The sequence below is a fragment of the Polaribacter sp. Q13 genome (assembly GCF_016858305.2).
Lineage (GTDB): Bacteria > Bacteroidota > Bacteroidia > Flavobacteriales > Flavobacteriaceae > Polaribacter.
This window is the reverse complement of the sequence record NZ_CP074436.1, coordinates 2,442,205-2,903,577: the sequence shown is the minus strand read 5'-3', so window position 1 is coordinate 2,903,577 and position 461,373 is coordinate 2,442,205. Positions and strand designations below refer to the sequence as shown.

377 protein-coding genes, 2 tRNA genes and 2 pseudogenes (2 of these 381 cut by a window edge) are annotated in these 461,373 nt (G+C 30.6%); 208 read left to right on the top strand and 173 right to left on the bottom strand.

The window, feature by feature from the left end; genetic code table 11:
- On the top strand, positions 1–359 hold the 3' portion of the coding sequence (locus tag JOP69_RS12115; protein ID WP_203392849.1) for a GNAT family N-acetyltransferase. It extends 82 nt beyond the left edge of the window; 359 of the gene's 441 nt are visible here — the last part of the coding sequence; the start codon falls outside the window, past its left edge; the stop codon is at positions 357–359.
- Positions 360–367: 8 nt separating this feature from the next.
- On the opposite strand, the gene JOP69_RS12110 is transcribed toward JOP69_RS12115, so the two are convergent.
- Positions 368–1,303, bottom strand: a complete 936-nt coding sequence (locus JOP69_RS12110) for a bifunctional riboflavin kinase/FAD synthetase (RefSeq protein ID WP_203392848.1) — start codon at positions 1,301–1,303, stop codon at positions 368–370.
- Positions 1,304–1,496: 193 nt separating this feature from the next.
- On the opposite strand from JOP69_RS12110, the gene JOP69_RS12105 reads away from it, so the two are divergent.
- Both JOP69_RS12105 and JOP69_RS12100 read left to right on the top strand, forming a co-directional pair.
- Entirely contained in the window at positions 1,497–4,352 is a 2,856-nt protein-coding gene (locus JOP69_RS12105; protein ID WP_203392847.1) for a TonB-dependent receptor, read from the top strand.
- 14 nt (positions 4,353–4,366) lie between these two features.
- Positions 4,367–6,001 (top strand): G-D-S-L family lipolytic protein, encoded by a 1,635-nt coding sequence (locus JOP69_RS12100; protein WP_203392846.1) that lies wholly within the window; start codon positions 4,367–4,369, stop codon positions 5,999–6,001.
- Between the two features lie 78 nt (positions 6,002–6,079).
- Here the strand turns inward: JOP69_RS12100 and JOP69_RS12095 are convergent, their stop codons facing one another.
- Complete coding sequence (locus JOP69_RS12095) at positions 6,080–7,294, bottom strand: cysteine desulfurase (RefSeq protein WP_284041328.1); 1,215 nt, start codon at positions 7,292–7,294, stop codon at positions 6,080–6,082.
- A gap of 100 nt (positions 7,295–7,394) precedes the next feature.
- Between JOP69_RS12095 and JOP69_RS12090 the strand changes: the two genes are divergently transcribed.
- Positions 7,395–8,714 (top strand): serine hydrolase, encoded by a 1,320-nt coding sequence (locus JOP69_RS12090; RefSeq protein ID WP_203392845.1) that lies wholly within the window; start codon positions 7,395–7,397, stop codon positions 8,712–8,714.
- A 75-nt stretch (positions 8,715–8,789) separates the two neighbouring features.
- Positions 8,790–10,145 carry a hypothetical protein gene (locus JOP69_RS12085; protein ID WP_203392844.1) on the top strand — a complete coding sequence of 452 codons (1,356 nt, stop codon included), beginning with the start codon at positions 8,790–8,792 and terminating at the stop codon, positions 10,143–10,145.
- 45 nt (positions 10,146–10,190) lie between these two features.
- On the opposite strand, the gene JOP69_RS12080 is transcribed toward JOP69_RS12085, so the two are convergent.
- The 5 genes from JOP69_RS12080 to JOP69_RS12060 all read right to left on the bottom strand — a co-directional run bounded on the left by JOP69_RS12080 (position 10,191) and on the right by JOP69_RS12060 (position 14,568).
- Positions 10,191–10,394 (bottom strand): hypothetical protein, encoded by a 204-nt coding sequence (locus JOP69_RS12080; protein WP_203392843.1) that lies wholly within the window; start codon positions 10,392–10,394, stop codon positions 10,191–10,193.
- Positions 10,395–10,489: 95 nt separating this feature from the next.
- Positions 10,490–11,803, bottom strand: coding sequence for a Fe-S cluster assembly protein SufD (gene sufD / locus JOP69_RS12075; protein WP_203392842.1), 1,314 nt, complete (start codon positions 11,801–11,803; stop codon positions 10,490–10,492).
- Between the two features lie 141 nt (positions 11,804–11,944).
- On the bottom strand, positions 11,945–12,694 hold the full coding sequence (gene sufC / locus JOP69_RS12070; RefSeq protein WP_203392841.1) for a Fe-S cluster assembly ATPase SufC: 750 nt from the start codon (positions 12,692–12,694) through the stop codon (positions 11,945–11,947).
- 80 nt (positions 12,695–12,774) lie between these two features.
- The gene (gene sufB / locus JOP69_RS12065; protein ID WP_203392840.1) at positions 12,775–14,223 is read right to left on the bottom strand and encodes a Fe-S cluster assembly protein SufB; all 1,449 of its coding nucleotides are present in this window, start codon (positions 14,221–14,223) and stop codon (positions 12,775–12,777) included.
- Positions 14,224–14,238: 15 nt separating this feature from the next.
- Entirely contained in the window at positions 14,239–14,568 is a 330-nt protein-coding gene (locus JOP69_RS12060; RefSeq protein WP_203392839.1) for an iron-sulfur cluster assembly accessory protein, read from the bottom strand.
- A gap of 295 nt (positions 14,569–14,863) precedes the next feature.
- On the opposite strand from JOP69_RS12060, the gene dinB reads away from it, so the two are divergent.
- The 21 genes and pseudogenes from dinB (at position 14,864) to JOP69_RS11955 (ending at position 36,936) form a co-directional block, all read left to right on the top strand.
- Entirely contained in the window at positions 14,864–15,946 is a 1,083-nt protein-coding gene (gene dinB / locus JOP69_RS12055) for a DNA polymerase IV (protein WP_203392838.1), read from the top strand.
- Between the two features lie 153 nt (positions 15,947–16,099).
- Positions 16,100–16,495, top strand: a pseudogene (locus JOP69_RS12050) (GNAT family N-acetyltransferase).
- A gap of 16 nt (positions 16,496–16,511) precedes the next feature.
- Complete coding sequence (locus JOP69_RS12045; protein WP_203392837.1) at positions 16,512–17,675, top strand: NAD(P)/FAD-dependent oxidoreductase; 1,164 nt, start codon at positions 16,512–16,514, stop codon at positions 17,673–17,675.
- The gene (locus JOP69_RS12040; protein ID WP_203392836.1) at positions 17,675–18,385 is read left to right on the top strand and encodes a methyltransferase domain-containing protein; all 711 of its coding nucleotides are present in this window, start codon (positions 17,675–17,677) and stop codon (positions 18,383–18,385) included. Before JOP69_RS12045 ends, JOP69_RS12040 begins: the two co-directional genes overlap by 1 nt.
- A gap of 92 nt (positions 18,386–18,477) precedes the next feature.
- The gene (locus JOP69_RS12035) at positions 18,478–19,530 is read left to right on the top strand and encodes a type III polyketide synthase (protein ID WP_203392835.1); all 1,053 of its coding nucleotides are present in this window, start codon (positions 18,478–18,480) and stop codon (positions 19,528–19,530) included.
- 74 nt (positions 19,531–19,604) lie between these two features.
- Positions 19,605–20,165, top strand: a complete 561-nt coding sequence (locus JOP69_RS12030) for a transposase (RefSeq protein ID WP_203392834.1) — start codon at positions 19,605–19,607, stop codon at positions 20,163–20,165.
- A 53-nt stretch (positions 20,166–20,218) separates the two neighbouring features.
- Entirely contained in the window at positions 20,219–20,659 is a 441-nt protein-coding gene (locus JOP69_RS12025) for a 3-hydroxyacyl-ACP dehydratase FabZ family protein (protein WP_203392833.1), read from the top strand.
- 53 nt (positions 20,660–20,712) lie between these two features.
- Entirely contained in the window at positions 20,713–21,984 is a 1,272-nt protein-coding gene (locus JOP69_RS12020) for a beta-ketoacyl synthase (RefSeq protein ID WP_203392832.1), read from the top strand.
- A 62-nt stretch (positions 21,985–22,046) separates the two neighbouring features.
- Positions 22,047–22,298, top strand: coding sequence for an acyl carrier protein (locus JOP69_RS12015; RefSeq protein WP_165731445.1), 252 nt, complete (start codon positions 22,047–22,049; stop codon positions 22,296–22,298).
- Complete coding sequence (locus JOP69_RS12010; RefSeq protein ID WP_203392831.1) at positions 22,291–22,851, top strand: 4'-phosphopantetheinyl transferase superfamily protein; 561 nt, start codon at positions 22,291–22,293, stop codon at positions 22,849–22,851. Before JOP69_RS12015 ends, JOP69_RS12010 begins: the two co-directional genes overlap by 8 nt.
- A gap of 213 nt (positions 22,852–23,064) precedes the next feature.
- Positions 23,065–23,280, top strand: coding sequence for a hypothetical protein (locus JOP69_RS12005; RefSeq protein WP_215602587.1), 216 nt, complete (start codon positions 23,065–23,067; stop codon positions 23,278–23,280).
- Entirely contained in the window at positions 23,261–23,719 is a 459-nt protein-coding gene (locus JOP69_RS12000) for a 3-oxoacyl-ACP synthase (protein WP_203392829.1), read from the top strand. The genes JOP69_RS12005 and JOP69_RS12000 overlap by 20 nt, the downstream gene beginning before the upstream one ends.
- A gap of 149 nt (positions 23,720–23,868) precedes the next feature.
- The gene (locus JOP69_RS11995) at positions 23,869–24,486 is read left to right on the top strand and encodes a hypothetical protein (RefSeq protein WP_203392828.1); all 618 of its coding nucleotides are present in this window, start codon (positions 23,869–23,871) and stop codon (positions 24,484–24,486) included.
- A 207-nt stretch (positions 24,487–24,693) separates the two neighbouring features.
- Positions 24,694–26,310 carry an aspartate:alanine exchanger family transporter gene (locus JOP69_RS11990; protein ID WP_203392827.1) on the top strand — a complete coding sequence of 539 codons (1,617 nt, stop codon included), beginning with the start codon at positions 24,694–24,696 and terminating at the stop codon, positions 26,308–26,310.
- A gap of 164 nt (positions 26,311–26,474) precedes the next feature.
- Positions 26,475–27,140 (top strand): succinate dehydrogenase cytochrome b subunit, encoded by a 666-nt coding sequence (locus JOP69_RS11985; RefSeq protein ID WP_203392826.1) that lies wholly within the window; start codon positions 26,475–26,477, stop codon positions 27,138–27,140.
- A 10-nt stretch (positions 27,141–27,150) separates the two neighbouring features.
- Entirely contained in the window at positions 27,151–29,163 is a 2,013-nt protein-coding gene (locus JOP69_RS11980) for a fumarate reductase/succinate dehydrogenase flavoprotein subunit (protein WP_203392825.1), read from the top strand.
- Positions 29,164–29,185: 22 nt separating this feature from the next.
- Positions 29,186–29,926 (top strand): succinate dehydrogenase/fumarate reductase iron-sulfur subunit, encoded by a 741-nt coding sequence (locus JOP69_RS11975; RefSeq protein WP_203392905.1) that lies wholly within the window; start codon positions 29,186–29,188, stop codon positions 29,924–29,926.
- A gap of 229 nt (positions 29,927–30,155) precedes the next feature.
- A complete protein-coding gene (locus JOP69_RS11970; protein WP_203392824.1) occupies positions 30,156–30,665 on the top strand; it encodes an RNA polymerase sigma-70 factor in 510 nt (169 codons plus the stop codon).
- Between the two features lie 120 nt (positions 30,666–30,785).
- Positions 30,786–31,958: a FecR family protein gene (locus tag JOP69_RS11965; protein ID WP_203392823.1), complete on the top strand. Its 1,173-nt coding sequence runs from the start codon at positions 30,786–30,788 to the stop codon at positions 31,956–31,958.
- Between the two features lie 206 nt (positions 31,959–32,164).
- Positions 32,165–35,455, top strand: a complete 3,291-nt coding sequence (locus tag JOP69_RS11960; protein ID WP_252191114.1) for a TonB-dependent receptor — start codon at positions 32,165–32,167, stop codon at positions 35,453–35,455.
- Positions 35,456–35,466: 11 nt separating this feature from the next.
- Positions 35,467–36,936, top strand: coding sequence for a RagB/SusD family nutrient uptake outer membrane protein (locus JOP69_RS11955; protein WP_203392821.1), 1,470 nt, complete (start codon positions 35,467–35,469; stop codon positions 36,934–36,936).
- Positions 36,937–37,309: 373 nt separating this feature from the next.
- On the opposite strand, the gene JOP69_RS11950 is transcribed toward JOP69_RS11955, so the two are convergent.
- Together JOP69_RS11950 and JOP69_RS11945 are read right to left on the bottom strand one after the other, a co-directional pair.
- Positions 37,310–37,945, bottom strand: a complete 636-nt coding sequence (locus JOP69_RS11950; protein WP_203392820.1) for a viroplasmin family protein — start codon at positions 37,943–37,945, stop codon at positions 37,310–37,312.
- The gene (locus JOP69_RS11945) at positions 37,938–38,510 is read right to left on the bottom strand and encodes a phosphoribosylglycinamide formyltransferase (protein WP_203392819.1); all 573 of its coding nucleotides are present in this window, start codon (positions 38,508–38,510) and stop codon (positions 37,938–37,940) included. Before JOP69_RS11945 ends, JOP69_RS11950 begins: the two co-directional genes overlap by 8 nt.
- A 171-nt stretch (positions 38,511–38,681) precedes the next feature.
- On the opposite strand from JOP69_RS11945, the gene JOP69_RS11940 reads away from it, so the two are divergent.
- The 5 genes from JOP69_RS11940 (at position 38,682) to pyk (ending at position 42,916) form a co-directional block, all read left to right on the top strand.
- Positions 38,682–38,918, top strand: a complete 237-nt coding sequence (locus tag JOP69_RS11940) for an acyl carrier protein (protein WP_004569249.1) — start codon at positions 38,682–38,684, stop codon at positions 38,916–38,918.
- Positions 38,919–38,924: 6 nt separating this feature from the next.
- Positions 38,925–40,178 carry a beta-ketoacyl-ACP synthase II gene (fabF, locus tag JOP69_RS11935; protein WP_203392818.1) on the top strand — a complete coding sequence of 418 codons (1,254 nt, stop codon included), beginning with the start codon at positions 38,925–38,927 and terminating at the stop codon, positions 40,176–40,178.
- Between the two features lie 9 nt (positions 40,179–40,187).
- The gene (rnc, locus tag JOP69_RS11930) at positions 40,188–40,925 is read left to right on the top strand and encodes a ribonuclease III (protein WP_203392817.1); all 738 of its coding nucleotides are present in this window, start codon (positions 40,188–40,190) and stop codon (positions 40,923–40,925) included.
- A 90-nt stretch (positions 40,926–41,015) separates the two neighbouring features.
- Positions 41,016–41,486: an IPExxxVDY family protein gene (locus tag JOP69_RS11925; RefSeq protein WP_203392816.1), complete on the top strand. Its 471-nt coding sequence runs from the start codon at positions 41,016–41,018 to the stop codon at positions 41,484–41,486.
- A gap of 2 nt (positions 41,487–41,488) precedes the next feature.
- On the top strand, positions 41,489–42,916 hold the full coding sequence (gene pyk / locus JOP69_RS11920) for a pyruvate kinase (RefSeq protein ID WP_203392815.1): 1,428 nt from the start codon (positions 41,489–41,491) through the stop codon (positions 42,914–42,916).
- Between the two features lie 305 nt (positions 42,917–43,221).
- Here pyk and JOP69_RS11915 read toward each other — a convergent pair whose 3' ends face one another.
- On the bottom strand, positions 43,222–45,519 hold the full coding sequence (locus JOP69_RS11915; RefSeq protein ID WP_203392814.1) for a M28 family peptidase: 2,298 nt from the start codon (positions 45,517–45,519) through the stop codon (positions 43,222–43,224).
- A 115-nt stretch (positions 45,520–45,634) separates the two neighbouring features.
- Here JOP69_RS11915 and JOP69_RS11910 point away from each other — a divergent pair, with 115 nt between their 5' ends.
- Positions 45,635–46,105 (top strand): CBS domain-containing protein, encoded by a 471-nt coding sequence (locus JOP69_RS11910; protein WP_203392813.1) that lies wholly within the window; start codon positions 45,635–45,637, stop codon positions 46,103–46,105.
- Here JOP69_RS11910 and JOP69_RS11905 read toward each other — a convergent pair.
- The 3 genes from JOP69_RS11905 to JOP69_RS11895 are packed head-to-tail and all read right to left on the bottom strand — an operon-like array spanning position 46,102 to position 47,735.
- Positions 46,102–46,806: a GIDE domain-containing protein gene (locus tag JOP69_RS11905; protein WP_203392812.1), complete on the bottom strand. Its 705-nt coding sequence runs from the start codon at positions 46,804–46,806 to the stop codon at positions 46,102–46,104. The genes JOP69_RS11910 and JOP69_RS11905 overlap by 4 nt on opposite strands.
- Positions 46,807–46,852: 46 nt before the next feature.
- On the bottom strand, positions 46,853–47,203 hold the full coding sequence (locus JOP69_RS11900) for a hypothetical protein (protein WP_203392811.1): 351 nt from the start codon (positions 47,201–47,203) through the stop codon (positions 46,853–46,855).
- The gene (locus tag JOP69_RS11895) at positions 47,193–47,735 is read right to left on the bottom strand and encodes a GNAT family N-acetyltransferase (protein ID WP_203392810.1); all 543 of its coding nucleotides are present in this window, start codon (positions 47,733–47,735) and stop codon (positions 47,193–47,195) included. The genes JOP69_RS11900 and JOP69_RS11895 overlap by 11 nt, the downstream gene beginning before the upstream one ends.
- A gap of 182 nt (positions 47,736–47,917) precedes the next feature.
- Here JOP69_RS11895 and JOP69_RS11890 point away from each other — a divergent pair, with 182 nt between their 5' ends.
- A complete protein-coding gene (locus JOP69_RS11890; RefSeq protein ID WP_203392809.1) occupies positions 47,918–48,253 on the top strand; it encodes a single-stranded DNA-binding protein in 336 nt (111 codons plus the stop codon).
- Between the two features lie 52 nt (positions 48,254–48,305).
- Here JOP69_RS11890 and JOP69_RS11885 read toward each other — a convergent pair whose 3' ends face one another.
- The gene (locus JOP69_RS11885) at positions 48,306–49,226 is read right to left on the bottom strand and encodes a L,D-transpeptidase (RefSeq protein WP_203392808.1); all 921 of its coding nucleotides are present in this window, start codon (positions 49,224–49,226) and stop codon (positions 48,306–48,308) included.
- Between the two features lie 151 nt (positions 49,227–49,377).
- On the opposite strand from JOP69_RS11885, the gene JOP69_RS11880 reads away from it, so the two are divergent.
- Complete coding sequence (locus JOP69_RS11880) at positions 49,378–49,875, top strand: hypothetical protein (protein ID WP_203392807.1); 498 nt, start codon at positions 49,378–49,380, stop codon at positions 49,873–49,875.
- A 1-nt stretch (position 49,876) separates the two neighbouring features.
- On the opposite strand, the gene JOP69_RS11875 is transcribed toward JOP69_RS11880, so the two are convergent.
- The 7 genes from JOP69_RS11875 to JOP69_RS11845 all read right to left on the bottom strand — a co-directional run bounded on the left by JOP69_RS11875 (position 49,877) and on the right by JOP69_RS11845 (position 55,241).
- Positions 49,877–50,329, bottom strand: a complete 453-nt coding sequence (locus tag JOP69_RS11875) for a pyridoxamine 5'-phosphate oxidase family protein (protein WP_203392806.1) — start codon at positions 50,327–50,329, stop codon at positions 49,877–49,879.
- Between the two features lie 197 nt (positions 50,330–50,526).
- Entirely contained in the window at positions 50,527–50,823 is a 297-nt protein-coding gene (locus tag JOP69_RS11870; protein ID WP_203392805.1) for a chaperone modulator CbpM, read from the bottom strand.
- A gap of 2 nt (positions 50,824–50,825) precedes the next feature.
- Complete coding sequence (locus tag JOP69_RS11865) at positions 50,826–51,713, bottom strand: DnaJ C-terminal domain-containing protein (RefSeq protein ID WP_203392804.1); 888 nt, start codon at positions 51,711–51,713, stop codon at positions 50,826–50,828.
- 88 nt (positions 51,714–51,801) lie between these two features.
- Positions 51,802–52,476 carry an ABC transporter ATP-binding protein gene (locus JOP69_RS11860; protein WP_203392803.1) on the bottom strand — a complete coding sequence of 225 codons (675 nt, stop codon included), beginning with the start codon at positions 52,474–52,476 and terminating at the stop codon, positions 51,802–51,804.
- 1 nt (position 52,477) lies between these two features.
- On the bottom strand, positions 52,478–53,740 hold the full coding sequence (locus JOP69_RS11855) for an FtsX-like permease family protein (RefSeq protein ID WP_203392802.1): 1,263 nt from the start codon (positions 53,738–53,740) through the stop codon (positions 52,478–52,480).
- Positions 53,740–54,822, bottom strand: coding sequence for an efflux RND transporter periplasmic adaptor subunit (locus tag JOP69_RS11850; RefSeq protein WP_203392801.1), 1,083 nt, complete (start codon positions 54,820–54,822; stop codon positions 53,740–53,742). The genes JOP69_RS11855 and JOP69_RS11850 overlap by 1 nt, the downstream gene beginning before the upstream one ends.
- Before the next feature lie 8 nt (positions 54,823–54,830).
- Positions 54,831–55,241: a hypothetical protein gene (locus JOP69_RS11845; RefSeq protein ID WP_203392800.1), complete on the bottom strand. Its 411-nt coding sequence runs from the start codon at positions 55,239–55,241 to the stop codon at positions 54,831–54,833.
- 137 nt (positions 55,242–55,378) lie between these two features.
- Here JOP69_RS11845 and JOP69_RS11840 point away from each other — a divergent pair, with 137 nt between their 5' ends.
- The 11 genes from JOP69_RS11840 to JOP69_RS11790 all read left to right on the top strand — a co-directional run bounded on the left by JOP69_RS11840 (position 55,379) and on the right by JOP69_RS11790 (position 67,336).
- Positions 55,379–56,620, top strand: coding sequence for a PAS domain-containing sensor histidine kinase (locus tag JOP69_RS11840; RefSeq protein WP_203392799.1), 1,242 nt, complete (start codon positions 55,379–55,381; stop codon positions 56,618–56,620).
- The gene (locus JOP69_RS11835; RefSeq protein WP_203392798.1) at positions 56,617–57,666 is read left to right on the top strand and encodes a response regulator; all 1,050 of its coding nucleotides are present in this window, start codon (positions 56,617–56,619) and stop codon (positions 57,664–57,666) included. Before JOP69_RS11840 ends, JOP69_RS11835 begins: the two co-directional genes overlap by 4 nt.
- A gap of 91 nt (positions 57,667–57,757) precedes the next feature.
- Positions 57,758–58,597, top strand: coding sequence for a universal stress protein (locus JOP69_RS11830; RefSeq protein ID WP_203392797.1), 840 nt, complete (start codon positions 57,758–57,760; stop codon positions 58,595–58,597).
- 472 nt (positions 58,598–59,069) lie between these two features.
- A complete protein-coding gene (gene raiA, locus JOP69_RS11825) occupies positions 59,070–59,372 on the top strand; it encodes a ribosome-associated translation inhibitor RaiA (protein WP_203392796.1) in 303 nt (100 codons plus the stop codon).
- A 272-nt stretch (positions 59,373–59,644) separates the two neighbouring features.
- Positions 59,645–60,496: a universal stress protein gene (locus JOP69_RS11820; protein WP_203392795.1), complete on the top strand. Its 852-nt coding sequence runs from the start codon at positions 59,645–59,647 to the stop codon at positions 60,494–60,496.
- Positions 60,497–60,791: 295 nt separating this feature from the next.
- Positions 60,792–61,643, top strand: a complete 852-nt coding sequence (locus JOP69_RS11815) for a restriction endonuclease (protein ID WP_203392794.1) — start codon at positions 60,792–60,794, stop codon at positions 61,641–61,643.
- Between the two features lie 3 nt (positions 61,644–61,646).
- Positions 61,647–63,020 (top strand): MBL fold metallo-hydrolase RNA specificity domain-containing protein, encoded by a 1,374-nt coding sequence (locus JOP69_RS11810; RefSeq protein ID WP_203392793.1) that lies wholly within the window; start codon positions 61,647–61,649, stop codon positions 63,018–63,020.
- A 15-nt stretch (positions 63,021–63,035) separates the two neighbouring features.
- The gene (locus JOP69_RS11805; protein WP_203392792.1) at positions 63,036–63,452 is read left to right on the top strand and encodes a hypothetical protein; all 417 of its coding nucleotides are present in this window, start codon (positions 63,036–63,038) and stop codon (positions 63,450–63,452) included.
- A gap of 108 nt (positions 63,453–63,560) precedes the next feature.
- Positions 63,561–64,010 (top strand): hypothetical protein, encoded by a 450-nt coding sequence (locus JOP69_RS11800; RefSeq protein WP_203392791.1) that lies wholly within the window; start codon positions 63,561–63,563, stop codon positions 64,008–64,010.
- A 627-nt stretch (positions 64,011–64,637) separates the two neighbouring features.
- Complete coding sequence (locus JOP69_RS11795; protein WP_203392790.1) at positions 64,638–65,099, top strand: (2Fe-2S)-binding protein; 462 nt, start codon at positions 64,638–64,640, stop codon at positions 65,097–65,099.
- Positions 65,100–65,119: 20 nt separating this feature from the next.
- Positions 65,120–67,336: a xanthine dehydrogenase family protein molybdopterin-binding subunit gene (locus JOP69_RS11790; RefSeq protein ID WP_203392789.1), complete on the top strand. Its 2,217-nt coding sequence runs from the start codon at positions 65,120–65,122 to the stop codon at positions 67,334–67,336.
- Positions 67,337–67,885: 549 nt separating this feature from the next.
- On the opposite strand, the gene metG is transcribed toward JOP69_RS11790, so the two are convergent.
- Entirely contained in the window at positions 67,886–69,940 is a 2,055-nt protein-coding gene (gene metG, locus JOP69_RS11785) for a methionine--tRNA ligase (protein ID WP_203392788.1), read from the bottom strand.
- Between the two features lie 70 nt (positions 69,941–70,010).
- On the opposite strand from metG, the gene JOP69_RS11780 reads away from it, so the two are divergent.
- From JOP69_RS11780 to JOP69_RS11770, 3 genes are all read left to right on the top strand, one after another.
- Positions 70,011–71,060 carry an LD-carboxypeptidase gene (locus tag JOP69_RS11780; protein WP_368377895.1) on the top strand — a complete coding sequence of 350 codons (1,050 nt, stop codon included), beginning with the start codon at positions 70,011–70,013 and terminating at the stop codon, positions 71,058–71,060.
- A 134-nt stretch (positions 71,061–71,194) separates the two neighbouring features.
- On the top strand, positions 71,195–71,554 hold the full coding sequence (locus JOP69_RS11775) for a YraN family protein (protein ID WP_203392787.1): 360 nt from the start codon (positions 71,195–71,197) through the stop codon (positions 71,552–71,554).
- A 251-nt stretch (positions 71,555–71,805) separates the two neighbouring features.
- Positions 71,806–72,711 carry a DMT family transporter gene (locus JOP69_RS11770; RefSeq protein ID WP_203392786.1) on the top strand — a complete coding sequence of 302 codons (906 nt, stop codon included), beginning with the start codon at positions 71,806–71,808 and terminating at the stop codon, positions 72,709–72,711.
- A gap of 5 nt (positions 72,712–72,716) precedes the next feature.
- On the opposite strand, the gene JOP69_RS11765 is transcribed toward JOP69_RS11770, so the two are convergent.
- The 3 genes from JOP69_RS11765 to JOP69_RS11755 all read right to left on the bottom strand — a co-directional run bounded on the left by JOP69_RS11765 (position 72,717) and on the right by JOP69_RS11755 (position 75,268).
- Positions 72,717–73,208: a TlpA disulfide reductase family protein gene (locus JOP69_RS11765; protein ID WP_203392785.1), complete on the bottom strand. Its 492-nt coding sequence runs from the start codon at positions 73,206–73,208 to the stop codon at positions 72,717–72,719.
- The gene (locus tag JOP69_RS11760) at positions 73,208–74,572 is read right to left on the bottom strand and encodes a TlpA disulfide reductase family protein (RefSeq protein ID WP_203392784.1); all 1,365 of its coding nucleotides are present in this window, start codon (positions 74,570–74,572) and stop codon (positions 73,208–73,210) included. The genes JOP69_RS11765 and JOP69_RS11760 overlap by 1 nt, the downstream gene beginning before the upstream one ends.
- Positions 74,573–74,917: 345 nt before the next feature.
- Positions 74,918–75,268, bottom strand: a complete 351-nt coding sequence (locus JOP69_RS11755; RefSeq protein WP_203392783.1) for a hypothetical protein — start codon at positions 75,266–75,268, stop codon at positions 74,918–74,920.
- 82 nt (positions 75,269–75,350) lie between these two features.
- Here JOP69_RS11755 and JOP69_RS11750 point away from each other — a divergent pair, with 82 nt between their 5' ends.
- Positions 75,351–75,845 carry a CvpA family protein gene (locus tag JOP69_RS11750; protein ID WP_203392782.1) on the top strand — a complete coding sequence of 165 codons (495 nt, stop codon included), beginning with the start codon at positions 75,351–75,353 and terminating at the stop codon, positions 75,843–75,845.
- 74 nt (positions 75,846–75,919) lie between these two features.
- Here the strand turns inward: JOP69_RS11750 and JOP69_RS11745 are convergent, their stop codons facing one another.
- From JOP69_RS11745 to JOP69_RS11670, 16 genes are all read right to left on the bottom strand, one after another.
- Entirely contained in the window at positions 75,920–76,546 is a 627-nt protein-coding gene (locus JOP69_RS11745) for a carbonic anhydrase (RefSeq protein ID WP_203392781.1), read from the bottom strand.
- A 24-nt stretch (positions 76,547–76,570) separates the two neighbouring features.
- A complete protein-coding gene (locus JOP69_RS11740; protein WP_203392780.1) occupies positions 76,571–78,421 on the bottom strand; it encodes a SulP family inorganic anion transporter in 1,851 nt (616 codons plus the stop codon).
- A gap of 107 nt (positions 78,422–78,528) precedes the next feature.
- On the bottom strand, positions 78,529–79,155 hold the full coding sequence (locus JOP69_RS11735; protein WP_203392779.1) for a carbonic anhydrase family protein: 627 nt from the start codon (positions 79,153–79,155) through the stop codon (positions 78,529–78,531).
- An 11-nt stretch (positions 79,156–79,166) separates the two neighbouring features.
- Positions 79,167–79,952, bottom strand: a complete 786-nt coding sequence (locus JOP69_RS11730; protein WP_203392778.1) for a universal stress protein — start codon at positions 79,950–79,952, stop codon at positions 79,167–79,169.
- Between the two features lie 5 nt (positions 79,953–79,957).
- Positions 79,958–81,550: a SulP family inorganic anion transporter gene (locus JOP69_RS11725; protein WP_203392777.1), complete on the bottom strand. Its 1,593-nt coding sequence runs from the start codon at positions 81,548–81,550 to the stop codon at positions 79,958–79,960.
- A gap of 82 nt (positions 81,551–81,632) precedes the next feature.
- The gene (locus JOP69_RS11720; protein ID WP_203392776.1) at positions 81,633–81,929 is read right to left on the bottom strand and encodes a hypothetical protein; all 297 of its coding nucleotides are present in this window, start codon (positions 81,927–81,929) and stop codon (positions 81,633–81,635) included.
- 54 nt (positions 81,930–81,983) lie between these two features.
- Positions 81,984–82,742 carry a tetratricopeptide repeat protein gene (locus JOP69_RS11715; protein ID WP_203392775.1) on the bottom strand — a complete coding sequence of 253 codons (759 nt, stop codon included), beginning with the start codon at positions 82,740–82,742 and terminating at the stop codon, positions 81,984–81,986.
- A gap of 48 nt (positions 82,743–82,790) precedes the next feature.
- The gene (locus JOP69_RS11710; protein ID WP_203392774.1) at positions 82,791–84,551 is read right to left on the bottom strand and encodes a BatD family protein; all 1,761 of its coding nucleotides are present in this window, start codon (positions 84,549–84,551) and stop codon (positions 82,791–82,793) included.
- Positions 84,552–84,611: 60 nt separating this feature from the next.
- Complete coding sequence (locus JOP69_RS11705; RefSeq protein WP_203392773.1) at positions 84,612–85,430, bottom strand: tetratricopeptide repeat protein; 819 nt, start codon at positions 85,428–85,430, stop codon at positions 84,612–84,614.
- Between the two features lie 517 nt (positions 85,431–85,947).
- On the bottom strand, positions 85,948–87,342 hold the full coding sequence (locus JOP69_RS11700) for a glycosyltransferase family 2 protein (protein ID WP_203392772.1): 1,395 nt from the start codon (positions 87,340–87,342) through the stop codon (positions 85,948–85,950).
- A 313-nt stretch (positions 87,343–87,655) separates the two neighbouring features.
- Entirely contained in the window at positions 87,656–88,702 is a 1,047-nt protein-coding gene (locus JOP69_RS11695) for a VWA domain-containing protein (protein WP_203392771.1), read from the bottom strand.
- 95 nt (positions 88,703–88,797) lie between these two features.
- Entirely contained in the window at positions 88,798–89,163 is a 366-nt protein-coding gene (locus tag JOP69_RS11690) for a four helix bundle protein (RefSeq protein WP_203392770.1), read from the bottom strand.
- 166 nt (positions 89,164–89,329) lie between these two features.
- Positions 89,330–90,334, bottom strand: a complete 1,005-nt coding sequence (locus JOP69_RS11685; protein WP_203392903.1) for a VWA domain-containing protein — start codon at positions 90,332–90,334, stop codon at positions 89,330–89,332.
- Positions 90,321–91,238 carry a hypothetical protein gene (locus JOP69_RS11680; RefSeq protein ID WP_203392769.1) on the bottom strand — a complete coding sequence of 306 codons (918 nt, stop codon included), beginning with the start codon at positions 91,236–91,238 and terminating at the stop codon, positions 90,321–90,323. The genes JOP69_RS11685 and JOP69_RS11680 overlap by 14 nt, the downstream gene beginning before the upstream one ends.
- 20 nt (positions 91,239–91,258) lie before the next feature.
- Positions 91,259–92,128: a DUF58 domain-containing protein gene (locus tag JOP69_RS11675; protein ID WP_203392768.1), complete on the bottom strand. Its 870-nt coding sequence runs from the start codon at positions 92,126–92,128 to the stop codon at positions 91,259–91,261.
- 100 nt (positions 92,129–92,228) lie between these two features.
- Positions 92,229–93,218, bottom strand: a complete 990-nt coding sequence (locus JOP69_RS11670) for a MoxR family ATPase (protein ID WP_203392767.1) — start codon at positions 93,216–93,218, stop codon at positions 92,229–92,231.
- Between the two features lie 197 nt (positions 93,219–93,415).
- Between JOP69_RS11670 and JOP69_RS11665 the strand changes: the two genes are divergently transcribed.
- Positions 93,416–96,292, top strand: a complete 2,877-nt coding sequence (locus tag JOP69_RS11665; RefSeq protein WP_203392766.1) for a TonB-dependent receptor — start codon at positions 93,416–93,418, stop codon at positions 96,290–96,292.
- Positions 96,293–96,387: 95 nt separating this feature from the next.
- On the opposite strand, the gene JOP69_RS11660 is transcribed toward JOP69_RS11665, so the two are convergent.
- Both JOP69_RS11660 and JOP69_RS11655 read right to left on the bottom strand, forming a co-directional pair.
- Entirely contained in the window at positions 96,388–97,146 is a 759-nt protein-coding gene (locus tag JOP69_RS11660) for a UDP-2,3-diacylglucosamine diphosphatase (protein WP_203392765.1), read from the bottom strand.
- 110 nt (positions 97,147–97,256) lie between these two features.
- Entirely contained in the window at positions 97,257–99,176 is a 1,920-nt protein-coding gene (locus JOP69_RS11655) for a M1 family aminopeptidase (protein ID WP_203392764.1), read from the bottom strand.
- A gap of 104 nt (positions 99,177–99,280) precedes the next feature.
- On the opposite strand from JOP69_RS11655, the gene thiL reads away from it, so the two are divergent.
- A complete protein-coding gene (thiL, locus tag JOP69_RS11650; RefSeq protein WP_203392763.1) occupies positions 99,281–100,330 on the top strand; it encodes a thiamine-phosphate kinase in 1,050 nt (349 codons plus the stop codon).
- 218 nt (positions 100,331–100,548) lie between these two features.
- Here thiL and JOP69_RS11645 read toward each other — a convergent pair whose 3' ends face one another.
- Both JOP69_RS11645 and JOP69_RS11640 read right to left on the bottom strand, forming a co-directional pair.
- Positions 100,549–101,418: a sialate O-acetylesterase gene (locus JOP69_RS11645; protein ID WP_203392762.1), complete on the bottom strand. Its 870-nt coding sequence runs from the start codon at positions 101,416–101,418 to the stop codon at positions 100,549–100,551.
- A gap of 182 nt (positions 101,419–101,600) precedes the next feature.
- Positions 101,601–102,296 carry a Crp/Fnr family transcriptional regulator gene (locus JOP69_RS11640; protein WP_203392761.1) on the bottom strand — a complete coding sequence of 232 codons (696 nt, stop codon included), beginning with the start codon at positions 102,294–102,296 and terminating at the stop codon, positions 101,601–101,603.
- A 224-nt stretch (positions 102,297–102,520) separates the two neighbouring features.
- Here JOP69_RS11640 and JOP69_RS11635 point away from each other — a divergent pair, with 224 nt between their 5' ends.
- Together JOP69_RS11635 and JOP69_RS11630 are read left to right on the top strand one after the other, a co-directional pair.
- Positions 102,521–102,895, top strand: a complete 375-nt coding sequence (locus JOP69_RS11635) for a DUF983 domain-containing protein (protein ID WP_203392760.1) — start codon at positions 102,521–102,523, stop codon at positions 102,893–102,895.
- Between the two features lie 43 nt (positions 102,896–102,938).
- Entirely contained in the window at positions 102,939–104,603 is a 1,665-nt protein-coding gene (locus tag JOP69_RS11630) for a SulP family inorganic anion transporter (RefSeq protein WP_203392759.1), read from the top strand.
- Positions 104,604–104,716: 113 nt separating this feature from the next.
- Here the strand turns inward: JOP69_RS11630 and JOP69_RS11625 are convergent, their stop codons facing one another.
- The 3 genes from JOP69_RS11625 to JOP69_RS11615 form a co-directional block, all read right to left on the bottom strand.
- Positions 104,717–105,640 (bottom strand): septum formation inhibitor Maf, encoded by a 924-nt coding sequence (locus JOP69_RS11625; RefSeq protein WP_203392758.1) that lies wholly within the window; start codon positions 105,638–105,640, stop codon positions 104,717–104,719.
- A gap of 65 nt (positions 105,641–105,705) precedes the next feature.
- A complete protein-coding gene (mscL, locus tag JOP69_RS11620; protein ID WP_203392757.1) occupies positions 105,706–106,173 on the bottom strand; it encodes a large conductance mechanosensitive channel protein MscL in 468 nt (155 codons plus the stop codon).
- Positions 106,174–106,184: 11 nt separating this feature from the next.
- Complete coding sequence (locus JOP69_RS11615; RefSeq protein WP_203392756.1) at positions 106,185–107,159, bottom strand: acyl transferase; 975 nt, start codon at positions 107,157–107,159, stop codon at positions 106,185–106,187.
- A gap of 176 nt (positions 107,160–107,335) precedes the next feature.
- Here JOP69_RS11615 and JOP69_RS11610 point away from each other — a divergent pair, with 176 nt between their 5' ends.
- The 6 genes from JOP69_RS11610 (at position 107,336) to JOP69_RS11585 (ending at position 111,237) form a co-directional block, all read left to right on the top strand.
- Positions 107,336–107,683, top strand: a complete 348-nt coding sequence (locus JOP69_RS11610) for a DUF4377 domain-containing protein (protein ID WP_203392755.1) — start codon at positions 107,336–107,338, stop codon at positions 107,681–107,683.
- Positions 107,684–107,696: 13 nt separating this feature from the next.
- Positions 107,697–108,422, top strand: coding sequence for a hypothetical protein (locus JOP69_RS11605; RefSeq protein WP_203392754.1), 726 nt, complete (start codon positions 107,697–107,699; stop codon positions 108,420–108,422).
- A gap of 18 nt (positions 108,423–108,440) precedes the next feature.
- The gene (locus JOP69_RS11600) at positions 108,441–108,848 is read left to right on the top strand and encodes a hypothetical protein (protein WP_203392753.1); all 408 of its coding nucleotides are present in this window, start codon (positions 108,441–108,443) and stop codon (positions 108,846–108,848) included.
- Positions 108,844–109,410, top strand: a complete 567-nt coding sequence (locus tag JOP69_RS11595; RefSeq protein WP_368378386.1) for an RNA polymerase sigma factor — start codon at positions 108,844–108,846, stop codon at positions 109,408–109,410. Before JOP69_RS11600 ends, JOP69_RS11595 begins: the two co-directional genes overlap by 5 nt.
- Positions 109,400–110,725, top strand: coding sequence for a hypothetical protein (locus tag JOP69_RS11590; protein WP_203392752.1), 1,326 nt, complete (start codon positions 109,400–109,402; stop codon positions 110,723–110,725). The genes JOP69_RS11595 and JOP69_RS11590 overlap by 11 nt, the downstream gene beginning before the upstream one ends.
- Before the next feature lie 167 nt (positions 110,726–110,892).
- Positions 110,893–111,237: a hypothetical protein gene (locus tag JOP69_RS11585; RefSeq protein ID WP_203392751.1), complete on the top strand. Its 345-nt coding sequence runs from the start codon at positions 110,893–110,895 to the stop codon at positions 111,235–111,237.
- Between the two features lie 134 nt (positions 111,238–111,371).
- On the opposite strand, the gene JOP69_RS18835 is transcribed toward JOP69_RS11585, so the two are convergent.
- Entirely contained in the window at positions 111,372–111,653 is a 282-nt protein-coding gene (locus JOP69_RS18835; RefSeq protein WP_203392750.1) for an NAD-binding protein, read from the bottom strand.
- A gap of 119 nt (positions 111,654–111,772) precedes the next feature.
- On the opposite strand from JOP69_RS18835, the gene JOP69_RS11575 reads away from it, so the two are divergent.
- The 3 genes from JOP69_RS11575 to JOP69_RS11565 all read left to right on the top strand — a co-directional run bounded on the left by JOP69_RS11575 (position 111,773) and on the right by JOP69_RS11565 (position 115,492).
- On the top strand, positions 111,773–113,146 hold the full coding sequence (locus tag JOP69_RS11575) for a DUF1800 family protein (RefSeq protein ID WP_203392749.1): 1,374 nt from the start codon (positions 111,773–111,775) through the stop codon (positions 113,144–113,146).
- Between the two features lie 81 nt (positions 113,147–113,227).
- The gene (locus JOP69_RS11570; RefSeq protein ID WP_203392748.1) at positions 113,228–114,418 is read left to right on the top strand and encodes a DUF1501 domain-containing protein; all 1,191 of its coding nucleotides are present in this window, start codon (positions 113,228–113,230) and stop codon (positions 114,416–114,418) included.
- 99 nt (positions 114,419–114,517) lie between these two features.
- On the top strand, positions 114,518–115,492 hold the full coding sequence (locus JOP69_RS11565) for a YitT family protein (RefSeq protein ID WP_203392747.1): 975 nt from the start codon (positions 114,518–114,520) through the stop codon (positions 115,490–115,492).
- Between the two features lie 33 nt (positions 115,493–115,525).
- On the opposite strand, the gene JOP69_RS11560 is transcribed toward JOP69_RS11565, so the two are convergent.
- From JOP69_RS11560 to trxA (JOP69_RS11455), 23 genes are all read right to left on the bottom strand, one after another.
- Positions 115,526–116,665, bottom strand: a complete 1,140-nt coding sequence (locus tag JOP69_RS11560; RefSeq protein ID WP_203392746.1) for an ATP-binding protein — start codon at positions 116,663–116,665, stop codon at positions 115,526–115,528.
- 2 nt (positions 116,666–116,667) lie between these two features.
- Positions 116,668–117,531, bottom strand: coding sequence for an aldo/keto reductase family oxidoreductase (locus JOP69_RS11555; RefSeq protein WP_203392745.1), 864 nt, complete (start codon positions 117,529–117,531; stop codon positions 116,668–116,670).
- A gap of 2 nt (positions 117,532–117,533) precedes the next feature.
- Positions 117,534–118,286, bottom strand: coding sequence for an SDR family NAD(P)-dependent oxidoreductase (locus JOP69_RS11550; RefSeq protein ID WP_203392744.1), 753 nt, complete (start codon positions 118,284–118,286; stop codon positions 117,534–117,536).
- A gap of 205 nt (positions 118,287–118,491) precedes the next feature.
- On the bottom strand, positions 118,492–119,433 hold the full coding sequence (locus JOP69_RS11545) for a hypothetical protein (RefSeq protein WP_203392743.1): 942 nt from the start codon (positions 119,431–119,433) through the stop codon (positions 118,492–118,494).
- 98 nt (positions 119,434–119,531) lie between these two features.
- Positions 119,532–119,996: a hypothetical protein gene (locus JOP69_RS11540; RefSeq protein ID WP_203392742.1), complete on the bottom strand. Its 465-nt coding sequence runs from the start codon at positions 119,994–119,996 to the stop codon at positions 119,532–119,534.
- Between the two features lie 117 nt (positions 119,997–120,113).
- Entirely contained in the window at positions 120,114–120,980 is an 867-nt protein-coding gene (gene atpG / locus JOP69_RS11535) for an ATP synthase F1 subunit gamma (RefSeq protein WP_203392741.1), read from the bottom strand.
- Between the two features lie 49 nt (positions 120,981–121,029).
- The gene (atpA, locus tag JOP69_RS11530; protein WP_203392740.1) at positions 121,030–122,607 is read right to left on the bottom strand and encodes a F0F1 ATP synthase subunit alpha; all 1,578 of its coding nucleotides are present in this window, start codon (positions 122,605–122,607) and stop codon (positions 121,030–121,032) included.
- 21 nt (positions 122,608–122,628) lie between these two features.
- A complete protein-coding gene (gene atpH / locus JOP69_RS11525; protein WP_203392739.1) occupies positions 122,629–123,186 on the bottom strand; it encodes an ATP synthase F1 subunit delta in 558 nt (185 codons plus the stop codon).
- Positions 123,187–123,193: 7 nt separating this feature from the next.
- The gene (locus JOP69_RS11520; protein WP_203392738.1) at positions 123,194–123,694 is read right to left on the bottom strand and encodes a F0F1 ATP synthase subunit B; all 501 of its coding nucleotides are present in this window, start codon (positions 123,692–123,694) and stop codon (positions 123,194–123,196) included.
- 159 nt (positions 123,695–123,853) lie between these two features.
- Positions 123,854–124,042: an ATP synthase F0 subunit C gene (gene atpE / locus JOP69_RS11515; RefSeq protein WP_013993139.1), complete on the bottom strand. Its 189-nt coding sequence runs from the start codon at positions 124,040–124,042 to the stop codon at positions 123,854–123,856.
- 36 nt (positions 124,043–124,078) lie between these two features.
- Positions 124,079–125,212, bottom strand: coding sequence for a F0F1 ATP synthase subunit A (atpB, locus tag JOP69_RS11510; protein ID WP_203392737.1), 1,134 nt, complete (start codon positions 125,210–125,212; stop codon positions 124,079–124,081).
- An 81-nt stretch (positions 125,213–125,293) separates the two neighbouring features.
- Positions 125,294–125,683 carry a DUF6168 family protein gene (locus JOP69_RS18690; RefSeq protein ID WP_252191113.1) on the bottom strand — a complete coding sequence of 130 codons (390 nt, stop codon included), beginning with the start codon at positions 125,681–125,683 and terminating at the stop codon, positions 125,294–125,296.
- Positions 125,676–125,894 carry an AtpZ/AtpI family protein gene (locus tag JOP69_RS11505; protein WP_203392736.1) on the bottom strand — a complete coding sequence of 73 codons (219 nt, stop codon included), beginning with the start codon at positions 125,892–125,894 and terminating at the stop codon, positions 125,676–125,678. The genes JOP69_RS18690 and JOP69_RS11505 overlap by 8 nt, the downstream gene beginning before the upstream one ends.
- The gene (locus JOP69_RS11500) at positions 125,860–126,231 is read right to left on the bottom strand and encodes a polymer-forming cytoskeletal protein (protein WP_249986556.1); all 372 of its coding nucleotides are present in this window, start codon (positions 126,229–126,231) and stop codon (positions 125,860–125,862) included. The genes JOP69_RS11505 and JOP69_RS11500 overlap by 35 nt, the downstream gene beginning before the upstream one ends.
- A gap of 43 nt (positions 126,232–126,274) precedes the next feature.
- Positions 126,275–128,500 (bottom strand): tetratricopeptide repeat protein, encoded by a 2,226-nt coding sequence (locus JOP69_RS11495; protein WP_203392734.1) that lies wholly within the window; start codon positions 128,498–128,500, stop codon positions 126,275–126,277.
- Between the two features lie 121 nt (positions 128,501–128,621).
- Complete coding sequence (locus JOP69_RS11490) at positions 128,622–129,317, bottom strand: ABC transporter ATP-binding protein (RefSeq protein WP_203392733.1); 696 nt, start codon at positions 129,315–129,317, stop codon at positions 128,622–128,624.
- Between the two features lie 21 nt (positions 129,318–129,338).
- A complete protein-coding gene (locus JOP69_RS11485; protein WP_203392732.1) occupies positions 129,339–130,805 on the bottom strand; it encodes a DUF5687 family protein in 1,467 nt (488 codons plus the stop codon).
- A 52-nt stretch (positions 130,806–130,857) separates the two neighbouring features.
- Positions 130,858–131,565, bottom strand: a complete 708-nt coding sequence (locus JOP69_RS11480) for a hypothetical protein (protein ID WP_203392731.1) — start codon at positions 131,563–131,565, stop codon at positions 130,858–130,860.
- Positions 131,562–132,218, bottom strand: a complete 657-nt coding sequence (locus JOP69_RS11475) for a hypothetical protein (RefSeq protein ID WP_203392730.1) — start codon at positions 132,216–132,218, stop codon at positions 131,562–131,564. Before JOP69_RS11475 ends, JOP69_RS11480 begins: the two co-directional genes overlap by 4 nt.
- Before the next feature lie 3 nt (positions 132,219–132,221).
- Positions 132,222–132,899, bottom strand: a complete 678-nt coding sequence (locus JOP69_RS11470) for a hypothetical protein (protein ID WP_203392729.1) — start codon at positions 132,897–132,899, stop codon at positions 132,222–132,224.
- Between the two features lie 2 nt (positions 132,900–132,901).
- Positions 132,902–133,558 carry a hypothetical protein gene (locus tag JOP69_RS11465; protein ID WP_203392728.1) on the bottom strand — a complete coding sequence of 219 codons (657 nt, stop codon included), beginning with the start codon at positions 133,556–133,558 and terminating at the stop codon, positions 132,902–132,904.
- Positions 133,559–133,569: 11 nt separating this feature from the next.
- Positions 133,570–133,908, bottom strand: coding sequence for a PadR family transcriptional regulator (locus JOP69_RS11460; protein ID WP_165731545.1), 339 nt, complete (start codon positions 133,906–133,908; stop codon positions 133,570–133,572).
- 332 nt (positions 133,909–134,240) lie between these two features.
- A complete protein-coding gene (gene trxA / locus JOP69_RS11455) occupies positions 134,241–134,600 on the bottom strand; it encodes a thioredoxin (protein ID WP_203392727.1) in 360 nt (119 codons plus the stop codon).
- A gap of 185 nt (positions 134,601–134,785) precedes the next feature.
- Between trxA (JOP69_RS11455) and JOP69_RS11450 the strand changes: the two genes are divergently transcribed.
- The 3 genes from JOP69_RS11450 (at position 134,786) to JOP69_RS11440 (ending at position 140,558) form a co-directional block, all read left to right on the top strand.
- On the top strand, positions 134,786–136,945 hold the full coding sequence (locus JOP69_RS11450; protein WP_203392726.1) for a prolyl oligopeptidase family protein: 2,160 nt from the start codon (positions 134,786–134,788) through the stop codon (positions 136,943–136,945).
- A 255-nt stretch (positions 136,946–137,200) separates the two neighbouring features.
- Entirely contained in the window at positions 137,201–139,276 is a 2,076-nt protein-coding gene (locus tag JOP69_RS11445; protein WP_203392725.1) for a M13 family metallopeptidase, read from the top strand.
- 358 nt (positions 139,277–139,634) lie between these two features.
- Complete coding sequence (locus JOP69_RS11440) at positions 139,635–140,558, top strand: ABC transporter ATP-binding protein (protein ID WP_203392724.1); 924 nt, start codon at positions 139,635–139,637, stop codon at positions 140,556–140,558.
- Between the two features lie 186 nt (positions 140,559–140,744).
- Here the strand turns inward: JOP69_RS11440 and JOP69_RS11435 are convergent, their stop codons facing one another.
- Positions 140,745–143,597 carry a sialidase family protein gene (locus JOP69_RS11435; RefSeq protein ID WP_203392723.1) on the bottom strand — a complete coding sequence of 951 codons (2,853 nt, stop codon included), beginning with the start codon at positions 143,595–143,597 and terminating at the stop codon, positions 140,745–140,747.
- A gap of 164 nt (positions 143,598–143,761) precedes the next feature.
- Here JOP69_RS11435 and JOP69_RS11430 point away from each other — a divergent pair, with 164 nt between their 5' ends.
- Together JOP69_RS11430 and JOP69_RS11425 are read left to right on the top strand one after the other, a co-directional pair.
- On the top strand, positions 143,762–145,081 hold the full coding sequence (locus JOP69_RS11430; RefSeq protein ID WP_203392722.1) for a DEAD/DEAH box helicase: 1,320 nt from the start codon (positions 143,762–143,764) through the stop codon (positions 145,079–145,081).
- A gap of 739 nt (positions 145,082–145,820) precedes the next feature.
- A complete protein-coding gene (locus tag JOP69_RS11425) occupies positions 145,821–147,113 on the top strand; it encodes an aminopeptidase P family protein (RefSeq protein WP_203392721.1) in 1,293 nt (430 codons plus the stop codon).
- 64 nt (positions 147,114–147,177) lie between these two features.
- Here JOP69_RS11425 and JOP69_RS11420 read toward each other — a convergent pair whose 3' ends face one another.
- From JOP69_RS11420 to JOP69_RS11390, 7 genes are all read right to left on the bottom strand, one after another.
- Entirely contained in the window at positions 147,178–148,200 is a 1,023-nt protein-coding gene (locus tag JOP69_RS11420; protein WP_203392720.1) for a cytochrome-c peroxidase, read from the bottom strand.
- 64 nt (positions 148,201–148,264) lie between these two features.
- Entirely contained in the window at positions 148,265–149,140 is an 876-nt protein-coding gene (locus tag JOP69_RS11415; RefSeq protein ID WP_203392719.1) for an MbnP family protein, read from the bottom strand.
- Between the two features lie 35 nt (positions 149,141–149,175).
- Positions 149,176–151,161, bottom strand: coding sequence for a TonB-dependent siderophore receptor (locus tag JOP69_RS11410; RefSeq protein ID WP_203392718.1), 1,986 nt, complete (start codon positions 151,159–151,161; stop codon positions 149,176–149,178).
- A gap of 4 nt (positions 151,162–151,165) precedes the next feature.
- Positions 151,166–152,089, bottom strand: coding sequence for a hypothetical protein (locus JOP69_RS11405; RefSeq protein ID WP_203392717.1), 924 nt, complete (start codon positions 152,087–152,089; stop codon positions 151,166–151,168).
- A 317-nt stretch (positions 152,090–152,406) separates the two neighbouring features.
- On the bottom strand, positions 152,407–152,772 hold the full coding sequence (locus tag JOP69_RS11400) for a hypothetical protein (protein WP_203392716.1): 366 nt from the start codon (positions 152,770–152,772) through the stop codon (positions 152,407–152,409).
- Positions 152,773–152,870: 98 nt separating this feature from the next.
- Positions 152,871–153,875 (bottom strand): sugar kinase, encoded by a 1,005-nt coding sequence (locus JOP69_RS11395; protein WP_203392715.1) that lies wholly within the window; start codon positions 153,873–153,875, stop codon positions 152,871–152,873.
- Between the two features lie 265 nt (positions 153,876–154,140).
- Complete coding sequence (locus JOP69_RS11390; RefSeq protein WP_203392714.1) at positions 154,141–154,926, bottom strand: alpha/beta fold hydrolase; 786 nt, start codon at positions 154,924–154,926, stop codon at positions 154,141–154,143.
- Between the two features lie 142 nt (positions 154,927–155,068).
- Here JOP69_RS11390 and ppk2 point away from each other — a divergent pair, with 142 nt between their 5' ends.
- Positions 155,069–155,875: a polyphosphate kinase 2 gene (gene ppk2 / locus JOP69_RS11385; protein WP_203392713.1), complete on the top strand. Its 807-nt coding sequence runs from the start codon at positions 155,069–155,071 to the stop codon at positions 155,873–155,875.
- A 157-nt stretch (positions 155,876–156,032) separates the two neighbouring features.
- On the opposite strand, the gene JOP69_RS11380 is transcribed toward ppk2, so the two are convergent.
- From JOP69_RS11380 to JOP69_RS11365, 4 genes are all read right to left on the bottom strand, one after another.
- Complete coding sequence (locus JOP69_RS11380; protein WP_165731561.1) at positions 156,033–156,389, bottom strand: cupredoxin domain-containing protein; 357 nt, start codon at positions 156,387–156,389, stop codon at positions 156,033–156,035.
- Positions 156,390–156,431: 42 nt separating this feature from the next.
- Complete coding sequence (locus JOP69_RS11375; protein ID WP_203392712.1) at positions 156,432–156,980, bottom strand: carboxymuconolactone decarboxylase family protein; 549 nt, start codon at positions 156,978–156,980, stop codon at positions 156,432–156,434.
- A gap of 279 nt (positions 156,981–157,259) precedes the next feature.
- Positions 157,260–157,574 (bottom strand): thioredoxin, encoded by a 315-nt coding sequence (trxA, locus tag JOP69_RS11370; RefSeq protein WP_203392711.1) that lies wholly within the window; start codon positions 157,572–157,574, stop codon positions 157,260–157,262.
- 474 nt (positions 157,575–158,048) lie between these two features.
- A complete protein-coding gene (locus tag JOP69_RS11365) occupies positions 158,049–158,888 on the bottom strand; it encodes a helix-turn-helix domain-containing protein (RefSeq protein WP_203392710.1) in 840 nt (279 codons plus the stop codon).
- A gap of 164 nt (positions 158,889–159,052) precedes the next feature.
- On the opposite strand from JOP69_RS11365, the gene ribB reads away from it, so the two are divergent.
- The 3 genes from ribB (at position 159,053) to JOP69_RS11350 (ending at position 162,499) form a co-directional block, all read left to right on the top strand.
- The gene (ribB, locus tag JOP69_RS11360) at positions 159,053–159,715 is read left to right on the top strand and encodes a 3,4-dihydroxy-2-butanone-4-phosphate synthase (protein WP_203392709.1); all 663 of its coding nucleotides are present in this window, start codon (positions 159,053–159,055) and stop codon (positions 159,713–159,715) included.
- Positions 159,716–160,291, top strand: a complete 576-nt coding sequence (locus JOP69_RS11355; RefSeq protein ID WP_203392708.1) for a Crp/Fnr family transcriptional regulator — start codon at positions 159,716–159,718, stop codon at positions 160,289–160,291.
- A gap of 186 nt (positions 160,292–160,477) precedes the next feature.
- Positions 160,478–162,499, top strand: a complete 2,022-nt coding sequence (locus JOP69_RS11350) for a hypothetical protein (protein WP_203392707.1) — start codon at positions 160,478–160,480, stop codon at positions 162,497–162,499.
- Between the two features lie 658 nt (positions 162,500–163,157).
- Here JOP69_RS11350 and JOP69_RS11345 read toward each other — a convergent pair.
- A complete protein-coding gene (locus JOP69_RS11345; protein WP_203392706.1) occupies positions 163,158–164,144 on the bottom strand; it encodes a YafY family protein in 987 nt (328 codons plus the stop codon).
- Positions 164,145–164,215: 71 nt separating this feature from the next.
- Here JOP69_RS11345 and JOP69_RS11340 point away from each other — a divergent pair, with 71 nt between their 5' ends.
- Positions 164,216–165,472: a flippase gene (locus tag JOP69_RS11340; protein WP_302850176.1), complete on the top strand. Its 1,257-nt coding sequence runs from the start codon at positions 164,216–164,218 to the stop codon at positions 165,470–165,472.
- Positions 165,473–165,541: 69 nt separating this feature from the next.
- Here the strand turns inward: JOP69_RS11340 and brnQ are convergent, their stop codons facing one another.
- On the bottom strand, positions 165,542–166,813 hold the full coding sequence (gene brnQ / locus JOP69_RS11335; protein WP_203392704.1) for a branched-chain amino acid transport system II carrier protein: 1,272 nt from the start codon (positions 166,811–166,813) through the stop codon (positions 165,542–165,544).
- 1 nt (position 166,814) lies between these two features.
- A complete protein-coding gene (locus JOP69_RS11330) occupies positions 166,815–168,365 on the bottom strand; it encodes a serine hydrolase (protein WP_203392703.1) in 1,551 nt (516 codons plus the stop codon).
- A 92-nt stretch (positions 168,366–168,457) separates the two neighbouring features.
- On the opposite strand from JOP69_RS11330, the gene JOP69_RS11325 reads away from it, so the two are divergent.
- The 3 genes from JOP69_RS11325 (at position 168,458) to JOP69_RS11315 (ending at position 170,206) form a co-directional block, all read left to right on the top strand.
- Positions 168,458–169,237 (top strand): alpha/beta fold hydrolase, encoded by a 780-nt coding sequence (locus tag JOP69_RS11325; RefSeq protein WP_203392702.1) that lies wholly within the window; start codon positions 168,458–168,460, stop codon positions 169,235–169,237.
- A gap of 71 nt (positions 169,238–169,308) precedes the next feature.
- On the top strand, positions 169,309–169,764 hold the full coding sequence (locus JOP69_RS11320) for a YHS domain-containing (seleno)protein (RefSeq protein ID WP_203392701.1): 456 nt from the start codon (positions 169,309–169,311) through the stop codon (positions 169,762–169,764).
- Between the two features lies 1 nt (position 169,765).
- Entirely contained in the window at positions 169,766–170,206 is a 441-nt protein-coding gene (locus tag JOP69_RS11315) for a YHS domain-containing (seleno)protein (RefSeq protein WP_203392700.1), read from the top strand.
- A gap of 215 nt (positions 170,207–170,421) precedes the next feature.
- On the opposite strand, the gene tyrS is transcribed toward JOP69_RS11315, so the two are convergent.
- Positions 170,422–171,714, bottom strand: coding sequence for a tyrosine--tRNA ligase (tyrS, locus tag JOP69_RS11310; protein WP_203392699.1), 1,293 nt, complete (start codon positions 171,712–171,714; stop codon positions 170,422–170,424).
- Between the two features lie 185 nt (positions 171,715–171,899).
- Between tyrS and JOP69_RS11305 the strand changes: the two genes are divergently transcribed.
- Positions 171,900–172,907, top strand: coding sequence for an NAD-dependent epimerase/dehydratase family protein (locus tag JOP69_RS11305; RefSeq protein ID WP_203392698.1), 1,008 nt, complete (start codon positions 171,900–171,902; stop codon positions 172,905–172,907).
- Here JOP69_RS11305 and JOP69_RS11300 read toward each other — a convergent pair.
- The 4 genes from JOP69_RS11300 to JOP69_RS11285 form a co-directional block, all read right to left on the bottom strand.
- Positions 172,891–173,352, bottom strand: coding sequence for a DUF4296 domain-containing protein (locus JOP69_RS11300; RefSeq protein WP_203392697.1), 462 nt, complete (start codon positions 173,350–173,352; stop codon positions 172,891–172,893). The two genes, JOP69_RS11305 and JOP69_RS11300, sit on opposite strands and share 17 nt — an antisense overlap.
- Before the next feature lies 1 nt (position 173,353).
- Positions 173,354–174,694, bottom strand: coding sequence for a dihydroorotase (locus JOP69_RS11295; RefSeq protein WP_203392696.1), 1,341 nt, complete (start codon positions 174,692–174,694; stop codon positions 173,354–173,356).
- A 97-nt stretch (positions 174,695–174,791) separates the two neighbouring features.
- Positions 174,792–175,253 (bottom strand): GNAT family N-acetyltransferase, encoded by a 462-nt coding sequence (locus JOP69_RS11290; protein WP_203392695.1) that lies wholly within the window; start codon positions 175,251–175,253, stop codon positions 174,792–174,794.
- Positions 175,254–175,260: 7 nt separating this feature from the next.
- On the bottom strand, positions 175,261–175,983 hold the full coding sequence (locus JOP69_RS11285) for a polyprenol monophosphomannose synthase (RefSeq protein ID WP_203392694.1): 723 nt from the start codon (positions 175,981–175,983) through the stop codon (positions 175,261–175,263).
- Positions 175,984–176,038: 55 nt separating this feature from the next.
- Here JOP69_RS11285 and JOP69_RS18830 point away from each other — a divergent pair, with 55 nt between their 5' ends.
- From JOP69_RS18830 to JOP69_RS11265, 4 genes are all read left to right on the top strand, one after another.
- A complete protein-coding gene (locus JOP69_RS18830; protein ID WP_368377883.1) occupies positions 176,039–176,707 on the top strand; it encodes a DUF4271 domain-containing protein in 669 nt (222 codons plus the stop codon).
- Between the two features lie 18 nt (positions 176,708–176,725).
- Complete coding sequence (locus tag JOP69_RS11275; protein WP_203392692.1) at positions 176,726–177,472, top strand: uroporphyrinogen-III synthase; 747 nt, start codon at positions 176,726–176,728, stop codon at positions 177,470–177,472.
- Positions 177,473–177,654: 182 nt separating this feature from the next.
- Positions 177,655–178,659 (top strand): sugar kinase, encoded by a 1,005-nt coding sequence (locus JOP69_RS11270; RefSeq protein ID WP_203392691.1) that lies wholly within the window; start codon positions 177,655–177,657, stop codon positions 178,657–178,659.
- A gap of 243 nt (positions 178,660–178,902) precedes the next feature.
- Positions 178,903–179,463 (top strand): sugar O-acetyltransferase, encoded by a 561-nt coding sequence (locus tag JOP69_RS11265; RefSeq protein WP_203392690.1) that lies wholly within the window; start codon positions 178,903–178,905, stop codon positions 179,461–179,463.
- Between the two features lie 86 nt (positions 179,464–179,549).
- On the opposite strand, the gene radA is transcribed toward JOP69_RS11265, so the two are convergent.
- A complete protein-coding gene (gene radA / locus JOP69_RS11260) occupies positions 179,550–180,911 on the bottom strand; it encodes a DNA repair protein RadA (RefSeq protein WP_203392689.1) in 1,362 nt (453 codons plus the stop codon).
- Positions 180,912–181,673: 762 nt separating this feature from the next.
- Between radA and JOP69_RS11255 the strand changes: the two genes are divergently transcribed.
- Positions 181,674–182,588, top strand: coding sequence for an NAD(P)-dependent oxidoreductase (locus JOP69_RS11255; RefSeq protein WP_203392688.1), 915 nt, complete (start codon positions 181,674–181,676; stop codon positions 182,586–182,588).
- Between the two features lie 55 nt (positions 182,589–182,643).
- Here JOP69_RS11255 and JOP69_RS11250 read toward each other — a convergent pair whose 3' ends face one another.
- The 3 genes from JOP69_RS11250 to panC are packed head-to-tail and all read right to left on the bottom strand — an operon-like array spanning position 182,644 to position 184,818.
- The gene (locus JOP69_RS11250; protein WP_203392901.1) at positions 182,644–183,594 is read right to left on the bottom strand and encodes a lysylphosphatidylglycerol synthase transmembrane domain-containing protein; all 951 of its coding nucleotides are present in this window, start codon (positions 183,592–183,594) and stop codon (positions 182,644–182,646) included.
- Positions 183,591–183,941, bottom strand: coding sequence for an aspartate 1-decarboxylase (gene panD / locus JOP69_RS11245; RefSeq protein WP_036825265.1), 351 nt, complete (start codon positions 183,939–183,941; stop codon positions 183,591–183,593). Before panD ends, JOP69_RS11250 begins: the two co-directional genes overlap by 4 nt.
- Before the next feature lie 28 nt (positions 183,942–183,969).
- Entirely contained in the window at positions 183,970–184,818 is an 849-nt protein-coding gene (gene panC, locus JOP69_RS11240) for a pantoate--beta-alanine ligase (protein WP_203392687.1), read from the bottom strand.
- Between the two features lie 97 nt (positions 184,819–184,915).
- On the opposite strand from panC, the gene JOP69_RS11235 reads away from it, so the two are divergent.
- From JOP69_RS11235 to JOP69_RS18825, 7 genes are all read left to right on the top strand, one after another.
- Complete coding sequence (locus JOP69_RS11235; protein WP_203392686.1) at positions 184,916–185,725, top strand: glycogen/starch synthase; 810 nt, start codon at positions 184,916–184,918, stop codon at positions 185,723–185,725.
- A 45-nt stretch (positions 185,726–185,770) separates the two neighbouring features.
- Positions 185,771–187,315 (top strand): DUF4270 family protein, encoded by a 1,545-nt coding sequence (locus JOP69_RS11230; RefSeq protein WP_252191111.1) that lies wholly within the window; start codon positions 185,771–185,773, stop codon positions 187,313–187,315.
- Between the two features lie 30 nt (positions 187,316–187,345).
- Positions 187,346–189,202: a glutamine--fructose-6-phosphate transaminase (isomerizing) gene (gene glmS / locus JOP69_RS11225; protein WP_203392684.1), complete on the top strand. Its 1,857-nt coding sequence runs from the start codon at positions 187,346–187,348 to the stop codon at positions 189,200–189,202.
- 243 nt (positions 189,203–189,445) lie between these two features.
- Positions 189,446–197,137 (top strand): PAS domain-containing protein, encoded by a 7,692-nt coding sequence (locus JOP69_RS11220; RefSeq protein ID WP_203392683.1) that lies wholly within the window; start codon positions 189,446–189,448, stop codon positions 197,135–197,137.
- Positions 197,134–197,787 carry a response regulator transcription factor gene (locus JOP69_RS11215; RefSeq protein WP_203392682.1) on the top strand — a complete coding sequence of 218 codons (654 nt, stop codon included), beginning with the start codon at positions 197,134–197,136 and terminating at the stop codon, positions 197,785–197,787. The genes JOP69_RS11220 and JOP69_RS11215 overlap by 4 nt, the downstream gene beginning before the upstream one ends.
- Positions 197,788–197,898: 111 nt before the next feature.
- On the top strand, positions 197,899–198,261 hold the full coding sequence (locus tag JOP69_RS11210; RefSeq protein WP_203392681.1) for a response regulator: 363 nt from the start codon (positions 197,899–197,901) through the stop codon (positions 198,259–198,261).
- 519 nt (positions 198,262–198,780) lie between these two features.
- Complete coding sequence (locus JOP69_RS18825; protein WP_203392900.1) at positions 198,781–198,996, top strand: response regulator; 216 nt, start codon at positions 198,781–198,783, stop codon at positions 198,994–198,996.
- A 340-nt stretch (positions 198,997–199,336) separates the two neighbouring features.
- Here JOP69_RS18825 and JOP69_RS11200 read toward each other — a convergent pair whose 3' ends face one another.
- The 3 genes from JOP69_RS11200 to JOP69_RS11190 form a co-directional block, all read right to left on the bottom strand.
- On the bottom strand, positions 199,337–200,071 hold the full coding sequence (locus tag JOP69_RS11200; RefSeq protein ID WP_203392680.1) for an energy transducer TonB: 735 nt from the start codon (positions 200,069–200,071) through the stop codon (positions 199,337–199,339).
- 131 nt (positions 200,072–200,202) lie between these two features.
- Complete coding sequence (locus JOP69_RS11195) at positions 200,203–200,808, bottom strand: NAD(P)/FAD-dependent oxidoreductase (protein ID WP_203392679.1); 606 nt, start codon at positions 200,806–200,808, stop codon at positions 200,203–200,205.
- Complete coding sequence (locus JOP69_RS11190) at positions 200,809–201,396, bottom strand: MarC family protein (protein ID WP_203392678.1); 588 nt, start codon at positions 201,394–201,396, stop codon at positions 200,809–200,811.
- A gap of 83 nt (positions 201,397–201,479) precedes the next feature.
- On the opposite strand from JOP69_RS11190, the gene JOP69_RS11185 reads away from it, so the two are divergent.
- Positions 201,480–202,049 (top strand): DUF3109 family protein, encoded by a 570-nt coding sequence (locus JOP69_RS11185; protein ID WP_203392677.1) that lies wholly within the window; start codon positions 201,480–201,482, stop codon positions 202,047–202,049.
- Here JOP69_RS11185 and JOP69_RS11180 read toward each other — a convergent pair.
- Both JOP69_RS11180 and JOP69_RS11175 read right to left on the bottom strand, forming a co-directional pair.
- Positions 202,041–203,957, bottom strand: coding sequence for a histidine kinase (locus tag JOP69_RS11180; RefSeq protein WP_203392676.1), 1,917 nt, complete (start codon positions 203,955–203,957; stop codon positions 202,041–202,043). The two genes, JOP69_RS11185 and JOP69_RS11180, sit on opposite strands and share 9 nt — an antisense overlap.
- A 3-nt stretch (positions 203,958–203,960) precedes the next feature.
- Positions 203,961–204,695: a LytTR family DNA-binding domain-containing protein gene (locus JOP69_RS11175; protein WP_203392675.1), complete on the bottom strand. Its 735-nt coding sequence runs from the start codon at positions 204,693–204,695 to the stop codon at positions 203,961–203,963.
- Between the two features lie 695 nt (positions 204,696–205,390).
- On the opposite strand from JOP69_RS11175, the gene deoC reads away from it, so the two are divergent.
- The 13 genes from deoC to tsaB all read left to right on the top strand — a co-directional run bounded on the left by deoC (position 205,391) and on the right by tsaB (position 216,367).
- Positions 205,391–206,137 (top strand): deoxyribose-phosphate aldolase, encoded by a 747-nt coding sequence (deoC, locus tag JOP69_RS11170; RefSeq protein ID WP_203392674.1) that lies wholly within the window; start codon positions 205,391–205,393, stop codon positions 206,135–206,137.
- Between the two features lie 2 nt (positions 206,138–206,139).
- Positions 206,140–206,712 carry an acyltransferase gene (locus JOP69_RS11165; protein WP_302850175.1) on the top strand — a complete coding sequence of 191 codons (573 nt, stop codon included), beginning with the start codon at positions 206,140–206,142 and terminating at the stop codon, positions 206,710–206,712.
- Between the two features lies 1 nt (position 206,713).
- Positions 206,714–208,774 carry a gliding motility protein RemB gene (locus tag JOP69_RS11160; protein ID WP_203392673.1) on the top strand — a complete coding sequence of 687 codons (2,061 nt, stop codon included), beginning with the start codon at positions 206,714–206,716 and terminating at the stop codon, positions 208,772–208,774.
- 202 nt (positions 208,775–208,976) lie between these two features.
- Entirely contained in the window at positions 208,977–209,879 is a 903-nt protein-coding gene (gene cyoE / locus JOP69_RS11155) for a heme o synthase (RefSeq protein ID WP_203392672.1), read from the top strand.
- Between the two features lie 2 nt (positions 209,880–209,881).
- The gene (locus tag JOP69_RS11150; protein ID WP_203392671.1) at positions 209,882–210,469 is read left to right on the top strand and encodes a cytochrome c oxidase subunit 3; all 588 of its coding nucleotides are present in this window, start codon (positions 209,882–209,884) and stop codon (positions 210,467–210,469) included.
- A 56-nt stretch (positions 210,470–210,525) separates the two neighbouring features.
- Positions 210,526–211,512, top strand: a complete 987-nt coding sequence (locus JOP69_RS11145; RefSeq protein ID WP_203392670.1) for a cytochrome c oxidase subunit 3 — start codon at positions 210,526–210,528, stop codon at positions 211,510–211,512.
- Positions 211,513–211,530: 18 nt separating this feature from the next.
- Positions 211,531–211,872 (top strand): cytochrome C oxidase subunit IV family protein, encoded by a 342-nt coding sequence (locus tag JOP69_RS11140; protein ID WP_203392669.1) that lies wholly within the window; start codon positions 211,531–211,533, stop codon positions 211,870–211,872.
- A gap of 156 nt (positions 211,873–212,028) precedes the next feature.
- Positions 212,029–212,682 carry a hypothetical protein gene (locus tag JOP69_RS11135; RefSeq protein ID WP_203392668.1) on the top strand — a complete coding sequence of 218 codons (654 nt, stop codon included), beginning with the start codon at positions 212,029–212,031 and terminating at the stop codon, positions 212,680–212,682.
- A gap of 8 nt (positions 212,683–212,690) precedes the next feature.
- Positions 212,691–213,392 carry an SCO family protein gene (locus JOP69_RS11130; protein WP_203392667.1) on the top strand — a complete coding sequence of 234 codons (702 nt, stop codon included), beginning with the start codon at positions 212,691–212,693 and terminating at the stop codon, positions 213,390–213,392.
- A complete protein-coding gene (locus JOP69_RS11125; RefSeq protein WP_203392666.1) occupies positions 213,385–213,924 on the top strand; it encodes a DUF420 domain-containing protein in 540 nt (179 codons plus the stop codon). The genes JOP69_RS11130 and JOP69_RS11125 overlap by 8 nt, the downstream gene beginning before the upstream one ends.
- Entirely contained in the window at positions 213,917–214,138 is a 222-nt protein-coding gene (locus JOP69_RS11120; RefSeq protein WP_203392665.1) for a hypothetical protein, read from the top strand. The genes JOP69_RS11125 and JOP69_RS11120 overlap by 8 nt, the downstream gene beginning before the upstream one ends.
- Before the next feature lie 125 nt (positions 214,139–214,263).
- The gene (locus tag JOP69_RS11115; protein ID WP_203392664.1) at positions 214,264–215,595 is read left to right on the top strand and encodes a TolC family protein; all 1,332 of its coding nucleotides are present in this window, start codon (positions 214,264–214,266) and stop codon (positions 215,593–215,595) included.
- Between the two features lie 85 nt (positions 215,596–215,680).
- Positions 215,681–216,367, top strand: a complete 687-nt coding sequence (gene tsaB, locus JOP69_RS11110; protein WP_203392663.1) for a tRNA (adenosine(37)-N6)-threonylcarbamoyltransferase complex dimerization subunit type 1 TsaB — start codon at positions 215,681–215,683, stop codon at positions 216,365–216,367.
- Here the strand turns inward: tsaB and JOP69_RS11105 are convergent.
- From JOP69_RS11105 to JOP69_RS11095, 3 genes are all read right to left on the bottom strand, one after another.
- Positions 216,357–217,157, bottom strand: coding sequence for a mechanosensitive ion channel family protein (locus tag JOP69_RS11105; RefSeq protein ID WP_203392662.1), 801 nt, complete (start codon positions 217,155–217,157; stop codon positions 216,357–216,359). The two genes, tsaB and JOP69_RS11105, sit on opposite strands and share 11 nt — an antisense overlap.
- Before the next feature lie 64 nt (positions 217,158–217,221).
- The gene (locus JOP69_RS11100) at positions 217,222–217,578 is read right to left on the bottom strand and encodes a DUF1304 domain-containing protein (protein ID WP_203392661.1); all 357 of its coding nucleotides are present in this window, start codon (positions 217,576–217,578) and stop codon (positions 217,222–217,224) included.
- Between the two features lie 75 nt (positions 217,579–217,653).
- The gene (locus tag JOP69_RS11095; protein ID WP_203392660.1) at positions 217,654–217,854 is read right to left on the bottom strand and encodes a dodecin family protein; all 201 of its coding nucleotides are present in this window, start codon (positions 217,852–217,854) and stop codon (positions 217,654–217,656) included.
- A gap of 144 nt (positions 217,855–217,998) precedes the next feature.
- Between JOP69_RS11095 and JOP69_RS11090 the strand changes: the two genes are divergently transcribed.
- Positions 217,999–218,349 carry a toxin-antitoxin system YwqK family antitoxin gene (locus JOP69_RS11090; RefSeq protein ID WP_203392659.1) on the top strand — a complete coding sequence of 117 codons (351 nt, stop codon included), beginning with the start codon at positions 217,999–218,001 and terminating at the stop codon, positions 218,347–218,349.
- A 576-nt stretch (positions 218,350–218,925) separates the two neighbouring features.
- On the opposite strand, the gene JOP69_RS11085 is transcribed toward JOP69_RS11090, so the two are convergent.
- From JOP69_RS11085 to JOP69_RS11060, 6 genes are all read right to left on the bottom strand, one after another.
- The gene (locus JOP69_RS11085; protein ID WP_203392658.1) at positions 218,926–219,645 is read right to left on the bottom strand and encodes an energy transducer TonB; all 720 of its coding nucleotides are present in this window, start codon (positions 219,643–219,645) and stop codon (positions 218,926–218,928) included.
- Between the two features lie 58 nt (positions 219,646–219,703).
- Positions 219,704–219,994: a VanZ family protein gene (locus JOP69_RS11080; RefSeq protein ID WP_249986640.1), complete on the bottom strand. Its 291-nt coding sequence runs from the start codon at positions 219,992–219,994 to the stop codon at positions 219,704–219,706.
- Positions 219,995–220,052: 58 nt separating this feature from the next.
- Positions 220,053–220,433 carry a glycine cleavage system protein GcvH gene (gcvH, locus tag JOP69_RS11075; protein WP_203392656.1) on the bottom strand — a complete coding sequence of 127 codons (381 nt, stop codon included), beginning with the start codon at positions 220,431–220,433 and terminating at the stop codon, positions 220,053–220,055.
- 26 nt (positions 220,434–220,459) lie between these two features.
- Entirely contained in the window at positions 220,460–227,608 is a 7,149-nt protein-coding gene (gene sprA, locus JOP69_RS11070; RefSeq protein ID WP_203392655.1) for a cell surface protein SprA, read from the bottom strand.
- Between the two features lie 5 nt (positions 227,609–227,613).
- Complete coding sequence (gene ruvA / locus JOP69_RS11065; RefSeq protein ID WP_203392654.1) at positions 227,614–228,195, bottom strand: Holliday junction branch migration protein RuvA; 582 nt, start codon at positions 228,193–228,195, stop codon at positions 227,614–227,616.
- 196 nt (positions 228,196–228,391) lie between these two features.
- A complete protein-coding gene (locus tag JOP69_RS11060) occupies positions 228,392–230,680 on the bottom strand; it encodes an NADP-dependent malic enzyme (RefSeq protein WP_203392653.1) in 2,289 nt (762 codons plus the stop codon).
- Positions 230,681–230,900: 220 nt separating this feature from the next.
- On the opposite strand from JOP69_RS11060, the gene JOP69_RS11055 reads away from it, so the two are divergent.
- Complete coding sequence (locus JOP69_RS11055) at positions 230,901–233,357, top strand: DUF5686 and carboxypeptidase regulatory-like domain-containing protein (protein WP_203392652.1); 2,457 nt, start codon at positions 230,901–230,903, stop codon at positions 233,355–233,357.
- Positions 233,358–233,369: 12 nt separating this feature from the next.
- A complete protein-coding gene (gene moaD / locus JOP69_RS11050) occupies positions 233,370–233,612 on the top strand; it encodes a molybdopterin converting factor subunit 1 (protein WP_203392651.1) in 243 nt (80 codons plus the stop codon).
- Between the two features lie 126 nt (positions 233,613–233,738).
- Here the strand turns inward: moaD and JOP69_RS11045 are convergent, their stop codons facing one another.
- The gene (locus JOP69_RS11045) at positions 233,739–234,014 is read right to left on the bottom strand and encodes a DUF3817 domain-containing protein (protein ID WP_203392650.1); all 276 of its coding nucleotides are present in this window, start codon (positions 234,012–234,014) and stop codon (positions 233,739–233,741) included.
- Between the two features lie 195 nt (positions 234,015–234,209).
- Here JOP69_RS11045 and JOP69_RS11040 point away from each other — a divergent pair, with 195 nt between their 5' ends.
- A complete protein-coding gene (locus JOP69_RS11040; protein ID WP_203392649.1) occupies positions 234,210–234,632 on the top strand; it encodes a molybdenum cofactor biosynthesis protein MoaE in 423 nt (140 codons plus the stop codon).
- Between the two features lie 186 nt (positions 234,633–234,818).
- On the opposite strand, the gene JOP69_RS11035 is transcribed toward JOP69_RS11040, so the two are convergent.
- Positions 234,819–235,835, bottom strand: coding sequence for a heme A synthase (locus tag JOP69_RS11035; RefSeq protein WP_203392648.1), 1,017 nt, complete (start codon positions 235,833–235,835; stop codon positions 234,819–234,821).
- 155 nt (positions 235,836–235,990) lie between these two features.
- A complete protein-coding gene (locus JOP69_RS11030; RefSeq protein ID WP_068447358.1) occupies positions 235,991–236,182 on the bottom strand; it encodes a cold-shock protein in 192 nt (63 codons plus the stop codon).
- A 388-nt stretch (positions 236,183–236,570) separates the two neighbouring features.
- On the opposite strand from JOP69_RS11030, the gene JOP69_RS11025 reads away from it, so the two are divergent.
- From JOP69_RS11025 to JOP69_RS11005, 5 genes are all read left to right on the top strand, one after another.
- On the top strand, positions 236,571–237,845 hold the full coding sequence (locus JOP69_RS11025) for a ribonucleotide-diphosphate reductase subunit beta (RefSeq protein WP_203392647.1): 1,275 nt from the start codon (positions 236,571–236,573) through the stop codon (positions 237,843–237,845).
- A gap of 3 nt (positions 237,846–237,848) precedes the next feature.
- Positions 237,849–239,627 (top strand): ribonucleoside-diphosphate reductase subunit alpha, encoded by a 1,779-nt coding sequence (locus JOP69_RS11020; protein WP_203392646.1) that lies wholly within the window; start codon positions 237,849–237,851, stop codon positions 239,625–239,627.
- 355 nt (positions 239,628–239,982) lie between these two features.
- On the top strand, positions 239,983–240,654 hold the full coding sequence (locus JOP69_RS11015; RefSeq protein WP_203392645.1) for a hypothetical protein: 672 nt from the start codon (positions 239,983–239,985) through the stop codon (positions 240,652–240,654).
- A 102-nt stretch (positions 240,655–240,756) separates the two neighbouring features.
- Positions 240,757–242,517: a Na/Pi cotransporter family protein gene (locus JOP69_RS11010; protein ID WP_203392644.1), complete on the top strand. Its 1,761-nt coding sequence runs from the start codon at positions 240,757–240,759 to the stop codon at positions 242,515–242,517.
- Positions 242,518–242,905: 388 nt separating this feature from the next.
- Positions 242,906–244,243 (top strand): deoxyguanosinetriphosphate triphosphohydrolase, encoded by a 1,338-nt coding sequence (locus JOP69_RS11005; protein ID WP_203392643.1) that lies wholly within the window; start codon positions 242,906–242,908, stop codon positions 244,241–244,243.
- Between the two features lie 57 nt (positions 244,244–244,300).
- Here the strand turns inward: JOP69_RS11005 and dxs are convergent, their stop codons facing one another.
- Positions 244,301–246,070: a 1-deoxy-D-xylulose-5-phosphate synthase gene (gene dxs / locus JOP69_RS11000; RefSeq protein ID WP_203392642.1), complete on the bottom strand. Its 1,770-nt coding sequence runs from the start codon at positions 246,068–246,070 to the stop codon at positions 244,301–244,303.
- Between the two features lie 109 nt (positions 246,071–246,179).
- On the opposite strand from dxs, the gene JOP69_RS10995 reads away from it, so the two are divergent.
- Positions 246,180–246,629: a nucleoside deaminase gene (locus JOP69_RS10995; protein ID WP_203392641.1), complete on the top strand. Its 450-nt coding sequence runs from the start codon at positions 246,180–246,182 to the stop codon at positions 246,627–246,629.
- Here JOP69_RS10995 and JOP69_RS10990 read toward each other — a convergent pair.
- The 6 genes from JOP69_RS10990 to JOP69_RS10965 form a co-directional block, all read right to left on the bottom strand.
- Positions 246,626–246,832 carry a helix-turn-helix transcriptional regulator gene (locus JOP69_RS10990; protein WP_147111921.1) on the bottom strand — a complete coding sequence of 69 codons (207 nt, stop codon included), beginning with the start codon at positions 246,830–246,832 and terminating at the stop codon, positions 246,626–246,628. The two genes, JOP69_RS10995 and JOP69_RS10990, sit on opposite strands and share 4 nt — an antisense overlap.
- Position 246,833: 1 nt before the next feature.
- Entirely contained in the window at positions 246,834–247,337 is a 504-nt protein-coding gene (locus tag JOP69_RS10985; protein ID WP_203392640.1) for a DUF2975 domain-containing protein, read from the bottom strand.
- A gap of 146 nt (positions 247,338–247,483) precedes the next feature.
- Entirely contained in the window at positions 247,484–248,185 is a 702-nt protein-coding gene (locus JOP69_RS10980) for a Bax inhibitor-1 family protein (protein WP_203392639.1), read from the bottom strand.
- Between the two features lie 62 nt (positions 248,186–248,247).
- The gene (locus tag JOP69_RS10975) at positions 248,248–248,682 is read right to left on the bottom strand and encodes a LexA family transcriptional regulator (RefSeq protein WP_203392638.1); all 435 of its coding nucleotides are present in this window, start codon (positions 248,680–248,682) and stop codon (positions 248,248–248,250) included.
- Between the two features lie 51 nt (positions 248,683–248,733).
- Positions 248,734–249,111 (bottom strand): DUF2007 domain-containing protein, encoded by a 378-nt coding sequence (locus JOP69_RS10970; RefSeq protein WP_203392637.1) that lies wholly within the window; start codon positions 249,109–249,111, stop codon positions 248,734–248,736.
- 113 nt (positions 249,112–249,224) lie between these two features.
- Positions 249,225–250,736 carry a PLP-dependent aminotransferase family protein gene (locus tag JOP69_RS10965; protein ID WP_203392636.1) on the bottom strand — a complete coding sequence of 504 codons (1,512 nt, stop codon included), beginning with the start codon at positions 250,734–250,736 and terminating at the stop codon, positions 249,225–249,227.
- A 67-nt stretch (positions 250,737–250,803) separates the two neighbouring features.
- Between JOP69_RS10965 and JOP69_RS10960 the strand changes: the two genes are divergently transcribed.
- The 11 genes from JOP69_RS10960 (at position 250,804) to JOP69_RS10910 (ending at position 265,822) form a co-directional block, all read left to right on the top strand.
- Positions 250,804–252,630 (top strand): TonB-dependent siderophore receptor, encoded by a 1,827-nt coding sequence (locus JOP69_RS10960; protein WP_203392635.1) that lies wholly within the window; start codon positions 250,804–250,806, stop codon positions 252,628–252,630.
- Positions 252,631–252,718: 88 nt separating this feature from the next.
- On the top strand, positions 252,719–253,816 hold the full coding sequence (gene bioB, locus JOP69_RS10955; RefSeq protein ID WP_203392634.1) for a biotin synthase BioB: 1,098 nt from the start codon (positions 252,719–252,721) through the stop codon (positions 253,814–253,816).
- Between the two features lie 285 nt (positions 253,817–254,101).
- Positions 254,102–255,019 carry a tryptophan 2,3-dioxygenase family protein gene (locus JOP69_RS10950; RefSeq protein ID WP_203392633.1) on the top strand — a complete coding sequence of 306 codons (918 nt, stop codon included), beginning with the start codon at positions 254,102–254,104 and terminating at the stop codon, positions 255,017–255,019.
- Between the two features lie 102 nt (positions 255,020–255,121).
- Positions 255,122–255,892, top strand: a complete 771-nt coding sequence (locus tag JOP69_RS10945; protein ID WP_203392632.1) for a DUF3108 domain-containing protein — start codon at positions 255,122–255,124, stop codon at positions 255,890–255,892.
- A 101-nt stretch (positions 255,893–255,993) separates the two neighbouring features.
- The gene (locus JOP69_RS10940) at positions 255,994–257,262 is read left to right on the top strand and encodes a peptidoglycan DD-metalloendopeptidase family protein (protein WP_203392631.1); all 1,269 of its coding nucleotides are present in this window, start codon (positions 255,994–255,996) and stop codon (positions 257,260–257,262) included.
- 6 nt (positions 257,263–257,268) lie between these two features.
- Entirely contained in the window at positions 257,269–258,837 is a 1,569-nt protein-coding gene (pgi, locus tag JOP69_RS10935) for a glucose-6-phosphate isomerase (RefSeq protein WP_203392630.1), read from the top strand.
- Between the two features lie 407 nt (positions 258,838–259,244).
- Complete coding sequence (locus tag JOP69_RS10930; protein WP_203392629.1) at positions 259,245–261,794, top strand: carboxypeptidase-like regulatory domain-containing protein; 2,550 nt, start codon at positions 259,245–259,247, stop codon at positions 261,792–261,794.
- Between the two features lie 12 nt (positions 261,795–261,806).
- On the top strand, positions 261,807–263,444 hold the full coding sequence (locus JOP69_RS10925) for a choice-of-anchor J domain-containing protein (RefSeq protein ID WP_203392628.1): 1,638 nt from the start codon (positions 261,807–261,809) through the stop codon (positions 263,442–263,444).
- A gap of 103 nt (positions 263,445–263,547) precedes the next feature.
- Entirely contained in the window at positions 263,548–263,958 is a 411-nt protein-coding gene (locus JOP69_RS10920) for a hypothetical protein (protein WP_203392627.1), read from the top strand.
- A gap of 147 nt (positions 263,959–264,105) precedes the next feature.
- Positions 264,106–264,834, top strand: coding sequence for a 1-acyl-sn-glycerol-3-phosphate acyltransferase (locus JOP69_RS10915; RefSeq protein WP_203392626.1), 729 nt, complete (start codon positions 264,106–264,108; stop codon positions 264,832–264,834).
- 4 nt (positions 264,835–264,838) lie between these two features.
- Positions 264,839–265,822: an acyl-ACP desaturase gene (locus JOP69_RS10910; RefSeq protein WP_203392625.1), complete on the top strand. Its 984-nt coding sequence runs from the start codon at positions 264,839–264,841 to the stop codon at positions 265,820–265,822.
- Positions 265,823–266,093: 271 nt separating this feature from the next.
- Here the strand turns inward: JOP69_RS10910 and JOP69_RS10905 are convergent, their stop codons facing one another.
- Positions 266,094–266,900: a nitrilase family protein gene (locus JOP69_RS10905; RefSeq protein ID WP_203392624.1), complete on the bottom strand. Its 807-nt coding sequence runs from the start codon at positions 266,898–266,900 to the stop codon at positions 266,094–266,096.
- 110 nt (positions 266,901–267,010) lie between these two features.
- On the opposite strand from JOP69_RS10905, the gene JOP69_RS10900 reads away from it, so the two are divergent.
- Positions 267,011–269,785 carry a PD-(D/E)XK nuclease family protein gene (locus tag JOP69_RS10900; protein ID WP_252191110.1) on the top strand — a complete coding sequence of 925 codons (2,775 nt, stop codon included), beginning with the start codon at positions 267,011–267,013 and terminating at the stop codon, positions 269,783–269,785.
- 34 nt (positions 269,786–269,819) lie between these two features.
- Here JOP69_RS10900 and JOP69_RS10895 read toward each other — a convergent pair whose 3' ends face one another.
- Positions 269,820–270,611, bottom strand: a complete 792-nt coding sequence (locus JOP69_RS10895; RefSeq protein WP_203392623.1) for a universal stress protein — start codon at positions 270,609–270,611, stop codon at positions 269,820–269,822.
- A 94-nt stretch (positions 270,612–270,705) separates the two neighbouring features.
- On the opposite strand from JOP69_RS10895, the gene JOP69_RS10890 reads away from it, so the two are divergent.
- The 3 genes from JOP69_RS10890 to JOP69_RS10880 all read left to right on the top strand — a co-directional run bounded on the left by JOP69_RS10890 (position 270,706) and on the right by JOP69_RS10880 (position 273,509).
- Positions 270,706–272,037 carry an MATE family efflux transporter gene (locus tag JOP69_RS10890; RefSeq protein WP_203392622.1) on the top strand — a complete coding sequence of 444 codons (1,332 nt, stop codon included), beginning with the start codon at positions 270,706–270,708 and terminating at the stop codon, positions 272,035–272,037.
- A 139-nt stretch (positions 272,038–272,176) separates the two neighbouring features.
- Positions 272,177–272,944: an enoyl-CoA hydratase/isomerase family protein gene (locus JOP69_RS10885; RefSeq protein WP_203392621.1), complete on the top strand. Its 768-nt coding sequence runs from the start codon at positions 272,177–272,179 to the stop codon at positions 272,942–272,944.
- Between the two features lie 4 nt (positions 272,945–272,948).
- The gene (locus JOP69_RS10880; protein WP_203392620.1) at positions 272,949–273,509 is read left to right on the top strand and encodes an MOSC domain-containing protein; all 561 of its coding nucleotides are present in this window, start codon (positions 272,949–272,951) and stop codon (positions 273,507–273,509) included.
- Between the two features lie 111 nt (positions 273,510–273,620).
- Here JOP69_RS10880 and JOP69_RS10875 read toward each other — a convergent pair whose 3' ends face one another.
- Positions 273,621–274,763 carry a DNA polymerase III subunit delta' gene (locus JOP69_RS10875; protein ID WP_203392619.1) on the bottom strand — a complete coding sequence of 381 codons (1,143 nt, stop codon included), beginning with the start codon at positions 274,761–274,763 and terminating at the stop codon, positions 273,621–273,623.
- 197 nt (positions 274,764–274,960) lie between these two features.
- Between JOP69_RS10875 and JOP69_RS10870 the strand changes: the two genes are divergently transcribed.
- The 8 genes from JOP69_RS10870 to JOP69_RS10835 all read left to right on the top strand — a co-directional run bounded on the left by JOP69_RS10870 (position 274,961) and on the right by JOP69_RS10835 (position 296,202).
- Positions 274,961–277,942: a histidine kinase dimerization/phosphoacceptor domain -containing protein gene (locus JOP69_RS10870; protein WP_203392618.1), complete on the top strand. Its 2,982-nt coding sequence runs from the start codon at positions 274,961–274,963 to the stop codon at positions 277,940–277,942.
- 27 nt (positions 277,943–277,969) lie between these two features.
- Entirely contained in the window at positions 277,970–278,614 is a 645-nt protein-coding gene (locus JOP69_RS10865; protein WP_203392617.1) for a LytTR family DNA-binding domain-containing protein, read from the top strand.
- A gap of 148 nt (positions 278,615–278,762) precedes the next feature.
- The gene (locus JOP69_RS10860) at positions 278,763–279,158 is read left to right on the top strand and encodes a response regulator (protein ID WP_203392616.1); all 396 of its coding nucleotides are present in this window, start codon (positions 278,763–278,765) and stop codon (positions 279,156–279,158) included.
- 308 nt (positions 279,159–279,466) lie between these two features.
- Positions 279,467–280,417, top strand: a complete 951-nt coding sequence (locus tag JOP69_RS10855) for a phage tail protein (protein ID WP_203392615.1) — start codon at positions 279,467–279,469, stop codon at positions 280,415–280,417.
- A 26-nt stretch (positions 280,418–280,443) separates the two neighbouring features.
- Positions 280,444–288,978: a LamG-like jellyroll fold domain-containing protein gene (locus tag JOP69_RS10850; RefSeq protein ID WP_203392614.1), complete on the top strand. Its 8,535-nt coding sequence runs from the start codon at positions 280,444–280,446 to the stop codon at positions 288,976–288,978.
- 7 nt (positions 288,979–288,985) lie between these two features.
- A complete protein-coding gene (locus JOP69_RS10845) occupies positions 288,986–293,584 on the top strand; it encodes an MBG domain-containing protein (RefSeq protein ID WP_203392613.1) in 4,599 nt (1,532 codons plus the stop codon).
- Positions 293,585–293,817: 233 nt separating this feature from the next.
- The gene (gene pgk / locus JOP69_RS10840) at positions 293,818–295,005 is read left to right on the top strand and encodes a phosphoglycerate kinase (protein ID WP_203392612.1); all 1,188 of its coding nucleotides are present in this window, start codon (positions 293,818–293,820) and stop codon (positions 295,003–295,005) included.
- Positions 295,006–295,161: 156 nt separating this feature from the next.
- Entirely contained in the window at positions 295,162–296,202 is a 1,041-nt protein-coding gene (locus JOP69_RS10835) for an aldo/keto reductase (protein WP_203392611.1), read from the top strand.
- A gap of 243 nt (positions 296,203–296,445) precedes the next feature.
- Here JOP69_RS10835 and JOP69_RS10830 read toward each other — a convergent pair whose 3' ends face one another.
- Entirely contained in the window at positions 296,446–296,748 is a 303-nt protein-coding gene (locus JOP69_RS10830; protein WP_203392610.1) for a DUF6370 family protein, read from the bottom strand.
- A 198-nt stretch (positions 296,749–296,946) separates the two neighbouring features.
- Complete coding sequence (locus JOP69_RS10825) at positions 296,947–298,632, bottom strand: glutamine--tRNA ligase/YqeY domain fusion protein (protein ID WP_203392609.1); 1,686 nt, start codon at positions 298,630–298,632, stop codon at positions 296,947–296,949.
- Between the two features lie 219 nt (positions 298,633–298,851).
- Here JOP69_RS10825 and folB point away from each other — a divergent pair, with 219 nt between their 5' ends.
- The 13 genes from folB to JOP69_RS10760 all read left to right on the top strand — a co-directional run bounded on the left by folB (position 298,852) and on the right by JOP69_RS10760 (position 321,602).
- Complete coding sequence (gene folB, locus JOP69_RS10820) at positions 298,852–299,208, top strand: dihydroneopterin aldolase (RefSeq protein WP_203392608.1); 357 nt, start codon at positions 298,852–298,854, stop codon at positions 299,206–299,208.
- 152 nt (positions 299,209–299,360) lie between these two features.
- Positions 299,361–299,434: transfer RNA gene (locus tag JOP69_RS10815), tRNA-Cys, on the top strand.
- A gap of 134 nt (positions 299,435–299,568) precedes the next feature.
- On the top strand, positions 299,569–305,109 hold the full coding sequence (locus JOP69_RS10810) for an alpha-2-macroglobulin (protein ID WP_203392607.1): 5,541 nt from the start codon (positions 299,569–299,571) through the stop codon (positions 305,107–305,109).
- A gap of 147 nt (positions 305,110–305,256) precedes the next feature.
- On the top strand, positions 305,257–307,605 hold the full coding sequence (gene pbpC, locus JOP69_RS10805) for a penicillin-binding protein 1C (protein ID WP_203392606.1): 2,349 nt from the start codon (positions 305,257–305,259) through the stop codon (positions 307,603–307,605).
- Positions 307,606–308,058: 453 nt separating this feature from the next.
- Entirely contained in the window at positions 308,059–308,904 is an 846-nt protein-coding gene (locus JOP69_RS10800) for an MBL fold metallo-hydrolase (protein WP_203392605.1), read from the top strand.
- A gap of 4 nt (positions 308,905–308,908) precedes the next feature.
- A complete protein-coding gene (locus tag JOP69_RS10795; protein WP_203392604.1) occupies positions 308,909–310,540 on the top strand; it encodes a S8 family peptidase in 1,632 nt (543 codons plus the stop codon).
- Positions 310,541–310,748: 208 nt separating this feature from the next.
- Positions 310,749–312,539, top strand: a complete 1,791-nt coding sequence (locus JOP69_RS10790; RefSeq protein WP_252191230.1) for a M1 family metallopeptidase — start codon at positions 310,749–310,751, stop codon at positions 312,537–312,539.
- A 105-nt stretch (positions 312,540–312,644) separates the two neighbouring features.
- Positions 312,645–313,667, top strand: coding sequence for a Holliday junction branch migration DNA helicase RuvB (gene ruvB / locus JOP69_RS10785; protein WP_203392602.1), 1,023 nt, complete (start codon positions 312,645–312,647; stop codon positions 313,665–313,667).
- A 201-nt stretch (positions 313,668–313,868) separates the two neighbouring features.
- Positions 313,869–315,596: a SulP family inorganic anion transporter gene (locus JOP69_RS10780; RefSeq protein WP_203392601.1), complete on the top strand. Its 1,728-nt coding sequence runs from the start codon at positions 313,869–313,871 to the stop codon at positions 315,594–315,596.
- An 82-nt stretch (positions 315,597–315,678) separates the two neighbouring features.
- Entirely contained in the window at positions 315,679–317,085 is a 1,407-nt protein-coding gene (locus tag JOP69_RS10775) for a rhodanese-like domain-containing protein (RefSeq protein ID WP_203392600.1), read from the top strand.
- 5 nt (positions 317,086–317,090) lie between these two features.
- Positions 317,091–317,456, top strand: coding sequence for a rhodanese-like domain-containing protein (locus JOP69_RS10770; RefSeq protein ID WP_203392599.1), 366 nt, complete (start codon positions 317,091–317,093; stop codon positions 317,454–317,456).
- 95 nt (positions 317,457–317,551) lie between these two features.
- Positions 317,552–319,477: a transglutaminase-like domain-containing protein gene (locus tag JOP69_RS10765; RefSeq protein ID WP_252191109.1), complete on the top strand. Its 1,926-nt coding sequence runs from the start codon at positions 317,552–317,554 to the stop codon at positions 319,475–319,477.
- A 154-nt stretch (positions 319,478–319,631) separates the two neighbouring features.
- A complete protein-coding gene (locus tag JOP69_RS10760) occupies positions 319,632–321,602 on the top strand; it encodes a DUF3857 domain-containing protein (RefSeq protein WP_203392598.1) in 1,971 nt (656 codons plus the stop codon).
- A gap of 155 nt (positions 321,603–321,757) precedes the next feature.
- Here the strand turns inward: JOP69_RS10760 and clcA are convergent, their stop codons facing one another.
- From clcA to JOP69_RS10745, 3 genes are all read right to left on the bottom strand, one after another.
- Entirely contained in the window at positions 321,758–323,095 is a 1,338-nt protein-coding gene (clcA, locus tag JOP69_RS10755) for a H(+)/Cl(-) exchange transporter ClcA (RefSeq protein WP_203392597.1), read from the bottom strand.
- A 335-nt stretch (positions 323,096–323,430) separates the two neighbouring features.
- The gene (locus JOP69_RS10750) at positions 323,431–324,294 is read right to left on the bottom strand and encodes an RNA polymerase sigma factor RpoD/SigA (protein ID WP_203392596.1); all 864 of its coding nucleotides are present in this window, start codon (positions 324,292–324,294) and stop codon (positions 323,431–323,433) included.
- A gap of 356 nt (positions 324,295–324,650) precedes the next feature.
- Positions 324,651–326,999, bottom strand: a complete 2,349-nt coding sequence (locus JOP69_RS10745; RefSeq protein ID WP_203392595.1) for a TonB-dependent receptor — start codon at positions 326,997–326,999, stop codon at positions 324,651–324,653.
- Positions 327,000–327,530: 531 nt separating this feature from the next.
- Between JOP69_RS10745 and JOP69_RS10740 the strand changes: the two genes are divergently transcribed.
- The 5 genes from JOP69_RS10740 (at position 327,531) to JOP69_RS10720 (ending at position 334,993) form a co-directional block, all read left to right on the top strand.
- Complete coding sequence (locus JOP69_RS10740) at positions 327,531–328,223, top strand: DUF2064 domain-containing protein (protein ID WP_203392594.1); 693 nt, start codon at positions 327,531–327,533, stop codon at positions 328,221–328,223.
- Positions 328,224–328,286: 63 nt separating this feature from the next.
- Positions 328,287–331,547, top strand: coding sequence for a SusC/RagA family TonB-linked outer membrane protein (locus tag JOP69_RS10735; RefSeq protein WP_252191108.1), 3,261 nt, complete (start codon positions 328,287–328,289; stop codon positions 331,545–331,547).
- Between the two features lie 4 nt (positions 331,548–331,551).
- Positions 331,552–333,000 (top strand): SusD/RagB family nutrient-binding outer membrane lipoprotein, encoded by a 1,449-nt coding sequence (locus JOP69_RS10730; protein WP_203392593.1) that lies wholly within the window; start codon positions 331,552–331,554, stop codon positions 332,998–333,000.
- 108 nt (positions 333,001–333,108) lie between these two features.
- Complete coding sequence (locus tag JOP69_RS10725; RefSeq protein WP_203392592.1) at positions 333,109–334,020, top strand: nucleoside hydrolase; 912 nt, start codon at positions 333,109–333,111, stop codon at positions 334,018–334,020.
- A 1-nt stretch (position 334,021) separates the two neighbouring features.
- Complete coding sequence (locus tag JOP69_RS10720) at positions 334,022–334,993, top strand: phosphotransferase (protein WP_203392591.1); 972 nt, start codon at positions 334,022–334,024, stop codon at positions 334,991–334,993.
- Here JOP69_RS10720 and arfB read toward each other — a convergent pair.
- The 5 genes from arfB to JOP69_RS10695 form a co-directional block, all read right to left on the bottom strand.
- Positions 334,990–335,394, bottom strand: coding sequence for an alternative ribosome rescue aminoacyl-tRNA hydrolase ArfB (gene arfB, locus JOP69_RS10715; RefSeq protein WP_203392590.1), 405 nt, complete (start codon positions 335,392–335,394; stop codon positions 334,990–334,992). The genes JOP69_RS10720 and arfB overlap by 4 nt on opposite strands.
- 90 nt (positions 335,395–335,484) lie before the next feature.
- Positions 335,485–336,144 carry an AAA family ATPase gene (locus JOP69_RS10710; protein ID WP_203392589.1) on the bottom strand — a complete coding sequence of 220 codons (660 nt, stop codon included), beginning with the start codon at positions 336,142–336,144 and terminating at the stop codon, positions 335,485–335,487.
- The gene (gene pnuC, locus JOP69_RS10705) at positions 336,105–336,737 is read right to left on the bottom strand and encodes a nicotinamide riboside transporter PnuC (protein ID WP_203392588.1); all 633 of its coding nucleotides are present in this window, start codon (positions 336,735–336,737) and stop codon (positions 336,105–336,107) included. The genes JOP69_RS10710 and pnuC overlap by 40 nt, the downstream gene beginning before the upstream one ends.
- Before the next feature lie 2 nt (positions 336,738–336,739).
- Positions 336,740–337,462 (bottom strand): geranylgeranylglyceryl/heptaprenylglyceryl phosphate synthase, encoded by a 723-nt coding sequence (locus JOP69_RS10700; RefSeq protein WP_203392587.1) that lies wholly within the window; start codon positions 337,460–337,462, stop codon positions 336,740–336,742.
- 75 nt (positions 337,463–337,537) lie between these two features.
- Positions 337,538–338,323: a helix-turn-helix domain-containing protein gene (locus JOP69_RS10695; protein ID WP_349666054.1), complete on the bottom strand. Its 786-nt coding sequence runs from the start codon at positions 338,321–338,323 to the stop codon at positions 337,538–337,540.
- Positions 338,324–338,507: 184 nt separating this feature from the next.
- Between JOP69_RS10695 and JOP69_RS10690 the strand changes: the two genes are divergently transcribed.
- Positions 338,508–338,858 carry a DUF983 domain-containing protein gene (locus JOP69_RS10690; RefSeq protein ID WP_203392585.1) on the top strand — a complete coding sequence of 117 codons (351 nt, stop codon included), beginning with the start codon at positions 338,508–338,510 and terminating at the stop codon, positions 338,856–338,858.
- Positions 338,859–338,932: 74 nt separating this feature from the next.
- Here JOP69_RS10690 and JOP69_RS10685 read toward each other — a convergent pair whose 3' ends face one another.
- Entirely contained in the window at positions 338,933–339,559 is a 627-nt protein-coding gene (locus tag JOP69_RS10685; protein WP_203392584.1) for a 4'-phosphopantetheinyl transferase superfamily protein, read from the bottom strand.
- A gap of 63 nt (positions 339,560–339,622) precedes the next feature.
- Here JOP69_RS10685 and ahcY point away from each other — a divergent pair, with 63 nt between their 5' ends.
- The gene (ahcY, locus tag JOP69_RS10680) at positions 339,623–340,936 is read left to right on the top strand and encodes an adenosylhomocysteinase (RefSeq protein ID WP_203392583.1); all 1,314 of its coding nucleotides are present in this window, start codon (positions 339,623–339,625) and stop codon (positions 340,934–340,936) included.
- Positions 340,937–341,173: 237 nt separating this feature from the next.
- Here ahcY and JOP69_RS10675 read toward each other — a convergent pair whose 3' ends face one another.
- Together JOP69_RS10675 and JOP69_RS10670 are read right to left on the bottom strand one after the other, a co-directional pair.
- Complete coding sequence (locus JOP69_RS10675; RefSeq protein WP_203392582.1) at positions 341,174–341,455, bottom strand: type II toxin-antitoxin system RelE/ParE family toxin; 282 nt, start codon at positions 341,453–341,455, stop codon at positions 341,174–341,176.
- Positions 341,455–341,706 carry a hypothetical protein gene (locus JOP69_RS10670; protein ID WP_203392581.1) on the bottom strand — a complete coding sequence of 84 codons (252 nt, stop codon included), beginning with the start codon at positions 341,704–341,706 and terminating at the stop codon, positions 341,455–341,457. The genes JOP69_RS10675 and JOP69_RS10670 overlap by 1 nt, the downstream gene beginning before the upstream one ends.
- A gap of 206 nt (positions 341,707–341,912) precedes the next feature.
- Here JOP69_RS10670 and JOP69_RS10665 point away from each other — a divergent pair, with 206 nt between their 5' ends.
- The 3 genes from JOP69_RS10665 (at position 341,913) to JOP69_RS10655 (ending at position 344,376) form a co-directional block, all read left to right on the top strand.
- The gene (locus tag JOP69_RS10665; protein ID WP_203392580.1) at positions 341,913–342,719 is read left to right on the top strand and encodes a DNA/RNA non-specific endonuclease; all 807 of its coding nucleotides are present in this window, start codon (positions 341,913–341,915) and stop codon (positions 342,717–342,719) included.
- 150 nt (positions 342,720–342,869) lie between these two features.
- Positions 342,870–343,412 (top strand): hypothetical protein, encoded by a 543-nt coding sequence (locus JOP69_RS10660; protein ID WP_203392579.1) that lies wholly within the window; start codon positions 342,870–342,872, stop codon positions 343,410–343,412.
- A 121-nt stretch (positions 343,413–343,533) separates the two neighbouring features.
- Positions 343,534–344,376 (top strand): DMT family transporter, encoded by an 843-nt coding sequence (locus JOP69_RS10655; RefSeq protein ID WP_252191107.1) that lies wholly within the window; start codon positions 343,534–343,536, stop codon positions 344,374–344,376.
- 98 nt (positions 344,377–344,474) lie between these two features.
- On the opposite strand, the gene JOP69_RS10650 is transcribed toward JOP69_RS10655, so the two are convergent.
- A complete protein-coding gene (locus JOP69_RS10650; protein WP_203392578.1) occupies positions 344,475–346,010 on the bottom strand; it encodes a YifB family Mg chelatase-like AAA ATPase in 1,536 nt (511 codons plus the stop codon).
- 175 nt (positions 346,011–346,185) lie between these two features.
- Here JOP69_RS10650 and JOP69_RS10645 point away from each other — a divergent pair, with 175 nt between their 5' ends.
- Complete coding sequence (locus tag JOP69_RS10645; RefSeq protein ID WP_203392577.1) at positions 346,186–346,560, top strand: hypothetical protein; 375 nt, start codon at positions 346,186–346,188, stop codon at positions 346,558–346,560.
- A 76-nt stretch (positions 346,561–346,636) separates the two neighbouring features.
- A complete protein-coding gene (locus JOP69_RS10640; RefSeq protein WP_203392576.1) occupies positions 346,637–347,020 on the top strand; it encodes a hypothetical protein in 384 nt (127 codons plus the stop codon).
- Positions 347,021–347,183: 163 nt separating this feature from the next.
- Here JOP69_RS10640 and JOP69_RS10635 read toward each other — a convergent pair whose 3' ends face one another.
- The 8 genes from JOP69_RS10635 to JOP69_RS10600 form a co-directional block, all read right to left on the bottom strand.
- Positions 347,184–347,567: a hypothetical protein gene (locus JOP69_RS10635; protein WP_203392575.1), complete on the bottom strand. Its 384-nt coding sequence runs from the start codon at positions 347,565–347,567 to the stop codon at positions 347,184–347,186.
- Between the two features lie 75 nt (positions 347,568–347,642).
- A complete protein-coding gene (locus tag JOP69_RS10630) occupies positions 347,643–347,945 on the bottom strand; it encodes a type II toxin-antitoxin system RelE/ParE family toxin (protein WP_203392574.1) in 303 nt (100 codons plus the stop codon).
- Positions 347,935–348,261 (bottom strand): hypothetical protein, encoded by a 327-nt coding sequence (locus JOP69_RS10625; protein WP_203392573.1) that lies wholly within the window; start codon positions 348,259–348,261, stop codon positions 347,935–347,937. The genes JOP69_RS10630 and JOP69_RS10625 overlap by 11 nt, the downstream gene beginning before the upstream one ends.
- A 130-nt stretch (positions 348,262–348,391) precedes the next feature.
- Positions 348,392–350,971, bottom strand: a complete 2,580-nt coding sequence (locus JOP69_RS10620; RefSeq protein ID WP_203392572.1) for a phosphoenolpyruvate carboxylase — start codon at positions 350,969–350,971, stop codon at positions 348,392–348,394.
- A 175-nt stretch (positions 350,972–351,146) separates the two neighbouring features.
- A complete protein-coding gene (tilS, locus tag JOP69_RS10615; protein ID WP_203392571.1) occupies positions 351,147–352,460 on the bottom strand; it encodes a tRNA lysidine(34) synthetase TilS in 1,314 nt (437 codons plus the stop codon).
- 22 nt (positions 352,461–352,482) lie between these two features.
- Positions 352,483–352,719 (bottom strand): hypothetical protein, encoded by a 237-nt coding sequence (locus JOP69_RS10610; RefSeq protein ID WP_203392570.1) that lies wholly within the window; start codon positions 352,717–352,719, stop codon positions 352,483–352,485.
- A gap of 189 nt (positions 352,720–352,908) precedes the next feature.
- On the bottom strand, positions 352,909–354,210 hold the full coding sequence (locus JOP69_RS10605) for an anthranilate synthase component I family protein (protein WP_203392569.1): 1,302 nt from the start codon (positions 354,208–354,210) through the stop codon (positions 352,909–352,911).
- A gap of 22 nt (positions 354,211–354,232) precedes the next feature.
- Positions 354,233–355,453, bottom strand: coding sequence for a hypothetical protein (locus JOP69_RS10600; RefSeq protein ID WP_203392568.1), 1,221 nt, complete (start codon positions 355,451–355,453; stop codon positions 354,233–354,235).
- A 147-nt stretch (positions 355,454–355,600) separates the two neighbouring features.
- On the opposite strand from JOP69_RS10600, the gene JOP69_RS10595 reads away from it, so the two are divergent.
- On the top strand, positions 355,601–356,218 hold the full coding sequence (locus tag JOP69_RS10595) for a DUF4230 domain-containing protein (protein WP_203392567.1): 618 nt from the start codon (positions 355,601–355,603) through the stop codon (positions 356,216–356,218).
- A gap of 313 nt (positions 356,219–356,531) precedes the next feature.
- On the opposite strand, the gene lpdA is transcribed toward JOP69_RS10595, so the two are convergent.
- A complete protein-coding gene (gene lpdA, locus JOP69_RS10590) occupies positions 356,532–357,932 on the bottom strand; it encodes a dihydrolipoyl dehydrogenase (RefSeq protein WP_203392566.1) in 1,401 nt (466 codons plus the stop codon).
- A gap of 135 nt (positions 357,933–358,067) precedes the next feature.
- On the opposite strand from lpdA, the gene JOP69_RS10585 reads away from it, so the two are divergent.
- Both JOP69_RS10585 and JOP69_RS10580 read left to right on the top strand, forming a co-directional pair.
- Positions 358,068–358,541, top strand: coding sequence for a heme-binding domain-containing protein (locus tag JOP69_RS10585; protein WP_203392565.1), 474 nt, complete (start codon positions 358,068–358,070; stop codon positions 358,539–358,541).
- Positions 358,542–359,780, top strand: a complete 1,239-nt coding sequence (locus tag JOP69_RS10580; RefSeq protein WP_203392564.1) for a glycosyltransferase — start codon at positions 358,542–358,544, stop codon at positions 359,778–359,780.
- Positions 359,781–359,857: 77 nt separating this feature from the next.
- On the opposite strand, the gene JOP69_RS10575 is transcribed toward JOP69_RS10580, so the two are convergent.
- Positions 359,858–361,876, bottom strand: coding sequence for a M3 family metallopeptidase (locus JOP69_RS10575; RefSeq protein WP_203392563.1), 2,019 nt, complete (start codon positions 361,874–361,876; stop codon positions 359,858–359,860).
- 137 nt (positions 361,877–362,013) lie between these two features.
- Here JOP69_RS10575 and JOP69_RS10570 point away from each other — a divergent pair, with 137 nt between their 5' ends.
- On the top strand, positions 362,014–364,521 hold the full coding sequence (locus JOP69_RS10570) for a LamG-like jellyroll fold domain-containing protein (RefSeq protein WP_203392562.1): 2,508 nt from the start codon (positions 362,014–362,016) through the stop codon (positions 364,519–364,521).
- A 75-nt stretch (positions 364,522–364,596) separates the two neighbouring features.
- Here JOP69_RS10570 and purE read toward each other — a convergent pair whose 3' ends face one another.
- Genes purE through JOP69_RS10555 form a run of 3 tightly spaced genes read right to left on the bottom strand, consistent with a single transcriptional unit; the run spans position 364,597 to position 366,773 of the window.
- Positions 364,597–365,076, bottom strand: coding sequence for a 5-(carboxyamino)imidazole ribonucleotide mutase (gene purE / locus JOP69_RS10565; protein ID WP_203392561.1), 480 nt, complete (start codon positions 365,074–365,076; stop codon positions 364,597–364,599).
- 54 nt (positions 365,077–365,130) lie between these two features.
- Positions 365,131–366,294: a 5-(carboxyamino)imidazole ribonucleotide synthase gene (locus tag JOP69_RS10560; protein WP_203392560.1), complete on the bottom strand. Its 1,164-nt coding sequence runs from the start codon at positions 366,292–366,294 to the stop codon at positions 365,131–365,133.
- 53 nt (positions 366,295–366,347) lie between these two features.
- Positions 366,348–366,773: a phosphoribosylaminoimidazole carboxylase gene (locus tag JOP69_RS10555; RefSeq protein ID WP_203392559.1), complete on the bottom strand. Its 426-nt coding sequence runs from the start codon at positions 366,771–366,773 to the stop codon at positions 366,348–366,350.
- A gap of 194 nt (positions 366,774–366,967) precedes the next feature.
- Here JOP69_RS10555 and greA point away from each other — a divergent pair, with 194 nt between their 5' ends.
- Together greA and JOP69_RS10545 are read left to right on the top strand one after the other, a co-directional pair.
- Entirely contained in the window at positions 366,968–367,441 is a 474-nt protein-coding gene (greA, locus tag JOP69_RS10550) for a transcription elongation factor GreA (RefSeq protein WP_203392558.1), read from the top strand.
- A gap of 252 nt (positions 367,442–367,693) precedes the next feature.
- Positions 367,694–368,083 carry an HIT family protein gene (locus tag JOP69_RS10545; protein ID WP_203392557.1) on the top strand — a complete coding sequence of 130 codons (390 nt, stop codon included), beginning with the start codon at positions 367,694–367,696 and terminating at the stop codon, positions 368,081–368,083.
- Positions 368,084–368,320: 237 nt separating this feature from the next.
- On the opposite strand, the gene JOP69_RS10540 is transcribed toward JOP69_RS10545, so the two are convergent.
- Both JOP69_RS10540 and JOP69_RS10535 read right to left on the bottom strand, forming a co-directional pair.
- Entirely contained in the window at positions 368,321–373,099 is a 4,779-nt protein-coding gene (locus JOP69_RS10540; protein ID WP_203392556.1) for a T9SS type A sorting domain-containing protein, read from the bottom strand.
- A gap of 270 nt (positions 373,100–373,369) precedes the next feature.
- A complete protein-coding gene (locus JOP69_RS10535; protein WP_203392555.1) occupies positions 373,370–374,521 on the bottom strand; it encodes a HAMP domain-containing sensor histidine kinase in 1,152 nt (383 codons plus the stop codon).
- 525 nt (positions 374,522–375,046) lie between these two features.
- Between JOP69_RS10535 and JOP69_RS10530 the strand changes: the two genes are divergently transcribed.
- A complete protein-coding gene (locus tag JOP69_RS10530; RefSeq protein WP_203392554.1) occupies positions 375,047–375,418 on the top strand; it encodes a DUF3127 domain-containing protein in 372 nt (123 codons plus the stop codon).
- Between the two features lie 209 nt (positions 375,419–375,627).
- On the opposite strand, the gene JOP69_RS10525 is transcribed toward JOP69_RS10530, so the two are convergent.
- Positions 375,628–375,870: a DUF1456 family protein gene (locus tag JOP69_RS10525; protein WP_203392553.1), complete on the bottom strand. Its 243-nt coding sequence runs from the start codon at positions 375,868–375,870 to the stop codon at positions 375,628–375,630.
- Between the two features lie 29 nt (positions 375,871–375,899).
- Positions 375,900–376,523, bottom strand: a complete 624-nt coding sequence (locus tag JOP69_RS10520; protein ID WP_203392552.1) for a YqaA family protein — start codon at positions 376,521–376,523, stop codon at positions 375,900–375,902.
- 124 nt (positions 376,524–376,647) lie between these two features.
- Between JOP69_RS10520 and aat the strand changes: the two genes are divergently transcribed.
- Together aat and JOP69_RS10510 are read left to right on the top strand one after the other, a co-directional pair.
- Positions 376,648–377,274 carry a leucyl/phenylalanyl-tRNA--protein transferase gene (aat, locus tag JOP69_RS10515; protein ID WP_203392551.1) on the top strand — a complete coding sequence of 209 codons (627 nt, stop codon included), beginning with the start codon at positions 376,648–376,650 and terminating at the stop codon, positions 377,272–377,274.
- Between the two features lie 72 nt (positions 377,275–377,346).
- Positions 377,347–377,892 (top strand): hypothetical protein, encoded by a 546-nt coding sequence (locus JOP69_RS10510; protein ID WP_203392550.1) that lies wholly within the window; start codon positions 377,347–377,349, stop codon positions 377,890–377,892.
- Here JOP69_RS10510 and JOP69_RS10505 read toward each other — a convergent pair.
- A complete protein-coding gene (locus JOP69_RS10505) occupies positions 377,889–379,562 on the bottom strand; it encodes an RluA family pseudouridine synthase (RefSeq protein ID WP_203392549.1) in 1,674 nt (557 codons plus the stop codon). The two genes, JOP69_RS10510 and JOP69_RS10505, sit on opposite strands and share 4 nt — an antisense overlap.
- Positions 379,563–379,579: 17 nt before the next feature.
- Positions 379,580–380,539 (bottom strand): L-threonylcarbamoyladenylate synthase, encoded by a 960-nt coding sequence (locus JOP69_RS10500; protein ID WP_203392548.1) that lies wholly within the window; start codon positions 380,537–380,539, stop codon positions 379,580–379,582.
- A 155-nt stretch (positions 380,540–380,694) separates the two neighbouring features.
- Between JOP69_RS10500 and JOP69_RS10495 the strand changes: the two genes are divergently transcribed.
- From JOP69_RS10495 to JOP69_RS10470, 6 genes are all read left to right on the top strand, one after another.
- Positions 380,695–381,102 (top strand): DUF134 domain-containing protein, encoded by a 408-nt coding sequence (locus JOP69_RS10495; RefSeq protein ID WP_203392547.1) that lies wholly within the window; start codon positions 380,695–380,697, stop codon positions 381,100–381,102.
- 3 nt (positions 381,103–381,105) lie between these two features.
- Positions 381,106–381,279, top strand: a complete 174-nt coding sequence (locus JOP69_RS10490) for a DUF5320 family protein (RefSeq protein ID WP_203392546.1) — start codon at positions 381,106–381,108, stop codon at positions 381,277–381,279.
- 2 nt (positions 381,280–381,281) lie between these two features.
- On the top strand, positions 381,282–381,671 hold the full coding sequence (locus JOP69_RS10485; protein WP_203392545.1) for a NifB/NifX family molybdenum-iron cluster-binding protein: 390 nt from the start codon (positions 381,282–381,284) through the stop codon (positions 381,669–381,671).
- A 134-nt stretch (positions 381,672–381,805) separates the two neighbouring features.
- On the top strand, positions 381,806–382,432 hold the full coding sequence (ribA, locus tag JOP69_RS10480; RefSeq protein WP_203392544.1) for a GTP cyclohydrolase II: 627 nt from the start codon (positions 381,806–381,808) through the stop codon (positions 382,430–382,432).
- On the top strand, positions 382,422–382,847 hold the full coding sequence (locus tag JOP69_RS10475; RefSeq protein ID WP_203392543.1) for a thioesterase family protein: 426 nt from the start codon (positions 382,422–382,424) through the stop codon (positions 382,845–382,847). Before ribA ends, JOP69_RS10475 begins: the two co-directional genes overlap by 11 nt.
- 137 nt (positions 382,848–382,984) lie before the next feature.
- On the top strand, positions 382,985–385,048 hold the full coding sequence (locus tag JOP69_RS10470; RefSeq protein WP_203392542.1) for a hypothetical protein: 2,064 nt from the start codon (positions 382,985–382,987) through the stop codon (positions 385,046–385,048).
- Positions 385,049–385,682: 634 nt separating this feature from the next.
- On the opposite strand, the gene JOP69_RS10465 is transcribed toward JOP69_RS10470, so the two are convergent.
- The 7 genes from JOP69_RS10465 to polA form a co-directional block, all read right to left on the bottom strand.
- A complete protein-coding gene (locus JOP69_RS10465; protein WP_252191106.1) occupies positions 385,683–387,152 on the bottom strand; it encodes a hypothetical protein in 1,470 nt (489 codons plus the stop codon).
- Between the two features lie 2 nt (positions 387,153–387,154).
- Positions 387,155–389,128: a T9SS type A sorting domain-containing protein gene (locus tag JOP69_RS10460; protein WP_203392541.1), complete on the bottom strand. Its 1,974-nt coding sequence runs from the start codon at positions 389,126–389,128 to the stop codon at positions 387,155–387,157.
- Between the two features lie 505 nt (positions 389,129–389,633).
- The gene (locus tag JOP69_RS18685) at positions 389,634–393,362 is read right to left on the bottom strand and encodes a sigma 54-interacting transcriptional regulator (RefSeq protein WP_252191105.1); all 3,729 of its coding nucleotides are present in this window, start codon (positions 393,360–393,362) and stop codon (positions 389,634–389,636) included.
- Positions 393,359–393,736, bottom strand: coding sequence for a response regulator (locus JOP69_RS10440; protein WP_203392540.1), 378 nt, complete (start codon positions 393,734–393,736; stop codon positions 393,359–393,361). The genes JOP69_RS18685 and JOP69_RS10440 overlap by 4 nt, the downstream gene beginning before the upstream one ends.
- Before the next feature lie 93 nt (positions 393,737–393,829).
- On the bottom strand, positions 393,830–396,019 hold the full coding sequence (locus tag JOP69_RS10435) for an ATP-binding protein (protein ID WP_203392539.1): 2,190 nt from the start codon (positions 396,017–396,019) through the stop codon (positions 393,830–393,832).
- Positions 396,020–396,464: 445 nt separating this feature from the next.
- Complete coding sequence (locus tag JOP69_RS10430; protein WP_203392538.1) at positions 396,465–396,854, bottom strand: hypothetical protein; 390 nt, start codon at positions 396,852–396,854, stop codon at positions 396,465–396,467.
- 38 nt (positions 396,855–396,892) lie between these two features.
- Positions 396,893–399,745: a DNA polymerase I gene (gene polA / locus JOP69_RS10425; RefSeq protein WP_203392537.1), complete on the bottom strand. Its 2,853-nt coding sequence runs from the start codon at positions 399,743–399,745 to the stop codon at positions 396,893–396,895.
- A 147-nt stretch (positions 399,746–399,892) separates the two neighbouring features.
- Here polA and JOP69_RS10420 point away from each other — a divergent pair, with 147 nt between their 5' ends.
- Entirely contained in the window at positions 399,893–401,131 is a 1,239-nt protein-coding gene (locus JOP69_RS10420; protein ID WP_203392536.1) for a metallophosphoesterase, read from the top strand.
- 71 nt (positions 401,132–401,202) lie between these two features.
- Positions 401,203–401,496: a co-chaperone YbbN gene (locus tag JOP69_RS10415; protein ID WP_203392535.1), complete on the top strand. Its 294-nt coding sequence runs from the start codon at positions 401,203–401,205 to the stop codon at positions 401,494–401,496.
- Between the two features lie 433 nt (positions 401,497–401,929).
- Here JOP69_RS10415 and JOP69_RS10410 read toward each other — a convergent pair whose 3' ends face one another.
- The 3 genes from JOP69_RS10410 to JOP69_RS10400 form a co-directional block, all read right to left on the bottom strand.
- A complete protein-coding gene (locus JOP69_RS10410) occupies positions 401,930–402,904 on the bottom strand; it encodes an IS110 family transposase (RefSeq protein ID WP_215602583.1) in 975 nt (324 codons plus the stop codon).
- Between the two features lie 328 nt (positions 402,905–403,232).
- A complete protein-coding gene (locus JOP69_RS10405) occupies positions 403,233–403,874 on the bottom strand; it encodes a polysaccharide deacetylase family protein (RefSeq protein WP_203394228.1) in 642 nt (213 codons plus the stop codon).
- 10 nt (positions 403,875–403,884) lie between these two features.
- Positions 403,885–406,962 (bottom strand): DUF2723 domain-containing protein, encoded by a 3,078-nt coding sequence (locus tag JOP69_RS10400; RefSeq protein ID WP_203394229.1) that lies wholly within the window; start codon positions 406,960–406,962, stop codon positions 403,885–403,887.
- Positions 406,963–407,131: 169 nt separating this feature from the next.
- Here JOP69_RS10400 and JOP69_RS10395 point away from each other — a divergent pair.
- Positions 407,132–407,203: transfer RNA gene (locus tag JOP69_RS10395), tRNA-Gln, on the top strand.
- Positions 407,204–407,263: 60 nt separating this feature from the next.
- Here JOP69_RS10395 and thrC read toward each other — a convergent pair.
- The 4 genes from thrC to JOP69_RS10375 all read right to left on the bottom strand — a co-directional run bounded on the left by thrC (position 407,264) and on the right by JOP69_RS10375 (position 414,016).
- Positions 407,264–408,550: a threonine synthase gene (gene thrC, locus JOP69_RS10390; RefSeq protein ID WP_203394230.1), complete on the bottom strand. Its 1,287-nt coding sequence runs from the start codon at positions 408,548–408,550 to the stop codon at positions 407,264–407,266.
- 70 nt (positions 408,551–408,620) lie between these two features.
- Entirely contained in the window at positions 408,621–409,550 is a 930-nt protein-coding gene (locus JOP69_RS10385; RefSeq protein WP_203394231.1) for a homoserine kinase, read from the bottom strand.
- A gap of 149 nt (positions 409,551–409,699) precedes the next feature.
- Positions 409,700–412,138: a bifunctional aspartate kinase/homoserine dehydrogenase I gene (gene thrA, locus JOP69_RS10380; RefSeq protein WP_203394232.1), complete on the bottom strand. Its 2,439-nt coding sequence runs from the start codon at positions 412,136–412,138 to the stop codon at positions 409,700–409,702.
- 312 nt (positions 412,139–412,450) lie between these two features.
- On the bottom strand, positions 412,451–414,016 hold the full coding sequence (locus JOP69_RS10375) for a hypothetical protein (RefSeq protein ID WP_203394233.1): 1,566 nt from the start codon (positions 414,014–414,016) through the stop codon (positions 412,451–412,453).
- 131 nt (positions 414,017–414,147) lie between these two features.
- Between JOP69_RS10375 and JOP69_RS10370 the strand changes: the two genes are divergently transcribed.
- From JOP69_RS10370 to JOP69_RS10335, 8 genes are all read left to right on the top strand, one after another.
- The gene (locus tag JOP69_RS10370; RefSeq protein ID WP_203394234.1) at positions 414,148–415,323 is read left to right on the top strand and encodes a 2-isopropylmalate synthase; all 1,176 of its coding nucleotides are present in this window, start codon (positions 414,148–414,150) and stop codon (positions 415,321–415,323) included.
- A 98-nt stretch (positions 415,324–415,421) separates the two neighbouring features.
- Positions 415,422–416,543, top strand: coding sequence for a 3-isopropylmalate dehydrogenase (leuB, locus tag JOP69_RS10365; protein WP_203394235.1), 1,122 nt, complete (start codon positions 415,422–415,424; stop codon positions 416,541–416,543).
- A gap of 460 nt (positions 416,544–417,003) precedes the next feature.
- Positions 417,004–418,680 (top strand): dihydroxy-acid dehydratase, encoded by a 1,677-nt coding sequence (gene ilvD, locus JOP69_RS10360; protein ID WP_203394236.1) that lies wholly within the window; start codon positions 417,004–417,006, stop codon positions 418,678–418,680.
- 107 nt (positions 418,681–418,787) lie between these two features.
- Positions 418,788–420,521 carry a biosynthetic-type acetolactate synthase large subunit gene (gene ilvB / locus JOP69_RS10355; protein ID WP_203394237.1) on the top strand — a complete coding sequence of 578 codons (1,734 nt, stop codon included), beginning with the start codon at positions 418,788–418,790 and terminating at the stop codon, positions 420,519–420,521.
- Between the two features lies 1 nt (position 420,522).
- Positions 420,523–421,053, top strand: coding sequence for an acetolactate synthase small subunit (ilvN, locus tag JOP69_RS10350; RefSeq protein WP_203394238.1), 531 nt, complete (start codon positions 420,523–420,525; stop codon positions 421,051–421,053).
- A gap of 105 nt (positions 421,054–421,158) precedes the next feature.
- The gene (gene ilvC / locus JOP69_RS10345; protein ID WP_203394239.1) at positions 421,159–422,634 is read left to right on the top strand and encodes a ketol-acid reductoisomerase; all 1,476 of its coding nucleotides are present in this window, start codon (positions 421,159–421,161) and stop codon (positions 422,632–422,634) included.
- A gap of 139 nt (positions 422,635–422,773) precedes the next feature.
- On the top strand, positions 422,774–424,036 hold the full coding sequence (ilvA, locus tag JOP69_RS10340; protein WP_203394240.1) for a threonine ammonia-lyase IlvA: 1,263 nt from the start codon (positions 422,774–422,776) through the stop codon (positions 424,034–424,036).
- 165 nt (positions 424,037–424,201) lie between these two features.
- Complete coding sequence (locus JOP69_RS10335) at positions 424,202–425,794, top strand: NADP-dependent glyceraldehyde-3-phosphate dehydrogenase (RefSeq protein ID WP_203394241.1); 1,593 nt, start codon at positions 424,202–424,204, stop codon at positions 425,792–425,794.
- 340 nt (positions 425,795–426,134) lie between these two features.
- Here JOP69_RS10335 and JOP69_RS10330 read toward each other — a convergent pair whose 3' ends face one another.
- Positions 426,135–426,962, bottom strand: coding sequence for a universal stress protein (locus tag JOP69_RS10330; RefSeq protein ID WP_203394242.1), 828 nt, complete (start codon positions 426,960–426,962; stop codon positions 426,135–426,137).
- A 175-nt stretch (positions 426,963–427,137) separates the two neighbouring features.
- Here JOP69_RS10330 and rimP point away from each other — a divergent pair, with 175 nt between their 5' ends.
- The 9 genes from rimP to JOP69_RS10285 all read left to right on the top strand — a co-directional run bounded on the left by rimP (position 427,138) and on the right by JOP69_RS10285 (position 439,880).
- Complete coding sequence (rimP, locus tag JOP69_RS10325) at positions 427,138–427,599, top strand: ribosome assembly cofactor RimP (RefSeq protein WP_203394243.1); 462 nt, start codon at positions 427,138–427,140, stop codon at positions 427,597–427,599.
- Positions 427,600–427,610: 11 nt separating this feature from the next.
- On the top strand, positions 427,611–428,867 hold the full coding sequence (gene nusA / locus JOP69_RS10320; protein WP_203394244.1) for a transcription termination factor NusA: 1,257 nt from the start codon (positions 427,611–427,613) through the stop codon (positions 428,865–428,867).
- A gap of 60 nt (positions 428,868–428,927) precedes the next feature.
- Positions 428,928–431,816, top strand: coding sequence for a translation initiation factor IF-2 (gene infB, locus JOP69_RS10315; protein ID WP_203394245.1), 2,889 nt, complete (start codon positions 428,928–428,930; stop codon positions 431,814–431,816).
- Positions 431,817–431,998: 182 nt separating this feature from the next.
- On the top strand, positions 431,999–432,532 hold the full coding sequence (locus tag JOP69_RS10310; protein ID WP_203394246.1) for a DUF2911 domain-containing protein: 534 nt from the start codon (positions 431,999–432,001) through the stop codon (positions 432,530–432,532).
- Positions 432,533–432,663: 131 nt separating this feature from the next.
- Positions 432,664–436,023, top strand: a complete 3,360-nt coding sequence (locus JOP69_RS10305; protein WP_203394247.1) for a class I tRNA ligase family protein — start codon at positions 432,664–432,666, stop codon at positions 436,021–436,023.
- A 189-nt stretch (positions 436,024–436,212) separates the two neighbouring features.
- Positions 436,213–436,470, top strand: coding sequence for a SemiSWEET family sugar transporter (locus JOP69_RS10300; RefSeq protein ID WP_203394248.1), 258 nt, complete (start codon positions 436,213–436,215; stop codon positions 436,468–436,470).
- A 77-nt stretch (positions 436,471–436,547) separates the two neighbouring features.
- Entirely contained in the window at positions 436,548–437,627 is a 1,080-nt protein-coding gene (locus tag JOP69_RS10295; RefSeq protein ID WP_203394249.1) for a HesA/MoeB/ThiF family protein, read from the top strand.
- A 59-nt stretch (positions 437,628–437,686) separates the two neighbouring features.
- Positions 437,687–438,106, top strand: a complete 420-nt coding sequence (locus JOP69_RS10290) for a hypothetical protein (protein ID WP_203394250.1) — start codon at positions 437,687–437,689, stop codon at positions 438,104–438,106.
- Between the two features lie 4 nt (positions 438,107–438,110).
- Positions 438,111–439,880, top strand: coding sequence for a DNA mismatch repair protein MutS (locus JOP69_RS10285; RefSeq protein ID WP_203394251.1), 1,770 nt, complete (start codon positions 438,111–438,113; stop codon positions 439,878–439,880).
- Positions 439,881–440,551: 671 nt separating this feature from the next.
- On the opposite strand, the gene mfd is transcribed toward JOP69_RS10285, so the two are convergent.
- Positions 440,552–443,887, bottom strand: a complete 3,336-nt coding sequence (mfd, locus tag JOP69_RS10280) for a transcription-repair coupling factor (protein WP_203394252.1) — start codon at positions 443,885–443,887, stop codon at positions 440,552–440,554.
- 168 nt (positions 443,888–444,055) lie between these two features.
- Entirely contained in the window at positions 444,056–446,293 is a 2,238-nt protein-coding gene (locus JOP69_RS10275; protein ID WP_203394253.1) for a TonB-dependent receptor, read from the bottom strand.
- Between the two features lie 103 nt (positions 446,294–446,396).
- Here JOP69_RS10275 and JOP69_RS10270 point away from each other — a divergent pair, with 103 nt between their 5' ends.
- The 13 genes and pseudogenes from JOP69_RS10270 to JOP69_RS10210 all read left to right on the top strand — a co-directional run.
- Positions 446,397–447,053 carry a metal-dependent transcriptional regulator gene (locus JOP69_RS10270; protein ID WP_203394254.1) on the top strand — a complete coding sequence of 219 codons (657 nt, stop codon included), beginning with the start codon at positions 446,397–446,399 and terminating at the stop codon, positions 447,051–447,053.
- A complete protein-coding gene (locus tag JOP69_RS10265) occupies positions 447,050–448,060 on the top strand; it encodes a metal-dependent transcriptional regulator (RefSeq protein ID WP_203394255.1) in 1,011 nt (336 codons plus the stop codon). The genes JOP69_RS10270 and JOP69_RS10265 overlap by 4 nt, the downstream gene beginning before the upstream one ends.
- A gap of 3 nt (positions 448,061–448,063) precedes the next feature.
- Positions 448,064–450,256: pseudogene (feoB, locus tag JOP69_RS10260) on the top strand (ferrous iron transport protein B).
- A 72-nt stretch (positions 450,257–450,328) separates the two neighbouring features.
- Complete coding sequence (locus JOP69_RS10255; protein ID WP_203394256.1) at positions 450,329–453,457, top strand: exodeoxyribonuclease V subunit beta; 3,129 nt, start codon at positions 450,329–450,331, stop codon at positions 453,455–453,457.
- A gap of 287 nt (positions 453,458–453,744) precedes the next feature.
- The gene (locus JOP69_RS10250; RefSeq protein WP_203394257.1) at positions 453,745–455,103 is read left to right on the top strand and encodes an OmpA family protein; all 1,359 of its coding nucleotides are present in this window, start codon (positions 453,745–453,747) and stop codon (positions 455,101–455,103) included.
- Positions 455,104–455,284: 181 nt separating this feature from the next.
- Positions 455,285–456,793 (top strand): F0F1 ATP synthase subunit beta, encoded by a 1,509-nt coding sequence (atpD, locus tag JOP69_RS10245; protein ID WP_203394258.1) that lies wholly within the window; start codon positions 455,285–455,287, stop codon positions 456,791–456,793.
- Positions 456,794–456,872: 79 nt separating this feature from the next.
- Positions 456,873–457,166: a F0F1 ATP synthase subunit epsilon gene (locus JOP69_RS10240; RefSeq protein ID WP_203394259.1), complete on the top strand. Its 294-nt coding sequence runs from the start codon at positions 456,873–456,875 to the stop codon at positions 457,164–457,166.
- A 334-nt stretch (positions 457,167–457,500) separates the two neighbouring features.
- A complete protein-coding gene (locus tag JOP69_RS10235; RefSeq protein WP_203394260.1) occupies positions 457,501–458,127 on the top strand; it encodes a hypothetical protein in 627 nt (208 codons plus the stop codon).
- Between the two features lie 8 nt (positions 458,128–458,135).
- Positions 458,136–458,762: a hypothetical protein gene (locus JOP69_RS10230; protein WP_215602580.1), complete on the top strand. Its 627-nt coding sequence runs from the start codon at positions 458,136–458,138 to the stop codon at positions 458,760–458,762.
- Positions 458,738–459,490, top strand: coding sequence for a sensor histidine kinase (locus tag JOP69_RS10225; RefSeq protein WP_203394262.1), 753 nt, complete (start codon positions 458,738–458,740; stop codon positions 459,488–459,490). The genes JOP69_RS10230 and JOP69_RS10225 overlap by 25 nt, the downstream gene beginning before the upstream one ends.
- Positions 459,487–460,131 (top strand): response regulator transcription factor, encoded by a 645-nt coding sequence (locus JOP69_RS10220; protein ID WP_203394263.1) that lies wholly within the window; start codon positions 459,487–459,489, stop codon positions 460,129–460,131. The genes JOP69_RS10225 and JOP69_RS10220 overlap by 4 nt, the downstream gene beginning before the upstream one ends.
- A 20-nt stretch (positions 460,132–460,151) precedes the next feature.
- A complete protein-coding gene (gene rbfA, locus JOP69_RS10215; protein WP_165734310.1) occupies positions 460,152–460,547 on the top strand; it encodes a 30S ribosome-binding factor RbfA in 396 nt (131 codons plus the stop codon).
- Positions 460,548–460,561: 14 nt separating this feature from the next.
- Positions 460,562–461,373 carry the 5' portion of an ABC transporter permease gene (locus JOP69_RS10210; protein WP_203394264.1) on the top strand. Its footprint extends 391 nt past the window's final position, so only the first 812 of its 1,203 coding nucleotides appear in the window; the start codon lies at positions 460,562–460,564; the stop codon falls past the right edge of the window.

Genomic DNA, 461,373 nt, shown 5'->3' with positions numbered 1-461,373 from the left:
TGGTAGAACAAGATTGTGTATACCAAGATGTAGATTTTAAAGATCAAAAAGCACTACATGTTTTTGGTTTAAAAGATCATAAAATTGTGGCGTATACACGTATTTTTAAACCAGGAGATTATTTTAAAAATGCCAGTATTGGTAGGGTAGTAGTAGCAGCTTCAGAAAGAAAATATGGTTTTGGACACGATTTATTAAAAGCTTCTATTAAAGCTATTAAAGATGATTTTAAAGTGGATAAAATTACAATTTCTGCTCAAAAATATTTAAAGAAATTCTATGAAACGCATCAATTTATTCAAGTAGGTGAGGAGTACTTAGAAGATGGTATTCCGCATATTAGAATGGATAGAAAATAATTAGAAATTTACTTAATATTATTAGCTATATAATCCCTTGCAGTTTGTTCGTCTTTCTTAATCTGAACAATTAAGGTATCAATGGAACTAAACTTATTTTCATCACGTAAAAAATGAAGTAATTCTATGGTTAAGTTTTGGTTGTATAAATCTTGGTTAAAATCAAAATAATGAACTTCAATAGTTTGGTAAGTTCCATCTACCGTTGGTCTGTTTCCAATATTCATCACTCCAAAAACGGTTTTATCATTAATGGTAGATTTTACAACGTAAACACCCGTTTTAGGTATTAATTTATAAGATTCTTTTACATCAATATTTGCTGTTGGATAGCCAATTTTTCCACCTAATTTTTTTCCGTTTACAACAGTACCACTAAGCATAAAATTGTAGCCTAAATAATTGTTAGCAGTTTCTATATTTCCTTCCGCTAAAGCAGATCTTACTTTGGTAGAACTCACAGAAACATCATCTATATCTTGTGCCGGAATTTCTTCTACAACAAAATCATATAAATGGCTATATGCTGTTAATTGTACAATGTTACCTTCTCTATTTTTTCCAAAATGATGATCGTAGCCAATGATTAATTTAGAAATATTCAGTTTATTTACCAAAACATTACGCACAAATTCAAGTGCAGTCATTTTAGAAAATTCTTTACTAAAAGGATGAATAATTAAGTAATCTAATCCTGTTTTTTTTAGCAATTCTGCACGCTCTTCAATTGTATTAATCAATTCTATGGTAGTATCTTTTTGTAATACCATTCTAGGATGCGGAAAAAAAGTAAGTAAAACAGATTTTCTATTCGCTTTTTTGGCCTCTAAAACTAACTTGTCAATAATTTTTTGATGCCCAAAATGTACCCCATCAAAAGTACCAATGGTTACGTAAGTTTTTTCTGAAGTAGAAAAATTAGAAATATTCTGAATTGTATTCAAATAAAAATTAATTTTATGTTGTACAAATGTACAATAACTAACTGTTTTTATTTATAAGAGAAAGTGTAGATTTTTAAATTTATATTTGATAATATATGAGCTATATTTTATTAAAACCTTAAAATAAATACCTGTTTATTGAATTATTCAAAAAAAATTGTATTTTGCATTTAACTAACAAAAAAATCAAATTATGATAAAAAAAATTATACTTCTTGCGTTTATAGTTTTTAGTAGTGTAGCAATGGTTGGTCAAACCACGGTTACAGGTACTGTTACAGATGCTAAAACAGGAGAAACAATTCCTGGTGCAAACATTAAGATTTCTAGAAAAGCTTTAGGAACAACCACAGATTTTGATGGTCAGTTTGTATTTAATGTTTCAGAAAACCCGCCTTTTACTTTAGAAATTTCTGTTTTAGGATTTCATGTAGAAAAGGTAGAAATTACAAAAAACAACCAAAAAGTAATGGTTAATTTATTAGAGAATGAAACCTCTCTAGATGAAATAGTAGTTTCTGCTTCTAGAACTCCAGAACGAATTATGGAGTCTCCAGTTACCATTGAAAGAATGGATAGTAGAGCTATCAAAAACACTTCTGCACCTTCTTTTTATGACGGTTTAGAAAATTTAAAAGGAGTTGATGTAAATACCAATAGTTTAACGTTTAAATCTGTAAACACACGTGGTTTTGCAACCTTTTCAAACACTCGTTTTATGCAGTTGGTAGACGGTATGGATAATTCTTCGCCAGCATTAAATTTTGCATTGGGTAATTTATTAGGAATGTCTGAATTAGATGTAAACACTGTAGAGTTATTACCAGGAGCTTCTTCTGCATTATACGGTGCAAATGCCTTTAATGGTATTATGTTTATGACAAGTAAAAACCCTTTTGATGATCAAGGAATTAGTGTTTCTTTAAAAACAGGAATGACAAGTCAAGAGGCTGCAGGAGACAATGAATTTTATGATTTTAACATTAGAATGGCCTATGCTTTTTCTGAAAAATTTGCAGCAAAAGCTACTTTATCTTATTTAAAAGGAGAAGAATGGCATGCAACAGATTATAGAAATACAAAAGATGGAGTGTATGCTTCTGGAGATAGAAATTCTGATAGAAACTATGATGGTTTAAATATTTATGGAGATGAGGTTTCTACAAACTTAAGAGGGGTTGCACAAACTTTAGAAGGTTTAGGTATTTTACCAGCAGGAGCATCTGCACTAGTGCCTAATGAAAGTATAAGTAGAACTGGATATAATGAAAGAGATTTAATGGCTTACGAAGCAAAAAGTGTAAAATTTGCTGGGTCTTTAAATTATCGCCCTTGGGGTAATGATCGTTTAGAAATTATATGGAATTCTAAATTTGGTATTGGTAATACCATCTATCAAGGTACCAATAGATACAATATTAAAGACTTCTTTATGGAGCAGCATAAATTAGAATTGAAAGGTAAAAATTTCTTTGTTAGAGGATATGTAACAAATGAAGATGCGGGTAATTCTTATGATACCCGTTTTGCTGCTATTAATATTAATAGAGAATGGAAAGATGATAATACTTGGTTTGGGCAATATGCAGGAGCCTTTGTACAAGGAACCTTAGCAGGTTTAAATGCAGATCAAGCACATGCAATTGCAAGACAAACGGCAGAAACAGGAAGGCTACTTCCTGGTACAGCTGGTTTTGAAGCTGCTTTTGATAAAGTAACCTCAGATCCAGATTTAGCTACAGGAGCCAAATTTCAAGATAATACAAAATATTACCATGCAGATGGTAACCTTAATTTACAAGATTATATAGATTGGGCAGAGTTTCAAGTAGGAGGTTCTTACAGATTGTATTCTTTAAATTCTAACGGAAGTATTTTTACAGATTATGATGGTCCAATAGAATATAATGAATATGGTGTATACACACAGGCACAAAAGAAATTTTTAGAAGAAGACCGTTTAAAAGTAACCGCTTCTATTCGTTATGACAAAGCACAAAATTTTGAAGGTAACTTCTCTCCAAGAGTTTCATTTGCCTATGCTGGTGGGGAACATAAAAATCAAAACTTTAGAGCTTCTTTTCAAACAGGTTTTAGAAACCCAACAACACAAGACCAATACATTGGTTTAAATGCAGGAAGAGCTTATTTAGTGGGTTCTGCACCAGATAATTTAGATAGATATACTACACAGCCATTAATTGTTAGTGGAACAGGACAAAACTTTACAGGTTCTGGTACTACTACTGTGTCAGGTAGATCTGCATATGAAAATGCCTTTTCTGCAACCTCTGTTCAAAATTTTGCTGCAGGTAAAATTGCAGCTCCAACCGCTGCAAATGTTGCTTTGGTAAAACCAGAAAGAGTAACTGCTTTTGAAGTTGGTTATAGAGGTTTGGTAAATACAGGTGATACTAATAAAATTACCGTAGATTTAAGTGTGTATTACAATCAATATGAAGATTTTATAGCAAATAAAAATGTGGTAGTTCCTTTTTATGGAGATGTTGCTATGACACAAACAGCACCAGTAGGACCGGGTGGAGCTGCTGTTCCGTTGTCTTTAGTTGCTTTAGGTAGTGGAGATTTTGTAGCATTTCAAACGTATACAAACTCTGCGGCAGACATAAGCTCTTACGGAGCAACTATTGGTTTAAATACTAAGATTTTTAATGACTTTAACTTAGGCTTAAACTATACGTTTGCTAAATTTGATTTTGACCAAGCTTCTGATCCAGATTTTGAAGCAGGATTTAATACTCCAGAGCATAAAGTAAAATTACAATTTGGTAAAAGAGAATTGTTTAAAAACTTTGGTTTTAATATCAATGCAAGGTGGCAAGATAAATATAGATGGGAATCTACTTTCTTAGATGCAACAATTGCTTCTAGAACAGTGTTAGATGCACAAATTAACTACAGCGTTCCTTCTTGGAAATCTGTATTTAAATTAGGAGGAGCAAACTTAACAGGTAAAGAATATTTAAGTGCGCCAGGTGTTGGTGCAATTGGTTCTCAGTACTACATTTCTTGGACAATTAATAACTAAAAAAACAAAATTTAATGAAGAATTATAAATATATAGGATTGTTTCTTTTAACACTTGGTTTTACATCTTGTGATGTAAATAATGAGTTAGATGAAATTGCAGCAGAATCTGTACCAGAAGTTCAATTAAATGTAAATGGTTTAGATTTATCTAAATATGTTTCTCTTGGAGCTTCTTTTACAGCAGGTTATACAGACGGAGCTTTATTTAAAGCGTCACAAGAAAACTCTTTTCCAAATATCTTAGCAACTAAATTTAAAGCTGCCGGAGGAGGAGATTTTAATCAACCTTTAATGAATGATAATACCGGTGGTATGATAATTCCAGTTCCTGGAATTGATGATTTATCATATCGATTAATTTTTAATGGAGCAACTCCAGAAAGGTTAAATGAATTTTTAACAGGTTTAGGAGCACCAGTTCCAACAATAACTACAAATGCAGGAGAAAGTTTGGCTGCAGACGGTAGTATTTTTACAAATGTTGGAGTGCCAGGAGCAAAAAGTACACATATAGATTATAATGGTTATGCAAGTTTAAACCCATATTTTGGACGAATGGCTAATTCCCCATCCGTTTCTATGTTAGAATATGCAATTGCACAAAACCCAACATTTTTTACATTATCAGAAATTGGAGGAAATGATGTTTTAGGGTATGCTACTTCTGGAGGAGATGGAACAGACCCAATTACACCAATAGCAACTTTCAATTTTGTTTTTAATGATATGGTAAATCAATTAACAGCCGTTTGTCCTGAAGGAGTTATTACCAATGTGCCTTATATTACAGATTTACCTCATTTTACAACGGTACCTTTTAATCCTTTAGATCCTAATGATAAAGATACAGGGGCGGCTCTTAAAGCTCAAATACCTACATTAAACACTGTTTACGGAGGTATAAATAGAGTTTTTACAGCTTTAGGTGAGACAGATAGAATTATTGAATTTTCTTTAGAAAATACAAATCCAGTTGTAATAAAAGATGAAAGTTTAACAGATGTTTCTGCTCAAATTACTGGAGGATTACTATCTAGCTCTACTTTTGTTCCTTTTGTTCAGCAATTCGGACTTACTAAGGAAGCTGCTCCATTAGTTGCTTCTTTATTTGGTCAATATTATGGACAAGCAAGACCTGCAACTGCAAAAGATTTAATAGTGTTATCTAGTAGTGGAATAATAGGTAAAGTAAATACTACTTCTTTACAATTTTTAATGAGTAAAGGGTTGCCACAAGCTTTAGCTGGTCAGTTTTCTGCAGAAGGAGTAACACTTCCGTTAGCAGATAAATGGGTGTTAACACCAGAAGAGCAATTAGAAATTAAAACGGCTACAGATGGCTATAATGTTACAATTGCTAGTGTTGCTAGTGCAAAAGGATTAGCTTTTGTAGATTTAAATGCTATTTTAAATGAAGCTTCAACAAGCGGAGTTCTATTTGACAATTATACAATGACTTCAAATTTAGTTACGGGTGGTTTAATAAGTTTAGATGGAGTTCATTTAACAACAAGAGGATATGCATTAATGGCTAATAAAATTTTAGCGGCTATAGACACAAAATATGGTTCTAATTTTATGACAGCTACAAATGGTTTAGCAAAAGCAGGAGAGTATCCTACAAACTATTCGCCATCATTACAATAAAAAATAAATAAAATTTTAAGCATAAAAAAAAGGTTGAGAATTTAATTCTTAACCTTTTTTGTTTTTTTAAGTCGGTAATTATGATAACATCATTACTGCTCTTTTTACTCCTGCAACTAAAACATCTATTTCTTCTTTTGTATTGTAGAAAGAGAAAGAAGCTCTTATAGTTCCTGGTATTTTATAAAAATCCATAATAGGTTGTGCGCAATGATGACCGGTTCTTACAGCAATACCTAATTTATCTAATATAGAACCAATATCATAAGGATGAATATCATTCACATTAAAAGAAATAACAGCTGTTTTGTCTTTTGTAGTTCCGTAAATTTTTAAGCCTTCAATTTTTAAAAGTTCTTGCGTTCCGTAGGCTAAAAGCTCACTTTCATATTCAGCAATATTATCAAAACCAACTGCATTCATATAATCTATTGCTGCTCCAAAAGCGATTCCTCCACAAATATTTGGCGTTCCTGCTTCAAATTTATGAGGCAAACCTGCGTAGGTAGTTTTCTCAAAAGTAACGGTAGCAATCATTTCTCCACCACCTTGATAAGGAGGTAGTTTTTCTAACCATTCTTGTTTACCATATAACATTCCAACTCCTGTTGGGCCACATAATTTATGAGCAGAAGCCACATAAAAATCAACATTTAAAGCCTGTACATCTGGCTTAATATGAGGTGTAGACTGAGCTCCATCAATTAAAACAGCCGCATTTACTTTATGTGCTGCAGTAATAATTTCTTCAATAGGGTTTACCGTTCCTAAGGCATTTGAAACGTGGTTACAAAAAACTAATTTTGTTTTCTCATTCAATAAATTATGATACGCTTCCATGTTTAAAGAACCGTCTTCTAACATCGGAATTACCTTTAAAATTGCGCCTGTTTTTTCGCACAACATTTGCCAAGGCACTATATTAGAATGATGTTCTAAGGCAGAAACAATTATTTCATCACCTGTATTTAAAAGTGATGCAAAACCAGCAGCAACTCTATTAATACTGTCTGTTGTACCAGAAGTTAATATAATTTCATATGCTTCTTTTGCATTAAAATGTTTCTGAATTTTAATACGTGCTTGTTCATATTTATCTGTAGCTTCTTGACTTAAAGTGTGCACACCTCTGTGAATATTAGCATTGTAATTGCTATAATAATCTACAATGGTATCAATAACAATTTGTGGTGTTTGTGAAGTGGCAGCATTATCAAAATATACCAAAGGCTTTCCGTGAACCATTCTTTTTAGAATTGGAAAATCTTCTCTAATTTTATCAACATTTATCATACAAAATCAATTTAAAACACAAAGATAAAGGTTGATTTTTTAAACTTGTAAGAAAGCCAATATGATTTTCTTATTTTTACATAACTAAACTCTTTTTCTGATGAAAATTTTTAAACGAATTCTACTTTTAGTATTGATACTTTTTTTAGTTACGGTAATTTATAATTATCCAAAGTTGAATATGTTATCGGGTTATTCCGCTAAAAACATTGCTTCTTCTGTTTATGTGGCTAACAGAACTTTAGAATTTACCGATAAAACGGACAATGATTTTTCTCCAGTTAATTTGGCTTCAGATAAAATAGATTTAGAAAATAAAACGGCAACGTCTTCTGCTTTTGGCTTATTAACTAGAAAAGCTGTTTATAGAAAAGGTTTAGGAGCCGTATTAACTTTAGAGGAAGGTGATGAAACTGCAGATTATTTAGTGCCTAAAAGATCAAAATCAGATAATAGTACACCTTATCCCTATGGAAATGCACCACAAAAAGATACTATTTTTAAAAATGTAGATTATGATAAAATAGATGAATCTGTTGAATTTTTGTTTGATTCAATAAATAAAACAAGAGCGGTTGTAGTTATTTATAAAGATCAAATTATATCAGAAAAATATGCAGATGGGTTTCATAAAGACTCAAAATTATTGGGTTGGTCTATGACAAAGAGTTTATTAAGCACTGTTTATGGAGTTTTAGAACATCAAGGAAAATTGAATGTAAAAGACAAAGCTCCTGTTGCATCTTGGCAGAATGATGAGCGTAAAAATATTACCATCAGTAATTTATTGCAAATGAATTCTGGTTTAGAATGGGATGAAAATTATGAAGAAATTTCAGATGCTACTAAAATGCTATTTCTAGAAAGAGACATGACCAAAATGCAAGAAAATAAGCCTTTAGTTGGTACTCCAAACGAAAGTTGGAATTACTCTTCTGGAACCACCAATTTATTATCCGGAATTTTAAGAACGCAGTTTAAAACCCATCAAGAATATTTAGATTTTTGGTATACTGACTTTATTGATAAAATAGGGATGAGTTCTATGGTCTTAGAAGCCGATTTAAGCGGGAATTACGTAGGTTCTTCATATTCTTGGGCAACTGCTAGAGATTGGGGTAAATTTGGGCTTTTATACCTTAAAAACGGAAATTGGAACGGAGAACAATTGTTTACCAAAGAATGGGTAGCTTATATAACGACGCCAACACCAACATCTAATGGAACCTATGGAGCGCAGTTTTGGCTAAATGCAGAAAACCATTTTAAAGATGTACCTAAAAACATGTATTATGCAGATGGTTTTCAAGGACAACGTGTATATGTTTTACCAGATCAAGACATGGTAATTGTTCGTTTTGGTTTGAAAAATTTTGATGAAAATACTTTTTTGAAAGGTGTTATTTCTTCTATTGAATAAAAGAGTTCATAGAAAACGTAACAAAGTGAGGGGTTATTTATCTAATAGATAGAAACCCTATTATTAATAAACATTATGTCATTAAAAAATCCATATAAAAAGAAGCATTACCTTTTTTTAGATATTTCTAAAAGAAAAGCTTTTGTGGGTTGTTTTTATGGAGTTGTTTTTTCAGTTGTGTTTTATTCTTTTCTTCAATTGTTTAGAAAACTAATCATCGTTTTTGATGCCTTGTTACATGATTATGAGTTATTTTTAATTACAGAAAAAGCAAATCAGTTTTATAATTTTTTATTTGCATTTATCGCTGTTTATTTTGCTTTTAGCCTTATTCTTACTTATTTTTTAGATACTCCAAGAACATTTTTATCAAAGTATAATTATAAAGTAAAATCAATAATTAATCAACAAAGACTAACAAATTGGATTTTTCTAAGTTGGTTTTCAAGATTAGGGATTCTAATTAGCTTACTAGCTTTTGGATATGAGGGATTTAATTTTTATTCAGAAAATAAATACATTTTTATTTTATTCTTCGTTGCTTTTTATGGTCAAATTTGGATGTCTATTCGTGGGTTTTTCAAGAGCCATAAATTAAAGTGGTTTTTTATCACGCTATTCATTACACTGTCTTTTTCTTTTGCATTATCACAAATACATATTTTAAATGATGAATTTATAAATAAAAGCATTTTAAGTAAAAATGTTTTATATAAGAATAATATTCATGTTGTAAAATCTGAAGTTGCTACGAAAATTGTACATCGATCTTTGATTTTAAATATTGTAATTCCGAATGAAATTCATAATCAGAAACTTATTGTTGATGGAAAAGAAATTGATTTAATAGATTTTGAAAAAAGTATATCTAAGTATTGGAAATGGATTTCAGAAGCCGAAATACCATTTGTACAATATGTGCTTTTTGTTGATGAAAATTTGGAAGTAAAGTTTGTAGACGATCTAAAAAAACGATTAATTAAAATAGAAGGTAGAAGGCTTTATTATGCTACTAGTAAAGTAAATTCTAAAGAACCTTTCTATTATAAAACTAATAAAGGTGTAGGAGTTTATCTACAAAATTACATACCATATTCTAACATAAACGAGTCTAAAGAAGTTGCCATAAAAATTTTAAAAAACGGAGAGTATTCTTTTAATGGAAAAATTATAAATAAGGTTGACTTATCAAAAGAACTAAAAAAGTATTTCCAAAAAGGGGTAACATCAATAAGGATATATAAGAATGAAAAGACTAAGTTTTATGAATACTTTCAGGTTTTAGAAAGCTCAAAAAAGGTGATTAACGAACTTCGTGATGCGTTTTCTCAGAAAGGGTATGCTACAGATTATATTAATTTAAACAGGGAGCAAAAGAAATATATAAGAGAAAAGTATCGTTGGCAAATAATTGATGAGATTAACGAATAAAGACCACTAAGAAATAATGGATTTATAAAATGGTTAAGGATAAAATTAACTTTTACCTTTTATCAAACTAAGCGCTACAGCTGCAATGCCTAGAGCGATAGTAATGTATGAGTTTGTGTTGTCTTGAGATTTAATTAAATCTAAATCTCCAATAGAAACTTGAGTTTCAGGCTGAATCATTGTGTAAGTTCCATAAACGAGGAGTACTACTCCGGCTACTAATAATACTGTTTTAATTGTTTTGTTCATAATTTTTGGTTTTTATAAAGTTACAAAAATTGTTGAGCATAAAAAAACCACGCAATTGCGTGGTTTAATCTTTATACAAAAAGCAACTGTGTTGCTTAAAGATCGAATCCGATATTTACGTTTAATTTCTCTGCAATTAATTTGGTAATACGTTGTTTTACCTCTGGTATTTTAACGCTTTCTAAAACCGTATTTGCAAAAGCAAACATTAATAATGCTTTCCCTTCTTTTTTAGGAATACCACGTTGTTGCATGTAAAATAAAGCATCTTCATCTAATTGACCAATAGTACAACCATGAGAACATTTTACATCATCAGCAAAAATTTCTAGTTGAGGTTTTGCATTAATTGTTGCTTTATCACTTAATAATACATTATTATTTTGTTGATAAGCATTTGTTTTCTGTGCTTCTTTATTTACAATTACTTTACCATTAAAAACAGCTGTAGAACGATCATCATAAATTCCTTTGTAATCTTGATGAGATTCGCAATTTGGTTCTATATGATGTACCAAAGTACAATGATCTACATGTTGTTTTCCTTCAATAATTGTAATTCCTTTTAAAATAGAATCTATGTATTCTCCCTTTTGATAAAAGTTTAAATTATTTCTAGTGATATTTCCTCCAAAAGAAAAAGTATGCACAGAAACAACACTGTTAGACTTTTGTTCTACAAAAGTATTATCTACTAATGATGCGTTAATATCATCATTCTGAATCTTATAATAATCTACAAAAGTTCTTTTATCAGCAAAAATTTCTGTAACCGCATTTGTTAAAACAGGGTTGCTTGTTAAACTTTGATGACGTTCTATAATTTGAACATGAGAATTCTCTCCAACAACAATTAAATTTCTAGGTTGTAGCATGGTTGCTGCTTCTGATCCCGTAGTAAAATTGATAATTTGAATTGGTTTTTTTACCTCTGTATTTTTAGGAATATTTATATAAGCTCCTTCGTTTGCAAATGCTGTATTTAACGATGTTAAATTGTCTTGTTTTGCTATTTTATTAAAGTAATTTTCTATGGTAGCTTTGTATTGTGGCTTTGTTAAAGCGGCAGACATTAAACAAACATCTACAGTATCATGCGTTGTTTCAGATAAAAACGAGCTGTATTTTCCATCAACAAAAACAATTTTATAGGTGTCTATATCATGTATAAAATACTGTTTTACATCAGCCAATTCAATATTATTCGCCTTATTAGGAAAAATACTATAGTCTTGTTTTAAAACTGAGTTTAAAGACGTGTATTTCCATTCTTCTAATTTTTTTGTAGGAAAACCTAACGCTTCAAAATTTTGAAATGCTTTAGAACGAATTTCATGAACATCAGAATTAATGTCAATTCCGTTTTCAAAAGCTACATATGATGATATTAATTTTTCTTTTAATTCCATTTGTTTCAGTCTTCAGTACTCAGTCTTCAGTTGGTAGTTTATGAATTTTCATAAAACTATTGTTGACTGACTATTTTTTATTCTTAACTTAATTTTACACGCAGTTGCTTACTACAAACTGCTACTGATTTTACTGTGAACTTATACAAGTTCTTGCTTTATCCAATCGTATCCTTTAGCTTCTAACTCTAAAGCTAAAGAAGCGTCGCCACTTTTTACAATTTTACCATCGTATAAAACGTGTACAAAATCTGGTACGATATAATCTAATAAACGTTGGTAGTGTGTAATTACAATAACAGCGTTGTCTTTAGATTTTAATTTGTTAACTCCGTTTGCAACAATACGCAAAGCATCAATATCTAAACCAGAATCTGTTTCATCTAGAATAGCTAATTTTGGTTCTAGCATTGCCATTTGAAAAATTTCGTTACGTTTCTTTTCTCCTCCAGAAAAACCTTCGTTTAAAGAACGAGATAAGAATTTACGGTCTATTTCTAATAATTCAGATTTTTCTCTGATCATTTTTAACATGTCTTTTGCAGGCATGTCTTCTAAACCTTTAGATTTACGAGTTTCGTTAATAGCCGTTTTAATAAAGTTGGTTACAGAAACTCCAGGAATTTCTACGGGATATTGAAAAGATAAAAATACACCGTTATGTGCTCTTTCTTCTGGTGCTAATTCGCTAATATCTTCACCATTTAATTCAATAGTTCCGGCAGTAACTTCATAATCTTCTTTTCCGGCAATAATGTTTGCTAAGGTACTTTTTCCAGCTCCATTAGGTCCCATAATTGCGTGTACTTCACCTGCTTTTACTTCTAAATTCAATCCTTTTAAAATTGATTTATCGTCTATACTTGCTTGTAAATTTTCTATTTTTAACATTCTTTTTATGCTATTGGCTTTTAGCTTTTGGCTAGAAGCATTATTTTTATAATTATATATTTTTTAGGGTTGGTAATTAATTATCCAACACTTCCTTCTAAACTGATTTCCAATAATTTTTGAGCTTCCACAGCAAATTCCATTGGTAATTTATTTAAAACCTCTTTACTAAATCCGTTTACAATTAAAGCAATTGCTTTTTCTGTATCTATACCACGTTGGTTACAGTAAAATAATTGGTCTTCACCAATTTTACTTGTAGTTGCTTCGTGTTCTATTTGTGCCGATTTATTTTTAGCTTCTATGTACGGAAACGTGTGCGCTCCACATGCATTACCCATCAATAAAGAATCACATTGCGAAAAGTTACGTGCATTTTCTGCTCTTGCGCCAACATGTACCAAACCTCTATAAGAGTTTTGAGAATTACCAGCAGAAATTCCTTTAGAAATAATGGTAGACTTGGTGTTTTTACCCAAGTGAATCATTTTAGTTCCGGTATCTGCTTGTTGAAAATTATTAGTTACTGCAATTGAATAAAATTCACCTACAGAGTTATTTCCTTTTAAAATACAAGAAGGATATTTCCAAGTTACAGCAGAACCTGTTTCTACTTGAGTCCAAGAAATTTTAGCATTGTTTTCACACAATCCTCTTTTGGTTACAAAATTGTAAACACCACCTTTTCCTTCTTTATTACCAGGATACCAGTTTTGTACTGTAGAATATTTAATTTCTGCATCGTCCATTGCAATTAACTCTACAACAGCGGCGTGTAATTGATTTTCATCTCTACTTGGTGCAGTACATCCTTCTAAATAAGAAACATAACTACCTTTGTCTGCAACAACTAAAGTTCTTTCAAACTGTCCTGTTCCACCTTCATTAATTCTAAAATAGGTAGAAAGTTCCATCGGACAACGAACGCCTTTTGGTATGTAACAGAAAGATCCATCAGAAAAAACTGCCGAATTTAATGCTGCATAAAAGTTGTCTGTTGTTGGTACAACGGTTCCTAAATATTTTCTAACCAATTCTGGGTGTTCTTGAATTGCTTCTGAAATTGGCATAAAAATAATACCTTTTTCACCTAATGTTTTCTTAAAAGTAGTAGCAACGGAAACAGAATCCATAACAATATCTACTGCTACATTGGCTAATTTTTTTTGTTCATCTAAAGAAATTCCTAAACGCTTAAAAGTGTCTAATAATTCTGGATCTACTTCATCTAAACTATTTAATTTAGGTTTCTTTTTTGGAGCAGAATAATACGCAATGTCTTGAAACTTTGGTTTCTCGTAATTAACATTTGCCCAATCTGGTTCTTCCATTTTTTCCCAAATTCTATAAGCTTCTAAACGCCATTCAGTCATCCATTCTGGCTCGTTTTTCTTCTTAGAAATTGCACGTACAACATCTTCACTTAATCCTACAGGAAATGTGTCGCTTTCTATATCTGTATAAAAACCGTATTTATATTCTTGGGTTTCTAATTCTTTTTCTAAATCGTCTTCGGTATATTTTGCCATCTTTTTCTTAAATTTTTAAAGAGAGAAACTTTCTCCACAACCACATGTTCTGTTTGCGTTTGGGTTGTTAAAGACAAACCCTTTTCCGTTTAAACCTCCAGAATATTCTAAGGTTGTTCCTACTAAATATAAAAAGCTTTTTTTGTCGACTATGATTTTAACACCATTTTCTACAAAAACTTTATCGTTTTCTTCTTGTTTGTTATCAAAAGTTAAATCGTAAGATAAACCTGAACAACCACCACTTTTTACACCAACTCGAACAAAATCGGTTACTGCATTAAAGCCATCGTCAGTCATTAATTCTATGACTTTCTTTTTTGCTGTGTCTGAAACTTTTATCATAATTTTAAATAGATTAAATCTAAATTGTGGGCAAATATACGATTTAAGTCGAATAAATACAGGAAACTTTCATTATGAAACCCAATTAAACAATTGGTTTTATTGATGGTGCTTTTGAGTTAAGATTTTAAAGGGTAAGATTTTATTAAATAATGCAGGTTTGGTGATCTTTATTGTTAATACATAACGTTTAAGCATTTTTATTATAGACGCTAATCTTTGCATATAAGCCCTCGTTAATGACAAAGTTTAAAGTAATTAGTAAAAATCATGCCTCATTTTGTACTTTCGAATCATGAAATTGCAACCTCCTTTTAGAAAAATAATTCATGTAGATATGGATGCTTTTTATGCATCTGTAGCAGAATTAGATAATCCAGAATTAAGGGGGAAAGCAATTGCAGTTGGTGGTGAAGGAAGAAGAGGTGTAATTTCTGCAGCAAGTTATGAAGCTCGTAAGTTTGGTGTTAAATCTGCTATGAGCGGTATGTTAGCTAAACAAAAATGTCCGCATTTAATTTTTGTGGATAGCGATTTTGCTCGTTACAAAGAAATATCACAACAGGTTAGAGAAATTTTTTATGAATATACAGATTTGGTAGAGCCGCTTTCTTTAGATGAAGCTTATTTGGATGTTACAGAAAATAAGAAAGGAAATCCGTCTGCAAATGCCATTGCGAGAGAAATTAGAGATCGAATTTTTGAAAAAACTGGATTAAGAGCCTCCGCAGGCATTTCTATAAACAAGTTTATAGCAAAAGTTGCTTCGGATATTAACAAGCCAAACGGACAAAAAACAGTCCATCCAGATGAGGTAATTCAGTTTTTAGAGGAGTTACCAGTCAATAAATTTTATGGAGTAGGTAAAGTTACTGCAGCTAAAATGTACAATTTAGGAATCTTTGTTGGGAATGATTTAAAGAAAAAAACGTTAGAAGAATTGGTTAAATCCTTCGGAAAATCTGGTGCTCATTATTATAATATCGTCCGTGGAATCCATAATAGTGCTGTAAAACCAAACAGAATTAGAAAGTCTGTTGCTGCAGAAAGGACTTTTAGCGAAAACATTTCTTCTGAAATTTTTATGATAGAAAAGTTAGAGAAAATTGCTGAAGAGTTAGAAAGACGGATGCTAAAATCTGATACTAAAGGGAAAACAATAACTTTAAAAATTAAGTATTCAGATTTTACACAACAGACAAGAAGTAAGACAAAAGATTATTTTATGCAGACAAAGAAGGACTTTTTTCCTGTAGTAAAAGAATTGTTATTTCAAGATAAAATTACCAATTCAGTACGTTTATTGGGCTTGTCTTTTGGTAATTTAAACACTGAGAATAAAGAACCAGTTTGGGTGCAATTAAAGTTTGAATTTTGACAAAATAAAGTTTTGGAATTTTTAACTTGTATCAACATTTATATGAATACTAAAAATAGACCTCACAGGTTTTAAAAACCTGTGAGGTCTAGAACACCTAAAAATGAAAATATCAGAACAGATTCTGAAAATCCAGATTTCATCAATTTGGTAATGAAATTAGATGCTTATTTAAAAATGATGGATGGAGCAGAGCATGCTTTTTAGAATCAGTTTAATAATATTGATGTTTTAAAGAATGTGGTGGTGGTTTATGTTGATAAAAAAGCAGTTGGCTGCGGAGCAATAAAAAGGTTTAATGCTACTTCTGTTGAGGTAAAAAGAATGTTTGTTTCCCAGGATGAAAGAGGAAAAGGAATTGCTCAAAAAGTATTACTAGAATTAGAAATATGGGCTAAAGAATTAGAATATGAAAAATGTGTGCTAGAAACTGGTAAAAGACAAGTTGAAGCCGTTAGGTTTTATACCAAATGTAATTATAAAAAGATTCCAAATTACGGACAATATAAAGATATAGAAAATAGTATTTGTTTAGAAAAAGCATTGTAAAAGTCAATAGATTAAAATGAAAAAACCTATAAAAGCAGATAGCTATAATAAAAGCAATTTAGTTGCAGATGTAATTATTATTGGTGGCGGTTTAGCGGGTTTATGCAATGCAATTCATTTATCAAAATTTAATAAAAAGGTTTTGTTAATTGAGAAAAATGAATACCCGAAACACAAGGTTTGCGGTGAATATATTTCGAATGAAGTGTTACCTTATTTAGATTTTTTAGAGATTAATCCGTTTGATTTTGGAGCTGTTAAAATTGAAAACTTTCAATTATCAACTACAAAGAATAATCTTATTTCGGCAAAATTACCTTTGGGTGGATTTGGGATTTCTCGTTATCAATTAGATCTTATTTTATCAGAAAAAGCAATAAAAAACGGTGTAACAATTTTAAAAGATTCTGTAGTAAATGTTGATTTTGTAAACGATGTTTTTTCTGTTGAAACGAAAGAAAATAATACTTTCACTTCAAAAATTACCATTGGAGCTTTTGGAAAACGTTCTTTATTAGATGTAAAAATGGAACGTGAGTTTATCAAAAAAAAATCACCTTATTTAGGAGTTAAAATTCATGTAAAAGGGAGCTTTAAAGAAGATTTAGTAGCGCTTCATAACTTTAAAGGTGGTTATTGTGGTGTTTCAAAAGTGGAAAATAATGCGATTAATTTGTGTTACATCACCAATTATGCATCCTTTAAAAAGTATAAAAATATTGATGATTTTCAGGAACAAGTCGTTTTTAAAAATCAATTTTTAAAAGAAATTTTTAATAATTCTCAAGCTATTTTTGAGAAGCCATTAACCATTAGTCAAATTTCTTTTGAAACCAAAAAACCAGTAGAAAACCATATTTTAATGTGCGGAGATTCTGCAGGAATGATTCATCCGCTTTGCGGAAACGGAATGAGTATGGCAATTCAGTCTGCACAAATTGCCTCTAAATTGATTTTAAATTACTTAAAAGGTGAAATTGAGTCAAGAAACGAGCTCGAAAAGCAATATATTAGACAGTGGAATAAAAAATTTAGTTTGCGTTTAAAAGCAGGTCATTTTATTGCAATGTTGTTTCGAAAAGAAAGAATTGCAGCTATTTTGTTGCAAATTTTAAAGAAACTACCTTTTTTATTACCAATTATAATTAAGCAAACACATGGTAAACCAATGAAAATTTAATGGATTTTTTTATCAGCACAAAAAATAGAACAGACAAAGAAGAATTAATGGACGATTTTTCTATTGGCGGAGATTTGCTGCGAGATACTTTAGATAAGTTAGAAAATATAAATCGGTATTTAGGTGGAAATTTAGTAACTTTAAATTCCCTGAAAAAAGTATTAAAAAACCACCCAAAAGAAAAAGAGTTAACCATTGTCGATATTGGTTGTGGTCATGGAGATATTTTAAGAGATGTAGCAAAATTTGGAAGAAAGAAAGGCTATAAAATGACGTTGTTAGGTATTGATGCAAACCCAACAGCAATAGCATACGCAAATGAATTATCAACAGAATTCCCAGAACTCAGTTTTAAAACGGAAGATATTTTTTCTGATACCTTTAAAAACAGACAATTTGATGTGGTATTAGCAACATTATTCTTGCATCATTTTAAAGAAGAACAATTGGTTTCTTTTTTAGGAGACACTTTAAAACAGACAAAAATAGGAATTGTTATAAACGATTTACATCGACATAAATTGGCGTATTATTTATTTATGTTGTTGTCACTTTTTATTAAAAATAAAATGATTATTGAAGACGGATTAACATCTGTTTTAAGAGGATTCAAAAGAAAAGATTTAGAAAGAATCTCTCAAAAATTAAATGTAAAAGCACAAATTTCTTGGAAATGGGCATTTCGTTTTCAATGGATATTGAAACGTTAAAAAGTTTTAGGTTTTACTTTAAACCATAAAAATCTAGTGAAATTCAAGTCGAAATAAATTAGTGATAATTCGTGAAATCAGTGTCTAAAAATATGAAAGTAAAAATAACATCGGTAGCAAAACAACTACCAAAATATCACAGAGAAACAAAAGATATTATTCCGTTTGTAAAATTATGGATGCAAGATCAAGATACCCGTTTTCAAAGAAAAGTGATTAAACTTTTTGAAGGAGCAGGTGTAGACAAGCGCTATTCTATTATGGATCCTGAGAAAGTTTTTATCGCAACTTCTTTCGAGGAAAAAAACGATATTTATGCAAGAGAAGTCGTAAAATTAGCAGAACAATCTTTAAAAAAATCATTAGAAAAAGCGAGTTTAAAACCTACGGATATCGATTATATAATTACAGTAAGTTGTACCGGAATTATGATTCCGTCTATGGATGCATATTTGATTAATTCCCTGCAAATGAAACAAGATATTGTACGTTTACCTGTTACAGAAATGGGTTGTGCAGCAGGAGTTTCTGGAATTATTTATGCTAAGAATTTTTTAAAGGCAAATCCCAATAAAAGAGCAGTCGTAATTGCAGTAGAAGCACCAACAGCAACGTTTCAGTTAGAAGATTATTCGATGACAAATATTGTAAGTGCTGCTATTTTTGGTGATGGAGCTTCTGCAGTTATTTTATCTTCTTATGATGACGATAAAGGGCCAGCAATTATTGATGAATCGATGTATCATTTTTATGATGCCACTGCTATGATGGGTTTTAAATTGGTAAATACAGGTTTACAAATGATATTGGACAAGGAAGTTCCTCAGAAAATATCAGACCATTTTCCGGCAATTGTACATCCTTTTTTAGAACGAAATAATTTAACGATTGATGATGTAGACCACTTAATTTTTCATCCTGGAGGAAAGAAAATTGTACAAACGGTAGAAGATTTATTCGGTGTTTTAGGCAAAAATATAGACGATACAAAAGAAGTTTTACGTTTGTACGGTAATATGTCCAGCGCAACTGTTTTGTATGTTTTAGAACGATTTATGGATCGGAATCCGGCAAAAGGAGAAAGAGGTTTAATGTTGAGTTTTGGTCCTGGGTTTTCGGCACAACGAATATTGTTGGAGTGGTAATTGAATGATAATAAGTAATGACAAAACTTCACAGGTTTTTAAAACCTGTGAGGTCTGTTAAAAGAAAAAATAGTATGAAATATGAAGTTTTAATAGAAGATTCTTTTTATCACATTTATAATTGTGGAAACAATAAAGAAAATATTTTTATTGAAGAACAGAACTATGTTTATTTCTTACAATTAGCAAAAAAGCACCTTTCTAAAACCGCTGATATTTTAGTATATTGTTTATTGAAAAATCATTTTCATTTTTTAATTAAAACGAAAGAAAATAGAACATCAAAAGAAATATCTCAATCATTTTCAAACTTATTTAATGCGTATTCAAAAAGTATAAATAAAAAATATGGAAGAAGTGGAAGCTTATTTAAAGACCGGTTTTCAAGAATAAAATTAGATAGTGAGGAATATCTTAAAAAATTAATTTTATATATTCATTTAAACCCAACACACCATCAATTTGTAGATGATTTTAGAACCTATAAACATTCTTCCTACAATTCTATTTTATCAGATAAAATAACAAGTTTATTAAGAGACTCTGTTATTAATATTTTTGAAGACAAACAAAATTTTATCGACGCTCATAAAATTAAGGAAGTAACTATTTTAGAATCCTTAAGTTTAGAGTAATAAAGAAGACCTCACAGGTTTTAAAAACCTGTGAGGTCTGTTAAACTGAATAAATGAACCCAATAGAAATTATAAAAAATCTTCCTTATACAAATCCATTTTTGTTTGTTGATGAAATCACGGAAATTTCAGAAAACGGAGTTACTGGAAATTATACATTTAAAGAGAATGCCTTTTTTTATGAAGGTCATTTTAAAGGAAATCCGATTACGCCAGGTGTTATTTTAACAGAAACAATGGCACAAATTGGTGTTGTTTGTTTGGGTATTTATTTATTAAAAGACGAAATTTCTTCCGAAGAAAAAAAACCACAAATTGCGTTAACCTCTAATAATATAGATTTTTATTTACCTGTTTTACCAAATGAAAAAGTAACGGTAATTTCAGAAAAAGAATATTTTAGATTCAATAAATTGAAGTGCAAAGTAAAAATGATGAATGAGAAAAATGAATTGGTTTGCAGAGGAACTATTTCTGGAATGATATTAATTTAGTAAGCAGACCTCACAGGTTTTTAAAACCTGTGAGGTCTAAAATCTATAAACAAATGAAAAATAGAGTCGTAATTACTGGTTTAGGGGTTGTGTCGCCAAATGGCGTTGGTATACCAGCGTTTACAAATGCAATAAAATCTGGGATTTCAGGAATTACCTTTCATCAAAATTTAAAAGACAAAGGGTTTTCTTGTTGTATTGGTGGAATCCCTGATGTATCTGAAGAAAAAAAAGCAGCGTATTTAACACCTTTACAATTACGAGGCTTTAATAGTACCTCAATTTTATACGGTTGTATGGCAGGAATTGACGCTTGGAAAGACGCTGGTTTTTCTGTGGATGAAAACTCTAATTTAGACTATGATTCTGGTTTAATTTTTGGAACAGGAACCTCGGGAATTGAGAAATTTAGAGAAGCAATTTATAAAATTGATGATCAAAATGTAAGACGTTTAGGAAGTACTTCTGTGGTGCAAACAATGGCAAGCGGAATTTCTGCTTATTTAGGCGGAATTTTAGGTTTAGGAAACCAAGTAACCACAAATTCATCTGCTTGTACAACAGGTACAGAAGCACTGTTATTGGGTTTTGAACGTATTAAAAACGGAAAAGTAAAAAGAATGTTGGTTGGGAGTTCGAGCGACAGTAGTTTGTATACTTGGGGTGGATTTGATGCAATGAGAGTGATGACTTATAAGCACAATGAAACGCCAGAAAAAGGATCGAGACCTATGAGTGAAACTGCATCTGGGTTTGTTCCTGGAAGTGGAGCAGGTGCCTTAGTTTTAGAATCGTTAGAAAGCGCTTTAGAAAGAAAAGCAACAATTTATGCAGAGGTTTTAGGTGGTAATATAAATTCTGGGGGACAAAGAAATGGAGGAACGTTAACTGCGCCAAATGCAGAAGCAGTTCAGAAATGTATTACAGAAGCAATTTTAGATGCTAATATTTCTGCGGAAGAAATTGATGTAATAAACGGCCATTTAACAGCCACCTCAAAAGACAGTTTAGAAATAGAAAATTGGACCAAAGCATTGCAAAGAAAAGGAACTGATTTTCCAACTATTAACTCTTTAAAATCTATGGTTGGCCATTGTTTGGCCGCTTCTGGTGCTATTGAATCTGTAGCTTCCGTTTTGCAAATTAAAGAACAATTTGTGTTTCCTAATATTAATTGTAAAGATGTGCATCCAGAAATTACAGCATTAATTTCTTCGGATAAAATTCCGACAAAAATGATTGAGAAAAACATTACTATTTTAGCAAAAGCAAGTTTTGGTTTTGGTGATGTAAATGCTTGTGTTATCTTTAAAAAATATAATTAATATTTTAAAAGACCACACAGGTTTTAAAAACCTGTGTGGTCTGAAAATTTTCAGAATAGAATATGACAAAAGAAGAAATTATATCGAAATTAACTGTTATTGTAAAACCTTATATTCAGAATGAAGAAGGTTTTAAAAATTTATCAGAAGAAACAGATTTTATAAATGATTTAGAAATAAATTCTGCAAACTTAGTAGATATTATTTTAGATGTAGAAGATGAATTTAAAATAGAAATAGATAACGATTCTATGGAAAAAATGCTTTCTGTAAAAGCAACTATTGCCGTAATTCAATCTAAAATGGATGCATAATATTGGCAATGATATTGTTGATTTAAACCTTGCTAAAATCCAAAGTAATTGGCAACGAAAAGGGTTTTTGGAGAAACAGTTCACTAAAAAAGAACAAAAAGAAATTCAAGATGCAGACAATCCGTTTTTAAAAGTTTGGTTGTTTTGGTCTATGAAAGAAGCTGCATATAAATGTTATACTCAAAAGGTTGAAAAACGTTTTTTTGCACCACAAAAATTTGAATGTGGTTTACTTTCCAAAACAGAAGGATTTGTTCTTTTTGAAGATAGTAAATACTGTACAAGTACAAGTTTTAAGCCATCTTATATTCATACAATAGCCAAGGAAACGAATAATGAAGTTGCTATTTTTTCAAAGATAGGTTCATTAAAAAACACACATATCGATTTAAAAATACAATTGGCCCTAGAAACAGGCGTTTTATCCGATGAAATCGTAAAAGTAAAAACAACGGTTGGCGCTCCTTTGTTTTATCATAAGGAAAAACTACTAACCAAATCTTGCTCAATTTCTCATCATGGAAATTATGGTGCATTTGTTTTTGCGCTATAAAATAGAACATCTTAATAAAAAAAACACATGTTTAAAAGAGTGAATTATATTGTGTTTGTATCTGTTTTTGGTATGTTCATTTGTTTTATGCTGTTGTTGGTCCAAAATAATACAGAAATAGCAATTACTTTTTAAATCAAAAATTTTGGTTTTAATTAGACGATAATTTTAGTGATGTTACCTTTACGAGTAGTTTTAATATTGATAATTTAAATGAAAGTTTCGTTAATTCAGAAATTAATGTCAATTCAATTTTTACAAATTCAAAAAATATTAGAAGTACCTTTAGAAATTACAGAGACAGAAACCTGTATTCGTTTTTTAACTAATTTTGTGATCAATAGAAAACATTTTGTAGTTGGAGGAAGCAGTTTTGTACTTTCTAAAAAAGTAAATATTAAAATAATCTATGTCGGAACTAAAAATTAAAGAGGCACTTTTTAAGCAGTGTGAAACTTTTGTAAATAAACGATTACAAACGGTAAATGAGATCATTTCATCTAATCAAAAAGCGTTGCAATCAGAAACCAAAAGTTCTGCAGGCGATAAACATGAAACTGGTAGGGCAATGTTGCAATTAGAAATGGAAAAAGCGGGTCAGCAACTTGCTGGAATTACTATAATGAAAGAGATTTTGGCTAAAATTGATGTTTCTAAAATTTCTAAAGTTGCTCATTTAGGTACTGTAATCGAAACGGATTCGGTTAATTATTTTTTGTCTATTTCTGCGGGGAAACTTATAGTTGCTAATAAGGTGTTTTTTGCAGTATCTGTTTCATCTCCAATCGGTAAAATATTATTAGGTAAAAAGATAGATGAAAAAATTATTTTTAACGGTAATACTTCCAGTATTAAAAGGATAAGGTAATAGTCTGTATATTAAACGTTTTTATAACGAAAATTACGTCATTAAAGTTAGTTTCTGAACCTATCTATCTTTTCTGTAGAATTGTTAGAAATACTTTACAAGTAAAAGGATTATTTTTACTTTTTATTATAAACCATTATTTTTCTAAAATGAAAAAGTCACTATTTATTTTAATCATACTTTTTACGATACAAACATTTGGGCAATCTAATTTTAAAAGTTTTTTTAAACTTTCTCCACCTATTAAAAAATGGGTGTTTTTTCATCCTTTTAAAGCAACAAGGTCTTTAAAAATTTCTAAAGAGACAAACAGAGTGTCAGATTCTATAGCCAAAACAGATGTATTAGATAAAGATGGTGCAGGTGGGCAAGTAGATGCTTTTAGACATGCTTTTTGGATGGCAAGATTGTCACAAGAAATGGGTGAAAATTCTGCGCGTTCTTTAGGTGAGGCACATGAAAAAGAAAACTATTTAACTTACAAAAAACAAAAATTAGAAGATGGTGTTGTACCAGATGAAATTTCATCTGAAATGGATTTACATAATAATGAAGAGGGGTTAAAGTTAATTACAAAAGGAAGTCTTGTTTCTAAAAAAGGATTAATTTATAGAATTATAAATGCGATTAACAAAGGAAAAATGAAAATCATTAAAAAAGATAAAAAAGGGAATTTTTTAACTTGTAAGGGTGAAGTTATTAAGAGAGAGGAGCTTAAAGGTAAATGGAAAAATAATAAGTGTTTAATAGCTTCTAACAAACAATAAAACCTCATTTTTTATTTATAAAAAGTACTACAACGTATTCGTTCAATAGACATGGTGCTTATAGGGGGTATCTCTTAAAAAAAGCAACTACGGTAAGGTTTCTATTGATAAATATCATAAAAATTTACTGAAGTAAAACTCTACTTTTGCCTACTTAAATGAAATTCAGTTTTTTATAAAATTACATTAAAATAAATATTAAAATTTATGGAATTTTTTTCAGAATTACTCTCTAAAGATTACTTTGTGTTATTTCTTGTTATTGGTTTAGGAATAGCACTTGGAAATATTAAGGTAAAAGGTATCAATTTTGACACTTCGGCTGTTATTTTTGTTGCAATTTTTTTCGGGTATTTATATAATTTAAATGGTATTACTTTTAATATTCCACCAGTTATACAAAGTGTAGGGTTGGTATTATTTATTTATACGATAGGAATGCAAGCAGGTCCTTCCTTCTTTAGTTCTTTTAAAGAACAAGGAAAGAATTTAATAATTTTGGCAGGAATAACCGTTTTAACAGGTGGTATTACTGCAATATCTATTTCTTATTTGTATGATGTAGATATGAATATGATGAGTGGTTTATTAACAGGAGCATTAACATCTACTCCAGGTTTGGCCGCTTCCATTGAGGCTTCTCATTCTTCATTAGCTTCTATAGGTTATGGTATTGCATATCCGTTTGGAGTTTTAGGTGTTATCTTATTTGTAAAATTAGGCCCAGCATTATTTAGGGTAGATGTTAAAAAAGAAGAAAAAGACTTCGCAGAGAAATCGATGTCTAACACACCAAAGGTGATTAATAAAAACTTAATTATCTCTAATGAAAACATAAACGGAAAGACGATTAATCAGTTAAGAATACGTTTTATGACAAAGGCTAATATTTCTAGAGTTATGAAACCTAATCAACTACCATTTTCTCCAACTAAAGATACAATTTTAGAAACAGGAGATATTATTAAAGCGGTAGGTACGGTTAATGCTTTAGAAAGAATAGAAGTTTTATTAGGTAAAGTTACCGATATAGAAATTCCACGTAGTGGAACTTATGAAGTAAAATGGTATGTAGTAAGTAATGATACTGTTGTAAACAAAACAATTCAAGAGTTAAACCTTCTAGAAAACTATGCAGCTACCATTACACGTATTAGAAGAGCAAGTATAGATTTAGCTCCTCACCCTTCAACTTTAATAAAATATGGTGATAAAATTTTAGTTTCTTGTTCTAAAGGAAATGTTTCTGCAGTTACACAACTCTTTGGAGACAGTTTAAAAAGAGTAGGACACACCAGTTTTTTACCAGTTGCATTTGGTATTGTTATTGGTGTTCTTGTTGGTGCTATTGCAATACCTTTGGGAGGTATAAGTCTAAAATTAGGACTTACTGGTGGTGTACTAATGGCTTCTATATTTTTAAGTTGGAAAGGGAAATTTGCTGGAGTAATTTGGAATTTATCGGGCCCTGCAAACCAAATATTACGTCAGTTTGGACTGTTATTATTTCTAACTCCTGTAGGACTAAAAGCAGGACAAAGTTTAATTTCGGCTATTGAAAAACATGGTTTAATTTTGTTTTTATACGGTGGGCTTATTACCTTAATACCTATGATTACAACGGTTCTTGTAGGTCGGTTTTTACTAAAAGTTAACTTTTTATCAATTTTAGGAGCGTTAACAGGAGGTATGACATCTACGCCTGGGTTAAGTGCAACAGATTCTATGACCGATTCTGATGCACCACAAATTGCCTATGCAGCAGTGTATCCTTTTTCATTGGTGCTAATAATTATTGTAGCAGAAATTATGGCAATGCTTTAAATATCAACGCTATAGCCCCTAATTTTAAAAGGTAAAAGCAAAACAAAATCATCACATTAAAACGATTCTAAATAACCAAAATACCACCATTAATATTTCAATAAAGAATATCTAAATGGTACATTTGTAAAACAACAATTATAACTTAATCATACTTTTATACAATGAGCGGATTTTTCAAATCTTCAGTTGGGAGAAAGGTAGCCATGGCGCTTTCCGCATTCTTCCTCATGTTTTTCTTAATTATACATATAGCAGTAAACCTTACTTCGCTTTTTAGTGAAGAGCTATTTAATCAATTATCTCATTTTATGGGAACAAACCCTTTAATACAATTTGCTTTGCAGCCTGTATTAATTTTTGGAGTTGTTTTTCACTTTGTGATGGGTTTTGTGTTAGAATTAAAAAACAAAAAAGCAAATGGAGTTGCCTATGCTAAAAACAATGGAGCAGCTAATTCTACATGGATGAGTAGAAACATGATTTATAGTGGATTGGCTATTTTAGCTTTTATCGCACTACATTTCATTGATTTTTGGATTCCAGAATTAAACCATAAATACATTGCTGTTTTACCAGAAGATCCAACAAGATACTTCCATGAGTTACAAGAAAAATTTGTTCCTATTTGGAGAGTTGCAGCTTATGTGGTAGCATTTGTTTTCTTAGGATTGCATTTAGCACACGGTTTTACTTCTGCTTTTCAATCTATGGGAGTTACAGCTGGAAGAAAAAAAGCATTACAAACTTTTGGTAAAGTATTCTCAATAGTTATTCCATTAGGATTTATAATTATTGCATTGTTTCATCATTTTAATTATAACCATTAATCTTAAAAATATGGCTTTAGATTCAAAAGTACCTCAAGGTGCAATTAAAGACAAATGGACAACTTATAAAGACCAAATTAACCTTGTAAACCCAGCAAATAAACGTAATATAGATATTATAGTTGTTGGTACTGGATTAGCAGGTGGTTCTGCAGCGGCTACATTAGCAGAATTAGGCTATAATGTAAAAGCATTTGCTTATCAAGATTCTCCAAGAAGAGCGCATTCAATTGCAGCGCAAGGAGGAATTAATGCATCAAAAAATTACCAAGGAGATGGAGATTCGGATTATCGTCTTTTTTACGATACCGTAAAAGGGGGAGATTATCGTTCTCGTGAAGCAAACGTTTATCGTTTAGCGGAGGTTTCTTCTAATATTATAGATCAATGTGTGGCACAAGGAGTTCCTTTTGCGCGTGATTATGGTGGTCTTTTAGATAACCGTTCTTTTGGTGGAGTTTTAGTTTCTAGAACATTCTATGCAAAAGGACAAACAGGACAACAATTATTATTAGGTTGTTATTCTGCAATGAACCGTCAAATTGCTCGTGGAAAGATTGAAATGTTCAATCGTCACGAAATGTTAGATGTTGTAAAAGTAGATGGTAAAGCAAGAGGTATTATTGCTCGTAATTTAATTACAGGAGAATTAGAACGTCATTCTGCACATGCTGTTGTTATTGCAACAGGTGGTTATGGTAATGTTTATTATTTATCTACCAATGCAATGGGATCTAATGCTACTGCAGCCTGGAAAATCCATAAAAAAGGAGCCTATTTTGCAAATCCTTGTTATACTCAAATTCATCCAACGTGTATTCCACGTTCTGGTGATTATCAATCTAAGTTAACGTTAATGTCAGAATCATTACGTAACGATGGTAGAATTTGGGTTCCTGCAAGAATTGAAGATGCAAAATTAATTCAGCAAGGTAAATTAAAACCTACTGAAATTGCTGAAGAAAATAGAGATTATTATTTAGAAAGAAGATATCCTGCATTTGGTAACTTAGTACCTCGTGATGTTGCATCTAGAGCAGCAAAAGAACGTTGTGATGCTGGTTATGGTGTAAATGCAACAGGTGAAGCTGTGTATTTAGATTTTGCAACTGCTTTTGTACGTTATGGAACAGAGCAAGCGAAAATTCATGGTATTAAAAACGCTTCTAAAGAAGAAATTAAAAAATTAGGTCAAGCAATTATTGAAGAGAAATACGGAAATTTATTTCAGATGTATGAAAAAATCATCGCTGAAAACCCATATGAAACTCCAATGATGATTTATCCTGCAACTCACTATACAATGGGTGGTGTTTGGGTTGATTATAACTTAATGACTACTGTAGAAGGTTTATATTGTATTGGTGAAGCTAATTTCTCTGATCATGGTGCAAACAGACTTGGTGCTTCTGCCTTATTACAAGGTTTAGCTGATGGTTATTTTGTGTTACCATATACAATTGGTGATTATTTATCTGATGATATTAGAACAGGTAAAATTGCTACCGATACTAAAGAGTTTGATGAAGTAGAAAAAGAAGTAAAAGATAGAATTGATTTCTTTATCAACAATAAAGGAACAAAAACTGTAGATTATTTCCACAAACGTTTAGGTAAAGTAATGTGGGATAAAGTAGGAATGTCTAGAAACGAAAAGCATTTAAAAGAAGCTATGGCAGAAATTAAAGCAATTCGTGAAGAATTCTGGAAAGATGTAATGGTTCCTGGAACTGCAGCAGAAATGAATACTGAATTAGAAAAAGCTGGAAGAGTAGCTGATTTCTTAGAATTAGGAGAATTATTCGCTAAAGATGCTTTAGTAAGAGTAGAATCTTGTGGAGGACACTTTAGAGAAGAATCTGCGGAGTTAGATGGACCTCAAAAAGGAGAAGCAAAACGTAATGATAAAGATTTCGCTTTTGTATCTGCTTGGGAGTTTAAAGGAGAACCTGCAGATGCAGTTTTACACAAAGAAGAATTAGAGTTTAACGATATTGAATTGAAACAACGTTCATATAAATAAGAAAGATATGTCAGGTAAAGGAATGAATTTAACGTTAAAAATTTGGAAACAAAAAGACGCTGACTCAAAGGGTCAGATGGTGGATTATAAAGTCACTGATATTTCAGAACATATGTCTTTTTTAGAAATGCTAGATGTTTTAAACGAACAATTAGTTAATTCTGGTGATGAACCAATTGCTTTCGATCATGATTGTAGAGAAGGTATTTGTGGTATGTGTTCTATGTATATTAATGGGGAAGCTCATGGTCCTGATAGAGGTATTACTACGTGTCAGTTACACATGCGTATGTTTAATGATGGAGATACTATTACAATAGAGCCATTTAGAGCAGCAGCATTCCCTGTAATAAAAGATTTAATTGTAGATAGAATGTCTTTTGAGCGTATTCAACAAGCAGGTGGTTACATTTCTGTAAACACTTCTGGTAATACGCAAGATGCAAATAACATTCCTATTTCTAAACATGCAGCAGATGAAGCTATGGATGCAGCAGCTTGTATTGGTTGTGGTGCTTGTGTAGCAACTTGTAAAAACTCTTCTGCTATGTTATTTGTTGCTGCAAAAGTTTCTCAATTTGCTTTGTTACCACAAGGACAAGTAGAAGCTGCAGATCGTGTTAAAAACATGGTAGCGCAAATGGATTTAGAAGGTTTTGGTAACTGTACAAATACAGGAGCTTGTGAAATAGAATGCCCAAAAGGAATTTCTTTAGAAAACATTGCACGTATGAATAGAGAGTTGATGAAAGCGAATCTCTAACACATAAATATAATATTTTTATAGAAAAACCTGCATTATTGCAGGTTTTTCTGGTTTTATAAACTGTGAATAACAGTGTTTAAGTTTTTAATCCTTTTTTTTTGTTTTAGTTATTTAATTAGTTAAATTCGGAGGTTCATAATTATAATGAATAAAGGCACCTAGTTTGTAAATATGAAGTTTGAATCTTAAAACCGAAAAGACAAAACGATTAAAAAAATATAATGAATTGTACAATTCATTATATACTTCTTTGTGTTTATTTTCTAATAAATATATTGATGACCTCGAAAAATCTAAGGACATTGTACAAGATGTTTTTATTAAATTTTGGAACACTACCATAACATTTGAAAATGAGGTAGCTGTTAAATCTTATTTATATGTTTCCGTAAAAAACAAAAGCATAGATTATCTTAAAAGTAATCAGTATAAACTCACAGAAAGAGTAGCTTCTTTTGATTTTGTGCAGTTAGAATCTGAATTGTATTTCGACAAAGAGTTTTTTTTTGAAGAAGTTTCCGTAGCAATAGAAAAGGGGCTTAAAATGTTGCCTCCAAAATGTAGAGAAATAGTAGATTTAAGTATCAACGGCTATAAAAACAAACAAATATCCGAAGAACTAGGTATCTCTATCAATACCGTAAAAACACAAAAAAAAATAGCCTACCAAAAATTGCGTAGCATTCTAAAGACTCCATATATTGAGATTATAGCTATTTTATTACTAAATAATTAAGTAAATAACATTTTTAGATATCTAATATTATGGATATATTAAAAAAAAGTTAATATTTCTTCACCCACTTCTATAACTTACTCGTTTATTAATAGAATAAGCGCTTCACAACTATTGTAAATGAAAAAAATTAGTCAATTATTAAAGTTAGTTAAGGACGTAACGTCGTCTTTTTTAATAAATCAAAGTATCGATTTCGATAGAATGGAATCTGACTTTGATAAAGAGAGCGCAAAAGAACTAATAGGGAGATTAAAAGATCCGGAAGAGCGTAAAAAAAGGGTAGGCATTGCTCTTGAAATTGATAAAGAAAAACAAAACACTTGGAAAAATATCAAAAGAGAAATAGATCCTCAGCCTAAATTAAATTATTTTAAAATATTCTCTAGAGTAGCTGCTGTTTTTATTGTTTTCATAGGAATTGCTTACTTTATGCATAACGATAAACCAGTAACAATTGTTCAAGAGAACTCTATAGCTAATGAAGAGATTGTTTTAAAACTCTCTAACGGAGATACCCAAATAATTACGAGCAATGGTCAGTCTAAAATTTTAGACGATAAGGGAGTCGTTATTGGTGCCCAAACAGGGAAAGAAATAAATTACCGAAACAATTCTAAAGCTACTTCTAAAGAACTTGTTTTTAATGAATTGAAGGTGCCTTATGGTAAAACTTTTGCAATAGTATTGTCTGACGGAACCGAGGTTCATTTAAACGCAGGCACAACATTAAAGTACCCAGTTAAATTCTTAAAAGGAAAAAATAGACAAGTATATTTAACAGGAGAAGCATTTTTTAAAGTTAGTAAAGACAAAGAACATCCTTTTATTGTAGAGTCTAATGATTTAAATATTAGAGTTTTGGGAACTAGTTTTAATGTGTCTTCTTATGCAGAGAATACAAATATATCTACAGTTTTGGTAGAAGGAGCTGTTAGGTTGTATGGTAAAGATGAGGTGTATTCTAATGAAAAATCTAAATTATTAGAACCTGGAAAAAAAGCAGATTGGAATAAAGAAAATCAAAAAATATCCATTCAAAAAGTAAATACTTCTCATTACACAAGTTGGATTAACGGAACGCTAGTAATAGAGAAATTAAGATTCCAAGAAATAATTAAAAGACTAGAAAGACACTACAATATTAAAATCATTAACAGTAACAAAAAGCTAGCGAATCAAGTGTTTACAGCTACTTTTCAAGTAGAAAATATACAGCAGGTTCTAGAATCTTTTAAAACAAACTACTCTTTCCAATACACCATTGAAGGAGATACAATAACAATTAATTAATCAACTAAAAATAGCAGAAACAAATGAATTAAACAAAAAACGCCAAACTAGAGTATAAAAAAGATCGGAAAATGCTGGAACATTTCCCAATCTAACACTCGTATGATTTAACACATTTATTAAACCAAATTAACTATAACAAAAGTATGAAAAAACTAATTAATATATGGGGCGACACATTTTTTCCCCATAAAATAAGTCGTAAAATGAAATTAACAGCTTATCTTATTTTTATTTCACTTTTTCAAATTCAAGCGAATACAAATTCAGGTAATGGCAAGGTAACTTTACACCTGAATAATGTAACCTATCTTGAAGTGTTTAGGGCAATAGAATCTCAAACAGAATTTAATGTATTATACAATAATAATGAATTGAATAATGCAGAAGAGGTGTCTGTAAATGTGAAAAACACACACGTGTTTGACGTATTAAAAAACTTGTTTAAGAACACAAGTATTGAATATCGAACTGTTGGAAAACAAATTGTTTTAATTCATAAAAAGATACCAAACACTATTAAAAAAAGTGCAAAAGCAATTCCTTTAAAGATAGCTATTAAAGGTATTGTAAAAGACCAATTTGGTAATCCTTTGCCAGGTGTAAGTGTTTTAGAAAAAGGATCGACAAACGGAACAACTACAGATTTTGATGGAATTTATACCATTTCTATAAAAGATAAAAGTGCGGTTTTAGTGTATTCTTATATGGGATATAAAACAAAGGAAGTTGCCGTAAATAACCAAACGAATATTAATGTTGCTTTAGAAGAAGAAGTTGGGCAGTTAGATGAGATTGTTTTGGTAGGGTATGGTACTGTAAAAAAATCTGATATGACAGGTTCTGTTTCTTCTATAAATACAGAACAAATTAGTAAAACACAAAATGTTTCTATCGCACAAGCTATTCAGGGTAGAGCTGCCGGAGTAAGTGTTTCTAAAAGCTCTGGAAGCCCAGGTGCAGCTCCTACAGTTAGAATTAGAGGAACAGGAACCGTAAACAACTCAAATCCATTATATGTAGTAGATGGAGTGCCGGTAAGTGATGTTACCAATATTAACATGGAAGATGCAAAATCTGTAGAAGTATTAAAAGATGCATCAGCAACGGCTATTTATGGATCTAGAGGTGCAAATGGAGTTATATTAATTGAAACTAAAAAAGGGACTAAAAACAAACCAACTATCACATATAATACGTATACAGGTTTTCAAAATAAAATAGACAATTTAAAGGTAATGAATGCTCAACAGTGGGCAGAAATAAGAAACGAAGCAAATACTAATGATGGTACTCCTTTAGATCCGGAATTATCAGATCCTGCTTCATTACCATCATATAATTGGAAAGATGCAGTGTATCAAACTGGAGTTATGACCAATCATCAATTGTCTTTTTCTGGAGGTAGTGATAAATCTACTTATTACGTATCAATAGGTCATATTTCACAAAAAGGAATTGTAAAAGAGTCTTCTTATAAAAGAACTAATTTAAGAATTAACAATACTTATAAATTAAATGAAGCAATCAAAGTAGGGCATAACATACAATATGCTTTATCAGATAGAGTAAGTATTCCAGAATATGGGCCAAATGTATGGACAAGAGCATCTTTTGTTGGGTTTGCAGTAGATCCTGTAACTCCAATTTATAAAGCAGATGGTTCTTTAAATTCTACAACTTATTCTTCTGCTATTAATCCTTTAGGTTTGGCAAAATATGGTCAAAGACCTAATACTAGAGAGAACTTTTTAGGAAATCTTTTCTTAGAGGTAGATGTGTTAAAAGGTTTAAAGTTTAGATCTAATTATGGATTAGATATTACCAATGTTAAGGTAGATTATTATATTCCAGTATACGATGTTTCACCAACGTATAATTCTGATGTAAGTACGTATAATTTAAATAGATCAGAAAACAGATCTATGGTACTGTCTAACACACTAAATTATAACACAACAATAGCAAAAAAACATAGTATAACTGCACTGTTAGGACAAGAAATACAAGAGTCAGAATACAACAATGTAAACACACAACGTAGTGGTATTCCAGTAAGTGTAGCAAACCCTACTTTAGGGTCTGGTAGTGTTTCTACATCTACTAATTCAGGAGATATTTCTAAATCTAAACTGTTATCTTACTTTGGTAGGTTAAACTATAATTATGATGATAGATATTTAGTAACAGGAACCTATAGATTAGACGGGTCTTCTCGTTTTGGAGCCAATAACAGATGGGGGAAATTTCCTTCTTTAGCTTTGGGATGGAATGTTCATAAAGAAAATTTTTACAAACTTGATGCTGTCAGTCAGTTAAAGTTTAGATTGGGGTGGGGAGAAACAGGAAATCAAAACATTCCCGTTACAGCTATTGCAAATACATTAAATTTAGGTTCTAATTATGTGTTTGGTGGTGAGGAGTCTACACAAGTTGGGGTTGCACCTTTTAGATCTGGAAATGCAGATTTAAAATGGGAAACAACGGTAACTAAAAACATTGGTTTTGATATGGGATTCTTGGCAAACTCAATCACTTTTACAGCTGATTATTTTATTAAAAATACAACAGATTTGTTATTGGCAGTTCCTGTATTACAAACATCAGGAAATCAAGAAAATGGATTTGAAAATGCTGGTAATATTCAAAACAAAGGATTAGAATTAACAGCTAATTATAAAAAAACAATCAACGATTTTTCTTTTAGTGTTGGTGGAAACATTGCTTTTATTAAAAATAAGGTTCTTAAACTAGCCAACGATGGCATTTTAACATCAGGACAACAAGCTAAAGATTTTAACCGTACAGAGGTAGGGCAACCTATCGCTTCTTTTTATGGTTTTGAAATGATTGGAATTTTCCAAAATCAAGATGAGGTAGATAACAATGCTACACTTCCTAATACTCAACCTGGAGATGTACAATATAGAGATATTAATGAAGATGGAGTTATTAATGATGATGATAGAAAATACATTGGTTCTCCTTTTGCAGATTTTACCTACGGATTAAATTTAGACATGTCTTATAAGCAGTTTGATTTTTCTGCATTTTTTCAAGGAAGTGAAGGAAACAAAATTTTTAACAGAAGTATTTATTGGTTAGAAGGAGATTTAGGATCTAACATGACTACAAATATGTTAAACAGATGGACAGGAGAAGGAACTTCTAGTTCTATACCTAGAGCAACCTTTAAAAATGTAGGTGTAAATATGCCTTTATCATCAAGTAGATATATAGAAGATGGTTCTTATTTAAGATTAAAAAATATAGAACTAGGATACACCATTCCAAAAAACATAACAGAAAAAATATCAGTTAGTAAATTAAGGTTATACGTTGCCGCTCAAAATGTATTTACATTTACTAAGTACAATGGTTTAGACCCAGAAGTAGGAGTAGATGGAGCATCTAACGATCCTTTAGATATTGGAATTGATAGAGGACGTTACCCTTCTACTAGAACAATTTCTGTAGGAGCTAATATTAACTTTTAAAAAATAAGATAATGATAGTAGATAATAAAATAATAAAATATATTAAAAATAGCTGTTTATTACTTGCCTTAATCTTGGTGTCATGTAGTGATTATTTAGATACAAATATATATGGAGAACCACTTTTAGAAAGTTTTTACAAAACTCCTGAAGATGCAGAAAGAGCGGTTATTGCTGCTTATACCCCAATGCGAGAAATGTATGGGAGAGAAAATTTTATAGCTTCTACGTCTAATGACTTATTGTTTGGAGACATTGGTACTGACGATCTTTTAAAAGGTGGGGCAAGAGCTAGTGATGGTCCTCAATTATACGAAAAAGAACTATACAACTTAACATCATCAAACAAGTCAGTAGAAAATATTTGGAAAGTTAATTTTAAAGGAGTCTATTTTGCAAACCTAGTGTTAGAAAAAGTTCCAGAGATTGCTTTTGAAGATGAAGCTAGAAAAAAAGAAATTATAGCAGAAGCTTATTTTTTAAGAGCTTATTATTATTTTGATTTGGTAAATACGTTTGGGGGAGTGCCATTAATTACAGAACCTTTAGAGGTAGGAGAATTTAATGTACCTAGAACAACACAAGAAGCTATTTACACATTGATAGAAGATGATCTAAAAATTGCAATTCCTGCTTTGCCATCAAGATTTGATAAAGGAACTGATTATTTAGGGCATGCTGATAAAGGAGCTGCTTTAGGTTTAATGATGCGTGTGTCTTTATATCAAAATAAAATGGAACAAGTAAAAACGTACGGAGATCAGTTGTTTACGTTATCTTATAAATTAGAAGATGATTATGGTTCTATTTTTAATTCTGTAGGAGAATGGGGATCAGGTTCTATTTTTGAAGTAAACTATTCTACAAATTCAGACAATTTAGGAGGAAGAATGCCTCATATGATGGCTCCAAGAAGTAAAGGTGGAATTGGTTTTGGGCAAGTAAAAGATGATTTAAGAAATGAGTTTGAGGCAAACGATCCTAGACTAGATGCTTCTTTTTACAATGTAACAGGCGGTTATGGAACCGAATGGTTTGTGAGAAAGTATGCATGGGCTCCTTACACAGATTATGCAATACCATCTGTAGGTGGAAAAGGGAATAATGCTAATAATATTAGAATTATAAGATTGTCCGATGCTTATTTAATGTATGCAGAAGCTATTTATAATACAGATCCTGGAACTGCTGTAGAATATGTAAATAAAGTTAGAAAACGTGCTAGGGGTGCAAATGCAATTACAGTTGTGCCAGATTTACCAGCAGCACTTAGCGGACAACCTTTATTAGATGCTATTTATCACGAAAGACGTGTAGAACTTGCAGGAGAAGGTTTTAGATTTCATGATTTGATTAGAACAAATAGAGCAGAAACGATCTTAGCTCCTTTAGGGTTTCAAAAAAATAAACATGAAATAATGCCCATTCCATTGTCTCAAATATCCTTATCACAAGGAGTTTTGGTGCAAAATAATTATTAGTATCTATTAAATATTAACAAGTTTTATAAAGTAAAAACCCCAAAACTAATAATTAGTTTTGGGGTTTTTCTTTATGATAAAAATAATAGAATCTCCTGTTCTGTTTTAAAATATACACATGTGGTCATGCTTAATTGAATAGCTACATCTGTTTTGGAGAGCCATAATTCTTGTCTTAATGTTTTAGGTATTGCTGCGTTATCACTGTTATGCCATTTCTCAATACTTTTAAGTGACAAATTGTATGCATTAACAACAATTGCGATATTTTCTATTGAATATAACTCATAGATTTTTTAAATTCTGATAACTGATAACTGATAACTGATAACTGATAACTGATAACTGATAACTGATAACTGATAACTGATAACTACTTCCTTCCAAAATCTGCAGGAATTTCTCCCCAAGCTTTGGTTTCCCATTTAAGAATTGGGTTTTTGTACGTATTATTTTTAAGCCAAGTTTCGGCTCTTTTTATCAACTCTAATAAATCTTTGTTAGAAGCATCAAAATGCATATTGGTTTTACATCTTTTTTGTTTTACCCAACTCATGGCGATTCTAGAATCGGAATAAATAGGAATATTTTCTTTGTTCTTACTCTTTAATAAAGCAATTCCGTGCACTAGCGCCAGAAATTCGCCAATATTATTGGTTCCCTTAGCAAATGGACCTTTTAAGAAAAGTTGTTGTTTGTTATGCGTTAAAACACCTCTGTATTCCATTTTACCCGGATTTCCAGAACAAGCTGCATCCACAGAAATACTTTCTAAATTAGGTCTACCAATTTTTTCTTTTTCTGTTGAAGACAAAGTAACTTTTTTAGTGTCTTTACCTACATAGTCTGCATAATTTTTGGTTGCAGCTATTTCTGCCTCATTTAAATCTGCAAAAGATTTGTATTGCGCACCTTCAAAACCGTCAATTTGCTTTTTACAGACTTTCCAAGAAGTAAAAACCCCTTTTCTGCGTCCGTTCCAAACCACATAAAACTTTTTTTTACTCATTTATGTCTAAAATTACATCTTCAATAACTCTAGGAAAGTACTCTTGTTCTAAAATATGAATCTTTTCTGCAATAATTTCAGGAGAATCATCTTCTAAAAGAGCTGTTTTTGCCTGAAAAAGGATAGCACCTTCGTCATAATTGGCATTTACATAGTGAATTGTTATGCCAGTTTCTGTTTCTTTATTTTCTTTTACGGCCTTGTGAACGTTCATACCATACATTCCTTTTCCTCCATATTTTGGCAATAATGCAGGATGAATATTGATGATTTTATTCGGAAAAGCATCAATAATTTTAGTTGGAATTTTCCATAAAAAGCCTGCTAAAATAATGTAATCTGCCTGCTCTTTTAAGAGATTTAGTATTTCATCCGAAGTAAAAAAAACTTCTTTTTTAAAATGTAAACATTTGATGTTTAAATTTTTACATCTATCAAACACTTTGGCATGCTCATTGTTACATAGCACAGTAGTAACCTTAGCGGTTTTAGTATGATTAAAAAATTTAATAATGTTTTCTGCGTTCGTTCCAGAACCAGATGCAAAAATAACAATACGCTTCATAACTTCATTTCTAAGCTACAAAAAAAAGAATAATTATTAACAAATAGATTATTTTAAGTGAAGATTAAATATTTTTCTTTACTTTTAAGAATCATTTTTGCGGCAAAAATTAGTTTTAATTGTTAAGATTCGTATTTTTGCCACGATTAAAATTTTAAAAAACACAAAATTATGTCAGACATTGCATCAAGAGTAAAAGCTATTATCGTAGACAAATTAGGAGTAGACGATAACGAAGTAACAACAGAAGCTAGCTTCACAAACGATTTAGGAGCAGATTCTTTAGATACTGTTGAATTAATCATGGAATTCGAAAAAGAATTTGATATTCAAATACCAGATGATCAAGCAGAGAACATCGGAACAGTAGGTCAAGCAGTTAGCTATATTGAAGAAGCAAAAAAGTAAATTTATATGCAGTTAAAACGAGTTGTAGTCACTGGACTTGGCGCACTAACGCCAATTGGTAATAATATTGAAGAATATTGGAATGCTTTAGTTAACGGAGTTAGCGGGGCGGCACCTATTAAAGGTTTTGATGCTGCCAAGTTCAAAACTCGTTTTGCATGTGAATTAAAGAATTTCGAGGTAACGGACTTTATTAATAGAAAGGACGCACGTAAAATGGATCGATTTACGCAGTATGCAATGGTAGCTTCAGACGAAGCAATTGCAGATGCAAATTTTGATTTAGAAAAATTAAACAAATTACGCGTTGGTGTAATTTGGGGAGCAGGAATTGGAGGCTTAGAAACTTTTCAAAACGAAGCTATAAATTTTGGAGCTGGAGACGGTACACCAAGGTTTAATCCTTTCTTTATTCCAAAAATGATTGCAGATATTGCACCAGGAAACATTTCTATTAAGAATGGATTTATGGGGCCAAATTATACTACAGTTTCTGCATGTGCATCATCTGCTAACGCAATGATAGATGCTTTAAATTATATTCGTTTAGGAACTTGTGATGTAATTGTAACTGGTGGCTCTGAAGCTGCAGTTGTAATTTCTGGTGTTGGTGGTTTTAATGCCATGCACGCCTTATCTACAAGAAATGAAAGCCCAGAAACAGCGTCTAGACCTTTTGATGCAGAACGTGATGGTTTTGTATTAGGTGAAGGAGCAGGTGCTTTGGTTTTAGAAAGTTACGAACACGCAAAAGCAAGAGGAGCAAAAATTTATGCTGAGGTTATTGGAGGCGGAATGTCTTCTGATGCGTATCACATGACTGCACCTCACCCAGAAGGAATTGGGGTAATTGCTGTTATGAATAATTGTTTAGAAAATTCAGGAATTAAACCAGAAGATGTAGACCATATTAATACCCATGGTACTTCTACACCTTTAGGAGATGTTGCAGAATTAAAAGCAATTTCGGAGGTTTTTGGTGATCATGCCAAAAACATTAATATTAATTCTACAAAATCTATGACAGGTCACTTGTTAGGTGCTGCGGGAGCTATAGAGTCTATTGCTGCAATTTTAGCAATGAAACATAGTATTGTGCCACCAACAATTAATCATGTTAATGTAGATGAAAATATCAATCCAGAATTAAACTTAACCTTAAATAAAGCTCAAAAGAGAGACATTAAAGTTTCTATGAGTAATACCTTTGGTTTTGGTGGACATAATGCATGCGTTGCATTTAGAAAATTAGATGAATAATAATACCCTATGAATTTTATTCGTAAAATAGTAAAGCCTCTCAACGAAGAGGATACACAATTGTACTACGAATTAAAAAAATTACTCAATTTTTCACCTAGAAGAATAAATACATACAAAAAAGCATTTACACATAGATCTGTGCAAATGCTAGACGGTAAAGGATTGCCTATTAATTACGAACGTTTAGAATTTTTAGGAGATTCTATATTGGGCTCTGTAATTGCATCTTATTTATATAAAAAAGTACCTTCAGGAAGTGAAGGTTATCTTACACAAATGCGCTCTAAAATTGTAAGTAGAGAGCATTTAAATGAATTAGGTAAAGACCTAAACTTAATACGTTTTGTAAAAAGTAATATAGACCAATCTAACGTTGGTGATAATATTCATGGTAATATTTTTGAAGCATTAGTAGGCGCTATTTATTTAGATAAAAACTACAATACTTGTCAAAAATTTATTTTCGAAAATGTAATTGTTCCTTATGTTGATATTGAAAAACTAGAAGGAAAAATAACGAGCTACAAAGGTCTTATTATAGAGTGGTGCCAAAAACAAAAGAAAAAGTACACTTTTGATACTTATGAAGATTCTGGTAACGAAGCTATTAAGCACTTTAGTGTAAAGATAAGTATAGACGGAGAGCAAATAGCTAAAGGAAGAGCCACTTCTAAGAAAAAAGCAGAAGAGCAAGCCGCTAAAAGAGTGTATTTTGCGTTTCAAAACCAAATTGATTTAAGTTAGCCCACGATAACGTTTTCGTTAAAATTAAAGGTAATGTCCTAAACAATTAGTAATTTAGCCCTTTCATAATACAAGTATTACTTATAATCTATGCAAGTACACGCTTTAGAAATGGACGATTTTTGCGAAGAAGAATATTCTTTAATAGGAATCCATTCTACTTTAGAAGATTATAAACTTGCCTACTTATTAAATAAAAACCTAAATACTAGGTTTTATAAAGCAAAAGAGAATTTAGAGTTTGTGATAGAAGAAAAGAAAGCCTCTTTTTCTATATATAATTATGAAAATAAAGAATATGATTACGATTGGTTTTTAATAGCAAATAGTTATAGACGAGAAAACCAAACAGCAGCTAATCAGTTATTACTAACATTAGAAACAAAAACATATTTAATTCCGGAAAAGAAAAAAGTAGATTTCTTTTTAAAAATTTGTGGAGATTTAGAATATGAATTTGTTTTGAAAACAATAAATAGTATAAAAAATATTGACAATGTAATTACAGCATTTTCAATTGATAAAAACACCCTAAAGTCTAAAGACTTTTTAATATTTTAAACATGATAGAATACAAAAAAACAAAAATAGTTGCAACCTTAGGTCCAGCAATAGACACCAAAGAAAAGATGAAAGAGTTGGCAATTGCAGGTGTCAATGTCTTTAGAATTAATTTTTCGCACGCAGATTATGATGTTGTAAAACTGAATGTAAAAAGAATTAGAGAAATTAATAAAGAAGAAGGATTCAATGTTGCTATTTTAGCAGATTTACAAGGGCCAAAACTTCGTGTAGGAGTTATGGAAGATGGTGTAATTTTAAATGATGGAGACCTTTTTACCTTTACTACAGAAAAGTGTATTGGTAACAACAAAAAAGCATTTATGACCTACCAACGTTTTCCTAAAGACGTAAAAGTTGGAGAAAACATTATGGTAGATGATGGTAAATTACGTTTTGAAGTAGTTTCTACAGATAAAGACAAAGAAGTTGTTGTAAAAGTTATAGTTGGGGGACCTTTAAATTCTAAAAAAGGAGTAAACTTACCAAACACAGCTATTTCTTTACCTGCTTTAACAGAAAAAGATAAAGAAGATGCCGTTTTTGCTTTAGGCTTAAAGGTAGATTGGATGGCACTTTCTTTTGTAAGAACTCCAGAAGATTTAAGAATGTTACGCGATTTAATTGATGAACATTCAGATTATAGAGTACCAGTTATTGCTAAAATAGAAAAACCAGAAGCAGTTGCAAATATAGACGCATTAATTCCTTATTGTGATGGTTTAATGGTTGCTCGTGGAGATTTAGGAGTAGAAATTCCTATGCAAGACGTTCCATTAATTCAGAAAAAATTAGTAAGACGTGCTAAGAGAGCAAGAATTCCTGTAATTATTGCAACTCAAATGATGGAAACAATGATTGATAATCCTGTTCCAACAAGAGCAGAAGTAAATGATGTTGCCAATTCAATTATGGACGGAGCAGATGCTGTAATGTTATCTGGTGAAACTTCTGTAGGGAAACATCCTTTAAAAGTAATTCAGAAAATGTCTGAAATCATTAGAGCAGTAGAAAACTCTAGCATGATTAAAGTACCACATGAAGCACCACATATTAGAACAAATAGATTTATAACAAAATCTGTTTGTCATCATGCAGCATTAATGGCAGATAATATAGATGCAAAAGCTATTTCTACTTTAACAAGAAGTGGATATACTGCTTTTCAAATTTCAGCTTGGAGACCGAAAGCAGAAATATTGGTATTTTCTTCAGAAAGAAGAATTTTATCAAAAGTTAATTTACTTTGGGGTGTTAGAGCGTTCTTTTACGATAAACATTTAAGTACAGATGATACTGTTGTAGATATTAACAAAATAACGAAAGAAAGTGGTATCGTTTCAGTAGGAGATTTAATGATTAACTTAACTTCTATGCCAGTGGAGGCTAAAGGAATGGTAAATACATTAAGAGTTTCTGAAATAGACTAAATAGTATTATTTTATATATAAAAAAAGCATCTTGATATTTTCAAGATGCTTTTTTTTTGCATAAAATGAAAGGGTTAGAATGTTTTTTAGAAGCTATTCCTGCTTTTCACTATATCTTTTTAATGAGTCATTGCGAAGTTTACTTTTTTGTAAACTGAGGCAATCTCTTTATTAGAATAGACTTTACTTGTTTAATAGGCATTAAAAAGGATGCCGTTTCAATCAGGGCTAAACTTGTTTGTCAGCTATTTGTAAATCATTAAAATAATGGCATACACAATACTTTACGCCTTTGCAATAATCTCTTACAACTTCAATTTTTTAGAAATAATAATAGCATCATTGGTTACAAAAGGGATTGGCATCATTTCTTCTGTTCTTGGTGTAATAGTAAAATGATCGTTTTCTAATAAATCGTAAGAAATTTCATTTAGAATAATATCTAATTTATCCTCGTTTAAAACACTAAAAGACAACGTAACTTCTTTATCTTGATTTGCTAAATGGTAAATTAAAAAAGTACCGTTTTTTATTTCATAAATTTTCCCGTCATTCACCAAAACATCGTTTACTTTAAACTGGTGTAACTTCAATTTATTTTTAGTGATAAACTCAAATTTATTCACTTTTCTATTAGATGATATTGTGATTTCTACAAAACGTTTATTGCCAATAACAGTATCTAACTCTGTTTCTACATAAGCCGAAGGAATATTTTTGAATTCGGTTTTTTTATGATATGTAAAGCGTGTATTGTATTTACTTTTGGTTTCTGCATTGGCAATACTTCCTTCTGTGGCATTTTTGTCGAAAATTTGTTTTGTGTATGAATCTAAGTTTGTATCATACGTGGCAAAAAAGGCAGTTTTATCATCAGAATTCTGAATGTAAACAAGGCTATTCGGTTTCTTTTTATCAACAGAAAAACCACTATTATAGGTTGCGAGTACAAAGAAGATAATAGCGCATAAACCAACTACTTTCTGCATCCAAAAAGTTTTCTTTTGATGAAAAGTAAAAATCATCAACCCAAAAACTAAGGCGATTAAAACTCCGGAAACAAACAATATTTTTAACCCTAAGCCAACCGGAAACATTTTAATTAATGGCGCAAAAATATAAATAGTAGGAATTGATATAATAGTGAATAATATACGTTTTGCTTTTTCTTCCAAATTCATAAAAATAGCAATTGCCAAAATAACCAATGCAGCAAACACCGGAATGATAAAAAAACCTGCACCTTTTAAATAGGCATTGATAAAGCAATTAATAACGAGCCAAATTACAATTGGACCAATTATTAAATCTGTTGACTTTTCGTGTTTATAAATAAATTTATTGACTTTAAATAAGACCCATAAATTCAAAAACACAAACGCAGTGATGTATTGATATCCATTATAGGTAAAACCGTGTAAAATGTCTTTATATTGAGGGTGAATGATTAATAATAACTTCCATAGACCAAAAGAAATCCCTCCGCACAGGATAACAGCCAAAATAAAGATTCCAAAACCTTTTAAAATTCCTTTTAAAGAGAGTTTTCTTTTTTTAAATCCGAAGAAAAGTAAAAGTAAAAAAATGAGAATTGCACCGATTAACATGTTAGAACCCCAGGAGAAAGGGTAGGATGCTAATTTTACAAACGGAAAATTTACATAGACAAAATCTTCATCAGAATTTAAATTGGTTAAATCTGAATTTGAAAAATAATTTACAGTAGATGTAAAGTAATCTGCTTGATGCAAAAGTGTTTCTCTATCTAAACGGTCGTAAGAATCTTGTGCTGTATGGTAATCGAAATGATCGCCTATAAAGGCAAAATTGAATCCATTTATATCTGCATTTTCTCTAAAAACGGTTAAATCGGTATCGTTTGGTAATTTTTTATAGATGCTGTACATTAAAGAATTTGCTGCAGGATAATTTGGTTTTGCAGCCATAAATTCTGACAATAACTTGCTGTTTTTTCCATTCGTTTCCATCAACATATAGCTTGGGCCACCACTTCCGCGTGCTTCAAAATTTAACACCAAACCAATATCGTTGGTCCAAGGATGTGTATCAACAAAAGCCTGTGCACCTAATAAACCCAGTTCTTCAGCATCAGAAATAAGAATGATAATATCGTTTTTGTGTTGTTTGTTTTTTTCTAAGAATACTCTAATTCCCTCTAAAATAGTAACTACTCCAGAACCCGCATCACTTGCACCCAAAGAGGAATGCGGATTAGAATCGTAATGCGTTAAAAGCATTAAGGCTTTACCGTTTTCAGATCCTTTAATTCTTGCCAATATATTTTCTGCAGTAGTTGCTGCAAACCATTTTTTATTTATGGCTGTTTGGGTTTGAATTTCAGTTTCCAATCCCATTTTCTGTAGTTCATTTACAATATAATGCTGAACTTCTTTATGATTTTTAGAACCCGTATAATGAGTTTCTTTACTAATATTCTTTAAATGATAAAGTGCATTATTTATAGAGAATTCAGTTTTAGACTCGATTTTTTCTGGAGAAAAAGTGGGTTTTAAATCAGAAAAACTCCAAACAATAACTCCAAGAATTATAAGAACAGAAACAAGAGAAGAAAAGGCTTTCATTTGATTATTTGATAAATATGTTTCTATAAATGTAAGAAATAAAAAAAAACTTGGTGTAAAGGTTGCATAAAAGATAAAAAACAGTACATTTAAATGAACTAAAAACTAAATTATTATGGCAATTAAAAGCTTTCAAGGAAAAAGAGATACAAGTCAAGGAAAAGAAGAATCTCAAATTTTGGTATCTGATTATATGACTAAAAAATTGATAACTTTTAAAGCTGAGGATACTTTAGATCATGTAATTACTCAATTAATTACCTATAAAATCTCTGGAGGTCCTGTTGTTAATGACAAAAACGACTTAATTGGTATTATTTCTGAAACAGATTGTATTAAGCATATCTCTGAAAGTAAATATTACAACATGCCATCTGATGTTAATAATACAGTAGGGAAATATATGGTTACAGATGTTGATACCATTGATAAAGATATGAATATTTTTGATGCTGCTTTTAAGTTTATTAGTTCTCACAGAAGAAGGTTTCCTGTGGTAGAAAATGGTAAATTAATTGGGCAAATTAGTCAGACTGATGTGTTAAAAGCTGCAATAAGTGTAAAAGGAAATACTTGGAATAGTTAAACTCTTTTTTTAGATTTAATATTTGGTAAATCTGTAATAATTAATTTTTGTTTATCAGAACTTTCTAGTTCGGCTATTTTAGAATACGAATAGCCTGCTATAGGTTCTTTTAAACTTTTCCATTTTGCAATACCTGCAACGGTAATTTGTTCTCCAATTTCTATAATTGCTTCAGAATATCTTAAAGATTTATTGAAACCAAAAAAGTTTTCACTTTTAATATCATACTGTTTTAATAATGCGTTAAATTCTGAAGTTGGTGCATTAAAAGTACCTGAATTTACTTTTTTATCAACCACTAAATGACACGTATAGTTTTTGGGGTTTTGATGTAGTCTTACCATGGCAAAATCACTGTTTTTTTCTATGAAAAAATCTTGCACTTTTTCTTCATTTACAATCGTTCTCCAATGGTTATTTTTTCCACTACTTTTTTTCTGTTCAATTTTTATTACATAAAACACACATTTTCTTTTGCTAAAAGGAGCAATTAAAGGTTCTTTTATATGTAAAGCTTTTCCCGTAAATCTTGTGAATTGGTTATTTTTTAAACTTCCAATTTGTTTAATAGGTAGTTTAGAAAGTGTTCTTATAATTTTTTGTTTTGTACTAAAAAAATACGTTATAAATATAATAAGACCAACTAATACAACAAATATAAGCGGAATTATAAAGGAGTCGAAATCTGTAACTAATGCCATTTTTATAGAATTTTAGATAAGTATAAGTTGCAATTAATGTGTAGTTTTATTCTTTTCTAATCAATAAAAACAGTTCATTATCTAAAGCTAAATAACCTTCATTATAAATATAAAAATAAGTATTACCAGTTTTGGTTTTGTAAATAGAGGTAAAGAACTGAAAATCGAAACCTTTATCATATAATTTGGTTCTAGTAACTTTTGTTTTACCGGTTGTATTTAATTCAGATAAAATTTTGTAATTTTTTCTTAGTCGATTGTTTATATTTCTGATGAGGTTTTTACTGTCTTTATTTACGCGATTGTTATACGCATTTCTACAATAATCTGAACAGAATTTTTTATCAATTCTACCTTTTACAATTTCATTACATTCTAAACACTTTCTACTTTCCATAATTAACTTTCTTTAGTTCGTACCAATTTACTTGCTCATTATGTTCTTCAAATTTATTTACAAATTGCAAACCAATACTTTGTAAAATTTTGTTAGAACCAATATTCCCTGTTTCTGCAGCACCATAAATAATGTCTAAATTCAGGGTATTAAAACCATATTCTAAACAAGCAATTGCAGATTCTAAACCATATCCTTTTCGCCAATATTTAGGAATGAATCGATAGCCAATATCAATAAAATCTTGAAAACCATTTAAACTTTCTTTTTCTCCTTTATTTAATTTTAAACCAGACCAGCCTATAAAATTACCTGAAGATTTTTCTATTGCAGCAAACCTGCCAATACCGTTTTCTATATATTGTTCTTTAACAAATTGAATTCTTCTTTGTGCTTCTTCTCTAGTGTTAATAGGCTTGTTTCCTAAATATTTATGAACACTTGGATTAGAATCTAACGCAAACATTCCTTCTAAATCGGTTGCTCTAAGCTCTCTAAGAAGTAATCTTTCTGTTTCTAAATGAAATTTCATAAGGTAAATGTAGTGATATTTATCCGTTTACAAACGACTACAAGTAATTACAACCGAAAGTAATTGTTTTGTAACCGAATAAAATTGCAATGGTGTCGCAACTTTGCAGAGTCAAAACGAATTGACAAAAACAAATTATAAACTTGCACTGAGCATGGTCGAGGTGTTTAAAAACTTATCTTATGAATACGTTAAGAAACAAAGTACAATTAATTGGTAGATTGGGTCAAGACCCAGAAATAGTAACTTTTAAAGATGGTAACAAAATGGCCAAATTTTCTATGGCTACAGATGATAGTTACAAAGACAAAGCAGGTAATAAAATAGAGCGTGCTTATTGGCACAATATTGTTATTACTGGTGGTTTGGTTAATGTGGTAGAAAACTATGTAAGCAAAGGAAAAGAAATAGCGGTTGAAGGAAAACTAACAAACAGATCTTATGATACCAAAGAAGGAGAAAAAAGATATATTACAGAAATTATGGTGAATGAATTATTGCTTTTAGGAGCTAAATAAATTCAGTAAATTTTATATAAAAAAAGCATTGATTTAGTTATCAATGCTTTTTTTATTTTTTAGAATAGCCGTAAATGTCTTTTAATATTATATTTTTTCCGCTGATAGAATCTTTTATGTTTAAATTATATCTAATGTTAATTTTAGTGTTTATGGGAGCATAATAATAAATAACCCAAATATCTGCTTCTTTAGCGCCAATACAACCGTTAGAATAGGCTTTACCCAACGTTTTTGGGTTGGTTGTTGTGTGTATTAATTGTCCGTAGCGTAAACCATTAATTTCAGTTTCTATAAATGGCACTTGAGGCAATTTTGTAACCTTTTTATCATCTCTGTTGGTTACATAATATCTATGTCCATTAGCAGGGTTGTAGAAATCTGGAAACCGTTCATACCCCACAATTTTTCCTTTACCTGTTTTTGTTCTTAAATCTAAAATTCTACCAGCCATTTTTAGATATTTTTTTTCATTTCTACCAACCCGAACGGGAAAACTATAAAGCTCTTTATCGTTTTCAAAAATTCTAAGCTTATACTCGGGGATGTTTATATCTATCCTTGTGTTGGTAAATGAATTGTATATCTCTTTGGCCTTTATAGAATCTGGTATTATTAGTTGATTTCCCTTTTTTAAAACAACCATTTTCTTTTGATTGTAAACAAAAGAATCTTTTACTTTCATTAGATAGTAATCCGTGTTTTTTAGAGTATTAATTATCCAAGGATTTGCTCTTACCAACAAGTGTTCTGTTAGTTTATATGTGGTTAAAGTATCGTATTTTATGACAAGAGAATCTATAAATTGAAAGTAGTTTTCTACAGTGATATTTTTTTTGATAGTTATTTTTTTAGGAGCAATATTATTTGAGAAACTAGCTCTTATTTGTAAAAAAGGAACTGCATTTATATTGCCAATATGAAAGTATATTAGTAGCAATAAAAGGATCTGAAAATTTATTTTATGTTTCATTTTCAATGATTTAGAATCACTATGATACTAAGTTAATATTTATTATAAGGAAATGAAATGATATTTATCATACATAAAACTTGCTGATGAATATCATTGTAATTTGATATATTTTTAACTTCTTTTACTTAAGAATTTAAAATGGATTATTATGAAAATAGAACATTTAGAAGAGCGCGTTAATGATTATAAAGCATCTATTAAAACGGTTGTTGATAAAAAAACGCTATGGGAAAGTACTACTAAAAAGTTAATCTTAAACACCTTAAGGAATACTGCTAAAAGCTATAATATTGGTTGGAAGGTTCAAGAACTTAATTGGATTCATAACAATGAAGCTGTAAATATTATATTTGATTCTTTTCCGTCTGATCTTATTGATTGTACAAACAAGATTCCTGCTTATCAATTTATACAAGGAGGAGCATTGGTTTTTTCACAATCTTATAGTGGAGATGTATATATAATGGTTCTTTTGCCTTATGTAGAGCAACTACCAATAGAAAATAATAATATAGAACTAGGAATTTTTAACCCAACAGAAATTACAGCAAAACTTATTATTGAAAAAGTTGATGAATTCTTAAAAGAGATGATAAAATGGGAGGTACCATCTTATAAAACCGAATTAGGTTTTCAGCATAAATAGTCTAGTACGTAATCTTTTTTCCTGTCAGATCATCTATTCTTATTCTAAATACGATGGTTGTATTTTTGGTTTCTTTTTTGTGTGAAAAATCTCCAATACAATTTACTTCTTTATGTTCTTTTTTTAAAATAAGTTCTTTAATTCCTGCAGAAAACTCATGTAAATCTTTCTTTGCCTCAGAACCAGATAACTCTTCATAAAATCCGTGAACTAATACAGAATTACAAACGTTGCTATCTGTTTTTTCTGAAACTAATAGAGAAACTTTTCTATTATCTCTCATTGATTTTGTTTTATGTCCATCTTCAGAATAACCAATAATAATGTCTTCCTTTTCAAAAAAATAGGTCATTGGTACAACAAAAGGTCTATCGATATAAATATATCCTAATTGACCTATATAATTATTTGCTAATAGGTTTTTACATTCAGAATCGTTTAAATTTGTTATCATGATGCTAAGTTTTGGTTAAAACAGATAACTAAGCTAGTTAAAATCAGATATATAAAACATGATATAAATCAGTTCTCCATGATTTGTGTTATTTCTTATTTTAAATTAGAAGTACTATAATCTTTTGATAGCCTAAGATAACTAAGCATAAAAGTATAAATAATCAGAAGTTTTTTATCAGAAATTATTTTAGCATTTTATTCATTTTCATAAAAGTTAAGTTTGTTTTGCAAATTATTTATTTCTTTTTTTAAAGAATCTACTTGGTTTAATAAGTTATAAATTGCATCAACCCCTTCTAGATTTATGTTTAAATCATAATGCAACCGAATCATTTTTTCTACTTCTGTTATTTGCGTAATTTTAATATAGTTATCATCATTTTCTGCAATAACCTCTATTAATTCATACTCTTTTAATTCGTTTATAAAAGCTGTAGGTATGCTGTAATGCTCACAAAATTGCTGAATAGATATTAAATTTTGAGTTTCCATATTTAGCGTTGTTTTTGTAATTCTTTAATTAATTCTATTTCTTTTTCGTTTAATTTAGTAGGTATTTTAAGTTGATAGGTAATGTATAAATCTCCAAACTGACCTTCTTTTCTATATTTAGGAAATCCTTTTCCTTTCAGTTTTACTTTGGTTCCGTTTGCTGTTTCTGGTTTAATGGTTAATTTTACTTTACCATCAAAAGTATCAACCATTAAATCACCACCTAGTAATGCGGTGTATAAATCTAAATCAACATCAATATAAAGATTGTCTTTGTCTCGTTTAAATTTGGTGTTATTTAGAATAGAAAACTGAATGTATAAATCTCCATTTGGGCCACCATTTACACCTTTTCCTCCGTGTCCTTTTATTTTGATGTTCTGACCGTTTTCTACACCAGCCGGAATTGTAATTCTAATGTTTTTACCGTTAACAGTAATTACTTGTTTTTGGGTTTTGTAAACATCTTTTAAGTTTAATTGAATTTCAGAATTATAATCTTGTCCTCTATATTTTGCACTTGTTCTTCTTCCAGAAGCCCCACCACCGCTAAACATGTCTCCAAAAATATCAGAAAAATCTTCTTGAGAATACCCACCTTGACTACTTTGAGATCTTCTTTGATGCTCTTGTTGTCTTTGTTTTTCTTGTTCGTAAGCCTCTCCGTTTTGCCAATGTTCTCCATAGGTGTCGTATTTCTTACGATTTTCTTTGTTGCTTAAAACTTCATTGGCTTCATTAATGTCTTTAAAGTTTTTCTCGGCAGTTTTATCATTCGGATTTAAATCTGGATGGTGTTTTCGTGCTAATTTTCTGTAGGCTTTTTTAATATCAGCTTCAGAAGCACTTTTAGTAATTCCTAATATTTTGTAATAATCTACAAAGGCCATTTGTTAGTTTTTTTATGTTATAAGAGCATCAATAAAGATATTAAAATTAAATTTAAAATAAAATGAGAATTGTCAGTTCTTAAAAAAATTAACTTATTATTCTGCCATCTTCCATGGTAATAATTCTATCTGTTTTTTTTGCAAAATCCTCATCATGTGTTACAATAAGTAAAGACAAACCTTGTTCGTTACTTAATCGTCTAAAAATGTTAAAAACATTATCAGAGTTATGACTATCTAAATTTCCGGTAGGCTCATCTCCCATAATTATAGAAGGGTTATTAATTAGAGCCCTTGCAATGGCAACTCGTTGTTTTTCACCTCCAGATATTTGTGATGCTTTTTTTTGAGCTAGATGCTCTATGTTTAACATCTTTAATTTTAACATTGCATCCTGCGCTATTTCTGGAAAAGATTTTTCTCCTAATTTTTTAGCAGGAAGCATTACATTTTCTAGCACAGAAAATTCTGATAATAAATAATGAAATTGAAAAACAAAACCAATATGTTTGTTTCTAATATGTGCTAATTTGTCTTTTTTGTCTCCAGAAATTAATTGGTTGTTTATATATAATTCTCCTTCATAATCTGTATCCATAGTAGATAAAATATACAATAATGTAGATTTACCACAACCAGATTTCCCTACTATAGAAGCAAACTCACCTTTTTTAATTTTAAAATTAATATCTTTTAATACATGAAAAGATACAGGCTTTTTAAAAAATTTATTAATATTTTTTGCTTCTAAAATTGTATTCATTTTACTGGCCTCTTATAATTTTAACGGGATCTATTTTTTTTGCTTTTTGAGAAGGTAAGTAACCTGCAAAAAAAGTGGATACGATGGCAAATACAATTCCTATAAAGTAATACCAAATATTAAAATCTATTGGATATGTTTTTAGCCTTGGTAAAGCTACTGTTTTATAGGGAATTGTATGAATAATATTAGTGAATAGAAGTCCTAAAAGTAACCCAAGAACACCACCTACGATTCCTATAATCATTGCCTGACTCATAAAAATCATTTGTACATCTTTACCCGAGAAACCAACTGCTTTTAGAATAGCAATGTCATTCATTTTTTCATAAATAAGCATATTTAAAATGTTATAAATTCCAAAACCGGCTACAATTAACAACGTAAAAGAAACCGCATAGGTTATTAAATTTCTTATAGAAGTACCTGTTTCAAATTGTGCGTTTGCAGTATTAATATCTACTGCTTTTAGGTTAAATTGTTGTTCAATATTTTTAGCAAGAGGGAGTGCCTTTTCTATATTGTATAATTTTACATTAATATCTGTAACATAGTTTTTAGCTTCTCCTAAAATGGTTTGTACTGTTTTAATATTTGTAAAGCTTTGTATAGCATCTATCTCTGTACTTCCACTTTGATAAATACCAACAATTTTTAAAGGAAAAACATCGCCTTTTATGGTACTAATTTGAACTCTTTCTCCAATGGATAATGACATCTTTTTGGCAACTCCAGAGCCAATTATAATACTATTTTCTGTATTTTTTAAATCCTTTGGAGAACCTTTAATTACATAATCTTTAAAATTAAAAAGCCTTGCTTCTTCTAATGGATTTATTCCTGTTATGTTTCCACCAAGCTCTATAGATCCTGAGATGTAGAATATATTTGTTTTTATTTGAGAAATGGCTCCTTTAACATCTTTAAGGTTATTTAAATACTTAATAATAGGCAATGCATTATGTATTTTTTTCTGATTTAATTTTGGTTTAATAGAGTGTACAACATTAAAACTATTCTTATAACTATCAAATAAAGAAATAGGTTGTTGTTTAGAGGGTTCTATTTCATTATAAATATGAATATGAGGTGTTTGATTTAGAATTAAATCATCTAAAACATTATTTAAACCCGTCATAAAACTAACCAAAGTAATGTAGGATGCTATGCCAAAAGTAACTCCCAAAGCAGCAATAGTAGATTGCTTAAATTTAGAGAGCAAATGTGTTTTTGCAATATTTAGTATGATGGGCCATTTTACCATTATTCTGGTTTGTAAATTTTGGTGTTTTTTGAGATTCCAGAAAGCACCTCTATAAACTCCATATTTTGCAGACCTATACTAATATCTACCAAGCCATCGTCTGTTTTTACTTTGTTAAAATCTGCAAGATATTCCTTAGGTATGGTAAGTACAGAATCTTTTTTATTGATGATAATATTTGCTTCACCAGAAAGACCTGGATACAATTTTTCAGGAGCTTTATCAAACAATGCTTCTACCTTAAAAGTTTGGTTTCTGGAGTCTTTTAGAGGATAAATTTTAGAGACTTTCCCTGTAAAAATACGCCCATTATAAGCATCTAAATTAATAATTACTTTTTGGTTTTTGCTTATTTTTACTATATCTACTTCATCTACCAACATTTCTATTATAAAATTAGTTGCACTACCAATGGTAGCCACAGGTGCTGTAATAGTTACAGTTTCTCCTGGTTCTTTAAAAAGTGCGTATACTTTTCCGGTTATGCTACTTTTTACTCTAAAATCTTTGGTGTTAATTAAGGAAGATTTATAATTGTTTTCTGCTTGTTTTACAGTATTTAATAATTGACTTTCTGTTCTGTTGTAGTTGTTTTTTATGAGTTGTAAATCATTTAAAGATAACTCATAATTTAGTTTTTTTGTATCGTATGCTACTTTAGAACCTATTTTTTGATTCCATAGATTTTGTTGTCTTACAAAATTGATAGAATCATTTCTAAATTTAATTTTAGCCGCAACAATTTCATCTTTAAGACCTTTTAGAATTGCTGCATTTCCGTTGTAATTTTCTTTTGCTAATGTTAAAGATAATTTAGCATTTTCGGTATTTAGTTTAGGTGCGTTATTAACTACTTGTACTATAGCCGTTCCTTTAGATATTACCTGATTTTCTTCTACTAAGTTTTTTTCTAAAATACCAGCTACAGATGCGTAAACTTGATATAAACTATCTGGCTGAATAGTAACAGAAGTATAAACAGATTCTGTAATACTTTTATATACTGGCACTATTTTTTCTTCTTTACTAGTGCATGAAGTAATAGCTACTATAAGCCAAAATATAAGAGTTAATTTTTTCACATCTATTTTTATGTTTTTTTTAATTCAATACTTAGTCTTGCAACCAACATTAATTCCGATTTATTTATATCTGCAACAGAAGCAGCTATTTTACTTGCTGTTTTCATTATAAGACTGTTAATATCTTTTGTAAACAAAGAAGGATGTTCTTTTTTAAAGTCGATAAACTCATTATAACAAGTTTCAGAATTCAAAAAACTTTCATTGTTTAACCAATCGAAAACAGTTTCAATTTGATAGGCAGCATCAGAATGAAAATCATCATCAACTGGGTCTACTTTTGTCCATTTCTTTTTTACAATTTCTTTTAAAACATTAAACTCTACTTCTTCTACAACATTATCTGCAGCAGCAATTGCAAAGAATAATTTTCCAAGATTTTCATAAAAAGAAATAATAGTGTTTTGTGAAGGTTTCATAATCAGTAATTTATGAATAAAAGTAAAATTATAAAATTATGTGTCATAAAATTATGATAATAGTCAGTAAATGCTATAATTTCAATCTAAAATTTAGTATTTTTATTTTTTGTTTAATTTGATAATTTATTACTAAAATGCTAAATAAAGAGCAAGATATTTTTAATGTACTTTTTGAAGCCGTCTCTGAGGGGGTTGTAGTTGTAAATGATAAACAAAATATAGTTTCTGTAAATACATCTGTAGAAAAAATGTTTGGCTACAACCCTAGAGAACTTGTAGGAAAGGCCTTAAATATTTTAATACCACGTAATTATCATGCTGGTCATGGGGCTCATTTTAAGGGTTTTATGAATAATAAAGAAAAAAGACAGATGGGTAATGGGAGAGATTTGTATGGCGTTAGAAAAAATGGAGATGTATTTCCGTTAGAAGCAGGTTTAAATCCGTTTGAAATTTATGGAGAAACATTTGTTATGGCTTTAGTTATAGATATTTCTGTGAGAAAACAGCAAGAAGAAGAAATCTATAAATTAAATGAAGAGCTAGAAAAAAAGGTTTGTGAAAGAACCAAAGAATTAAGTAAAACGGTTCATGAATTAAAGGAGGTAAATATTGAATTAGATGCCGAAAACCATAAGAGAATAGAAGCCGAAAACCAAATTAAGGCAGCTTTAAAAAAGGAAAAAGAACTGAACGAATTAAAAACCAAATTTTTATCGTTAGTTTCTCATGAATTTAAAACACCTTTAAGTGGTATTTTAACCTCTACCATGTTGTTGGGTAAATACAAATTAGCAGAACAGCAAGAAAAAAGAGACAAGCATTTAGAAACCATAACCAATAAAGTTCATTATTTAAATAATATTTTAAATGATTTTTTATCAATAGAAATATTAGATTCAGGTAAAATAAATTACAAATTTCATACTTTTAAACTAAGTAAGGTAGTAGATGAGGTAATTTATAATGCAAATATGCTTTTAAAAGAAGGGCAAAGAATTAAATATCCAGAAGATATAGATGAAATATCTTTAACTCAAGATGAAAAAACAGTGGCATTAGCGTTGACTAATTTAATAAACAATGCTATTAAATATTCTCCAGAAAATACAGAAATAAATATAGAAATAAGGCAAGATAAAACCACTACCACTATTAAAATTATAGACAATGGTATTGGCATTCCAAAAGCAGATCAGAAAAATATATTTAATCGTTATTTTAGGGCAGAAAACGCTTTACTTACAGAAGGAACAGGAATTGGATTAAATATTATTAAAAGTCATTTAAACAATTTAGGAGGAACTATTACTTTTGAAAGTGAAGAAAATATTGGATCTACTTTTACAATGAAGATTATTAATAAGGCAATATGAGAAAAATACTATTAATTGAAGATGATGTAGTTTTAAGAGAAAACACGTCAGAACTTTTAGAATTATCTAACTATGAAGTTATAAATGCTTCTAATGGTAAAATAGGGGTACAACTAGCAAAAAAAATAGTGCCAGACATTGTTGTTTGTGATATTATGATGCCAGAACTAGATGGTTATGGTGTATTAGAAGCTTTAACCAATAACGAAAAAACACAACACATCCCTTTTATATTTTTATCTGCAAAAACAGAAAGAATAGATGTAAGAAAAGGAATGGATTTAGGTGCAGATGATTATATAACCAAGCCTTTTAGTGAAGATGAACTTATAAATGCAATAGAAAGTAGACTTGCAAAAGCGGCTATTTTAAAAGATCGTAGAGAAACAAAACTAGCAGTAAAAGAAGAAAAAGATGACATTAGAAGCCTTAATGATTTAAAAAATTATTTTGAAGATAATGGAGAAACCTTTCTTTTTGCTAAAGATGCAACAATTTATAAAGAAGGTAATAACTCTAATTACATTTACTTAATAAATAGCGGACTTATAAAATGTCATAAGCTAGATGAGCAAGGTAAACAACTTACAACAGCGCTGTATAAAGAAGATGATTTGTTTGGGTATACCTCTTTTTCTCAAAATTTAGCGTATCAAGAATCTGCCACCGCAATTCAGAAAACAGAACTGGTTGGGATTTCTAAAAAAACATTAACCAGTGTTTTAAATAAAAACCATAAAGTAACTTTAGAGTTAATAGAATTGTTAACAGAAGATTTAGCCGTTGTAAAAGACCAACTTTTACAAATGGCGTATAGCTCTGTAAGTAAAAAAACGGCAAAGACAATTTTAATGTTTGCAGAAAAATTAAATAGAAAACCAGAAGATCAAATTAAAATTTCTAGAAACGATTTGGCAAGTGTTGCAGGTATTGCTACAGAGACATTAATAAGAACAATGTCTAGCTTTAAAAAACAAGGTTTAATAGAAATTGAAGGTAGAACTATTAGAATTTTAGACTTAGAAAAATTAAGAGATATTTGTTGATATTAAATGAATTAGCGTCTATATGACCAATATCATTTTTTAAAATGCATTCTAGCAATAAATTTGTCTTTTAGATAAAAGATGAATTTAAATGAAAACTATTTTACTCCCTACAGATTTTTCAGACAATTCTTGGAATGCAATTGAGTACGCTTTAAATTTTTATAAGCACTCAATGTGCAATTTTTACCTATTACATGTTAATCGATTAAATGACGTTGTAATGGAAGATTATCTTTATGAAAATGCCCAAGATCTTCTTGTAGATGTAAATGTAGAAAGTTCAAAAAAACAATTAAAAGCCCTTCAAAAAAAAATAACGTTAAACTTTAAGAATAAAAACCATAAATTTTACACTTTAACAGATTCTAACTTTTTTATTGAATCTATTAGACATCATGTACAAGAGAAAAAGGTAGATGTAATTGTTATGGGAACAAAAGGAGCCAGTGGTTTTGCTGGGTTTATTACAGGTAGCAATACAGGAGATGTTATTACAAAAGTAAAATGTACAACTTTAGTGGTACCCGAAAATGCTAAATTTAATAAAATAGAAGAAATTGCGTTTCCCACAGATTTTTCATTATCTAACGATTTACAATTATTACAACCCATAATAGATATTTTAGAAGAGAAAAAAGCATCTTTACGAGTTTTAAATATTAGTAAAAAAGTTACCGCTTTAAATGATGATCAACAAAAAAGCAAAGAATTATTAGAAGATTATTTTTATAATTATAAACACAGTTTTCATTTTTTAACAAATAAAAAAGTGGAAGATGCTGTACAATGTTTTGTAAATAGTAGAAATATAGATATGATTGCTATGGTAGCAAAAAATCTTAATTATTTTCAACAAATATTATTTCATACTAAGGTAGCCGAAATAAGTTATCATACAGATGTTCCTTTTTTAGTACTTCATGAATAAAAACAATATGTTATGGATAATTCAATTTTTTTAGCAAAGTTTTGGGGGTATTACTTACTTATTTTTTTCGTTATACTAAGTTTTAATCCAAAAAGGATAAGACAAATTTTTAACGATTTAGAAGATCAAAAATTTTTGATTATTCTATCTTTTTTATCAATTATAATAGGATTGATAAATATTTTACTTCATAATATTTGGGAGCCTAATTGGAAATTCATAATTACTTTTATTGGATGGGCTTCATTACTTATTGGGTTGTTTCTTTTTATTTTTCCGAAGCGAACCATAAATTGGTTAAAATTTGTAAACATTAAATTTGTACAAGTAATATATACACTACTTTTTCTAATAGGTTTATATCTATTAAATATAGCGTACGCTATTATAATAATTTAATTTATCTAAAGGGCCTCTTGCCTTATGGATAGATTGTTTCAAGATTTTTATTATTAACTTAAACACCATAAAGATGAAAATAAATATTCAATTTGTTAACATGTCTACAAGTGAAACTATGGAAGCTTATACCGAAAAAAAGCTAGATGGTTTGGTTAGAAAATTTGATAAAATTATAAAAGCAAATGTGTCTTTTAAAAAAGAAAACGACTCTAAAGATAAAGGCGTTATTTGCGAAATGGAGTTAAGTGTTCCAGGACCAAGATTGTTTGCTTCTTCTAATGAAAAAAATTATGAACTTGCTGTTAAAAACACCATTTCAGATTTAGAAAAGCAATTACTAAAGAGAAAGGCAATTACAAAACCTTATCTGTAAGGTTAGATAAATGTACCGTTAAATTATTATCAGACTAATAAAGACTTGTTTTTAGTCTGATAATAATTCTGCAATAGATGTGCTCTATATTTCTTTAGATAATTAATCCTTTACTAAGGAAAACTTAAGAAAATTAGAGGTTCATTTTATACTTAAAAAGCAACATATTCTATTTTAAAACCATGTAGATAAATAAGTTTATCTACAAAAAGCCCTTTTTTGGGGTTACAAAATAGTATGCATAATTTAGAATTTTATTAAAAATAAACATCATGAAAAATATACTTTTACCAACAGATTTTTCCGATAATGCATGGAATGCAATTAAATATGCAATTCAATTATTTAAGGATGAAAAATGTAATTTTTTTATAATGAATACTTATACACCAATAATTTATGATGTAGAGTATATGAACCCAGGTGTAGATAGGTTTAATTTAATTGATGTAGTAAGAAATACATCAGAGAAAGGGGTTGATAAACTTCAGAAAAAAATTGAAAGTCAATTTAAAAACCCCAATCACACATATCATAAAATTTCCTCTTTTAATACTTTAACAAGTGAAATAGAAGAGTTGCATGACAAACATGTAATGGATCTTATTGTAATGGGAACCAAAGGAGCAACGGGTTTATCAGAAATTTTATTTGGATCTAATACTGTACATATCATTAAAAATGCAAAATGCCCAGTGTTGGCAATACCAAGTAATTTTGCTTTTGAAGCTCCAGATGAAATTTTATTTCCTTCTGATTATGAAGTTTCTTTTAATAAAAAACAGGTAAAACAAATTGTAGATATTGCGGTTTCTAATACTGCTAAAGTTAATATTTTAAACACAACTTATGGCGATGATTTATCTAAAAATCAAGAAGAAAATAAACAAAAATTAGACGAATTATTTAAAAATGTTACCCATATATTTCATAGTGTAAGCAACCAAAGTGTAACGGGAGCAATTTCTGAATTTCAATTAAAAATGCGAATTAATCTGTTAGTGATGATCAATAATAAGCATTCTTTTTTCGAAAATTTATTTTTTAAATCAACAATTAGTCAAATAGGTTTTCATTTAAATGTACCTTTCTTAGTAATACCATCCGGAAAAAAGAAGCACTAAACTAAATAGGAAACACCATTAAAAAAGATATATCAGAATTAAAAAGAGTTTTCTAAACTTTAGAAAAGACAACTTTTTAATTCTGATATATATCATAGTATAATTCAGGGTTTTAAGCTAGCTTTAAAAAGTAATCTTAAATAGATGTAATATAAAAACTACGGGAGTCTATTTAGACAAACGGAAAGCACTTGTTTATAAAATTACAAAAGAAACATAAGTATTTAAAACAAATACATAGAACATTTTAATATTTCTGGAGAATTTGGAATACGTTTTAAAGAAGGCTCACAAGATGGATGATACAGACATAAATATCATAAAGTATTCTGGCAAAAAAGTAAAATTTTCTATCCATAAGCTACGTGCCTCTTTAAAAAGAACAGGTGCAGAAGATGCTGTAGTAAATCAGATTATAAACAAAGTAAGAGATGAATTGTATCAAGGAATTTCAACTAAAGAAATTTACAATAGAGCATTTGCATTGCTTAAAAAGAAGAAAAGTTGTTTAGCATCTAAATACAAATTAAAAAAAGCAATTTACGAATTAGGCCCAACAGGTTTTCCCTTTGAAAGATTTGTAGCAGCAGTTTTAAAATATGCTGGCTATAGTGTAGAAGTAGGTACCATATTAAACGGTAAATGTGTTACCCATGAAATAGATGTAATTGCCAATAAAAATAATGAAACTACTATTGTAGAATGCAAGTTTCATGGGCAACAAGGTTTTAATTGCAATGTAAAGATTCCGTTATATATTAATTCTAGGTATTTAGATGTAAAAGCCTATTGGAATGCAAACAACAAAACAGGGCATAAATTAACAGAAGGTTGGGTGGTTACAAACACAAGGTTTACAGAAGATGCATTAAAATTTGGTAGCTGTTGCGGTTTGTATTTATTAAGTTGGGATTATCCTAAAGGAAATGGTTTAAAAGACAGAATAGACCGTTTAGGTTTATATCCAATAACCGTTTCTACATTGCTTACCAAGAAAGAAAAAGAGTTTTTATTAAATAGAAATATAGTGTTATGTAGAGAAATAATAGAAGACGTTTTTTACTTAGATCATTTAGGTATTTCTACGATTAGAAAAGATAGAATACTAAATGAAATTAAGCAATTGTGTAACAGTAAAAATCACTAAAAGATGAAACATTTTGCTAAAATAAAATTTTTGGGAGCTGCAGGTGTAGTCACCGGCTCAAAATTTTTAATTGAAACTTCAGAGAAAAATATACTCATAGATTGTGGTATGTTTCAAGGTTTAAAAGAACTAAGAGAACTGAACTGGAAAGATTTACCTGTAGATGTAAGTAAAATTGATGTAGTGCTTTTAACACATGGTCATTTAGATCATGTAGGTTATTTACCAAGATTGGTAAAACAGGGCTTTACAGGTAAAATTATTGGAACAGCACCTACTTTGTCTATTGCAGAAATTATATTAAAAGACAGTGCTAAAATTAATGAGGAAGAAGCAGAAAAAGCAAACAAAGAGAAGTATTCTTCTCACAAACCAGCTTTACCATTTTACACGATTAGAGATGCCGAAAAAACGATACATCAATTTGAAGTAGGAGTTGAAAATAAGTGGATTGTTTTATCAGAAAATATTACCTATCGTTTTCAATATAATGGTCATATTATTGGCGCCACTTTTATAGAGTTAGATATTAATGGAAAACGTTTTGTCTTTTCTGGAGATATTGGTAGAAGTAATGATTATCTATTAGATGAACCCAAAACTCCAGAATGGGCAGATTTTTTATTTATAGAAAGCACGTATGGTAATAAATTACATCCGGTAGAAGATGTAGAAAAAAAATTAACGGGCATTATTAAAGATACTATTCAAAAGAAAGGAAACTTGATCATTCCTAGTTTTGCTGTAGAACGCCTACAAACCCTTATGTATATCTTATGGAAGTTATACAAAGAAAACAAGATTCCTAATATTCCAATATTTGTAGATAGCCCAATGGGCAACAGAGTTCTAGATGTTTTTAAACGTTTTCCTAAATGGCATAAATTACCAATGGAAGAATATAATGCCATGTGTAATCATATAAATATTATACAATCTTATAAAGAAACATGGAAAACTATAGATGATAAAAGGTCTAAAATTATAATTGCAGGAAGCGGTATGGTAACTGGCGGTAGAGTGCTAACCTATTTGCAACAAATGATAGATGAATCTTCTACAACTGTTTTATTAGTAGGCTATCAGGCAGAAGGAACCCGTGGTAGACAACTGTTAGAAGGTGCGCACGAAATTCGTTTTTATGGCAAATATTATCCTGTAAAAGCAGCTGTTAAAACCATAGAAAGTTTGTCTGCGCATGCAGATCAGCAAGACTTATTAAACTGGATGAAAAACATTAAAAATGTTCCAGAAAAGGTATTTTTAATTCATGGTGAACCTACGGTTTTAGATGCTTTTAGAGTGAAAATAAAAGACACTTATAATTGGAATGCAGTTATTCCAAAATTAGAAAATGTAGAAGAGATTGTAATATAATTAAATTCAAATAAAATGGACGTAGAGAATATTTATAAAAGTTTTAATGAAAACAAATCTATAGAAGAATTGAAGTACAATATGCTGCAATATAAAACGAGATTAAAAGAAGAAATTATAGAATATAAATTTTATAAAAACCTTTTAGAAGCCTCTATCTTTAAAGTAAATACTAGAAATTTATTCGAAAATTTAGAGATGTTTAAGAAAGATATAACTAGTACAGAAAATGAAGCTTTAGCATTGTTAAAAGAAATTGAAATACATTCAAATTCAATTACAAATAAACTTGAATGTGAAGATTTATTTTGTGATAATTTTTTTATAAAAACGCATGATGATTTAGAAAAGAAAACCTATCAATTCTTTATTCAATGTACAAATTTTAAAATTAAAATATTCGAATATTTAGAAAGTACCTTAAAGCAATAAGTACTAGTAATTTTGCAGCGCTCTGATGTATATCATTTTATATTTTTTGTTTTCAATGTAACTTAGTAGCACTAATCTATTTTAAATCTGAATTTAATACTTTTTATCATGAAAATAAAACAAGTAAATACTAGTTTCATAGAGTGGTTAAGTGCAGAAGAAATGCATAATGACTCTAAAGAATGGCTTTTAGAATTAGAATTTTTAAATGATGAATATCTTTTTTTTGAAGATTTAGTAAAATGGAATACTCTTCAATTAATCGATTTTCAATCTTATGCTAAAAGTAAAGAAATTATAGAAATTTTAAGTAGCTCTAAAAAGACCAATGACGACTTAATTAAATTGGTGAAAGAACATGAAAATAATCTGCAAGTTTTAGTAGACGGAATAGATGAACCTAAAAAAGAACAAGGTTATAAAAACAAGCATAAAACTTTAATTGTTTTGTTTAAAAATCATTTAAAAGAGCACAGAGAATTGAAACGAAATTTATACAATATTTTAAAAAAAATCAATAAAACAGAAAAACAAAAAAGAATAATAGATGTAGAATAAAATGGCCATAAGCTAAAAAAACAACTTAAAGAAGAGTTAAGAATTGTGGAACAAATTTAGACAACTAGTTATTTAACGCTGTTTTATTTACAAGAATTATAGGTATAGAAAACAAAACCGTGTACACGAAAACCTTTAGATATAAGTTTTAAGGATGACTATTATGTGCATCAAGAAATTTATTACAATCTAGAATATTATAAAAATTTAAATATTTTCAATACAGGAACTTCGTTACACTGCATCTGTTTTTTAAAAGAAAGAGAACTAATATAGAAAGGTGCAATTGATATTATTGATTCATCTTCTATAAAAGAAACGGTAGATGTTTATGTAAATTTATTAGTTTTTGCTTTAGAAGAAGAACTTTTAAGGAAATAAGAAACAGAATAAAAACAGGAAGATAAGGCTGCGTAAAATTGTATTGAAAAAGAGGAATCCGCCCATTTTTTGGGTGGATTCTTTTTTATTTATATACAACGGTCCTGTTTTGTATTTGTTTTTCGTTCAGTTGATTAAATCTTTTTTTTTGTTAAAAAAAACCAAAAACATACTCATTAAACGTCTAGTTAAAATAACGAAAGCAATTTTTTGTAACTTCCAACTTTAATTTAAAACTTATTTTCTATGCCAAATTACACACTTCATATTAACGGAACAGCGCGTAAAGTAACTGTCGATGCAGATACGCCATTGTTATGGATTTTAAGAGATGAACTCAATTTAGTGGGTACAAAATTTGGTTGCGGTATTGCGCAATGTGGCGCATGTACAGTACATATAGACGGCGTTGCAACAAGAAGTTGTCAAATGCAAGTTTCTATTTTAGATGATGTAAAAATCACTACCATAGAAGGATTGTCTGATGATGGAAAACACCCAGTGCAAGAAGCCTGGAAAGAGATTGATGTGCCTCAATGTGGGTATTGCCAAGCAGGACAAATTATGACTGCTTCTGCATTTTTAGCGGAAAATAAAAACCCTTCAGAAGAAGAAATTAGAGAAGCCATGCACGGTAATATTTGTAGATGTGCTTCTTATAATAGAATTGAAAAAGCGGTAAAAGTTGCTGCAAATAAAATGTCTTAATCATAAAACTACTTCACAAAATGGAATCTATTACAAAGAATAATTTTAGCAGAAGAAACTTTTTAAAGGCATCAGTTTTAGCAGGTGGTGGTATTTTAATTGGGTTTAATTTATTAACGGCTTGTAAACCAGAGGCAGTGATGCCTGTAGACATTACAAAATTAAATTTCAATGATTTTAATGCATTTATTAAAATTTCTGATGATGGTTATGTTACTATTTTTTCGCCAAATCCAGAAATTGGGCAAGGTGTAAAAACAGCAATGCCAATGCTTATTGCAGAAGAATTAGATGTTGAGTGGAGTAAGGTAAACGTGGTACAAGGAAATTTAGATACTAATAATTTTACCAGACAAATAGCCGGTGGAAGTCAGTCTATTCGTTTTAGTTGGGATGCTTTAAGACAAACAGGAGCAACCACCAAACAAATGTTGATAAATGCTGCAGCTGCAAAATGGAATGTAGATGCTAATACATGTAAGGCTTCTAAAGGAATTATTACAAACTCAAGTGGTAATACATTAGGCTATGGAGATGTTGTAAAAGAAGCTGCAGTATTAGAAGTTCCAGAAAATGTAAAGTTAAAAGAGGCAAAAGATTTTACAATTATTGGTCAGGAAATTATAAATGTAGATATCGATAAAATTATCACAGGAAAACCTCTTTTTGGATTAGACTATAAAACAGACGGAATGGTGATTGCTTCTGTTTTAAGGCCACCAGCTTTTGGTCAAATATTAGAAAGTTTTGATGCAACAGAAGCAAAGAAAGTAAAAGGTGTAATTGATGTTATTACCATAGGCAATAAAGTAAGAAAGTATGTAGCATCTGGTAAGAAAAATTGGACATTTCAAATGTCTGAAACAGATAAAGTAGTAGTGATTGCAGAAAATACTTGGGCAGCAATTAAAGGTAAAAAAGCACTTACAGCAGTTTGGAAAAAAGACAGTAAATTAGAATCTACAGAAAACCATGATACAGTTTTAACTGAAATTTTAGAAGGCAAAAAATTAAAAACAAGAAGAGAGGATGGAGATATAAAAAAGGCTTTTGCAACAGCAGATAAAGTGATAGAAAAAACATATCATTCGTCTTTTTTACCACACAATTGTATGGAACCCATGAATTTTTATGCTGATGTTACATCAGAAAAAATTCATTTAGCAGGGCCTGTGCAAACACCAGAATTTGCAGCAAATGTGGTTGCAGATTTGTTGGATTTTGATATTGATAAAATCTCTTTAGAAATGACCAGAATGGGCGGTGGCTTTGGTAGAAGATTGTACGGAGATTTTGTGTATGAAGCTGCAGAAATATCTAATACAATTAAAAAACCTGTAAAATTGGTTTCTACTAGAGAAGATGATATGACAACAGGTGTTTATAAACCTGCTGTAAAATATAGAATAAAGGCAGCTCTAAAAAACGGACAAGTAACCGGTTATCATTTAAAAGAAGCAGCTGTAGGTGGTAATATGTATGGTTTAATCGCTAATTTTTTTCCTGCAGGATGTATTCCTAATTATAAAATAGAAACGGGCAGTTATAATAGTAATATTACAACTGGTGCATGGAGAGCTCCTTATACCAACTTTTTGGCATTTGCAGAGCAAAGTTTTTTTGATGAATTAGCATCAGAATTAAATGTAGATACCATTCAATTACGTTTAGATTTATTGCAGAATGTAAAAGGTACTACAGATAAAAAGATACAATATTCTGGACAAAGAATGGAAGACACTATTAAACTAGTGAAAGATAAAGGAAATTGGGGAAAAACAGAAAAAGGAGTTTTTCAAGGTTTTTCTGCATATTATAGTCATAATACACACGTTGCAGAAATTGCAGATATTGTATTAAAAGACGGTCTTCCGGTAATAAAAAAAGTAACTGTTGCCGTAGATTGTGGTATTGTTGTAAATCCAACAGGAGCAAGAAACCAGTTAGAAGGTGGCGTTTTAGACGGAATTGGGCATGCCATGTATGCAGATTTCTCTTTTAAGGACGGAAAACCAAATTCTAAAAACTTTGATACGTATCGTTTAATTAGAATGCAAGAAACACCAAAAGTAGAAGTGCATTTTGTAAAAAATAATTTATCGCCAACAGGATTAGGAGAACCAGGTTTACCGCCTGCAGGAGGTGCCGTTGCAAACGCAATTAACGCTGCATTAGGAAAAAGAATTTATAAACAACCGTTTATTAACGAATTCAAAAAGAGTAGTGTTTTAGGTTGATCTACTAGAAGTATTAAATTTAAAATGAATTTTGAGTAAAATGAAAATCGCTAAAAACAAATGAATGTTTTAGCGATTTAGCATAGGGAGAGTAACTTTAGTTTGTTATAAATTTAGGGATTTCTAACAAATTACTTCTCTAAATACTTTATAGGGATTATATTACCTTGGTGCTAAATTATTTAATTATTTGATGTCTAGTGTTTTATTTCGTTAAAGTGAATAAAATGATCTGTGAATCGTTTATAATTCTCGATATAAAGTTATATTATGTGTTGTAATTTATGAATAATAATTTATTTCTTGTAAAAAATTGTAATTTTCTTTTAAATATTGAATAATAGTTGTTTTTATTTAAAAACGCTATACCCTAAAAACTTACTGCTTTGAATAAAGGAGAAGTCTCACAAACCAGATTGTACAATACGGCGTAACTTTTTGTGATTTCTCTTTATATCAAAAAAGATAAAACTATATGCAGAAATACTTCTGTAAAAATATAAAAGAAAGTCGCTAAAAGCGACTTTCTTTTATATAAATAAGTTTGTATTAACTAACCTGTTGCCCATTTTTAACTGCCTTTGTAGGTTCTACAAAAGCTAGTTTTCCATCAGGAGTATCTGTCATTAAAATCATTCCTTGGCTTTCTACACCTCTAATTTTTCTTGGTGCTAAATTTACTAATACAGACACTTGTTGGCCAATAATATCTTCTGGAGAAAAGCTTTCTGCAATACCAGAAACAATAGTTCTTGTGTCTATACCAACATCAACTTTTAACTTTAAAAGCTTCTTTGTTTTAGCTACTTTTTCAGCTTCTAAAATGGTACCAATTCTAATATCTAATTTGGTAAAGTCATCAAATTCTATGGTTTCTTTTTGTGGTTCTACCACTTTATTTTCTTGTTCGTTGGCAATTTTAGTCGCTTCTAATTTTTCTACTTGAGCTTCTATCGTTTGATCTTCAATTTTAGAAAACAACAATTCGGCTTTGTTTATTTGGTGAGCTGCTGGTAATAAAACATCCTTTTCTGTAACATCTTCCCAAGAAAGAGCATCATCAATATTTAAAATCCCTTTTAATTTATCTGAAGTAAACGGTAAAAATGGTTTAGAAACTACGGCTAAAGCAGCAGAAATTTGCAAAGCAACATACATAATTGTTTGTACGCGTTCTGCATCTACTTTTATAACTTTCCAAGGCTCTTCATCTGCTAAATACTTGTTACCAAGTCTAGCTAAGTTCATTAATTCTTGGCTTGCTTCTCTAAAACGATATCTTTCAATAGACTTTCCAATAATATTTGGAAACTCTTTTACAGCGGCTAAAACATCTTCATCTACTTCTGTAAAATCATTTGGAGCAGGAACAATCCCTTCATAATATTTATTGGTTAAAACCACTACTCTGTTAATAAAATTACCAAAAATAGCAACCAATTCGTTGTTGTTTTTAGCCTGAAAATCTTTCCAAGTAAAATCGTTGTCTTTACTTTCTGGTGCGTTTGCTGTTAAGGTGTAACGTAAAACATCTTGCTGATTTGGAAATTCTTCTAAATATTCGTGTAACCAAACAGCCCAATTTTTAGACGTTGATAATTTATTTCCTTCTAAATTTAAGAACTCATTTGCAGGTACATTATCTGGTAAAATATAATCTCCGTGTGCTTTTAACATGGCAGGGAAAATAATACAGTGAAAAACAATATTGTCTTTCCCTATAAAATGCACCAATTTAGTATCGTCTTTTTTCCAGTAATCTTCCCAATTTTTGCCTTCTCTTGCTGCCCATTCTTTGGTAGATGAAATGTATCCAATTGGCGCATCAAACCAAACATATAGCACTTTTCCTTCGGCATCTTTTAAAGGAACCGGAATTCCCCAATCTAAATCTCTCGTTACGGCTCTTGGTCTTAAACCATCTTCTACCCAACTTTTTACTTGTCCGTAAACATTAGGTTTCCAATCTTTTTTATGCCCTTCTAAAATCCACTCACGTAAAAAAGCTTCGTGTTTATCTAAAGGTAAAAACCAGTGTTTTGTTTCTTTTAAACTTGGTGTGTTTCCTGTAATAGAAGATTTTGGGTTTATTAAATCAGTTGCATTATGGCTTGTTCCGCAGTTTTCACATTGGTCTCCATAACTTTCTTCGAAACCACATTTTGGGCAAGTTCCAACCACAAATCTATCTGCTAAAAACTGATTTGCTTCTTCATCATACAATTGAGCAGAAACTTCTTCTATAAATTCGCCATCATTATACAATTTTGTAAAAAAATCAGAAGCAGTTTCATGATGAATTTTAGAGGAGGTTCTAGAGTAGTTATCAAAAGAAATTCCGAAATCTTCAAAAGATTTTTTAATAATTCCGTGGTATTTATCAATAATCACTTGCGGAGAAACACCTTCTTTTTTTGCTTTCATTGGTATGGCAGCACCGTGCTCATCCGAACCAGAAATGTAGGCAACATCATTACCCGTTAAACGTAAATAACGCGCATAAATATCTGCAGGAACGTAAACGCCTGCTAAATGACCAATATGTATGGGACCGTTTGTATATGGTAAAGCGGCAGTAATTGTATATCTTCTTGGAGCACTCATGTGTTCTATGTATTAATTTTGGACTGAATTTTGAAGTGCAAAAGTACGAAAAAGGGAGTTTTAAAAACCATTGAAAATTAATACATTTACAGTAAATACATTTTTAGAGTATTCCAACCAAGAAACAAGACACATTTTGAATAAAAAAACGATTTTTACCGCCTTAGTTTTGATGATTTTCTCATCCGTAAATGCCCAAGATAAATTAATTACGCCACCTTATTTACAAAAGGGAGACACGATTGCTATTGTAGCGCCTGCAGGAATTTTAAAAAATAGGCAAGAAACTATTTTTAAAGCAAAAAAATTAGCAGAAAGTTGGGGCTTAAAAGTAGTTTTAGGAAAACATATTTTTAATCAGAACGGTCATTTTGCAGGTTCTGATGAAGAAAGAACGGCAGATTTTCAAAAAGCTTTAGACAACCCAAATATAAAAGCAATTTGGGCAGGACGTGGTGGTTATGGTTCTGTAAGGGTTTTAGATAGATTAGATTATACGGCATTTTTAAAACATCCAAAATGGATAATTGGTTACTCAGATATTACTGCTTTTCACAGTCATATTCATAATTTAGGTGTAGAAACCATGCACGCAATGATGGGCACAAGTGTAGATGATAAACCAGAATTAATTTTAGAAACTCTAGCATCGTTTAAAAAAGCACTTTTCGGAAAACAATTAAAGTACACTATTCCTTCTTCTAAATACAATAGAAAAGGTATTGCTAACGGACAAATAGTTGGTGGAAACTTGGCATTATTATCTTCTATGTTGGGCTCAAATAGTCAGACGGATACTAAAGGAAAAATACTTTTTGTTGAAGAAATTGGAGAATACAAATATAGCATCGACAGAATGTTACAAAGCTTAAAAAGAGCGGGTTATTTTAATAATTGTAAAGGTTTAATAATTGGTGATATTTCTAAAATTAAATACAATTCTACCAAATGGGGACATACTATTGAAGAACTAGTTTTAGATGTTGTAAAAGAATACGATTTTCCTGTTTTATTTGATTTTCCTGCCGGACATAAACCAGATAACCGAGCTTTGATTTTAGGAAGAAATATTGAATTAACCGTTGGATCTGGACAGAGTTCTGTTGTTTATGAAGAATAAATTAATGTGTTTTTATAAAGTAAACCTCAAGGGGTTTTAAAATCTTTGAGGTTTGGTTTGTCAATTATTTTGTAAATTAACACATTGGCAATTTGATGACTGAAAACTGCCACTGAATACTTTAAACTATTACTATGGCAGAACACAATGAACTTGGTAAAATAGGAGAAAAGTTAGCCATCGATTTTTTATTAAAAAGCGATTATAAAATCCTAGAAACAAACTATCGTTATTTAAAAGCAGAGGTAGATATTATTGCTCAAAAAGGAGAAATATTAGCGGCTGTTGAAGTAAAAACAAGAAGTTCAGATTATTTTGAAGAACCACAAGATGCTGTAAAAGAAAAAAAAATTAAATTATTAGTTTCTGCAATAGATTATTATGTGGTAGAAAAAGATTTAGATGTTGAGGTTCGGTTTGATATTATTGCCATTATTCATCAAAAAAATAAAACAAAAATTGAGCATTTAGAAGATGCTTTTCTTCATTTTTAATCGCAGGGCGATAGCTAAGTATTTAATTCCCCATTGGCTTTACTACAAATGAAAAGTATTAGTCTCGGAAGCATACTCCTTGCCAGTAGATCGAGGTTGTTGATTCAGTTTTTGACAACCGATATTTTTTAGAGCTAAACGTATTTAGGTAAACCTAAATCTCAGAATTAATAGCATAGATACCTTTCTGAACATCGTATTCGTTTAATTTGAAAACATTTTTTTAAAACCCTAAGTTTTAGTTTCGTCTTATGATGAAAAAAAACTTTTGGTTGGGTGTTTTCTTAGGTGTTTTGGGCATTGTGCTTTTTTCTTCTAAAGCAGTAATGGTGAAGCTTGCATACAATTATAATGTAGATGCAATTACCATGTTGTTACTAAGAATGTTATTTTCATTTCCTTTTTATGTGGTAATCGCGTACTTGTACCGAAAAGAAAATCATCATATTAATATTACTAAAAAAGATTATTATTGGGTGGTGTTTTTTGGGGTAGTAGGTTATTATCTAGCAAGCTATTTCGATTTTGAGGGTTTAACCTATATTAAAGCGAGTTTAGAACGTATTATTTTATTTGTATACCCAACAATTGTAATTTTATTAAATAGGCTCTTATTTAAACAACCTATTACCAAATTTCAAGCACTTGCTATCTTTTTATCTTATTTAGGAATTGTAATTGCTTTTTCTGATGAAGTAGACATTTCTGGAAACAACGTGTATTTAGGAGGCTTTTTTGTGCTTTTAAGTGCCATAACCTATGCCTCTTATTTGGTTGGAAGTGGTTGGTTAATTCCTAAATTTGGAGTGGTTAAATTTACGGCTTATGCCATGTTAGTTTCTTGTTTGTGTGTGTTTGTACACTTTAGTTTTATGGGAGAAACAGACTTGTTTAATTTACCTTGGCAAGTCTATGGTTATGGATTTGTAATTGCAATCTTTGCAACGGTAATTCCTTCTTTTTTAGTAAGTACTTCCATAAAAATGATTAGCTCTTCTAATTTTGCAATTGTAGCGGGTGTTGGGCCTATATCTACAATTGTATTAGCGTCTTTTTTCTTAGGAGAAAGATTAACGTTACTTCAATTTTTTGGTGCATTTTTGGTGATAATTGGTATTGTTATCACCTCTTTAAAACAGGCAAAGAATAAGAAGTGATCTATTTACTTTAAAGATTTTATAATTGCTTCTCTTAGATTTTTAACATCAGATTTTTTGCTGCCACTATCTATATAAGTAATTTCTCCTTTTTTATTGATGATAAAATACGATGGATAAACCTGTTGTTTGTTAAATTTTCGGCTAACATCCATAGCAGAATAAGCAATTTTAAAGTGAAAAGGATGTACTTCTAATAATTTTTCTATAACAGGTTTTCTGTCTAATGCAGGTGCAATAAATAAAATATCATCTCTTTTTTCAAACTCTTTTACAAGGCTATTTAATGTAGGAATATCGGTTAAACATGGCATGCAAGAGGTAAACCAAAATTTTAAAACAACTACTTTTCCTTTAGTGTCTTCATTGGTTAATTTAGAACCATCTATAAGCCATAATTTAAAATTTGGAGCAGTATCTTTTAATTTAAAATTTTGCTGACTCAAAACGGATAGACTGATAAACAAAGTACATGAAAATAGTATGTTTTTTAGCATTACTTTTCAGTAAAAAATTGTTTTACATCTTTTAATAGCTCTGGTTTTGCTATAATTTTTTTGTTTGCATCTAAAATAAAATAACTTGGTGTAGAAACAATATTATAGGTTCTGGCAGTTTTATTTTGCCATTTATTTAAACCTAACACATGATGCCAATTAGGTAAAGTTTTTTTGTAGCTATTCCAACCAAAAGCATCTTTTTCTAAAGAAAACGCAATTACTTTTACTTTTTTATTTTCTTTTAAATATTTATATACTAGTGGAATTTCGTGTAAACAATGAGAGCAAGTAGTACTCCAAAATATCAATAAATAATTTTCTGCATCTTTTAATTTAGAAAGCGTGAGTACTTTACCGTCTTCTTTCCAAGAGAAATCTGGAGCTATTCTACCTATTTCTGCTGCAAATAAAGCTTTTTTTCCCTCTTTAAATTTTTTATCTTGTAGGTTAGCTGGTAATTTGTTGTAATGAGTTTCAAATAAATAGTCTATTAATTCTAAGTTCATTGATGTTTCAAACTGCGTAACTAAAAATTCAATTACATCTTTTTTATAAGTGACATTATTAATTTTAGAAAGCACTGTATCTACAGATTTTTTAAATAAATTTTGTTGTGTTTCCTTATCTTCAGAATAGTTAATATAAAAGACATAATCTGTTATTCTACTAGTTAAAAAAGAAGAGTTTAGTAATGTTTCGTTATTAAAGTCAATATTGTCAAAAAAAGTATCGATCATATTAGACATATACTTTTCTGGAGTCTCTAGAATTTCTGGTGGGTTATTTCTTAAGGAAGCTTTTATAAATGGCTGAACATACATGCCATTTGATGCTTCTAAATAATTTTTTTGAATTTCATTTACTTTATTTAAAGCCTTTTTGTATTTCTTTTTTAGATTTAAATCGGGGCTTTGTAAGGCTGCAACTTGTATAGAATCTAATGTTTCTTGCGCTTTAGAATTTTTGTCTAAATAACTTTTATATACCATATTTTCTTTAGAGGTTGTAAAAGTTACCGTTTGGTTTGCATATTTTGGATTAAATCCAAAACTTACATCTTCTTTATTAAAAATAAAATCTACAAAACCTGCATTTTCTAAATTATAGGTTATTCTATAAGAACCTATTTTTGTGTTTTCTGGTAATGTAAAACTAAAGCTGCCTAAGGCTTGTTTTTTGCCTTGAACACTAATAGTATCTATCTTAATTTTAGAGTTTTGAATAAATCTTTGTGATGCACCTTCTATTTTGTACAATATAACCCAATCTGTATCTATTGTTGGAGACATGGTGGCATTAACTGTATATTGTGCGTGTGCGAATGAAGAAATTAAGAATATAAGAGCGAGTATTTTTTTCATTTTTTTTTTACGGTTGATTTGTTCTTTATAAGCTATTTTCAAGAAGCGTACCAAAAGTACTATTTCTCTATTAAATTAGGTATATTGTATCTTAAAAAATCTAAATTATGCCTTTTAATAATAAAGTTGCTTAGTTAATTGGCGCTTCATCCGGAATAGGGAAGGCATTGAAAAATGCTCGTTGATGAGATTTCACTGTTATGAGATTTCTCCTTTCGAAGAGATGACAATTGTACTGTTTTACGTGTTTTCTATTACTATTTCTAATTTTTTTACTACCCAGTTTTATCATCCGACTTTAGGAGAAATCCCTTCTTTTTAATAGTGTGTAAGAATAAAGGACTATTAATATTTTAAGGCATCAAAATAGTTAATTACAGCCTCTTTCATTAAAACCGTTTGTTCTCCAGGTTTTAAGTTTGGCAGCTCTGTAAGTGTTTTGTAATGTGGCCAACCATCATCATCAAAAAATTCAAATTCGTAATAGCCATAAGGTTCAAGAAGCTTACAAATAGCAATATGCATTAAGTTTACTTTTTCGTCTTTTTTAAATTCTATTTTTCCTTGCCCTAATTCTTGTACGCCAATTAGATAGATAATTCCATCCATATTTAATTCATCTCCATCTGCAAATTGATTGGTTAATTTGCTAACTAACAAATCCCACTTTTCTTTTAAGGTCATTATTTTTGGCATCTTATTATTTTATAAGTGGTAAAGATACAACCGACATTTTTAAATTGACAAAAAATTATGTAGGTTTGGGGAAATTAATTTAATGAATATTTTTGATATTATAATAGCATCTTTATTGCTTTTTGGTTTTGTAAGAGGATTATTAAAAGGCTTGTTTGTAGAAGTAGCCTCTTTGGTAGCGCTAATAGGGGGTGTGTATGAAGCAATCCATTTTTCTTATTTTGCTTCCGATTTTTTAAAAGAGTATGTTTCTTGGAAACCAGAATATATTTCTTTAGCCTCTTTTGCTATTACTTTTGTAATTATAATTGTGGTAATTGCACTTCTTGGAAAAGCATTGACTAAAATAGCAGATTTTGCTTCTCTAGGAATTATAAATAAAATATTAGGAGGTGTCTTTGGAGCACTAAAAATAGGATTAATATTGAGCGTTGTTTTTATTTTCTTCGGAAAAATGAATGATACAATCCCTTTTATAGAAAAGGAAACATTAAAAGAATCTATTTTATATGGCCCAGTAAAAAAAGTGGCACCAACTATTTTTCCATCAATAATTAAGGAAGAAAAACCTGTATAAAAGTTTTTCGGTTATTACATATAGTAAAGTAAAGTTAAAAATAACCCCCAAGGAATTTCCCTTGGGGGTTATTTTTAATCTAAATGATAAATTTGCATTATGTCTTCTAAATATTTTTCAAAATTGATTTTAAGATCTATTAATTTCCCTGTATGAATATCTAAAACCCAGCCATGTACCTTTAAACCACGATCTCTAAATGCTTTTTGTACTGCAGCAGTCTTAATTAAGTTTACGCACTGTTCTTTTACATTTAACTCTACTAATCGTTCGTATTTTGTTTTTTCATCCTTTATAGAATTAAGTTCTTTAGAATGAATTCTATATACATCTCTAATGTTTCTTAACCAGGGGTTTAATATACCTAGATCAGAAGATTGCATAGCAGCTTTAACACCACCACAACCATAATGCCCACATACAATAACATGTTTCACTTTTAAATGATCTATTGCATAATTTAAAACAGACATTACATTTAAATCTATACTAATAACCATATTGGCTATATTACGGTGCACAAAAACTTCTCCGGGTTTTGCTCCCATTAGCTCTCCTACAGGAACTCTACTGTCTGAACAGCCAATATATAATAATTCAGGATTTTGTCCTTTTCCTAATTCTTCAAAGTAATTTTCATTAACAGATAATTTCTTTTTTACCCAATCCTCATTGTTTTGGAATACCTTATCTAAATCCATATTTTTTAAGCTTTAAATATTATTTTATATATTTTTTTTAATCCAATTTACCGATGCTTCAAAAGTTTCGAAAATGTGTTCTTTAGGAATAAAATCTGGAATAATATCAATCCTTTCCATCATGTATTTTGGTTGTGGTAACAATTCTACGAATAAAACTTCAATGTTTTTTTTCTTTAAATCTTGTAGCATATCTTCCATAGCATATAACCCAGATTGATCCATATATTGCATTCTACCTAAACGTAAAATTACAGTTTTTGCAGTTTCGGGAATTTGAAGATAAAGTGCTTGAAAATCGCTAGTTGATCCAAAAAATAAAGGTCCTTTTATATGTTTTATAAAAACTTCTTCTTTTAAATTTTCAGGAAAACTAATTTCATCATCCCAAGCTTCTTCTTTAAGAGTCTTAACATCAGATCTTTCTGCTGTTAAATCTCCAATTTTTTTCATAAACATTAAAGAAGCTATTACTAAACCAATACCTACAGCGTACACTAAATTCCAGAATGTTGACAGCAGTAAAACTATAATCATTATTAATACTTCAGAACTTAATTGAATAGGTCCAAATTTAATATCTCTTGGTAAAAAAGGGATGGCTTTTAGGCCTTTATAATCCATAACTCCAATACCAACTGTTATTAAGATCCCTGCTAAAACAGCAGCAGGAATTTTAGAGGCTATAGGGCCTAAACCAAGCATAATTATTAACAACATAACTCCAGCTATCATTCCTGAAAGTTTAGTTTTTCCTCCTGCATTAATGTTTACAACAGTTCTAATTGTTGCTCCGGCACCAGGAATTCCACCAAATAATGCGGCAATACTATTTCCTATTCCTTGACCAATTAACTCTCTATTTGGCTTATGTTTTGTTTTGGTCATGTTATCTGCAACAACACTTGTTAAAAGCGAATCTATGGCACCCAACAGTGCTAATGTTAAAGCTGTAAAAATATACGGAGTAATATTATCGATAGAAAAGCCTGAAAAAACTTCCCATTTAATGGAAGGTATTCCACTAGGAATTTCTTGAATTTTTTTATAATCTAAATTAAAGGCTACTGCAATTCCAGACATTACAATTAAAGCAACCAACGTACTCGGAATTTTAGTGGTAATCCGTTTAAAACCATAGATTATAAAAATGGTTCCTAATGCCAATATAAGTTCTAGCCAATTAATATTTTGTAGCGCTCTAGGAATAGCCTTAATAGCGCCTAATGCACCAGAAGTTTCTTTTGCGGCTAGTATTTTAGATTCGTTTTCTATTTCTATAGGTGTAATTACTTCTGCTTTAGAAATAGTTTCTTTAAAGTTTTCTAAAACTAAAACACCTTTTCCCGCCTCTTCCTTTAAGATATTTTCGAGAATTACTTCGTTTGCTTGCGCTTTAAATTGAGATACAAATTCTATGTCTTCTTTTGGGTAATAGCCAACTGTTGGTAATATTTGTGTAAGTAAAATGATCAATCCAATGGCGGTCATAAATCCAGATACAACAGGGTACGGAATGTATCTAATATATTTACCTAATCCAATTAAACCTAATCCTACTTGGAATAATCCGGCTAATAAAAAAACCGTTAAAATTGCGGGTAAAGCTTTGGTAATATCTCCATCATTTGCAGCAATTATACCCGCTACAACTACCATACTTACTGCTGTCATTGGGGCAGTGGGGCCAGAAATTTGTGTACTTGTTCCACCAAAAAGGGCGGCAAAAAAACTGATAAAAATAGCACCATATAAACCTGCGCTTGGGCCTAAACCAGAAGAAACCCCAAAAGCTAGTGCCAATGGTAGGGCAACAATACCTGCAGTTATTCCACCAAATGCATCACCTTTTATGTTTGAGAATAATTTTTTCATAAATTTTTAGATTCAGTTTGATAATTGTTGCACAATTTAATACTTATTTTTTCAAAAAAAGCCAATCCTTTTAAAGGATTGGCTTTTTTAAAGAACTAATTTTTAAATTAGTAGAATGTTACTAAACCATCCTTAATATCATACATAGCACCTACAATTGTAATTTCTCCATCATCTTCCATTTCCTTTAAAACAGGACTTTGACTACGGATATTATCAATTGTCATATGAACATTTTTATCTGAAACCTCATTTACAAACTCTAGATTACTAGAGTTTCTTAAGCTTGGGTCTTTTGGTTCTATTACCGCATTAACGGCGGGTTTTATTTTGTTAATCAGTGCTGTTAAGTTTCCTAGTTTTGCGTTATCGCAAGCACCCTTTATGGCACCACAAGCAGTATGTCCTAAAACAACAATTACTTTGGTTCCTGCTAGTTTACAGGCAAATTCCATACTGCCTAAAATATCTTCATTTACAAAATTACCTGCAATTCTTACACTAAAAACATCTCCGAAACCTTGATCAAAAATTAATTCGGCAGATACTCTAGAGTCTATACAGCTTAAAATAGTAGCAAAAGGAAATTGACCATCACTAGTATCGTTTACCTGCTCTAAAAGATTTCTGTTTACTTTTAGGTTATTTTGAAACCTTTGGTTTCCTTCTTTTAAAAAATCTAACGCTTTTTTAGGCGTCATTGTAGCTTGCGTTTCTCTTGTATGTGCTTTCATAATGTTTTGTTTTATGTTGTTAAAATAAGTGAGCAATTAAGATTGTTAATTACCTCTTTAATATTTGATTTTGTCATATTGCTATGATTTCTATTTACTAAAAGTAAATTAATACTACTTTTTGATAAGTAAGTAGATATGTTCTTTACCACATTATCTCCTTTTTCAAAAACGTACTCAGTTGTATTTTTATCTTTTGAGAACGATTCATCTTTTAAATTGCTAGAACTGTCTAAAATTTTAAAAGATGTTAAAGGTTTTTTAGATGAACTTAAAATATTCTCAATAATTACGTTTTTAGATTTTGTCTGATTCAATGAACCTAAAGATAGTTCTTTATTTGGTTCTAAAGGATTAGTATCATCAGTAATAACAATTGTTCCTTTGTGTTTTTTAAGGATAAACTGAGTAATATTATCACGCATAAAATTTACTATTTTAGTTTTTCTTTTTCCTAAAACAATAATGTCTGGTTTGTTTTCATTAATATGGTTTTCTATTTCATTTTTTAAATTTCCAATGGTAAAAGAATAATTTATATTTATCTGATACTCTTTAGCAATTGGTGTTATTAAACCTTTAATGGTTTTATCTATAGAAAAATATTCTTTGTTAAATGTTCTCATTGCAGATAATTGACTTTCTTTTTCTACAACTTCTGTTGGTTTTTTTACATAGAAAAAGTTAATATCTGCATTTACTATTTTGGCAATACTTATACTGCTTTTTATAGTTTTACCTGTAGATTTATTTAAATCTGATAATACTAAAATTTTATATTTTTTTTCTTCTTTCATCGATCTTAACTTAAACTTAAATCTGATTTTGGTCTATCGTTAAAAAAATGAATAAAACTAGTTGGGTTTTCTACTATACCACGTTTAGAGATTAAGTTTATATCAATATTTCTTTCTTTTGCTTTATGCAAGAAATCTTCTAGAATTTCGATAATATCATTGTCTAAATACCTTGTTTTAATTAAGTTTATTTCTAAAGATGTATCTCTAGGTAAACTATCTAACTCTTTTAAGATGGCACCTTTGTTAAAAAATGTTACTTCTTCTGCCAAAGTCATTTTTATTTTATGTTTACCATTACTTTTATCTTCAATATGAAGAAAGTGAGAGTTTTGATAACTCTTTAACAAGATAACAACGATTCCTACAGCAAGACCTAACCCAATACCTACTAATAAATCGGTAAAAACAATACCAACCACGGTAACAACAAAAGGCACAAATTGTTTCCATCCTAATTTATACATTTGTTTAAAAAGTGCTGGTTTTGCTAACTTATAACCTACAACTAATAGAATAGCAGCAAGAACAGATAATGGAATTTTGTTAAGTAAGCTTGGGATTAAAATTACAGAAATTAACAAAAAGAAACCGTGTAAAATTGTCGATAACTTTGTTTTTCCTCCAGACTGTACATTTGCAGAACTTCTTACAATTACTTGAGTAATTGGTAACCCACCAACTAAACCAGAAATAATGTTTCCTGCTCCTTGCGCTAACAATTCTCTGTTTGTTGGAGTTACGTTTTTGTTGGGATCTAATTTATCACAAGCCTCAACACTTAATAAGGTTTCTAAACTTGCTACTAAGGCAATTGTAAAGGCTACAATCCATACTTCTGGGTTTGTAATGGCTGCGAAATTAGGGAAGCTAAACTGACCTAAAAACGAGTTAAGATCTTCTGGAATAGGTACACTTACTAAATGTGATGTTGATATAGCCAACGTTTCATTAGAACCTGTTAATAGATAAAAAATAATACCTAATACCACAGCAATTAATGGCCCTTGAATAACTGTGAAAAATTTAGCCTTTTTAGCTAAAACGGTATCCCAAAATAAGATTACAGCCAATCCTAATACACCAATAACAACAGATCCTAAAATAAGGTGATCAAAGATATTAAAAAGAGAAGAAAATGTATTTTCTCCAGAAACCTCTAAGAAACTATCTGCTCCTTCTGGTTCTGCATCATACCCAAAAAAGTGAGGGATTTGCTTTAAAATAATAATGATACCAATACCGGTTAACATTCCTTTAATTACAGAGGATGGAAAATAGTAACCAATAACTCCTGCTTTTAAAAAACCGAAAATTAATTGGATAATTCCTGCTAAGACAACGGCTACTAAAAAATTCTCATAACTACCTAAAGTTCCAATGGCTGTTAATACAATTGCAGCTAATCCGGCTGCGGGACCACTAACACCAAGTTTAGAGCCACTAAGGCTACCTACTATAACTCCACCAATAATTCCTGCAATAACTCCAGAAAATAATGGTGCTCCACTTGCTAATGCAATACCTAGACATAAAGGTAATGCTACGAAAAACACTACAATACTTGCAGGTAAATCATTTTTAATGTTTTTAAACATATGTAATATATTTTTCCTCTATTCTTGATTAAAATAGAGTTTTTGTTAAGTTTTATAAATTTTTGTTTTTTTTGTGCGGAAGTTAAAACACAAATTGGGGTGGTGGAGTGGTTTTTCTAGGAAATAAAGAGGTGTAGTTCTTAGAAGTAAACCTTACAATTTCTCTTTTTTGAATCTTTTTGAAGAATACTGATAAATAAATATTTGGAACAACTTTTAATTCTTTAAAGGTTTTTATTTCTTCACTGTCCTCTTCTTCTTCATTTAAACTTAAGAAAATTGAAATATCTTGATTTTCATCTACTAAACTAATAATAGTTGGTGCCGTAAGAACACCAATAAATAGGATAGAGAAAAAGAAGGCAATTTTTATTTTCAAATGTATTTTTTTCGAATTGCTAAAATAACAAAGCAAAATATAAAAACGTGTTAATTAAAAATTATTTATTATTTTTATTTTGTCAGCAATAATCCAACCTAATTTACCATCCTTAATTTTAATCTTTTTCCAATTATCTACACCATCTAAAACAAATACTTTTGTTCCTTCATGCAACGTAAATACTTCTTCAGAGTTTAAAGTGGGTGCATTTCTAACAGCTGTTTTCTCTGCAAAAACAATAGCTTCAATGTTCTTTTTAGAAAAATTATATTGATTGTAAGTAATAAATAAAGCGGCAATTAAAAGTATAAAACTAATCATACTTATGGTAAAATAAAACCGTTTTTTAGAAGAACCTTTAGCAAAATAGAATAATAAAAATAAGAAACTACCTAAAATAGAAAGTACAACCACAACAATTGCCCATTGGTTGTAAGAGAGTTGCTGTAAAAAGTTAGCATTAAATTTTTGCAATACCGTTTTTGGTAATTCTTCAATATTATCTAAAGCTAAGCGTTTTGCAAACACCAAATTATTTTTTACATCCGTATTTAAAGGATTTAATTTTAAAGCCTTTTCATAATAATAGATCGATGGACCTACTTTATTTAATTTATAGTAAGAATTTCCTAAATTATAATACAATTCTGATGATACTAATTCTTTTGCTTCTACCTTTTTGTATAATGCAATAGCTTCATTAAACTTGCCGTCTTTATAAAAGTTATTTGCAGAAACAAATAAGCTATCTACACTTTGTGCAGTAACCGAATTGGCAATTATCAATAATAAAAATAATATTCTTTTCATTTTTTGAGTAAATAAATTTTACCTGTTCTCTCTGTGAGGGGCATTTTATTATAATTGTTTATCTAATTGAACAATAACTTGTTTTGCTCTTTCAAATTCTGCTTCCATTTCTGTATTCGTTATTTGAGAGTAACGCGCCATATCAGAATGTTTTAAAACTTCAATAAATTGATCAATTGTTGTTGGTTCAATCTTTTTGTTTTCTAATATTTCTGTAATTTTTTCTGTACTAATATCCGCTGTTTCAATACCTAACTTTGCTTTTAAGTAATTGTGTAATGCACGCTCTAGGGCTTCGTAAAAAGCTTCTTTTTTACCTAATTGTTTTTGCGCTTCAGATAAATATTTTTTAGCTAATCTTTCTGCTTTTCTAAGTTTATTTCCAATAAGATCATTACTTCTTTCTTCATTCTTTTTAGCAATAAAAATACCAATAGGAATTGTAATTAATGGTAATAATAATAAAATATAAAACAAGTTAGATTTAAAGAAGTCATCTGTATCTATGCGCTCTAAGCTACTTTTTGTTTCAATGTATCTAAAGTTTTTACCTGTAGAAACTACATCGTGTTTTTGCGTAGCATTGGTGTCTACAGCAGGTTTTAATTCTTTACCTTCTAATACATCTACATAGAAATCATCTGTTGTAATTGTATGGTATTTTTTTTCATCCGGATTAAAATAAGAAAAGGAAACGTTTGGTATCTTATATTTTCCTTTATACTGAGGAACAACCGTGTATAAATCTGAAACAGTACCCGAAATTCCGTTAGGACTTACTTGTACTTTTTCTTTTCTTTCTGGTTGATATTTTTCTAGCTCAACCGGAGTAGTAACCTCTGGTAGTTCAAATAATTTTAAATTTCCATCACCAGAAACAGCTACTTTTATTTGCGAACTTTCATTTGCTTTTAAGACTCCTTTACTTAAAGTAACGTCAAAATTAAAATCACCAACAGCACCTGCAAAGTTTGTTGGTTTTCCTTCTAAAGGAAGACTTCTTGGGCTAATTATTTTTTTTGCTGATGCAAATTCTTTTTTGACATTTTTTGTAATTACGTTTCCAAAAAAATCGGCTCTTCCTGTAGGTACCCCAATAACAATGTCCATTTTCATAGGGTCTATAGTTAAATTTCCTGTTTTTGTAGGTATTAATAAGGCTTTTTGGAGTACAATATATCTATAGTCATCACCATTGTATTTTCCCATTTTTACGGGGAAATTTTTTATTTTAATGGCTTGGTTCCAAAAACCATTGTATTGTGGTGCTTCTGTAACGCCTGTATCATAAACACTAACATTTTCACTTACATATAATCTGTATTCAACATAAATTCCTTCTCCAACATACGGTCTAGATTTAGAAATTTCTGCTACTAAATGAATGTTTTGTTGTGCAATATAATTCGGATCATTTGGGTCTTTTGGTATTTCTACTGCATCTAAAACAATAATTTTTATAGGATCTGTTTTTATTGTTTTTCCATCAATTTTAATACTTGCTGTTCCAATAGTTAATTCTCCTTTTCTATTGGGTTTAATAATGTAAGTGTAAGATTGCGCAAAACTAGATTTTCCGTTTATCCAAGACTGACTTACAGACTGGCTAGGCCCACCAACTACTTTAAAATTAGTAAAATTTGGCGGAGAAAAATGGTCTCCACCTTGTTTGTTTATTGTAAACTCAATGCGTAAACGTTGGTTTACACCCAATTTATTTTTACTCACTTTTGCTGTTAAAGTTGCCTCTTGAGCTACTACAGAAACGGTTACTAAAAATAGAAATATGAATATTAATTTACTTTTCATTTATTTTAAATAGAATTCTCTTAAACAATTAAACGAATAAACAATAACACAGTTTTAAAACTACCAATCTTTTTCTTGTTTTACTTTTTTGCCTTTTGCTTTTTTAGCATTCATCTTCTTTTGAGTTTTCTTTTCCTCGTTATTTAAGCTTTCTAGCAATTGTTTTATTTGTTGCGGAGACATTTTACCTTGTTGTGGCTTCGGTTTTTGTTGGTCTTTTTTCTCGTCCTTTTTAGGATCTTGCTTTTTGTCTTTGTTCTTATCTCCTTTGTCTTGATCGTCTTTCTTATCTTTGTTATCTCCGTCCTTCTTGTCTTTATTTTGATCCTTTTTGTCCTTGTTATCTTTGTCTTTATCCTTGTTATCTTTATTTTTGTCCTTATTTTTATCGTTTTTCTTATCTTTATTATCTTGCTTTTCTTTTTCTAATAATTTTTGAGCAACGGCTAAATTATAACGAGTTTCATCATCATTAGGGTTATTTCTAAGAGCATTTTTATAAGCATCTACAGCAGGTTGATATTGTTTTTGTTCCATCATGGCGTTACCAATATTATGGTACGCTTCTGCCTTTGTAAATTTGTCTTTAGCCGTTTTTGCTGTTAATTCGTATTGTGGTACTGCTTCTTTAAAATTTTTATTTTGATAAAAAGCATTTCCTAAGTTGTAAGATGCTTTATCATAGTTAGCATTGTCTCCTAAAGATTTTTGGTAGGCAACAGAAGCGTCTGTAAATTGATTTTTATTGTACAATTCGTTTCCTTGTCTTAATAACTTTCTAGCTTTTCGTTGCAAGGCAATAGAATCTTGTTGTGCTAAAATTTCTTTTGATGAAAATAAAAGCACAAAGATAATTAGTATGTATTTTAATTTTTTCATGATTATTTCTTTATGGGTTCCTGTTCTAGACTTTTTGCAGACTAGTTTTTAGGAATTATGACCCCCATTCTTACTGTAATTTTTAATTTCAAAAGAACAATACAAAAGTAAGTCATTCAAAAAAAGAATTTTGTTAAGAAGTTGTTATTTTTATTAAATAATAAGCTAAAAAATAGAGACTCCTTTTTTGCTAAAATACTATTAATACTTAGAAATAAAGGCTTTTTTAGGCTTTAAAAATTCTAAAATATTAGGAGTAGTTTAGATGAATTTGGAAGTGGTTAAATTGTTGAAAAAATAGAATTTTTATCTTTTGTAGATTTTCTAAAAATGAGTTTTTTAAAAAGATATTATCATTTTAATAGAAATGTATTTTTAGTACTCAAAAACAGGCAACTTTTTATTTTCAACATAAACAAATACGCAATCCATTAATTAACATAGTGCTGTTAATTAATGGATTGCGTAATTTTTTTTACAAACTAAAAAGTAAGAAAATGTTGTGCTTTTAATTTAGTTAAGCAGCTAATTCACGAGTTAACCATCCGCTTTTACCAGCTGTTGCAATTGCGTAGGGTGTAATCCAGAATAAGCCAAAAGTATATAAAATACTGTATGAATATGCCCACAGTGCTTCTTTTAAATCATATTTTTTAGTATAAAATAATACAGGAAATGTTGATGTAATTAAAATACTTAATAAGGTTGAGCTTATAAATAATACAGGGTGCATAAAAATAAAATACATCATAAAAAATAAAAAGGGATAAGACATAATCATTTTTATGGACTGAGTTACAAACAACAATCTTGATCCGAATTTACTACCTTCTTTAAAGTTTGTAAATACATATTTATACATGGCTATGTTTTCTCTAACATTACTTCTTCCCCATCTAATAAACATTTTATACAAGCCTGTGTAATCTTCAGGAACATTGGTATAGGCATATGCATTTTTTTGAAATAACACGCTGTAACCTTGTTTTAAAATCATATTAGTTAATGCTCTGTCTTCTCCAATATCAGAAGCTTTTCCCATAAATTTTTGGTCTATCCATTCTGGTAAACAAGCAAAAACAGCAGTTGATCTATAAGCGGCTAAAGCACCAGGAGTACATAATACGGAGTTTAAACTACTTTCTGCAGAACGTTTAAACTCGAAACTCATTACAAAACTTACATTTAGCATTTTTGGTAATAAAGCTTTTTTATTATTCAGTACTTGAATATTACCCGCAACAGCTCCACATTTTTTATTGGTAACTAACGGACTCACTAAATTTCTAAGAGTGTCTTCTTTAACGATAGAATCACTATCAACAGTAACAAAAATTTCTCCTTTACCCATATTAAAACCACGGTATAAAGCATGTCTTTTGCCCATGTTTTTAGGTTGTTGCATAATGGTTACTTGGTCTCCTAAAATTCTTTTAGCTTCTTGCATCCAATACCAAGTATCATCTTTACTACCATCATCTATAGATAATAATTGTAATTTTTCTTTTGGATAATCACTTTTAGCTAAGCTTTTTAAAGTATCCCAAACTTGTTTTCCTTCGTTGTAAGCTGGTACAATTACGGTAACTGTAGGTAATTCTTCATTACTTACAGATGGTATTGGTTTGTATTTAAAGTATAGGTATATATCATATAGAAAAGTCATTGCTCCAAATGCAAAAAGAGCGGCGGCCAGCATAAAAAAAAGGAAACCAAAGTTGTTGTTTAGTCTGTTGATATTAAATTTAGAAAAATCATCTTGTAACAGATAAACAGCATAGGCAGCTCCTATCATAATAACAAATGAGCCTGCTAGTGTAACAATAGCTTTAAAATTAATAGGAGATTTTTTTTTATCTTCTATAGAAAATTTATTATTATGTAATTTTAAACTAAAGGTTTCAGATTTCATGTTGAATATTATTTAGATCTTTTGTATCTAAATGAAATCAATTAATGTACCAGTTGATGTAAATACTTGTTTACAGATAGTTACCTTTTTAAAGGTGTTTTAAGTGTGTATTTTTTACCCATTAAGTGGGTAAGAAGTATCCTTTTTAGAATATAAAATACACTGTTTTTAGGAAATAAATAAAAATAAAGAGCCGATTAAAATATTAATCGGCTCTTTATAAAAGTAGTTCTATGTAAAACGATGTAAGTATTTAAGAAATTAATCTTTTTAAATTAAGTGGTTACTTCGTACCTCGGAATAACAGAGTTTATTATTTCTTCGTTTTTTCTTCATCAAACAAATCTACTTTTCGTAACCATTTTGTTTTCTTATCAAATAAGAAAATATCAATAAGCAAGAATAGTAAGCCAATTGCTAAAAACCATTGAAATTGGTCCTTGTAATCGGAAAATTGTTTGGTTTCGAATTCGCTTTTTTCTGCATTTGCAATAATATCTGCAATTACTGAAACTGGCTTTTCTGTTATATTACCATCAATATACTGTCCGTCTGCAGCATCTGCAATACCTTCTAAAATGTCTGGCATGCGCTTGGTAATTACTGTTTCTCCTTTATTGTCTTTTTTATAGCCAATCATAGAGCCATTTACGCGCATTGGTATTGGTCCTCCATTTTCTGTACCCACACCAATGGTGTAGATTTTAATACCTTCGTTTGTTAATGTTTGTGCTACTTGTTTAGTTTCTTCTTGATGATCTTCCCCATCGGAAATAATGACTAAAAAACGGTTGGTTTGGTCGTCATTATTATAATATGTTTTTGCTAGTTCTAATGCTCCGTTGATATCGGTTCCTTGGCTAGAAACCATATCTGGATTGGCGTTTTGCAAAAACATATTTGCTGCCGCATGATCTGTGGTTATTGGTAAAAGAGGATACGCATTTCCTGCATAAATAATAATACCAACTCTATCTGAGCCTAATTTGTCTATCGTTTTAGAAATGATTTGTTTTGCTTTTTCTAATCTGTTAGGCGCAATATCTTCTGCCAACATACTTTTAGATACATCTAATGCAAAAACGATATCTACACCTTCTCTTTTTACCGTTTTTAGTTTGGTTCCCATTTTTGGGTTTACTAAAGCTATTACTAAAAAAGTGATTCCTAACAGTAAAAATACCAGTTTTAAAACGGATTTAAATGTGGATGAATTTGGCGCTAATTTTTGTATTAAATCTAAATCAGCGAATTTCTTTTGCGTTCTTTTTTTCCACCATAAAACCAACAAGAAAACAACAATCATTGCTGGAATGATTATTAAAAGGGAAAAATAAATTGGTTCTTCTATACGATACATTGTTTAATTGTTTAACTGTTGAATTGTGTAATTGTTGTTTGTAAAACCTGAGTGAGCACGGTTACACAAATAAACTATTACACGATTACACCTTTTTACACAGGTTTTAATTGTGCTTTGCGTAAAGCGTTTAACATGTTAGATATTTTATAAATTCTCTTACGCAAGTCATTATAAATTTCTTCGTTTATAAATTGAAGTTTATGACATAAAATAATATGATTTAAAACTTCCATTGTTGAGCTAAATGCTATTGTTGAAAAATGTGCTTTGTCTTTATTTGTAATTCTAGATGTACCTTCTGCTATATTTGCTGAAATTGAATTTGACGCTCTTTTTAATTGACTTGTAATTCCGTATTTTTCATCGGTAGGAAAGTTTTTAGTGATAATATAAACCTCAACAGAGAAGTCTATAGCTTCTTGCCAAACCTTTAGTTTTTCAAATGAAAATACATACATCTTTTTTTTGTTTAATTGTTTAAAAGTGTAATCGTGTAACTGTTAATTTGTACTTTTAAATACATAAATGTTTCCATTTTTTTTTAAATTTAAACTTCCTAGTTTTATGAATTAATAACGTCTTTTACAATTACACGATTAAACAATTCATCAGTTACACAACATTTTAAATAAACGACTTAAAAATGGTGTTTCTCAACAAATACTCTAGTAATAAGAATCCTAATCCAAAAAAGACAAAAATTCTATATTTTTCTTGATAATTGTAATACTTAAATTCCTCTATTTTCGTTTTTTCGAGCTTGTCAATTTCATCATAAATCTCTTTTAAAGATTCATTATCTGTTGCTCTAAAATATTTTCCTTGTGTTTCTGTGGCAATTTCTTTTAATAAATCTTCATCAATTTCTACTTGTTGTTTTTTAAAGTTTAATTGACCGGTTCTTGGATCTCTACTCCACGGAAAATCTGCCATTCCGTTGGTTCCGATTCCTATGGTGTAGGTTTTAATTCCTAATTCTTTTGCTAATTCTGTAGCTGTTCTAGGATCTATATTTCCAGAGTTATTTACACCATCCGTTAATAAGATAATTACCTTACTTTTTGCAGTGCTTTCTTTTAATCTGTTTACTGCAGAACCTAAGCCCATTCCTATGGCAGTTCCTCCTTCTAATTGTCCCCATTTTAATTCAGAAATAGTACGTTTTACTATTCCTTTATCGCTTGTAATTGGCGTTTGGGTAAAACTTTCTCCTGCATAAACTACAATTCCTATTCTGTCATTGGGTCTTCTGTCTACAAAATCGATAGCTACTTTTTTAAGAGCTTCTAGTCTGTTTGGTTTTAAATCTCTGGCAAGCATACTTGCAGAAACATCAATTGCCATAACAATATCTATCCCTTTATTGGTCTTTGTTTTTTTACTAACAGAAACATTTCTAGGTCTTGCTAAAGCAACAATAATTGCAGCTAATGCTAGTAATCTTAAAAGATATAAGACGGGTTTTAATTTAGATAAAAGTGAATCTGTATTAAAACCTTTTATACTTGGCATTGTTAAGACTGCGGTATCTTTTTTACGGATAAAAAAGTGCCAAACGGCTACTAATGGAATTAATATGAGCAGCCATAAAAATTCGGGACTATGAAATTCAAAATTACTCCAATTCATCATTTTCTTCAATAATTGGTTTAGGTTTTAAATTACTCACAATATCTTGTGCGTCTTTTCTATCTTCTTCGATTTCTAAGGCTAAAGGTTTCGATTTTGCAAATTTTACTAAATCAGCTTCTTGTAATAAACCTTTTAACTTTTTAATAGTATCTTCTGATGTTTGAATCGTTTCTGCATCTTTAAAATCCTTTAACATATCTATAACCTGATCTGTAGTTTTTTCTAGGGCAGGCACATGTAGCTCTCGCTCTATGTAACCACGAACAATTTCTGTTAATTCACTATAATATTCTTTTACTTTATTGTTTTGCCACAATAATTTTTCGTCTAATTCATTTAGTCTAAAAATAGCTTCTTCATAAGGCGGCATTGCTTTATAAGTATCTTCTTCTATTTCTTCTTTTCTTTTTCTGATTACAAACCAATAAATCCAGAAACCAATGATGGCTAAGGCGGCTAAAAGGATATAAACATATATTCTGAAATCGTCAAAAGTATATGGTTCACTTTTAATAGATTTAATAGGGAATTTCTTCACCTTGGTGGTGTCAATGGCAATTGTTGCTACATTTACTAATAAAGAATCTGTTAAAAAAGCCTGGTTTTTTATAAATACCTGTTGTTGCGGAATGTAAAATGCACCACTATCAAAACCGGTTAAAATATACTTTCTTATTAAGGAGTTTTTTACAGTGTCTACTTTGGTAGAATCTATAATTTCTAGACCTTTTAGATGCAACTTAGGCATGATTACATTCTGTGTGTCATCCACGGTAATCTTTAACTTAAACTGCTCACCAATTCTAATATTTGTGGTGTCGATTTCTGCTCTTACCAATGGTTTTTGTGCAAAACTTATGGTTGAAACGAATAGTAGTATGTAGAATAGTTGTTTTTTCATTTTTAAGGGTAACTGCGTTACTATCTTCCTTTATGTTTAAAGTAACCTAATAATTTTTTTACGTAGTTTTCATCAACTCTGGTGTTAACAGTACCTGCGCCGCTTCTTTTAAACATGTTTATATAATAATCAGTCAAACGTAAAGCATTTGCTTTGTAACTTGTTCTTACAGATTTCGATGCCGTATTTATCAACTGTACATTGCCAGTTTCTGAGTCTAACATAGGTACCATTCCTAAATTAGGAATTTCTTCATCATGTTTGTCAAAGACTCTTATTCCTGTTAAATCATGCTTATTAGCTGCAATTTTTAATGTTTTTTCATAATCATCATCCATAAAATCGGATAACATAAAAACAATTGCTCTTTTTTTCATCACACTAGATAAAAATTTTAAAGCGGCAGCAATGTTGGTTTTTTTACTTTTCGGTTTAAATTCTATCAGTTCTCTAATAATTCTTAAAACATGCCCTTTTCCTTTTTTAGGAGGAATAAAAAGCTCTACATCATCAGAAAATAAAATTAAACCTACTTTATCGTTATTCTGTGTAGCAGAAAAAGCTAATGTTGCAGCAATTTCTGTTACGGTATCTTTTTTAAACTGTGTGGATGTACCAAATAATTCAGAACCAGAAACATCGACTAAAAGCATCATGGTTAACTCGCGTTCTTCCTCAAAAACCTTTATATAAGGTTCGTTATAACGGGCGGTAACATTCCAGTCAATTGCTCTAACATCATCGCCAAATTGGTATTGTCTTACTTCAGAAAAAGTCATACCACGTCCTTTGAAGGATGAATGGTATTCACCTCCAAAAATATCATTAGACAAACGTTTTGTCTTAATTTCTATTTTACGAACTTTTTTAAGTATCTCCTTAGTTTGCAACGTGTAATTGTTTAATTGTTGAAGCGTGTAATTGAATCGGTTTTTTTAAAACATGAGTAAGCAACTGCCAACTGCAACTGTTTTTACTGCCAACTTTTTGCTATGGCACTTCAATCTCATTAATAATTGAGTTGATAATATCTACAGAGGTTACATTTTCTGCTTCCGCTTCATACGTAATACCTATTCTGTGACGTAAAATATCAAAAACAACCGCTCTAACATCTTCTGGAATTACATACCCTCTTCTTTTGATAAAAGCATAACATTTTGCTGCTTTTGCAAGGTTGATACTTCCCCTTGGAGATGCCCCGAAACTGATTAAATCTTTTAATTGTGGTAAATTATATTTTTCTGGATAACGAGTTGCAAAGATGATATCAAGAATATATTTCTCAATTTTTTCATCCATATACACTTCGTTAGCTACTTCTCTTGCTCTTAGAATTTGTGCTACAGAAACTACAGGGTTTACTTTTGCAAATCCGCCAGATAAATTCTGACGCATAATAATTTGTTCGTCTTGTAATTTTGGGTAGTCAATAACAACCTTCAACATAAACCTATCAACCTGTGCTTCTGGTAAAGGATAGGTCCCTTCTTGTTCTACCGGGTTTTGAGTTGCCATTACTAAGAAAGGTTCGTCTAACTTAAAAGTAGTGTCTCCAATAGTAATCTGGCGCTCTTGCATTGCTTCTAATAAAGCAGATTGCACTTTTGCAGGTGCTCTGTTAATCTCATCTGCTAATACAAAGTTTGCAAAAATAGGCCCTTTTTTAATTTCGAAATTGTTTTCCTTCATGTTGTAAATCATGGTTCCAACAACATCTGCAGGTAGTAAATCTGGTGTAAACTGAACTCTACTAAAAGAAGCTTGTACCGCTTTAGATAAGGTATTAATTGCTAATGTTTTTGCTAATCCAGGAACCCCTTCTAGCAAAATATGACCGTTTCCAATCAAACCAATTAACAAACTTTCTATCATTTGTTTTTGGCCAACAATTACTTTATTCATTTCTAAAGTAAGAATATCTATAAAGGCACTTTCTCTTTCTATTTTTTCATTAATAGCTCTTACATCTACATCCATTGTAATATTGTATTAAGTGTTATTTTTTACGAAAACAAAGCTACAATTTTAACATATTGGTATTTGTTAAAAGTAGGTTAAAGATGTATTTTTTTTTAATTTCTAATAAAACGAAAAAAACAAAGAAAGTGTTAAATTGTTGTGTTTATAATTCTAAAACCCGATATTTAGCTTATATAATTTTAAAATCAGTTAATATGAAAGAAAATTACTTAATTAAAAGCGTATTAATTACCCTAATTTTAATGCTTCCTTTAGCTATGGCAGCACAAACTATAAAGGGTAAAGTTACAGATTCATCTGGTGAAGGATTGCCATATATGAATGTTGTTGAAAAAGGAACAAGCAACGGAACCGTTACAGACAATAACGGAGAGTTTTCTATAGCTTTAAAAACATTACCTTCTAAATTGGTGGTTTCTTCTATGGGATTTGCTGCTAAAATAGTAAAAGTAACTAGTATTAAGTATATAACAATTTCTGTAGAAGAAGACAATTCTTTAGAAGAAGTAGTTGTTGTTGGTTCTAGAAATCCTAACAGAACAGCCATAGATTCTCCTGTTCCAATAGATATTGTAGATATGAAAGAACTAGCTGCATCTTCACCGCAAGTTAATTTAAATCAAATTTTAAATTTTGTGGCGCCTTCATTTACGTCGAATACACAAACAATTTCTGATGGTACGGATCACATAGATCCAGCTTCATTAAGAGGTTTAGGACCAGATCAGGTTTTGGTATTAATTAATGGTAAAAGAAGACATACTTCTTCTTTAATAAATATTAATGGAACTTTTGGTAGAGGTTCTGTTGGTACAGATTTAAATGCAATACCAGCAGCATCAATTAAAAGAATTGAAGTTTTACGAGATGGAGCAGCAGCACAATATGGTTCTGATGCTATTGCGGGTGTTATTAATATTGTTTTAAATGAAAGCGTAAATGAATTGGCTTTAGTAGTAACTACTGGTGCTAATTTTAGTAAAAATGCCAATGGACAAACTGGAGGTGTAGACGGACAAACCACTAATATTAGTGCTAACTACGGATTGCCTATTGGTGATAAAGGTGGGTTTATTAACTTTACTGGAGATTTTGATGTAAGAGAAGCTTACAACAGAATGAAAGATTGGGAAGGAACTATATTCAATTTATATAATACTGTTGAAAGATTTGCAAATAATGATGGTTATGATTTAACCAAATTATTAGATAATGATGTTAGCGATGTTATACAATATGCAAATCAGGCTGGTATTAATTTAAATGGAGCTACAACAAAGACTCAATTACAAGGTATTTTATCAGGAGATAATACAACTGCAGAATTAGCTGCAAGAGGTTTAGAAAGTAAAGACTTTAACATGAGAGTTGGGCAGTCTAAAGTACGTGGAGGTAGATTTTTTGCCAACTTTAAATTACCTTTAGATGATAATGGTACAGAATTATATTCCTTTGCTGGTTTAGGTTCTAGAGATGGAAACTCTGCTGGTTTTTATAGATTACCAAACCAAAGTAGAACATACACACCTGCATATATTAATGGTTTTTTACCAGAAATTAATTCTACTATTTCAGACAAATCTTTAGCAGTGGGAATTAAAGGTAAAATTGGAGAATGGAATGTAGATTTTTCAAATACGTATGGTAAAAATGCATTCAATTATATGATTGGGAATACATTTAATGCTTCTCAAGGAAATGCTTCTCCAACAGTTTTTGATGCTGGTGGTTTTGCTTTTGCTCAAAATACCGTAAACTTAGATTTAAATAAATTTTATAAAAACACTTTTCAAGGTTTAGGTGTTGCTTTTGGAGCAGAATATCGTTTAGAAAACTATGAGATCACTGCAGGAGAAGAAGCTTCTTATACTCAGTATACAGCAGCAGGTGAAGCTATTAAGACCTCTACGCAAATGCCTTTAGTAGACTTTTTTGATGCGGCAAGACCAGGTGGTTCTCAAGTATTTCCAGGTTTTAGTCCAAGTAATGAGTTGTCTAGAGGTAGAAGTAGTATTGCTGGTTATTTAGATTTAGATGCAGATTTTACTGACGCTATTTCATTAAATTTTGCAACACGTTTTGAAGATTATTCAGATTTTGGTTCTACTGTAAACTTTAAATTAGCAACTTTAATTAAAGCTTCAGAGAATTTTAGAATTAGAGCTTCTTTTAATACTGGTTTTAGAGCACCTTCTTTGCATCAAATAAACTTTAATTCTACCTCAACTATTTTTGACCAAAACGGAGATCCGCAAGAAGTAGGTACTTTTTCAAATGAAAGTAGAGCCGCACAATTATTAGGTATTCCTCAATTAAAAGAAGAAACTTCTACTAGTTTTAGTGCAGGGTTTACAGCAAAATTACCCGATGCTAATATTACTTTAACTTTAGATGGTTATATTGTTAATATTGATGATAGAGTGGTTTACACTGGGCAATTTAAAGGGCCAGGTACAGGAACAGAATTAGATAATTTATTGGCACAGGCAAATGCTTCTGCAGCATCGTTTTTTGCAAATGCAATAGACACAGAATCTAAAGGAGTCGATTTTGTAATTACACATAAAGCAGATATTGGAGCTAACTCTAGATTAAAAACAGATTTATCTGCTACTTTATCTAAAACAGAACAAGTAGGAGATATTAAAGCATCTACAGTTTTAGAAAATGCAGGTTTAGTAAGCACATATTTTCCTGAAGATAGTAGAGTGTATTTAGAAGAAGCGGTGCCAAGAACGAAGTTAAATTTAACAAATAGCTTTACAACGGGTAAGTATAATATCTTCTTAAGAAATGTGTATTTTGGTGAAGTAACAGAGGCAACAACAGTGGTTGCAAACCAACAAGTATTCAGTTCTAAAGTGGTTACAGATTTATCTTTGGGTTATAAAGCAACAGATGCTTTAACGTTAACAATTGGTGCAAATAACTTGTTTGATATTTATCCAGATATGGCAGAAGCTTCTTATGGTAATAGAAGTGATGGTCGTTTCGATTGGTCTAGAAGAGCACAACAATTTGGTATTGGAGGTAGATTCTTATTTGCAAGAGTAAGTTTTAACTTAAAATAAACTGATTATTTTACATAGAAAAAGCGGCAATTTGCCGCTTTTTCTATGTTTATTATTTTCTATAGTATTTAAACTGAATCAGAGAAGGTTTATTTTTATGCTTTTAACAACTTAAATGTAGTGTCAAATTCTCCATAGGTAAAATACTGAATCCAATCTCCAAGATTTACATATTTACTATTTTCTTGTAGTTCTATTTCTAAAGGAAGGTGTCGGTGTCCAAAAACAAAGTAATCGTAATGTTGTTGGGTTAGTTTTTCTTTACAATACAACACCAACCATTCGTTTTCATCACCTAAATATTTGGCATCATCATCACCAGAAATTAATTTGTTTTTTACTGACATATAATGTCCTAAACGTACGCCAATATCTGGATGCAACCATCTAAAGATCCATTTGAATAATGGAAACGTAAACACTTTTTTCATGCGTTTGTACCCATAATCACCAGGACCTAAACCATCTCCATGACCAATTAAAAACTTTTTATTGTTGATTAAAAACTCTTGTGGCTCATGATATACAGGAATGTTGAGTTCTTTTTGGAAGTAATCATTCATCCATAAATCATGATTACCAATAAAAAAGTAAATAGGAATTCCAGAATCTTTTATCTCTGCTAATTTTCCTAAAACTCTTACAAATCCTTTAGGAACTACGGTTTTATACTCGAACCAAAAATCGAATAAATCGCCTAATAAAAAAATGACTTCGGCGTCTTTTTTTACTTCATCTAACCAAGTTATAAACTTTTTTTCGCGAGGAAAACTAGCTTCTGGAGTGGGTGCACCAAAATGTTGATCGGATGCAAAATAGACTTTTTTATTTTCTGATGTAGTTATAGAAATCAAAAGATGAATTATTTATATCGGTAAAAATAGAAAAACTAATTTATAAACGGGTGAAAGCCATTAAAAAGGTTAGACACTAATTTAACTAAAAAACCACTAATTTCTAAAAACTACTCTTTAATAATCTTTTTATACAAGTTACCAGCATCCGTAAAAACTTTAATAAAATAAATTCCCTCACTTAGTTTACTAAGATTAACCTGTTTATTACTAGATGTAAAAATTTCTTTACCAAGTGTGTTGTAGAGAATTACGTTTTTGAATCTGATATTTTTTGAGGTTTCAATAGTTAAAACATCATTTACAGGATTCGGAAACAAAGAAATATTTTCTGATACAAAAAGATTGTTTTCAATACCTAAGGTAACATTGTTGTTTTTAGAAATTAAATGAGCATCTGGATCAAATTCTACGGAACTTACTGTGAAATTCACAGTTTCTACAAAGGTTTGTCCGTTTGTAGTATTGTCTAAAACCAGATCTAAAACCTCACCATTGGTTCCGTTTAACCGTACGGGAACATTGGCTTCAAAGAAAGTAACAGAATAATGACTCTGGGTTTGGTTTAACTGTATACTAAAGGTATTGGTTGTTGGTTGATGCCATTCTACGTTATAGGTAGGGTAGCCTTGGTTGTAAATCCAATCGTTAAAAAATTCATTTAAATCTAAACCACTTTCGGTTTCTAAATGAGTAATCAAATCTGGAGTTTTTGCATAATTATATGCCAAATTAGGATCTGAAATATAGTTTTTTAAAGCAGCAAAAAAATGCGTGTCGCCCAATTTTTTACGCAACATGTGTAAAACCATCGCGCCTTTATTGTAAGATAATCTACTATTAAAAATTCTACTTACGCTTGTGGTGTCGCTATCTGAAAGGTACACAGCGCCATTTGTGGATGATGTTACAGAATTGATAGTAGAATTTCTCCAGCTTTTAAAAGAAGCATCTCCATCTAGGTGTTCTATTGTTAATCCAGAAAGATAGGTTGCAAAACCTTCATTTAACCAAATGTCTTTCCAACTACCACAAGTAACTTTATCTCCAAACCATTGATGCGCCAACTCATGGGCAATTAAATTTCTACCAAAACTCCCCATAAAAGAAACGGTGGTGTGTTCCATTCCGCCGCCCCAACCAAATTGAGCGTGTCCATATTTTTCATTTTTATAGGGATAATCGCCAAACAAATCGATAAAATGTTTCATAATATCTACCGTAACTAAAGTGCTGTTTTGGGAAGAAGATAAACTTTCTGGATAGACATAATTTACAATCGGAAAGTTATTCTCATTGTGGGAAACTTGGTGCGAATAGGTTTCATAATTAGTAACTGCAATGGCAATTAAATAAGCCGGAATTGGGTATTGATGTTTAAAATGGGTGGTTTTAAAACCTAAAGTAGTTGTTGTGCCTTGCTCTAATCCGTTGGAAACGGAAACATATTGCTCTGGAGCCGTGATATACACATCAATTGTATCAATTTTATCATTCAAATCTTGTTTGCAAGGCCACCAACCTAAAGCGCCATAAGGCTCAGAAAGTGTCCAAAGTACTGGAGTATTTGCGGTTCCGTGTGTGTTTACTTCAAAAGAACCAAAACCATTACTTGTTGGGTTTCCGTTGTAATCGATAATAACTGATGTTGAATTCCCTTGGTTTAAAGTATTCTGAAGTGTAATAACTAATTCGTCATTTGTATTTTGAAAAAAAGATAAAGTGTTTCCATTTTGAGTTACTGAAGTAACGGTCATATTATTATCTAAATCGAAAGTAACTGTTGTTAAATCGTCTAAAGCGGTAAAAGTGGTAGTTACTTTACCCGTAATAGCTGCTACCGCAGGATCTACTGAAAACTCTAATTTATGATAGGTAATATCGTAATTAGACGTGTTAGGATTTGCTTTAAAATGAATTTTTGTTGCAGCAGATTTTGCTTCTGCTTCTGCAATTTTTATGATTTCTTGCGCAGTTGCATTTGAAATATGGGTAAAAATAAGAAGGCAGACAACAAGAAAACGAATCATAACGAATAGGATTAGAATTTAAAAGTACTGTTTAAAATCTAAAATAAAAAATATAGGTGTTAAAGTAGTTCTGTAATTTTTTAGAATGTACCTATCTTTGCAGGATGTTAGAAGATAAAAATACACAAAAGACGTCGTTGGCCGAACTAGGTGAGTTTGGTTTAATCAACCATATTACACAATATTTTAAAGTGCAAAATCCATCTACAATTAAAGCTGTTGGAGACGATGCTGCTGTTTTAGATGCTTCGGAAAAACAAACGTTGGTTACCACAGATTTGTTGATAGAAGGCGTGCATTTCGATTTAAGTTATATGCCACTAAAACATTTAGGATACAAAGCGGTAATGGTAAATTTATCTGATGTGTATGCAATGAATGGAGTTGCAGAGCAAATTACGGTTTCTATCGCGGTTTCTAACAGATTTCCGCTAGAAGCAATTGAAGAGTTGTATGCCGGAATTCAGTTAGCTTGTGAGTCTTACAATGTAGATTTGGTTGGTGGAGACACGACTTCTTCTACCAAAGGAATTTTAATTTCTGTTACTGCAATTGGTAAAGCAGCAAAAGAAGATGTTGTGTACAGAGATGGTGCTAAAGAAACCGATTTAATTGTGGTTTCTGGAGATTTAGGTGCTGCTTATTTAGGGTTACAAGTCTTAGAAAGAGAGAAACAAGTTTTTAAGGTGGATCCAAATAATCAGCCAGATTTGGATAATTATACCTACTTAATTGAACGTCAGTTAAAGCCAGAAGCTCGTAAAGATATTGCTGGTTTGTTAAAAGAAATGGAAGTAAAACCTACTTCTATGATTGATATTTCTGATGGACTTTCATCTGAACTTTTTCATATTTGTACGCAGAGTAAAGTAGGGTGTAAGGTATACGAAGATAAATTGCCTTTAGACCCGCAAGTAATTTCTGCTTGTGAAGAGTTTGAATTAGATTCTACCATGGTGGCGTTAAGTGGTGGTGAAGATTACGAATTGTTATTTACAGTACCTATTGCAGATTTTGATAAAATAAAAGGAAATCCTAATTTTTCTATTATTGGACATATTACCGCAGAAAACCAAGGTTTAAACTTAGTAACAAGAGCGAGCCAAGAAATTGAATTGAAAGCACAAGGTTGGAATGCTTTGAAGAATGAATAAATACAGTTTAATATTATAAAAAAAAGGCGAAAATTTTTAAATTTTCGCCTTTTTTATTTTATTGATGAGGTTCGTTTAACGTGTTTGTGTATGCTTAGTTGCGTGGTTTGGCAACTAATTTAGTAAACTTTTACGAACCTGAGAATATTCCGAAGGAATATTCCAGATAAGCAGAAACCAAGCAATTAAATATACACGGTGTTGTAAGCAGGCTTTTTTTATTCATTATATTTATCTGCAAATCTTTTTCCCATTTCTCTTTGTCCTTTAGAGTCAAAATGAATTCCGTCGCCTCGATGTTCAAAGTCTTGTGTGTTAATATATTTTGAAAATGTATCTTTTTCTGTGTAACTATGAATAGCTGAATTAATCCTTTGCCATTTTGCATTGTCATTATAATAGCTTCCAAGTTCACCTATTAAAATAGGCAAAGAATCGTTCTCAACTATTTGTCTAAATTTATTAAATAAAATTGACAATCTTTTTTGATATTTATTTATATTTTCTTGATTAGTTGCATCGTTTTCTCCTTGATGCCATAATATGCCTTTTATTGTTCCGATTTTTTTTCCAACTTCTACTTTTTCTTTGAAATTAGATAATAAATTTACTCCTCGAAACTTACTGTCATTAATCCATTGTTGAATAGAACTTCCTCCTACTGCTGTAGGTAATATCAAAACATAATTGTTATTGGGTAAATTATTTAAAATAGCATTCCCGAATGAAACGCCACAATCAAGTCCAGTTCTTGAAGGTTCATAATAATGTAAAGGTTCTTTAGCTAAAATTAAATTTCCTTGCTTGTTTAATGTTAGTAATTTGGTGTTAGGAACCGTATCTATTGGTTCTATTTTTCCACGTCCAGCCATATTAGATTGACCTGCCATTATAAATACAAATACGCTGTCAGGATTGGGTGTGTTTGTAAAATATTCAACCTTTTTAGGAAAGTTAGTTCTGAACTCTTTATTGTTTTTATATGTTGTATACCTCTCATATATTTTTGGCATAGCATATATAGCGAAAGTGACACTTAAAATAAATAATACAATAAATAAATTTTTATATTTTTTTAAAATTTTCATTTTAGTCAATGTTTTCGTACGTCTTTTTTTTAGCTTGTTGCCAACTCTAATGATATCCAACGTTTCAATGTTTTATATCAGAAGTTAAACGAATTTAGTTGTTTTTTTTGAGAAAGTCATGTTTGTAAAAGGATCCAAACGACAATAATTTCACAAATGGCATTTATCACTTATTTATTAATTTAAAAGTTCATATCAATATTTAATAATTTAAATATTTGTTCTTTACTTTTTATATAAATAACTCTTTTATCAATTTTAATAATTCCTTCTTCCTTAAACTGTTTAAGACTTCTTCCTAAACTTTCGGGAGAAGTGCCAATAATATTCGCTAAATCTTCTCGTGTTAAATCAATACCACCCGATTTATAATGTTTTTGAAAACGATTTTCTAAAATAAGTAAATTAATACCCAAACGAGCATTTTGATTTTTTTGGGCTAGTACAGCAATAATATTGGCAAGTACCCCAAACTCATGACCAATGTTTTTTATAAAAGTTTGTTGCAACGCAGGTATATCTTGTAATAATTGAAAAAAAACATCTTTAGCTATAAAATTTACTTCCAAATCTTCTAATGCTTCGCAAGAATCTTGATAACGTTCTTCACCAAATAAGGCATGATAGCCTAATACAGCACCCGTTGTGTAGATATAAAAAATTTGATCTGAACCAGAAAAACTGCGTTTAATTTTTTTCGCTTTTCCTTTCTTAATTTGAAAAATGCCCGTGGGCACTCCGTCTTCATAAAAGAGATGACTTCCTTTTTTTATAAATAATAGCTCCATTGCATTGTTTACTAATTTTTTTTCATTAGAAGTTAATGCTTCAAAAAGTAGATCACTTTGAAAATCAAATTGTGAATAAAAGTTTTTCATAAGTCAAATATATAGTATTAAAACATAACATTTGTTATAAATATAAATAACATTTATTGTACATTTGCGTTCGATTTCAATTAATTTAAGAATGAAAGCAGTATTATTTCATTAGAAATTGTTTTAGTACTAGAAAAAGTATTTGAATTAGGTATTGCAAGAAATATAAAATTAGAAATAAGCAATTGTAGATTACATGTACAATCTAAGTTACTAACTGTTTTATGAGAAAAGGAACAAAGCTGTATAGCATTTTAAATTTAAAATGTCCACGCTGCCAAATAGGAAATTTATTTAAAAACCCAGGGTTTTTTGTGTTTACAGAAATCTTAGAAATGCCAGATAAATGCGCTCATTGTAAACAAGATTTTAAGATTGAACCAGGTTTCTATTCCGCTGCATTATGGATCAGTTATCCTATTGTGCTGATAACATTTATACCATTGGTAGTATTGGGGTTTTCATTAAATAGTATTCATAGCTTTTTTAAATATTTGTATCCATTACTCGTACTTTCTAGCTTTATGCTACAAATACCATTAATGCGGGCTGCAAGGGCTATTTTACTAAATATTACTATCGATTATAGGGCAAAGTGATAAAATATAAAACAGATTTATCAAAAAATTAATCAATAAACAGATGAATAAAGAATTTGTACCAAAATTATTTTCTCTTTTAAAGCAAGGGATATCAAAAGAAACGTTAACAAAAGATATCCTGTCTGGATTAATTGTAGGAATTGTTGCGTTGCCTTTGGCAATTGCTTTTGCAATAGCATCAGGAGTTTCTCCGGAGAAAGGTATTATTACAGCCATCATAGCTGGTATATTTTTCTCGACTTTTGGAGGGAGTAGAGTTCAGATTGGTGGGCCAACGGGAGCATTTATTGTTATTGTTTATGGTATTATTCAGTTGCATGGAATTGATGGTTTAATCATTGCTACCTTTATGGCAGGTTTTCTAATGATTGGAATGGGATTATTAAGGTTTGGAAACTTACTAAAATATATTCCATACTCTCTTATTGTTGGTTTTACTAGCGGAATAGCCTTAATCATTTTTTCATCTCAAGTAAATGATTTCTTTGGATTGCATATTTCAAAAGTTCCTGCAGATTTTATAGATAAATGGATTGTCTATTTTGAAAACTTTCAAAACTTTAACTGGTATGCAATTGCAATTGCAGTAGGTTCTATATTACTTACCATTTATTTTCAAAAAATAGTAAAAAAAATACCCGGCTCTATCATTGCAATTTTAATATCAACCCTTGTGGTTGCAAATTTTGATATTCCTGTAGATACTATTGAAAGTAATTTTGGAGCCATACCTAACAAGTTTGGTTTGCCTCATATACCTAACGTAAGTTTTAGTACCATACAAGCACTTTTACAACCAGCATTTGCCATTGCAATCTTAGGTTGTATTGAGTCACTGCTTTCTGCAGTAGTATCAGATTCTATGATTGGAGGAAAACATCGTTCAAATATGGAATTAATAGCTATGGGAGGCGCCAATATTGTATCATCGTTGTTTGGAGGGATTCCGGCTACTGGGGCTATTGCAAGAACTGCCACAAATGTAAAAAATGGTGGTAGAACTCCAATTGCAGGTATTGTACACTCATTGGTTTTATTAGCAATAATGCTATTATTTGCCCCTTATGCTAAATTAATTCCAATGTCTTGTTTGGCAGGTATTTTAATTGTTGTGGCTTTTAATATGAGTGAATGGCGACAATTTAAATCTATTTTAAAAGGGAATAGAATGGATATTATAATTTTGCTAACAACCTTTTTTCTTACTGTTATCTTTGATTTGGTCGTAGCCATAGAAATAGGAATAGTACTTTCTAGTTTTATGTTTATGAAACGAATGAGTAAGTCTGTAAATATTCAAGATTTTACTTCTAATACTGAAAAAGGAGAACACCTCTTTGATGATGAATTATTAGACATCCCTAAAGGAGTTATTTTATATGAAATTAATGGGGCTTTATTTTTTGGGGCTGCCAAACATTTTCAGGAAACTATTATAAATACAAATTTACAGCCTAAGGTTATTATTATTAGAATGCGTTATGTGCCACTAATAGATGCCACAGGTTATCAGAGTATTAAAGGGATATTAAAAACGTATGAGGAACGAAAAATAAAAGTGATTATTTCTGGTATTGGAAAATCATTAAGAGAAGATTTTGAAAAAAATGGAGTATTCTCATGTATAGAAAGCAATCTTGTTGTTGAAGATATTCATTTAGCGATAAAAAGTGCTAAAGAAAATCTAGAATATTTTACAGAGTAAACTATTTAATTAGTTTGATGTTTATCTTTAGTATAGCTTCCGTAAAAACGATTTACTTTTTAGATTACAAGGAACTTTAAAGCAACCAAATGTTGAGTTTTTTTAGAAAGAAACTATTCGTATTTTAATTTCAGTGCTTTTCTTTTACTTTGGTCAGATCGTTTTTTTTGTTTCCAATAAGGTTCATTACTACTCGCTTTTAGTTTGGCAGTTGTGGTTAAACCAGTTCCGTCATTTTCTGTCCAACTTAAAATTTTGTATGGAAAATCTTTTTCTACCTCAATGCTAAGTGTTCTATTTATACTTAGATACTTTATTTTATAAGTAAGCGTTTTTTCTGATGTGGTTTTACTAATATTAGCTTTCTCAACATCCAATTTTTTATAGTTAAAACGGTTGTAAATCGTAGAAGGAATCAAATTGATTTCTCCTTCTGGTAATTCTCCTTTTGCAATACGAATTTTAGTAAATAATGCTTCTTCTAAATAAGTGGCATGTATTGTTTTCTCTGCGTCTCCATCAGCTTCAAAATAAGAAAATTGTTTAAAATTATAGGTGTCATCAGCAAGGTTTAATTGCGTAAAAGTATGTCCGCACCATTCTTGTATACTTGTAGAAGCTTTTAAGGTAAAAGGATGGTTTTTAGTATTGATAGGAGTAAAGGTAGAGGTAACAATAGAATAATCGTAAATACCCGTATTAAATTTACGAACATGGTTTAATTTCATCACAGAAATGTTATCATTTCCCGCTTTTTGCGGATTGTCTAATTTAACCTGCTTGCTTAAAGAAAAAGGTTCCGTTACAAAAACCAAAACAACTTCTCCGTCTCGTATTTCGCCATATCTAGCCTGTTTTAAGGTATAACTACTCAATTCAGCCTTACCAGAATACCAGTACTTATTAAATTGATCGTTTTCAGAAATAGGGTTGTTTACTTCTTTTACACTTGCTTGAGGCGTTGTATTGGTTTGTCCGGATTGGCAACCAATAAAAGAAAAAAGAACTAGGTATAAAAGGGCTGTTTTAGTATTCATTACGTTTTGTGTGTTAATTAGCTGATAATAAGTCAGTCGTAATTTAAAAACGAAATTTACAAAACCTATATTTCATTATTTTTTTCTGATAAAACCTTCATTAAATACTCATTTTGTTTTTCTAAAAGCTCATTGGTTTTGTTCATCAACTCAATGTTTTTAGGAGTTACAACAGCTTTATTTTTAGGATCGTCTGCTTTCTTTTTCATAGAATTCATTGCTTTTACAATTACAAAAACAGTAAAAGCTATAATTAAAAAATCTATTCCAGCTTCAAACAATTTACCATAACCAATAGCAATTTCATCAACCGAAATTTTATCTTTAATAAGTACCGCTTCTCTTAGAATAATTTTCTTGTTTTCCCACTTTGTGCCATCGGTCATAAAAGCCAATGGAGGCATTAAAACTTCTTTAACCAATGTGCTAACTACTTTATTAAAAGCCGCGCCAATAATAACACCAATAGCAATGTCTATCATGTTACCTTTTACGGCAAACTCTTTAAATTCTTCTAATAATTTAAATTTCATAACTTATAGTTTTACAGCACCATTAAATTACAACCTCTAATATCAGAATTATCAAAACGACCAATAATTTCGAAAGTGCCATTTTTGTCTACTTTTCCTAAATCTTGGGTGGCAATAAATGAGCAAGAATTATAATTGGCTAAATCAATCACGTTAATTCCGCCTGTTTTTCCTGGTTGTTGTATGGTTAAAGCATCTTCGGTATCTCTAGTAAGAATTTTCATCCAAGGCGGTGTGTCAAAAATACCGTTTCCGTTAGAATAAGCCTGACTTAATAATTCTGTCATTCCGTATTCCGAGTGAATTTCTGTAACTCCAAATCCGTTTTGTAAAAGCTGATGCAGTTCATCTCTAATCAATTCTTTTCTTCGTCCTTTCATACCACCAGTTTCCATAATAATGGTATTTTTTAGGTTGAATTGTTTCATTTCTATCAAATCTAACAACGCAAAAGAAACCCCAATTAAGAGTTTTTTTTGTCCTTTTTTGTCTAATTCGACTAATTTTTTAGCTAATTCTTCAATATTATTCAGATAAAACCCACTTTCTGAGTTGTTAGATTTTTTTATTAAATCATCTACCATAAAAACCAAAGAAGACCCATTTCTTTCTAAATAATTAGGCAATAAAGCCAAAACAACGTAGTCTTCTATATTGCCATAAAAATGGGCAAATCCTTTTAGGTAACTTTCTTTGTACACGTTAATGTCCGTTACAAAATGCTTGCTTGTTAGGCTCCCTGTAGTACCAGAACTGGTAAAAGTTTCTTCTATTTCTTCTAAAGAAGAAAGCACTTTTCTACTCTTAAAAAACTGAATAGGTAAAAACGGAATTTCTTCAACCTTAGAAACACTAGAGGGATGAATGTATAATAAATCGCAAAAAGATCGGTACACTTTATTGTTTTTAAATTGATGTTTAAAAACTTCTAAAGCAACTTGCTTAAATTCTTCTTGGTTTTGGATGTTAAAAATATTGTTTTGCATATACTCGAAAAAATTCTCACAACAATTTTGTTGTGTTTTCCTTTAATTATCATTCCCTTGAAAAAGGGAATCTAAACAAAGAGTTTTGCTAAACAAAATCTTTGTTCTGCAAAAATAGAATTATTTAACGCAACCTTTTTAAAATTTCTGCATCTTGTAAGAAAAGAACCCTTTTTATGAAGTTAAAAGCATTTTTTTTACTCTTATTTTTTACAATTATTTCTTGTGAACATAATAATGATGATGATTTAAATTATAAAACATTAATTATTGCATCTACAAAAGTGGATTGTGTTGGTGTTGATCCTCAAAAATGTTTGTTAATAAGAGAAGTAGATAAACAAAACTGGGAATATTTTTATGACTCAATAATTGGTTTTAATTATGAAGAAGGTTTTGAATTTGAAATTTTAATATCAGAAGAAGAAATAGAAAATTCACTACAAGATGCATCATCTATAAAAACTACCTTAATTAAGGTGATTTCAAAAATTGAAAAAACATCAGAAAATTTACCAAACTAAAAATTTAAAAATAATGAATTTTAAAAATATATTTATTTTATTTTGTGCAACTGTATTATTTTCTTGTGAAAATAATGAAACAATTATAGAATCAGATAATTTATTAATAGGGTTTTGGGTAGCACCAATTTATGATGGAGAAACCATAACCTTTACAAGAACAAACTCTTTGCCTACTGATTCTTACGGTTTTTCATTTATCAAAGACCAGAAGGCTAATTTCGTTACAGAAAGAACTTCAGGTTTTTGTGGTACACCTCCTTTAACTTTTTTTGACAGGCAAGGAACTTGGGAATTAAATAGCAATAACTTAAAAATTTATGATATTAATATAACAAATCAGTTTGGTGCTGAACCTGTTTTATGGTATAATTATCAAATACTTGAGATATCAGAAACTGAACTAGTTTTAGAACATATAGCAGTAGCACAAGAAATAGATCATAGAAATCTAATGGATTTGTTTAATGAAATTCAGAATTTATCTTATAGTGTTTCTTGCTCAAACGCAGCTGATTGGCTAATCACAGAATATGGGGCAAAAGCTTGTGGAGGACCTCAAGGTTTTATAGCGTATTCATCATCAATTGATACGGTTTCTTTTTTACAAAAAATAGAAACGTATACACAAGCAGAAAAAGATTTTAACTTTAAATATGGAGTTGTTTCTGATTGTTCAATACCAAGTGCTCCAATTTCTGTTGAATGTCAGAATGGGTTTCCGGTATTTACATATTAATAAATTAATACATATAAAATGAAAAAAATTACACTACTCTTAATTTCCTTACTTGTTTTCTATTCTTGTTTAAACAATGATAATGATATACCAAATTATACGTTTGAGTATTTAAAGATAGATGAAGCCATAACGCCTGCAAGTTTTACTTTTGGAGAACAAGATACTATTACTGTAAAGTACTCTTTACCTAATGGTTGCTATTCTTTTGATCAAGTTTTTTACGAATCTAAGGATAGTACAAGAACTGTAGCTGTTAGAGCATTAGTTAAACTTGATCTAGCTTGTACAGAAGCAATTGTACAAGAAGAAAAGAGTTTTGTTGTTAAAGCAACTCAAAAAGAAGATTATATTTTTAAATTCTATAAAGGAAAAGATAGTATTGGAGAAAATATTTTTGAGGAAGTGATAGTTCCTGTAAATTAGAGCCATCAAACTAGAAGAACTCATAAAGGAATGCTGCAAACAAAAAATAGCAGCGCAATCTCAGGTTTATCAGCTTTTTTCTGATAAGCTATTTGCTGTTTGTTTAAAATATTCGCGTAATTATCAAGACGCAGAAGATAATTTACAAGATAGTTTTATCACGATTTTTCAGAAAATTGAGCAATATAAAAATAAAGGTTCTTTTGAAGGATGGTTAAAACGAATCACTATAAATACAGCTTTACAAAAATACAGAGAGAAATCGCCTTTACAAATTGTAGAAGAAATTTCTAATGAAGTTGAGATTGAAGAACTCAATTTAGAAAACGCTGTTTTTAATGTAGATGTTTTGTTAGGTTTTATTCAGCAGTTACCAGACAGATATAGATTGGTTTTTAATTTATATGTTTTAGATAATTATTCGCATAAAGAAATTGCAGAAATGTTATTGATTTCTGTGGGAACTTCAAAATCTAATTTGTCTAGAGCAAGAAAAATTTTGAAAAAAGAATTAGAAAACTATCAAAAGAATAGTTCAAAAAGACTAATTAATGGATTATAAGAATTTAGATAAGCTGTTTCAAGAACAACTAGAAAATTTGGAGGCAACTCCAAATAAAAGGGTTTGGAACAATATAGAATCTAATCTTAAAAAGAAAAAGAGGAGAGTATTACCTTTTTGGTGGTTTGCAAGCGGAATAGCTGCAATGTTACTTTTAGGAATGTTTTTATTCCCTTTTTCTACTAAAGAAACCGATTTTATAAATACAGATTCTAATATTATAATTACAGAAATTCCTGAAAATGAAATAAAAATTATTGAAAAACCTAAAATGGATGCCCTAATTAAAAAGGATATAAATGAAAGGAAAAACCTTTTTGCAATTAAAAAAACAATTAATAATAGAAAGAATACGGATCAAAAAAAGGTTAATGAACAAAGATTAGTTAGCATAAAAAAAGCTATAAAGAAAACTTCTATAGCTGATAATTTAATTAAAAAAGCAGTAATTTTTTCAGAAAATAATATTAGTAATAAGTCTATTTCTTTAGATAGAAAAGGTAAGGTTGTTAAGAATAGAGTTGCTGATAAAGAAAAAAAATCTAGTAAACATAAAATTGATTTAAATAAATTTATAGAAAAAAAGGATAGTATTTTTTCTGTAAAACCATCAGGAAATAGATGGTCTGTTGCACCTGTTTTTGCTGTATTAAACTCAAGTTCATTTTCTAACTCTTCTCCTGTAAATAAGAGTTTGGCCAATACAACAAAAGGTAAAAGTTCATTTTCTTATGGTTTTCAAGTAGGATATCAAATTAATAAAAAATGGAGTGTTCGATCTGGTGTTCATTTACAAGAAATGGTTTTTGTAAATAATCAAGTAACTGCTGTTTCTTCAATTGCTTCAAATTCTTCACCTATTGCATTTAATAGTGGAGGTTCTTTTTCTTTTAATAAAGCGGATGTTCAAAGCTTGAGTTCTGATAATAATTCATATTTAACTAGAGCTTATTTAGATGGAGATTTAAGTCAGAAATATGGATATATAGAAATTCCAATAGAAATAAAATATAATTTATTAGGCACTAAAAAATTTAATGCACAAGTAGTTGCTGGGTTTAGTTCTTTATTTTTAAACAAAAATGAAGTAAATTTTAATACTCAGTTTATGTCTAAATCTGGAAAGGCCAATAATTTAAACCACATTAATTTTAGTGGAAATTTAGGATTCGATTTTAATTATTCTTTAAATAAAAAATGGTCTTTAAATTTAAGCCCCATGTTTAAAGCTCAGTTAAATACTTTTAGTAAAGATTCTAATGGTTTTTCCCCTTTTAATTTGGGTGCTTACTCTGGTGTTAAATATAAATTTTAGAATAGTTTTATCCCTTGTTATATAATCTTTAACGAGTTTTATGGTTCGTTTATCGAAATATAATGATCTGAGCTGTTTAAAAATTTAATTTTGCAAAACGATTATTTATATACTTTTGTTAGAAAATGGTCGTTTTTATTAAAATAAAATTAATATTAATACAAAAAATGATGTTTTTATCAAATACATATAGAACCTTAAGTGGTACTAAAGAAGTTATAGAAACACCAGAAAAAAAAGCCACACAATGGGTTATTTATAAGGATGGTAAGCCTGCTTATTTTGTAGATTTCTACGATTTAGAAATAGAATCTAATGCTATGATGAATAGTTTGGTTTTGTGTACAAAAAGAAGTATTCATGAGGTTTTAGAACTCATTAATCAAAAGAATAATATTAAGTTATCTGTACCTCTAATATCTAGATTAGGTTATAAAAAGATTATAAAAACTAGAAAAGTAGAATTAGATTTAGAACCAATACCAGAAGAATGGTTGGCATATTCTATGTAATTTATTTTAAATAAATACTTTTTTGCTATATTAGTTTATAAGATATCTTTTATTCAATATAGCAGTTCTCCCTCCAAGTAGTCTCAAGTTTCTTTAAATTAACAAAATAATCAAATATTTCAGGAATATTTCCACTACTTATTCCTGCGTCTAAAGCAGTCTGAAGGTTCCCAGAAGTTCTTTTGCAATAGGGAGCCTAAATCACTTACGTTATCTACTGCGTAGTTTTTACAGAATTTCATAAAAGGAGAGTTTGATGGTCTAGAAGACATAATATCAAACAATTGTTGTCCGTCTACGCTACCAAGTTTTGCAGCAGCAAAAGCTTGAGACATTGCTACAACAGTAGTCATACCCATAAAGTTGTTAATTAACTTAGTAGTGTGTCCTGCTCCTAAAGTCCCTAAATAGAACATATTTTATCCCTGTTCATCAAGAACTGTTTTATTTATGGATAGCTAGTTTCTTTATTTTAATTATTCTTAGAATTTTAAGCAAAAATTAAACTATCTTTAAATTATACAGTCTAATGTTTATGAAATCAGAACATATACAACATTTATATAACAGAGTTGGTTTTGGTATTACACCAAAAGAATTGGCTCGTTTATCTAAGAAAAGTAAAAAATACGTAGTAAACGAGTTATTTGCTTCTTCAAAGAAAGTAACTTCTTTATCTGTAGATACTTCTTATTTAAAAGGGATTTCTTTTAAAGATTTAAAAGAACCAAAACAAAGAAGAGAGCTCCAAAAAATTAGTAGGAAAAAAGTACAAGAATTTTCTACAGCTTGGTTTCAACGGTTAAATAACCCTTCCGAAATTTTACGAGAAAAAATGACCTTATTTTGGGCAAATCATTTTGTTTGTGAGAGTAAAAACATTTTATATGCAGAAAGCTACAATAATATGTTGCGAAGAAACGCTTTGGGAAATTTTAATAATTTCACTAAAACTGTTTCTAAAGAAGCAGCAATGCTTGCATATTTAAACAATAAACAGAATAAGAAAGAAAGTCCTAATGAGAATTTTGCGAGAGAATTAATGGAGCTTTTTACCTTAGGACAAGATCAATATACAGAACAAGATATTAAAGAATCTGCAAGGTCTTTTACCGGATATACTAATAATGTAAAGGGAAAATTTTTCTTTAGAGAAAAATATCATGATGAAAATAATAAAACTTTTTTCGGAAAAACTGGTAATTTTCAGGGAGATGATATTATAGACATCATTCTAGAAAAAAAGCAATGTGCACGTTTTATATCAGAAAAAATTTACCGCTATTTTGTCAATGAAAACATTAATGAAAAGCATGTAAATGAAATGGTAGAGGTGTTTTATAAAGATTATAATATAGAAAAGTTAATGCGTTTTGTATTGCTTTCTAAATGGTTTTATGCTGATGAAAATATTGGAACCAAAATAAAATCGCCTATTGAATTTTTAGTTGGTATAAATACTATTGTGCCTTATACAATAGAAAAGCAAAATCAAGTTTTATTACTGCAAAGATTGTTGGGGCAGATATTATTAAGTCCGCCAAATGTTGCAGGTTGGAAAACTGGCCGTAATTGGATTGATAGCAATACCATTGTTACACGTTTACGCTTGCCCTCTGTATTATTAAACAATGCAGAAATTGCATATTCAGAAATTGGAGATGAAGAAACCATGATTACCAATTTTAAGAAAAGAAAACTACGCAGAAAAGCTTTTATAAAGGTTTCTGCAGATTGGAATTCTTTTGAAGAAAATTATAAAAAGAAATCTAATAAAGAACTGGTACATCAAATTATAACAACAAAAATAAATAGTGGAACCGAAGTAATGTTAGAAAGAAATCAGCAACTTTCTAAGCACGATTTTGTTGTGCAATTAATGAGTTTACCTGAATATCAACTTTGTTAACCTCTCGACTGCGATCGAGATGACAAAATTTATTTTATCGCCTTAAAAAAAAGTATATTTAAAAACATTAAAAATAGACACATGAAACGTAGAGATTTTTTAAAACGGACAACTTTTGCTTCAGGGATGTTTTTTGTACCTCAATTTTTAAAGGCTTTTGAACAGCTTCCTGTGAAAACATTTAGCAATAAAAAAGTAGTAATTATTCAGTTAAAAGGAGGTAATGATGGTTTAAATACGGTGGTGCCTTTTAATAATGATATTTATTATCAAGAAAGAAATAACATTGCCATCAATAAAAACGATGTATTTAAAATTTCTGATGAGGTTGGGCTGCACAAAAGTCTGCAACCTTTACAAGATTTATATAACAAAGGTTTTGTAAGTATTATAAATAACGTAGGATATCCGAACCCTAATTTATCTCATTTTAGATCTACGGATATTTGGCAAACAGCCAGTGATAGTAATGAATATTTACAAAATGGTTGGGTGGGCAGATATTTAGATTATACCAAAGGGAATCCGTATGCTGCCATTGAAGTAGATGAAAGTCTGTCTTTAATGATGAAGGGGAAAACGCAAAATGGATTGGCAATTACAGATCCAAAAATGTTTTACAACCCTATGCGTGCGCCATTTTTTAACAATGTGGTAACCAATTATAATGATGCACATTTAAGCGAACATAATTTAGGGTATTTGTACAATACCATGATTGATGCAAAATCATCTGCAAAACACATTTTTGAAAAAAGCAACACAAAAAGTACTACAGCAGCGTATCCTAAAAATATTTTTGGAAAACAACTTAATACTATTTCTCAATTTATAAATTCTGGTTTAGAAACACAAGTATATTATGCAGGTTTAAGTGGTTTTGATACACATGCAAACCAAGCAGGTACACAAGAAAGGTTGTTAAAAGTGTATGCAGAAAGTATGGAAGTGTTTATAAATGATTTACAAAAAAACAACAGTTTTGATGATGTGTTAATTCTTACTTTTTCTGAATTTGGCAGACGCGTAAAACAAAACGAATCTAAAGGAACAGATCACGGTACAGCTAACAACGTTTTTGTGATGGGAAAAAACCTAAAGAAACAAGGTTTGTATAATGATTTACCAAATTTAGGCGATTTAGATAAAAACGGAAATCTTAAATACGAGATTGATTTTAGAGAGGTTTACGCTACAATTTTAGACAAATGGTTGCAAGTAGATGATGTTGCTATTTTAAATAAATCTTTTTCTAAATTGAATTTTGTTTAATGTTTGTTATTGATTAAAAAACCTTTAATTTCGTTTTAATCATGATAAATTTACTTTATCATTTTCAGTTATCCATAACAGAAAAATACTTAGAAATAAATGAATTCATTTTTAGCAGACATCATCGTTAAAACAACCCTAAAGTTTAAGGATAAAAAAAAATATCCGAAAGGAAGCCCTTCTGAATATAAACTAGCAAAAAGATATAGAGAAATTACGGTTAACTTTAAACGTAATTTAAAAAACGTAACACTTATAGTAATCGGTATCTTTTCGGCCTCTTTTGGCTTTAAAGGTTTTCTACTAACAAACGATTTTATAGACGGTGGAGCTACAGGTATTTCATTACTAATAGCTGCAGTTACTGGCATTCCGCTTTATGTTCTTATTATTTGTATAAATATTCCTTTTGTATTTTTAGGATATAAAATTATGGGAAAGCAGTTTGCCATAAAGACGGCTTTGGCAATTACGGGTTTGGCACTTTGTGTTGCAATTGTCCCTTTTCCTAATGTTACCGATGACGATTTGTTAGTAGCAATTTTTGGTGGGTTTTTTCTTGGTGCAGGAATAGGACTTGCTATTAGAGGTGGTGCTGTAATTGACGGAACCGAAGTTCTTGCCATTTACTTAAGTAGAAAAGTAGGAGCAACCATTGGAGATATTATTATATTAATTAATGTTGTTATTTTTTCTGTTGCTGCCTATTTACTTTCTATAGAAGTAGCACTTTATTCAATGATAACTTATATGGCAGCTTCTAAAACCTTAGATTTTATAATTGAAGGAATTGAAGAATATATTGGGGTAACTATTATTTCTTCTCAAAGTAACCGAATTAGAGAAATGATTGTAGAAAAATTAGGACGTGCTGTAACTATTTATAAAGGAGAAGGTGGTTATGCTAAACATGGTGTTTCTAAAGAAATGAATATTATTTACACCGTAATTACTCGTTTAGAAGTAAATAAATTAAATACAGAAATAGAAAAAATAGAATCGAATGCTTTTATAATTATGAATAGTATAAAGGATATAAAAGGAGGGATGATTAAAAAAAGACCTTTGCATTAATTAGATTCTTTTTGGTAAAAGGAAAATAGTTTTCTAACCATATTGTATTTTTCTAATAACTCTCATGGCCTCTTTATACTTAATGTAGGTGGTTTTGTCTTCTAAATTTTTTAGATAGTTTTTTACTTTTCTAAGTTGTTTAGAAACTTCGATAAAACCATGTAAATAACAGATTAAATAATTGGTGGGCAAGCGATAAACTTCTTCTTGTTCTATTTCTGAAAGCGGAGTTTTATTCTCAATTTTTTTGGTGATGGAGTTACAGCTATTGTAAATATGTAGCATAATATTTACATTAAATTTTGGAGGGACAAACAAAAATTCTTTTACAATATCATGTTGTCCGTTTTCTTTAAAATGGATGATTGTTTTTTCTAAAGGATATAATTTCTCTTGCTTTTCTAAACCTAAATAAATGTATTCGGTTATAATAAATGATTGATTATTATAACTAATTTGTACATCATCTAGAGCAGAAAAAAACAGTTTTACTTGCTCGTTAATTAATTCGATATCTACTCTAGAAAAGAATTCTTCATTATTTAATATTTTCTTTTCTCCTGCCCAACACAACACAAACTGTTCATTAAAAACTTTGTATTGTGGGGTGTATTCTGGCTTGTGATTGTTAATAAAATCGAAAACACCGTCTAAAGTTAATTCTATATTATTACGAGCGTTTTTCTCTATAGCTTCAACAATTTCTTTGTTGGTATTTCTTAATTCAAATTTTCCAGATGTTGGTAAAGAATTACTTCCGCGTCTGTAAAATGTAGTTCCTTTTCTGTATTTCCAAGTGTTTTTTAAAAGTGATGTAATTTTATTATTCGGATGAATGGTTACCAATCCGATTACTTTGTGACGCTGTAAGCTAGGAAAAGGAACATTTTCATATTCAATTTTTGGAGGATTTTTTAAATAGGCATTTACCAAATTCTGAATCTTGCTATCATCATAAAAATCGACTCCAATAATTTTGTTTTCTTCATCTTCAACACCAATTACAATGTAAGAATTGTTCTCTGGATTGGAATTAGAAAGCGCACAAATATGTTTTAAAAACTTTGCTTTTCCGTCTTTTGCACTTAAAGATAACCGTTGCTTTTTATCATAAAAACTATTCTCATCATTGTGAGAAAGTAGGTTTTTAATAAGTAAGCGTTTATTTATCATTTTTATGGCATTTCTTCTCCTTGACTAGCTTCTAAAAGCAAAAACCAATCTTCTAATTCTAAATTAATTTCTAAAGCTTTATTTGCATTTAAAATTCGTTCTTTGTTGGTGGTTCCAATAACTGGAGAAATTTTTGCAGGATGTTTTAAAATCCAAGCTAATAACAATACATCTTCAGAAACTACATATTTTTCTGATAACGTTTTTAAAACTTTTTTTATTCGTAAAGATGGAGGTGTTTCATCTTTAAAAACACTTCCTAAAGGACTCCAACACATTGGTTGCATACTCTTTTGAAGCATTTGATCTAAACTTCCATTTTGCATGGCTACATGCTGTGTCAATGAAAATTCTATTTGATTTACAGAAACAGGAATTTTATCAGCAATTAAATCAATTTGAGAAGGCGTAAAGTTTGATACCCCAAAGTTAATTATTTTTCCACTTTCTTGTAATTTAGAAATAGCTTCTGCAATTTCGCTAGGTTGCATTAACGGACTTGGTCTGTGTAATAGAAAAGTATCTAAATAATCTGTTTTTAAGTTTTTAAGAGATTGTTCTACACTCCAAATTATATATTCTTTCGAATAATTATAATGCTTTAATTTATTTTCTCTAGCTTCTCCAACAAGTTGGATACCACATTTAGAAACTAAATTAATTTCTTCACGAGCAATTCCACTTTCTAAAAAAGCCTTTCCAAATTCAGCTTCAGTAGAATAATCACCATAAATATCTGCATGATCGAATGTTGAATTTCCGTTTTCTATACAGAATTGAAGCATATCAACTTGTTCTTTAGTAGAGAATTGTTTTCCCCATTTTCCCCAGGACATGCATCCAATTATTATTTCTGATTTTGGCATGGTTATTTTCTGTTCAAAATTGTTGGTGTAGCTTGTGCTGTTGGATACACTACTAAATCTTCTATATTCACATGATAAGGTCTCGAAATTACAAAATAAATAATATCTGCAATATCTTCCGCTTGTAACGCTTTATAACCTGCATAAACGGATTTAGCCTTTTCTGTATCCCCTTTAAAACGGACATCAGAAAACTCAGTTTCTACCGCTCCAGGATGAATAGCGGATACACGAATGTTATGTTTGTTTAAATCGATTCTCATTGCCTTATTTAAGGCATTTACAGCATGTTTAGACGCACAATACACATTTCCGTTAGCATATACGTCTTTTGCGGCTATAGAGCCAATATTAACGATAAAACCATTGTTTCTTTCTGTCATTTGAGGAATGATCGCTTTAGAAACGTACAACAAACCTTTTACGTTAATATCTAACATAGCATCCCAATCATCAATATCGCCATCTTGTATGCTAGATAAACCATGTGCATTCCCTGCATTATTGATTAAAATATCTATTTGTTTAAAGTTTTCGGGTAATGAATTGATAGCAGTTGCTACTTCAGTTCTTTTAGAAACATCAAACTGTAAAGTAGTTACTTCTGTTAGCTTACTTAGTGCTTCTTTTAGTTTTGCTAATCGTTCTGCTCTTCTTCCACAAAGAACTAAACGAATGTTATTTTTTGCGAAAATTTCTGCAGTTGCTTTTCCAATTCCAGAAGTAGCTCCGGTTATAAATGCTGTTTGTTTCATTAGTCTTATTTCTGTTATTCCTGCGTTAGCAGCAGTTTAATTTTAAACTGTTAAATTGTTCTATAAAATTAAGAAAACATATTTTGGTAGTTAGAAATTTAAGCGTAAAATTTTATTAAATTATGAACAAAGAAAAAACCGTCCTCCACAGGACGGTTTATCTTTCAATTGGTAACTAACCAATCAAAAATCAACTAACCAAACTTTATTTTAAATTTCTTCTTTCTTTTATCTTTCTTATTACTTTAGTACGTTTTCTGCCATCATTCCTTACAATATCTTTTGCGCTTGTTTTAGAATTTTCACTTTTCTTAAGTACTAAATAACCTCTTCCAGAGAATTCGTAAGTTGTTCCTGACTTATAATTATAAAGTGCTATCCTTCCATCGTTAATAACGCTCAACTTAAACTCCTCTGTATCGCCGCCATCATAAAATAATGTTAAATCCTTTATGTCTTCAAAACCGTTTATATCAGAGATTTCATATCCGCCCACAAAATCCCAAATATTATAATCAACTTTAGTGCCAACTTCTTCTTGAGAACTATAAAATGTTGTTATATCTTCTGGTTTAAATGCTAAATAATTTTCTGAGTCAAAGGCATTTGGTACTCCACCTTTTGTACTTACTTTTTCCCAACCAATATATTCTTGTAAAAAGTATTCTATGTTTTCGTAGAACAATTTATCGTAATCAAATTCATTTACTTGATATCCAATTAAGTAATAGCTTACATTCTGTCTGTAGTTGTATAATTTAATTTCATTGTTAGAAAGTACGGTAACTTCAAAATCATTTGCACCATCTATATCATGATTGGTTTCTAATTCGCCATTATACGTGTTGTAAGTTCCAACATCAATTCCAAAACCATTTCCGGTTCTTCCAATATCTACAATGTTATTGTTTGCGTATAAAATCCCATTTACAAATGATAAAGTAAATGCACTTGCAACATAAGGGATGTCTCCCGTTCCTGTTTTTCTGTTATAGTCTACATACCATAAGTCATAATCTGTGACTACTTGTTCTAAAGAAACTTGATTTTGATAATTATCTTCATATGAATCATGATAAACTGTAGAACAAGAGCTAAATAGTGCGCTTGTAATTATAATTGTTAAAAGTAGTTTTATTGATTTCATAAGATTGATTTTTATGGTTATGTTGATGTAATTTCAAAATACGTGCCAAAAAATAAAAACCACTCAGAATTGAGTGGTTTTTTAAGATATTTTTTATCTTATTGTATTTTAGGATAAGCACTAGAATCTCGTTTTTTAATTCCTGCTATTTTATAGTATTTTGTTTTTCCATCCATTTGATAAGTAAGAATAGCTTCACTTTCTAAGAGTTTAAAAGGAAACGTATCTGTTTTAGGGATTTTATTTTTTAATTCTTTTCTAGTATCTGAATGTAAAATTAAATTCCGTGTGTTATTTTTTGAAGTATTATAATTTGCAACAATTAATAAACCGTCTTTAAATTCAACTTTTTTTACTTTTTTTCTAAAGTATAGAGAATCAAACTCAATATTAGACTTTTCTTTTAATTCAATTAGAACATTGATACCACTAACACCTGGTTGTCCTCCAGACCAGTGCATATAATCGGCAGTTTTAATTGTAAAAGGTACGTTTTTTACAAATTGAGTACTTCCACATTGTGAAAAGCTAAAGATAATGGCCAATATTGATAAAATTTTCATTGTTCTCATTTTAATAAGAGTTTCAAATGCTATGCCAAGGTAAAAAAAAAGAGCTTATCAATATTGATAAGCTCTTTTTTATATATGTTTCCGCTTTCGCAGGAGTAATAAAAATGTTTAATTCTTTAAAGCTTCTGCTCCACCAACAATCTCTAAAATTTCATTAGTAATTGCTGCCTGACGTGCTTTGTTATAAGTTAACAATAAATCGTCTCTTAATTCTGTTGCGTTGTCTGTTGCTTTATGCATTGCAGTCATACGTGCACCATGTTCAGAAGCAAAACTATCTCTAATAGATTTGTATAATTGCGTTTTTAAAGACTTCGGAATTAAAGCTTCCACAATTTCTTCCTTAGATGGTTCAAAAATATAATCAGAATTTACAGATTCTGCATCTCCTCCTTCAATAGGTTTAATTGGTAAAAATTGTTCTACTTGAGGAATTTGAGTAGCAGCATTTTTAAATTGATTGTAAAGAACTTCAATTTTATCGTAGGTTCCATTTGCATATAAACCCATTAACTTTTCTGCAATAGCTGCAACATTATCAAAAGTTAAATCATCGTAAATGTCATTTCTAGAATCAACAATATTATAATGTTTAGATAAAACATCACCACCTTTTTTACCGATAGCAAATAAATCTACTTCAACATTGCTGTATCTTTCTTTTACCGTTTTAATAACTTCTTTGGTTATTGATGAGTTAAAACCACCACACAAACCTCTATTTGAAGTTACTACAACTAATAAAACCTTAGAAACCTCTCTTTGAGTAGAATATTCTCCTCCAGCATCACTATCTAAAGTTGCACTTAAATTCTGCAACAATTCAGTTAGTTTAGATGAATACGGTCTCATTGCCGTAATTGCATCTTGTGCTTTTTTCAACTTTGCAGCAGATACCATTTTCATGGCAGATGTAATCTGCATTGTTGAGTTAATAGAAGTAATTCTATTACGTATTTCTTTTAAGTTTGCCATTCTATTGGAATTTTGAAATTCCCGCTTGCGCGGGAATGACAACTATTTTTTATGCAAAATGAGTAGATATTTCTTTAGCTGCTGCTTCTAAAACAGTAATTGTTTCTGGAGTTAATTTACCAGATTTTAATGTATCTAAAGTATCTCTATGTTTTGAATTTAAGTAATCGATATAATCTCTTTCAAATTTCTTAACTTGGTTTACAGGAACATCTTTTAATAAGTTCTTAGAACCTGCATAGATAATTGCAACTTGATCTTCTACTGAGTAAGGATCATTTTGAGCTTGTTTTAAAATTTCAACATTACGTTGTCCTTTAGAAATTACACTCATTGTAGCAGCATCTAAATCAGAACCAAACTTTGCGAATGCTTCTAATTCACGGTATTGAGCTTGATCTAATTTTAAAGTACCAGATACTTTTTTCATAGATTTAATCTGTGCGTTACCACCAACACGAGATACAGAAATACCTACGTTAATTGCTGGACGAACACCAGAGTTAAATAAATCTCCGTCTAAGAAAATCTGTCCATCTGTAATCGAAATTACATTTGTTGGAATATATGCTGAAACGTCTCCTGCTTGAGTTTCAATAATTGGTAATGCAGTTAAAGAACCTCCACCTTTTACAATTCCTTTTAAAGAATCTGGTAAATCGTTCATTTCACTAGCAATTTTATCATCATTGATTAATTTTGCAGCACGTTCTAATAATCTTGAGTGTAAGTAAAATACATCTCCAGGATACGCCTCACGTCCCGGTGGTCTTCTTAATAATAAAGAAATCTCACGGTATGCAACTGCTTGTTTAGATAAATCATCAAAAACAATTAAAGCTGGTCTACCAGTATCTCTAAAAAATTCTCCAATTGCAGCTCCAGCAAATGGTGCATATACTTGCATTGCTGCAGGATCTGATGCATTTGCAGCAACAATTGTAGTATAAGCCATTGCGCCTTTTTCTTCTAACATGTTTGCAATTGCTGCAACAGTAGAAGCTTTTTGACCAATAGCAACATATATACAAAATACTGGTTCACCAGCATCGAAAAATTCTTTTTGATTTAAAATAGTATCAATAGCAACTGTAGATTTACCAGTTTGTCTATCTCCAATGATTAACTCACGTTGTCCACGTCCAACAGGAATCATTGCATCAATAGATTTAATACCAGTTTGTAATGGTTCTGTTACTGGCTCTCTATAAATAACTCCAGGAGCTCTACGCTCTAAAGGCATTTCGTAAGTTTTACCTGTAATTGGTCCTTTACCGTCAATAGGGTTACCTAAAGTATCTACAACACGTCCTATAACGCCTTCACCTGCTCTTAAAGAAGCAATACGTTCTGTACGTTTAACTATAGAACCTTCTCTAATAGAAGTGGAAGCACCTAATAATACAACACCTACATTATCTTCTTCTAAGTTTAATACGATAGCTTCCAATCCGTTTTCGAATTCTACTAATTCACCATATTGAACATTAGAAAGACCGTAAACACGAGCAATTCCATCTCCTACTTGTAAAACAGTTCCTACTTCATTTAAAGTCGCTTTGGCTTCAAAATTTGTTAACTGTTGCTTTAAAATTGCTGATACTTCAGCTGGTTTAATACTTGCCATCTTTTATGATTTGATGTATAATTAAATTTTTGGAATGTAATGACTATTGTCAAATTCCTTTTTCAATTCGTTTAAATAATTAGAGATACTTGCGTCATATTGCACATCTCCAACACGTAAAATAAATCCTCCTAAAATATCAGGATTTACTTCGTTTACTAAATTTGCTTTTTCTCCTGTTAATGCCACTATTTTAGCTAAAAAAGCATCTTCTACTTCTTTCGTTAAAGGAATAGCAGTTGTAACTTTAGCTTCTTGCAAATGCTTGTCATAATCATATATGATTGCATATTGTTGTGCAATAGACAATAGCATTGCTATTCTTTTATTATCTTTTAATAAATGAAATAGGCCAAGAGTAATATTGTTTACTTTACCTGTAAATAAAGCGTTTAAAACTTTTGTTTTATCAGAAGATTTAACAATAGGGCTATTTAACATCACTTCAAAAGTTTCGTTTTCAGAAATTGTAGTAGCTATAAATAACATGTCTTTATTTACTACAGTTTCTTCTTTTGAATCTTTAGCAAGGTTTAAGATTGCTTTTGCATAACGTAATGCTGCTCTTGTGTCCTTCATGCTTTGCTTAGTTTAAAGTAACATCTTTTAAGATTCCTTCAACTAATTCTAGTTGATCTTTCTTATTAGATAATTCTTTTTTAATTACTGATTCTGCAATACCAATAGATAATTCTGCAACACTCTTTTTTAATTCTGCTAATGCTGCTTGCTTTTCATGATTGATAGCTGCTTGCGCATTTTCTATTAATTTAGAGGTTACTTCTTTTGCATCTTCTTTAGCTTCAGCTATCATATTATCTCTAATATCTCTAGCATCTTTCATCATTGTTTCTCTTTCTTCTCTAGCTTCTTTGATCAACTTCTCATTATCCGCTTGTAAATTTTGCATTTCTTTACGAGCATTTTCTGCAGCTGCTAAAGCATTTTCAATTCCAGATTCTCTTTCTTCTAAAGAAGTTAATATTGGTTTCCATGCAAATTTTACCATTAAAGCGATTAACGCTAATAGTAAGATTAACGAAACTACAAATAACCCTGGTGAAAAATCGTTTAATAAAGTTTCCATTCTATCTATAAACTAATTAATATTTTTATTACTTTTTGTTTAATTTAAAAGAGCTCTTTTCGGTTTCTTTTAAAATTGTTATTCCCATTAAAATGGGAATTTAAAAATAGGTTCTGTAACCAACCGTTACAGAACGCTATCTTTTTGTGTTAGTTTGGATTATTTTCCTAAGAATAATGCACCAAATGCTAAACCTTCTAATAATGCAGCGATAATAATCATTGCTGTTTGAATTTTTCCAGTTGCTTCTGGTTGTCTAGCAATACCTTCCATTGCTTTTCCACCAATTTGACCTAAACCAATTCCTGCTCCGATTACGATTAATCCTGCTCCAATTAAATTGTACATAATAAATGTATTTTTATTAAATTAAACAAATGTGTATTAATGATGCTCAGGCTCTGCTACTGCCATACCAATAAATAATGCTGAAAGCATTGTAAAGATATACGCTTGTAAAAAAGCTACTAAAACTTCAATTAATGTTATAAAAAATGATAATGCTAAAGACAATCCTGTTGCTCCAACCACACCTAGTGATTCTTTTAGAGTAAACATAATTGCTATTAAGCTCATTACCACAATATGACCTGCTGAAATGTTTGCGAACAAACGTACTGATAATGCAAATGGTTTAATTAAAAACGCACCTGCTAATTCTATAATTGCTAAAATTGGTCTAATTAAATATGGTACACCTGGCATCCATATCATGTGCATCCAATATCCTTTGTTACCACTTACAGTATAAATGACAAATGTAAAGATAGCTAAACAAAGTGTAATTGTTATTTGCCCTGTTACGTTAAATCCTAATGGAGTTAACCCTACTAAATTTAAAACCCAAATAAAGAAAAATACTGTTAATAAATAACCTGTAAATCTTCTATAATGTTTTTCACCAATATTTGGTCTTGCAATTTCATCTCTAACATATAAAACTAAAGGTTCTAATATTCTTGAAAAACCTGTAGGAATTTTTTTCGTTTTGTATTGTCTTGCCAATCTAGAAAACCAGAACAACAACAATAAACCAACTAAGAAAACACCTAAAACTGTTTTTGTGATAGAAAAATCTAAAGATTTATGTGCATTTGTTGCGTGGTGATGCTCATCAAAAGCAACATGAGAAGCTCCTTTTTCGATTTCGTAAATTTTAGAATGAATCTTTGCAAATTTCAATCCGTTTTTTTCTACGACAACATGACCATCATCATTATGATGAAATTCTGAAGACATAAATGTTACCAAACCTTCACTTGACCATAAAATTATTGGCAAAGGAAACCCAATGTGTTTCCTTTCTCCGTGATCATTGGTGTATGAAAACAAAGTAAAGTCATGAGCATCCTTTATGTGGTGTAACACATAAGCATCTATTTTTTCTTTTGTATCTATACGTCCACCATCACTTTGGTTGTCGTGTTCATTGTTAGATTCTGAGGCAAATCCCACTACAGTAAAGAGTGAAATTGTGGCTATTAAAAGAAACTTTATTGATTTTTGTGCAATCTTCATTGTAAAAATACGCTTTCTAAATTCGCGGCAAAGATATAGAATTATTCAAAACTACAAACCTTTTTTTTGGCTATTTCTATATTATTGGTTTTTCTTCAATATTTTGGCAACAAAAAGGGCTTCTGTTAGTAAAAATATAATCATGGGTATAAATAGGGATAATCTGGCATAAAAAGACAATCCTGCTTCCGTAAATATTGATTTATAAAAGATTGCACTAAATAAAGTGAGTTTTAATAGTATGGTACCAAGATAAATAAAACCTAGCTGCTCAAAAACTTTGTCAACTGTTGAAAAGATTAAAAAGTTACTACAAATTAACAGCGAAAATACCAAGTGAAAAATGTATATCTTCTTTAAAGAATAGGGTAAGATAATATGATGATTTTCTATAAAATAACTGTGTAGAGAAAAGCTTAATAAGAAAAGAGTAATGAATACAATAGAAAAAACGAGTAGTGTTTTAATCATTAATTTTGTTGGCTTGTTTAATTAAGGAATACATCGCTAAAAAAATGGCTAATAAAGTTACTGTCTCTGTTAAGAAATTGGCTGCAAATTTTTTGTCTAACCATTCTCCTAATAAAAAGCCCAAATAAATAGTTAATCCCATTTGCAAACCTGCGCCAGAGAGTTGCATTGCTTTATTAAGCGGTTTTTTCTGATTGGTTTTTTTTGTCATTAGTAGCGTTTAATTCTTTTATAGCTCCTTTCATGGTACATGTGGCATTAAATGAGGCACCTGGCTCTACAGAAAGTTTGCCAATTACTACTTCTCCAGAAATGGTTGCAGTCGCTTTTATAGTTAAGATACTTGATACTAAAAGTTGTCCTGTAAATTTACCTTCTATATCTGAGTTTGTACATTGTACTTTTCCTTTTACAAAACCTTCGGCACCAATAATAACTCTTCCGTTGGTTGTTAAAGTTCCTTCTAAGGTTCCATCAATTCTAAAATCACCATCAGATTTAATATCACCTACAATTCTAGTGTTTTTTGCCACAACATTTCTTTCCATAACTTTATTTTTTTGTGGAGTTTTATTTTTATTACTAAACATTTTATTTATTTAATTGTTTAATTATCTCTTTGGCTTTCTTTCCTTCTTCTGTATTTCCATAGCTTACAGCTACAAACTCTAACGCCATTAGGTATTCATCTTTAATTCTATATTTACCGATGGCATACGCTTTTAAAAGTGAGAATTTAGGAACTAATTTTGAGTTTGGAATCAATAAAAGGTATTTGTCTATTTTTTCGGTTACTTCAAAATATTTGGCTTTTTTATAAAGATAATAGAATTCTTTGTATTTTTTTTCTATTTCGTTCACAGAAACGTTCTCTTCAAAAGGTTTGTTAGGGTTTCTAATAACTTGTGCAAACTTAGTTGTTGGGTAGTCTGTTAGAATTATATTTTTATGTTCGTTTGCTTTTGCATCATCTCCTAAAGCTTTGTAAGAAAGGTATAGATGCCAATTAATTGGAAGAATTAATTCTTTTTCGGGGTTTAAAGTAGTTGCTCTTTCTAAACGTTCAATAGCTAGCTTAGGGTCTTTAAATTGTTCTTTGTAAATAACGCCTAGTTCATATAAAGCGTTATTTCTTTCAATATTTAAAGTGTCTATTTTTCCTTTTTCGGAAGGAATTGTTTCTAAATAGCTTGCTAAGTTGTAACGTAAATTTTTTGTATTTACTACCAAAGAATCTTGTTTTGTTATGTTGGTTGCTGTTTTAGCAGACCATCTCCAATTGTCTTCTAATGCTCTATTTCCCCAAATTTTTTGAAATTCTGTTTTACCAAAATTTAAAGATTGTGAATTGTAAAAATACCATTTTCCTTCATTCTTAGATTTTAAAAGATCACCACCAAAAGTGTCTCCAAAAGCTTGCTGATTTAACTTTAACTGTGCAGCTTCTTCATCTTGCTTTTTTAAATTGTCTATATATTTTTGAAAAAAGGCTTCTTGTTCTGGTTTGGTAAGTGCAACAATTTTTAAAATACTATCGTTTTTGGTTACAGTTTCCTCAAAATTAATTAAAGCAGCTAGGTTTCTATGTTTTCTTTTAATCCTTCTAAACCTTAGGTTTAAAGTGTCTGTAGCAATGTTAATAATACTATCATAGTAAGAACTTGCAATTACGTATTTAGAATTTTTAAAGTTGATGTTTCCTAGTTTTTCGTAAGTAAAAGTTTTTTGTTTTACATTATTAGATGCTGTTCTAAGGGATTTATTATAGTAATCTACAGCTAAATTGATACTATCGTTTTGCTCATGTAAATTACCAACTTGGTAGTACAGTTCATTTAAATTGGGTCTGTTGTCTCTATCCTTAATTAATTTGTACATTTTTTCTAAAATAGCTACAGAAGTAGAATCTGTTGTAGAATTTTTAGCCAACTCAATATGAGCATGCATTTTATATTTATAAGGAGCTTTTTTAAAGTTGATGATTTTATTAAACGCCAATTGTGCAGAATCTTTCTTGTTTTCTGAACTATAAATTTGTCCTAAAACAAATAAGTTTCTTGCTCCCTGGTTTCTGTTTTTTAATGTTTCTGTAGATTTAATTAAATACTTTTTTGCGTTTTCAATACTATCAGATTTTATGTAGGCCATTGCTAAAGCTGTGTAACCTTGTTCTGCCGTTTCTACTGGTAAATCTAACTCTAAGGTATCTCTAACTTGCAAAAGTAATTTCATAGATTCTATGGCAAACTCCTCATTATCATTTCTAATATTAGCTTTAGCTCTCCATATTTTTGTTTCTGCAATTAAATTTGCATTAGGATACGTGGCAATTACATAATTAAATGCTTCTATTGCTGGTACAAAACGTTGCTCATAATAACGAGCCTTTCCTAATAAAAGATACGCATCATCAATTTGTCTGTTGCGTTCTAAATCTTTTATGTTCATTCCGTGTTTTTGGATTGCTTTTACAGCTTTTTCTTCTGCAATACCAAATGGAGTACTCGCTTTTTCCTCTTCTTTTTTCTCATCATCATCAAAACCAGCTCCCATACTAGATTTTATGGTAGGTATAATGATTTTGTCTTCTTCAAATTTTATGGGTTCTATAGGCAATTGCGTAAACCAATCGTCTTTATAGTTGTCATCTATGGCTTTAACACCTTGTTTCAATGCTTCGTTACCATTAAACAATACATTGTATTTAGTGTTTAAAGTATGCCAATTTCTACTAACAAAGGTGTTTTTTCTTGTGCTACAAGAGTATAAAACCGAAAATACGGCAATTACTAAAACTATTTTTTTGGTGTAATTCACACGGATATATCTTGATTAAACAACTAATTTAAATACTAAGAAACTTTCATTTAAAACTAAATTCCATCGAAAATAGTATAAATAAGTGCGTAAAAATAGTAATAAATTAAGAAAAGAAGGCTTATACAGAAAAATAGCTTTCTAATTCTTGCAAAGTTTCTGTAGAAGTTTCTATATCTTTTACCACATTTCCTTTGTCTAAAACCACAATTCGTTCGCAAACTTCTGTTACATGCGTTAAATCGTGACTAGAAATTAACACTGTAATATCTCTATTTTCTGTTAAGGTTTTAATGATAGCTTTTAATCTAATTTGGGTTGTTGGATCTAAATTAGCAAAAGGTTCGTCTAGAATTACAACTTTCGGATTTCCCATTAGTGCAGCTACAATTCCGGCTTTTTTCTGATTTCCTTTACTTAAATCTCTTAAATATTTTTTATTTCCAGTAATTTCTCCGTTAAAAAATTCATTAAACTGTGTTAAAAAAGAGGTTACGTCTGCTTTGTTCATTCCGCGTAAATCTCCTATAAAATAGAAATATTCTTCAGCTGTTAAATAACCGATTAAAAAAGATTCGTCTATAAAAGAGCCTGTAAAGTTTTTCCAATCTTCACTTTGGTTTACAACAATTTTATGGTTTGTAATATTCCCTGTTGTTGGGCGAATTAAATCTAACAAAATATTAAATAAGGTAGTTTTTCCTGCACCATTATTGCCAACCAAACCAAAACTTTGTCCGGTAGGAATTTCTACTGAAGCTACATTTAAAACTTCTGTTTTCCCGTATTTTTTAGTAATTGTATCTATTGTAATCATGTTGTCTTTTTTAAAGTTAAATTAAGCTTCTTTGCCAAAAGCATTAATCATAATATATTTGTCTTTAATGTATTTTTTTTCAATAAAATTCATGGCATAATTTTTTAAAACCAATCCTAAAACTCCTACTAATGCAATGGCAATAATACCTGCGTTAAAGTTAATGAGTGAACTAAATGCCCAAAACAATAACATTGGTATGCCCATTATTGGTATAACTACTAAAAATTGAGTGGCGCTTGTGCCTTGTGTGTTTCCAAAACCTCCTTTTGTTAAATCGATTTTTTTTCTATTAAAAGAGCCTGCATAAAGTAAAAACAAAGAATTAAAACCAATATTAAAAATAGCACCTGCGGAAATCATTAAAAAAATATCTATTCCATAATACAAGTACGGAAAACTTAAAACATATAAAATTGTGGTCATAGCAACCATTAAAACCCATTTAGAGTCTAAAAATTTACGGTATCTAAAACTTTGACTCATTAACATTTTATAATGTGCGCTGTCCCAGGCGGGAATAAATTGGCCATAATTTAATGTAAAACCTCCCGTAATAAAAAGTGATGCAAAAATTAACATTGCCGGCATTTTTGCATACGCGTCATTGGTGAAAAATATTAAACCGTAAAACAAGAATAAGAAGGACATTAAAAAAACCGTTTTGGTTCTTTTGTTTCTCCAAATTAAACGAATATCATTTTTTATAAACGGAGCAACATCTCCTAATCTATCAGCAAAAGATAAATCTGCAGATTTTGCTTCTTCCACTTTGGTAGCAACTGCTTCATCTAAATATACTTGTTTGCGCAATTGTTTGTAATTCAATTGATATAAAAATGCCAAAATTATTAGACCTACCAAAGCGTAAATAGGGTTTTGATAAATAGAGTCGAAAATTGCGCCTCCGGCTTCAACTACATCATAAATCCCAAATTTTTGCAAACCAATTAAACTCACTAAAACAGCTCCTATAATTACTAGTGCTTTGTTGTTTTTGTTTATTAAAAAATTTAAAAAATTAGAAGATTGAATAATTAAAATCATGGTTGCTAACCAACCCAAAACACCTTCAATATTGTAGCCTTCTTTTATTAAGACGATAGAAAACGGAATGTAAAAGAACAGACTTAAAATATTAAAAACAGAAAATACAGATTTTCCTAAAACGTAATGTACCAACTTACTTTTTGGAATGGGTAAAATAAGTAGCGGTTTAATATTCATGATAGGTAATTTCTGCATTAAATATCGAATAATTAAATCTGCTAGAATTGCAAAAAGTAAATAAGAATTCACCAATTGTAAAGGATCTGATGCTGGAAATTCTTTCTTTAGAATAAAATAGCCCCCAATTCCTATGGCTAAAAAAGCAACTAAAAAGTACAAGACAAAAAAGCCCATTATTATTTTTAATGCAATTCCTTTTTGCCAATGCGAAGATCGGAAATATTGTCTCCATTCTAATTTTAAAAAATGTGAAATCATAAGTTTGGGTTGTTAAGTTGATTGATGATAAGTAGTTTGGAAATGGATTTTGTTACAGATTATTTACCATTTTATATTCTGGATAGGTTTCTTGTAGCAATTCTTCTGCCTTTTGAGGCATCATAAATCCAGTGACATAAAATAAGAGAATTACACAGGTTAATGAAAATGAGATTAATAATAACCAATGGTTTTCTAAAGTGTGAAATGGCATCTTAATAATATTAAGAAAATTAAATAAGTTGATAAATGCCAAACCAGAAAAGCCTTGTCTGGTATCTCCAATCATAGATTCTAAAAGAAATATTTTTTCTTTTTGCTGTTCTTTATTTTTATGTTTTCTCTTAGCTTTTTGCTGTTTTATTAAATCGATTGTGACTAAAATTAAAAGTACTGCCAATAAAATATATTCCGAAAAAGGAATTTTTAAAAGGAAGAATAATGATAAAAAGATACTAAGTGTTATTACCAATTTAGGAAGTGTAAACCATTCTTTAAAGAAACGCCAAAGTATTTTTACATAACGTTTGTTCATTACTTTCTGTCTGCTTTCTATAATACCCATAAAACCAAAAACGCCAAATTTTTTGAAAGAGGCATCTCTAGCTTCTACAAATGTTAACAGTGGTTGAGCTACCCAAATTTCTTCAATATCATTTGCTAAATGATCTACCAATTCGGTTTGTACATCATAATAATAAACATAATGTTTTTTAGTGAATTTGTAGAGTTCGTCTATGTTGGTATTTGTTAGTTTCATAGCTTCATTTCACTTTTCATTTTTTCTATTTTATGTATTGCCTTTTTATACAATTTAAAACCTGAATAAGTTGCAATAAAATAAAGCGGAATTAGTATTAATAATATCCATTTTTGATTAGTTTCTGAAGTGTATTTTAAAAATTGAATTGGTGTTCCTATCATTAAAAAAGCAAATAAAAAATAAGTAGTTCCATAATCTAAGTTAACAGACCTACCATATTTTTTTCCTATTTGTTTTATTGATTGAAATAAGAAGGTAAGAAGAGGTAAAAAAATAAGAGCAAAACTTATATTTTTAAATATTTTAAAACTAAAATACTCAGCAATTAGATAATAGATAAGAACACTAAAAGTTGAAATTACTATATTCTTGGTAGATTTAAAAAACGATACAATTCCTTTACCATATTCCCTCCTATATTTAGCATTCGTGTTTTTCCAACCTATTGTATTTATATTTTTTAAGGTTCCTTTCGAACCTATTCTTTTTAAAGATGTAGCTAATTCCTTTTTAAAGTCAATGCTTATATCGTTTTTTTCTATATCAGAAACAATATGGTCTATCATTTCTATTCTAATGTCCCAATATTTTATGCCTTCGTTTTCTAAGTGATGGTCTATGTATTTTATTTGTTCTTTTGTTAATTCCATAGTTTATACAATTACATTTGGATATTGTTCTTTCACTATTTTTTTATTCAGATGAAAAATAGATTCTCCAGACCAATAAAACAATAATAACAAAACAAATATTCCTAATTGAATATTGTTATGTATCGGGTTTAAAAAACTTTCTGCACCTCTAATATTGGTAATAAAATTAAAGGAAATGAAAACGAAGTTAAACATTTGCAAAAAGTTGTTCGTTTTATTTAAAATTAAAAAACGGGCTTTTTGTTGTTTTTTAGTTTTCCAACTTTGATAGAAAATTCTTACAATAAGAATGAGAAGAAAAGAGTATAACCAAAAGAAAAAATCTTGTTTATCGTTAAATAAATTCATCATTAAAAATAACGCATAAAATAAAGTGCCAGAAATAAGAATCTTAGGAAATTTGAAAAATGAAATTAAATAGTCAAAAGACTGTTTATAAAACATCTTATGAACCGATTTTATTTTCTCTTTTAGGAGTTTATTAAAACCGTTATCTGAGAAATTTCTATGAATATTTTTAATCTCTTTTTTAAAGTCTAAACTTGGATTCTTATCTAGTCTATCTTCTAAAATATTAGCAAAATGATCTACTATTTCCGCTTTTACATCGTAGTATTTAATTCCACAAGAAAAGATGTAATTGTCTATTTGTAAGAGTTGTTCTTTTGTTAATTCCATAATTATGAAATTTTATATTTTTTAATTGCTTCTTTGTGTTTTTTTAGAAAATGATAATAAGTATATGTGGTAAAAACAAAAGTCGATAATAGACCTACTAGTATAGAATCAAGAATTCCTTTTGGTGTAAAAAAATCTAAATCGATTAATACAATAGTAGAACAGATAAAGCCTAAACTTTGTGTATTTAAAATAAAACGATACGTAGTTTGTGTTTTATTTTTCGATTTTATAATCATTAAAATAGTAAAAACAATAAATGATAGAACCGTTAGTGTTTGAAGAAATAAATTAATTGTATTTTTTATTTCTTCTGTAAAAACTGGGTTTAATATTCTTATTGATAAAAAAGGAATTAAAAAAACTAAAATACCAATAATGTAATATTTTTTAAAAGATTTCTTAGCTTTTTCTAATACAATTTTAGGTATAGTAAACATACTTCCAAAATAAAAACTAGACGATTGCTCTAAATGTGTGTTCCATTTATTTGTTACCTTGTTAAAAGCCTTTTCAAAACTAATTTCAGAAGAGGTCATTTTTGTTTCAATATCAGAAACAATATGGTCAAAAACTTCTGTTCTTATATCAATATAAGTAATGTCTTTTTTATCTAGATAATTTTCTACTAATTGTAGTTGTTCGTGTGTTAATTCCATAGCTAAAATTTTTATTCCAAACTTAATTTAGGATTTACCAATTGTTGCATCGTTCTTAAAAACTCTTGCATTTCATCCAACTTGTTGGCAGTTTCTTTAGTGCCACTTTCGGTAAGTTTGTAATATTTTCGTAGTCGGTTTCCTACTTTTGCAACTTCTACATCTAACAAACCATCGGCTTCTAATTTGTGCAATGCAGGGTATAAAGCACCTTCGGTAATTTTTAATTCGCCTTTGGTGAGTTCTTTTACTTTCTGCGTAATTTCATACCCATACATTTTATCATTGGTTTCTAACAACTTTAAAATGATGGTTTGTAAAGAGCCTTTATATAATTTCTGATTTCCCATGTTTATAAAATGTGTAATCGTGTAACTGTTTATTTGTGTAACTGTCATTGCGAGGTACGAAGCAATCTTATAGTTTAAAGTAACAGATTGCTTCGTAAACTCGCAATGACATTTTATTGCTCATCAAATATACATAATTTTCTTATACATTAGATTCTTATGCATTATTTTTTTGTCCCAAAAAAATCCTGAAAAGTTAATTTCAGGATTTATATCATTAGAATTGAGCGTTATTCAAGTGTGTTTTCATAAGAATAGAACACAAGAGTAAGAGTCCCTTCCCGAGCCTGTATTGAGCGCAGTCGAAATGGGGAGGTTAGGATGGGCTTTTTTTATTTCGTCACTTTTAAAACATCAGCAATAATGCGTTCTAGCTCTGCTTTTGGTAAAGCGCCATTTGCCATTTGAGGTTCTCCTTCTGCAGGGCAAAATAACATAGAAGGAATACTTCTAATTCCGAATGCTGCAGACAACTCTTGTTCTGCTTCGGTGTCAATTTTGTAAATATCTATTTTGCCTTCGTATTCTTGAGATAAAAGCTCTAAAACAGGTGCTATCGCTTTACAGGGTCCACACCAATCTGCATAAAAATCTATTAATGCAGGTTTGTTTCCTTTAAATTTCCATTCTTGGCTTTCTTCAAAATTAAAAACCTTTTCTAAAAAGGTTTCTTTAGTTAAGTTTTCTGTCATAATATTTTAATTTACTTCCGATAAAGTCGGTAATGTGTTATATGTTTATACACAAAAGTAGTCGTTTTTATACTTGATAAATTACAAAATGGAGGTAAATTGAAGCTTCAAAAGTTAAAAATGCTTAAATAACTATATATATATTAAATATCCTTAATTTTGAAATCAATCAAACTTTAAAGCTCATGAAAAATAAATTAATCATCCCTATTTTATTTGCAAGTGCAATATTTGTTTCTTGTAAAGAAGAAGTTAAACAAAGAAATATAGACGTGAAGTACCCCGAAACAACAAAAAAACCAGTTATAGATTCGTTATTTGGAACCGCTGTAGTAGATAATTACAGATGGTTAGAAGATGACAGAAGTAAAGAAACCGAAGCTTGGGTAAAAGCAGAAAATGAAGTTACTTTTAATTATTTAAACAACATTCCATACAGAGACCAATTAAAAGAGCGTTTGTCTGAATTATGGAATTACGAAAAAGTAGGCACGCCTTTTATAGAAGGAGATTATACCTATTTTTCTAAAAATAATGGATTACAAAATCAGAGTGTTATTTATAGAACTAAAGGAGATTCTGAGCCTGATGTTTTTTTAGACCCAAATACTTTTTCTGAAGATGGAACCACTTCTTTAGGTTCTTTAAGTTTTTCTAAAGACGGAAAAACAGTTGCTTATGCAATTTCTGAAGGAGGTTCTGATTGGAGAAAGGTTATTATAATGGATGCTGAGTCTAAAACGATTAAAGAAGATACGTTGGTAGATGTAAAATTCTCTGGAATCTCTTGGTACAAAAACGAAGGTTTTTACTATTCTAGTTACGATAAACCTGAGGGAAGTGAGTTATCTGCAAAAACAGATCAACACAAATTATATTACCATAAACTAGGAACTTCTCAAAAAGAAGATGCCGTTATTTTTGGAGAAAAAGCATCAGAAAAGCATCGTTATGTTGGTGGTAATGTGTCTGAGGACGATCAATATCTTTTTATCTCTGCAAGTGTCTCAACATCGGGTAACAAGTTGTTTTTAAAAGACCTTTCTAAATCAAATAGTCCTTTGGTAACTGTTTTAGATCACACAGATAGTGATACCTATCCGATAGACAATGTTGGCAGTAAAATGTATTTAGTAACAAACTTAAATGCTCCTAATAAAAAGGTAGTAACCGTAGATGTTGCAAACCCAACTCCAGAAAACTGGAAAGATTTTATTCCTGAAACAGAAAATGTATTGAGTTTAAATTCTGGAGCAGGTTATTTCTTTGCAACGTATATGGTAGATGCGGTTTCTAAAGTGTTACAATACGATTATGATGGAAAATTAATTAGAGAAGTAAAATTACCAGGAGTTGGAACTGCCGGTGGTTTTGGAGGGAAAACAAAAGCGAAAGATTTATATTTTTCTTTTACCAACTATAGCACTCCAGGTTCATCTTATAAATTCAATCCTAAAGACGGAACATACGATGTTTATTGGAAGCCTTCTATTGCTTTTAATGCGGATGCTTATACTAGTAAACAAGTTTTTTATACATCTAAAGATGGAACAAAAGTACCAATGATTATTACACATAAAAAAGGTGTGGAATTAAATGGTAAAAATCCAACTATTTTATACGGTTATGGCGGTTTCAATATCAGTTTAACACCTTCTTTTAGTATTGCAAACGCAGTTTGGATGGAACAAGGTGGTGTTTATGCAGTGCCTAATTTAAGAGGTGGGGGAGAATATGGTAAAAAATGGCACGATGCAGGAACACAAATGAAGAAACAAAATGTGTTTGATGATTTTATTGCAGCTGCAGAATATTTAATTGCAGAAAAGTATACTTCATCAGATTATTTAGCAATTAGAGGAGGATCTAACGGAGGGTTATTAGTAGGTGCAACCATGACACAAAGACCCCAATTAATGAAAGTTGCTTTGCCTGCAGTTGGTGTTTTAGATATGTTGCGTTATCATACTTTTACTGCTGGCGCAGGATGGGCGTATGATTATGGAACTGCAGAAGACAGCAAAGAAATGTTTAATTATTTAAAAGGATACTCACCAGTACACAATGTAAAAGAAGGTGTGCAATATCCTGCAACCTTAATAACTACAGGAGATCATGATGATAGAGTGGTACCTGCACACAGTTTTAAATTCGCAGCAGAATTACAAGCAAAACAAACAGGAAATAATCCTACGTTAATAAGGATAGAAACGAATGCAGGCCATGGTGCAGGAACGCCTGTAGCAAAAACCATCGAGCAATATGCAGATATTTTTGGTTTTACATTATTTAATATGGGGTTTCAGCAATTACCAAATCCGCCAAAGGCGAAAATAAAATTGTAATTTAAAATTTAAAACGAAATGTTAGTTCGAGTGATTCCTTTTTTTTAGGAATTGTATCGAGAACAGTTTTAAAATTAAAAAAAAGCACAGAAGTAAACATTGATGGAAGCCGCTACATGGTTAAATAGAAAATAGAGCCTATGCAATCTATGTGCTTATGTGGTTAAAAATATTTTATTTTCAATAAAACTGTAACATTTATTAAAGTAGGTATACTAATTAATCAAACTCAATCAATTCAAAAATCAAATAATAATGAAGACAATTAAAAAAGTGTTTTTTGTGTCAGCTATTGCCTCTTTAGGTTTGGTAGCTTGCAAGCAAGACAAACCAGTAGAAAAAGCTCCTGGTATTGCCTTAGAAAATATGGATAAAACTGTAAAACCTACAGATGACTTTTTTAGACATGTAAATGGTACTTGGTTAGACAAAACAGAAATTCCAGACGATCAAACTTCTTGGGGAGGATTTAATCAGCTTCGTAAAAAAACAGATGCAGATGTTTTAACTATTTTAAATAAAGCAATTGAAGAAAGTAATTTTCCTAAAGTAAAAGATGCTAAAGGAAACGAAATAGATTCAGATCAAGAAAAAGCGGTAAACTATTACCAAACAATAATGGATACTGTTGCTAGAAATGCACAAGGTAAAGCACCAGTTATGCCTTATTTAGCAAAAGTAGATGAAATTAAAACTAAAAAAGACGTAGAAACGTATTTAACAAATATGGCACCTTACGGTGGCGGTGGTTTATACGGTTTTGGCGTTTATAACGATTTAAAAAACAGTAGCCAGTACGCGGGTTATATGGGTGGAGGTTCTTTAGGTTTATCTAGAGATTATTACGTAGATGCTAAAGTAAAAGACAAGTTAGAAAAGTATCAAATATTTGTAGCTAAAATGCTACAAGAGTTTGGGGATGATGCAACTACAGCTAAAAAGAATGCTGCTACCATTGTTGCTTTAGAAACTAGTTTAGCTAAACCAATGATGTCTAAAGAAGAAAGTAGAGACATTCGTAAAATATACAACCCAATGTCTGTTGCAGCATTGCAAAAATTAGCACCAGCAATAGATTGGAAAGCACATTTAGAAGGAATAGGAGTTAAAGATTTAGATACAATTATTGTAACAGATCCAGGTTATTTTAAAGCTTTAAACAATATTTTTACAAAAACACCGGTAGCAGATATTAAACTATTATTACGTTGGAATACGATAAACAATTCTTTAGGTTCTTTATCTACAGATTTAGAAACTGCAAATTGGGAGTTCTATTCTAAAGAAATGCGTGGTAGTAAAAAACAGCGCCCAAGAGATGAACGTGCTTTAGGTAGCTTAAATGGTGCAATTGGTGAGGCTTTAGGTAAGTTGTATGTAGCAAAAATGTTTCCACCAGAAGCAAAAGTAAAAGCCAAAGAAATGATTGACAATGTAATGCTTGGTTTCGAAGCAAGAATTGCACAATTACCTTGGATGAGTAAAGTTACTAAAGAAAAAGCATTAGAAAAACTACACAAACTAACGGTTAAAATTGCCTATCCAGATGTTTGGAAAGATTATACAGAATTAGAAGTTAAAGGACTAAAAGAAGGAGGTTCTTATTTCGAAAATGCTATTAATGTTACCAAATGGAACTATAATAAAGAAATGGCAAAATTAGGTAGCGAAGTAGATAGAACAGAGTGGGGAATGTCTCCGCAAACTGTAAACGCTTACTTTAATCCTGTAAATAATGAAATCGTTTTTCCAGCTGCAATTTTACAACCTCCTTTTTACGATTATAAAGCAGACGAAGCCGTAAATTATGGTGGAATTGGAGCCGTTATTGGACATGAAATTTCGCATAGTTTCGATGATTCTGGAGCGCGTTTTGATGGTGATGGAAACCTTAAAAACTGGTGGACAGAAGAAGATTCTGTAAAATTTAAAGAAATTGGTGGACAATTAATCAAACAATATTCAGACATTATTGCTATTGATAGCATGCACTTAAACGGAGAATATACTTTAGGAGAAAATATTGGAGATTTAGGTGGAGTACAAGCTGCTTACGAAGGTTTACAAATATTCTTAAAGAAAAACGGAAGACCAGCAGATATAGATGGTTACACGCCAGAACAACGTTTCTTCCTTTCTTGGGGAACCATCTGGAGAACAAAAATGCGTGATGAAGCATTAAAAAACTTAATCATGACAAACCCTCATTCTCCTGGAATGTATAGAGCATATATACCTCTTAAAAATGTAGATGCTTTCTATAAAGCGTTTGATGTTAAAGAAGGTGATGAAATGTATTTAAAACCAGAAGACAGAGTTAAAATTTGGTAGACACATAGTGTCTTTAAGTATTACAATCTGTATGCAAATATTTGCGTAAAGAAAATTTAAACCGATGCGAAAGTGTCGGTTTTTTTTATGACTTATTGCGTGATAGTTTTTGTAGAATTAGAAACTTATATCAATAAGTTGGGCGTTACCACAAGGGTCGCGCTTTACACTATATCTTTTTGCAAAAAAGCAAAAAGGATGTCGTTTCAATCGCTAACGCGGGGTTTGTTAAACTCATTTAGTTTAAACTTGTCACTTGGTATAGAGAAGTCTCATAACAATAATAACTCAAAACCTAACTTACCTGCAAGAATTCAAAAACCTTGGAATTCTTTATTAATAAGCATATTTTTGTAATATGCTAAAAGTAGATAACATTTCATTTTCTTATCACAAAAAGAAATCAATTTTAAACGATTTTAAATTCACTTTAAAACAAGGGGAGCACTTGTGTGTAATGGGAGAAAGTGGTTGTGGTAAATCGACGCTTTTAAAAGCTATTTACGGATTAGTAGACTTAAATAAAGGAAAAATATTTTGGAACAGAGAACAAGTATTTGGTCCAAAGAAACATCTTGTTCCGGGTTTCGAAAACTTTAAATATGTAGCACAAGATTTCGATTTAATGCCTTACATTTCTGTATCAGAAAATATTAAAAAATTCTTATCGCGGTTTTATCCTGAAGAAAGTGAATTAAGAACACAAGAATTATTAGAAGTAATTCAAATGAAAACTTTTGCCAACACCATGGTTAAAAACCTAAGTGGCGGACAAAAACAGCGTGTTGCCATTGCGAGAGCCTTGGCAAAAGAACCTGAGTTACTGTTGTTAGATGAACCATTCGGACAAATAGATAACTTTAAGAAAAACTCTTTACGTAGAAATTTATTCAGTTATTTAAAAGCAAAAAACATTGCTTGTATTATTGCTACACACGATAAAAATGATGCACTTTCTTTTGCAGATAAACTCATTATTATCAAAGACAATAAAATTTTAGCAAACAATTCTCCGAAAGAGATTTACAGCAATCCAAAAGAAAAATATATTGCAGCTTTGTTTGACGATGTAAATGAAATTTCTATCAACAATAAAAATGTTCTATTATATCCTCATCAAATAAGAGTAGTAGAAAACTCTGATTTAAAGGCAATTGTTTTAAATTCTTATTTTAAAGGTTCTTATTGGTTAATTGAAGCTGAATTTAACGGACAAAATGTATTTTTTAATCATGTTTCTATTTTGGATAGCGGTGTCGAAATTGACTTAGATTTCTTGTAGAGTTTCCTGTTTTGTAAATCTAAAAAATTATAGGCTATTAATATTAGTTTTAATGCTTTCATAATGTAGGCACTCATTAAAAACGAGAGCTAACTTTTTTAAAATCAATCAGATAAAATTTGTTAATTGTTGCGTGATCTCTGTTGTAAGATTTCTCAATGCTTCTAGGGAACACAATTGTGGATTTTATTCCACTTTAAACTCACCTTTCTTATCCTCAATTTTAACAATATATTTTCCTTTGGGTAAATAATAAACCTCGTTTTTAGCTTTCTTTAAATCAGTTTCTTTATTTACTTTTTGATACGCTTTTTTTCCTTTTTCAGAGAAAGAAGCATCATAAATAGCTTCGTTAAAACCTCTATCTGCATCTACATAAAATGAGTTAACTTTTACTTGTGCTGAACTTGATTCAGTATCTCCGGAAAAAATATCTACTTGAATTTTTTTACTAGAATTTACATAAAATGGAATGTTTATTTCCGGCGTATTGGCATCTAACCATTTGCTCCAAGAATTCCCCCAATAATCACTTTTTCTAATAGAATTAATTGTAAAAATCTCTAAGTTGTCATGTTTTCTAATTCCTTTTGTAAACTCTTGAATAGGAGCAATATTTGCTTTGTATAAACTTCTACCATGAGTACCAATAATTAAATGTTTTGCAGTTGGCTGAATCACCAAATCATGAATGGCAACATTTGGTAAATTCTTGCTAAAAGCTTCCCAAGAAGTTCCAAAATCAAAAGAAACATACAAACCATTATCTGTACCTAAATACAATACATTTTGGTTTTCAGAATCTTCTTTAATCACGTTTACAGAAGAAGTAGGAATTGAGTTTCCAATGTTTTTCCAGGTTTGACCATAATCATCAGACATATAAACGTAAGGCGTAAAATCATCAAAACGGTATCCGTTTAAAGTTACATAAACACGCTCCTTTTTAAATTTTGATGCGACAACTCTTGAAACCCATAAATTCTGTGGCAAATTGTTAGAAATACGTGTCCAACTTCCTCCTCCATTTTTAGTAACATTTACAAAACCATCATCAGAACCGGTATAAATTAATCCAAATTGAAACGGACTTTCAGAAATGGATGTTAAGGTTCCGTATGCAACATTTCCCTTTTTCCCTCCATTCGTTAAATCGCCAGAAATGGTTTCCCAATCATCGCCTTTATTTAAAGAACGGTGCAATTTATTACCACCCAAGTATAAAATATCTTGGTTATATTTTGATAAATGAATTGGCGTTTGCCAATTAAATCGATACGGATTTTCGCCTAAAGTATGTTTTGGCTGAATGTACTTTTGATTTCCTGTTTCTCTATCAATTCTATAATAATTTCCAAATTGGTAGCCAGTGTACACAATATTTGGGTTTCTGTCATCTACTTGAACCTGCATTCCGTCTCCTCCCATGATCGATTCGTACGGATTTTGACCTGATTGGTACCAATACTTGTCAATTTTTGAGTTGTGAGGTGCAACCCAAACTCCGTTGTCTTGCATGCCTCCATAAACATTGTAATTTTTTTGATTGTCGGCATACACGGAATAAAATTGCCCAACCGCAGGGTCATTTAACTTAATCCAATTTTCTCCATCATCATAAGAAATATTTAAACCACCATCATTTCCATCAATTAAATGCCCTTTCTTTTTGGGGTTTACCCACAAGGCTTGGTGGTCTGCATGTACGTTTTCTTTACTGATAGAAGTAAACGTTTTTCCGCCGTCTTTCGATTTTAAAATAGGAACTCCTAAAACATAAATTCCATTCTCATCTTGGTAGTCAACTCTAATTTCTCCAAAATAATACCCGTAAGAATAATACAAGTCATCTAAAGTTCCGTTATGCGTCTTTTTCCATGATTTCCCTCCGTTTGTTGTTTTAAAAACTTCGGCTCCAATAACTGGTGTGTCAAACAACATCGAGTTTGCATCTTCTAAATATTTAGCTAAATCAATAGGTTTTACATTTCCAGAACGTACCATTTGCTTTACATTTTCTGCCCTGTATTTTTCTTGAAATCCGTTAGTTTTTAAATAGGTATTTAGTTTTTTATCTGATAAGTGTAAGAAATTATCTACAGACATTGTTTTAAAATCACCTTTTGTTAATGCATTCGAAGATGCTGTTTTCTTTTCCTCTTTTCTTCTAAATTGATTATCATGAAAAGCATACACCGTATTTTTATTAAAAACAGCTAAACCAATTCTACCAACACCATTTCCTGTTGGGAAACCACTTTTGTCTGAAATTCGAAACCAAGAACTTCCTGCATCCGTACTTTTATAAATGGCAGAATTATTTCCATTTCCATTAAAATTCCATGCTTTACGTTCTCTTTCCCAAGAAGCAGCATACATAATATTAAAGTTTTCTGGAGCAACTGCAACGTCTATAATTCCTGTATTTTTATCAATAAATAATGTTTTAGACCACGTTTTTCCTCCATCTGTAGTTTTAAAAATCCCTCTTTCATCGTTTGAAGAATATAAATGACCAATTGCACCTACAATAACTTCATTCGGGTTCTTAGGGTTGATAACAATTCTACTAATGTGATGAGAATCTGGCAAACCAACATTTTGCCAAGATTCCCCTTTATCTGTAGATTTTAGCATACCAATTCCTGCATAACTAGATCGTGAAGAGTTTTTTTCTCCTGTGCCTACCCAAATAGTTCCGGTTTTCCAATCAACTGCAATATCACCAATATTTTGAGTAAGCGAATTGTCTAAAAGAGGTGTAAAAGTAGTTCCGTTGTTGTTTGTATACCAAAGCCCTCCAGAAGCATAACCCACATAAAATTCTGTTGTATTCTTTGGGTTTACGGCCATATCTACTACACGACCGCTCATCACCGTTGGACCAATATTAGTAAATTCAATATTTTTAACCAAAGAAGAATTCATCATTTGAGACTTCTTTTGTAATGATTGTTGAATAATCTCTCCACCTGTTGAGGTTTGAGCAACTAGAGTTACTGAAAAAAAGAATACTAAAGAGGAGAAAATAGATTTCATAATAAGTTAGTTTGGTTTAAAGTGTTGAAATTACTGTTTGTATTTTCAATAGCAAAAAATTTAACATAAAAAGGAATTTTAAGAAAAATTCGACTTCAAATTTAAACATCGTATCTTTGCAGGCTGAAACAACTACATAAAGTTGATTTCAAAAAAGTATTTTTATGACATTTAAAGATTTAGGTTTATCCGCTGCATTAGTAAAAGCAGTTGAAGAAAAAGGATATACCAAACCATCACCAATACAAGAAAAAGCAATTCCACATATTTTAGAAGGTAAAGACATTTTAGCTTCTGCACAAACAGGAACTGGGAAAACAGCTGGTTTTACATTGCCAGTATTACAACATTTAGCTGAAACAAAGCACCCAAAATATAGGCCTTTAAGAGCACTAGTGTTAACGCCAACAAGAGAATTGGCTGCGCAAGTTTATGACAATGTAAGAGAGTATAGTAAATATGTAAACATAAAATCTGCCGTAGTTTTTGGTGGAGTTAATGCAAAACCACAGATTGCAACGTTAAGAAGTGGTGTAGATATTTTAGTAGCAACACCTGGTAGATTATTAGATTTACACAGTCAGAAAGCAGTTTCTTTTAACAGAATTGATGTTTTAATTCTTGATGAAGCAGACAGAATGTTAGACATGGGTTTTGCTAGAGATTTAAATAAACTGATTAGTTTTATGCCAGCAAAGCGTCAGAATTTGATGTTTTCTGCAACTTTTTCTGCTGATATTAAAAAATTAGCTTCTGGTATTTTAAATAATCCTGTTTCTGTAGAAGCAGAACCACAGAATTCTACAGCTAAAAAAGTAACTCATAATGTTTATAAAGTTGATAAAGGCCAAAAAACAGAGTTTACGATTAAGTTGATAAAAGACGGAAACTGGAATCAGGTTTTAATCTTTACAAGAACAAAACATGGTGCTAATAAATTAACAGAGAAATTGATAAAAGCAGGAATATCTGCAGCAGCAATTCACGGAAATAAAAGTCAGGGTGCAAGAACAAAAGCATTAAGAACTTTTAAAGACAATACCATTAAAGCATTGGTTGCAACAGATATTGCAGCACGTGGTTTAGATATTCCTTTATTACCACACGTTATTAACTTTGAATTACCAAATGTACCAGAAGATTATGTACATAGAATTGGTAGAACAGGTAGAGCAGGAGCAGCGGGAGAAGCAATTTCTTTAGTTTGTAGTGAAGAGACTGAGTACCAAAACGAAATTGAAAAATTACTAAAAGAGAAATTAAACACTTCTATTGTAGAAGGTTTTGAGCCTACAGATACGGCAGCTCCTAAAAGAGCAGCTTCGCAAAGTAAAGGTTCTTTTAATAAGAAAAATAAAGGTGGAAATTCTGGATCTTCTCAAGGAGATAAACCAAAAAGAAAACCTCATTTTAAAGGAAATAAACCCGCAGGTTCTACTTCTGGTAGAGGAAGAACGGGAGCGCCTAAAAAGAAACGTTTTTAGATACTAATTTCACGGATTTACACAAATTTTATTATCCTACAAGGTTGTTAACCTTGTAGGATTTTTACTTTTAAAGAACTATTCATACAACTCAATAACCACTAAGTCTGTTATTTGTTAATGCTTCGAAATGACAACTGTTGTTGTTTTTTTGCGTTCAGTTTTTGGTACACACAGTTTTGTTATTTCGAAATGAGCTTTTTAGCGATTGAGAAATCACATAAAGTTTAGTTGGTGTTGTGTGATCACTGTTATGGGATTTCTCAATACTTCGAAATGACAAGTATTGTGGCTCAGTTTTGTCTGATCACCGTTATGTTATTTCTCCTATTGTCGAAATGACAACTGTTGTTGTTTTTTTGCGTTCAGTTTTTGTTACACACAGTTTTGTCATTTCGAAATGAGCTTTTTAGAGATTGAGAAATCACATAAAGTATGGTTGGTGTTGTGTGATCACTGTTATGTGATTTCTACTATAGTCGAAATGATAACTGTTGTGTTTTTTTTTGCGTTAGGGATTGGAATGACATCCTTTTTGCTTTTTTGGCAAAAAGATACAACCTTTCGTCTTCGCTCAAGATAAATTACAAGCCCGCTCGAACGCCCAAAAAAGATAATACTGATTGGCTTTTATAGTATTAAAGATTTCTTTTGAAAAGAGAGTTTATAAAATTATTCGTTGTAAATATTTTGCCGACGAAATATTGTTACCTTTGTATTTCAACATAAATTTTTCAGTATGAAATACGATAAAATAGACTCAAAATTATTTATAAAAAATCGTAAAAATTTTGCTTCAGCAATGAAAGCAAATAGTATCGCGGTTTTTAATTCTAATGATATTTATCCGATTAGTGCAGACAGCACAATGCCTTTTGAGCAGCATAGAGATATTTTTTATCTAACTGGTGCAGATCAAGAAGAAACTGTGTTGCTTTTGTTTCCAGATTGCCCAAATGAAAATTATAGAGAGGTTTTATTTGTTAGAGAAACGAATGACCATATTGCGGTTTGGGAAGGAGAAAAACTAACCAAAGAGGCTGCTTTTGAAACAAGCGGAATTAAAACGGTTTTGTGGTTGCAAGATTTAGAAAAGGTGTTGTTTGAGATGTCTACCTACGCAGATACTTTTTATATAAATACCAATGAACATTATAGAGCTAATGTAGAAACAGAAACACGCGAAGATCGTTTTACAAAATGGTTGTTGGCAAAATATCCTGCACATGCAGTTGCTAAAAGTAACCCTATTTTACAGCGCTTACGTTCTGTAAAAGATCAGATTGAGTTAGATTTAATTCAGCATGCTTGTAATATTACAGAAAAAGGATTCCGTAGAATTTTACCTTTTATAAAACCTGGTGTTTGGGAATATGAAATTGAAGCAGAATTGTTGCACGAGTTTGTAAGAAATAGATCTAAAGGTTTTGCATACACGCCAATTATTGCAAGCGGAAATAACGCTAATGTTTTACATTATATAGAAAATAATAAAGAGTGTAAAGCGGGCGATTTAATTTTGTTTGATATTGCTGCAGAATTTTCTAATTATAAAAGTGATTTGTCTAGAACAGTGCCTGTTTCTGGTAAGTTTACAGACCGACAAAAAGCAGTTTACAATGCCGTAAATCATGTTAAGAAAGAAGCTACAAAATTATTAGTTACTGGAACTTTGTGGAAAGATTATCATGTAGAGGTTGGTGGAATTATGACGGCTGAATTGTTAAAACTAGGTTTGTTAGACAAGGCAGATGTACAAAATGAAGATAAAAATTGGCCTGCATATAAACAATATTTTATGCACGGAACGAGTCATCACATGGGGTTAGATACACATGATTATGGTTTGTTACATGAACCAATGCAAGCAAATATGGTGTTTACCGTAGAGCCAGGAATTTACATTCCGAAGGAAGGTTTTGGAATCCGTTTAGAAGATGATGTGGTTGTGCAGGAAAAAGGTGCACCTTTTAATTTAATGGGTAATATTCCTATTGAGGCTGAAGAAATTGAAGATTTAATGCAAGGTTAAATCTTATACTAAATATAAAAAGCGAGTTGTAAAACTCGCTTTTTTTGTGCTTTAAAGTTAATTGTTACTGCGTAACAAAATCAGTATCGCTTAAGGTGTTTAAAAATGAAATAAGGTTCTCTTTTTCATCCACTGTAAGTGGAATTTGATTATTGTTTTCTTTAAGAATCGGATCTAGATTATCTGCATCTAAAACGCCATTGTCTAAATAATCTAAGACTTCTTTTAAAGTAGCGAATTGACCAAAACTTCCGTAAGGTGCAGTGTATGCTATATTTCTTAAAGATGGAACACGAAAACGCATTAAATCGTTTAATTCTAGAGTAACCCTTGTACGTCCTGTTTCTTCTTGATCAGCATTTATTGGAAAGCCTATATTTCTATAACTTTGATCGGTAAACAATTCTGTACTGTGGCAACTTGCACATTTATTTTTAAAGGTTTGATAACCTTTCTCTTCATTTACAGTGAATGTTACGCCTTCATTTCTTTTTACTTTATCGTATTTACTATTGGCAGAAATTAAAGTGTATTCAAACTGAGCAATACTATTAAAAATTCTATTTCCAGTTATATTGTCATCCCCAAAAGTTTTATTGAATAAATTGATATAATCTTCGTCTTGTTCAATTTTACCAATTACTTCTAAAATAGAGGAGTCCATTTCTTCGGGTGTAATTATTGGCACAATTGGTTGATCTTCTAACTTTGATTTACTGCCTTCCCAATTATACACTTGCATAAATGCCATATTTTGCACAGGTGGTGCATTTCTAAGTCCAATTCGTCCTTCAATACCAATACCTTTTGCATTGTGATCTGCAAATGCATTTGCTTGTATATGACAACTAGCACATGAAATAGTGTTATCTGCACTCAGTTTTTTGTCGAAAAATAATTTTTTGCCTAATTCAACGCCATATTTTGTGGGTTTATTGGTATAAAATGAATTGTTTAATACCGGAAAATCTACAGGAATATTTATTGCTATTTCTGGATTATCAAAAACAAAGGGTTCATAAACATCTTCTTTAGTACAAGAAGATATTAATAGTATTATAAAAATATTCAGTAATAACTTTTTCATTTTAATTCTTTTAAAGAAGAGTCAGTTTTCTATATTATATTGAAAACTGACTCTTTTTATAGGTTTAGTTTTCTACACTTTCAATAGAAAACATTCCTTTAATGTCTGTATCGCCATTACCCGCCATATTATCAACATACTCTACCATTACATTAGGACTTACATGTTTAGTGGCAAAAGTTCCTGCAGTATAACCTTCCGTCGGAGTTTCTAAAGTAATTGTATTTATTCCACTTAGAACCTTATTAAAATCTGCTTTAATAGTAATTGTAGGAGAATTTTCGCCAACCATTGCATCTGTAGATAAATCTAAAGTAATATCTCTATAAGCATTACGAGCATGCACATCTGCATTATTCCAAGTACTTTCATCGTCTGGATCACCACCTAAAACACTACCAGTATGAATTGCTAAAGGAGCGTTGTCTACGCCATAAAAACCTTCAATTTGTGCAAAACGGTATCCTGTTGCCCAGAACCAGTGTATTGATAAATCTGCATTATAAAAAGAAGGAAAAAGTTCTTCATCTAAAGTGTTTAATGCTTCTTTTATTCCTAAACCAAATTTAATTTGTGTGTAATTAGCTGTTGGAATATCATTCAAAACATATTTTAATGTTGCTTCTTTAGATTGGTCAATAATAGTAGCTCCTTCATCTAAATTTTGAGTATTGTAAGGAAATTCTACACCTTCTGCGTTTACAAGACGAATGTTACTTATTACATATTTTAACTCTTCAAAATGGTGTACTTGTCCTTCTGTAGAAGTGTTTGTTGTTGCTTCTGCAGATGTTGCATCTCCCAAAACAATTGTTGTTGTTCCAAATGTATTATTAAACTCTAAGGTTACGTCGTTGGCAACCGGAATACCGTCTTCACTACAAGAAATTATTGATAATGAGACTAATGATGCTAAAAGGTACTTTTTTAAATTTTTCATGTGTATTAATTTTAATTGATGTCGTTATTTCTTGTTTAAAAATTGATTTTTAAAGACGTAAAAATGTTACGTCCCATTCTTGGGATATTTCCCCAATCTGCGTAAGTGCTGTAATATTCGTTTAATAAGTTTTCCGCACCTACTTGAAAAACCGTTTTGTAATTATTAATGTAAAAAGTATAATCTGCAGAAACATTAAAGTTTTTGTAAGATGGCGTTTCGTCTTCTCCGTATTCTGGACTGTAATTATTTTGTTTGAAATCACCATTTAATGCTGTTCCAAAACCAAAATTTTTATGAGAAAAATGCACCGAAGTTTGATAACTTAACGGACGAATAAATGGTAAATTCTTCTGATTATCATCTAAACCTCTTGCATAGGTTAACGTTCCTTTCCAATGTAATTTCTGTAAAATTGTGTACTTCGCATTCAGTGAGAAATTAAATAATGTGGCATAATCTAGAGAGGTATATCCTTTAACTCCTACAGATTGATAGTTCATAGGGCTCCCCAAACTTAAAATTCTACCAATTATATAATTCTGAATATAGAAGTAGTTTACTTTGGCATTGATACTTCCTTTTTCGTTTTCGAAGCCAGCACTCGCATTTACTTCATAGGAAATTTCATTTTTCAAATCCGGGTTTCCGATGTAATCATATCTATCGAAACTGTTATAAATATAATATCCATATCCTTCGGAAACAGAAGGCGCTCTATGACCGTAACCACCACCAATAGAAAAATTAAAATCACCTACATTTAAATGATAACTTGTATTTAAACTTGGTAAAAATCTTGTTTTTTCTTGTGGTGTTCCCGGGTGAAAAATCCAATTGAATTCTACATATTTAGAATAATTGTAATTGACACCTAGAGAGCCTCCAAAACTTAGTTGACTTGTATCAGAAATATCCCATAAATTACCTATTGAAAGTCCGGCATAGGTTGTTGTAACCCAAGGCCAACTGTAGGCAAACATAGTTCGCTCACTTCTGTCTTGCGGGTACATACGCATTTCTGCAATAGATAAATTATTGTAGGCGTTCAATTGTACTTCGGATGATAGATTACCTTTTTGCAGGTTTACTTTAGAAACCAAACCATACGTTGTACTCCAACCAGGCATGTCCATGTGAACCAAGTTTTCCGGACGTGTTGTATCATCCATATAATGTTCTATAGCATTAAAATACACTTTGGTATCCCACACTTTTACAATTCCTTTTTCAAAAAATTGTTTGTAGGCAACCGATGTAATTAATGCTCTAGACAAAGATAAATCCATTGGCAATGCAGGGAAGCCAACATTCTTTGCTCTATCAAAAATAGCGTCTGCTCTTAAAGATGATAAATCACCAGTTTTGTAGGCTATTCCTAAAGAAGCATTCAGTTTTTCGAACTGAGAATGTTGTACTTCGTCATTATTACCGTCAGTATAGTTTTCTGCTTTTCTGTTAGAAATACTACCATCTACTACTAATTTTTCACTAGAATAAGAGGCATTTGCAAGGTTAAAAAACTGTTTGTTATTTAACTCAAAGCCAGTTTGGAAAGCACCTTTGTAATTTTCCCCTAATTTAAATGCGGTACTTTTCCTTTTCAAATCGATGCTACCAGCTACTGTTGCTCCGTGCAAACTGCCCTCTTGTCCTGATTTTATATCAATATCAGATAAATTATTACTTTCTACATAAGATGTTATCGGATCCATTTTATCGGTACAAGCACCAAAAACATGCATGCCATCAATGGTAACTAAAGAACGTTCTGTACTCATATTGTTCAATAAAGGTTCCCAAGCGTAAGCGCCACGCTTTATAAAACTGATGTTGTCTGATGAGGCTAAAAATTCATCCACAGAAACCGCCATTTTCATGTCTGTTTCTATTTTCTTTTTTTTAGCCGCTACAATTATCACTTCCTCTAAGACGCCACCTAAACTATCTCTTTTTTTCTCAACAGTCTGTGCATTTGCTAGAGTTGCTAATAATAGGATTGCTATCGTTATTCCTTTCATATTTTTAAAATAAGATATCAATATGAAGTTCGCCTCTTTCTCCTTCTACTCCCGGAGTAAATTCGGTAGAAACTTCGTTTCCTTTTATTATTTGTTGGTTTTCATCTTTTAAAATGAAATTCAACGTCCAATTACCTGTCATTGTATAGTTTACAATTCCGTGATACAAACCATTATCTTGTTGTGTTAAATCTTCATTATTAGGTGATGAATGATTTCCCATAGAAGGTTCTGGCATTCTTGGATCTATGAACAAGGTGTAATTTTCTACAACGGAATAGGAAAACTGCGAAATATCAGGGAATTCTCCTGCAGCATTAGTTGGCTTATTGTATTTGTAAATACCAGCAACCAAATCGTTTTGTGCCACACGCGGACTTTGAGGTGCAACCAAAGCAATAAAATACTGCTCGTTATCATTGCCTGTAAAAGCCGTCATGTTGAGGTTCTTGTTGATTTGCTCTTCCACAGAAATATCTTGATTCACCTTGTGAGTTTCATTATTATCTGTAAAATTGATATACAACTGCCAAGCTACTGTAGAACTACTCTCATTTGTAAATACAACATATCCCTCGAAATATCCTTCGGTTGCATTGTATGCTAGATTATATGCATGCGGACAAGAAGATTTATTTCCATTCGCATCGGTCATAATTGGTAAAAAAGTAATTTCAGAATTATCGATGTTCTCACCTGTTTCTAATTTGGTGATGTTTAAATGAATTTCATTATAACCTTTATACAAAGTACCATTTAAAGCTTCTATGCTAACGCTGTAATCTCCATTATTTATGACAGTTACCTCTTCGAATTCAATATATTCTGTAGTTTCTACTTTTAATTCCGCTTCGTAATCCGTTTTATCCAACGTACAAGAAGTTATTACAATAAGAATTGCAATTACAATTAGATGTAAATGTTTCATTATTTTATGACTGTTTTATTAAAAAACTGTTGAAAAACTAGTAGCACCAAATAGATGGACAATTACTTATTTTAAGAAAGCGTATTGTGCATTATAAGGCAAGTGCAATTGTTATAATTGCATTCTTACTACTAAAAAGAAATGGTTAAGAAACAGGCTTACCAAACACCATATAAAGAGCTTTTGTTTAAAAAAAAACTTAACTGTGTTGTTTTTTACTATTAATTATTTCTAATTGATAGCACATAACTAGATACCTAATTAAATATAATTAAGCACCAATTATTTGGTGTATTGCGTTTCTTAGTATGAAGAAATTAAGCGAGTGGTGGGTGAAAAATAACATCCGTATGATGGAATTTATACGTGTTATTATAGGAAATATTTATTTTTAAATTTTCGTCATTAGACAATAGAACAGCATCCTTATGAGTTATTTCTTGAAAATAAACAATAGAAATTTCTATTTTAATTGATTTATTTTTTTCATTACCGCTGTCTGAATCTCCTGCCTTCACAATTTGTTTTGCTAAATGACATTTTCCGTTACAGTGTAATTCTGGAGTATCTCTATTTTCACAAAGCTCATTTTTAATATAATCGTAAAAAGCTGCATATTCCAATAATGGAAGCAAGGGCTTAGTAAGCAAGAATAGCGATAGAAAGATTGCTGCAATTTTCACGCCGCGAATATCTTTCTTTTTTTTAATTTTTCCTAATAATCAATAAAGACAAACTTATCCTTTTATATTTGTTAATTATTAGTATGTATTTGAGCTATTTATCTTAGTAATCTTCCGGTAGTATTTCCTTCTAGAATATTCATTACTTCTTTTTCGTTTGCATAATTGATATCCCCTAAATAAGTGTGTTTAATGGCGCAAGCAGCACTACCAAACTCCATAGCTTTGTAATCATCAAATTTTTGTAAACCATGAATAATACCGGCAGCAAAAGCATCACCAGTACCAATTCTATCTATAATATGTGTAATGTCTAAGTCTAAAGTTTCTTTAAATTCTTTACCATTCCACATTCTTGCTCTAATTTTGTGCCAAGAAGAATTAATGGAAGTTCTAATTTTATCAAACACTTTTTCTATTGTAGGATATTTTTCCATTAACTGTTTACTAGCTTCAATAAAATCTTCATTAGAATAAGAAAAACTGGTATCTAAAAGTTCATTAATTTCGTTAACACCACCAATAAAAATAGTAGAATAGTTCACTAATTCAGATAGAACTTCTCTTGAATCACCACCCCATTTCCATAAACCACTTCTGTAAGTTGGATCCGCAGAAATCCCCATACCCTTTTTCTGGGCAAGAATTAACCCTTCTTTTAACGTTTCATAACCACCTTCACAAAGCGCAGGTGTGATCCCTGTCCAATGAAACCATTTTCCTTTTTCTAAAGATTTTTCCCAGTCTACCATTTCTGGTTGAATTTCAGAAAAAGAAGAGTGAGACCTGTTGTAAGAAATAGAACTTGCTCTCATAACAGCACCAACTTCTAAAAAATAAACACCTAAAGGTCTGCTAGAGCGAATAATTGCAGAAGTGCTAACATCAAATTTTCTTAGAAAAGAAATAGCAGTATCACCTATAAAATCATCAGAAACACATGAAATATGTTTTACATCTTGTCCAAAATTTGCTACAGAAATACCTACATTTAATTCGGTACCACCAAAATAAAATTCTACTTGGTTAGATTGAATAAATTTTTTGTTTCCTGAAGGCGAAATTCGCATTAAAACCTCTCCAAATGTGATTATCTGATTCATGTTAAAAACTTTTATAAAGCAAAGATACTTTATAAAAAATAATTAAAAAGCTGTTTTATTTTTAATTATTTTAAAGTATTGTTGAATATATAGTAACGGTAAAACCTTTGTGGTAAAGAGATTTGGGTTATTCTAATTTTTGAATATCTCTTTTGTTAAAAAGAAAAAATGAATAAAACACGCAAAATCACGTCAATTGGTTAACCAGTTTTACACAGGTTAAGTTAAAACCAAAACTGTAAATCAAAAGATAATAAATATGTAATTATGCTCTTAAAGATGTGATAAAACGAATAGTATGATTGTTAAACATTTCTGGCTGTTCTACATTAACAACATGCCCACAATTTTCAATTACAAAAAGTGATGCCGTAACATGTATTGAAACAATGTTTTTTATAGAAGGTAAAAACAGATGATCTTCGGCTCCCATTACGTATAAAGTAGGAATCTGAATATCTTTTGTTCTAAAAAAACGGAGTAAAGGATTGATTTCTGAAGTTAATTTAAACCAACGTAAAAATTCTTTTTGATATAATTTCTTCGCTTCGTTTACAAACAGTAATCTAGATTTTTTATGATTTTTCTTTGGCATAATAATAAACGCAAAGAGTTTGTACAACATCATATAAGGCACCACAGATTTAAAGATATTACCAACTTTCATTAAAACCTGAGAGCGGAAATTCATTTTTATAATGGCACCTCCCATAATCATGCTTTTTACCAACTCTGGTCTTTTTTCGGCAAGATTTCTAATTAAAATAGTCCCTAAAGAAATACCAATAAAATGAGATTTTTTAATTTTTAAATGATCTATTACTTCAACAATATCTGCCGTAATAGAATCAAAAGTATATTTTGCTTTAAAAGTGTCTTTTAGTGTTGGTTTGCTATCTCCATGACCACGTAAATCTAAAATTAAAACATTAAAATGCTTTTTAAAATCTCGTACTTGTTTAAACCAAATAGAACTACTACCTCCTGCTCCATGAACAAAAGTAACCCACTCTGTAGCGGTGGTATGCGAATATAAGTAGTAGTTTAACAAAGGTTTATTTTTAAATTATATGAACAATCGAAATGCTAAAATAAGACATTTAATTTTGATGAAACTTTAAATTATTTATTAGGGTTTTTATTATTTATAAAAAACTGTTTTATTTTTTTTTGAATTTTCGTAGATTGCATAAATGGAAAAAGCTACACCAACACCAACAAATAGTAATAAGAAGAAATTTAATTACGACGATGAATTAAAAATATTGCACACAGAATTGGTGCACATGCAAGAATGGGTTAAAAACCAAGGTTTAAAAGTAGTGATCCTTTTTGAAGGAAGAGATGCTTCTGGAAAAGGAGGAACTATAAAACGTTTTACAGAGCCTTTAAACCCTAGAATTTGTAAAGTAGTTGCATTGGGTGTTCCTACCGAAAAAGAAAAGTCGCAATGGTATTTTCAACGTTATGTGCAATATTTACCTGCCGCAGGAGAAATCGTGTTGTTTGATAGAAGCTGGTACAACAGAGCAGGTGTAGAAAAAGTAATGGGTTTTTGTACAGATGATGAATATGATGAGTTTTTACGTTCTTGCCCAGAATTTGAACGCATGTTGGTAAGATCTGGCATTATTGTTTTAAAATATTGGTTTTCTGTTAGTGATGAAGAACAAGAAAGACGTTTTAAAAACCGTATTTCTAATCCTTTAAAAAGATGGAAATTTAGTCCGATGGATTTACAATCTCGTTCACGTTGGTTAGAGTATTCAAAAGCAAAAGATCAAATGTTTGCACATACAGACACCAAACAAGTGCCTTGGTTTGTAGTGAATTCAGAAAATAAAAAGAAAGCTAGGTTAAATTGTATTAGCCATATGTTAAGTAAGATTCCTTATGAACAAATGGATATTAAACCAATTGAGCTTCCGCCATTACCAGACGGTAAAGCGTATGTAAGACCACCAATGAATTACCAGACATTTGTACCAGAAAAGTTTTAGTAGCAAGGCGATAACCAAGGTTTTAAATCACTGATGATTTCCTTGAAATAAGAAATATTTGTTACGTAAATAACCTCGTACCCATTGGTACGAGGTTGTTTATTTAATAAAAAAGGCGAGCATTTCTGCTCGCCAATCACTACTTGAATTAAGGGAACTATTCTACTATTAAAGTATATTGTGGTGTTGGGTTTAAAGGACAGAAATACACATATTCACCTTTCTTAAGAGTTACTTCTTTAGAGCTTTCTTTGGTGTTGTTTTTTACTTGTGCAGTAACATACGCGTTTTTAATGTGCGCTTTTACATCTGCTTTTGGAGCTAAAACAAAACCTACATTATGACCTACATTGTTGTTTGCTACCTCAAAAACATAAGTTCCTTCAGATAATGTAAGTTGTTTCTGAGTAAACTCACCCTTGGTTTGTTCTAATGAAACTGTTTTTACTTCTTGTGCATTTGTATTGAATGCGAAACCTAAAACGATTACTAAAATTGCGATTACTTTTTTCATGATTGTTGTGTATTACTAATTATTATTAAAATTGATTATGTATTAAATTGTTGCTACTTCTAAGGTCTGCGCTACAGGAAAATCTACAGCCACATCTGTTGTTTTATGAAAGTAGTTGGTAATTGTAATTTCTCCTATTAAGATAATTGCATCTGCCAAGTTTCCTTTTGTATATCCGGCTGCATATAAGTTTTCTACAGTTTCTGGTGTTGCAGCTCCTCTGTTAAGTGCTACACTTCTTGCAAACTTTGCTAAGGCGTCTAATTTTGCGTCAAAAGAAGCATTTCCTGTTCTTAATTCTAAAATTTGATCTTCTGTAAAACCATTCATTTTACCAATTGCAGTGTGTGCAGATAAACAATAAACACATTCGTTTACTTGACTTACCGCTAAGTTGATTACTTCTTTTTCTTTAGCAGAAAAACTTGTTTTTCCTTGTCCTATTGCTAAAAAGTTACCCAATGCAGTTTCACTGTGTGCAAAGGCTGCGTATAAGTTGGGTACAAAACCTAATCCTTTTTCTAATTGGTTAAAAATTGCTTGGTTATTTTCTGATACTTCGTTTTTTGTTGGTACGTTAAATGTGCTCATAATTCTATTTTAAATTGTTTTATTATTAATTTTTAATTCTTCTTTTATATTATGCTTTGCATTCGCAAAGTTGTTGTTCTGGGTTTTGCTCGTCGTAGGTTTGGTAACCCCAACAGTTTGGGCATTGTGTGTTTTCTATTGTTTTCATAATTTTTGATTTTTTAATTGTTACTGTTTGACTCTGCAAAGATGCAACCGATAGTGACTTCAAAAATTGGACAAAAGTTCCTTTGATTTGGACTCGTTAAAAAGTTGCTTTTTTTTTGATGATTGCAGTGCTTATTTTAGTCTGTCTATTTTACTTCTTAAATTTCTTTCTGTAATTAAACCCGTATGTCTGTCTGCAGGTTCTCCGTTTTTAAAGAAAATTAGAGTTGGTATATTTCTTACGCTATACTTTGCTGCTAATTCAGGGTAGTCATCTACATTTATTTTTTTGATAATTACATCGTCTTTTAATTCGTCTGCTAATTTGTTGATGGTTGGTAATAACGTTTGACAAGGTCCACACCATTCTGCATAAAAATCGAACAATACATTGCTATTGTTTTCTATAATATTTTTTACGTCTATTTGTTCTAATTGAATTTCCATTTTTTCTTATTTTTTAGTTGCTGCTAACGCAGGATAAATTACTTGTTGTTGTGTGGTTATTGTTACACACTGCAAAGATGCAACCGAGATGAAGGTTTAAAAATGGACAAAAGTTCCTACTGTTTGGACTACGGAAAATAGTTGGCAAAAATTCACGCGTGAAGGATAGAGCAAGTTGTTTGAGCTCTTTTAAAGTTTGATAAAACTTTAAAAAGCGAGTTGCGAAAGCCTGACCTGATAAGGGCACGCCCAAGAAAATTAAAAAAATATTGAGTTAAGCCATAACAATAAACCACAGACTTGTCATTATGACAATAGGAGAAATCTCATAACAGTGATAATACAACACCAAGCAAACGTTATGAGATTTCTCTCAAAAGTTCGAAATGACAAAACTGAATGGAAAAAAATAAATCTTTTTACTACGTGTTTTAGAAGAAGTTTTTTATTGAAGCTGAGGTAAAATATAAACAGCTAATACTCCTTTTTAAACTGAAGAGGAGATTTAGAAATTGCTTTGGTAAAGAAACGTGTAAAATACGCAGGATCGTTAAAACCGAGTTCGAAAGCGATTTCTTTTACAGTTTTGTCTGTATAGATGAGTTGACGCTTCGCTTCTAATAAAATACGGTTCTTAATAAAGTCGGATGGCGTTTTTGCGCCTAACTTTTGAAAGTGTTTGCTAATCGATTTTGGCGAAAGTCCTAATCTGTTAGCGTAATCGGTTACGGAGTGCATGGTTCTAAAATTTTGTTCTACCAACAAACTAAAATCTTTAAAAAGACGTGTTTCGGTGTCTTCTTTAATTACATGATTCTCCTTTTTTACACGAACCGAAGAAATAATAAATTGCTTTAAATACGATTGTAACATATCATATTGTGCGGTTTCGTTTTGTTGAAATTCCTCAATTAAACTTTCTAAAATAAAGTTGAGTTTTGCCGTGTCCTTTTCACAAGGTTTTACAAACGGAGTTTCATAAATATTGTTGAACAGAATTCCGTTACACGCCACTTCTTGATCGTGGGTTTGTATGCAGTAAAAATCACGCACAAAAGTAAGTTTGTAGGCGGTTTTTATTTGCTCGGAATCTACCGTAAAAACTTGCCCTGGAGACAAGAAAAATAGCACATTGTCTTCAAAAGTATATTGTTCAAAATCGATATTATAGGTTCCTTTTCCTTCTTGAATCCAATAAATAGAGTAGGCGTTCTGTTGCACAGAATGATCTATGGTGCACGCTTTTTCAAACTGAACGGTACTTACAGAAAAGGTTTCTTTAAAGGAATACTTTACAATGTCTTGGACTGCCATATTTTGTTTTGTCTGTTGGTCGTAAAAATAGCTATAAACTTTACGTTTTATTTCTAAATGTAAAATTTCTTCAATTTAAAAATAAATAAATTTATTGACCTACATCAAATAATTTTACTTGAGACAATATTAATTTTGCTTTCCTAAATTAAATATAATTTAAAATGGTACTTACAGAATTAGATACATTAAGAATGTTTGGAAATGATAGTAAAGAGCGATTAGAAAAAGCGCTTATACATCTTCAAAATGGAAATGGAATTATCTTAATGGATGATGAGGATAGGGAAAATGAAGGAGATTTGGTATTCTCTGCACATCATATGACCAATAATCAAATGGCACTTATGATTCGTAAATGTAGTGGTATTGTTTGTCTTTGTTTACCTAATGAAAAAGCAGATGCATTAGAGCTGCCTTATATGGTAAAAGAAAATACAAGTAGCTACCAAACTCCTTTTACAGTTTCAATTGAAGCCAAGGAAGGCGTTACTACAGGAGTTTCTGCTAAAGATAGGTTAACAACAATAAAAGCTGCGAGTAAAGAAAATGCTACAAGCAATGATTTAGCAAAACCCGGACATATTTTTCCTTTAAGAGCCAAAGACAATGGTGTTTTAGAAAGAAAAGGTCATACGGAAGGAAGCGTAGATTTAATGAAATTAGCGGGTTTAAAACCAGAAGCTGTACTGTGTGAATTAATGAACGATGATGGAACAATGGCGAAAATTGACACCATTTTAGAGTTTGCAAATGAACATAATTTGATAGTACTATCTATACAAGATATTATTCATTATCGTAAATTTGTAAGAGACTACAAATAGATGACAGACAATATAGAGCTCACGAATTTTATAAAAAAGAACATACATATTGATGATGAAGATTTGAAAATTGTGTTGTCTTATTTTAAAGCAATTAAAAAAAAGAAAAACGAAATTTTACTTTCTAATGGGAAAAATAGTCAGGTTAGTTACTTTGTAAAAAAAGGTTGCTTAAGGCTATTTTACATAAATGAGGAAGGAAAAGACGTTACGCGTTATATTGCTTTTGAAAATCAGTTTGCTACAGAATTGGTTAGTTTCATTACTAATGAACCTGCGCAAGAAACGATTCAAGTTATTGAAAATAGTGAACTTCTATACATAACTCATGATGATTTTAGACATCTTATGACCATTGTTCCTAAATGGAAAGATTTTTATAGTATCTATTTAGAAAAGGCATATGTAAATAATTCTAAGAGATTAATCTCATTTACGACACTAGATGCATCAGAAAGATACAAGCAATTATTCAAGATAAATCCTAACATTGTAAAACGTTTACCAAACAAAATTGTAGCTTCTTATATTAATATTTCTCAAGAAACGTTGAGTAGGATAAAATCTAAAATTTAATTATAAAATGTGATCAAAACATGAATTTACGATGTCTTGAACTGCCATATTTTGTTTTGTGGTTGGTTGGTCGTTAAAAGTATTAGAAACTTTACGTATAATCTCATTTGCTTCTAAATTTTTTTAAATTACCTTTCAAAATTGTTAATTTAAGTCATTAAAACAATAATACACACTCTTAAAGCTATGAAGAAACTATCTATTTTATATGGACTCCTTTTTTTTACAATTCTCTTTTTTAGTTGTAGTAATGTTGATGATGAACTTTCTTTAAATGATACTTTTTTTGATGGTGCACAAACATCTGCAACAGATGCACAGTTAGAAGGAAAATGGTCTATTTATCAAATTAAATATGAAAAAAAAATAATTGATGTTCCAGCATCAGTTAAAAATTGTGGAAGGGACTTTTTTAATTTTCAGTCAGCAGAGAGATTTAAAGAATATGTTTTTGTAAATAGTGAATGTACACCACAAATAAGTGAATTAAACTGGTCTTTATCTAATGGAATTATAACATTTAATACTGGTTTAGAAACAGATCAATGGGTTATAACTGAATTAACATCTAATCGTTTGGTTTTTAAACTTCAATTAGATGTTGATTCTGACGGAGAATTAGAAGTTTATCAAACAATATGCAATCGTTACGAACCCCCAACAGAGTTTTATTCTGGTAATTTTTTTTGGGATAGCACAGTAAGCAACCAAGATAAAATATTACTACAATGGGATGAGTATAAAGGTTATAATGAATTTGAAAAGTATGAGATTTATAGATTATCTGAAGGTTGTAATACTAATAACCTTGAGCTAATTACAACCATTACAGATGTTAATGTTGCCACTTTTGTAGACGAAAATCCCCCGGCTATAAATGAAGTTTGTTATCTATTTAAAATACATACAGATAAAGGTCTTCTAGAAAGTATTTCTGCTGTAGCACAAACAGATTATATTAAAGTACCTTCTGTTAATCTTTCTGTTCAAAAGTTAAATAGCGCTACCGTTAATCTTAATTGGGATCAATATGAAGGTTACTACTTTTCTCACTACAAAATAACTGTTCGTAACTACTCCTCAGGTTCTGGAGGTGGATACCAAGAAGAAGAATTAGCTTCTATTGACGATATTAAAACCACAAATTATTCTACAGAACTTCCTTATTTTAATAATCCTGTTTTTGTTATTTCTGTTTATAATATTTTTGGCTCTAGAAATGACTATGTAATTGAAGGTAATAATCAACAAACTACAAATTTTACAAGAGAAGAGATATTACCTGTAAATTCAATAAAATTTTTGGCCTTTTCTCCCGACGAAACAATATTGTACTATTCTGATAATTCTGATTTATACAGATATAATTATGCTACAAATACAGTTGAAAATTCTATTGAACTTAATAGTTCTTCAATTATTTTTATTAAAGTATTTAAATCATCTTTTGGGACTGAAGTAATTGTTAATATAGGTGGCACCATTGCTGTTTATGACGTCAATTTAAATTTTAAATACAATTTAAATCTAGAAGTAGACGTTTTTTTTAGTCCAGATCATCTTATTGTTAATGAAGATGGTTATTGGTTAGCTACTGATAGAGAAAAATTATATTCCTTTGCAAGGACAGGTAATAACTTAAAATTAATTAGTACTAATAATCTATACAACAACGATTTTAGTTCTAGTGAAATTAATATAATTGATTTAGGTGAGAACAGAATATTAGCAGCAAATAGAACAAAATCTCAAAATCTTATTGTCGAAATTAATTCTGATGGAGAATTATCAAGTAATTCTACTTTAGTTGACTTAAATATAACACCTCTATGGAAAAATAACTACCCATTTTCTAAGGCTAAGAGTTATCTTATAAATACAGGAAATAACACTGTATATGATACAAACAATTATAATCTAATATCAACTTTAAACCAAGATTTCTTTCCTACGAATATCAGCAATGATGGTTCGTTAATTTTAGGTACAAATAATAATCCAAATTCTTTTGGAAACTATTTTCATGAAAAGAAAGTTAGAACATTGAGTTATCCTTCGTTTGTTAAACAAGAGTATGAATCAAAAGGGTATCCACATTTTATTTTTCAAAATCATTTAGGACAGTTGATCTCAATTTCTAAAGGATTGGTTGGAGATCTTGATTTTAGTGCAGTAAAAAAAGATATATTTATTGAAGTAATTGAATAAAAAAGATACTTTGTTACAAAGAATAAGGTTAATTGTACATGCTTTTTATAATTAAACAATATTTACATAAAATTAAAAAGTAGATAACAATTAATGTGAGTAAATTTATATAAAAAACTCTCTTAAAATAAAAAGGGGTAAATGAATACATCATTTACCCCTTTTACAATTCATAGCAATTTTTAATTTCCCTTTTCAAAAGATTTAACTATTATAACAATAATATACTATGTAAAAAGATTAATTTTAAATAAAGAATACGCGATACTTTTGCGTATTCTTTATTTTTATAAAATTTATCTCCCTAATATAAATTTTATAATTACTGTTATTTAGAATTTTTTATAGCCATATTACCAATAATTTTTTTTAAACAATTCTACACTCCAAAAACCCAGTATTTAAATACCTTTCGGTTTTTGGATCTACACCTTAATCTCTCATAAAAGCAACATGTACTTTTCCTTTTCATCCATTGGATTAGAAAATATGGTACTAATTATAACAGACAAATCATCAGCAATATATTCGCTTTTCACATTCGTAGAATGTTTAAATTTCAACGCTAGCATATGTAGATTATAATTTTCAAAAATAGAATTGTCAAAAAGACAAACAAAGTCTATTTCAAGGAAAATTGAAAAGAGTTTATGAAAAATTAATTGTAGTAATTTACAATAGATTGAAGGTGTTCTTTAAAATTATCTACCACAGATTTTGGTGAAATAATTTTAATCCATTGGTTAAACTTTAGCATCTCCATTATAAACTCGTAATTTGGTTTGAGTTCAAGTTCAATCGTTCCCCAAATATCAGGATCAGCGTAATCTAACGCCTCTGAATTCCATTTTACAGGCTCAACAATAAGACGCTGACTAGCGTGTATTGGTTTGCTTATCAGGTATTTTAAATGGTGATTGGTAACTTGTAGTATAATTTTCTCTGCTTTTGTTTCATTATTTAAAATACCAATTGCATCTTTAAAATAAGCATTATGATCAAAAGGAATTGCTTCTAATATTTTTCTTTTAAAGATTCTAATTTCCTGTAAACGTTCATCTAAACAAAATGACGTAATTTTAGCATTTACAGGGCAATATGCAAGCAAATACCAGGCTTTATCTTTTTCTTTTAAATGTAAAGGTTGGAAGGCTTTTTTACTAATTTCTTCAAAATGATTATCATCATACCAGCCTTTGTAACTTATATGAATTACATACTTGTTTTCTATGGCATTAATTAGCCCTAACAAATCTAACTTACTATTTAATGAAGATTTTTCTGTAGCTACACAAGAATGATTTTCTGATGCTTTTTTACTTATTAATAAGTGTTCGCATCTATTAAAAATATCTGTAATTTCTTCGGATACATTACCACTTTTAACAAAATATCCATAGCCTCTTTTTAATGAAATATAAACGCCAAACTCCTTTTTAATAAAATCCAAATCTCTATGAACCGTTTTTGGACTGTTGGAATTTAATTTACTTAAAAATTCATTTTCAATAAATTCTGATTGTTTGTCCTGTAGTTTTTGTTGAAGTTCTTTATGCGTTACATAAAAATCATTATCCACACCAAAAGCTTTTGGATTTGTAATAATTTTTAAGATATAGTAGCGCCTTAGAAACTCTGGAGACATTTTAATAATTTAGGCTACAAGATTACAAAAAAAGTTTAATCTTTATACATTCAATTCTATAATAGATACCTGTGCTTTTTAGTAAACAAGATTTTCTTAATACAAAGTGGTTTATTACCGAAAAATTGATTCAGTTACTTGTTGGTATCTTTATTATTCCTAAAATTTTTAATGCACTTGGTGTTTTAAATATTGGGAAACTTAAGTTTGCTGAAACATTTATTGCCTTTTTTGCACCTGTATTATTTTTAGGATTATCTGCAATTTGTATTCGAGAGATCATTTTTAATCCGAAAAAAACAAAAGAAATTTTAGTAACTGCTTTCTACTTGCGTCTTTTTAGCTGGATTTTATTTTTTTTAGGACTTTTAATTTACAATTACTTTTATAATAGTAACGAACTATTTTGGCTTTACTTTTTAATTGGTTTTAGTTATTTTATAAGGATTACAGACGTTTTCGAATATTATTTTTATGCTATTAAAAAAACGAATTATATTTTTATAAGTAAAATTTCAAGCTTATTTTGTATTGTTTTGTTGCAATATTATGGCGTTGAACATCAACTTGGAATTCAATATTTTGCATCACTTTTAATTATTGATTTTTTATTGCAAGGAATTATTTACGGCTTTATTTTTATTACTAAAACGGCTATCAAACTTAAAAATAAATATTTTTCTGTATTGATGGCAAAATATTTACTAAAAAACTCTTATCCTTTAATACTTTCAAATTTATTAGTATCTCTCTACATTTCTATTGATGATTTTATTTTAAAATACTATTTTGGAGATGCTGCAATAGGTCTTTTCGCTACCATTGATTTTTTAGTTATTGCTCTTACCTGGAGTATTGGTTTTTCAATAATTAACGCATTATATCCATCTTTGGCAGAATCTTATAAAACGGATATCAATATATATCAGAAAAAAATAAGTGCTTTGTATAAATACATGCTATTATTAGGAGTTCTAATAGGATTATTTTACTCCTTTTTTGGAACCTCTATTTTAACCACTTTTTTTAATGAAAGTTATGCTTCTATCGCTACGCCGCTAAAAATATTTAGTTGGTCGCCAATATTCATTTTTCTGGGAATGGTTTTTGAAAAACACCTCATCAATAGTAATCAACTTAAAAAAAATGTATATCGATTTATGATAGGTTGTTTTGTAAACTTAATTTTAGGCCTTCTTTTAATTCCTACTTACAAAATAATGGGAGCCGCAATTTCGATGCTTTTTAGCCATTTTATCACCAATTTAGGGTTTATAATTTTTGATGGTAAAAATAGAAATCATTTAAAATTTATTTTTCTTAAATAAGGTTATAATTTCTTAAAATTAAGGAATCTATTTAGTTTTCTAATAAATCAAAGCAGTTTCCAACAAGTATTAATTTGTTTTATTTGGAATTAAATTTAACAAAACAAAAACCAACAAAGCAGGCAACACCCAACCCAAACTATGTTCTGCAAGCGGAATAAAACTTTTAATGCCGGTTAAGTTTTCTCTTGGAATGATAAAGCCTAAAAAATCTGGAATACTAAAGATAAAAGTCACAATTACAACACCTCTAAAAACCAATTTAGAAGCGTATTTTTCTGGTACCACATTTAGTAAAATCAATACAATTGTTATTGGGTAGACAAACATTAATGCAGGCACAGCAACATCAATAATAAAACCAACATCATTACTACCAACAACGATTCCTATAAGCGCACAAACTAAGGCGGTAATTGTATAAGCTATATTAGAATTATTACAGATTCCTCTTACATAATCTGCTGTTCCAGTTATTATACCAATGGCCGTTGTAAAACACGCTAAAGCAACTAAAACACTTAAAAAGGTGGCTCCTAAATGACCTAAAGTTTGTGAACTTAAACCAGATAGAATTTCAATTCTTGTCGCATTTTCTGCAAATGTTGAAGAGAATAAAGATCCGCTTAAAATTAAACCTCCATAGATTAATAATAAACCAGCTCCTGCAATTATTCCTGCCTTGGTAATTAATTCTTTTTTTGCATCAAAAGTTGTGTGGCCACGTAAATTTAAAGAGATAATAATTACGGCTCCAAGAATTACACCTGCAATGGCATCGAATGTTTGATACCCTTCTAATAACCCGTCTACAAAAGGATGTTTAAATCCTGAAGGAGTTATGCTTCCAGGAGAAGTAAAAAAAGCAATTCCTATAGTTGCTAATAGAATAGTGACAATTATTGGTGTTAAAAACTCACCTATTAAGCTAATTATTTTAGAACGATTTACTGCAAATAGAAATACCAAAACAAAATAAATAATACTTGTTACTAGTGCAGACGAATTAAAAAATGGTTGAATTGCTATTTCATGCGTTACGGCAGCAGTTCTTGGAGACGGTATAGCAATGGCAATTATGTAAATTAAAATACAATAAATAGTACTAAAAAGTGGTGAAACTTTTTTGCCGAAATCATACAAAGTTCCTTGTAATCTAGCGTGTGCAAAAATGGCTAAAACGGGAATAACAATTGCTGTTAATACAAATCCTAAAACTACAATCCACCAATCTGGACCTGCTTTTACTCCTAAAGATGTTGGTAAAATTAAATTTCCTGCTCCAAAAAAGAGTGAAAATAATGCAAAACCGGCAACCCAAATTTCTTTTGTTTTATTCAATTTAGTTTACTTTTTTCAAGTTTAAATGATTAAAGTCGAAACTAAAATCTGTAATTGGTGCAATAAATTTCATGGTTGCTCCGGTGGTGTTTCCTTTTTCATCAAAAGAAAATAGTACAAAAACATCGGCATCATAACTTCTATTGTTCCATTTAGCAACGTAGGTTGTTTGGTTGTAAGGTAATAATTCACCAAATAAAGTAGCCGAACGCTCACATTTTATACTGTAAGAGTTTCCATCATTAGAGATGATGATATTTCCAAACCAAGCATCGTTATAAGTACCTACAATTTGATTTGGTTTCGGTAGGCTTTTATCAGCTTTAGCTAATTCTACTTTACTATAAACACTTGCTTTTATACTATCGTTGTATTTTAAATATTTGATATTATTGGTTCCTAATTTTTCTAACCAGTTTCTGTCTTTATAACCTAAATAAGAATCTTTAATGGTATTTGTAACGGTATTAAAAGCACTTCCGTTCATTTGGTTGGTTAACACAACAATTGCCAAATCTAAATCTGGAATCATGGTAAACTGAGTAACGGTACCAATTAAACCACCTGTATGATATACTTGTTTGTATCCGCCTTTTACATCGGTTAAAAACCAACCTAAACCGTAACCTCTAAAATTAGAATTATAAGAATCATTTTTTCTAACTTTTAAAGGAGTTTGTAATTGCCAAAGTTCGTGAAATTGAGTTTCACTTAACAAACGTTTTCCGTTTTCGGTTACACCGTCATTCATTAAAAATTTTGCCCACGTAAGCATGTCGTTTACGTTACTTACAATTCCTCCAGCAGGATTTGCTGTTTCGCTCCAATCGTGCGGAATCTGAATTACTTTACCATCTGCTCGCGTATGTGCATCAATAATATTTGTTCTGTTTGTAACTCTATTGTAAGACGCTTTACTATTTGTCATACCAACAGGTTTCATAATTTTAGTTTCAATAAACTCTTCCCAGGTAAGTCCGCTTATTCGTTTTAAAACTTCACCAGCAATAATAAACATATTGTTGTTGTATTTAAAATCGGTTCTAAATTTACTCGATGGTTTTAAATATTTTATATTCTTGATGATATCTGCCGTAGTAAAATCATTATTTTCTGGTAAAAACATTAAATCTCCAGCCCCTAAATCTAAACCACTTCTGTGCGTTACTAAATCTCTAACTGTAAAATTTTGGGTAATCCAAGCATCGTACATTTCAAATTCCGGAATGTATGTACGCACTTTATCATCCCAATCTAGTTTTCCTTCATCTACCATCATTGCCAAAGCAAAACAAGTAAACCCTTTACTGTTAGAAGCAATGCCAACCAAAGTATTTTCATTCATGTCTTTTTTAGTGGTTAAAGAACGAACTCCGTGTCCTTTAGCATATACTATTTTCCCATCTTTTAAAATTCCGACAGAAATACCCGGAACATCAAAAGTTTTTAAGGTTTTTTCTATTAGATTATCTAGTTTTTTTTCTGGTATTTGTGCGTTTAATGTTAATGAAATAACGAAAAGTACAAGAAGAGTTACTTTTTTTAAAAACATAGGATTTGTGGTGTTAAATTCAGTTCAAATATAGTAAATACTTTATGATGTTTATCGATTGTAAAAACGAATCAAATACTATCTTTGTTAAGATGATTTTAGACTATAAAAACGCAAATATTTTTTATACAGATCAAGGAAAAGGAACTGCTGTAGTTCTTATTCATGGTTTTTTAGAGAATTCCACTATGTGGGATAAAATTGTTCCTGAACTCACTAAAAGAAACCGAGTAATTACTATTGATCTATTAGGTCATGGAAAGTCTGATTGTTTAGGCTATGTCCATTCTATGGGGTTATTTGCAGAAACTGTAGAAGCTGTTTTAAAGCATTTAAAAATCAGAAAATATATTTTGGTTGGCCATTCTCTAGGAGGTTATATTTCTTTAGCTTTTGCCAAAATTAATCCTTCTAAAATAAAAGGATTGTGCTTGTTAAATTCAACTTCTAATGAAGATTCTGAAGAACGAAAAAAAATAAGAATTAGAGCAAATAAAATGGTTCAAAATAATTTTGAATCTATGGTGAAAATGTCGATTTCAAATTTATTTAATCAAGAGAATTTATTAAAATTTAATAAAGAAATTGAAGCTGTAAAAAAAGAAGCTTTACAAACCTCTTTGCAAGGTTATGTTGCTGCGAATGAAGGAATGAAAAATCGTGAGAACTTAAATCAATTTTTAAAAGAAAGTAATTTTAGAAAGTTGATTATTGTTGGAGAGAAAGATCTTGTTTTAGATTTAGATTCTTCTAAAAAAGAGGCTAACAAAACAAATTCTGAGTTAATTGTTTTTCCTGACGGACATATGAGTCATATTGAAAATAAGATTGCACTGATTTCTACCTTAAAAAAATTTATAAAAAGCTGCTAATTTTAACCTTTATTTTATCATTTACTGTAATTTTATAAGAATTTGTTCGACTATCTTTAAAAATCAATCGAATGAAACATTTTCTACTATTCCTTTTTTTAGGGGCTTCCACTCTTTTATCTGCTCAACAAATAGATTATAACACTAAAAAAGGTTTTGTGGCGGATGGCTATGATGTGGTCTCTTACTTTGTAGATCATAAACCGGTAGAAGGTAAAAAGAAATTTATAACGACTTATGATGGTGCTAAATTTCAATTTTCTTCAGAAAACAATTTAAAGATGTTTACGGGAAATCCTAAAAAATACATCCCACAATGTGGTGGTTTTTGTGCTTATGCAATTGCTACTAGAAATGAAAGAAAAGAGATAGACCCAGAAACTTTTGAAATTAGAGATGGTAAATTATATTTATTTTACAATAAATGGTTTTCAAATAAACTAGAAAGTTGGTTAGAAGAAGATACAGCAAAACTTCAAAAAGATGCAGCTAATAATTGGGCAAAATTAAAGAACAAAAAAAACTAAAATGAAAAAAATTTCAATTCTTTTTTTATTGATTTCATTCACCGCCTTTGCACAAAAAAATAATTATAATACTAAAAAAGGTTACGTAGTAGAAGGTTATGATGTGGTTTCTTATTTCGATAATATTGCAGAGAAAGGAAATAAAAAGTTTGTAACAAATTACGATGGTGTGCAATTTAAGTTTGTATCTAAAGAAAATTTAGAAATTTTCAATAAATCACCTAAAAAATATATTCCTGCTTATGGAGGTTATTGTGCATACGCCATTGGGGTAAAAGGAGAAAAGGTTTCTATAGATCCGGAAACTTTTGAGGTTAGAGATGGAAAATTATATTTATTTTACAATTCTTGGGGGATAAATACCTTAGAATTATGGCAAAAAGAAGGGGCAGAGATGCTAAGAGATAAAGCAGATAAAAACTGGTTAACAATTAATGAATAATGAAGATTGAAAGCAATATCGGGGGATGTTGTGAATGTTGTAGCAAAAAAAAGAGCTGAATTTATTCAGCTCTTTTTTATATTTATCTCTTATGTCATTTTGAAATGAGCATTTTTAGCGATTTAGAAATTTCTTTGGCTAGCGCTTTTACTTTCCGTCAAAATTACTTTAAAATTTAGTAATGTTTGGAAATAGAATCTAAATAGATTCGTGTTTTATTCAACAACTAGTAGATAATATGTTTTTTTACCACGTTGTAATAACACATATTTATTTGCAATTAAATCTTCTTTCGTAATAGAATAATCTTCTTTTACTTTTTCTTTATTTACAGAAATTGCATTTTCCTTTAATGCTCTTCTAGCGTCTCCGTTAGATTTTAAGAAGTCTGTTTTAGCTGCTAATGCACCAATCATATCTAAACCCTCCTCAATATCTGTAGTAGATACTGTTGCTTGTGGTACGCCATCAAAAACATCTAAAAATGTTTGTTCATCTAAAGACTTTAAATCAGAAGCCGTAGATTTACCAAATAAAATATTAGAAGCTTTTAAAGCATTTTCATAAGCTTCTTTACCATGTGTTAAAATAGTAACTTCTTCCCCTAATTTTTTCTGTAACAAACGTAAATGCGGATTTTCTTTATGCTCAGCAATTAAGTTTTCTACAGTTTCTTTGTCTAAAAATGTAAACTTTTTAATAAAGTTCTCTGCATCTTCATCCGAAGAGTTTAACCAATATTGGTAGTATTTGTATGGAGAAGTTCTATCTGTATTTAACCAAACATTTCCGCCTTCTGTTTTACCAAATTTGGTTCCGTCTGCTTTTGTTACTAAAGGAACGGTAATTGCGTATGCTTTTCCTTGTGCTTTTCTACGAATTAATTCTGTACCTGTGGTAATATTTCCCCACTGATCTGAACCACCCATTTGCAGTCTACAATTTTTTTCTTGGTATAAGTGATAAAAATCGTACCCTTGAAATAATTGATATGTAAATTCGGTAAAACTCATACCAACAGAAGATTCAGAACTCAAACGTTTCTTCACAGAATCTTTAGCCATCATGTAGTTTACAGTAATGTGTTTCCCTGTATCTCTTACAAAATCGATTAATGAAATATCTTTCATCCAATCGTAATTGTTTACCAATTCTGCTTTGTTTTCTGCAGCAGCATCAAAGTCTAAAAAACGTTCTAGATTTTCTCTAACACCAGCAACATTTTTTGCCAAAGTAGCTTCATCTAACAAATTACGTTCAGCAGATTTTCCAGAAGGATCACCAACCATACCAGTTGCTCCACCAATTAATGCAATAGGATTATGACCTGCATTTTGAAAGTGTTTTAAAATGAAAATTTGCACCAAACTACCAATATGTAGTGAGTCTGCAGTTGGGTCAAAACCAATATAACCGGCTGTTTTATTTTTTAATAAATAGTCTTCTGTATCTGGCATAATATCATGCAATAATCCACGCCAGCGTAATTCTTCAACAAAATTTGTCATTATAAGTCTAAATTAATTCAATTCATAATACGAATGTCAAATTGAGCTTGTCGAAGTTTTTGTGTATTGATATAATAAAATATCAATTTCGATAAGCTAAATCTGACATCTTTTAGCAATTAATCATTTGCTATTTTCATTGTGCAAAGATAAACTTATCAATGAAAAAATCATAAATTCGCCGTATGATTTTAGTTACCGGAGGAACAGGTTTAGTAGGCGCACATTTGTTGTATCATTTAGTTAAGAATGATGAAAAAATACGTGCTATTTACCGTTCTGAAGAAAAAATAAAATTGGTTGAGAAAGTTTTTTCTTTTTATTCGGACGATGTTACTCTAATTTCTAAAATAGAATGGTTTAAGGCAGATATTACAGAGGTTCCAGCAATGATACCTGCTTTTATGGGCATTAATAAAGTGTATCACTGTGCTGCGCTAGTTTCTTTTAATCCGAAAGATTATAGGCAAATGAGAAAAACTAATATTTATGGTACAGCTAATGTTGTAAATCTTTCTATTGATGCAAAAGTTAGTAAAATTTGTTTTGTAGGCTCTATTGCTTCTGTGGGAGATTCTCTTAACGGAAGCCTTATTAACGAAGAAAATGAGTGGAACCCCGAAACGGATAATAGTGGGTACTCAATTACCAAGTTTGGTGCAGAAATGGAGGTTTGGCGGGCGAGCCAAGAAGGAGTAGATGTGGTTATTGTAAACCCTGGTGTTATTTTAGGGAGTGGTTTTTTTACAGCTGGTTCAGGTAAATTATTTTCTAAGATGTATAACGGATTCAAATATTATACAGAAGGAATTACTGGTTTTGTTGGAGTGAAAGATGTTGTGGAAGTAATGATAAAATTGACGGATTCTAGTATTAAAAATGAACGTTTTATTTTAGTATCAGAAAATAAATCTTTTAAAGATGTTTTTTATTCTATGGCAGATGCTTTTGGTAAAAAAAGACCTTTTATAAAAATAAAGCCTTGGCAAACGGCTGTTTCTTGGAGGATTTCTCGGTTATTATCTTTAGTTACAGGAAGAGAGCCTTTATTAAGTAAATATTCAGCCAGAAGTGCACATTCAATTTCTAAATATTCAGCAGAAAAAATTGAAAGAAGTTTGTCTTTTCAGTTTGAAAAAATTGATGTTGTAATTAAAAAGGTATGCGAAAAATATGTTAATTCTTCTTTTTAAGCATCTTTTTACTAGGCTCTAAATCTTGTTTAGTTATTTCTAAAGTGTCTATTTCTTTCAGTTTTAAAGAAGATTTTATAGAATCTCTTCTAATAGAATCTTTTTGCTTGCTTAAGTTACTATAAAAATCTTTTTGTTTTACTAGGTTCTTTTTAACATCAGTAAATATTTCTTCATATAAGTCTATTTTTGAAATATAGTAGAAATTACTTTTTTGAAAACGAAGGCTATCAATTTTATATTTCTCATAAATAAAAGGCATGTAATTAATCTTCTTTTGCTCGTTTATGTTTTTTACATATTTCGCAGAAGAAGCAATCATCATATCTCCAAGCAATAGCGTCATGGTATCTCTAGGAATGAGGTCTTCTGGTTTTTTAAAAATGGTGTTACTTGTGCAAGAAACCAAGAAAGTAAGAATCAATAAATAACTTAATTTTTTCATATTAACGATTAAAAGTTAAGCGTTTACCTTTAATATCATCATTAAACACACCTTCATTATAAATTAAATTTCCATTTACAAAAGTATGAGAAATTGTTGATGAAAAAGTAGTGCCTTCAAAAGGAGACCATCCACATTTATAAAGGATATTATCTTTAGAAACTGTTTGTGGTTTGTTGGTGTCAATTAAAACGATATCTGCAAAATATCCTTCTTTTATAAAGCCACGTTTTTTAATTTGGAATAATTTAGCGGGATTATGGCTCATTTTTTCAACTAATTTTTCAATAGGAATAACACCTTCTTTTACTTTTTCTAAAAGTGCAATAACTGCATGTTGCACTAAAGGTCCTCCACTTGGAGCTTTTGTATACACATTTGTTTTTTCTTCTAAAGTATGAGGCGCATGGTCTGTTGCTAAAACATCAATTCTGTCGTCTAGTAATGCTTCCCATAAGCCAAGTCTGTCTTTTTCTGTTTTTACTGCCGGATTCCATTTAATATGTGTTCCTTTATCTGCGTAATCTTTATCTGAAAACCATAAATGATGCACACAAACTTCTGCGGTAATTTGTTTTTCTTCTAACGGAATATCATTTCTAAAAAGTTTGGTTTCTTTAGCTGTTGATACATGAAAAATATGCAATCTTGCACCCGTTTTCTTTGCCAATTCAATTGCTTTAGAAGATGATAAATAACAAGCCTCCTCACTTCTAATAATTGGATGGTATTTTACAGGAATATCATCACCATATTTGTCTATAAATTCTTGTGTATTTTTTCTAATCGTAGCTTCATCTTCACAATGCACAGAAATAATCATTTTTGTTGATGAAAATATTTTTTCTAGAATTTCTTCGTTATCAACCAACATATTTCCTGTAGAAGAACCCAAGAATAATTTAATTCCGGCTACTTTTTTAGGATCTGTTTTTAATAATTCTTCTAAATTATCGTTGGTACCACCAAACATAAAAGAATAGTTTGCGTAAGAATCGTTGGCTGCAATTTTAAATTTATCTTCTAATAAATCTTGTGTGGTAGCTTGTGGTACGGTGTTTGGCATTTCTATAAAAGTAGTTATTCCACCAGCAACGGCAGCTCTACTTTCTGTTGCAATATTTGCTTTGTGAGTTAAACCAGGCTCTCTAAAATGAACTTGGTCATCTATAAAGCCAGGAATTAAATATTTACCTTCAGCATCAATAACCACAACATTTTTAGTTGCTTTTATATCTTTAGCGACTTCCTTTATAATTTCGTTTTCAATTAAAACATCTCCTTTAAAGGTTTTGTTTTCATTAACGATAGTTGCATTTTTTATTAAAGTAGATTTTGCCATTTTTATAATTGTTTAACCGCAAAGACCTAATGGTTTTTGCAAAGTTATAAAGTGTATTTTTTTTATTTTTTTACTATTTCTAACTACTAAAAGTTTTTTATATGTCCATTCTCATGTTTACCAAACTCTTTATAAAACCAAAGCGTTCATAAGATTTTGTAGCTCCAGAATTTCCAACATAAACATCTAACCTTAATTCTTTTAACTCTTTTTTCGTTGCCCACCTTTTTAAGGATTCTAAAATTAAAGTACTAACTCGGTTTCCTCTAAAAGATGGTTTTACAAATATAAAACCAATATAACCATGTTTTGGGTTTTTATGATAATGTTTAGAGTTTTCTATTCTAAGGTAACCAGAAGCAATGATTTCATTATTAGCAACGGCAACAATGAAATGAATGTTTTTATTAGAAATTAATTCAGGAATATTGTAATAAAATAACTCTCCGTCACCCAAAAAAGGGTCCAAAGGTCTTTCTGCTGTTATAACTCCTTGTTCAAACTCTAATAATATTTTTAAGTCTTCAAGATTAGCAGTTCTAATAGAAATTTCATTCATGGAAAAACTATTTAGGCAAGCCTTTTAACTTCATTTTTATCACTCCAAATAAAGCTTCAGAAATTATATTTCCACTCATCTTAGAGGTTCCTAAAGTTCTATCTGTAAAAACGACTGATACTTCTTTAATTTTAAAACCATGTTTCCATGCTTTAAATTTCATTTCTATCTGAAAAGCATATCCTATAAACTTTATTTTGTCTAAGTGTATTTTTTCTAATACTTCTCTTTTCCAACAAACAAAACCGGCAGTGGTATCAAACAGCGGAATTCTAGTTATAAAACGTACATATTTTGAAGCAAAATAAGAAAGTAACAATCTTTTCATGTCCCAATTAACAACGTTTACTTGATTATTTACATATCTAGAACCTACAGAAACATCACCACCATCTTTTTTACAGGCGTTATATAGGCGAATTAAATCTTTTGGATTGTGAGAAAAATCTGCATCCATTTCTATGATGTAATCATACTTTTTAGAAATGGCCCATTTAAAACCATGAATGTATGCTGTTCCTAAACCGTTTTTACCCAATCTTTTTTCTAAAAAAAGTCGATTTGGAAATTCTGAAATCAATTTCTCTACAATTTCGGAGGTTCCATCAGGAGAATCATCATCAACCACCAAAATATGAAATTCTTTTTCTTGGTTAAAGGTAGCTCTAATGATAACTTCTATGTTCTCTTTTTCATTATAAGTAGGTATAATGACTAACACATCTGACATAAATAAAATTTCATATGGTAAGTAGACAAATATACATTATTTAATTACTAATTTTGTGTTAATCTTATCAAAACAAAAATACGTGCAGGCAATAGATAGAGTTATAATTGATGACAGTTGGATTACCATTTTATTGGTATGTTTGTATGCCTGTATTTTTCTATTAAGAGGATTGAGTGTTGTAAGATTAAAAGGTAGTATTTATTCTTTACTAAATAATAATTTTATTGAAACTGAAATGGAAGAGAATACTTCTTTTTTTAACTCTTTTAAAAATGTAATTTTTGTTTTTTCGATATCAGTACTTTCTTTGTTTACTTATAAAATTTATTTGCATTATAATTCTTCGGCGGTTCAAGGATTTTATACTTTTTTAAATATTTTAGGTGTAGTTTTTTCTTATTTTCTTATTAAAAGGTTGTTAGAACTTATACTTTCTAATGTATTTATGATAACTAAAAAGGTAGAATTCTTTTTAGTTTCTAAGTCTATATATTTGTATTCTATTTCATTTTTCCTACTGATAGCTATTGTTTTAGAAGAATATTCTCAATTAGATATTCGTTTTTTACTTTATTTTTCAATGGTATTATTTTTAATTCGTTTTATATTCCATGCCGTAAGTAATAAAAAGCTGATTTTTAGTGAGTTGTTTTATTTTATTTTGTACCTTTGCGCCTTCGAAATAGCGCCGCTATTTATACTGTTTAGATTGCTGTTTTAACTACAAAAAAGAAAGCATATGAAAGTGAAAACGATTTTAGTATCGCAACCAGAACCAAAGACAGAAACTTCCCCTTATTTTGACCTGTCTGATAAACAAAAAGTAAAGATAGATTTTAGACCTTTTATTCATGTAGAAGGTATATCTGTTAAAGAAGTAAGAGGAGAAAAAGTAGATTTACATAATTTTACAGCTATTATTTTAACAAGTAGAAATGCTGTAGATCATTTCTTTAGAATTGCAGAAGAAATGCGTTTTAAAGTGCCAGATGCAATGAAATACTTTTGTCAGTCTGAGGCTGTAGCTTATTACTTGCAAAAATATGTAGTGTACAGAAAACGTAAAATTTATGTTGGTACTAGGTCTTTTCTTGATTTAACAAAATTAATTAAGAAGCATAAAACGGAAAAGTTCTTATTGCCAAGTTCAGATAAACTAAAACCTTTAATTCCTGAAGAATTAGATAAGTTAGGAATCAATTGGAAACGATTAGATTTATATAGAACTGTAGTTAGTGATTTATCTGATTTAGAAAATGTTGTCTATGACGTTTTGGTGTTTTTTAGCCCATCTGGAATAGACTCTTTATTTAAGAATTTTCCAGAATTTCAACAAAAAGATACTAGAATTGCTGTATTTGGAAATTCTACAGTTAAAGCAGCTACAGAAGCAGGTTTAAAGTGCGATATAACAGCACCTTCACCAGAAACACCTTCTATGACAATGGCATTAGATAATTACATTAAAGTAGCAAATAAGAAATAAGTAATTTTAATCTAGCTTTAGAATAATTATTACAAAATCAATAAAAAACCGAACATTTCTGTTCGGTTTTTTTGATTTATATAGATTATATTTATTCGGTTTTGAAACCCAATTTTATTGTGGGTTTGGTATTTTTTAGATACCTTCAATCAGATTATATAATAAATAGAAAATTTAATAATATGGCTAAAAAATTGATAACATTTGGTGAAGTAATGATGCGTTTATCACCACCAGGATATACCATGTTTTCTCAAGCAACTTCATTCGATTTAGTCTATGGAGGTGGAGAAGCTAATGTAGCAATATCATGTGGTTATTTGGGTATGGATGCAGCTCATGTAACACGTTTTCCAGATAATGCACTTGGTAAAGCGGCTACTCAATTTTTAAGAAAACATTGGTTAGGTACCAAAAATGTTATTTATGGTGATAATATGTTAGGTATCTATTTTTTAGAAAAAGGGGCAGTACATAGATCAAGTGAAGTAATTTATGAAAGAGAAGGATCTGCTTTTTCTTTAATTCAGCCGCATATGGTTAATTGGGAAGAAGTGCTAGAAGGAGCAGACTGGTTTCATTGGACAGGGATTACGCCAGCCATTTCAGAAGGTGCTGCACTATGTTGTTTAGAAGCTATTAAAACAGCCAATAGAATGGGGGTTAAGGTTTCTGGTGACATCAATTCACGTCAAAATATGTGGAAATATGGTAAAACCATGCAAGAAGTAATGCCAGAATTGGTGAAAAATACAGACATTGTTCTTAGTAGTAATCGTGGTATTTATGAAATTTTTGGTCTTGGAGAATTAGGTGGTGGTTTTAGTGCATCTGCTAAATTGTTAATGGAAAAATATCCAAGAATAGAAAAAGTTATTGGAAAAACTAGAAAATCTATTAGCGCTTCTCATCAAGAAATACAAGGTAAAATGTGGAACGGTAAAGAGTTTATAAAGGCAGATAAGTTAGATATTACACACGTTATAGATCGTGTTGGTACTGGAGATGCCTTTGCTTCTGGTATTATTTATGGTTTGTTACACTACGATAATGATATGGATGCCTTAAATTTCGCAACAGCTGCTTGTGCTTTAAAACATACCGTTTTGGGGGACGTAAATATGGTTTCTGTAGAAAATGTTACTAGTTTAATGGGCGGAAATACATCTGGTAAAATAAAGAGATAGTTTTTTATTTTTAGAAGCTATTTCCTGCTTTCCGTTATATCTTTTTGTAAAAAACAAAAAGGATGTCACTGCAATCAGGGCTAAGCTTGTTTGCAAACAAATAGCATTAATTGAATTTTGTTCTTCATTAGATGTAAAATATTGTTAGGTCTTTTGGGCTTTTAAAGTTTGAAGGGTCTTTTTTTACAATTAGTTTATAGAAAATAAATGATCTTGGTAACTTTAAACAAATAGAATTAATAAATGAATACTGAAAAACAAAAAATGCTCTCTGGCCAATTGTATGACGCTTCAGATCTTGAACTGATTAAAGAACGTTTAGAGGCAAGATTATTGTTAAAAGAGCTAAATGATTTACCCGAAGATAAAGCGGAAACAAAAAAGATTATTTTAAATAAATTAGTTCCAAATAAAGGTAAAAACCTTTTTATACAAACCCCATTTTATTGCGATTATGGCTACAATATAATTACAGGAGACAATGTGTATTTTAATTTTAATTGCGTGGTTTTAGATGTTATGCCTGTTAAAATTGGCTCCAGAACATTAATTGGTCCAAATGTGCAATTATACACAGCAACACACCCTGTAAACCATAAAGAAAGAGCCTCCGGACTCGAATTAGCAAAACCAATACTTATAGGAGAAGATGTTTGGCTTGGAGGAAGTACGGTAGTTTGTCCTGGTGTACATATTGGAGACAGAACCGTAATTGGAGCAGGAAGTGTAGTTACTAAAAATATACCTGCAGATGTTTTTGCCGCAGGAAATCCTTGTAAAGTAATTCGGAAACTTGAAATCTAGATAATTTGTTTTTTTAGAAGTAAAATATTCAGACTCTTCAGGTTTCTAAAACCTGAATGGTCTTTTTATGGATGATAAAATAAAAACTACGCAAACAAAGTAGCAAAAGCTTCTTCAATCTTACCAACTAAAACCAAACGAATTCCGTGGTTTTTAGAAGAAATCTTATTGTATTTAGAAGCTACTAACGTTTTATATCCTAATTTTTCTGCTTCGGTAATTCTTTGGTCTATTTTAGAAACCGGTCTTATTTCTCCTGCCAAACCAACTTCTGCAGCAAAACAAACATTTGGGTTTATGGCAACATCTTGGTTAGAAGATAAAATGGCAGCCACAACTGCTAAATCTATTGCAGGATCGTCTACATTTATGCCTCCGGTAATATTTAAAAAGACATCTTTTGCACCTAATTTAAAACCAGCTCTTTTTTCTAGAACTGCTAGAATCATGTTTAAACGTTTTAAATTATAACCGGTTGTAGAACGCTGAGGTGTTCCGTAAACAGCTGTAGAAACCAACGCTTGTACTTCTATCATTAAAGGTCTAATTCCTTCTAAGGTAGACGCAATTGCAGTTCCGCTTAAATCTGCATCCTTTTTAGAAATTAAAATTTCAGACGGATTAGATATTTCTCTTAATCCAGTGGAAAGCATTTCGTAAATACCTAATTCTGAGGTAGAGCCAAATCTGTTTTTTTGAGATCTTAAAATTCTATAGGTATGATTTCTGTCTCCTTCAAATTGTAAAACAACATCTACCATGTGTTCTAAAATTTTTGGTCCAGCAATGTTTCCGTCTTTGTTAATGTGTCCAATTAATAAAACCGGAGTTGCAGTTTCCTTAGCGTATTTTATCAATTCGGCAGCAGTTTCTCTAATTTGAGAAATTGTACCAGGAGAAGCTTCTATAGAAGTTGTGTGTAATGTTTGTATAGAATCTATAACCAAAACATCGGGTTCTGTTTCTTCAATGTTTTTGAAGATGTTTTGTGTGTTCGTTTCTGTAAGAATTAAGCAATTAGAGTTGTTAGCTTCTAGTCTTTCTGCTCTCATTTTTATCTGAGACTGACTTTCCTCACCAGAAACATACAATACTTTTTGTTTGATATTTAAAGCAACTTGCAATAATAAAGTCGATTTTCCAATTCCTGGTTCACCACCTAAAAGTGTTACCGAACCTTTTACCAATCCGCCACCTAATACAGTGTCTAACTCGTTATTATTGGTAACGATTCTTTCTTCTGGGTTTAACTGAATGTCAGCAACTTTTAAGGGTTTGTTTATGGTTTGTTTTGCAGTTGTAGATTGTTTCCAAACTCGTTTTTCTTCTTTTTGTATTACTTCTTCTACAATGGTATTCCATTCTTTACAAGCACCACATTGTCCTACCCATTTTGCATGTTGGGTTCCGCAATTCTGACAGAAAAAAGTTGTTTTGGTTTTGGCCATTTTTTTTAAGAAGTTACAAAGTTTTAGAGAAACAAAGTTACAACGTTATCTTGTGACTTTTAAGATGTTTTTAGTGTAATATAATGGCTTCTATTTGGGTAATTCTCGACTTGTATGAAGAATAGCGTGAATGTAAATCGTATTTTTTTCTAAAGTATAGTGAATTTCATACCGAAACTTTTTTGTAAATATAATTCAACACTTAAGTTTTCTGTTTTGGTTTCATACCAAGCTAAAACTTCTAAAAGTTCTTGTTCTGCTTCAGGTTTAATGACGATTTTATACGCTATATTTTAATGATAATTCAGTTTTTACTTCATTCCAATTTCTACCTGCTGTAGGGTTTTCTTTGTGAAATTTTATTCTTTTATCTAAAATTTCTTTATTTTTAGAATACACATTATAAACAGCTTCTACTTCGTTTAGAACATTTTCATCTGTTTCTAAAATCTATTTTGCTAAAGCTTTTCTTTTATCCTGATTGTTCATAAAATTGCTTTTTCCTAAAGATAGTATTTCTTAAAGAAAAAACTTATTCTGAAGATTCTCTAAATGCGAGCAAACAGTTGCGTTAGCGATTGAAACGGCATCCTTTTTGCTTTTTCAGCAAAAAGATACAGTGTAAAGCGCGACCTTTTTAGGGAGCGCCCAAATATTAATTATTCTTAATAACGGTATAAAGTTAAGTTGAAAAATTAGTTCATATAAATGATATTTCTTAAGTTGGTGTCTTATCATTTAGAACCGTAAATAAAGTACGTTATGTTTAAAAAAATTGTGGGAATAGAGCCTTTGGGATTAGTAGATGCAGCTAATTTAAAATTAAAATCTTTTACAGAAAATATGGTGTTGCACATAGATAAACCAACTAGTGATGATGAAATTGTAAAACGTATTGGTGATGCAGATGGTGTTTTTTTAAGTTATACAACAACATTAACAAAAGAAATTTTAGAACGTTGCCCAAACATAAAATATATAGGTATGTGCTGCTCTTTGTACACTCCAGAGAGTGCGAATGTAGATATTAATTATGCAAATTCTCGCGGAATTATAGTAACTGGTGTGCGTGATTATGGTGACGAGGGGGTTGTGGAATATGTAATTAGCGAATTGGTAAGATGTTTACATGGTTTTGGTACTACTTTAAATGGTAAACCAAGGGAGGCTTGGAGTGGTGTTCCTAGAGAAATTACTGGTTTAAAAGTAGGGATTATTGGTTTAGGTAAATTAGGTGGTATGGTTGCAGATGGACTTAATTTTTTTGGTGCGGATATTACTTATTTTGCTAGAAGTGAAAAGCAAGATGCAAAAGAAAAAGGATATGATTTTTTATCATTAGATAAACTAATGGAAAGAAATGAGGTTGTAATTGCTGCTTTAAATAAAAACACGGTTTTATTGCATGAAAAGGAGTTTTTAAAATTCGGAAATCACAAAATATTGTTTAACATTGGGTTATCTCCTGCCTGGAATGAGAAGTCTTTTAATAATTGGATAAAAACAGACAACAATGTTGTGTATTGTGATTCTTTGGGTGCTTTAGGTGACCAAGAATTACTAACCCAGCCAAACGTAAATTGTTTTGAAGTTTCTAGTGGTAGAACTCAACAAGCATTTGTTAGATTAAGTGATAAAGTAATAGAAAACGTAACTAACTATTTTAAAGAAGAATAGGGATAGTTAGGGTTTTTAATGTCTTTAAAACGCTTCTTGTTGAAGCGTTTTAAAACTATTTATTTTTATTGTAAATTGGTAAAAGTAAAAAAGCTAAACCACCAAAAACGATAATCATTGCTGTTTGTGCGGTCCACATAATCCAACCAAAAGCGGTTGCAGGTTCTGTAGGAATATCAAACAAAGCCAAAGCACCAGCAACAGCAATTGGGTACAAGCCAATTCCGCCATTTGTTGCGGCAATAGAAAATCCGCCAGCAATAAAACCGATTAAAATTCCGCCAAAAGGAATGTCTAATCCATCAATTGCAGGTATTGTTGCCCAAAACATACAAACATACATTGCCCAGATAAAAACTGTATGAAAGATAAATGCCCATTTATTTTTCATCTTAAAGATGCTGGTAACACCTTCTCCTAAACCTGTAATAAATGTTTTTATTTTTAATAAAAAACCTGATTTTGCCTTTTTTACAAAGGATGTTAGAATGTAAAAACCAATTAATAAAACAGCTAAACCAATAATGATTTTTGTTGGATTGAAGTTTTTAACTAAGAGATCATAAATAAAATCGAACTGCACAAAAAGTGTGATTAATATAATGGATAACATCATAATTAAATCGGCTATTCTTTCTGCTACAATGGTTCCGAATCCTTTTTCAAAAGGAACGTCTTCGTAATTTGTTAGCACTAAAGCTCTAGAAACTTCTCCGGCTCTGGGCAGTGCAAGGTTTACTAGATATCCTACTAGAACGGCTAAAACACTGTTTGTGTATTTTGGTTTAAATCCGATTGGTTCTAGCATAAATTTCCACCTGTAAGCTCTAGAAAGGTGACTTAAAACACCAAAGAACAATCCTAAGAAAATCCAACTATAATGAGCTTCTTTAAAATAACCAATTAAGACGTCTAAAGAAATTTTAGAAAGCGAGTACCATACTAAAAAACCTCCCAAAATGAGAGGTAGTATAGTTTTTAATATTTTTTTAATATTCAAATCTATGTAAGTGTATTGTCTTTTTCGTTAGGGAAAACTAAAGAGGGTTTAAAGTTTTTTGCTTCTTCAAAATCCATGAATCCATAAACAATAAGGATTAATACATCATTTACAGCAACTTTTCTTGCTGCAGCTCCGTTTAAGGTGATTTCTCCACTTCCACGAGGTCCGGGAATTGCATACGTTTCTAAACGTTCTCCATTATTATTGTTTACGATTTGAACGCGTTCGCCTTCAATAATATTGGCTGCATCCATTAAATCTTCATCAATGGTTATGCTTCCTATATAATTTAAATCTGCACCTGTAACTTTTACTCGGTGGATTTTTGATTTTACAACTTGTACTAACATGGGGCAAAAATACTGTTTTTTTTGATTACTAATGCTTTAAACGAATGTTGTCTATCAATCTTATTTCTCCTGCAAATACTGCAATAAAAGCGCGGTATTTTTTATTAGATTCCTTGTTTTTTATGGTTTCTAATGTTTTTTCATCAGCAATAGTAAAGTATTCTAATTCTAAAAAAGGATGTTTTTTAAATTGATTTTCTACCCATTCAGTTACTTTAACTGCATTTTCTGTGCCAAATTTCTTACGAGCTGTTTTAAGCGTTTTGTAAATAAAAGGAGCTGCGTTTCTATGCTCTGTAGTTAGCCTTGTGTTTCTAGAACTCATTGCTAAACCATCTTTTTCTCTAAAAATAGGACATCCTTTAATTTTTACAGGAAGTCTATTCTTTTTTACCATTTTTTTGATGATCTGTAATTGTTGAAAATCTTTTTGACCAAAATAGGATCTGTTGGGTGTTACAATTTCGAAAAGGGTTTTTACAATGGTACCAACACCATCAAAATGACCGTTTCTAAATTTTCCTTCCATTTGATGCTCTAAACCATCAAAGTCAAATTTTTCTGAGGCGATGTTTTCTGCATAAATTTCTTTTACAGACGGAAGAAATAACACATCACAAGAAACACTTTCTAGTAATTTGGTGTCGTTTTCTATTGTTTTTGGGTATTTAACTAAATCTTCGGGGTTGTCAAACTGCGTAGGATTTATAAAAATACTGACCACAACGAGGTCGTTTTTTTTGATCGCTTTTTTAATCAAAGATAAATGACCTTCATGTAATGCACCCATAGTTGGTACAAAACCGATGGTTTTATTTTCCTCTTTTTTAGACGTTAAATAATCTTTTATTTCTTGTTTCGTATTAAATATTTTCATCCTTAAATATTAAGTAAAGTCTGCAAACTTACCAATTTAACACGATATTAGCATAATAATTTGTATTTTTGCGCTTCTTATAAAAGAGTTTGATTTAATGAAGGACAAGAGAATATTATTTGTTTCATCTGAAGTAGTGCCATACTTACCTGAAACAGAATTATCATCAACAGCCTTTAATGTTGCAAAAAATGCACATTCTAAAGGAGTACAAACAAGAATTTTCATGCCAAGATATGGCGTAATTAACGAGCGAAGACATCAGCTACACGAAGTAATTCGTTTATCTGGTATGAATCTAGTAGTTAATGATATGGATATGCCATTAATTATAAAAGTTGCTTCTATTCCTAAAGAAAGAATGCAAGTTTATTTTATAGATAATGAAGAATATTTTAAACGAAAAGCCGTTTTTACAGATGAAGATGATGAGTTGTTTGAAGACAATGATGAGCGCGCTATTTTCTTTGCAAAAGGAGTTATAGAAACTGTAAAAAAATTAAACTGGGCACCAGATATTATTCATGTTCATGGATGGATGGCTTCTCTATTACCTCTTTATTTGAAGGAGTTTTACAAAGAAGAACCCTTGTTTACAGAGAGTAAGGTTATTACTTCTTTGTATAATAATCCTTTTGAAGGAGAATTAGATGAATCTTTAGCAGATAAAGTGAAGTTTGATAACATCTGTGATGAAAAAATAGCAACAATTAAAACACCAAACTTTACAAATATTTTAAAAAGTGCCATAGAGAATTCTGATGCAATTATACATGGTAGTGAGGAAATTTCAGAAGAATTGGCTTCTTTTATAGAAAGTAAAGATATTCCAGTTTTAGAATATCAATCTGAGGATTTAAAGGAAAGTTATTTAAATTTTTATGCTGATTTAATTTCAGCTAATTAATTATTTTATAAAGTGAGGAGATTTTTTGAGAAAAGTACATTTATTGTGGCTTTAGTATTCGTGTTTACAGCTGTTATTTCTTGTGAAAAAGATTTTAATGATATTGATTCAAGTTTAGTAGAGAACACAAAATTTGATGTAAATACTTTAACGGTTAAAGGAATTACAATAGAGAATAGTTATATTAAAAATGTTATTTCAGATAATATTTCTAATAAACCAGGGCAATATTTATTAGGTGTTTACGCAAGTGATGATTATAAAAATATAGAGGCTTCTATTGTTTCGCAATTAGCAATTACTTCTAATTTAGAAGTAATGAATTCTGATACAATTGCAAAGTACGCTACAAGTACTACTCATATTGTTACATCTATAGATACGGTTTTTTTAAAACTACCTTACCAAGTAACTCTAAATGACGATGGAGATGCTTACGAATTAGACTCTATAATTGGAGACCAATCAAAAGCATTTAACTTAAATGTTTATCAAACTAGCACATATTTAAGTAGGTTAAACCCTAAAGATGCTTCTAAAAACAATAGTTATAATTCTAATGATGTTTTTGATCCAAAAGGTAGTGAGTTAAATATAACTGATAACTATCAATTTATACCATCTTTAAGAGATACTCTTGTAGTTAATAGATGGACAAGTAATGGAATACTAGCTGATAAAGATACAATTACCTATTCAAGTTCTACAACTTCTACTTTATCACTTCCTTTTGCAGTTGTGCCTTTAAAAGAGACTGAAATTAAAAACTTATTTTTAGATCAATATGAATCTTCACATTTTGACACTCAAGATGCTTTTAATAATTATTTTAGAGGAGTTATTTTAGAAGCTACAGGAAATAAAGGTTCCTTAATTTCTTTTAACTTTGAGGGAGCTATTAAACCATCAATAGAAATTTATTATACAAATACTGTATTTGAAACTGCAACAAACGATACAATTAAAACTTTTAGAAAAAATGATTCTTTTTCTTTATCTGGTATAAGAAGTGCATCTTATAAGATGGAAGATAAAGTGTATCCTGCAGATAAAATTACACTGCAAGGTACTGCAGGAACTGAAGCTAAAATAAACCTTTTTGGTGCAGATACAGATGGCAACGGAATAGCAGACGAAATTGAAGAATTAAGAGCAAGAAATCTATTGATAAACGATGCTTCCTTAACTTTATATATTAATCAATCTGCAGATACTACAGCTGTACCATACCAATTATTTTTGTATAAGAGTAATGAAGATGTAAACCCTGTTTATAGTCAAATAAAAGATGTTTATTCAGAAGGAGCGTTTGTTTTTGGAGGGTTATTAGAAAGAGATAGTAAAGGAAAGAAAGAGAAATATACCTTTAGAATTACAGACTATCTTTCAGATATTTTAAGCGGAGAAACAGACTATTCTCCTACTTTAAGACTTAAAGTAATTAACGCTACAGATTTATTAACAGTTACAGATACTGTTTTTAAGAATTATAATTGGAATCCAAAAGCAGTTACCCTTTTTAATCAAGATGCTTTAAATGGTAAAAAGGCAGAGTTAAAGATTTCTTATTCAGAGAAAAAAACGAATTAACAAGAACGAACTACTAAAAAAAGAATTGTTATGTGTGGAATAACTGGCTATATAGGTTTTAGAGATGCTTACCCTATTGTTATAAATGGTCTTAAAAGATTAGAATACAGAGGGTATGATAGTTCTGGGATTATGATGTATGACGGAAAAGAAATACATCTTTCTAAAACGAAAGGAAAGGTTTCTGATTTAGAAGCGATAACCGATAATGACGAAAAAAGAAAAAAAGGAAATATAGGAATTGGTCATACACGCTGGGCAACACATGGTGTACCTAATGATGTAAACTCTCATCCACATGTTTCTCAATCTGGTGAACTTGTTATAGTACATAACGGTATTATTGAAAACTACGATACTTTAAAGAAAGAGCTAATATCTAGAGGTTATACTTTTAAAAGTGATACAGATACAGAGGTTTTAATAAATCTTATAGAAGAAGTAAAAAAGAACGAAGGCTGTAAGTTAGGGCAAGCAGTTCAATTAGCATTAACAAATGTTGTAGGTGCTTATGCTATTGCTGTTTTTGATAAAACAAAACCAAACGAGTTAGTTATTGCTCGTTTAGGAAGTCCTATTGCAATTGGAGTAGGAAAAGACAATAGTGAATTTTTTGTTGCTTCTGATGCATCTCCTTTTATAGAATATACAAAGGATGCTATTTATTTAGAGGATGAAGAATTAGCTGTTATTAAAATTGGTAAAGATATAAAAGTTCGTAAGATTATAGACGACACTATGGTTGATACTAATATTCAGAAATTAAAACTGAGTTTAGATCAAATAGAAAAAGGAGGTTATGATCATTTCATGTTAAAAGAAATTCATGAACAACCTAAAGCTATTATAGATACATATAGAGGTAGAATGTTACCTAATGAAGGACTTATTAAAATGTCTGGTATAGATAACCACATGAATAGGTTTTTAAATGCAGAGAGAATCATTATAGTTGCTTGTGGTACTTCTTGGCATGCAGGTTTGGTGGGTGAATATCTTATTGAAGACAAAGCCCGTATCCCTGTTGAAGTAGAATATGCTTCAGAATTTAGATATAGAAACCCTATTATTTCGTCTAAAGATGTAGTAATTGCTATTTCTCAATCTGGAGAAACAGCAGATACTCTTGCTGCAATTAAGTTGGCAAAATCTAAAGGAGCTTTTGTATTTGGTATTTGTAATGTTGTGGGTTCTTCTATTGCTAGAGAAACAGATGCAGGAGCATATACACATGCAGGTCCAGAAATAGGTGTAGCTTCTACAAAAGCTTTTACAACACAAATTACAGTTTTAACTCTAATTGCGTTAAAATTAGCCTCTAAAAAAGGAGAGATTTCTAAATCTGAACTTAGAGAGTTTTTACAAAAAATGCAATTAATTCCGGCAAAAATAGAAGCGCTTTTAAAGATTGATGAAAAAGTGAAGGAAATTGCTGCTGTATATAAAGATGCAAAAAATTGTTTGTACTTAGGTAGAGGTTTTAACTTTCCAGTAGCTTTAGAAGGTGCTTTAAAATTAAAAGAAATTTCTTACATTCATGCAGAAGGATATCCTGCGGCAGAAATGAAGCATGGTCCAATTGCTTTAATTGATGAGAATATGCCAATTTTTGTGATTGCAACTAATAAAGGTCATTACGAAAAAGTAGTGAGTAATATTCAAGAAATAAAATCTAGAGCTGGTAAAATTATTGCAATAGTTACAGAAGGAGATACACAAGTTAGAGATATAGCAGATCATGTTATTGAAATTCCTGAAACGGAAGAAGCATTAACACCGCTATTAACTACCATTCCTTTTCAATTATTGTCTTACCATATTGCAGTAATGTTAGGTAAAAATGTAGATCAACCAAGAAATTTGGCAAAATCTGTTACCGTAGAATAATAATTATATTTTATAAAATAAAAAACCTGGCTTATAGCCGGGTTTTTTGTTTTATAAAATAGCTTTTTTAACATAAGCATCAAGTTTATAATACTTGTTTTTTGTGATTAACTAAATATCAGTGTTCTATATTGAGAAAATAAAAAAAAAATTATACTTATCTTGGTCTTTAAAATATTTAATATGATATATAAATCTGCTGAGAGGCTAATTTAAAAACGATATCTAATTAATCATAAAACTATGAATTATAGTCAGATAGCCATCTTGTTTACGCAAGGTACTTTAATTGCTTTTATAGTATTAGTATTATTTCAATTTCGAAAAAAGTTAGGAATTGGTTTATTATTAGCATGTTTGGGATTGATCCAATTTTTGCAGGTATTTATATCGAGCTCTATCTATGTTTCGATTACCAATGATTTTTTTGTATCACCAGGTTCGTCCATTTTATTTACGGTAACTGTTTTTGCTTTACTAATTGTATATATAAAAGAAGATGCAAGCGAAACAAAAAAAGTAATCTACACTTTGCTAATTATAAACGTATTAGTAACTATATTTTTAAAATTATTTGGTTGGAATTTAACTGAAATATCAGCAGACAAACCATTTAGCGTATTAACTAATCTTTTTGATAGCCGAAGTTGGGTTTTTCTTACTGGCGCAGTAACATTGCTTATAGATACCTTGTTAATTATAATAATTTTTGAATTTATAGCCAGATACATAAGATTCTTATTCTTGCAAATTTTTATAACCATGCTGCTCGTAATAAGTTTTGATACTATATTTTTTTTAATTATTGCATTTTGGGGATCTGATAACTTAAATAGCATGATATTATCGGGGTTAATTTCTAAAGGTTTTTTCACTCTTTTTTACAGCATAATTTTCTATTTATATTTAAAATATTTTGATTCAAGCGAGCCGTTATCACATCTTTTTAAAATAAAAGATGTGTTTAAGCCTCTAACTTATAAACAGAAGTTTGAATCTGCAGAAAAAGAGGTTAAAGATACTGCAGAGATCTATCGAATTTTAACAGATTACTCTAGAGATTTAATATTTTTACAAGAGCCAGATAGCTCCTTTAGATATATAAGTCCTGCTATAAAAAAGCTATTGGGTTATGAGCAATCGGAGTTTATTGGTAAATTTATTTTTAGTATTGTTCATAAGGATGATGTACAGACTCTAAAAGATACATTGCATAAAAAGTTATTTAGTAAAGGCATTGCTACAGAACCAATTCCTTTTAGAGTTCGTCATAAAGATGGACATTATATTTGGTTAGAATTTTTATCATCTGCCGTGTATACAGGAAAAGAAATTAGCTATTTTGTAAGCACTGCTAGAGATATTACTCAAAGAGTTTTAGCAAAGAAAAAACTTGAAACCTCTTTAGAACTACTAGAAATAAAGGAACATTCTTTAAGTGAATCTAGTAAAATAGCTAAAATAGGGTATCAAGAATATAATATTGATACTGATACGTATGTTTGGTCTGATTATGTTTATGATATTTACGGTTTAGATCCTAAAGATGGAGTGCCATCTATAAAAGATATTATATCTATTTTTGATAAAGAATCTGTAACAAAGCTAAACAAAGCTATTACTCTGCTAAATACACAAGGCATTGCTTGTGATATTGAGTTGAGGTGTATTAATTTAAAAAAAGAAGAGGTTTGGGTTAGGTATGTTGCTGAAACAGTCTACAATGAACATAAAAATATTATTGGTAGAAAAGGTGTTTTACAGAATATTACAGAATGGAAAAATGCACAACTAGCATTAGAACAGTCTAAGCAAAATATTCAAACCTCTCTAAACCTTTTAGAAAAAAAAGATTATTCTTTAAGCCAGTCTAGTAAAATGGCTAAAATTGGGTATTGGGAATATGATATTGCTACGGATACTTATGTATGGTCGGATTATGTTTATCGTATTTATGGATTAGATCCAAAAGATGAAATTCCAACACAAGAGGCAACTGCAAAAATTTTAGATAAAGAATCTCTACAAAAGGTACAACAAGCGGTTTTAGATATTACTACGAAAGGCACTCCCTGTGATATTGAGTTAAAATGTAACCTAGAAAGAGGAGTAGTTTGGGTACGTTATGTTGGCGAAGCCGTATATAACGAACAAAATGAAATTATAGGAAGAAGAGGTGTTCTACAGAATATTACAGATTGGAAAAATGCACAATTAGAATTAGAATCGTCCAAAACAAAGATTCAAAATTCTCTAAACCTTTTAGAAAAAAGAGATTTCGCTTTAAAAGAATCTAGTAGAATAGCTAAAATTGGATATTGGGAATATGATATTGCCACGGATACTTTTACTTGGTCTGATTATGTTTATGAAGTTTATGGTTTTAATCTTAAAGATAATATTCCTTCACGAAAAGAAATGGTAGCTTTTTATGATAAAGAATCTCAAAAGAAGTTAGCACAAGCTACGTTAGATATAGATTTAAAGGGTATTCCTTATGATATTGAGTTAAGGTTAATTAATAATAAAAACGAAGATGTTTGGGTACGAAATGCAGTTCAGCTTATTTATAATGAACAAAATGAAATTGTTGGAAGAAGAGGTGTGGTGCACAATATTACAGCCTCTAAAAATGCACAACTAGAGTTAGAACTTTCTAAAAATAATATTCAAACCTCTTTAGAGCTGTTAGAAAGAAGGAAATACTCTATGGATGAGGCTAGTAAGGTAGCCAAAATTGGGTATTGGGAGCATGATACTATAAAGGGTACTGTTGTATGGTCTGAGTATGTGCATCGTTTGTTTGGTTCAAATCCAGAAAAAGGAATTCCGGCGCAAGAAGCAATTATAGAAACGTTTACAAAAGAATCTCAAGAAAAGTTGGCAAAAGCTACGCTAAACCTAACATTAAAAGGTGTTTCTTATGATATTGAGTTGAAATGTATCAACCTAAAGGGTGAACAAATTTGGGTGCGTAATGTGGCACAAGCCATCTATAACGAACAAAATGAAATTGTTGGTAAAAGAGGTGTTTTACATAATATTACAGCTTCTAAAAAAGCACAATTAGAATTAGAGCTTTCTAAAGAAAAGATAGAAACCACTTTAAAACTTTTAGAGAAAAAGGAATACTCTTTGCGTAAAGCAAGTGAAATAGCTAAAATAGGATATCAAGAATATGTTAACGAAACAGGTGTTTTTACATGGTCTGATTATGTTTATGATATTTTAAGATTTGATATAAAACAAGGAATTCCATCTCGTGATGAAGTTCTAGCAATTTTTGATGATGAATCTAAAAAAATATATACACAAGCTACGTTAGAGTTGATAGAAAATGGGACCCCATTTGATCTTGAGTTGAAATTTATCACTAAAAATAATGAAGAAGTATGGGTTAGAAATGCAGTTCAACCCGATTATAATAATGAAAATGAAATTATAGGAAGAAGAGGGGTTTTACAAGATATTACAGCATCTAAAAATGCACAATTTGAATTAGAAGAATCTAAAAAAAATATTCAAAATTCTCTAGATCTTTTAGAGAAAAGAAAATACGCTATGGATGAGGCTAGTAAAATAGCTAAAATAGGGTATCATGAATATGATATTGCTACAGATACTTTTCATTGGTCTGAATACTTATATCATATGTTTGGGTTAGATATAGAACAGCCAGTACCACCGCGTGAGGAAATTTTGACATTTTTTGATGATGCATCAAAAAAATTGATGAAACAAGCCTCTCTAGACCTCGATTTAAAGGGAACTCCTTATGATCTTGAGTTGAAAATAATTAACAGAAGAAATGAGGAGGTTTGGGTTAGAAATGCAACACAACCTATATTTAATCAGCAAAATGAAATTATAGGAAGAAGAGGTATTACTCAGGATATTACAGAGTCTAAAAAAGCACAATTTGATTTAGAACTTTCTAAACAAAAAATTGAAACTTCTTTAGAATTATTAGAACTAAGTGAAAAATCTAAAAATGAAATTAGTAAAGTAGCTAAAATTGGCTATTTAGAATATAATAATGCTACGGATACTTTTTTGTGGTCTGATTATCTATATTATATTTTTGGATTAGATTCCAAAAACTCAGTTCCAGGATTAAAGGATGTTATGCAGTTTTTAGATGAAGAATCTAAGAAAAAAATGAAACGAGCAACTATAAATCTAGAGAAAAATGGAATTCCTTATGATATTGAAATAAAATTAAATAACCTAAGAAATGAAGAGATTTGGGGTAGAATGATAGTTCAGCCTATATTTAATAAACAAAAAAAAGTTATTGGAAGAAGAGGTGTTTTTCAGGATATTACGGCTTCTAAAAAGGCTCAGTTTGCTTTAGAGCTTTCTAAACAAGAAATTCAGACTTCATTAGAATTGTTAGAAAAAAGTGAATTTTCTAAGAATGAAGCTAGTAAGATGGCTAAAATTGGATATTGGGAATATGATATTGAAACGAAAGCTTTTATATGGTCTGACGATATATATCTTATGTATGGATTAGATCCTAAAAAAGGAATTCCATCGCAAGAAAAAATTGTATCATTTTACGATAAAGAATCTCAAAAAAAGATAGAAGAAACAATTAAAGACGTTTCATTAAAAGGACTTTTTTGTGATATTGAATTAAAATTTATCAATGAAAAAAATGAAGAAGTTTGGGAGCGAAGTGTCGTTCAGCCAGTTTACAATAGCCAAAATAAGATTGTTGGTAGAAGAGGTGTTATGCAAGATATTACAGAGCAAAAAATAAAACAAAAGACCTTAGACCAACAAAGTAAAGAGTTATATGAATTAAATAACGCATTAAATCAAGCACAAAAATTAAGTCATGTTGGTAATTGGTCTTGGAACATGAAAACAGACAAAGCAGAATGGTCTGATGAAATGTATAATATTTTTGGGGAAACTAAAGAGAATTTTTATCCTTCTAACGAAAATGTAAATCGAAAAATATTGCCAGAAGATTTGTATAAAATGGAGCAAGGTATCAACTCGCTGTTAATAGATGAAGTATTTGTTCCTTTTGAGTTTAGAATAAAATGGATATCTGGAGAAATAAGAACCTTATACATTGTAGCCCTAGAAAACAAAAATGAAAGTGGTGTTTTTGGAGTTACCATGGATATTACGGAGAGCAAAAAAAGAGAAGAAGAAAACTTTAGGATAAAAGCTAATTATAGGAAACTTTTTGATAATGCCACTATTTCTATTTGGAATGAAGATTTTACGCAGGTATTTAAACAAATAGAGGAACTTAGAAAACGTGAGATACCCAATTTTAAAATATATTTAGAACAGCACCCAGAGGTAACCTATTCTTTGTTAGATAAATTGATAATAAATAGCGTAAATGAAGCTACTTTAAAATTATATAAAGCAAATAATTATAAAGAATTTTTAGTTCGTTTTCAAGATACCTTTGGTTTAGGAGCAGAGGAAGTTTTTAAAAATCTTATAGAAGCTATTTGGAATCATGAGAAAACTTTTACATCAGAAGTAAATTATAAAACCCTAGAAGGAGACGAATTTGCTGCAATACTTTCAATTCCAATTCCGCAAACTTTGGCAGAACAAAAAACAGTACCTGCGAGTATACAAAGTATACAAAGTCTTAAAGAAGCTGAATTAGAAAAAAAGGAATCTATTAATAGGTTAAAAGAAGCACAAGCGTTGGCACAGGTTGGAGATTGGACGTTTGATCTTGCAACAGAAAAATCTAAGTGGTCTAATGAAACGTTTCGTATTTTGGGGTTTGATTATAGAAATCCGGTGCCAGATAGAGATGTTTTTCTAAATAGAATTCATAGAGAAGATCAGCCGTATTTTAATAATGCAGCCGACTTAGTTCTCACTAAAGGAATTCCGTATGATATTGAATTTAGAATTTGTCTTCCTGGTAACGAAGAAAAGATTATAAGAGCTATTTGTAAACCTATTTTTGGAGATAATGGTGAAGTGATTAGTTTAAAAGGAACAAATCAAGATATTACTATTAAAAAAAGAATAGAACAAAATAACTTCATAATTTCAGAGAAATATAGAAACCTCTTTGATAATGCTACAGTTTCTATTTGGAACGGAGATTTAAGTGAAATTTTTAAGCTGCTAGCAAAACTTAGAAAACTTAAAATACCTAATTTAAAAATATATTTAGAGCAGCACCCAGAGGTGTTATTTTCTATTTTAGATAAAATAATAATAAACAAGGTAAATAAAGCTACTTTAGAATTGTTTAAAGCAGAAAGTGAAAAGGAGTTTTTAGAGAGAAAAATTCAAAACACTTTTGGTAAAGGTGCACATAAAGTATTTGTAGATTTTATAGTATCCATTTGGCATAATGAGAAAACATTTACATCAGAAGTAAACTACAAAACACTTAAAGGAAATGAATTTGCGGCAATAATTTCAATTCCTATTCCACAAACAAAAATAGAATATAAAAATGTGCCGCTTAGTATACAAAGTATTCAAAGTATAAAAGATGCTGAATCGGCAAAAAGAGAATCCTTAAATAAATTAAAAGAAGCACAGAAATTAGCGAAAATTGGAAGTTGGTCATTTAACCCTTTAACGTTAGAGATGGATTGGTCAGACGAAACGTTTAATATTTATGGTATCGATCCTAAGGAAGGTGTTCCCGATTTATTCAATGAACCGAAGATAATACACAAAGATGATCTAGAAATGATGTTTAAATCTATTCCTTTAGGAGAGGCATTTGATATCGAGCATAAAATTACCCTTCGCAATGGTGAGCAAAAATGGATTAGATGTATTAGTAAACCTAAATATGGAGAAACAGGAGAATTAATCAGTTTTACAGGCACTAATCAGGATATTACAGAACAGAAACGCATTAGAATAGAAATAGAAAAGGCAGAAGAGATGTATAGAGTATTGACAGACAATTCTAATGACTTGATTACTTTACATGAACCAGATAGTACCTTTACCTATATAAGCCCTTCTATAAAAAACCTATTAGGTTATGAGCAACAAGAACTTTTAGGAGAAAAAGTTTTTGGGATAGTACATAAGGATGATGTTGAATCTCTAATTAATGTTATGGAAGAAAGGGTGATTAGTGGCGTATTTACTACTCCTTTTACTTGCAGAGTACTTCATAAAAAAGGTCATTTTATTTGGTTAGAATTTTTAACATCGCCTGTTTATAAAGAGCAAGAGATTAGCCATTTTGTGTCATCTGCAAGAGATATTACACAGTGGGTGTTGGCAAAGCAAGAAATAGAAGAATACCAATCATCTCTTCAGAGAATGACCACGGAAATGACCTTGATAGAAGAAAAACAAAAAAAGGAAATAGCATCAAACATACACGATCATTTAAGTCAATCTTTAGTTATTTCAAAAATGAAAATTAATGATCTAAAAAAAAGACCACAGCTACAATTGATTGATGAAGATTTAAATTTTATAGAATCACATATTTCTGAAGCTTTAGAAAATAGCCGTAAAATTACATATGAACTTTCGCCTCCAGTTTTATATCAATTAGGTATTGTTGATGCATTAAATTGGTTATTTGATAATGCGGAAACTACCCATAAGATTACTTGTGTTGTTAATAGTAATGTAGATAGTTTAGAACTTAATGAAGTAAAATCTATTTTATTGTTTAGAAGTATACAAGAAGTGTTAACCAATGCAATAAAATATGCCAAGGCTTCTTTAATAACATTAGAGATTGATAAAAATAAACGAGGAATAGATATTTTTATCACAGATAATGGTGTTGGTTTTGATACTTCAATCTTAAATAGTCTCTATAATAGTTCTAGTTCTGGCTTTGGTTTGTTTACGGTTAAAGAACGAATTAGAAACATACAAGGAAAATTTGCGATAAATTCAAAAATAAATGTTGGTACAACTGTTAAAATTTTTATACCTTTATCTAAATGAGCTATTTAAAAGAAATTAAAATAATATTAGTTGATGATCATAAACTATTACGAGACGGTTTAAGAAATATTATAGAGCAAAGATCTAATATGCATATAATTGGGGAGGCTTCTGATGGTAGAGAAGCTATAAAAATATGTTCTAAACTGTTGCCAAATGTAATTGTTATGGATGTAGCAATGCCAGGTTTAAATGGCATAGAAGCTACAAAACAAATTCATAAAAATAATCCGGATATAAAAATAATTGGCCTTTCTATGCATTCTAGTAAGCAATTTATACAAAGTATGTTTAAAGCTGGTGCTTTTGGGTATTTGTTAAAAGATGGAGATGCAGATGAATTAATTATAGCGATTAATACGGTAATGCAAAGTAAAAAATATTTATCTAAAGAGATTAATCAAGAGTTTCTGTCTGTACTTAAAGAGAAGAAAGCTATAGAAAAAGCACAATTAAGCTCTAGAGAAAAAGAAGTATTACAATTAATTTCTGAAGGTAATTCTTCCAAACAAATAGGAGATATATTATTTTTAAGTCCAAAAACGGTTGATGTTCACCGAAATAACATAATGAAAAAAATAGATTTATACACCATTCCAGAATTAACAAAATATGCTATTCAAGAAGGGTTAACTTCATTAAATCTTTAATAATTATTTATACTTTTTATGTAATGATAAGCATTCTGCTTATATAAATATCTATATAAACTACCTATATTTGAATTTCTCCCGGTAATTTTTTTAAATATTTACCCTATTTTGAAATCAACATTAAATAACTTATTAATAGTAGAAGACAACTCTTTTATAGGAGACTTGGTCGTTAGTGCAACTGAAGAAATTAGTGGTATTGGAGATATCCGTTTAACCAAATCTTTACAAGAAGCAATTTCTCTTTGTGATGATACTAATTTTGAATTAGTAATACTCGATTTGAAATTACCCGATGGACATGGAATAGAATTATTGAAAATACTTAAAGGAAAAAAAACAGAAACGAAAGTTTTTATTTTTTCTGCAAGTACAGAGCTTAAATCTTTTTGTTTTAAATACGGAGCATTTGCCTTTTTTGATAAAGCGAAAGATTTTGATGAGTTAATTGAGGCAATTAAAAATGCTTAACGATTACGCTACTTTTCTTTAAAAGAATACCATTTTAATATTTTTATTTGTTTTTACAAGTAGCGCACAAAAAAAGCTAAACGACAGGGGGGTGGTTTAGCTTTTTATTAACATAGATATTAGGGGCTAAATACATTAATATATTTTGTAAAAAGTAGTTTTATTTTTTTGATAAATACTACTCTTCAAATGTAGGTAACATTGTAAGACTGTTCAATAGGTGATTTTCTTATTTTTCTAAGTAAAACTTAAAAAGGAAATTTCTTATACCAGATATCAAAATAAATAATACAATATGTTATTTAACAGGTCTAAACTTAAAAATTATTAGCTTCTAATAAAACAAGCTGATACGTATTCTACTAATGTAAATATCTATAAAAACCACCTATATTGCTTTTAATAGACACCTAACCCTATATAGAAAGCAACGTTGCAAAATTTAATACTAGTAGAGGACAATTCCTTTATAAGAAAGAAAATTATTAATGCAGCTAAAGATATTAGTAGCATAGAGATATTAGTGTAGCAAAAACTCTACAAGAAGCAATTTCTATTTTTAAAGGAACTAATTTTAAACTAATTATACTCGATTTAAAATTACTTAATGGTGATGGTATAGAGTTATTAAGAGCACTTCAAGAAAATAAAAAGGATACAAAAGTTTTTGTTTTTTCTATTAGTACAGAACTAAGAAAAACATGTTTTAAATACGGGGCATTTGCCTTTTTTTGATAAAGCTAAAGATTTTGATGAGTTAATTAAGGCAATTAAAAAAGTTTAACGATTACGTTACTTTTCTTTAAAAGAATACAATTTTAATATTTTTACTGATTTTACAAAGTTTTTATAATAAGAAAAAGCTAAACTTTAAGGGGGTAGTTTAGCTTTTTGTATTAATATAATTGGGGGAAAATATTAATGAAATATTAAAATATATTGATTATCAATAATGTAGTTAATTTTATACTACAAATCTATAGAATACATTAAGGCTATTCAATAGGTAATTTTCTTAATTTTTCTAATTAGTTTTCCAAAAGTTAATTTTTAATAAATAATGGACGATTTTTTTTTATATTCTAACTTCGAATGTAATAGGTATACTATAGCTAACTCCTACCGGGGTACCTCTTTGTTTTCCTGGAGTCATTGTAGGTAGCGCACTAATAATTTCTACTACTTCTTTTTCTAATCTAGGGTGTGGCCCTCTAGCTCTAACATTATCTATTTTACCATTTTTATTAATAGTAAAAATCACAAATAATTTCTTTTTACCTGGTTGTAAACCTAATTCATTTGCCAAATTAACATCAAATTTTCTTCCAAAAAATTCTGTTACCTTTTTAGTAAAACAGTCTTTTAACTCTTTGTTGTTTCCTTTACAGCCTGGGTAAACAGGTACGTTTTCAATTAATATAAAAGGAATATCCTCTACCACTTCTTCTACTTCTTCTACTTCTTCAATATCATCGGTATTCACAATTACAGCTACATTTTCATCTGTTTCTGTAGATTCAATTACGGTTTCCACTATTTCTTTTTCATCTTCTACAACTGTAATTTGTTCTACAACTGGTGGAGGTGTGTTTTTTGCTGGTGGTTTTACTTCTTGCATTTCTATAATAGGAATGTCTTCTTTCATTTCGTCAATCATGTTAGCTTGTCCTAAGCTTTTTAGATCGTTCTTTTCGTATGTTTTATACTCAATTAAGGTGTACGTAATAAATAAGGCTAATACTAGTCCTATTTGTAAAAAAATTTTACTGTAGTTTTCTAACTGTTGTTCTGGGGTTTTTTTAATGTCCATTTTGAAATCTTTTAAAAGTTTATAATTTTAACTTTATTATTTAAAAATAGTTGTAGAATTATCAAATTCTCAGGAATCTGGTATTCTATTGTAAAATTAAAAATTAAAAGGGCTTTAAAATATGATTTACATCATACTTTGTCATGTACTTTGGTTGGGGTGTAGTTATTCCATATAGTTAGTATATCGGTAGCTACACTAGCTCCGCTACCTGCTGCAATTGCAAATTGACTTCTGCAGCCCGCTATAGTACCACAACAATATAAACCATCTTTAACTAAATGGTTTATATTTTTAAGTTGAATTCTATCTTTTTTAGCATTTGCTCTTTTATGAGGTTCTATAAAAGATTCTAAGCCTTTTATTGTAAGTGGTTTAGCGTAGTTTAAAGCAAGAATTACAATTTTGCTAAGGTAAGTAGTATTGTTAGTTTCTATTTGATATCCGTTTTTAGTAGATAAGACAGATAAAACTTTTTCATTCTCTAATTGTTGTACATGAGGATATAGCGTTAAAAGCTGTTTTTTACCTTCAACTAAAATATCTTTTCCTAAAGTTTTAGCAGGTAAACCCAATACATTATTAAATAAAGCATCTTGTAAATGAGATGCTCTTTGGTGCGTAATAATTCCAATAGTTTTACCCGCGGCAAAAGCTTTGTTTTTTGCAGAACCCAATACTAAAGCACATTGCAACCCAGAAGCTCCACCACCAATAATTAGAACATCAAAATTCATTTAAATAAAAAGGACTTTAATATTTGCTGCAAATAATTTCACAGAAATAGCTAATAAAATTACTCCAAATATTTTTCTAATAATTTGAATTCCATTTGGACCTATAATGCGCTCTATTTTAGAAGACGTTTTAAGTACAATATAAATTAAAAAAACATTTGCTAAAACAGCAATTATAATATTTTCTATATGAAACTCTGCTCTTAAAGATAATAAGGTTGTTAAACTTCCTGGACCCGCAATTAAAGGAAAGGCTAAAGGAAAAACAGAAGCTGTAATTGCGCTTACATTCTCTTCGTTGTCTTTATAGAGTGTAATTCCTAAAATCATCTCTAAGGCAATAAAGAATAATATTAAAGCACCTGCAACAGCAAATGAATGCACATCAATTCCAATTAATTTTAGTAAACTTTGTCCTAAAAATAAAAAAACAATCATAATAAAACCTGCAATAATAGCCGCTTTTTCAGATTGTATATGTCCTGCTTTCTTTCGTAAGTCTATAATAATAGGGATATTACCAATAACATCTATTACTGCAAACAAAACCATAAAAGCAGTAAGAGCCTCTTTAAAATTAAAATTCATACTTTTTATATATTTTGCAAAATTAGACAACTTTGTTTAGGAAAACGCAAAGTTATAGAAAAAAATAACACTATTTTTGCGAGATGTTTCAACTTGGAAAAACTATAGTTTCAGAAGATATTATCGAAAAAGATTTTGTTTGTAATTTGTCTGCTTGTAAAGGTGCTTGTTGTATAGATGGCGATGCCGGTGCTCCTTTAGATAAAGAAGAAACAAAAATTTTAGAAGACATATATCCTAAAGTAAAACCTTTTTTAAGAAAAGAAGGTATCGCTGTTATTGAAGAACAAGGTACTTGGGTTACCAGTGAGTGGGGAGAATTAGAAACTCCTTTAATTAATGGTGCAGATTGTGCCTATGTTATTTTTGATGAAAAAAAGACTGCTTTATGTGCTATTGAAGAAGCATATAACCAAGGAGAAATAGACTGGAAAAAACCTGTTTCTTGTCATTTATACCCAATTAGGGTTAAAGAGTATAGTGAGTTTTCTGCTGTAAATTACGATAAATGGGAAATTTGTGATGATGCTTGTTCTCTTGGAAAAGAATTACAAGTACCTATTTATAAGTTTGTAAAACAAGCTTTGGTTAGAAAGTTTGGACAAGATTGGTATAATGAGTTAGAAAAAGTGGCTGCAAAACATTTAGAATAAAGGAATCTGAATAATAACCTCTGTGCCTAAAGCAATATTGTCTTTATCTTTTAAATCGTTATAAACAATAGTGTAATCATTTTTTAGACTTTTAGCAAAATTAGTTAATCTCATTCTTGTTAAATTAATGCCTACAGATTTTCTGTTAATAGATTTTTCAGCCTTTATTTTAGCAGAAGATTCCCTACCTATACCATTGTCTTTAATAATAATTTGAATATATTTTGAAGAAATTCTTTCTATAGATACGTTTATTTTTTTAACACCTTTTTTCGGAGATAAACCATGCCATATAGAGTTTTCTAAGAACGGTTGTAAAGCTAATGGAGGTATTTTTATAGTAGTTAAGTTAAGAGAAGCATCTGTTTTAATTGCAAAATCTATTTCATTAGAAAAGCGAATATTCTCTATACCCATATAAAGTTTCATTGTTTCTATTTCTTCAAATAACGTTGTTTCTTGTATGGAAGAGGCATCTAATATTTTTCTCATTAATTTAGAAAACTTATTTAAAAAAGAAATAGCTTTCCTTTTATTGTTCTCTATAATAAATAACTTAATAGAGTTTAACGCATTAAACATAAAATGAGGATTCATTTGGCTTCTTAAAGCGTCTTGTTTTAAAGAAAGAATCCTTTTTTCGTTTCTTAATCTTCTTTGTTTGTTTATAGAAAATATAACAATAGTAATTAGTACAAAAATACAAATAGATATAATCCATAAATTTCTATTTCTAGTAACTAGTAGTTGTGTCATTTCATTTTTTCTAGCTAATTGCTTTATTTTATTATCGCTTCTTTCTTTATTGTAAGTGGCAATTAATTGGCTCACATAGACTAGGTTTCTTTCATTAAATGTTTTGGCATCTCCTTCTTTTGCCTTTTTATAATAAACGAATGCTTTTTTATAATTTTTTTCTTTTTCGTATATAAGAGCTAAGTTTAAATTGGCTTCAACAATTATGGCTTGTATGTTATACTCTAAAGCAATACTTAAGGCTGTATTTAAATTTTTTTTTGCTTTAGAATTTTTATTTAAATAAAACTGAGCTAAACCGAGGGTATTGTAAGTTTTAGAAAGGTAATATTTGTCATTTTTTTCTATCGCCATTTGTACAACAGTATCAACAGTTTTTAAGGCTTGTTTGTATTTTTTTTGCTCTATTAGAACATTAGAAATGCTATACCCACAAATTATTTTACCTACTTTAGATTTAAGGATGTTATTGTATTTTAGAGATTCAGAAAAGTTTTTCATGGCCTCGTCTAAATTTCCTAATTTCTGGTTGGCTTTACCTATGTTTTGATAATTAATAGCAAGCCCTAATAGATTGTTAAGTTCTTTTTGAGTTTTAATAGATTTTTTAAATTCATTTAAAGCTAATCTATATTGTTTTAGCGTTACGTAAATATTTCCCATGCTATTTTGAGAAACAGAGATGCTCTTTTTTACTCTATTGTTTGGTTTTTTTATCATTAGAGCCTTGTTTAGGGCTTCTTGATGATAATTTAAGGCTTTTTTAACGTAATCTTGTCTTCTATAAACAGTACCAATTGCATTTAGATTTCGTACTTCAGATATTGTATCTTTTAGTTCTATACTTAGTTTAATAGCTTTTTTGTAAGCTGTAGCAGATTTATCAAATAGAGAGCGACCTCTATAATATCGTCCTAAAGAGTTGTAGCCAAATAATAAGCCTTCTAGGTAAGAGGCTTCTTTACTCTTTTTTATTAATAATTCTATCTGATCTTTGCTTTGTTTCTTCTTATAATAAATAGAGTCTAGAATATCTAATGAGCTTATTCTATTATTAATAAGGTATGCTAATTCTTCGGGTATTTTGGTGTCTTGAGAGTAAGAGTAAAAGGCTAAAAAGAAAAATAGGGGTACTAATATCTTTATTTTCATACATTAAAATTTATTTAAAAATTCTGCCTTTTTTTGACGAGAAACGGGTATTTTTTGATTGTTCTCTAAAACAACATAGCCTTCTGTTTTATGAAATTCGTTAGTTTTTTCTAAGTTAATAATGTACGAGTTGTGTACTCTAAAAAATAATTCTTTGGGAAGTAGCGCGTAAATTTCTTTTAATTTTTTAGTAACCACAATTTTTTTGTTATCCGTAGTATGAATGGTAGAATAATTACCATCTGAAACTATAAAAAGTATTTCTTCAGATTTTAAAAAAATAAGCTTACCATCTGTATTTATAGTAATTTTTTTGGTGGTCATATTTTTATTAAAATTTAGCAACACTTTTTCTATGGTACTAGAATTTAAAGACCTAAAGTGGTATTTCTTAATTTTGGAAATTGTCTTTTCTAAATCATCAGTGTCTATTGGTTTTAGTAAATAGTCTATAGCTTCATTTTTAATTGCATTTAAGGCATATTCACTATAAGCAGTGGTAACAATTACAGCAAAGTTTCGAGATTTTAGTTTGCTTAAAAACTGAAAACCATCCATAGTAGGCATATCAATGTCTAAAAAAAGGCAATCAATATTATATTTTGCTAAATACTCTAAAGCTTTTACAGTATCTACAAAGGTTGCGGTAACTTCTATTTCTGTATCAAAATTAGATAATTCCCAACTTAAACTTTGTATTGCATTAGGTTCGTCGTCAATAATTAAAGCTCTTAACATAAGATGTTTTTATCAAAAATAGTATAATAGTTTTGTTTTTTTGAAAATTGTAGAGGTATAATATCTTTATGTTGCAGTTTATACATTATTTATAACCAATTATACAAAACTGTAATTTTAGATTTAAGATGTTTTGTAACTTTAGTGTGCATTTTGGGGGAAATGCAGAACTTTAAATAGTTCATTACAGTTTTAGAAAGCATCACATAAATGTGATGCTTTTTTTGTGCACGTTAATTATGAAAAACTATAAAAGTCCAACCGTTTATTGTTGATGAAATTGTAAAAGGGAAAATTATATTATTGAAACTATTTTTGAAGATAATAAAATACATACGCTATTTGAAATAGATGATAAAGTAGAAAATGTTGATTTTAAAATAAGAACTACATATAAAGCGTTAGTAAAAGAAGCTATGAGAGTTCTTAAAAAGTTACCAAAATTTAAACCTGATATACAAAATAGTAGCACTGTTAAAGTAAGGTGTAATTTATCTATTGCTTTTGGTTTAGAGTAAAATAAAGAAGTTCTCTAAAAAGGATTACACCTTGGCATGCTTAACTTTTTTCAGTATCTTAATGTATTGAAATTCAATTTTTATAAGAATCTGAAATAAATTCAAATTTACAAACAACACACTTTTTAAACAACCTCTTTTTGATGAATATATTTATTATTTTGTTATTTTTGTAAAATGAAAATCAATCAATATTTAGATGCTACTTACTTAAAAACAGCAAGTCAAGCAAATCTTACGGAAGAAGAAAATCAACAAAAAGTTATTGATTTAATCACAGAAGCTATTTTGTATGATTACAAGTTAATTATGATTCGTGCTAAATATATTCCTTTAGCTAAGAAAATGCTTCAAGAGGCAGAAAAAAGCATTCTTATTGGTACCGTAATTGGTTTTCATGAAGGTACTTATACTACTCAAGAGAAATTAGAAGAAGCACAACAAGCCATTAATTTGGGTGCAGACGAGTTAGATTTTGTAGTTAATTATGAAGCCTTTAAAAAAGGAGAAATAGAATTGGTTACCAATGAAATTACAAAAGGTATAGCACTAGCTTTAGAAAATAATAAAGTGGTAAAGTGGATCATTGAAGTAGCTGCCTTATCAAATAAAGAAATAATTGTAATTTCGCGCTTAATTAAAAATATAGTTTTCACTGTTTTTGGAGAGGAAAATGCGGAAAACGTTTTTGTAAAATCATCAACAGGTTTTTTTAAAACAGAAAACAATTTGCCTAATGGAGCTACGTTTGAAACAATGAAGTTAATTGCGGATAACGCAAAACCATTAAAAATAAAAGCAGCAGGTGGTGTAAGAGATTATGAAACGGCTGTAAAAATGGTTAATTTAGGAGTAGATAGAATTGGTACATCATCTTCTAAAGAAATTGTTAATAAAGAACAAAACAGTAATTCAGGATACTAATTTTGATAGAATATTTTGCACATGAAACGGCTGTAATAGATACTGATTGCAGTATCGGAAAAGATACCAAAATTTGGCATTTTAGTCATATCATGTCTAATTGTGTTATTGGTGAGCAATGCAATATTGGTCAGAATGTAGTGGTTTCTCCAGAAGTAGTTTTGGGTAAAAATGTAAAAGTACAAAATAACGTTTCTATTTATACAGGTGTAATTTGCGAAGACGATGTGTTTTTAGGGCCTTCTATGGTTTTTACAAACGTAATAAATCCACGAAGTGCCATTAAAAGAAAAAATGAATACCAACAAACTTTAGTAAAAAAAGGCGCAAGTATTGGTGCAAATGCCACCATTATTTGTGGAAATACTATAGGTGAATATGCCCTTATTGGAGCCGGAACTGTAGTAACAAAAGAAGTTTTACCGTTTGCACTTGTAGTTGGTAACCCCTCTAAGCAGATTGGTTGGGTAAGTGAATACGGACATAGATTAGTGTTTAATAAAAGCGGAATTGCAATCTGTAAAGAAAGCAATGAAAAATATCAATTAAAAAACAATACCATTATAAAGTTATAGAATGATAAAAAAATACGTATTTCTAGTTTTATTATTTCCCTCAATATATTTTGCTCAAGAAGAAAAGTATCCTGTTTTTGATGCTTGTAAAGATGCTGAAGTTCAATCTTTAAAAGATTGTTTTTACGCTCAAACAAAAGAGCTGTTTTTCTCTGAGTTTAAAACTCCCGCAATTGCAACAGAAGAAGGATTTACTGGAACTGCAAATACTATTTTTGCGGTTACAAAAGAAGGTGAGTTTAAATTAATATATGTAAACACGCCTTTTGATGAAATTAGAGAAGAAGTTAAGAGAGCTTTTAAAGTTTTTTCTAAAATTACGCCTGCATGGTATAATGATCATGCAATAGAAATGAAATTTGAGCTTCCTATTCAATTTCCTTTAACCAATGATTCTATTGTAGAAAATGCTTCTAAAGAAATTAAAAAAGAAAGTTTAATAGATGTTGTGGCAAAAAAGAAAATTGCAGATTCTACTTTTTTAGAGCATAATAGCAAACTAAATATACCTTTTACCCATAGAAGTTATGTAGATTATGAATTCGCTTTGCATAAAGCAAAAGGAACGCATACGGCCTCTAAACCTTATACTTACAATGAAATAAAGCCGTATTACGACATAACTAAGGAAAAAAAGAAGTTTTTAAAACCGAATAAAGAAACTTGGTTAGGTAAAAAAGTTTGGAACGAGCATTTAATTCAAGTAAAAAAGGAGGATTATTGGCTTACGGTAGATGTCTTGTTTGATCTTCAAATAGGGAAAGATAATTCTGATGTAGATTATACATTTAATAATTCTAGAATTGTAAATGTGAATGGAGAAATTGGAAAGAATTTCTCATTTTCTACAACCTATGCAGAAAGTCAGGGTAGATTTGCAGAGTATGTAAATAGTTTTATAACAAATCCTGCAGCAAATTTTAAACCTAAAAATTCTGAAGGTTTGGTTCCTGGAAGAGGAAAAACAAAAGGATTTAAAGAAGATGCTCATGATTATCCTGTTGCAGAAGGTTACATAGCTTATACACCAAATAAGTACATGCAATTTCAATTTGGTAATGGTAAAAATTTTATTGGAGACGGATATAGATCTTTTATTTTATCTGATGTTTCTTCTCCAACTACGTATCTAAAAATGAAGGTAGATTTTTGGAAAATACAATACACTAATATTTGGATGTGGAATACAGAACCTTCTTTAAGTTCAGTATCAGACCCAAATGAACATGCTAGAAAATACGTAGCAGCTCATTATTTAAGTATTAATTTAACAGATAAATTAAACTTAGGCTTTTTTGAGACAGCAATTTCTGCAGGAGAAAACGGAATGGATGCAGGCTTTATGAATCCTATAATTTTTTATAGATCTTTAGAGTTTAATAGAGGTGAAGATGCCGGAAATGCAATTGTTGGTTTAACAGGTAAGTATAAATTAAATAACAATATTTCCTTATACTCTCAATTAGTAATTGATGAATTTTCTGTTGGAAATTTTAGTGACATGAGTGATTGGAAACATAAATTTGCATATCAATTAGGAGCAAAATATTTTGATGCCTTTAAAGTAGAAAATTTATTTTTACAGTTAGAATATAATCGTGCTAGGCCTTATACTTTTGCACATAAATCGCCAATATTAAATTACGGTAATTATAGTCAGCCTCTTGGGCATTTATGGGGAGCAAACTTTTGGGAAGCAATTGCAATTGCTAGATACAAGAAAGACAGGTGGAGTGGTAGTGCAAAAATTATTGTAGGTAAAAAAGGGTTTGATTTAGAAGATCAGGCAATAAGTTATGGTGGTGATATTTATCAATCTTATAATGACAGAGTATCAGATACAGGTGTAGAAATAGCACAAGGTAATACCGCCAATATTTTTATAGCAGACTTTGAAGCCAATTATTTAATAAATCCTTCTACTAATACAAGTCTATTTGCGGGTTTATCCTATAGAGATTTCTCTTCAGATTCAGTTTTAACAAGTTATCCTTCTGGTTCAAATGTTTGGTTATCAGTAGGTGTAAGGGCAGATTTGTTTAATTGGTACTTCGATTTTTAAATTTTAGTATTTTTTTGGGAAAAATATAGGAAATTTATATATACATTTGTAGTGTGGTTTTTAATTAAATCACACTTTTTCTTTTTCATAGCAATTTTCCCACTCAATTTATTGAGTGGGTTTTTTTATTTATAGTTAAAAGCTTATTTAAATGGTGGTAAAGTCATAATTATCAAATATCTTTGCAAACTATTTTTATAAAATGGAATCAACAGTAATTACAGATAATAAAATATATATGCAAGCTATAATTTCAGACTTTAAACAACTAACAAAAGTTGGATTGTCTTTAAGTGTAGTCTTTTCTTCTGTTGCTGGTTATTTATTAGCTATAGATGTTGTTAATTATTTTACGTTGGTTTTGTTAGCTATAGGAGGTTTTTTAATGGTTGGCGCGTCCAATGCATTTAATCAAATTATAGAAAAAGATACAGATCTTATAATGAAACGTACTCAAAATAGACCTTTACCAACTGGTAGAATGTCTGTTAATGTTGCACTTACCGTTGCAATTTTGTTTACAATTTTAGGCCTTTCTATTTTATATAGCATCAATGCTAAAACAGCTTTGTTTGGTGCTGTTTCTATATTTTTATACACAAGTGTTTACACGCCTTTAAAGTCTGTAACACCATTATCTGTTTTTGTAGGTGCCATTCCAGGTGCTATTCCTTTTATGTTAGGTTGGGTAGCAGCTACCAATCAATTTGGTATGGAGGCCGGTTTTTTGTTTATGATTCAGTTTTTCTGGCAATTTCCTCATTTTTGGGCTATTGGTTGGTTACAGCATGAAGAGTATATGAAAGCAGGGTTTAATATGCTTCCAATGGGGCAAAAAAATAAAGGAGCAGTAAAACAGATTATTTTTTATACAATAATATTAATATTAGTTTCAATATCTCCTGTTTTAAAATTATCTGGAGCATTCTATATTCATCCTATAACGGCTATTATTGTTGGGTTGTTAGGGTTATATATGTTATATTTTGGTATTAAATTACACAAAAGTCAAGAAGATATTGATGCAAGGAAACTAATGTTATCAAGCGTTTTGTATATTACAGTAGTGCAAATTGTATACGTAGTAGATAAATTTTTACATTAATCATGATAGTAGAACAAACATTACAAGAAGAACTAAATATAGCTAAGAGAAAATCTGCCAAACCTATGTTATGGATTTCCATGATTAGTATGGTGATGTTTTTTGCAGGCTTAACAAGTGCTTATGTTATAAGTATGAAGAGAGATGATTGGGTTTCTTTTGATTTACCTCAGGCATTTTTTATAAGTACAGCACTAATTATAGCAAGTAGTATTACACTGTTTTTTTCGCAAAGAGCTTTAAAAAATGATAAAAGACAACTTTCATTATTGTTGATTATTGCTACCTTATTATTAGGTGTTGGATTTATCTGGCAACAATATGTTGGTTTTAATCAGTTAAAAAGTGTGGGGCTATTTTTTACAGGACCAGAGAGTACTGTATCAACATCTTTTATCATAGGAATCACTTTTATGCACGTTTTACACGTATTAGCAGGTATTATTGTGCTTCTAGTTGTTATTTATAATCATTTTAAATACAAATACAAATCAGACAATATGCTTGGGTTTGAACTCGGTGCAATCTTTTGGCACTTTGTAGATATACTATGGATTTACCTATTTTTCTTTTTCTATTTTATTAGGTGATGAAAAATAGTTATTTTTGGCAAACTAACTAAGAATTAATTAACAGAGATTATTATATGGAAGCAAATATTGCTATACCTACAGATGGTAAAGAAACTTGGAACGGCGGTGGTGGTATAAAACCACTAGGAGCAAGTTATGGTAAAATGATGATGTGGTTTTTTATCGTTTCTGATGCTTTAACCTTTTCAGGGTTTTTAGCAGCTTACGGTTTAACACGATTTAAATTTATAGATTCATGGCCAATTGCAGATGAGGTGTTTACTCACTTTCCTGGTTTACATGGTGTGCATGCGCCAATGTATTATGTGGCATTAATGACTTTTATTCTTATCGTTTCTTCGGTAACAATGGTTTTAGCAGTAGATGCAGGTCATCAAATGAAACAAAAAAAAGTAGCTTGGTACATGTTTGCTACTATTATTTTTGGAATCATCTTTGTTGGATCTCAGGCTTGGGAGTGGAAAAACTTTATTTCTGGTTCTTACGGAGCGGTAAAAACAACAGAGGGTAGAATTTTACAATTTGTAAAAGATGGTCATCAAATTGCATTATCAGATTTTGTGGTAGGTGAAAGAACTGATCAAAGAGTGCAACACGAAAGACAAAATGGATTATGGTTTGAGAAAGAAGGTTCTGTATCTTCTTACTCTGTAGCTCAAATTCAAGATTCTTACAAAAATAATTCAGAAATACAAGTTCGTTCTCAATTGATAGATCCTGCAACAAAACAAAAAATAATTCTTTCTAGAGAAGATGGAATGGCACAATTAGCAAAATCTAAAATGGTTGTAGAGGGTGCTAACTTGCATGTAAACGAGTATGGAAACACCATTTTTGCTGATTTCTTTTTCTTTATTACAGGATTTCACGGATTCCACGTACTTTCAGGAATTATTATTAACATCATTATTTTCTTTAATGTTATTCTAGGTACTTATGAACGTAGAGGACATTATGAAATGGTAGAAAAAGTAGGACTATATTGGCACTTTGTAGATTTAGTTTGGGTATTTGTATTCACATTCTTCTATTTAGTATAATTTATAAAAGAAATTAAAATGGCACACGCACACAAATCAAACACGAATAGAATTTGGGTAGTTTTAGTAATATTAACAGTAATAACTACTGTTGAGGTTGCATTTGGTATTATTAAGCCAGATTTCTTGCATCTTTCAAGTTTTTTAGGAACAAGTCCTTTAAACTGGATGTTCATTATTTTAACATTAGTAAAAGCATATTACATTACTTGGGCATTTATGCACATGGAAGGAGAAAAAAAATGGCTGAGACGTTCTGTAGTTTGGACAGTTGTTTTCTTAGTTAGTTACTTGCTAACACTTCTTTTAACAGAAGGCGGTTATATACATAACACATTGGCACCACTTGTAAAATGGTAATTTAAAAAATTAAAAAGGTGGTTTTAACCACCTTTTTTTATACTAAATTTTTAACGTCATTATACTTTATCACAAGGTTTTAGATACCTTGTATAAAAAATTACTCTTTGCAAACTTTGCGAAAAACTTTGCGTTCTTCGCGGTTAACTTATAACAATGATGAAACTTACTAAAAAAAGAGTGGTATTATTTTTACTATTTATTTTTCCTTTAATCTGTTTTTTAATTTTATCAACCGGAAAAAATAACTTTACTAAATTACCTGTTGTTACAAAAAATGTGGTTGATATTTCTACCTTAGACTCTATAAATACATTTAAGGGACATACAAGTATCGTCTGTTTTTTAGGGAATGATGTACAGGCAGAAAAAGGAGGTTTCTTTAATTTAAATGAAAAAATTTATAAAAAGTTTATAGAGTATAATAAATTTCAAATGATTGCTATTTATCCTAAGGGAAAAGAAAGCGATGCTAAACAAATAAAAAAAGAAATTAGTGCTTTTACCGATATGGTAAAATGGAAATTTATAGCAGGTTCTAAAGAAGAAATAGTAGCACTACATTCAAGTTTTAACTCTACCAATACTTTGACGAATCTTTATACTTCTAAGGTGTTTTTGATTGATAAAAAGGGTGATTTAAGAGGTAGAATTAGTGATCAAGATAGTAAAGACGGAAAACTTTTTGGGTACAATATGAATTCTGTTTCTGAGTTAAACGCTAAATTAAAAGATGATGTTTTGGTGCTTTTTTATGAGTATTATACAGCATTTAAAGATAAAAACAAGAATAAAGCAGACAGAAAATAAGCAGGGTTATGAAAAAAAAATATTCTTATATAGGTATTTCATTTATCATTCTTTTATTCGGAATTTATGTGGTTAGAAACATTGATAGAAGAATTAATGACAATGATCTTGTTCAAGATAGTAGCTTGAATAAGGTTGATAAAAATACGGCCACTACAAAAGGGTTGTATACATTTAATAAAGTCCCAGATTTTGGGTTTACAGATCAAAATGGACTTACAATTACCAATAAAGATTATGCTGGTAAAGTTTATGTTGTAGAATTTTTCTTTTCTACATGTCCTACTATTTGTCCTTTAATGAATAAAAAAATGGTAACTATTCAAGATGAATTTTCTTCAAATTCAGATTTTGGAATAGCCTCTTTTTCTATTACTCCAGATATTGATACACCAGAGATTTTAAAAAAATATGCATTAGATAATAGTATTACACATAAAAACTGGCACTTATTAACAGGTGAAAATGATACTATAGTGTATGCCTTGGCTAATAAAGGATTTAAATTATTTGCAGGTAAAGGCGGTAAAGAACATGGTGGTTTTGAACACTCTGGTTTGTTTGCTTTGGTGGATAAAGAAGGAAACATTAGATCTAGAAAAGATGAATATGGAAATCCTATTATGTATTATAGAGCTCTAACAGAATCAGGTTTTTCAGATCAAATAAAAGAATTAAAAGAAGATATTAAAATATTGTTGAATGAGTAATTTAGCACAAGAAAAAAAATACAAGAAAATAATTACAGGGTTATCTATTGTAATTCCAATTGCTGTTGCAGCTTTATTCGGTATTAAATTACAAGATTTAGGTATTAATGTAGCGCCTTTAACTTTTTTACCTCCAATTTATGCAACTATAAATGGATTAACAGCAATTACTTTAATAGCCGCAGTAGTTGCAATTAAAAAAGGAAATAGAAAGCTACACGCACAACTTAATACGTTTGCAATAGCATGTTCTCTTATTTTCTTATTACTTTATATTGCGTATCACATGACATCAGATTCTACTAAATTTGGTGGAGAAGGTGTCATAAAATATGTGTATTACTTTATCCTTATAACTCATATTGTTTTATCAATAGTGGTAATACCATTTGTGTTAACAACGTTTATGAGAGCAAAACTAGGTAATTTTCCTCAACATAAAAAAATAGCTAAATTTACATTTCCTTTGTGGCTATATGTTGCTATTACCGGTGTTGTAGTTTATTTAATGATATCTCCTTATTATGTATAAAAAAAGAGCTTTAGTATTTTTTTTGTTGATGGTTTTTGCATCAAAACTTTCATTTTCTCAATGTGCCATGTGTAAGGCTGTTGTAGAAACTGGCGATGTTTCTATGGCAGAAGGTGTTAATAATGGAATAACCTATTTAATGGTGTTTCCATACCTTTTAGTAGGTGTTTTGTTTTTTGTTATTTATAGATATAAAAAGCAAGCAAAAATTTAACATTTATATATGAGGTATATTTTGTAACAAATTTTACTTTTAGTCGTCTTATTTAAACATCAAAAGAAATATATTCTTTTTTGGTGTAAAGAATATAAATGATATCAACCAAAAAATATTGTATTTTGAAAACTAAACTTATCCTATTTGTTGCACTTTTAACCACTATTGTTTCTTTTTCACAAAAAAAGTGGACACTTAAAGAATGTGTAGATCAAGCTTTAAATAAAAACATTTCTATTCAACAGAATAAATTAAGTTTAGATATTGCTAAGACAGATTTAAAGAGCTCTAGAGGTAATTTTTTACCATCTGTTAGTGCAAGTACAGGAGGTAATCTTTCCGCAGGTTCTAACTTTGATCCTGTAACAAATAACAGATCTGCAAGTACCACATTTTTTGGGGGTAATGTAGGTTTAAATGCAGGAATAACTGTTTTTAATGGATTTAGAAACCTAAACTTATATAAGCAAGCTAAATTAGGGATAGAAACAAGTAAATTAGATTTACAAAAGATAGAGAACGATGTTTCTTTGTTTGTTGTAAATGGTTATTTGAATGTTCTTTTCGCAAAAGAAAATTTAGAGGTATCTAAAGTTCAAGCTGCTATAAGTAAGAAACAAATACAAGCTGCAAAAGATAGGTTTGAGGCTGGGACAATAGCTAAAGGTGAATTGTTAAATTTTAAATCTACAGCTGCAAATGATTTGCAAAGTGTTATTACACAAGAGAATGCGCTAGATTTAGCAATCTTAAATTTAGCACAATTATTGCAAGTGCCTTCTAATAATTTTGATGTTGCTCCAGTAAATGTAGACTTACCATCTGCAGACTTATTATATAAGAACTCAAACTCTGTGTATGAAAAGTCACTAACCAAAATGCCAGAAATTCAAAGAGCAGAATTAGCTATTGATAATGCAACTTTAGACATAGAAATTAGTAAAAGCAATTATTTACCTACCGTTACAAGTTCTATTTTTGCTAATACAAACTATAGTTATATTATAAAGCCAACCGGTTTCCCTACAGGAGATTTTTTAGATCAATTAGACGGTAATCTTGGTTACGGACTAGGTTTTAATATTAATATTCCAATTTTTAATGGTTTTAAAACCGATGCTAATGTAAAAAGATCAAAAATTAATAAAGAAATTTTTGAAACTAGATTAGAAAGTGAAAAACTAAATTTAAAACAAACTATAGAGCAAGCCTTTTTAGATGTAAAATCATCTTTAAAAGCCTACCAAGCAGCAAGAATTTCTTTAACAGCGCAGCAAGAAGCTTTTAAAAATGCACAAGAAAGGTATAATTATGGTGTAATGACGTTATTCGATTTTGATTTAGTTAGAACACGTTTAGTAAATGCAGAAGGAGCAATGATTCGTTCTAAATACGATTATGTTTTTAAAACGAAAGTATTGCAATTCTATTCTGGAGAACTAATTTTAGAATAAATAAAATAAAGATTACTAATGAAGCCTTGCAAATTTGCGAGGTTTTCTTTTTTCTATAACTTATATTTGCATAAAAATATAGAAGTTGGCAATTATCCTAAACCTAGAGACCGCAACTAAGAACTGCTCTGTAAGCATAGCAAAAGACGGCAAAGTTATCGCATTAAAAGAATTGAATAATGGTAATTATTCTCATGCAGAAGTTTTACACCCTTTTATTTTAGAGGTTTTAAAAGAAGTAAATTTAACTTCTAAAGAAATAGACGCTGTAGCGGTTAGTAAAGGTCCGGGTTCTTATACTGGGTTAAGAATTGGTGTTTCTGCCGCAAAAGGACTTTGTTTTGCCTTTGACAAGCCATTAATTTCTATAAAAACCTTAGAATCTCTGGCTCATGCAATTTCTATTGATAAAGGTATTATTGTGCCTATGCTAGATGCAAGAAGAATGGAAGTATATGCTGCTGTTTTTAATGAAAATTATGAGCAGATTAGAGATATTAAGGCTGAGATAATAGATGAAAACTCTTTTTCTGATTATTTAGGAGCGGGTATCGTTACTTTTTTAGGTGATGGAGCTCATAAGTGTAAAGAAGTAATTACCCATAAAAATGCTGTGTTTGTAGATGCTATTTTTCCATCTGCAAAAGAAATGGCAGAATTATCATTTATTAAGTACAAAAAAAACGACATCGAAGATGTCGCTTATTTTGAACCTTTTTATTTAAAAGATTTTGTTGTTATTCCTGAAAAGAAAAAGAAACCTACTTTTTAAGGTTTACTTGGTGAGGGTAAGGAATCTCGATTCCTGCTTTATCAAGTGCTAATTTTACATTTTCCGTTACATCGAAATACACGGTCCAGTAATCTGCGGTTTTACACCAAGGTCTTACTGCAAAATTAACAGAACTATCTGCTAACTCAGATACTGTAACTCCAGGAGCTGGATCTTTTAAAATTTTAGGATGAGAAGTTAATACATTCATTAATACTTCTTTTGTTTTCTTAATATCAGCATCATAAGAAACACCAATGGTTAAGTCTACACGTCTTGTACCTTCTGTAGAATAATTAACAATATTTCCATTAGATAAAATACCATTCGGAATTATTATTTCTTTGTTAGATAAACCTGTAAGTTTTGTAGTAAAGATTTCAATTTCTTTTACAACACCAACTTCACCTTGTGCTTCTACTAAGTCGCCAAGTTTAAAAGGTTTAAAAACCATTATTAAAACGCCACCTGCAAAGTTGGCAAGAGATCCTTGTAATGCTAAACCAACAGCCAAACCTGCCGCTGCTAAAATTGCTGCAAAAGAAGTTGTTTCTACACCTAGTTTAGATATAACAGCTATAATTAATAATATTTTTAGTCCCCAACCAATTAAGTTTCCTAAAAACTTTTGAAGTGTAACATCTATGCCACCCTTTTCCATTGCTTTTCTAGAAGCTTTAACAATTAGTTTTATAACTATTAAACCAATAATTAGAATTGCTAATGCAACTAAAATTTTAGGGGTATATTCAATTACTAATCCTTTTAAATTTGTAAGATATTTTTCCATTTTTATTTTTAATAATAATTAACTGCAAAAATAAAGGTTTCTTAGGTATTTATGAAAGAATTATCTATGATAATAAAATAGAAATAATACCTAGAGCTGCTGGTATGGTTTGTATGTACAGTATTCTAATTATTTTTGTAGAATAGGCTCCATAAAGTCCGGCAATAGCAACACAAGACAAAAAGAAAATTGCCATGTCAGTTTTTACCATAAACATAGACCAGAGTAATCCTGCAGCTAAAAAACCGTTATATAAACCTTGGTTTGCAGCCATTACTTTTGTTTCTTCTGCTAACTCTTTGTTTTTTATTCCAAAAGCCTTCATTGCCTTTTTTGAAGTCCAAATTACCATTTCTAAATAGACAATATAAATGTGGATTATTGCTACTAAACTAATAAATATGATTTGTAAAATATTCATAGAGTATTTTTTATAATTGAAAAAAAGCGATTTAACTTTAATTTAAATCGCTTTTAAGTAGTTAGTTTTTATATTTTAGTTTACTTCAAAGGTAATTTTTAAATTTACTCTAAATTCAGTAACATCGTCACCATTTACAACTGCACTTTGCGATTGTACAAATACAGATCTAATGTTTTTTACAGATTTAGAAGCTTGCTTTACTGCTTTTCTAGTAGCTTCTTCCCAACTTTTTTCAGAATTTGCTAATACTTCAATAACTTTCATAACTGCCATAATGTTGATTTTTAATTAATAAGAGTAAAGGTATCAAATATTCATTAGAAAGTCCAATGTTAAATTAATGTTACCAAAATGTTTATAAATTGTAATATATTTACTATATTTGTATCTGTAATGTAAACCTTTAAATTTAATATCATGAAAAAAATACTAACACTTATAATCCTTTGTGTTGCAGCAATAGGATATTCTCAAGATAAACAACCAACTTATACTGCTGAAGGAAATTTGGTAAAAGCAACCTATTATTATGAAGATGGTTCAATAAGTACTGAAGGGTATTTTAAGGATAAAAAATTAACAGGTGAGTGGACTCGTTTTGATAAGGAAGGAAATAAAACTCAAATAGCGAAGTATGAGGATGGTAAAAAAGTAGGAAAGTGGTTTGTTTGGAATAACGAGTCTTTAAAAGAAATTAGTTATGATAACAATGCAATTGTTAGCGTAAATTTATGGAAACATGAAGCTAAATTGGCATCTAATAAATAAATTTTATTGAAATTATTTAAACTCCAAAAAAATATTTTTTGGAGTTTTTTTATGTCTTATTATTTTTCTACATTACAGAACTTCCGAGATTTTATAAAGCTAAATTTATAACTTGAGGTAATCCTTACTGGTTTGATAATTTGTTATTTATCTTATACCAAATAAACATTAAAAGGATTGATTAGTTTTGTTTCTTTTACCTTCATATTTTAATGTAAAACGGAACAAGAGTTAAAGATATGGTTCTGTTTTCTATTTCGTATTAAGAAAAAGTAACTCCAATATATTGACAATCATATTAAAGTACATTTGGTATTCTGTTATGACAATGTTTGAGTATTTATAATCATATTATGCTAACAACCTTTTTTTTATTTGAGATAAAGCTATTTTAAGGTAGTTTGATGGTGCTATTTATAATATAGTTATAAGACTTGATTAACTTTAATTTTTTCAGGAAGGAAAGCTTGTTTAGGATATGTATAGAAGAATGGTTATTCACTATAAAACTTAAATGCATAAAAAAACGTTTAGAGACTAGTCTCTAAACGTTTTTTTATGCATTGTATTTAAGAATTACTCTACAATTAAAGTAAAAGGAATACTATATTTTACACCTACTGGCTTACCTCTTTGTCTACCTGGTTTCATTTTAGGTAATTGTTTCATTACTTTAATTACTTCACTTTTAATTTTTGGGTGTGGAGCTCTTGCATTAACATCAACAATGTTTCCGTTTTTATCAATTTTAAAACCGATAAATACTCTTTTTCTACCTGCAGATAATCCTAATTCGTTTGGTAAATTTGCATCAAATTTTCTTGAAAAGTGTTTTTGAACCATTTTACTAAAACATGCTTTTAATTCTGCTTTACTTCCTTTACATCCAGGAAATACAGGTACATCTTCAATAATCATGAAACTTACATCTTCTACAACTTCTTCTATTTCCTCCACTTCTACAATTTCTTCTACTTCTACAGCTTCTGTTTCATCTGTTTCTGTAGATTCAATTACAGTCTCTTCTACTTCTTTTTCATCTTCTACAATTTCTATTTTTTCTGGAGCTGGTGGTGGTGGCGTTTTTGGTTTAACTTGTTCTACTCTTTCAGTAATTACAGTTTCTTCTTCCATTTCAGCACTCATGTTCACTGTACCGAGGTCTCCAATAACTTTATCGAATGTTTTATGTTCTATAGCTATTAGTGTTATAAATAGTGCTAGAACCAAACCTATTTGCATAAAAATTTTACTGTAATTTTCTAAGTTTGATTTTGGGTTTTTCTTAATTTCCATTGTAAAGAGTTTTTAATAGTTCGCTAATTTAATTAAATTATTGGTTTATATACAAGTCTTAGTGTGAATTAACTGTATTTTTTTTTAATATTTGATTAAAAACAATTAATCCTAAGAGAACTCCAAGTGTATTTGCTATTGCATCTTTGTAGTCTCCTGTTCTATATACAGTTAATGTTTGTTGCAGTACTTCAATAAGTATGCCAAAAAGAATGCAACAAATTACAATAACGTATTTTAGAGCTGGTTTTCTATAAAAAGAAAATAACCAACATATAGAAAGTGTAAAATACGCTGTTAAGTGATACATTTTATCAATATTATTGATATTTGGCTCTACTTTAGGCATTTTCATCAAACTTAAATAAGCAATTGTAATTGTTATTAGTATTGCAATGATAAAAAAATTATCCTTCAATAAGCTCTTTATACGCTGCTGCATCTAATAGATTGTTTATTTGAGAACTATCTGATATTTTAATTTTAATCATCCAACCTTTGCCGTAAGGATCAGAATTTACAAGTTCTGGTTCATCTTCTAACTCTTCATTAAATTCTATTACTTCACCTGTTAAAGGCATAAATAAATCTGAAACCGTTTTAACAGCTTCTACAGAGCCAAAAACTTCTCCTTCTTCTACAGTATCATCTAAAGTGTCTACGTCTACATAAACGATGTCTCCTAGCTCTCCTTGTGCAAATTCGGTAATACCTACTGTTGCTACATCGCCTTCAATTTTAATCCACTCGTGGTCTTTAGTATATTTTAATTCTGATGGTAAATTCATTTTTTTATAATTTTATGTTTATTTTTTTAATTTCCTCCTAAGTTATAAATAATATTAAACCCTCCATTAATCGATTGTCTTGGAAAAGTGGTAGAGATTGCATATTTAGATGTTTGATGATTGTAATAGAACGATGCTGTTAAACTATTGCTTAATCTATAATCTGCCGTAAATTTAATAGAAAAAAGTTTTTGACCACCACTAATTTGATCATTATCTTGATCTACAGATCTAATTTGTGTTAAATTATCTCTTAAAGATACATCTGCTCTTAAGTTGATGTCTCCTTTTAGAGTTTGTTTTTTTCCTGTAAAACGAGTACTAAATTTAACGTCTTCAAAAACGTACCCCAATCCAAATATATATTCTGTACCAGAAATATCGGTTAATGTACTATTGTTAAAATTCATGGTAAGTGTTCTGTCACTTTTTACTTCTCCTCTTAAAGAGAAAGAGTTTCTCATTTTCATGTCTAATTTAATTAGAGGAGAAAATTCATCTACCAAAGTAACAGCTGCTACTAATAATTCTGGTTCATAATTATTAGCTACATTTATATTGGCGTAAGGATTATTGCTGTCATACTGTAGGTTGTTTGTAAAACTAGATACAGTGTAAGAAGATTTATAACCGTGTGAAACTACAAAATTGCTAAAGTTTTTCTTAAAAAATTTAAACTTCATTAAACCATTGTAACGTAATGTCCAATTAGGAATAGGGATGTTTCTAAATAATCCTGTGTTTACTTTATCTGGACTTTTACCGGAATATGCAGCTATAAAAGCAGGTAATAATACTTGCTGACTATTGGTACCAAAACCACTTCCGGGAACTCCGTTTTCTCTAGCTAATCTATCAGAAATGATACTTCTATAGTTTCTTAAGTTTTGAAATAAAACATCTCCATCCGTAAATGCAGTAGATAACATAGAGTAACTTGTACTAAAGTTTCCTGTTTCAAATGCAGCGATATTTGTGTTTATTTCTCCAAATTCACTTCCGTTATTTATAACATCTAGTTGTTGCGATAAATCTCTAGTTTGAATTTTATTTCCTCTAACATCAATATTTAAGTCCTTAAAAGGTTTTAATGTAAACGTATAATCTAATTTATTGTAGTGTGTTTTACTATAGGTTTTATTGTAATATTCTGCATCGGAATCTCTAGGTGTTACTAACCAACCATTTTCTAATGCTTTATTTCTAATATCTACTTGACTACCAAAAGCAAATGAGGTTGGTGCTCCTCCTAAAAAGCCAACATCTTCAGTATAACCTGGTAATAATTGTCCGTTGTTTTCCGAATAACTAATTTTTCCTTGTTTTACAGATGTTAAGACATCATAAGTTCCTTTTAGAATCTTTTTACCAATAGATAATTTTTTCTTTTGATTTACTCTTCCAGGGGTTCTAGGTAAACTAGATCCCTTTAAGCCTTTTGCTCCTTTAGCAGATTTACGTTGACTTTTGGTTAAAAGTAATTTTTCGAAACCAAGTCCTTTGTAAAAAGCATCAAAATTAATAGTAGAATTTAAATTGTGAGTATTTGCATTCTGTATAGTATTTCCTATTAAGTTTACAGAAGGGACATCAACCTCATTAATATCAATGGTGTTTTGTGGTGCCGCTTGCCAATCAAAATCTGCTGTGTAGGCGTAATCTGCTTTTATAAATTTTAAAAACGGAATTTTATCGATTGGTAAATTATAGGTAGCATTTAATTTTTGATGATAGTGGTTGGCTCTTCCTGTATTAAAGAAATCGTCAAATACCTGAATTTCATCATTATTATTAAAGGTGTCATAAATATAACTATTGGTTGCATTAAAGTTTAATTGCAATGATTTTGTTAAATCAAAACCAACGGTATAATCCCAATCAAACAAAAATCTACGTTGTTTTAATTCTGGTTGAGGAGATAGTCCTGCTACAAGGTTTCTAGACTGCTGTTCATTATAATTTCTATTGATACTAGAGTTAATTGCTAAGGTTTTAGGAATAGGATTAAAATTAAAATCTTTTATAAGTTGCCAATATTTGCTTCTAAAAAGAGAATCATTCTTTTTAAAAGGCTCAATTGGTTTAGAATCGAAACTAAAATTGTAGGAAGCAGAAGCTCTTACGCTTTCATTAATACGTTTTTTAATGTTGTAGTTTCTTTGAAACTCTTTGTTGTGGGCATAAGAAACAGCTAAATTTTCTACATCGTAAAATTTAGGTTTTTTTGTAGAATTTGGATTTCTGTTCTTTTTAACATTTGTAAAACTGATACTTGTTCTTTTTGTGTAATCTCTAGAAAACTCACTGTTTTCATTTTCACCCAAAGCATCTGCTAATTCTATATCTTGAAACTGAGGATCGTATTTAGGGTCTATATAAAGCTCACCAATACTATAGCTCATTGGCAATTGAATTCCCCATTTTTTAGGTGTTAAAACTTTTCCTAAATTTACAGTAGTAGCTACATCATATTGTTTAGTTTCATCTAAACTACGTTGGCCTACTCTGTCTTCTACATTACCAAAACCAACGGTAGACATACTACCAGATAAAGATACATTTGCTACATCTGCAAAATTTGCATCCGCATTAAGAACAGCGGCCCAACCACCATCATTATCAAAGCCAGAAGAACGTAATTCATTAAACCAAACTTCACCACTTATAGGAGATGTTGTTTTGTTTTTTACACCTAATACAATGGTTTTTAATTCTGCTAATGTTGGATTCCCTTTTACAGAAATGGTATAAGGTATAGCTGCATCCTGTTCTGTAGACGTATATATATCTGTAATTGGAACACCAATTCTGTCTCGTTCTAATTTTACCAAGCCAAAAGTTTCTAGAAATGCATCTAAATTATTTGCTTCTGGCCAAAGATCTAATGCAGATGTACCGTTTTTCGAAACTTTTAAAGGTACTTCTATTTGATAAAAGTTATCATTTAAATCTGTACCTAATCTTATAATAGCAGAAAAATCATCATCATTAATAGCAAGTGCTCCTTCATTTTTTTGAAGGTGCATAAACATTTTTAAATTTTTAAATCGCCTTAAATCTATACTAATGTTTTTATAAATTGCTCTGGTTTTATTTGCGGCTAAGTTGTTTACTTTTAAGGTAACAGACTGTTCATTTTGCAATTGTACACTGGTGCTACCTTGTAAACGCTCTCTTTCTATTCCTGGAGGCTGTATGTAGCTTCCTTCATTCTGTTCTATACTTACTACACCAACTTCAAAATCTTTTAGTTCGTTTTCGTCTAGATCTATTGGTGTGGTTATATTTTCATCTAAAGTCTTTGTGTAACGTCTCCAATCTCCACGGACCAAATCTAATTCTCCAAAACGAAGTACTACAGGTATTTTGAAATTGGTTAAAAACATTCTTACAAAACGGATACTATTAAAATCTGAAATACCATTTATTGGCGTTCCTCCTCTTAAGGGAACTCTAAATTGGTACCATGTTGTTTGTTGTTTAGCGCCGTTCTCTAAAGTGACCTCTGTTATTTTTTTATCAACAATATAATTTTTACCAATTGCCAAATCATTTCTATTCATAGAAACTTTATACTCGTAGTAACTTTCTACGGTATTCATGGTTTGATCTTTATTAATGTCTTCTACATCTGGATATGATGTTGAAGATGTTGGGTAGCTTTCTGTAGATTGATTTAAAGTTGGTGAATTTCCTTGTGTATTGTTGTAGTTTTTATATCTAGTAAGTACAGAAGCATTGCTAGCATCTAATGTGCTACCTCTAAAATATTGAAAATTGTCTGAAGCAGGATCATTAGGGTTTAATTTACTGAAATTTGGAAGTGCTGTACTGTATTTAGAAAATTCCTCGGTATCATTTAATCCGTCAAAACCTAGATCTTGGTTAGTTCTTGAGTCATCATTTTCGTCAAAAGCGTAAATAATAGATGGGTTTGTAGGTATTTTACCCCATGTTGTAGTGGCCGTATTAATATCTCCACCAGTTTCTGGTAAACCATTTTCATACATTTTTCGACTATCTTTTAAGATGTCTTCAGAAACATTACCTAAATTTATGTATAAATCTCCAACTTGAAGATTGTTGTTTGTCATAACATTATCAGGTGTTAATCCGTTTGGTAAACCTTCTTCATTAGTAATAGAATAATTTTCATAAGGGTCCATTACCCAAAACTGCATATACTCAACATTTGCTTGGTCAAAATTGTTGGTAGTTAAGGCTCTCATAACTCCTGCCCATCTATTTTGTGGGTCAGAGAAAGTTCCATCCGTTTTTACATTGGTTCCTGTATCAAAATTATAAGAACCTCTTTCTGAAGGATAATAGGCTAAATCTAAGGTTCTTATTAAAGAGTTCTGAGTAATATCTAATTGAATATTTGGGAATAATTCTCTATAATTAATTTGTCTTGTTTCTGCTCTAGAGAGTTCTTCTGCATTTATGTTTGCAGGTGTGTCTCCAGCTCCATAAAAAATTTGATCTACATAATACCAAGCTAATTTTCCTCTTTGATAATTGTAAGATAAATCTTCTTGATCTCCATAAAAACCTGGAAAGTATCTAGGTGTACTCGCTTCGTGCCAATCTAATGGAGATAAAATGCTAATAGGTATTTGAGATGCTTCAAAATCATCTATATAAGAAGTTGCTGCACCCGCAACATCTATACCGCTTGGCGTTCCAGGAAGTAAGTATGCCATGTCTGCTCTAACGGATAAGTTAGAAGGAACATCTGTATCTACAAAAGGTAATTTATTGGCTAATTTTGTAAAATAGGGTACTTCTGTGGTGTAATCTACATTTACCCCAAACATAGTGTTGTTTATTGGGTCCGAACCAAAATTTACTTTTGGTGTAATAGGTTTTTCATTAACATTTAAAATAGTTGCCCCAACAATAAATTTATCCGAAAATTTATGTTCAACATCAATTCCCATAAAAGTTTTACGTTGTTGATTAAATACAGCGTTATTTTCTGTAGAAACACTAATAGGTGTGCCAGAAGCTTGCAAACCAGTATCTAAAATTTGTACACGCCCCAATTGATAATCTACTACATAATCTACACCTTCTACTAATTGCCTACCACCTGCGGTTACTCTAACAGAACCTCTAGGTACATTAAAAGCGCCAATAGGAATTCCGCCAGAATTTTCTGATTTAAAATATCCTTTTAAGTAGTACTTATCTTTATTTTGGAAGTTGTTTTTAATATTTGTTTTAGTGTTTAAATATAATTCTTTAAATAAATAATTGTTATCTACAGTTTCATTTAAACCGATATCATTAGCGTTTTTTTGTACTAAATCATTACCAAAAGGTTCTGGTTCTGGAAAAAAGACAAATCCGTATTGAGAATTAACGGTAATTCCTTCTACATAATCAAAATATCCATCTGGAGATCTGTACTGACTCTGGTCTAATTGGTCTAATTTAAAAACTTGTATTAATGGTAAATTAGGAATACCAACTGTATTTGAGTTTTGTAATACATTAGAAGAAATTCCTGTTTGATCATCTCTATATTGAATTTCAAAATAGAAACCATCTTGAGATAATGGAAATGCACCTAAAGCATACACGTTTTTCATCATTAAACGCCATGTTGGAAAAGATTCAACTTCTCCTGTATTTACATTCTTACGATTTGTTTTTAAAATCTCACTTCGTAATAATTTTACAGCTAAATTTTGTGGAGATTGAATTCCATCATTAGAAAATTCACCAACTTTAAAAGAAGTTTTTGTACTACCTGTAACTCCACCTGCAATTGTATATTCATAAGCAACGGCTAAAACTTCTCCGTCATTTAATCTACTATTTAAAGAAATAAAACCTAATTGAGAATTTAAAGTAAATTCACTTGTGTTTAGCCTTCTTGCATTTTCTAACATAGAATAGTCTGTACCTTCACTCATATTATAAGTTTGTAAGGTGCTATTTACGGTAGAAATATTTCTAATACCACTGTTTGTAGTAAGTAAATTAGATAAATTATTAGATTCGTTTGTAGGTATATTTCCACCAGTTGTTATTGGCGGATTTGTTGGTTGTACTTCTCCTGTTTGATTTACCAAAACATTTGTGTCAGACTCTCCAATATCTGCTAAGGCCACAATACTTCTATAATCTTCCGTACTTGCGTTTCTATTGGTTATCCAAACTTCTACTCTGGTAATATTAATTTGACTATTAATTAATGGATAATTTTTAAGCGAGTTAGCATAATTGTCTATAAAATATTGTGATAAGAAAAAGTGACGATCATTATCGTAATCCGTTGCTTTTAATTGAAATTCCTGTATAGATGCTCCTCCTTCGGCAACAACTGTTTTACTTTCTGAGTTTTGTTGAGAAAAAACAGCAGTAATATTGGTATTCCCAAATTTTAATTGTGTTTTTACACCAAATAAACTTTGAGCACCATTTATTAAAGAGTTTTTAATTGGCATAGAAATATTACCAGCTTCTATTCCTTGTAAAATATCATCTTCTGTAGGTTCGTACGCAATTTTTACTAAATTCTGAAAATCGAAAGAAGCTTGGGTATCATAATTTGCAGTGAAATCTAAACGTGTACCTACTTGTGCACGAATACTTGCATTAATTTGTTGATCAAAATCGAATGTAAAACTACTTCTGTTTTCTTCGGATAATTGTGGGTTTTCTGTATTTTGATAAATAAAACCTAACTTTAAATTTAGACTTCCTGTAGGTGTTACTTTAATTTCGTTTCCGCCAAAAATAGATTTAAATAAACCAGATTTTACGTAGTATGTTGGTAGTAGGTCTTTTTGAGCTTCTTCAGAGCCCTTTTTTTTAGAGTTTGTGGCGCTTACTTTGTCCTTGTAATACTGCGTCATATCTCTTTTTAATCGATAATCTGCGTATTCTCTTTGCGTAAGATAAATGGGCGTTTTGGTATAATAATCGCCTATTTTCTCAAAAATTACAAACTTGTTTAATTCTTTATCAAAGATAATTTCTTTTTCTGCTAGATAGTCTAGAAACAAACCACCAGTTTGCTCTTTTTTAAAGTTATACCTTAATTTAAGAGTATCGTTTTTTACGGTAATTGAATCTGTGTTTTTATTTGTCTGGGCATATAAAGATATGTTTGCTGTGATAGCAAAAACAATAAATAAAAATACTTTTTTTAAAAAATCTCTCAAAATTATTATAAATTTTTTAAGGCTAGTTTTATTAAATTTTCTACAGAAGCTTCTGCGTTTTCTTTTAAAATCGTAGCGATAACTTTCTCGGATTGTTTTTTATTAAAACCTAAAACTTCTAAAGCAGATAACGCTTCATCTTTATTGGTATTGCTTGTAAAGGAAGAAACTTCATCAATATTAAAGGTTTTTAAAATTTTATCCTTTAAATCTACAATTACTCTTTGTGCAGTTTTTAGACCAATTCCTTTTACAGATTGTATTAATGGTATATTTTCGGATGCAATTGCATGTTGTATTTCCTCTGAGGTCATGGATGATAACATTGTTCGTGCAATACTTGGTCCAACACCAGAAACGGAAATTAATAATTTAAAAACTTCTCTTTCTGTTTTAGTAATAAAGCCAAAAAGAGTGTGCGCGTCTTCTCTTATAGATAAATGTGTATATAAAACAACGGCCTCATCATCTGGTAAACTAGAGAAAGTATTTAAAGAAATATGTAATAAATACCCAACTCCATTGCAATCTACAACTACTTCTGTTGGATTTTTTTCTACCAATCTTCCTCTAATTTGTGTAATCATATCGTTCTTTTTCTAAGCGCCTAAAGTAAGAATTTATTTTAGGTTTGTTGTGTGAGCAATTTAAATTTTATAAATGATAAATAAAAAAAACAAATATTAGAGAATAAATGATAGACAAATAATGATGTTATTGTTTTTCGCTATCCTTTATTCTCTTTTTAGTCTTGTTTCTTAATTCTACACCTATTCTAAGTCTCTACTCTTGTATTTTACTTCTTTTTTCTTTTTCTTGAGCATCTACAGCAGCCAAAGCAGCCATATTAACCATTTCATCTACACTACAACCTAGCTGTAAAATATGTACAGGTTTACTTAATCCTAAAATGATTGGACCAATAGATTCTGCATGGTTTAATTGTTTCATTAATTTATAGGTGATGTTGGCAGCCTCTAAATTCGGAAAAATTAAAACATTTACTTTTTTACCATTTAGTTTTGAAAATGGAAACTCTTTTGCCAGCATTTCTGGGTTTAGAGCAAAATCTGCTTGTAATTCTCCATCGATAATAGTGTCTGGAAAATGACGATGTAAGTAAGAAACAGCTTCACTAATTTTCTTTGAAGTTTCAGAATTTGAAGATCCAAAGTTAGAAAAAGAAACCATTGCCATATTTGGCTTCATGCCAAACATTTTTACAAAATTCCCTGTCATTTGAGAAATTTTTACCAACTCCTTTGCATTCGGGTTTACGTTTATCGTAGTGTCTGCTAAAAATAACGGGCCTTGTTTAGTTAGCATAATGTTCGTTGCAGCAATTTTGGTAATTCCTTTGTCTTTCTCTATAAGTTCTAAGATTGGTTTTAAAACGGTTGGGTAAGGTCTAGAATATCCTGTAATTAACGCATCTGCTTCACCTTCATTTACCATCATAGCGGCAAAATAATTACGCTCTCGCATTAATTTTTTTGCTTCAGATAATGTACGTCCTTTACGACGTCTATTTTTCCAGTAAATATCTCCAAAACGTTCTCTACGTTCTGTTTCTTCATCTGTTTTTGGGTCTATAATTGGCACATTTGCAGTAAAGCCTATTTCTGCTTTTAAAGCTAAGATAACTTCTTTTCTTCCTAATAATATAGGCTTACCAATTTTTTCGTCATGCACTCTTTGTGCCGCTTTTAAAACATCTAAATGGTCTGCTTCTGCAAACACAATACGTTTTCTATTGCTTTTTGCTCTGTTATGTAAAAGTCTAATTTCTTTATTACCAGAACCAGAACGTTCCATTAACTCTTCTCTATATTTATCCCAATCTTCAATAGGTTGTAAAGCAACACCAGAATCCATAGCAGCTTTTGCAATCGCTGGTGGAATTTCATAAATTAATCTTGGATCAAATGGTTTAGGAATAATGTATTCTCTTCCGTAAGCTAAACTTACTTCATCGTACACAATATTTACTTGTTCTGGTACAGATTTTTTAGCTAAATCGGCTAAAGCATGCACAGCAGCCATTTTCATTTCTTCATTAATTTTAGTAGCTCTCACATCTAAAGCACCTCTAAAAATAAATGGAAATCCAAGCACATTATTTACTTGGTTAGGATGATCAGATCTTCCTGTAGCCATAATAATATCCTTTCTTGTAGCAACGGCTACATCGTAATCTATTTCAGCAACTGGGTTTGCCATCGCAAAAACAATAGGGTCTTTTGCCATGGATAAAAGCATCTCTGGAGAAACTACATTTCCTTTAGATAAACCTATAAATACATCAGCATTATGCATAGCTTCATCTAAAGTGTTTAAATCTCTATCTGTTGCAAATTCTGCTTTTTGTGAAGTTAGGTTGTCTCTATCTCTTCTAATAACCCCTTTACTGTCGCACATAACAACGTTTTCTTTCTTTACACCAAGTTTTAAATACAAAAGTGTACAAGAAATAGCAGCAGCTCCAGCTCCATTTACAACAATTTTTACTTCACTAATCTTTTTATTTGTAATGTCAATTGCATTTTTTAAGGCCGCAGCAGAAATAATAGCGGTTCCATGCTGGTCATCGTGCATTACTGGGATGTCTAATTCTTCCTTTAAACGTCTTTCAATTTCAAAAGCTTCAGGAGCTTTAATGTCTTCTAAGTTTATTCCACCAAAAGTGGGTGCAATTGCTTTTACGGTTTGTATAAAAAGTTCTACATCTGTTGCATCTACTTCAATATCAAAAACATCAATATCAGCAAATATTTTAAATAATAAAGCTTTTCCTTCCATTACTGGTTTAGAAGCATCCGGACCAATATTTCCTAACCCTAAAACGGCTGTTCCGTTAGATATTACGGCTACTAAATTTCCTTTAGAAGTATACTTATATGCGTTGTTTTTATCTTTTTCAATTTCTAAACAAGGTTCGGCAACTCCAGGAGAATATGCCAATCCTAAATCTCGCTGAGTAGCATATTTTTTAGTAGGTACTACTTCTATCTTACCTGGTTTTGGCTTTGCGTGATATAATAAAGCTTCGTGTCTTTTTCTAGAATCGCTCATGATAATAATTCTTTACTTGTTTAAGCTTACAAATATATGATTTTCAGCGGAAGAGAAAACTTATTTTTCTTTCTTTTGATAAGATATGTTTTTGGTATTATAGCATCTTTTGTTTTTTAAGAACCTTTAAATTAGGCAGCTGATATTGCTTGTTTAACAAATTTTATTGAATTACTTGTTTCATAAAGTTTATGTTTGTGACTATTAATTGAGCTTAAGTATGAAAAAAACTACTTTATATCTGTTTTTATTAGTTTCATTTTCTGTTTTATCACAAGTAAAAGGGAGAATTACAGATACAAAAAAGAATCCTTTGTCATTTGTAAGTGTATATTTAAATAAAACAGTTACCGGTACAACTTCTAATGATAATGGAGATTATGTTTTAAATATCAACAAAAAAGGAAAGCATATAATCGTTTTTCAATTTTTGGGTTATAAAACCGTAAAAAAGAAAGTCAATATTACTTCTTTTCCTTTTGAGTTAAATGTTCAATTAGAGCAGGAAGATGTTCAGTTAGCGGAAATTTCTATTTCTACAAAAGACAATCCTGCAAACAGAATTATTAGAAATGTTATTGCCAATAAAGAGAAGAATACAGACAAGTATGCAAAATATACTGCTAAATTTTACTCTAGAGGTTTGTATAAAATTAAGGATGCTCCAGAAAAGTTTTTAGGCCAAAATTTGGGAGATTTTGGCGGAGGTTTAGATTCTACAAGAAGCGGAATTATATATCTTTCTGAAACTGTTTCTGAAATTCATTTTCAGAAAAAACCAAAAAAGTTTAAAGAAAAAATTATTGCCTCTAAAGTAAGCGGAACAGATAATGGTATCAGTTTTAACAGGGCAGAAGATGCAAATATCAATTTTTATAATAATAGTGTAACCTTTGGTAATGATTTAATTTCGCCAATTTCTACCAATGCTTTTAGTTATTATAAATATAAATTAGTAGGGTCTTTTTATAATAAAAACGGCAAACTCATTAATAAAATAAAACTAATTCCTAAACGAAAAAATGATCGTGTTTTTAATGGATATTTATATATTGTAGAAGATGATTGGGCTATTTATGGTACAGATGTTTCCGTAACGGGTGCGCAAGTAAACATACCAATGGTAGATGTTTTACATTTAAAACAAAACTATAATTATTCCGCAGTAAATAATGCTTGGGTATTAATAAGTCAGAGTATAGATTTTAAAGTAGATGCTTTTGGTTTTAAGTTTGATGGACGTTTTTCATCTGGATATTCCGATTATAATTTTAACCCTACTTATAATGAAGATACTTTTACCAATGAAGTATTAAGGTTTGAAAAAGAAGCTACAGAAAAAGACACCGTGTATTGGAACAGTTTAAGACCCGTTCCATTAACATTAGAAGAAACTACAGATTATAAATTTAAAGACAGTTTAAAACTTGTTAGAAAATCTAAAAAATATTTAGATTCTGTAAATAAGAAGCAAAATAGGTTTAATTTACTTTCGCCCATAATGGGCCATACACATAGAAATTCTTACGAAAAATGGGCTGTTTCTTACAACGGACTAATAAAGGATTTTAATTATAATACAGTACAAGGTTTTAATGCTTCTTTAGGTTTTAGCTATTTTAAAGAGCAAAATGAAATTGGGAAATGGTGGAATGCAGGTGTAAAAGCAAATTATGGTTTTTCTGATAAACGCTTAAGACCAACTTTCTTTTTTACTAAAAATTGGAATAATATTTCGAGGCCAAGAATGACGATTTCAGGAGGGGTTGCAGCAACTCAATTTAATGACAGAGAGCCAATAATGAAAATAAATAACACCATTAGCTCTTTGATAAGAAGGTTAAATTATTTAAAAATTTATGATAAAACTTTTGGGAAAATCAGTTATTCAGAAGAAATTAAAAATGGAATTTACCTATCATCATCATTAGAATACGCAAATAGAAAACCACTTTTTAATACTACCGATTATTCTTTTGCAAAGCAAGGTCATAATGGAGGTTATACTTCTAACAATCCATCAGAGGTAATTGATGTGTTTGAAGAAAATGAAATTGCCACATTAAAAGTAGGTGCTACTTTTGTTTTTGGACAAAAATACTTGTCTTATCCCGATAGAAAAGAAAATATTGGGAATGAGAAATATCCATCCTTAAATATTAAGTATACAAAACGGTTTGGTGCTTCTAATGCTGAATTAAATTCAGATGTATTTACAGCAAATTTAAAACAAGATATTAATGCCGGAAATTATGGGAACCTAACTTATTACTTAAGAGGAGGCATGTTTCTAAAAAAGAAAAACATTGCTTTTATGGATTATTTACAAGCTAATGGAAACCAATTAATTTTTCCTTTAGATGGCGAGCTAAATAGTTTTGGTTTATTAGAGTATTATAAGTTTTATACCAATGATAAATATGCAGAAGCTCATATTGAACATAATTTTAAAGGAGCCGTTTTAGGGAAAATTCCATTATTAAATAAATTGAACTTCCATTTAGTTGGAGGGGCAAAAACCTTAGTTATGGCAAATAAAAAACCATATACAGAATATTCTGTAGGTATCGATAATATAGGTTTTGGTAAATGGCGTTTTTTAAGAGTAGATTATGTAAAATCTTTTCATGCAGGAGTTAAAAACAACGGTTTGTTGTTTAGATTAAGTTTGTTTTAATATTTTTGGAATATGAAAATTCAAGTACTTTTTTTCGGGATTACCACAGATTTAGTAGAAACTTCGGCTTTAAATTTAGAGCTACCTAAAATAGAAACAGTTCAAGGTTTTAAGAATTTTCTGAAAGAAAAATATCCTCAGTTAAAAAACATCGATTCTTATGCAATTGCAGTCAACGAAAGTTATGCAGCAGATGAATTGGTTTTAAAAGAGGATGATGTTGTTGCTGTGATTCCTCCGGTAAGCGGAGGGTAAAAAGTCCATCAAAAGCCCATCTTAATCTTCCCAAAGGGAAGAAATACTCTTGTGTTATCCGTTTATAAAAAAAACTCTGTGAATCTCTGTGTTTTCTCAGCTAATCTCAGCGTAACAACCAACAATCTATTTTTGAAAATACTTCTTATCAATATAAAAAGTACCAAAAGGTAAGATAGAAGCAAGTAAAACAAATCCAAAAGATTTATTATTCCAATTCATTTCTTTTTTAAGCATAAAGGCCAAAACTACATATAGCATAAAAAGAATTCCATGAGGCATTCCCAACATTTTTACATAAGTATCATCACCTTGTAAATATTTAATTGGTGTTGCTATCAGTAATAATAATAGGTAAGAGATTCCTTCTAGGATACTTACAATTCTAAAGATATTTTTCATTTTAAGAGGTTGTTTCACTGAAGTAAACAGCGTGTTCTACAGAGGTTCACAGAAAATTTTATTTCCTTTATAAACTTTGCGATTAATTTAGTTTCAATTAGTGAAAATCTTGATCAGATTTTCACAAATGCAAAATTACAACTTTGTTTTACTATTTTTGCTTTCCTATTGAACTTGTTTCAATATCTTTTAATTATGAGAAGAACTTCAATTAAAATTACATCTAAAAAATTAGACTTACAAGAGTGTTATCGTTTTGTAGAAGATGATGCTTGTGGCGGAATTTCAGCCTTTGTGGGTACTGTTAGAAATGATACACAAGGAAAGGAAGTTACTCAATTAGATTTTTCTACCTACAAACCTATGGCAATTAAAGAAATGCAAAAAATTGCAGATTTGGCGTTAGAAAATTTCGATATTAAAAAAATTGCCATTCATCATGCAGAAGGAATGTTGCGGGTAGGAGAAATTCCAGTAATTATAACTACGTCTTCTAAACATAGAAAAGCAGCGTTTGCGGCTTGTGAGTTTGCTATTGATACTTTAAAAGAAACAGTGCCTATCTGGAAAAAGGAATATTTCTCAGACGGTGAAGTTTGGGTAAATGCGCATCCGTGATTTTAGTTTTCAGTTTCTTACTGTTGAGAATAAAAAAAAACATAGTTCCAATATTTTTAAGTTATAAAATAAAAAAAAACACAGAAAAAACACTGTATTTTCTATGTTTCTATGTGGTTTATTTTTTAGTATTCAGCTTGCACAACAGTGAGTTACTGAAAACTGCCACCGTAAACTGCATACTATTTACTTAACAGAGCGACTCTGTAACCACAAATAAAATTGTAATCCAAATAAAATAGCTCCAACTAGTAAGTGTGTTGCTTGTGTGCCTAAAGGAAATTCTGCGTAATACATTAAAATTCCTGTAATGGTTTCTATAAAAATGAGCGCCACTACCCAATTTACTAACTTGTAGCCGAGGTTTTTTACTTGATTTATATAAAACAATCCTAGATTTACCAATACAATAGCAATGGTAAAAGACCTGTGAAAGTAGAATTTAAAACTCGGATTCATTAAACTATAATCTTTGTTTTCGAAACCGAAAAGTTTTACTTGTTCGTCTATAAATTGTCTTACTTGCGTTCCCATTGCAATCTGAATCAACGAAAATACAACAGAGATAAGAAGTAATTTGTTGAAGATTGGATTGTAATTGTAGCTCTTTTTTTTATCCGAAGTAATAAATTGTAATTGTAATAAAAGCGCAATGATTATTAAACCAATAACCATGTGAATCGTAATTATTGTTGGTTTTAAATTAGTGTCTACTACTGTTTTTCCTAACCAAGCTTCCACCAACATTAAAAAGAAAGCTGTGTATGCTAATATGGGAATTCTCTTATCTTTTTTTCTGTATTTTGTTGCTTTGTAGATTAGAAATAAGAAAACAAAACCAGCTAAAACAGAAGACAATCTGTTAATATACTCTGTCCAAGAATGATATTTATTAAATTTAGCGTAATTGTGTTTGGTGTATTTTTTCCAATTGTCAATTTTAAATTCATCAGCAGTTTTAACGGTATGTTCTGCAACAAACAAGGCTTCATCTTTAATAATGATAAACCCTTTTTTAAATTCGGTATTTGGTTTCCAAGTAATTTGTTCTTCCGCTGTAGGCGGAATATAATAACCAAAGCATTTAGGCCAATCGGGACACCCCATTCCAGAGCCTGTCATTCTAACAACAGAACCCGCTAAAAAAATTAGATAAACAGATATAATGGCAATTTGTACGGTTTTCGGAAAGCTACTTTTCACGATGTCAGATTAATTATATAAGCACTAGTGTTTCACTAATAAATTTTTAATAAGCGAAGTCTTAACTAATGTTATTTGTGTTTATTCTACAAAAATAAGACAAAAAAAAGCCGCTTAAAAAATTAAGCGACTTGTTCTTTTCAAAAAATTTAAAATTATAGAACTCTAACGTCTACTGCATTTAAACCTTTTCTACCTTCTTTAAGGTCGAACTCTACTGCGTCACCTTCTCTAATTTCGTCAATTAATCCTGATACGTGTACAAAGTACTCTGTGTTTGAATCATCTTCTGTTACAAATCCAAATCCTTTAGATTCGTTGAAGAATTTTACTGTTCCTTTTTTCAAAATAATATAATATAAATGTTAATAATACTGCAAATATAAGATTATATTAATTGATATAACAAAAATGATGTTCTAAATAAATATTTCTTTTTTTTTATAAAAAATGAAAGTTTCTAAGTGAAAAATTATTGCAATTTTTTATTGGGCTAATTGTTTAATAGAGATGTTTTAAGAATGTCAATACAGGTAGTAGTTACGGCGGTTTTTAGTTGATAATATAATGAATATGAGGTTTTTAATAAATCGTTTTTTTTCCGGTAAATTAGAGAAAATACGCGATTTGTTAAAAACTTCAAGGGTTTTGTGAATAAGTATAACTTTTATTTTGAAGCAAAAAATCCAATCTTTGCTAACAGCAAAATAAACAATTAAACACCCTTCTTTTACCTTGGAAATTACGCACATTATAAAAAGAGACTCAGAAACAACCATTTTTGAGTTAGAAAAAATTATCAAAGCTATAGAAAAAGCAATGATTACTGTAAATCATGGTTCTAGAAATGATGCCATTGCAATCTCTAATATTGTACATGGTACTTTATTAGAAAGAAGGTTAAATGAACCAGATTATATTCCTACAGTAGAACAGGTACAAGATATCGTAGAATATAAGTTAATGGACAGTCCTTTTCATGATGTTGCAAAGGCTTATATTTTATACAGAGACGAGCAAACAAGAAGTAGAAAGCCAAACATTTTTGAAAAAAGAATAAATTTAAAGCCTTACGATTATCCTGCTTTAGGAGAATATGTAGATGCTATTAGACATTCTTACTGGATTCATACCGAGTTTAATTATACAAGTGATATACAGGATTTTAAGACATCTCTTACTGAGGTAGAAAAAAATGCGATAAAAAATACCATGTTGGCAATTTCTCAAATTGAGGTTGCTGTTAAAACTTTTTGGGGAGATATTTATAAAAAAATGCCAAAACCAGAAATTGGTTCTGTTGGTGCTACGTTTTCAGAAAGTGAAGTACGTCATCATGATGCATATTCTCATTTACTAGAAATTTTAGGGTTAAATAATGAGTTTAAAAACTTAAAGAAAAAACCTGTAATAATGAAAAGGGTGAGTTACCTTGAAGCTGCCTTAAAAAATGTGAATAGTGAAGACAATCAAGAGTTTTCTGAATCTATAATTTTATTTTCTCTATTTATTGAGCACGTATCTTTATTTTCTCAGTTTTTGATTATTATGGCTTTTAACAAGCATAAAAATGTACTAAAAGGAATTTCTAATGTAGTAGAAGCTACTTCTAAAGAAGAGCAGATTCATGGAGATTTTGGTATCGATTTGATTAAAATTATAAAAGAAGAAAATCCAGATTGGTTTAGTGAAGAGCATAATTTATTAGTTCAAGAAACTTGTAAAGAAGCTTTTAATTCTGAAAGTAAACTAATTGATTGGATTTTTGAAAAAGGAGAATTAGATTTTCTACCTAAAAATGTAATTAATGAATTTATAAAAAACAGATTTAATAACTCTTTAGAGAGTATTGGTATCTCTAAAATATTTGATGTTGATGAAACATTATTAGCACAAACAGATTGGTTTGATGATGAAATTATTGGAACCAAACATGGCGATTTCTTTGTAAAGAGATCTATCAACTACAGTAAAAGAACAAAAAGTATAACTAGCGACGACTTATTTTAAACTATGAACTTGAACGAAACAAAAACAACAGAACTTACAGAACACGAACAGTTAATTCAAGTTAGAAACGCTGCTAGGAAAGAAATGCTTAAAGGTAAAAACCAACCAGAAATTACCTGGCTAACAGAAAATAGCCGTAAATTTTTAGAGTCTGGTTATTTAACAGGAGATACCACACCAGAAGAAAGAATACGTGAAATAGCAGACAATGCAGAACGTATTTTAAAATTGGATGGTTTTTCTGATAAGTTTTATAAATATATGGCGGAGGGTTATTACTCTTTAGCTTCTCCAATTTGGTCTAATTTTGGTAAAAAAAGAGGTTTACCAATTAGCTGTTTTGGATCACACGTGGCAGATGATATGGGAGATATTTTGTTCTCACAATCAGAAGTGGGGATGATGTCTAAATTAGGAGGAGGAACTTCTGGTTACTTTGGTAAATTACGTAAAAGAGGTGCCGATGTAAAAAATAACGGTTCATCGTCTGGTTCTGTACACATCATGCAATTGTTCGAGAAAATGGTGGATGTTGTAAGTCAGGGTTCTGTAAGAAGAGGACGTTTTTCTCCATATTTACCTGTAGATCATGCAGATATTAAAGAGTTTTTAGAAATAGGAACAGAAGGAAACCCAATACAAGAATTAACGCACGGAGTTACCGTTGGTAACGATTGGATGCAAGCAATGATTGATGGCGATGTAGAAAAGAGAAGTATTTGGGCGAAAATATTACAAAGAAGAGGAGAAATAGGATATCCTTATATACTTTTTAGAGACAACGCAAATAACGGAACGGTAGATGTTTACAAAGACAAAAACCACGAAATTTATGCAAGTAACTTGTGTACAGAAATCATGTTACCATCTAATGAAGATTGGTCTTTTGTATGTTGTTTATCATCTGTAAACTTATTACACTACGATAAGTGGAAAGATACAGACGCAGTAGAAACACTTACCTATTTCTTAGATGCAGTAATGCAAGAATTTATTACCAAATTAGAAGTGTATAGAGATTCAGAAGATAGAGACGATCAGTTTACGTTTCGTTTTATGGAAAAAGCCTATAAATTTGCAAAAGAAAATAGAGCTTTAGGTTTAGGAGCTTTAGGTTGGCATTCTTTATTACAATCTAAAATGCATGCTTTTGATAGTGCAGAAGCGTATGCTTTAAACAGTGAAATCTTTAAGGTGATTAAAGAAAAGTCTTACAAAGCATCAGAAGAAATGGCGAAGTTATATGGTGAGCCAGATGTATTAAAAGGATACGGAAGACGTAACACAACCTTAAATGCCATTGCACCAACAACATCATCAGCATTTATACTAGGACAAGTATCTCAAGGAATTGAGCCAATTTGGTCTAATATTTATGTAAAAGATATTGCTAAGATAAAAACAACGATAAAGAATCCAATTTTAGAAAATCTTCTAGAACAGAAAGGACATAATACATCAGATGTTTGGAAAAGTATTAGAGATAATGATGGTTCTGTTCAACATTTAAGCATTTTAACAGACGCAGAAAAAGATGTCTTTAAAACCTATTCAGAAATAGACCAAAATGTAATTGTGTATCAGGCTGCCAACAGACAAAATCATATAGATCAAGGGCAATCTATCAACATTATGGTGCATCCAGATATGCCAATTAAAGAAGTAAATGCCGTTTATATTAATGCTTGGAAATTAGGAGTAAAATCTATGTATTACCAACACAGTATGAATGCTGCACAGAAATTTAAGCAAAAGAAAGAATGTGCTTCTTGTGAAGGGTAAATTAAAATTAAACAAAAAGAGGAGCCGAAAGGCTTCTCTTTAATATGAATTATTAAAATACTTTATTTGAGATAAAAATAATAAGCATAAAAAAAGCGATACTAGAAATATCGCTCTTGGTGTAATTTTTCTAAATTTTGCTTGCCGGCTAAAAGTTAGTTAATTAAAAAGAATTTTGAGATTACTCAATCTCCTTCCATTTTGTTCTTCAAAACTACAAAATACGATTCTCTTTACCAAGTTATTTTTCTAAATTTTCAACAAGTTATATGTGGGTTATGGCCATGTTTTAGACTTGATAACGGAGTTATTAACAAAAAAACAAATAGTAATTAACTCTATAATACAGAAAACAATGGAATATCAAATTTCAATAAATCCTTTAGTAGATTTTTTTAAAGGTACAGAATCAAAAAAAAGAAGAATAATTAGAGATCAAAAAGATCCATCAATTTTTAGGGTTGGATGGTATCAAACCTCTAGAGCTTGTATAAAAAAAACTCTAATAAATAAAGGTGAAAGAGATTTCTTAATAGAGGGTATAGAGCGACTAAAAACCAAAATAGTCAGTAAGCCTCAACAAGTTGTTAATAGACAAGTTTCAATTGACGCAATGAAACGCTTTCTAGGTTTTAAAATACCTGCTTTTTTCAAAAATCATAATTTAGAAATAATTAAAGAGAAAAATGTGAAATCAACATTTATTAATAATGTTGAAGTAAAGGTTTCCCCTGATATTATTTTTATTATTCATCATAATGATACTAGATATATTGGAGCTGTTAAGCTACATCTTTCAAGTAGGAACATATTTGATAATAAACAATCAAGATTTATTGCTACAATATTGAATAAATACCTTTTAGAGTTGTCAGAAAAATATAATGCAGAGGTTTTACCGGAATTGTGTTTATCCATAGATGTTTTTGGAAGTAGTACAATTTCTGCTCCTAAAGATTATAATAAATCGATAAAAGAAGTAGAGCTTATTTGTGAAGAAATTAAATCACTTTGGAGAGTTGCTTAATTAAATAAAAAAAAGAGAAGTTGAAAAGCTTCTCTTTTTTGTTTTTCAACTATTAAATGTTATGTTTACATAAACTTTTTAAAAACCTGTACTTTTTTTAAGATGATAAAAAAACTCTTATTTGCGGCTTTTTTAGTAATCGTTGCAATTGTATTGTATTTCAACCCAAATTTTAAAACCATTGCAGCAGGTGTTGCTATTCTATTATTTGGAATGGGGATGTTAGAAGAAGGGTTTAAAGTTTTTACCAAAGGACCACTTCAAAATATTTTAAAAAAAACCACCGATAAATTATATAAAAGTATCACTGCAGGTGCAGTAGTTACCGCTTTACTGCAATCTAGTTCTTTGGTTTCTGTAATTACTATTTCATTTATTAGTGCTGGTTTAATAAGTCTATCTGGTGGATTGGGTTTAATTTTCGGAGCCAATATTGGTAGCACAACAACGGCTTGGTTAGTGGCTGGTTTTGGACTAAAAATTAACATATCCACTTTGGCAATGCCCATGATTATTTTTGGTTTAATTTTTACTTTTCAAAAAAAAGAGACTTTTAAAGGAATTGGAAATGTATTTGCAGGTCTTGGTTTTTTCTTTCTAGGAATCTATTTTATGAAAGAAGGATTTGATGTTTTTAGTACGCAAATAAATTTAACAGAATACGCAGTTTCTGGGTTTAAAGGCGTGTTGTTGTATACCGCAATTGGTGTGGTAATTACGGTGGTACTGCAATCTAGTGCAGCTTCTTTAGTGTTGGTCTTAACAGCTTTAGCTGCCGGACAAATTGAATATGAAAATGCGTTGGCATTGGCAATTGGAGCCAATGTTGGTACAACTATAACTGCCGTTTTAGGCTCTCTAAATTCTAATATTGCAGGTAAAAGATTGGCAGGTGCTCATTTAATTTTTAATGTTGTTACAGGTGCTGTAGCGGTGGCTTTTATTTATCCTTTGTCAAAATTGGTTAATAATATTGCAGATTGGGTGCATATTGCAGCAACAGATTATACTTTAAAATTAGCACTATTTCACACCATATTTAATCTTATTGGCGTAATAATAATGGTGCCATTTATTAAAAAGCTTGAGAATTATTTATTGAAAATATTTAAAGAAAATAAAAATAAAGAGGTAGATGAACCAAAATATTTAAATGAAGCGATATTAAAGTTTCCAGGAACGCTTGTGTCATCACTTTTAAATGAATCTAAATATTTATACAAAAATGCCATTTTTGAAATTGTTGCACACGCATTAAATGTGCATAGAGATGCTATAAAATCGGATGAAAGAATAAAAAAAATAGTTGAGGATTCTAAAGAAAAAATGAATGTTGATGTAAATCTGTTATACTACAATAAGGTAAAAAATATTTATGGTCAAATTATCAGTTTTGCAGCAAGAGGTCAGCAAGATCTTAAGCTTACAAAAGAGCAAAATAATAGGTTGTCAGAATTAAAATTAGCCAACCGAAAAATGGTTGAAATTATTAGAGACGCAAGATATTTAGAGAAAAATGTAGTAGCATATTTAGAATCGGATAATGAGTATATTAAGAAAGAATACAACAAGTTTAGGAAGAAAGTAGTAAAAGTTTTAAGAGTAATTTATTTGTTTAGAAAAAAGGAAGAAAAAGACGAATATTACGATCAATTAATAAAATTAAAAAAAGCAGCTAAATCCGCTTTGCAAGCAGATAATAAATCTATTAATAAATTGATAAGAAAAAATCTTATAACAACAGATATGGCATCATCCATAGTAAATGATAATGTAAATGTAAACGATTTAATTATGAAATTAATTGAGGTTGCAGAATTGTTGTATTCAGAAAAAGATTCAATCTTAGAAAATGATAAGTAATTAGATGTCTTTATTTAGAATATCAATTTCTAAAAATTTAATTCTAGATTGTTAATCAAAGTAAATAGCTTCAAAAAAGAGTTAAAGGAGCTATTTTACCCACATTTAAGGTTAATATATTTTCTTTAACGTTGTAATTATCGGCTAAATTTAAAACCTTTAAAAATGGTGTTTCATTGGTATTAGTACAAAACGTTTGAGTTACTGCCAGCTTACCATGTTTGGTTTTCTATTAAAAGAATAAAAATAGACGTAGTTTATAACATGGGGAATAAATTTTTTTAAAAAACCTCATAAAATTTAAAATAGATTAGTTTTTTAGTTACTGCTTTCAACCCAAAATAATAGTTTGTATTTTTACAAATCAAACATTATAATTATTAGATAAATGAATTGGGAACAACTTCTTTCTTTAAAACGTTTTGGCGACACACAAAAACGCCCAAGAGCAGCACAAGATGAAACTCGTTTGGGTTTTGATGTAGATTTTGATAGAATTATATTTTCGTCTGCATTTAGAAGTTTACAAGATAAAACACAAGTAATTCCGTTATCTAATACAGACTTTGTACATACACGTTTAACCCACAGTTTAGAAGTTTCCGTTGTAGGTAGAACATTAGGTAGAAGAGTAGGTAAAGTGTTGTTAGAACGCCATCCTAATTTAGTAGCATTAGGGTATACATTTAATGACTTTGGGTCTATTGTAGGTACGGCTTCTTTAATGCACGATATTGGTAATCCTCCTTTTGGTCATTCTGGAGAAAAAGCAATTGGCGAGTACTTTAAAACAGGAAAAGGGGCAAAATACAAAGAGCAATTAACAGCAAATGAATATCAAGATTTAATAGATTTTGAAGGGAATGCTAATGGATTTAAAATTTTAACGGAATCTAGAATGGCAATTCCTGGAGGTTTACGTTTAAGTTATGCCACTTTAGGAGCGTTTTTAAAATACCCAAAAGAAAGTCTTCCAAAAAAACCAACAAATCATATTGTAGATAAAAAATATGGTTTTTTTCAATCTGACAAAGCATCATTTTTAGATGTTGTTCAAGATTTGGGAATGAAACAAAAATCGTGTACGGCAGTTTCTTTTTACAGACATCCATTGGCGTATTTAGTGGAAGCGGCAGATGATATTTGTTATACAATTATCGATTTTGAAGACGGAATTAATTTGGGTTTAATTGAAGAGGAGTTTGCTCTAGAATATATGATTAAGCTGGTAAAAGATACTATTGATAGTAAAAAATACCATTCTTTAGAACACAAAACAGACCGAGTTAGTTATTTACGAGCTTTGGCAATTGGTGTGTTAATTAACGAAGCAGTTTCTATTTTCTTAGCAAATGAGGAAGCTATATTAAAGGGAACTTTCGAAAAATCTTTGTTAGATAAATGCAAGTACGAGGCGCAAATTAACGACATCTTAAAAATAAGTGTCGATAAAATTTATAAAAGTACAGAAGTTGTAGAAAAAGAGGTTGCTGGCTATAGAATTATTGCCGATTTATTAGATGTTTTTGTATCCGCATTAAATAATAAGTTTGAAGGAAATCAATCTAATTTTGATAATTTGGTATTAAATTTATTACCAGAAGAATATCAAACAGAAACCAGTAGTTTGTATCATAGAATCATGCAAATATGTAGTTATGTTTCTAGAATGTCTGACAGTTATGCAATTAGAATGCATAAAAAAATAACGGGTAATATTATTTAAAAAATTAGTATTGATCATGCTATTATTACTCTAAAAAGACGCTTTTAAAGTATCTTTTTAGGATAATTTTTTAAAATTTTCTGCTAAACTAATAGGGTCTAATCCTAATTTTGATTGTAGTTTAAGAACACTACCATGTTCAATAAAATGATCTGGAATTCCTAAATTTTTAATTTCGTTCTTATAATGATTGTCTGACGAAAACTCTAAAATAGCAGTACCAAAACCACCTTTTATAGTACCATCTTCAATGGTGATAATTGTTTGGTATTTATTAAAAATGGTATGTAATAAGTTTTCATCTAAAGGTTTTACAAAACGCATGTCGTAATGAGAATATTCTGATGAATTATCAACTAATTCTAATGCTTCGGTTACATTTTTAGAAATGGTTCCTACGGATAAAATTGCTACTTTATTTCCTTCTTTTAAGCAAATTCCTTTACCAATTTCTATTGCTTTAAAAGGTTGTTTCCAATTGATAATAGTTCCGGTTCCTCTAGGGTATCGAATTGCAATTGGGTTGTTTAAACCTAATTGAGCGGTGTATAAAATATTACGTAATTCAATTTCATTTCTTGGTGCAAAAACAATCAAATTAGGAATTAGACGTAAATACGCTATATCGAAAATTCCGTGATGCGTTGCGCCATCTTCACCCACCAAGCCAGCTCTATCTAAACAGAAAATAACAGGTAAATTTTGTAAAGCAACATCATGAATTACTTGGTCATAAGCACGTTGTAAAAATGTAGAATAAATATTACAAAAAGGCACTAAACCTTGCGTTGCCATACCTGCAGCTAAAGTTACGGCATGTTGTTCTGCAATACCAACATCAAAAGTTCTTTTGGGGTGCTTTTCTAGCATAAACTTTAAAGAGCCTCCTGTTAACATGGCGGGAGTTATACCAACAATATTCTCATTCTTATCGGCTAACTCTACCACTGTTTTTCCAAAAACATCTTGGTATTTAGTATATAAACTTGCTGCAGTTTTAATACGTTCGCCAGAAATTTTATCAAATTTACCGGGTGCATGATAGGTTACTTGGTCTTCTTCTGCCTTCTGTAAACCTTTTCCTTTTGTGGTAATTATATGTAAAAACTTTGGGCCTTTTACGTCCTTTAATCGTTTTAATTCTGATACTATTTTTGGTAAATCATGTCCGTCAATAGGACCAGAATATTCAAAATTTAAAGCTTTTATAATATTGTTTTGAGCTGCAAGTCTCTTATCGGTTTTAACTTTGGTTAAATATTCTTTTAAAGCACCCACAGAAGGGTCAATTCCAATAGCATTGTCATTTAAAATAATTAATAAATTTGCTTTAGAAACTCCTGCGTGATTTAAGGCTTCAAAAGCCATTCCGCTTGCAATAGAAGCATCCCCAATAACAGCAATATGATGTTTTTCTGTTTCTCCTTTAATATTAGAAGCAATTGCCATACCTAAGGCTGCAGAAATAGAAGTAGAGGAGTGTCCTACACCAAAAGCATCATATTCACTTTCTTTTCTTGATGGAAAACCCGAGATGCCTCCAAACTGTCTGTTGGTATGAAAAACATCCTTTCTACCAGTTAAAATTTTGTGTCCGTAGGCTTGGTGGCCAACATCCCAAACCAATAAGTCATTTGGAGTATCAAACAAATAGTGTAAGGCAATTGTAAGTTCTACAACGCCTAAACTTGCGCCTAAATGCCCTTCTTTGGTTGCTACAATATCAATAATAAAGTCTCTCAATTCTTTTGCGAGTTGAGGTAATTGTGCTGGATTTAATTTTCGTAAATCTTTAGGGTTTATTATATGGTCTAACAAATTCTTCATTCAAATGTAAAAATACAACATCAAATATTGTGTGCGTAAAATAGGCGGTTAATAAATACAAATTTATCGTAAATATTTTACTTAATTTTGATATTTATAATCAACCTACATGATACAACCTTTTGATGATACTTATTTTATGAAAAAAGCCTTGCAAGAGGCCGAATTTGCTTTTGATAAAGGCGAAGTTCCGGTAGGAGCTGTTATTGTTTTTAAAGACCAAATTATTGCAAGAGCACATAATTTAACGGAAACATTAACGGATGTAACGGCACATGCCGAAATGCAAGCGTTTACAGCGGCAGCAGATTTTTTAGGAGGCAAATATTTAAAAGACTGCGTATTATATGTAACATTAGAGCCTTGCCAAATGTGTGCAGGCGCAAGTTATTGGGCACAAATTGGTAAGATTGTTTATGGAGCCTCAGAACCAGAAAGAGGTTTTAAAAACTTAAATACTACATTACATCCAAAGACAAAAGTAGTAGCAGGAATTTTGGAAAACGAATGTTCGCAGCTTTTAAAGCGTTTTTTTGTTGAAAAAAGAAACTTGAATTAATCTTCAGTATATTCTAAAATATCGGCAGGTTGGCAATCTAAAGCTTTGCAAATGGCTTCTAAAGTAGAAAAACGAACTGCTTTTGCTTTACCAGATTTTAAAATGGATAAGTTTGCGGTTGTAATACCAATTATTTCTGCCAATTCTTTACTCCGCATTTTGCGTTTGGCAAGCATTACGTCTAAGTTTACTATGATTGCCATATTATATTGTTAAATCGTTTTCTTGTTTTGCTGATTTTGCTATTTTAAAAATTTCACTTAAAATTAAAAAGAACAAGCCTAAACAAATTATTATTAAGTGCTCATTTAATCCAAATTCTAAAGTTATCTTTTGTTCAAAATAGATTTTATTAATTATTGAAATTGTTAACGAAATTAAACCGGAAATTGTTAGTAGGTTTCCTATTTTTTGAAACGATTTAATAACAGTTACTTCAAATATTTTCACTCTTATAAAGTGGTTTAGTATTTCTTTAAAGAAATATAGGGCTGCAATAATTAATAAATAATTTAGCGCAGAAATAACAAATACCACTTTTGGAAAAATATCATTTTGATTAGAATTTACTGAGTTTATTTTTATATTAAAGTCATTTAAATCGATAAAGAAAGTTGCAATAGAAAATCCCAGAATTAATAATGTTACTGGCATAGAAAATATCCAAAGTAAATCTACAATAGCTTTTAAAATATTAATTTTTTGCATAATTTTATATGTTTTGATAATGCAAACATACGGTAATTATCGAAAAACAATAATAAAATATTTAAAAAAGATAATTATTTTAATTTCAAACAAAAAAATCAGTACTAAAAAGCACTGATTTTTTTAAACTTATATAAAATTAAATCTTAATCTCTAGACATAAATATTCGTAAAACATACCAAAAAAGTAACATTAAAGAAGCGAATAAACCTAAAGAAGCAGGTATGTAATCTTCTGTTCCATATTTATTTACCAAGTTAGAAGTTTGATATAAAATAGAACCTCCTGCTAATACACACATTCCTACAGAAAACCATAAACCTAAATCGAAACCAAATAAAGAACCTGCAATAATTAAACCCATTGCAATAAAAAAGCCAACAGTTAAACCAGCTTTTAAAAATGAAAAATCTTTTTTAGTAACAAAAACAACTGCAGATATACCAGCAAATAATGCCAAAGTAACTATTGCTGCTTGTTGTACCAATTCTGAACCATCTGTATAATAAATTGCGATGTATAAAAGTGGGACAAAAATAAGTGCTTGTGCAAAAATATATAGCGCATAAGCCAAATATTGTGTGTTTTTATCGGTTGTTTTTAAAACAGTACTTTCAGCATAATTTGTAACTAGCATAAAACCGCCTAACATTATTAACCAACGCCAACCTTGTGTCATAGACATCATAAAGTTTACAATCATACTACTTTGAAGTAATAAATATTCAAAAAGCACAAATACTAAGACCCCACCAGCAACGTGTGCGTATGTTTTTTTGTAAAAATCTACACGAACTTGATCTGTAGATTCGATTAATAATACTTTGTTTTGAAAAGTGTTTTCCATATTTTAAATTTTTAAATAAAGGTATTCTTTTTGTCGAAAATAATAAAAGGTAGGATGAAAATTTATACTTTTTTGATGACGTTTGTTACAATTCCCCAAATCATAAAATCATTCTCTTGGGTAATGTTTATAATGGGGTAATTAGGATTTTCTGGTTGTAACCAGATTTCATTTTTAGAAACTCGAAGTCGTTTTACAGTAAATTCGCCATCTAAAAAACAAACGGCTATTTTATTGTTGGCAGGTTCTAGACTTCTGTCTATAACGAGTAAATCATTATCGTCTAAACCAGCACCAATCATAGATTGGCCTTTTACTTTTGCAAAAAAAGTAGTGTCTTTATTACTGATTAATTCATCATCTAAAGAAATTCTAGTTTCACTAAAATCATCTGCAGGAGCAGGTAAACCAGCGGAAATGCCCACATCAACAAAAATAGCTCCGTTTCCAGAAGGCATTTTTGGAGTAAAAAAAGTAAGTGTTTGAGATGTTTCCATTTTTATGCAAATTATAACTTTTCTTTAAACTTTTAAGGATTTATTTTACAATTAAAATACGGTCTTACAATCATTACAGATGTTCCTTGTTTTTTCAAAAAAAGGAAACAGCATATAAAATACATTTTTTCTTTGTGTAGGAGCAACTAGCACTCTATTAGAATGGCAATTTGGGCAAGAAATTTCGTTTCCATTTTTATCTTTTTGATACACTCTAATATCATTGTAAACTTTAACAGCTTTCTCAAAATCATTTTTATGAATCAATAATTTTACGCCTCCAATGGCATTGCTAATTAAAGGATCTGAATCTATGGTTTTTTCATCCATTAACAAAGTTCTAAAACCTTCTGAATCCATTTTAGATTTAGTAACATGTGCTTCCGTTGAGTATTCGAAAACCGCTAAAATTAGATACTCATTATTCATGAAAAAAATAAAAATTTATTGGGAGTTAAGGTAAGAATTTCTCTTATTTATTCGGTTTCTTAAATCTAATAATTTGTAATCTATTTTTAAAGGTGATGTTTTTTGATGAAAACTTATTCATCAAGATACCTCTTAGACACTTTATGATAAGCACTTTTTAACTTTTTAATTACAGGTTCCATTTCTGCTATGTCTAGATGACCAAAACCAAAACGAATAGCACACGTGTTTTTATTTTGATAAAGAATTGTCTTTGGAAGGAATAAATCGTTTTTCTCGGCTTCTTCAGCTAGTTTTACTAAAGATATTTGATGCTGAAATTGGATCCAAATTGCCAATCCGCCAGAAGGGATTTCCCATTGTGCTAGTTCAGAAAAATATTGGGTTAGGAGTTGGCATAAACAATCTCGTCTTTGTTTATAAATGATGATGTTTTTTTTCATTAAACGATAAATTTCACCTTCATAAATTAATTCAGATAACATCTGTTGCTGAATTAAATCTCCTTGCTCATCTAATAATTGTAAATAATTTTTAGCTTCAGAAATTAAATTTTCTGGCGCAACTACAAATCCCGTTTGAAAACTCGGAAATAAAGATTGTCCTAATTTCCCCAAGTAAATTACCATTCCGTTGGCATCTGCACTTGCCATGGGTAACATGGCAGAACCTGTAAACTGAAAATCGTAATCGTAATCATCTTCAATAATTGCAAAGCCATATTCTTTTGCCAATTGCAACAAAGCCAATCGACGTTCTGCACTTAATTTTACCATTGTTGGGTAATCTCTATGTGCACAGATGTATACACATCGTATACTTCCTTTTATAAAATGTTTTTTAATATAATCGATATCTAAACCATTAGCATCTACCGGAATTGTTTTTATAGTGGCTCCTGCTTGCTGAAAAATCATATTAGCAACATAATTGCTTAAATTTCCAACCAAGACTAGATCGTTTTGTTTTATCAAAAGTTGAGAAACAATGTACAAACTCATTTCTGTACTTCGCGTACTTATTAAGTTGTGTGGATTTATATGAAAACCTCTTGTTGCATTTAAAAAATTACAAAGTTGTGTTTCAAATAAAGAATAGAGAGATTCATTAGATCTGTTCCATTTTTTAATTAACGTTTTTCGTTTCATAGCAGCGCTATACCATCTTGTAAAATCGTGTACAGGATGCAAACGGATATCTGGTTTTCCGTCATTAATTGTATACTTTGCATCTGTTAACTGATTAGTAGATGCTAAATGAAATGATTTTTGAAAAGGAAAACCTGTTGTTGTAGCATAGCTATATGCTTGATTTATTTTTTGTGTAGGTGCTTTTATTTTGGCTGTTTTTAGCTCTGGTTCTAAAACATAAGTACCTTTATTGGGTATAATTTCTACCCAACCCTGAGACGCTAATTCGTCATAGATGGCAACTGCCGTATTTCTATGGACTTTTAAGATTTCACCTAACATTCGTGTTCCTGGTAAAAGGGTGCCTTTGGTTACATATCCACGTTGTATTGCATTTATAATTTGCTGAGATACTTGAATATATACAGGTTGTGATATCGATTTATCAAAATCAATGAGTTGTTTAAATAATGTATTAACCGGACTATCTTTCATTTTAAAACTGGACTAGTTTAGTCGTCCGGGAAGTTACGACTTTTGCAGTATATTAAAATTACTATTTATGAAAATTAAAAAGACGATAATAATTATTTTATTATTTGTTGCTTTTCAAGCACATGCGCAGGTAGAACCTATAAAAAGAGACACACTAAAAGAAGTTGTTATTACTTCTACAAGAATAGATTTGCCTTTTAAAGAAAATTCTAGAACTATAGATGTTATTTCATCCGAAGTAATAAAAAATAGTGCAGCTACAAATGTTGCCGATTTGTTACAACAAGTGGCAGGTGTAGATATTAGAAGAAGAGGAACTGCTGGGAGTCAGGCAGATTTATACATTAGAGGTGGTGGTTTTGATCAAACTTTACTTTTAATTGATGGTATTAAAATGGATGATTCTCAAACCGGGCATCACACATTAAATGCAGCTTTACCAATAGAAGTTATTGAAAGAATAGAAATTATTAAAGGTCCTGCAGCAAGAGTTTTTGGGCAGAATGCATTTACCGGAGCAATAAATATTGTTACTAAAAAGAAATTAGAAAATATTGCTTCTATAAATGTAGAAGTTGGTTCTTTTGGGCAATCAAATAGTTCTGTCACAGTTGGTAAAGAATTTAAAAATTCATCAATTATTGCGCATGTTGGTACATTAATTTCAGAAGGTTATAGACATAATTCTGACTATGAAAATAAAAACTATTTATTAAAAGGAATTTTCAATAAGAAAAAACAACCCATAGAAGTAATTGCTACCTTTTTTGATAAAAAATTCGGAGCAAATGGATTTTATGCTAGTGCAACCGCTACAGAACAGTATGAAGAAACGGAGAGTAGCTTATTAGGCGCTTCTACTACTTTTAGAACAGAGAAATTTAAAATAACGCCAAGAGTTTATTGGAAAAGAGGTCAAGATGAATATGTGTATATAAGAGATAACCCAAGCGTTTATAGAAATCTACACATTAGTCATAAAGTAGGTGTAGAAACAAATGCTTCTTACACATCTGCTCTTGGTATTACAGGTTTCGGTGTTGATGTTTCTAGAGTATTTATTAATAGTAATAATTTAGGAAATAGAAAAAGAACAATGGCTAATTTTTTTTTAGAACACCGTTTTAAATTAGCTGATGGCCAAATAGATATTACTCCAGGAGTTGCTGTTACTTATTTTTCTGATTTTAAATTCCAAGCTTTCCCTGGGTTAGATATTGGTTTAAAATTAGCAGATAACTTAAAAGCTTACGGAAACCTAGGTGTTACTTACAGAATACCTACATACACAGATTTGTACTATAATGATAGAAGTACAATTGGAAACTCTAATTTAAAACCAGAAGAAGCATTTGCACAAGAAATTGGTTTAAAATACAACACCGAAAGATTTACAACTTCTGTGGCAATTTTTAATAGAGATGCAGATAATTTAATTGATTTTATTAGACCAGACACAGATCCTACTTCAAAATACGAAGCAACAAATATTGCAAAAGTAAATACCAAAGGTTTTGAGTTTAATACAGATTATCGTTTTAAATTAAATGAGTTTAATCAGTCTTTATCTTTTGGATATAATTTTTTAGATGATGATATTTTAGATCAAAATAAAGATTTATCTCGTTATTCATTAAACACGTTAAAACATCAATTTATAACTCGTTTTGCAAGTAAATTGTTTAAAAATGTAAGGCAAAATATTATTTATAAATATGCAGAAAGAACTATTGGTACAAGTTATAATGTTTGGGATGCTTCTATAATTATAGATGTTAATAAATTTAGTTTTACAGTTACCGCTAATAATATTTTTGATGCCGATTATATAGAATCTGGTTATGTACCAATGCCACCAAGTAATGTTTTATTTGGGTTGCGTTATGGGTTTTAAATAAATAGAATAAAATTATGATTATAAAGCCTTTACGTATATCTCTATGTAAAGGCTTTTATTGTTTTAGAAATATAAAAAAAATGTTATGAGTAAGATGAGAAATGATTGGACAAAAGAAGAAATATTAGAAATTTACAATAAACCATTAATGGAGCTGTTGTACGAAGCCGCCACTATTCATAGAAAACAACATGATCCTAATGTGGTGCAGGTATCTACTTTACTTTCAATAAAAACAGGAGGTTGTTCTGAAGATTGTGGTTATTGCGCACAAGCAGCAAGATATCATACAGATATTGAAGGGAATGATTTAATGTCTGTTGATCAAGTAAAAGCAGAAGCCTTAAGAGCTAAAGAAAGTGGGAGTTCTAGAGTTTGTATGGGAGCAGCTTGGAGAAATGTAAAAGATGGGCCACAGTTTGATCAAGTTTTAGAAATGGTTAGAGGTATTAATAAACTAGAAATGGAGGTTTGTTGTACTTTAGGAATGATTACAGAAAATCAAGCAAAACGTTTAGCAGAAGCAGGTTTGTATGCGTATAATCATAATTTAGATTCATCAGAAGAATATTATAAAAAAGTAATTTCTACACGTGGTTATCAGGATAGATTAGATACGATTGATAATGTTCGTAAAACAAGTGTAACCGTTTGTTCTGGTGGAATTATTGGAATGGGAGAAAGTGCAGAAGATAGAGCGGGAATGTTAGTCGCTTTATCAACTTTAAACCCACAACCAGAATCTACACCAATTAATGCCTTGGTTCCTGTTGAAGGTACTCCTTTAGAGGATCAAAAACCAGTTGAAATTTGGGATATGGTAAGAATGGTAGCAACAACCAGAATTGTAATGCCAGAAACACAAGTTCGTTTATCTGCAGGAAGAACTCAAATGAGTAGAGAAGGGCAAGCAATGTGTTTCTTTGCAGGTGCAAATTCTATTTTTGCTGGAGATAAATTATTAACAACTCCAAATCCTGATGTAAATGAAGATATGAAGATGTTTAAAATGTTAGGTTTAAAACCTCAAAAACCCTTTACAAAAAAGATGCAACCAGAAACGGTAGAGGCTATAGATTCTATGCTAGAGACTTTAGGAGAAAAACCAAAATGGACAAGACCAGGCCATAAAATTGATAGAAATGAAGCGGCCAAACAAAAAGGTCAGATGTTAAAAGGTTAAAAGTAACACTCCTTTTTTTTATCTAAACCTGCTCGCTTATTTTTCGAATTTATAAAAAGAGAATGAGAGAAAAGCTTTAAAAAACACTCAGTTTTTAGTAGAAGTAAACAGTTACAAGCTCATTACGCTGCAAGGTTTTAAAATCTTTGTAAGTGTAACCTGAATTTTAGACAAACTGAGAATATTTACTATAAAAATCTCCATTTTTATAGTAAATTGCCATGAAAGTCCAAGAATTAAAGTTTATCTTGTCTCTTGGTTCTAAAAATTTTGATTTTTAAAAACATGAATAGAGACGAAATACTAAAAGCAATAGAAGAAAAATACGATAAATTAGGTGTTCCTGTAGATTCTATGCTAGAAGGTTTGCTTTGGAGTACGCCAATAACGTATTGGGACTATATTCAGACAGATGCACTTTTAGGTTTACAAACCCCAAGAACTACACAGCCAGATGAAATGGTTTTTATCATGTATCATCAAGTAAATGAGTTGTTATTTAAAATGATTTTGTGGGAAATTGATCAAATTGCCAAAACGATAGAAGTTACGGCAGATAAATTCTCTATGCATTTAGGCAGAATTAGTCGCTATTTTGATATGTTATGCAGTTCTTTTAATGTGATGGCAGATGGAATGGAGAAGGAGCAATATCTAAAATTTAGAAATACTTTAACGCCTGCTAGCGGTTTTCAATCGGCACAGTATCGTAAAATAGAATTTGCTTCCACAGAATTAATCAATTTAATAGACGTTCGTTTTAGAGATGAAATTGACAGAAATTCATCTTTTAAAAACGCATACAATCATTTGTATTGGCAAGCAGCCGGTAAAAATTACACAACCGGACAAAAATCTACCTTATTAAATCTTTTTGAAAAAAAGTATATGGGAGATTTTATCGATTTTATGGAAGATTATAATGATATTAATTTGTCTTTAAAATTTAAACAACTGCCTAAAGAAGTGCAAGAAAACGAAGATTTAATAAAAGCTATGCGTCATTACGATTATACGGTAAATGTAAAATGGGTGATGGCACATTATAACGCAGCTGCAAAATATATTGGTGGCAAAGAGAAAGATTTAGAAGCTACAGGTGGCAGTAATTGGCGTAAATATATGCATCCAAAATATCAGCGAAGAATTTTTTATCCGTTCTTATGGAGCCAAGAAGAATTGAAAAATTGGGGGACGTTTTAAGTTTAATTATTCCTTAAGTAAACATTTATAATTAGTTAATAAATGGCTTTTTATTATTTTGGAACGGTAATTGTCATTACTTTTTTATAAGTTTGGTTTTCTATGAAAAAATATACTCTATTACTTTTTACCCTATTATTCTTTACAATGGCTTATAGTCAAGAGAGTTCTGTTGCTTTTAAGAGTGGAGAATCCCTTCGTTATAAAATGAGTTATAGTGGATTTTTAAGAGCCGGAACTGCCCTTTTAGAAGTTGTAGAAAAAGACTTTAATGGTAAAAAAGTATTTCATACAAAAGGAACCGGTTGGACTTCTGGTATGATTAAATGGTTTTTTAGTGTAGATGATACCTATGAAAGCTACTTTGATAGAGATACCGTAAAACCGTATCTTTTTAAAAGAAAAATTGATGAAGGAGGCTATAAAAAACATAGAATTACTTCTTTTAATTATGATTCTAACAAAGCGTATGTTCAAGATTTTACCCTACAAAAAGACACTTCTGTAAATTTTTCTAATGTACAAGACATACTTTCTTCTTTTTATTATTTAAGAAATAGAAATGTTAAAAAGATGAAAGAAGGAGAAGAAATTGCCATAGATATGTTTTTAGATTCTCAGGTATATCCTTTCAAATTACGTTTTTTAGGAAGAGAAACTTTAAGAACAAAATTTGGTAAAATAAATACTTTAATTTTTAGACCTTTGGTTCAATCTGGTAGAGTCTTTAAAGCGCAAGAAAGTGTTACGCTATGGATTACCGATGATGCTAATAAAATTCCAATTAAAATGAAAGCAGATTTGGCTGTGGGTTCTCTTAGAGCCGAGTTAGAGCATTACAAAGGTTTAGCAAATCCTTTTTCTAAAAATTAAGAAATTTTTAACGAAACCGATATCGGAAGTTCATAAAGATAGCACCCTAAAGAATTTTTTTTATTTGTACTTTTGAAGACTACATTCAATAGCACAATTTTTTGAAAAAAATAATCTTCCTTTTAGTATTTATTAGCTCCTTTTTATCTTGTAAAAAAGAGGTAGAAAAACCAGTTATAGCGCCAGTTAAAGTAAAACCTAAACCAGTTTATAAATTTGGGTATAAAATTGATGATTATAAATTTATTCAAGATACTATTAAAAGTGGCGAAAGTTTTGGTGAAATTTTAGATAGACACCATGTTGGGTATCCAAAAATTAATGAAATTTCTACAACAATAAAAGAAGTTTTTGATGTTAGAAGATTAAGAGCAGGAAAACCGTATGTAATTTTATCTAGTAAAGATTCATTAGAAGAAGCTAAAGTTTTTATTTATAAGGATAATTTAATTAATGCCACAGTGGTAGATTTTAAAGATTCTATCATTGACGCACATGCCTATGCGCAGCCCATAAAGACAGTAGAGAAAATTGTTGAAGGTGAAATTAACTCTAATCTTTCTAATGCTATGGATAGTTTGCATTTATCACCAAACTTAACCTATGCTGTAGCAGATATTTATGCTTGGACTTTAGATTTTTACAAACTACAGAAAGGAGATTCTTTTAAACTAGTTTTTGAAGAAAAATACATTAAAGATTCCTTATTTGCAGGGTATGGAGAAATTAAATCGGCTGTATTTAAACATAAAGGAACCGATTTATTTGCCTTTAGATACGTGTCGGATTCTAAATTAGGTATTCCGGAGTATTATGATGAAAATGGAAATATGTTGCGTAGCCAATTTTTAAAAGCACCTATAAAATTTCAGTATAGAATTTCTTCTCCTTATAATTTAAAAAGAAGAATAAAACATTACGGCTATAGAATAAAGCCACATAAAGGAACCGATTTTGCTGCAAACGAAGGAACTCCAATTATAGCAACAGCTAGTGGAACAGTTATAGAGTCTACAACAAGAGGAGGGAATGGTAGATTTGTTAAAATAAAACATAATAGTACATATTCTACTCAATATTTACATATGAGAAAGCAAAATGTAAAGAAAGGTCAATATGTAAAACAAGGAGATGTTATAGGATGGGTTGGACATACAGGAAGTACAGAAGGAAGACATGTATGTTATCGCTTCTGGAAAAATGGCAAACAAGTAGATCCTTTTAAAGAAAAATTACCTTCAGCAGAACCTTTAAAGAAAAGTTTAATACCTGAATACTTAGAGTTTATTAAACCGCTTAAATATCAATTAGAAAACAAAATACTTCCGGTTAAGGAGCCAGAAGTTGTAGAAAAAATAGCACAAAATTAAAAGAAAATGGCATTAAAAAACATCAACCCAACTACAACCAATGCATGGAAAGCATTAACAAATCATTTTAATGATATTAAAGATATCAAGATAAAAGATTTATATAAAGACGAAGATAGAAAAGAAGATTTTTCATTAATATTTGATGATTTATCAGTAGATTTTTCTAAAAATAGAGTGACCAAAGAAACTATTGATTTACTATTAGATCTTGCAAAAGAAGTAGATTTAAAAGATGCTATAGAAAAACAATTTGCTGGTGATGTAATTAATGTAACCGAAGGGAGAGAAGTTTTACACACTGCTTTAAGAAGTACTTCTGATGAACCAATTTTGGTGGAAGGCAAAAATATTAAACCACAAATACAAGCAGCTTTACGTAAAATTAAAAGTTTTTCTAATAAAGTTATTTCTGGTAAATGGAAAGGATATACAGGTAAATCTATTACAGATATTGTAAATATTGGTATTGGAGGATCTGATTTAGGACCAGATATGGTTGTAGAGTCTTTAAAATTTTATAAGAATCAATTAACTACTCATTTTGTATCTAATGTAGATGGAGATCATGTTTCTGAAGTGATGAAAACTTTAAACCCAGAAACTACTTTATTTGTAATTGTGTCTAAAACATTTACAACACAAGAAACCATTACCAATGCAGAAACGCTTAAAAATTGGTTTTTAAAATCGGCAACTATTTTTGATATCCCAAAACACTTTGTGGCGGTTTCTACAAACTTAGAAGCAGTAGATAATTTTGGAATAGATAAAGCAAACGTTTTCCCTATGTGGAACTGGGTTGGTGGTCGTTTTTCTCTTTGGTCTGGAGTTGGTTTGTCTATTAGTTTATCTGTTGGTTACGATAATTATAAAGAACTTTTAGATGGGGCAGAAGAAATGGATCTTCATTATAAAAATGAAGATTTCGAGAACAATATTCCAGTAATTTTAGCATTGTTAAGTGTTTGGTACAATAATTTTTACGGAGCAGAAACAGAAGCAGTTTTACCATATTCTCAGTATTTAGCAAAACTTCCGGCTTATTTACAACAAGCAATTATGGAAAGTAACGGTAAAGGTGTAGATAGAAATGGCGAGAAAGTAACTTACCAAACAGGTACAATTGTTTGGGGAAGCACAGGTACCAATATGCAGCATGCTTTTATGCAATTAGTGCATCAAGGAACCAAATTAATTCCTGCAGATTTTATTGGTTATAAAGAATCTTTATACGGTTTAACAGATCATCATAAAAAATTAATGTCTAATTATTACGGTCAAATGGATGCTTTAGCTTTTGGTAAAACAAAAGAAGAAGTTCATTTAGAATTAAAGTTTTCTGGTGATGAAGAAAAAATTGCGAAACTTTTACCTTTTAAAGTATTTGAAGGAAACAGACCAAGTAATGCTATTTTGTTTGATAAGTTAACACCACGTTCTTTAGGAAAACTAATAGCAATGTATGAACATAAAATTTTTACACAAGGTATTTTATGGAACATTTATAGTTATGACCAATTTGGTGTAGAGCTAGGAAAAGAAATGGCTAAAAAATTGTTGAATAAATCTTAATCAAGAATTTTTAATAGAAAAGAATTCCTTTAGAAATTGCTTCTTAGGTTTACTTATAATACACAAGAACCTGCTTTATAGCAGGTTTTTACATGTTTAGAAAATAGGTGTTTTTTTCAGTTAAAATAAAACTAGCAAAAAACATCCTCATGTAATACCAAAACTTTAATATTCTTTCCTTTTTAGATGTTGGTTACATATTTTCATTTTATCATTAAAAACGTTAAATTTTTAATAACTTAAAAGTAACAATTCTTTTTTGTTGTAATAGTATCGTTTTCAGTTAATAGAGTGTAGTTTTTTGTTTTAGATGTCTTAATTTTTTGTTAAACCTTAACATTAAGTTAACATTAAACGTCTGTAAAAAGGGGAATTTTGCAAAACATTTAATAACATAAATTTAAAAAATGAGAAATTTTAAAAACTTATTATTTGTAGCGTTACTTTTTGTATCGGCTACTGTTTTAGGACAAACTAAAATTACTGGTACAGTTGTAGATGATACAAACCAACCTTTACCAGGCGCAAGTGTTGTTGTAAAAGGCACAACAAACGGAACATCAACAGATTTTGATGGAAAATTTACGCTAAAAGCAGATGCTAAATCTGGTTCTATCGTTATTTCTTTTATTGGTTTTACAACCAAAGAAGTTACTTTTTCTGCTTCAAAATCTAATTTGAGAAAAATTAAATTAGTTGAAGATCTTGGTGCTTTAGATGAAATAGTTGTTACTGCTACATCTTTTGCAATTGACAGAAAAACGCCAGTGGCAGTTTCTACGATTAAAGCAGCAGATATTGAAGTTAAACTAGGAACACAAGAATTTCCTGAAATTTTAAAATCTACTCCTGGTGTATATGCTACAAAAGCAGGTGGTGGTTATGGAGATTCTAGAATTAACTTACGTGGTTTTAGTTCTGAAAATGTTGCTGTTATGATTAACGGAGTTCCTGTAAACGATATGGAAAACGGAGCGGTATACTGGTCTAATTGGTCTGGTTTAGCAGATGTTACTTCTGCAATGCAAGTACAAAGAGGTTTAGGAGCTTCTAAAGTGGCTGTGCCTTCAATTGGTGGTACTATTAATATTATCTCTAAATCTACAGACGCTTTAAAAGGAGGAAATGTTACAATGTCTACAGGGAATGATGGATACCAAAAATATGGTATGACTGTATCAACTGGTTTAATGGACAATGGTCTTGCTATTACTGCATCTGCAGCAAAAGTTTCTGGAGATGGTTACGTTAATGGAACACAATTTAGTGGGGTTAACTACTTTTTAAATGTTTCTAAAATTATTAATCCGAATCATAAATTATCTTTTAATGTTATTGGGGCTCAACAAACTCACGGACAAAGATATACTACAAAAACGATTGCTCAAAATAGAGCAACAGAACAAGGAGGGAAAAGATTTAACCCAGATTGGGGATATAGAAACGGACAAGTAGAAAATAATTCTTATAACTTTTATAATAAACCACAAATCTCTTTAAATCACGATTGGACAATTTCTGATAAAACGTATGTTACAACTGTTGTTTATGCTTCTTTTGGAACAGGTGGAGGTAGAAGAACTGAAGGTTCTGGTAAACTTACAAGTGACGATTACAGGCTAGGAGATATAGATCAACCAATCGATTATGATAGAATTGTACAAGAAAATAAAGATAGAGGAGCATTAGGTTCTTCAGATGTTTTTACTGCTTCTGTTAATAATCATGAGTGGTATGGTGTTTTATCAACATTAAAAACAAATTTAACAGAAAACTTAGTTTTATCTGCAGGTTTAGATGGAAGATATTATGTAGGTACTCATTATTATGAAATTACAGATTTATTAGGAGGTCAGTTTTACCAAAACCCTAAATCAAATGATAACAACTATAATGCACCTTTACAAGTAGGAGATCGTTTTAATAGAGATTATGAAGGTAGAGTTTTAAAATATGGAACTTTCGCACAATTAGAATATAGTAAAAATGATTTATCATTATTCTTATCACCTTCTATTTCTAATACAAGATATGGTAGATCTAGTTTTTTAGATGATTCATCTAACCCTAATGGAAATGTATCTGATAATGTAAATTTCTTAGGATTTGGAACAAAAGGTGGAGCTAACTATAACTTAGATGATACAAATAATGTGTTTGCAAATATTGGTTATTTTTCTAATGCACCATTTTTAACGGGTGGAGTATTTGTAGACAAAGAATCTGTAGATTTTAATGAAGATGCTACAAATGAAAAAGTATTTAGTGCAGAAATAGGATATGGTTATAGAAGTGATAAGTTCTCTGCAAATGTTAACCTTTATAGAACTTCTTGGTTAGATAAATCTATTGCACCATCAATTCAAGATCCAGATAATGTTGGACAGTATTTAAATACAAACATTACAGGGTTAGATGCATTACACCAAGGTGTAGAAATTGATTTTATTTATAAGTTTTCAGATAAATTAAAGTTAAACGGAATGTTGTCTTTAGGAGACTGGACTTGGCAAAGCGATGTACAAGGAGATGTACTTAAAGATGATGGCTCATTATTTAAGCAAATTATAGTAAATGCTAAAGATTTAAAAGTAAATGATGCTGCACAAACTACCTATGCGTTAGGTTTAACTTATAATGCTTTAGAAAATTCTACTGTATTTTTAGATTATAATTATGCTGGTGATATCTATGCTAATTTTGACTTTAGTAAAGGTACAGAAGATAGAATGAATACTTGGAAATTACCTTCTTATCATTTATTTGATTTAGGCTTTAGACATGGTTTTGAAATAGCAGGTTTAGATACTACTTTATCTGGTAAAATGAATAATATTTTTGATGTAGAATATATTTCTGATGCTTTTGATGACAAGACTTATCATTCAGCAGAAACAGCTAAAGTATATTATGGAGCTGGTAGAACATTTAGTTTAGGTTTAAAAGTTAAATTTTAAAAAAATAAGAACATGAAAAAAATATTTTTATTATTAGCAGTTTTTTCAATGGTGTTTACTTCTTGTGATCCATTAGAAGATATAAATGAACAAATTGATGCAGAAGGACCAGCTGCAGTTGTAGGAGACGCAACTTATACGATGACAGATGAAGACTATGAGTCTTTAGAATTAGACGATTCTTATTTCGAAGATAACGATATTGCAAAGTCTATGATTCCTGGGTTTTTAATGAACAAATACCCAGCTTGGGGAAAAAAGTCTTCTGTATTGCTAAGTTATGAGTTAAAAAACGGTACAGATTTAGAAATTGTAACAGATTATACCTCTGCAACAAGTTATAATCTTGCTAACGCTGATTATCCTAGTGCTGGAGACAATGCAACTGGTTTTTACGAAACTGAAGAAGCTTCAGATTATATACCAGCAATTTTAACTACTAACATTGCTAGTCCAGAAAAAGGAGATGTAGCATTAGTTGGATATTCTCAATATGTTGGTGAAACAGTAAACGGAATTACAGAAATCTTCTCTAAAGATTTTGTAAACGCAGGAACTTTATTAGATTTTGAGGCTATAAGTGTTTCTGGAGACCAAGTTTGGGCTGGAACTAATTACGGAGCAAAAATGACAGGATTTGTTTATCCTGATGCTATTGCAAACGAAGATTGGTTAGTTTCTAGTGAAATTGATTTAACTAGTTTTACAAATGCAAAATTTCAAGTAAATCAAATTTTTAATAAAGGAGATTATAATTCTGTAAGTATTTTAATTTCATCAGATTATACAGACGATGTTGCTACAGCTACTTGGGAAGAGATTAACCTAACAAATGTTCCTGATGGAACAAGTTGGACTGCAGTTGAATCTGAAGAATACAGTTTGTCTGCTTATGATGGAAAAAAAGTGCACATCGCATTTAAGTATACATCTACTGATTCATCTGCTGGTACTTATGAAATTGTAAAAGCTACTATTAAGGCACCAGGTGTTGAAGGAGTCTCTGTAGATAAAGACATCTATTATACTTTCGATGGTTCAGATTGGGGTATATCAGAAGGTGTTTACTATTTAAGCAAAGAAGATTATGATATTATGGGAGAAAATTCTGGTCAACCAGGAAAATATAATAATTTTTCTAGCTCTATAAACCCTAATACATATATCTCTACTTTCTTGAAAAACAAATATACTTATGCTCAAGAAGGAGATGATTTATTGGTTTTCTTTAAGTATTTCTCTGAAAGTACTACTAGTGTTAGAGGAAATGAATTTACTTTTACAAATGGAGAATGGGTAGCTCATGAAACTAAATTTCAGTTTGGTCATGATGGTTCAGTTTGGGTTCCAGACAACACTATTAAGTACACCTTAATTAGAAATGATGATTATGCATATATAGCTTCTCAATTAACAGAACCAGAATATGCTAGTTTAATTGGTAATTTGGCTTCTTATGGAGACTTCGATTATAATTGGGATAAAAAAGTACAAATACCATATGCTTTATCTTTTCTCTTGCCTCATATAGCACCGAATGCTGAGGAAGGACAAAAATATACTTTAACGTATGTTATTTATGATAATGGAGAAAATGATTATCAAACAAGTTTCATAAAAACAGATGGAGTTTGGGTATTAAATGATTAATATTCACTTATCAATTATACAAATTTTAAAAACCACCTCAAACGAGGTGGTTTTTTTATTATTAAAATTAGTAACTTTACAGCTTTAAAAATCATAAAATATAATGAAAGACATACATTCTTATTGGGCATACCTTGTTTTAGCAATTTTAATATTTGCAGTATTTAATGCAATAACAGGAATTATTAAAAAAAGAACATTTACAGATAAAGATTTAAGAATCGGTTTATTTACCCTTATAGTATCACATATACAGTTATTAATAGGTGTAGCTTTATATATTTATCAAGGAAGATATACGAATTTTTCTGGAGCTATGGGAGACAAAGCAGCAAGATTATTAGCGGTAGAGCACCCATTAATGATGATTATTGCCATTGTATTTATAACCATAGGTTGGTCTAAACACAAAAAACAAACAGAAGACGCTGCAAAATTTAAAACCTTTGCCATCTTTTATGGTGTTGCTTTACTATTAATTCTTTCTAGAATCCCTTGGAGTAACTGGTTTTAATCTCAGGGCGATAACCAAGGTTTTAATTGGCCGAAGCTTGCCTTAAAATGAAAAATATTTGCTTAAGAAGCATTCCTTCTACCCTTGGGTAGAGGTTGTAGATTAGCTAACTTTTCTGCCTAAGCGGAAACCTAATATTAGATTTAAATGAAAATTTTAAGTTACATATTATCCCCAATATTTGTAGTAGTGTTTTTTGTATCACTACTCATATTTCATCCCTTACAATGGTTGGGATTAAAATTATTTGGCTATAAAGGACATCAAACGGTGGTAGATTATATGAACTGGTTTTTATCAAAAACACTTTTAATTTTAGGAGTCGTAGTAAAGATTAATAATCCGCATAAATTACCAGAAAATTGTTCGCTTATTTTAGTGTCAAACCATCAAAGTATGTTTGATATTTCTCCAATTAGTTGGGCATTTAGAAAACAGCAACCAAAATTTGTCTCCAAAAAAGAGTTAGGGAAAGGCATACCAAGTATTTCCTTTAATTTAAGACATGGAGGTGCAGCATTAATAGATAGAAAAGATCCAAAACAAGCAATTTCAGCTTTAATTACCTTTGCAAAAAAGATTAAAGAGAACAATTGGGGAGCTGTTATTTTTCCAGAAGGAACCAGAAGTAGAGATGGTATTCCTAAGAAATTTGCAATAAACGGACTAAAAGTCCTCACAAAAGTCAATAAAGAAGGCTATATTGTGCCGATTACCATAAATAATTCGTGGAAAATTTTTAGATACGGAAAATTTCCATTAGGTTTAGGTAGTCCAATTACATTTACAATACATCAACCAATAAAAATAAATTCATTACCTTTTAATGAATTATTAGAACAAACAGAAACGGTTATTAAAGACCACATAAAATAAAACCATGTCTATACACAACGTAAGAAAAGAAGTGATGCTAACTTTAGAAAAAAGTATGGATCGTTTCATGGAAAAATACTTAATTCCTGCAGAAAAAATTTGGCAGCCAACAGATTTTTTACCTAATTCTCAAAAAAACTCTTTTATAACAGAAGTAGAAGAAATTAGAGAATTATCTAAAGAATTACATGACGATTTCTGGATTGTTTTAGTAGGAGATACTATTACAGAAGAAGCATTACCAACCTATGAATCTTGGTTATTAGATTTAGATGGAGTAAGCCAAGATCCAGATAATAGTTGGGCAAAATGGGTAAGAACTTGGACAGCCGAAGAAAACAGACACGGAGACGTGTTAAACAAATACTTGTACTTATCTGGCCGTGTAAATATGCGCGAAGTAGAAATTTCTACACAACATTTAATTGCAGATGGTTTTGATATTGGTACATCTACAGACCCATACAAAAACTTTGTTTACACAAGTTTTCAAGAATTGGCAACCTATGTTTCACACAACAATGTAGCTAAAATTGCACGTAAAAAAGGACACAAAGCCTTGGCTAAAATGTCTAAAATTATTGCAGGAGACGAAATGCGTCATCATAAAGCCTATACAGAATTCGTAAAAGAAATCTTTAAAATAGACCCAAGTGAAATGATGTTGGCTTTTCAGCACATGATGAAATATAAGATTGTAATGCCTGCAATGCATTTAAGAGAATCTTTTGAAACAAAAGGTAGTTTGTTTGATGATTTTTCTATCGTTGCACAAAGAGTAGGTGTGTATACAGGTTTCGATTATGTAGACATTTTACGAAAACTAAACGAAGCTTGGGAAATTGATAAAATTACAAATCTTACGCCAGAAGCAGAAAAAGCGAGAGATTATTTAATGAAATTACCAGACAGAATGCAGCGAATTACAGAAAGAATTGTAGTTCCAGACACAGACTTTAAATTTAAATGGATGATGAATCCTAGTTAGTATTAGAAGCTATTTCTTGCTAGGAGTTTATCTTGAGCGAAGTCGAAAGGTTATATCTTTTTGTGAAAAACAAAAAGGTTAAGAATATCAACAGTTATTCGAACGACTTCAATAAGGGCTAAACTAGTTTGCTAACTAATAACATAATAAATACATAAAAGCCATTTCAGTTACTAAAACTGAAGTGGCTTTTATATTAATTACAAATCCTGTGTCATTCCGACAGAAGAGGAATCTAGTCAACTTTTTTTTGTTATTTATAACCTTTTATTTATTCAGTAAACAAAAAAGAATCTCTATCATTTAAAAAACCCATTTTTTCTCGAATTCTATTTTGTTCAGACTTAAGTAAAGTAGCCTTTACAATTCCAACTTCATTCTTTTTTAAGTTGGAAAGTTCCTCACCAAAAAAGTCAATCACCAAAGAATTTCCAGAATAGGCATAATTATTAGCGTCTTTTCCTGTTCTATTTACGCCAATAACGTAAGTCATATTTTCTATTGCACGCGCTTTTAAAAGCGTGTCCCAAGCTTTAATTCTAGTTACCGGCCAATTTGCCATAAAAATTAAAAGATCGTAATTTTCTGTATTTCTAGCCCAAACGGGGAAACGTAAATCGTAACAAATCAACGGACAAATTTTCCATCCTTTGTAATGTACAATCAGTTTTTCCGTGCCAGAAGTGTATGTTTTATCTTCTCCTGCCAAGGTAAAAGAATGTCTTTTATTGTAGGTTTCTATTTTACCAGAAGGATGTACAAAAACCAAACGGTTGTAAAATATTTTGTCACCTTGAGCGCAGTCGAAAGGCCTTTCAGAAATTACCAAACTCCCACAAATAGCAACGTTTTTTTTCATAGCCATTTTTAGCATCCAAGAAACCGAATTTCCATCCATCTTTTCGGCAACCTTTTCAGTATTCATGGTAAAACCAGAAGTAAACATTTCTGGCAATACCACAAGATCTGTATTTTTAGAAAGCGCATTTATTTTCTCTTCAAAAAAAGCTAGATTTTTAGAAGGATTTTCCCAAACTAAATCGGCCTGAATACCAACAATGTTTAATTCATTTTGCATTTTTTTATTCTTAAAATTAAAAAATTGATTACTCAAAAATAGGATAAAAATTGTAATTTGGTATTTATTATTAATCTCTTGACTGTGCTCGAGGAGACAAGTTCTCTTAAATGTCCGGTCAAGCGCAGTCGAGACCAATTTTAGCTATGCAATCTTTTATTTCTGATACAATAGAGAACATTTTAAAAAACACAAAATCTTTTGAAGATGTGGTGTTTATACTTCCATCTCAAAGAGCAAAAGTGTTTGTAAAACAAACATTTAAAGATAAAATTACCGTTGGTTTTTTACCAGAAATTATAAACGTAGAGCAGTTTATTAGCAAAATTTCAGGAATAGAAAAAGCAGATAGCATTCAGTTATTATTTCATTTTTACACCATTTATAAAGGTTTAGAGAAAACACCTGTTACTTTTGATGTTTTCGCTTCTTGGGCATTTACTGTTATTCAAGATTTTAATGAAATAGATCAGCATTTAACAAATACAAAAGATATCTTTCATTATTTAAGAGATATTCAACGCTTAAAAAAGTGGTCTGTAGAAGGAGAGTTTACGGAGACGGAATTAATGAAAGATCATTATTCTTTTTTAGAAAAACTAAACACGTATTACAATGCTTTTTATCAATTTTTAAAAGAAAAAAATATTGGATATCAAGGTTTAATTTATAGAGAATCTTGTGAGAAAATAGACTCGTTTTTAGCGAAAAATGCAACTAAAAAATTCTTTTTTATTGGTTTTAATGCATTAAATACTGCAGAAGAATTGTTGTTTCAAAAGGTTTTAGAAAGTGGGAATTCAGAAATTTATTGGGATATTGATGAAGCTTTTTTTAAATTAAATCATCAAGCAGGTAGGTTTATTAGAAGGTATAAAAAAGAATGGAAATACTATGAGAAAAATGAGATTCAAACGCTTGGAGATACCTTTTCTGCACCTAAAAAAATAGAAGTAATTGGAGCATCTAAAAACACGACTCAAATTAAATATGCTGGAGAAATTTTAGAGAAAATTACAGATTTTAAAAATACAGCTTTGGTTTTAGCCGATGAAACGTTGTTGCCGATAACGTTAAATTCTTTACCTAAAAATATCAATGCTATTAACATTACCATGGGATATCCGTTAAAAGATGTACCTACCACCAATTTGTTGTTTTCTATTTTTCAATTGTTTATTTCTCAGGATAAATTGCAAAAATCAATAGTAAATGAATTTTATTACAAAGATGTAATTCGATTTTTAAAACATCAATCTATTTATAAATTAATACCAGAAATAGACGCATTTTCAGACAATATAGCAAAGCATAACCAAACATTTATCAACCAAAATGACATTCATAAGTTATTAGAAAATTCAGACGTAGATTTAAAACAAGTACTGGTTTCTATTTTTAGTTCTTATGCTTCTATTGATGAGTTCTTAGACAGAATTTTAAAATTAATAAATTATTTAAAAGAAGATGTAGGTGAATTAGAAAAGGAATATCTGTTTCGCTTTTATACCACTTTTACGCAGTTAAAAACATTACAAAATGAGTTTAAATATTTTCCAGATTTAAAAACATTAGCCCTTTTTTTTAGACAATTAATTTCTTCGGAAAGTTTATCATTTCAAGGAGAACCTTTAAGAGGATTGCAATTAATGGGTATGTTAGAAACCCGTGTTTTAGATTTCGAAAATATTATTTTAATTTCTACAAACGAAGGGGTTTTACCTGCCAATAGTCAGCAAAATTCTTTTATTCCTTTTGATGTTAAGGTAGAATTTGGCTTGCCAACGTATAGAGAAAAAGATGCCATATTTGCGTATCACTTTTTTAGATTAATGCAAAGAGCAAAAAATGTATTTATCATTTATAATACAGAACACGACGTTTTAGGAAGCGGAGAAAAAAGTAGGTTTGTTACGCAATTAGAAATGATGCGCTCAGACGTTATTCAGAAAACGGTTGCACCCAAAGTGGTGAATCAAAAAGTGGAATTGAAAGAAATTAAAAAGGATGAAACTGTTTTAGAAAAGCTGCAAGAATTGGCTGTAAAAGGGATTTCTCCTTCTGCATTAACTAATTATTTATACAACCCGATTTCTTTTTACAAACAAAAAATAATTAAATTAAAAGAATTTGAAGATGTAGAAGAAACCGTTGCTTACAATACATTAGGTACTGTTGTTCACGAAACTTTAGATGAGCTGTATACGCCTTTTGTTACCAAATTTTTACAAGCAGACGACATCGATTTAATGCGAAAAAAATCGAAAGATCTAGTAGTGAAACATTTTAAAGAGGCTTTTAAGAACGGAGATATTTCTACAGGAAGAAATCGTTTAATTTTTGAAGTTGCAAATAGATTCGTTAATAATTTTTTGGCACAAGAAAAGGACTTGTTAAAAGATAAAAAAAATCAATTAAAAATTTTGGCAACGGAAGAAACTTTATCCGCAGAAATAGAAATTGAAGGCATTGATTTTCCGATAAAAATTCATGGTCAGGTAGATAGAGTAGATGAATTAAATGGTGTTTTACGAATTATAGATTATAAAACCGGTATGGTTAGTAGCGCAGAATTACGTGTTGTAGAATTTGGTAAACTAAGAGAAAAAGAACAACACAAAGCCATTCAAGTAATGTTGTATGCGTATTTATACACAAAAAGTAAAAAGTATGATTTTAAGAAACCTTTAGAAGGAGGTATTTATTCTTTTAAAAATCTCAACAGTGGTTTTTTATCAGTCAATTTTTCATCCAATTATAGAAAACCAGATGTAGAAATTACAGAAGAAAAATTAGAAGAATTTATGCATGAAATAAAGACCTACATCAGAGAGATATATACCCTTGATGTAGATTTTATAGAACCAGCAGATTTAAAATACTAATACCAAATTAATTTTGATGTTTATTTGGTGTAATTTATTTTCCTTTTAAAGTTAATAAAGGAATCGGAGTATAAAACTCTTTTTTAAGTACGGTATTTTTTTCCCATAATTTTTTAAAGAAACCTCTTTTACGTCTAAAAACACATAAAACATCTGGATTATGTGTTTTAAAATGCTCTAAAACACCTTGGTACGTAGTTGCATTTTCTGTTATAGTAAGTTTAGTTTGCAATTCAATTAATCCTTTATCTAAAACTAAATCTTCATCTTTGTATCCTACAGTTTTTACTAATAGCAAATTTATTTCTGGATTAAATTTTTCAACCAAAGTAACCAAAGGATTTAAAGCTGTTTTACTTTTAATAATACCAGATTTAAATGCCATTAAAATCGATTTTATAGGTTTATAAACATAGCCTTCAGGAATGGTTAAAACTGGTAAATCAGATTTTTTAACCAAACTACCAGCTGTACTTCCTAGAAAAACACCATGTTTAATTGAGTTACTTTTAGCTCCCACAATAATTAAATCTATACCAAGTTCATTATCTATAGCCTCAACACTTTCAAGAATTCCTGCCTTAGAAGAAATTAATTTTATTTCTACATTTTTTCTATTAACAGCGCTTACCAATGTTTTAAGGTATAATTTTGTTTCACGCTCTATAATTGCAGTCATATTTACCATACTACCAGCCTTAGATTTTGCTTTGTATGCCCTAAAAACGAATAAGTTTGCATTTATTTCTTCTGCAAAATCAATGGCGTATTGTAATGTAGATTGTGCATTTTCTGTAGATCCAATAGGTACTAAAATATGTTTCATAGTTCTAAATTTAAAGCTGCAAAGTTAGTTATTTTTCAATGAAACCTTTCTTTTTACATTTTATAGATATGTACCTTTGTAAAAAATTGATCTTTTGGGTACAAATATTAGTTTAAAAAATATTAATAAATTGGCAATTCCGGCTTTAATTGCGGGTATTGCAGAGCCTTTATTATCTATTACAGACACTGCAATTATTGGTAATATTACAGAAAATGCAACAGAAAGCTTAGCTGCAGTAGGTATAGTGGGGGCATTTATATCGATGTTAATTTGGGTTTTCGGCCAAATAAGAAGTGCCATTTCTTCTATTGTTTCACAGTATGTTGGTGCTAATAAATTAGAGGAAGTAAAAGATTTACCAGCGCAAGCTATTGCTATCGTGGTTTTTGGAAGTTTGTTAATAGTTGCTATTGCTTATCCGTTTGCAAAACAAATTTTTCAGTTTTATAATGCCTCGGGTACCGTTTTAGAATATTGTATTACCTATTTTAAAATAAGAATTTTCGGATTTCCTTTTTCACTTTTTGTATTTGCAGTTTTTGGTATTTTTAGAGGTTTACAAAACACCTATTACCCAATGATAATTGCAATTATAGGAGCCTTATTAAATGTTTTTTTGGATATTATTTTTGTGTATGGAGTAGAAGGCTATATCCCTGCCATGAATATAGAAGGAGCAGCATATGCAAGTATTATTGCACAAATTACGATGGCTATTATTGCTTTGGTTCTGTTGATAAAAAAAACGACTATTCCATTAAAAATAGCATTGCCTTTTCATAAAGAAGTTCCTCGTTTATTAGGTATGATTGCCAATCTTTTTGTGAGAACAATTGCTTTAAATACAGCTTTATATTTTGCAACTTCTTATGCTACCGATTATGGTAAAGAATACATTGCGGCATATACTATTTGTATTAATATTTGGTTGTTAGGCGCTTTTATGGTAGATGGATATTCTAGTGCAGGAAATATTTTATCAGGTAAATTTTTAGGAGCCAAAGATTATAAATCATTGGTGGTTTTAAGTAATAAACTCTTAAAATATGGTTTGTTTACAGGAATAGTTATTGGGTTGTTGGGTTTTGTTTTTTACAATTTCATTGGATTAATATTTACAAAAGACGCTGCTGTTTTAGAACAGTTTTATCATGTTTTTTGGATTGTTTTAATAACGCAACCCATAAGTGCAATTACTTTTATTTTTGACGGAATGTTTAAAGGAATGGGAGAAATGAAGTATTTAAGAAACTTACTGATTCTTTCTACCGGATTGGTTTTTATACCAACATTATTGGTTTTTGATTATTACGATCTAAAATTAACGGCTATCTGGATTGCCTTTACCTTATGGATGATTGCAAGAGGATTGCCATTAATTTTGAGATTTAGAGCTAAGTTTTTACCATTGGCCACGAACTAAAATATATTAAACTGTTATTCCGAAAGGGGAACGAGGAGGAATCTCATAACGGAGTTTTTTGGGTTTCTCAATCGACTAAAAAACCACATTTCTAAATGTCATTCAAGATAAAAAGTTAACTTTACTAAAAATTCATTTTATGAGCACCACAAGACAAAACGGAAGTTTATATACCAACATTCAAAATAATATAGCAACGATTGAATTTGGGCATCCTGCTAGCAATTCTTTTCCGAGTGAATTATTAGCAAGGTTAACCAACGAATTAATTTCAGTAGGCCATAATAATGGAGTTTCGGTTATTATTTTAAAGTCTGAAGGAGAAAAAGCATTTTGTGCAGGTGCTTCTTTTGATGAATTGGTGGCTATTTCTAATTTGGAAGAAGGAAAACAATTTTTTGCCGGTTTTGCAAATGTTCTTAACGCAATGAGATCTTGTGGGAAATTAATTGTTGGTAGTATTCAAGGAAAAGCTGTTGGAGGTGGAGTTGGTTTAGCTGCAGCCTGCGATTATGTTTTGGTAACAGAAAATGCAGCTATAAAATTATCTGAATTTACGATAGGAATAGGTCCTTTTGTAATAGAACCTGCTGTTACTAGAAAAATAGGAGTTGCAGGAACTGCAGAATTAACGCTAGATGCCACAAGTTGGAAAAGCGCCTATTGGGCAAAAGAAAAGGGTTTATATGCAAAGGTTTTTGAAACACAAAAGGAGTTGGATGATGAAGTAGAAATTTTAGCAGAAAAATTAGCATCCTATGATCCTGAGGCTTTGGCAGAAATGAAAAAAGTTTTATGGAAAGGAACTGAAGAATGGGATGATTTGTTAGCAGAAAGAGCTGCTGTTTCTGGTCAATTAGTTTTATCTGATTACACAAAAAAAGCGTTGGCGAAATTTAAAAAATAAGATTGTGAAAATTGTTTCAACTAATATTGGAGAACGAAAAGAAATAAATTACAAAGGAACTATAGTTACCACAGGTATTTATAAATATACGGTAGATAATCCTATTTTTTTAGATGTTGAAGATGTAAAGGGTGATGCTATTTGTGATAGAGAAAACCACGGAGGAGTGCTACAAGCTATCTATGGGTATTCTTTAAAGCATTATGAATATTGGAAATCTGTTTATCCTAATGTAGATTTCGAAATGGGGATGTTTGGAGAAAACTTAACTATTGACGACTTAGATGAAACAAAAATTCATGCTGGTGATACTTTTAAAGTAGGGGAAACTATTTTAGAAGCAACCGTACAAAGAGAACCGTGTTATAAATTAGGTGTTCGTTTTAATAAAATGTCGATTGTAAAGAAATTTTGGAAGACGACTTTTTGTGGTGTTTATTTTAAGGTTTTACAAACTGGTTTTGTGAAATCTGGAGATGAATTTATTCAAATAAAAAGCTGTCCAGAAAACCCAACCATTGCAGATTTGTATGTGGCTAAAAGAATTTTAAACGGAATTAGTTAAAGGAATAAGAAGTAGTTAACAAATAAGCTTAGCCCAGATTGAGTGGTCTGTTTGAGCTCTTTTTTACCTTTTTGGGTAAAAAAAGCGAGTAGCGAAAGCTGGAAATAGCTTTTAAACCGTTTCTTCTTTTTTATGTAAAAAGCGAGTTAGTTTCATAGATAAATCTAATAAAATTATCTTCGGATTTCCGTTTCTCTCTATATGATACATGGCATCATTTAGCTCTTTTTCGATGTCTAGAATATTACCAGAATGAACAAAAGGAGCAAATTTAGAAAGATTGAATCCGGTTTTAGATTCCATAAAAACCAAGTTTTCAGATTTATAATTTAGCAATAAAGCTTGTCTGAAAAATTGCAAACAATAGTCTAAAAAACGTTTCTGAGTTTCTCGTCCGGTTTTGGCAATGGTGTCCGACCATTCAATTAATTGTTGCACTACGGCAGCATTTCCTTTGGCTTTAAAAGCAGTTCTAATCCAAGCAATAAACCATTCTTCAAAAACAAGATCGCTAGAATCGTTTTGTAATAATTGCAGTGCTTTGTTGAAATTTCCTTCTGCCTGATGTGCAATTTTAGCAGCATCATTATCGGAAACTTGATAATTTTCAATTAGTGCATTAGAAATATCTTGCTCACTTAAAACAGGAAAATGTAGCGCCTGACAACGAGATTTTATAGTATTTATAATCTGACCTTCGTTTTCTGTAATTAAAATAAAAACCGTTTTTTCTGGCGGTTCTTCAATTAATTTTAGCAATTTATTAGCGGCAGCAATGTTCATTTTTTCTGCCATCCAAATAATCATCACTTTAAAACCACCTTCGTAACTTTTAAGACGAAGTTTTTTTACCACTTCTTCTGCTTCATCGACTCCAATAATTCCTTGTTTGTTCTCTACACCAATATGTTGCAGCCAATTAAATAAACTTCCGTAAGGTTGGGTGTCTATAAAACTGCGCCAATCTTCTAAAAACAAACTGCTAACAGGATGTTTTTTTACGTTATCGTTAGAAGTTACAGGATAGGTAAAATGCAAATCTGGGTGCTGTAATTTGTCGCATTTTAAGTTACAGACATCAGCATTATCAGAAAAATTACATAATAAAAACTGCGCGTACGCAATTGCCATAGGCAAGGTTCCGCTTCCTTCTTTACCCACAAATAATTGTGCATGCGGAATTCTGCCGTTTTCTGCAGATACTTTTAAGTGTTTTTTAATGTGTTCTTGTCCGATAATTTGGTTGAAAAGCATGGGCAAATATAAAATTTGTTCTTTAGAAAAGCATCAATTTTTGAAGTCAAACTTTTTTTAATTTATAATAGAACTTTTTTTATAGATTAATCTTCATCAGAAAGAAAAAAACAAAAATACTTTTATATATTTGGTAATGTCCCCTAAATCTAAATTACATATTGAAAAGGTTTCTTTTTATACTTTTATTTTCTAATATGATGCTGTGGTCTCAGCGAGAAAACACTATACTATCTGGTAAAAACACTTTTTCATCTAGAGATGGCTATGTAATTTTTAATCCGTATTATTCTATTTATGACACCAATGATTGGCTTTGGATTTTAGGAGAGAATAAACTTTCTAGTGAATACGTATTCGGAGAAAAAGAAGTGATTATTCAGCGCTTTGATGGTGCTAACTTTTTTACATTGAAAATTCCGAATACTTTCAATAAAAAAATAAAAGAAGGACATTTTTTTAGACATAAGGAATTCGGTTTGTACTTAAAACTGTATTATACATCTGAAAGAGCAGAGCTTTTTTACATCAATACAGAAACATTAGCAATTAATCTTGTTGAAGAATATGCTTCTCTTAATGAAAAATATATAATTTCAAAAGAATATTATGTAAATGATAAAACACGATTACTATTAACGTCTCAAGATAAATTTTACAGTGCAGAACTAGAGGAATTAAATTTAAAGTTTATTGATTCTATTTCTTTTGAGACTCCAATTGTTAAACCTTTTTTGGAAGAACCAAGAACAACAGATAAATTTTCTATAGTAAAGTTGTTATTTGAAAATGAAGGTTTTTTTTTAGATGAAAATGGAAGAATTACTAAGAAAATATCCCAAAAAGATTTTATAAACAAAGAAGGTATTTCTTTTTTTCCAAAGAAAATTCACAATGTTTTTAAAAATAAGGATGTATTTTATTATTATTTGGATGATTATAAAAATGCCTTTAAATTTGAAGAAGAAGATAAAAAGTTTATTGAAATACCCAATACAAACAGTAATTCTGAATTAATTAAATTATTAGATTTTAATAAAGATTATAACGAAGCTTATTTAGAATATATAGCGGGAAATTATGAGGTTTTTAAATTTTATAGTTTTAATAATTTTGAACCAGAATTAATAAATGAAGTTAAAATTAAGAATTTTTCTAAAAAAAGTTTCAAAGATTTTGGTAAAGATTTAGTTGTTTTAAGTGGGAATACATTAGAATCTTATTTCTTTAAAGAAAGCAAAATTAAAACCTTTTTAAAAGAAAAAAGTGTAAGAACAATTAAACAATTAACAGATTCTAAATATATTGTAGCTACAGATAATGAAGGCGTCTATATTGTAGATATTAAGAACAATACAGAGAAAAAGATTCAGTTTTTATTAGACAATAAAGAAATAACAATTAATTTTTCTAGAGATATTTATCTAGAAAAAGACAATACAATTATTATAAATGATTCTAATAATTTATACACTTTAGATGCTAATTATAACGTAATAAAAGACCGTAGCACAAGGATAAATGGAGAAGAAATAATTAAATTAAATGATACCATTTTTACCGCCAATCAAAATGGGGGTATTTTTAAATACAGTATTACAGGAAGAACGTACACTAAAATAGAAAATTCTGAAGTAGTTAAAGTAAAAGAATTTGCAACTAATGGTGAAAAAATATTTGCAACTACAACAGAAGGGATTTTTGAATATGAAAACGGAACTTTTAAGACCTATAAGTTCGAAAATGAAAATGATTTACTTTCTATAACTTTTGAAGAAGGATACGGCGTTTTAGTTTCTACTAATTTTGGTACAATCTTTAAATACGACACTGTAAATAAAAAACTAAATCTTTTCTATGAAGATGAATTGAAGGGCTCTATTGTTGGTATGATTGCCGATAACAATAAAAATTTATGGTTAAATACCTATACAGGTGTTGTTTCTATAAATTATGCATCAAAAAAGGTAGTTAGGTTTACTCAAAAAGATGGTGTTTATGAGCTAGAAGGCAATAGATATAGCTCTTATAAAGATTCTAAAGGCAATGTTTTAATGGGGAGTTACAAAGGTCTTAGTTTTTTTAATCCAGAGGTGTTGGTAGAGAGTAACTTAGAAGCGCAACCAGAGTTTACATCAATTTCATTTTTTGATGCTGAAGAAAATAGATGGAAAATTAACACATCTCCTAAGTTTTTAAAAAACACAAAAGAAATTGTTTTGCCCTCAGAATATCAACGATTCTCTGCAACAATGTCTGTGTTTGGTAAAATAAATCCTAAAGATGTTCGGTATAGGTATCGTTTGTTAGATAACAAAAACAAATCTGAATGGTTTACAAAATTTTCGGGAAATGAAATTCTATTTGCAAATTTAAAAGCAGGGGAATATATTTTACAAATAGAAGCATTAAATGGGGCGAGGAAAAAAATAGGTAAAACATTAGAGTTAAGAGTTATTTCTAAAAAGGTTTTTTATAAAGCTTGGTGGTTTTTGGGGCTTTTATCAATACTGCTAGCAAGCATTGTGCTGTATTTGTTTTATCAATATAAAGAAAGACAAAATTTATATGCAAAAAATGAAATAGCCTTAAATGAGGCAAAAATAAAAACTGCGATGATGTTAGAAATTCATCATCGAATTAAAAATAATCTTCAAATTATTTCGGGCTTGTTAGGTTTACAAATAATAAGAAGTAATAATGAAGAATTAAAGGCAAAACTACAAGACAGCCAAAATAGAATAGAATCTATTGCAGGTATTCACAATGTGTTGTATAGTTTTAATAACCAGGATGTTGTTTTTTTAAAAGAAAATATTGAAAACATTATTATACATTATAAAACGTTATTTCCTCTTAATGTTAAATACCGTTTAAATATAGATAATTCTACTTTAAATATGGATAAAGCTACGCCTTTATCCCTTTTGCTTAACGAGTTGATAAACAATTCTAACAAGCATGCTTTTGCGAATGTAGATTGTCCGGAAATAACTATAAAATTTATGAAAAAGGATGAAAAATATTTATTTGAATATTTTGATAATGGCAATTTTATAGAAAAAGAGAGAAGTACTAAATCTATGGGAATGAAAATTATAGGCATGATGAAAACTCAGTTAAAGGGAGATATGAATATAGAAAATGCAAATGGATTTAAATTAACTTTACACTTTTAATAAATGCGTAAAATAAAAATTTACATTTTGGAAGACGAAATAATAACGCAAGAGCTGTTAAAAGAATCTTTAGAAATGTTAGAATATAGAATTTGTGGAATGGCAACAAATGCAGAGACTGCGTTAAAGGAAATAGCACAACTAAAGCCAGATATTGCCATTTTAGATATTAGAGTAGAAGGGAACCAAACGGGTATTTGGTTGGGTAACCAATTAGAAATTCCGTTTATTTATTTAACCGCTTTTAATGATATGACAACTATAAAAAAAGCGATTAAAACAAAACCAGCAACTTATATTGTAAAACCATTTAAAAATAACGATTTATTTATAGCAGTAGAATTGGCCATTAGCAAAATAAAAAATACAAATAAAATTACTGTAAAAGATAGAGATAGAAATATTAGTATTTTGGTTGAGGATATTTTATTTGCTAAAAAAGAAGACCAGTACTTAAAACTTTATTTAAAACATTCAGAAAAATTATTAAGAGCTAATATTAATGACTTTTTAGAACAAGTAAACTCTAACTCATTTATACAAATACATCGTTCTTATATTATTAATAAAAATTATATTACTGCATTTAATACAAAAGAAATAACGATTGGCAAGAATAACATTCCCATATCTAAAACATATCTTAAAGAAGTTTTAGATGAAATTTATTAACCACTATTTTTTAATTGAAAAGAGCCTTATTTTGCTTCAAAAAAAACATTCACGACAAAAATAGCCCATTTCACGACTTATTTTTTATAATATAAAATTTAGTTTTTAACTTCGAGATAACAATGCCAAATTAGCATTGTTATTTTTAATGAAACCCATAAAGATATACATTTTAGAAGACGAAATAATTATACAACAATTGCTAAAAGAAACTTTAGAAACTTTGGCGTATAACGTTTGTGGTACTCAAACAAATGCAGAAATAGCATTGCATGAGATAGAAGTTTTACAACCAGATATTGTTTTTTTAGATATTAAAGTAGAAGGTAGTAAAACAGGTATTTGGTTAGGGAATCAATTAGAGATGCCAATTATATATTTATCTGCTTTTAGTAATGTTAAAACCTTTATAGAAACGATAGAAATAAAACCTGTTAGTTTTCTAGGAAAACCTTTTAATATAAAGGAATTATTTATTGCTTTACAGTTAGCACTTAATGTTGTTGCTTTAAAAAAAGAATTGCTGATTAAGGCTTGTAACTAAAAAATTAAAACACCTATTTTCAACAAAACATCTTAAAGATAAATTAGAGTAAATAGCTTCCTTTTTTTACTTAAAATAGATCTTTTTTCAAAAAAAAATACAAATTCAAATTAAATATTAATTACCGCTAGTACCAGGTGTTTATACCTAGTTTTAGAGGTAAATAAGAACTTGTTTTTATGTGAAATGTTCATTCACGACAAAAACAGGGCAGTTCACGACATTTTTTTTGTAAAAAAATTGGTAACACCTATCATTGTATTCAACAACTTATATAAAAACCCTATTTAATTTAAAACCCTCACATTATGAAATCACTAAAAATTACTCTTATTTTATTATTTATCTCTTTAGCAAGTTTTGCACAATCTGGTATGGTTTTTCAAGGAATTGCTAGAGACAATAATAGTGCTGCTCTTACAAGTAAAACCTTAACCTTTGCCTTTAAAATTACAAAAAGTGATGGTTCTGTTTTGTATGAAGAAACGCAACAAATAACAACAGATAATTTTGGTGTATTTTCTCATGTAATAGGTACAGGTACCCGTGTTGGTGTTGCTGCTTTTGGTGATATTGCTTTTTCTGACGGAAACCTAAAAGCGATTATTAATGTAAATAACGGTGGTGTAGATACACAAATTTACGACCAACCTTTTGAATATGTACCCTATGCAAAACACGCTGCAAATGGTGTGCCAATTGGTACTATATTATCTCATGCAGGAGATGCCGTACCAGATGGTTATGTAGAATGCAATGGACAAGGTATTACAGATGCTAAATATGCAGCTTTACGTACTGTACTCGGTGGAGCGACGAACGCTCCTAACCTTGGAGGTGTTTATTTAAAGGGGGCTGGTACACCTAATAATTCAAGTTTTTCACATCCAATAGGTTTAAGAGCTCTTCAAGATCCATCTACACAAACTCACACGCACACTTTTAATGTTAATGGTAATACAAATGATGCAGGTATTCATGACCACAATATTCGTCATAGTAATTATGGGACGCCAGATGGTATAGATCATGGAGGAGCAGATAAAGAATGGGGTTGGCAACAGTCTAGTGATCCGAATAATTCTAGTTCTGAACAATTTAAAAAAACAGATAACGCAGGTAACCACAACCATAATATAGCAATTACAGGCCAGCGTACAGGCCATGGAGGTACTTTAGGGGATGCTCAAGTAGATGGTAATCGTGAGAAAGAAAATCGCCCATTTAGTTACGGTGTACGTTATATAATTAAATACTAATACAAACCCAAAATAAATAAAACATTATGAGAAAATTACTAATTTTCTTGTTGTTTTGGGTAGGTATTATTCAAGCGCAAGAACAAAGCGATCATAAAGGGGCTTTCCTTTCTGCCGCAGGCAAGGTTACAAATACATCAAACAATATAAACATTCAGTTTCAAATTGGTGCTGCTTTTCAGTATCCAATGTCGGCAGGAGTAAAAACCAAGGTAGGTTTTCCTTTTGGTATTTTATATGTGCCTAATACGTTTAGTGATAAAACGTTTGAGGTATCTAAAGGGTATTATTCAGATAAAATTAATATAAATTGGACTTATGGTGCTAATCAAGATAATATTACCAAACTTAAAATTTATAGAAAACCATTAAAAGGAGCTGGCGTTTATAATTTAATAGCCACGGTTGGTAAAGATGTTTATGAGTTTGAAGACACACAAATAGAAGGAGGAGTGCTGTATCAATATAGGTTGTTTGCAGAAGGATTAAGTGGTACAGAACAAGAATTTGTAAATTATATAGAAGGTGTTGGTTTTAGAAGTCCTACGGCTATTGTATCTGGTTCAATTAATTTTGAAGGAGGTAGCCCAGTAAAAGATGTTAAAGTATTGGCAGAACCTGTTGGAGCAGAAGGTAGTGCTGGCACAGGAACCTCTGCTATTATACAAGGATATGTTTTAAAAGGCTCAAGGTTATCAGATAATGGGAATGCATTTAGTGGAGATGCCATTACGGTAGAAGGTTGGTTTGCAAATGATGCAAATCTTAATTTGCCTTTTGAATTGGTCGTTGGTGAAAATATTTATAACCTTTATTCTTATAACAACGGTAGTAGTATTTACGTTAGTTTAAGATTAAACGGACAAACGGCTAAACAGTTTTCTATACATGATGCCTATCCTACTGGAGAAGTTGATGCAGCAGGAAATGATGTTTTTAAAGCCATAAATGAGGAAAGTAGATCCGATTTTGTGCACTATGCATTTGTTTTTGAAAACAATAAAGAAATTGGAATTTACATGAATGGTAGATACATTTCTCAAGATTATATAAGTAATGCAATACCAACAGAAGGGGTTTCAAAATCTAGGGTAGATATAACTGAAAATACAGGGACTACTGTATATAATAACAATTTAGATGATGTTGTAAATAGATTTGATGTAGGGATCTACGGAAAAGTACATGCAGATGAAGTTAGGGTATGGAGTAGGGCTTTAAGTGGCGAAGAAATTAGAAGAGATTATAGACGTTATTTAAGTGGTAATGAAAACGGTTTAGAAATGTACTACCGTTTTGATGAAGGCTATGGTGAATATGCCTATGATATTTCTAGAAACGGGTTTCAGTTTAATGGTAATCACTTAATAAAAAATACGTTTGATGGTAGTTCAATTAATTTTTCTTCTATAAAACCAACTAAAGAGCAGTTAGGTGTTTTTGGTATTACAGACCAAGATGGAGCCTACAGTATTGCTGCAATACCATATAGCGGTACTGGAGAACAATTTAGAATAACACCAAGTTTTGGGGTTCATAAATTTAAACCTGCTAGTCAAACTTTATTTTTAGGAAAAGATGAACCAGTTGTAAACCAAGTAAATTTCGAAGATATTTCTTCCTTTAAATTTAATGGTAGAGTTGTATATGATACAAGAGATGTTTTTAAAACTATTCCTATTTCAGACCCTGCTTTAGCAACGATTACAGAAATTAGAGAAACCGGTTATAACTCTTATTTAGTTAATGGTACAGTAACTATTAACAAAGGGCAATATTTTTATGAAGGAGGAACATTAGATTCAAATACAGGGAATTTAATTGATGGAGAGTTAAAACAATATCCAGTTTTAGGTATAGAAGGTGCATACTTGCATATTGATGGGGAAATTGTTTTTGATGAAGACAACCAACCTGTAGTTACAGATATAGAAGGTAAATTTGCTATTAATGTACCTATTGGTAAACATAAAATAGAGGTAACAAAAGACGGACATACATTTGAGTATGAAGGAAGGTTTCCGGAAAAAACAACAAATACAACATCTAATTTATTCGATTTTTATGAAGACCAAGTACAAGAACGTTGGTTTTTAGATAAAACAAGGGTTACAGTTGTTGGTAAAGTAGTAGGAGGTAGAATACAGTCAACTAAAGAAATTGGTTTTGGTTTTAATGGTTTAGCAGCACATGAAAATGAAGTTGCAGAAGGAGAACCAGAAAGTAAAGAAACGTATTCTGCTTTAAATAATATAGGGCAAGCAACCATAACTTTTAAAGGAGATTTAAATACCACTGAGCTAGATCATAGTGTTACTACTAATGAAACATCTGGAGAGTATAAGATACAATTAATACCGTATAAATTTTATGTAAAACAAAACGGAGGTATTAATGTTTTGAGTAATACTGATATAAATACTGCTTTTATAGATGCAGATGATGAGTTTGATGTTACAGAAATTAAAGAAGAACAAATATCTAGCTATACAGCAGAAGATGGTACAGAATACACCTCAGAACCATACCAATACGAAAAAAGTTTTCGATATAATTCTACCATAAATGTTCGTTTAATTGAGCAAGAATTTTTAAAAGAATATAAAATTGGCGATATTACCTATGATGTTTCTGAATTGACTATACCTATGTACACTCAAAAAGAAGAGTACAGATTGGCTTTTGAAGTTACACAAGATTATGTAAATAAAGATAAAACTGATGAAGTTGTTGTAAAAGAGTATTTTAATGAAGGTACTTTTAATATTACCAATAATTTTGCAAGTACAAACCCAAATGATAGTTCGGTAAAATTAATCAAAAAGACTAACAAAGAACAGTATGTGTATTCTTTTAGAGCAGGTTTGCCAAACATTACGCAAACAGATGGTTTTAAAAATGCAATGACCATAGATTATAATGTATCTGGTTTAAACCCAATAGGTGTTTTAAATAGTGATGATTTAAAATCTGAAGGTATTGTTATTGGAGGTAGAGCTGCAGAGGGTACTACATTTTCTACGGTAGCACCAGAAGTGCCAGATATTATTTTAAGAGATCCTCCAGGATCTAATAGTTTTGCAAGTATAGAAAAAGGAACGTCGATTTCTTTTGAAAGATCTAATGGAAATTCTAGTTCAGATACAAATGGAGGTGGTTTTTACGCAAGTGTAGGTCCAACATTTACTAGTGTAGCTGGCTCTCCATTTTTTAGTCTTGAAACAGAAATATCTGTAGTAGCAGATGTTGAGGCTAATTTTTCTAAAACACAAGAAATAAATAGAGATGGCAGCACTACAGAAACCTATGAATTTACAGAAACTATTTCAACAAGTGATGACCCAGAATATGTTGGGGCAGATGGAGATTTATATATAGGGAATGCTAAAAATGTGTATTATGGTTTGTTTAACAATATGTTTGTTACAAAAGAAATACCAACGTTACCAGATAATTCTGTAGTTCCACATATCATCATTAATAGTAAAGATAAAGACGATAATCCTACTAATTTATATGTTAGTTCTAAAAAAGATTTTTTCATTGCAGAACAACCTTCGGCTACGTTTTTTATGTATTCTCAAAAGCACATTTTAGAGAAGTTAATTCCAGATTTACAAGATTTAGCAAATATCTCTCCAGAGGTAATTACAGCAACAACACCTGAGGGAACGCAAACTAGAAATTTTTATATCAAGCAAATAGAATTATGGAAAAAAATAGTTCAAGATAACGAGCGTGATAAATATTTGTCATTAAATTCTAGAGCAGATTTAAAACAAGTAGTTTTAGGGAAAATAGATAAGGAAAAAGAAGCAAGGTTAGCAAGGATAGAAGCTTCACAAACCTCAATATTTCCTTATAGACTATCAAATTATGATATTTATATTGCTAGTTTGGCAGATTTAGTTTCTGATAATTTTGAAGGAAATAAATCTTTTGATGCTGGTGTTGGAGAGTTTACATCTTCTATATCTACTGCAACAATTACCGCTAAAACGTACGAAAAAGTGGTTGATATTTCGAACGATTTTAAAACACAATTAGGAGGATTAATAAATAATGTTGGTTTAATTGGTAATTTTGCAACATCACATTCTGGTGTGAGTACAAATTCTGACCAAACTGAAAATGAAAAAACAACTACTATTTCTTATACTTTAAAAGATAACGATCAAGCAAATTTTTTAAGTGTAGATGTAGTAAATTTATTTGACGGATACGGACCAATTTTTGTAACCAAAGGTGGTGCAACTTCTTGTCCGTATGAAGGGCCAACAGTTTCTGAATTTTACAAGAATGATGGCTATAATGTAAATGTTATTGGAGAAGGAGGAGAAAACTTGTCTGAAGCAACAACCAGTGTTTACAAACCAGAATTAAAAGTAAATAAAACATTAATAAGCAATTTAGCAGAAAATGTGGGTGCCGTATTTACCTTACAACTTAAAAATTTAAGTGATACAGGTACAGATTTAGAACATACAGTTTATGTAGATCAAACTACTTTAAACGGAGCGGTTTCTAATATAGATCAAAATGGTTTCTCGGTTTTATTACCTTATAATGAAACGTTAGAAGTCCCTTTAATAATCACAAAAAACTCATCATCAGATGTGTATGATTATGAAAATATTAGAGTGTATTTGGCAAACCCATGTATCGATTTAAATGATTCTGATGCATTTGTAGATGTTACTGTAAACTTTAAAAAGTCGTGTAGTAATGTTACTATTTCTGCACCTCAAACCAATTGGATTTATAACAGAGCAGAGGCTTTTAATTATGATAATGAAGGGAATTTATTAGGTACAAATTCTTTACCAATAACATTCACAGATTTTAATACAGATTTTGCAGGTTTTAGAAAAATAAGTTTACAATACAGAAACGTAAATGCTTCTAGTTGGACCCAGTTTAAAACCTATTATGGTAGTCAACAATTAAAAGATGAGGCATCTGATGATGCAGGAATTATTATAGATTCTGAAACAGAGTTTACATTTAATTGGGATATTGTAGGTAGTAAAATTACTGACGGAAATTATGAAATAAGAGCAATTTCTTTTTGTACAGATGATGTTTCTTTTGAATCGGATATTGTAACAGGTACTATTAATTTAACACCGCCAGTTATATTTGGTACACCATCGCCAAGTGATGGCATATTAGATATTGGAGAAGATATTATTGTCCGTTATAATGAAGAAATTAATTCACATATTTCTACTAATATTACTTTAAGAGGATTAAAAAATCAACAAGCTATAGATCATAGTGTAAGTATTGCTTTAGATGGTTCTTCCAATAAAATAGAACTTTCAAAACAAAATTTACTCTCAAAAGCGTTTAGTATTCAATTTTGGTTAGATTTAGATGCATCAGGTAACGGTGTTTTAGCAAATCAAGAAGATGGACCAAAAGTAACATTAACGGGTAATACCTTGTTGTTTGAATTAGATGGCAAATCTACGGAAGCTATTATAGATGATTCACAATATAATTTCTATTCATTAATTTATGAAGACGGAGCGAATCCTTATTTAGAAATTTTACAAAATGGTACAGTTTTAAAAACTGAATATTTAGATAAAGAATTGTCTTTTAATAATAACAATACAATTGTTATTGGAGGAAGTGGCATTAAAGGAAATATTCACGATATCAGAATTTGGTCTAAAGCAACAACCGCTGCACAAGTTGCAGCAGAAAAAGATGTAACATTAACAGGTAATGAGTTAGAATTATTAGCATATTGGCCATTAGATGAAGGTTATGGTAGTGTTGGTGCAGAAAAAGTACGTGCAAGAAATGCAAATGTAGGTTTAAGTTGGACTATAAAACCAAAAGGACAAGGATATGCATTTGTTAATAATAGCTACTTAACGTTAGATAATGTAGGTTTTGTACAACCAACAAACTATGAGGATATTACCGTGTCTTTTTGGATAAAAGCTGCTGCAGGAGATGTAGGAACTATTTTTGGTAACGGTACAGGGAATTCAAATCCTGGTGAGCCATTACAAACAAATGGTTTTAGAAACAAATGGGATATTAGTTTAGAATCTAACGGAAAATTAAAGTTAAGAACAGAAGGTGTAGATTATAACTTAACTAATAATGCTATTACAGATTCTAATTGGCATCATGTTGCATTAGTTGTTAAAAGAGGTGGAAGTTTAAATTCTTTTATAGATAGTAAACAAAATACTACCGTTTCTTCTCAGAATATTGGAGGTATTGCTGGAGCTAAATTGTACTTCGGAGCTAGAATTAAAAGAGACAGTCCAGAAGAGGTTGGAGTCATAGAAAACAATTTTACAGGTAATTTAGATGAATTTAGAGTTTGGAACACTGCTAGAAGCTTCGATCAAATAAAAAGAGATCGTTATTTTGAATTGGATAAAGAAACTACAGGTTTATTATTATATGTTAATTTTAATGAAGAAGAAGCAAATATTTTATCAAAAGGACCAAGATATAATATTAGAAAAGGAGACGGAACTACGTTAGGCTATTTAGCACTTTTAAATGGTGGTGTAAGAAATTTTATAGAAGATTCACCTGCTATAAAACCTGTTTTAAAATACACTAATATTCCTTTTACTACGGTAATTAATGGCGATGAAATGATTATTTCACCAACATTAACAACAGAAGAGTGGAGTTTGTTTGAAGGGCAAATATTAGATGTTTCGGTGGCAAATATGTACGACAATCACTTTAACAAGCAATTGTCTCCAGTTAGTTTTTCTGCACTTGTAAATAGGCAAGAAGTAAACTGGATTACAGAAGATGGTTCTAAAGCAATCGTTTCAGAAAAAGTTGTAAATGAAGCGTATAACTTTAGTATGGATGTAATTAATAAAGGTGGTAATAACAAAGATTTCAGTATTTCTGGATTGCCAACGTGGATGACTATTTCTGCTACTTCTGGTACTGTTGGAGCTAATGCTACCAAAGAATTAAAATTCACGGTAGATAAAGAGTTAGCTATGGGAAGTTACACAGCTACTGTTTATTTAAATTTAGATAATGGTTATACAGATCGTTTAGATTTTCAATTAAGGGTAATACAAGATGCACCAGATTGGTCTGTAAATCCAGCTGATTTTGCATACAGTATGAACGTTATTAGTCAGATAAAAATCTACGACAATTTCTCTAGAGACACCTATACTAAAGTGGGGGCTTTTGTAGATGATGTTAAACGAGGAGAGGCTTATTTAGTGTACGATAGTGGTTACGATTCGTATTATGCATTTTTAACAATGTATAGTAATGTAAGCGCAAGTGAGGTAGTTACGTTTAAAGTTTGGGATGCCCTAAATGGTAAAACAAGAGCAGCAACTATTAATGGAAACACCTCTCTAGTTTTTCTAGAAAATGATGTGGTTGGTACAAAATCTAATCCAGCAATATTTAGTAGTGGAAAACTTTCTGAACAAGTAATTTCTTTGAATAAAGGGTGGACTTGGACTTCTTTCTTTGTAGAAGATGAAAGGTTTAATAACATAACAGATATGTTTAATGGACTAGAACTTGCAGTTGGAGATATTGTTAAATACGGAACGCAATTTACCAGATTCGAAAACGGGTATTGGTCTGGAAGTTTAATGGAATTAGAAAACAGTAAATCCTATAAAATTCAATTAGCTAAGCAAAATAATATTAGTTTAAAAGGAGATGAGGTAGATCCAAGAGAATTAGAAATTTCTATAGCTCAAGGTTGGAACTGGTTATCTTTTCCTATCCATAGAAATATTAGTTTAGGTGATGCATTAGCCTTTTATGAGCCAACAGATGGAGATGTAGTTAAAGACCAGTATAGTTTTGCAGTGTATGATGAAAACTCTAAAGAATGGTCTGGTACTTTACGTTACTTACAATCTAACAGAGGGTATATGTTAAAATCTGCTATAACACAGGTATTTAGATATCCAAGTATAAACTTTGCAGAAAGAACAACTTCTAAAGGGCAAGAGCATACTTCTGAAATGATTTTAAACTTTGCTAAATATCAATTTTCTATGGGAATAATTGCAGAAATTATAACTGATGAAAATTATGATGAAGTAAGAGTATATGACGAAAATTCAATATTAAGAGGTGTTTCTAAAATTGAAAATATAAACGGTAGAATGTTAAGTTTTATAACAGCATTTTCTGATACCTCAGAAAAATTAAAGTATGTTTTAGTAAATGCTAAAACAGAAGTTACATTAATAAACGACTTACTTTTTATTCCAAATGGAATTTCAGGAACTTTAAGATCTCCAATAGAATTAGGATTAAAAGCTTTGTCTACAGAAACAAATTTTAAAGGTTCAGTAAATATTTTTCCAAATCCTTTTAATAATGAAGTAACAATACAAGTTCTAGGGAACAATAATGTTACAAATCTAATATTCTATAATACTTTAGGAGCAAAAGTAAAAGAGGTAAAAATTACGGACTCTGAAGTTAAAGTATCTACAAAAGATTTGCCAGCAGGTGTGTTTTTCATCAAAGTTATAGATGAAGAAGGTGGGCAAGTAGTAAGAAAATTAATCAAAAAATAAATTACTTATGAAAAAATGTATATTCATTTTATTCATATTGTTTACAGCTAGTATTTACAGTCAATCTCCAGATTGGTCTGTAAATGCTAGTTCTTATCAATATAACATGACATTTACCGTTTTTTTAAACGTTGATGGCGTTACGTTAACAAATGCAAATGATAAAATAGGTGCGTTTGTAAACGGAGAAAATAGAGGGGAAGCCACGGTAGTGTATAATCCAAATGCTAAAAAATATGTGGCTTATTTATCTGTTTTAGCAAATACGGTTGGTGAAACTATTAACTTTAAAATTTATGACAGCACTAATAATGCAACTTTAAATGTTGTAAAAACAGAGGTTTTTGAAATAAACAAAAATATCGGTGGCGCATTTCAGTCTTATAGTGTTGCAAGTCCAGCACTTAGTTCTCAAGCAAGTATTCTTGGTTTTTCGTTTCAAGGAATTTCTACAGAAAGTAATTCTATAACAAACAATACGGTTAATATAGAAGTTTTATCAACCGTAGATATTTCTAACCTAACACCTATTTTTACTGCAGAAAATAATTCTAAAGTTTATTTAAACAAAGTTTTACAAGTTTCAGGGAACAATACGTTAGATTTTACAAATGAGGTAGTATATGAAGTTTTATCGGAAGATGAATCCCAGAATGTTAGCTATACTGTAAAGGTTAAAAAGTTAGTAAATACGCATGATTTTACTTTTTCAGATGCAACTTATGTTTATAATGGAACAGAAAAATCTTTAGTAATTTCAGGTACTTTACCAAGTGGTACAACAGTTACATATTCCAATAATGGTTTAACAAATGTAGGAACTAAACAAGTAACAGCAACTATTTCTGGAGCAAGTTTTCAAGACGTTGTCTTAACGGCAAATTTAACTGTTAGTCCAGCTACAATTACAGGAGTTACTTTTTCTGATGAAAATTTTAACTATGATGGATCTGAAAAAACAATTTTAATTGATGGTGCTATTCCAAATGGAACTTCACTTAATTATGTTTTAAATTCTAGAACAGAGGCGGGCGCACAAGAGGTATTTGCACTTATTACAGGAGATAATTATGTGAATTTAACCCTTAAAGCAAATTTAATAATTGTCAAAACATCATTTACAGATAACTTTACATTAATAGATAAAAGTTTTGTTTTTGATGGAAATGCAAAGTCTATCTTAATTACAGAGAGTTTACCAACCGGAACTACGGTTTCTTATGCAAATAATGCTAAAACAGCAGTTGGTGTTCATGAAGTAGTTGCAACCATTTCTAAAGCCAATTATCAAGATTTAGTATTAACAGCAAACCTAACAATTACAAAAGCAACGTTAACAGGTATTACTTTTGTTGATAAAAGTTTTGTTTTTGACGGAACAGAAAAATCAATAGCAATTACAGGCAGTTTACCAACCGGAACGTCGGTTTCTTATGCAAATAATGCAAAAACGGAAGCAGGAGTATCAGAAGTTACTGCAACTATTTCTAAAGCTAATTATCAAGATTTAGTTTTAAAGGCCAACTTAACAATCACCAAAGCAACGTTTAGCGGAATAACTTTTAATAGTAAAAGTTTCGAGTATGATGGAACTCAAAAATCTTTTGAAATTACAGGTAGTTTACCCGCTAATACTTCTGTTTCATATGCAAATAATACCAACACAGATACAGGGGTATATGAAGTAATAGCAACTATTTCAGGTGCCAATTATCAAGATTTAGTTTTAACAGCAAACCTAACAATCACCAAAGCAACATTAACAGGTTTTACTTTTGTTGATAAAAGTTTTGTGTATGATGGAACACCAAAATCTCTAACAATTAATGGAAGTCTACCAACGGGAACATCCGTTTCTTATACAAATAATAATTTAATTGATGTTGGTGTGTATGAAGTTGTAGCAACCATTTCGGGTGCTAATTTTAATGAGTTGGTTTTAAAAGCAAACTTAACAATCACTAAAACAGTTTTAAGTAATTTTGCTTTAACAAGTAAGGATTTTGAGTATGACGGAACTGAAAAAGTTTTAGCAATTACAGGAAGTTTACCAACGGGAACATCGGTTTCTTATGTAAATAATGCTAAAACAACGGTAGGAGCGTATCAAGTTACTGCAACCATTTCTGGTGTTAATTATCAAGATTTAGTTTTAATAGCAAACCTAACAATTACCAAAGCAACGTTAACAGATTTTACTTTTGCTGATAAAAGTTTTGTTTTTGACGGAACCGAAAAATCGATAGCAATTACAGAGAGTTTACCACCCGGAACAACAGTTTCTTACGTAAATAATGGTAAAACAGAAGCAGGAGTATCAGAAGTTACTGCAACAATTTCTAAATCTAATTATAATGATTTAGTTTTAAAGGCCAACTTAACAATTACCAAAGCAACGTTTAGCGGAATAACTTTTAATAGTAAAAGTTTCGAGTATGATGGAACTCAAAAAGCTATTGAAATTACAGGTAGTTTACCTGTTTATACTGCTGTTTCCTATGCAAATAATACCAAAACAGAAGTTGGTATACATGAAGTTGTTGCAACAATTTCTAAAGCCAATTATAATGATTTAGTTTTAACAGCAAACTTAATAATTACCAAAGCAACATTAACAGGTTTTACTTTTGTTGATAAAAGTTTTGTGTATGATGGAACACCAAAATCTCTAACAATTAATGGAAGCCTACCAACGGGAACATCCGTTTCTTATACAAATAATAATTTAATTGATGTTGGTGTGTATGAAGTTGTAGCAACTATTTCGGGTGCTAATTTTAATGAGTTGGTTTTAAAAGCAAGTTTAACAATCACCAAAACAGTTTTAAGTAATTTTGCTTTAACAAGCAAGAGTTTTGAGTATGACGGAACAGAAAAATCTTTAACTATTTCAGGTAATTTACCAACCGGAACTTCGGTTTCTTATGTAAATAATACTAAAACAACGGTAGGAGCTTATGAAGTTACTGCAACCATTTCTGGCATCAATTATCAAGATTTAGTTTTAACAGCAAACCTAACAATTACTAATGCAACGTTAACAGGATTTGCTTTTGTAGATAAAAGTTTTGAGTATGACGGAACCGAAAAATCTTTATCTGTTTTAGGTAATTTACCAATTGGAACTTCGGTTTCTTATGCAAATAACAATTTAACGAATATTGGTGTTTCTGAAGTGACTGCAACCATCTCAAAACCTAATTATAATGATTTAGTTTTAACAGCCAATTTAACAATTACCAATGCAGCGTTTAGCGAAATAACTTTTAATAGTAAAAGTTTCGAGTATGATGGTACACAAAATTCTATTGAAGTTGAAGGTAATTTACCAACCGGAACTTCTGTTTCATATACAAATAACAAAAAAATAGAAACAGGTATATATGAAGTTACCGCAACTATTTCAGTAGCTAATTATCTGGATTTAGTTTTAACAGCAAACTTAACAATCACCAAAGCAACGTTTAGTGGTTATACTTTTGATAGTAAAAGTTTTGTGTATGATGGATTAGGAAAATCCCTAACAATAATAGAATGTTTACCAGCAGGTACATCGGTTTCTTATACAAATAATTATTTAATAGATGTTGGAGTGTATGAAGTTACTGCATCCATTTCGGGCTCTAATTATGAAGAGTTGGTTTTAAAAGCTAACCTAACAATTACTAAAACGGTATTAAGTAACCTTGCTTTTACAAGTAAAAGTTTTGAGTATGATGGAACTTCAAAGTCGTTATCTATTATAGGTAGTTTACCAACCGGAACATCAGTTTCTTATGTAAATAATGCTAAAACAGCAGTAGGCACTTATAATGTTACCGCAACTATTTCTGGAGCCAATTATCAAGATTTAGTTTTAACAGCAAACCTAACGGTTACTAATGCAACGTTAACAGGTTTTACTTTTGTTGATAAAAGTTTTGTTTTTGACGGAACCGAAAAATCGATAGCAATTACAGGTAATTTACCAACGGGAACATCAGTTTCTTATGCAAATAATGCTAAAACGGAAGCAGGAGTGCATGAAGTAACGGCAACACTAACAAGAGCTAATTATCAAGATTTAGTTTTAAAGGCAAACCTAATAATTTCTAAAGCAGATCAAGTAATTCATTTTAACCCAATATCAATACCTTTAGGTAAAACAGAATTTACTTTAGAGGCAAGTTCTACATCTGGGTTAGAAATTGTGTATACGAGTTCAAATACAGCTGTTGCAACCATTTCTGGAAATTTAATTTCTCTGTTGGGTTCTGGTGCTACTACTATAACGGCAAGCCAATCGGGTAACGCAAATTATAATGCAGCAGAAAGTAAATCTCAAGTGCTTAATTTTGGAACGTTAGGTAAGGCAGATAATTTAATTGGAAAAGAAGAAATTATTTTATATCCTAATCCAGTAAAATCAAAACTAAAACTCAAGATAAATTCTGATGAAAATTTATTGTTATTAATTTTTGATGCAGCAGGAAAATTGGTAAAAGAAATAAATAATTATCAATCAGAAAAAAATATTGACGTAAGTGGTTTGGCTGCTGGAACTTATGTTATAAAGATTAAAGGTAAAAATGGTAAAACATCCATAGATCGTTTTATTAAATTATAATAAAACAGACTTTTTTTAATTTGTCATTTTTTTAGTGTCTGGTTCAGTATTGTCGAGAATTATTTATTTGTAAATAAATAGATTCCAACTTTACTCAAGCAGACATTTCGCTTAATTTAAACTGTAATTTTTACTATTATTACCCTTACGCAAACGTTAACTTAACTTTTTAGGTTTCAATTTCCTAAAAACTAAAGAAAGCGGTATTTTTGTTGAAAATAGATTAATAAAAGATGAAAACACTAAAAGATTTTAATTTCAAGAATAAGAAAGCGTTAATTCGTGTAGATTTTAATGTGCCTTTAAATGATAAATTAGAAGTAACAGATGCTACAAGAATTCAAGCGGCAAAATCTACAATTATAGATATTTTAGAGCAAGAAGGAAGCTGTATTTTAATGTCACATTTAGGGCGTCCAAAAGGATTTCAAGATGAATTTTCTTTAGGACATATTGTAGACACAGCAACTGAGATTTTAGGAGTTAAAGTAAAGTTTGTTGCAGATTGTATTGGTGATAAAGTAGAAGAAGCTGTTGCAAATTTACAATCTGGAGAAATCTTATTATTAGAAAACTTACGTTTTTATGAAGAAGAGAAAAAAGGAGATGTTGCTTTTGCAGAAAAATTATCGAAATTTGGTGATATTTATGTAAATGATGCTTTTGGTACTGCGCACAGAGCACATGCATCAACAACAATTATTGCTCAATTTTTCCCTGAAAATAAATGTTTTGGAAACTTATTAGCAAGAGAAATAGAAAGTATAGATAAAGTATTAAATAATTCTGAAAAACCAGTTTTAGCAATCTTAGGTGGTGCAAAAGTATCTTCTAAAATTACAGTAATTGAAAATATTTTAGACAAAGTAGATCACTTAATTATTGGTGGTGGAATGAGTTTTACTTTTATTAAAGCACAAGGAGGTAAAATTGGAAACTCTATCTGTGAAGATGATAAAATGGAATTGGCTTTAGATATCTTAAAGCAAGCAAAAGAAAAAGGAGTAGAAGTTCATATTCCTGTAGATGTGATTGCTGCAGATGATTTTTCTAACGATGCAAACACACAAATTTGCGATATTAATGCAATTCCTGATGGTTGGGAAGGAGTTGATGCGGGACCAAAATCTCAAGCAATTTTTGATACGGTAGTTAACAAGTGTAAAACTATTTTATGGAATGGTCCTTTAGGTGTTTTTGAAATGGCATCTTTTGCAGGAGGAACAATTGCATTAGGTCATTCTATAGACAAAGCAACCAAAAACGGAGCATTCTCTTTAGTTGGTGGTGGAGATTCTGTTGCTGCTGTAAAACAATTTGGTTTTGCAGATAAAGTAAGTTATGTTTCTACCGGTGGTGGAGCAATGTTAGAAATGTTAGAAGGTAAAACTTTACCAGGTATTGAAGCTATTTTGAAATAAGCTCTCATTACTTAATAAAAATAATATTTATAAATAAGCGTGTAATTTAAAAATTACACGCTTTATTTTTTGGTTAAAGTATTAGTTTATAATTTAGCGGTCAGTTTTTTTACAATTACACGATTAAACATTTACACAATTACACTTCATTTATATATGAAATACACAAAATTACCAAATACAGATATTAAAGTTTCTAAGATTTGTTTAGGAACCATGACTTGGGGAAAACAAAACACACAAGAAGAAGGTTTCGAGCAAATGGATAATGCTTTAGAACAAGGTGTAAACTTTTTTGATACGGCAGAATTATATGCTGTTCCTGCAAGGCCTGAAACATACGGAACCACAGAAACTATTATTGGAAACTGGTTAAAAAAAACAGGAAATAGAGATAAAGTTGTTTTAGCAAGTAAAATTGCTGGTTCTGGTGATTATACAGCTCATATAAGAACAAACGGATTTGAAAAAGAAGCAATTATTGAAGCGGTAGAAGGTAGTCTTAAAAGGTTACAAACAGATTATATAGATTTATATCAGTTGCATTGGCCAGAAAGAGGTGTTAATACTTTTGGAACAAGAGATTACCCTTATAAGACTTCAAAAAAAGAAGCAGAAAACCATGTAGAGATTTTAGAAACTTTAGATGCATTAATAAAACAAGGGAAAATAAGACAAATTGGTTTGTCTAATGAAACTCCTTGGGGAACCATGCAGTATTTACAAGCAGCCAAAGAAATGAATTTACCAAGAATGGCAACCATTCAAAATTCTTATTCTTTAGTGCACCGTGGTTATGAATACGGTATGTCTGAAGTTTCTATGAGAGAGAATATTGGTTTATTGGCCTATTCTCCATTAGCGCAAGGGGTTTTAACGGGTAAATATTTAAGAGGACAAAAGCCTGCCGATGCAAGAGGTATATTGTTTCCCAATTACATTACAAGATATCAGACAGATTTAGTTGATGAAGCAGTTTTAGCTTATGAAGCTCTTGCTATTAAAAATGGTATGACTTTAACAGAGTTGTCTTTAGCGTACATAAATCAGTTACCATTTGTTACGAGTAATATTATTGGCGCAACAAAAATGAGTCAGTTAAAAGAGAATATAGGAAGTATCAATATTGATTTATCTGATGAAATTTTACAAGAAATAGAAGCAATTCATAAGTTAATTCCGAATCCGGCACCTTAAAATTAGTATGCAGTTTATTAGTCTTCAGTAGGCAGTCTTCAGTTTGAAGTATAAAAAAACCTGTCATGCTGAACTTGTTTCAGCATCTCAATTTACAGAACTTAAATAATCATACAGCATCTTAAATAAATTCAGATTGACAAAAAAATCCGATGAAAAATTTTTCATCGGATTTTTTTGTTTTTATTCCTACGAAAGTAGAAATCTATTTTTTACGTCTTGATTCTAAAAATCTTGGTTCTTTTACTTAACCAATTCAATAGAACTCGCTACAAAACGTACATCTTCTACAAAACCTACAATCTCTGCCTTTCTAATTACATTACAAAAGCCAATATGTTTATCATGCGCATCGCCAAAATCATCAATGCCAAAACCATCTACAAAATATGCTTTGTCATCAAACCGAACAGCTAAACTACATCCAGCTTCAGATTCTAAATTAAGCTGACATTGGCCACAAGAAATTTCTGCAACATGTTTTACTTCTTTCTTATTAGCACAAGAAGCGAATATTAATAAACTTAAAACAATTATTTTTTTCATCATTATAAAATTTAAAACATTACAGTGAGAACTGCTCAGATCCACCTTTTAACACAACAGTGATCACTGAATACTGAGACTGAAACTGCCAACTAACTACAAGTAACAGTGATAACTGAATACCGCGACTGCCACTGAAAACTATTTAAACAAAACAGTGATAACTGAGTCTGCCCACTGAGACTGCCTACTAAAATTTTATTTCCCTCCCCAAGAATCTCTTAAGCCAACAATCTTGTTAAAAACTAAATTGTTTTCAGTAGCGTCATTATCAACATTAAAATAGCCCATTCGCTGAAACTGAAAACGTTCGCCAATGGTAGCTGTTTGTAAACTCGGTTCTACAAAAGCAGTAATAACTTCTAAAGAATTAGGGTTTATAAATTCCATAAAATCCTTGTCTTTATGGCTATCTGGCGCTTCATCTAAAAACAATCTGTCATAAGCTCTTACTTCTGCTTTTACAGCATGTTTTACAGAAACCCAATGCAAAGTACCTTTCACTTTACGCTTGCTTTCTTCGGTGTCCATTCCAGATTTTGTTAACGGATCATACGTACATTGTATTTCTGTAATATTTCCGTCTGCATCTTTAGTACAACTAGTTGCAGTAATAAAGTATGCATTTTTTAAACGTACTTCTTTACCTAATTTTAAACGAAAGAATTTCTTATTCGCTTCCTCTCTAAAATCCTCACGTTCTATATAAATCTCTCTAGAAAAAGGAACCTCTCTACTACCAAAACCATCTTCGTAGTCGTTATAACTAGCATCTAACATTTCCTCTTTTCCTTCCGGATAATTGGTAATTACCACTTTTACAGGATCTAAAACTCCCATAACTCTTTTGGCAGTTTTATTTAAATCCTCACGAATTTTAAATTCTAAAAGTGCTACATCAATTACGTTTTCACGTTTAGAAACACCAACAGTTTCAATAAAACTCTTAATAGATTCCGGAGTATAACCACGTCTTCTTAAGCCAGAAATTGTAGGCATTCTTGGGTCGTCCCAACCAGCAACAATTCCTTTTTCAACCAAAGTTAGCAACTTACGTTTACTCATTATGGTGTAACTCAAATTCAAACGAGAAAATTCACGTTGTTTTGGTGGATTTGGATATTCCGATTTGCTAAAATCGTATACATTATCTCTAAACCAATTGTACAATTCTCTGTGAGGTTTAAACTCTAAAGAACACAAAGAATGAGATATTTGCTCAATATAATCACTCTCACCATGCGTCCAATCGTACATTGGGTAAATACACCAATCAGAACCAGTTCTATGGTGATCTTTATACATAATTCTGTACATTAAAGGATCACGCATTAACATATTTGGGCTTTCCATGTCAATTTTTGCACGCAAGGTATGTTCCCCTTCCTTAAATTTTCCATCTTTCATTCCCTGGAATAATTCCAAGTTTTCTTCAACAGATCTGTTTCTAAAAGGACTATTGGTACCCACCTGAGTTGGCGTCCCTTTTTGCGTTCTCATATCTTCCGAAGATTGAGAATCTACATACGCTTTACCATCTTTTATCAACAAAACTGCCCAATCGAACAATTGCTGAAAATAGTCTGATGAATAACACTCATTTGCCCAAGAATAGCCCAACCAAGAAATATCTTTCTTAATTGCATCTACATATTCTTGTTCTTCTTTTGCTGGATTTGTATCATCAAAACGCAAATTTACAGGCGCATTATAAGTCTCACCCAAACCGAAACTAATTCCGATTGCTTTTGTGTGACCAATGTGCAAATACCCATTTGGTTCTGGCGGAAAACGAAAACGTAAATTTTCTTTTGGCATTCCGTTTGTTAAATCCTCTTCAATAATATGCTCTAAAAAATTGAGCGATTTTTTCTCTTCAGACATCTGTTTCGGTACAAAATTAAGCACCAAAATTACGTAAAATAACTCATTTTTAAATGCTTTTTTTGGGTGTTTCCCTACGGGTCGTGCTTTCCACTGTAGTTTTTTATCGTTTTAGAAAAAAAACGATAAAAAAGCTGCCGTTTCAATCACTAACACAAGTAGTAGAAAGTCTATAAAAATCGGTTAATAACGCTATATTTGTTCTTTTAAATTACAAAAATGGGAATAATACAAGTAAACAACATAAAACTCTATGCTTTTCATGGATGTTTAGACGAAGAAGCCAAAATAGGAAGCGAATATAGCGTTGATGTAGAAATTAAGGCAAATTTAAAAAAATCATCTAGAACAGATGAATTGGAAGACACCGTAGATTATGTGCACTTAAACCGTATTGTAAAAGAAGAAATGGCCATTCGTTCTAAACTTTTAGAAGAAGTGGCACAGAGAATCTTAAATAGAATATTTAAAGAAATTTCTAGAGTAAAAAAAGCGAAGGTTTCTGTAGCTAAGATTAATCCGCCAATCGGTGGAAATGTAGAAGAAGTAGTAATTATTCTTACAGAAAAAAGATAAATTCTACGCAGATAAAAAGAGGCTAACTTGTTTTAAAATCTTAAAATTTATTTGTTTTGAGTATTAATTAAAAAAAATACTTGTAATCTTTGTAAATTTGCGTAAATTTGCAATCCTTAAAAATAGATTTTAGATCTTGCTTTAAGATAAAAGGTGTCTTGGCCGAGTGGCTAGGCAATGGTTTGCAAAACCATGTACAGCGGTTCGAATCCGCTAGACACCTCCAAAAACCTCATTCTTTTAGATTGGGGTTTTTTTTATTTTCTACGAATACTAAATAAACCATAGCGAATACTAAATGGTAACCCTAAGACTAACATAAATTATTATTTTTGAGCTGTATTTATAAATACTATTATTATGAAAAAGAAAAATTTACTTTTAACAATCTCAATTTTGCTGTTAATTTTCTCTTGTAAAAAGGAAGAAATTAAAACAGATAACATTTTTAAGTTTAAAGAATATATAAGTTATACTACCTCCGGAGTAGTTTCGGTAGCTAGTAATATAGAAATAAATTTAGCCAAAGAAGTTACAGGTTGGGAAGCAAACCAAGAAATTTCAACTGAAATTATTTCTGTGAAACCGCATGTAAGTGGTACCGTTAAAACGGTAAATAAACATGCTTTTGTATTTATACCAGATGAAATCTTAGATTCAGATACAGAATATACTGTTAATATAGATTTGAAAGAAATTTATAAAGATACTCCTCAAAATTTTGAAGATTACACTTTTCAGTTTAAAACAATTGCACCTAATTTTAATATTCAGACAAATAATTTACAATCGTATTCTAAAGAATATCAATATTTAGAAGGAGTTGTAAAATCTGCGGATGTAATTTCATTAGAAAATGCTAAAAAGTTACTGAATGCTTCTCAAAACGGAACATCAAAAAATATCGTTTGGAATGAATCTTATGAGAAAGGTAAAGTTTTTGAGTTCAAAATAGATAGTGTTCAGCGTTTTGTAGAAGACACTCAATTAGCTATTTCTTGGGATGGAAAAGCAATAAATGCGGAGTCTAAAGGTGAAAATGAAGTTTTAATTCCGGGTAAAAACAATTTTAAAGTTCTCAGTCTAAAAGTAAATAATACTTCTGAACAGTATATTTCTATCAACTTTTCTGATCAACTTAAAAAACAACAAAATTTTGACGGTCTGGTAACCATCAAAAATGAAAAAAAACCACGTTTTATTGTCAACGGAAACGAGTTAAAAGTGTTCTCAGAAAATAAGTTTCAAGGAGATGTTTTGGTTTCTGTTTTTCAGGGAATTAAAAATTCTGATAACTATAAATTAAAAGATGCTTTTAAAGAAACCATTACTTTCGAGCAGAAAAAACCACAAATTAGAGCAATAAGTAGCGGAACTATTTTACCAAATTCTAAAGACTTAAAGTTCAATTTTGAAGCGATCAATGTAAAAGAAGTAACGGTTAGAGTCATAAAAATTTACGAAGATAATGTGTTGCAGTTTTTGCAAGAAAATAGCATGAACAGTAATAATGAATATCAAATTAAACGCGTTGGTAGACGTATTGTAAAGAAAACGATTACATTAATTGATAACAAAGTAAATAATACACAAAAATGGAAAGCGTATAGTGTAGATTTGGCTAAATTGATGGACGCAGAACCGGGGGCTATTTATAGAATAGAATTGAGTTATAATAAAAATCAAGCATTTTATGAATGTTCAGAAAATCAAGCTGTAAACTCAGAGTTTGAAGAGGAAACATATGACGATTTAAGTAAAGTTGAGGACGAAGAAGCAAGGGAAGAGTTGTATTGGGATAACAAATTATACGATTATAAAGACCGTAATTATAACTGGCGAGAAAGAGACAATCCTTGTTCAGATTCTTATTATTACTATAAAGAAGTAACTCAGAATTTATTAGCTTCTAATTTGGGTATTATCGCCAAAAAAGGTGAAAATAATTCTTATTTCTTTGCCGTAACTAATATTTTAGATACCAAACCGCAAGCAGGAGCTACTATTAAATTATTTGATTTTCAGCAACAAGAAATTGTATCCACTAAAACAGATGCAGAAGGGTTTGCAAATATTGAGACCTCTAAAAGTGCCGCTTTTGCGGTGGTTTCTAAAGGAAATAATAAAGGGTACATTAGATTGTTCGACGGGAATTCTTTGTCTTTAAGTAAGTTTGATGTTTCCGGAAGTAAAACCGAAAAAGGCTTAAAAGGATATATTTATGGGGAACGCGGAGTTTGGCGCCCAGGCGATAATGTGTATTTAACGTTCTTGTTGAATGATGCAGATAACAAATTACCAAAAAATCATCCTGTAAAATTAGAAGTTACAGACCCGAGTGGTAAATTAGTATACAAAAAAGTAACATCAGAAAACTTAAATAATTTTTACAAGTTTACTTTTTCAACTACTCAAGAAGCAAAAACAGGAAACTACAATGCTAAAATTTCTGTAGGTGGCGCAAAATTTTACAAGTCTTTAAAAATAGAAACAGTAAAACCAAATCGGTTAAAAATTAAAGTAGATTTTAATGATGAGGTTTTGGCTAGCAACAAACCCATTAACGGAACTTTAGATGTAAAATGGTTGCACGGAACACCAGCGAAAAATCTTAAAGCAGAAATTAAAGCAAAAGTTTCTACGGCAAATTATGGTTTTAAAGATTATAAGAATTACGTTTTTACAGATCCATCAAGAGAGTTTTCATCCGAAGAAATAAATATTTTTGATGGGAAGTTAGATGAAAACGGAATGGCAAAAATTGATAGTAAATTAACTATTGGTAAAAATGCTCCGGGTATGTTAAACGTTCAATTTTTGGTAAGAGCTTTTGAAAACGGAGGTGATTTTTCTATAGATGCTTTTACTAAAAAATATGCACCATTTACCTCTTTTGTAGGGTTAAAATCTCCAGAAGGAAATAGATATGGTTCTTTTTTTACAGATGAAAATCAGTCTTTTTCTGTGGTTTCGGTTGATGAAAAAGGAAGTCCAGTTAAAAGAGATGAAATAGAGGTAGAAGTTTATAAAATTGAATGGCGTTGGTGGTGGAGTTCTTCAGATGATAACTTGTCGAGATATACTTCTAGTAGTTATAAGAAACCATACAAAACTTTAAAAATTAGCACGAACTCTAAAGGGAAAGGAAGTTTTAATTTGAATATTCCAGAAGGAGATAGAGGTCGTTTTTTTATTAGAGTAATTGATGAAAAAAGTGGACACGCAACAGGTAGAACGGCTTATTTCTATAAAAATTGGTGGCAAAATGCTACTTCTGGAGATAAAGAAGCTGCTAAAATGTTGGTTTTTTCCGCAGATAAAGAAAAATACAATGTTGGTGAAACTGCTAAAATTACATTCCCTTCTGGTAGTGAGGGACATGCTTTAATAAGTATAGAAAATGGTACAAAAGTTTTAGAAACCAAATGGGTAAAAACAACGAAAGGAACAACTTCTGTAGAAATTCCTATTAACAAAAATATGGCGCCGAATGTGTTTGTAAATATTTCATTATTACAACCGCACCATGTCTCAGAAAACGATTTGCCTTTAAGGTTGTTTGGTGTAATTCCACTTTTAGTAGAAGATAAAAATACCAAGTTAGAGCCTCAAATTTCAATGCCAGATGAGTTGCAACCAGAAAAGGAATTTGTTGTAAATATTTCAGAAAAAGACAACAAAGCCATGACCTATACTTTGGCGGTCGTAGAAGAAGGTCTATTAGATTTAACACGCTTTAAAACGCCAAATGCCTTTGATGTTTTCTATGCAAGAGAAGCTTTAGGTGTAAAAACGTGGGATATTTTTGATGATGTAATTGGTGCGTATTCGGGTAGTGTAGATCAAGTTTTTGCCATTGGTGGAGATGGAAGTGCTGCTGCTGCAAAAAATAGAAAAGCCAACAGATTTAAACCAGTTGTAAAATTTATTGGTCCGTTTTATCTTAAAAAAGGAAAAACAGCATCACATAAAATTACGTTACCAAATTATATTGGCTCTGTAAGAACCATGGTGGTTGCGGGTGATGTTACTAATGAAGCTTTTGGAAATGCAGAAAAAGCAGTTCCTGTTAAAAAGCCTTTGATGGTGTTGGCTACGTTGCCAAGAAAATTATCGCCAAAAGAAAAAGTTACGTTGCCAATTACCATTTTTGCAATGGATAAAAAAGTAAAAAATGTAACCGTACAGGTAAAAACGTCTAACGGAATTGCTGTTATCGGCAACAAGATTCAAAAACTTAATTTTGAGAAACCAGATGAAAAAATGGTGTATTTTGAAATGGATGTTTTAAAAGCAAACGGCATCAATACTGTTGAAATTATTGCATCCGGAAACGGAGAAAAAGCATCTTATAAAGTAGAGTTAGATGTTGTAAACCCAAACCCAATTACGTCTAAGATTGTTGATGCAACAATTAAAGGAAAAGAATCGCAAGATATCAACTTTAATACGTTTGGAGTAGAAGGTTCTAATACAGCCATGTTAGAATTATCTACCATTCCTCCAATTAATTTTTCTGGAAGATTAGAGTATCTAATTCGGTATCCGCATGGTTGTGTAGAACAAACGACTTCGAGTGTTTTTCCGCAATTATTTTTGAATGATATTTTCGACTTAACGTCGGATAAAAAACGTCAGATTCAAGAAAATATAGAAAACGGAATTAAAAGATTAGGGAATTTTCAGCAAGCAAATGGAGGTTTGAGTTATTGGCTTGGAGAAAATTACACGAGCGATTGGGGAACCACCTATGCAGGTCATTTTATGTTAGAAGCTGCTAAAAAAGGATTTGTTTTACCGTTAACTTTTAAGAGCGATTTTATCAGATATCAGAAAAATGCTGCAAGAAATTGGAGACCAAATTACAGAAATAATTATACAGATTTAGCACAAGCTTATCGTTTATATACGTTGGCTTTGGCTGGCAGTCCAGATTTGTCTGCGATGAACAGAATGCGCGAGTTTAAACAAATTTCTAACGACGCAAAATGGCGTTTGGCTGCAGCGTATGCTTTGGCAGGACAAAAAGAAGCAAGTTTAGAAATTATGAGTACGGCAAACATCAACTTTACAACCTCTAAATATAATTATTATTCTTACGGTTCTGTAGATAGAAACCGAGCAATGGCTTTAGAAACCATGTTAATTACCGATCATAAAGACATTAAAGAGGTAGCGAAATCTATTGCAAAAGAATTGTCTAGCAGTAGATGGATGAGCACACAATCTACTGCATATAGTTTGTTAGCTATTGGTAAGATGGTGGTTAAAAACGGAGGGAAAGCCATCAACTTAAAGTACACGAACGGAGGGAAAACGGTTGCTGTAGATACGCAAAGTTCTATGGTGCAAAGAACTGTTAAAGTTAAAAACGGAGCAAACTCCATCACTATAAAAAATGAGGATAACAATGTTGTTTTTGCAAGAATTATCAACTCAGGGCAGTTGCCTCTGGGTGATGAGATTTCGGAAAGTAGAGGTTTAAGTACGTCTGTTCAGTATTTAGATTTACAGGGAAAAGCTATAAATATTAATAATTTGAAACAAGGTCAAGATTTTGTGGCAAAAATTATTGTGAGCAATCCTAAAAATGAAACGGTTAAAGATATTGCGTTAACGCAAGTTTTTCCATCAGGATGGGAAATTGTGAACACCCGTTTTACAGATTTTGGAACGACTACAAAAAGTGAAGCTCGTTATACGGATATTAGAGATGATCGTGTTAATTTTTATTTTGATTTGGAACGTCAATCTAACAAATCGGAAACAAAAACGTTTACTGTATTATTGAATGCAGCGTATTTAGGAGCTTATTATTTACCAGGAATTCAAGTAGAAGCGATGTATGATCATGATTATTTAGTTAGAACAAAAGGACGTTGGATTGAAGTGGTGAAGTAACGTAATTCCAAAAGAAAGAGTGTCATTTCGACGATAGGAGAAATCTCATAAAGAGAAGAATATAAATATGAGATTTCTCAATTGCCTAAAAAGGCTCATTTCGAAATGACACTCGAACACCTAAAATAAACTTTTAATACATCAAAATTGAAAATAACAAACTACATAAAACGTCATAAAAAGAAAACAATATTGGTTGTTATTCTGTTGATTTTTTATGCATTTTGTTTACCAAGTCAATTATTTACAAAGCCAACATCAACTGTAATTACGAGTAATAATAATGAATTGTTGGGCGCGTTAATTGCAAAAGATGGTCAATGGCGTTTTCCGCATAAAGACTCCGTTCCTCAGAAATTTAAAACCTGTTTAATTCAGTTTGAAGATGAGCATTTTTATGGGCATCCAGGGTTTAATCCAGTTTCTATTTTAAAAGCCTTAAAACAAAATTTACAAGCAGGAAGTGTAAAAAGAGGAGGAAGTACCATTACACAACAAGTTATTCGATTAAGTAGAGACAATAAATCTAGAACCTATTTTGAGAAAGTAAAAGAATTAATTTTAGCAACACGTTTAGAAATTAGAGCATCTAAAGAAAAAATTATAACCTTTTGGAGTTCTAATGCGCCTTTCGGCGGAAATGTTGTAGGTTTAGATGCTGCTTCTTGGCGCTACTATAATAGAAAAGCATCAGATTTATCTTGGGCAGAATCTGCAACTTTAGCCGTTTTACCCAATGCGCCAAACTTGATTTATCCCGGGAAAAATCAACAAAAATTATTGGTAAAAAGAAACCGATTGTTAAAAAAGTTACTGAATAAAAATATCATAGATTCTTTAACGTATGAATTATCAGTTTTAGAGGAATTACCACAAAAACCGTATGCACTTCCACAGATTACACCGCATTTATTACAAAAAATCAATAAAAAAAATAATGGAGAATTTGTAAAAACGACCATAAATAAAAGGTTGCAAATTCAAACAAATTTAATTGTAAATAATTATTATAATAAACTGAAAAACAATGAGATATTTAATATTTCTGTTTTGGTTTTAGATGTAAAAAATAGAAAGGTTCTAACCTATGTTGGCAATTCTAAAACTACTAAAGAAAATCAAAAAGACGTAGATGTTATAGATAAGCCAAGAAGTACCGGAAGTATTCTAAAACCCTTTTTGTACGCTGCCATGTTAGATAGCGGAGATTTGTTGCCAAATATGTTGGTTGCAGATGTGCCTTCAAACTTCGGGAGTTATCATCCAGAAAATTTTAACAAAAAGTATTCAGGAGCAATTTCTGCAAAGTTAGCGTTGTCTAGATCTTTAAATGTGCCAACGGTAAGAATGTTACAAAATTTTGGTTTGGAGAAATTTCATCATTATTTGCAAAAATTAAAACTGAGAGATTTAAAGAAAGATCCTAATTATTACGGGCTAACATTGGCTTTAGGTGGTGCAGAAAGTAATTTGTGGGATTTGTGTAAAAGCTATGCATCAATGGCATCTACGATAAATCATTATTCTGAAAACTCTAGCAGGTATTTTAAAAACGAATTTTGTGAACCTACTTTTTATGCGGATGAAAAAATAAACTTCGGAGAAAAATCATCAGAAAAAATTATTTTTGATGCCGCTTCTATTTATCTCACCTTAGAGAGTTTAAAAGATGTAAATAGACCTAATGCAGATCAGAATTGGGCATTTTTTGACTCTTCTAAACAAATTGCTTGGAAAACAGGTACAAGTTTTGGGTTTAGAGACGCTTGGGCAATTGGAACCACAAAAGATTATGTAGTTGGTGTTTGGGTTGGAAATGCAGATGGAGAAGGAAGACCAGGTTTGGTTGGTGTGCAAGCTGCAGCACCTATTTTATTTGATGTTTTTGATAAGTTGCCAAATTCAGAATGGTTTGAGAAGCCTTTTGATGAAATGACCGAAATAGAAATTTGTGCTAAAAGTGGTTACCGAGCAACCGAAAATTGTGAAGAAAAGACACTAGAATTTGTTCAAAATGCTGGTTTAAAGACAAAACCTTGTCCGTATCATGTTTTGGTAAATGTAGATGCATCAGAAAATTATCAAGTAAATACTTCTTGTGAGCGTTTAGAAAATATCAAACAAAAATCATGGTTCGTTTTGCCGCCTTTAATGGAATACTATTATAAGGATAAAAATCCGTTTTATAAACCGTTGCCAAAGTTTAGAAATGATTGTTTGGGTGAAGTAAAAAATGCGATGAAATTTATTTATCCAACGGAAAAGAGTACTATTTTTTTACCAAAAAATTTCGATGGAAAAAAAAATGAGCTGGTTTTAAAAATAGCACATGCAAATAAGGAGGCTATCTTGTATTGGTATGTAGATAACGTTTATGTAGGTAGCACAAATGAGATCCATGAATTTGGGGTGAATTTAAGTATAGGAACTCATCTAATTTCTGCCACAGATAATTTGGGAAATGAAATTCATCAACAAATAATAGTAAAAGAGTAATTTAATTATAGAAGTATTTTTGTGATTCGTCTTAAGTAAAATGCAGTTTATCGAAAAAAGATTTTTAAAATGGGTGTTAATTGTATTTTTGATTACCAAAAATAAACTAATTTATATGATCTTTTTACAAGCTTCAACACTAACTAACGAGGGAATCAATCAATCTATTTTTGAGAATCAATTGTTATTTGTTATTTTAGGCTTGGTTGTCTTTGTTTTTGGTACAATAAGGTTTGCTAAATTCTTAAGTGAACTAAATTTTAATAAGACATCTAAAAAGTCAAGTTGTAATTCATAATGTTTTTTTATGGGTAATCTTTAGACTTTTCTTAACAAAAACCCATGTTATTTTCTCCATCTTTGCTTTCTGTTTACTTTTAATAAGTATTATGAATATATTGAATCATAATTGAGTATTTTTATGCTCGATTTTATGATTTTAATTTATACAGCATGAAGATATATCCTATAGAAACTGGTAATTTTAAATTAGATGGAGGTGCAATGTTTGGTGTTGTGCCTAAAACTATTTGGCAAAAAACAAACCCTGCAGACAGTAATAACTTAATAGATATGAGCATGCGTAGTATGCTTATTGAAGATGGAGATCGTTTAATTTTGGTAGATACCGGATTAGGAGCCAAACAATCAAACAAATTTTATAGTTATTATTACCTTTTTGGAGATTTCTCTGTAGATACTTCTTTGGCTAAACATGGTTTTCATAGAGATGATATTACAGATGTTTTTTTAACGCATTTACATTTTGATCATTGTGGAGGTGCTATAGAATGGAATGCGCAGAGAACCATTTTACAACCCGCTTTTAAAAACGCCAAGTTTTGGTCTAATGATAAACATTGGAAATGGGCTACAGAGCCAAACCCTAGAGAAAAATCATCTTTTTTTACAGAAAATATTATTCCGATTAAAGAAAGCGGACAATTAAATTTTATTCACAGCAATGCCTTCGATCAAATTGGTTTTGATGTTTTATTTGTAGATGGTCATACAGAAAAACAGATGTTGCCTAAATTAACATATCAAGGAAAAACAATTGTTTTTGTGGCAGATTTGTTACCAACAATTGGTCATATACCTTTGCCTTATGTAATGGGGTATGACACGAGACCTTTGTTAACATTAAAAGAAAAGGCAGCCTTTTTAAACTTAGCTGCAGATAAAGAATATTATCTTTTTTTAGAGCATGATGCATACAATGAAGTTTGTACAGTACAGCATACAGAAAAAGGAGTTAGATTAAAGAATACACACAAATTTATAGACATATTTAATTAAGATTATGAAAGTTTTAAAACCTATTTTTTATACAGCAATTGCTGGTCTTGTTTTTACAAGTTGTAAAACAATTTCTAATATACCGGTTCCTCAGGGATCTGATGTAGCAATAGTGGCAGTAGCTAAGAAAGCGCCATTAACAGATGCACAGAAAATCAGTTGGGGGCATTTAGATTTAATAAAAGATTCTATTCCAGGTATGTCAGTAGACAAAGCCTACGATTTCTTAAAAGGTAAAAAGAGTGTAACCGTTGTAGTTGGGGTTGTAGACTCTGGTGCAGATTTAGCTCATGAAGATTTAAAAGATGTTGCTTGGGTAAACACAAAAGAAGTTGCAGGAAACGGAGTTGATGATGACAAGAATGGTTATGTAGATGATATTAATGGATGGAATTTTTTAGGAGATGCGTATAAAGAAAATTTAGAAGCAGATAGAATTTTACACAATCCCTCTTTAGAAAGTCCTGAAATTGTTGCAGAAATTAAAGCAGCACACGAAGTAAAAGTTGGAAACGCAGAAAAAACAAAAACTCGATTTGAGCAAATGTTAATCGGCGTAAAAGGAGCTAATGAAAGTTTGGCAAAGCATATTGGAAAAGAAGACTATACCGCTAAAGATGTAGCCGCAATAACCACAGAAGATCCTTCATTATTACAAAGTATTGCAATAGCAAAACAGATGTATGGTTTTGGATTGTCTTCTTTAAGTCAAGCACAAGAAGAAATTAAGAAAGAGTTAGATAAATCTATTGCGTTATTAAATAACGATTATACTAATTATAGAAAGGGAGACAACCCAGAAGATATTAATGATTCTCCGGGTTATGGAAATGGAAATACTGGCGTTTCTATTAAAAGTGAAGCACATGCTACGCATGTTTCTGGAATAATTGGAGCATCAAGAAATAATGGAAAAGGAATGAATGGAGTTGCAGATAATGTAAAAATTATGTCTGTACGTTCTGTGCCAGATGGAGATGAGTATGATAAAGATGTAGCTTTAGGTTTACGTTATGCAGTAGATAACGGAGCAAAAGTAATTAACACTAGTTTTGGTAAAGGCTATTCTCCTCATAAAGAATGGGTATACGATGCAATTAAATATGCAGCAAAACACGATGTATTAATTATAAATGCAGCAGGTAACGACGGTAAAAATATTGATGTAGAAAGAACCTACCCTAACGATTCTAAAGATTTAGTAACAGAGGTTTCTGATAACGTATTAACAATTGGAGCAATGAGTTCTAATTATAACGAAAAGTTACCAGCTAATTTTTCTAACTATGGTAAAAAGAATGTAGATGTTTTTGCACCAGGAGTTCAAATTTATTCTACAACTCCAGAAAACGAGTATAAATATTTTAGTGGTACATCTATGGCGGCACCATCAGCAGTAGGAGTAGCTGCTTTAGTACGTTCTTACTATCCTAAATTAACAGCAAGCCAGGTAAAACATATTTTAATGAATTCTGGAATTAAAATTAATTTAGAAGTAATTAAACCAGGATCTCAATCTAGAGAAAACCCTAAAGGAGAGTTAGTTCCTTTTTCAGATTTATCTGTTTCTGGTAGAGTTGTAAATGCTTACAATGCTTTACAAATGGCAGATAGAATGGTAAACGGAAAAAAATAAATTATTAAACTTAAAGAGGCTGTCTAAAAAGGATTAAATCTTGTTATACTGAACTTGTTTTAGTATCTCAACTTACTGAAGTTCAATCTTCATAAGAATCTGAAATAAATTCAGATTGATAAAAAACTTCCCTTTTAGATAGCTTTTTTTTTGAACATTAATTAATATAAATATGAGGAAAATTTACTTTTTAGGATTGTCACTAATCATGCTAACCTCTTGTAAGGTTATAAAAGATACCACTAAGGTGTCTAAAGAAACGTATTGGCAACAACATGTAGATTATACGATGGATGTTGATGTAGATGTAAAAAAATATCAATATAAAGGAAAACAAACATTAGTATACACTAATAATTCTCCAGACGATTTAGATAAAGTATTCTATCACTTGTATTTTAATGCATTTCAGCCAGGTTCTCAAATGGATGTTCGCTCTTTAAATATTAAAGACCCAGACAGAAGAGTAGGCGATAGAATTAGTAAATTAAATTCCAATGAAATTGGATACATTAAAGTAAACTCTTTAAAACAAGACGGTGTTGCAGTTTCTCATGAAACGGTTGGTACTATTTTAGAAGTACAATTAAATAAACCAATTAAATCTGGAGAATCGGTTACTTTAGAAATGAATTTTGATGCTCAGGTTCCTGTTCAAATTCGTCGTTCTGGAAGAAATAATAAAGAAGGAGTAGCATTGTCTATGGCGCAATGGTATCCTAAATTAGCAGAATACGATTTTCAGGGTTGGCACACACCACCTTATATTGCAAGAGAGTTTCAAGGTGTTTGGGGAGATTTTGATGTAACCATTCATATTGATAAAAATTATACTGTTGGTGGTTCTGGAAATATACAAAACCCACAAGAAGTTGGGCATGGTTATCAAGATGATTCAAAAGATTTAAACCTGCCTAAAGGCGATAAATTAACATGGCATTTTAAATCACCAAATGTACACGATTTTATGTGGGCTGCAGATCCAGAATACATTCACGATGTATTAAAAATGGAAAACGGAATCGATTTACACTTTTTGTACAAGAAAACTTTAGAAGCAGCATATTTAAAAAATTGGAAAGAATTTCAACCTAAAGTTGCTGAGTTGATGACGTATTATAGTGAAAATGTGGGGCAATATCCATATAAACAATACTCTGTAATACAAGGTGGAGATGGCGGAATGGAATATGCAATGTCTACTTTAATTACTGGTCAACGAAAATTTGGAAGTCTATTTGGAGTTACAGCACATGAGATGGCACACACTTGGTTTCAGTTTTTGTTAGCATCAAACGAAAGTTTGCATCCTTGGATGGATGAAGGTTTTACCACCTATATTTCTAACAAAGCAGAAAATGAAATTTTAAAAGAAAATAAAGAAAATCCACATGCAGGTTCTTATAGAGGTTATAGAACTATCGTTGCAAAAGGATATGAAGAATCTTTATCTACACATGCAGACAGATATAATACAAATTGGGCATACAGTACAGCGAGTTATTCTAAAGGGAATATTTTCTTAAGTCAATTAGAATATGTTATTGGTAAAGAAAATGTAGCAAACGGATTAAAGAAATATTTTAATGATTTTAGTTTTAAACATCCAACACCAAATGACATTAAACGCTCTATGGAAAAAACTGCTGGATTAGATTTGAGTTGGTATTTAAATGAATGGACAGAAACTACACATACTATAGATTATGGTGTAAAATCTGTAGATAATAAAACAATTACTTTAGAAAGAATTGGGCAAATGCCAATGCCAACGGATGTTGAGGTGGTTTATGTTGATGGAACTACAGAAAGTTTTAATATTCCTTTAGAAATGATGAGAGGTCATAAGCCAACAACTGCAACCGTTTTAAAAGATTGGGGTTGGGCAATGCCAACATATTCTTTTACCGTTTCTAAAGCTGTAAAATCTGTTATTATTGATAAAAGCGGATTAATGGCAGACATTAATTTAGATAACAATATACTTGAAGTAAAGTAAGAGTTTTAAAAGATAAATTAAAAGCCTTTCCTGTTTGGAAAGGCTTTTTTTGTTATGTAACAAAACATACAAAACTGTAATTAAAATTCAATTATCTTTGTAGTTATGAATGAAAACTTAAACCCTGAAAACGACAATTTGTCAAACGAAGATTTAGACGTAGAAAAAAAATTACGTCCGCTTTCTTTTGATGATTTTACAGGACAGGATCAAGCTATAGATAACCTAAAAATATTTGTTGAAGCAGCAAATCAACGAGGAGAAGCTTTAGATCACACCTTGTTTCATGGCCCTCCAGGTTTAGGGAAAACTACATTAGCGCATATTTTAGCCAACGAGTTAGAAGTGGGTATAAAAGTTACTTCTGGTCCTGTTTTAGACAAACCCGGAGACTTGGCAGGTTTACTAACAAATCTAGATGAACGTGATGTGTTGTTTATTGATGAAATTCATAGATTAAGCCCTATTGTAGAAGAGTATTTATACTCTGCAATGGAAGATTATAAAATTGATATTATGATAGAATCTGGCCCAAATGCCAGAACCGTTCAAATAAATCTAGAACCTTTTACTTTAATTGGAGCTACAACCAGATCTGGTTTGTTAACAGCCCCAATGAGAGCTCGTTTTGGAATAAGTAGTAGATTACATTATTACAAAACAGAGTTATTAACCACAATTATACAAAGAAGTGCTTTTATTTTAGGAGTTCCTATTTCTATGGAATCTGCCATAGAAATAGCAGGTAGAAGTAGGGGAACACCAAGAATAGCTAATGCTTTATTAAGAAGAGTTAGAGATTTTGCACAAATAAAAGGAGACGGAAGCATTACCATAGAAATTGCAAAATATGCCTTAAAAGCATTAAATGTAGATGCCCATGGTTTAGATGAAATGGATAATAAAATTTTGATGACCATTATTGATAAATTTAAAGGAGGCCCTGTTGGTTTAAGCACCATTGCAACGGCTGTTTCAGAGAATACAGAAACTATTGAAGAAGTGTACGAACCTTTTTTAATTCAGCAAGGTTTTATTATGAGGACTCCAAGAGGAAGAGAAGTTACAGAATTAGCGTACAAACATTTAGGAAGAGTAAAAGGAAAAAGTCAAGGAGAATTGTTTTAATCGCAGGGAGATAGCGAAGGGTTTAATTCCTAGAGGCTTGCCTCGAAATGAAAAATATTTGTATCGAAAGCATACTTGTGTCCTTGAATTGAGGTTGTTGATTATTTAGAAATAGAAGACAAGATATACGAAACTCGTGAAACAAGGAACGAAAACATAAGAGTAGGAATTCCTTCCCTTTGGGAAGGTTAGGATGAGCTAATGAATATAAAAAAAATCATACCAATTTTAGAATGGTTGCCAAACTATAACAAGTCTCTTTTTAAAGGAGATTTGTTAGCGGGTATAACGGTTGGTATTATTTTAATTCCACAAGGAATTGCGTATGCTTTAATTGCAGGTTTACCACCTATTTATGGTTTGTATTGTGCCTTAGTTCCGCAAGTTATGTATGCTATTTTTGGTTCGTCTAGACAGGTTTCAATTGGTCCTGTAGCTATGGATTCTTTAATTGTGGCCACAGGAGTATCTACCTTGGCTTTGGCAGGATCGGAGAGTTATATTTCAATCGCTATTTTATTAGCGTTAATGGTTGGAGCAATTCAATTTATTATGGGGATTTTTAGTTTGGGTTTTATTGTAAACTTTCTATCAAAACCCGTTATTACTGGTTTTACATCCGCGGTAGCGTTAATTATTGGTTTCAATCAATTTCGAAATTTGTTTGGAGTAGACTTTGTTCAAAGTGATCAATTACAATATGTTGCAGCCGATATTTGGAGTCGTATAATTGAGTTTAATCATCCCACAACTGTAATTGGATTGGTTTCTGTGGTAATAATTATGATTTTCAGAAAAATCAATAAAAAAATACCAAGTGCATTAATTGTGGTTATTCTTGGCATTGTAATACTAAAATATTTCGGAAAATCTTATAGTGAGGTTTCCATAGTAAAAGATATCCCTTCTGGGTTGCCAACATTTGGAATTCCGGAGTTTGATATCGATTTAATTAGAGAGCTTTTACCTATAGCATTTACCTTGGTAATGGTAGGGTATTTAGAAACCATTTCTATTGGTAAATCTTTAGAAGCAAAACAAGACGAATACAGAATAAGACCCAATCAAGAATTAATAGCTTTAGGATTAGGCAATATGGTAGGGTCTTTTTTTAAGGCATACCCAACTACTTCTAGTTTTTCACGTTCTGCAATTAATCAAGAAAGTGGGGCAAGAACAGGTATGGCTGCTTTAATATCAGTTGTAATGGTTATCTTAACGTTGTTATTTTTAACACCTTTATTTTATCATTTGCCAAAAACAGTATTGGCAGCCATTATTATAGTAGCCGTTTTTAATTTGGTAAATATTAAAGAAGCTGCTTTTTTATGGAAAGCAAATCATTTAGATTTTTGGTTGATGTTAGCTACCTTTATTGGTACGTTATTATTAGGGATTGAATTTGGTATTATTGTTGGAGTAGGGTTGTCTTTAATTGTACTAATCTTTAAAACATCTAGACCTTATGTAACAGAATTGGGTAAAGTGCCAAATTCTAATTTTTACAGAAATAAAAATCGTTTTGATGAAGTAATTATAGACGAAGATATTTTAATTTTTAGGTTTGATGCTCAAATATTTTATGCCAACTCAAATTATTTTAGAGATAATTTAGATGAAATGGCTGCAAAAAAAGGAAAGGCATTAAAGTTGATAGTAATAGATGCAGAGAGCATTAACAGAGTAGATAGTACTGGTGTAGAAATGTTAAAAGAACGAATTAAATTTTATCAGAAAAAAGATATAATGTTCTATTTTGCAGGTGTTAAGGGTCCTGTACGAGACGATTTATTTAGAAGTGGTATTCTACAAATTATAGGAATTAATAATTTTTTTATGCGGGCCAATGAAGCCGTAAAGTTTTACAAAACAGGAGATAGAGAACATCAAGAAAAATATGCCAAATACATACATCAAGCATATAAATAATATATTTTAATAGGGTTTAAAAAGAACCTAAACATCCTACAAGGTTTTAAAAACCTTGTAGGTATTAAAAAAGTAAATAAAAATGATCATAGAACAAATTTATACAGGTTGTTTAGCTCAAGGAGCTTATTACATAGAAAGTAATGGCGAAGTTGCTATTATAGATCCGTTAAGAGAAGTACAAGATTATATAGATAGCGCAGCTAAAAATAATGCAAAAATTAAATATATTTTCGAAACGCATTTTCATGCAGATTTTGTGAGCGGACATGTTACGCTGGCAGAAAAAACGGGTGCTCAAATAGTATTTGGGCCAACGGCAAAAACAAATTTTGACGCTATTATAGCAGAAGATAATCAGATTTTTAAAGTAGGTGATATTACCATTACTGTTTTACACACTCCTGGTCATACCTTGGAAAGTGCATGTTATTTGTTAAAAGATGAAAACGGAAAAGACCACGCACTTTTTAGTGGAGATACGTTGTTTTTGGGAGATGTTGGTCGCCCAGATTTAGCACAAAAAGGAGACATCACAGAAAAAGATTTAGCAGGTTTTTTATTTGATAGTTTACGTAATAAAGTAATGACATTGGCAGATGATGTTATAGTGTACCCTGCACACGGAGCAGGTTCTGCCTGTGGTAAAAATTTAAGTTCAGATACTGTGGGTACTATTGGCAATCAAAAAGAAACCAATTATGCCTTAAGAGCAGATATGACCAAAGACGAGTTTGTAAAAGAAGTTACAGATGGTTTATTGCCTCCGCCAGCATATTTTCCGTTAAATGTAAAATTGAATAAAGAAGGATATCAAAATATAGATACAGTTATAGAAAATAGTGCAAAACCATTGTCTGTAGAAGCGTTTATAATTCATGCAAATGAAACTGGCGCATTAATTTTAGATGTTCGTCATGAATCAGAATTTGTAAAAGGGTTTATACCGCAATCTATTTTTATTGGTTTAGGCGGTACTTTTGCACCTTGGGTTGGTGCATTGATAAAAGATATTAAACAACCTATTTTATTGGTAACGCCAGAAGGCGAAGAAGAAGGAACAATAATACGTTTGTCTAGAGTTGGGTTTGATAATGTTTTAGGATATTTAGAAGGTAGTTTTGATGCTTGGAAAAAAGCGGGGAAAGAAATAGATACTTTAACATCTGTTTCTGTAGCTGTTTTAGAGGAAAAAATAAAAGAAAATGTACCTGTTTTTGATGTTAGAAAACCAGGTGAACATGCAAGTGAACATGTTGTAGTTGCAAAAAGTACCCCGTTAGATTTCTTAAACAACCATATTTCTGAGTTTCCTAAAGAGGGCGATTTTTATGTGTATTGTGGTGGTGGTTATCGTTCTGTAATTGCTGCATCTATTTTAAAAGCTAGAGGTATTCATAATGTAATAGATGTTAAAGGTGGTTATGCTGCCATACGAAATTCTAATATTGAAAGAACTGCAGCAGTTTGTCCATCAACTTTAAAATAGTATAAATGAAAAAAATAGTTCCATTATTGTTTTTAAGTTTCTTTTTTTTTAATTGTAGCACACAAGAAGACCTTAAGTCTATTTCTACCAAAGAATTAAAGGGATTAATAGAAAAAGAAAATATTCAATTATTAGATGTTAGAACACCTAAAGAAGTAAAACGTGGTTTTATAGAAACAGCAAAATTTGTGAATTTATTTGATGCTGATTTTCTTACAAAAGCTTCTGGTTCTTTAGATAAAAATAAACCTGTTTACATTTATTGTAGAAGTGGTAGAAGAAGTGCTAAAGCATCTAAAATACTTAAAGAAAAGGGGTTTAAAGTAGTAAATGTTTTAGGTGGATATAACCAATGGAGAAAGGAAAATTAGGAATATAAATACATATAATAGAGAGAACAAGAGTCTTAAAAGAAGGGTTTTGTTCTCTCTTTTTTTGTACTTTAGTTTTATAAAAACAAACACGATTGAAAATTTATAAATTAGCTTTAATAACACTCTTTTTATTTTTAGTATCAAGTTTAAATGCTCAGTATTCTGCTGATTTTTTAAGATATAGTAAACTGTATCCAGAAGCAGCAAGAGTTCGTTTACAGCAAGAAACTACTATTACGATAGCAGTTGTAAATGATAGTTTACAAATTAATCAAGAATTTACAGAACAAGATTTGTATTTAACCGATGCTGCAAACTATAATTCTAAAAACACTTTAAATTTCTCTACATTTTTTGAGTTAACTAAAATAGAAGCTTCTTCTTTTTCTTATGAAAATAATGAATATGTAGAAAATAAAGTAGAAAAGTTTACAGAGAAGGATGAATTAAATCAGTCTTTTCATGATGATTCAAAGTTGTTAAATTATGTGTATTCTAATTTAGAAAAAGGGTCTAAATCTACCTTAAAATATGCTCAGAAAATTAAAAATCCTCGTTTTTTAATACCTTTTTACTTTGGTGATTATTTTCCTGTCAAACAAAATAAAGTTACCATTATTGCGGATGCAAACGTGCATTTAGAATTTAAAAAATTTAATATTTCTGATGATGAAATAAAATTTACTAAAGAAAAAAAAGGAAAACAGTTCGTTTATACTTGGGCGCTAAACAACCAAGCAGCATATGAGTATGAGGCAGATACACCAAGTTATAAAACCATTTTACCACACATTGTGCCTATTATTACTTCTTATAAAACCAATAATGGAATTATAAAGTTATTAGGCGAAGTTTCCGATTTATACAACTGGTATTATTCTTTGGTAAAAAATGTAAATACGGAAGCTCCAAGTCAAGATTTGGTAGACTTGGTTACTAAAATTACTGCAAATAAAAAAACAGATTTAGAAAAGGTAAAAGCCATTTATTATTGGACACAACAAAACATAAAATATATTGCTTTTGAGTATGCTTTGGGAGGTTTTATACCAAGAGAATCGAATGAAGTTTTTAGAAAGAAATATGGCGATTGCAAAGACAATTCTAGTATTTTATACAGCATGTTAGCAATTGCAGGTGTAAAAGGAAACTTAACATGGATTGGTACAAGAAGTATTCCCTATACCTACAAAGAGGTTCCGACGCCAGTGGTAGATAATCACATGATTCTTTCTTATGAGAACAACGGAAAAACGTATTATTTAGATGCAACAGGTCGATATATAAAATTTGGAATGCCAACGTCTTTTATTCAAGGAAAAGAAGCATTGGTTGGTTATGGAACAGCTTTTAAGATTAAAAAAGTGCCAATTGTAGCTGCTAAAGAAAATGCTATTATAGATGTAACCAATATAAAAATTGAAAACGGCAGGGTTATTGGTTCTTCAAAAACAACACTTTCTGGGTATCCAAAAATTGATATTTTTAATAGTTTAGAAACCGGGAATTCAGAAGCTAAATTAAAAACATTCTATAACACTGTGTTTCAAAAAGGAAACAATACCTTTTTAATCAGCAATTTTAAAGAAACCAATAAATATAATTACGACGATGATTTTATAGTGAATTATGATTTTGAAATTAAAAATTATGCCAAAAATTTGGGAAATGAAATTTACATCAACCTAAATTTAAATAAAGAAATCTCATTCTATAAGACAGATAAAAAGCGTAAAAACCCTATAGAATATGATTATAAAAGATATTATAGCTATAGGACTAAATTAGAAATTCCGAAAGGTTATAGTATCGATTATGTGCCTGAAGCCGTAAAAGTTTCTAATGATTTATTAACTTGTGAAATTAGCTATCAAGTAAAAGAAAATGAAGTAATTTATAAGCTAGAAATTGAATTAAACTTCTTAGTGTTATCAACAGAACAACAAAAAGAAGTAAATAAAGAGATTAAAAAAATTGAAAGCAATTATAAAGAAATTGTAGTTTTAAAAAAAGAATAAAACGAAACCTGATTGGTAACTAAGTTTCAGTAAAATCACGTTTTGTCATTCTGAATTTATTTTAGAATCTCAGATAAGTACTTCTTATTTTCTGCCCCATAAATAAATTATGGGAGACAATTAAGAGGTGATGTTAAAACCGAAAAAAAGAATTATGAAGATTAAAATAAACTTATTAATAGCCTTATTATTTATTGTTCAGATAGCAGTAGCGCAGGAAGCACCTTACTTTAAAAGTTATGATTGGGAAGCAACTCCTAATTATAAAATAGACGAAGGAAACACAGAAGATATGATTGCTGTTAAAGAAAAAACAGTAACGGAGTTTTATTTTCAAGGTGAAGATTTGGTAGAATTCTATTTAGAACACAAAGTTTTATGGCTAAATTCTGATGATGCAATCGAAGAATATAACAAAATCTATTTGCCATTTTCATCGGAGGCAGAATTGCAAGTAAACAAAGCAAGGGTAATTACTCCGGATGGGAAATTAATTGACTTAGATCAATCTAAAATACTAACGGCAGAAGATGAAGAAACAGGTAATACTTACAAATATTTCGCTTTAGAAGGAATTACAAAAGGAAGTTTTATAGAGTATATGTATGTGGTAAAAAGACGCCCAAGTTATACGGGTAAAAAATTCTATATTCAAGATGCTTACAATAAAGATAAAGTAGAGTTCGATTTGTTTTCTCCAAGTAATTTATTGTTTAAATTTAAGAGCTATAATAATTTACCAAATGTACAAAGAGACACTCTAAGTGCAGAAAAAAATCACTATAAATTACATGTTGATAAGGTTCAAAAATTAGAAAATGAATACCAAGCACCTTATAACGCTTCAAGAGGTTTTATTGTTTATAAAATAGGTAAAAATATCGATAATATGGATGTTGATATTATTTCTTATAGCAATATAGCTAAGAATTTATACACGTCTTATTATCCAGAATATTCAGAGAAAACAAAGGGTTTATTAAACATTTTTATAAAAGAATTAGCGTTGCCTAAGAATGCAGATGAAGAAAGTATTATAAGAAAATTAGATTTTTATATAAAATCAACCGTATACTCTCAAGATACTTATAACGAAGACTTAGAAGATTTAGACCTTATTTTAAAGACACAAGTTGCTAATGAAACCGGAGTTATAAAACTATACATTGCTGTTTTAAGAACTTTAAATATAACACATGAATTAGTACTTACAACCGATAGAAATGAAACAAAGTTTGATCCTGAGTTTGAAGCAACTAATTTTTTAACCGAATTTTTACTGTATTTTCCTGCGTCTAAAAAATATTTATCTCCAAATGCATCCGGAACAAGATATGGTTTTCCGTTGCCTTATGTAACAGATAATTACGGACTATTTTTAAAGGAAGGGGTTGTTGGAGATCAGAAAACTGTTACAGGAAGAATTGCATATATAGAACCTGTAAAAGTAGAAAAGGTTTTAGATATTATGAATGTAACGATCGATTTTAATAAAGAAAACTTAACCGAAAACACCGTTCATTTAGACAGAGCTTTCAGCGGATATTACGCAATGAACATACAGCCTTTTATGCATTTAATTCAGGGTGAAGATGCTAGAAATGATTTGGTAGATAGTTTTGTAGAAAGCATGACGTACGAGTTTGAAGTACTAAATAGAGAGTTAATAAACGCAGATGCAGAACTGTTTGGCGTAAAACCTTTACAAATTAAAGTAGATTTTACTACGGAAGGTTTTGTAGAAAAAGCAGGAAGAAAGTATTTATTTAAGTTGGGTGATTTAATTGGACAACAAATAGAGTTGTATCAAGAAAAAGAAAGAGTTTTGCCTTTAGAAGGGCAATTTCATAGAGGTTATCAAAGAAGCTTAACACTTCATATTCCTAAAGGATATAAAATCACCAATTTAGACGATATTAATATTAACAACTCGTATGTAAAAGACGGAAAAGAATTGTTCTTTTTTAAATCTTCTTATCAATTAAAAGGAAACACTTTAACAGTAGCTGCCAACGAATATTACAAAGAAAATATTATTGAAGTTTCTATGTACGAAGAGTACAGAACTGTAATTAATAGTGCTGCAGACTTTAATAAAATAGTATTGTTATTAGAGGCCGAATAATAGATTTATAAGATTTAAAAAAGGTTATTTTTTGTAATATTTTTATATCTCATAATTTTGTTACTAATATGAAGTCGTTTTAATTCTCTATGGGTGTCTTTTAAATTTAGTTAGATTTTCAATTAAAAAAATAAGAATAAACACCTTTGTATTGCTTACGATTGTTGCTTTGTATTTGCTAAAGTACGTTTTAACAAGGTTGTATAAATAGGTTTGTTTCCTAGTAACATTGTAAATACAGATGCGGTAACTGTAGTGATTATTAAAGGTAATATTAACTCATAGTTAGATGTCATTTCTATGGCTAGAGCTAGGCCTGTTAGAGGAGCTCTAACGGTTGCCGAAAAAATACCAGCCATTCCTGCAATGGCAAATACCCCAGGATGAGAAATTAAATCAGGAAATAATTGTTGCATACTAATACCAAACAGCACGCCTAATATTACACCTAGTGTTAACATGGGTAAGAAGATACCTCCAGGCACACCTGCACTATAACTAAAAAAAGATAAGAGTAGTCTTACTGTAAATAAAAATACTAAAAATAATAAGGTAAACGAATTGTCTAATACTTTTGTGATGGTTTCATATCCACCACCAATCATATCTGGAGAGAAAATACCGATAATACCGATAATAGATCCCACAAAAACTCCTGTATAAAGGATGGGTAATTTATTTGAAAATTGAAAAAAATTTAAAGATAGAATAAGTACTTTGTTGTAAATTAAACCAATAATACTACAGACCAAACCTAAAATAATAAATAACCATAAACTATAAATATTAGGACTAGGGAACACCATCATTTGTATAATGGGTTTAGATTCTACTAAAACACGTACTATAAAATCGGCTGAACCAGCACCAATCATAATGGCGGCTACAGAATAAAAGTTAAATTTAAAATGGCCATGCATTTCTTCTATAACAAAAATAATACCCGCAAAAGGAGCGTTAAAAGCACTAGCAAGTCCTGCCGCAGCTCCGGCAGAAATTAACGGATTATTTTCAATATTGGTTTCGCCAAAAGTATCTTTAACCATTTTACCAATATTAGCGCCTAATTGAATTGTTGGGCCTTCTCTCCCTAACAATAATCCACTTCCTAAAGAAAACAAGGAGGCGATAAATTTTATTGGAATTACCCTTTTCCAACGCATTGGGCGCAAGCCATCTAAAGCACCTTCTATTTCTTGTACACCACTTCCTGAGGCTTCTGGAGCAAATCTTCTAACCAAAAATAAAGCGATGCTAATTCCTGTAACAGCAAATAAAATAGGCCATACCCAACTTAGTAGATTGCTCGTTTCTACATTTTTAAATAAGCTTTCTCTAAAGCTTTCAATGTAACTTAGACTAAGCCTAAACAAACCAGCAATAAGGCCTACAAGAGTTCCAATTAACAAAGCATAAAATAACAGCTTAAAATTTTTTGTATTCTCATCAGTAGATCGTAGATGTATATTATGAGAAGTATTAAACGGTATCATAAATTAATTAATTATTTTTTTTGATTGAAGTGTTATAAACGTCACTTAAAAAGTAAGATGCCACTTATTATTTTAAAAGTAGAAATCGTTGAACCAAATATTTCAAGTATAAATTTTATTTGTAGTAAAATTACTAAAAAATGGAATTACAACTCTTTTTTTACGGATTTACTTTTGTTTGTTTTATGAATGATTTAAAGGGATGAGCATAAAATAGAAATTAGGAAATTAAAGTAGTTATTGCATAAAGGATAACTTAAGGGGTTTTATAAAGTAAAAAATCCCAAGCAAAGCTTGAGATTTTAAAAGGTAATTTTATTAAATAAACAAACGGTTTATCCTAAATATGTTTTTAAAAGATGAGTTTTAGATTGATGTTGTAAGCGTCTAATAGCTTTTTGTTTTACTTGGCGGACTCTTTCTCTAGATAAGTCAAATATTTCACCAATTTCAGTTAAGCTACAAGGACCAGGTAAATTAATACCATAAAACATTTTTATCACTTTTGCTTCTTTGGTAGAAAGCGTGTCTAAAGCCCTATTTATTTCAATCGATAAAGATTGCGTCATTAAGTTTTTGTCTGGTCTTGGCGAATCATCCGATTGCATTAGGTTGTATAGATTAGAATCTTCACCCTCTTTAAATGGAGCATCCATAGAAACGTGTTTTCCAGAATTTTTTAAAGACTGTGCTACTTCAGTTTCCGTCATATCTAACTGTTTTGCAATTTCTTTATTGGTAGGCATGCGTTGTTCGTCTTGTTCTAAACGAGCGTATATTTTTCGTATTTTATTAATGCTGCCAATTTTATTTAAAGGCAAACGTACAATACGAGATTGTTCTGCCAAAGCAGACATTATAGATTGACGAATCCACCAAACGGCGTAAGAAATAAATTTAAAACCTCTTGTTTCATCAAAACGTTTTGCTGCTTTTACAAGTCCTAAATTCCCTTCATTGATTAAGTCTGATAGCTTTAAACCCTGACCTTGGTATTGTTTTGCAACAGAAACTACAAATCTTAAATTTGCTTTTACAAGTTTGTCTAGTGCTCTGTTGTCTCCTTTTTTTATTTTCAAAGCTAGCTCTACTTCTTCATCAGCAGTAATAAGCCCAATTTTACTAATTTCTTGAAAATATTTTTCTAAAGATTTGGCGTCACGATTGGTTACTTGTTTTACAATTTTAAGTTGTCTCATATGTTTATTTGGGGTTTTTAAAATTTAAATGAAAGTACTAAGCTATTAAAAGAACAGTATTCTTTTAATAGTATTGGAAAGTGGTAATCTGAAAGAAAAAAAACTAGAAAGCAGGAAGAATAAAGTAGCTTAATCGATGTGTATCAATTGAATAATTTCTTGTATTTTTTGTTTTGAAAAGAGAAGTATTTTTCATAAGATTTTAATATACAACAAAACGAGCTATTTTCCAAAGAAAATGCTCGTTTTGTTTGTTTTTTGATCAATTTTAATCAAAAATTATTAAAAAATGATGGTTTTAATCAAAAACCTCGATATATGGATAAGAGAATAAATCCTTGGTTATCGCCCTGCGATTAAAACTTTAAGGTAACGCCAACTAAGAAATTTCTAGTTGCTTGCGGATAATAACCTGCGCCATCTACCGTAGTAATTTGGTTTGGGTCAGACCAATCATCATCATACGTATAATAATAACCTCTGTCTACATATTCGGTATTAAAAATATTATTTACCAAAGCAGAAAATACAATCGATTTAAAAACTTTGTTTGGTGTTATTTGATACACAATATTAAAATCAGACGTAAAATAATCGTTTAAAACATCGTTATCAGAAATAGCACTTCCAAAATTACTCATATATTGTTTGCCAACAAATTTAGATAAGAAAGAGAACTGTAAATTGTCTATTGGTTTAAAAATAAACATGTTTCCTGCAATAATATCCGGAGAAAAAGACAAATCGGTGTTTCCTAATGCTTGCGGAGTTGGGTTTCCATCTCTTGTTATAAAAAAGTCTCTGTTTTTATTAGAGCTAAAAGCTACATTCGGTTTTATAGAAAACTGATCTGAAACCCTAATATCTGCATCAATTTCTAAACCTAAACGATAACTGTCTCCAGAAGTTGCTCTTACAGGCGCGCCAACATCATCTAAAGCACCAGTTAATACCAACTGGTTTTTATAATTCATATAATAAATGTTGGAGTTTAATTTAAAGTTCTCCGACTTAAACCTCCAACCAAATTCTAAATCATTTAAAGTTTCGTGTGTGGTAACGCCAGCTTCAAAATCATTTCTGTTTGGCTCTCTGTTTGCAACAGCAAAAGAAGTATATAAATTATTATCGTTGTTAATTTTATAGGTTAAACCAACCTTCGGGTTAAAGAAATTAAAATTTGCATCTACATCAATTGGCACAATGTCAGAGGTAATTCCGCCTGTTTTATAATTCACAAAACGACCTTGAACATCTGCATAACCAGATAATTTTTCATTAATATCAAAAGTTGCTTTTGCAAAGATTGAAAAATCTGTTTTCTTAGCATCAGAAAAATAATATTGATCTCTAATGTTTACATTTTCTGCTAAATCTTCTCCCCAAATAACCTCACCAAAATGATCTCCAGAATAATTAGAATACGAAATTCCAGAAATTAAATTCAGTTTATCAGTTTTGTAATTCGTATTAAAATTTACAACATAAAAATCGTTCTCTAACCAACGTCTTACAATCACATCAGAACCATCTACAATTAAATTTCCAAAATCAGCAGCATCTTCTTCCGTTTTATATTGCTCAAAAAATCCAGCACCTTTTGTGTAGTTCAACGCTAAATTAGTAGACCAGTTTTCGTTTAATTTTTCATTCCAATGTAATTGGTAATGGTTTTGGTCATAATCATCTACTTCATTGTCATACGTATAAGGATTCTGTCTTCTGTCTTCCTTTAGTTGATCTGCCGTTAAACCTTCCCAAGCTTGGTACGTAAGTTCTTTTCCACCAAAAGTAACTGCTTTTATCAATGTGTTCTCATCGGTATAACTACCTTGTAAATAGTACGATTTTATATCAGAGCTTGCTCTATCTACATAACCATCAGAATAAATATTAGACAAGCGACCTGCAATTTCTATGTGGTCGTTAATTTTACCCGTTGTAAATTTTACCGTATGCTTTCTAGTTCCGTAAGAACCAAAAGAGTTGGATATTTCTCCACCAGCTTCCTCAGAAACAGCATCTGTTAAAATATTTAAACTCGCACCAAAAGCACCAGAACCATTGGTTGATGTTCCAACACCACGTTGCAATTGTAAATTTTCTGTAGAAGAAGCAAAATCTCCTAAATTCACCCAAAAAGAACCATGACTTTCAGCATCATTATACGGGATTCCGTTTACGGTAACATTAATTCTTTCTCCGTTAGAACCACGCACGCTCATGTATGTATAACCAACACCTGCACCAGCATCTGATGATGAAACCACAGAAGGCATATAATTAAGCAGAATAGGAATATCCTGACCTAAATTACGGGTTGCAATTTCCTTTTTAGAAAGATTAGAAAATGTTACTGGCACATCAGCATTTACACGAACAGCAGAAACCAATACTTCTTCTAATACCGTAGCATTTGGTGTTAAAGTAAACTCAATTTCATTGTTTTTGTCTAAAGAAATTTCTTTAGAAACCGTATTGTAACCAATAAACGAAACCTGAATTGTATAAGTTCCTTTTGCTAAGTTTAAACTAAACTTTCCATCAAAATAGGTAGAAGTCCCTTTGTTGTTTTCTTTCACCAAAACAGTAGCTCCAGGCAAAGATTCATTGTTTTCGTCTACTACTTTTCCTTTTAAAGTAAGCGACTGGGCGTTTGCAAATATACCTGCAAACAAGAATAAAAAAAATGTGATTTTTTTCATTTTAAAATAATTTAAAACGAATAAAAAGAGGTAATTATTCTTGTGATTTATGTTGAATAATTAGTGTTTACCATTTATGTAAAATAAGAACAAAATAATTTTCAGTTAAATTGTTTTACGCTACATAATGATATGTTATGCAAAATGGCGATTATCGCCTCCCTAAACAGCATTATCTGTTCTAGGTTCATTGGGTATGATCTCAGCCTTAAAAAGTTGAAAGTTTATATCGTTAAAAGTATAAAAAGTCTGTTGAGACTGAAAACTGATAACTGAAACTGCCAACTAAAAAGCACCCCTTTATGAGAACGCTGCAAAATTACCTCAGTTTTTTGACATAAAGAATAACAAAAGCATTTTTTTTTGAAGCTATTTCCTGCTTTTCGCTATATCTTTTTTTGTGAAAAACAAAAAAAGGATGCCGCTGCAATCAGGGCTAAGCCTCTTTGCTTATTTTTGACATTTCCTAAATGAAATTGATTTTGTAATTTGCACTATTATATTACGACTGCTAGAATTTAAAATAAACTTTTGATCAATTTAAAACATTCTAAAACTGCTATTCTTATCTTTTCGCTTTCTCAAGAAGCCGAAAATTTACGTAAGCCTTTCCTTCAAAAAAAGGATACGGCTAGCAAACTGAATGCTTTAATTAAAGAAAAAGTTAGTTCTTTAGGCGTAGACTATTTTCATTATACAGAGAAAGACCAAAAAGGAAATAATTTTGGAGAACGTTATGTAAATACCGTTTCAGACATTTTTAAAAAAGGGTATAATAATGTTATAACAGTTGGTAACGATACTTTAGGTTTAGAAAAAAAGCATCTTCGTGCTGCCATAGAATCCGTAGAAAACAATCAAATACCTGTTGGACCTTCTTACGATGGTGGTTTTTATCTTTTGGGTATACGTAAAGATCAATTTAAAGCCTCAGAATTTCTTTCACTTCCTTGGGAATCATCAACATTATATAAAGAATTAAAAACGCTTTTATCAGCAAAAGAAATAGCAACTGCTACACTTCCTTATTTATACGATTTAGATGAAGAATTAGATATTTCTAAAAACATTGCGTCACTTTCTTTTCTAAAAATAAAAGCACTTAAATTATTACAAAATCTACAAGTAGTAATTTTAAAAGTAAGCAAATACATTCTTCAACAATTTAAAGAAGCTTCTTTAAATCATCTATACAATAAAGGACCTCCATTGGTTTGTAATTAATTATAAGTACAATTTTCTGTAAAAACAGGACTTATTATTTCACATACATTTTAACTCAAATTAATGAAGAATTTATTTTTCGGGTTACTTGCGCTATTTACTATTAGCCTAAGTGCTCAAGAAGATCTTGTGGTTTATGCCATAGATTATAATACTAAAGCACCAATTAAAAATATAACTGTTACGCTTGTGAATGATCAGCAAGGTTATGAAGCAAAAAAGACCACAAACGAAGTAGGTAAAGCTTCTTTTAATTCCATTGGCGCTGCAAACGGTTATCAAGTTATTTTTGATGGAAACAAAACATACGGAACCACTATTTCCGATATGATAAATGTTCGTCCAAATGAAGAATCGGTAGTAAAATTGTTATTGTTTCCTGCTTCATTTCAGCAAGAAACGTTAAACGAAGTTGTTGTTACTGCTTTAGGAATTAAAAGAGAAAAACAATCTTTAGTTTCTTCCGTAACTACTATAAAACCTGCGGCTCTTACAGAAGTTACGCTTACGAACGTGGTAAATAGCCTTGCAGGACAAGTTGCTGGTGTAAAAGTTACCAATGGTTCTTCTGGTGTAGGATCTTCTTCTCGTATTGTTATTCGTGGAGAGAACTCTTTAAGCAGCTCCAATCAACCTTTATTTGTAGTTGATGGTGTACCTATTAGTAATGAGCAAATTACAAGTGATTTAGTAAACGATGGTTCGTTACAAGAAGTAGATTATGGTAATGGAGCATCTGAAATTAGTCCGGATGATATTGCTTCTATCTCTATTTTAAAAGGAGCTGGTTCTGCTGCTTTATATGGTGCAAGAGCTGCTAACGGAGTGGTATTAATTACGACCAAAAGAGGTGAAAAGAAAAAAGGTTTGGGTATTAGCATTAATAGCTCTTTAACCATAGAAACTTTATTAACCTTACCAGATTATCAAAATGTATATGGTGGCGGTTCTAATGGTGAATATTCTTTTCAAAATGGTGCTGGAGCTGGTGTTAACGATGGTGGTTTAAGTAGTTATGGTCCACGTTTAGATCAAGGTTTTTTAATCAATCAATTTGATAGTCCATCTATAGATATTAATGGAAATACAGTTCGTGCTGGAGACGTTATTGCAAGAACACAAGCAGACGGAACTTTAACACCAATTACACCAACAGCTTGGGTTTCTAACCCTAATAATGTGCGTAATTTTTTTAAAACCGGAATTACGAAGCAAAATAATATTGCTATTAGCTCTTCTGGCGATAAAGGAAGTAGTAGATTTTCATATAGTAATTTAATAAACGAAGGAATTGTACCAAATACAGATTTAAAAAGAGATGGTATTTCTATAAGTTTAAACCAAGAATTACACAACAAGTTACATGTAAATGCTTTTGTTAATTATATTAATACAAGAAGTGGAAACCGTCCTAATTTAGGATACGGATACGAAAACCCTCTTTATGGTTTTAATTGGACAGGTAGACAAGCAAATGTTAATTCCTTTAAAAATTATTGGCAAGCAGGACAAGAAGGTTCTCAGCATTTTGATATTAACTACAACTGGTTAACAAACCCTTATTTAACTGTTTTTGAAAACACCAACAGTTTTAATAAAAACAGATTTTTAGGAAACGCTGCCGCTGTTTACAATATTACAGACAAATTAACTGCAACCGTACGTGCTGGTTTAGATACTTATAATGATAAGCGAGAATTTAGACGTGCTGTAAGTACCAATGCAAATCTAGAAGGTTCTTATAGAGAAGATAATGTGTTTTTTAAAGAATTAAACACAGATGTATTAATCTCTTATGATGATGTAATTAATGAAAATTGGAAATACAATGTAAGTGCAGGTGCTAATCGTTTTGATCAAGAAATAGAATACAGTTATACTTTAGCGCCTCAACTAGCTATTCCAGATATTTTTACACTTGCAAACTCCAAAGCTGCTTTGGTTGCAGAAAGTAATACGTTTACTAAAAGAATAAATAGTGTATATGCAACTGGTAATTTAAACTATAAAGATGCTCTTTATTTTGATGTTTCTTATAGAAATGATTGGAGTAGTACCTTACCTGCCAATAACAATTCTTTTGGATATTATTCTGCCGGCGTAAGTGCTGTAATTAGTAAATTAGTGACATTACCTGAAGCAATCTCTTTCTTAAAATTTCGTTTTAGTGGTGCAAGTGTTGGTAATGATACAGATCCTTATCAAAACAACCAGAACTATTTATTAAATCAAAATTACGGAACCAATTTTCGTGTAACCAATGAGAATGTACTAAAGAATTCCAATTTAAAACCAGAAAGATTAAATGCTTTAGAAACGGGTATTGAAGCTTGGTTTTTAAACAATCGTTTACAAGTAGATCTTTCTGCCTATCAAAATACGAGTGTAGATCAAATTATATCTAGTCCTATTTCTCAAGCAAGTGGTTTTGGTAATTTTAATATAAATGGTGGTGAAGTTCGTACGAGAGGTTTAGAAATTTTATTGAGTAGTATTCTAATTAAAAATAAAGATTTTAAATGGGAAAGTTCTGTAAATTTCTCTACTTCTAGAAGTATTGTTACAGAATTACCAGAAGGAGTAGAGCAATTTGTAACAGGTTCTGCAGATGTGTTTTCTGGTTCTGGCGGTTCTAATAGTGTTTTTTATATTGCCCAAGAAGGTGGTAGGGTTGGAGATATGTTTGGTACTGGTTTTGTAGAAATTGATGGAGAAATTCTTCACAATGCTAATGGTCTACCTGTACAAGATCCTAATTTACGTTTATTAGGAAATTATAATCCAGATTTTCAAATAGGTTTTAATAATAACTTTACCTATAAAAATATAAACTTATCCTTTTTATTCGATTGGAGACAAGGTGGAACAATCGTTTCAAGAACGAAAGCTTTAGGAAGTACTTCTGGTGTATTAAAAGAAACTTTAAACGGTAGAGAAACAGGTATTGTAGGTAATGGTGTGGTTAATATAGGTACAGATGCAGCACCACAATATGTTGCAAACACTACTAATGTTTCTGCACAAACATACAATAATAGCTTTTTTGATCGTGGTAATGAAGCAAGTGCATTATATGATGCTTCTTATTTAAAATTAAGACAATTAAGTATTTATTATAAGTTTAATAAAAGCTTAGTCAATAGAATTGGTTTCCAAAAAATAAAAATTGGGTTAACAGGTAGTAATTTATTCTTATTTACAGAAAATCCTCACTTTGATCCTGAGCTAAATGCTTTACAAGGACAAAGTGTAACACAGGGTGTTGAAGATTTCTCATACCCATCTACAAGAAGTTTCGGAATTAGTATTAAAACTGAATTTTAAGAAAATGAAAAATTATAAAAATATATTTTTAGCAATCTTCGTTTTTAGTACATTTTTTACTGCGTGTACTAACGGTTTCGAAGAAATTAATACAAATAATAATAATCCAGAATCCGTTGCTCCGCAATTTTTATTAACCAATGTTCTTTCGGTTTCTTCAGACTTAAATGCATACGACCAAGGCTTTAGACAAGCTAATTATTTAGCTCAATTCTCGGCTAGTATTGAGTTTGAACGTATTGATCGTTATGAAATGGGGTCTAATAGTGGATATTGGAACGCTATTTTTGGTTTGCTTACTGACATAGAATCAATACAAAATTCAGAAACCACAAATAGTGCTTATAATGCGGTTGGTGATATTATGAAAAGTTATTTATTTTCTCAACTTACCGATTTATGGAATGATGTTCCGTATACAGCAGCTTTAGGAGCTGTTGATGGTGTTTTTTCGCCTAAATACGATACGCAAGAAAGTATTTATACAGATCCTGAAACAGGTATTTTGGCTACTTTAAAAAATGCTGCCGCAACATTAGAAAACAACAATGCTATTATTGAAGGTGATGTTTTATTTAATGGTGATTTAAGTAAATGGATAAAATTTGCCAACTCTCTACAAGTCCGTTATTTAATGCGTATTAGTAAGCGTTTAAGTGATTTTTCAGATTTGCAAGCTTTGGCAGATTCCGGTAGCATCATGCAATCTAACAATGATAATGCTGTTCTTCCTTATTTAAGTACATCACCAAATCAGTTTCCTTTATTTAATGCAGCTTCTGGTATTAATAATGAACATACCATGACGATTACTGTAGAAGAAATTTTAAAATCTTGGAACGATCCTAGAATGGCTGTTCTATATAAACCTACAAATGCAACTGCTAATACAACCGCAGAATTTCATGGTTTATTAAACGGACAATCGAATAATAGTATTGCCGCTAGTGGTGTAGACTTAAATAATATTTCTTTATTCGGAACTATTTTTAGAGATATTCCTAATGGCGTAGACGCACAATACATGCAATATTCCGAAACTCAATTTGCTTTGGCAGAAGCTGTTGCTAAAGGTTTTATTTCTGGTGATGTAAATACGTATTACCAAAACGGAATTGCAGCTAGTTTTGCTTATTATAACACAGAAATTCCTGCAGATTATTTTACAAGAACTGCTGTTGCTTTAGATGGAAGTAACGATGATATCACAAAAATTATGACTCAAAAATGGTTGAGTTTAATTTCTGTAGGTCATGAAGCTTGGTTTAATATTCGTAGAACAGGAATCCCTAATTTAGTAGCTGGTCCAGATAATTTTAATCAAGATCGTTATCCGGTTCGTTATTTGTATCCAGAGTCTGAGCAAGCTTCTAACAACGCTAATTATAAAGAAGCTGCAGAAAGGATTGGTGGAGACAATATTAATAGTAAAGGTTGGTGGGAGAAAGATTAATTTTTAAATCTTTAAATTAAAAATAAAGAGAGTTAAACCCATAATTTATACTTTAAAAATGTTTGTTTACAATTGAAATATAAAACATCTTATATAATGACAAATTACATGAAAACGATATACACATTTATATTCCTTTTGTTGGTTTCTGCCTTTGCAGAAGCACAACAAAAACCGATACATTTAATTATTGATGCAGACACCGCAAATGAAGTAGATGATCTTTTTGCGCTGGTACGTGCTATAGATGAACCTGCACTTCATCTTTTAGGTATTACTTCTGCACAGTTTCATACATCGCCACAAGCAACAGAAAATACGGTTGGTGAAAGTCAGGCTATTAATGAGCAAATAATTAAAGTGATGCACCGCCCAGAAATTAAATTGCCTTTAGGTAGTAATGTTCCGTTAGCGTCTATGACAACACCTTCTCCTTCGGAAGCTTCTAAATTTATTATTGAAAAAGCACACGAAATGAAAGATAACGAAAAATTAGATTTGGTTATTTTAGGTTCTTGTACCAATGTTGCTTCGGCAATTTTAGAAGATCCTTCTATCATTTCTAAAATCCGTGTAAATTATCTTGGTTTTTGGCACACGGTAAAAACGAATACGTATAACAAAAAAGAGTTCAATTCGGGTAATGATCCACTTGCAGTGGATGTTCTTTTAAATACGGTTGATTTAGAGTTTAATGTAATGACGGCAACTACTTCTCAGCATTTAGTTTTTAAAAAGAAAACGATAGATAAACAGTTAAAAGGAAAAGGCGGCATTAAAGACATCTTAGTAAATCGTTGGGATACATACAATCGTTGGTGGACAAAAAAAGATCCTAAAAAGAAAAAATGGGTAATGTGGGATGTTGCTCTTATTGAGGCTTTAATAAACCCTGAATATGCAACGATAACGCCTTTACAAACCCCAAAAGAAAACACAAAACGAACTATTGGTGTGTACACCGATTTAGATCAAAAAGCAATGGAAAAGGCTTTTTGGAAACACCTTAATAAATTGTAATATGAAGTATATTGATATACATACAGATTTAAAAGTCATCAAAGAATTTCTATTAGAAATCAATTTTTTAAAGGAGTCTGAAGAAATTTTATCCGTAGAAAAACCAGGAGAAGGAAATATGAATGTGGTGTTGCGTGTAAAAACCAATCAGCGTTCTTTTATTGTAAAACAATCGCGTCCTTTTGTACAGAAATATCAAGATATTCCTGCACCAGAAGATAGAATTGATGTAGAATATCAATTTTATAAAGCTATTGAAAGTCCTGTTGTAACGTCTCATATTCCTGAAGTTCTTGCTTATGACGCTAAAAATTATGTATTGATTTTAGAGGATTTAGGGAATTGTGAAGACATGAGTTTTGTTTATAAAAATCGTGCTATAGAAACGGAATCAATTCAACTTTTGGTAGATATTCTTTCTAATATTCATAAAAGTGATGTTTCTGAGACGTATCCAGAAAACAAAGAATTACGTGTGTTAAATCATCAACATATATTTGTTTTGCCTTTTGCTGTTGATAATGGTTTTTCTTTAGATACTATTCAAGATGGATTAGAAGCAGTGTCACAAGCTTATAAAAAGGATGAAAAATTAAAAGAACAAATTGCTTTAGTTGGAGAACGTTATTTATCCGAAGGAACAACTTTACTACACGGAGATTATTATCCTGGTAGTTGGATGACCAAAGAAGATGAGGTATTTGTAATTGACCCAGAATTTAGTTTTAAAGGTTTTCCAGAATTCGATTTGGGAGTTATGGCGGCACATATGGTAATGGCAACCGGAAATAAACTATTAATTTCTACTGTTAAAAAAGCGTATACATTAAAGTTTGATGAACGCCTTTTCTTGCAAATAACAGGAATTGAAATTATGAGAAGGTTAATTGGTATAGCCCAACTTCCTTTAGATAGAACTTTAGAAGAAAAGAAAGAATTGCTAGAAATAGCGAGATTATTAATTGTTGATTAATCTAATCCGGGTTTTTTTCTCAATGCTTTTTTTACAGAAGTTCTTTTTTTCTTTTCTGCATTTTTTCGAACAGAAGATTTACTTGGTTTTGTAGGTCTTCTTTTTTTCGGACGAATTAAATTGACACGTAATAATTCTAAAAATCGTTTGATTGCCAAGTCTTTATTTCTATGCTGAGAACGAGATTCTTCACAAAACAAGATGAGGTTGTTGTCTTTTGTTAATTTATTGGAAAGCTTAGTTTTTAAGAGCTCTTTTTCTATCTCAGAAAGAGAAAGAGAGTTTTCTAAATCGAAAGTTAATTCAATTTTAGAGGAGGTTTTATTTACATGTTGTCCACCAGCACCAGAGCTTCTAATACCTTTAAAATTGAGTTCTTTTAGTATGTTTTCTTTGTTCATATTTTTTTATCACCTCAAGCGCAGTCGAGAGGTTTATTTAATTATGAGAAGTTAAACAGCTCTCGACTGCACTCGATCAGACGTACTTTTTTAGTACTCAAAAGGAGTACCAAAATCTATAGAATTTTGATATAAAAAATGCATGTCTACATCTTCTAATGAATCAGAAAACGAATGTAAATCATTTTTATCAGCAATAATTTTATTTATAGCTGCAGTGGCATTTTTTAAACGCGTTTCTTTATCGCCTTTTAGTAGAATATAAGGCCTGTTATTGTCTATTAAAGATTTTTCAAAAGCATTAAACATCTCTAAACGCAGTTCTGGTCTGTCCCGTAAATCATCTTCTTCCCAAGGCGTATCAATGTAAGTTAACAAATACAAATCATACTGGTTTTCGCTAGCCGCTTCGTTTAGTCTTTCATCAACAAAACCACCATAAAACTCTTCTGAGTATACTTTGGTTTCTAGTAAATCAGTATCGCAAATTAAAATTTTATCAGCTTTTTTTGCTAAAGAATTTTCTAATTTCATTTGTCCGATGGCAATAGGAAGTAAATCTTTTTTTTCGCACGTTTTACGCTCGTTATTCCATTTTTCTTGCAAGTATTCACGCGCAAATTCTGGTGCCCAAACCGTATTGTAATAACGTGCCAAATGACGAGAAAGAGTTGTTTTTCCTGAAGATTCTGGTCCGAATAAAACAACTTTTACGATGTTAATTGGGTCTTGTTTAAGTTCTTTTTCCATGCTAAATAACCTGATATTGCTATAAAAGTAAATATTAAATATTGAAAACTCGTAAAAGTAAATCCTTTATAAAAATATAGAGGAGTAGAAATGATGTCTCCAACAATCCAATAAATCCAGTTTTCTATTTTTCGTTTTGCCATTAACCACATACCCACAAAGAAAATTGCCGTTGTAACAGTGTCTACATATGCCGTCCAACTCGTCCATTTTTCGAAATAAGTATATACGGCATACACAAAAATAAGGGTTGCTATAAAAATAAAAACGCTAAGTTTCTTTTCTTTTAAAGTAGTTCTAGAAATCGGTGTTTCATGTTCTCCATCACTTTTATAAGTCCAAATGTACCAACCATAAACACTCATTATAAAGTAGTAGGCGTTGATCATCATATCACCTAAAAGTTCCCATTTTAAAAGAAGGTATACAAAAATAAGTGTACTAACCATTCCCGTTGGGAATACCCAAATTTTATTCTGTTTAGAATACCAAACCGATAAAAAACCGAATATTATAGCAACAACCTCTAAAGTAATATCTATAGTAGAATAGGTTTTGTATTGTCCGAAAAGGAAATCGATAATTTCTGACATTTTTATTTTTTTAAGTCTTTAAAAAACGCTTCATCATTTTCAAAAGCAGTACCAATAACCACTAAATCTGCACCTGCATTAAACGCATTTTCTAATTGTTTTTTAGAACGAATTCCGCCACCAACAATTAAAGGAATCGATAAATTACTTTTCACAAGAGTGATAATATTTGCGTCCACAGGCACTGTGGCTCCAGAACCGGCTTCTAGGTAAATCAATTTTTTACCAGAAAATTCGCCAGCTAAAGCGGTGTTTAAAATGAGTTCGGTGTTTTCTTGAGCAATTGGTTTTGTGTTACTTACTTTTTGGGTTGCTGTATCTTTTTGTCCGTCAATTAAAATGTAACCCGTTGGTAGAATTTCTAAAGAGGAATCCTTTAAAAAAGGGACACTTTTTATTTGTTGTTCAATTAAATACTCCGGGTTTCTGCCAGAAAGCAAGCTTAGAAACAGAATTCCGTCTGCTTTTTGTGTTATTTGTTTTACATCACCAGGAAAAAGAACAACAGGTAAATGCGTTGTTTTTTTAATTGCTGCAACCACTTTATCTGTTACGCTGTCTTTATCTGTGCTTCCACCAACAAAAATATGTGTTGTAATAGATTGGTGTACTTTTTCAAAAAAAGAAGCAATATTATTTAAATCAATTTTCTCTGGGTCGATTAAAACTGCGAGTAATTTTCTGTTTTCCTTTTTTGCTAATAAAATGTTCTTATAAATATTCACAACTGCGAAAATAAGAAATTACAAGCAGATTAATATTAAAGTGATCTGTTTTTCATGTACATACTAATTACTTATTTAAGAAGTATATTTTTTTCTAAAATCCATTGGCGTACAACCTGTTTTAGATTTAAAGAACCTTGAAAAATAAGCGTAATCAGAAAATTGAAGTGTATCTGCAATAGCAGCTAAATTATTTCCGGAATGAATAATTAATCTTTTCGATTCTAAGATAATTCTTTCAGAAATTAATTGACTTGTGGTTTTGTTCAGTGCTTTTTTTACAACTCTATTAAGATGTTTGGTGGTGATGTTTAATTGATCGGAATAAAATTTAGGTAATTTCTCTTTATAAAAATGTTGATGTATTAAGTTTTCTAGATTTTCAAGTATCATAGAATAACTAGGAGAAACGAGTTTTTCTAAATTAACATCTGCTGTGTACGCTCTTGTTAAATCTATATAAATACTATTAATAAGATTTATTATTTTTAATTCTCTTAACAAGTTTTGTTGTTGATATTCTGCATAAACTTCTTCAAACTTTAGTTTTAATACGGTCATTTTTAATGGAGACAATTCTAAGAAAGGCGGATTCTGATTCGAATAATAAAAAGGAAACGAGTGAAGGGTATGATCTAAAAACTTAATTTCGTAAAATTCTTGAGAGTGAAAAAAGATAAAACCTTCTGGTTTTGTATCAAACTGCCAAGAATGAGTTTGTCCCGGTTTTAAAAAGAAAACCTTGCCTGGGTTTACTTGATAAGAGTTAAAATCAATTTCATGTTTACCAAACCCTTCCGTAAAAAGCACACATAAATAAAAATTATGACTGTGAGGTTTGTCAATTAACTTCTTATTCAATTCCAAATGATTTGAAAAAGAATTGATATACAAATTCTTTAACGACTCGGATTCTTGAAATTGATCAATTTTTAAAACAGGTATTTTCATAATAATGTCCTAAAAGTACAAAAAATGGCGATTATACTATATGTTAATTAGAATTTTATCACCATAATTTTGTTGTCCAATTAAATTAGATGCTATGGCAAATGTAATTGATATGTTAAAATGTAAATGTCCTAATTGTAAAAAAGGGAAAATGTATAGTGAATTAGGGAATCTTCTTATGTTTAGGTCTCCTAAAATGTATACAACTTGTAGTGAGTGTCATTTTAAATTCGAGAAAGAACCAGGTTTCTTTTTTGGAGCTATGTTTGTAACTTATGCACTTGTATCAGCAGAAATGATAGCAGGTATGGTTTTATTTAAGTTTATATTAGACTTCTCTTACATAACTGTTGCGCTTTTAGCAATTACAACGATTATTTTATTGAGTACCTTTAATTTAAGACTTTCTAGATCTATTTGGATTTATATGTTTTATGATAATTAATAGAAAATTGGTTCTGTAGCGATGTTTTTAAAAATAAAATTGCTTAATTTTTTGTAATTCCACTACTTTATATTTTAATATGCATAGACACACGTAAAACCATCAAATTCTAAAAATTGAATTTTGTAAGAAGTTGTTCTATTTTTATACCTAATTTCTCCGGTTGTTTTTACATCAGAAAACTTAAAATCTTCAATATAAATGTTTTCTAAAAAACGTAGTTGTTTCTTTCCGTAGATTTTATACAAACTCTCTTTTCCTCCCCAAACAATGGTTAGTTTACGAATTAAATCATCATGGTTTGCAATGGTAACGTACTCTTTAACATGTGTGAATTTATGAGCTATTTTCAAAATTTTATCACGTTGCATTTCAATGTCAATACCCACATGTAAATCATCAGAAACAATTAAACCAGAAAAAGTAAAGGAATGTGTAATAGAAATATACTTTCCATCTTTTAAATGCGGTTTTCCAAATTCATCATAAATTAAATCAGTATCAGAATAACCCGCTTCTTTTAATAAATGACGGACACTTAAAAATCCTCTTTGATGCAAGTCAGATTTCATACTATCTAAACGAATCTGGCTTTTATCAGAAAGTAAAACGTTCTTGTTTAATTCATTAAAGGATTCATCAATTTTCCAAATGAATACTTTGGTGTTTTCGTTAATCGTTAAACTTTTGTAAAGAGGCATACTTTTTTAAAATGGATGTCGTAACTTTGCAGTTCGAAAAATTAGAATATAAATATACATAATATGAGCACTAAATTAGCTTACGTACCAAACAAAGTTAAGGATATTTCTTTAGCAGCTTGGGGAAGAAAAGAAATTTTATTGGCAGAAGCAGAAATGCCAGGATTAATGTCTTTAAGAGAAGAATATAAAAACGAGCAACCTTTAAAAGGAGCTAGAATTGCAGGTTGTCTACACATGACAATTCAAACAGCAGTTTTAATAGAAACTTTACAAGCTTTAGGTGCAGAAGTAACTTGGAGTTCTTGTAATATTTTTTCTACACAAGATCAAGCAGCAGCAGCAATTGCAGCTACAGGAACAGCAGTTTACGCTTGGAAAGGTTTAACAGAAGAAGAATTTGACTGGTGTATTGAGCAAACTTTATTCTTTGGAGAAGACAGAAAACCATTAAACTTAATTTTAGATGATGGTGGAGATTTAACTAATATGGTTTTGGATAAATATCCAGAATTAGCAGCAGGAATCAATGGTTTATCAGAAGAAACTACAACAGGAGTTCATAGATTGTACGAAAGAGTAAAAAACGGAACATTGCCAATGCCAGCAATTAACGTAAACGATTCTGTTACAAAATCTAAATTCGATAACAAATATGGTTGTAGAGAATCTGCAGTAGATGCAATTCGTAGAGCAACAGATATTATGTTAGCCGGTAAACGTGTTACTGTTTGTGGTTATGGAGATGTTGGTAAAGGAACAGCAGCTTCTTTTAAAGGAGCAGGTTCTATTGTAACAGTTACAGAAATCGATCCTATTTGTGCTTTACAAGCTGCAATGGACGGTTTTGAAGTGAAGAAATTAGAAACTGTTGTTGCAAATTCAGATATTATTATTACAACTACAGGTAACAAAGATATTATACAAGGACGTCATTTCGAAGCAATGAAAGACAAAGTTATTGTATGTAATATTGGGCACTTTGATAATGAAATTGACATGGCTTGGTTAAATAAAAACTATGGTCATACAAAAGATACTATCAAACCTCAGGTTGATAAATATAACATCAACGGTAATGATATTGTTCTTTTAGCAGAAGGACGTTTGGTAAATTTAGGATGTGCAACTGGTCACCCAAGTTTTGTAATGTCTAACTCATTTACAAACCAAACTTTAGCACAAATAGAACTTTGGAAAAACAAAGAAGCATACGGAAATGATGTGTATATGTTACCAAAACATTTAGATGAAAAAGTAGCAAAATTACACCTTGCAAAAATAGGAGTAGAGCTTACAGAATTACGCGAAGAGCAAGCATCTTATATTGGTGTAACAGTAGATGGTCCTTATAAACCAGAACACTATAGATACTAAATCTATCTGTCATTCTGAACTCGTTTCAGAATCTCATAATACACAAACCCTTTCATTAATTTGAAAGGGTTTTTCTTTTTTATGTCATTCCGAAATGAGCCTTTTTAGACGATTGAGGAATCTCATAATAACTATACTCTTTTGGGCGTTTTAACAGGCTTTCACTACTCGCTTTTTTTATGAAAAATAAAAAAGAGCTCAAACAGACCGCTCAATCCTTAACGCGGATTTTAGCATTTAAAAAATGTGTTCACTTTTATTAAAAATTAGTAAAACAATTTCAATTTTTTGATGATTATTAATTCTATAAATCAAAGAAATATATTTATTTATAACACATTTATGTAAATCTAAATACTCAGATTTTGGACAAAAATAATTATGTTTTGTAATTTTAGCTAACAATTGATTTACTTGAAATTCAAATTTCTCGACAAATTCAATTCCCCATTTATCAAAAAGTTGTTCAATTTTCGTTAAGTAAGATTTTTCGGAAGCAACAGACCAAATAATTTCCACTATTGTTGTTTAAGGGCAATAATTTTGTTTTTAACAGAAATCATAACATCTTCATGAGAAACAATATTTCCGTTTTCTAAATCATTTAATCCTTTAGCAATAGATTCTTTTTCGGAAGAAGAAAGTGAATGGTACCAATCATCATTTTTAGTTTCTTTCAATAGAAATTCACGCACTTTTTTAATTACAGAACCGTCTTGTAGTTCTATGATTTGCTGAATTAATTGATTTTTTTCTGATTGGATATTCATACTTAACAAATATAGTAAAAATAGATTTATTTCAATCTATAAGGTAAATACCTGTTTTTTAAAATTACTTTATACGTCTTTATATCTGAATTCTCAATTATCCTGTTATTCCGAAATGAGCCTTTTTTGGCGATTGAGGAATCTCATATAAAGTCCTAATCCTTTTTTCTCATTCTTTCATACCTTTACAACTTAAAATAATCACCTTGAAAAAAAAACAAGTACTATCCATCATAGCCATTATCATATTAGTAGCTGTTTTAGGTTCTGAAGAACTATTAGATGCTAAAAAAGAAAATGGTATCATAGAAAACGGTAAAATTCCTAAAGCGACTACAAACCAATATTTTCTACCAACAAGTACTACTAATCAAGTGGTGCATCATCAAAACTATTCGTTATCCTATAATGAAAAATACGAACAAGCAGAATGGGTTGCTTACGAGTTAAAAGCATCCGATTTAAGTAGTACAAATTACAAAAGACCTTATTTTGAAATTGATAATGCCGTAAAAACCAAAGCAGCAAATTGGCGTAATTATAAAAAATCGGGTTACGATAAAGGGCATTTATGTCCTGCAGCAGACAGACGTTTTTCAAAGGAAGCACATGATGAAACCTTTTTAACAAGTAATATTAGCCCGCAAGAACACAAGTTTAATGCAGGTGTTTGGAACAGATTAGAACAGAAAGTCCGTTATTGGGCAAAGAAAAACGATGGAGTTTTTGTAATAACAGGTGGCGTTTTAGAAAACAATTTAAAAACGATTGGAAGTGAAGCAGTTGCTGTGCCAAATCAATTTTATAAAGTAATCTTAGACAAAACGAATGGTAGGGTAAAAATGTTGGCTTTTTTAATGCCTCATAAAGAATCTAATTTGCCTTTATATAAATTTGTAGTTTCCGTAGATAAGATAGAAGCTATAACGGGTATCGATTTCTTTAAAGAATTAGATGATACTACCGAAAATAAGTTAGAAAGTTCTAGTAGTTATAAAAACTGGAGTTTTTGATTAAAGATTATTCAATATAAATCTGTATTAAATGATTGATTGCTAGTTTGTAAACTTTAAATAGAATTTAATCATTAAAAAAAGATAAAAAAAGAAGTTACTTTTTTGATATTTAGGTGTCTTATAAATAGGATAACAAAACAAATAAAAATGAAATATTATATAGTACTAGTACTTTTAGCAGTGTCTTTAAACACATTCTCTCAACAGGTAACAAAACAAGGTAAGGTTTACGAAGTTAAAAAAGAAAAAATATTTTTAGATAAAGCAGACGTTACGGAAGTTTTAAAAATAGAAGAAAAAGCTGCTATTTTAAAAGAGGCTACTTTAATTTCTGTAAAATTAAAGGAAGCTGAAGCAGCAAAAAAAGCACAAGAAGCAAAAGAGAAAGCAGAAAAGAAAGTAGCAAAAGAGAAAGAGGCCAAAGAAAAAGCCATAAAAAAGGAACAAAAGAAAAAAGAGAAAGCAGCTAAAAAAGTAGAAAAAGAAAAAAAATCAGCAGAAAAGGCTTTAAAAAACAAAGAAAAGTCAAAAAAGAAGTTTGTAAAAGCAGAAAGAAATCTTAAAAAAGCTACAGAAAAACGAGATAAATTAAAAAAAGCAGGAAAACTTTCACCTTTTGATGAAGCAAAATATGCTGAGAAAATTCAAAAATTAAAGATAAAATTAAATAAAGCAAAAAGTAAATTATAAGCCATTTCTATAAAGGTAATAATTGTATAAATTTAAGAACCCTTGCATTAATTTGTAAGGGTTTTCTTTATTTTAATGTTATTTTTGTGCCTTAAATTAAAATAGTACAAACAATTTTTTAATGAAAAGCTCAAAGGCAATATTTTATATGATTTTTAGTGTCATTGCGTTTTCACTAATGAATACAGTTGTAAAATACTTAAATGATTTTAGTGCGTATCAAATTGTGTTTTTTAGATCTATTGGTACGTTATTTTTTACGGTACCATTAATTTTAAAAGCGAAGATTCCTTTTCTGGGTAACAATAAAAAGTTATTGTTAATTAGAGGTTTGGCGGGCGTAATTTCATTAACCAGTTTTTTTCAGGCTTTAAATTATTTAGCAATTGGTACGGCAGTCTCGTTAAGATATACTTCTCCTATTTTTGCTGCTATTTTAGCAATTATTTTCTTAAAAGAAAAAATAAAACCAGTTCAATGGTTTTTATTTTTATTAGCATTCGCAGGAGTATTAATTATTAAAGGATTTGGTGTAGATGTAAATTCTATTGGAATACTATTAGTTCTTTTGTCTGCAATTTCATTAGGGGTAATTTTTGTGGTAATTCGTAAAATAGGAGATACAGAAAATCCATTAGTAATTATCAATTACTTTATGGTAATGGCTTTTGTATTTGGAGGAATTATGTCTATCAATCACTGGAAGAACCCAAATTTAATAGAGTGGTTATTGTTATTGAGTCTAGGTGTTTTTGGCTATGTTGGTCAGATATATATGACCAAGGCATTACAATCTCATGAAACAAATGTAATTGCTCCTTTAAAGTATTTAGAAGTGGTTTTTATGATTGCTATTGGTGCATTTTGGTTTGGAGAAATCTATAATTTATGGACTTTACTTGGCGTCTTTTTAATTATGTTTGGTTTGCTTTATAATATCTATTTAAAACGAAAACGTAGTTAATTTTATAGACTAGCCAAAAAACACATAGATTTTCAACCATAATTCTTTGCGAACTTAGCGAGTTTTCTTTGCGTCTTTGCGTTTATAAAAGTCAATTTTTACCCCAACCAACCATCTCTATCTAAACTTCTATATTGTATGGCTTCAGCAATATGATCTGGAGAAATATCTTTAGTGGCAGCTAAATCGGCAATTGTTCTAGAAACTTTTAAAATCCTGTCATAAGCACGAGCAGAAAGGTTTAGTTTTTCCATAGCCGTTTTTAATAACGTTAAACTTTCTGGTGATAACTTACAAAATTCACGAATCTGTTTTACACTCATTTGTGCATTATAATGTACGTTTTCAAAATCTTTAAAACGCTCAGATTGTAACTCTCTAGATGCGGTTACTCGTTTTCTAATTTCTACGGATGATTCTCCTTTTCGTTCTTCTGATAGTTTTGCAAACGGAACAGGAGTAACTTCTATATGAATGTCTATTCTATCTAATAATGGTCCGGAAATTTTACTTAAATAACGTTGCATTTCTTGTGGAGAGGAAGTCATCGGGCTATTTGGGTCATTAAAAAAACCACTCGGACTCGGGTTCATACTTGCCACCAACATAAAACTACTTGGGTAGGTAACTGTAAATTTTGCACGAGAAATAGTAACTTCTCTGTCTTCTAAAGGTTGACGCATTACTTCTAAAACATCTCTCTTAAATTCTGGTAATTCATCTAAAAATAAAACGCCGTTGTGAGACAAAGAAATTTCTCCAGGTCTTGGGTATTGACCGCCGCCGACCAAGGCGACATTAGAAATCGTATGATGTGGGCTTCTAAAAGGACGTTGGTATAGCAAACCTTCTTTTTTTATTTTGCCAACCACAGAATGAATTTTTGTAGTCTCCAGCGCTTCATGTAAAGTCATTGGTGGTAAAATGGACGGCAATCTTTTTGCTAACATAGTTTTTCCAGATCCTGGAGGTCCAATTAAAATAATATTATGTCCGCCTGCAGCGGCAATTTCCATACAACGTTTAATAGATTCTTGTCCTTTTACATCAGAAAAATCAAATTCAGGGAAATCTATATTTTTATAAAACTCAGCTCTTGTATCAACAATAGTGGGTTCAATTTTTTTATCATCATTAAAATGATTGATTACTTCTAAGATATTTTCTACCCCCAACACTTCTAAATCATCTACAATGGCAGCTTCTTTGGCATTTTCCTTCGGAAGAATTAAATATTTGTAACCTTCTTCTCTTGCTTTTATGGCAATTGGTAAGGCACCTCTTATGGGCTGTAAACTTCCGTCTAAAGAAAGTTCGCCCATAATAATGTATTCATCAATATGATCTGATTTTATTTGCGCTGATGCTGCTAAAATTCCAACTGCTAAAGTTAAATCATAAGAAGCACCTTCTTTCCGAATATCGGCAGGAGCCATGTTAATAATAATTTTCTTTCCGGGAAGTTTGTAATTATTGTTATTTAGTGCAGCAGAAATTCGATACGAACTTTCACGAACAGCATTATCGGGCAAACCTACCAAATGATAGCCAATTCCTTTATCAATATTTACTTCTACGGTAATTGTGGTGGCCTCAATACCAAAAACGGCAGAGCCATAAACTTTAACAAGCATTCTTTTTCTTTTTTCTAAAGATAAAGAAAAAAAATAAATTCTCTTATTTTACCAAAAATTGAATCTTTTTTCTTGAGTTAGCCTGATATCTATATGTGCTAAAATCATTATATTTGATTGCTTGTAGATTGTTAAGTTTAATCTTAGCGGAATCTAAAAATTGAAAAACTATAAAATGAAAAAGGCTTTAATATTATTTGGAATAATTGGAATACTCGTTGCTGGAGTATTACTTTATAATAATTATATAGAAAATAAATATTCTACAACTAATTCATCTCAAAAAAAGGAAAAAAACAACTATTTTAGTAATGAGCAGGCTACCTATGCAGCACAACAGTTTGTTGAGAAGCAACTAAAGTCACCAAGTACTGCTAAGTTTCCTTCTCTTAATAAAGCAAATGTTGAAAAGTTAAATAATATATATACAATCTCATCTTATGTTGATTCTCAAAATAGTTTTGGAGCTATAATTAGAAGTAATTATGTTGTAAAATTAAAGGAGAAAGAAAATGGTAATATTTCTCTTATAGATTTAAAAATTAATTAATGGAATTTTTAGGTTAAAAGTAGTTTTAATAACATTTTAATTTTACCTCAAACTGAATTTAATAAACAATTCAAAAATGAATGTAAAAGAATTTGAAAATAAAGTTAATATAATAAAAGAAGAGGCATCTAAAAATATTCTGAATCATTTTAATAGAATAAATGATAAACTTTTCACTTTTAATAACATCTTAATTGGTGGGTATTTTGCCCTTTCTAGTGTTTACGACTGGGTGAATTTAAAATTAATTATGATTCCATTATTGAATCTAATTTTCCTTATTTTTTTAGAATATTTGTTGATGCAAAAGAGTAGAAAAGAAGCTTCAATTGATGAGCTTGGTTTTGATGAATTTATAACGTTTTCAGAAACTAAAGAAAATAGATCAGTACTGTTTTCTTTGTGTGCAATTATTTCTACTTTATGTGTTTTTTGCTATTTTGTTTATTTATTATTTTAATAAAATCATTTAATTTTATTAATCTTGGATAAATGTTAAAACTTAATCCAATTTATCAAATAAGTATAACTTCTACGGTAATTGTGGTGGCCTCAATACCAAAAACGGCAGAGCCATAAACTTTAACAAGCATTCTTTTTCTTTTTTCTAAAGATAAAGAAAATTAATTAAGCTTCTGTGGTTTAAAGTTGATAGGATCCCATCGGGTTGGGTCGTGTTTTTGTAAAAATCCTTTTAACAAGTTTTCATCTCTATAACTTTTATAATCGTCATAGATAAATTTAGTTGCTTTTGTAGAAAGATTTTCAGTGGAAATTACAAATTGATTATCGTCAATTTCTTCAAAAGAAACTGTAGAAAATTTATACTTTTTTTTAAAATTTAACTCCTTGTTAATGGAAGAATAAGAAGGAGTGTCATCAGCTGTAAGCTGAAAAGAAGAGGTGTAAATACTAACAGGAATAAAATTATTGTTGGTAGTTTGTTGTTGTGAAAAACAAAAACTACCAACAAATAAAGTTAAAAGTAAGAAAGTGTATTTTTTCATGGTACGAAATTTTACTTTATAAAAATACGATTTTATTTCAGCATTAAAAAAAAGAATCTTTAAAAAAAAAGAATTTTACAAGAACTCGGTTAATTCGTTTGGGTCTTGTAGGTTATTAAAAAATAGCAAAAACTCAACACTATTATCTGTTATTTGATAGTATAATGTAATCTGTTTTACAATTTCTATTTGATGAATATTGATGTTCTTTTCCCATTTTTTAAAGGTTTGAGGACTCGCTTTTAAAATGGTAACTATATCTGAAACTTTAGTAATAAAACTAACAACTTCTTTTTCTGACCAATAGGTTTCTAAAAACTCTATATTTTGTAAATAAGTACTATTCGCTAAAGGTGATGCAACAATATTATACACCATATTTATGCTTAGAATTGGTTAAAACAGTTTCAAAATCTACACCTAAACCTGCTTTTAATTGAGCTTTCGATTTTTCTAACAATTCACCAATTAAAACATCTTTATAAGCTTGGTATTCTTCTGGATATAAGTGTTTAGAAATGAGTTTAACTTCTTCATTTGTAAAACGTTTTTCACGCATTTTTTTATAGAAAAAACTGTCTTTTAAATTTAACAGTTTTAAAAAGTAGGCTGTTTTAAAATCACTCTTTTTAATATCTTCTATTAATTTATTTATTACAGTATCATAATTGTAGATTACCTCTAAAGTGTTCATATTTATAAAGTATTTGCTTTACAAATATATAAAATTTGTTTTATTTTTTGAAATACTAAATTAATAACACAAAAAAAATGCACTCATAAGTTGAGTGCATTTTAAATATAAATTAATTTTTGATACTATTTTAAGCAGAGTTTCTACTTGCATTAATATTACCAAATAATGAACGCATTACCATTTTTTCATACACTTCAATTTCTGCTGCGCTACCATCAGTTTTTTGAAGTTCTTGAATTTTCTTTAAAGCAAATTGCTGTATTGTTAATAAAGGCAATACAATTTGTTCTCTTACTTCTATAGATGCTTTTCCTACCGGGAAATTTTCCATTAATTCAGATTCTCCTGTAAGTTTTAAAAGTAGTCTTTTAGTAGTTTCGTATTCTGTAAAAATTACTTTCCAAAATTCACCAAATTCCTCATCATCTGCCATGTACGAAGTTAAGCCAAAGAAAGATTTGGTTAAACTCATCATACTATTTTCTAATAGAGTTCTAAAGAAGTCTGAAGCATGGTAAAATTCTTTAACTTCTTCAAATCTACCAGCATCTTCATATTTTTTAAGTGCAGTACCCACACCAAAGAAACCTGGTACGTTTTGTTTTAACTGACTCCAGCTACCTACAAAAGGAATGGCTCTTAATGCAGAAAAGTCTAATTTGTCAGATCCACCACGTTTACTTGGTCTACTTCCAATATTGGTTTTTGCGTAGTATTTTAACGTACTCATTTTTTCTAAATACGGTAAGAATTTATCATGATTTTTAAAGTCTACATAAGTTTGGTAACTTGTTGCAGCCATATCATTTATTAGTTCTCTATGTTTATCGTTTAACTGATCTTTGGTAAATACATCATTTTTAATACCAGAACTTAATAATTGCTCTAAGTTGTATTGAGATGAGTTTTCTGTACCAAAGTTAGAACTAATCGTTTGTCCTTGTATAGTTAATTGTATCTCTTTATCCTCTATTGTTGGGCCTAAAGAAGCATAAAATTGGTGTGTTTTTCCTCCTCCACGTGCTGGTGGTCCACCACGTCCGTCAAAGAAAATTACTTCAATATCAAATTCTCTAGAGATTCTTGTTAAAGCTTCTTTTGCTTTAAAGATTCCCCAGTTTGCCATTAAGTAACCACCATCTTTTGTTCCATCAGAAAAACCTAACATAATAGTTTGTTTGTTTTTTCTTTTGGCAACATGATGTCTATATACTTTATTAGAATATAAGGTTCTCATTACGTCTTCTGAATTCTCTAAATCATCTACAGTTTCAAAAAGCGGAATAACATCTACTGGTAATTCGTTTTCGAAACCACATAAGTTTAGCATTGCAAAAGTTTGCATTACGTGTAAAGCACTTTGGTTGTTACTAATAATGTAACGGTTTGCTCCACGCTCACCATTTCTTTGCTGAATTTCTTTTAGCGCATAAATAGATTCTATGGTTTTAACAGAAGTTTCATCGGTTAAAATACTTGGGTTAATACTTCCTTTTACAACAGATAAAACTTCTACTTGTTCTGCATCAGAAAGTCTTAAATAGTTTTCTGGGAATGTAGTGTCACCAGATTTAAGTAAGTCTTCTACCATTTGCGTAAACGCATGGTGATGTACTCTACTATCTTGTCTAATATCTAAAGTTGCAAAGTGAAAACCAAAGATTCTAACTTTATTGATAACATCATTTAATTCTTCTACAAATAAAGATTGATGTTCGTTAACAATAATTTCTCTTGCAGTATATAATTCTTCTAATAATATTTTTTGAGAAAAGTTAACTTTGGTATAGCTTCTTACAACATGCTTGTACAGTCTTTTTTCTAGTCTGGCAAAAATTTCTTGAACCCCATCAAAAGTATAACGTCTTTTTAAACGTCTAATGTCTCTATAATAGTTTCTTAAAATTGTTTGACGCAATCTTTCTGCAACATCTAACGTAATTTTAGTAGTTACAAATGGGTTACCATCTCTATCTCCACCTGGCCAGAAACCAAGCTCTATAATTTCATTTTCTATGGGTTCACCATCATAAATATGTTGCTGAACGTAATTGTAAATTTTTGGTACAGAATGATAAAATACGTGCTCTAAATACCAAATTAAACTTACAGCTTCATCAAAAGGAGATGGCTTTTCTTTTTTATAGAAAGGCGTTTTTCCTAATTGTGCTAATAATTTTCTAATTAGTAATAAGTCGTCATTTTGTATTGCTTTGTCTAAATCTGTAATAATACCTAAAACAGATCCAGGATAAAACTGTGTTGGATGCGCTGTTAATACAATACGGACTTTAAAGTCTTCTAAATGTGCTTTTAATTCGTCTTTTTTGTTACTTAATAACGCAAGTTCTTTAGAGTTTCTTAGTGTTCCAAAACCATCCATATTATTTACAATAGGGTAGGCAGCGTCTTCTACGGCATCAAATAAAACGACTTGTCGTTCTATAAATTGAATAAAACGGAACAGTAAATCCGATTTTTCTTTTTCTGTAGGTTCTTCTTGGTATTTACTAAAAAAGTGCTCTACAATTTCTGTAGGGTTTTTTCCTAACTTAAAACCTTTACTACATACTTTATGTAAAAGAGGTAATAAAACCCCCGTATCGTCTATGGTGTCAAAAGGTAGCGTTGTGAAAATACTGTTGTAAATCTGATATTTAGACAGTACGTTTTCATTAAATCTATCTAGCTTAGGTAAATTGTTCATGTTCTTATGATTTTACGGGATTAAAATTACGAAAAAGGGAAATGATTAAACCTACTTTTTAACGAATAATCAAGTGTTTATTTGCGAAAATGATATAAATTATATCATTTTTTAGTGAATTGTTTATTTTCTGTTTCTCTTTGGTGTTTTTGTTTTTATTTTGATCAATTAAATATTAAAAAACAGATATTTTAAAATGTGTTGTGGTTTGTTGGTTTACTATAAAGCGTTTATCTTTTCGATGTCCTACAACCCAAATAATGGCATTGTCATTATTACAAAGTAACCAAGTGTTTTGTTTTTGTAAAAGTGAAAATTTTTCATCTTTAAAATATTTGCTTAATTTCTTTTTTCCAGTCATTCCTGCAGGATAGAAGAAATCTCCGTCTTGCCATTTCCTAAGTTTTAAAGGGAATTGTAAACGTTGTTTATCAACATAAATGGTTTGTTTATTTTCTGTTGATTTTTCTTCTACGGTTTCTAATTTTAAATGAATTGGTTGGGTAATTAAGGTTGTATTTTCGTTTATTTCAGTAGTCATTTCTGGCGCAGTCGAGAAATCTTTTTTAGCAAGTAATAAAAAACCTCTATCTTTTAATAATGTATGTGTTTTAGAGTGAATTTGTTTTCCAGATTGTGCAGAAAGTAAATTAGAAACATCGTCCCATTCTGTAAAATTATAGTCTTTTAAAAGCTGATATAAATAAGCCTTCGGGTTCGATAATTTTTCAACTTTAGAAACATCAATCTTTAAAATGTTATTTTCTGTTGTTGTGATTTCGTTAGAAATTTCACCAATTTTATCTTCAATTATTTGCTGACTTTCTTTTAAATGTTCGGATGTTTTAGCAAAGGTTTCTAACAAACTTGGGTTAATTTCTTTTAAAACAGGAAGAATCTGATGTCTAATTTTATTTCTGATGTATTTTGTAGAGGCATTACTTTTATCTTCTCGCCAAGAAATATTGTTTTCTTTTACAAACGTTAAAATATCATTTCTAGAAAATTTTAAAAGCGGACGTACAATATTTCCGTTAATTTCCGGAATACCAGTTAAACCATCTAAACCAGCGCCACGCGTTAAATTAATTAGAAAAGTTTCTAAATTATCATCTGCATGATGTGCTGTTAAAATATAATCGAATTGGTGTTTTTTAATCAGTTCATTAAACCAATCATAGCGTAAGTTTCTGGCTGCAATTTGTGTAGATTGTTTGTTTTCTTTAGCAAATTCTTCAGTTTTAAAATGGGTTACAAAAGTATTAATGTTTTGTTTTTTTCCTAATTCTCTTACAAATTCTTCATCTAAATCACTTTCTTTTCCTCTAAGGTTAAAGTTACAATGCGCTAAAGAAATATTAAAATTTAATGCGGATAAAAGATGTGCTAAAACCACAGAATCTATTCCGCCAGAAATGGCGATTAATAGTTTTTTATCCTTTAAAAAAGGAAGGTTTTTGTTGAGGTGATCAGAGAGTTTTTGTTGCATTTTTCTTTTAGAAATATGTGCGTTAATTTTGCTTTTTTAACCAACCACGAATTTCTTTTCGAAGAGCAACTTCTGGTTTTGGCAACGGAATAGTTTTACCAAATTGTTTGCTTCGGTTAAATTTAGAAAAGGTAACTTTTAGTGCTTTCCATTCTGCGGGGTACAACTTTAAAAACATGTTAAACATATTTTGTTCTGTTGGTTTTTCATCTAATCCTTCTAAGGTTTTTGTGAAAAGTTCTTCTTGATTTATGATCATATTAACAAAGATAAAAAATAGATTCTTGCCTTTGCCGTAAAGGTAAAATATATTGACTTTATATTTAAAATATAAAAATAGTTGGCAAACTAGTTTAGCCCTGATTGAACGATATGTTTGAGCTCTTTTTTGCTTTTTAGGGCAAAAAAAGCGAGTAGTGAAAGCAGGAAATAGCTTCTAATAATAATTTTACTTAGAATTCATTAAAACATATTTCATTGCTTTTGCTTTTAGCAAACATTCTTCATATTCTTTTTCTACAACAGATTTTGCTGTAATAGCACCTCCAACAGAGTAGGAGATGTATTTTTCTGCTTCATTATATAAGATGCTTCTTATAATTACATTAAAGTCAAAATTGTTTTCTGGGGTAAAGTAACCGATAGTTCCGGAGTATAAACCGCGTTTGGTTTCTTCTAAATCTTCAATAATGTTCATGGCAGAAACTTTTGGAGCTCCCGTCATACTGCCCATCGGAAAAGTGCTTTGAAGCACATCTATTGGGTGCGTGTTTTTTTCAACTTCAGAAACTACGGTAGAAATTAATTGATGCACTTGTTTAAAAGAGTACACTTTGCATAATTCTTCTACTTTTACACTGCCTATTTTTGCTGTCTTAGAGAGGTCGTTTCTAACCAAGTCTACAATCATTACATTTTCTGCCCGTTCTTTTTCATCTCTCGTTAAGTCTAAAGCTAATTGAGCATCATCAAATTCGCTAACCAATCTTTTCGCAGTTCCTTTTATAGGTTGAGAAATTATTTTAGTACCTTCTTTTTTAAGATATCTTTCTGGAGATGCACATAAGGCGTATTTATCATCTAATTTTAAAAAAGAAGCAAAAGGTGGTTCGGAAATTTGGTTGAGGTGTTTGTAAACTTCAACCGGATTTATGGTAGCGTTTTCTGCATAAAATTCTTGGCAAAAATTGGCTTCGTAAATATCGCCTCTATGAATATGTTCTAAAACTTTAGTTACTTTAGCATGATATTCATCTTTATGAATTCTTAGTTTTATTTTGATGTTACTTTTCGTTGGTTGGATTGTTGGATTTTTAGATTTAAGAATCTCTTTAAAATCATCTTCAATCTCATCATCCACCATTCTTAAATAATGAAACTCGGCAGAATTTCCTTTAATAAAAACAAGTTTTTTAGGTTGAAAGAAGTATAAATCTGCAAAATCTAAACCGTCAAAATTGATAGAGGAAAGTTGTTCTACATCATTTTTAACGTCGTACGTAATATAGCCAAAAATATAATCTTTGGTAATGGTTTGGTATTCTTTTAGCTTCTCAAAAGCATTGTAATAATCTGTTTTAATAGAGGTAAAATCATCTGCTGCCAAAGCACCATCGAAACTAGCATATTTTTGATGATAGTTATTAGAATCTAACCAAATAATGGTTTCAAATTGTTGTGCCCAAGACAATAAATTGTTTTTGAATTCAATGATATTATCAATAGAGAAAGTGCGAATTGTTCTTTGCATATTTGCGTCAAAAATACAAATCTTATTTGTTAGAAAGCGGAATTTTTAAACTGATTCCTGTTTGAATATCTGGCGAGTTGTTTAAATACAAGTCTTCTTTAATATATAATGTAAAACTATAATTTTTTCTGCCATAAGTGTACAACCAACTCCATGCAGATTGGTATTCGTATAATTGCTCGAAACCATTTTGCCAACCAGCATGAATTTCTTGCCAAAGACCAACCAATTGATAATAATTTGCTTCTTCTTTTTTACTAAATCGAGACTGAATTTGATAATTTACGGATACAGAATGATAGTTTCTCTGCCTTGTGTATTTGGTAAACTCAAACATAGCTTCTAGGCTCCCTAGATATTTGTTATTACCAAAACGTACTAAATTCTCTTTAAAATTGATAGTATTTTTTCTTAGAACACTGGTTCCAAAGGCAGTTCTAATTTCTGATTCTTCGTTTAATTTCCATTTTTTTAAGATATTTCCAGAAACACCAATATCTATAGAAGGGTTGTGTTTTGATGTATTAACTCCTAAATGAGACCCAAAATTTACATGAATATTTTTTTTCTTTAGGTTGATGAAATCTGGATAGTAAAAATGGTTAAATTCAATTCCGGCAAAAATAAATTGTCCGTCTTTTAATTCTAAAACGTTGCCATTTCTATCTTTATATTTAACATTTACTTTATTGAGTCCATAATATTTTCGTCCAAAAGGATCTTCTCCACCGGCTATATTACTATGAAACCATTCTATAGTTTCATCACTTGCAAAGACAGAAAAAGGATATTTTCCTTTACTAACTAAATAAGAGCGAAGTGTAATTCCTAATTCATGATTTTTACTAATTTTGGTATTATAATCAACTCTAAAATTTTTAAAAACGGCATCTATAATAATGTTTTCATAATCTGAAGGTGTTGTCTGTTGGTTTTTATAATAATGTCTGTCAAACCATGTTTTTTGGCTCATTTCTTGTCTAATACCTTCGTCTTTTGGAATATACATTTCTACAAAAGGATGAAACGTGTTTGCACTAGCATAAGAAATATTTAAAGTAGATTTTTTGGGCGGTCGAATTTTAAAATTCTGATTTATTCTCGCAGAAAACATTCCAAAATGATGAATAGGCAATAAGCTAGGTTTATCTATTCCGTTTTTAAGAGGAATAGTATCTTTTATTTGTGAGAAATAAATTCCATGAATAATTAGAAAAAAGAATAGGAAATTGTTTTTTTTCATAGGATAAAAATACATTAAAGTTATTTAAAAAAAAAAACTTCTTTAACATTAACAGATTATATGAGATAAACATTTTTTGGCTTCAATTTTGCTGTTAACAGTATTAAAACACGTTAAAAATTAAGAAAACAATAGTATATTTACAGTATGGAGTTAATTATTTTAGGGTTGATTATTGGATTAGGAATTTCCTATTTAATATCACAACGATTTTCTTTATCAAAGAAAAAAAACTTAGTAGAAAAACAATCTGTTATTCTGTTAGATAAAATTAAAAAAGTATCTAAATTGATTACGGTAGAAGGTGATTTTTCTGAGATTTATCATCATGAAAACACCAAAGAAAACTTTTGGGGATTTAGCAGTAAGAAAAAAGCGATTGTTTTAATACAAGCAAAAGCACACATTGGGTTCGATTTTAGAAAAATTAAATTGGAAGCGGATACTAAAAAAAAGGAAATCATTTTATCAGATTTTCCACAACCAGAAGTGGTTTCTATTGAATGTGATATTAAGTTTTACGATATAAAAAATGGCTATTTAAATAAATTTGATTCAGAAGATTTTACTACTTTAAATAAAGAGGCAAAAGAGCATGTGCTTAGTAAAATACCAGAAAGTAACTTAATTCAATTGGCTAACAAAGAAGCTTTAGAAGCTATTTTATTAATGGAGAATTTGGTAGAAACTATTGGCTGGAAGTTAGATTATACCGCTTTAGAAACGAATGAAGAAATTAAAAAAATAGCACCTTTAAAAAAATAGCACTATTCTGTTTTTATAGTATTATGGACTTCTACTATAATTTATCTTGAGCATAGAATAGAGGTTGAAACGAGGTGTCGCCCAGTTTTGTCTTTTCGACCAAAGGGAGAAATCACATAATGTTGCTCAATTATAATTTTCAAAATAGTGTTTAGTCAGAAAAAAAAATACTGCAAAAAGAGTAGTTTTCTTTTTGCAGTATTTTTAACCAGACACTAAATATTATGGGACTTCTCCTATCGTCGAAGTGACATTTTGTATGGGTTTATTTAGTGAATAGTTTTATTAAAGATGATAATAAAATCTAATCTTTTTAAGCATTTAAAGGCTTTCCGTCCCAAGCAGCTTTTGCAGCTTCTTTTACTGCTTCTGAGTACGTTGGGTGACCATGACAAATTCTTGCCAAGTCTTCTGCCGATGCTCTGTATTCCATTGCAACTGCAGCTTCCATAATTAAATCTGCAACACGTGCACCAACCATGTGAACTCCTAAAATTTCATCTGTATTTTTATCTGCTAATACTTTTACAAAACCATCTAAATCTCCACTTGCGCGAGATCTACCTAAAGCTCTCATAGAAAATTTACCAACTTTGTAATCTACTTTTGCAGCTTTTAATTCGTCCTCTGTTTTACCAACAGCAGCAACTTCTGGCCATGTGTACACAATACCAGGAATTAAATTATAATCGATATGTGGTTTTTCGCCAGCTAAATATTCTGCTACTACAACACCTTCTTCTTCCGCTTTATGCGCTAACATTGCACCTTTAACTACATCTCCAATTGCGTAAATATTAGAAACATTGGTTTGTAAATGATCGTTTGTAGAAACCTGCCCGCGTTCGTTAACTTCTACACCAATTTTTTCTAACCCTAAGCCTTCTGTATATGCTTTTCTACCTACAGCAACCAAACAATAATCTCCAGTAAAAGTAACTTCTTCACCTTTTTTGTTATTTGCTTTCACTGTAATTTCATCACCTTTTCTTTCTACAGAAGTAACACCATGACTTACAGCAAACTTAATACCTTGTTTCTTTAAAACTTTAGTCAATTCTTTAGAAACATCAGCATCCATAGTTGGCGTAATTTTTGGTGCGTATTCTACCACAGTTACATTTGCTCCTAAACGTTTGTAAACGGTACCTAACTCTAAACCAATAACACCACCACCAATTACAATTAAATGTTTTGGTACTTCAGTTAATTTTAAAGCTTCGGTAGATGTAATTACACGTTCTTTATCTAAAGAAATAAACGGTAAAGTAGACGGTTTAGAACCTGTTGCGATAATAATATTTGTTCCTTCAATTATTTCTGAAGAACCATCATTTTTTGTAACTTTTACATGAGTAGCATCTTCAAAAGAACCTAATCCTTCAAAAACATCAACTTTGTTTTTGTCCATTAAGTACTTAATTCCGCCTGTAGTGGTTTCTACAACTTTTTCTTTTCTTGTTACCATTTTACTGAAATCAAACGTAGGATTTTCCACAGAAATTCCATGTTCTTCAAAATGGTTAACAGCATCATAATAATGATGCGAAGAATCTAACAATGCTTTAGATGGAATGCAACCAACGTTTAAACAGGTTCCTCCTAAAGTTGAATATTTTTCTATAATTGCTACTTTTTTACCTAATTGAGAAGCTCTAACTGCAGAAATGTATCCTCCAGGACCAGATCCAATTACAATAATATCGTATTTCATGATTGCGTTTGTTTTGCGTATAATGTAACCTTTCGGTTTATTTTTTAATGATAGTTGACAAAAATACGGATATTTTCACAAAATAAAGAGGGAATTCAGTAGTTTTACACTCTTAAAAACCTTAAAATTTACCCAATGAAAATTCTCAAAAAAATAGGGATTGTTATCGTATTAATATTAGTAGTTGCACAATTTTTTGGTCCTGAAAAAAATGAAGGAAATTTAGATTCTGTAGAAATGTTTATAGCAGAAACAAAGCCGCCAGCAGATGTAAGAAAGATTTTAGAAACTACTTGTTATGACTGCCATTCTAGTAAAACCAATTATCCTTGGTATAATAATATTACACCCGTAAATTTTTGGTTAGCAGATCATGTAAAAGACGGTAAAAAGCATTTTAATTTTTCTACTTGGAGTACTTATTCTTTAAAAAAGAAAGAACATAAAATGGAGGAACTTCATGAAGAAGTTGCCGAGAAAAAGATGCCGTTAGATTCTTATACATGGACGCATGGAGACGCGAATTTAACAGAAGCGCAAATAGATGCAGTTGTTTCTTGGGGTAAAAAAGTACAAGTAGATTATCAACAACAATTGAATACTAAATAATTGAATACACAGCAGGTTTTAATTATAGGTTACGTTTGGGTAGAGCCCAATTCTTCTGCTGCCGGAAGTAGAATGTTACAGTTGATTGAACAGTTTTTACAACAAGGGTTTAAAATAACCTTTTCTTCTCCATCTCAAAAAAGTGAGAAAGCTACAAGTTTAAATTCTTTAGGAATTGAGGAGGTTTCTATTGAATTAAATAATGCCTCGTTTAACGATTTTATAAAAGAACTACAACCAACAATTGTACTATTCGATCGTTTTATGATGGAAGAGCAATTTGGTTGGCGTGTTGCGGAAAATTGTCCGAATGCAATTCGGATTTTAGATACAGAAGATTTACATTTTTTACGTAAAACACGTCATCAACAATTAAAAAAAGGAGAAGAATTTACAACAGAAGCATTATTAAAATCTGATGATGCCAAAAGAGAAATTTCCTCTATTTTACGTTGCGACATGAGTTTGATTATCTCTACCTATGAAATGGATTTATTGAAATCTACTTTTAAGATTGATAAAAAAATCTTATATTATTTACCTTTTTTATTGGATAAGATTGATGAAAATCAAACTAAAGAATGGAAGCCTTTTGAAGAAAGAGAACATTTTATATTTATTGGTAATTTCTTTCACAAACCAAATGTAGATGCTGTTTTAACTTTGAAAACTGAAGTTTGGAGTGAAATTAGAAAGCAACTTCCAAAAGCAGAAGTGCATATTTATGGTGCGTATGCGAATCAACAAATAAATCAATTACATAATAAAAAGGAAGGTTTTATTATTAAAGGCTTTGCGGAAGACGCTAAAGAAGTTGTTGGAAATGCGAGGGTAGTTTTAGCACCTTTACGTTTTGGTGCAGGAATAAAAGGAAAACTAACAGAAGCGATGATTTGCGGAACACCAAGTGTTACAACAGAAATTGGAGCTGAGGGAATGTGCGATAGATTTCCTTGGAATGGCTTTATAGAAAATGATTTTACAGCGTTTTCAAATAAAGCTATCAAATTATATACTGATGAAAAACTTTTGATTGAATCTCAAAAAAACGGTGTAGAAATCATCAACCAAATTTATGATAAAGAGAAACTTGGAGTGCCTTTTATCAATCAAATAAAAGAAATTCAAGATAATTTAGAACAGCACAGAACTCAGAATTTTTTAGGGAGCTTGTTACAACATCAAACTTTACAAGCTACAAAATACTTGAGTAAATGGATAGAAAGTAAAAATAAGTAAGCAGTCTTCAGTTGGCAGTCTCAGTTTTCAGTAATCAACTGACTGGTTACTGCAAACTGAAGACTGCCTACTAAACCCTAAATCAACCCCGCTCTTCTTAAAAGTGCATCTGGTTTTGGTTCTTTTCCTCTAAAACGTTTGTACAATTCCATTGGTTTTTCTGTTCCACCTTTAGAAAGTACGTTGTCTTTAAATTTTGTTGCTACTTCTTTATTAAAAATTCCTTCTTCTAAGAAATACTCAAATGCATCTGCATCTAAAACTTCAGCCCATTTGTAAGAGTAATATCCGGCAGAATATCCACCTTGAAAAATATGAGAAAATGCGGTACTCATGCAGTTTTCTGCAACATCAGGATATAATTTTGTATTAGCAAAAGCACCGTTTTCAAATTCTTTGATAGATGTTATTGTCTGTGGCGACTCGCCACCATGCCATTGCATGTCTAGTAAGCCAAAACTTAATTGTCTAAGCGTTTGCATTCCTTCATGGAAACTGGCAGATTCTTTAATTTTTTCTACATATTTCATCGGAATAACTTCGCCAGTTTCGTAATGTTTTGCAAATAATTCTAAAGCTTCTTTTTCGAAACACCAATTTTCTAAAACCTGACTTGGTAATTCTACAAAATCCCAAGAAACAGAAGTTCCAGATAAGCTGTTGTAAGTGGTGTTTGCTAACATTCCGTGTAATGCGTGTCCGAATTCATGAAATAAGGTGGTAACCTCGTTAAAGGTTAATAAAGATGGTTTGGTTGCGGTTGGTTTAGTAAAGTTACAAACAATAGAAACCTGTGGTCTTTCGTTAATTCCGTTTTTAATTTGTTGCGATTTGTAACTTGTCATCCACGCACCATTTCTTTTTCCTTTTCTAGGATGAAAATCAGCATAAAAATGCGATACAAAATTTCCGTTTGTATCGGTTACATTATACGTTTTAACATCTTCGTGGTATTTGTCGATGTTATTTATTTCTTCAAATTTTAAATCATATAAACGATTGGCAATCTCAAAAACACCATCAATTACATTTTCTAATTTAAAATAAGGTTTTAAAGCTTCTTGATCTAAATCGAATAATTCTTTCTTCAGTTTTTCTGAATAATAAGAACCATCCCATTTTTGAAGTTGGTCTATTCCGTCTAATTTCTTAGCGAAATTTTCTAAATTTTCAAACTCTTTTAAGGCAGCAGGTTTTGCTTTTTCTAAAAGGTTGTTAGAAAATTCGATTACTTTTTCTGGCGTTTCTGCCATTCTTTCTTCTAAAACAAAATGAGCATGTGTTTTATAACCTAATAAATTAGCTCTTTTCTGACGAAGATTAACAATATCTAAAACAACTTGTTCGTTATTAAATTCATTATCCTGAAATGCTTTTTTACCAGCAGCAATGGCCATTTCTTTTCGCAATTCTCTGTTATCAGCATACGTTAAAAACGGAATGTAACTTGGGTAATCTAAAGTGAAAACATACCCTTCTTTATCTCTAGATTTTGCTACTTCTTTAGCAGATTCTTTTTCGCTTTCTGGTAAGCCAGCAAGATCCTCTTCATTGGTTAAATGCATCTCGAAAGCCTGTGTTTCTGCTAGTACATTTTCGCCAAACTTTAAAGATAATTTAGAAAGTTTTGCATCAATTTCTCGAAGTTTCGTTTTATCTGCTTCCTTTAAATTAGCACCATTTCTAGCAAAGCTTTTGTATTGCTTTTCTAAAAGCATGGTTTGTTCTGGAGTTAAATCTAAACTTTCTTTAGCATCAAAAACAACTTTTACTCTTTTAAATAATTCCTCATTTAAAGTAATGTCATTACTAAACTCACTTAGCCAAGGAGAAACTTCTTGTGCAATTTTCTGAATCTCATCATTGGTTTCTGCAGAATTTAGGTTGAAGAAAATACTGGTGATTTTATTTAGCTTTTCACCAGAAAAATCTAATGCAACCGTTGTGTTTTCAAAAGTTGGTTGTTCAATATTATTTGTAATTGCATCAATTTCTGCTTTGGCAATTTCAATCCCTTTTTTTATAGCAGGTTTGTAATCATTATTAGAAATTTTAGAAAAAGGAGGCGTATTAAAATCTTGTAAAAGTGGATTCATGATTTCTTTGTATATATATGTCAAATATAAATATTCTATTAATTTATTATATAGAAACCATTAAAAACTTACATTCATCAAAGAAATACTTTTATTTTTACTATATTTAAATTATTTATTAATTGAATTCCCTAATTATGAGAACCGTATTTATTAATTTAATAATAATTTTAATTACATTTTGTAGTTATGCCCAGACAGCTAATGATGGTTTGTATTTTGATGGTGTAGATGATTACATTAATGTAGGTGGTGCTTCAGGTACGAGTATAACAAATATTAATAGTACAACAACCAACGATAGAACGTACGAGACATGGTTTAAAGCAGATGCACTTCCTGGTACTCCTACTGTTCCTGTTAGGCAATTTATTATGAAAGAAGGAGCTGGTACAAGAGCAGTTGTTGTGTACATAGAAAATGATTATTTAATTGTTGGGGCATACAATAGAAATGATTATACACCAGATTGGCAAGGAACTTTTTTTAGAAAAAAAATTTCTGCAGGTACATGGTATCATGTAGCCATGGTTTTAGATAATGCTTTAGCTCCTAATACTACTACAAATCTTATGGGAGCTAATGAAAATACTGCTTTAAAATTTTATTTAGATGGTGCTTTAATTGGTGAAAATTCTGGATATGAAGTTGGTGCCCATAATACTATGAGGCTTGGATATAAAGATGTAGCTGTTAGATTACCTAGTGTTGCAGCAACTTGGACAAGTCAATTAAGTTCTGAGTATTTCTATGCATCATCAACTTTAAATAATTATTCTGGTGATGATTATTTTAAAGGATATTTATGGGGGTTCAGACTTTGGAATAGGGTTAGAACTCCTGCAGAAATAGACGATTATAAAGCAGATATTATTACAACTGTTGGTACAGATGATTTAGTTGCAATATTAGACGGAGATACGTTTACATATTTAGCAAATGATAATACAAGTACTGAAGAAGCTATCGTTTCTCCAGTAACAACAATTATTTGGAGTGCAACAGCGGCAACTACAGATTGGAATATGGGGTCTAATTGGGTTGGTGGGAATGTACCAAGTATATTAAAAAAAGAAAGTGCACAAATACAGGTTTCTAGTAATTACCCAGAAATAGCAACTCACATTGTTGTAGGAGATTTAATAGTTGATACTGGTGCTAGTATAACTGTTAATGCAGGAGGAACGTTAGAAGTTACTTACGATTTAACAAACGATGGTACCATTACTGTTTTAGATGATGCTAGTTTAGTTTTAAGAGAAAAAGAAGCACCTGTAAGTGCAGGTACTTTTATTATTCAAAAAGTTACGCCAACTTATGCTAGTAATAAATTTTATTCATATTGGAGTTCTCCTGTTGTAGCTTCAGACTCTAATATTGCAACCGTTTTTCCGGATGCTTCACTTATTTATAAATTCGATGCAGCTTCTTCGAATTCAGATTGGGTTTCTACAGGGACTGCAGATTTTAATCCAGGAATTGGATATGCTGTGCGTAATGAAAGTATGGGAGGACAAATAAGAACTTTTTCTGGTAAAATTAATGAAGGTGATATAGCCGTAGATATATATAATACTACAAATTTAGCAGGGCCAGATTTTGATGGGATTCCGTGGTCTTTAAATGGAGATAATTTAGTTGGTAATCCATATGCAGCAGCCATAGATTGGGACTTGGTAATTACAGATCCAGATAATACTGAAATAGAAGGAACGATGTACCTTTGGGATCAGAACTCGGTTCATATAGGTGAAAACATACAAGCAGATTACTTAGAGTATAACATGACAGGTGGGGCAAGCAATACAACAACTAGTAATATTGGTTCTGGGCAAGGTTTTTTTATAAAAACAACAAGTGAAAACCCTAATTTAAAAATTATCTTTAAAACAACACATCAAATTGCTGGTTTAAATACAAAATTTCTTAGAAGTAGTAACAATAATAATAGTATAAAGAAGAAAGGTCGTTCTTGGTTTACTTTTAATCATAATGATGTTACAAAATCAATATTAATAGGTTTCTTAGAAGGAGCCACGGAAAATTTTGATCGTTTGTATGATGCTCCATTTGATGTAGAAAAGAAGTCAATGAGCTTTTATTCTATAGTAGAAGAAACATTTAAAGCAACTATACAGGGTTTACCTGAATTAAAAGGAGATACAGAAGTAATTAAATTAGGATTTATTGCAGATGAAGAAGGAGATTATACAATTGGTATCCAAGAAGAACAAATAGATGAAGCTTATTATATTTATTTATTAGATACAGAAAAAGGAATTACTATAGATTTAAAGCAGAAAGAATATAATTTCACAATTGATACTGTTGGTGAAAATAATTCGAGATTTAAAGTAGTTTATAGTAAAAGTAAATTAAAAACATTAGCTATAAAATCTAATGAAATTGAGGCTAAAGAACTTTCTGTATATCTCGATGGTGCAAAAGAATTAGTAGTAATATATAATAATAGTAAAGATAATATCGATGAGGTTTCTGTGTTTACTGTTCAGGGTAGAGAAGTAGCTTTTTTTAAAGGAAGTCAGAAAAAAAATACTTCTAATTTGTCATCTGGGGTTTATCTTGTAAAAGTAAAATTACAAGATGGAAGAACCTTAAATAAAAAAGTATTAATAGCAAATTAGTCTATTTAAAAGGAATAAAAGAAAACTCAGAATTTATATAAATTCTGAGTTTTCTTTTTTGTACTAAAAAACAACTTATTTTTTTACTCTCTCCGAAGCTTTATAAACTTTTAGTTTCAATTCTTCTTTGTAAGCAATAATTTTATTTAAAACAAGCTCGTCTGAAGCACCAATAATTTGAGCAGCTAAAATACCTGCATTTTTTGCTCCGTCTAAAGCAACTGTTGCAACCGGTACACCACCTGGCATTTGTAAAATTGATAAAACAGAATCCCAACCATCTATAGAATTTCTGCTTTTTACAGGAACTCCAATTATAGGTAACGGACTCATAGAAGCTACCATTCCTGGTAAATGCGCTGCGCCACCTGCACCTGCAATAATTACTTTGATTCCTCTTTTATGAGCATTTTTAGAATAGTCTACCAATTTTTCTGGAGTTCTGTGAGCAGACACAATGTCTACTTCTATTTTAATATCAAAACTTTCTAAAATATCTATTGCTTCTTGCATTATTGGAAGATCAGAATCGCTTCCCATTATTATTCCTACCATATTTTTTCAATTATCAATTATCAGTTATCATTGATAACTGATAATTGTTTACTGTTAATTATTTTTACTAATTACTCTAATTGTCTCCTTAACTTCTTGTGCTACTTTTCTAGCAACTTCAATGTCTTTATTTACAATAGTAACATGTCCCATTTTTCTAAAAGGACGCGTTTCTTTCTTCCCATAAATATGAGGAGTAACTCCGTCAATTTTTAGAATTTCTTCGATGTTTTCATAAATTACATCACCAGAAAAACCCTCTTCACCTACTAAATTTACCATAATTCCGGCAACTTTACTATCTGTATTTCCTAACGGAAGGTTTAGAATAGAACGCAAATGTTGCTCAAACTGATTGGTATAACTCGCTTCAATAGAATAATGCCCAGAATTATGTGGTCTTGGGGCAACTTCGTTTACCAAAATTTTATCATCTACTGTTTGAAACATTTCTACAGCCAATAAACCAACAAAATCTAAATCGCTTACTACCTTTAAAGCCAAAGCTCTTGCTTTTTCTGCAATACTATCGTCTATTCTTGCCGGACAAATAACATACTCAACCTGGTTTGCTTCTGGATGAAATTCCATTTCTACAACTGGGTATGTTTTTACTTCTCCAGTAATATTTCTGGCTACAATCACTGCCAATTCATTTTTAAAAGGAATCAGTTTTTCTGTAATACACTCTACATTTGGCAAACTTTCTAAATCAGCTATATTTCTAACAATTTTAACACCAGTACCATCATATCCAAAACGAGCTGCTTTCCAAACAAAAGGATAGTCGATGATATTGTTTTCTACAGCGTGTTTTAATTCTTCTAAATAGGCATAATGAGAAAAAGCTGCAGTAGGAATTTGGTGATCTATATAAAAATTTTTCTGTCTTGCTTTACTTTGTATAATGCGTAAATCTTTTGGCTTTGGAAAAATAGTTAAACCTTCATCCTCTAATTGATCTAAAGCATCTAGGTTTACGTTTTCTATTTCTATAGTTAAAACATCTACGGTTTTACCAAAGTTGTAAACGGCATCAAAATCTAATAAATCTCCAACTACAAAAGTGTTGCAAATTTGGGCACAAGGTGCGTTTTTATTGCTTTCTAAAATAGAAGTATGAATGTCTAATTTTTGAGTTTCTGCTAAAAGCATTCTACCTAATTGTCCGCCACCAAGAACGCCTAATTTAAAATCTGAAGAATAATAGTTTTTCACGTTAAGAATTGTTGTGTTTAGGCAAAAATAAGCAACTTATCTAAAGTACCCTATTAATAATTACTGATTCGAATGGTAGTCCCACTTTTGGTAACCTTGTATTCTATTGCTGGACAAATAAAACCTTCCGTTTGTGGATTGCCTCCAATCCCTTTACCAACGCCATATTCACTACCGTCACATTCGCATTTTAAAATAAAAGTTCCGTTAAAAGTCATAGGTGTATCGCAGTCTCCAACAGGACACAATCTGTCATACGCTACAAATTCAGTTCCATTTACATTCATCAAAAGTATTCCTTTAGAGCCTCCACTCAATTCTACATAGCCTCCTGGAACATTTGCATTTAATGCTTCTGGATTTGTTAAATATGTAACACGATTTAGTGGCAAAGCTTGTATACATCCGTCTAAATTGTTATTATCAGTGCAATTTATAAACGCTAAAAAGCAGCAGAAAAACATTGTTTTTTTAATCATACAAAAGTTTCATTTTATTTAAAACGCTAGCAAGTTACAAATATTTTGTATATTTGTTATTCAATCTCATTCCTGTTAGGGCAATGAGATTTTTTAATATAAACCCGTGTTGGGTTTTTTTAGTGTAAAAGCAACTTTTTTTTAATAAATTTAGGTAGTTTATTAAATTTGAGTTCCAAATTAAAATAAAAAAAATGAGCGAAATATCATATTATTCAGCAGAAGGATTAAAGAAATTGAAAGATGAATTGTTGCAACTAGAACAAGTAGAAAGACCAAGAGTAACTACAGAAATTGCAGACGCACGAGATAAAGGAGATTTAAGTGAAAATGCAGAATATCATGCAGCAAAAGAAGAGCAATCTCACTTAGAATTTAAAATTGCCAAGTTAAAAAATGTTATTTCTAGTGCAAGAATTATAGATGAGTCTCAATTAGATACTTCTAAAGTATTGATTCATTCTATCGTAAAAATAAAAAACGTAGCTAATAAAATGGAGTTTTCTTACACGTTGGTTGCAGATTCAGAAACAGATGTTAGAAACGGTAAGTTGTCTGTAAACTCACCAATTGGTAAAGGTTTATTAGGTAAAGAAGTAGGCGATGTTGCAGAAATTCAAGTGCCAAACGGCATCATGAAATTCGAAATTGTAAATATTTCTAGATAATTTTTTTAGAAGCTATTTCCTGCTTTTCGCTATATCTTTTTGCTAAAAAACGCAAAAAGGATGTCGCTACAATCAGGGCTAGACTTGTTTGCAGGTTTTAGTACTTTTATAAAGACAAGCATAATTTTTTACGAGTTCACATTATATTCGGGTTTTGGCAATGCTAAAACCCGAATTCTTTTTTTACCTTTACTACTGTTTGTCAGATTGAGCGCAGTCGAGGTCTAATTTATAAATCAATTCCATAAAAAAATGAGCATTTTTACAAAAATCATAGAAGGAGAAATTCCTTGTTACAAAGTAGCAGAAGACGATAATTATATTGCTTTTTTAGATATTAACCCAAATGCAAAAGGGCATACGTTGGTAGTTCCTAAAAAAGAAGAAAACAAGTTGTTTGATTTGTCTAAAGAAGAATATTTAAGCCTTATGGATTTTTCTTACCGAGTTGCAGAAGCTTTAGAAAAAGCAGTTTCTTGTAAAAGAGTTTGTATGAGTGTTATTGGTTTAGAAGTACCTCATGTACACGTACATTTAGTGCCAACAAATGCAATGGCAGACATGCAATTTAATCAAAAAGTAAAATTAACAAATGAAGAGTTTGTTGCTTTGGCGGCAAGTATTTCATCAGAATTTTTATAACTTTTTTTTTTAGTCAGTTTGATGTTTATTTGGTTATGCTGTACGCAAAAAATTAAGGAAGTGTTCTAAAGAGTTTTTTTGTCAATCTGAATTTATTTCAGATTCTTATGATTTTTTAATTTCTATACTTTCTAAACAATTTCTTAATATTTAAAAAACACGTTTTCTGTTGTGAAAACGTGGTTTTAAATATTCAACTAAAAAGTATTTGTCGATTTTTATTTTCTTAAAGTAAAATTATTCTACTAGTATTTTTTTAGTAATTCTTCCGTTTTCTGTAGCAATATTTACAATATAAATAGCTTTAGTAAGGTTATTTACTTTTAATCTATTTTCTGTTGTAGTAGTTTCAATATCATTCCATTCAGCTACTTTTTGACCTAATAGATTAAATAAAGTTACCTTTTTTAATTCTAAATTACTGTTGTTGTTTATTACTATTTCTTTAGCGTTATTATCTAAATAAATAGAAACGTTGTTTTCTAAAATAGTATCTTCTATCCCTAAAACTACTTTTTTAGAAACTTCAGAAAAAGCAAGGACAAAGCGGTCTGTGTAGGTTCCTTTTGTAAGGGTTAAAATAATACTATCATTATTAAGTAAATAAGATGTATTTGTTAATTTATCAGTAATATAAACGTTTCTGTCAATCGCATTCCATTCATCTATACTTATTGTTACTTGTCCGTCATTAGATATTACCAACTCTAAAGGAATTTCTAATTCGTTAGAGATACTTTGTACACCGGTAATTACATATTTTTCATCAGTATTAGGAAATTTCCAATAGATATCTGTAGTTCCTACATCATAAATTTCAGTATCGTATCCTTTATCAAAGTCAAAAGAGTTATTGTTTTTAAATGAAATAGCTAATTGTCTATGTAAACTGACGTTATTGTCATCAGTATAACTCATTCCTAATTTAATAATTGGCAATGTATTTGTAAAGCTTGTTTTAGCTTTTGATTTTTTGTTTTCACTTTTAAAGAAATGAGAATTGTCTCCTTCTTGTATGTATTCTCTTTGGCTGTTGTTAAAAACAATAGGTCCAGAAAGTACATCGTCTCCTTCTATAAAAAACCCTTGTCCGATGGCTATAAAGGCCTTTGGTTCTGTATAAGAACCAGTACCTAAAGTTGGTGTACCGTTACTAGAATTGTTATTAATAGTTACGCCAGTTGCAGCAACTCCAACAGATAGGTTTCTAACTCCATATCCACCAATGTATCCTCCGTAATTATGTCCTTCAGATCCATTGCTAGACGCTTTTTCTCCTGCATGTTCCCAGAAATATAAACTTCCGTTAGTGGTATTTAAATTATCTTCGATAAACTTTTTAGCACTTATAGCAGATGCATACGGGTTTCCTAGTAAATAAGAATCTCCTGCACTAATGGTTGTGGTTAATGTTCCGTCTTTAGGAGTCCCAACAAAAGTATAATTTTGCACAGCACCAGGTCCTTTAAAGGTAAATCCATCGGTTTGTGAAATGGTACCACCTTTGTATTTATGAGTCCAACCAGATCTTCCGTTAGATCCTGTTGCATACGTGTATATCCAATAATCGGCTATAGAAATAGGTGCTGTAGTATTACCATCATAACCACCCACAAAGTTAATGTCTGTAATTGCAGAAGTTGCAGAGGTTGGTATTGTTCCGTCTTTTAATACGTCTTTAACAGTAAAGGTTGTGCTTCCAATAGTATTTACCGGAGAACTTAAGTAATTGTATCTGTATTTACTTGGTACTGTAGAGTTTTGGTCTACTAATAATTTACCATTACCAGTAACTTTAGAAGCTGTTTTATGCGTTTGAATTAACTGTGCCTTATTAGTATTGTCTGTACTAATTAAACGTATTTCATCGTTTGTATCTTTAATAATTATTTCATTGGTAACAACTAATAGGTTGTCTGTAATTGTAAAAATACTACTCTCTTTAACTTCTAATTTTCTAGCACTGAACTTCCCTGTATGATTATAATCTTCAGAAATCTTTACATTTCTAGATCTATCTGGGTATCCGTTTGTCCAAACACTACTGCCTAATACGGTAGTTCTGTCTGTGAATTTAAATCTATGTAAACCTGGTTTTATATTGGCTTCATCATTAGCAGTAGCTATTTCAGATAATAAAGGATCGTGTGTATGACGTTCTATAGCATTATCATTTGCTTCATCTGAATAAGTAATAATGTCATCGTTAATAAAAGCAACCCATTCTGTGGTGTCTGCAGTTTTATTTGGTACAGAAACTTCATCAATACGAACATAACTTGTATTGTTTTCTATAGCTGATATCACATCAATTCTTGATGCCCAAGCATTTGTATTAGATATTCTTGTTAAAGCTATAATATCATTTGCAGCATCAAAATTGGTAACATTTGTATTTACAATTTCTGATGTTGTAGAAAGCTTATTAGAAACAGTTCCTGCAGATATTAGTATAGATTCACCTGGGTTAATAACACTGGTGTTAGAGGTAAAAGCAGTAGGAGTGTTGCCTGTTTGATCTCCAGAAGTGTTTTTAAAGAGCGCAATAATAGCTGCATTTGGTGCAACGATGTTTGCAGCATGACTATTGGTAATTTCTATCCAACGTTCTGTGGCTGTTTGATATACTTGTGTAATCATAGCAACCCCACAGATATTTGTGTTTTTATCTAACGCATACGTATTGTAGGTTGATGTATAGTTTATAGAGGTTGTAATATTATCATTAGCTTCTAAGCTAGCTGCTAATCCATTATCTCCAACAGGGTTATTAGTAATGTTAATAATAGCATTATCTACTTTACTGATACCGCTAACATTGGTTACTTTGGCACCTTCTAATACTGCAGGTACACTTGCTTCTATAGTATCTGGGCAACCATCACCATCAGAATCTAAATCTAATTGATTTGGTATACCATCATTATCAGTGTCATTATTTCCTTCAGTTGTATCTAAAACGCCATCGTTATCATCATCAATATCATATTTATCTGCGATACCATCTCCATCATAATCTCTTAAGATGTTAAAAGAAACAGAAGGAGAATCACTGGTGATATTATTGTCTGTTTGATCTTGCGTATTTGTGGCTGTATTTGTTGTAGCGGCAATTGAGTTAGTTCCCGTCATTGGGTCTGCTTTTGCTACAATAGTAATTGTTTCAACTTGGCCACTTGTAAGATCTCCTACTGTCCAAATAGGGGTTGCCCAAGAACCAATACTAGGACTTGCACTAACAACTGTTAATCCATTAGGCATAACATCTGAAATGTTAATATTTGTAACTTCATTAACCCATTTACTTTCTACGGTAATTTTAAAAGTAATGTTGTCACCTTCCATAACTTCGGTTTTGTTAGCAGTTTTATTTACAATAATATCTGGAGGACAATAGTAAGCAGAAATTGGTTGAGAATCATATGTACAACCTCCTTTAGAAACACGTACGTAATAATCTCCAGATGTTGTTGGGGTGTATATAGGTCCGTTTTCACCAGGTACTAAAACACCATTGTCATACCATTGGTAAGATTCAAAATTTTTAGTTACTACTTCAATGGCACCACCTGGTAAACAACCTCCACCTGTTATAGCTAATTCTGTAACAGGTACAGTATCAAACCCCGAAAAATAACCAGCAATACCTCTAGCGCCGTTAAACCCTAAAAAACCTACAGCTATAGGACCTGTTGAGTTTACAGATACATCTCCTGTAAGTCCTGTAATATAAAAAGTTTTCCAGTCTGATGTGCCTGAAACAGCTTCTTCTGCAGGTAAGCTGGTTACACCACTGTCATCAGTAACAACAATATTAGAGTTAGCAGTTGTTGTTGATGCTATAATGTATAAACCACCTGAAGCCGTAATTCCAGAAATATCTTCTATATTAGAAATATAATCCATTGCGTCAGGCAATAGACAGTTTACGGGAGCAACAAAATTTAAACTTACCGTAATAATAGATGAACTACCTGAAAGCACTTGGTAAGCGTATACGTCTTTGGTTGAAGAAACAAACATATTTTTACCGCTTGTGGTACCAGAGTATTTAGAAGATGGTATTTCAGCATATTCTCCAATACCTATCGTAGCAAAAGGAGTCGTTTCATTATTTACATAAATTTCTGTGTTTGCTTGGGTTCCTATGATAATTACAAACTCATTAGTTGTACCACCGTTACCACGCACAAAAACATAGTCTTTTCCTAATTTGTCTTCTGGTACAGGTTGGTCTGCACCTGCATCTCTGCTTGCACTACTTGGGTTTACACCAAAATTTAACATTCCGTTACTAATGGCAATATCTTTGTCAGCATCAATAGAGGCACCAATCCATCCGTCTATATTTGCTGTAGTAGCATCTTTTGCAGCTTCAAGTACATAAGATTGTCCTTTGTTTAGTGTAATATTAATAGTATTATCAGTAATTCCGTCTACCGTATTTGTAGCTCTAAATTTACATGCTGTATTATAACCACTTATTTTAATTTTGGTATTGTCTTCTGTAGCCATAATACCTAATGTAGCACTCATTGTTTTATGATTTGCTTCAATAGGAGCGCCTCCCCATTTAAATTTCTGACCTAAAGCAGCTCTACCTTTAGAGGTAATTGAAGCTGCTTGTGAACCAGATCTACCTCTATAATTTACATAAAATTTTTCTCCGTTTTCAGATTCAAAACGCAAACCACTGTTAGATAATATAATACCTGTATTAGCATTGGTTACTAAAGTTATATTGTTATCTCCATTACCTGGGTTGTAGGTTTTTGGAGTTGCTTTTGATAGGGATAATGTAGTAAATGCTGCAGTGCTAGTACCTTTATACACTTTTACATTGAAACTTGAAGTTTCTGGAGTAGATAAATAGATGGTTTGTTCCTGAATGGCTTGATTATTAGTATCTTGTTTTAATGGCGGAAGGATATGTAAGTCACTTAATTGACTATAACCAACTTGTGTTATGGTTAATAAAATTATAAAGATGAATATTTTATGTAAATTATTTTTCATTAGATAGGTCTTTTTAAATTTTACGAAACACTTTTAAGGTGTTGTATTACAGTGTATTACTATACAAAGATAAAAAGTACTTTAGAAAAATAGAAAATTATTATTTGATTACTCTCGTTAAGCAAGGTGAACTGCAAGTTACTTTCTTTAAACGGTATTTTTACGGATTAAAAAAGCACTAATAGTAGCTGTGATTGGTGTTTTAATGCTATTATTTTCGTTATTTTATGAGGAAGGATGGTATGTAGTTTCTTTTTAGTTTAAAAAAAACTAAATTTTATTTAATAAAATTTCAAAAGTAGTTCCTTTTCCAATTTCAGATTTTTGAACAAATATTTTTCCTTTATGATAATCAGAAACAATACGTTTAGAAAGTGATAAACCTAAGCCCCAACCACGTTTTTTAGTAGTAAAACCAGGTTTAAAAATCTGTTTAAATAGTTTTTTAGACATTCCTTTTCCGGTGTCTGAAACCGTAATTTTTACTTTTTTGGGTGAGTTTTCTATATTAAGTTTCAATTCTCCTTTGCCTAACATGGCATCAATAGCGTTTTTGATAAGGTTTTCTATAACCCAACCAAATAACTCAGTATTTAAAAGGGTATAAATTTCGGTGTCTGAAGTTGTAAAAAAGAAAGAAATTTGCTTAGAACTTCTAGACTCTAAATAATCGAAAGCTTGTTTAGTAATGGCAACTACGTTTTCTTTTTCTAACTCTGGAGTAGAACCAATTTTAGAAAAACGATTTGCAATGGTATTTAATCTACTAACATCTTTTTGTATTTCTTCTACATATTTATCATCAACTTTTTCCATCTTTAAAATGGCAATCCAACCTAGAAGAGAAGATAATGGTGTGCCAATTTGATGTGCCGTTTCCTTTGCCATACCTGTCCAAAGTTTATTGGTTTCTGCAACTTTATTAGAGCTATAAAACATATAAATAACACTCAAAAATAGAAATAAAATTAAAATTAACGCAATAGGATAATAGGTTAATCTGTTTAGTAAATCTGAATTTCGATAATAAATAAACTGTTTGTTTTTTCCTTTGTAACTAACTTCTATAGGCTGGTTTTCTGCCTTCATTTCTGTCAGTTGTTTTTCTAAGTATTTAGGATTTAAGGCTTTTACAGAATCAAGATTCTGAAAATATTCTATTTCTCCTTTGTCGTTTACCAGAATCATGGGAATGTTATTGTTATTCTCAATTATTTTTAAAGGTAAATCTACGTTGGCATCTAAGTTGGTATCGCTCGCAATTTCTTTTTGTGCAGTTGCTAAGATTTCCATTTTAATACGTTCTTCATGTTTAAATTTCTGAAAGAAAGTATAGGTGTTCCATAAAATTAAAGAAACAATAATAAACGAAATAAGAATTGTAATTCGTTTAAATAAAAGGGTGTTAGAAAAAATTTTCATCAAAACAAATATAAGGTTTCATGTGTATAACTCATTTAAAGATGAGATAGTATCTTTACAAACCAAAAATATTTGAATACTATGTAATAGTATTAGGGGCTACTAAAAATATCTAATGCTTCAGTAAACTTTATAAAATTCAATTTGTTTAGACAGAAGTTATTGCGTGGAGATTTGAATTAGAAAATAGGATTATGAATAAAAATATTTTATTAAAACGGTTTTTAAATATATAAAACACTTAAAAACAGTTGATTGAAATAGTTTTGTTTCTGGTGTCTTTTAGTGCAGCGTTCTTAAGTCTTTTTATTGACACTAGTGATGTAATCCTATTAATAATAAATAATTTTGACGTGTTAGTTATTATATAGTATTTACTATTTGTAGTGGATGTTAATAACTTTAAAAAAGAACATCTTGAGTTTATTGGATTAAAACACGTAAAAAAACATACATTTGCACAAGAGTATTTAAAAAGAATGATGTAGAGAGTGCTTGGAAAGTACTTTTATTAAATTAGAAATTATGGAAGTTATTGGTAAAGTAAAATTAATTGGAGACGTTCAAACATTTGGAGCTAATGGGTTTCAAAAAAGAGAATTAGTAGTTACAACAGATGATCAATATCCGCAAATGATAATGATAGAGTTTGTGCAAGATAAATGTGATTTATTAAACAATTACAAAGTTGGGCAAGATGTAAAAGTAGCAATCAACTTAAGAGGTAGAGAGTGGATTAACCCACAAGGAGAAGCTAAATATTTTAACTCTATTCAAGGATGGAGAATAGAAAGTTTATCTCAAGGTGCAGCAGCTAGTGGTAGTTTACCTCCAGTAGATCAATTTGAGCCAGCATCTAAAGTTTCTGATGAAGAGCCAGACGATTTACCGTTTTAAAAAGAATTAAGATTTTTAGAATTAAGAATCAAGACAAATAAAAAGAGAGATTTCATTATTGAAATCTCTCTTTTGTATTTTATAAAGGTTTGTATGTATTCTTAGAGCAAAAACTGGTATAAGAATTTATTGTTTTCTACCTTTTTGTTTTTATAGTCTTGTTTTTTACATCTAAAAGCGAAGCAATCTAAACGTCTAAAAAAGAAAAATTATTTTTCTTTTTTCTTAGGCATCGGTCCTCGTAAATGAATAACCAGTCCGTTTAAGAAATTACGTAAAATTTGATCTTGGCATTCCATATATTTTGGATGTTCTTCACTTCTAAATAAAGCGCCTAATTCTGCCTTACTTACTTTAAAGTCTACCAAAGCACAAATCTCCACAATATCTGTATCGCGTAATTTATGTGCTACACGTAGTTTTTTTAAAATGTCATTATTTGATAATCCCATAATATTAATATAATTTTTTTAATCTAAATTTAATGTACGACCTGAAAAATTGCCCAAGCATATATTGCAAATCTAAGAAAACGAAATAACCCAAAAAGGGCTACATTTTTAAATGGATACTTAATCATTCCTGCGGCTAAACAAGCAATAGAAAAAGGTAAAGGTAATAAAGCCCCAACAAGAATTAAAATTCCACCCCATTTTCGAGTGTTTTTTAAGTTTTTAGCCATTTTTACCTCTAAATATTCTTTAACTGATGCTATTTTTAAAGCAGTTTTTCCGATAAAAAAAGAAATTAAACCACCACAATAAGATAAAGTAGCTAAAATTGCCAGATTTAAAATCGGTTCAGGTGTTTTTTTAGACCAAGCGATAAACATTTCTGGCGGAACTAAACCTAGTATAGTTTCAGAAACAAAGAAAAAGGATAAAACGGTAAGTCTAGAAACGTTCTCTGTAAAATGATGTAGTCCATCATTAATATTATAGACATATTTATTAAACAGAAGTAAGCTTGCAACAACAATAACAATTGGCCAAAAAGCTTTCTTTAAACTTTCCCATATAAACAAATAAAACCCTGTTCTATGAAAATAGAAGTGCATCAACTTAGCTCTATGCGTACTCGTTTTTTTCTTTGTTTTTTTTGCCATTTCTTAGATTTCTCTTTTTCTTTAAATAGTTTACAAAAATAAGGACTTAATTTTTATAAAATGAACAATAATTTAGATTCCTACTTTTTTATGAATTCCGTAAATTAGCAGCAAATAAATTACTATGATTTGGCTTACAGACAAAATTGAATTCCCTCCTTATGAGTTTACTACAGATGACGGAATTATTGCTTTAGGTGGAGATTTGTCTGATGAACGGTTAATTTGTGCCTATAAAAACGGTATTTTTCCTTGGTTTTCAGAAGGAGAACCTATTGTTTGGTATTGTCCGTTTAAAAGGATGGTGTTACTTCCAGGTGAAATAAAAGTCTCTAAATCGATGCGAAAAGTCATCAATAAAAATGAGTTTACCATCACAGAAAATAAAGCATTTGAAGAAGTAATTTACAACTGTAAAAATATTGAAAGGAGTGATGGTTTTGGTACTTGGATTACAGATGATATGGAGCAGGCCTACATTAATTTACATAAAAAAGGCATCGCAAAATCAATAGAAGTATGGAAAGACAATCAATTAGTTGGTGGTTTGTATGGTTTAGAAGTGAATACTATTTTTTGTGGAGAAAGTATGTTTAGTAAAGTTTCTAATGCTTCTAAACGAGCATTTATTCATTTAGTAAAAAAGAAAGAATACACATTAATAGATTGCCAAATGTATAATGATCATTTAGCGAGTTTAGGCGCAAAAGAAATTGAAAGAGATGTCTTTTTAAAAATATTAAAGTCTTAAGTCATTAATATTTTTTGTAAAATGTGGTAGTGGAATAATTATTGCTTACGTTTTGATAACCAAAATGATACTATGAAAAAATTACTATTTTCAATCGTGCTTTTTTGTTCGATTCATACGTTGTTTTCCCAAGAAAAACAGGAAAAACTTGGAAGACCCTTTTTTACAGGTTCTGCAAACTTAACTTTTGCAGTTAATGAAAATTATACGTTAGACCCAGATGATGGCGAAACGTTTTTTATTCCTTCAGCAATTTTTTTTAGAATGGGGTTCGGTTACGAATTTAAAAAAAGAGTAGCCGTTAGTTTAAACGGCGGTTTCGATTATCATTGGAATTATGCCGTTAGTGCTTTTCCTGCTTATGTAAGTCTAAAATATAATATTACAGAAGATGAAGATGATGCTTTTTTTACGGAAGTGAGTTACGGAAAAATGTGGCGACCTTCTACTAATTATCCAGATGGAAATTATTACAGAATAGGTTTAGGTACTCAAATTGCAGGAGAGGAAAGATGGAACACAATTGTTCGATTAGATTTCCATAGAAAAGGAATAATTGGTTTCGAAAATGATAGGTTAGATAGTGTTTCTTTAGGGATAGGTTTCTCGTTTTTCTAAAAATTTGGAGCTACAGTAAAGCTCATTTTTTTATGGGTTGTCGGATGAGAGAATTCAATAAATTCTGCATGTAAATGCAACCTGTTTTCTTTGGTACCATACAAGTCGTCACCAACAATAGGGGTGTTTAGTCCTTTTTTATGAGCTGCATGAACTCTCAATTGATGTGTTCGTCCTGTAATAGGATAAAAATGAACTCTTGTCTTTCCGTTTTCTCTTTTGATGATTTTCCAATCGGTTTCAGCATTTTTTCCATGAACAAAATCTACCAATTGTTTGGGTCTGTCGTCTAAATCTACACGTAAAGGGAGTTTTATTTTTCCTTTTTCTTCGGTTAAGTTTCCGTCTAATAAAGCAACGTAACGCTTCTTTACAGTTCTATTTATAAACTGACTTTGTAGTACTTTATTAGCTTCTTTTGTTTTGGTCAATAATAAAATTCCAGAAGTAGACATGTCTAATCGGTGTACAATTAAAGGTCCTGTAGCGTCTGGATATTTCTCCTTAATTCGAGTATACACAGAGTCGGAAATATCTTTTCCGGGTACAGATAAAAACTCTGTTGGTTTATTTACAACTAATAAAACATCATCCTCATAAATGATTTCTAATTCTTGTTTTTCAGCTAAATTTTCTAACAATAAATTTTCATCCATAGCAATACCTTCTAACATGTGTGTTAAAATAGGTTTGCATCTGCCTTGGCAGGCAGGATAAAAGTTTTTATGTTTTCTAATTGCCGAGTTTGGCGAAATTCCCCACCAAAATTCTGCCATAGAAATAGGTGTATACTCATTTAGAAAAGCGTGTTGTAATAATTTAGGAGCAGAACATTCACCTGAACCAGCAGGAGGTTTTATAGCAGGATTGTTAAAAATATCTAATAAATTACGTTCCTCTTTTTCTTTGTTCAAAAATGCATATTTACTAAAAAGAGTTTGTTGCAGATAATTAGATTTTTCCTTTCTGTCTTTTTTTAGAGATGCAATTTTATCCTCAAAAAGAGCTAATTCTGTTCTTTTTTTAGTGATTTTATCTTCGTAGTATGCTACCAATTCTTTGTAATAAAACTGGTCGTTAAAACTTTCTTGAACTAACTTTTTATTAAGAGCATTAAAATCAACTTCATTTAAGTTTGATTGTCCGGTTGTTTTTCTAGCCTTTCTATCTTTTTTTTGAAGTTTTAATTTTTTTCTTTCCAGTACTAAATCCGTTTCAATTTCTTTGGATGTTTTTAAAAAAGATTTCTTCAGTTTTAAATAATTTTTATCCTTTTTTAAAAGAGATAATTGAGCGTTTATTTGGTCTATCTCTTTTTCTCCTTTAATATAAAAACTACCTTCTGTTCTCATATTAAAAACAGGCGGAACAAATTTTTCTGGTAAACTTTTATCAGCTAATTTCCCTGAAAAAGCAGCTAAATAACCAATTTCATTTTGTTTATTTTTAACGATTAAAACCCCAAACATTTTTCCAATGGGCAGCTCATTATTTTCTGTTTCAAAAAGTCCGAAATTATGTGTAAAATCCGTTTGATTTTCTAAATACTCTTGCAACTCATTTACTGCAATTTTTGCAAGTTGATGAGGTTGGTAATAAAACGGAAAAGTAAATTTTTTAGGAAGTTCAATGTCAGAAATATCTGCTTGAAATTTTTGGAAATAATTCAAATTTAAAAATTATGAAGTTAAAGGCTAAAAGTGGCACGTTGCAAACGGTCGTTAATCGATTTTCCTAAACCAAACTCAGGGAATCTTTCTGCAATAATTACATCTAATGCTAGATGATCTAACTCATGTAGAGAATCGTATAATTTAGAAGCAGCTTCATGCATAGACCCTTTTTCTGATAGAATAATTTCTGTCAGAGACGCATCATCCAAAGAGTTTTTAAAAGGTAGTACACCAATTTTTTTACCTACATGTTTTTTAACCTCGGTCGCAATATCATCAACCAAAAAAGTACGAGTAGCAGGCGCATAATGTCTTGCCAACATGCCTGGAGCATCCGGACTTTGTTCTTTGTTGTTTTTAATAGGAACTTTGCCTACCACAGCTTCAATATCTTCTATGGCCAATGCGCCTAATCGGTAAATAATGGGTTCATCATCTATAAAGCCAATAATGGTAGATTCAATTCCGTTTGTACAAGATCCGCCATCTAACACCATTTTTATATCATCTTTAAAATAACGTTCTACATGTGCTGGTTTTGTGGGGCTTATACTTCCAAAAGGATTTGCACTTGGTGCGGCTAATGGAAATGGTAATTGTCTTAATAATTCTAAAGTTACTGGATGATTCGGTACACGAACGGCAACGGTATCTTTACCAGCAGTAATAATATCAGGAATATTTTTGTTCTTTTTTAAAACCAAGGTCATAGATCCTGGCCAAAAAGAAGCTGCTAATAATTTTGCCTTTTCAGGAATGTGAGTTACAATTCCGTCTAAAGAATCAATAGAAGGAATATGTACAATTAATGGATTAAAAAATGGACGTTTTTTAGTAGAAAAAATACTTTTTATCGCTTTTTCGCTAAAAATATTACCAGCTAAACCATAAACTGTTTCTGTGGGTATAGCAACCAATTCTTCATTGGTTAATAAATGTATGGCTTTTTGTATGTCTTTAGAAATGATGCTCATTGATAGTTCTTATAGACCGCAAATTTAATTATAAAATAGCACAAATAGGTTTACTTCATTTGATAAGAAATAAAGTTATGATTTTTTTTTATAAAAAGTGCTATTTTTATTTTGTTATGAACGCAGGTTCATTACCTTTGTGTAAAATTTGATAGATGCCGAGACCTAAAAAGAAAAGAAAAGTAGATCATCCGCCAAAAATGCTTGGTTTTAAGCCTTTTGGAATTCGGTTTTGTGATACGGAACATGTAGATATGCAGTATGAAGAGTATGAAGCTGTTAAATTGGTGGTGTATGATAACCTTTCTCAAGGAGATGCAGCAGAAAAGATGGGAGTTTCTAGGCCTACACTTACTCGGATTTATAACAGTGCTTTAAAAAAAATTGCACAAGGATTTGTAGAAGGTAAATCGATTATTATTAAAGGAGGAAACTTCGAATTTGATAAAGATTGGTACAAATGCAAAACATGCTTTAAGTTAATTGATAGTGTTAAAAATCCCACAGCATGTGGAGATTGTGCTACCAATGATAAAGACGAATTAGTGAATCTAAATGAATAAATTATGCCAAATTTTGATAGAAAGGGCCCTGAGGATTTAGGTCCGAAAACAGGAATGAAACTAGGAAAATGTAGAAAAACAAAATCAGATACGGATGCATTTCCGATAAATAGACCCTTTGGAAAAGGCAGACGTAAAAAAGATAATACGAGAACAATAATAAAAATGAATGATTAGTTATGAAAAAAATAGCAATACCCATTACAAAAGACAATAGAGTAGAAGATCATTTTGGACGATGTAAGTTCTATGAAATCTATACGTTTTCTGATGCCAATGAAATTATAGACTTGCAATTACTAGAATCTGATGGAAAATGTGGATGCAAATCTAATATTGTTAGTGTTTTGGTAAAAGAAGGTGTAACATTTATGTTAGCAGGTAATATAGGCGATAGCGCAATGAGTAAATTGGTGGTTGCAGGTATTGGTGTAATACGCGGTTGTTCTGGTAAATCTGCAGACGTTATTTTAGAATTTGTTGATGGCAAAATTACGGATAATGGCGTTGGTTGTGCAAGTCATAGTCACAAACACAAAAAAGGTCATGCACATTCATGTAATCATTAATAATGATTATGGAAATCGATTTTAAAAATATTTGCCACGAATTCATAAATTCGTGGCAAATTTATATTTGATAAAATTTAAAAGCGATTGCCAGAGTAATTCTTAAAATTAGATAAATTTTAAAGTAAAAAGTTATGTCTGCAACTATTATACAAGGAGAAAGAGTTCAGTTACCTACCAAATATGGGCATTTTGAGTTGATTCCATTTCAAGAAAAGGAAAGTGGTCTTGAGCATATGGCGCTTATAAAAGGAAAATTTACGCCAAATGAACCTGTGCTAACACGGTTCCATTCTGCTTGTGCTACCGGAGATTTATTTGGGTCTTTAAGATGCGATTGTGGAGATCAGCTTATAGAAGCAATGAAAATGATTGAAAAGAATGGAAGCGGAATTATTGTGTATTTACAACAAGAGGGCAGAGGAATTGGTCTAATGAATAAGATGAAAGCGTATAAGCTACAAGAATTAGGGATGGATACGGTAGAGGCAAACCTAGAATTAGGCTTTGCTGCAGACGAAAGAGATTATAAAGTTGGTACAGATATTCTTTGTGCTCTTGGTATACAAAAAGTAAACTTGTTAACTAATAATCCTGATAAAATTATTGGGTTAGAACAAAACGGTATTCAGGTTGTAGAGCGTGTTTCATTAATAATACCTTCAAACCCATTCAATAAATTTTATTTAGACACTAAAGAGAGTCAAATGGGACATCAATTGAATAATGATAAATCAAAAAATAAATGCTATGATAACTGATGTATTTCAATTGAGGCCTCGTTACGGAGAAGTTGATAAAATGGGGTATGTATATCATGCAAATTACGTAACTTTTTGCCATCAAGCTCGTAATGAATTATTGCGGAAATTGGGTTTAGATGAGGTTAAATTAGAGGAGAACCAAATAATGCTTCCAGTAATTTCTTTTGATATAAAGTATAGAAAACCAGCTCACTTTGATGAGCTTATCACTATAAAAACAACTATTAGAGAAATGCCAAAAGTTCGCTTTAGTTTTTATTTTGAAGTAAAGAATGAACAAAATGTACTTTTATGCAAGGCGAAATCAGATGTTGTTTTTGTGGATATTCAGTCGCGTTTACCTCAAAAAATTCCTAGTTTTGTCGAAAAGATACTCACAACCAATTTTGAAACGATAAATAGATTAAATTAACAAATTATTTAAAAAATTAACCCTTTTTTTTCAGAGTTTTGCAACTGAAAAAAATACAAAATATTTACTGGTCAGAAAATCAGTATAATACTCTCCTTAGAGAATACGTTCTAAAGAACGATTAAAAGAAAGCGTTTATGACAAATAATATAGCTATAGAAAATCAATATAAAAGAACATCTTTATTTGAAAAAGAAAATGTGAATTACTTAGTCCATGTTTTAAAGCGATTTAATACGGTACCAAAAATTAATAACATTAATATTATTACTTCTACAAGTGTACCGGATGTTTTTAAAATTGAACCAAATAAATCGATAATTATTGGTGCTTTATATTTAAAAAATCCTGTTTTAGCATTAGTTTATTTAAGATACGGAATTGAATGGCAACTTTGGTACAAAGCTTTAGAGGGCGAAAAAAAAGAAACTGCTTTATGTAATATTGCAGCTTTAGAAGTAACTAGAATATTTTACAATTTATTGCCTAAAGAAGATAAAGAAAAGTTAGTAGATGTTGATTATTCTTTAATTAATTTGATTAAAAATGCGGATGCTTTAAATGCGGAATCTCTCTTAAATCATGAAGAATTAGAATCATTTCATGGATTAAATACAGGAGATAAAATCTTTGAGAAAGCTTGGAAGCCTATTGTTGATAATCTTGCTAAACCTACCGAGTATTTATTAATGGATGGTGGCGATTTTAGATTAAATATAGACGAAATAGATTTACTAAATAAATATGGTTGTAGGCCATTTCCAAGACCAGAAGCTTTTACGTTTGCTTCTTCTACTGCAACAAGTGTCTCTAATTTTGCTTTTGATAAAACAGATAAAGCCAGAAGTATTTTAATTAAGAATAGCTTAAAAAATGGTTTTAAAAATACTGCCATTGAATTTTCGGAGTTATTAAAAAGTAATTTGAGAAAAATTTTTACTTTAAATGATGCTTGCGAAATAATTTTTTCACCTTCAGGAACCGATTCTTCACTACAAATAGCAGCCATAACTCAAATTGTTACTGATAAAGAAATTACACATATTTTAGTTGCTTCTGATGAAACGGGTAGTGGAGTACCTGCAGCGCTTAAAGGATGTCATTTCGAAAATAATACCGCTTTAAATTACCCAGTTAAAAAGGGTGATAAAATGGAAGGTTTTAGAGATATAGATTTGATTAAAATTCCTTTTAGAGATGAAAAAGGAGCTTTAAAATCAACAGAAAAATTAGATGCAGAAGTTTTTGCTGCCATCACTGAAACGCATAAATTAGGAAGACAAATTGTGTTACATGTAATGGATCATTCTAAACTAGGGTATCAATCTCCTAGTGTAAAAATGATGCAAGAAATAGATGGGCTTAAAAATTTGTCATTACTAGTAATTATAGATGCTGCTCAGTTAAGATTAGATCCAACAGATATACAAAATTATTTAAAAAAGGACTATATTGTTAGTATTACCGGAAGTAAGTATTTTACAGGACCTCCGTATTCTGGGGCTTTAATTTTTCCAGAAACTGTTACTAAAGAGATTAATGTAGCTAAAAAGAAGTTGCCAAAAGGGTTAACCAAATACTATAATCATTCAGATTGGCCAACATCTTGGTTTTGTTCTAAAGATTTATCTGACGGATTTAATTATGGTTCTTATATGCGTTGGAATGCTGCTATTGTAGAAATGGATCGATACTATAAAACACCTATTTTATATAGAAATATGGGAATTGAGATGTTCTGTAATTTTGTAGATGATTCTATAAAGGAAGCTAGTTTTTTAGAACCCGTTTATGGTGATAAACCAAATGTAGATAATGAAGAATTCGGTATTAGAAATATTCGTACCATTTTTCCTTTTTTCATCCTTAAAAATAAAGAAGCATTATCTGTAGATAAAGTAAAAAAATTGTATGTGTTGCTAAATTCTGATTTATCTAATAAATTTGAAGGAGCTCCTTTAGAAATTATTAGACTTGCAGCTCAAAAATGTCATATTGGTCAGGCAGTAAATGTAAAATATGAAAATGATTTACAAAGTGCCGTTTTAAGAATTAGTTTAGGGGCAAGAGTTATTTCAGAAAGTTGGGTAAATAGAGATATTAGCCTTTATTTTAGAAATATAGAAGCACAAATGAATGAAATTACGGTAATAATAAAAAAGATAGAATTGATTCTTAACAATCCAGAATTGTTGAATTAAGAGCATTATTCTGGTTTAGGTTGAATCTTTAATGATTTCCATATCCTTAAGATTATCCGTCTATAAGACTATAATATATGTGTATAGGTTGACCTTTTTTTAGATTACCTCTTTTAATTACGTGATTTCAAATGTCAGTAAAAATAAAAAGCCCGATTCAATTGAATCGGGCTTTTCGGTGAAATAGGTTGGGGGACCTAACTGCGATTAAAAAACTTTTATTACTATTCTAGTATAGACTTATATTATTAGTACTTTTTGCTATACCCTTGTATTCTTGTAAGCTAATGCCAATAGAATTGCTAAAACTATTTATAAGCACTTGTTGTTTCGTTTCTTACGTTTTAAAGTTTTTAGAACTACTAGATAACAATATATTGTACAATTTGAGTACAAAAAGAGTTGACTGACGGTATACCGTTAATTTCTTATAAGCTTAAAACACTCAAATAAATTATATGTACCACCCAAGCCGAAGCAGGTCTAAATTAGTAATATTTTTGAGGTAATAATATAAACATAAATGATTGTCTTGTAAATTTAGAAGTCAAGTTTACACTTACCTAAAACTAAAAAAGCATCTTCTATTTAATTTTTAATAATAGAAGATACTTTACACTAAGGAACTATTACTTTATTTGATATTCATATTTAAAGAAAACACTGTTATTGTATAAGTATTACTCCCAACAAGTCGTTGTCCCCAAATTTCTATATAATCACCAGGAATTAGTTCTACAGTACCTGAAATAGCGTTACTAGAAATATCTGATGTATTATTAACACGCATTAAAGTATTAGTTTCTGTTAAAGTTGTTGAGCCATTTTTTTTAATAAAAAACGCGTAAAAATCACCTTGACTATAGTTATTACCTCTAACCGATAGTGTTGCATTTATTTGAAACGTTCTTGTTTTTTGCCCTAAATAGGTTAACCTATTATCTTGAGGAGAAGACATTCTGAATAAATTTACCGCAGTTGTTTTATTTGGACTACTATTTCCTATTAGGTTAAACGCAGTACCATTTGATACACTTTGCACAAATCCAGTAGTAATATCTCCATTATAATAAATATTACCAGATGCCACTTGGTCTGATTCTACAGGTAACCCAGGGCAATCTACGGTCCATGCATTATTAAAATTATATCCCGAATAAGACCCAGCGGTATATTTTTTTACATATTGTGTACTTGTACCACTAAAACTGGCACCTGTTAATACACCTTTTCCAACTGTGGGATTAGAACTCACATCTAAACCAATGGCAGTTCCATTTAATTCTGAAAATCCACCTTGTTTTTCAACAATGTCAAAAGATCCCGTTAATGTTTCATAGGTTCCTAAATTATTAGAGAACCAACCAATATTACTTAATAACAAATCTGAAATATTACTATATGTTATTCCTGTGGTATTTCCAGAAAACTGAACGATACTCAAAAATACGAGTCCATAGCCACTAATAGTACCTATAGAAGCAGAATTGACAACGATACAATCTCTAAAAACAAAACTTTCAGTACTACTTCCTGTCATGTTAAAAATAGTTCCTAGAGGAGCCGTTAGCGTTAGGTTTTTTATAGTTCCTCCCTTAGAACTTACAAACATAGTTCCTCCAGATTTTACTAATATATCTTCATTAGTATCTAAACCAATTAAATAGGCTTTATTTAGATCGATGGGATGTGCTAAAGCAACTGTTCCGTTTATTTCATATAATGTATTGGTTGTTAATAAATACTTACTGCCACCGCCAGCTGCAAGTTCTTCGCTTAAGTCTGCTGCAGATTTGATTATTTTATGATTTACTCTAGAAGCCGACTGCGACTCCATTTTTACCCAAGTACTTGATTGATAAAAATAAAATGCATTTTCAGAAATATCATAGACTAACAAGCCATTTGCTGGACTTGCTATTGCTACTCTTTCTGTTGTTGTCATTCTTGGTGCTAACATACCCTTTTCTGTAGAACTAATATCTAACATAGAGGAAGCGTCTGGTGTTACTGTACCTATACCAACTTGAGAGAAGGCATTATAGTTAAAGCTAATAACCGTTATTATTGTTAATATGGCTATTTTTAAGTTTAAATTTTTCATAATTAATAATTTAATATTTTTTTAGTTAATTTGCCGTTACTCGTTTTTATATTTGCTATATAAATTCCTTTGCTTTGGTTAAACGGTATTTGCAGCTTATCTTTATTGTTTAGATTTTTATTTCTGCTTAAAACTTCTTGCCCTAGAACGTTGAATATTTTTATGCTTTCTATTTTAACTCTAGCGGTATTATTCAGTACAATGTGTTTATTGCCATCATAAAAAACACCTATACTTAAGAGTTTATCATCGGAAACCGATAAAGATTCTTGGGGTAAAAAAACTAAAGAGTACCTATCTAAATACTCTCCTATTGGTAAATTCACTTGAAAGTTGGAGTCGCTTAAATTATGTGTAGTGTTTAAAACATTGTCTTTTAAATAAATGGTGTTTTCAAAATTATCTACTTCATCAATCATAATTTCATGAGAACCAGTTTCCGAAATAAATAATCCTAAAGGAAACTCTAATGCTTTATTAAAATTATGAACACCTTGAATAGCGAACGTATTATTTAAGTCGTTGTCAATTACAAAAAATAGATCGTCTGCTCTGTTGTCAATTATTATGGCATCATAGCCAAAATTATAGTGAATATCTGCACTAGTATCTGGTAAAAAAGCCAAAAGTAATTGTCTATGAAATCCTTCGGGATCTTGATAGCCTAATCTGATGTATTGATTATCAGCACCAATCGCTTTATTTTCTTTTGTATTTACTTCTGTGTCATCAGCTCTATAAAAATGGGCATCTTCTGAAGATTCTTTTTTAAATGCTCTTTGCGAATTTTTAAAAAGAATAGACCCGTTTGATAGGCCAGTAACAAAAAAACCTTGAGCTACAGACACATATTGTGTAGGTGGCGCTACACTAGAGGAATTACCTAAACCTCCTGGGGACGATAATGCAATCGATGGAGGGGTGCCTCCAGATAAATTACGCATAGCATAACCACCTAAATAAGTTGTTTTATTATGTGAGGTTGAACCTCCATCTACCCAAAAATAAAGCGTATCAAAAAGCAATATGTTATCATTAATAAATTGATCTGCATCTAAAGCAGAAGGATATGGGTTGCCTAACAAAGATTCTTCTCCAGAATTTATTGGTGCTGAATAGTCGCCATTGTTTGGTGCGCCATAATAGGTGTAATTTTGATCTGCCAAAAGCGTATTTGTTCCTTTCATGATATAGCCTTCACCAGGATTTAAACTACTATTATTATTTAAAGAAACCCAGCCACCGCTTTGTAAATATTTATAAATCCATCGGGTGTTTATGGTTAAAGCGCTGATTACGTTATTATTACCGTCTACTGCCGATGGTAATCCATTGTATGGAGAACCAGCGCTAAATAGCATTTCTTGTGGATTAAATGGATTAATACTAGCATCTGTACCATCAAACTTACCACTTACTAAAGAAAATACACCACTATTATTTATTGGTGACGACCAGTAATTAAACTTATAAGCCGAGGCGTATCCTTGTTGGTCTATTAAAACCTTACCAAAGCCTATTGTATTTGCGTCTGCACCTAAATGTGTTTGAATAAGTTGGGCTTCACCAGTTAACCGAACATCTCCACTCTTTAAATTTAAGGAGTTCTCTACATTTAGTGCAAAACCATTTGCTACAGATACTCCTTTTGTGTTTGTCGCTGTTATATCTATTTCTAGATTATTAAAATTAATAGCTTTTGAAGTACCTGAAATAGTTACTAATGGGTTTGTGATGCTTTTAAAATAGGTGGTTCCTGATGCGGATGACGTGGTTCCGTTATTTATAAAATTATTGTTTAAATAAAGGTTTCCGTTGCTTTTGTGGGTTCCAGTATTTTTATTCGTGTATTCGTTTTCAAAATACACATCTGTGGATGCTGTAATCTGCAATATGCCTTTATTTACTATTTGTGCATAACTGCATAAAAAGTTAAATAGAAGCAGGCAGTAAAAAAGAAAGTGTTTACTTCTCATGGATTAGGGGGTTGGGGGTTAGTACTATGTATGGCAGATTGCCATAGTTAATTTATAGTAAAAAAGGTTTTACCATAAATTAGTTAAGCTAGTTATATACTGTGTTGTAGTTAGTATAATAGCGCACTGCAGCTTAAAAGGTTTTTAAAAACTGCATCTGGGGGAATTGATGTTTGCATAAAATTTTGAAGGAATAAAAATGGGGGATTAAATAATAAGAATTAACAAAGAAAGTGTATCAAAGCACTTCCTTACTTCATTTTTTGATTTATTAGCTAGAAAATTAAAGGAAGTATTAAAACCAATAGTTTTCCATTGTTATTATTATGTTTTAAAAACAGATTTCAATTTAAATGCCAAAAATCATTTAAAAACAAAAAAAAAAACACAAAATAATGATTTTCAGTTGTTTGTGGGTGTTATTTGTTTTTTAACGGATAAAGGTAAAATTGCTATACCGTGTAAATTTTAGACGAAATACATGTACTCACGGTATTCCGTTAATTTATTTTATTTTTTTTATGTTTAGTTTGGTCATTCTATCACGCAAGGTACTTGCTTTTAAATTTAATACAACTGCAGCTCCATGAGGTCCACTAATTTTCCATTTACATTGTTCTAGCACTTGTATGATGTGATTACGTTGTACAGCATCTAAACTTAAATCTTTATTATTGATTGGTTTTGCTTTTTGTGTAGAAGACTCAAAACCTGGGATAACTAGTGTATCTGTGTTTGATAAAATAGAAGCTCGCTCAATTAGATTTTCTAACTCTCTAATATTTCCGGGCCATTTATATGCTTTTAACTGACTCATTGCATCATCTGTAATATATTTAATACTTTTTCCGTAAGCTTTATTAAATTTATCTACAAAATGCTCTACCAGTAAAGGAATGTCATCTTTTCTACCTCTTAAAGGAGGTACTTCTATTGGAAACACATTTAGACGGAAATATAAATCTTCTCTAAACTCCTTTTTTTCAATAGCGTCTTTTAGATTTCGATTGGTAGCAGCAATAACTCTAACATCTAATTTTTTTAATCCTGTGGTGCCACCAACAACTTCAATTTCTCCCTCTTGTAAAAATCTTAATATTTTAGGTTGCATATCTAATGGTAGCTCTCCTATTTCATCTAAAAACAAAGTTCCTTTATCTGCCAATTCAAATTTTCCTATTTTATCACTAATTGCACCTGTAAAAGACCCTTTTTTATGTCCGAACAATTCACTTTCAATCAGCTCTCTTGGAATTGCAGAACAATTTACTTTAATTAACGGTTTATTGTTACGTAAACTCGTGTTATGAACAGCTCTGGCTAGCAATTCCTTTCCTGTTCCAGATTCTCCTAAAAGCAAGACAGTGGCATTTGTTGGTGCTACCTTTTCTACTTCTGTTAAAACAGTACTAAACTCAGTACTACCATAAACCATTTCTTCATAATTAAATACTAGATCTAACTCATTTCTTAGGTATACATTTTCTTGTTCTAATTGGTTGCGTAAACGATGTAGCTCCTTATTGGCTATTGTAAGTTGATTGTTCGCTAAAATAGATGCTTTTTCTGCCAATTTTCTTTCTGCACTTTGAATCATTAAAGAGACCAAATTAGCAATAGAAGTTGCAAATTCTTCTTCATCTGTAGTCCATAGATGTGTATTACCTACTTCTTCGAAACATAAAATTCCGTACACTTCATCGATACCTTGAATAGGAATACTTAATTTAGATTTTATATTTAATGGAATGAGGTAATCTGTAATAAATCCTACTGAAAGCTCATGTGTTAAGGCATGGGAAGCGGCAACTATTGTATTTTTTATTAAGGTATCAAAAAATCTTTCGTTCCCTATTCCGCTAAGTACTTGTCCGCTTTCAAAATCATCACTTTTTCGAGTGTATAATTTTTCGCAGATTATTTCTGTTTTTTCTTTATTAAATTTAAAAATACTTCCTCTTTCTACATTTAATGTTTTTGCAGATAGTGCAGTAATTTTATTTAATGCTTCTTTATAGTCTGTACCTACTAGGCTAGCTAGTTCGATAATAACATTTTTTCTTTCTAATGATTTTTGGGCATTATCTTCTAAAACTTTCTTTGCTTTTTCTTCTTCAGAGATATCTTTAATGGTTGCAAAAATAGCTATCACATCCCCATTATCATTTTTAATAGTACCTGATAAAAAAGAGGCCAAAAATGGAGTGCCATTTTTTTTCACAAATTCTAACTGAAAAGAAGGTGCTTTATCTTTTGCTACTTTTGCTTTTATTTCCTGTATTTTAACAAAGTCTTCCGCTTTGGCAAACGGGTATGGAAGCTCTAATCCAATAAGTTCTTTTTTTGAGTAGCCAAGAAGCTTACACAAAGAATCGTTTACTTTAATAATGTTACCAGACATGTCAAGAATTAGCAAGCCTTCTTGCATAGACATAACTAGCTTGTCATTAAACTCTTTAGCTAGTTTTAAGTCTGTTTCTGCTTTTCTACGTTCGGTAATATCTTGCATGGTACCAATTAACTTTATGGCATTTCCATCCTTATCAAAAATCCACTCTCCTATACCATGTACCCATATTTCTTCTTTTGTATTCGGCTTCAACAGCCTATATTCTTTATTAAATCTTACATTACTTCCAATGCCTTTTTTAAAATAATTTAACATCTCGTCTTTCTCATCCGGATGAATAAGATGGCCCCAACTTTCTATTGTTTTTACATAGGTCTCTGGGATACCAAAAATATTATTTAATACTGCAGAACCTTCCCAGGTACCAGTGTTTAAATCCAATACATACGAGCCAATATTGGCAACTGTTTGAGATTGCCTTAAATAGTATTCACTTTCTTTAAGTTTTCTTTCTGCTTCCTTACGTTTTGTTACATCACGTGCAATGGCAAGTATTTTACCATCTTTTTGAAGTTTTGCAGATACTTCTACCTCTAATAGAGATCTGTCTTTTCGTTTAAATTTCCTAGCAAAAATTACAGCCTCACCTAAGAGTAACTTATTGTTATTCTTTTCTTTATGTATGAAATCTCCAGCAATTAAATCTTGAATTTTTAATTTTAAAAACTCACTTTTGGTATATCCTAAATTTATATAAGTTGCTTTATTGAAGAGGTGTATTTCTCCATCTAAAGAATAGGATATAATAGCATCACTAGCTTGATCTATTAATGCGATATAAGACTCATCTTTCTTTTTTATTTCTGCTACAATTAAAGATTTTTCAATGGCTATGTATACTAAATTTACCGCAAAATTAAGTTCGTGAATATCTTCTAAAGACGGAGTCTTTATATACTTACTATAAATAGCAAAAGTACCTAACACTTTTTTGTCTTTTGAAAATATTGGAATAGACCAACAAGACTTTAAATGGTGTTTTGATGCAAGGTCTTTATAATCTACCCATAACTTATCTGTACTTATGTCTGCAACAATAACTGGTTTTTTAGTAAATGCAGCAGTACCACAAGAACCAGTACGTTTACCAATTAAAAGCCTTTTTATAGCTAAACTATAAGAGATCGGTAGGGAAGGTGCAGACTCTAGATTAAGATGTATACCATCTTCATCTAACAAACTAATAGAGCCAATATAATCTGGGTATATTGATTGAAAATTTAAAAGTAATTGATCAAATATTTCGTTTAAAGGTGTGTTTACCGAAATTAAATCTAAAATTTCATTTTTATGTATTAATAATTTCTGTGCCTTTTCTCTTTCTAGAACTTCATTACCGAGATCTAAACTTTTTTGCTCTAACTTATTAATGAGTCGCTCACTATAGAGTTTTAAAACCTCATTTTCAGAAATTTGCCCCTTTTTTACTCGCGCTTCTTGCTCTTCTTTATTATTAAAAATATGGTTTATGGTTAAAAGTAATTCGTCGTGGTCAATTGGTTTTCTTAAAAATTGCGCAGCCCCTAATTTTAAGCCCAATTCTTCATCCGAACGTTCTGTGTAGGTTGAGGTATAAAAAACAAACGGAATATTTGCAAACAACTTTTCTTTTTGGCATGCCTTACAAAACAAGTACCCATCCATAATAGGCATTAAAATATCTGAAATAATAAGATCTACATTACTATTTTGGTGCAGTTTTTCTAATCCTTCACTACCATTAGTTGCTTCAAGTACGTTATAACCTTCTTCTTTAAGGATCACTTTTAGCAGGTAAAGGTTTTCAAAAGTATCATCTACTATTAAAATAGTTTTTTTATTCATTTTTCTTTTGCCTTAATAATGCTTTCCATTTGACTTACAAAGGTTTCCGGATCTATGGGTTTTTCTAAATAGCCATCTGCTCCTGCCTCCATTGCTTTTTCTCTATCGCCACCCATTGCATAAGATGTAACCGCTATGATGGTTGTATTTACAGGAAGGCCGTTATATCTTAGTTTAGTACATATTTCATAACCATCCATATCTGGAAGTTGAATATCTATTAAAATAACTTCAGGATTATTTTCGTGTGCAAACTTTAGGCCATCTAATCCATTATATGCTTTAATTATAGTATAATTATTTTGAGTAAGCAAAAAAGATAACATATACATGTTCTGCTCGTTATCTTCAATAATTAAAATAGTTTGTTTCATAGAATAATTTACATAGCCACCTTATTATCAAATGGTTCATTTATAAATATACTAAAATTAAATAAATTATAAAATATTTAGATTTTTAATAGGTTATTTATTTTCATCATTCTTTAAAGGTAATGTAAATGTAAAGTTACTTCCTTTATCTTTTTCACTTTGTACTTTTATTGTTCCGCCTAATTTCTCGACTAAACTTTTGCAAATTGCCAAACCTAGCCCTGTGCCTTCATGACTTCTACTTAAACCTCCCTCTAGTTGTATAAATGGCATAAATAATTTATTAAGATCTTTTTTATTCATACCTATACCTTGATCAATTACTTGAGTAATAATTAAATTATCTACCGCATCTACCTTAACTTGTATTATACCATTATATGAAAACTTTATAGCGTTAGATAATAAATTAAGTAATACCTGTTCTACTCTTCGTTCATCACTGTTTATAATGATATCTATTTCAGATATTTCCGAATTTATGGTAAGTCCTTTTTTAGATGCCTGTGGTAACAAGAAGTTTATTGTTTTTTCTAAGGTATTTAAATAATTAAAAGGATAATAGGATACTTTTAATTTTCCAGCTTCTATTTTAGAGATATCTAAGACATCATTAATTAAGCCTAATAGGTGTTGACTGCTGTTTTTAACCATAGACAACTGCTTTTTCTGCTCTTGGTTTAGTGGTCCTGCATATTCTTTTAATAATATTCCTGTAAAACCAATTATCGAATTCATTGGTGTTCTTAATTCATGCGACATGGTCGCTAAAAAGGCAGACTTCATTAAATCTGCCGACTCCGCTTTTACTTTTTCTTTTTCGAGTTGAACAGATTGAAAATTCATATCCTCTAGAAGGTTTAGCAAGGCTTCTTTACTATCATGAAGCTCTTTTGTTCTTAGGTCCACTTGTTTTTCTAGATCATTTTTATAAACCAATAATTCTTTTTCGTAATTAATTATTTCTGTAATGTCTGATGCAATACCTATATAACCATACATGTTATTATTTGTATCTACAAGTTTAACAGCTTTTGCTTGAAGCCAAGTAATTTTACCATTTTTATCTTGAAATCTAAGCGCTGATTTAAACTCGATATCTTTTATAATGGTTTCTTGCCATTCTTTAGTTACTCTATCTCTATCTTCGTGATAAATTGCCTTTAGCCAACCAAAACCAGAAGCTTCGTCAAGATTTATTCCAGAATACTTTGTCCATTCTTCATTTACATACGTAAAAGCACCAAGCTTATCTGTATTAAAAATACCTACTGGCGCGTTAGAAGTAAGACTACGATACAACAACTCACTTTCTTCTATTTGTGCTCTAGAGGTTTCATGAACTAATTTTAATTGTGCTTCTTGCTCTAATAACTTCTCTTTAATTAGTTCGTTTAGACGTACAGATTGACCTGTATAGAACCAAACGCTCCAACCGCCTAAAAGGGTAATAATCAAACCAAATATAGCAAAGCCTATTGCTGTATTAAATGTTTTTGTTGTTGGTATTACATATAGTTTCCATTCACCAGATGACATTTCTATGGGTACAGCATATTCTTTAAACAACGTAACATCTTGCTCTAAAAAATAATCTTCTATACCCGTAACATTATTTACTTTTGATAATTGATAGGTATAACTATTATCATTAGCGGTATCTATATTTAAATCATTAAAAAAAGTAGACAAGGTGGTAACTACTGCAGAAAACCCTGAGAATTTGTTTTCTATAAAAATAGGCTGCCTGCTTACCATAGCGACACCACCTTGTTTTAAACGAACTGGACCTGCAATAAAAAAATCTTTATTTTTTATAGTAGCTAGTGCACCACTACTACCTTCCATACTAGTTAAAATATTATAACCAATTACTTCATTATCCTTTAACGGATAAACATGTGTAATAACACCATTACTATCTACAAGTTCTACAACGTTAAAATATTTGTTTCTATCTAATAACTCTATAGCTATGTTATCAAAATCGGTTGGCACTCCATTTCTTTCAACAATATATTCTAGTGTTTTTGTTGCAGAGTAGCTATACATTACTAAGGCATGTAGTTTTTCTTTAATTAAATCTACTCTATTATTTACTTCTTTTTTTTGCTCATTTTCATTTAATAAATACTTTTGATATGCTATATATTGCGAAACGACAAGTAGTACTATAAAGGTTGCAAAACCCAATACAATAGGTTTTTTAAAAAAAGAATAAAAAGCACTACGTTTCGTATTTAACAAAGTTAAAAGGTTCTTTTTATTAAGTTTAGTTATCATTTTTTAACTTCAATTCTTTAATCACTTTTTTTAGTTCTTTCATTCTTAACTCTCTTCCAATAAATATTTTATTCATTCGTCGTAGTTTAGCATTTTTAGAATTAACCTCCTCGGTTCTAAGTTTAACTAATTCTATTTCGGTTTTTTTACGTTCTGTGATATCTCTAATAATTTCAATTAATAATTTACGATAAGTATCTTTAATTGATCTTATTAACTGAATTAATTTTATGTTATATGTAAATCGTACTAAAACCTAATCGTCCTATCTATAATTATTTAGTTCCAGATAAATATTTGGTAGTTTTTAAAATTCTTTTTTAGTTATACAACTCTCTGAATATAAAAAATGGTTTTAACTTGTTTATTTCTAGTTGACTATATGGGTGTTGGTTATTGCGTGGCAAAAGAATCATTCACTAGAGTTAAAGATTTATAAAATTAGTTATTCCTCATCATAACTAGCAGTGGGACAAAACAATAAATCTGTTGGGTTGTCAATATCATATAAGTACTCATAACCTTTAGATTCTTTTCTGCAAAAAGGCTCTAAAAGTCTTGCCATATTTGTAAAGCCATCCAAAGTTAAAACGCAGAAAAAAGTTTGGTTGTCCTCAGATAATATTCCTTCATCAGATTTAAATAAACCAAAAATTAAATTACAATTTCGTGGTGTTATAAAATCTACTTGAGCTAAATCTAACTTTTGTTTTTTATTGATAATTGTTTCTACAATCAGTTCTCTAAAAAGTACTGCTTCTGCCTTGTCAAAGTTGTATAAACGAACAATATTTTGATCGTGTCCATCTATATTTTCTATATAATCTAATTCCATTTTTTGTACTGAACTTGTTTCGGTATTGTTTATGTAATTTAATGTGCTTGTAACCAGTTTTCACCAATTCCAACTTCAACATCTAAAGGAACGCTCATTTTAAAAGCATTTTCCATTTCGTCTTTTATAATAGGTCTAATAATTTCTAACTCGTCTTTATGTGCGTCAAAAACCAATTCATCATGTACTTGCAATAACATTTTAGATTTAAAACCTTCTTTTTCAAAACGGTTATGAATATTAATCATGGCAAGTTTTATAATGTCTGCTGCAGAACCTTGTATTGGTGCATTTACGGCATTTCTTTCTGCGCCAGATCTAACCATTGCATTTCTAGAATTGATATCTTTTAAATACCTACGTCTGTTTAAAACCGTTTCTACATACCCGTGTTCTCTTGCAAAATCTACTTGTGCAGCCATGTAGGCTTTTAACTTTGGGTACGTTTCATAATAGGTATCAATTAGTTCTTTTGCTTCACTTCTAGATAAATCGGTTTGATTGCTCAATCCAAATGCTGAAACTCCATATACAATTCCGAAGTTTACTGTTTTTGCATTGCTACGTTGTTCGCGAGTTACTTCATCTAAAGGAACATTAAACACTTTTGCAGCCGTAGAAGCATGAATATCTTCGCCGTTTTTAAAAGCTTCTATCATGTTTTCTTCTTCACTTAAAGCAGCAATAATTCTTAATTCAATTTGACTATAATCTGCAGCTAATAACACATGGTTTTCATCTCTTGGAATAAACGATTTTCTAACTTCTTTACCTCTTTCGGTTCTAATAGGAATGTTTTGTAAATTCGGGTTGTTAGAACTCAATCTTCCCGTAGCAGCAACAGCTTGCATGTATTCTGTATGAATTCTACCTGTTTTCGGATTCACTTCATTTGGTAAGGCGTCTACATACGTGCTTTGTAATTTTTTATACTGACGATATTCTTGAATATCTCTAATAATTTTATGGTCTTTTGCTAAGAAAGATAAAATATCTTCTCCGGTTTTATACTGACCCGTTTTAGTCTTTTTAGGTTTTTTAACCAACTCCATTTTTTCGAACAACACAATTCCTAATTGTTTTGGCGAAGCGATATTAAATTCCTCTCCTGCTTGCTCGTAAATATTTTTTTCAAGTCTGTTAATGTCCTCGGTTAAAGCAACAGATAATTCCTTTAAGAAATCGATATTAATATTAATTCCTTCAATTTCCATGGCGGTTAAAACCGAAACTAAAGGAGTTTCTATATCATTAAATAGGTTGGTTACATTTCCACTTTCTAACTCACTCGTAAAAAGTTGTTTTAATTGAAACGTAATATCTGCATCTTCTACCGCGTATTCTGTTTGATCTGCTAAAGGAACAACACGCATAGAAAGCTGATTCTTTCCTTTCTTGCCAATCAAATCTACAATAGAAACTGGTTGATAGTTTAAATACGTTTCTGCCAACATATCCATATTATGACGCATATCTGGATTGATCAAATAATGCGCAATCATGGTATCAAACAACTTCCCTTTTACAGGCATTTCATAATTTGATAAAACTTTAATATCATACTTTAAATTATGCCCAATTTTTTCGATTTCATCGGATGTGAAAAAGGGTCTAAATTCTTCTAAAATTGCTTTGGTTTCCTCTTGATCTTCTGGGAAAGAGACATAATATCCTTTACCAACTTCGTAAGAAAAAGCAATACCTATTAATTCAACTTCCAAGGCTTTTAAGCCCGTGGTTTCTGTATCAAAACAAACCGAAGTTTGTTCCATTAATTTCTTCAATAATAATTTTCTAGCAAAAGGAGAGTCTATATGTTGATAAAAATGATTCGTATCTTTTATCGATTTAAAACCAGATGCAACTTCTGCTTCAGAAACGCTTCCGCTTCCCGGTGCTGCAAATAAATCAAACTGACCTTCAGGAGCCGGAGTAGCTTTTTTGCTTTGCAACGGACTTGAGTCCGTGTTTTTGTTATCCTCTACAGAATTTGCTTTTTCTGCATTTTCAACTGCGAAAGTTCGTAAGAAGTTGGTTAATAAATTTCTAAATTCTAACTCGTTAAAAAGTTCCGTTACTTTTTCTTTGTCTGGTTGGTCTAATTCAAAATCTTTCGCATCAAAAGTTACCGGAACATCTAACATAATTGTTGCCAATTGTTTAGAAAGTAACCCTAATTCTCCGTTTGCTTCTATCTTCTCCTTCATTTTTCCTTTTAGCTCATGCGTATTTGCTAATAGATTTTCCATAGAACCATAAGCCGCTAAAAACTTTTTAGCTGTTTTTTCTCCAACTCCAGGTAAACCTGGAATATTATCCGCAGAATCTCCCATCATTCCTAAAAAATCAATGACTTGCTCTGGGTTTTCTACACCAAACTTTTCTTTTACTTCATCCACTCCCCAAATATCGTAACCACCACCAAAACGGGGTTTGTACATGAAAATATTTTCAGAAACTAGTTGCGCAAAATCCTTATCTGGCGTTACCATATACGTTTTGTAACCTTCTTTTTCTGCTTGTTTAGAAAGGGTTCCAATAACATCATCTGCCTCAAAACCTTCTTTTACCATAATAGGAATGTGCATGGCTTTTAAGATTTCTTGTATGTAAGGTACCGCTAACTTAATAGCTTCCGGAGTTTCGTCTCGGTTGGCTTTATAAGCTTCAAACATTTCTACTCTGTCTATACTACCGCCTTTATCAAAACAAACCGCTAAATGATCTGGTCTTTCACGTTTAATAACATCTAAAAGCGAGTTCATAAAACCCATTATTGCAGACGTATCTAAACCTTTACTATTAATTCTAGGGTTTTTTATAAATGCATAATATCCTCTAAAAATTAATGCAAAAGCATCCACTAAAAAAACTCTTTTCTGATCTGACATTATATTGGTTTTGTGGTTTAAATGATGATAATTTGGCCCCAAAAATAGTGTTTTTTGAGATTCGAGAAAGGTACAAAACTTTAACAAGACGTTAAAATGCAATCGATGCTTAAACAGTTATCTTTGTCAATATTTTAAAATTTATCTATGCCACGTTGGATTTTTCCTTTAATCATATTAACTATTGTTATTACGCTTGTAGAAATTTACACGTTTCAAGCGTTTAAAACAGTCTCTAAAAGTAAAATAGTTCGTTATTCTTTTCTATTGTTAAGTATAGCGGTTTATATTAATTTTTTCATCAGTTTCTTAACATACTCTAGAAGCGTAGGGCAAACTCCACAGTTTCAAATGGCCGTGGGATTGTTATTAACTATTTCTATTCCTAAATTGGTTATTATCTTTTTACTTTTTGGAGAAGACGCATATCGTTGGGTTTTAAAGTTATTTTCTGCAATTTCATCTGGAGAAACAAAACCGCTTGTAGGACGGAGAAAATTTATTTCTCAAATTGCTTTAGGCTTAGCAGCAATACCTTTTGCCTCTTTTATTTACGGAATTGTGCAAGGAAAATACAATTACAAAGTAATAAAATACCAATTAAGTTTTAAAGATTTACCAGATGCTTTCGACGGTTATACTATTACTCAAATCTCAGATATTCATTCCGGGAGTTTTACCAATAAAGAAAAAATACAATATGGTGTCGATTTAATAAATCAGCAAAAATCAGACTTACTATTGTTTACCGGAGATATAGTAAACAATAAAGCGGATGAAATGGACAATTGGATGGATGTTTTTGATAAGTTTGAAGCTAAAGACGGTAAGTATTCCATCCTTGGTAATCATGATTATGGCGATTATATGGATTGGGCTACTCCACAAGACAAAATGGATAACTTTCAGAAAGTAAAAGACATTCACCAAAAAATTGGGTTCGATTTATTGCTAGATGAGCACCGTTATTTAGAAAAAGACGGACAAAAAATTGCTTTAGTGGGGGTAGAAAACTGGGGAAAAGGATTTAATCAAGCCGGAGATTTAGCAAAGGCTTCAAAAAATATCAAGCAAGAAGATTTTAAAATTTTAATGAGTCACGATCCAAGTCATTGGGAATACAAAGTAAAAGAAGATCCTTTTAATTATCAACTTACCTTAAGTGGGCATACACATGGCTTGCAAATGGGAATCGAAATTCCGGGTTGGATCAAATGGAGTCCTTCTCAGTTTGTCTATAAACAATGGGCAGGATTGTATGAGGAAGCAGGCAGATACATAAACGTAAATAGAGGTTTTGGCTATCATGCATTTCCGGGTAGAGTAGGTGTCTGGCCAGAAATTACCGTTATAGAATTGAAAAAGATTGATAATCAGGTCGTTTAAATGTTTTTTTATATATTCGCACTTTATATCATTTATTGATAACATATTTTCCCTCACTTTAAACTTATACTATGACTAGATTTGGGGAATTATTAAATACCGAAAAACCTGTTTTAATTGACTTTTATACAGACAGGGATAATGCAGACAACGCAGTAAGTAACTTAAGAGATGTTGTTGCAGCTTTAGGAAATAAGGCAAAAATAATTAAGATAGATATTGCTAAGAATGAAAATCTTGCAGATGCTCTAAAAGTTAAAGGAAATCCTACCTTTATGATTTATAAAAAAGGCCAAGTAAAATGGCGTCAAACAGGTTTTCAAGAAGTAAAAACCTTAATCAGTTTGGTAGAAGAATACGTTTAGTTTTTTAGAAGCTAATTCCTGCTTTCCACTATATCTTTTTGCCGAAAAAGCAAAAAGGATGTCGTTTCAATCAGGGCTAAACTTGTTTGCCAACCTTTTGTCATTGCGAGGCACGAAGCTATCTTTTATTTATTAAGTGGCTAGGCATTATTTTTCCATAAAATTACATACTAAATTGATGACATACAGTTTTGTCATTTTAAACTTTTGTGAGAAATAACAGAAGGAAGATCAGTTTTGTGTTTTCACTGTTATGAGATTTCTCAACCGCTAAAAAAACTCATTTCGAAATAACATTTGGAGTGTTATTTACTTTTTTTAAAGCAAAATAAATTCACTATGTTTCTATGTGATTCAAATATAAAGTTTAATATTTACGTGCAGTTTTGTCATTTCGTATTCTATGACTCTACCAAATATATTTTAGTAATTTTTAAGCAGCATATTTTAAAACATTTACATAAGGAGTTTGTCTTTTTATAGCTGCAAAAATTCGTGATAATAATTTATTTCTAATGATGTTAATTGTACTCATTTTATTCTTTCCTTGTTCGACTCTTCGATTATAAAATAGCTTCATTTCTGGATTGTATTGTATTGCTGATTTTGCACACATATCAAAAAGACTTTTGATTTTTTTATTAGCAAGATTACTTACTTTGGTTCTCCCTCTTATACTTGTTCCTGAAGTATTCGGAAAAGGAGCAATACCAGAATAAGAAGCAAACTTTCTCCAAGAAGCAAACTTTGTAAATCCGTTGGTTGTTACAATCATAAATAAAGCTGTTTGACTACCAATTCCTTTAATACTCACAATTAGTTTGTATTGTTTTTTAAGTTGTTCACTAGCCTTAATTATTTTGTTCATTTCGGCTTCAACACTTTTAATTTGCTTTGTAAAATATTTTATCATTTTCTCTTGAGTTTCTAAAAGAAGTTGATTCTCTTTTCTAGTATAAACTCTTTTCTGTTCTTTAAGTGTTGCTTTATAACCAGCGTTTTGTTTCACTAGCCTTTCTCTTAATGTTAAAAGGCGTTTTAATTGATGAATGTTTTTTGATGGAAGTTTATATGGTTTAATTTCATCTCTTAATCGATACCCATATAATGCTATTTTTGTAGCATCTACTTTGTCATCTTTTCCTCTTGATATTCCTAGAGATTTCTTTATTTCTAAACCTGGAATTAATGCGAAATAAAAGTTATTTACATCAAAAAATGATGCGATTTCTTCAGAATAAATACCTGTGTGTTCCTTAGAAATAGAGTTGTTTTTTTCTACCCATTTTATAAGTGCTTTAAAACCTTTTAAGTTATTCTCAAATGCTTGATAACACTGATTACTGTGAATCCGAACATCAAAGGTTAATTTACTAATGTCGATACCAATAGTTTGTTTAATTTTCATAATTTTGTTTTGTGTTAGTAAAAAATGATTACGTTGACTAAAACCTTTAAAAGGTCGAAACTGAAATTCTATTTGGTCCTTTGTAATCGGAAATAAAAGAATGGAGACTAATACGAAATATAGATCTGATAAATCTAGACTTAAGGAAAGTTCACTCCATTCTTTTTTATTATAAAACATGAGTTCTATATTGGACTAAAATATAAGAATTAAACTCAATAATTATACTTTGCTAATCTAAAGGACTTTAGGAGAAATCCCATAAAGCTAATTCATTAGGTGTTTCTAAATTCTCAGGTTTCTTTGTGCAAAATGATATTCTGTAATTTTATATTGCCTTAAAAACAAAGCCTTTATCAGAAAAATATTTTAATACTTTTGGTAACGCATATTTCATTCTTTCGGCAGCTTTTACGCTGTCATGAAAAACAATAATACTACCTGATTTAGTGTTTTTTAATACGTTCTCTAAACATTTTTCATTAGAAATTGTAGTGTCAAAATCTGCAGATAAAACGCTCCACATAATAATTTTGTAGCTTTTTTTGATTAACTCTGCTGCTTGAGATTTTTTTATTTTTCCGTAAGGAGGTCTAAAGAGTTTTTGTGTAATTGTTGAATTGTTAAATTGTTGAATTGTTTTCTCACACGCTAAAACGTTATCAATATAACTATCCGTATCCGTATTCCATCCTTTTAAATGGTTTTGGGTGTGGTTTCCTACGGTATGACCATCCGTAATAATTTTAAGAAAAATTTCTGGATGATTCTGTACATTTTTTCCAATACAAAAGAAGGTAGCTTTCGCATTGTATTTTTTTAATTCAGCTAAAATAAAATCGGTAATTTCTGGCGTTGGTCCATCATCAAAAGTGAGAAAAATCTCTTTTTTATCAGAAAGAAAACGCCACGTATATTTAGAGAAAAATCTCATTATATAACGTGGCGTTCTGGGGAAATAACTTTTCATTTAAAAGGCATTATTTTTCATCCGGAATTAGATGATTAAATAGCTTTACAATATTTATAAATTCGTCTTGTAAATTATCTAAATATTCCTTATCAACTTCACCTTTTTCTGCCTGACTAATAATGTTTCTGTACATGTAAAGTGACGTGTCTATATCGTCAAAAATTAAATCGGTGTCATCTTTAGAAAAAGTACTTAACCAAAGTAATTTTTCTTTGAACAAGTCTATCAATGTTCTAGAGGTCTCTCTAGCTTTTTTAGAATCTTTTAATCGGTAATAGGCTTCTGGGTAACCTAAAGATAAACTGTAATGGTCAAAGTCTTTAATAGGCATTTTATCTAAAGATAAGTCTAAAACTTCTAAGGCTTTTATAGTATCACCTTCTTTTGCAAAAGTTTCAGACAGGCGCAATAAGCTATTACGTAAAGAAATAGAACTTCTTTTGGTTTGCTCATCTAAATAAATTTTACCATCGTTAATGTTTCTCCAATTCCATTTCTGAATGTTAGCGTACATTTTTTCTGGATCAATTCTTCCCATATCAAGCAAACTCTTTTTAGCCATCGGAGTTTTAATAGGAACTAATTTATAGGCCAATCCATCTTGCTGTAAATAGTCTTTTAACCAAAGATACTCTTCGTCAGCATTTGCGCCACCTGTAAAATAAATTGGTTTTTCCCAATTGTTATTGGCAAGAATATCTAACATTAAAATTCTATTCTTAAATAAGGCTCTATCATCTATAGTAATGTCTATATAAGGTACAATCTTATCAGCATCCTTTTGTGCTACAATTCCATTTTTTAATACAGCCTCTTTATTAACAGGAATTCTAATTTTATTTGTTGGATAAAATTTTTCTTTCTGACCATTTTCTGTTTCCACATAAGTAGCATCGCTATCAGAAGCAATCCAACGCATAAAGTTTTTAATAGTCATTATAGAATCTTTAAAACGAGGATGATCCATAGAATAAGCAACATCCAGGGTTCCGTATTTATATTGATCGTGTTTTAATTGAGACGGAATAGGTCCTGCTTTATAGGTAGCTCGTTTCATCTGGTCTATATACCAATCTGTTGCAAATAAAGATGTGTTTATTAGTTTTATATCGGTTCTAACGCCTTCTACTTCTTGCATATACCAAAGCGGGAAGGTGTCGTTATCACCAATAGTAAACATAATGGCATTCTCGTCACAACTTTCTAAATAAGCTTGTGCATTTAAATGTGTTGTATATCTGTTAGAACGATCATGATCATTCCAATTTTGGGAGGCCATTAAGGTTGGTACGGCTAAAAGTGAAATTAAAGAAACGGCAATTGCAACCATTCTTTTGTTGGCAAAACTCTTTAAGTATTCATATAAAGCAAGTACTCCAAAACCAATCCATATAGCAAAAATGTAAAAACTACCTACAACGGCATAATCTCTTTCTCTAGGCTCAAAAGGTTTGGGGTTTGTGTAAAATATAATGGCAAACCCTGTAAAAGCAAAGAATAAAAAGAGGGTGAAGAAATTTTCTTTATCCCATTTAATTTGATATAATAAACCAATAATTCCTAATAATAATGGTAAAAAGTAGTATTTGTTTCTTCCTTTGTTTTCTAAAACTTGGGAAGGTAAATTCTTTTGAGAGCCTAATCGAGCTTCATCAATCGGAGTAATACCACTAATCCAGTTTCCATTAAAAACATCTAAGTTTCCTTGAATGTCGTTTTGCCTTCCTACAAAATTCCACATAAAATAACGTCCATACATATAGCCAAACTGATAGCTCATCATAAACTTTATGTTTTCTGCAAATGTGGGTCTACGTTTACTGTTTTGCGGAATTCCGGCAATAGATTTGTACATTTTTTCTGAAGCAGGGTTTACCATTCTAGGAATAAAACCTTTGTGCTTGTCAGACCAATTTGGTACCACGCCTTTGTAATAATTTACAATCTCGTATTTGCCATTTTTTTTCTCATACTTTGGCTTGTCATCTTTATAAGGGTTGTTAGCATCTTGAGCTCGTTCGTAAGAATTAGAGTAATAGGTATCATAAAACACATTAGCATCTCCATATTGTTCACGATCATAATAAGCTAATAATTCACGAGCACTAGAAGGACTGTTTTCATTAATGGTTGTATCTGCATTTGCTCTAATTGGTAGCATCATCCAAGAAGAAAAACCAATCATTATAAATAATACAGAAAGAATTAAGGTATTTGCATGTATTTTATTTTTCTTTCGGGTAAAGTTTAACCCAAAATAGAACAGTCCTACTAAAATTAAGGCAGCAATAATACTTCCAGAATTATAAGGCATTCCTATAGAATTGATAAAAAACAACTCAGAAGCACTAAAGAATTTTAAGGTAAATGGAAATAAAAATTTAAAGACAAACATTAATGCCACCACAGAAATTACGGTAGCAATGGCAGTTGTTTTTAAGTTGATTTCTTTGTATGTCTTAAAGAAATATAACATTACGATTGCTGGGATTACCAGCAAAGAAAGGATATGTACTCCAAAAGATAATCCTACTACAAAACTAATTAGAATTAACCATTTGTTACCTCTAGCAGTGTGTATTTCATTTTCCCATTTTAAACCTAGCCAGAATAATAATGCCATTAAAAATGATGACATTGCATATACTTCACCTTCTACGGCACTAAACCAAAAACTATCTGAAAAAGTATAGGCTAAAGCACCTACAATAGAGCTTCCTAAAATTGCAATGTATTTTCCCTCAGAAATTTCACCCGTTTTTAGCGCTAGTTTCTTTGCCAAATTGCTAATGGTCCAAAACATAAATAATATGGTGAACGCACTTGCTAGGGCAGACATAAAGTTAACCATTTTGGCAATATGCGTAACATCGGTTGTAAACATTGCAAAAAAGGCACCCAACATTTGGAATAAAGGTGCGCCAGGTGGATGGCCAACTTCTAGTTTAATGGATGTGGAAATGTACTCTCCACAATCCCAGAAACTCACGGTTGGTTCTAAAGTAAGTGTATATGTAATTAAAGCAATTACAAATGTAGCCCATCCTAAGATGATGTTCCATTTTTTAAAATTTGCTGATGTCATAGTGTTTTAATAAGTTGTGGCGAATTTACTAATAAATATGAATAAAAATAGTTGAGAAGAGCTTTTATAAGTGGTAAATTCATCTTAAATGTTTGTTAAATGTAAAAAAAATTAAAAAAAGTTTGCAGGTTCTAAATAAAGGTTTAAATTTGCACCCGCATTAGCGTATTGGCCTATGGTGTAATTGGTAACACACCGGTTTTTGGTACCGACATTCAAGGTTCGAGTCCTTGTAGGCCAACAAAAAAGTCCTAACAATTTAAATTGTTAGGACTTTTTGCTTATTATAAGATTTTTAATTTTATTTCTTCATTAAGAAATCTTTTAAATCTTGATACGTAGAAGCTTTATAAGCCACTTTTGTATTATTGATTACTTTCTTAATTTGTTCTGGGATTGCTACTTTAACAGGTAGAGTTTCTTCCACAACGTCTAAAAATTTAACAGGATGTGCAGTTTCTAAAAATACACCAAATTCATTTTCTTTTAATCCGTGTTTTTTTAAACCTAAGTAACCAACAGCTCCATGAGGATCTGCAACGTAACCAGAATTTGCGTAAATTTCTTTCATAGTAGCACGCGTTTCATCATCAGAAAAACTATACGAAGAAAAAGCACTTTTAAGAGCTTCTAAGTCATTATTGAATAATTCTTGAATTCTGATAAAGTTACTTGGATTACCAACGTCCATCGCGTTAGAAATAGTTGCTTTAGATGGTTTTGGTTTGTAAACTCCATCTTTTAAAAAGTTAGGAACCGTATCATTTACATTTGTAGAAGCTACAAAGTGTTTAATAGGTAAACCTAATTTTTGAGCCATGATTCCTGCGCAAATATTACCAAAGTTTCCACTAGGAACGGAAAATATGAGGTCTTTATGTTTTTTATGTAATTCTTTATAAGCGAAGAAAAAGTAAAACATTTGTGGTAACCAACGCGCAACGTTTATAGAGTTTGCAGAGGTTAATGTTTTCGTGATTTCTTCATCTAAAAAAGCAGTTTTTACCATTTCTTGGCAATCATCAAAAACACCGTCTACTTCAAGAGCCGTAATATTCTGGCCTAAAGTTGTTAATTGTTTTTCTTGAATATCACTCACTTTTCCTGAAGGATATAAAATAACCACATTTACGCCTTTTGCGCCTAAAAATCCGTTAGCAACAGCACCACCAGTATCTCCAGAAGTAGCGACTAAAACAGTAACTTCATCATCATTGTCTTTGTTGAAGTATTCTAAACATTGTGCCATGAATTTGGCTCCAACATCTTTAAATGCCATGGTTGGACCATGAAACAATTCTAAAGCAGCAATATTATCATCAACTTCTACCAAAGGGAAATCGAAAGAAACGGTATTTGCAACAATCTCTTTTAATTTTTCAGTAGGAATTTCATCACCTACAAACTGTTTAATTACTTCGTATGCGATTTCGTAATTTGTATAATCAGAAATGTTTTCAATAAAGTCTTTTGAAAGTTGCTGAATGTTATCTGGAAAATAAATTCCTCTGTCTTTTGCAAGGCCTTCTACAACGGCGTTTTTAAATGTTGATTTTGGCGATTTATGGTGTAAACTGTAATAGTTCATTTTTTAAAGTTTTTGATTTTGAGTTTTGAGTTTTGAGTTATAATGGAAACTAATAACTAAACACTTAAAACTAATAACTATTTAATATTTTCATTCCTTCATGATTCACTTTAGAAATAAACATTTCAAAGTCAATACCTGTATTTTTATAACTTTCTTCGATGCTTTTGTAAACCTCTTTTGCAATTTCATCACCTTTACAAAGTGCAAAAATTGTAGGTCCAGAACCACTAATTCCCGCTCCTAAAGCACCTGTTTTAATTGCTGCGTTTTTAACGTTGTCAAAAAACGGAATTAATTTTTTACGATGAGGTTCAACAATAATATCTACTAATGAATTGCTAATTAGTTTGTAATTATCAGAATATAAACCGCTAATTAAACCACCAACATTTGCCCATTGAGTAACCGCATCTTTCAATGCAATTTCTGTAGGTAAAACGGCTCTAGCGTCTTTTGTTTTAACTTCTACCTGCGGATGAATTGCTACAACTCTCAATTCACTCGGAACCGGTAATTTTATAATTTCTAAAGGATGATAGCTTCTTACAAGAACAAATCCACCGTAAATGGCTGCAGAAACATTGTCGGCAATTGGAGTTCCGCAAGCAACTTCTTCACCAAACATGGCAAATTTGGTTAATTCTAAATCAGAATAGATATTCCCTAATAACTGATTTGCACCAAAAGCAGCACCCGCAGCACTCGCAGCAGAACTACCTAATCCACTTCCAGGAGAAAACCCTTTGTGAATGGTTAATTCAATTCCGAAATCTGCATTTGCTTCAATCAGTATTTTTTTAACTACGGCACTAGCAGCATTTTCATCAACATCATATGTTAAGTTTGCGCCTGTAATATTGGTTATTTTAACACCTTTTTCTGTTGTTTTTGTAAAGGTCATTTCATCTCCAATTGCATCCACGGCAAAACCAAGAGAGTCGAATCCGCAAGAAACATTGGCAACAGTAGCAGGAGCAAATATTTTTAAATAATCCATTTTTATTAGTTTGCAGTCTACAGTATTCAGTTGGCAGTCAGTAAATAACTGAAAAGTGCCCACTGAATACTTGACTTTTTTATTTTTAAGAACAAATTTCAGCTAGTTTTATACTGCTAACTGTGGACTGCCTACTGCCCACTGAATACTTATTTATTAGCTATTCTAATTACATCAGCAAAAATACCAGAAGCAGTAACATCTGCACCAGCACCAGCACCTTTTATGATTAAAGGGTTTTCTGGATATCTGTCTGTAAAGAACAATACAATATTGTCACTACCTTCTAAATTATAAAAAGGATGGTCAGACGGAATGTGTTGTAAACCAACATTTGCTTTACCGTCTACAAATTCTGCAACATATTTTAAACGACAATCTTTGTCATTAGCTTCTTTAAATATATTTTGAAAATGTGCTTCGTTTTTAGTTAATGATGCGTAAAAATCATCATTATTAGTAGTGTTTAAGCTTTCTTCTGGTAAAAAGGCATTTTTTGCAATGTCTTCTAATTCCATTTTATAACCACTTTCTCTGGCTAAAATTAAAATTTTACGAGCAACATCAACACCGCTTAAATCAATTTTTGGATCTGGTTCTGTATAACCTTCTTTTTGAGCAGCTGCAACAACATTGTGAAAAGTTGAATCTGCATTAAAATTATTGAATACAAAATTTAAACTTCCAGATAAAACAGCTTGAATTTTATGAACTCTATCTCCAGAGTTTATTAAATTCTTTAAAGTATCAATAATTGGTAAACCTGCACCCACATTTGTTTCAAACAAGAAAGAAGCATTGTATTTTCTAGAAACTTGTTTTAACGTTTTGTAATTATCAAAGTTAGAAGCACATGCAATTTTATTACAAGTTACAACTGAAATACTTTCTCTTAAATATTTCTCATAAACTTCAGATACTTGTTGGTTTGCGGTATTGTCTACAAAAACACTGTTAATAAGATTGCTTTCTTTTACTTTTTTATGAAAACTATCTAAAGTTGTTGGTTCTCCGTTTTCTAAGTTTTCTTTCCAGTTTTCTAGATCGATGCCATTCTCATCAAAAAACATTTTTCTAGAGTTGGCAATACCAATAACGTTAATACTTAATTTTAAGTTTTCTTTTAAGAATTTTTTCTGTTGATGTAATTGCGCTAAAAAGCGTTCGCCAACATTACCAACACCTGTTACAAAAAGGTTTAATTGTTTTGTTTTTTCTTCAAAAAACTGTTCGTGTAAAGTATTTAAAGCCTTTTTTGCATCGTGTTTATTAATAACTGCAGAAATATTTTTTTCTGATGAACCTTGCGCAATTGCTCTTACGTTTACATTGTTTCTACCTAAGGCGCTAAACATTTGTCCGCTTAAACCTTGGTAATTTTTCATGCTCTCGCCAACGACAGCAATAATTGCTAAGTTGCTTTCTATATTAATTGGTTTTATTTTTTTCTTACCAATTTCTATGTTAAAAGTTTCGTCTAAAAGTTCTTTCGCTTTTGCTGCATCATTTTCAAAAACACCTACACAAATTGAATGTTCTGATGAAGCTTGCGTAATAAACACAACATTTATTTTAGCCACAGAAAGTGTTTCAAATAAACGTTTAGAAAAACCAGGGATTCCAACCATTCCACCACCTTCTAAAGTAATTAAGCTAATGTCTTCTATATGAGAAATTCCTTTCACTTCATTCCCGTTCTTAGGATGCTTGCAAATTAATGTTCCTGCGCTTTCTGGCTCAAATGTGTTTTTAATACGAATAGCAATTTCTTTTCTTAAAGCAGGTTGAATTGTAGGTGGATACAAAACTTTTGCTCCAAAATGAGACAATTCCATTGCTTCTTCATAAGAAATTTCTGCAATAGGATATGCCTGTTCTACAACTCTGGGGTTTGCTGTAAACATACCACTAACGTCTGTCCAGATTTGTAATTCATTGGCATCTAAAGCAGCTGCATAAATAGCTGCCGTAAAATCAGATCCACCTCTACCTAGCGTAGTTGTTTCTTCAAAAACATTAGAAGATATAAAGCCACCTAAAACAATAACTTGGTGTTTGTTTTCTTTAAAAAATGAAGTAATATTTTCATTAGTAGTTTTAAAATTTACCTGAGCGTCTAAATACTCATTATTAGTAATGATTAAATCTCTACTTTCTTTATGGTCAGCATCAAACAATTCTTTTGCTGCATTTGCAATAATATAAGAAGATAGTCTTTCTCCAAAACTGTATACTTTAGCTAATGTTTTATCAGATAATTCTTGTAATAAGAAAATACCTTCGTAAATAGACTGTAGTCGGTCAAATAAATAAGTAACTTCTTCGTGAACTTCTTTTTTATTTTTACCAAGTAAATCATCAACTACTTCAAAATGATTTTTTTTGATGGACCCTAAAGTTTCTTTAGCAGCCGTTATGTCTTCTAAAGCTTCATTAGCACCGGCTAATAATTTATCGGTAGTTTTACCGAATGCAGAAACAACAACTGCAATTTTTTCTTTTTTAGATGCTGCCTCAACAATAGCTAAGACTTTTTGTATTTTTTCTGAACTTGCGACAGATGAACCGCCAAATTTTAATACTTTCATTTTTAATGAATAGTTTGTGTAAATAAATGTTTTATTGAGTCTATTTCGTTGTTATGCGAAACAATAGTTAACCTTGAGTGATATGAATATAGTAGAACCCCTAAAGGGTAATTGTTGTAATTGTGCGTGTAATTGTGCGCATAGAAGTATAAACTACATTTGTAGTTTTAAAAGAGTTAGTATGTGTATTAGGTAAATTCACATAGCAAAAATAGGAGTATTATTTAATTTTATAGCTTTCTATAGCGATTTTTTTATGATTTTAACTAATTTATGATTTTTTGTTAAAAATTAGTTATTTCAAATATTGTTTTAATACTGTTTAGTGCTTTGTTTTGATTTTTCTTTAATAATTAAAGCAATCGGTTTATTTTGAATTTTACTTTCTAACCAAGATAAGATGTCTAAGTATAAGAAAGCTCTTTTTTCATACGGATGATTTTCAAACGTTTTTAGTTTGGCATGAATTTTTTTGAATTCATTTTTAATTTCATGCGGAAAAACATCACTTAAATCTCTAATAGAAGTTAGAAAAACCTTTTGAACTTCTTGTAGGTTTTCCATTTTTAATAAAAATTTGTAGGTATCTACAAACTGTCTTTCTAAATCGTAATCTAATCCACATTCATAATGTGCAATTAAGTTTAAAATACGAGCAAAACACTGCAAATCTTCTGCAGAACCAATGTTTTTAGATTTTATAATTTTCTGTAAATAAATAATACATAGTTTGTTTTTACCCATTCCAAAATACAAACATGCAATCTTATAGTATAGTAAAACTATAAAATGATTGTCGAGTCTGTTTTTATATTCTTCAATTTTTGTATTGATAATTTCTACTAAGTATTCACCTTTATCAAATGACCCCTCTAAAAAGTGTAAGTGCAGTTTGTTTGCATACAAATACAAGAATACTAACAATTCTGTATTGGTATTCATTGGTATTTTATTTTCTTCTATTTCAGACTCGAAAAGAGTTAACTCTTTTTTAAAAGTAGATACCTTTTTTACTAAAAAAGAAGCTTCTAATAAGTAGTTTTTAGATTTTAAATAGAAAACAGGATGAAAGCTTATTAGTTTTGGGCTGTTAAATAAATCTACACATTTACGTGCATATTTATAGCTTAATAAAAAATCTTGAACTAAAAAACTATGCCATAAATGTGCTTTGTATAGCCATAATTTTTCACGAAATCCTAATTTTTTATAGTCATACTTTGGCATTCGATCGCTAAAATATTTATCTACAAACTTTAATTCTTCTTCATTCTTTACATATCCATTTTGAACTAAATGACTATACAATTGCAAAGATAAATTAGAGAGTTTACTTGCAATTACATTGTGTTGGCTTAATTCTTTTGCTTGTATAGATAGTTGATCTGCTCTATTACTAAGGCTTCTGGTTATGTATTGCGTTTCTATTACTTTTTCTAATTCTACAATTTCGTAAGCAATGTTTTTTTCCTCACTATCTAGCGCCATGTTTTTGGCTTTTTCTAAGAGTTTTAAACTTTGCTTGTATAATCCTTTTTGGTATAAAACGGTTGCAAAATCTAATTGCTCTCTAATCTGAATTCTTAAATTTTTATGTGCCGGATTTAAACGTAAACTAATTAAAATTTGCTTGTATAAATGTGCTTTTAAATTAGAGAGTTGTTGTTTAGAAACAATTCCGCTTCCAATAATTACCTTTTCATCATAAATTTTTAGTTTTTCTAAGAACTTAAATAAGGAGAAAAATTTAGCATCTATGTTACCACCTAATCTACCAACATATAAATTAAATTGTCTTTTTTCTGATTTAGTTAAAGACTTAATTAAAACAAAAAGAGCATCATTTTGATGATTGGCTGATGTAACACTTTTACTCATAGTTAATTGATGGTTAAGTATTTAGGTTTTTGTAGATGTTATTAGAAATCGTACGGATTGGTAAAAATAACTATTTATTTTAAGTTCTATATATACATTTGAGTTTAAATAAAATAATCTTTACAGAAATTATGCAAGACAACAAGGTTCAAATTTTTGATACAACATTGAGAGATGGGGAGCAAGTCCCTGGGTGTAAGTTAGATACAAAACAAAAATTGGTAATTGCTGAAAGATTAGATTTGTTGGGTGTAAATGTAATTGAAGCTGGTTTTCCGGTTTCTAGCCCAGGAGATTTTATTTCAGTCACCGAGATTTCAAAAATTGTAAAAAACGCAACCGTTTGTGGTTTAACCAGAGCGGTAGAAAATGATATAAAAGTAGCAGCAGAAGCTTTAAAGTTTGCAAACCATCCTAGAATTCATACTGGAATTGGTACCAGTGATTCTCATATTCAATTCAAATTTAATTCAACAAGAGAAAAAGTAATAGAGCGTGCTGTAAAAGCGGTTTCTTATTCTAAATCTTTTGTAGAGGATGTTGAGTTTTATGCAGAAGATGCAGGTAGAACAGATAATGAGTTTTTAGCAAGAGTTTGTGAAGCTGTTATTAAAGCAGGTGCTACAGTTTTAAATATTCCAGATACAACAGGATATTGTTTGCCAGAAGAATATGGTGCAAAAATTAAATATTTACGTGAAAACGTAAAAGGAATAGATAATGTAATTCTTTCTTGCCACTGTCATAACGATTTAGGTATGGCAACTGCAAATTCAATAGCAGGTGTAATTAATGGAGCACGTCAAATAGAGTGTACTATTAATGGTATTGGAGAAAGAGCAGGAAATACAGCTTTAGAAGAAGTGGTTATGGTGTTAAAACAGCACCCATATTTAAACTTAGAAACAAGTATTAATACAAAACTATTGTATGATACAAGTATTATGGTTAGAGAAAGTATGGGGATGCCTGTGCAACCAAATAAAGCTATTGTTGGTGCAAATGCATTTGCGCATAGTTCAGGTATACATCAAGACGGAGTTATAAAAAACAGAGAAACATACGAAATTATGGATCCTGAAGATGTTGGTGTAACAGAAAGTGCTATTGTTTTAACAGCAAGAAGTGGTAGAGCAGCTTTGGCTTATAGAGCAAAAAAGATTGGTTACGAGTTAACTAAAGTACAGTTAGATATAGCTTATGACGCATTTTTAAATACTGCAGATAAGCAAAAAGAAGTAAAAGACGATGATATTCATGCTATTATGACAGAAGTTAACAAAACTTCTAAAATAGCAACAGCATAAAAATAAACTTTGTCTTCAGGGGTAGTTGTGAATTTTAAGCCAACTATTTAAAATAATCAACTACCTTTGATAAACAGAATAATTTTTATAAGTATAGTATGAAATATACAATCGCAGTAATCCCCGGAGATGGTATTGGACCAGAAGTAACCACGCAAGCAAAAAAAGCCTTAGACGCTGTAGCAGAAGTTTACGATCATATATTTTTATATAAAGAAGCTCAAATGGGCGCTTGTGCTATTGAAAAAACTGGCGATCCATTACCACAAGAAACCGTAGAAATTTGTAAAAATGCAGATGCAATTTTATGTGGAGCCATTGGACAGTTAAAGTACGATAATGACCCGACTTTAAAAATAAGACCAGAGCAAGGTTTATTGCGTTTAAGACAAGAGTTAGAATTGTTCTGTAACGTAAGACCTGTAAAAGCATATCCTAAATTACTTAAAAACTCACCTCTTAAAAAAGAAATAATTTCGGGTACAGATATTCTTATTTATAGAGAATTAATGTCTGGTATTTATTTCGGAAAAAAAGAACTAAGTGAAGATGGTTTAAAAGCATCAGACGTTTGTTCTTATACGGTAGATGAAATTTCTAGAATTACACACTTAGCTTTTAAAGCTGCGCAAGACAGAAAGAAAAAAGTAACCTTAATAGATAAAGCAAATGTTTTAGCAACTTCTCGTTTATGGAGAAAAACAGTTGCAAAAATTGGAGAACAATATCCAGATGTTGACTTAGATTTTATGTTTATAGACAATGCAGCAATGCAAATTGTTTTGAACCCTAAACGATTCGATGTTATTTTAACAGAAAATCTTTTTGGAGACGTTATCTCAGACGTAGCCTGTGTAATTGGAGGATCAATAGGAATTCTAGCTTCAAGCTCAATAGGAGAAAAAAATGCGTTATTCGAGCCAATTCACGGTTCTTATCCACAAGCAGCAGGCAAAGATATAGCCAATCCATTAGCCTCTATTTTATCAGCAGCAATGCTATTAGAACATTTAGGTTTGCAAGATGAGGCAGATGCAATACATAGAGCCGTAGAAAAATCTTTAGATTTAGGTATTACAACACAAGATTTAAAAGGTAAAAACCAATATTCAGCGTCCACTGCTAAAGTAGGTGATTTTATTGCAGATTATATATCAAATCAAGAAGATAGTAATATGAATTTTAAGAACATTCACATGGGGCAAAGTACTATTATTTAGAAGTTATTTCCAGCTTTCCACTGTATCTTTTTGCAGAAAAAGCAAAAAGGATAGAGCCAGTCTTGAGCGTAGTCGAAAGGTTTCAATCTGGGCTAGACCAGTTTGCTAACAATAACTAAAAAAAATAGTAGTTGTGTATTAAAGGAAAAATCGCAATATTTACACCAATGAAAAAACAATTATTAAATAGTATTTCTATTGTCAATGTCATCGTAATTATTACGAATTGATAAGGAAGTGATATTTATATTTTTTATAAACGAACCTTCCATTAAAATGGAAGGTTTTTTTATGAATTTATTTTAAAGATTGAATGTCATATTAAAAAACGGTTAAATAATTGTTAATCAGTTGTTTGAAGTGTTTTTTTAATACATGGATTTAAAGAATATAATTGAATATTATTCAATAAAAATACAGAAACATAGTAATTTAGACAACAAATTGAAGAAAACATTAAATGAAACTAAATAAACACAGTAGCAGATTAACACAAGACGAATCTCAACCTGCATCACAAGCAATGTTATATGCAGTAGGTTTAACGGATGAAGACATGCAGAAAGCGCAAGTTGGTATTGCAAGTACTGGTTATGATGGTAACCCTTGTAATATGCATTTAAATAATTTGGCAGCAGAGGTCAAGGTAGAAAGCAATATTGCAGGTTTAGTCGGTTTAGGATTCAATACAATTGGTGTTTCAGATGGTATTTCTATGGGTACTTCGGGTATGAATTACTCATTAGCATCTAGAGATATCATTGCAGACTCTATAGAAACAGTAATGAATGCTCAAAGTTATGACGCATTGGTTTCTGTGGTTGGTTGTGATAAAAACATGCCAGGAGCAGTAATTGCAATGTTGCGTTTAAACCGTCCATCTATAATGATGTATGGTGGTACAATTGCATCAGGAAATTACAAAGGAAAAAAATTAAATATTGTTTCTGCTTTTGAAGCTTTAGGTCAAAAAATGGCTGGAGAGATAGAAGAAGAAGAATATAGAGAAATTATAAAAAGAGCAATTCCTGGTGCTGGAGCTTGTGGTGGTATGTATACTGCAAACACAATGGCTTCTGCAATAGAATGTATGGGATTCTCATTACCTTATAATTCATCAATACCAGCAGAAAATCCTAATAAATTATCTGAAGCAGAAAGAACAGCTTTGGCAATTAAAAATTTATTAGAGTTAGATTTAAAACCTTTAGATATTATTACTAAAAAGTCTTTAGAAAATGCAATTGCATTGGTAAATGCTTTAGGTGGGTCTACTAATGCAGTATTGCACTTTTTAGCAATTGCACACGCAGCTGATATTGAGTTTACATTAGCAGATTTTCAAAAAGTAAGTGATAGAACTCCGTTAATAGCAGATTTAAAACCATCTGGAAAATATTTAATGGAAGATGTACATAGTATTGGTGGTACACCTGCAATAATGAAATATTTATTAGATAGAGGTTATTTACATGGAGATTGTATGACAGTTACTGGTAAAACATTAGCAGAAAACTTGGCAGATGTAGAAGCAATGGAATTTGATGAGCAAGATGTAATTCACCCAACAGATAAAGCATTAAAATCTTCTGGTAACTTGCAGATTTTATATGGAAACTTAGCGCAAGAAGGAGCTGTAGCAAAAATTTCTGGAAACGAAGGGTTGCTTTTTGAAGGAAAAGCAGTAGTTTATGATGGAGAACAAGCAGCAAATACCGGAATTATAAACGGAGAAGTAGAAAGAGGAGATGTTGTCGTCATTAGGTATGTTGGACCTAAAGGAGGACCAGGAATGCCAGAAATGTTAAAACCAACTTCTTTAATTATGGGAGCAGGTTTAGGAAAATCTGTAGCGTTAATTACAGATGGTCGTTTTTCTGGAGGAACCCATGGTTTTGTGGTTGGACATATTACACCAGAAGGACAAGAAGGAGGAACTATCGGAATTCTTGAAACAGGCGATAAAATTAGAATTAGTGCAGAAGACAATTCAATAAATGTATTACTTTCTGATGAAGAGTTAGCAGCAAGAAAAGCAAATTGGGTTGCACCAGCATTAAAGCACAAAAAAGGAATTTTATACAAATATGCAAAATCAGTAGCATCGGCATCTAAAGGATGTGTTACCGATTTGTAGTTTTAAATAAAATCAAGAAATAAGATTTAAAAAGAGACAAGAAACAAGGGTAAGAGTGAGAAGTATTTATTCTCTCCTCTATATTCTCTTTTCTAAAAATAAAATATATGGATACACAAACCATAAAAAATACACAAACCACAGCAAAAGTTACAGAAAGGATTTCTGGTAGCGAAGCAATCGTTAGATGCTTAATTGCAGAAGATACAAAAATAATTTATGGATATCCTGGTGGAGCAATTATGCCAGTTTATGATGAGTTATATAAGTATCAAGATAAAATTCATCACGTTTTAACACGTCATGAGCAAGGTGCAACGCATTCTGCACAAGGATTTGCAAGAATTTCAGGTAAAGTAGGTGTGTGTATTGCAACTTCTGGTCCGGGGGCAACCAATTTAATTACTGGTATTGCAGATGCTCAAATAGATTCTACCCCAATGGTGTGTATTACAGGGCAAGTTTTTTCTAAGTTATTAGGAAGTGATGCATTTCAGGAAACAGATATTGTTGGTATTTCAACTCCGGTTACAAAATGGAACTGTCAGGTAACCAAAGCATCTCAAATTCCTGAGGCGATTGCAAAAGCTTTTTATATAGCAAAAAGTGGAAGACCAGGGCCTGTTTTAGTAGATATTACTAAAGATGCACAACAAGAAATGTTCGATTTTTCGTATGAAAAATGTACAAAGGTTAGAAGTTATTTTCCAGTACCAAAAATAGATATTTCTTCTATTGAGGCTGCTGCAAAATTAATTAATGCTGCAAAAAAACCATTAGTAGTTTGGGGACAAGGAGTAATTTTAAGTGAAGCGGAAGAAGCATTTAAAGCGGTAATTGAAAAAGCAGGTATTCCTTCTGCTTGGACAATCTTAGGGGCTTCTGCAATTCCTACCTCTCATCCATTAAATGTTGGTATGGTTGGTATGCATGGTAATTACGCGCCAAATGTATTAACAAACGAGTGTGATGTATTAATTGCAATTGGTATGCGTTTCGATGATCGTGTTACGGGAAGTTTAAATACCTATGCCAAACAAGCCAAAGTAATTCACTTTGAAATTGATCCGGCAGAAATAGATAAAAACGTAAAAACAGATGTAGCAGTTTTAGGTGATGCAAAAGCAAGCTTAGCGTTATTGTTACCAATGTTAAACGAAAATAAACATCCAGAATGGCGTCAGAAATTTGCAGATTTATATGCTATTGAGTATGAAAAAGTAATTAAAGACGATATTCATCCAACGAAAGAAGGATTGACTATGGGTGAGGTTTTAAAAGAAATCAACATTCAGAGTAAAGGAAATGCAGCAATTGTAAGTGATGTTGGTCAACACCAAATGATTGCTTGTAGGTATGCAGAATTCAACCAAACCAAAAGTAATATTACTTCTGGAGGTTTAGGTACTATGGGCTTTGGTTTGCCAGCGGCAATTGGAGCTAAAATGGCGGCTCCAGAAAGAGATGTTGTTTCTATTTCTGGTGATGGTGGTTACCAAATGACAATTCAAGAATTAGGAACTATATTTCAGCAAAAAATAGCATTAAAAGTAGTCGTGTTAAATAATGATTTCTTAGGAATGGTACGCCAGTGGCAACAATTGTTTTTTGACAAACGTTATGCATCAACAGAAATGGTAAATCCAAATTTTGTTGCTATTGCAGAAGGGTATTATATAAAAGCAAAGAAGGTTACTAAGCGAGAAGAATTAGCCGACGCTGTTGCAGAAATGATGGCGAGTAAAGAGGCGTACTTTTTAGAAGTTTGTGTAGAAAAAGAAGGAAATGTTTTTCCTATGATTCCTACAGGAGCAAGTGTATCAGATATAAGACTAGAATAAGATGAGTGAAGATAAACAACTATATACAGTATCAATTTATACTGAAAATAATATTGGATTGTTGAATAGAATTTCAGCCATTTTCCAAAGAAGACATATAAACATAGAGAGTTTAAATACTTCTCCGTCAGAAATTGAAGGTGTTTCTAGATTTACTATTGTTGTGAATATGACAGAAGTAAATATGAAAAAAATTATTGGTCAGATAGAAAAACAAGTAGAGGTTATTAAGGCGTATTATCATAAGGATGATGATACTATTTATCAAGAATCTTGCATGTTTAAGGTGAAATCTAATTTATTATTTGATGAACGCCAAATTCAAAACATTATTAAAGATAGTAACTCAAGAATAGTTACTGTAAATAAAGAGTTTTTTGTAATTGAAAAATCAGGAAAAAAAGAAGAAATTGATTTATTATACAAAGAATTAAGTGTTTTTGGTATTATGCAATTTACCCGTTCAGGTCGTATTGCTGTTACTAAAGACGAAATGAAAATATCAGCATTACTAGAAACATACAACAACTAAATAAAGATAAAAGAGTATAGATTTTAGAGAATAGAAAGAAGGTGTTTAAAACGTTATTCTGTTCTCTTTTATCTTTGCTTTAATCAACAAACAAAAACAATAAAAATGTCAAATTATTTTAACACATTAACATTAAGAGAAAAATTAGAGCAATTAGGAAAATGTCGTTTTATGGACGCTTCAGAATTTGAAGACGGAGTAGAAGCATTGAAAGGGAAGAAAATTGTTATTGTAGGTTGTGGAGCACAAGGTTTAAACCAAGGTTTAAATATGAGAGAATCTGGTTTAGATATTTCTTATACTTTAAGACAGGCTGCTATCGATCAAAAGAGACAGTCTTATATAAATGCATCTTCAAATAATTTTGAAGTTGGTAGTTATGAAGAAATGTTACCAAGTGCAGACGTGGTAATTAATTTAACGCCAGATAAACAACATACAAATGTTGTAAATGCAGTAATGCCATTAATGAAAAAAGGAGCTACATTATCTTACTCTCACGGTTTTAATATCGTTGAAGAAGGGATGCAAGTTCGTAAAGATTTAACTGTAATTATGGTGGCGCCTAAGTCTCCAGGTTCTGAAGTTAGAGAAGAGTATAAAAGAGGATTTGGAGTACCAACTTTAATTGCGGTTCACCCAGAAAATGATCCACAAGGAAAAGGTTGGGCAGAAGCAAAGGCGTATGCAGTTGCAACAGGAGGTCATAAAGCAGGAGTTTTACAATCTTCTTTTGTTGCTGAGGTAAAATCTGATTTAATGGGAGAGCAAACTATTTTATGTGGTTTGTTACAAACAGGAGCAATTTTATCTTTTGATAAAATGGTTGAAGAAGGAATTGAACCAGCGTATGCGGGTAAATTAATTCAATATGGTTGGGAAACTGTAACGGAAGCTTTAAAGCATGGAGGAATCACGAATATGATGGACAGATTGTCTAATCCAGCAAAAGTAGAAGCTTTTAGATTATCTGAAGAATTAAAAGACATTATGCGTCCATTGTTCCAAAAACATATGGATGATATTATGACAGGTCATTTCTCTGCTACCATGATGGAAGATTGGGCTAATGATGATAAAAACTTATTAACTTGGAGAGCTGCAACAGGAGAAACTGCTTTTGAAAAACAAGTAATCACAACAGATGAAATTCCTGAACAAGAATACTTTGATCACGGAACTTTATTAGTTGCTTTTGTAAGAGCTGGTGTAGAGTTAGCTTTCGAAGCAATGACAGAATCTGGTATTATTGCTGCTTCTGCTTATTACGAGTCTTTACATGAAACGCCATTAATTGCAAATACAATTGCAAGAATGAAATTGGCAGAAATGAATCGTGTAATTTCTGATACTGCAGAATATGGTTGTTATTTATTTGACCATGCTTGTAAGCCTTTATTAACAGATTTTATGAAAGATGTAAAAACTAATATTATTGGTAAATCTTTTAGCTCAGAAAATGGAGTTGATAACCAAGAGTTAATTAGAATTAACGCTATTATTAGAAATCATCCAGTAGAAATAGTAGGAGCAAAATTAAGAGCTTCTATGACAGCAATGAAAGTTGTTAAAACGGCTTAATAAAGTGTGTTTTTATTATAAAGGATCCTTTAAGATATATATTTAAGGATTTCTATAAAGCACTATTTCCCTCAAAAAAGGTGTTAAAAAAACCCGTCAGATTTCATAATCTGACGGGTTTTCTTTTTACATTTGACCAATGCAAACAAATCATATTTATTACCCAAGTTTAGAAAGCGTAAAAGAAGCTTCTGAAAACTTAAAAGGTGTTGCTTTTGAAACTCCGTTGAGCAAAAACTTTAGTCTCTCTAAAGAATTAGAAGCTACAATTCTATTTAAAAGAGAAGATTTACAAGTAGTGCGTTCTTATAAAATTAGGGGAGCGTATAATAAAATGTCTTCTTTAACTTCGGATGAAAAACAAAGAGGAATTGTTTGTGCAAGCGCCGGTAATCACGCGCAAGGAGTTGCTTTGTCTTGTAAATTATTACAGGTAAAAGGAACTATTTTTATGCCATCTCCAACGCCAAATCAAAAAATTAACCAAGTAAAAATGTTTGGTGAAGATTTTATTGAAATTGTAATAGAAGGTGATACTTTTGATGATGCTTCTGATGCTGCAAAATTAGAATGTGATTCTAAAAATAAAACTTTTATTCATCCTTTTAATGATGAAAAAGTAATAGAAGGCCAAGCAACGGTTGGTTTAGAAATTTTAAACCAAACTAAAGAGAAAATAGATTATGTTTTTGTGCCTATCGGCGGCGGCGGTTTGTCTGCAGGATTGTCATCAGTATTCAAATACCTATCACCAGAAACCAAAATAATTGGAGTAGAACCAGAAGGAGCGGCTTCTATGCTAACGTCTCTAAAGAATAAAAAAAACACCACTTTACAAACAATTGACTCTTTTGTAGATGGTGCAGCTGTAAAAAGGGTGGGTGATTTAAATTTTGAGATTTGTAAGCAAAATTTAACGGAAGTAATTACAGTTCCTGAAGGGAAGATTTGCCAAACCATTTTAGATCTTTATAATAAAGATGCCATTGTTGTTGAGCCTGCAGGCGCATTGAGTATTGCTGCGTTAGATTTTTATGCAGATAAAATTAAAGGTAAAAACGTGGTATGTGTGGTGAGTGGAAGTAATAATGACATTACGAGAACTCCAGAAATTAAAGAACGTGCTTTATTGTATGCCGACTTAAAGCATTATTTTATTGTAAAATTCCCACAAAGAGCAGGATCTCTAAAAGAGTTTGTTGTAGAGATTTTGGGTCCGAATGATGATATTACACATTTTGAATATACCAAAAAGAATAACAGAGCAAATGGATCTGCTGTTGTTGGTTTAGAGTTGAAATCTTCTAAAGATTTAGCACCTTTGATTCAAAGGATGAAAGAAAATAATTTCTTTGGTGATTATCTAAATGATAAGCCAGATTTGTTTCAGTTTTTGGTATAAGGTCGCAACAAAGGAGAACGCTTTCTATTTAAACCTCGAAAACCATTTCGTGTTTAAAATAATAAATGAGATAGTTTACAGTTATTTTTAGTTAATTTTGGATAATAAATAATAGTTTATTTATTGTCGAATTATTATTATTTCTATAATTTATAAAAACAATTCATGAAGAAACAATTTACAGAAATTCCAGAAGCATATAAAATCACTTCACTTTTACATCAAAAAACATATTTAGTTAGTGGAGAGTTAAAAGAATGGAAGGGTGAAACTACAGAGGTGTATTCTACTATTTCATCAACTAAAGAATACAAACCAACGTTATTAGGTACGGTACCAAACTTAACAGGAGAAGAAGGTTTAGAGGCGTTAAATTCTGCCTATAGAGCTTATGATAAAGGTCAAGGTTTATGGCCAACAATGCGAGTTGCAGATAGAATTGAATGTATGGAGGAGTTTGCAGAGCAAATGAAAACCAAACGAGATGAGGTTGTAAAACTATTAATGTGGGAAATAGGTAAAGCATTACCAGATTCTGAAAAAGAATTTGATAGAACCATAGAATATATTTACGATACTATTGAAGACTACAAGCAAATGGATAGAGATTCTGCTAAGTTTGAAAAACATAGTGGCGTGCATGCGCATATTAGACGTGGTCCTTTAGGTGTAGTTTTGTGTTTAGGTCCTTATAATTATCCTTTAAATGAAACGTTTGCGTTGTTAATTCCTGCTTTAATTATGGGGAACACAGCGGTTTTTAAACCTGCAAAACATGGAGTTTTACTATTGTCGCCATTATTAGAGGCGTTTCAAAATAGTTTTCCAGAAGGCGTGGTAAATGTAATTTATGGTAGAGGGCGTGTTTTAGCAACTCCTATTATGAAAACCGGTAAAGTAGATATATTGGCTTTAATAGGTAACAGTAAATCTGCAAATGCAATTCAGGCAAATCATCCATTTAAAAATAGATTACGTTTAGTTCTTGGTTTAGAAGCTAAAAACCCTGCAATAGTATTGCCAGATGCAGATTTAGATTTGGCAATAGATGAATGCCTTTCTGGGGCAACTTCTTTTAACGGACAGCGTTGTACGGCTTTAAAAATTATTTATGTGCATGAACATATTGTAGATAAATTTAACAAACGATTTGCGAAAAGAGTAGATGCTTTAAAATTTGGAAATCCTTGGGAAGACGGTGTGAAATTAACACCTTTGCCAGAACCAGAAAAACCAGCATATATTCAAGAATTAATTGATGATGCTGTTGCAAAAGGAGCAAAAGTAATTAATAAAAAAGGAGGTAAAACTTCTGAAAATTATATTTTTCCATCCGTTTTATACCCTGTATCTAAAGATATGAGAGTGTTTCAAGAAGAGCAATTTGGGCCTGTAACGCCTATTGTGTCTTTTAAAAATATTCAAGAGCCTTTAGATGATATGGCAGAATCTAACTACGGACAACAAGTAAGCGTTTTTGGTAGCGAGGTAAAAACTTTGGCGCCTTTAATTGATACGTTGGTAAACTTAGTTTGTAGAGTAAACTTAAATAGTGCTGCCCAACGTGGGCCAGATGTATATCCGTTTACAGGAAGAAAAGATTCTGCAGTATCAACTTTAAGTGTGCATGATGCTTTGCGATCTTTTTCTATTAGAACATTTTTAGCGTCTAAAGATACATCTTATAATAATGCTATTTTAGAAGAATTATTAGATAAAAAAGCGTCTAATTTTATCAATACAGATTATATTTTATAAAAAAATAAGTTATCCATAATAAAAAGACCTCCATTTTTGGAGGTCTTTTTATTATGGATAAGACTATTTTAAAGGTTATTAAAATAAGATAACTATTGCATGTTTTAAGCTTGATTAATCTCTGTCAAAATTTCTTTAACATTTTCTTTTCTATACGGGAATCAAAAACTTGGAGTTAAACTTCAAATGACGGCATATGTGGTATAAATTGAGTTGTAAACTCATTTAGTAAGAGAGTTTGATTTCTTTAGATTCTAATCTACTTTTTAGTATACTTAAATCAGACGCATTATGTAATTTTTAATAGTTTTCATTATTTTTAAAAGATAGCTGTAAAATTCTAAACCTTAATAGTAAACATTGGTTTTAAAGCATTTTTAGTTAGATTTTTGGTAACACTTCCTGTAAATAAATGTACTAAACCACTCCTGCCATGTGTGCTTAAAGCAATTAAATCTGCATTAATATCCTTAGAGAAATTCAAGATTCCTTTTTCTACAGAAACATCACTGTACACGTTTATTTTGTGTTTTGGTAAATTAAAATTAGAAATAAAGTCTTTTATTTTGTGTTTTGCTTCCGAAGTTCCTTGAAAGTTAGCAGGAGTATTTATCTTTAATAAATGAATTTTACTGTCAAAAATAGTAGCAAAATCAATAAACTTACCAAATACCTCTTTATTTTCTTCTTTAAAATTTGAGGCGAAAACTAAATTTTTTAATTTAAATTTATTGCTATCTTTTTTGACAACTATTACGGGTGTCTTAGAAGTTCTTACTATTTTTTCAGTGTTTGATCCAATCAATATTTCTTCAAATTCAGAATGACCTTTAGAACCCATTATTATTAGGTCTGCATCAATCTTATTCGCATATTTTTTAATTCCTTCAAAAGGATTATTTAGTTTTATAAAGTATTCAACACGAGTGTCTTTGTCGAAGAAATTTTCTTTAAACTCTAATACTTTTTCTCTAACTTTTCTTAAATAAAGCATGCTTTCTGGAATGCTAAATTTACTTCCAGCTGCCATATCAGTAATGCCTTTAGGAAGTTCAATTAGGTGAATAAGGTAGATGGTGGCGTTTGTTTTTTTTGCAATTTTTGCAGCCATTTTTGATGCATATTCAGATGTTTTTGAGAAATCTATAGGGACTAAAATTTTTTTCATAATTCAAAAAATTAGAGGTTAATATGGTTGTATATAAAGTTACAAAAAATAATTGACTTAAACTTAGTTTGGTAAATCCCAAACATTTAGTATATTTGCACCGAAATTTACAATAAATGGAGAAGGAAGGGGACTAAAGAGTCCCCTCTTTTTATATTTTATTTTAGGATTTAAAATGGACCAAACCAAGGTAAAAGATTTAGTAGAAGAAGCACTGGCACTTAATGAGTCGTTATATTTGATTGATTTATCTATCTCAGAAAACAACAAAATTCAGGTTACAGTAGATGGTGATAATGGTGTTCCTTTAAGTGAATGCATTAGAATTAGTAGAAGTGTAGATAATAATTTTGATAGAGAAGAAGAAGATTTTTCTTTAGAAGTTTCTACACCAGACATATCGCATCCATTAAAAATAAAAAGACAATATATTAAAAACATTAGTAGAATACTTAAAGTAAAAACTTCAGAAGAAGAATTTGAAGGCACTTTAGTAGAAGCAGATGAAGATAAAATTGTTTTAAATTGGAAAGCAAGAGAACCAAAGCCCATAGGTAAAGGGAAAGTAACTGTAACAAAAACAGTAACTTTAGCTTATGAGGATATTAGAGAAGCAAAAGTGAAGATTGTATTTTAAGCAAAAATGTAATGGAGAATATAGCATTAATTGATTCGTTTTCAGAATTTAAAGATAACAAGAGTATAGACAGAGTAACATTAATGTCTATTTTAGAAGAAGTTTTTAGAGCTGCCTTAAAACGTAAATTTGGTTCAGATGATAATTTTGATATTATTATTAATCCAGATAAAGGAGATTTAGAAATTTGGAGAAATAGAGTTGTTGTTGCAGATGGTTTTTCTGAAGATGATAATGAAGAAATTGAATTAGCGGAAGCAAGATTAATTGAGCCAGATTTTGAAATTGGTGAAGATGTATCTGAAGAAGTGAAGTTGATAGATTTAGGAAGAAGAGCTATTTTAGCATTACGTCAGAACTTAATTTCTAAAATTTACGAACACGATAGTACAAACATCTTTAAACAATTTAAAGAATTAGAAGGCGAATTATATACGGCAGAAGTGCATCACATTCGCCACAATGCAATTATTTTGTTAGATGATGATGGTAATGAAATTGTATTACCAAAAAGTGAGCAAATTCGTTCAGATTTCTTTAGAAAAGGAGATTCTGTAAAAGGAATTATTAAAACAGTAGAATTAAGAGGAAATAAACCAGCGATTATCTTATCTAGAACATCGCCTGTTTTCTTAAATAAATTGTTTGAACAAGAAATTCCAGAAGTGTTTGACGGTTTAATTACAGTTGAAGGAGTTGCAAGAATACCAGGAGAAAAAGCAAAAGTAGCGGTAGATTCTTATGATGATAGAATAGACCCTGTTGGAGCTTGTGTTGGTGTTAAAGGTTCAAGAATTCATGGTATTGTACGTGAATTAGGGAACGAGAATATAGATGTTATTAACTATACCAAAAACGAACAGTTATTTATTTCAAGAGCATTAAGTCCTGCAAAAGTGACTTCAATGGAAATAGAAATGTTTGAAGAAGAACGAAACGGTAAAAAAGGACGTGTAAGCGTTTTATTAAAACCAGAAGAAGTTTCTAAAGCTATTGGTAGAGGTGGTGTAAATATTCGTTTAGCAAGTGAGTTAACAGGTTACGAAATAGACGTTAAGAGAGAAGGTCTAGAAGAAGAAGACGTAGAGTTAACAGAATTTGGAGATGAAATTGAAGATTGGGTTATTGTAGAATTCAAAAAGATTGGTTTAGATACTGCAAGAAGCGTACTAGAAACTAGTGTTGCAGAGTTGGTAAAAAGAACCGATTTAGAAGAAGAAACAATTATGGACGTTCAAAGAATCTTGAAAGAAGAATTTGAGGACTAAGTATAGTATAGAAGTAACGTAAAAAGTATATTTTTACAAGTATAAAGTTAAAAAGAATATATGTCTGTAGGCAAAACAATGAGGCTTAATAAAGTTTTAAGAGAATTAAACATTTCTCTTGATAGAGCAGTCGAATATTTAGCAGGTAAGGGTCACGAAATTGAATCGAGACCAACCACTAAAATTACGGGTGACGTCTATCAGGTTTTACTTGATGGCTTTGAAAAAGATGCAAATAAGAAAGCTGCATCTAAAGAAGTTGGAGAAGAAAAACGTAAGGAGAAAGAAGCTATTCGTTTAGAACATGAAGCTAAGTTAGAGAAGAAAAAAGCGGAAGAAACTAAAAAGGAAGAAGCTAAGAAGGAAGTGGTTTTAAAAGCCAAGGCAGATAAATTAGAACTTAAAACTGTAGGTAAAATCGATATTGATAATATTGGTAAAAAACCTTCAGAAAAAGTCGAAAAGGTAAAAGTAGCGCCCAAAGAGGTTGTTACAGAACCTAAAGCTGAAGAACCTAAAGTAGCAGAAACCCCAGTTGTAGAAGCGAAAGCTGAAGCACCAAAGGTGGAAGAAAAACCTGTTGATGAAACTCCTGTTGTTGAAACACCAAAAGTGGTAAAACCAGAGGTTAAAAAAACAGTTTCTGAAATAGAAAAAGAAGTTTCTAAAGTTGGTGAAAAACCAAAAGGGAAAAAAGACGTTTCTAAAACAGAAGAAAAGGCAGAAGAAGTTACTGCAGAGAATGCAGAAGCTATCAAAACTCAGTATAAGAAATTAGACGGCCCTAATTTTACAGGTAAGAAAATTGATTTAAAACAATTTGAAAGACCTAAGAAAAAGAAACCTGAAGTTAAAAAAGATGCAAACGCAGACAAAAAGAAACGTAAGCGTATTGTAACTAAAGCAGGAGCGCCAGGTTCTGCTACGGCAAGACCTAGTAGACCAGGTCAAGGTAATAGAGGTGGTGCTAGAACAGGTACTAGACCTCCTTTTAATAGAGGTGGACGAGGTGCAGCAAGACCAGCAGCAGTTAAGAAAGAAGAACCAACTGAAGCAGAAATTCAAAAACAAGTAAGAGAAACACTTGAGAAACTGCAAGGGAAATCTTCTAGAGGAAAAGGTGCAAAATACCGTAGAAATAAAAGAGATGCCCATAGAGAACATTCAGATGCTGAGTTAGAAGCTCAAGCATTAGACAACAAAATCTTAAAAGTAACAGAATTTGTTACGGTAAGTGAAGTTGCTACAATGATGGAGGTTCCGGTAACAAATATTATTTCTGCATGTATGTCTTTAGGAATGATGGTAACAATGAATCAGCGTTTAGACGCAGAAACATTAGTTATTGTTGCTGAAGAATTTAACCATAAAGTAGAATTTGTAGGTGCAGAAGTAGAAGAATCTATAGAAGAAGTAGTAGATAAACCAGAAGATTTAGAAAGTCGTGCACCAATTATTACGGTAATGGGTCACGTAGATCATGGTAAAACATCACTTTTAGATTATATTAGAAAAGCAAATGTTATTGAAGGCGAAAGCGGAGGAATTACACAGCATATTGGTGCGTACTCTGTAAAAGTTGGAGATCAAAAAATAGCATTTTTAGATACACCAGGTCACGAGGCGTTTACAGCGATGCGTGCACGTGGAGCTCAAGTAACGGATTTAGTTATTATTGTAGTTGCGGCAGATGATGATGTGATGCCGCAAACTAAAGAAGCAATTTCTCATGCGCAAGCTGCAGGAGTGCCAATTATATTTGCAATCAATAAGATTGATAAACCAAATGCGAATCCAGATAATGTAAAAACGCAGTTATCTCAAATGAATTTGTTGATAGAAGAATGGGGTGGTAACATACAATCTCAAGATATCTCAGCAAAACTTGGAACAGGTGTTCCAGAATTATTAGAGAAAGTTTTATTAGAAGCGGAAATTTTAGAATTGAAAGCTAATCCTAATAAAAATGCAGTTGGTGCAGTAGTGGAAGCATTATTAGATAAAGGTAGAGGATATGTTTCTACGGTATTAGTACAAGCCGGAACTTTAAAAATTGGAGATTACTTGTTAGCAGGGAAACACAGTGGTAAAGTAAGAGCAATGTTTGATGACAAAGGAACTAATTTAAAAGTTGCAGGTCCATCTACACCAGTATCTATTTTAGGTTTAGACGGAGCGCCACAAGCTGGAGACAAGTTTGTAGTATTTGATGATGAAAGAGAAGCAAAACAAATTGCCTCTAAACGTTCTCAATTACAACGAGAGCAATCTGTAAGAACTCAGAAAACATTAACCTTAGATGAAATTGGACGTAGAATTGCGTTAGGAGACTTTAAAGAATTAAACATAATCTTAAAAGGAGATGTAGATGGTTCTGTAGAAGCATTAACAGATTCTTTCCAAAAATTATCTACTGAAGAAATTCAAGTAAATATTTTACATAAAGGTGTTGGAGCCATTACAGAAAGTGATGTGTTATTAGCATCAGCATCAGACGCAATTATTGTTGGGTTTAATGTTCGTCCGCAAGGAAATGCTAGAGTGGTAGCAGATAGAGAAGAAGTAGATATTAGAACATATTCTATTATTTATGCAGCTATCAACGACTTAAAAGATGCCATGGAAGGAATGTTATCTCCGGAAATGAAAGAAGAGGTTACTGGTAATGTAGAAATTAGAGAAATCTATAAAATATCTAAAGTTGGTAACATTGCAGGTTGTATGGTAATGTCTGGTAAGATTCAGAGAGATTCTCAAATTAGAATTATTAGAGACGGAATTGTAGTGCACGACGGAACTTTAACAGCGTTAAAACGTTTTAAAGATGATGTTAGAGAAGTTACAAAAGGTTTCGATTGTGGTATTCAAATTAAAAACTACAATGATATCGAAGAAGGAGATGTAATTGAAGCTTACAAAGAAGTAGCAGTTAAGAAGAAATTGAAATAATAATTTCAAAACTTAGATATAAGATCGAGATTTCAGTATACTGAAATCTCGATTTTTTTTATGCCCAATTTTTAGAGTATATTAGAAGACTTAAATTAAATTCTAAAATTGTAAAAAATTTTGTAAGGTTTTCATTTTTAAGAAGACTTGAGTATTAATATTATAAATAAATATAACAAACCATGAAAAAATCTATTTTATCAATTGCAATTTTTGCAATTACATTAATTAGTTCAACAGGAATAAATGCGCAAGAATTTAAAGGTTTAGATAAAAGCCCAATGGATGGTGCTGCATACCCAAGTAGTTATAAAATTTCAGATAAAGTTGTAAAAGTAACTTACGGAAGACCACAGTTAAAAGGAAGAGAATTAAGTAAATTAGCTCCTGTAGATAAAGTTTGGAGAACTGGCGCAAATGAAGCTGCAGAAATTACTTTCTACAAAGATGTTGTTTTTGGTGGTAAGGAAGTAAAAGCAGGAACTTACACGTTATTTACTATTCCTAAAGCAGAAGGAGACTGGGTTGTAATTTTAAGTACAGCAAAAAATGTTTGGGGATCTTATTTTTATAAAGAAGACCAAGATGTTGTTAGAGTACCAGGTACGGTATCTACATCAGATAAAAACATCGAAGCATTTTCTATGATGTTTGCAGATGATATGACCTTAAAAATGGGATGGGCTAACACCATAGTTTCTGTTTCTATTAAATAATTTTATTTAAGAAATAATTGAAACCGTCTAAAGAAATTTAGACGGTTTTTTTATGTCATTTAATTTAAAGAAATGAATTTCTTGCTTACAAAGAATAAACGTAAATTTGCAGCTTAAATAAAGAAATTAGAATGCAATATAATCACTTAGATATAGAAAAGAAATGGCAAAAATTTTGGGCAGAAAACCAAACTTTTAAAGCCAGTAATGAATCGGAGAAACCTAAATATTATGTGTTAGATATGTTTCCTTATCCATCCGGAGCAGGTTTACACGTTGGGCATCCTTTAGGATATATCGCTAGTGACATTTATGCGCGTTACAAACGTCATAAAGGTTTTAATGTATTGCATCCACAAGGATATGATTCTTTTGGTTTGCCAGCAGAACAATATGCAATTCAAACAGGACAACATCCTGCAAAAACTACAGAAGAAAACGTTGCAACGTATAGAAGACAATTAGATACTATTGGTTTTTCTTTCGATTGGAGCAGAGAAGTGAGAACTTCTAGTCCGGAATATTATAAATGGACTCAGTGGATTTTTATTCAATTGTTTAATTCTTGGTACAATAAAGATTCAGACAAAGCAGAAGATATTTCTACTTTAGAAAAAATCTTTAAAAAAGAAGGAAATGGAACTGTAAACGCAGTTTGTGATGAAGAAATTAAAACTTTTTCTGCGGATGAATGGAAAGTATTTACAAAAGTAGAACAAGAAGAAATTTTATTACAATACCGTTTAACATTTTTGTCTGATACAGAAGTAAATTGGTGTCCTGCTTTAGGAACCGTTTTAGCAAATGACGAAATTGTAAACGGAGTATCAGAAAGAGGAAGCCATCCTGTTGTTCGTAAAAAGATGACACAATGGTCTATGCGTATTTCTGCATATGCACAACGTCTTTTAGACGGATTAGAAAAAATTGATTGGCCACAACCTTTAAAAGACTCTCAAACCAATTGGATTGGAAGATCTCAAGGAGCAATGGTTACTTTTAATGTTGATAATGGTGCTAAAAATACATCTTCTGAAGTAAAATTATCTTACAAAGAATTAGAAGCATTAAAAGAATTAAGACAAAATTTATCGAAAGCAGAAACAACGCTTTGGAATGAATTAAAAAATAAAAAAGGAGCTTCAAAATTCAGAAAAAAATATACAATTGGTACCTTTTTGGTAGATTATGTTTGTTTAGCTAAAAACTTAATTGTTGAATTTTCTGGTAAAGAAGATGAAGAAGCAAGAACAGCATTTTTTAACAATGAAAGTTTTAATGTTGTTCGTTTTAAAAACGAAGAAGTAGTTGAAAATGTATTAAAAGTTGTTGCTGCAATTAATACAGCAATTCAGTTTCCAAAAAAGATTGAAAAATCAGTAGAAACAGAAGTAATTGTAAAAGACGAGAAATCTTACAAAATTGATGTCTTTACAACACGTCCAGATACTATTTATGGAGTAAGTTTTATGACATTGGCTCCAGAACATGAGTTAGTTTCTAAAATTACAACAGATGCTCAAAAAGCAGAAGTTGAAGCATACATTACCGCTACAGCAAAACGTAGTGAACGTGATAGAATGGCAGATGTAAAAACCATTTCTGGTGCTTTTACAGGTGCGTATGCAATTCATCCTTTTTCTGGTGAAAAGGTTCAAATTTGGATTGGAGATTATGTGTTAGCCAATTATGGAACAGGAGCAGTTATGGCTGTGCCTTGTGGAGATCAGCGTGATTACGATTTTGCAAAACATTTCGGAATTCCGATTCCTAATATTTTTGAAGGTGTAGATATTTCTGAAGAAGCACATACCGGAAAAGACGGAACAAAGATTGCAAATTCAGATTTTTTATCAGGATTAAAATATAAAAAAGCATTAAAATTAGCCATTTTCGAAATGGAAAAACGTGGCTTTGGTTACGGAAAAATAAACTATAGATTAAGAGACGCTGTTTTTAGTAGACAACGTTATTGGGGAGAACCTTTCCCAGTATATTACAAAGACGGAATGCCGCAAATGATTGACGCAGAACATTTGCCAATCGTATTGCCAGAAGTAGAAAAATACTTGCCAACTGAAGATGGAAAACCACCTTTAGGGAATGCAACAGAATGGGCTTGGGATTCTCGTGGAAAGAAAGTTGTTTCTAATGATAAGTTAAAAAACAAAACTGTTTATCCTTTAGAATTAAATACAATGCCTGGGTGGGCAGGTAGTTCTTGGTATTTTAACAGATACATGGATGCTACTAACTCTAATGAGTTTGCAAGCAAGGAAAACTTAGATTACTGGAAAGAAGTAGATTTATATATTGGAGGTTCTGAACATGCAACAGGGCATTTATTATACGCTCGTTTTTGGCAAAAATTCTTGTTCGATAAAGGAATTGTTCCTGTAGATGAGTTTGCTAAAAAACTGATTAATCAAGGAATGATTTTAGGAACTTCTGCTTTTGTTTACAAAGCAACAGCTTTTGTAAAGAATGGTTGTGGTTGTTCTGATGAAAAATCTATGGATGATGTTTTAGAGAAAATACCAACTGTATTTGTATCTAAAAATGCATTTAATTCTGATGATGAATTTGAAACGGTTGTTAAAAATCACTTATTAGATAATAAGTTTTTAGATCCTAATTTTGCAGATTTGGTAATGATTACTAAAACGGCTTTACATGCAGACGTTTCTTTAGTAAATGCATCTGATGAGTTAGATGTGGATGGTTTTAAAAATCATGCTTTAAATGCTGATTATAAAAATGCTGAGTTTGTTTTAGAAGACGGAGCTTATAAAGTAGGACGTGAAGTAGAAAAAATGTCTAAGTCTAAATACAATGTGGTAAACCCAGATGCTATTTGCGAAGAATATGGAGCAGATAGTTTACGTTTATTCGAAATGTTTTTAGGCCCTTTAGAACAAGCAAAACCTTGGAAAACTTCTGGTATTTCTGGAGTTTCATCTTTCTTAAAGAAATTATGGAAACTGTATTTTAACGGAGATAATTTTGAAGTTTCTGATGCCGCTCCAACAAAAGACGAGTTAAAAACATTACATAAAACCATTAAAAAAGTAGAAGACGATATCGAGAATTTCTCTTTTAATACATCTGTTTCTACCTTTATGATTGCTGTAAATGAATTAACTGCTTTAAAATGTAACAAACGTGCAATTTTAGAACCTTTAGTAATTCTAGTTTCTCCTTATGCACCTCACATTGCAGAAGAATTATGGAGTTTATTAGGAAATAAAGAATCTATTTCTACAGCAGATTTTCCTGTTTTTGAAGCAAGTCATTTAGTAGAAAGCGCTAAAAACTATCCGATTTCTTTTAACGGAAAAATGCGTTTTACGTTAGAACTTCCTTTAGATTTATCAAAAGAAGAAATAGAAAAAATAGTAATGGAAAACGAGAAAACAATTGCTCAATTAGATGGTAAAGCACCTAAAAAAGTAATTATTGTTCCTGGTAAAATTATAAACATAGTTATCTAAAGGGCAGCCTTTCTAGGTATTCGCTTGTTTGTGGTTTCTTTGGGGATTAAGAATGAAAATAATAAGTGTCATTTCGAAATGAGCCTTTTTAGGTGATTGAGAAATCTGATTAGATATAAGTTTTTTATAGATTCTTAATTTTTCTTAACTAAGAAAGAATTAAGAATCTATTTAAGTAAAACAAAAAAAATGATTGATTTTCATGAGATTATTGGTTTAGTGGCAGCAGTTTTTACAACAACATCATTTTTGCCACAAGTTTTTAAAACATATAAAACTAAAGATACTTCCGGACTTTCTTTGTCCATGTATATCATTTTTTTTACGGGAGTAATTTTATGGTTAATTTATGGTATTTACATAAACAGTTTATCTATCATTTTAGCCAATATAATTACGGCATCCTTAACTTTATATTTGTTACTCATGAAAATAAAGTATAAATAAAAAAATATCTTAATATAGATTCAAAAGTCATTACAATAATTGTAATGACTTTTTTATTTAACTATCTTGTCACCTCAATGAGTATCACAAAAAATCAACTTTTTAAGCGTCAAATTACTTTATCTGAAATAGGTGAAGTTGGGCAACAAAAACTACAAAACGCTGCTGTTTTGGTGGTTGGTTGTGGCGGATTAGGTAGTCCGATTGCGGTGTATTTAGCCGCAAGCGGAATTGGAAAAATACATTTGGTAGATTTTGATACTATCGATATATCTAACTTGCACAGACAAGTGTTTTATGCTCTAGATGATGTAGATAAACCAAAAGCAGCCGTTTTATCAGAATTTTTAAAAAAAAGAGCACCTTTTACAGAAGTTACTTTTACCAACAAACCAATTACCAAAGAAAATGTTTTTGAGCTGATTTTACAGTTTGATATTATTGTAGATGGTACAGATTCTTTACCCACAAAATACTTGTTAAATGATGCTTGTGTCATCAAAAACAAACCTTTGGTCTATGGATCTTTGTATAAGTTCGATGGTTATGTGGCAAGTTTTAATGTGTTACAGCAAGACGGAACGTATTCCGCAAATTTAAGAGACGCTTTTCCTAAAATGGCAACGGATGTACCTAATTGTTCCGAAGCAGGAACCATGAACTCTATTGTTGGTTTAATTGCTGCACAACAAGTAAATGAAGTTTTAAAGTTGATAACGGGAATTGGAAAACCGTTAGCAAATGAATTATTGATTTACAATTCGTTGCAAAATACACAGTTAAAAATGAAATTAAAACCAACCGTTTTAAAAGATAAGATTGCTAATTTATTTAAAATACAAACCTATTTTGATATTGCTTGCTCTATTCAAAATTCTGATTGGCAAATTTCATCAGTAGAGTTAAAGGAAAGATTAGGAGATACAAATTTAGAATTGATCGCAGTTTTACCAAATCTACAATTACCTTTTGATGTTCATCAAACAATTCCTATTCAAGAATTTGATGTAGATAAAATAGAGATTGATTTTAATAAAACCTATGTTATGGTTTGCCAAAGAGGGATGAATAGTTACCGAGCAACAAAAATGTTAAAGAATAAATATCCAGCACTAAACGTTTTAAGTTTGTCTGGTGGGATTTCAGCTTATAAGTAATTATGGATAAAAATGACGTCTTAATTTCTTTTGGGAAAAGGTCGGTGTTTAACCGTATAATGGCTTCATTTTTTTTCTCCTTATCTTTATATCTTTTTTATAAGAGATTTTATTTAAATGAAAACTATATTCAAATTAGTGAAGCTGTTCAGATGAGAACAGGTATGTTTTCTATATTTATTACCATTTTTTTTGGGATTAAATTCTCTTTAAATCAAAACATTCATTTTAATTTTTTAGAAATGAAGTTTAGGCGTTATTACTTGATTGGGCCTATTGGTTTTGGAAAATGGCAAAAAATAAGAAAATTAGATAGAGTGTCTACGTTTTTAAATGTAAGAGAAGAATGTGAGGTAAATATTTGGGACGTTAGAAATAAAAGATACAAGATTGCTATTTTTGATGAAATAGATAATGCAGTAGATTACGGTAGAGATTTAGCCAAAAACTTAGAAATTAAATTTTTAGAAAGAAATTAGTAGTATGAAAAATCCTTTTGATTTTTATAGTGAAATAAAGTTAGAGTTAGAAAAAGAAGCAACCCTTTTAAAAAAGAAATCTATAAACCTAAGTGTTTTTAGGTTTGGAGTCTTTTTAACTACCTGTTTTTTAATATATCTAACATTTGGTAGATACCCAGATGTTTTTATTATTGCTTTTTTAGGTATTTTACTATTTGGTTTTTTAGTTGTAAAACACGTTAGTTTACAAAGAGAAAGAGCCATCATAAAAGCTAAGATTAACATCAATAAAACAGAATTACAAGTTTTAAATAGAGAGTTTCATCATTTAGAATCTGGTGAAGAATTTGTAAATCCAATGCATTATTATAGCAATGATATCGATTTATTTGGTGTTGGTTCTTTTTTTCAATACTTAAATAGAACGGTTACTTCGGAAGGAAAGAAACTACTTGCAAATACGTTTACGGAAAATAAAACGAATGAAATTGTAGAGAAGCAAAACACCATAAAGGAATTAGCAACAAAAGTAAAATGGAGGCAACATTTTGCTGCTTTGGCAAGCTTAATCACCACAAAAGATACGTCTGGTTTTATTGTAAGTTGGGTTCAGAATTACACAGCTGTTCTGCCTACGTTTTTAAAGGGAATTCAACTTGTTTTTTCTGTGCTTTCAATAGTGTTTATCGGTTTGGTTTCTTTCGGTTTTCTTTCTTTTACTTATTTAGTAATTTGGTTTTTTATTGGCCTTTTTATCAGTGCGGCCTTTGTTAAAAAAACCAGTAATTTATATGCCGATACAGATAAAGTAAGAGAAACTTTTAAGCAATATCATGTGTTGTTAAATGAAATTGAAGGAGAAGGATTTTCGGCAACCATTTTAAAGGAAAAACAAGCAATTATAAATTCTGAAGATAAAAAAGCTTCAACTATTTTTAAAGAATTTTCTAAAGTTTTAGATGCTTTCGATCAACGTAATAATCTTGTAATTGCATTTTTTGGAAATGGATTCTTTCTACTCGATATTAGAAATGCAGTTAATGTAGAAAAATGGATTACTAATTACAAACACACGGTAGATAAATGGTTTTCTGTTGTTGCTTTTTTCGATGCTCAGAATTCGTTGGCAAACTTTCACTTTAATCATACAAAATTTGTTTTTCCAGAAATTACAGGTGATAAAGAAGTGGTCGAAGCTACTAATTTAGGACATCCGTTGTTAGATGCAATAAAAAGAATTGACAACGATTTTACGATTAACAAAGAAGAATTTTTTATTGTTACTGGTGCAAATATGGCGGGTAAAAGTACTTTTTTAAGAACTATTTCTTTGTCTATTGTAATGGCAAATTGTGGTTTGCCTGTTTGTGCAGAAAATTTTAAATATTCGCCAATTAAGCTGATTACAAGTATGCGAACTACAGATTCTTTAACGGAAGATGAGTCGTACTTTTATTCTGAATTAAAACGTTTAAAATTTATTGTTGATGAAATTAAAACGACAGATTATTTTATCATTTTAGACGAAATTTTAAAGGGAACCAACAGTAAAGACAAGGCAATTGGTTCTAAAAAGTTTGTTGAAAAATTGACAAAATCGAAATCTACAGGAATCATTGCAACACACGATGTGAGTTTATGTGAATTAGAAAATGAGTTTACAGATATTAAAAATTACTATTTCGATGCAGAAATTATAGATGACGAATTGTATTTCGATTATACCTTAAAAAACGGTATTTGTAAAAACATGAATGCATCTTTTTTGCTGCAGAAAATGGAAATTATTTAGGTTGTTGATTCGATAAATAATATAGAATTGTGACTTCGAATGCAGTGAGAAGTCGCATAACAGTGATAACACAAAACTGAGCTACCCTATGAGATTTCTCCCCAAAAAGGGTCGAAATGACAAACTGCGTGTTTATTGAGAACGTATAATAACCCACCACAATTGTCACTTCGAAGAATTGAGAAGTCCCATAACAGTGAAAACACAAAGTTGAGCTGTTTTATGTGATTTCTCCCAAAAGGTCGAAAAGACAAAACTGTGTGGGAAGATAGAGTAGAATGAATAGCTTAAACCCGCAACAATTGTCACTTCAAAGAATTGAGAAGTCCTATAACAGTAAGTACGTAATGTTGAGCTACTTTATGAGATTTCTCCCAAAAAAGGTCGAAAAGACAAACTGTATGGAAAGACAAGGTAGAGTGAATCGCTCAAACCCGCAACAATTGTCACTTCGAATGCAATGAGAAGTCACATATCAGTGATAACACAAACCTGAGTAACGTGATGAGATTTCTCTCTACGTTCGAAATGACAAACATCATAAACTAAAGCTAGCAAACAAGTTTAGCCCCGATTGAAACGGCATCCTTTTTGCCTTTTCGGCAAAAAGATACAGCCTTTCGACTCCGCTCAAGATAAATTCCAGTGGGAAATAGCTTCAAAAAATAAAATTACACTTTTTGTAAAATACTCAAAGCTGTTTTTACGCTATCAATTCTTATAAAAGTAATTAATAAACGCAATCCGTTTTTAGATTCTTTCTCTTTCATTACGCAACTTTTAGGGTTTAGTTGCACGTATTTTAACATGCGCGTAAATGCATCTGTGTGGTAAAATTCACTTTGCTGATTTGATACAAAATATCCCATCATTCTTTTTTGTTTTAGAATAACTTTTTCTAAACCAAGCTCTTTTGCCAACCATTTTATACGTACAGAATCTAATAAATCTTCTACTTGTGTTGGGAATTCTCCAAATCTATCTATAATTTCAGTTTCAAAAACTTGTAGTTCTTCTTCGGTTTTTAGCACGCCTAGTTTATTATACAAAGCCAACCTTTCTGTGATTGAATTGATATAATCATCCGGAAAAAGAATTTCGAAGTCGGTGTCTATTTGTACTTCTTTAACAAACTCCTTAGGCTTAGAATTATCTGAAGGATAGAGTTCTTTAAATTCATTTTCTTTTAATTCTTCAATGGCTTCCTGCAATATCTTCTGATAGGTATCAAACCCAATATCATTGATAAAACCACTTTGCTCGCCACCTAATAAATCTCCTGCTCCACGAATTTCTAAATCTTTCATGGCAATGTTAATTCCGCTTCCTAAATCAGAAAATAAAACCAACGCTTCTATACGTTTTCTGGCATCATCGGTCATCATGTGATACGGAGGAGTGATAAAATAACAGAATGCTTTTTTGTTAGAACGACCAACTCTACCACGCATTTGGTGTAAATCTGACAATCCAAAATTGTTGGCGTTATTAATGAAAATAGTATTTGCATTTGGTACATCTAATCCACTTTCAATAATAGTTGTAGAAACCAAAACATCAAAATCTCCAGCCATAAAACCAAGCATTAATCCCTCTAGTTTTTTACCTTCCATTTGTCCGTGACCAATTCCAATTTTTGCCGACGGAACCAATCTTTGTAATAAACCAGCAACTTCTTTTATGTTTTCTATTCTGTTATGAATAAAGAAAACTTGTCCTCCACGAGAAACTTCGTAAGCAATTGCATCTCGAATGATTTCTTCCGAAAAACGAATGACATTACTTTCTATAGGATGTCTGTTTGGCGGTGGTGTTTTTATGACAGATAAATCTCTTGCCGCCATTAAACTAAATTGTAACGTTCTAGGAATTGGCGTTGCAGTTAGGGTTAAAGTATCTACATTTTCTTTTAAAGTCTTCAATTTGTCTTTTACAGCAACACCAAATTTTTGCTCTTCGTCTATAATTAAGAGACCTAGGTCCTTAAATTGTAATCGTTTGTTTGTTAGTTGATGTGTACCAATAATAATATCTACAGAACCGTCATTTACTCCGTTTATGGCTTCTGTTTTTTGTTTTGCCGTTCTAAAACGATTTAGATAATCAATTCTTACAGGAAAATCTTTTAAACGCTCTGTAAATGTTTGATAATGTTGAAATGCAAGTATGGTAGTTGGTACTAAAATTGCCACTTGTTTACCGTTATCTACCGCTTTAAAAGCAGCTCTTACTGCAACCTCTGTCTTACCAAAACCAACATCACCACAGACTAATCTGTCCATGGGTTGTTCTTTTTCCATATCATTTTTCACATCTTGGGTAGATGTAAATTGATCTGGCGTATCTTCATACATAAAACTACCTTCTAGCTCATGCTGAATGTGTGTATCTGGGCCAAAAGCAAATCCTTTTTGCAGCTTTCTTTTCGCGTATAATTGAATTAAATTAAAGGCAATATGTTTAACTCTGGCTTTGGTTTTTTGTTTGATTTTTTTCCAAGCACCAGAACCTAGTTTGTAAATTTTAGGTGCTTTACCATCTTTTCCGTTGAATTTAGATATTTTATGAAGCGAGTGAATACTTACGTATAAAATATCTCTTTCTCCGTACACTAATTTAATAGCTTCTTGCTTTTTACCTTGAACGTCGATTTTTTGTAAACCACCAAATTTTCCAATTCCGTGATCCATGTGAGTTACATAATCTCCAATTTCAAGCTTGTTTAAATCCTGAAGGGTAATTGCTTGTTTTTTTGCGTATCCGTTTTTTAATCGGAATTTATGGTAACGCTCAAAAATTTCGTGATCTGTATAGCAAACCAATCTGTTTTCAACATCTACAAAACCTTGATATAAAGGAAAAACAACCGTTTCATAATGAACCTCTTGTTCCGCATCATCAAAAATATCGTGAAAACGCTTTGCTTGTTGGTCGTTTGCACAAAAAATGTAATTGGTAAATTCTGCCTTATGATATTCTTCTAAATTTTCTATTAATAAATCGAATTGTTTATTAAAAGAAGGTTGTGCTATGGTGTTAAACTTAATTTCTGAAAGATCTTTCGTTTGTGTTCGAGGAGACATTTCTATCAGTGAAAAATCTTGTATTTGATTTTTGATAAAGTTTCCATCACAAAATAACTCTGCGGGCTTTGCGTGTTTTATTTCTTTGGATAAATCTAGGAAAGCTTCTTCAGCTTTTTGATAAAACTTATCTAGATTTCCGGTAATTAAATCGATGTTTTTTGCAAAAATTACTGTTTTAGGCGAAATGTATTTCAAAAAACTCTCTCTGTTTTCTTGTAACGTTTTGTTTTCTACATTTGGCATAATAGAAACCTTTTTCAGTTTCTCATTAGATAATTGTGTTTCTACATCAAAAGAACGAATACTATCTATTTCATCACCAAAAAATTCAACTCTGTAGGGTTCATCATTAGAAAAAGAAAAAACATCTATAATTCCTCCACGAACAGAAAAATCACCCGGTTCCGTAACAAAATCTACTCGTTTAAATTTGTATTCGAATAAAACTTCGTTTACAAAATCTAAAGACAAACTTTCTCCAACCGCTACTTTAAGTGTGTTTTTTTCTAATTCTTTTTTAGTAACCACTTTTTCGAACAAAGCAGTTGGGTAGGTAACAATTACTGCGGGTTTTTTACGAGAATTAATTCGATTTAAAACCTCGGAACGTAATAAAACATTTGCATTATCAGTCTCTTCTATTTGGTAAGGTCTTCTGTAGGATCCTGGATAAAAAAGCACATTTTTTTCACCTAACAATTGTTCTAAATCGTTAAGGTAATAAGCGGCTTCTTCCTTATCATTAAAGATTAGAAGATACGGTTTGTCTGCCTTTTTAAAAGTTTCTGATATAACAAAAGACAACGAAGAACCCACCAAATTCGATATTTGAAAATGGTTTTTGTCTTGTTGAAGTTGATTAATTATCTGCGATACATTCGCAGCGTTTTGATATTGATTTACAATGTTCTGCTTACTCAACGGAATACTATTTTATGCAAATGTAATATCTTAAGGTATAATATACCATTAACTACTTTGTTTTCTTGGGTAATACAATGTATTTTCTTTAACTCAAAAAAGAAAATGCAACCTACTTTTTCATCTATAATAAAATGACGAGTCAATATGGATGTAATTATTTCTATTTTAAAATAAGGTATATCTCAATCCTATAAATGTTCTTGCACCTTGGTTGGACGCATATACATAACTTGGGTCGAAAGCTAATTCTGGATTTTTTTCTGTATCGATACCAACATCAAAAGGATTGCTAGAATTATTGATACTATTTGCAGCAGGTGTAAAGTTTAATATGTTTTTTACACCTCCGTAAATTTCCCAACTATTATTAAATTTTTTGGTTACTTGAATGTTTTGAATACTATACCAAGGAGAATATTCTGCTCTAATATCATTTTCTCCTAACAGAGGTAAACGCATGGGTCCGTAAACATTTCCTGTATAATCTGCAGTAAAGTTATTATTGAATTTGTATGAAATGGACCAAACTCCACTAAAGCTTTCTGTTAGTAATTGTCTTGTTTTAATATTGTTTTCTGTTATTGATACATCCATTAAAGTGGCTCCAACATTAACAGCTAAACCATTTAAAAATGTAATATCTGTATTTAGTGATATTCCTTTAGAAACCGAAAAACCATCTAAGTTTGCATAAATAATTTTGTTAGAATCTGTTTCGTAATCAGGTAAAATTCTATTATTAAAGTGGGTGTAAAAAGCACTAAAATCTAGAGTAATTAAAGAATTTTCTGGATAAAACTTTTTTACATAATTTACATTGGCATTCCAAGAAGTTTCAGGGTCTAATTCTCCATCAAACTCTACTTTTCTTGCTCCGGTTAAAGCAGCATGATCTTCTGTAAAAACATTGGCAACTCTAAAACCATTACCAACACTCAGTCTAAAAATATCTGAATTATCTCTAGAATTCCATTTGTAATTAACTCTTGGAGAAAAAATACTTCCGTGTAAACTATTATAATCTAATCTTGCACCTAAAAGTAATTTGTTGTTTTTGTTTAAACTTATCTCATCCTGAATAAAAACACCTGGTAAATGAGTTACAGATGCTTTGTTTGTAATTCCATCTTCTTCAAAAGTAGCAAAGGTGTTATCATCATAAAAAGTATATCTATAAGCTATTCCTAAAGTAAAATCGTGAGTTTCTTTAAATTGCTTGTTGTATATAAACTGACCAAAAGCTATGAGTTGTTTTGCATCATAAGCATCTGTGCCGTAATAAGAATCTTGGTAATGCCCATTTGCACTAAACTGAAAATTAATATTTTCTGATGTTGGCAATTGGTAGGTTCCAAAAGTTTCCCATCTATTGGTATAAATGCTTTCACCATATTTTATATCGGTTCCTCTAAATTCGCGTTCCCAATCTGTTTCTCCTCCCCAACGATCCTCGTATACATATCTACCGGCAATTGTAAATGCTTTGTTACTTTTTCTTTTAATATTGATTTTATTAAAAAGAGATATTCTATTCTGGAGTGTTAAATCTGTAAAACCATCTTTATTATTGTCGATTCTATTCGGATAATTAAAATAATTAACACCCAGTAAACCTTGTGTTTTTTCTGATAATTTATAACGTAAACCAATATCTGCATTTACTTCTCCCCAAGAGCTAACAAAAGTATCTGTAGCTAAAGCAGGTGAATTAGCTGGTTTTTTAGTGATAATATTTATAATACCACCAACCGCTTCAGAACCATATAAAGTAGAAGCAGGTCCTTTTACAACTTCTACGCGTTCTATTAAAGCCTGCGGAATTCCGGTTAACCCATAAACAGTAGAAAGCCCACTAACTAAAGGCATTCCATCAATTAAAACAAAAGTGTAAGGACCTTCTAAACCGTTAATATGAATATCTCCAGTATTACAAACATTACAATTTAATTGCGGTCTTACGCCATTTACATTTTGTAAAGACTCAAAAATAGAAGGAGTTGGGTTTTTCTGAAAAAAAGTTTTACTATAAACCTCTACCGGAACTGGGCTATTTGTTTTGGTTACTGGCTTTAAAGTTCCAGAAATAACAATTTCTTCAAGAGAATTGTCTTCTGATAAAGAAAAATTTCTAACAATATGTTGATTGCCAGAAAAGTTGATTTTAATGTATTTTGTCTTAAAACCCACAGAGCTAATTACAACTGTATACTTTCCGTTTGGGATATTTTTAAGTAAGTAAAAACCATTTTCATTAGAAGACGTTCCTAGTGTTGATCTCTTTAAATATACGTTTGTATAAGGTAAAGCCTCTCCGTTAGATGTAACTTTTCCTTTTATACTATTTGTTTGTGTATAGGTGGTAAAGGCGCTTAAAAGCAATATGAAATACAATATTTTTCTCATCTTATTAATTTTATTTTCGTCAAATATAAATATATTTTTAGATTAGACTAAAAATATATTTATTAAAAATAAAAAGTATATCTTTGTATTATAAAATTTGTAGATGTTTACGCTTTCAGAAGAAAATTATTTAAAAGCAATTTATCATTTAGAGTTAGATGCTGATAAAGGAATCAGTACAAATGCTATTGCTAAAAAATTAGAAACAAAAGCTTCTTCTGTTACAGATATGATTAAAAAATTATCTGAAAAGGAAGTTGTTGTCTATATAAAGTATAAAGGAGTTAAATTAACTGGTTTAGGGAAGAAGACTGCTGCAAATATTGTACGTAAACACAGACTTTGGGAAGTTTTTCTTGTAGATAAGTTAAATTTTTCTTGGGATGAAGTACATGATGTTGCAGAGCAGTTAGAACATATTAAGTCTCCAAAGTTAATAGAACAATTAGATGCCTTTTTAGGTTTTCCAACGCATGATCCTCATGGAGATCCTATTCCGGATAAAGAAGGGAATTTAAAAACAATCGAGAAAAGTTTATTATCAACATTGTCAAAAAACGAAAGTGGAGTTTGTGTTGGTGTAGACGATTCTTCATCCGAATTTTTAAAATTCTTAGATAAAAAAGGAATTACGTTAGGAAAGCAACTTACTGTAATCGAAAAAGAAGATTTTGATGATTCAGTTTCAATTAAGATTGATGATAAAAAATTATCAATTTCAAACAAAATAGCTAACAATTTATATATTAAAAAAATATGAATACCTACAACCCAATAGTAGCGCTTTTAGTGTTTTTTGGCGTTATTTTAGTCTTATATTTTATTTTTAATCCTAAAAAAGGATTCTTTTTTAAATATTTAAAAGCTCGTAAAGAAACAGAAAAAACAGCTATTGAAGATGTTTTAAAACTTTTGTATCATGATCCCAAAACATCCATAAATACTATTTTTAATGAACTAGATTTTAGTCATAGTTTATTATTAGAAAGTATTGATACTATGTTAGAAACCGGATTGGTAAAGAAAGAACATGAACTTTTTTCATTAACCGAAGACGGAGATGAGTATGCGTTAAGAATTGTGAGGGCGCATCGTTTATGGGAAAAATATTTATCAGAAAAAACAGGTTTTCATAAAACAGAATGGCACAGTAGGGCAGAGAAAAAAGAACATGAGTTATCAGGTGAAGAAGTAGAAGATTTGTCTACGCTTTTAGGAAACCCAAGATACGATCCGCATGGGGATCCAATACCAACAAAGACAGGTAAGGTTCCTGAGAAAAAAGGAATGCTACTTGCAGATTTACCTATTTTAAATTTTGGGAAAATTATTCATATAGAAGATGAGCCTACAAGTATTTATAAACAAATTTTAGCAAAACATATTCATTTACATTCTCAGGTTTATATGAAAGAAATAAGTGAAAATCGCATTGTTTTTGAATCTGAAGGAGAGCAATTTGTATTACCTCCAATAGTAGCAAAAAATATTACGGTGATTTCTTTAGACAAAGCAGATGTAATAGAAAAAGATACGCTGCGTCTATCAAATTTAAAAAGTAACCAAAAAGCAACAATTATTGGTGTTTCTAAGGAATGTAGAGGAGAAAATAGACGAAGATTATTAGATTTAGGTTTTGTAAAAGGAGCAACGGTTAGTATAGATCTGTTAAACCCGTTAGGAGATCCAAAAGCATTTTTAATTAAAGGAACAGCCATCGCTTTGAGAAAGGATCAGGCGGTTAAAATTTTAATTACCAAAGCATAAAAAATGAAAACAGCAACAAAATCGGCTTGTGACACGTGTGCACATCATACTTTAGATGGAGTTAAAAAATTAGGAGTAGATACTGAAAATGTAGACTTTGTAATTGCATTGGCAGGAAACCCTAATACAGGAAAAAGTACTGTTTTTAATGCGTTAACTGGTTTAAGGCAGCATACCGGGAACTGGCCAGGAAAAACAGTAACAAGAGCAGAAGGCGCATTTGAATATCAACAACAAAAATTTAAATTAATAGATTTACCAGGTACCTATTCTTTGATGTCAAGATCTGAAGATGAAGAAGTTGCTAGGAATTTTATTCTTTTTGGTAAACCAACATTAACGGTAATAGTTGTTGATGCAAGTAGACTAGAACGAAATTTAAACTTGGTACTGCAAATTTTAGAGATTTCTTCGAATGCAGTTTTGTGTCTAAACTTAATGGATGAGGCAGAAAAAAATAATATTAATATAGATTACAGAAGTTTGTCTAGAGAATTAGGAATTCCGGTTGTGCCTACGAGTGCAAGATCTAAAGAAGGGATTCCAGAATTAATTGCTGCAATTAGTGATTTAGCAAACGGAAAAATAGTTTGTAAACCTTATAAAATAAAAAGCATTCCTAAACATGTAGAAGATGCTGTGCAGAAATTAAGTGCAGCTATTAAAGAAGAGTACCCAAATGTTTCTAATAGCAGGTGGTTAGCTTTTCGAGTTTTAGAAGGAGATGCACATATTTTGGATGCCTTAAAAACAGGTGATTTTATTTAATTGAAAAGAATGGGAACAAAAAACATTGATAAAATTATAGAGTTGTCTAACGAATTACGTTGGCAAATTGGCGATGATTTTCATGATAATCTAACGGAAGCAATTTATGCTGATGCCTCTAAAATTGTTGAAAAAACAGTTGTAAAAGATGATAAAAAGGGGGCTTTTTATTTAAATGGGAAAATAGATAAAATAGTTACTAGTAGAATTTGGGGTTTTCCAATTATGCTTTTATTATTAGGATTGGTGCTTTGGTTAACTATTATTGGGGCAAATTATCCGTCGTCAATGTTGTCTGGTTTATTGTTAGATACCATTCATCCTTTATTAAAAGAAGGAGCAGCATTCTTAAATTTTCCTTGGTGGTTGTCTGGGTTTTTAATTGATGGTGTTTATTTAGCTGTTGCATGGGTAATTGCAGTAATGTTGCCGCCAATGGCCATCTTTTTTCCGTTATTTACCTTGTTAGAAGATTTTGGGTATTTGCCAAGAGTTGCTTTTAATATGGATTCACTTTTTAAAAAATCTGGAGCACATGGTAAGCAAGCTTTAACAATGACAATGGGTTTTGGTTGTAATGCCGCTGGAGTTGTGGCGACTAGAATTATAGATAGTCCTAGAGAACGATTAATTGCTATTATTACTAATAATTTTTCTTTGTGTAATGGACGTTGGCCAACTCAAATTTTGTTAGCAACGATTTTTATTGGAGCTGTTGTACCTTCTACATATTCAAGTATTGTTTCTTTGGTTGCTGTAGTTGGAATTGCTGTTTTAGGAATGTTTTTTATGTTTTTCTTTTCTTGGGCATTGTCTAAGACAGTTTTAAAGGGAGAAGTTTCAACTTTTAATTTAGAGCTTCCTCCTTATAGAGCCCCGATGTTTTGGAAAACCATTTACACCTCTTTAATAGATAGAACATTAATTGTTTTATGGAGAGCTGTTGTATTTGCTGCACCAGCGGGAGCGGTAATATGGTTGGTTTCTAATGTTTTTATAGGTGATGAAAGCATAGCTGTACATTTAATTAATTCTTTAGATGGATTTGGATTCTTAATAGGGTTAAATGGTGTTATTTTATTAGCATATATTGTAGCAATTCCTGCCAATGAAATTGTAATTCCTTCTATATTAATGTTAACTGTTATGGTAACAGGAGTGGCCGGAGGAGCAGGCGCAGGAGTGATGTTTGAGTTAGATTCTGTAACTGCTACTGGAGATATTTTAAGAAGTGGTGGATGGACGCTATTAACAGCGATAAACGTAATGTTGTTTAGCTTGTTACACAATCCATGTAGTACAACGATTTATACCATTTATAAAGAAACAAAAAGTAAAAAATGGACAATTGTTGCTACGATTCTACCGGTTATAGCTGGTTTTATAATTACTTTTTTAGTTGCTCAAATTTGGAGGATTTTTAGCTAGTCTATTAAAAATAAAACCAATAATTAAGACAAATTTAAATACATAATTTTGTATTTTGCAGTAAAATAAATTGTGCAAAATACATCTACCTTTCAAGTTTATAACGCTTCTGCAGGAAGTGGTAAAACCTTTACACTTGTAAAAGAATATATAAAAGTTTTATTAACTTCTGATGATATTTTTTCGTTTCAGAAAATACTAGCAATTACGTTTACCAACAAAGCAGCTGGTGAGATGAAAGAGCGTGTTTTGTCTAGTTTAGAAGACTTTGCTGATGGTAAAGAGAATGACCTACTCAATATTATTGTTGATGAAATAACGATAGATAAAGCAATAATTCAGGAAAGAAGTAAGAAGATTTTAGATGCAATTTTAAAAAATTACTCTGCTTTTTCTATTACTACAATTGATAGTTTTACTCATAAAATTATTAAAAATTTCGCTTTCGATTTGGGTTTGTCACTTAATTTTGAAGTAGAAATGGATGCCGTTTCTCTTTTAAATGAAGCAGTAGATGTTTTAATTTCTAAAATAGGAACCGATAAAAAACTAACAAACCTTTTAATAGATTATTCTTTAGATAAAACAGATGATGATAAATCTTGGGATATTTCTAGAGATTTAAGCGAATTTGCAAGAATCTTATTAAATGAAGATGATGTACAACATTTTAGAAGTCTTGCGGATAAAAAATTAGAAGATTTTACAAACTTAAAGACAAAACTATACAATCAGCAAAAAGAATTAAAGGAATCGATTATAAAAATCGGGGAAGAATGTCTTCAGTTGATAGAAAATAACGATTTAGAGCATAAGAATTTTATGCGCGGAACCATTCCTAAATTCTTCGCAGATTTAAGTGTAAAATCTGTTAATATCGATTTTATCAAACGGAGTGAAACGATAAAAAAAGCGATAGAGAATAATCAATATTATTCAAAATCTACTGCAGAGTTTGTTGCAGCTTCTATAGATCAAATTGTTCCCGATATTGTTCGCTTATTTAACGAGGCAGAATTAATTTATCAGCAATTCTCTATGAATAAATTGGCGTTGAAAAGCATTATTCCTTTAGCGGTTTTAAATAATATCAATTCAGAGTTAGAGAATATAAAAGAAGATAATAATATTCGGTTAAATGCAGAATTTAATCAATTAATATCTGATAATATAAAAGATCAACCAGCTCCTTTTATTTACGAAAGAATTGGGCAACGTTTTCAGCATTATTTTATTGATGAAATGCAAGATACTTCTGTGTTGCAATGGCAGAATTTAGTGCCGCTAATAGACAATACATTAGCGCAAGAAAATAGTAATTTGTTGTTGGTTGGCGATGGAAAACAAGCTATTTATAGATGGCGTGGAGGAAAAGCAGAACAGTTTATAGAGTTAGGTTCAGATAGGGCAAACCCTTTTCATGTTTCTAAAGAAATTAAAAACTTAGAGACCAATTTTAGGAGTTGTTCCGAAGTTATCAATTTTAATAATTCGTTTTTTCAGCATACGGCAAATTTCATTCAAAACGAATCATATAAAAATATTTTTATAGAAGGAAATAAACAAATTGAAAATTCTAAAAAAGGTGGTTTAGTTTCGTTGACCTTCCTTGAGAAAAACGAAGATAAAGAACTAGAGAAAGTAAAATATCCACAGAAAGTTTTAGAGAAAATTCTTCAATTAAAAGAAAGTTTCTCTTTAAGCGAAATTTGCGTGTTAACTCGTACAAGGAAAGATGGAGTTGCAGTTGCAAATTATTTATCAGAAAAAGGAATTGATATCGTTTCATCAGAAACCTTATTGCTTAAAAATAGTGCTAAAGTTACTTTTATTGTTGATGTTTTAAAAGTTTTACAAAACCCAAGTGATGAGGAAACTCGTTTTGAAATGTTATATTTTTTACATCAACATTTAGAAATTGAAAATCCGAAACATGTCTTTTTTAATGAATTTGCAAAAGCAGATAATCAAACTATTTTAGAATCTTTAAAAAAATATGGGGTTTCATTTGAAGCGTCATTATTTCATCAATTGCCATTTTATGAGAAAATAGAAGAAATTATAAGAGGTTTTAATCTGATAAATTCGTCGGATGCCTATATTCAGTTTTTTTTAGATGTTGTTTTAGAACAACAAAGAAATGGAACCGATGTTGGTGAGTTTTTAGAGTTTTGGGAACTTAAAAAAGAACGATTAAGTATTGTGGCACCAGAAAGTGCTGGTGCTGTTCAGATTATGACAATTCATAAGTCGAAAGGATTAGAATTTCCAGTGGTTATTTTTCCTTGTGATGTAGATATTTATCGACAAATAAAACCAAAATCGTGGTTAAATGAATTACCAGAATCTTATGAAGGCTTCGGTGAGTTGTTGGTAGATTATAGTAAAAGTTTAAGTATTGTAAGTGCTAGAGGTTTAGATATTTATAATAAACAAAGAGAGGAGTTAGAATTAGATAATTTTAATTTGCTATATGTTACTCTAACAAGAGCGGTAGAACAATTACATATTATTACAGATAAAAAAATATCATCTAAAGGAGAAGAGAATACTAATTTTTATTCAGGTATTTTTATCAATTACTTAAAACAACAAAGCCAATGGAATGATGAGGTTTTAGAGTATTCTTTTGGAGATAAAGCTAGGGTTAGTAAAAGAGAAAAAGAAAGTTCCGTTGCCGAGATTCATGAGCAATTTATTTCAACTCCTTGGCAAGAGCATAATATAGTTTTGTTAGCAAATTCTTCAAAATTATGGAATACAGAGCAAGGAAAAGCAATTGATTTTGGGAACTTATTACACGAAATTTTAGCTAAAATTATCACTGCAAATAATGTAGATAATGTGGTGGAATTGTTTTATCAACAAGGAGTTTTAGATGATGATCAAAGAGTATTCATTAAAACAAGTATTCAAAAGGTTGTGAATCACCCAAAATTGACAATGTATTTTTCTGATAACGTTACTGTTTTCAATGAAAGAGAAATTGTTGATGTGGATAATCAGATTATAATTCCAGATAGGTTAGTTTTTACGGATAAAAATGAAATTGTTATTATTGATTACAAGACAGGGAGTCCTTCTTCAGAATATCATCAACAGCTATTAAAATATGAAAGAACTTTAAAGTCTATGAATTTTAAAGTTGATAAAAAATTGCTAATTTATATAAATGATAAAATTGAGGTGGTTGAAGTATAATTAAATATAAATTGATTTCTAGTAAAGGAATTTAAATTAGTCTTGTCTTTAGCTTTTATTAAATAAAAAGTGATGCGTAAGACTTCAGTTACTTGTTGCTTATAAGTGAAAGGTTTTAAAATAATGTTGTTCTAACTTTAGTAGATGTAGTGAAAGTAATACGTATTCTTTAGAATTGATATAGACTGTTGTTTTAATAATATTTTGTAGATTTGTCTTTGTAGATACGTTTTAAGGGTTTACTTTTGCGTATTATAATAACGAACTTTTAATTTAAAAATTTGATAATGAAACGATTAAAAATAGCTGTGATAGCTTTGTTTACGTTGGTAACAGTTGGTAACGTAAACGCACAAGATGAAAATAACCCGTGGGTTGTAGGTTTTGGTGTAAACGTAGTAGATTTTTACAATGGTGATGATTTTAGTGATCAACTAGAAGATTTAGTAGGAAATGGTGATTGGAATATTTTACCATCTATTTCTAGAATTACTGGAGAAAAATATTTAGATAAAGGTTTTTCTTTACAATTAGCAGGGTCTTTAAATAAAATTGAGAAGTATAAGAATAGTGATGATGCTGTAGATTTTCTTTATTGGGCTGTAGATGCAATTGTAAAGTATGATGTAAACAACTTAGTAGGTCAAACAGGTTGGTTTGATCCTTATGTATATTTAGGTGGAGGTTATACTTCTGTAGATTCTACTGGAGAAGGAATGCTTAATGTTGGTCTTGGTTTTAATACTTGGTTTAATGAGAACTTAGGATTAAACTTTCAAACAGGAACTAAAAAAGGTTTTTCTGATAATGTAAGATCTCATTACCAAACATCTTTAGGTTTAGTAATTAAATTTGGAGGAACAGATACAGATGGTGACGGAGTATATGACAAAGAAGATGCTTGTCCAGAAGTTGCAGGTTTAAAAGAATTCAATGGTTGTCCTGATGCTGATGGCGATGGAGTAAAAGATTCTGATGATGCTTGTCCTAATGTTGCTGGTTTAGCAGCTATGAATGGTTGTCCAGATGCTGACGGAGATGGAGTTGCAGATAAAGATGATATGTGTCCTAATTCTAAAGGAACAAAAGCAAATAAAGGTTGTCCAGATTCTGACGGAGATGGAGTTGTTGATAAAGATGATAAATGTGCTTCTGTTGCAGGACCAGCTGCAAATTCAGGTTGTCCTTGGCCAGATTCTGACGGAGACGGTGTATTAGATAAAGATGATAAATGTCCTAAAGTTGCAGGTGTTGCTTCTCAAGGAGGATGTCCAGAACTAGTTATCACTAAAAAAGATATTGAAGTACTTAACTTTACTGCTAAATCTATTTTATTTAACTCAGGAAAATCTACTTTTAAAGCAGGAGTTACTAAACAATTAGATGCTGTAGTAGCAATAATGAACAAGAATGCTAAAGCTAATTTTGCAATCGGAGGTCATACAGATAGCACTGGTTCAGCTGCTATTAACTTAAGATTATCTGAAAAAAGAGCTAAAGCTGTTGAAAGTTATTTAGAGCAAAACGGAGTTTCTTCTTCTAGATTAGAAGCTAAAGGATTTGGATCTCAATATCCAGTTGATTCTAACACTACAAGAACAGGTAGAGCTAACAACAGAAGAGTTGAAATTAAAGTAACAAACTAATAGTTATTTTAAAATAATATTACAAAAGCCTTATCTTTATTGATGAGGCTTTTTTTTTGTTTTCCTATTTTTTGTTTTTAGTTAAAAAAACTTTTTAGTTTCAATCTAAAAAATTACCTTTGCAACCTGAAAATGAGAGGTAAGTCTCATAAAAAAAATAATAACTTTAATTAGATACATAATGTCTACAATAACAGGTAAAGTTTCACAAATTATTGGGCCAGTAATTGATGTTGAATTCAATACGGATAATGAACTTCCTAAAATTTACGATTCGTTAGAAATCAAAAAAGCTGACGGCTCTATTTTAGTATTAGAGGTACAACAGCATATTGGAGAAGATACAGTTAGAACTATCTCAATGGATGCTACTGATGGATTAAGTAGAGGAACTGAGGTTGTAGCTACTGGGAATCCTATTCAAATGCCAATCGGAAACGATATTTATGGTCGTTTGTTTAATGTAACAGGAGAAGCTATTGATGGTTTAGGTGATTTGAAAAAAGAAGGTAAAGATGGTTTACCAATTCACAGATCTGCACCTAAATTTGAAGATTTATCAGTATCTACTGAAGTTTTATTCACAGGAATTAAAGTAATTGATTTAATTGAGCCGTATGCAAAAGGAGGTAAAATTGGATTATTTGGAGGAGCAGGAGTAGGTAAAACTGTTTTAATTCAAGAGTTAATTAACAATATTGCAAAAGGACATGGTGGTTTATCAGTTTTTGCAGGTGTTGGAGAAAGAACTCGTGAAGGAAACGATTTACTTCGTGAAATGTTAGAATCTGGAATTATCAAATATGGTGATGACTTTATGCATTCTATGGAAGAAGGAGGATGGGATTTATCTAAAGTTGATAAACCTGGAATGAAAGATTCTAAAGCTACTTTCGTATTCGGACAAATGAATGAGCCACCTGGAGCACGTGCACGTGTTGCCTTATCTGGTTTAACAATAGCAGAATATTTTAGAGATGGAGCAGGAGAAGCACAAGGTAAAGATGTACTTTTCTTTGTAGATAATATTTTCCGTTTTACACAAGCAGGTTCTGAAGTGTCAGCACTTTTAGGACGTATGCCATCTGCAGTAGGTTACCAACCAACATTGGCAACTGAAATGGGTGCAATGCAAGAGCGTATTACTTCAACTAAAAAAGGTTCTATTACATCTGTACAAGCAGTTTATGTACCTGCAGATGATTTAACAGATCCAGCACCAGCAACAACGTTTGCGCATTTAGATGCAACAACAGTATTATCTCGTAAAATTGCAGAATTAGGTATTTATCCAGCGGTAGATCCTTTAGATTCTACTTCAAGAATTTTATCTGCAGCAATTTTAGGTGATGAACATTATAACACTGCAACAGCTGTAAAAGAAATTTTACAACGTTATAAAGAATTACAAGATATTATCGCAATTTTAGGTATGGAAGAATTATCTGAAGAAGATAAATTAGTAGTTCATAGAGCTAGACGTGTACAACGTTTCTTATCTCAACCTTTCCACGTAGCTGAACAATTTACTGGTATACCAGGAGTTCTAGTTGATATTAAAGACACTATAAAAGGTTTTAATATGATTATGGATGGTGAATTAGATAAATATCCAGAAGCAGCATTTAACTTAAGAGGTTCAATTCAAGATGCAATTGATGCTGGAGAGAAAATGTTAGCTGAAGCTTAAAACTAGTATGCGGTATACAGTTTCAGTTTGCAATTGTGCTACTGAATGCTGTTACTGAATACTGAAAACTAAAATATATATGTTTTTAGAAATTGTAACACCAGAAGCTATATTGTTTTCATCAGAAATCGACTCATTGTCAGTTCCTGGTGTTAATGGAGAGTTTCAAATGCTAAATAATCACGCACCTGTTGTTTCTAATTTAAAAGAAGGAACGATTAAAATTCATATTCATTCTCAGTCTAATTTAGACTTAAATGAATTAAATGGAAAATTAGTGCCTGATGTAGCTGATGAAAAGATTTTAACATTACTAATTAATTCTGGTACTTTAGAATTAAATGATAATAAAGCTATTATTTTAGCAGATTAAAATCCTAAAATAATTATAAAATTAAAAGTCTCAAAACGTAAGTTTTGAGACTTTTTTAATTTTAATACCTTTTAAAAAGTATTAAATACTTTTTGCAATTTCCCCCTTTATTTTTCTTTTTTTCATACGTCAAAATTGGTAAATATTTTAGAATAATTTGTAAGTGTAAACCATTATAATTATACAGGGAAAACACCCTTTTTGTAATAGTGTTATTAGGTTTTTTAACGCCTAAGTGTTTGATATATAGTTGATAATGTGGTTATTTGTTTTTATACTTTTTATATTATAATTAAAATTGTACTTTGATGAATATTAACCTAACTTATATAATATGAAAACACTTTTTAAATTTTCTCAAATATTTATTTTATCTATACTTCTGTTTAGTTGTGAGTCTGAAAAACAGGATAATGAAGGTGATGGCAATGCGTCTGAAGAAATTAATGATAGTAGACCTTCAAATGCAATTACCTACAAAGAAATGGCCGATATGTTTCATCAATATGATGTTGGGCAGAAACCTGTTTTAGATAAATATAGACAAGAGTTTACAAATGATGCTACAGAAATCGAAAGTATTTCTCACTTTTATGAGATTAATCAATTAAAGCAATATATTGCTTATGTAGAAAGGCTATCTAAAGAAAAAAATATTACCCTTACTGGTATAAGAATTTTTTCGGCATCGTATCCAAAAGATTATTCAGATGAACGTTTAAGAGGGAGACAAACCCTAATTTTTATGCCTACTGCAGATACAAAAGAAAAGAAAAATGTAGCTTATGAACCGTTGTATTCTAAAAACGGAGAAGCAATTCCTTTTACAAAGTTTTTAGATGAATATAGTAGTGATGAAACTAAGAATGTTATAAGGGCTTCTTTTTTATCTTTTATCGGAGTTAAAGAAGATCTTAATAGTTCTGGGGCAAATAGATTATTGGTAACACCACCATATTAATTTTATCGATGGATTTAAGTATACCTATTTTACTTCTTTATATGTCAACAGCTATTGTTGCAGTGACTTTAATTAAAAGGTATACATTGCCTTATTTTAAATTTTTTGTAAGTTACGCTATAGTAGTTGTTGTTTTTGAATATATAGTTCAGTTAGCTTACTTTTATGGTTATCAAACTAAAGATATTTATAATATATATACTTTTTTTGAATATAATATAGTAGCATTAATTTATTTTAAGTTAACAGTAGAATTGGTTTCTCATAAATGGATTAAATATTTGATGGTTTTATTTAACCTTATCTATATTTTAAGTTTTATATTTATACCAATACAAAATTATACGGTTCTTTTGGGTGCGGTAATTGTCTGCTTGTTTATGTTCTTTTATTTAAAAGAATTATTACAATCTGATCAAATTATCAATTTTCAAAATAGTTTACCTTTTTGGATAACTATTGGTTTTTTGTTGTATTATTTAACTACAATACCATTTTATACGGCGCTTTATGTTATTGGTATAGAATCTAAAAGTGATAGTATAATTTTATTTACTTCGCAGCAAATAATTATAATTTTAACACATGTTTGTTTTATTGGAGGTTTAATATGGGGAACAAAGGAGAAGATTTAATTTTTATAATTTCTACTATAGCTATTGGTTTAATTACGGTTGCATTAGTTTTGTTGTTTGTTGTATTTCAAAAAAAAAAGAAAGTTTTATTAATTGATAAAGAAGAATCAAAAAAACGATTTGAAAGAGAAATAGCTGAAACACAAATAGAAATTAGAGAAGAAACTTTAAGAAATATTAGTTGGGAATTGCACGATAATATAGGGCAATTACTAACCTTGGCTAAGATTCAATTACAAAGTGCTTCTCCAGAAAATATTCATGAAGTATCAGAAACCATAAGTAAAGGTCTAACAGAAGTAAGGGCCTTATCAAAATTAATAAATCCTGAAGCTATAAAGAATATAAAATTAAGAGAGGCTGTACAATTAGAAATAGATCGATTTAACAGATTGAATTTTATCAATTCAGAATTAAAAATTATCGGTAAAGGTCAATTAATTAATAAAAAAGCGAGCATTATTATTTTTAGAATTTTACAAGAATTTTTTTCAAATACGATAAAACATTCTAAGGCTTCTAATTTATGGGTTGAATTAGATTTTAGAGAAAATGAGTTAGAAATTAACGCAAAGGATGACGGAGTTGGTTTTTCATCATTAGAACATAAATCGAAAGGAATAGGACTAGAAAATATTAAGAATAGAGCAAAATTAATTGGAGCTTCTGCAATTTTTACTTCCGAAGTAAATAAAGGGACTTCCTTAAAAATTCTATATAAGTTATGATGAAATATTCAGTTGTTATTGTAGATGATCATACATTGCTTTCTCAAGCAATTGCAGCTATGGTAAATACTTTTACTAAATTTAAGGTGTTGTATACTTGTAAAAATGGACAAGAATTAATTGATAAATTTTCTAAATCACCAGAATTTATTCCAGACGTTGTTTTAATGGATATTAATATGCCCATAATGAATGGAATTGAAACTACGGAATGGATCTCTAAAAACCATAATGAAGTACATGTAATGGCGCTTTCTGTGGAAGATGAAGATGCTACTATTTTAAAAATGTTAAAAGTTGGTGCTATTGGTTACTTATTAAAAGATACAGAAAAAATAGTTTTAGAAAAAGCTTTAGTAGAAATAGCCGAAAATGGATTTTATCATACTAAAAATGTAACAAATTTATTGATGAAATCACTCTCTGGAAACGGCGTTGCAGAAATTCATCTAAAAGAAAGAGAAATAACATTTATGAGGCATGCTTGTTCTGAACTAACCTATAAAGAAATAGCAGACATTATGTGTTTAAGTCCAAAAACTATTGATGGCTATAGAGACGTTTTGTTTACAAAATTAAATGTAAAGAATAGAGTAGGTTTGGTAATGTATGCGATTAAAAATAAAATTTACACTCCATAAAAAAAGTGTAAATTTGCAGCATGGAAGAAACGAACAGACAACGTAAAATTGCAGGAGTGCTGCAAAAGGATTTGGTAGATGTTTTGCAAAAGGCAGCACAAGATGGTATGAAGGGGATAATTATTTCTGTTTCTAAAGTTCATGTAACTTCAGATTTAGGAGTAGCAAAAGTTTACTTAAGTGTTTTTCCTTCTAGCAATAGAGAAGAAATTATTAAAGGTGTGCAATCTAACACGGTTTTAATTCGCCATGAAATGGCAAAAAGAACAAAACATCAATTACGTAGAATGCCAGAATTATTGTTTTTTGGAGATGACACGTTAGATTATATAGAAGAAATTGATAAATCTTTAAAAGGTGAAGATGACAACCCAATTAAAGATCCTAGCGTTTTACCAAGACGTAAAAGAAGTTAAATTAATTTTTTCATTTGAACTTTCCCTTATACATAGCTAAAAGATATTTATTTACTAAAACAGGTAATAATGCTATCAATATTATTACAATTATTGCTTCTTTTGGAGTGATTGTAGGCTCTTTAGCCTTGTTTATTATTTTATCTGGATTTTCTGGTTTACGTACATTTAGTTACAGTTTATTAGATGTTTCAGATCCTGATATTAAAATCACCTCTAATAAAGGAAAAACTTTTTTATATACAGACAATGTTTATCAAGCTTTAATAAGTAATACTTCAATTAAAACAACTTCTAAAGTTATAGAAGAACGTGTTTTTTTAGAATACAATGATAAAAATGAAATTGCATATATAAAGGGAGTTGAAGAAAGTTATACCTCGATAACGCATATAGATTCTGTTATCAGTTTAGGGAGTTGGTTAGATGAAGAACAGCCAAATACAGCAGTTGTTGGTAATGGTATTTCTAGAAAACTATCCTTAGGAGTTTTAAATTTTGGAGCGCCTTTATCAATAATGGTTCCTAAACCAGGAGTGGGTTTTATCAATCCGAATAATGCCTTTAATAAATTGGAGGTGCAAATCGTTGGTTTGTATTCTGGGACAGAGGAGTTTGAGAGTAAATTTGTTTTTGTGTCTATTAACGATGCAAAGAAATTATTGAAGTTTAAAGACAATCAAATTACAGGGGTTGAAATTAAATTAAAAGACAATGTAGATGCAGACTTGTTTGCAGAACAATTGCAAGAGCAGTTAGGCAATCAATTTAAAGTGCAAACCAAACAGCAATTAAATGAGGTTTTCTATAAGGTAATTAACACTGA

What these genes read in the sequence shown, in the direction of transcription:
- JOP69_RS11100 (WP_203392661.1), bottom strand. Translation starts at nt 217,578, where the DNA reads ATGAATATTTTACAAATCATATTTATTAGTTTAGTAGCAATAATCCAC.
- JOP69_RS11450 (WP_203392726.1), top strand. Translation starts at nt 134,786, where the DNA reads ATGAAAAATAAATTAATCATCCCTATTTTATTTGCAAGTGCAATATTT.
- JOP69_RS10230 (WP_215602580.1), top strand. Translation starts at nt 458,136, where the DNA reads ATGGATTTAAGTATACCTATTTTACTTCTTTATATGTCAACAGCTATT.
- JOP69_RS10270 (WP_203394254.1), top strand. Translation starts at nt 446,397, where the DNA reads ATGTTTACGCTTTCAGAAGAAAATTATTTAAAAGCAATTTATCATTTA.
- JOP69_RS10375 (WP_203394233.1), bottom strand. Translation starts at nt 414,016, where the DNA reads ATGAGTAAAAGTGTTACATCAGCCAATCATCAAAATGATGCTCTTTTT.
- JOP69_RS11445 (WP_203392725.1), top strand. Translation starts at nt 137,201, where the DNA reads ATGAAGACAATTAAAAAAGTGTTTTTTGTGTCAGCTATTGCCTCTTTA.
- JOP69_RS10835 (WP_203392611.1), top strand. Translation starts at nt 295,162, where the DNA reads ATGAAATACACAAAATTACCAAATACAGATATTAAAGTTTCTAAGATT.
- JOP69_RS10990 (WP_147111921.1), bottom strand. Translation starts at nt 246,832, where the DNA reads ATGGCAATCATAGTAAACTTAGACGTAATGCTTGCCAAACGCAAAATG.
- JOP69_RS10775 (WP_203392600.1), top strand. Translation starts at nt 315,679, where the DNA reads ATGATCATAGAACAAATTTATACAGGTTGTTTAGCTCAAGGAGCTTAT.
- JOP69_RS10635 (WP_203392575.1), bottom strand. Translation starts at nt 347,567, where the DNA reads ATGAAAAAATACACTTTCTTACTTTTAACTTTATTTGTTGGTAGTTTT.
- radA (WP_203392689.1), bottom strand. Translation starts at nt 180,911, where the DNA reads ATGGCCAAAACCAAAACAACTTTTTTCTGTCAGAATTGCGGAACCCAA.
- JOP69_RS10265 (WP_203394255.1), top strand. Translation starts at nt 447,050, where the DNA reads ATGAATACCTACAACCCAATAGTAGCGCTTTTAGTGTTTTTTGGCGTT.
- ppk2 (WP_203392713.1), top strand. Translation starts at nt 155,069, where the DNA reads ATGGAAAAAGCTACACCAACACCAACAAATAGTAATAAGAAGAAATTT.
- JOP69_RS10330 (WP_203394242.1), bottom strand. Translation starts at nt 426,962, where the DNA reads ATGAAAAAAATTTTAGTCCCTATAGATTTCTCAAAAACATCTGAATAT.
- JOP69_RS11855 (WP_203392802.1), bottom strand. Translation starts at nt 53,740, where the DNA reads ATGGTAAAATGGCCCATCATACTAAATATTGCAAAAACACATTTGCTC.
- lpdA (WP_203392566.1), bottom strand. Translation starts at nt 357,932, where the DNA reads ATGAAATACGATATTATTGTAATTGGATCTGGTCCTGGAGGATACATT.
- JOP69_RS11200 (WP_203392680.1), bottom strand. Translation starts at nt 200,071, where the DNA reads ATGGACATTAAAAAAACCCCAGAACAACAGTTAGAAAACTACAGTAAA.
- JOP69_RS10745 (WP_203392595.1), bottom strand. Translation starts at nt 326,999, where the DNA reads ATGAAAAAAATCACATTTTTTTTATTCTTGTTTGCAGGTATATTTGCA.
- sufC (WP_203392841.1), bottom strand. Translation starts at nt 12,694, where the DNA reads ATGTTAAAAATAGAAAATTTACAAGCAAGTATAGACGATAAATCAATT.
- JOP69_RS10905 (WP_203392624.1), bottom strand. Translation starts at nt 266,900, where the DNA reads ATGCAAAATGAATTAAACATTGTTGGTATTCAGGCCGATTTAGTTTGG.
- JOP69_RS10985 (WP_203392640.1), bottom strand. Translation starts at nt 247,337, where the DNA reads ATGCAAAAAATTAATATTTTAAAAGCTATTGTAGATTTACTTTGGATA.
- JOP69_RS11965 (WP_203392823.1), top strand. Translation starts at nt 30,786, where the DNA reads ATGAAAAAAATTAGTCAATTATTAAAGTTAGTTAAGGACGTAACGTCG.
- JOP69_RS11085 (WP_203392658.1), bottom strand. Translation starts at nt 219,645, where the DNA reads ATGGAAATTAAGAAAAACCCAAAATCAAACTTAGAAAATTACAGTAAA.
- JOP69_RS10885 (WP_203392621.1), top strand. Translation starts at nt 272,177, where the DNA reads ATGAGCACCACAAGACAAAACGGAAGTTTATATACCAACATTCAAAAT.
- JOP69_RS10595 (WP_203392567.1), top strand. Translation starts at nt 355,601, where the DNA reads ATGGAGTTAATTATTTTAGGGTTGATTATTGGATTAGGAATTTCCTAT.
- JOP69_RS10630 (WP_203392574.1), bottom strand. Translation starts at nt 347,945, where the DNA reads ATGGTGTATAATATTGTTGCATCACCTTTAGCGAATAGTACTTATTTA.
- rnc (WP_203392817.1), top strand. Translation starts at nt 40,188, where the DNA reads ATGAATTTTATTCGTAAAATAGTAAAGCCTCTCAACGAAGAGGATACA.
- JOP69_RS11255 (WP_203392688.1), top strand. Translation starts at nt 181,674, where the DNA reads ATGTTTAAAAAAATTGTGGGAATAGAGCCTTTGGGATTAGTAGATGCA.
- JOP69_RS11945 (WP_203392819.1), bottom strand. Translation starts at nt 38,510, where the DNA reads ATGAAGCGTATTGTTATTTTTGCATCTGGTTCTGGAACGAACGCAGAA.
- JOP69_RS10285 (WP_203394251.1), top strand. Translation starts at nt 438,111, where the DNA reads ATGAAAAATCCTTTTGATTTTTATAGTGAAATAAAGTTAGAGTTAGAA.
- JOP69_RS10490 (WP_203392546.1), top strand. Translation starts at nt 381,106, where the DNA reads ATGCCAAATTTTGATAGAAAGGGCCCTGAGGATTTAGGTCCGAAAACA.
- moaD (WP_203392651.1), top strand. Translation starts at nt 233,370, where the DNA reads ATGAAAATTCAAGTACTTTTTTTCGGGATTACCACAGATTTAGTAGAA.
- JOP69_RS12060 (WP_203392839.1), bottom strand. Translation starts at nt 14,568, where the DNA reads ATGATAAAAGTTTCAGACACAGCAAAAAAGAAAGTCATAGAATTAATG.
- purE (WP_203392561.1), bottom strand. Translation starts at nt 365,076, where the DNA reads ATGGTAGGAATAATAATGGGAAGCGATTCTGATCTTCCAATAATGCAA.
- JOP69_RS18835 (WP_203392750.1), bottom strand. Translation starts at nt 111,653, where the DNA reads ATGTTCTATTTAGGGACTTTAGGAGCAGGACACACTACTAAGTTAATT.
- JOP69_RS10275 (WP_203394253.1), bottom strand. Translation starts at nt 446,293, where the DNA reads ATGAGAAAAATATTGTATTTCATATTGCTTTTAAGCGCCTTTACCACC.
- JOP69_RS11990 (WP_203392827.1), top strand. Translation starts at nt 24,694, where the DNA reads ATGGAATTTTTTTCAGAATTACTCTCTAAAGATTACTTTGTGTTATTT.
- atpH (WP_203392739.1), bottom strand. Translation starts at nt 123,186, where the DNA reads ATGAAGGACACAAGAGCAGCATTACGTTATGCAAAAGCAATCTTAAAC.
- JOP69_RS10875 (WP_203392619.1), bottom strand. Translation starts at nt 274,763, where the DNA reads ATGCTTTTCAACCAAATTATCGGACAAGAACACATTAAAAAACACTTA.
- JOP69_RS10220 (WP_203394263.1), top strand. Translation starts at nt 459,487, where the DNA reads ATGATGAAATATTCAGTTGTTATTGTAGATGATCATACATTGCTTTCT.
- rbfA (WP_165734310.1), top strand. Translation starts at nt 460,152, where the DNA reads ATGGAAGAAACGAACAGACAACGTAAAATTGCAGGAGTGCTGCAAAAG.
- JOP69_RS11925 (WP_203392816.1), top strand. Translation starts at nt 41,016, where the DNA reads ATGCAAGTACACGCTTTAGAAATGGACGATTTTTGCGAAGAAGAATAT.
- rimP (WP_203394243.1), top strand. Translation starts at nt 427,138, where the DNA reads ATGGACCAAACCAAGGTAAAAGATTTAGTAGAAGAAGCACTGGCACTT.
- JOP69_RS10600 (WP_203392568.1), bottom strand. Translation starts at nt 355,453, where the DNA reads ATGAAAAAAAACAATTTCCTATTCTTTTTTCTAATTATTCATGGAATT.
- JOP69_RS10960 (WP_203392635.1), top strand. Translation starts at nt 250,804, where the DNA reads ATGAAAATTAAAAAGACGATAATAATTATTTTATTATTTGTTGCTTTT.
- JOP69_RS11905 (WP_203392812.1), bottom strand. Translation starts at nt 46,806, where the DNA reads ATGGCATTAGTTACAGATTTCGACTCCTTTATAATTCCGCTTATATTT.
- JOP69_RS11835 (WP_203392798.1), top strand. Translation starts at nt 56,617, where the DNA reads ATGAGAAAAATACTATTAATTGAAGATGATGTAGTTTTAAGAGAAAAC.
- JOP69_RS11440 (WP_203392724.1), top strand. Translation starts at nt 139,635, where the DNA reads ATGCTAAAAGTAGATAACATTTCATTTTCTTATCACAAAAAGAAATCA.
- JOP69_RS11885 (WP_203392808.1), bottom strand. Translation starts at nt 49,226, where the DNA reads ATGAAACATAAAATAAATTTTCAGATCCTTTTATTGCTACTAATATAC.
- JOP69_RS11285 (WP_203392694.1), bottom strand. Translation starts at nt 175,983, where the DNA reads ATGTCAGATGTGTTAGTCATTATACCTACTTATAATGAAAAAGAGAAC.
- JOP69_RS12025 (WP_203392833.1), top strand. Translation starts at nt 20,219, where the DNA reads ATGAACCCAATAGAAATTATAAAAAATCTTCCTTATACAAATCCATTT.
- JOP69_RS11120 (WP_203392665.1), top strand. Translation starts at nt 213,917, where the DNA reads ATGTATAAAAAAAGAGCTTTAGTATTTTTTTTGTTGATGGTTTTTGCA.
- atpA (WP_203392740.1), bottom strand. Translation starts at nt 122,607, where the DNA reads ATGGCAAGTATTAAACCAGCTGAAGTATCAGCAATTTTAAAGCAACAG.
- JOP69_RS12010 (WP_203392831.1), top strand. Translation starts at nt 22,291, where the DNA reads ATGCATAATATTGGCAATGATATTGTTGATTTAAACCTTGCTAAAATC.
- thiL (WP_203392763.1), top strand. Translation starts at nt 99,281, where the DNA reads ATGTTAGAAGATAAAAATACACAAAAGACGTCGTTGGCCGAACTAGGT.
- JOP69_RS11640 (WP_203392761.1), bottom strand. Translation starts at nt 102,296, where the DNA reads ATGAAAAACTTTTATTCACAATTTGATTTTCAAAGTGATCTACTTTTT.
- JOP69_RS10730 (WP_203392593.1), top strand. Translation starts at nt 331,552, where the DNA reads ATGAAAAATTATAAAAATATATTTTTAGCAATCTTCGTTTTTAGTACA.
- JOP69_RS11665 (WP_203392766.1), top strand. Translation starts at nt 93,416, where the DNA reads ATGAAAGAAAATTACTTAATTAAAAGCGTATTAATTACCCTAATTTTA.
- JOP69_RS10555 (WP_203392559.1), bottom strand. Translation starts at nt 366,773, where the DNA reads ATGATTAAAAAAACAATGTTTTTCTGCTGCTTTTTAGCGTTTATAAAT.
- JOP69_RS11570 (WP_203392748.1), top strand. Translation starts at nt 113,228, where the DNA reads ATGAAACGTAGAGATTTTTTAAAACGGACAACTTTTGCTTCAGGGATG.
- JOP69_RS10415 (WP_203392535.1), top strand. Translation starts at nt 401,203, where the DNA reads ATGACTAGATTTGGGGAATTATTAAATACCGAAAAACCTGTTTTAATT.
- JOP69_RS11790 (WP_203392789.1), top strand. Translation starts at nt 65,120, where the DNA reads ATGGAATCTATTACAAAGAATAATTTTAGCAGAAGAAACTTTTTAAAG.
- JOP69_RS11690 (WP_203392770.1), bottom strand. Translation starts at nt 89,163, where the DNA reads ATGTATGTATTTTCATTTGAAAAACTAAAGGTTTGGCAAGAAGCTATA.
- JOP69_RS10305 (WP_203394247.1), top strand. Translation starts at nt 432,664, where the DNA reads ATGCAATATAATCACTTAGATATAGAAAAGAAATGGCAAAAATTTTGG.
- JOP69_RS10975 (WP_203392638.1), bottom strand. Translation starts at nt 248,682, where the DNA reads ATGGAAACATCTCAAACACTTACTTTTTTTACTCCAAAAATGCCTTCT.
- JOP69_RS11215 (WP_203392682.1), top strand. Translation starts at nt 197,134, where the DNA reads ATGAGCTATTTAAAAGAAATTAAAATAATATTAGTTGATGATCATAAA.
- JOP69_RS11125 (WP_203392666.1), top strand. Translation starts at nt 213,385, where the DNA reads ATGAGTAATTTAGCACAAGAAAAAAAATACAAGAAAATAATTACAGGG.
- JOP69_RS10980 (WP_203392639.1), bottom strand. Translation starts at nt 248,185, where the DNA reads ATGGAAAACACTTTTCAAAACAAAGTATTATTAATCGAATCTACAGAT.
- JOP69_RS11995 (WP_203392828.1), top strand. Translation starts at nt 23,869, where the DNA reads ATGAAAAAGTCACTATTTATTTTAATCATACTTTTTACGATACAAACA.
- JOP69_RS11760 (WP_203392784.1), bottom strand. Translation starts at nt 74,572, where the DNA reads ATGAAAAAAATACTCGCTCTTATATTCTTAATTTCTTCATTCGCACAC.
- JOP69_RS11565 (WP_203392747.1), top strand. Translation starts at nt 114,518, where the DNA reads ATGAATTCATTTTTAGCAGACATCATCGTTAAAACAACCCTAAAGTTT.
- JOP69_RS10950 (WP_203392633.1), top strand. Translation starts at nt 254,102, where the DNA reads ATGAATAGAGACGAAATACTAAAAGCAATAGAAGAAAAATACGATAAA.
- ilvB (WP_203394237.1), top strand. Translation starts at nt 418,788, where the DNA reads ATGGATACACAAACCATAAAAAATACACAAACCACAGCAAAAGTTACA.
- JOP69_RS11985 (WP_203392826.1), top strand. Translation starts at nt 26,475, where the DNA reads ATGAGCGGATTTTTCAAATCTTCAGTTGGGAGAAAGGTAGCCATGGCG.
- JOP69_RS11705 (WP_203392773.1), bottom strand. Translation starts at nt 85,430, where the DNA reads ATGAAAAAATTAAAATACATACTAATTATCTTTGTGCTTTTATTTTCA.
- sufB (WP_203392840.1), bottom strand. Translation starts at nt 14,223, where the DNA reads ATGGCAAAATATACCGAAGACGATTTAGAAAAAGAATTAGAAACCCAA.
- JOP69_RS11590 (WP_203392752.1), top strand. Translation starts at nt 109,400, where the DNA reads ATGGATTATAAGAATTTAGATAAGCTGTTTCAAGAACAACTAGAAAAT.
- JOP69_RS11095 (WP_203392660.1), bottom strand. Translation starts at nt 217,854, where the DNA reads ATGGCAGTTATGAAAGTTATTGAAGTATTAGCAAATTCTGAAAAAAGT.
- ilvN (WP_203394238.1), top strand. Translation starts at nt 420,523, where the DNA reads ATGAGTGAAGATAAACAACTATATACAGTATCAATTTATACTGAAAAT.
- JOP69_RS10465 (WP_252191106.1), bottom strand. Translation starts at nt 387,152, where the DNA reads ATGAAAAATTTAAACTTAAAAATAGCCATATTAACAATAATAACGGTT.
- JOP69_RS11345 (WP_203392706.1), bottom strand. Translation starts at nt 164,144, where the DNA reads ATGTCTCCAGAGTTTCTAAGGCGCTACTATATCTTAAAAATTATTACA.
- JOP69_RS10575 (WP_203392563.1), bottom strand. Translation starts at nt 361,876, where the DNA reads ATGAATCCACTTTTACAAGATTTTAATACGCCTCCTTTTTCTAAAATT.
- JOP69_RS12030 (WP_203392834.1), top strand. Translation starts at nt 19,605, where the DNA reads ATGAAATATGAAGTTTTAATAGAAGATTCTTTTTATCACATTTATAAT.
- ahcY (WP_203392583.1), top strand. Translation starts at nt 339,623, where the DNA reads ATGAGCACTAAATTAGCTTACGTACCAAACAAAGTTAAGGATATTTCT.
- JOP69_RS11405 (WP_203392717.1), bottom strand. Translation starts at nt 152,089, where the DNA reads ATGAAACATTTACATCTAATTGTAATTGCAATTCTTATTGTAATAACT.
- JOP69_RS10240 (WP_203394259.1), top strand. Translation starts at nt 456,873, where the DNA reads ATGTTTTTAGAAATTGTAACACCAGAAGCTATATTGTTTTCATCAGAA.
- JOP69_RS11900 (WP_203392811.1), bottom strand. Translation starts at nt 47,203, where the DNA reads ATGGAAAGTAGAAAGTGTTTAGAATGTAATGAAATTGTAAAAGGTAGA.
- JOP69_RS10845 (WP_203392613.1), top strand. Translation starts at nt 288,986, where the DNA reads ATGAAAAAATGTATATTCATTTTATTCATATTGTTTACAGCTAGTATT.
- JOP69_RS11040 (WP_203392649.1), top strand. Translation starts at nt 234,210, where the DNA reads ATGAGAAGAACTTCAATTAAAATTACATCTAAAAAATTAGACTTACAA.
- JOP69_RS11350 (WP_203392707.1), top strand. Translation starts at nt 160,478, where the DNA reads ATGAAGAAACTATCTATTTTATATGGACTCCTTTTTTTTACAATTCTC.
- JOP69_RS11290 (WP_203392695.1), bottom strand. Translation starts at nt 175,253, where the DNA reads ATGAATGAAATTTCTATTAGAACTGCTAATCTTGAAGACTTAAAAATA.
- JOP69_RS11550 (WP_203392744.1), bottom strand. Translation starts at nt 118,286, where the DNA reads ATGAAACAAACAGCATTTATAACCGGAGCTACTTCTGGAATTGGAAAA.
- JOP69_RS10970 (WP_203392637.1), bottom strand. Translation starts at nt 249,111, where the DNA reads ATGAATAATGAGTATCTAATTTTAGCGGTTTTCGAATACTCAACGGAA.
- JOP69_RS12005 (WP_215602587.1), top strand. Translation starts at nt 23,065, where the DNA reads ATGAAAGTTTCGTTAATTCAGAAATTAATGTCAATTCAATTTTTACAA.
- aat (WP_203392551.1), top strand. Translation starts at nt 376,648, where the DNA reads ATGATTTGGCTTACAGACAAAATTGAATTCCCTCCTTATGAGTTTACT.
- JOP69_RS11220 (WP_203392683.1), top strand. Translation starts at nt 189,446, where the DNA reads ATGAATTATAGTCAGATAGCCATCTTGTTTACGCAAGGTACTTTAATT.
- JOP69_RS10685 (WP_203392584.1), bottom strand. Translation starts at nt 339,559, where the DNA reads ATGCCTCTTTACAAAAGTTTAACGATTAACGAAAACACCAAAGTATTC.
- JOP69_RS11005 (WP_203392643.1), top strand. Translation starts at nt 242,906, where the DNA reads ATGAATTGGGAACAACTTCTTTCTTTAAAACGTTTTGGCGACACACAA.
- JOP69_RS10930 (WP_203392629.1), top strand. Translation starts at nt 259,245, where the DNA reads ATGAGAAATTTTAAAAACTTATTATTTGTAGCGTTACTTTTTGTATCG.
- JOP69_RS10250 (WP_203394257.1), top strand. Translation starts at nt 453,745, where the DNA reads ATGAAACGATTAAAAATAGCTGTGATAGCTTTGTTTACGTTGGTAACA.
- JOP69_RS18690 (WP_252191113.1), bottom strand. Translation starts at nt 125,683, where the DNA reads ATGATTAAAACACTACTCGTTTTTTCTATTGTATTCATTACTCTTTTC.
- JOP69_RS10405 (WP_203394228.1), bottom strand. Translation starts at nt 403,874, where the DNA reads ATGAAAAGTTATTTCCCCAGAACGCCACGTTATATAATGAGATTTTTC.
- JOP69_RS10895 (WP_203392623.1), bottom strand. Translation starts at nt 270,611, where the DNA reads ATGAAACATATTTTAGTACCTATTGGATCTACAGAAAATGCACAATCT.
- JOP69_RS10430 (WP_203392538.1), bottom strand. Translation starts at nt 396,854, where the DNA reads ATGGAATTAGATTATATAGAAAATATAGATGGACACGATCAAAATATT.
- JOP69_RS11585 (WP_203392751.1), top strand. Translation starts at nt 110,893, where the DNA reads ATGATGTTTTTATCAAATACATATAGAACCTTAAGTGGTACTAAAGAA.
- bioB (WP_203392634.1), top strand. Translation starts at nt 252,719, where the DNA reads ATGAGTAAGATGAGAAATGATTGGACAAAAGAAGAAATATTAGAAATT.
- folB (WP_203392608.1), top strand. Translation starts at nt 298,852, where the DNA reads ATGGGAATAATACAAGTAAACAACATAAAACTCTATGCTTTTCATGGA.
- atpB (WP_203392737.1), bottom strand. Translation starts at nt 125,212, where the DNA reads ATGAAGATTGCACAAAAATCAATAAAGTTTCTTTTAATAGCCACAATT.
- JOP69_RS10335 (WP_203394241.1), top strand. Translation starts at nt 424,202, where the DNA reads ATGAAGAAACAATTTACAGAAATTCCAGAAGCATATAAAATCACTTCA.
- JOP69_RS11845 (WP_203392800.1), bottom strand. Translation starts at nt 55,241, where the DNA reads ATGAAACCTTCACAAAACACTATTATTTCTTTTTATGAAAATCTTGGA.
- ilvA (WP_203394240.1), top strand. Translation starts at nt 422,774, where the DNA reads ATGCAAACAAATCATATTTATTACCCAAGTTTAGAAAGCGTAAAAGAA.
- JOP69_RS10720 (WP_203392591.1), top strand. Translation starts at nt 334,022, where the DNA reads ATGAAGTATATTGATATACATACAGATTTAAAAGTCATCAAAGAATTT.
- panD (WP_036825265.1), bottom strand. Translation starts at nt 183,941, where the DNA reads ATGTTAGTACAAGTTGTAAAATCAAAAATCCACCGAGTAAAAGTTACA.
- JOP69_RS10855 (WP_203392615.1), top strand. Translation starts at nt 279,467, where the DNA reads ATGAAATCACTAAAAATTACTCTTATTTTATTATTTATCTCTTTAGCA.
- JOP69_RS10225 (WP_203394262.1), top strand. Translation starts at nt 458,738, where the DNA reads ATGGGGAACAAAGGAGAAGATTTAATTTTTATAATTTCTACTATAGCT.
- JOP69_RS10410 (WP_215602583.1), bottom strand. Translation starts at nt 402,904, where the DNA reads ATGAAAATTAAACAAACTATTGGTATCGACATTAGTAAATTAACCTTT.
- JOP69_RS10290 (WP_203394250.1), top strand. Translation starts at nt 437,687, where the DNA reads ATGGCTTCATTTTTTTTCTCCTTATCTTTATATCTTTTTTATAAGAGA.
- pnuC (WP_203392588.1), bottom strand. Translation starts at nt 336,737, where the DNA reads ATGTCAGAAATTATCGATTTCCTTTTCGGACAATACAAAACCTATTCT.
- JOP69_RS11645 (WP_203392762.1), bottom strand. Translation starts at nt 101,418, where the DNA reads ATGAAAATTTTAAAAAAATATAAAAATTTATTTATTGTATTATTTATT.
- JOP69_RS11840 (WP_203392799.1), top strand. Translation starts at nt 55,379, where the DNA reads ATGCTAAATAAAGAGCAAGATATTTTTAATGTACTTTTTGAAGCCGTC.
- JOP69_RS10945 (WP_203392632.1), top strand. Translation starts at nt 255,122, where the DNA reads ATGAAAAAATATACTCTATTACTTTTTACCCTATTATTCTTTACAATG.
- JOP69_RS10750 (WP_203392596.1), bottom strand. Translation starts at nt 324,294, where the DNA reads ATGAGACAACTTAAAATTGTAAAACAAGTAACCAATCGTGACGCCAAA.
- JOP69_RS11955 (WP_203392821.1), top strand. Translation starts at nt 35,467, where the DNA reads ATGATAGTAGATAATAAAATAATAAAATATATTAAAAATAGCTGTTTA.
- raiA (WP_203392796.1), top strand. Translation starts at nt 59,070, where the DNA reads ATGAAAATAAATATTCAATTTGTTAACATGTCTACAAGTGAAACTATG.
- JOP69_RS11805 (WP_203392792.1), top strand. Translation starts at nt 63,036, where the DNA reads ATGGACGTAGAGAATATTTATAAAAGTTTTAATGAAAACAAATCTATA.
- JOP69_RS11355 (WP_203392708.1), top strand. Translation starts at nt 159,716, where the DNA reads ATGACAGACAATATAGAGCTCACGAATTTTATAAAAAAGAACATACAT.
- JOP69_RS10545 (WP_203392557.1), top strand. Translation starts at nt 367,694, where the DNA reads ATGAGCATTTTTACAAAAATCATAGAAGGAGAAATTCCTTGTTACAAA.
- JOP69_RS10965 (WP_203392636.1), bottom strand. Translation starts at nt 250,736, where the DNA reads ATGAAAGATAGTCCGGTTAATACATTATTTAAACAACTCATTGATTTT.
- JOP69_RS12035 (WP_203392835.1), top strand. Translation starts at nt 18,478, where the DNA reads ATGAAAGTAAAAATAACATCGGTAGCAAAACAACTACCAAAATATCAC.
- JOP69_RS10435 (WP_203392539.1), bottom strand. Translation starts at nt 396,019, where the DNA reads ATGATAACTAAACTTAATAAAAAGAACCTTTTAACTTTGTTAAATACG.
- JOP69_RS11415 (WP_203392719.1), bottom strand. Translation starts at nt 149,140, where the DNA reads ATGAAAAATTTAAAAAAGTACCTTTTAGCATCATTAGTCTCATTATCA.
- JOP69_RS11625 (WP_203392758.1), bottom strand. Translation starts at nt 105,640, where the DNA reads ATGAATACTAAAACAGCCCTTTTATACCTAGTTCTTTTTTCTTTTATT.
- JOP69_RS10535 (WP_203392555.1), bottom strand. Translation starts at nt 374,521, where the DNA reads ATGAAAATTTTTTCTAACACCCTTTTATTTAAACGAATTACAATTCTT.
- JOP69_RS10370 (WP_203394234.1), top strand. Translation starts at nt 414,148, where the DNA reads ATGCAAGACAACAAGGTTCAAATTTTTGATACAACATTGAGAGATGGG.
- JOP69_RS10400 (WP_203394229.1), bottom strand. Translation starts at nt 406,962, where the DNA reads ATGACATCAGCAAATTTTAAAAAATGGAACATCATCTTAGGATGGGCT.
- JOP69_RS11015 (WP_203392645.1), top strand. Translation starts at nt 239,983, where the DNA reads ATGGAATATCAAATTTCAATAAATCCTTTAGTAGATTTTTTTAAAGGT.
- JOP69_RS10570 (WP_203392562.1), top strand. Translation starts at nt 362,014, where the DNA reads ATGAGAACCGTATTTATTAATTTAATAATAATTTTAATTACATTTTGT.
- JOP69_RS11485 (WP_203392732.1), bottom strand. Translation starts at nt 130,805, where the DNA reads ATGATTTCACATTTTTTAAAATTAGAATGGAGACAATATTTCCGATCT.
- JOP69_RS11185 (WP_203392677.1), top strand. Translation starts at nt 201,480, where the DNA reads ATGTTTCAACTTGGAAAAACTATAGTTTCAGAAGATATTATCGAAAAA.
- JOP69_RS11600 (WP_203392753.1), top strand. Translation starts at nt 108,441, where the DNA reads ATGAAAAAAATTACACTACTCTTAATTTCCTTACTTGTTTTCTATTCT.
- JOP69_RS12045 (WP_203392837.1), top strand. Translation starts at nt 16,512, where the DNA reads ATGAAAAAACCTATAAAAGCAGATAGCTATAATAAAAGCAATTTAGTT.
- JOP69_RS11365 (WP_203392710.1), bottom strand. Translation starts at nt 158,888, where the DNA reads ATGGCAGTCCAAGACATTGTAAAGTATTCCTTTAAAGAAACCTTTTCT.
- JOP69_RS11895 (WP_203392810.1), bottom strand. Translation starts at nt 47,735, where the DNA reads ATGAAATTTCATTTAGAAACAGAAAGATTACTTCTTAGAGAGCTTAGA.
- JOP69_RS11140 (WP_203392669.1), top strand. Translation starts at nt 211,531, where the DNA reads ATGGCACACGCACACAAATCAAACACGAATAGAATTTGGGTAGTTTTA.
- JOP69_RS11325 (WP_203392702.1), top strand. Translation starts at nt 168,458, where the DNA reads ATGATTTTAGACTATAAAAACGCAAATATTTTTTATACAGATCAAGGA.
- nusA (WP_203394244.1), top strand. Translation starts at nt 427,611, where the DNA reads ATGGAGAATATAGCATTAATTGATTCGTTTTCAGAATTTAAAGATAAC.
- JOP69_RS10725 (WP_203392592.1), top strand. Translation starts at nt 333,109, where the DNA reads ATGAAAACGATATACACATTTATATTCCTTTTGTTGGTTTCTGCCTTT.
- trxA (WP_203392727.1), bottom strand. Translation starts at nt 134,600, where the DNA reads ATGACAGAAAACTTAACTAAAGAAACCTTTTTAGAAAAGGTTTTTAAT.
- panC (WP_203392687.1), bottom strand. Translation starts at nt 184,818, where the DNA reads ATGAAAATATTTAATACGAAACAAGAAATAAAAGATTATTTAACGTCT.
- JOP69_RS11940 (WP_004569249.1), top strand. Translation starts at nt 38,682, where the DNA reads ATGTCAGACATTGCATCAAGAGTAAAAGCTATTATCGTAGACAAATTA.
- JOP69_RS11505 (WP_203392736.1), bottom strand. Translation starts at nt 125,894, where the DNA reads ATGACAAAAAAAACCAATCAGAAAAAACCGCTTAATAAAGCAATGCAA.
- JOP69_RS11465 (WP_203392728.1), bottom strand. Translation starts at nt 133,558, where the DNA reads ATGGAATTAACACACGAACAACTACAATTAGTAGAAAATTATCTAGAT.
- JOP69_RS11235 (WP_203392686.1), top strand. Translation starts at nt 184,916, where the DNA reads ATGAAGGACAAGAGAATATTATTTGTTTCATCTGAAGTAGTGCCATAC.
- JOP69_RS11105 (WP_203392662.1), bottom strand. Translation starts at nt 217,157, where the DNA reads ATGGAAAAATATCTTACAAATTTAAAAGGATTAGTAATTGAATATACC.
- JOP69_RS11890 (WP_203392809.1), top strand. Translation starts at nt 47,918, where the DNA reads ATGAATACGTTAAGAAACAAAGTACAATTAATTGGTAGATTGGGTCAA.
- JOP69_RS10385 (WP_203394231.1), bottom strand. Translation starts at nt 409,550, where the DNA reads ATGGATTATTTAAAAATATTTGCTCCTGCTACTGTTGCCAATGTTTCT.
- JOP69_RS11560 (WP_203392746.1), bottom strand. Translation starts at nt 116,665, where the DNA reads ATGATAAATAAACGCTTACTTATTAAAAACCTACTTTCTCACAATGAT.
- fabF (WP_203392818.1), top strand. Translation starts at nt 38,925, where the DNA reads ATGCAGTTAAAACGAGTTGTAGTCACTGGACTTGGCGCACTAACGCCA.
- JOP69_RS11315 (WP_203392700.1), top strand. Translation starts at nt 169,766, where the DNA reads ATGAAAAAAATTTCAATTCTTTTTTTATTGATTTCATTCACCGCCTTT.
- JOP69_RS10850 (WP_203392614.1), top strand. Translation starts at nt 280,444, where the DNA reads ATGAGAAAATTACTAATTTTCTTGTTGTTTTGGGTAGGTATTATTCAA.
- JOP69_RS18685 (WP_252191105.1), bottom strand. Translation starts at nt 393,362, where the DNA reads ATGAATAAAAAAACTATTTTAATAGTAGATGATACTTTTGAAAACCTT.
- JOP69_RS12080 (WP_203392843.1), bottom strand. Translation starts at nt 10,394, where the DNA reads ATGAACAAAACAATTAAAACAGTATTATTAGTAGCCGGAGTAGTACTC.
- JOP69_RS11775 (WP_203392787.1), top strand. Translation starts at nt 71,195, where the DNA reads ATGGCAGAACACAATGAACTTGGTAAAATAGGAGAAAAGTTAGCCATC.
- JOP69_RS10910 (WP_203392625.1), top strand. Translation starts at nt 264,839, where the DNA reads ATGTCTATACACAACGTAAGAAAAGAAGTGATGCTAACTTTAGAAAAA.
- ruvA (WP_203392654.1), bottom strand. Translation starts at nt 228,195, where the DNA reads ATGATTACACAAATTAGAGGAAGATTGGTAGAAAAAAATCCAACAGAA.
- JOP69_RS10920 (WP_203392627.1), top strand. Translation starts at nt 263,548, where the DNA reads ATGAAAGACATACATTCTTATTGGGCATACCTTGTTTTAGCAATTTTA.
- JOP69_RS11045 (WP_203392650.1), bottom strand. Translation starts at nt 234,014, where the DNA reads ATGAAAAATATCTTTAGAATTGTAAGTATCCTAGAAGGAATCTCTTAC.
- JOP69_RS11670 (WP_203392767.1), bottom strand. Translation starts at nt 93,218, where the DNA reads ATGGATGTAGATGTAAGAGCTATTAATGAAAAAATAGAAAGAGAAAGT.
- JOP69_RS10540 (WP_203392556.1), bottom strand. Translation starts at nt 373,099, where the DNA reads ATGAAAAATAATTTACATAAAATATTCATCTTTATAATTTTATTAACC.
- JOP69_RS10420 (WP_203392536.1), top strand. Translation starts at nt 399,893, where the DNA reads ATGCCACGTTGGATTTTTCCTTTAATCATATTAACTATTGTTATTACG.
- JOP69_RS12000 (WP_203392829.1), top strand. Translation starts at nt 23,261, where the DNA reads ATGTCGGAACTAAAAATTAAAGAGGCACTTTTTAAGCAGTGTGAAACT.
- JOP69_RS10300 (WP_203394248.1), top strand. Translation starts at nt 436,213, where the DNA reads ATGATTGATTTTCATGAGATTATTGGTTTAGTGGCAGCAGTTTTTACA.
- atpG (WP_203392741.1), bottom strand. Translation starts at nt 120,980, where the DNA reads ATGGCAAACTTAAAAGAAATACGTAATAGAATTACTTCTATTAACTCA.
- JOP69_RS11180 (WP_203392676.1), bottom strand. Translation starts at nt 203,957, where the DNA reads ATGAAAATAAAGATATTAGTACCCCTATTTTTCTTTTTAGCCTTTTAC.
- JOP69_RS11735 (WP_203392779.1), bottom strand. Translation starts at nt 79,155, where the DNA reads ATGAAAGCACATACAAGAGAAACGCAAGCTACAATGACGCCTAAAAAA.
- JOP69_RS10670 (WP_203392581.1), bottom strand. Translation starts at nt 341,706, where the DNA reads ATGAATATCCAATCAGAAAAAAATCAATTAATTCAGCAAATCATAGAA.
- JOP69_RS11460 (WP_165731545.1), bottom strand. Translation starts at nt 133,908, where the DNA reads ATGGGAAATCAGAAATTATATAAAGGCTCTTTACAAACCATCATTTTA.
- JOP69_RS11795 (WP_203392790.1), top strand. Translation starts at nt 64,638, where the DNA reads ATGCCAAATTACACACTTCATATTAACGGAACAGCGCGTAAAGTAACT.
- JOP69_RS11010 (WP_203392644.1), top strand. Translation starts at nt 240,757, where the DNA reads ATGATAAAAAAACTCTTATTTGCGGCTTTTTTAGTAATCGTTGCAATT.
- JOP69_RS11830 (WP_203392797.1), top strand. Translation starts at nt 57,758, where the DNA reads ATGAAAACTATTTTACTCCCTACAGATTTTTCAGACAATTCTTGGAAT.
- JOP69_RS11520 (WP_203392738.1), bottom strand. Translation starts at nt 123,694, where the DNA reads ATGGAAACTTTATTAAACGATTTTTCACCAGGGTTATTTGTAGTTTCG.
- JOP69_RS11150 (WP_203392671.1), top strand. Translation starts at nt 209,882, where the DNA reads ATGATAGTAGAACAAACATTACAAGAAGAACTAAATATAGCTAAGAGA.
- JOP69_RS11130 (WP_203392667.1), top strand. Translation starts at nt 212,691, where the DNA reads ATGAAAAAAAAATATTCTTATATAGGTATTTCATTTATCATTCTTTTA.
- JOP69_RS12040 (WP_203392836.1), top strand. Translation starts at nt 17,675, where the DNA reads ATGGATTTTTTTATCAGCACAAAAAATAGAACAGACAAAGAAGAATTA.
- thrA (WP_203394232.1), bottom strand. Translation starts at nt 412,138, where the DNA reads ATGAAAGTATTAAAATTTGGCGGTTCATCTGTCGCAAGTTCAGAAAAA.
- JOP69_RS10645 (WP_203392577.1), top strand. Translation starts at nt 346,186, where the DNA reads ATGAAAAAGGCTTTAATATTATTTGGAATAATTGGAATACTCGTTGCT.
- JOP69_RS11800 (WP_203392791.1), top strand. Translation starts at nt 63,561, where the DNA reads ATGAAAATAAAACAAGTAAATACTAGTTTCATAGAGTGGTTAAGTGCA.
- JOP69_RS11745 (WP_203392781.1), bottom strand. Translation starts at nt 76,546, where the DNA reads ATGGATTTAGATAAGGTATTCCAAAACAATGAGGATTGGGTAAAAAAG.
- JOP69_RS10460 (WP_203392541.1), bottom strand. Translation starts at nt 389,128, where the DNA reads ATGAGAAGTAAACACTTTCTTTTTTACTGCCTGCTTCTATTTAACTTT.
- JOP69_RS10440 (WP_203392540.1), bottom strand. Translation starts at nt 393,736, where the DNA reads ATGAAACAAACTATTTTAATTATTGAAGATAACGAGCAGAACATGTAT.
- JOP69_RS10825 (WP_203392609.1), bottom strand. Translation starts at nt 298,632, where the DNA reads ATGTCTGAAGAGAAAAAATCGCTCAATTTTTTAGAGCATATTATTGAA.
- JOP69_RS11695 (WP_203392771.1), bottom strand. Translation starts at nt 88,702, where the DNA reads ATGTATCGTATAGAAGAACCAATTTATTTTTCCCTTTTAATAATCATT.
- JOP69_RS11475 (WP_203392730.1), bottom strand. Translation starts at nt 132,218, where the DNA reads ATGGAATTAACAAAAGAACAAATAAAATACATAGACCATCACTTAGAA.
- JOP69_RS12015 (WP_165731445.1), top strand. Translation starts at nt 22,047, where the DNA reads ATGACAAAAGAAGAAATTATATCGAAATTAACTGTTATTGTAAAACCT.
- JOP69_RS11135 (WP_203392668.1), top strand. Translation starts at nt 212,029, where the DNA reads ATGATGAAACTTACTAAAAAAAGAGTGGTATTATTTTTACTATTTATT.
- JOP69_RS10650 (WP_203392578.1), bottom strand. Translation starts at nt 346,010, where the DNA reads ATGCTTGTTAAAGTTTATGGCTCTGCCGTTTTTGGTATTGAGGCCACC.
- JOP69_RS10780 (WP_203392601.1), top strand. Translation starts at nt 313,869, where the DNA reads ATGAATATAAAAAAAATCATACCAATTTTAGAATGGTTGCCAAACTAT.
- JOP69_RS11820 (WP_203392795.1), top strand. Translation starts at nt 59,645, where the DNA reads ATGAAAAATATACTTTTACCAACAGATTTTTCCGATAATGCATGGAAT.
- JOP69_RS11300 (WP_203392697.1), bottom strand. Translation starts at nt 173,352, where the DNA reads ATGAAAAAATTAAGTTATTTATTGATTCTTACTTTCTTGGTTTCTTGC.
- JOP69_RS12090 (WP_203392845.1), top strand. Translation starts at nt 7,395, where the DNA reads ATGAAAATTTTTAAACGAATTCTACTTTTAGTATTGATACTTTTTTTA.
- JOP69_RS10620 (WP_203392572.1), bottom strand. Translation starts at nt 350,971, where the DNA reads ATGAACAATTTACCTAAGCTAGATAGATTTAATGAAAACGTACTGTCT.
- JOP69_RS11975 (WP_203392905.1), top strand. Translation starts at nt 29,186, where the DNA reads ATGAATTTAACGTTAAAAATTTGGAAACAAAAAGACGCTGACTCAAAG.
- pyk (WP_203392815.1), top strand. Translation starts at nt 41,489, where the DNA reads ATGATAGAATACAAAAAAACAAAAATAGTTGCAACCTTAGGTCCAGCA.
- greA (WP_203392558.1), top strand. Translation starts at nt 366,968, where the DNA reads ATGAGCGAAATATCATATTATTCAGCAGAAGGATTAAAGAAATTGAAA.
- metG (WP_203392788.1), bottom strand. Translation starts at nt 69,940, where the DNA reads ATGAGTGCTCCAAGAAGATATACAATTACTGCCGCTTTACCATATACA.
- arfB (WP_203392590.1), bottom strand. Translation starts at nt 335,394, where the DNA reads ATGAACAAAGAAAACATACTAAAAGAACTCAATTTTAAAGGTATTAGA.
- JOP69_RS10470 (WP_203392542.1), top strand. Translation starts at nt 382,985, where the DNA reads ATGACAAATAATATAGCTATAGAAAATCAATATAAAAGAACATCTTTA.
- tyrS (WP_203392699.1), bottom strand. Translation starts at nt 171,714, where the DNA reads ATGACAAATTTTGTTGAAGAATTACGCTGGCGTGGATTATTGCATGAT.
- JOP69_RS10485 (WP_203392545.1), top strand. Translation starts at nt 381,282, where the DNA reads ATGAAAAAAATAGCAATACCCATTACAAAAGACAATAGAGTAGAAGAT.
- pgk (WP_203392612.1), top strand. Translation starts at nt 293,818, where the DNA reads ATGAAAACACTAAAAGATTTTAATTTCAAGAATAAGAAAGCGTTAATT.
- JOP69_RS12020 (WP_203392832.1), top strand. Translation starts at nt 20,713, where the DNA reads ATGAAAAATAGAGTCGTAATTACTGGTTTAGGGGTTGTGTCGCCAAAT.
- JOP69_RS11680 (WP_203392769.1), bottom strand. Translation starts at nt 91,238, where the DNA reads ATGAAAAAACAACTATTCTACATACTACTATTCGTTTCAACCATAAGT.
- JOP69_RS10800 (WP_203392605.1), top strand. Translation starts at nt 308,059, where the DNA reads ATGAAGATATATCCTATAGAAACTGGTAATTTTAAATTAGATGGAGGT.
- JOP69_RS11730 (WP_203392778.1), bottom strand. Translation starts at nt 79,952, where the DNA reads ATGAAAGAAGAAAAAAAATATAAAATTTTAGTATTATCAGATTTAAAT.
- cyoE (WP_203392672.1), top strand. Translation starts at nt 208,977, where the DNA reads ATGGAATCAACAGTAATTACAGATAATAAAATATATATGCAAGCTATA.
- leuB (WP_203394235.1), top strand. Translation starts at nt 415,422, where the DNA reads ATGAAATATACAATCGCAGTAATCCCCGGAGATGGTATTGGACCAGAA.
- JOP69_RS11875 (WP_203392806.1), bottom strand. Translation starts at nt 50,329, where the DNA reads ATGATAACAAATTTAAACGATTCTGAATGTAAAAACCTATTAGCAAAT.
- JOP69_RS10710 (WP_203392589.1), bottom strand. Translation starts at nt 336,144, where the DNA reads ATGGAAAAAGAACTTAAACAAGACCCAATTAACATCGTAAAAGTTGTT.
- JOP69_RS10475 (WP_203392543.1), top strand. Translation starts at nt 382,422, where the DNA reads ATGATAACTGATGTATTTCAATTGAGGCCTCGTTACGGAGAAGTTGAT.
- JOP69_RS10585 (WP_203392565.1), top strand. Translation starts at nt 358,068, where the DNA reads ATGAAAATTCTCAAAAAAATAGGGATTGTTATCGTATTAATATTAGTA.
- ruvB (WP_203392602.1), top strand. Translation starts at nt 312,645, where the DNA reads ATGAATGAAAACTTAAACCCTGAAAACGACAATTTGTCAAACGAAGAT.
- JOP69_RS11810 (WP_203392793.1), top strand. Translation starts at nt 61,647, where the DNA reads ATGAAACATTTTGCTAAAATAAAATTTTTGGGAGCTGCAGGTGTAGTC.
- JOP69_RS10915 (WP_203392626.1), top strand. Translation starts at nt 264,106, where the DNA reads ATGAAAATTTTAAGTTACATATTATCCCCAATATTTGTAGTAGTGTTT.
- atpE (WP_013993139.1), bottom strand. Translation starts at nt 124,042, where the DNA reads ATGTACAATTTAATTGGAGCAGGATTAATCGTAATCGGAGCAGGAATT.
- JOP69_RS11725 (WP_203392777.1), bottom strand. Translation starts at nt 81,550, where the DNA reads ATGTTTAAAAACATTAAAAATGATTTACCTGCAAGTATTGTAGTGTTT.
- JOP69_RS11575 (WP_203392749.1), top strand. Translation starts at nt 111,773, where the DNA reads ATGAAATCAGAACATATACAACATTTATATAACAGAGTTGGTTTTGGT.
- JOP69_RS11815 (WP_203392794.1), top strand. Translation starts at nt 60,792, where the DNA reads ATGGATGATACAGACATAAATATCATAAAGTATTCTGGCAAAAAAGTA.
- JOP69_RS11420 (WP_203392720.1), bottom strand. Translation starts at nt 148,200, where the DNA reads ATGAAAAAGTTATTACTGAATATTTTTATAATACTATTAATATCTTCT.
- JOP69_RS11545 (WP_203392743.1), bottom strand. Translation starts at nt 119,433, where the DNA reads ATGAAATCAATAAAACTACTTTTAACAATTATAATTACAAGCGCACTA.
- JOP69_RS11685 (WP_203392903.1), bottom strand. Translation starts at nt 90,334, where the DNA reads ATGAATTGGAGTAATTTTGAATTTCATAGTCCCGAATTTTTATGGCTG.
- trxA (WP_203392711.1), bottom strand. Translation starts at nt 157,574, where the DNA reads ATGGAAATTCAATTAGAACAAATAGACGTAAAAAATATTATAGAAAAC.
- JOP69_RS11770 (WP_203392786.1), top strand. Translation starts at nt 71,806, where the DNA reads ATGATGAAAAAAAACTTTTGGTTGGGTGTTTTCTTAGGTGTTTTGGGC.
- clcA (WP_203392597.1), bottom strand. Translation starts at nt 323,095, where the DNA reads ATGATACCGTTTAATACTTCTCATAATATACATCTACGATCTACTGAT.
- JOP69_RS11080 (WP_249986640.1), bottom strand. Translation starts at nt 219,994, where the DNA reads ATGCCTAAAGTAGAGCCAAATATCAATAATATTGATAAAATGTATCAC.
- deoC (WP_203392674.1), top strand. Translation starts at nt 205,391, where the DNA reads ATGAAAATCAATCAATATTTAGATGCTACTTACTTAAAAACAGCAAGT.
- ribB (WP_203392709.1), top strand. Translation starts at nt 159,053, where the DNA reads ATGGTACTTACAGAATTAGATACATTAAGAATGTTTGGAAATGATAGT.
- tilS (WP_203392571.1), bottom strand. Translation starts at nt 352,460, where the DNA reads ATGCAACAAAAACTCTCTGATCACCTCAACAAAAACCTTCCTTTTTTA.
- JOP69_RS10235 (WP_203394260.1), top strand. Translation starts at nt 457,501, where the DNA reads ATGAAAACACTTTTTAAATTTTCTCAAATATTTATTTTATCTATACTT.
- JOP69_RS11880 (WP_203392807.1), top strand. Translation starts at nt 49,378, where the DNA reads ATGAAAATAGAACATTTAGAAGAGCGCGTTAATGATTATAAAGCATCT.
- JOP69_RS11480 (WP_203392731.1), bottom strand. Translation starts at nt 131,565, where the DNA reads ATGAAACTAACAAATACCAACATAGACGAACTCTACAAATTCACTAAA.
- JOP69_RS10870 (WP_203392618.1), top strand. Translation starts at nt 274,961, where the DNA reads ATGATGCTGTGGTCTCAGCGAGAAAACACTATACTATCTGGTAAAAAC.
- mscL (WP_203392757.1), bottom strand. Translation starts at nt 106,173, where the DNA reads ATGAAATTTAAATTATTAGAAGAATTTAAAGAGTTTGCCGTAAAAGGT.
- JOP69_RS10860 (WP_203392616.1), top strand. Translation starts at nt 278,763, where the DNA reads ATGAAACCCATAAAGATATACATTTTAGAAGACGAAATAATTATACAA.
- JOP69_RS11765 (WP_203392785.1), bottom strand. Translation starts at nt 73,208, where the DNA reads ATGCTAAAAAACATACTATTTTCATGTACTTTGTTTATCAGTCTATCC.
- JOP69_RS10640 (WP_203392576.1), top strand. Translation starts at nt 346,637, where the DNA reads ATGAATGTAAAAGAATTTGAAAATAAAGTTAATATAATAAAAGAAGAG.
- JOP69_RS11375 (WP_203392712.1), bottom strand. Translation starts at nt 156,980, where the DNA reads ATGAGCACATTTAACGTACCAACAAAAAACGAAGTATCAGAAAATAAC.
- dxs (WP_203392642.1), bottom strand. Translation starts at nt 246,070, where the DNA reads ATGAAGAATTTGTTAGACCATATAATAAACCCTAAAGATTTACGAAAA.
- JOP69_RS11715 (WP_203392775.1), bottom strand. Translation starts at nt 82,742, where the DNA reads ATGAAAAGAATATTATTTTTATTATTGATAATTGCCAATTCGGTTACT.
- JOP69_RS11740 (WP_203392780.1), bottom strand. Translation starts at nt 78,421, where the DNA reads ATGAAAAAATTATTCTCAAACATAAAAGGTGATGCATTTGGTGGAATA.
- JOP69_RS10660 (WP_203392579.1), top strand. Translation starts at nt 342,870, where the DNA reads ATGAAATATTATATAGTACTAGTACTTTTAGCAGTGTCTTTAAACACA.
- JOP69_RS11435 (WP_203392723.1), bottom strand. Translation starts at nt 143,597, where the DNA reads ATGAAATCTATTTTCTCCTCTTTAGTATTCTTTTTTTCAGTAACTCTA.
- JOP69_RS11470 (WP_203392729.1), bottom strand. Translation starts at nt 132,899, where the DNA reads ATGGAATTAACAAAAGAACAACTCTTACAAATAGACAATTACATCTTT.
- JOP69_RS10690 (WP_203392585.1), top strand. Translation starts at nt 338,508, where the DNA reads ATGGCAAATGTAATTGATATGTTAAAATGTAAATGTCCTAATTGTAAA.
- JOP69_RS12105 (WP_203392847.1), top strand. Translation starts at nt 1,497, where the DNA reads ATGATAAAAAAAATTATACTTCTTGCGTTTATAGTTTTTAGTAGTGTA.
- JOP69_RS11540 (WP_203392742.1), bottom strand. Translation starts at nt 119,996, where the DNA reads ATGAAAATTTTATCAATATTGGCCATTATCTTTAGCTTTTCACAATGT.
- JOP69_RS11610 (WP_203392755.1), top strand. Translation starts at nt 107,336, where the DNA reads ATGAAGTTAAAAGCATTTTTTTTACTCTTATTTTTTACAATTATTTCT.
- JOP69_RS11160 (WP_203392673.1), top strand. Translation starts at nt 206,714, where the DNA reads ATGATAAAAAAATACGTATTTCTAGTTTTATTATTTCCCTCAATATAT.
- JOP69_RS11860 (WP_203392803.1), bottom strand. Translation starts at nt 52,476, where the DNA reads ATGAATACAATTTTAGAAGCAAAAAATATTAATAAATTTTTTAAAAAG.
- JOP69_RS11330 (WP_203392703.1), bottom strand. Translation starts at nt 168,365, where the DNA reads ATGTTTTTAAAAAAAGTAACTCTTCTTGTACTTTTCGTTATTTCATTA.
- JOP69_RS11055 (WP_203392652.1), top strand. Translation starts at nt 230,901, where the DNA reads ATGAAAAAAACTACTTTATATCTGTTTTTATTAGTTTCATTTTCTGTT.
- JOP69_RS11960 (WP_252191114.1), top strand. Translation starts at nt 32,165, where the DNA reads ATGAAATTAACAGCTTATCTTATTTTTATTTCACTTTTTCAAATTCAA.
- JOP69_RS11270 (WP_203392691.1), top strand. Translation starts at nt 177,655, where the DNA reads ATGGCTAAAAAATTGATAACATTTGGTGAAGTAATGATGCGTTTATCA.
- JOP69_RS11275 (WP_203392692.1), top strand. Translation starts at nt 176,726, where the DNA reads ATGAAAGTGAAAACGATTTTAGTATCGCAACCAGAACCAAAGACAGAA.
- JOP69_RS11060 (WP_203392653.1), bottom strand. Translation starts at nt 230,680, where the DNA reads ATGAGCGATTCTAGAAAAAGACACGAAGCTTTATTATATCACGCAAAG.
- ilvD (WP_203394236.1), top strand. Translation starts at nt 417,004, where the DNA reads ATGAAACTAAATAAACACAGTAGCAGATTAACACAAGACGAATCTCAA.
- JOP69_RS11750 (WP_203392782.1), top strand. Translation starts at nt 75,351, where the DNA reads ATGAATATTTTTGATATTATAATAGCATCTTTATTGCTTTTTGGTTTT.
- infB (WP_203394245.1), top strand. Translation starts at nt 428,928, where the DNA reads ATGTCTGTAGGCAAAACAATGAGGCTTAATAAAGTTTTAAGAGAATTA.
- JOP69_RS11090 (WP_203392659.1), top strand. Translation starts at nt 217,999, where the DNA reads ATGAAAAAAATACTAACACTTATAATCCTTTGTGTTGCAGCAATAGGA.
- JOP69_RS10295 (WP_203394249.1), top strand. Translation starts at nt 436,548, where the DNA reads ATGAGTATCACAAAAAATCAACTTTTTAAGCGTCAAATTACTTTATCT.
- JOP69_RS11630 (WP_203392759.1), top strand. Translation starts at nt 102,939, where the DNA reads ATGAATAAAGAATTTGTACCAAAATTATTTTCTCTTTTAAAGCAAGGG.
- JOP69_RS11870 (WP_203392805.1), bottom strand. Translation starts at nt 50,823, where the DNA reads ATGGAAACTCAAAATTTAATATCTATTCAGCAATTTTGTGAGCATTAC.
- JOP69_RS11635 (WP_203392760.1), top strand. Translation starts at nt 102,521, where the DNA reads ATGAGAAAAGGAACAAAGCTGTATAGCATTTTAAATTTAAAATGTCCA.
- JOP69_RS11410 (WP_203392718.1), bottom strand. Translation starts at nt 151,161, where the DNA reads ATGAAAGGAATAACGATAGCAATCCTATTATTAGCAACTCTAGCAAAT.
- JOP69_RS10530 (WP_203392554.1), top strand. Translation starts at nt 375,047, where the DNA reads ATGGAAGTTATTGGTAAAGTAAAATTAATTGGAGACGTTCAAACATTT.
- JOP69_RS11980 (WP_203392825.1), top strand. Translation starts at nt 27,151, where the DNA reads ATGGCTTTAGATTCAAAAGTACCTCAAGGTGCAATTAAAGACAAATGG.
- JOP69_RS10625 (WP_203392573.1), bottom strand. Translation starts at nt 348,261, where the DNA reads ATGAACACTTTAGAGGTAATCTACAATTATGATACTGTAATAAATAAA.
- JOP69_RS10495 (WP_203392547.1), top strand. Translation starts at nt 380,695, where the DNA reads ATGCCGAGACCTAAAAAGAAAAGAAAAGTAGATCATCCGCCAAAAATG.
- JOP69_RS10610 (WP_203392570.1), bottom strand. Translation starts at nt 352,719, where the DNA reads ATGATCATAAATCAAGAAGAACTTTTCACAAAAACCTTAGAAGGATTA.
- polA (WP_203392537.1), bottom strand. Translation starts at nt 399,745, where the DNA reads ATGTCAGATCAGAAAAGAGTTTTTTTAGTGGATGCTTTTGCATTAATT.
- sufD (WP_203392842.1), bottom strand. Translation starts at nt 11,803, where the DNA reads ATGGAATTAAAAGAAAAATTAATATCATCATATGTAGCTTTTGAAAAC.
- JOP69_RS10500 (WP_203392548.1), bottom strand. Translation starts at nt 380,539, where the DNA reads ATGAGCATCATTTCTAAAGACATACAAAAAGCCATACATTTATTAACC.
- JOP69_RS10830 (WP_203392610.1), bottom strand. Translation starts at nt 296,748, where the DNA reads ATGAAAAAAATAATTGTTTTAAGTTTATTAATATTCGCTTCTTGTGCT.
- JOP69_RS11655 (WP_203392764.1), bottom strand. Translation starts at nt 99,176, where the DNA reads ATGATTCGTTTTCTTGTTGTCTGCCTTCTTATTTTTACCCATATTTCA.
- JOP69_RS11910 (WP_203392813.1), top strand. Translation starts at nt 45,635, where the DNA reads ATGGCAATTAAAAGCTTTCAAGGAAAAAGAGATACAAGTCAAGGAAAA.
- JOP69_RS11020 (WP_203392646.1), top strand. Translation starts at nt 237,849, where the DNA reads ATGAACTTGAACGAAACAAAAACAACAGAACTTACAGAACACGAACAG.
- JOP69_RS11755 (WP_203392783.1), bottom strand. Translation starts at nt 75,268, where the DNA reads ATGCCAAAAATAATGACCTTAAAAGAAAAGTGGGATTTGTTAGTTAGC.
- JOP69_RS11865 (WP_203392804.1), bottom strand. Translation starts at nt 51,713, where the DNA reads ATGGCCTTTGTAGATTATTACAAAATATTAGGAATTACTAAAAGTGCT.
- ilvC (WP_203394239.1), top strand. Translation starts at nt 421,159, where the DNA reads ATGTCAAATTATTTTAACACATTAACATTAAGAGAAAAATTAGAGCAA.
- JOP69_RS10655 (WP_252191107.1), top strand. Translation starts at nt 343,534, where the DNA reads ATGAAAAGCTCAAAGGCAATATTTTATATGATTTTTAGTGTCATTGCG.
- JOP69_RS10510 (WP_203392550.1), top strand. Translation starts at nt 377,347, where the DNA reads ATGAAAAAATTACTATTTTCAATCGTGCTTTTTTGTTCGATTCATACG.
- JOP69_RS11605 (WP_203392754.1), top strand. Translation starts at nt 107,697, where the DNA reads ATGAATTTTAAAAATATATTTATTTTATTTTGTGCAACTGTATTATTT.
- JOP69_RS10520 (WP_203392552.1), bottom strand. Translation starts at nt 376,523, where the DNA reads ATGGCAAAAAAAACAAAGAAAAAAACGAGTACGCATAGAGCTAAGTTG.
- JOP69_RS10795 (WP_203392604.1), top strand. Translation starts at nt 308,909, where the DNA reads ATGAAAGTTTTAAAACCTATTTTTTATACAGCAATTGCTGGTCTTGTT.
- JOP69_RS11915 (WP_203392814.1), bottom strand. Translation starts at nt 45,519, where the DNA reads ATGAAAGCCTTTTCTTCTCTTGTTTCTGTTCTTATAATTCTTGGAGTT.
- JOP69_RS11295 (WP_203392696.1), bottom strand. Translation starts at nt 174,694, where the DNA reads ATGGCAAAATCTACTTTAATAAAAAATGCAACTATCGTTAATGAAAAC.
- JOP69_RS11145 (WP_203392670.1), top strand. Translation starts at nt 210,526, where the DNA reads ATGGAAGCAAATATTGCTATACCTACAGATGGTAAAGAAACTTGGAAC.
- JOP69_RS11320 (WP_203392701.1), top strand. Translation starts at nt 169,309, where the DNA reads ATGAAACATTTTCTACTATTCCTTTTTTTAGGGGCTTCCACTCTTTTA.
- thrC (WP_203394230.1), bottom strand. Translation starts at nt 408,550, where the DNA reads ATGAACTATTACAGTTTACACCATAAATCGCCAAAATCAACATTTAAA.
- JOP69_RS10900 (WP_252191110.1), top strand. Translation starts at nt 267,011, where the DNA reads ATGTCCGGTCAAGCGCAGTCGAGACCAATTTTAGCTATGCAATCTTTT.
- JOP69_RS10760 (WP_203392598.1), top strand. Translation starts at nt 319,632, where the DNA reads ATGAAGATTAAAATAAACTTATTAATAGCCTTATTATTTATTGTTCAG.
- glmS (WP_203392684.1), top strand. Translation starts at nt 187,346, where the DNA reads ATGTGTGGAATAACTGGCTATATAGGTTTTAGAGATGCTTACCCTATT.
- JOP69_RS11430 (WP_203392722.1), top strand. Translation starts at nt 143,762, where the DNA reads ATGACATTTAAAGATTTAGGTTTATCCGCTGCATTAGTAAAAGCAGTT.
- JOP69_RS11700 (WP_203392772.1), bottom strand. Translation starts at nt 87,342, where the DNA reads ATGAAATCTGAAACCTTTAGTTTAAAATTACATAATAATAAATTTTCT.
- JOP69_RS11710 (WP_203392774.1), bottom strand. Translation starts at nt 84,551, where the DNA reads ATGAAAAGTAAATTAATATTCATATTTCTATTTTTAGTAACCGTTTCT.
- JOP69_RS11555 (WP_203392745.1), bottom strand. Translation starts at nt 117,531, where the DNA reads ATGCCAAAATCAGAAATAATAATTGGATGCATGTCCTGGGGAAAATGG.
- JOP69_RS10605 (WP_203392569.1), bottom strand. Translation starts at nt 354,210, where the DNA reads ATGCAAAGAACAATTCGCACTTTCTCTATTGATAATATCATTGAATTC.
- JOP69_RS11490 (WP_203392733.1), bottom strand. Translation starts at nt 129,317, where the DNA reads ATGATTACAATAGATACAATTACTAAAAAATACGGGAAAACAGAAGTT.
- JOP69_RS11380 (WP_165731561.1), bottom strand. Translation starts at nt 156,389, where the DNA reads ATGAAAAAAGTAATCGCAATTTTAGTAATCGTTTTAGGTTTCGCATTC.
- JOP69_RS11190 (WP_203392678.1), bottom strand. Translation starts at nt 201,396, where the DNA reads ATGAATTTTAATTTTAAAGAGGCTCTTACTGCTTTTATGGTTTTGTTT.
- JOP69_RS10735 (WP_252191108.1), top strand. Translation starts at nt 328,287, where the DNA reads ATGAAGAATTTATTTTTCGGGTTACTTGCGCTATTTACTATTAGCCTA.
- JOP69_RS11425 (WP_203392721.1), top strand. Translation starts at nt 145,821, where the DNA reads ATGAAATACGATAAAATAGACTCAAAATTATTTATAAAAAATCGTAAA.
- JOP69_RS12100 (WP_203392846.1), top strand. Translation starts at nt 4,367, where the DNA reads ATGAAGAATTATAAATATATAGGATTGTTTCTTTTAACACTTGGTTTT.
- atpD (WP_203394258.1), top strand. Translation starts at nt 455,285, where the DNA reads ATGTCTACAATAACAGGTAAAGTTTCACAAATTATTGGGCCAGTAATT.
- JOP69_RS10770 (WP_203392599.1), top strand. Translation starts at nt 317,091, where the DNA reads ATGAAAAAAATAGTTCCATTATTGTTTTTAAGTTTCTTTTTTTTTAAT.
- JOP69_RS11305 (WP_203392698.1), top strand. Translation starts at nt 171,900, where the DNA reads ATGATTTTAGTTACCGGAGGAACAGGTTTAGTAGGCGCACATTTGTTG.
- JOP69_RS11175 (WP_203392675.1), bottom strand. Translation starts at nt 204,695, where the DNA reads ATGTTAAGAGCTTTAATTATTGACGACGAACCTAATGCAATACAAAGT.
- JOP69_RS11195 (WP_203392679.1), bottom strand. Translation starts at nt 200,808, where the DNA reads ATGAATTTTGATGTTCTAATTATTGGTGGTGGAGCTTCTGGGTTGCAA.
- JOP69_RS11500 (WP_249986556.1), bottom strand. Translation starts at nt 126,231, where the DNA reads ATGGAAAGAAATGTTGTGGCAAAAAACACTAGAATTGTAGGTGATATT.
- ribA (WP_203392544.1), top strand. Translation starts at nt 381,806, where the DNA reads ATGTCTGCAACTATTATACAAGGAGAAAGAGTTCAGTTACCTACCAAA.
- JOP69_RS11395 (WP_203392715.1), bottom strand. Translation starts at nt 153,875, where the DNA reads ATGAATCAGATAATCACATTTGGAGAGGTTTTAATGCGAATTTCGCCT.
- JOP69_RS11265 (WP_203392690.1), top strand. Translation starts at nt 178,903, where the DNA reads ATGAATACTGAAAAACAAAAAATGCTCTCTGGCCAATTGTATGACGCT.
- JOP69_RS10310 (WP_203394246.1), top strand. Translation starts at nt 431,999, where the DNA reads ATGAAAAAATCTATTTTATCAATTGCAATTTTTGCAATTACATTAATT.
- JOP69_RS12095 (WP_284041328.1), bottom strand. Translation starts at nt 7,294, where the DNA reads ATGATAAATGTTGATAAAATTAGAGAAGATTTTCCAATTCTAAAAAGA.
- JOP69_RS10995 (WP_203392641.1), top strand. Translation starts at nt 246,180, where the DNA reads ATGATACAACCTTTTGATGATACTTATTTTATGAAAAAAGCCTTGCAA.
- JOP69_RS10525 (WP_203392553.1), bottom strand. Translation starts at nt 375,870, where the DNA reads ATGGGATTATCAAATAATGACATTTTAAAAAAACTACGTGTAGCACAT.
- dinB (WP_203392838.1), top strand. Translation starts at nt 14,864, where the DNA reads ATGAAATTGCAACCTCCTTTTAGAAAAATAATTCATGTAGATATGGAT.
- JOP69_RS10790 (WP_252191230.1), top strand. Translation starts at nt 310,749, where the DNA reads ATGCTAACCTCTTGTAAGGTTATAAAAGATACCACTAAGGTGTCTAAA.
- JOP69_RS11950 (WP_203392820.1), bottom strand. Translation starts at nt 37,945, where the DNA reads ATGAGTAAAAAAAAGTTTTATGTGGTTTGGAACGGACGCAGAAAAGGG.
- JOP69_RS10810 (WP_203392607.1), top strand. Translation starts at nt 299,569, where the DNA reads ATGAAAAAGAAAAATTTACTTTTAACAATCTCAATTTTGCTGTTAATT.
- JOP69_RS12085 (WP_203392844.1), top strand. Translation starts at nt 8,790, where the DNA reads ATGTCATTAAAAAATCCATATAAAAAGAAGCATTACCTTTTTTTAGAT.
- gcvH (WP_203392656.1), bottom strand. Translation starts at nt 220,433, where the DNA reads ATGAATTTACCATCAGAATTAAAATATACTAAAGACCACGAGTGGATT.
- pgi (WP_203392630.1), top strand. Translation starts at nt 257,269, where the DNA reads ATGGCATTAAAAAACATCAACCCAACTACAACCAATGCATGGAAAGCA.
- JOP69_RS10925 (WP_203392628.1), top strand. Translation starts at nt 261,807, where the DNA reads ATGAAAAAAATATTTTTATTATTAGCAGTTTTTTCAATGGTGTTTACT.
- JOP69_RS11615 (WP_203392756.1), bottom strand. Translation starts at nt 107,159, where the DNA reads ATGCAAAACAATATTTTTAACATCCAAAACCAAGAAGAATTTAAGCAA.